Source organism: Natrinema sp. SYSU A 869 (assembly GCF_019879105.1).
Classification (GTDB): domain Archaea; phylum Halobacteriota; class Halobacteria; order Halobacteriales; family Natrialbaceae; genus Natrinema.
The window spans coordinates 1527029-1982260 of record NZ_CP082249.1 but is presented as its reverse complement, the minus strand read 5'-3'; the positions used below and the strand labels follow the sequence as shown (position 1 = coordinate 1982260).

At 63.2% G+C, this 455232-nt stretch carries 431 protein-coding genes, 13 tRNA genes, 3 rRNA genes, 1 other RNA gene and 22 pseudogenes (2 of these 470 only partly in view); 243 read left to right on the top strand and 227 right to left on the bottom strand.

The window, feature by feature from the left end; translation table 11 throughout:
• From K6I40_RS17990 to K6I40_RS17960, 7 genes are all read left to right on the top strand, one after another.
• Positions 1-1138 carry the 3' portion of an aspartate aminotransferase family protein gene (locus tag K6I40_RS17990; protein WP_222915082.1) on the top strand. 11 nt of this gene lie to the left of the window's left edge, so 1138 of the gene's 1149 nt are visible here — the last part of the coding sequence; its start codon lies beyond the left edge, outside the window; the stop codon is at positions 1136-1138.
• Positions 1135-2205 (top strand): [LysW]-lysine hydrolase, encoded by a 1071-nt coding sequence (locus K6I40_RS17985; protein WP_222915080.1) that lies wholly within the window; start codon positions 1135-1137, stop codon positions 2203-2205. The genes K6I40_RS17990 and K6I40_RS17985 overlap by 4 nt, the downstream gene beginning before the upstream one ends.
• Positions 2206-2229: 24 nt before the next feature.
• On the top strand, positions 2230-3159 hold the full coding sequence (gene argF / locus K6I40_RS17980) for an ornithine carbamoyltransferase (RefSeq protein WP_222915078.1): 930 nt from the start codon (positions 2230-2232) through the stop codon (positions 3157-3159).
• Positions 3160-3859: 700 nt separating this feature from the next.
• Entirely contained in the window at positions 3860-5137 is a 1278-nt protein-coding gene (gene thrC, locus K6I40_RS17975; protein ID WP_222915076.1) for a threonine synthase, read from the top strand.
• A 124-nt stretch (positions 5138-5261) separates the two neighbouring features.
• Positions 5262-5615 (top strand): hypothetical protein, encoded by a 354-nt coding sequence (locus K6I40_RS17970; RefSeq protein ID WP_222915075.1) that lies wholly within the window; start codon positions 5262-5264, stop codon positions 5613-5615.
• Between the two features lie 99 nt (positions 5616-5714).
• Positions 5715-6614 carry a transcription initiation factor IIB family protein gene (locus K6I40_RS17965; RefSeq protein ID WP_222915073.1) on the top strand — a complete coding sequence of 300 codons (900 nt, stop codon included), beginning with the start codon at positions 5715-5717 and terminating at the stop codon, positions 6612-6614.
• Positions 6615-6800: 186 nt separating this feature from the next.
• Positions 6801-7580: a carboxypeptidase regulatory-like domain-containing protein gene (locus K6I40_RS17960; protein WP_222915071.1), complete on the top strand. Its 780-nt coding sequence runs from the start codon at positions 6801-6803 to the stop codon at positions 7578-7580.
• A gap of 139 nt (positions 7581-7719) precedes the next feature.
• On the opposite strand, the gene K6I40_RS17955 is transcribed toward K6I40_RS17960, so the two are convergent.
• Positions 7720-9822 (bottom strand): minichromosome maintenance protein MCM, encoded by a 2103-nt coding sequence (locus K6I40_RS17955; RefSeq protein ID WP_222915069.1) that lies wholly within the window; start codon positions 9820-9822, stop codon positions 7720-7722.
• A gap of 393 nt (positions 9823-10215) precedes the next feature.
• Positions 10216-10866, bottom strand: coding sequence for a DUF502 domain-containing protein (locus tag K6I40_RS17950; RefSeq protein ID WP_222915067.1), 651 nt, complete (start codon positions 10864-10866; stop codon positions 10216-10218).
• Between the two features lie 197 nt (positions 10867-11063).
• On the opposite strand from K6I40_RS17950, the gene K6I40_RS17945 reads away from it, so the two are divergent.
• Entirely contained in the window at positions 11064-11636 is a 573-nt protein-coding gene (locus K6I40_RS17945; RefSeq protein WP_222915065.1) for a hypothetical protein, read from the top strand.
• Positions 11637-12319: 683 nt separating this feature from the next.
• Here K6I40_RS17945 and K6I40_RS17940 read toward each other — a convergent pair.
• The 3 genes from K6I40_RS17940 to K6I40_RS17930 are packed head-to-tail and all read right to left on the bottom strand — an operon-like array spanning position 12320 to position 13916.
• Positions 12320-13342, bottom strand: coding sequence for a tyrosine-type recombinase/integrase (locus K6I40_RS17940; RefSeq protein WP_255681695.1), 1023 nt, complete (start codon positions 13340-13342; stop codon positions 12320-12322).
• On the bottom strand, positions 13339-13674 hold the full coding sequence (locus tag K6I40_RS17935) for a hypothetical protein (RefSeq protein WP_222915064.1): 336 nt from the start codon (positions 13672-13674) through the stop codon (positions 13339-13341). Before K6I40_RS17935 ends, K6I40_RS17940 begins: the two co-directional genes overlap by 4 nt.
• The gene (locus tag K6I40_RS17930) at positions 13671-13916 is read right to left on the bottom strand and encodes a hypothetical protein (RefSeq protein ID WP_222915062.1); all 246 of its coding nucleotides are present in this window, start codon (positions 13914-13916) and stop codon (positions 13671-13673) included. Before K6I40_RS17930 ends, K6I40_RS17935 begins: the two co-directional genes overlap by 4 nt.
• Positions 13917-14872: 956 nt before the next feature.
• On the opposite strand from K6I40_RS17930, the gene K6I40_RS17925 reads away from it, so the two are divergent.
• Positions 14873-15046, top strand: a complete 174-nt coding sequence (locus K6I40_RS17925; RefSeq protein ID WP_222915059.1) for a hypothetical protein — start codon at positions 14873-14875, stop codon at positions 15044-15046.
• A gap of 2 nt (positions 15047-15048) precedes the next feature.
• Positions 15049-15669, top strand: a complete 621-nt coding sequence (locus tag K6I40_RS17920; RefSeq protein WP_222915058.1) for a DUF6338 family protein — start codon at positions 15049-15051, stop codon at positions 15667-15669.
• Between the two features lie 18 nt (positions 15670-15687).
• On the opposite strand, the gene K6I40_RS17915 is transcribed toward K6I40_RS17920, so the two are convergent.
• A complete protein-coding gene (locus tag K6I40_RS17915; RefSeq protein ID WP_222915056.1) occupies positions 15688-15948 on the bottom strand; it encodes a hypothetical protein in 261 nt (86 codons plus the stop codon).
• 245 nt (positions 15949-16193) lie between these two features.
• Complete coding sequence (locus K6I40_RS17910; RefSeq protein WP_222915054.1) at positions 16194-16379, bottom strand: hypothetical protein; 186 nt, start codon at positions 16377-16379, stop codon at positions 16194-16196.
• A 95-nt stretch (positions 16380-16474) separates the two neighbouring features.
• Between K6I40_RS17910 and K6I40_RS17905 the strand changes: the two genes are divergently transcribed.
• The 9 genes from K6I40_RS17905 (at position 16475) to K6I40_RS17865 (ending at position 24853) form a co-directional block, all read left to right on the top strand.
• Positions 16475-16867, top strand: a complete 393-nt coding sequence (locus K6I40_RS17905; protein ID WP_222915052.1) for a hypothetical protein — start codon at positions 16475-16477, stop codon at positions 16865-16867.
• Between the two features lie 91 nt (positions 16868-16958).
• On the top strand, positions 16959-18785 hold the full coding sequence (locus K6I40_RS17900) for a hypothetical protein (RefSeq protein WP_222915050.1): 1827 nt from the start codon (positions 16959-16961) through the stop codon (positions 18783-18785).
• Positions 18786-18787: 2 nt separating this feature from the next.
• Positions 18788-19357 carry a hypothetical protein gene (locus K6I40_RS17895; protein WP_222915048.1) on the top strand — a complete coding sequence of 190 codons (570 nt, stop codon included), beginning with the start codon at positions 18788-18790 and terminating at the stop codon, positions 19355-19357.
• Positions 19354-20184 carry a hypothetical protein gene (locus K6I40_RS17890; RefSeq protein WP_222915046.1) on the top strand — a complete coding sequence of 277 codons (831 nt, stop codon included), beginning with the start codon at positions 19354-19356 and terminating at the stop codon, positions 20182-20184. Before K6I40_RS17895 ends, K6I40_RS17890 begins: the two co-directional genes overlap by 4 nt.
• Positions 20177-21352 (top strand): hypothetical protein, encoded by a 1176-nt coding sequence (locus tag K6I40_RS17885; RefSeq protein ID WP_222915044.1) that lies wholly within the window; start codon positions 20177-20179, stop codon positions 21350-21352. The genes K6I40_RS17890 and K6I40_RS17885 overlap by 8 nt, the downstream gene beginning before the upstream one ends.
• Positions 21353-21527: 175 nt before the next feature.
• Positions 21528-21911 (top strand): hypothetical protein, encoded by a 384-nt coding sequence (locus K6I40_RS17880; RefSeq protein ID WP_222915042.1) that lies wholly within the window; start codon positions 21528-21530, stop codon positions 21909-21911.
• A gap of 351 nt (positions 21912-22262) precedes the next feature.
• Positions 22263-23255 carry a hypothetical protein gene (locus K6I40_RS17875; protein ID WP_222915040.1) on the top strand — a complete coding sequence of 331 codons (993 nt, stop codon included), beginning with the start codon at positions 22263-22265 and terminating at the stop codon, positions 23253-23255.
• Positions 23256-23364: 109 nt separating this feature from the next.
• Positions 23365-24132 carry a hypothetical protein gene (locus K6I40_RS17870; RefSeq protein WP_222915038.1) on the top strand — a complete coding sequence of 256 codons (768 nt, stop codon included), beginning with the start codon at positions 23365-23367 and terminating at the stop codon, positions 24130-24132.
• 433 nt (positions 24133-24565) lie between these two features.
• Complete coding sequence (locus K6I40_RS17865; RefSeq protein ID WP_222915036.1) at positions 24566-24853, top strand: hypothetical protein; 288 nt, start codon at positions 24566-24568, stop codon at positions 24851-24853.
• Positions 24854-25151: 298 nt separating this feature from the next.
• Here the strand turns inward: K6I40_RS17865 and K6I40_RS17860 are convergent, their stop codons facing one another.
• From K6I40_RS17860 to K6I40_RS17840, 6 genes are all read right to left on the bottom strand, one after another.
• The gene (locus K6I40_RS17860) at positions 25152-26771 is read right to left on the bottom strand and encodes a DNA-binding protein (protein ID WP_222915034.1); all 1620 of its coding nucleotides are present in this window, start codon (positions 26769-26771) and stop codon (positions 25152-25154) included.
• 2 nt (positions 26772-26773) lie between these two features.
• Positions 26774-27070 carry a hypothetical protein gene (locus tag K6I40_RS17855; RefSeq protein WP_222915032.1) on the bottom strand — a complete coding sequence of 99 codons (297 nt, stop codon included), beginning with the start codon at positions 27068-27070 and terminating at the stop codon, positions 26774-26776.
• Positions 27067-27588 (bottom strand): hypothetical protein, encoded by a 522-nt coding sequence (locus K6I40_RS17850; RefSeq protein WP_222915030.1) that lies wholly within the window; start codon positions 27586-27588, stop codon positions 27067-27069. Before K6I40_RS17850 ends, K6I40_RS17855 begins: the two co-directional genes overlap by 4 nt.
• Positions 27589-27700: 112 nt before the next feature.
• Entirely contained in the window at positions 27701-27832 is a 132-nt protein-coding gene (locus tag K6I40_RS28575; protein ID WP_255681694.1) for a hypothetical protein, read from the bottom strand.
• A complete protein-coding gene (locus tag K6I40_RS17845) occupies positions 27825-28064 on the bottom strand; it encodes a hypothetical protein (RefSeq protein ID WP_222915027.1) in 240 nt (79 codons plus the stop codon). Before K6I40_RS17845 ends, K6I40_RS28575 begins: the two co-directional genes overlap by 8 nt.
• Before the next feature lie 79 nt (positions 28065-28143).
• A tRNA-Pro gene (locus K6I40_RS17840) sits at positions 28144-28216 on the bottom strand.
• Between the two features lie 163 nt (positions 28217-28379).
• On the opposite strand from K6I40_RS17840, the gene K6I40_RS17835 reads away from it, so the two are divergent.
• On the top strand, positions 28380-28634 hold the full coding sequence (locus K6I40_RS17835) for a pro-sigmaK processing inhibitor BofA family protein (protein WP_222915025.1): 255 nt from the start codon (positions 28380-28382) through the stop codon (positions 28632-28634).
• 22 nt (positions 28635-28656) lie between these two features.
• Here K6I40_RS17835 and K6I40_RS17830 read toward each other — a convergent pair whose 3' ends face one another.
• Positions 28657-29358, bottom strand: coding sequence for a hypothetical protein (locus tag K6I40_RS17830; RefSeq protein WP_222915023.1), 702 nt, complete (start codon positions 29356-29358; stop codon positions 28657-28659).
• A 149-nt stretch (positions 29359-29507) separates the two neighbouring features.
• On the bottom strand, positions 29508-31574 hold the full coding sequence (locus tag K6I40_RS17825; protein ID WP_222920399.1) for a DEAD/DEAH box helicase: 2067 nt from the start codon (positions 31572-31574) through the stop codon (positions 29508-29510).
• 178 nt (positions 31575-31752) lie between these two features.
• Between K6I40_RS17825 and K6I40_RS17820 the strand changes: the two are divergent.
• A pseudogene (locus tag K6I40_RS17820) lies at positions 31753-34103 on the top strand (methyl-accepting chemotaxis protein).
• Between the two features lie 16 nt (positions 34104-34119).
• Here K6I40_RS17820 and K6I40_RS17815 read toward each other — a convergent pair.
• The 8 genes from K6I40_RS17815 to K6I40_RS17780 all read right to left on the bottom strand — a co-directional run bounded on the left by K6I40_RS17815 (position 34120) and on the right by K6I40_RS17780 (position 40604).
• Positions 34120-35268 carry an ABC transporter substrate-binding protein gene (locus tag K6I40_RS17815; protein WP_222920314.1) on the bottom strand — a complete coding sequence of 383 codons (1149 nt, stop codon included), beginning with the start codon at positions 35266-35268 and terminating at the stop codon, positions 34120-34122.
• Between the two features lie 99 nt (positions 35269-35367).
• Positions 35368-36489: an ABC transporter substrate-binding protein gene (locus K6I40_RS17810; protein ID WP_222920313.1), complete on the bottom strand. Its 1122-nt coding sequence runs from the start codon at positions 36487-36489 to the stop codon at positions 35368-35370.
• Positions 36490-36531: 42 nt separating this feature from the next.
• A complete protein-coding gene (locus K6I40_RS17805; protein ID WP_222920312.1) occupies positions 36532-37383 on the bottom strand; it encodes an ABC transporter ATP-binding protein in 852 nt (283 codons plus the stop codon).
• Entirely contained in the window at positions 37383-38492 is a 1110-nt protein-coding gene (locus K6I40_RS17800; RefSeq protein ID WP_222920311.1) for an iron ABC transporter permease, read from the bottom strand. The genes K6I40_RS17805 and K6I40_RS17800 overlap by 1 nt, the downstream gene beginning before the upstream one ends.
• A gap of 322 nt (positions 38493-38814) precedes the next feature.
• Positions 38815-39180 (bottom strand): cupin domain-containing protein, encoded by a 366-nt coding sequence (locus tag K6I40_RS17795; RefSeq protein ID WP_222920310.1) that lies wholly within the window; start codon positions 39178-39180, stop codon positions 38815-38817.
• A gap of 109 nt (positions 39181-39289) precedes the next feature.
• Entirely contained in the window at positions 39290-39484 is a 195-nt protein-coding gene (locus K6I40_RS17790) for a cold-shock protein (RefSeq protein ID WP_049951623.1), read from the bottom strand.
• A gap of 107 nt (positions 39485-39591) precedes the next feature.
• Positions 39592-39810 (bottom strand): hypothetical protein, encoded by a 219-nt coding sequence (locus K6I40_RS17785; protein WP_222920309.1) that lies wholly within the window; start codon positions 39808-39810, stop codon positions 39592-39594.
• A gap of 92 nt (positions 39811-39902) precedes the next feature.
• Complete coding sequence (locus K6I40_RS17780; RefSeq protein WP_222920308.1) at positions 39903-40604, bottom strand: carbonic anhydrase; 702 nt, start codon at positions 40602-40604, stop codon at positions 39903-39905.
• A 185-nt stretch (positions 40605-40789) separates the two neighbouring features.
• On the opposite strand from K6I40_RS17780, the gene K6I40_RS17775 reads away from it, so the two are divergent.
• Together K6I40_RS17775 and K6I40_RS17770 are read left to right on the top strand one after the other, a co-directional pair.
• Positions 40790-41806, top strand: a complete 1017-nt coding sequence (locus K6I40_RS17775) for an NADP-dependent oxidoreductase (protein ID WP_222920307.1) — start codon at positions 40790-40792, stop codon at positions 41804-41806.
• Positions 41807-41931: 125 nt separating this feature from the next.
• Positions 41932-42738: an alpha/beta hydrolase gene (locus K6I40_RS17770; RefSeq protein ID WP_222920306.1), complete on the top strand. Its 807-nt coding sequence runs from the start codon at positions 41932-41934 to the stop codon at positions 42736-42738.
• Positions 42739-43042: 304 nt separating this feature from the next.
• Here the strand turns inward: K6I40_RS17770 and K6I40_RS17765 are convergent, their stop codons facing one another.
• The 3 genes and pseudogenes from K6I40_RS17765 to K6I40_RS17755 all read right to left on the bottom strand — a co-directional run bounded on the left by K6I40_RS17765 (position 43043) and on the right by K6I40_RS17755 (position 46114).
• Entirely contained in the window at positions 43043-43846 is an 804-nt protein-coding gene (locus K6I40_RS17765) for an ABC transporter permease (protein WP_222920305.1), read from the bottom strand.
• 7 nt (positions 43847-43853) lie between these two features.
• Positions 43854-44858: pseudogene (locus tag K6I40_RS17760) on the bottom strand (ABC transporter ATP-binding protein); the annotation flags it as partial.
• A gap of 80 nt (positions 44859-44938) precedes the next feature.
• Entirely contained in the window at positions 44939-46114 is a 1176-nt protein-coding gene (locus K6I40_RS17755) for a CBS domain-containing protein (RefSeq protein ID WP_222920304.1), read from the bottom strand.
• Positions 46115-46365: 251 nt separating this feature from the next.
• Here K6I40_RS17755 and K6I40_RS17750 point away from each other — a divergent pair, with 251 nt between their 5' ends.
• From K6I40_RS17750 to K6I40_RS17740, 3 genes are all read left to right on the top strand, one after another.
• Entirely contained in the window at positions 46366-46599 is a 234-nt protein-coding gene (locus K6I40_RS17750; protein ID WP_222920303.1) for a helix-turn-helix domain-containing protein, read from the top strand.
• Between the two features lie 104 nt (positions 46600-46703).
• The gene (locus K6I40_RS17745; protein ID WP_222920302.1) at positions 46704-47234 is read left to right on the top strand and encodes a 50S ribosomal protein L16; all 531 of its coding nucleotides are present in this window, start codon (positions 46704-46706) and stop codon (positions 47232-47234) included.
• Between the two features lie 465 nt (positions 47235-47699).
• On the top strand, positions 47700-48569 hold the full coding sequence (locus K6I40_RS17740) for a RimK family alpha-L-glutamate ligase (protein ID WP_222920301.1): 870 nt from the start codon (positions 47700-47702) through the stop codon (positions 48567-48569).
• Positions 48570-48599: 30 nt separating this feature from the next.
• Here the strand turns inward: K6I40_RS17740 and K6I40_RS17735 are convergent, their stop codons facing one another.
• Positions 48600-49001 (bottom strand): Hsp20/alpha crystallin family protein, encoded by a 402-nt coding sequence (locus K6I40_RS17735; protein ID WP_222920300.1) that lies wholly within the window; start codon positions 48999-49001, stop codon positions 48600-48602.
• 150 nt (positions 49002-49151) lie between these two features.
• Positions 49152-50165, bottom strand: a complete 1014-nt coding sequence (locus K6I40_RS17730) for a type II glyceraldehyde-3-phosphate dehydrogenase (protein ID WP_222920299.1) — start codon at positions 50163-50165, stop codon at positions 49152-49154.
• Between the two features lie 229 nt (positions 50166-50394).
• On the opposite strand from K6I40_RS17730, the gene K6I40_RS17725 reads away from it, so the two are divergent.
• The 5 genes from K6I40_RS17725 to K6I40_RS17705 all read left to right on the top strand — a co-directional run bounded on the left by K6I40_RS17725 (position 50395) and on the right by K6I40_RS17705 (position 54299).
• Positions 50395-51351, top strand: coding sequence for an aminopeptidase (locus K6I40_RS17725; protein WP_222920298.1), 957 nt, complete (start codon positions 50395-50397; stop codon positions 51349-51351).
• 128 nt (positions 51352-51479) lie between these two features.
• Complete coding sequence (locus K6I40_RS17720) at positions 51480-52061, top strand: hypothetical protein (RefSeq protein ID WP_222920297.1); 582 nt, start codon at positions 51480-51482, stop codon at positions 52059-52061.
• Between the two features lie 59 nt (positions 52062-52120).
• Positions 52121-52774 carry an HVO_0476 family zinc finger protein gene (locus K6I40_RS17715; protein WP_222920296.1) on the top strand — a complete coding sequence of 218 codons (654 nt, stop codon included), beginning with the start codon at positions 52121-52123 and terminating at the stop codon, positions 52772-52774.
• A 95-nt stretch (positions 52775-52869) separates the two neighbouring features.
• On the top strand, positions 52870-53499 hold the full coding sequence (locus tag K6I40_RS17710; RefSeq protein ID WP_222920295.1) for a protein-L-isoaspartate(D-aspartate) O-methyltransferase: 630 nt from the start codon (positions 52870-52872) through the stop codon (positions 53497-53499).
• A 53-nt stretch (positions 53500-53552) separates the two neighbouring features.
• Positions 53553-54299 (top strand): protein-L-isoaspartate O-methyltransferase, encoded by a 747-nt coding sequence (locus K6I40_RS17705; protein WP_222920294.1) that lies wholly within the window; start codon positions 53553-53555, stop codon positions 54297-54299.
• 618 nt (positions 54300-54917) lie between these two features.
• Here K6I40_RS17705 and K6I40_RS17700 read toward each other — a convergent pair.
• The 4 genes from K6I40_RS17700 to K6I40_RS17685 form a co-directional block, all read right to left on the bottom strand.
• Positions 54918-57041, bottom strand: coding sequence for a bacterio-opsin activator domain-containing protein (locus K6I40_RS17700; protein WP_222920293.1), 2124 nt, complete (start codon positions 57039-57041; stop codon positions 54918-54920).
• An 8-nt stretch (positions 57042-57049) separates the two neighbouring features.
• Complete coding sequence (locus tag K6I40_RS17695; RefSeq protein WP_255682142.1) at positions 57050-57532, bottom strand: group I intron-associated PD-(D/E)XK endonuclease; 483 nt, start codon at positions 57530-57532, stop codon at positions 57050-57052.
• A 236-nt stretch (positions 57533-57768) separates the two neighbouring features.
• Positions 57769-57841 (bottom strand) — tRNA-Asp (locus tag K6I40_RS17690).
• A gap of 391 nt (positions 57842-58232) precedes the next feature.
• Positions 58233-58305 (bottom strand) — tRNA-Asp (locus K6I40_RS17685).
• A 327-nt stretch (positions 58306-58632) separates the two neighbouring features.
• On the opposite strand from K6I40_RS17685, the gene K6I40_RS17680 reads away from it, so the two are divergent.
• The 7 genes from K6I40_RS17680 to K6I40_RS17650 all read left to right on the top strand — a co-directional run bounded on the left by K6I40_RS17680 (position 58633) and on the right by K6I40_RS17650 (position 68666).
• Complete coding sequence (locus tag K6I40_RS17680; protein ID WP_222920292.1) at positions 58633-58860, top strand: DNA-directed RNA polymerase subunit H; 228 nt, start codon at positions 58633-58635, stop codon at positions 58858-58860.
• Positions 58861-60441: a DNA-directed RNA polymerase subunit B'' gene (locus K6I40_RS17675; protein ID WP_222920291.1), complete on the top strand. Its 1581-nt coding sequence runs from the start codon at positions 58861-58863 to the stop codon at positions 60439-60441. It begins immediately after the preceding gene.
• Between the two features lie 3 nt (positions 60442-60444).
• Positions 60445-62274 carry a DNA-directed RNA polymerase subunit B gene (gene rpoB / locus K6I40_RS17670; protein ID WP_222920290.1) on the top strand — a complete coding sequence of 610 codons (1830 nt, stop codon included), beginning with the start codon at positions 60445-60447 and terminating at the stop codon, positions 62272-62274.
• Positions 62275-62277: 3 nt separating this feature from the next.
• Positions 62278-65205, top strand: coding sequence for a DNA-directed RNA polymerase subunit A' (locus tag K6I40_RS17665; protein ID WP_222920289.1), 2928 nt, complete (start codon positions 62278-62280; stop codon positions 65203-65205).
• Positions 65198-66394, top strand: a complete 1197-nt coding sequence (gene rpoA2, locus K6I40_RS17660; protein ID WP_222920288.1) for a DNA-directed RNA polymerase subunit A'' — start codon at positions 65198-65200, stop codon at positions 66392-66394. Before K6I40_RS17665 ends, rpoA2 begins: the two co-directional genes overlap by 8 nt.
• A gap of 3 nt (positions 66395-66397) precedes the next feature.
• Positions 66398-66823 (top strand): NusA-like transcription termination signal-binding factor, encoded by a 426-nt coding sequence (locus K6I40_RS17655; protein WP_222920287.1) that lies wholly within the window; start codon positions 66398-66400, stop codon positions 66821-66823.
• Between the two features lie 331 nt (positions 66824-67154).
• Positions 67155-68666 (top strand): aldehyde dehydrogenase family protein, encoded by a 1512-nt coding sequence (locus tag K6I40_RS17650; protein WP_222920286.1) that lies wholly within the window; start codon positions 67155-67157, stop codon positions 68664-68666.
• 68 nt (positions 68667-68734) lie between these two features.
• Here K6I40_RS17650 and K6I40_RS17645 read toward each other — a convergent pair whose 3' ends face one another.
• Positions 68735-69388 carry a 4-vinyl reductase gene (locus K6I40_RS17645; protein ID WP_222920285.1) on the bottom strand — a complete coding sequence of 218 codons (654 nt, stop codon included), beginning with the start codon at positions 69386-69388 and terminating at the stop codon, positions 68735-68737.
• A gap of 377 nt (positions 69389-69765) precedes the next feature.
• Between K6I40_RS17645 and K6I40_RS17640 the strand changes: the two genes are divergently transcribed.
• Together K6I40_RS17640 and K6I40_RS17635 are read left to right on the top strand one after the other, a co-directional pair.
• A complete protein-coding gene (locus tag K6I40_RS17640; RefSeq protein WP_004267302.1) occupies positions 69766-70194 on the top strand; it encodes a 30S ribosomal protein S12 in 429 nt (142 codons plus the stop codon).
• 2 nt (positions 70195-70196) lie between these two features.
• Entirely contained in the window at positions 70197-70805 is a 609-nt protein-coding gene (locus K6I40_RS17635; RefSeq protein WP_222920284.1) for a 30S ribosomal protein S7, read from the top strand.
• A 441-nt stretch (positions 70806-71246) separates the two neighbouring features.
• Here K6I40_RS17635 and K6I40_RS17630 read toward each other — a convergent pair whose 3' ends face one another.
• From K6I40_RS17630 to K6I40_RS17620, 3 genes are all read right to left on the bottom strand, one after another.
• Positions 71247-73112, bottom strand: coding sequence for a hypothetical protein (locus K6I40_RS17630; protein ID WP_345779442.1), 1866 nt, complete (start codon positions 73110-73112; stop codon positions 71247-71249).
• Positions 73113-73397: 285 nt separating this feature from the next.
• Positions 73398-74093: a hypothetical protein gene (locus tag K6I40_RS17625; RefSeq protein WP_222920398.1), complete on the bottom strand. Its 696-nt coding sequence runs from the start codon at positions 74091-74093 to the stop codon at positions 73398-73400.
• Between the two features lie 176 nt (positions 74094-74269).
• The gene (locus tag K6I40_RS17620; RefSeq protein WP_222920282.1) at positions 74270-75025 is read right to left on the bottom strand and encodes a DUF5781 family protein; all 756 of its coding nucleotides are present in this window, start codon (positions 75023-75025) and stop codon (positions 74270-74272) included.
• A 263-nt stretch (positions 75026-75288) separates the two neighbouring features.
• Between K6I40_RS17620 and K6I40_RS17615 the strand changes: the two genes are divergently transcribed.
• Positions 75289-77475, top strand: coding sequence for an elongation factor EF-2 (locus K6I40_RS17615; protein ID WP_222920281.1), 2187 nt, complete (start codon positions 75289-75291; stop codon positions 77473-77475).
• 378 nt (positions 77476-77853) lie between these two features.
• Here K6I40_RS17615 and K6I40_RS17610 read toward each other — a convergent pair whose 3' ends face one another.
• The gene (locus K6I40_RS17610; RefSeq protein WP_222920280.1) at positions 77854-78000 is read right to left on the bottom strand and encodes a hypothetical protein; all 147 of its coding nucleotides are present in this window, start codon (positions 77998-78000) and stop codon (positions 77854-77856) included.
• 138 nt (positions 78001-78138) lie between these two features.
• The gene (gene serS / locus K6I40_RS17605) at positions 78139-79518 is read right to left on the bottom strand and encodes a serine--tRNA ligase (RefSeq protein WP_222920279.1); all 1380 of its coding nucleotides are present in this window, start codon (positions 79516-79518) and stop codon (positions 78139-78141) included.
• A 126-nt stretch (positions 79519-79644) separates the two neighbouring features.
• Here serS and K6I40_RS17600 point away from each other — a divergent pair, with 126 nt between their 5' ends.
• Entirely contained in the window at positions 79645-80853 is a 1209-nt protein-coding gene (locus K6I40_RS17600; protein WP_222920278.1) for a TrkA C-terminal domain-containing protein, read from the top strand.
• 279 nt (positions 80854-81132) lie between these two features.
• On the opposite strand, the gene K6I40_RS17595 is transcribed toward K6I40_RS17600, so the two are convergent.
• The 4 genes from K6I40_RS17595 to K6I40_RS17580 all read right to left on the bottom strand — a co-directional run bounded on the left by K6I40_RS17595 (position 81133) and on the right by K6I40_RS17580 (position 83273).
• Positions 81133-81714, bottom strand: a complete 582-nt coding sequence (locus K6I40_RS17595; RefSeq protein ID WP_222920277.1) for a magnesium transporter — start codon at positions 81712-81714, stop codon at positions 81133-81135.
• A complete protein-coding gene (locus tag K6I40_RS17590; protein WP_222920276.1) occupies positions 81714-82289 on the bottom strand; it encodes a magnesium transporter in 576 nt (191 codons plus the stop codon). The genes K6I40_RS17595 and K6I40_RS17590 overlap by 1 nt, the downstream gene beginning before the upstream one ends.
• Before the next feature lie 136 nt (positions 82290-82425).
• Positions 82426-82863, bottom strand: coding sequence for a fluoride efflux transporter CrcB (crcB, locus tag K6I40_RS17585; protein WP_222920275.1), 438 nt, complete (start codon positions 82861-82863; stop codon positions 82426-82428).
• Positions 82860-83273, bottom strand: a complete 414-nt coding sequence (locus tag K6I40_RS17580) for a CrcB family protein (RefSeq protein WP_222920274.1) — start codon at positions 83271-83273, stop codon at positions 82860-82862. Before K6I40_RS17580 ends, crcB begins: the two co-directional genes overlap by 4 nt.
• A gap of 229 nt (positions 83274-83502) precedes the next feature.
• Here K6I40_RS17580 and K6I40_RS17575 point away from each other — a divergent pair, with 229 nt between their 5' ends.
• Entirely contained in the window at positions 83503-84426 is a 924-nt protein-coding gene (locus tag K6I40_RS17575; RefSeq protein ID WP_222920273.1) for a cation diffusion facilitator family transporter, read from the top strand.
• On the opposite strand, the gene K6I40_RS17570 is transcribed toward K6I40_RS17575, so the two are convergent.
• A complete protein-coding gene (locus K6I40_RS17570; RefSeq protein WP_222920272.1) occupies positions 84423-85577 on the bottom strand; it encodes a HAMP domain-containing sensor histidine kinase in 1155 nt (384 codons plus the stop codon). The genes K6I40_RS17575 and K6I40_RS17570 overlap by 4 nt on opposite strands.
• A gap of 148 nt (positions 85578-85725) precedes the next feature.
• Here K6I40_RS17570 and K6I40_RS17565 point away from each other — a divergent pair, with 148 nt between their 5' ends.
• From K6I40_RS17565 to K6I40_RS17555, 3 genes are all read left to right on the top strand, one after another.
• Positions 85726-86643 carry an MBL fold metallo-hydrolase gene (locus K6I40_RS17565; protein ID WP_222920271.1) on the top strand — a complete coding sequence of 306 codons (918 nt, stop codon included), beginning with the start codon at positions 85726-85728 and terminating at the stop codon, positions 86641-86643.
• Between the two features lie 208 nt (positions 86644-86851).
• Complete coding sequence (locus tag K6I40_RS17560) at positions 86852-88870, top strand: long-chain fatty acid--CoA ligase (RefSeq protein WP_222920270.1); 2019 nt, start codon at positions 86852-86854, stop codon at positions 88868-88870.
• A 271-nt stretch (positions 88871-89141) separates the two neighbouring features.
• Complete coding sequence (locus tag K6I40_RS17555) at positions 89142-91031, top strand: cation:proton antiporter (protein WP_222920269.1); 1890 nt, start codon at positions 89142-89144, stop codon at positions 91029-91031.
• Between the two features lie 193 nt (positions 91032-91224).
• On the opposite strand, the gene K6I40_RS17550 is transcribed toward K6I40_RS17555, so the two are convergent.
• Together K6I40_RS17550 and K6I40_RS17545 are read right to left on the bottom strand one after the other, a co-directional pair.
• Positions 91225-91827: a magnesium transporter gene (locus tag K6I40_RS17550; protein WP_222920268.1), complete on the bottom strand. Its 603-nt coding sequence runs from the start codon at positions 91825-91827 to the stop codon at positions 91225-91227.
• Positions 91824-92396, bottom strand: a complete 573-nt coding sequence (locus K6I40_RS17545) for a magnesium transporter (protein WP_222920267.1) — start codon at positions 92394-92396, stop codon at positions 91824-91826. Before K6I40_RS17545 ends, K6I40_RS17550 begins: the two co-directional genes overlap by 4 nt.
• Before the next feature lie 96 nt (positions 92397-92492).
• On the opposite strand from K6I40_RS17545, the gene K6I40_RS17540 reads away from it, so the two are divergent.
• Positions 92493-93698 (top strand): TrkA C-terminal domain-containing protein, encoded by a 1206-nt coding sequence (locus K6I40_RS17540; RefSeq protein ID WP_222920266.1) that lies wholly within the window; start codon positions 92493-92495, stop codon positions 93696-93698.
• A 269-nt stretch (positions 93699-93967) separates the two neighbouring features.
• On the opposite strand, the gene K6I40_RS17535 is transcribed toward K6I40_RS17540, so the two are convergent.
• Positions 93968-94381 carry an EamA family transporter gene (locus tag K6I40_RS17535; protein ID WP_222920265.1) on the bottom strand — a complete coding sequence of 138 codons (414 nt, stop codon included), beginning with the start codon at positions 94379-94381 and terminating at the stop codon, positions 93968-93970.
• An 88-nt stretch (positions 94382-94469) separates the two neighbouring features.
• Positions 94470-95063: a DUF2391 family protein gene (locus K6I40_RS17530; protein ID WP_222920264.1), complete on the bottom strand. Its 594-nt coding sequence runs from the start codon at positions 95061-95063 to the stop codon at positions 94470-94472.
• A 154-nt stretch (positions 95064-95217) separates the two neighbouring features.
• Here K6I40_RS17530 and K6I40_RS17525 point away from each other — a divergent pair, with 154 nt between their 5' ends.
• Positions 95218-96903 carry an aldehyde ferredoxin oxidoreductase C-terminal domain-containing protein gene (locus tag K6I40_RS17525; RefSeq protein WP_222920263.1) on the top strand — a complete coding sequence of 562 codons (1686 nt, stop codon included), beginning with the start codon at positions 95218-95220 and terminating at the stop codon, positions 96901-96903.
• A 76-nt stretch (positions 96904-96979) separates the two neighbouring features.
• Here the strand turns inward: K6I40_RS17525 and K6I40_RS17520 are convergent, their stop codons facing one another.
• Together K6I40_RS17520 and K6I40_RS17515 are read right to left on the bottom strand one after the other, a co-directional pair.
• On the bottom strand, positions 96980-98155 hold the full coding sequence (locus K6I40_RS17520) for an MFS transporter (protein ID WP_222920262.1): 1176 nt from the start codon (positions 98153-98155) through the stop codon (positions 96980-96982).
• Positions 98156-98335: 180 nt separating this feature from the next.
• A complete protein-coding gene (locus K6I40_RS17515; protein ID WP_222920261.1) occupies positions 98336-98653 on the bottom strand; it encodes a hypothetical protein in 318 nt (105 codons plus the stop codon).
• Positions 98654-99111: 458 nt separating this feature from the next.
• Here K6I40_RS17515 and K6I40_RS17510 point away from each other — a divergent pair, with 458 nt between their 5' ends.
• Entirely contained in the window at positions 99112-99501 is a 390-nt protein-coding gene (locus K6I40_RS17510; RefSeq protein WP_222920260.1) for a hypothetical protein, read from the top strand.
• A 178-nt stretch (positions 99502-99679) separates the two neighbouring features.
• Here K6I40_RS17510 and K6I40_RS17505 read toward each other — a convergent pair whose 3' ends face one another.
• A complete protein-coding gene (locus tag K6I40_RS17505) occupies positions 99680-100816 on the bottom strand; it encodes a thiolase family protein (protein ID WP_222920259.1) in 1137 nt (378 codons plus the stop codon).
• Between the two features lie 194 nt (positions 100817-101010).
• On the opposite strand from K6I40_RS17505, the gene K6I40_RS17500 reads away from it, so the two are divergent.
• From K6I40_RS17500 to K6I40_RS17485, 4 genes are all read left to right on the top strand, one after another.
• The gene (locus K6I40_RS17500; RefSeq protein ID WP_222920258.1) at positions 101011-102966 is read left to right on the top strand and encodes a beta-propeller domain-containing protein; all 1956 of its coding nucleotides are present in this window, start codon (positions 101011-101013) and stop codon (positions 102964-102966) included.
• Between the two features lie 92 nt (positions 102967-103058).
• Positions 103059-103778 carry a DUF5806 family protein gene (locus K6I40_RS17495; protein ID WP_222920257.1) on the top strand — a complete coding sequence of 240 codons (720 nt, stop codon included), beginning with the start codon at positions 103059-103061 and terminating at the stop codon, positions 103776-103778.
• A 239-nt stretch (positions 103779-104017) separates the two neighbouring features.
• Entirely contained in the window at positions 104018-104449 is a 432-nt protein-coding gene (locus K6I40_RS17490) for a hypothetical protein (RefSeq protein WP_222920256.1), read from the top strand.
• A 93-nt stretch (positions 104450-104542) separates the two neighbouring features.
• A complete protein-coding gene (locus K6I40_RS17485; RefSeq protein ID WP_222920255.1) occupies positions 104543-106015 on the top strand; it encodes an aldehyde dehydrogenase family protein in 1473 nt (490 codons plus the stop codon).
• Between the two features lie 32 nt (positions 106016-106047).
• Here the strand turns inward: K6I40_RS17485 and K6I40_RS17480 are convergent, their stop codons facing one another.
• The 3 genes from K6I40_RS17480 to K6I40_RS17470 all read right to left on the bottom strand — a co-directional run bounded on the left by K6I40_RS17480 (position 106048) and on the right by K6I40_RS17470 (position 107703).
• Positions 106048-106314, bottom strand: coding sequence for a hypothetical protein (locus K6I40_RS17480; RefSeq protein WP_222920254.1), 267 nt, complete (start codon positions 106312-106314; stop codon positions 106048-106050).
• An 886-nt stretch (positions 106315-107200) separates the two neighbouring features.
• Positions 107201-107284: transfer RNA gene (locus K6I40_RS17475), tRNA-Leu, on the bottom strand.
• 80 nt (positions 107285-107364) lie between these two features.
• Complete coding sequence (locus K6I40_RS17470; protein WP_222920253.1) at positions 107365-107703, bottom strand: ferredoxin; 339 nt, start codon at positions 107701-107703, stop codon at positions 107365-107367.
• A gap of 155 nt (positions 107704-107858) precedes the next feature.
• On the opposite strand from K6I40_RS17470, the gene K6I40_RS17465 reads away from it, so the two are divergent.
• Positions 107859-108680: a DUF6498-containing protein gene (locus K6I40_RS17465; protein WP_222920252.1), complete on the top strand. Its 822-nt coding sequence runs from the start codon at positions 107859-107861 to the stop codon at positions 108678-108680.
• 82 nt (positions 108681-108762) lie between these two features.
• On the opposite strand, the gene K6I40_RS17460 is transcribed toward K6I40_RS17465, so the two are convergent.
• From K6I40_RS17460 to K6I40_RS17450, 3 genes and pseudogenes are all read right to left on the bottom strand, one after another.
• Positions 108763-109713, bottom strand: a complete 951-nt coding sequence (locus K6I40_RS17460) for an oxidoreductase (protein WP_222920251.1) — start codon at positions 109711-109713, stop codon at positions 108763-108765.
• A 103-nt stretch (positions 109714-109816) separates the two neighbouring features.
• Positions 109817-110358 (bottom strand): annotated as a pseudogene (locus K6I40_RS17455) (peptidylprolyl isomerase).
• A 242-nt stretch (positions 110359-110600) separates the two neighbouring features.
• Positions 110601-111119 carry a peptidylprolyl isomerase gene (locus K6I40_RS17450; protein WP_222920250.1) on the bottom strand — a complete coding sequence of 173 codons (519 nt, stop codon included), beginning with the start codon at positions 111117-111119 and terminating at the stop codon, positions 110601-110603.
• 150 nt (positions 111120-111269) lie between these two features.
• Between K6I40_RS17450 and K6I40_RS17445 the strand changes: the two are divergent.
• A pseudogene (locus K6I40_RS17445) lies at positions 111270-112240 on the top strand (succinylglutamate desuccinylase/aspartoacylase family protein).
• Positions 112241-112268: 28 nt separating this feature from the next.
• Here K6I40_RS17445 and K6I40_RS17440 read toward each other — a convergent pair.
• Positions 112269-113027 (bottom strand): SDR family oxidoreductase, encoded by a 759-nt coding sequence (locus K6I40_RS17440; RefSeq protein ID WP_222920249.1) that lies wholly within the window; start codon positions 113025-113027, stop codon positions 112269-112271.
• A 662-nt stretch (positions 113028-113689) separates the two neighbouring features.
• On the opposite strand from K6I40_RS17440, the gene K6I40_RS17435 reads away from it, so the two are divergent.
• Positions 113690-115063, top strand: a complete 1374-nt coding sequence (locus K6I40_RS17435; RefSeq protein ID WP_222920248.1) for an MATE family efflux transporter — start codon at positions 113690-113692, stop codon at positions 115061-115063.
• A 602-nt stretch (positions 115064-115665) separates the two neighbouring features.
• Here K6I40_RS17435 and K6I40_RS17430 read toward each other — a convergent pair.
• Entirely contained in the window at positions 115666-116439 is a 774-nt protein-coding gene (locus K6I40_RS17430) for an IclR family transcriptional regulator (RefSeq protein WP_222920247.1), read from the bottom strand.
• A gap of 196 nt (positions 116440-116635) precedes the next feature.
• On the opposite strand from K6I40_RS17430, the gene K6I40_RS28570 reads away from it, so the two are divergent.
• The 3 genes from K6I40_RS28570 to K6I40_RS17420 are packed head-to-tail and all read left to right on the top strand — an operon-like array spanning position 116636 to position 118834.
• Positions 116636-117403, top strand: coding sequence for an acyl-CoA dehydrogenase family protein (locus K6I40_RS28570; protein ID WP_255682141.1), 768 nt, complete (start codon positions 116636-116638; stop codon positions 117401-117403).
• Entirely contained in the window at positions 117400-117831 is a 432-nt protein-coding gene (locus K6I40_RS28565) for an acyl-CoA dehydrogenase (RefSeq protein WP_255682140.1), read from the top strand. The genes K6I40_RS28570 and K6I40_RS28565 overlap by 4 nt, the downstream gene beginning before the upstream one ends.
• Before the next feature lie 7 nt (positions 117832-117838).
• The gene (locus K6I40_RS17420) at positions 117839-118834 is read left to right on the top strand and encodes an MBL fold metallo-hydrolase (protein ID WP_222920246.1); all 996 of its coding nucleotides are present in this window, start codon (positions 117839-117841) and stop codon (positions 118832-118834) included.
• Here the strand turns inward: K6I40_RS17420 and K6I40_RS17415 are convergent.
• The 4 genes from K6I40_RS17415 to K6I40_RS17405 form a co-directional block, all read right to left on the bottom strand.
• Positions 118807-119688, bottom strand: a complete 882-nt coding sequence (locus K6I40_RS17415; RefSeq protein ID WP_255682139.1) for a TIGR03617 family F420-dependent LLM class oxidoreductase — start codon at positions 119686-119688, stop codon at positions 118807-118809. The two genes, K6I40_RS17420 and K6I40_RS17415, sit on opposite strands and share 28 nt — an antisense overlap.
• Positions 119655-119795 carry a hypothetical protein gene (locus K6I40_RS28560; RefSeq protein ID WP_255682138.1) on the bottom strand — a complete coding sequence of 47 codons (141 nt, stop codon included), beginning with the start codon at positions 119793-119795 and terminating at the stop codon, positions 119655-119657. The genes K6I40_RS17415 and K6I40_RS28560 overlap by 34 nt, the downstream gene beginning before the upstream one ends.
• A 70-nt stretch (positions 119796-119865) precedes the next feature.
• On the bottom strand, positions 119866-120804 hold the full coding sequence (locus tag K6I40_RS17410) for a D-2-hydroxyacid dehydrogenase (protein WP_222920245.1): 939 nt from the start codon (positions 120802-120804) through the stop codon (positions 119866-119868).
• 3 nt (positions 120805-120807) lie between these two features.
• Entirely contained in the window at positions 120808-122403 is a 1596-nt protein-coding gene (locus K6I40_RS17405; protein ID WP_222920244.1) for an AMP-binding protein, read from the bottom strand.
• A gap of 269 nt (positions 122404-122672) precedes the next feature.
• Between K6I40_RS17405 and K6I40_RS17400 the strand changes: the two genes are divergently transcribed.
• A complete protein-coding gene (locus K6I40_RS17400) occupies positions 122673-123845 on the top strand; it encodes a thiolase (protein ID WP_255682136.1) in 1173 nt (390 codons plus the stop codon).
• The gene (locus tag K6I40_RS17395) at positions 123817-124242 is read left to right on the top strand and encodes an OB-fold domain-containing protein (protein ID WP_222920243.1); all 426 of its coding nucleotides are present in this window, start codon (positions 123817-123819) and stop codon (positions 124240-124242) included. Before K6I40_RS17400 ends, K6I40_RS17395 begins: the two co-directional genes overlap by 29 nt.
• A gap of 115 nt (positions 124243-124357) precedes the next feature.
• On the opposite strand, the gene K6I40_RS17390 is transcribed toward K6I40_RS17395, so the two are convergent.
• On the bottom strand, positions 124358-125407 hold the full coding sequence (locus tag K6I40_RS17390; protein WP_222920242.1) for a MaoC family dehydratase N-terminal domain-containing protein: 1050 nt from the start codon (positions 125405-125407) through the stop codon (positions 124358-124360).
• Between the two features lie 489 nt (positions 125408-125896).
• Here K6I40_RS17390 and K6I40_RS17385 point away from each other — a divergent pair, with 489 nt between their 5' ends.
• From K6I40_RS17385 to K6I40_RS17350, 8 genes are all read left to right on the top strand, one after another.
• Positions 125897-126670, top strand: a complete 774-nt coding sequence (locus tag K6I40_RS17385; RefSeq protein ID WP_222920241.1) for an SDR family NAD(P)-dependent oxidoreductase — start codon at positions 125897-125899, stop codon at positions 126668-126670.
• Positions 126671-126796: 126 nt separating this feature from the next.
• Positions 126797-128389: a class I adenylate-forming enzyme family protein gene (locus K6I40_RS17380; RefSeq protein WP_222920240.1), complete on the top strand. Its 1593-nt coding sequence runs from the start codon at positions 126797-126799 to the stop codon at positions 128387-128389.
• A gap of 42 nt (positions 128390-128431) precedes the next feature.
• A complete protein-coding gene (locus K6I40_RS17375; RefSeq protein ID WP_222920239.1) occupies positions 128432-129727 on the top strand; it encodes an MFS transporter in 1296 nt (431 codons plus the stop codon).
• A gap of 130 nt (positions 129728-129857) precedes the next feature.
• Complete coding sequence (locus K6I40_RS17370) at positions 129858-131399, top strand: molybdopterin-dependent oxidoreductase (RefSeq protein ID WP_222920238.1); 1542 nt, start codon at positions 129858-129860, stop codon at positions 131397-131399.
• A gap of 281 nt (positions 131400-131680) precedes the next feature.
• A complete protein-coding gene (locus K6I40_RS17365; RefSeq protein ID WP_255682133.1) occupies positions 131681-133045 on the top strand; it encodes an ABC transporter substrate-binding protein in 1365 nt (454 codons plus the stop codon).
• A 107-nt stretch (positions 133046-133152) separates the two neighbouring features.
• Positions 133153-134106 carry a sugar ABC transporter permease gene (locus K6I40_RS17360; RefSeq protein WP_222920236.1) on the top strand — a complete coding sequence of 318 codons (954 nt, stop codon included), beginning with the start codon at positions 133153-133155 and terminating at the stop codon, positions 134104-134106.
• The gene (locus K6I40_RS17355; protein WP_222920235.1) at positions 134103-134975 is read left to right on the top strand and encodes a carbohydrate ABC transporter permease; all 873 of its coding nucleotides are present in this window, start codon (positions 134103-134105) and stop codon (positions 134973-134975) included. Before K6I40_RS17360 ends, K6I40_RS17355 begins: the two co-directional genes overlap by 4 nt.
• Positions 134976-135021: 46 nt before the next feature.
• Complete coding sequence (locus K6I40_RS17350) at positions 135022-136107, top strand: ABC transporter ATP-binding protein (RefSeq protein ID WP_222920234.1); 1086 nt, start codon at positions 135022-135024, stop codon at positions 136105-136107.
• A 10-nt stretch (positions 136108-136117) separates the two neighbouring features.
• On the opposite strand, the gene K6I40_RS17345 is transcribed toward K6I40_RS17350, so the two are convergent.
• The 4 genes from K6I40_RS17345 to K6I40_RS17330 form a co-directional block, all read right to left on the bottom strand.
• Complete coding sequence (locus K6I40_RS17345; RefSeq protein ID WP_222920233.1) at positions 136118-136693, bottom strand: RDD family protein; 576 nt, start codon at positions 136691-136693, stop codon at positions 136118-136120.
• Between the two features lie 85 nt (positions 136694-136778).
• The gene (locus K6I40_RS17340) at positions 136779-137060 is read right to left on the bottom strand and encodes a hypothetical protein (protein WP_222920232.1); all 282 of its coding nucleotides are present in this window, start codon (positions 137058-137060) and stop codon (positions 136779-136781) included.
• A gap of 199 nt (positions 137061-137259) precedes the next feature.
• A complete protein-coding gene (locus tag K6I40_RS17335) occupies positions 137260-138510 on the bottom strand; it encodes an acyl-CoA dehydrogenase family protein (protein ID WP_222920231.1) in 1251 nt (416 codons plus the stop codon).
• 160 nt (positions 138511-138670) lie between these two features.
• Positions 138671-139876: a thiolase family protein gene (locus K6I40_RS17330; RefSeq protein ID WP_222920230.1), complete on the bottom strand. Its 1206-nt coding sequence runs from the start codon at positions 139874-139876 to the stop codon at positions 138671-138673.
• Positions 139877-140037: 161 nt separating this feature from the next.
• On the opposite strand from K6I40_RS17330, the pseudogene K6I40_RS17325 reads away from it, so the two are divergent.
• A pseudogene (locus K6I40_RS17325) lies at positions 140038-140822 on the top strand (SDR family NAD(P)-dependent oxidoreductase).
• A gap of 30 nt (positions 140823-140852) precedes the next feature.
• On the opposite strand, the gene K6I40_RS17320 reads toward K6I40_RS17325, so the two are convergent.
• The 4 genes from K6I40_RS17320 to K6I40_RS17305 form a co-directional block, all read right to left on the bottom strand.
• The gene (locus K6I40_RS17320; RefSeq protein WP_222920229.1) at positions 140853-142289 is read right to left on the bottom strand and encodes an amidase; all 1437 of its coding nucleotides are present in this window, start codon (positions 142287-142289) and stop codon (positions 140853-140855) included.
• A gap of 132 nt (positions 142290-142421) precedes the next feature.
• On the bottom strand, positions 142422-144059 hold the full coding sequence (locus K6I40_RS17315; RefSeq protein ID WP_222920397.1) for a long-chain fatty acid--CoA ligase: 1638 nt from the start codon (positions 144057-144059) through the stop codon (positions 142422-142424).
• A 76-nt stretch (positions 144060-144135) separates the two neighbouring features.
• Positions 144136-145299 (bottom strand): CaiB/BaiF CoA-transferase family protein, encoded by a 1164-nt coding sequence (locus K6I40_RS17310; protein ID WP_222920228.1) that lies wholly within the window; start codon positions 145297-145299, stop codon positions 144136-144138.
• 82 nt (positions 145300-145381) lie between these two features.
• Complete coding sequence (locus K6I40_RS17305; RefSeq protein ID WP_222920227.1) at positions 145382-146314, bottom strand: ribonucleoside-diphosphate reductase; 933 nt, start codon at positions 146312-146314, stop codon at positions 145382-145384.
• A 116-nt stretch (positions 146315-146430) separates the two neighbouring features.
• Between K6I40_RS17305 and K6I40_RS17300 the strand changes: the two genes are divergently transcribed.
• Positions 146431-147168 (top strand): 3-hydroxyacyl-CoA dehydrogenase family protein, encoded by a 738-nt coding sequence (locus tag K6I40_RS17300; protein ID WP_222920226.1) that lies wholly within the window; start codon positions 146431-146433, stop codon positions 147166-147168.
• Positions 147169-147485: 317 nt separating this feature from the next.
• On the opposite strand, the gene K6I40_RS17295 is transcribed toward K6I40_RS17300, so the two are convergent.
• Positions 147486-148283 (bottom strand): enoyl-CoA hydratase/isomerase family protein, encoded by a 798-nt coding sequence (locus K6I40_RS17295; protein WP_222920225.1) that lies wholly within the window; start codon positions 148281-148283, stop codon positions 147486-147488.
• Positions 148284-148762: 479 nt separating this feature from the next.
• Positions 148763-149830 (bottom strand): anthranilate phosphoribosyltransferase, encoded by a 1068-nt coding sequence (locus K6I40_RS17290; protein WP_222920224.1) that lies wholly within the window; start codon positions 149828-149830, stop codon positions 148763-148765.
• A 640-nt stretch (positions 149831-150470) separates the two neighbouring features.
• Between K6I40_RS17290 and K6I40_RS17285 the strand changes: the two genes are divergently transcribed.
• A complete protein-coding gene (locus tag K6I40_RS17285; RefSeq protein ID WP_255682128.1) occupies positions 150471-152612 on the top strand; it encodes an Ig-like domain repeat protein in 2142 nt (713 codons plus the stop codon).
• 109 nt (positions 152613-152721) lie between these two features.
• Here the strand turns inward: K6I40_RS17285 and K6I40_RS17280 are convergent, their stop codons facing one another.
• Together K6I40_RS17280 and K6I40_RS17275 are read right to left on the bottom strand one after the other, a co-directional pair.
• Positions 152722-153792, bottom strand: coding sequence for a hypothetical protein (locus K6I40_RS17280; RefSeq protein ID WP_222920222.1), 1071 nt, complete (start codon positions 153790-153792; stop codon positions 152722-152724).
• Positions 153789-154430, bottom strand: a complete 642-nt coding sequence (locus K6I40_RS17275; protein WP_222920221.1) for a hypothetical protein — start codon at positions 154428-154430, stop codon at positions 153789-153791. The genes K6I40_RS17280 and K6I40_RS17275 overlap by 4 nt, the downstream gene beginning before the upstream one ends.
• Positions 154431-154937: 507 nt before the next feature.
• Between K6I40_RS17275 and K6I40_RS17270 the strand changes: the two genes are divergently transcribed.
• On the top strand, positions 154938-156008 hold the full coding sequence (locus K6I40_RS17270) for a DUF1616 domain-containing protein (protein ID WP_222920220.1): 1071 nt from the start codon (positions 154938-154940) through the stop codon (positions 156006-156008).
• Between the two features lie 93 nt (positions 156009-156101).
• Here the strand turns inward: K6I40_RS17270 and K6I40_RS17265 are convergent, their stop codons facing one another.
• The 3 genes from K6I40_RS17265 to K6I40_RS17255 form a co-directional block, all read right to left on the bottom strand.
• Complete coding sequence (locus tag K6I40_RS17265; protein ID WP_222920219.1) at positions 156102-157442, bottom strand: sulfatase; 1341 nt, start codon at positions 157440-157442, stop codon at positions 156102-156104.
• Positions 157443-157653: 211 nt separating this feature from the next.
• Entirely contained in the window at positions 157654-159192 is a 1539-nt protein-coding gene (locus K6I40_RS17260) for a polysaccharide biosynthesis C-terminal domain-containing protein (RefSeq protein WP_222920218.1), read from the bottom strand.
• A 28-nt stretch (positions 159193-159220) separates the two neighbouring features.
• Entirely contained in the window at positions 159221-160405 is a 1185-nt protein-coding gene (locus K6I40_RS17255) for a glycosyltransferase (protein WP_255682126.1), read from the bottom strand.
• A gap of 273 nt (positions 160406-160678) precedes the next feature.
• On the opposite strand from K6I40_RS17255, the gene K6I40_RS17250 reads away from it, so the two are divergent.
• The 6 genes from K6I40_RS17250 to K6I40_RS17225 all read left to right on the top strand — a co-directional run bounded on the left by K6I40_RS17250 (position 160679) and on the right by K6I40_RS17225 (position 168047).
• The gene (locus K6I40_RS17250) at positions 160679-161914 is read left to right on the top strand and encodes a sulfatase-like hydrolase/transferase (protein WP_222920217.1); all 1236 of its coding nucleotides are present in this window, start codon (positions 160679-160681) and stop codon (positions 161912-161914) included.
• 132 nt (positions 161915-162046) lie between these two features.
• A complete protein-coding gene (locus tag K6I40_RS17245) occupies positions 162047-163231 on the top strand; it encodes a glycosyltransferase family 4 protein (RefSeq protein ID WP_222920216.1) in 1185 nt (394 codons plus the stop codon).
• Positions 163232-163316: 85 nt separating this feature from the next.
• Positions 163317-164396, top strand: coding sequence for a UDP-N-acetylglucosamine 2-epimerase (non-hydrolyzing) (gene wecB, locus K6I40_RS17240; RefSeq protein WP_222920215.1), 1080 nt, complete (start codon positions 163317-163319; stop codon positions 164394-164396).
• Between the two features lie 66 nt (positions 164397-164462).
• On the top strand, positions 164463-165380 hold the full coding sequence (locus tag K6I40_RS17235) for an NAD(P)-dependent oxidoreductase (RefSeq protein ID WP_222920214.1): 918 nt from the start codon (positions 164463-164465) through the stop codon (positions 165378-165380).
• Complete coding sequence (locus K6I40_RS17230) at positions 165367-166710, top strand: nucleotide sugar dehydrogenase (protein WP_222920213.1); 1344 nt, start codon at positions 165367-165369, stop codon at positions 166708-166710. The genes K6I40_RS17235 and K6I40_RS17230 overlap by 14 nt, the downstream gene beginning before the upstream one ends.
• Positions 166707-168047, top strand: a complete 1341-nt coding sequence (locus K6I40_RS17225; RefSeq protein ID WP_222920212.1) for a glycosyltransferase family 4 protein — start codon at positions 166707-166709, stop codon at positions 168045-168047. Before K6I40_RS17230 ends, K6I40_RS17225 begins: the two co-directional genes overlap by 4 nt.
• A gap of 170 nt (positions 168048-168217) precedes the next feature.
• Here the strand turns inward: K6I40_RS17225 and K6I40_RS17220 are convergent, their stop codons facing one another.
• The 5 genes from K6I40_RS17220 to K6I40_RS17200 all read right to left on the bottom strand — a co-directional run bounded on the left by K6I40_RS17220 (position 168218) and on the right by K6I40_RS17200 (position 173184).
• Positions 168218-168871 (bottom strand): class I SAM-dependent methyltransferase, encoded by a 654-nt coding sequence (locus K6I40_RS17220; protein WP_222920211.1) that lies wholly within the window; start codon positions 168869-168871, stop codon positions 168218-168220.
• A gap of 74 nt (positions 168872-168945) precedes the next feature.
• The gene (locus K6I40_RS17215) at positions 168946-169980 is read right to left on the bottom strand and encodes a glycosyltransferase family 2 protein (RefSeq protein ID WP_222920210.1); all 1035 of its coding nucleotides are present in this window, start codon (positions 169978-169980) and stop codon (positions 168946-168948) included.
• Positions 169977-171014 carry an NAD(P)-dependent oxidoreductase gene (locus K6I40_RS17210; RefSeq protein ID WP_222920209.1) on the bottom strand — a complete coding sequence of 346 codons (1038 nt, stop codon included), beginning with the start codon at positions 171012-171014 and terminating at the stop codon, positions 169977-169979. Before K6I40_RS17210 ends, K6I40_RS17215 begins: the two co-directional genes overlap by 4 nt.
• Entirely contained in the window at positions 171001-172008 is a 1008-nt protein-coding gene (locus K6I40_RS17205; RefSeq protein WP_222920208.1) for an NAD-dependent epimerase/dehydratase family protein, read from the bottom strand. The genes K6I40_RS17210 and K6I40_RS17205 overlap by 14 nt, the downstream gene beginning before the upstream one ends.
• A gap of 3 nt (positions 172009-172011) precedes the next feature.
• Entirely contained in the window at positions 172012-173184 is a 1173-nt protein-coding gene (locus K6I40_RS17200; protein ID WP_222920207.1) for an NAD-dependent epimerase/dehydratase family protein, read from the bottom strand.
• Positions 173185-173360: 176 nt separating this feature from the next.
• Here K6I40_RS17200 and K6I40_RS17195 point away from each other — a divergent pair, with 176 nt between their 5' ends.
• The 4 genes from K6I40_RS17195 (at position 173361) to K6I40_RS17180 (ending at position 176694) form a co-directional block, all read left to right on the top strand.
• On the top strand, positions 173361-173510 hold the full coding sequence (locus tag K6I40_RS17195; RefSeq protein WP_222920206.1) for a hypothetical protein: 150 nt from the start codon (positions 173361-173363) through the stop codon (positions 173508-173510).
• Between the two features lie 93 nt (positions 173511-173603).
• Complete coding sequence (locus K6I40_RS17190) at positions 173604-175136, top strand: DUF58 domain-containing protein (protein WP_222920205.1); 1533 nt, start codon at positions 173604-173606, stop codon at positions 175134-175136.
• On the top strand, positions 175133-175816 hold the full coding sequence (locus K6I40_RS17185) for a hypothetical protein (protein ID WP_255682125.1): 684 nt from the start codon (positions 175133-175135) through the stop codon (positions 175814-175816). Before K6I40_RS17190 ends, K6I40_RS17185 begins: the two co-directional genes overlap by 4 nt.
• A complete protein-coding gene (locus K6I40_RS17180; RefSeq protein WP_222920204.1) occupies positions 175816-176694 on the top strand; it encodes a hypothetical protein in 879 nt (292 codons plus the stop codon). Before K6I40_RS17185 ends, K6I40_RS17180 begins: the two co-directional genes overlap by 1 nt.
• A gap of 48 nt (positions 176695-176742) precedes the next feature.
• Here the strand turns inward: K6I40_RS17180 and K6I40_RS17175 are convergent, their stop codons facing one another.
• The 3 genes from K6I40_RS17175 to K6I40_RS17165 form a co-directional block, all read right to left on the bottom strand.
• A complete protein-coding gene (locus tag K6I40_RS17175) occupies positions 176743-177789 on the bottom strand; it encodes a MoxR family ATPase (protein WP_222920203.1) in 1047 nt (348 codons plus the stop codon).
• 108 nt (positions 177790-177897) lie between these two features.
• On the bottom strand, positions 177898-179055 hold the full coding sequence (locus K6I40_RS17170) for a DUF4350 domain-containing protein (protein WP_222920202.1): 1158 nt from the start codon (positions 179053-179055) through the stop codon (positions 177898-177900).
• Entirely contained in the window at positions 179052-179330 is a 279-nt protein-coding gene (locus tag K6I40_RS17165; protein WP_222920201.1) for a hypothetical protein, read from the bottom strand. Before K6I40_RS17165 ends, K6I40_RS17170 begins: the two co-directional genes overlap by 4 nt.
• A 1149-nt stretch (positions 179331-180479) precedes the next feature.
• On the opposite strand from K6I40_RS17165, the gene K6I40_RS17160 reads away from it, so the two are divergent.
• Positions 180480-181520: an Lrp/AsnC family transcriptional regulator gene (locus K6I40_RS17160; protein WP_222920200.1), complete on the top strand. Its 1041-nt coding sequence runs from the start codon at positions 180480-180482 to the stop codon at positions 181518-181520.
• Between the two features lie 180 nt (positions 181521-181700).
• Positions 181701-182402, top strand: coding sequence for a helix-turn-helix domain-containing protein (locus tag K6I40_RS17155; RefSeq protein WP_222920199.1), 702 nt, complete (start codon positions 181701-181703; stop codon positions 182400-182402).
• 92 nt (positions 182403-182494) lie between these two features.
• On the opposite strand, the gene K6I40_RS17150 is transcribed toward K6I40_RS17155, so the two are convergent.
• The 5 genes from K6I40_RS17150 to K6I40_RS17130 all read right to left on the bottom strand — a co-directional run bounded on the left by K6I40_RS17150 (position 182495) and on the right by K6I40_RS17130 (position 191383).
• Positions 182495-183412 carry an ABC transporter permease gene (locus K6I40_RS17150; RefSeq protein WP_222920198.1) on the bottom strand — a complete coding sequence of 306 codons (918 nt, stop codon included), beginning with the start codon at positions 183410-183412 and terminating at the stop codon, positions 182495-182497.
• Positions 183409-184470 (bottom strand): ABC transporter ATP-binding protein, encoded by a 1062-nt coding sequence (locus K6I40_RS17145; RefSeq protein WP_222920395.1) that lies wholly within the window; start codon positions 184468-184470, stop codon positions 183409-183411. The genes K6I40_RS17150 and K6I40_RS17145 overlap by 4 nt, the downstream gene beginning before the upstream one ends.
• A gap of 619 nt (positions 184471-185089) precedes the next feature.
• Positions 185090-186343 carry an orc1/cdc6 family replication initiation protein gene (locus K6I40_RS17140; protein WP_222920197.1) on the bottom strand — a complete coding sequence of 418 codons (1254 nt, stop codon included), beginning with the start codon at positions 186341-186343 and terminating at the stop codon, positions 185090-185092.
• A gap of 617 nt (positions 186344-186960) precedes the next feature.
• Positions 186961-190086: an FAD-binding and (Fe-S)-binding domain-containing protein gene (locus K6I40_RS17135; protein ID WP_222920196.1), complete on the bottom strand. Its 3126-nt coding sequence runs from the start codon at positions 190084-190086 to the stop codon at positions 186961-186963.
• A gap of 409 nt (positions 190087-190495) precedes the next feature.
• Positions 190496-191383 (bottom strand): 3-hydroxyacyl-CoA dehydrogenase family protein, encoded by an 888-nt coding sequence (locus tag K6I40_RS17130; RefSeq protein ID WP_222920195.1) that lies wholly within the window; start codon positions 191381-191383, stop codon positions 190496-190498.
• A gap of 434 nt (positions 191384-191817) precedes the next feature.
• Here K6I40_RS17130 and K6I40_RS17125 point away from each other — a divergent pair, with 434 nt between their 5' ends.
• The gene (locus K6I40_RS17125) at positions 191818-192960 is read left to right on the top strand and encodes a thiolase family protein (RefSeq protein WP_222920194.1); all 1143 of its coding nucleotides are present in this window, start codon (positions 191818-191820) and stop codon (positions 192958-192960) included.
• A gap of 126 nt (positions 192961-193086) precedes the next feature.
• On the opposite strand, the gene K6I40_RS17120 is transcribed toward K6I40_RS17125, so the two are convergent.
• The 3 genes from K6I40_RS17120 to K6I40_RS17110 all read right to left on the bottom strand — a co-directional run bounded on the left by K6I40_RS17120 (position 193087) and on the right by K6I40_RS17110 (position 196202).
• A complete protein-coding gene (locus K6I40_RS17120; protein WP_222920193.1) occupies positions 193087-194226 on the bottom strand; it encodes an acyl-CoA dehydrogenase family protein in 1140 nt (379 codons plus the stop codon).
• Between the two features lie 142 nt (positions 194227-194368).
• Positions 194369-195982: a long-chain fatty acid--CoA ligase gene (locus K6I40_RS17115; protein ID WP_222920192.1), complete on the bottom strand. Its 1614-nt coding sequence runs from the start codon at positions 195980-195982 to the stop codon at positions 194369-194371.
• Positions 195983-196037: 55 nt separating this feature from the next.
• Positions 196038-196202, bottom strand: a complete 165-nt coding sequence (locus tag K6I40_RS17110; protein WP_222920191.1) for a hypothetical protein — start codon at positions 196200-196202, stop codon at positions 196038-196040.
• 98 nt (positions 196203-196300) lie between these two features.
• On the opposite strand from K6I40_RS17110, the pseudogene K6I40_RS17105 reads away from it, so the two are divergent.
• The 18 genes and pseudogenes from K6I40_RS17105 (at position 196301) to K6I40_RS17025 (ending at position 213593) form a co-directional block, all read left to right on the top strand.
• Positions 196301-197415: pseudogene (locus K6I40_RS17105) on the top strand (acyl-CoA dehydrogenase family protein).
• 212 nt (positions 197416-197627) lie between these two features.
• Positions 197628-198397, top strand: a pseudogene (locus K6I40_RS17100) (IclR family transcriptional regulator).
• Positions 198398-198587: 190 nt separating this feature from the next.
• Positions 198588-199202, top strand: coding sequence for a rod-determining factor RdfA (rdfA, locus tag K6I40_RS17095; protein WP_222920190.1), 615 nt, complete (start codon positions 198588-198590; stop codon positions 199200-199202).
• A 504-nt stretch (positions 199203-199706) separates the two neighbouring features.
• Complete coding sequence (locus K6I40_RS17090) at positions 199707-200162, top strand: hypothetical protein (RefSeq protein ID WP_222920189.1); 456 nt, start codon at positions 199707-199709, stop codon at positions 200160-200162.
• Positions 200163-200327: 165 nt separating this feature from the next.
• On the top strand, positions 200328-200687 hold the full coding sequence (locus tag K6I40_RS17085; protein WP_222920188.1) for a hypothetical protein: 360 nt from the start codon (positions 200328-200330) through the stop codon (positions 200685-200687).
• 18 nt (positions 200688-200705) lie between these two features.
• Positions 200706-201056, top strand: coding sequence for a hypothetical protein (locus K6I40_RS17080; protein WP_222920187.1), 351 nt, complete (start codon positions 200706-200708; stop codon positions 201054-201056).
• Positions 201057-201369: 313 nt separating this feature from the next.
• Positions 201370-201597, top strand: coding sequence for a hypothetical protein (locus tag K6I40_RS17075; RefSeq protein ID WP_222920186.1), 228 nt, complete (start codon positions 201370-201372; stop codon positions 201595-201597).
• A gap of 122 nt (positions 201598-201719) precedes the next feature.
• Positions 201720-202661 (top strand): HEAT repeat domain-containing protein, encoded by a 942-nt coding sequence (locus tag K6I40_RS17070; RefSeq protein ID WP_222920185.1) that lies wholly within the window; start codon positions 201720-201722, stop codon positions 202659-202661.
• A gap of 237 nt (positions 202662-202898) precedes the next feature.
• Positions 202899-204539 (top strand): ABC transporter substrate-binding protein, encoded by a 1641-nt coding sequence (locus K6I40_RS17065; RefSeq protein ID WP_222920184.1) that lies wholly within the window; start codon positions 202899-202901, stop codon positions 204537-204539.
• A 23-nt stretch (positions 204540-204562) separates the two neighbouring features.
• Entirely contained in the window at positions 204563-205579 is a 1017-nt protein-coding gene (locus K6I40_RS17060) for an ABC transporter permease (protein ID WP_222920183.1), read from the top strand.
• Positions 205560-206747 carry an ABC transporter permease gene (locus tag K6I40_RS17055; protein ID WP_222920182.1) on the top strand — a complete coding sequence of 396 codons (1188 nt, stop codon included), beginning with the start codon at positions 205560-205562 and terminating at the stop codon, positions 206745-206747. Before K6I40_RS17060 ends, K6I40_RS17055 begins: the two co-directional genes overlap by 20 nt.
• The gene (locus K6I40_RS17050; RefSeq protein WP_222920181.1) at positions 206744-207883 is read left to right on the top strand and encodes an ABC transporter ATP-binding protein; all 1140 of its coding nucleotides are present in this window, start codon (positions 206744-206746) and stop codon (positions 207881-207883) included. The genes K6I40_RS17055 and K6I40_RS17050 overlap by 4 nt, the downstream gene beginning before the upstream one ends.
• A pseudogene (locus K6I40_RS17045) lies at positions 207880-208985 on the top strand (ABC transporter ATP-binding protein). Before K6I40_RS17050 ends, K6I40_RS17045 begins: the two are co-directional and overlap by 4 nt.
• A gap of 89 nt (positions 208986-209074) precedes the next feature.
• Positions 209075-210058 (top strand): annotated as a pseudogene (locus K6I40_RS29035) (glycoside hydrolase family 3 N-terminal domain-containing protein); the annotation flags it as partial.
• A gap of 434 nt (positions 210059-210492) precedes the next feature.
• Positions 210493-210876: pseudogene (locus tag K6I40_RS29030) on the top strand (glycoside hydrolase family 3 C-terminal domain-containing protein); the annotation flags it as partial.
• Between the two features lie 198 nt (positions 210877-211074).
• Positions 211075-211293: a fibronectin type III-like domain-contianing protein gene (locus K6I40_RS17035; protein ID WP_222920494.1), complete on the top strand. Its 219-nt coding sequence runs from the start codon at positions 211075-211077 to the stop codon at positions 211291-211293.
• Between the two features lie 323 nt (positions 211294-211616).
• Positions 211617-212678, top strand: coding sequence for a TrmB family transcriptional regulator (locus K6I40_RS17030; protein WP_222920179.1), 1062 nt, complete (start codon positions 211617-211619; stop codon positions 212676-212678).
• A gap of 690 nt (positions 212679-213368) precedes the next feature.
• Positions 213369-213593, top strand: a complete 225-nt coding sequence (locus K6I40_RS17025; protein ID WP_222920178.1) for an LLM class flavin-dependent oxidoreductase — start codon at positions 213369-213371, stop codon at positions 213591-213593.
• 465 nt (positions 213594-214058) lie between these two features.
• On the opposite strand, the gene K6I40_RS17020 is transcribed toward K6I40_RS17025, so the two are convergent.
• Positions 214059-214132, bottom strand: a tRNA-Ile gene (locus K6I40_RS17020).
• Between the two features lie 79 nt (positions 214133-214211).
• On the bottom strand, positions 214212-214808 hold the full coding sequence (locus K6I40_RS17015) for an FxsA family protein (protein WP_222920177.1): 597 nt from the start codon (positions 214806-214808) through the stop codon (positions 214212-214214).
• A gap of 133 nt (positions 214809-214941) precedes the next feature.
• Here K6I40_RS17015 and K6I40_RS17010 point away from each other — a divergent pair, with 133 nt between their 5' ends.
• Positions 214942-216591, top strand: coding sequence for a DUF255 domain-containing protein (locus K6I40_RS17010; protein WP_222920176.1), 1650 nt, complete (start codon positions 214942-214944; stop codon positions 216589-216591).
• A gap of 82 nt (positions 216592-216673) precedes the next feature.
• Complete coding sequence (locus tag K6I40_RS17005) at positions 216674-217477, top strand: TrmB family transcriptional regulator (protein ID WP_222920175.1); 804 nt, start codon at positions 216674-216676, stop codon at positions 217475-217477.
• Here K6I40_RS17005 and mptA read toward each other — a convergent pair.
• Both mptA and K6I40_RS16995 read right to left on the bottom strand, forming a co-directional pair.
• Entirely contained in the window at positions 217474-218400 is a 927-nt protein-coding gene (gene mptA, locus K6I40_RS17000) for a GTP cyclohydrolase MptA (RefSeq protein ID WP_222920174.1), read from the bottom strand. The two genes, K6I40_RS17005 and mptA, sit on opposite strands and share 4 nt — an antisense overlap.
• Positions 218401-218731: 331 nt before the next feature.
• Positions 218732-219142 carry a hypothetical protein gene (locus K6I40_RS16995; RefSeq protein ID WP_255682122.1) on the bottom strand — a complete coding sequence of 137 codons (411 nt, stop codon included), beginning with the start codon at positions 219140-219142 and terminating at the stop codon, positions 218732-218734.
• Positions 219143-219520: 378 nt separating this feature from the next.
• On the opposite strand from K6I40_RS16995, the gene K6I40_RS16990 reads away from it, so the two are divergent.
• The 3 genes from K6I40_RS16990 (at position 219521) to K6I40_RS16980 (ending at position 222390) form a co-directional block, all read left to right on the top strand.
• The gene (locus K6I40_RS16990) at positions 219521-220441 is read left to right on the top strand and encodes a nucleotidyltransferase domain-containing protein (RefSeq protein WP_222920173.1); all 921 of its coding nucleotides are present in this window, start codon (positions 219521-219523) and stop codon (positions 220439-220441) included.
• A gap of 427 nt (positions 220442-220868) precedes the next feature.
• A complete protein-coding gene (locus K6I40_RS16985; RefSeq protein ID WP_222920172.1) occupies positions 220869-221636 on the top strand; it encodes a DNA-directed RNA polymerase subunit epsilon in 768 nt (255 codons plus the stop codon).
• A 100-nt stretch (positions 221637-221736) separates the two neighbouring features.
• Positions 221737-222390 carry a DsbA family oxidoreductase gene (locus K6I40_RS16980; protein ID WP_222920171.1) on the top strand — a complete coding sequence of 218 codons (654 nt, stop codon included), beginning with the start codon at positions 221737-221739 and terminating at the stop codon, positions 222388-222390.
• A 3-nt stretch (positions 222391-222393) separates the two neighbouring features.
• On the opposite strand, the gene K6I40_RS16975 is transcribed toward K6I40_RS16980, so the two are convergent.
• Complete coding sequence (locus tag K6I40_RS16975) at positions 222394-223230, bottom strand: NAD(+)/NADH kinase (RefSeq protein WP_222920170.1); 837 nt, start codon at positions 223228-223230, stop codon at positions 222394-222396.
• A 236-nt stretch (positions 223231-223466) separates the two neighbouring features.
• On the opposite strand from K6I40_RS16975, the gene K6I40_RS16970 reads away from it, so the two are divergent.
• From K6I40_RS16970 to K6I40_RS16945, 6 genes are all read left to right on the top strand, one after another.
• On the top strand, positions 223467-224561 hold the full coding sequence (locus K6I40_RS16970) for a KaiC domain-containing protein (RefSeq protein ID WP_222920394.1): 1095 nt from the start codon (positions 223467-223469) through the stop codon (positions 224559-224561).
• Between the two features lie 119 nt (positions 224562-224680).
• Complete coding sequence (locus K6I40_RS16965) at positions 224681-224920, top strand: amphi-Trp domain-containing protein (protein ID WP_222920169.1); 240 nt, start codon at positions 224681-224683, stop codon at positions 224918-224920.
• 1 nt (position 224921) lies between these two features.
• Positions 224922-225284, top strand: a complete 363-nt coding sequence (locus K6I40_RS16960; RefSeq protein ID WP_222920168.1) for a hypothetical protein — start codon at positions 224922-224924, stop codon at positions 225282-225284.
• A gap of 79 nt (positions 225285-225363) precedes the next feature.
• Positions 225364-225792, top strand: a complete 429-nt coding sequence (locus K6I40_RS16955) for a universal stress protein (protein ID WP_222920167.1) — start codon at positions 225364-225366, stop codon at positions 225790-225792.
• A gap of 206 nt (positions 225793-225998) precedes the next feature.
• A complete protein-coding gene (locus K6I40_RS16950; protein WP_222920166.1) occupies positions 225999-227528 on the top strand; it encodes a hypothetical protein in 1530 nt (509 codons plus the stop codon).
• Between the two features lie 109 nt (positions 227529-227637).
• Complete coding sequence (locus K6I40_RS16945) at positions 227638-228603, top strand: transcription initiation factor IIB (RefSeq protein WP_006183920.1); 966 nt, start codon at positions 227638-227640, stop codon at positions 228601-228603.
• A gap of 92 nt (positions 228604-228695) precedes the next feature.
• Here K6I40_RS16945 and K6I40_RS16940 read toward each other — a convergent pair.
• Positions 228696-228766: transfer RNA gene (locus K6I40_RS16940), tRNA-Gly, on the bottom strand.
• Positions 228767-229273: 507 nt separating this feature from the next.
• Between K6I40_RS16940 and K6I40_RS16935 the strand changes: the two genes are divergently transcribed.
• On the top strand, positions 229274-230068 hold the full coding sequence (locus K6I40_RS16935; protein ID WP_222920165.1) for an NAD+ synthase: 795 nt from the start codon (positions 229274-229276) through the stop codon (positions 230066-230068).
• A gap of 16 nt (positions 230069-230084) precedes the next feature.
• Here K6I40_RS16935 and K6I40_RS16930 read toward each other — a convergent pair whose 3' ends face one another.
• Together K6I40_RS16930 and K6I40_RS16925 are read right to left on the bottom strand one after the other, a co-directional pair.
• Positions 230085-230615 carry a GNAT family protein gene (locus tag K6I40_RS16930; RefSeq protein WP_222920164.1) on the bottom strand — a complete coding sequence of 177 codons (531 nt, stop codon included), beginning with the start codon at positions 230613-230615 and terminating at the stop codon, positions 230085-230087.
• Between the two features lie 89 nt (positions 230616-230704).
• Positions 230705-231409 carry an enoyl-CoA hydratase/isomerase family protein gene (locus K6I40_RS16925; protein WP_222920163.1) on the bottom strand — a complete coding sequence of 235 codons (705 nt, stop codon included), beginning with the start codon at positions 231407-231409 and terminating at the stop codon, positions 230705-230707.
• 60 nt (positions 231410-231469) lie between these two features.
• Between K6I40_RS16925 and K6I40_RS16920 the strand changes: the two genes are divergently transcribed.
• Together K6I40_RS16920 and K6I40_RS16915 are read left to right on the top strand one after the other, a co-directional pair.
• Positions 231470-232237, top strand: coding sequence for a hypothetical protein (locus K6I40_RS16920; protein WP_222920162.1), 768 nt, complete (start codon positions 231470-231472; stop codon positions 232235-232237).
• A gap of 100 nt (positions 232238-232337) precedes the next feature.
• Positions 232338-232409, top strand: a tRNA-Thr gene (locus K6I40_RS16915).
• A gap of 71 nt (positions 232410-232480) precedes the next feature.
• On the opposite strand, the gene K6I40_RS28555 is transcribed toward K6I40_RS16915, so the two are convergent.
• Complete coding sequence (locus K6I40_RS28555; RefSeq protein ID WP_255682120.1) at positions 232481-232612, bottom strand: hypothetical protein; 132 nt, start codon at positions 232610-232612, stop codon at positions 232481-232483.
• 61 nt (positions 232613-232673) lie between these two features.
• Here K6I40_RS28555 and K6I40_RS16910 point away from each other — a divergent pair, with 61 nt between their 5' ends.
• Positions 232674-233207: an SHOCT domain-containing protein gene (locus tag K6I40_RS16910; protein ID WP_222920161.1), complete on the top strand. Its 534-nt coding sequence runs from the start codon at positions 232674-232676 to the stop codon at positions 233205-233207.
• Positions 233208-233280: 73 nt separating this feature from the next.
• On the opposite strand, the gene gfo6 is transcribed toward K6I40_RS16910, so the two are convergent.
• A complete protein-coding gene (gene gfo6, locus K6I40_RS16905) occupies positions 233281-234351 on the bottom strand; it encodes a D-xylose 1-dehydrogenase Gfo6 (protein ID WP_222920160.1) in 1071 nt (356 codons plus the stop codon).
• Between the two features lie 204 nt (positions 234352-234555).
• On the opposite strand from gfo6, the gene nadA reads away from it, so the two are divergent.
• The 3 genes from nadA to nadC are packed head-to-tail and all read left to right on the top strand — an operon-like array spanning position 234556 to position 238099.
• Complete coding sequence (gene nadA / locus K6I40_RS16900; protein ID WP_222920159.1) at positions 234556-235689, top strand: quinolinate synthase NadA; 1134 nt, start codon at positions 234556-234558, stop codon at positions 235687-235689.
• A gap of 3 nt (positions 235690-235692) precedes the next feature.
• Complete coding sequence (locus tag K6I40_RS16895) at positions 235693-237231, top strand: FAD-dependent oxidoreductase (protein WP_222920158.1); 1539 nt, start codon at positions 235693-235695, stop codon at positions 237229-237231.
• Position 237232: 1 nt separating this feature from the next.
• Entirely contained in the window at positions 237233-238099 is an 867-nt protein-coding gene (gene nadC, locus K6I40_RS16890; RefSeq protein ID WP_222920157.1) for a carboxylating nicotinate-nucleotide diphosphorylase, read from the top strand.
• A gap of 12 nt (positions 238100-238111) precedes the next feature.
• Here the strand turns inward: nadC and K6I40_RS16885 are convergent, their stop codons facing one another.
• The 3 genes from K6I40_RS16885 to K6I40_RS16875 form a co-directional block, all read right to left on the bottom strand.
• Positions 238112-238672, bottom strand: coding sequence for a hypothetical protein (locus K6I40_RS16885; RefSeq protein ID WP_222920156.1), 561 nt, complete (start codon positions 238670-238672; stop codon positions 238112-238114).
• Between the two features lie 161 nt (positions 238673-238833).
• Positions 238834-239388, bottom strand: a complete 555-nt coding sequence (locus tag K6I40_RS16880) for a methyltransferase domain-containing protein (RefSeq protein WP_222920155.1) — start codon at positions 239386-239388, stop codon at positions 238834-238836.
• A gap of 77 nt (positions 239389-239465) precedes the next feature.
• The gene (locus K6I40_RS16875; RefSeq protein ID WP_222920154.1) at positions 239466-240197 is read right to left on the bottom strand and encodes a lipoate--protein ligase family protein; all 732 of its coding nucleotides are present in this window, start codon (positions 240195-240197) and stop codon (positions 239466-239468) included.
• Positions 240198-240254: 57 nt separating this feature from the next.
• Here K6I40_RS16875 and K6I40_RS16870 point away from each other — a divergent pair, with 57 nt between their 5' ends.
• Positions 240255-241148 carry a hypothetical protein gene (locus tag K6I40_RS16870; protein ID WP_222920153.1) on the top strand — a complete coding sequence of 298 codons (894 nt, stop codon included), beginning with the start codon at positions 240255-240257 and terminating at the stop codon, positions 241146-241148.
• A gap of 9 nt (positions 241149-241157) precedes the next feature.
• On the opposite strand, the gene K6I40_RS16865 is transcribed toward K6I40_RS16870, so the two are convergent.
• A complete protein-coding gene (locus K6I40_RS16865; RefSeq protein ID WP_222920152.1) occupies positions 241158-242609 on the bottom strand; it encodes a serpin family protein in 1452 nt (483 codons plus the stop codon).
• Between the two features lie 161 nt (positions 242610-242770).
• Between K6I40_RS16865 and K6I40_RS16860 the strand changes: the two genes are divergently transcribed.
• Positions 242771-243262, top strand: a complete 492-nt coding sequence (locus K6I40_RS16860; protein WP_222920151.1) for a PaaI family thioesterase — start codon at positions 242771-242773, stop codon at positions 243260-243262.
• A 176-nt stretch (positions 243263-243438) separates the two neighbouring features.
• Here the strand turns inward: K6I40_RS16860 and K6I40_RS16855 are convergent, their stop codons facing one another.
• The 5 genes from K6I40_RS16855 to K6I40_RS16835 form a co-directional block, all read right to left on the bottom strand.
• Positions 243439-243603, bottom strand: a complete 165-nt coding sequence (locus K6I40_RS16855; protein ID WP_222920150.1) for a hypothetical protein — start codon at positions 243601-243603, stop codon at positions 243439-243441.
• Positions 243604-243794: 191 nt separating this feature from the next.
• The gene (locus K6I40_RS16850) at positions 243795-243959 is read right to left on the bottom strand and encodes a hypothetical protein (RefSeq protein WP_222920149.1); all 165 of its coding nucleotides are present in this window, start codon (positions 243957-243959) and stop codon (positions 243795-243797) included.
• A 178-nt stretch (positions 243960-244137) separates the two neighbouring features.
• Positions 244138-244548 (bottom strand): RDD family protein, encoded by a 411-nt coding sequence (locus tag K6I40_RS16845; protein ID WP_222920148.1) that lies wholly within the window; start codon positions 244546-244548, stop codon positions 244138-244140.
• A gap of 45 nt (positions 244549-244593) precedes the next feature.
• Positions 244594-246495, bottom strand: a complete 1902-nt coding sequence (locus tag K6I40_RS16840) for an RDD family protein (protein WP_222920147.1) — start codon at positions 246493-246495, stop codon at positions 244594-244596.
• A 94-nt stretch (positions 246496-246589) separates the two neighbouring features.
• The gene (locus K6I40_RS16835) at positions 246590-247162 is read right to left on the bottom strand and encodes an isochorismatase family cysteine hydrolase (protein WP_222920146.1); all 573 of its coding nucleotides are present in this window, start codon (positions 247160-247162) and stop codon (positions 246590-246592) included.
• Between the two features lie 794 nt (positions 247163-247956).
• Between K6I40_RS16835 and K6I40_RS16830 the strand changes: the two genes are divergently transcribed.
• From K6I40_RS16830 to K6I40_RS16810, 5 genes are all read left to right on the top strand, one after another.
• Complete coding sequence (locus K6I40_RS16830) at positions 247957-248127, top strand: hypothetical protein (protein ID WP_222920145.1); 171 nt, start codon at positions 247957-247959, stop codon at positions 248125-248127.
• A gap of 255 nt (positions 248128-248382) precedes the next feature.
• Positions 248383-250089 (top strand): Hvo_1808 family surface protein, encoded by a 1707-nt coding sequence (locus K6I40_RS16825; RefSeq protein ID WP_222920144.1) that lies wholly within the window; start codon positions 248383-248385, stop codon positions 250087-250089.
• A gap of 56 nt (positions 250090-250145) precedes the next feature.
• Positions 250146-251627: an Hvo_1808 family surface protein gene (locus K6I40_RS16820; RefSeq protein ID WP_222920393.1), complete on the top strand. Its 1482-nt coding sequence runs from the start codon at positions 250146-250148 to the stop codon at positions 251625-251627.
• A gap of 119 nt (positions 251628-251746) precedes the next feature.
• The gene (locus tag K6I40_RS16815) at positions 251747-252955 is read left to right on the top strand and encodes a nicotinate phosphoribosyltransferase (RefSeq protein ID WP_222920143.1); all 1209 of its coding nucleotides are present in this window, start codon (positions 251747-251749) and stop codon (positions 252953-252955) included.
• A 46-nt stretch (positions 252956-253001) separates the two neighbouring features.
• Positions 253002-253289: a hypothetical protein gene (locus K6I40_RS16810; RefSeq protein WP_222920142.1), complete on the top strand. Its 288-nt coding sequence runs from the start codon at positions 253002-253004 to the stop codon at positions 253287-253289.
• A 71-nt stretch (positions 253290-253360) separates the two neighbouring features.
• Here the strand turns inward: K6I40_RS16810 and K6I40_RS16805 are convergent, their stop codons facing one another.
• Positions 253361-253960, bottom strand: a complete 600-nt coding sequence (locus tag K6I40_RS16805; RefSeq protein WP_222920141.1) for a TIGR00296 family protein — start codon at positions 253958-253960, stop codon at positions 253361-253363.
• Positions 253961-254065: 105 nt separating this feature from the next.
• Between K6I40_RS16805 and rnpB the strand changes: the two genes are divergently transcribed.
• The 5 genes from rnpB to K6I40_RS16780 all read left to right on the top strand — a co-directional run bounded on the left by rnpB (position 254066) and on the right by K6I40_RS16780 (position 257338).
• Positions 254066-254654: RNase P RNA component (gene rnpB / locus K6I40_RS16800), an RNA gene on the top strand.
• A gap of 393 nt (positions 254655-255047) precedes the next feature.
• Positions 255048-255359 carry a HalOD1 output domain-containing protein gene (locus tag K6I40_RS16795; RefSeq protein WP_222920140.1) on the top strand — a complete coding sequence of 104 codons (312 nt, stop codon included), beginning with the start codon at positions 255048-255050 and terminating at the stop codon, positions 255357-255359.
• Positions 255360-255402: 43 nt separating this feature from the next.
• The gene (locus K6I40_RS16790) at positions 255403-256074 is read left to right on the top strand and encodes a bacterio-opsin activator domain-containing protein (protein WP_222920139.1); all 672 of its coding nucleotides are present in this window, start codon (positions 255403-255405) and stop codon (positions 256072-256074) included.
• A 357-nt stretch (positions 256075-256431) separates the two neighbouring features.
• Entirely contained in the window at positions 256432-256683 is a 252-nt protein-coding gene (locus tag K6I40_RS16785) for a hypothetical protein (RefSeq protein WP_222920138.1), read from the top strand.
• Positions 256684-256774: 91 nt separating this feature from the next.
• On the top strand, positions 256775-257338 hold the full coding sequence (locus tag K6I40_RS16780) for a hypothetical protein (RefSeq protein ID WP_222920137.1): 564 nt from the start codon (positions 256775-256777) through the stop codon (positions 257336-257338).
• A 590-nt stretch (positions 257339-257928) separates the two neighbouring features.
• Here K6I40_RS16780 and K6I40_RS16775 read toward each other — a convergent pair.
• Positions 257929-258001: transfer RNA gene (locus tag K6I40_RS16775), tRNA-Arg, on the bottom strand.
• 339 nt (positions 258002-258340) lie between these two features.
• On the opposite strand from K6I40_RS16775, the gene K6I40_RS16770 reads away from it, so the two are divergent.
• From K6I40_RS16770 to K6I40_RS16755, 4 genes are all read left to right on the top strand, one after another.
• Entirely contained in the window at positions 258341-258610 is a 270-nt protein-coding gene (locus tag K6I40_RS16770; RefSeq protein ID WP_222920136.1) for a hypothetical protein, read from the top strand.
• A gap of 273 nt (positions 258611-258883) precedes the next feature.
• Positions 258884-260383: a single-stranded DNA binding protein gene (locus K6I40_RS16765; RefSeq protein WP_222920135.1), complete on the top strand. Its 1500-nt coding sequence runs from the start codon at positions 258884-258886 to the stop codon at positions 260381-260383.
• A 66-nt stretch (positions 260384-260449) separates the two neighbouring features.
• Positions 260450-260881 carry a histone gene (locus K6I40_RS16760; protein ID WP_222920134.1) on the top strand — a complete coding sequence of 144 codons (432 nt, stop codon included), beginning with the start codon at positions 260450-260452 and terminating at the stop codon, positions 260879-260881.
• 4 nt (positions 260882-260885) lie between these two features.
• Positions 260886-261917, top strand: coding sequence for a histone deacetylase (locus tag K6I40_RS16755; RefSeq protein ID WP_222920392.1), 1032 nt, complete (start codon positions 260886-260888; stop codon positions 261915-261917).
• A gap of 18 nt (positions 261918-261935) precedes the next feature.
• Here the strand turns inward: K6I40_RS16755 and cca are convergent, their stop codons facing one another.
• Positions 261936-263438: a CCA tRNA nucleotidyltransferase gene (gene cca / locus K6I40_RS16750; protein ID WP_222920133.1), complete on the bottom strand. Its 1503-nt coding sequence runs from the start codon at positions 263436-263438 to the stop codon at positions 261936-261938.
• Positions 263439-263533: 95 nt separating this feature from the next.
• Here cca and K6I40_RS16745 point away from each other — a divergent pair.
• The 4 genes from K6I40_RS16745 to K6I40_RS16735 all read left to right on the top strand — a co-directional run bounded on the left by K6I40_RS16745 (position 263534) and on the right by K6I40_RS16735 (position 264780).
• A tRNA-Asn gene (locus K6I40_RS16745) sits at positions 263534-263606 on the top strand.
• A gap of 195 nt (positions 263607-263801) precedes the next feature.
• A complete protein-coding gene (locus tag K6I40_RS16740; protein WP_222920132.1) occupies positions 263802-264386 on the top strand; it encodes a MogA/MoaB family molybdenum cofactor biosynthesis protein in 585 nt (194 codons plus the stop codon).
• A gap of 117 nt (positions 264387-264503) precedes the next feature.
• Positions 264504-264632 carry a hypothetical protein gene (locus K6I40_RS28550; RefSeq protein ID WP_255682119.1) on the top strand — a complete coding sequence of 43 codons (129 nt, stop codon included), beginning with the start codon at positions 264504-264506 and terminating at the stop codon, positions 264630-264632.
• A gap of 73 nt (positions 264633-264705) precedes the next feature.
• Positions 264706-264780 (top strand) — tRNA-Ile (locus tag K6I40_RS16735).
• Between the two features lie 218 nt (positions 264781-264998).
• Here K6I40_RS16735 and K6I40_RS16730 read toward each other — a convergent pair.
• The gene (locus K6I40_RS16730; RefSeq protein WP_222920131.1) at positions 264999-265244 is read right to left on the bottom strand and encodes a hypothetical protein; all 246 of its coding nucleotides are present in this window, start codon (positions 265242-265244) and stop codon (positions 264999-265001) included.
• 1459 nt (positions 265245-266703) lie between these two features.
• Between K6I40_RS16730 and K6I40_RS16725 the strand changes: the two genes are divergently transcribed.
• From K6I40_RS16725 to K6I40_RS16700, 6 genes are all read left to right on the top strand, one after another.
• Positions 266704-268177, top strand: a 16S ribosomal RNA gene (locus K6I40_RS16725).
• A 142-nt stretch (positions 268178-268319) separates the two neighbouring features.
• Positions 268320-268391, top strand: a tRNA-Ala gene (locus K6I40_RS16720).
• A gap of 218 nt (positions 268392-268609) precedes the next feature.
• Positions 268610-271530, top strand: a 23S ribosomal RNA gene (locus K6I40_RS16715).
• 127 nt (positions 271531-271657) lie between these two features.
• Positions 271658-271779, top strand: a 5S ribosomal RNA gene (gene rrf / locus K6I40_RS16710).
• Together the 16S, 23S and 5S rRNA genes with 2 tRNA genes alongside form the textbook arrangement of a ribosomal RNA operon.
• Positions 271780-271910: 131 nt before the next feature.
• Positions 271911-271986, top strand: a tRNA-Cys gene (locus K6I40_RS16705).
• Positions 271987-272067: 81 nt separating this feature from the next.
• Complete coding sequence (locus tag K6I40_RS16700; protein ID WP_222920130.1) at positions 272068-272211, top strand: hypothetical protein; 144 nt, start codon at positions 272068-272070, stop codon at positions 272209-272211.
• A gap of 577 nt (positions 272212-272788) precedes the next feature.
• On the opposite strand, the gene K6I40_RS16695 is transcribed toward K6I40_RS16700, so the two are convergent.
• The 6 genes from K6I40_RS16695 to K6I40_RS16670 form a co-directional block, all read right to left on the bottom strand.
• Positions 272789-272862, bottom strand: a tRNA-Lys gene (locus K6I40_RS16695).
• A 64-nt stretch (positions 272863-272926) separates the two neighbouring features.
• Positions 272927-273622, bottom strand: coding sequence for a hypothetical protein (locus K6I40_RS16690; RefSeq protein WP_222920129.1), 696 nt, complete (start codon positions 273620-273622; stop codon positions 272927-272929).
• A 57-nt stretch (positions 273623-273679) separates the two neighbouring features.
• On the bottom strand, positions 273680-273820 hold the full coding sequence (locus K6I40_RS16685; RefSeq protein ID WP_222920128.1) for a hypothetical protein: 141 nt from the start codon (positions 273818-273820) through the stop codon (positions 273680-273682).
• Between the two features lie 585 nt (positions 273821-274405).
• A complete protein-coding gene (locus K6I40_RS16680; RefSeq protein WP_222920127.1) occupies positions 274406-274672 on the bottom strand; it encodes a DUF2267 domain-containing protein in 267 nt (88 codons plus the stop codon).
• Positions 274609-274782, bottom strand: coding sequence for a hypothetical protein (locus tag K6I40_RS16675; protein WP_222920126.1), 174 nt, complete (start codon positions 274780-274782; stop codon positions 274609-274611). Before K6I40_RS16675 ends, K6I40_RS16680 begins: the two co-directional genes overlap by 64 nt.
• Complete coding sequence (locus K6I40_RS16670; protein ID WP_222920125.1) at positions 274779-275057, bottom strand: hypothetical protein; 279 nt, start codon at positions 275055-275057, stop codon at positions 274779-274781. The genes K6I40_RS16675 and K6I40_RS16670 overlap by 4 nt, the downstream gene beginning before the upstream one ends.
• A 172-nt stretch (positions 275058-275229) precedes the next feature.
• On the opposite strand from K6I40_RS16670, the gene K6I40_RS16665 reads away from it, so the two are divergent.
• From K6I40_RS16665 to K6I40_RS16625, 9 genes and pseudogenes are all read left to right on the top strand, one after another.
• The gene (locus K6I40_RS16665; RefSeq protein WP_222920124.1) at positions 275230-275511 is read left to right on the top strand and encodes a DUF6360 family protein; all 282 of its coding nucleotides are present in this window, start codon (positions 275230-275232) and stop codon (positions 275509-275511) included.
• Positions 275512-275612: 101 nt separating this feature from the next.
• The gene (locus K6I40_RS16660; protein WP_222920123.1) at positions 275613-276107 is read left to right on the top strand and encodes a ferritin-like domain-containing protein; all 495 of its coding nucleotides are present in this window, start codon (positions 275613-275615) and stop codon (positions 276105-276107) included.
• Positions 276108-276112: 5 nt separating this feature from the next.
• On the top strand, positions 276113-276259 hold the full coding sequence (locus K6I40_RS16655) for a hypothetical protein (protein WP_222920122.1): 147 nt from the start codon (positions 276113-276115) through the stop codon (positions 276257-276259).
• A gap of 203 nt (positions 276260-276462) precedes the next feature.
• Positions 276463-277865, top strand: a pseudogene (locus tag K6I40_RS16650) (sodium-dependent transporter).
• Complete coding sequence (locus K6I40_RS16645; RefSeq protein ID WP_222920121.1) at positions 277865-278185, top strand: hypothetical protein; 321 nt, start codon at positions 277865-277867, stop codon at positions 278183-278185. The pseudogene K6I40_RS16650 and the gene K6I40_RS16645 overlap by 1 nt, the downstream one beginning before the upstream one ends.
• 94 nt (positions 278186-278279) lie before the next feature.
• Entirely contained in the window at positions 278280-278753 is a 474-nt protein-coding gene (rimI, locus tag K6I40_RS16640) for a ribosomal protein S18-alanine N-acetyltransferase (RefSeq protein WP_222920120.1), read from the top strand.
• Between the two features lie 44 nt (positions 278754-278797).
• Complete coding sequence (locus tag K6I40_RS16635) at positions 278798-279253, top strand: DUF5810 domain-containing protein (protein WP_222920119.1); 456 nt, start codon at positions 278798-278800, stop codon at positions 279251-279253.
• A 25-nt stretch (positions 279254-279278) separates the two neighbouring features.
• The gene (locus tag K6I40_RS16630) at positions 279279-279698 is read left to right on the top strand and encodes a DUF5809 family protein (protein ID WP_222920118.1); all 420 of its coding nucleotides are present in this window, start codon (positions 279279-279281) and stop codon (positions 279696-279698) included.
• 90 nt (positions 279699-279788) lie between these two features.
• Complete coding sequence (locus tag K6I40_RS16625) at positions 279789-280373, top strand: NUDIX hydrolase (RefSeq protein WP_222920117.1); 585 nt, start codon at positions 279789-279791, stop codon at positions 280371-280373.
• Between the two features lie 47 nt (positions 280374-280420).
• Here K6I40_RS16625 and K6I40_RS16620 read toward each other — a convergent pair whose 3' ends face one another.
• Positions 280421-280672 (bottom strand): PLDc N-terminal domain-containing protein, encoded by a 252-nt coding sequence (locus tag K6I40_RS16620; RefSeq protein WP_222920116.1) that lies wholly within the window; start codon positions 280670-280672, stop codon positions 280421-280423.
• 156 nt (positions 280673-280828) lie between these two features.
• On the opposite strand from K6I40_RS16620, the gene K6I40_RS16615 reads away from it, so the two are divergent.
• Entirely contained in the window at positions 280829-281194 is a 366-nt protein-coding gene (locus tag K6I40_RS16615) for a rhodanese-like domain-containing protein (RefSeq protein ID WP_222920115.1), read from the top strand.
• Between the two features lie 237 nt (positions 281195-281431).
• On the opposite strand, the gene yciH is transcribed toward K6I40_RS16615, so the two are convergent.
• The 6 genes from yciH to K6I40_RS16585 all read right to left on the bottom strand — a co-directional run bounded on the left by yciH (position 281432) and on the right by K6I40_RS16585 (position 287100).
• Positions 281432-281725, bottom strand: coding sequence for a stress response translation initiation inhibitor YciH (gene yciH, locus K6I40_RS16610; RefSeq protein WP_222920114.1), 294 nt, complete (start codon positions 281723-281725; stop codon positions 281432-281434).
• 164 nt (positions 281726-281889) lie between these two features.
• Entirely contained in the window at positions 281890-284202 is a 2313-nt protein-coding gene (locus K6I40_RS16605; RefSeq protein WP_222920113.1) for a DUF3488 and transglutaminase-like domain-containing protein, read from the bottom strand.
• Entirely contained in the window at positions 284199-285275 is a 1077-nt protein-coding gene (locus K6I40_RS16600) for a DUF58 domain-containing protein (RefSeq protein WP_222920112.1), read from the bottom strand. Before K6I40_RS16600 ends, K6I40_RS16605 begins: the two co-directional genes overlap by 4 nt.
• The gene (locus K6I40_RS16595) at positions 285272-286249 is read right to left on the bottom strand and encodes a MoxR family ATPase (protein WP_222920111.1); all 978 of its coding nucleotides are present in this window, start codon (positions 286247-286249) and stop codon (positions 285272-285274) included. Before K6I40_RS16595 ends, K6I40_RS16600 begins: the two co-directional genes overlap by 4 nt.
• Before the next feature lie 257 nt (positions 286250-286506).
• A complete protein-coding gene (locus K6I40_RS16590; protein WP_006183681.1) occupies positions 286507-286701 on the bottom strand; it encodes a cold-shock protein in 195 nt (64 codons plus the stop codon).
• A gap of 96 nt (positions 286702-286797) precedes the next feature.
• Positions 286798-287100 (bottom strand): hypothetical protein, encoded by a 303-nt coding sequence (locus tag K6I40_RS16585; protein ID WP_222920110.1) that lies wholly within the window; start codon positions 287098-287100, stop codon positions 286798-286800.
• Positions 287101-287184: 84 nt separating this feature from the next.
• On the opposite strand from K6I40_RS16585, the gene K6I40_RS16580 reads away from it, so the two are divergent.
• Positions 287185-287379, top strand: coding sequence for a hypothetical protein (locus tag K6I40_RS16580; RefSeq protein WP_222920109.1), 195 nt, complete (start codon positions 287185-287187; stop codon positions 287377-287379).
• Positions 287380-287401: 22 nt separating this feature from the next.
• Here K6I40_RS16580 and K6I40_RS16575 read toward each other — a convergent pair whose 3' ends face one another.
• From K6I40_RS16575 to K6I40_RS16540, 8 genes and pseudogenes are all read right to left on the bottom strand, one after another.
• The gene (locus K6I40_RS16575) at positions 287402-288490 is read right to left on the bottom strand and encodes a 5,10-methylenetetrahydromethanopterin reductase (RefSeq protein WP_255682118.1); all 1089 of its coding nucleotides are present in this window, start codon (positions 288488-288490) and stop codon (positions 287402-287404) included.
• A complete protein-coding gene (locus K6I40_RS16570) occupies positions 288487-289257 on the bottom strand; it encodes a coenzyme F420-0:L-glutamate ligase (RefSeq protein ID WP_222920108.1) in 771 nt (256 codons plus the stop codon). The genes K6I40_RS16575 and K6I40_RS16570 overlap by 4 nt, the downstream gene beginning before the upstream one ends.
• Positions 289258-289388: 131 nt before the next feature.
• Positions 289389-290114, bottom strand: coding sequence for an aspartate/glutamate racemase family protein (locus tag K6I40_RS16565; RefSeq protein ID WP_222920107.1), 726 nt, complete (start codon positions 290112-290114; stop codon positions 289389-289391).
• Positions 290107-291608, bottom strand: a pseudogene (locus tag K6I40_RS16560) (hydantoinase B/oxoprolinase family protein). Before K6I40_RS16560 ends, K6I40_RS16565 begins: the two are co-directional and overlap by 8 nt.
• Positions 291609-291697: 89 nt before the next feature.
• The gene (locus K6I40_RS16555; protein ID WP_222920106.1) at positions 291698-293734 is read right to left on the bottom strand and encodes a hydantoinase/oxoprolinase family protein; all 2037 of its coding nucleotides are present in this window, start codon (positions 293732-293734) and stop codon (positions 291698-291700) included.
• A gap of 51 nt (positions 293735-293785) precedes the next feature.
• Positions 293786-294991 carry an Nramp family divalent metal transporter gene (locus K6I40_RS16550; protein ID WP_222920105.1) on the bottom strand — a complete coding sequence of 402 codons (1206 nt, stop codon included), beginning with the start codon at positions 294989-294991 and terminating at the stop codon, positions 293786-293788.
• A gap of 128 nt (positions 294992-295119) precedes the next feature.
• Positions 295120-295665 carry a ribbon-helix-helix protein, CopG family gene (locus K6I40_RS16545; protein WP_222920104.1) on the bottom strand — a complete coding sequence of 182 codons (546 nt, stop codon included), beginning with the start codon at positions 295663-295665 and terminating at the stop codon, positions 295120-295122.
• A gap of 76 nt (positions 295666-295741) precedes the next feature.
• Complete coding sequence (locus K6I40_RS16540; protein ID WP_222920103.1) at positions 295742-296242, bottom strand: YfcE family phosphodiesterase; 501 nt, start codon at positions 296240-296242, stop codon at positions 295742-295744.
• 60 nt (positions 296243-296302) lie between these two features.
• On the opposite strand from K6I40_RS16540, the gene K6I40_RS16535 reads away from it, so the two are divergent.
• On the top strand, positions 296303-297694 hold the full coding sequence (locus K6I40_RS16535; RefSeq protein ID WP_222920102.1) for an NUDIX domain-containing protein: 1392 nt from the start codon (positions 296303-296305) through the stop codon (positions 297692-297694).
• Between the two features lie 28 nt (positions 297695-297722).
• Here K6I40_RS16535 and K6I40_RS16530 read toward each other — a convergent pair whose 3' ends face one another.
• Both K6I40_RS16530 and K6I40_RS28545 read right to left on the bottom strand, forming a co-directional pair.
• Complete coding sequence (locus K6I40_RS16530) at positions 297723-298481, bottom strand: S26 family signal peptidase (protein WP_222920101.1); 759 nt, start codon at positions 298479-298481, stop codon at positions 297723-297725.
• Positions 298482-298775: 294 nt separating this feature from the next.
• Positions 298776-298910, bottom strand: coding sequence for a hypothetical protein (locus K6I40_RS28545; protein ID WP_255682117.1), 135 nt, complete (start codon positions 298908-298910; stop codon positions 298776-298778).
• Positions 298911-299021: 111 nt separating this feature from the next.
• Between K6I40_RS28545 and ddh the strand changes: the two genes are divergently transcribed.
• From ddh to K6I40_RS16515, 3 genes are all read left to right on the top strand, one after another.
• On the top strand, positions 299022-299951 hold the full coding sequence (gene ddh / locus K6I40_RS16525) for a D-2-hydroxyacid dehydrogenase (RefSeq protein ID WP_222920100.1): 930 nt from the start codon (positions 299022-299024) through the stop codon (positions 299949-299951).
• A gap of 121 nt (positions 299952-300072) precedes the next feature.
• Positions 300073-301800 carry a radical SAM protein gene (locus K6I40_RS16520; protein WP_222920099.1) on the top strand — a complete coding sequence of 576 codons (1728 nt, stop codon included), beginning with the start codon at positions 300073-300075 and terminating at the stop codon, positions 301798-301800.
• A 144-nt stretch (positions 301801-301944) separates the two neighbouring features.
• Entirely contained in the window at positions 301945-302364 is a 420-nt protein-coding gene (locus K6I40_RS16515; protein WP_222920098.1) for a TRAM domain-containing protein, read from the top strand.
• Positions 302365-302559: 195 nt separating this feature from the next.
• On the opposite strand, the gene K6I40_RS16510 is transcribed toward K6I40_RS16515, so the two are convergent.
• The 3 genes from K6I40_RS16510 to K6I40_RS16500 all read right to left on the bottom strand — a co-directional run bounded on the left by K6I40_RS16510 (position 302560) and on the right by K6I40_RS16500 (position 304540).
• Entirely contained in the window at positions 302560-303279 is a 720-nt protein-coding gene (locus K6I40_RS16510) for a YkgJ family cysteine cluster protein (RefSeq protein ID WP_222920097.1), read from the bottom strand.
• A 30-nt stretch (positions 303280-303309) separates the two neighbouring features.
• Complete coding sequence (locus K6I40_RS16505) at positions 303310-304152, bottom strand: MBL fold metallo-hydrolase (protein ID WP_222920096.1); 843 nt, start codon at positions 304150-304152, stop codon at positions 303310-303312.
• A 106-nt stretch (positions 304153-304258) separates the two neighbouring features.
• Positions 304259-304540 (bottom strand): helix-turn-helix domain-containing protein, encoded by a 282-nt coding sequence (locus K6I40_RS16500; RefSeq protein WP_222920095.1) that lies wholly within the window; start codon positions 304538-304540, stop codon positions 304259-304261.
• Positions 304541-304763: 223 nt separating this feature from the next.
• On the opposite strand from K6I40_RS16500, the gene K6I40_RS16495 reads away from it, so the two are divergent.
• Both K6I40_RS16495 and K6I40_RS16490 read left to right on the top strand, forming a co-directional pair.
• Positions 304764-305471, top strand: a complete 708-nt coding sequence (locus K6I40_RS16495; protein ID WP_222920094.1) for a class I SAM-dependent methyltransferase — start codon at positions 304764-304766, stop codon at positions 305469-305471.
• Between the two features lie 53 nt (positions 305472-305524).
• A complete protein-coding gene (locus tag K6I40_RS16490; RefSeq protein ID WP_222920093.1) occupies positions 305525-306424 on the top strand; it encodes a glycosyltransferase family 2 protein in 900 nt (299 codons plus the stop codon).
• Positions 306425-306571: 147 nt separating this feature from the next.
• Here K6I40_RS16490 and K6I40_RS16485 read toward each other — a convergent pair whose 3' ends face one another.
• The 3 genes from K6I40_RS16485 to K6I40_RS16475 form a co-directional block, all read right to left on the bottom strand.
• Positions 306572-307027, bottom strand: coding sequence for a DUF2267 domain-containing protein (locus tag K6I40_RS16485; protein ID WP_222920092.1), 456 nt, complete (start codon positions 307025-307027; stop codon positions 306572-306574).
• 108 nt (positions 307028-307135) lie between these two features.
• Positions 307136-308119: an LLM class flavin-dependent oxidoreductase gene (locus K6I40_RS16480; RefSeq protein ID WP_222920091.1), complete on the bottom strand. Its 984-nt coding sequence runs from the start codon at positions 308117-308119 to the stop codon at positions 307136-307138.
• A 402-nt stretch (positions 308120-308521) separates the two neighbouring features.
• A complete protein-coding gene (locus K6I40_RS16475; RefSeq protein WP_222920090.1) occupies positions 308522-310138 on the bottom strand; it encodes an amidohydrolase in 1617 nt (538 codons plus the stop codon).
• Positions 310139-310312: 174 nt separating this feature from the next.
• On the opposite strand from K6I40_RS16475, the gene K6I40_RS16470 reads away from it, so the two are divergent.
• The 3 genes from K6I40_RS16470 to hmgA all read left to right on the top strand — a co-directional run bounded on the left by K6I40_RS16470 (position 310313) and on the right by hmgA (position 312562).
• Entirely contained in the window at positions 310313-310702 is a 390-nt protein-coding gene (locus K6I40_RS16470) for a hypothetical protein (protein ID WP_222920089.1), read from the top strand.
• Positions 310703-310859: 157 nt separating this feature from the next.
• Positions 310860-311258 carry a hypothetical protein gene (locus K6I40_RS16465; protein ID WP_222920088.1) on the top strand — a complete coding sequence of 133 codons (399 nt, stop codon included), beginning with the start codon at positions 310860-310862 and terminating at the stop codon, positions 311256-311258.
• Positions 311259-311335: 77 nt separating this feature from the next.
• On the top strand, positions 311336-312562 hold the full coding sequence (hmgA, locus tag K6I40_RS16460; protein ID WP_222920087.1) for a hydroxymethylglutaryl-CoA reductase (NADPH): 1227 nt from the start codon (positions 311336-311338) through the stop codon (positions 312560-312562).
• Between the two features lie 127 nt (positions 312563-312689).
• Here the strand turns inward: hmgA and K6I40_RS16455 are convergent, their stop codons facing one another.
• The 3 genes from K6I40_RS16455 to K6I40_RS16445 all read right to left on the bottom strand — a co-directional run bounded on the left by K6I40_RS16455 (position 312690) and on the right by K6I40_RS16445 (position 314071).
• Complete coding sequence (locus K6I40_RS16455; protein ID WP_222920086.1) at positions 312690-313055, bottom strand: hypothetical protein; 366 nt, start codon at positions 313053-313055, stop codon at positions 312690-312692.
• A 52-nt stretch (positions 313056-313107) separates the two neighbouring features.
• Positions 313108-313632 (bottom strand): DUF5817 domain-containing protein, encoded by a 525-nt coding sequence (locus K6I40_RS16450; protein WP_222920085.1) that lies wholly within the window; start codon positions 313630-313632, stop codon positions 313108-313110.
• 106 nt (positions 313633-313738) lie between these two features.
• On the bottom strand, positions 313739-314071 hold the full coding sequence (locus K6I40_RS16445; RefSeq protein WP_222920084.1) for a multidrug efflux SMR transporter: 333 nt from the start codon (positions 314069-314071) through the stop codon (positions 313739-313741).
• Positions 314072-314203: 132 nt separating this feature from the next.
• Between K6I40_RS16445 and K6I40_RS16440 the strand changes: the two genes are divergently transcribed.
• Entirely contained in the window at positions 314204-314596 is a 393-nt protein-coding gene (locus tag K6I40_RS16440) for a cupin domain-containing protein (RefSeq protein ID WP_222920083.1), read from the top strand.
• A gap of 75 nt (positions 314597-314671) precedes the next feature.
• A pseudogene (locus tag K6I40_RS16435) lies at positions 314672-316038 on the top strand (divalent metal cation transporter).
• A 63-nt stretch (positions 316039-316101) separates the two neighbouring features.
• Here the strand turns inward: K6I40_RS16435 and K6I40_RS16430 are convergent.
• Positions 316102-316251 carry a hypothetical protein gene (locus K6I40_RS16430; protein ID WP_222920082.1) on the bottom strand — a complete coding sequence of 50 codons (150 nt, stop codon included), beginning with the start codon at positions 316249-316251 and terminating at the stop codon, positions 316102-316104.
• Positions 316252-316276: 25 nt separating this feature from the next.
• Here K6I40_RS16430 and K6I40_RS16425 point away from each other — a divergent pair, with 25 nt between their 5' ends.
• On the top strand, positions 316277-316543 hold the full coding sequence (locus K6I40_RS16425) for a hypothetical protein (RefSeq protein WP_255682116.1): 267 nt from the start codon (positions 316277-316279) through the stop codon (positions 316541-316543).
• Positions 316544-316654: 111 nt separating this feature from the next.
• Here the strand turns inward: K6I40_RS16425 and K6I40_RS16420 are convergent, their stop codons facing one another.
• Together K6I40_RS16420 and K6I40_RS16415 are read right to left on the bottom strand one after the other, a co-directional pair.
• Complete coding sequence (locus K6I40_RS16420; protein WP_222920081.1) at positions 316655-317086, bottom strand: GNAT family N-acetyltransferase; 432 nt, start codon at positions 317084-317086, stop codon at positions 316655-316657.
• A 214-nt stretch (positions 317087-317300) separates the two neighbouring features.
• Positions 317301-317498, bottom strand: a complete 198-nt coding sequence (locus K6I40_RS16415) for a hypothetical protein (protein ID WP_222920080.1) — start codon at positions 317496-317498, stop codon at positions 317301-317303.
• 61 nt (positions 317499-317559) lie between these two features.
• On the opposite strand from K6I40_RS16415, the gene K6I40_RS16410 reads away from it, so the two are divergent.
• Complete coding sequence (locus K6I40_RS16410; protein WP_222920079.1) at positions 317560-319290, top strand: HAMP domain-containing sensor histidine kinase; 1731 nt, start codon at positions 317560-317562, stop codon at positions 319288-319290.
• A 150-nt stretch (positions 319291-319440) separates the two neighbouring features.
• Here K6I40_RS16410 and icd read toward each other — a convergent pair whose 3' ends face one another.
• A complete protein-coding gene (gene icd / locus K6I40_RS16405; RefSeq protein ID WP_222920078.1) occupies positions 319441-320703 on the bottom strand; it encodes an isocitrate dehydrogenase (NADP(+)) in 1263 nt (420 codons plus the stop codon).
• A 604-nt stretch (positions 320704-321307) separates the two neighbouring features.
• On the opposite strand from icd, the gene K6I40_RS28540 reads away from it, so the two are divergent.
• Both K6I40_RS28540 and map read left to right on the top strand, forming a co-directional pair.
• Positions 321308-321433 carry a hypothetical protein gene (locus K6I40_RS28540; protein WP_255682114.1) on the top strand — a complete coding sequence of 42 codons (126 nt, stop codon included), beginning with the start codon at positions 321308-321310 and terminating at the stop codon, positions 321431-321433.
• 76 nt (positions 321434-321509) lie between these two features.
• Entirely contained in the window at positions 321510-322409 is a 900-nt protein-coding gene (gene map, locus K6I40_RS16400) for a type II methionyl aminopeptidase (RefSeq protein ID WP_222920077.1), read from the top strand.
• Between the two features lie 131 nt (positions 322410-322540).
• Here the strand turns inward: map and K6I40_RS16395 are convergent, their stop codons facing one another.
• Positions 322541-322741 (bottom strand): hypothetical protein, encoded by a 201-nt coding sequence (locus K6I40_RS16395; protein ID WP_222920076.1) that lies wholly within the window; start codon positions 322739-322741, stop codon positions 322541-322543.
• Positions 322742-322995: 254 nt separating this feature from the next.
• On the opposite strand from K6I40_RS16395, the gene K6I40_RS16390 reads away from it, so the two are divergent.
• From K6I40_RS16390 to K6I40_RS16380, 3 genes are all read left to right on the top strand, one after another.
• Positions 322996-323535: an HIT domain-containing protein gene (locus K6I40_RS16390; protein WP_222920075.1), complete on the top strand. Its 540-nt coding sequence runs from the start codon at positions 322996-322998 to the stop codon at positions 323533-323535.
• Between the two features lie 104 nt (positions 323536-323639).
• The gene (locus K6I40_RS16385; RefSeq protein ID WP_255682112.1) at positions 323640-323888 is read left to right on the top strand and encodes a hypothetical protein; all 249 of its coding nucleotides are present in this window, start codon (positions 323640-323642) and stop codon (positions 323886-323888) included.
• A gap of 113 nt (positions 323889-324001) precedes the next feature.
• Positions 324002-324406, top strand: a complete 405-nt coding sequence (locus K6I40_RS16380; protein WP_222920074.1) for a cupin domain-containing protein — start codon at positions 324002-324004, stop codon at positions 324404-324406.
• A 22-nt stretch (positions 324407-324428) separates the two neighbouring features.
• On the opposite strand, the gene K6I40_RS16375 is transcribed toward K6I40_RS16380, so the two are convergent.
• Positions 324429-324665: a glutathione S-transferase N-terminal domain-containing protein gene (locus tag K6I40_RS16375; protein ID WP_222920073.1), complete on the bottom strand. Its 237-nt coding sequence runs from the start codon at positions 324663-324665 to the stop codon at positions 324429-324431.
• A 112-nt stretch (positions 324666-324777) separates the two neighbouring features.
• Here K6I40_RS16375 and K6I40_RS16370 point away from each other — a divergent pair, with 112 nt between their 5' ends.
• A complete protein-coding gene (locus K6I40_RS16370; RefSeq protein ID WP_222920072.1) occupies positions 324778-325257 on the top strand; it encodes a redoxin domain-containing protein in 480 nt (159 codons plus the stop codon).
• A 58-nt stretch (positions 325258-325315) separates the two neighbouring features.
• Here the strand turns inward: K6I40_RS16370 and K6I40_RS16365 are convergent, their stop codons facing one another.
• From K6I40_RS16365 to pyk, 4 genes are all read right to left on the bottom strand, one after another.
• The gene (locus tag K6I40_RS16365; RefSeq protein WP_222920071.1) at positions 325316-326569 is read right to left on the bottom strand and encodes a tRNA (N(6)-L-threonylcarbamoyladenosine(37)-C(2))-methylthiotransferase; all 1254 of its coding nucleotides are present in this window, start codon (positions 326567-326569) and stop codon (positions 325316-325318) included.
• Between the two features lie 61 nt (positions 326570-326630).
• A complete protein-coding gene (locus K6I40_RS16360; protein ID WP_222920070.1) occupies positions 326631-326963 on the bottom strand; it encodes a hypothetical protein in 333 nt (110 codons plus the stop codon).
• Positions 326964-327026: 63 nt separating this feature from the next.
• Positions 327027-327509: a hypothetical protein gene (locus tag K6I40_RS16355; RefSeq protein ID WP_255682108.1), complete on the bottom strand. Its 483-nt coding sequence runs from the start codon at positions 327507-327509 to the stop codon at positions 327027-327029.
• Entirely contained in the window at positions 327484-329241 is a 1758-nt protein-coding gene (gene pyk, locus K6I40_RS16350) for a pyruvate kinase (protein WP_222920069.1), read from the bottom strand. Before pyk ends, K6I40_RS16355 begins: the two co-directional genes overlap by 26 nt.
• A 133-nt stretch (positions 329242-329374) precedes the next feature.
• Here pyk and K6I40_RS16345 point away from each other — a divergent pair, with 133 nt between their 5' ends.
• The gene (locus tag K6I40_RS16345; protein WP_222920068.1) at positions 329375-329662 is read left to right on the top strand and encodes a GYD domain-containing protein; all 288 of its coding nucleotides are present in this window, start codon (positions 329375-329377) and stop codon (positions 329660-329662) included.
• 33 nt (positions 329663-329695) lie between these two features.
• Here K6I40_RS16345 and K6I40_RS16340 read toward each other — a convergent pair whose 3' ends face one another.
• The 4 genes from K6I40_RS16340 to mfnA form a co-directional block, all read right to left on the bottom strand.
• Positions 329696-330418 carry an NAD(P)-binding protein gene (locus tag K6I40_RS16340; RefSeq protein WP_222920067.1) on the bottom strand — a complete coding sequence of 241 codons (723 nt, stop codon included), beginning with the start codon at positions 330416-330418 and terminating at the stop codon, positions 329696-329698.
• Positions 330419-330622: 204 nt separating this feature from the next.
• Positions 330623-332743, bottom strand: coding sequence for a methionine--tRNA ligase (gene metG / locus K6I40_RS16335; protein ID WP_222920066.1), 2121 nt, complete (start codon positions 332741-332743; stop codon positions 330623-330625).
• Between the two features lie 188 nt (positions 332744-332931).
• Positions 332932-333540 (bottom strand): hypothetical protein, encoded by a 609-nt coding sequence (locus K6I40_RS16330; protein WP_222920065.1) that lies wholly within the window; start codon positions 333538-333540, stop codon positions 332932-332934.
• Between the two features lie 241 nt (positions 333541-333781).
• Positions 333782-334867, bottom strand: a complete 1086-nt coding sequence (mfnA, locus tag K6I40_RS16325; protein WP_222920064.1) for a tyrosine decarboxylase MfnA — start codon at positions 334865-334867, stop codon at positions 333782-333784.
• Positions 334868-335079: 212 nt separating this feature from the next.
• Between mfnA and K6I40_RS16320 the strand changes: the two genes are divergently transcribed.
• From K6I40_RS16320 to K6I40_RS16310, 4 genes are all read left to right on the top strand, one after another.
• Positions 335080-336372 (top strand): glycosyltransferase family 2 protein, encoded by a 1293-nt coding sequence (locus K6I40_RS16320; protein ID WP_222920063.1) that lies wholly within the window; start codon positions 335080-335082, stop codon positions 336370-336372.
• A 198-nt stretch (positions 336373-336570) separates the two neighbouring features.
• Positions 336571-337824 (top strand): Glu-tRNA(Gln) amidotransferase subunit GatD, encoded by a 1254-nt coding sequence (gene gatD, locus K6I40_RS16315; RefSeq protein WP_222920062.1) that lies wholly within the window; start codon positions 336571-336573, stop codon positions 337822-337824.
• Positions 337825-337934: 110 nt separating this feature from the next.
• Positions 337935-338135, top strand: a complete 201-nt coding sequence (locus K6I40_RS29025; protein WP_345779440.1) for a hypothetical protein — start codon at positions 337935-337937, stop codon at positions 338133-338135.
• 354 nt (positions 338136-338489) lie between these two features.
• Positions 338490-339449, top strand: a complete 960-nt coding sequence (locus K6I40_RS16310; protein ID WP_222920061.1) for a GNAT family N-acetyltransferase — start codon at positions 338490-338492, stop codon at positions 339447-339449.
• Between the two features lie 4 nt (positions 339450-339453).
• Here the strand turns inward: K6I40_RS16310 and K6I40_RS16305 are convergent, their stop codons facing one another.
• From K6I40_RS16305 to K6I40_RS16290, 4 genes are all read right to left on the bottom strand, one after another.
• Complete coding sequence (locus K6I40_RS16305) at positions 339454-340383, bottom strand: M48 family metalloprotease (RefSeq protein WP_222920060.1); 930 nt, start codon at positions 340381-340383, stop codon at positions 339454-339456.
• Between the two features lie 163 nt (positions 340384-340546).
• Entirely contained in the window at positions 340547-340828 is a 282-nt protein-coding gene (locus K6I40_RS16300; protein WP_222920059.1) for a ubiquitin-like small modifier protein 1, read from the bottom strand.
• Positions 340829-340859: 31 nt separating this feature from the next.
• Entirely contained in the window at positions 340860-342122 is a 1263-nt protein-coding gene (locus K6I40_RS16295; RefSeq protein WP_222920058.1) for a TrkA C-terminal domain-containing protein, read from the bottom strand.
• 52 nt (positions 342123-342174) lie between these two features.
• Positions 342175-343452: a potassium transporter TrkA gene (locus K6I40_RS16290; protein WP_222920057.1), complete on the bottom strand. Its 1278-nt coding sequence runs from the start codon at positions 343450-343452 to the stop codon at positions 342175-342177.
• A 186-nt stretch (positions 343453-343638) separates the two neighbouring features.
• Between K6I40_RS16290 and K6I40_RS16285 the strand changes: the two genes are divergently transcribed.
• The 3 genes from K6I40_RS16285 to K6I40_RS16275 all read left to right on the top strand — a co-directional run bounded on the left by K6I40_RS16285 (position 343639) and on the right by K6I40_RS16275 (position 345573).
• Positions 343639-343812, top strand: a complete 174-nt coding sequence (locus K6I40_RS16285) for a hypothetical protein (protein WP_222920056.1) — start codon at positions 343639-343641, stop codon at positions 343810-343812.
• Between the two features lie 69 nt (positions 343813-343881).
• Positions 343882-344301 carry a universal stress protein gene (locus tag K6I40_RS16280; RefSeq protein WP_222920055.1) on the top strand — a complete coding sequence of 140 codons (420 nt, stop codon included), beginning with the start codon at positions 343882-343884 and terminating at the stop codon, positions 344299-344301.
• A gap of 84 nt (positions 344302-344385) precedes the next feature.
• A complete protein-coding gene (locus K6I40_RS16275) occupies positions 344386-345573 on the top strand; it encodes an NAD-binding protein (RefSeq protein WP_222920054.1) in 1188 nt (395 codons plus the stop codon).
• Between the two features lie 415 nt (positions 345574-345988).
• Here K6I40_RS16275 and K6I40_RS16270 read toward each other — a convergent pair.
• Together K6I40_RS16270 and K6I40_RS16265 are read right to left on the bottom strand one after the other, a co-directional pair.
• Positions 345989-347466, bottom strand: a pseudogene (locus K6I40_RS16270) (HPP family protein).
• 235 nt (positions 347467-347701) lie between these two features.
• Positions 347702-348532: a methyltransferase domain-containing protein gene (locus K6I40_RS16265; RefSeq protein ID WP_222920053.1), complete on the bottom strand. Its 831-nt coding sequence runs from the start codon at positions 348530-348532 to the stop codon at positions 347702-347704.
• 317 nt (positions 348533-348849) lie between these two features.
• Here K6I40_RS16265 and K6I40_RS29020 point away from each other — a divergent pair, with 317 nt between their 5' ends.
• The gene (locus K6I40_RS29020) at positions 348850-348993 is read left to right on the top strand and encodes a rubrerythrin-like domain-containing protein (RefSeq protein WP_222920052.1); all 144 of its coding nucleotides are present in this window, start codon (positions 348850-348852) and stop codon (positions 348991-348993) included.
• Between the two features lie 120 nt (positions 348994-349113).
• On the opposite strand, the gene deoC is transcribed toward K6I40_RS29020, so the two are convergent.
• Positions 349114-349791 (bottom strand): deoxyribose-phosphate aldolase, encoded by a 678-nt coding sequence (gene deoC / locus K6I40_RS16255; RefSeq protein WP_222920051.1) that lies wholly within the window; start codon positions 349789-349791, stop codon positions 349114-349116.
• Positions 349792-349863: 72 nt separating this feature from the next.
• On the opposite strand from deoC, the gene K6I40_RS16250 reads away from it, so the two are divergent.
• From K6I40_RS16250 to K6I40_RS16230, 5 genes are all read left to right on the top strand, one after another.
• Positions 349864-350868, top strand: coding sequence for a ribose 1,5-bisphosphate isomerase (locus K6I40_RS16250; protein ID WP_222920050.1), 1005 nt, complete (start codon positions 349864-349866; stop codon positions 350866-350868).
• 118 nt (positions 350869-350986) lie between these two features.
• Positions 350987-351808 (top strand): DUF63 family protein, encoded by an 822-nt coding sequence (locus K6I40_RS16245; protein WP_222920049.1) that lies wholly within the window; start codon positions 350987-350989, stop codon positions 351806-351808.
• 82 nt (positions 351809-351890) lie between these two features.
• Positions 351891-352775: a PfkB family carbohydrate kinase gene (locus tag K6I40_RS16240; protein WP_222920048.1), complete on the top strand. Its 885-nt coding sequence runs from the start codon at positions 351891-351893 to the stop codon at positions 352773-352775.
• A gap of 140 nt (positions 352776-352915) precedes the next feature.
• The gene (locus K6I40_RS16235; protein WP_222920047.1) at positions 352916-353218 is read left to right on the top strand and encodes a HalOD1 output domain-containing protein; all 303 of its coding nucleotides are present in this window, start codon (positions 352916-352918) and stop codon (positions 353216-353218) included.
• 123 nt (positions 353219-353341) lie between these two features.
• Entirely contained in the window at positions 353342-354070 is a 729-nt protein-coding gene (locus tag K6I40_RS16230; protein ID WP_222920046.1) for a nucleoside phosphorylase, read from the top strand.
• Positions 354071-354091: 21 nt separating this feature from the next.
• Here the strand turns inward: K6I40_RS16230 and K6I40_RS16225 are convergent.
• A pseudogene (locus tag K6I40_RS16225) lies at positions 354092-356393 on the bottom strand (amino acid permease).
• A gap of 286 nt (positions 356394-356679) precedes the next feature.
• On the opposite strand from K6I40_RS16225, the gene K6I40_RS16220 reads away from it, so the two are divergent.
• Positions 356680-357438: an Lrp/AsnC family transcriptional regulator gene (locus K6I40_RS16220; protein ID WP_222920045.1), complete on the top strand. Its 759-nt coding sequence runs from the start codon at positions 356680-356682 to the stop codon at positions 357436-357438.
• Between the two features lie 69 nt (positions 357439-357507).
• On the opposite strand, the gene K6I40_RS16215 is transcribed toward K6I40_RS16220, so the two are convergent.
• On the bottom strand, positions 357508-358311 hold the full coding sequence (locus tag K6I40_RS16215) for an HNH endonuclease (RefSeq protein ID WP_222920044.1): 804 nt from the start codon (positions 358309-358311) through the stop codon (positions 357508-357510).
• Between the two features lie 142 nt (positions 358312-358453).
• Between K6I40_RS16215 and K6I40_RS16210 the strand changes: the two are divergent.
• A pseudogene (locus tag K6I40_RS16210) lies at positions 358454-359157 on the top strand (amphi-Trp domain-containing protein).
• 27 nt (positions 359158-359184) lie between these two features.
• Here K6I40_RS16210 and K6I40_RS16205 read toward each other — a convergent pair.
• Positions 359185-359922: a DUF547 domain-containing protein gene (locus K6I40_RS16205; RefSeq protein ID WP_222920043.1), complete on the bottom strand. Its 738-nt coding sequence runs from the start codon at positions 359920-359922 to the stop codon at positions 359185-359187.
• A 117-nt stretch (positions 359923-360039) separates the two neighbouring features.
• On the opposite strand from K6I40_RS16205, the gene K6I40_RS16200 reads away from it, so the two are divergent.
• Positions 360040-361059 carry an AI-2E family transporter gene (locus K6I40_RS16200; protein ID WP_222920042.1) on the top strand — a complete coding sequence of 340 codons (1020 nt, stop codon included), beginning with the start codon at positions 360040-360042 and terminating at the stop codon, positions 361057-361059.
• Between the two features lie 18 nt (positions 361060-361077).
• On the opposite strand, the gene K6I40_RS16195 is transcribed toward K6I40_RS16200, so the two are convergent.
• The 3 genes from K6I40_RS16195 to K6I40_RS16185 form a co-directional block, all read right to left on the bottom strand.
• The gene (locus K6I40_RS16195) at positions 361078-361605 is read right to left on the bottom strand and encodes a helix-turn-helix domain-containing protein (RefSeq protein ID WP_222920041.1); all 528 of its coding nucleotides are present in this window, start codon (positions 361603-361605) and stop codon (positions 361078-361080) included.
• Positions 361606-361805: 200 nt separating this feature from the next.
• Entirely contained in the window at positions 361806-362147 is a 342-nt protein-coding gene (locus K6I40_RS16190; protein ID WP_222920040.1) for a YbjQ family protein, read from the bottom strand.
• Positions 362148-362283: 136 nt separating this feature from the next.
• Positions 362284-362718 carry an SPW repeat protein gene (locus tag K6I40_RS16185; RefSeq protein WP_222920039.1) on the bottom strand — a complete coding sequence of 145 codons (435 nt, stop codon included), beginning with the start codon at positions 362716-362718 and terminating at the stop codon, positions 362284-362286.
• A gap of 236 nt (positions 362719-362954) precedes the next feature.
• On the opposite strand from K6I40_RS16185, the gene K6I40_RS16180 reads away from it, so the two are divergent.
• Positions 362955-363302, top strand: a complete 348-nt coding sequence (locus K6I40_RS16180) for a hypothetical protein (RefSeq protein WP_222920038.1) — start codon at positions 362955-362957, stop codon at positions 363300-363302.
• A gap of 83 nt (positions 363303-363385) precedes the next feature.
• Positions 363386-364351 carry a MoxR family ATPase gene (locus tag K6I40_RS16175; RefSeq protein WP_222920037.1) on the top strand — a complete coding sequence of 322 codons (966 nt, stop codon included), beginning with the start codon at positions 363386-363388 and terminating at the stop codon, positions 364349-364351.
• Here the strand turns inward: K6I40_RS16175 and K6I40_RS16170 are convergent.
• The 5 genes from K6I40_RS16170 to K6I40_RS16150 form a co-directional block, all read right to left on the bottom strand.
• A complete protein-coding gene (locus K6I40_RS16170) occupies positions 364340-365725 on the bottom strand; it encodes a hypothetical protein (protein ID WP_222920036.1) in 1386 nt (461 codons plus the stop codon). The two genes, K6I40_RS16175 and K6I40_RS16170, sit on opposite strands and share 12 nt — an antisense overlap.
• On the bottom strand, positions 365722-366783 hold the full coding sequence (locus K6I40_RS16165) for a DUF58 domain-containing protein (protein WP_255682098.1): 1062 nt from the start codon (positions 366781-366783) through the stop codon (positions 365722-365724). The genes K6I40_RS16170 and K6I40_RS16165 overlap by 4 nt, the downstream gene beginning before the upstream one ends.
• A gap of 289 nt (positions 366784-367072) precedes the next feature.
• Positions 367073-367747 carry a hypothetical protein gene (locus K6I40_RS16160; protein WP_222920035.1) on the bottom strand — a complete coding sequence of 225 codons (675 nt, stop codon included), beginning with the start codon at positions 367745-367747 and terminating at the stop codon, positions 367073-367075.
• Positions 367744-369390: a DUF4129 domain-containing protein gene (locus K6I40_RS16155; protein WP_222920034.1), complete on the bottom strand. Its 1647-nt coding sequence runs from the start codon at positions 369388-369390 to the stop codon at positions 367744-367746. The genes K6I40_RS16160 and K6I40_RS16155 overlap by 4 nt, the downstream gene beginning before the upstream one ends.
• Positions 369387-370475: a M48 family metalloprotease gene (locus K6I40_RS16150; protein WP_222920033.1), complete on the bottom strand. Its 1089-nt coding sequence runs from the start codon at positions 370473-370475 to the stop codon at positions 369387-369389. The genes K6I40_RS16155 and K6I40_RS16150 overlap by 4 nt, the downstream gene beginning before the upstream one ends.
• Positions 370476-370752: 277 nt before the next feature.
• On the opposite strand from K6I40_RS16150, the gene K6I40_RS16145 reads away from it, so the two are divergent.
• The 3 genes from K6I40_RS16145 to K6I40_RS16135 all read left to right on the top strand — a co-directional run bounded on the left by K6I40_RS16145 (position 370753) and on the right by K6I40_RS16135 (position 373427).
• Positions 370753-371367, top strand: a complete 615-nt coding sequence (locus tag K6I40_RS16145; RefSeq protein WP_222920032.1) for an NfeD family protein — start codon at positions 370753-370755, stop codon at positions 371365-371367.
• Positions 371368-371439: 72 nt separating this feature from the next.
• Complete coding sequence (locus K6I40_RS16140) at positions 371440-372618, top strand: SPFH domain-containing protein (protein ID WP_222920031.1); 1179 nt, start codon at positions 371440-371442, stop codon at positions 372616-372618.
• A 191-nt stretch (positions 372619-372809) separates the two neighbouring features.
• Positions 372810-373427: a winged helix-turn-helix transcriptional regulator gene (locus K6I40_RS16135; protein WP_222920030.1), complete on the top strand. Its 618-nt coding sequence runs from the start codon at positions 372810-372812 to the stop codon at positions 373425-373427.
• A gap of 36 nt (positions 373428-373463) precedes the next feature.
• Here K6I40_RS16135 and K6I40_RS16130 read toward each other — a convergent pair whose 3' ends face one another.
• The 3 genes from K6I40_RS16130 to yjjX form a co-directional block, all read right to left on the bottom strand.
• Positions 373464-374129 carry an HAD-IA family hydrolase gene (locus K6I40_RS16130; protein WP_222920029.1) on the bottom strand — a complete coding sequence of 222 codons (666 nt, stop codon included), beginning with the start codon at positions 374127-374129 and terminating at the stop codon, positions 373464-373466.
• A gap of 115 nt (positions 374130-374244) precedes the next feature.
• Entirely contained in the window at positions 374245-374466 is a 222-nt protein-coding gene (locus K6I40_RS16125) for a hypothetical protein (RefSeq protein WP_180843022.1), read from the bottom strand.
• A 254-nt stretch (positions 374467-374720) separates the two neighbouring features.
• Complete coding sequence (gene yjjX / locus K6I40_RS16120) at positions 374721-375245, bottom strand: inosine/xanthosine triphosphatase (RefSeq protein WP_222920028.1); 525 nt, start codon at positions 375243-375245, stop codon at positions 374721-374723.
• 219 nt (positions 375246-375464) lie between these two features.
• Here yjjX and K6I40_RS16115 point away from each other — a divergent pair, with 219 nt between their 5' ends.
• The 3 genes from K6I40_RS16115 (at position 375465) to K6I40_RS16105 (ending at position 377691) form a co-directional block, all read left to right on the top strand.
• Positions 375465-376445, top strand: coding sequence for a transcription initiation factor IIB (locus K6I40_RS16115; RefSeq protein WP_222920027.1), 981 nt, complete (start codon positions 375465-375467; stop codon positions 376443-376445).
• Positions 376446-376517: 72 nt separating this feature from the next.
• Positions 376518-377192, top strand: a complete 675-nt coding sequence (locus K6I40_RS16110; protein ID WP_222920026.1) for a type I 3-dehydroquinate dehydratase — start codon at positions 376518-376520, stop codon at positions 377190-377192.
• Positions 377193-377253: 61 nt separating this feature from the next.
• On the top strand, positions 377254-377691 hold the full coding sequence (locus K6I40_RS16105; protein ID WP_222920025.1) for a zinc ribbon domain-containing protein: 438 nt from the start codon (positions 377254-377256) through the stop codon (positions 377689-377691).
• Between the two features lie 29 nt (positions 377692-377720).
• On the opposite strand, the gene K6I40_RS16100 is transcribed toward K6I40_RS16105, so the two are convergent.
• Positions 377721-378914: a 3-dehydroquinate synthase II gene (locus tag K6I40_RS16100; RefSeq protein WP_222920024.1), complete on the bottom strand. Its 1194-nt coding sequence runs from the start codon at positions 378912-378914 to the stop codon at positions 377721-377723.
• 225 nt (positions 378915-379139) lie between these two features.
• On the opposite strand from K6I40_RS16100, the gene K6I40_RS16095 reads away from it, so the two are divergent.
• On the top strand, positions 379140-379724 hold the full coding sequence (locus K6I40_RS16095) for a hypothetical protein (protein ID WP_222920023.1): 585 nt from the start codon (positions 379140-379142) through the stop codon (positions 379722-379724).
• A 37-nt stretch (positions 379725-379761) separates the two neighbouring features.
• Here the strand turns inward: K6I40_RS16095 and K6I40_RS16090 are convergent, their stop codons facing one another.
• Entirely contained in the window at positions 379762-380628 is an 867-nt protein-coding gene (locus tag K6I40_RS16090; protein ID WP_222920022.1) for a DUF6293 family protein, read from the bottom strand.
• 322 nt (positions 380629-380950) lie between these two features.
• Here K6I40_RS16090 and K6I40_RS16085 point away from each other — a divergent pair, with 322 nt between their 5' ends.
• Positions 380951-381631: an HAD family hydrolase gene (locus K6I40_RS16085; protein ID WP_222920389.1), complete on the top strand. Its 681-nt coding sequence runs from the start codon at positions 380951-380953 to the stop codon at positions 381629-381631.
• 12 nt (positions 381632-381643) lie between these two features.
• Here the strand turns inward: K6I40_RS16085 and K6I40_RS16080 are convergent, their stop codons facing one another.
• Both K6I40_RS16080 and K6I40_RS16075 read right to left on the bottom strand, forming a co-directional pair.
• Complete coding sequence (locus K6I40_RS16080) at positions 381644-382186, bottom strand: hypothetical protein (protein WP_222920021.1); 543 nt, start codon at positions 382184-382186, stop codon at positions 381644-381646.
• A 152-nt stretch (positions 382187-382338) separates the two neighbouring features.
• Positions 382339-382911: a SprT-like domain-containing protein gene (locus K6I40_RS16075; protein ID WP_222920020.1), complete on the bottom strand. Its 573-nt coding sequence runs from the start codon at positions 382909-382911 to the stop codon at positions 382339-382341.
• Between the two features lie 181 nt (positions 382912-383092).
• Between K6I40_RS16075 and K6I40_RS16070 the strand changes: the two genes are divergently transcribed.
• Positions 383093-384046, top strand: a complete 954-nt coding sequence (locus K6I40_RS16070) for a cation diffusion facilitator family transporter (protein WP_222920019.1) — start codon at positions 383093-383095, stop codon at positions 384044-384046.
• 76 nt (positions 384047-384122) lie between these two features.
• Here the strand turns inward: K6I40_RS16070 and K6I40_RS16065 are convergent, their stop codons facing one another.
• The 4 genes from K6I40_RS16065 to trpC are packed head-to-tail and all read right to left on the bottom strand — an operon-like array spanning position 384123 to position 388115.
• Complete coding sequence (locus K6I40_RS16065; RefSeq protein WP_222920018.1) at positions 384123-384917, bottom strand: 2-amino-3,7-dideoxy-D-threo-hept-6-ulosonate synthase; 795 nt, start codon at positions 384915-384917, stop codon at positions 384123-384125.
• 24 nt (positions 384918-384941) lie between these two features.
• Positions 384942-386003, bottom strand: coding sequence for a tryptophan synthase subunit alpha (gene trpA, locus K6I40_RS16060; RefSeq protein WP_255682096.1), 1062 nt, complete (start codon positions 386001-386003; stop codon positions 384942-384944).
• Positions 386000-387268 carry a tryptophan synthase subunit beta gene (gene trpB, locus K6I40_RS16055; RefSeq protein ID WP_222920017.1) on the bottom strand — a complete coding sequence of 423 codons (1269 nt, stop codon included), beginning with the start codon at positions 387266-387268 and terminating at the stop codon, positions 386000-386002. Before trpB ends, trpA begins: the two co-directional genes overlap by 4 nt.
• 25 nt (positions 387269-387293) lie before the next feature.
• Positions 387294-388115: an indole-3-glycerol phosphate synthase gene (gene trpC / locus K6I40_RS16050; protein ID WP_222920016.1), complete on the bottom strand. Its 822-nt coding sequence runs from the start codon at positions 388113-388115 to the stop codon at positions 387294-387296.
• Positions 388116-388484: 369 nt separating this feature from the next.
• Between trpC and K6I40_RS16045 the strand changes: the two genes are divergently transcribed.
• Positions 388485-388955 (top strand): MGMT family protein, encoded by a 471-nt coding sequence (locus K6I40_RS16045; RefSeq protein WP_222920015.1) that lies wholly within the window; start codon positions 388485-388487, stop codon positions 388953-388955.
• Positions 388956-389256: 301 nt separating this feature from the next.
• Here K6I40_RS16045 and K6I40_RS16040 read toward each other — a convergent pair whose 3' ends face one another.
• From K6I40_RS16040 to K6I40_RS16025, 4 genes are all read right to left on the bottom strand, one after another.
• The gene (locus tag K6I40_RS16040; RefSeq protein WP_222920014.1) at positions 389257-389850 is read right to left on the bottom strand and encodes a CoA pyrophosphatase; all 594 of its coding nucleotides are present in this window, start codon (positions 389848-389850) and stop codon (positions 389257-389259) included.
• Positions 389847-390344, bottom strand: a complete 498-nt coding sequence (locus K6I40_RS16035; protein ID WP_222920013.1) for a hypothetical protein — start codon at positions 390342-390344, stop codon at positions 389847-389849. Before K6I40_RS16035 ends, K6I40_RS16040 begins: the two co-directional genes overlap by 4 nt.
• A 26-nt stretch (positions 390345-390370) precedes the next feature.
• The gene (locus tag K6I40_RS16030; protein WP_222920012.1) at positions 390371-391519 is read right to left on the bottom strand and encodes a glycosyl transferase family 2; all 1149 of its coding nucleotides are present in this window, start codon (positions 391517-391519) and stop codon (positions 390371-390373) included.
• A 68-nt stretch (positions 391520-391587) separates the two neighbouring features.
• Positions 391588-391800: a hypothetical protein gene (locus tag K6I40_RS16025; RefSeq protein WP_222920011.1), complete on the bottom strand. Its 213-nt coding sequence runs from the start codon at positions 391798-391800 to the stop codon at positions 391588-391590.
• A gap of 110 nt (positions 391801-391910) precedes the next feature.
• Here K6I40_RS16025 and K6I40_RS16020 point away from each other — a divergent pair, with 110 nt between their 5' ends.
• The gene (locus tag K6I40_RS16020) at positions 391911-392081 is read left to right on the top strand and encodes an HVO_0758 family zinc finger protein (RefSeq protein WP_222920010.1); all 171 of its coding nucleotides are present in this window, start codon (positions 391911-391913) and stop codon (positions 392079-392081) included.
• Positions 392082-392179: 98 nt separating this feature from the next.
• Positions 392180-393256 carry a carbohydrate kinase family protein gene (locus K6I40_RS16015; protein WP_222920009.1) on the top strand — a complete coding sequence of 359 codons (1077 nt, stop codon included), beginning with the start codon at positions 392180-392182 and terminating at the stop codon, positions 393254-393256.
• Here the strand turns inward: K6I40_RS16015 and K6I40_RS16010 are convergent.
• From K6I40_RS16010 to K6I40_RS15995, 4 genes are all read right to left on the bottom strand, one after another.
• Entirely contained in the window at positions 393253-394443 is a 1191-nt protein-coding gene (locus K6I40_RS16010; protein ID WP_222920008.1) for a DHH family phosphoesterase, read from the bottom strand. The two genes, K6I40_RS16015 and K6I40_RS16010, sit on opposite strands and share 4 nt — an antisense overlap.
• Positions 394444-394508: 65 nt before the next feature.
• Positions 394509-395408 (bottom strand): SDR family oxidoreductase, encoded by a 900-nt coding sequence (locus K6I40_RS16005; RefSeq protein ID WP_222920007.1) that lies wholly within the window; start codon positions 395406-395408, stop codon positions 394509-394511.
• 163 nt (positions 395409-395571) lie between these two features.
• On the bottom strand, positions 395572-396837 hold the full coding sequence (locus tag K6I40_RS16000) for a molybdopterin-dependent oxidoreductase (RefSeq protein ID WP_222920006.1): 1266 nt from the start codon (positions 396835-396837) through the stop codon (positions 395572-395574).
• A 65-nt stretch (positions 396838-396902) separates the two neighbouring features.
• The gene (locus K6I40_RS15995) at positions 396903-397328 is read right to left on the bottom strand and encodes a DUF5791 family protein (protein ID WP_222920005.1); all 426 of its coding nucleotides are present in this window, start codon (positions 397326-397328) and stop codon (positions 396903-396905) included.
• Positions 397329-397496: 168 nt separating this feature from the next.
• Here K6I40_RS15995 and K6I40_RS15990 point away from each other — a divergent pair, with 168 nt between their 5' ends.
• From K6I40_RS15990 to K6I40_RS15975, 4 genes are all read left to right on the top strand, one after another.
• Complete coding sequence (locus K6I40_RS15990) at positions 397497-398579, top strand: tubulin/FtsZ family protein (RefSeq protein WP_222920004.1); 1083 nt, start codon at positions 397497-397499, stop codon at positions 398577-398579.
• A gap of 603 nt (positions 398580-399182) precedes the next feature.
• Positions 399183-400064 carry a phosphoserine phosphatase gene (locus K6I40_RS15985; RefSeq protein ID WP_222920003.1) on the top strand — a complete coding sequence of 294 codons (882 nt, stop codon included), beginning with the start codon at positions 399183-399185 and terminating at the stop codon, positions 400062-400064.
• Positions 400065-400277: 213 nt separating this feature from the next.
• Entirely contained in the window at positions 400278-400712 is a 435-nt protein-coding gene (locus tag K6I40_RS15980; RefSeq protein WP_222920002.1) for a nuclear transport factor 2 family protein, read from the top strand.
• Between the two features lie 90 nt (positions 400713-400802).
• Positions 400803-402170 (top strand): carboxylate--amine ligase, encoded by a 1368-nt coding sequence (locus K6I40_RS15975; RefSeq protein ID WP_222920387.1) that lies wholly within the window; start codon positions 400803-400805, stop codon positions 402168-402170.
• Positions 402171-402252: 82 nt separating this feature from the next.
• Here K6I40_RS15975 and K6I40_RS15970 read toward each other — a convergent pair whose 3' ends face one another.
• On the bottom strand, positions 402253-402567 hold the full coding sequence (locus tag K6I40_RS15970; RefSeq protein ID WP_222920001.1) for a hypothetical protein: 315 nt from the start codon (positions 402565-402567) through the stop codon (positions 402253-402255).
• A gap of 142 nt (positions 402568-402709) precedes the next feature.
• Here K6I40_RS15970 and sppA point away from each other — a divergent pair, with 142 nt between their 5' ends.
• Complete coding sequence (gene sppA / locus K6I40_RS15965) at positions 402710-403705, top strand: signal peptide peptidase SppA (protein ID WP_222920000.1); 996 nt, start codon at positions 402710-402712, stop codon at positions 403703-403705.
• Between the two features lie 214 nt (positions 403706-403919).
• On the opposite strand, the gene K6I40_RS15960 is transcribed toward sppA, so the two are convergent.
• A complete protein-coding gene (locus K6I40_RS15960; protein ID WP_222919999.1) occupies positions 403920-406184 on the bottom strand; it encodes a DUF1349 domain-containing protein in 2265 nt (754 codons plus the stop codon).
• A complete protein-coding gene (locus K6I40_RS15955) occupies positions 406166-407173 on the bottom strand; it encodes a DUF1349 domain-containing protein (RefSeq protein WP_222919998.1) in 1008 nt (335 codons plus the stop codon). Before K6I40_RS15955 ends, K6I40_RS15960 begins: the two co-directional genes overlap by 19 nt.
• A 161-nt stretch (positions 407174-407334) precedes the next feature.
• On the opposite strand from K6I40_RS15955, the gene K6I40_RS15950 reads away from it, so the two are divergent.
• From K6I40_RS15950 to K6I40_RS15935, 4 genes and pseudogenes are all read left to right on the top strand, one after another.
• Complete coding sequence (locus K6I40_RS15950) at positions 407335-408663, top strand: DUF373 family protein (protein ID WP_222919997.1); 1329 nt, start codon at positions 407335-407337, stop codon at positions 408661-408663.
• A 49-nt stretch (positions 408664-408712) separates the two neighbouring features.
• Positions 408713-409450, top strand: coding sequence for a diphthine--ammonia ligase (locus tag K6I40_RS15945; RefSeq protein ID WP_222919996.1), 738 nt, complete (start codon positions 408713-408715; stop codon positions 409448-409450).
• Between the two features lie 231 nt (positions 409451-409681).
• Positions 409682-409795, top strand: a pseudogene (locus K6I40_RS15940) (ATP-binding protein); the annotation flags it as partial.
• Between the two features lie 535 nt (positions 409796-410330).
• Complete coding sequence (locus K6I40_RS15935) at positions 410331-410795, top strand: DUF892 family protein (RefSeq protein WP_222919995.1); 465 nt, start codon at positions 410331-410333, stop codon at positions 410793-410795.
• Here the strand turns inward: K6I40_RS15935 and K6I40_RS15930 are convergent.
• On the bottom strand, positions 410784-411536 hold the full coding sequence (locus tag K6I40_RS15930; RefSeq protein ID WP_222919994.1) for a hypothetical protein: 753 nt from the start codon (positions 411534-411536) through the stop codon (positions 410784-410786). The genes K6I40_RS15935 and K6I40_RS15930 overlap by 12 nt on opposite strands.
• Before the next feature lie 162 nt (positions 411537-411698).
• Positions 411699-412673 (bottom strand): NDP-sugar synthase, encoded by a 975-nt coding sequence (locus K6I40_RS15925; RefSeq protein WP_222919993.1) that lies wholly within the window; start codon positions 412671-412673, stop codon positions 411699-411701.
• Between the two features lie 136 nt (positions 412674-412809).
• Between K6I40_RS15925 and K6I40_RS15920 the strand changes: the two genes are divergently transcribed.
• Together K6I40_RS15920 and K6I40_RS15915 are read left to right on the top strand one after the other, a co-directional pair.
• Positions 412810-413100: a transcriptional regulator gene (locus tag K6I40_RS15920; RefSeq protein WP_222919992.1), complete on the top strand. Its 291-nt coding sequence runs from the start codon at positions 412810-412812 to the stop codon at positions 413098-413100.
• Positions 413101-413289: 189 nt separating this feature from the next.
• Complete coding sequence (locus tag K6I40_RS15915) at positions 413290-413658, top strand: hypothetical protein (protein ID WP_222919991.1); 369 nt, start codon at positions 413290-413292, stop codon at positions 413656-413658.
• Here K6I40_RS15915 and K6I40_RS15910 read toward each other — a convergent pair.
• Positions 413655-414122: a Rieske 2Fe-2S domain-containing protein gene (locus K6I40_RS15910; protein WP_222919990.1), complete on the bottom strand. Its 468-nt coding sequence runs from the start codon at positions 414120-414122 to the stop codon at positions 413655-413657. The genes K6I40_RS15915 and K6I40_RS15910 overlap by 4 nt on opposite strands.
• 96 nt (positions 414123-414218) lie before the next feature.
• Here K6I40_RS15910 and K6I40_RS15905 point away from each other — a divergent pair, with 96 nt between their 5' ends.
• Complete coding sequence (locus tag K6I40_RS15905; RefSeq protein WP_222919989.1) at positions 414219-415328, top strand: saccharopine dehydrogenase NADP-binding domain-containing protein; 1110 nt, start codon at positions 414219-414221, stop codon at positions 415326-415328.
• Positions 415329-415432: 104 nt separating this feature from the next.
• Entirely contained in the window at positions 415433-415828 is a 396-nt protein-coding gene (locus tag K6I40_RS15900) for a hypothetical protein (RefSeq protein WP_222919988.1), read from the top strand.
• A 12-nt stretch (positions 415829-415840) separates the two neighbouring features.
• Here the strand turns inward: K6I40_RS15900 and K6I40_RS15895 are convergent, their stop codons facing one another.
• The 5 genes and pseudogenes from K6I40_RS15895 to K6I40_RS15875 form a co-directional block, all read right to left on the bottom strand.
• A complete protein-coding gene (locus K6I40_RS15895) occupies positions 415841-416713 on the bottom strand; it encodes an aminotransferase class IV (protein WP_222919987.1) in 873 nt (290 codons plus the stop codon).
• Positions 416706-417371, bottom strand: coding sequence for an aminodeoxychorismate/anthranilate synthase component II (locus tag K6I40_RS15890; protein ID WP_255682148.1), 666 nt, complete (start codon positions 417369-417371; stop codon positions 416706-416708). The genes K6I40_RS15895 and K6I40_RS15890 overlap by 8 nt, the downstream gene beginning before the upstream one ends.
• A gap of 127 nt (positions 417372-417498) precedes the next feature.
• On the bottom strand, positions 417499-419082 hold the full coding sequence (gene pabB, locus K6I40_RS15885) for an aminodeoxychorismate synthase, component I (protein WP_222919985.1): 1584 nt from the start codon (positions 419080-419082) through the stop codon (positions 417499-417501).
• 158 nt (positions 419083-419240) lie between these two features.
• Positions 419241-419914, bottom strand: a pseudogene (locus K6I40_RS15880) (helix-hairpin-helix domain-containing protein).
• A 70-nt stretch (positions 419915-419984) separates the two neighbouring features.
• The gene (locus K6I40_RS15875; RefSeq protein WP_222920386.1) at positions 419985-420788 is read right to left on the bottom strand and encodes a shikimate dehydrogenase; all 804 of its coding nucleotides are present in this window, start codon (positions 420786-420788) and stop codon (positions 419985-419987) included.
• 124 nt (positions 420789-420912) lie between these two features.
• On the opposite strand from K6I40_RS15875, the gene K6I40_RS15870 reads away from it, so the two are divergent.
• Positions 420913-421980 carry a calcium/sodium antiporter gene (locus K6I40_RS15870; RefSeq protein WP_222919984.1) on the top strand — a complete coding sequence of 356 codons (1068 nt, stop codon included), beginning with the start codon at positions 420913-420915 and terminating at the stop codon, positions 421978-421980.
• Here K6I40_RS15870 and K6I40_RS15865 read toward each other — a convergent pair.
• Together K6I40_RS15865 and K6I40_RS15860 are read right to left on the bottom strand one after the other, a co-directional pair.
• On the bottom strand, positions 421899-423242 hold the full coding sequence (locus tag K6I40_RS15865; RefSeq protein ID WP_222919983.1) for a helix-turn-helix domain-containing protein: 1344 nt from the start codon (positions 423240-423242) through the stop codon (positions 421899-421901). The two genes, K6I40_RS15870 and K6I40_RS15865, sit on opposite strands and share 82 nt — an antisense overlap.
• 74 nt (positions 423243-423316) lie before the next feature.
• Positions 423317-425761, bottom strand: a complete 2445-nt coding sequence (locus K6I40_RS15860) for a PAS domain S-box protein (RefSeq protein WP_222919982.1) — start codon at positions 425759-425761, stop codon at positions 423317-423319.
• A gap of 158 nt (positions 425762-425919) precedes the next feature.
• Here K6I40_RS15860 and K6I40_RS15855 point away from each other — a divergent pair, with 158 nt between their 5' ends.
• On the top strand, positions 425920-427272 hold the full coding sequence (locus K6I40_RS15855; protein WP_222919981.1) for a D-aminoacyl-tRNA deacylase: 1353 nt from the start codon (positions 425920-425922) through the stop codon (positions 427270-427272).
• A gap of 160 nt (positions 427273-427432) precedes the next feature.
• Positions 427433-428605 carry a cell division protein FtsZ gene (gene ftsZ / locus K6I40_RS15850; protein WP_222919980.1) on the top strand — a complete coding sequence of 391 codons (1173 nt, stop codon included), beginning with the start codon at positions 427433-427435 and terminating at the stop codon, positions 428603-428605.
• Positions 428606-428731: 126 nt separating this feature from the next.
• Here the strand turns inward: ftsZ and K6I40_RS15845 are convergent, their stop codons facing one another.
• Entirely contained in the window at positions 428732-429364 is a 633-nt protein-coding gene (locus K6I40_RS15845) for a rubrerythrin family protein (RefSeq protein ID WP_222919979.1), read from the bottom strand.
• An 89-nt stretch (positions 429365-429453) separates the two neighbouring features.
• Here K6I40_RS15845 and K6I40_RS15840 point away from each other — a divergent pair.
• Positions 429454-430637, top strand: a pseudogene (locus K6I40_RS15840) (MBL fold metallo-hydrolase).
• Between the two features lie 84 nt (positions 430638-430721).
• Here the strand turns inward: K6I40_RS15840 and K6I40_RS15835 are convergent.
• Positions 430722-431057: a 2Fe-2S iron-sulfur cluster-binding protein gene (locus K6I40_RS15835; RefSeq protein WP_222919978.1), complete on the bottom strand. Its 336-nt coding sequence runs from the start codon at positions 431055-431057 to the stop codon at positions 430722-430724.
• A gap of 199 nt (positions 431058-431256) precedes the next feature.
• Here K6I40_RS15835 and K6I40_RS15830 point away from each other — a divergent pair, with 199 nt between their 5' ends.
• Positions 431257-432663 carry a geranylgeranyl reductase family protein gene (locus K6I40_RS15830; RefSeq protein ID WP_222919977.1) on the top strand — a complete coding sequence of 469 codons (1407 nt, stop codon included), beginning with the start codon at positions 431257-431259 and terminating at the stop codon, positions 432661-432663.
• A gap of 478 nt (positions 432664-433141) precedes the next feature.
• Here the strand turns inward: K6I40_RS15830 and K6I40_RS15825 are convergent, their stop codons facing one another.
• Both K6I40_RS15825 and K6I40_RS15820 read right to left on the bottom strand, forming a co-directional pair.
• The gene (locus K6I40_RS15825; protein WP_222919976.1) at positions 433142-434530 is read right to left on the bottom strand and encodes an amidohydrolase; all 1389 of its coding nucleotides are present in this window, start codon (positions 434528-434530) and stop codon (positions 433142-433144) included.
• Between the two features lie 67 nt (positions 434531-434597).
• Positions 434598-434932 (bottom strand): annotated as a pseudogene (locus tag K6I40_RS15820) (uS10/mL48 family ribosomal protein).
• A 185-nt stretch (positions 434933-435117) separates the two neighbouring features.
• Here K6I40_RS15820 and K6I40_RS15815 point away from each other — a divergent pair.
• On the top strand, positions 435118-435561 hold the full coding sequence (locus tag K6I40_RS15815; protein ID WP_222919975.1) for a bis(5'-nucleosyl)-tetraphosphatase: 444 nt from the start codon (positions 435118-435120) through the stop codon (positions 435559-435561).
• Positions 435562-435635: 74 nt separating this feature from the next.
• Here the strand turns inward: K6I40_RS15815 and K6I40_RS29015 are convergent, their stop codons facing one another.
• Entirely contained in the window at positions 435636-435770 is a 135-nt protein-coding gene (locus K6I40_RS29015) for a hypothetical protein (protein ID WP_345779445.1), read from the bottom strand.
• Between the two features lie 199 nt (positions 435771-435969).
• Between K6I40_RS29015 and K6I40_RS15805 the strand changes: the two genes are divergently transcribed.
• Positions 435970-437022: a DUF5787 family protein gene (locus K6I40_RS15805; protein WP_222919973.1), complete on the top strand. Its 1053-nt coding sequence runs from the start codon at positions 435970-435972 to the stop codon at positions 437020-437022.
• A gap of 20 nt (positions 437023-437042) precedes the next feature.
• Here K6I40_RS15805 and K6I40_RS15800 read toward each other — a convergent pair whose 3' ends face one another.
• Together K6I40_RS15800 and K6I40_RS15795 are read right to left on the bottom strand one after the other, a co-directional pair.
• On the bottom strand, positions 437043-437546 hold the full coding sequence (locus K6I40_RS15800) for a DUF5797 family protein (RefSeq protein WP_222919972.1): 504 nt from the start codon (positions 437544-437546) through the stop codon (positions 437043-437045).
• Positions 437547-437675: 129 nt separating this feature from the next.
• On the bottom strand, positions 437676-438965 hold the full coding sequence (locus K6I40_RS15795) for an MFS transporter (RefSeq protein ID WP_222919971.1): 1290 nt from the start codon (positions 438963-438965) through the stop codon (positions 437676-437678).
• A gap of 115 nt (positions 438966-439080) precedes the next feature.
• Between K6I40_RS15795 and K6I40_RS15790 the strand changes: the two genes are divergently transcribed.
• The 5 genes and pseudogenes from K6I40_RS15790 to K6I40_RS15775 all read left to right on the top strand — a co-directional run bounded on the left by K6I40_RS15790 (position 439081) and on the right by K6I40_RS15775 (position 441648).
• On the top strand, positions 439081-439335 hold the full coding sequence (locus K6I40_RS15790; protein WP_222919970.1) for a hypothetical protein: 255 nt from the start codon (positions 439081-439083) through the stop codon (positions 439333-439335).
• Positions 439336-439421: 86 nt separating this feature from the next.
• Entirely contained in the window at positions 439422-439730 is a 309-nt protein-coding gene (locus tag K6I40_RS15785; RefSeq protein ID WP_222919969.1) for a transcription factor S, read from the top strand.
• Between the two features lie 311 nt (positions 439731-440041).
• Positions 440042-440155, top strand: a pseudogene (locus tag K6I40_RS28530) (IS5/IS1182 family transposase); the annotation flags it as partial.
• Positions 440156-440836: 681 nt separating this feature from the next.
• A complete protein-coding gene (locus K6I40_RS15780; protein ID WP_222919968.1) occupies positions 440837-441190 on the top strand; it encodes a hypothetical protein in 354 nt (117 codons plus the stop codon).
• Entirely contained in the window at positions 441142-441648 is a 507-nt protein-coding gene (locus K6I40_RS15775) for a hypothetical protein (protein ID WP_222919967.1), read from the top strand. The genes K6I40_RS15780 and K6I40_RS15775 overlap by 49 nt, the downstream gene beginning before the upstream one ends.
• Positions 441649-441916: 268 nt before the next feature.
• Here K6I40_RS15775 and K6I40_RS15770 read toward each other — a convergent pair whose 3' ends face one another.
• The 3 genes and pseudogenes from K6I40_RS15770 to K6I40_RS15760 all read right to left on the bottom strand — a co-directional run bounded on the left by K6I40_RS15770 (position 441917) and on the right by K6I40_RS15760 (position 444085).
• A complete protein-coding gene (locus K6I40_RS15770; RefSeq protein ID WP_255682094.1) occupies positions 441917-442708 on the bottom strand; it encodes a methyltransferase domain-containing protein in 792 nt (263 codons plus the stop codon).
• Positions 442709-442713: 5 nt separating this feature from the next.
• Positions 442714-443115 carry a nascent polypeptide-associated complex protein gene (locus K6I40_RS15765; RefSeq protein ID WP_222919965.1) on the bottom strand — a complete coding sequence of 134 codons (402 nt, stop codon included), beginning with the start codon at positions 443113-443115 and terminating at the stop codon, positions 442714-442716.
• Positions 443116-443228: 113 nt separating this feature from the next.
• Positions 443229-444085 (bottom strand): annotated as a pseudogene (locus tag K6I40_RS15760) (SDR family oxidoreductase).
• A 97-nt stretch (positions 444086-444182) separates the two neighbouring features.
• On the opposite strand from K6I40_RS15760, the gene K6I40_RS15755 reads away from it, so the two are divergent.
• Positions 444183-444809, top strand: coding sequence for an HD family hydrolase (locus tag K6I40_RS15755; RefSeq protein ID WP_222919964.1), 627 nt, complete (start codon positions 444183-444185; stop codon positions 444807-444809).
• Positions 444810-444869: 60 nt separating this feature from the next.
• On the opposite strand, the gene K6I40_RS15750 is transcribed toward K6I40_RS15755, so the two are convergent.
• A complete protein-coding gene (locus K6I40_RS15750) occupies positions 444870-445355 on the bottom strand; it encodes a PUA domain-containing protein (protein ID WP_222919963.1) in 486 nt (161 codons plus the stop codon).
• Positions 445356-445542: 187 nt separating this feature from the next.
• Between K6I40_RS15750 and K6I40_RS15745 the strand changes: the two genes are divergently transcribed.
• Positions 445543-445731, top strand: a complete 189-nt coding sequence (locus K6I40_RS15745; RefSeq protein WP_222919962.1) for a hypothetical protein — start codon at positions 445543-445545, stop codon at positions 445729-445731.
• Between the two features lie 143 nt (positions 445732-445874).
• Here the strand turns inward: K6I40_RS15745 and K6I40_RS15740 are convergent, their stop codons facing one another.
• Both K6I40_RS15740 and K6I40_RS15735 read right to left on the bottom strand, forming a co-directional pair.
• Positions 445875-446372, bottom strand: a complete 498-nt coding sequence (locus K6I40_RS15740) for an NYN domain-containing protein (protein ID WP_222919961.1) — start codon at positions 446370-446372, stop codon at positions 445875-445877.
• Between the two features lie 73 nt (positions 446373-446445).
• Positions 446446-447270 carry a M48 family metalloprotease gene (locus tag K6I40_RS15735; RefSeq protein ID WP_222919960.1) on the bottom strand — a complete coding sequence of 275 codons (825 nt, stop codon included), beginning with the start codon at positions 447268-447270 and terminating at the stop codon, positions 446446-446448.
• A 356-nt stretch (positions 447271-447626) separates the two neighbouring features.
• On the opposite strand from K6I40_RS15735, the gene dapA reads away from it, so the two are divergent.
• The 7 genes from dapA (at position 447627) to K6I40_RS15700 (ending at position 455086) form a co-directional block, all read left to right on the top strand.
• Positions 447627-448553, top strand: coding sequence for a 4-hydroxy-tetrahydrodipicolinate synthase (gene dapA / locus K6I40_RS15730; RefSeq protein WP_222919959.1), 927 nt, complete (start codon positions 447627-447629; stop codon positions 448551-448553).
• Positions 448550-449317: a 4-hydroxy-tetrahydrodipicolinate reductase gene (dapB, locus tag K6I40_RS15725; RefSeq protein ID WP_222919958.1), complete on the top strand. Its 768-nt coding sequence runs from the start codon at positions 448550-448552 to the stop codon at positions 449315-449317. Before dapA ends, dapB begins: the two co-directional genes overlap by 4 nt.
• Positions 449314-450150, top strand: a complete 837-nt coding sequence (locus tag K6I40_RS15720; protein ID WP_222919957.1) for a 2,3,4,5-tetrahydropyridine-2,6-dicarboxylate N-succinyltransferase — start codon at positions 449314-449316, stop codon at positions 450148-450150. Before dapB ends, K6I40_RS15720 begins: the two co-directional genes overlap by 4 nt.
• A gap of 378 nt (positions 450151-450528) precedes the next feature.
• Positions 450529-451953 carry a diaminopimelate decarboxylase gene (lysA, locus tag K6I40_RS15715; RefSeq protein ID WP_222919956.1) on the top strand — a complete coding sequence of 475 codons (1425 nt, stop codon included), beginning with the start codon at positions 450529-450531 and terminating at the stop codon, positions 451951-451953.
• Between the two features lie 4 nt (positions 451954-451957).
• Positions 451958-452788, top strand: coding sequence for a diaminopimelate epimerase (dapF, locus tag K6I40_RS15710; protein WP_222919955.1), 831 nt, complete (start codon positions 451958-451960; stop codon positions 452786-452788).
• Positions 452785-453951: a M20 family metallopeptidase gene (locus K6I40_RS15705; protein ID WP_222919954.1), complete on the top strand. Its 1167-nt coding sequence runs from the start codon at positions 452785-452787 to the stop codon at positions 453949-453951. The genes dapF and K6I40_RS15705 overlap by 4 nt, the downstream gene beginning before the upstream one ends.
• A 61-nt stretch (positions 453952-454012) precedes the next feature.
• Positions 454013-455086 carry a hypothetical protein gene (locus K6I40_RS15700; protein ID WP_222919953.1) on the top strand — a complete coding sequence of 358 codons (1074 nt, stop codon included), beginning with the start codon at positions 454013-454015 and terminating at the stop codon, positions 455084-455086.
• A gap of 21 nt (positions 455087-455107) precedes the next feature.
• Here K6I40_RS15700 and K6I40_RS15695 read toward each other — a convergent pair whose 3' ends face one another.
• Positions 455108-455232: the 3' portion of an EamA family transporter gene (locus tag K6I40_RS15695; protein WP_222919952.1), read on the bottom strand. 292 nt of this gene lie beyond the right edge of the window; the window shows 125 of its 417 coding nt (coding positions 293-417); its start codon lies off the right edge, out of view — the gene reads right to left on this strand; the stop codon is at positions 455108-455110.

The window sequence follows — 455232 nt, the reverse complement described above, 5'->3', positions numbered from 1 at the left end:
CGACTTCGTCTCCGGCGGCAAGCCAATCGGCATCGAACGCGGCGAGGGTCCGTACCTCTACAGCACCGACGGCACGGAGTACGTCGATGCCGGTGCGAGTTTCGCATGCACGCCGCTGGGCCACAGCCATCCCGTAGTCGTCGAGGCCGTTCAAGAACAGGTTGGAAAGTTGACTTTTATCGACTCCTCGTACCCCGTTCAGGCGCGCGAGGACGCCTACGCCGCGCTCGTCGCGGCGACGCCTGACGGACTCGAGCAGGCCTGGTTCTGCAACTCCGGGACTGAGGCCAACGAGGCCGCGCTGAAGTTCGCCCGGTCGGCGACCGGTGAGTCGAAGATCGTCGCTGCGACCCGCTCGTTCCACGGCCGGACGATGGGGTCGCTCGCGGCGACCTGGAAGGACAAGTACAAGGAGCCCTACGAACCTCTCGCCGGCGATATGGAGTTCGTCCCCTACGGTGACAGCGAAGAACTCGCGGCTGCCGTGGACGACGAGACGGCTGCAGTCATCCTCGAGCCGATCCAGGGCGAAGGCGGGATCAATGTCCCGCCTGCGGGCTACCTCGAGACCGCCCGCGAGGTTACCGACGAGGCCGGCGCAGCGTTCGTCTTGGACGAGGTCCAGACCGGCATGGGACGCACCGGCGAGATGTGGGCCTGCCAGAACGCGGGCGTCACGCCCGACGTACTCACGACGGCGAAGGGCCTGGGCAACGGCCTGCCCGTCGGCGCGGTCGCAGTTCGGGACTGGATCGCCGACGGCGCGGCCTCGCACAACGCCACGTTCAGCGGCGGCCCTGTCGTCGCCGCTGCAGTCCACGCGACCGTCTCGACGCTGGTCGAGGAGGAGTGGCCCGCCCACGCCGCCGACGTCGGCGGCTATCTCGTCGACGAACTCGAGGCGGCGCTGGGCGACGAGGTGCGTGAGGTCCGCGGCGACGGCCTGCTCATCGGTCTCGAGTTGAAACGCGGCGCGAACCGCGTTGCCCGTGATCTGGCGATGAACCATCAAGTGTTGGCGCTGCCCGCGGGTCGAACCGTCCTGCGCCTGCTGCCACCGCTCGTGATCGGCGAGGCGGAGGCGGACCAACTCGTAGATGCGCTGACTGCGGTCGTCGCATCCGACACCGAATCATGAACGCGAGCTCGAGCGAACCGATGGACGTAACGGCCGCGGACGCCCGAGAGCTGGTGATCGATCTCGTTTCGATCCCCTCACCCACCCGCGAGGAACGCGAGGCGGCCAAACGCCTCGTGGACTTCTTCGAAGCCCACGACCGAGAGGTCTGGATCGACGCGGTCGGGAACGTCCGCGCGCCGGCGGACAACGCCGTGTTGTTGACCTCACACATCGACACCGTGCCAGGGGACATCCCCGTCGAGGTCGAAGAGACTGGCGATGACGAGGTCCTCTGGGGCCGCGGCAGCGTCGACGCGACGGGACCGCTCGCCGCGATGGCGGTCGCCGCCGTCCGCACCGGCGTCTCCTTCGTCGGCGTCGTCGGCGAGGAAATCGACTCGAAAGGGTCGCGCTACCTCGCCGACGACCGCGACGAGCCGCCGGAGGCCGTCGTCAACGGCGAGCCCTCCGGCGCCGACGGGATCACGCTCGGTTACCGCGGCCTGATCGCCGGAACCTACGTCGCAACCAGCGAGTCCGGCCACACCTCCCGGCCAGACCCGAACGCGATCCAACACGCCGTCCGCTGGTGGTCGGCCGTCGAGGAGTACTTCGAGGGCGACGAGTACGAACCGGTCTTCGAACAGGTGACGACCAAGCCGGTCGACATCGAAGGCGGCGTCAGCGACGACGGTCTCTCCGTCGAGGCGACGATGGACGTCCAGTTGCGCGTCCCGCCGGCACTCGACGTCGGAACCGTCCGCGAAGCCGCAGAGGCCAAACTCGAGGTCGGGACCGTGACCTGGAAGGACAAGGTCCCGCCGGTGATGATGAGCCCGCGAACCGAGGTCGCACGGGCGTTTCGCGTTGCCATCCGGAAAGAGGGCAGCGATCCCCGCCTCGTGCGAAAGACCGGGACGAGCGACATGAACATCTACGCCGGGGCCTGGGACTGTCCGATGGTCACCTACGGCCCGGGCAACTCGGACCTCGATCATGCGCCCGATGAACGACTGCCGCTGTCGGAGTTCGACCAGTCGGTATCGGTCCTCGAGCGCGTCGCGCGGACGCTCAGTGAGCAATAGGATTTTCAGACGAGCTATCAGACCATGACAACAGCAACGAACGATACGCAGCCGAGACATTTCCTCGACGTCGATGACCTCTCCGAGGCGGAACTGCTCACAGTTCTGGACAGAGCCGACGAGTACAAACGCGCCGTCGAAGCCGGCGATGACCACGCCGACTTATCCGGGCAGACCCTCGGGATGCTCTTCCAGAAGGCGAGTACCCGTACCCGGGTCTCTTTCGAGACGGGCATGACCCAACTCGGCGGACACGCGATCTTCCTCGGGGAAGACGACATCCAGCTCGGCCGGGGCGAACCGCTGAAAGACACCTCGCGTGCACTCTCGCGGTACGTCGACGCCGTGATGGCCCGCGTCTTCAAACACGAGAACATCGAGGTGCTCGCGGAGTACTCCTCGGTGCCGATCGTCAACGGTCTCACCGATGACGCCCATCCCTGCCAGACGCTCGCGGACCTGCTGACGATCCGCGAACACGAGGGTGGATTCGACGATGTTTCAGCGGTTTGGATCGGCGACGGCAACAACGTCGCCCAATCGTTCGCGCTCGGCGCTGCGCTGACGGACATCGACCTGACGGTCGCGACGCCCGAGGGCTACGAGGTCGACGACGATGTGCTCGAACGCGCCCGCGAACTCGGCGGCGATCCGACGGTCACGACTGATCCCGTCGAGGCGGTCACTGACGCGGATGTCATCTACACCGACGTCTGGATCAGTATGGGTCAGGAGGACGAACGCGACGTCCGCATGAACGACTTCGAGGGGTTCCAGGTCTGTTCGGACCTGCTCGAGCACGCCCCCGAAGCGTCAGTTATGCACTGCCTTCCGGCCCACCGTGGTGAGGAGATTACCGACGAGGTCATCGAAGGCGACCAGTCGATTGTCTTCGATCAGGCCGAAAACCGCCTTCACGCCCAGAAGGCGCTGTTGAGCTGGTTGCTCGAGTAGCACCGACCGCGAGTGAAACGAGCGGGCGGCTTTTTCGTCTCTCGCTGAACGAAGTGAAGCGACGGTCAGCGAGGGCTTCGCTCTCGCCGGACAGATTTTTTCGTGAGTGGTGAGTGGAACGAACCCGAACGAAAAAAGGTGGGTTGTAGAACTGCCTTCACGCCCAGAAGGCGCTGTTGAGCTGGTTGCTCGAGTAGAGCGTCGGGAGTGACCGCCGACTTCGCAGTTGTCGATCCCTACTCGACCGGTGCTCACCGGACTCGCAAAGAAACTACCTGTTTCTCCAGTCAATCCGCTATTTATATAATCAGATGTATATTCGGATGATTGAACCATCTATCGCCGTTATACAGGGGCTGATCGATGGCTCGATTGAACCATGTTGTTCAGACTGGTACTTGCGACGGTTCTCATGTTGTTGGTCCCAGCGGCCCTGATCGCGATGATCTTGCTGTAACGGCGATGAGAGGGTGGGGTATCGACTATCGACCACGGGATCCGGGTTCCCGTTTGCGGATCCGACCGTTCCTCGGCGAAGACAATTCCCGTTAGCGCTGTCCGTCTACTGGGCAGTGATGCCCGACTCGCCCCGGATCGACACCGGCGAACGCATGACTAACGGATTCGACGACGGCGTCCAGTGACCCGTCCCACTGCCGAATCCACTTGCTTTTTGCACGTCGCCTTCATCTGACCGACAATGAGTCTCAGTCTCTCGGCCGACCAGCCGGAACGACCTGCCGACGCCGCGGACGGCGTCTGGCTCGAGTGCATCGAGTGCGGCGAGACGTTCGCTCCCTTCAACGATGTCCGATACACTTGTGACGACTGTGACGGACTGCTCGAGGTCCGCTACGCCGATCTGCCCACCTTCGACGACTTCGAAGGCCAGGGTGTCTGGCGCTACGCCGACGCGCTCCCATTCGATTCTGGCGTTTCGATTCAAGAGGGTGCGACGCCGCTGTACGAGGTCCCCCGACTTGAGGACGAGATCGGCATCGAGGCCCTGCGAATCAAACACGAGGGGATGAACCCGACGGGGTCGTTCAAGGACCGCGGGATGACCGTCGGCGTACGGGTCGCGGCGGAACTCGACGTGGGTCGGTTGGCCTGTGCCTCGACGGGCAACACCAGCGCCGCGCTGGCCGCCTACGGCTCCCGCGGTGGGATGCAGACGCTCGTGCTCCTCCCCGCTGGCAAGGTCGCCGCCGGCAAGATTGCCCAAGCGAGTCTCCACGGCGCGCGCATCCTTGAGGTCGACGGCAACTTCGACGCCTGCCTCGACATCGTCCAGGAACTCGCGGGGCAGGGCGAGGCGTACCTGCTGAACTCGCTAAACCCGTTCCGACTCGAGGGCCAGAAGACGATCGGCCTCGAGATCCTCGAGGGCTTCCTCGCGGATTACGATACCGTCCCGGACCGGATCGTGCTCCCGGTGGGCAACGCCGGCAACACCGCTGCGCTGTACAAGGCGTTCCGCGAGCTCGTCCAGGCAGGCGAACTCGCGGAGAGCGACGTACCGAAACTGACCGGCGTTCAGGCCGAAGGTGCCGCACCGATGGTCGAGGCCATCGAGAACGGGGCCGATGAGGTCCGCCGCTGGGAGGAGGTCGAAACCCGCGCAACGGCAATCCGAATCGGGAACCCGGTCAATGCGCCGAAGGCCCTGCCCGGCATCCGCGAGACCGGCGGCACCGCCGTCGCGGTCTCTGACGAGGAAATCACTGAGGCCCAACGCGACATCGCCGGCGAGGGAATCGGCGTTGAACCTGCCTCCGCCGCCTCCGTCGCTGGCCTGCGAAAGCTCCGCGCCGAGGGGATCGTCGAGGATGACGAACGTGTCGCCTGTCTCACTACCGGCCACCTGCTCAAGGATCCCGACGCCGCGGCCGCTGCCGGCAGCGAACCCGAATCCGTGCCGGCCGACACGCAGGGCGTTCTCGCCAGCCTCGCGAGTGAGAGTTCGTCGGATCAATAGATCCGACGGCGTTCTCGACCATCTCACAGAGTAGCGTCGTTCGGACGCACGACCCGCGTCAGACGTGTCTGACACCCGACTGACTGAGCTTTTTCCGGATCGGTACCGAACCCGAAAGCGTCCCATGTCCGCCGAACAACGAGGCCCCGATTTCACTCTCCCCGCTGACCAACGGGCTCGAATCGATCGCTCGAATTCGACCATCGGGTCGGATCGAGGCAGCGACAGCCCGTCGCGACGGCCCTCCCTCGACTCGGACCGTCAGGAACCGCCGCTTTCCTACAAGATCGAACGAACGCGGCTCCACACCCGGATCGCCGCCCTCGAGAACGCGTTAGAAACGAGCGAAAACCGTCGACAGGCTGTTATCGATCAGTACGAACGCCTACTGGAGTCTCGAGACGAGCCATCGGGATCGTCGCTTTCTCCGCCGGACTCGCAGTCTCGAACCCTGTTGGCGCGGCTCGTCGGTCGATAGCCATCCTCGTTCGGTCTGCACTGCCCCCTCTGATTCTTCACTGCTTCCAACAATTTAAATACGAAAGGGAAAGAAACTGAATATAGGGGCCAATAACTAATGGCGGATGCCGATTCGGCTGCAATCTGCCCTGAGTGCGATGGCAGATTACGGAAGAGGGGTACTGAAATCGTCTGTGAGGAATGCGGGTTGATCTCTGCGAAAGATGTGATCGACCGCGGACCTGAATGGCGATCGTTCGAGGACGGTGACACCGACCGGCGACGAACCGGCGCACCGCTTACTCGCTCGAGACACAATCGGGGGCTTTCGACAGAGATTGGATATGGGTCCGGCTCGGACTCGAGCTACAGCTCTCGGCTCACCGGTCGCAAACGCCGACAGATTGCGCGGTTACGACGGGAGCACAATCGCGCACGGATCTCATCGAAAGCTGAACGAAACCAAGTGTACGGGTTCGCCGAAATCAGGCGGATTACTGCCTTGCTCTCGTTGCCCGATTCCACAAGGGAGCAGGCCTGTGCCCTTTTCGAGTCCGCCCAGTCCGAGGGACTCTTTCAGGGCCGCTCGCTCGAGGGGTTCGCCGCTGCCGCTATTTACGCGATCTGCCGGACACGCTCGGTCCCTCGGACGACCGATGAGATTGCCGACATCGCACGCGCTGACAGCGACGAACTCGAGGTCGCATACGACGCTCTGAACCGCGAACTCGGGCTGCCGACGGGCCCGATCGATCCCACGCAGTACCTGCCGCGGTATGCCTCGAAACTCGACCTCGGGTCGGCTGTCGAGCGCCGCGCCCGCGAGCACGTCGACGCCCTGCTTGAGGCGGGATTGATCGGCGGGCGCAATCCCAGCGGAGTCGCTGCGGGCTGTCTCTACAGGGCCGCCGGCGAACGCGAGGAGTGGCCGTCACTGACTCAGGCCGCGGCAGCGGCGGTCGCCGACGTTGCGGCGGTGACGATTCGATCAACCGTCACGAACATCGACGAACTCTGAACACGCGGTTTCAGCGACGGTCCGTCCGTTACGGACGGTTTCGGTCTCGATCAGTGGACCCAGAGATATCTTTAGTCGGCTCCCTCTTACTGAGGGTCTCTCCGCTGATCTCTCGAAGGGTCATGTTCGAATGACTGAAAGATTAAGGATTTAATTACTATTGTATTCCAACTTCTATCTAGAGTAATGAAACGGATTAGACTTGCCGCCCTTTCCATCACGGCTGGTGGGTTAAGCGGCGTTACGATTGCAGAGAGCGATTCCGATCGCGTACAGACTCACGACCCAATCGTCGAGTCCGTCGTGGCGGACGAGACTAATGAGACGGCGGGCACGTTTACGGGAACAGTTACGGGCGAAGACGGCGACCCGTTCAGCCAAGCACGGCTCCGTGCACCCGGCAAATTCGTCGTTAACGTGAACGACGACGGGATGTTCGAAATCGATCTCGAGCCCGGAGAGTACGACGTTGCTGTCACAACGGAGGATCCCAACCTCTATACCAAGGATACAGTCACTGTCGAGGCCAATGAAACGACAAGACAGAACTTCACGTTCAATACGTCAGATATCAATGAAACAACTACGGGAACGTTCTCCGGCACGATCACCGACGAAGACGGCGACCCGTTCAGCCAAGCACGGCTCCGTGCACCCGGCGAATTCGTCGTTACCGTAGACGACGATGGGACGTTCGAGAATGACGTCAGGCCCGGAGAGTATGAAGTGTCCGTCATAACGTCCGATCGCCGAACCACGGAGACGGTAGCGATCGAAGCGAACGAGACGACGAACCGAACCATCACGCTCGAGACGTCGGAAACCAAAACGGCCAGCAATAGCACCACCGACGGTAATTCCAGCAGTGATGGCGAGACCAGCGACGATGATGGTCTCCCCGGATTCGGTGTGACGGCCGGTGTCGTTGCACTCCTCGGTGCCCTCTTGATCTTCCGTCGGTCCTGACGACCGGCGAGGGCCACCCACTCGGCGATTCTATCGTCGCGATCGCTGTTCGTATGACTGCGACGCCGTCTGTTTCAGCCGATAGTCGCCCTCGAGCGGCGCGACACAGCGATGGACAGTCGTCTATGAGGGTGCTTGGCTACGTCGTCCGGAGTGTGTCCGTACTCGGCTCGTAGACCTCGCCTTTCTGTTTGAGCTTGTCGATCTCGTGTTCGGCTTTGGACTGGTCCATCCCGATCTCGTCGGCCCGCTCCATAACAATGTCGACCGGCGCGCCGTCGTCGTACTCCTCCTCGATATCGCTGATGAGCTGTTTGAGGTTCTTGATCCGGTCGCGCTGGGACTTGGAGGTCCCGGCCTCGACGATGTCCGCGTCGAACTCGCCGGTCTCGGGATCGACCCCGACGTCTTGGAGACACGAGCGGACGATCTCGATGACCCGTTCGGCGTCGCTCTGCTCGACCGTATCCGAGAGTCGGACGCGGGCGCTGGCCTCCGAGAGCCGGACCAGCGCCTCGAGTTTGCGGGCCGTAACAGGTACCGCCGCATCCTCGTCGGTCCCCTTCGAACGGAGATCGACGTAGAAGTCTCGAATCGCGTTCCGGGCCGCTTCGGTCATCCGCGGGTGACAGTTCTGTTTGGCGTAGGCGATGTACTTCCGCAGGAGTTCGGCGTCGATCTCTGGATCGACTTGATCAGTCATCTCGTCGATCTCGTCGGTACTGACGTCCAGCGAGGGCATCTCCTCGCGCTGGGTGGTCAACTCGCCAGCGTAGTTGGTCGTAATGATGTGTTCGGCGAGGTTACGGTCTTTCTCCTCGTCGGGCGTGTCCGTCACCGTAAAGATCAGGTCGAACCGCGAGATCAGCGCCGGCTCGAGATCGATCTGCTCGCTGATGGGTTCGTACTGGTCGAAGCGGCCGTACTTGGGGTTCGCTGCCCCTAGCAGCGAACAGCGAGATTTGAGGGTGGCGTTGATCCCTGCCTTCGAGACCGAGATCTTCTGTTGCTCTAAGGCCTCGTGCATGGCGCTCCTGTCTTCCGGACGCATTTTGTCGAGTTCGTCGATCGCCGCGATCCCCTGATCGGCGAGCACGAGTGCACCGGCCTCGAGGCTCCACTGCTGGCCGTCACCGAAGTCGTCGCGAACGGCTGCGGCGGTAAGTCCCGCCGAGCTGCTGCCCTTCCCGGAGGTGTAGACGGCTCGCGGCGCGATATTCTCGATGTACGCGAGCATCTGGGACTTCCCGGTACCCGGGTCACCAATTAGTAACATATGCAGGTCACCGCGGATCCGCGAGCCGTCGGGCAACTGCTTCGTCACGCCCGAGAACAGCTGGAGGATCATCGAGAGCTTCTCCTGATCGTAGCCGTAGATCGAGGGCGCGATGGAGGCGACCATCTTCTCGTAGATGCCCTCGGAACTCGAGAGGCGGACGATCTCCTCTTTGTCTTCGCCGGTGATGTCCATGTCTTCGAACTGCTCTTCATCGACTTCGACGGACATCCCCTCCATGTAGAAGTCGAAGACGGGGGACTTCTCCTGTTGGTCGCCTTGTTGCTCGAGGCGGAGGACGCCGGTCGCGGAGACGTGGTCGCCGGGGGTGACCTCGCCGGTGATGTCGTCTTCGATATTGATGTCGAGGGCCTGTGGGGTCTCCCCGCCGCGGAGTCCTTCGGGGCTTTCCTGCACCCGGAGCTTTTGTGAGTCGATAAACTCGGATTGGTCGAAGTTGACGCGGAAGGGCCCCTGTCGTTCACAGCCCTGACACTCGTGGGGCTCTTGGAAGTCACCGCTGGACTGGGGGACACGAGAGAGGGTGCCACAGAGCTGGCACTCGAAGGCAGCTTCCTCGATTTTCGGACGGACGTCGGTGGCTTTCCGGACGATGCCGTGGACCTGAACGAGGGAGTTCATGTCCCGGGCGCGGATCTCCCGGATTTCGGGGGACTCCGTCTTGGGGAGGTTTCGGATCCGGACATGAGCCTGGCCGAGGCTCACGTCGATCGGCAGGTCGTATAGCCGCAGCGCCTCTTCGGCGTAGCGCTGGAGCTGTTCGGGCTGATTGATAAAGTCATCTGCGAGGTCGGGATCGAACCGGTAGAGGTCTTGCCAGTCGACGTGAAGCGACCGCTGTTCGTTAGGATACTGCTGGGCAAGCTGCTTGATCTCGCTGTCGTAGTAGTTGCGGAAGAACTGCTCGAAAGAGTCGACAAGTTCGGAATTTCCCGCTTGCGCCATTGCACCTTTCTAGGGCTGCCATCCGGTATAAATGGTCGTATACCAGGGCGAAACTGAACCCGGTTCGGAAACCCCGGCGCCAAATGCCCAGTGACCGAGCACGAAGGCAGCCTCGAATCGCTCGAAAACTCGACATCACTCGGGGTAGCGCGGTGACTGGGTGGGTCGCTGTCGAGGCGGTAATCGTCTGAGAAATCGAGCGGACGATTTCGGGCCACGTCGACCCGTCTCCCTGTCTCGTCGTGACGGGCCGATGTGGATTCAACACGCCGTGTCCCGTATTCCCGTGGGAGGGCACGTGGCCATCTCCTTCTTTCGTCTCCGACGTAATGTAATCACGGCCAATTCGTTTTGGTATCAGCTGTCGAATAAAAGGATGATCGTTCGCGTGATTCACTCGTCACCGCTCTCCCCATCGCCGAGGCTGTCGGCGGCGACGCCGAGCGTCGCGATCGATCGAAACGCATCCTCGACGGTCAGATCGACCTCGTGGACCTTCTCCGTGGGCAGATGCATGACGTAGCCGTTCGTGGCAGGGTTGGGGGCGAGTGGAACCATGATCGTTACCATGTCGTCTTCGTCTGCACTCGCCTCGACCACTGCCGGCGTCTCTGCGGTGAGAAAACCGAGCATGTAGGCACCCTCATGAGGAAATTCAACGAGTTTCACATCTTGGAACTGCTCCGTCTCGTCGTCGATCAGGAGTTTGCTGGCCCGTCGGATGCTCTCATAGACGGTACTGACGCCGGGAATCGTCTCCATCGTCGCATGGACTCGTTTAGAAACGTGCTTTCCGGGCGTGTGCTCCGCGACGATCCCGACCAGCAGGAAGAAGCCGACCACCGAGAGGATGGTGGCAAACTGAATTACCGGTACCGGCGGTTCGTTGGGCCAGATGTACGCCACGCCGGAGATTACCGGCGAGAGCACGCCCAGAATAAAATCGAGGACGACGAGCACGACGAGCAGCGTCGCGACCAGCGGGATCGTGATCGCGACTCCATTGATGAGCCATCGCTGGACTCTCGAGGCGGAATCAGCCATGTGTTCTGCCAAAAGCGATGCCTCCGAAATCGTTGGGCTTGCGGGTGAGACGACTGTCGATCTGTCGCGGAGACTATGTGTCAAGAGATACCGTGACAGATAATTGGCCGTAGATTTCGATTGGTTAGACGCCATAATTTACCGGACGTCGGGTTCGTGGCCACTATATTTAACTGAATACAGTTTGACGACATATCGTGTCACGAGAGACGACAACTGAATCAGCTGTTAATTCGAGCCCTGAGGGGGGACGACACCAGCAACCGAAACGGGAGCGGCCCGTCTCGGACGTGCTTTCGGACGAACAGAACAAGAGCTATCTCACCTATATAACGCTGCTCTTCGCGATCGTCGGGGTTGGGTACGGATTAACTGGTGCGCTCGGTATACGCATGCTCTTCGAGGAGTCGGCCGACGCCGGACTTGCAATCGGCTTCTTTCTGATCGTCCTGTTCGGAGTCATGGTCTTTACCGGACCGATTCTTGGTGCGATTAGCGGGTTACAGCTCCAGCGGCACATGACCGACACGCGCGAAGCATTGATTACCGCCTTTGTCAGCGGGACGATCGGATACGTCGCGATGACGGTCGTTAGCGTCCTCGTCACCGTGTTGCTGATACCGAGTACCGACAGTGCGGATACGAGTAGCGGCGGTGGTTCCGACCTCTTCGAACTCGGCGAGATTTTCGTTCCACTGATCGTCATGGCGATTCCCGTCGGCCTCGTCGCCGCAGGGATGATTTACCTCGACGACAAATTCCTCGCGTAGTCTCGACGAGCGACCGTCCGATTTCCCGACGATTCGGAACTCAATTCAGTTTCGTCGATAAAATAATGGAAACAGACTCTTTCAGCGCTCACACTGCTCATTTCGGCCGCTTCGGAAACGGGACCTGAATCGCACACCTTCATACTTTGGAGCGACAGTGATAGCCGCGTAGAATCTTCATCCATATCCATGTCGACTCACTCCGATCAGACGCGAGCCGCGGTTCGATGCGAGAGTTGTCGTGCGATCCTCGTCGCTGAGATCACGTCGGACGGCACCATCCGCCCGCTCGGGACGAGCGAAGATTGCGTCTGCGGTGACGGTTCGTTCATTCGACTCGAGCAACCTGCGCCGGCTTGAACACATGTCGTGGATTGCCCGGATTTCGAACCACAGTCGTTCCGTTTCACTCCACTTCCTGATTCAAATCGGCCGATCGTTACGCATTCACCACTCGCGAATTTGCTCGCGATAGAACGAGTGGGATCCCTCGGGTTTTGAACCACGCCCGAGAACCTGCGCTTCGCGCAGAGCCTCGATTTCCTTCAAACCCGGGCTCGGTCCGATAGCTGCCGCTCGCAGGTTTGCTCGCGGCAGTAATATGGGATCGCCCGGCATTGAACTAACGGAATAATCGCCTGACTGAGCACCGATCGTATCGCTAAATTTTAAGATCATGTCTCTCATTCTATTTCGAGTTTCTCGAGGTGCGGACGGCGTCGCAGTTCCATCCGCTCACGCTTCGTCGCCTTGTCGTAGAACTGATCGATAACGTCCTGTGAGGCGTTTACCCGCTCCGCAGTCACTTCGCGCGGCACGCTCCGGTCTTGATGCCACGTAATCGAACCCGTTCGAACGTGATGGGGTGCTCTCGAGGACGGACACTTGCTCGCGTGGGTATGGCTCCGGAACTCGCAGTCGTCGGGATCGTGACCGTGCGGACAAGATCCGTGGACGCACGGAAACGTCGCCGTGTACATCCAGCCACGTATCGTGTTCGTCGACGGGCGGCCCTGCAGCGACGAGAATAGCGGCTGTCGGCCATGATCATCGTGTTTGTCCCATCGGTCGGAGCCGATATACCGTTGGAGCGTCTCTGCAACGCCGTCGCGAATCCCAACGATCCGCTCTCCGTTGTGTTTGTTCTTTAGCTGCGTGTCGGTCTCCGGCCGATGAACGAACTCGAGCGTCTGCTCACTGGCGTCGAAATCCCGAAGATCCAACGCCCGGAGTCCGCCCAACCGCGCACCCGTGTGCCATGCGACTTCGAGCAGCGCATGGTTTCGCGAGCCCGCCTGCTCGCTCGAGCGATAGTACCGGATCAACTCGAGCGCCCGATCGGTCTCGAGTTTCGTCTCACGGGACTTTTGATCCGTAGGGACATCGGGGATATTCACCCGATCCGCGAGCCCATCGTCGACGGCCTCGATTCGCTCCAGGTACTCGACGAACTTCTCGATCGTCTCCATTTCGTTGTGGAGCGTCGTCGCGGCGATTCCCTCCCCAGAGCGGGCACTCTCGTACTGATCGAGCACCCACCCGTTGAGCTCCGACACGGTCTCGATGTCGTTTTCCTCGCACCACTCGACGAACAGCTTCAGCCGATAATGGTACGTCGACGCGGTTTCCTCAGTGATCTCCGTACGGCGGCCATCCAGATACCGGTGCCACGCCTCGCGTGGCGTCATGTCCTCTGGTGTAGTCACTCTGGATCACTCCCTTCCCAGTTCTCCGGACTCCCCCAGCGGAACTCGGGGTCGTTGTCCTCGAGTTGGTCGCGTTCGAACAGGCGATCGTGAACCCACGTCTGGAGTGCGGGCCCGAACCGATCGTGCGGCGGGTGGTCCGGCATGTGATGATCGTCGACGCGAGCCGGGAGATCGTCGAGACAGGCGACCATCTCACAGAGGACCGCGTTCTGGTACCGCATCTCCGTCGCGATCGCTTCCATCGCCGCCGTCTGTCGCTCGGCCGCGTCGGCCTGGCGCTCAAGGGCTTCGAGTTGCGTCTCCAGGGCGAGGAACTCGTCGGAGGTCATGCCGATCCCTCCGTGGGACGACGGCCTTCGAGCAACCGTAACTTGTCGCGGTGGACCGTCTCGTCGGTCTTTTTGTTTCGCAGTTCGTCGAACTCCGGCTCGGCCTCGTCGTCGTTCGCGCGGGCGCACGTCGCGTACCAAAAGTGGTGATTCGTCGGCTCCCACTGGCGGTGGCCGCGCGGACAGACCCACTTCCACCGGTCAATCTCGTCGTCAACCTGGATAGTCGTCTTCGGCGACATCACGGCCGACTGACGGACTGCCGTGTAAAAGGGCAAATCCTTGGACGCACGGTGAAAGTGAAACTTTATCCCAAATAGCGTGTTCCTCCCGATTTCCGCCCGTTCTCGAGCGAGCGACCACTGCGGGAGACAGTCAGGACGAGTGAAAGTAGTTCGAACCGTAGGCTGTGGGCCGCGGGCTGTACTATGCGGTCGATCGGGGGCTTTATCCCCCGTAGCGTCGTGCGAATGCATGCTTCCGTAGCTGAGTTACGGAAACCAGGCGGGCCGGTGCCCCTAACACCGGGTCCGCGTTTCTCTCGAGGACCCGACCGGGCAGCGGCGGGTCCGTCTGGCTTCCGTTGCCTCCATCCATCTCCTATGACTAATCTATCACGGATCGTGTTATTGTCCGTACTGTGTCATTGATGGAATATCTTCCACGGAGTCATGGCTACCGTGTCATTCGAGACGACCAGTTGGATGTCTCGCGAGACTATCGTATTCTGGTCTTGGCAGATCCAGAGATCCTAAATCCATCGCCTGCTGTAATGCCTATACCTGATCTACTCTCACTTCTAGCGCTGAAAGCGTTACAGAGCATGATCTCGTTGAAAATCGAAGATGCCGATATCAGATACTGATCGGGGAGATACCTACGGGAGATTAGAGAAAACGATCTGAGTAGCGTCAATGGGGTATTGTACAATCACTTCACTTGGTCTGAGAACACTTCAGGAGGTGATATCCAGAACATGGCGAAAGACAAAGAACAGCGAAGAAGGCGACGATGAGTGGTCTTTCAGGACGAAAAGCAGAGATCGGAAATCAGATGAAGATCCCGAACAGTGGAGACAGTGAGTCAGATGATGATGATAAGAAAGAGAATGACGAAACGCATGGACTAACCGGTAATGCGAAGTGTCAAAACATCTGAGAGTGATCCCAGAACATCGAAAAGGATGGAGGTGAGTCAGATGAGTGATGACGAAACCTCCGATAAGTCAAAACAGAGTGAATCTAAAAAGGGTGAAGAAGAGGCTCTTAAATCGATGGTTCTAGAAACATCTGACGAGGATCCTCGAGCGGAAGTACTTACCACATTGGAATCGGAAAACGGGTCATCTGATAATACAGAATCAGATGAGTAGAGATGGTTGTTTCGCTGCCGTCGTTTGGTTTAATCTATTCACTTCTCTTGCTAGCACCGGGGTTCATAACATATAAACTTACTAGACATTTTGGAAAGATAACTTCAGAATTCGATAACTTTGATAAAGGAATCTACACTGTCTTAGGAAGTGGATTCGCTTTATCAGTTAGTATCACTCTTTTCTCAATCGTAATCAGACTCCTAAGCGGCAAATTTTGGATTCCAACTCCTAGTAACGTCGAATCAGTGGTACTAGCAGGGATATATCTACTCACAGTCCCTGTCTCCATAATCAATGGCTACCTGGTCGGCCATTTCTTGAATTGGATGATTCACCGAGGCGACGATGTTAGAAATGAATCAGTTTGGCGATTAGCTACGGAAAATGCTAATGAACCTACCCAAGTCACGATTTTTACACACGAAGGGGACGAAATCTGGGGTGAAATATACACAGTAGATCAAGAGCCACATGGTCAAGATATCTTGCTAGAATATCCTCTGAAAATCGCACGAAACGACGAAGGTGAGAAGATCAATGAATATGAACTAGGCGACTATGCGTTTATCTCTCAAGATACAATCTCACAGATCCATTATGAAACAGATGTGGATGTATGAATCGCTGCAAAAACCGGACTAGCGGTATTTACTTTCGACTGAGGTCCGGTATCTCAACCCAATCACGGACGTGTTCGCAACGGTCTGAATAACCTCCGGGTTGATCTCACCTCGAGCGTCGTCGATATTCTGTTCACTCTCGACTAGGTGCGTGAGCGCGGCATCGATCACGACAGACATCGGCGGGTCGTCGTACTCGTCTTCGGCGACGATCACGCTCGCGCGGTCGAGTTTCCGCTGGCGTTCGTCGGTGAGTTTCAGACTGGTTCGCTTGGTCATGGTTTAAGCGAGGGTATGCACGGGAGGTTGATTCGCGTCGCTCGTGGGTGAGCAACTGGTCGGTCCTTTATGAATGGGGGACAGAGTCCCGGCGTGATCACGGCGGGGGCCGGCTGGGTCGGTCCCGATTCTATGCACCGCGCGGGCCCAACGCCCACGACAGGGTGCATACATCGAGGTCTCCCGATACATCTGAGCGCAACCCCACGGGGTCCGGTTCAGAGATTGGATTCCAAGAGTCTCACTCATGCATTGATCTCCTCGACGAGTTCAAGAGTCCATTTTCCATCGTCGACGTGACGGATATGGACGTGATGTTCACCAGCGATCTCGCCAGCCTCGTCGAGTAGTCCCTCGAGTCGGAGGTCATCTTTCGGTAGGGTGACGCCTGCCGAATTCTGATCTAACTTTCTGAGTTTGTTCAACGCCATGCAGCGGGCGGCAACCCGCCTTGGCATAAAGTTTGCTGAGCCTATTTTTTACTGATGTTTTCGGAGAGCGGGGTTTGCCGCTTCGTTGTTGCACAATGGCAAGAGACGTTATCGATAAGATCGACTATGCGGCGTTGTGGGTCTACCCCACGATGGCGAGTATGGTATTCGGGGTCTGGACCCTGAACCTCAACATTCTCGGTGGCTACGACTTCAGTTCGACCTTCTACTCGGCAGGAGGGGCGAACTTCTCGGTGCCGCTGATCCTCGCGACGGTCTCGGTGGTCTGGATTCTCTGGACCAACGAGTTCGACGGAGCGAACTACTCAGACATGGAAAAATGGACGATCGTCGGGACGCTGCTCTTTCCGATCGTCTTCGAGTTCGTGCCCGCATTCGGGGATCTGCTCTCGAGCAACGACTGGTTCCTTCTCGGTGCGACCGTGCTAGTGTCGTTCGCAACGGCGTGGATATCCTACACAGAGTGATTTAAATGACGAAAACAATCAAAAGAGACACTGACGGGTGGAATTGGATCGGAAGTGCGATGGCTATCCTCTCTATCGGGGGGTGGCTCTGATGGCGGCCCAAAGCCCACGGCCCACCGATTCAGACGGGATGACTCGGCGTGACCTGTTCCGGCGCTCGGCCGCTGCGGGCGGCTCGCTCGTCGCGATCGGCGCGGGGTCGCAGGCCGCGCCGCAATTCTCTCCGGTCGGTCGGGTGGCCGCGGACGATCTCTCGACGCTCGCGAAGGGTGCCGCGAGCCCGGCATACGCCGGCTATTATCTCACTCGAGAAGGTGCTGAGACGTTCCTCGGCGATTCGAGGGACTATTCTGGCTATACCGGCGCGGACGCACTCAAGAAGGAGATTGCGTTGGGAGTGACCGAGATGAAATCGGCTGACGAGCGGGTGATGACTGGCATCGAGAATAACATCTCCAACTCGGAGAACGTCGGTCTTGCCAAGGGAAAGGCGGCGATCATCAAGGAAATGAACGCGGGAAATGATGAAGCAGCAGCGACCAATGCGCATAATTCGGCGGTGAAGGACTACTATGCGTCGATTCAAGAGAATCTTCTCACCCACGTTGACCAGCAGACAAAGCAAATTCATCACGACTTCGAACAACTCAAAGCCCACGATGACGCCGCGCTGGCCGATGTTTTCTACCATGGAAAAGACACTACTAATTCAATCACGGACAGCCCGGAGAGTCTCGAAACGTATGAGGTGGAGCTTCTGAACGGAGACACTGCTGAGTATTCGTTTTTCGCGGGCGTCAACGGAGCCAACCCGGATTGGGACAAGAATAGATCGGGGGATATCGACTTCCTCGGCTTCGGTATTGATCCGGCTGACGAGTTCGGCGAGTACAACTTCCCTGTGTGTTTCTTAGATTCAGATGGGGAGGTAATCAGGTACAAAACATCTGGTGAGATACCGGACAACTACGACGCAAACCGTTTCACGGCTGCATGGGGATCGATACTGGACGCTCACGACTCGGTGACTTCGGAACTTTCCGGGTTCGTGAGCGATGTGTACGCTGAGTACGATGCCGGAGACATCCCGACCGAGGACCTTGTGGACCCAATCACGGCGTCCACTGAACTAGATCAGGACTACGATAACGCCGCTGGACAGTCCGCACACGCTGCAATGATGGGGATTCCGACGACGGCCGAGCTTTCGGTGACGCTCGAGATAGAAGACACTGAGTCTGACGAGACAGTGACCCTTGACTGTGATCTGTTCACCGATCGCAACCCCGGCATTCTGACTGATTCGGCGTCGATCTCGTCGGGAGTCGTGACGACCGAAACCGCGCCGATCGACGGCAAGAGCTACACCCTTACCACGACTGACGGGGAGTCTGTCGATATCGCAGCGGCGGACATCACGGATAATGGAGATGGCACATGGTCCTATGATGCGTCCGGCGATCTATCGACGCCAAGCACATCCGTTGAGTCTCTCGAGGCATCCGAAACCGGCTTCAACAGCGGCCAGCGGTACGATCCGCGAGATTGGGCAGAACCGTTCTATATCGCTTACAACGACGAGTCCGGCAGTGGCCAGTTCGACCAAATCGAAGCGCCGTTCACGGTCGTCGAAGTCACCGACTCGAGCGGGACTGAAGTCGAGAACTTCGAGCCCGAGAGTCAGAATAACCAGACGGCCGACGTGACCGCGCTCGAGGAAGAAATTGCGCAACTCCGAGACGAGAAGATTCGGCTGCAAGAAGAGGCAGAAGAGCAAGAGGATGATTCGCTACTCGGCGGTGCCGGTGGCTGGGTTCCCGACGGCGGCGGCGATATGTGGCTCGGCGCTGCTTTCCTGGTCGCGATCATCGCGGTCGTTGCATCGCTGGTCGGAGATCTCGGCGAGGAGATTCTGTAACCATGACTCGTTTTTTGTTTTCAAGCACGCGGGTAGTGCTGGCGCTGGCAGTCGTCGCGATCGCGTCGATGAGTATGGGCATGGGCGTGGGCCTTGTGGGCGCGCAGGACGGGGGTAACCAGAGCGCTCCGGGTAACGAGAGCAACCAGGCCGGCCTTGAGCAGATAGCGATCGACAATCAGACACGGGTCGCCGAGTTCGATATCGGCGACGGCGACGCTCAGATGGTGATCGAATCGGACGAACGGCAGCCGATGATCGTGAGCGACGCGCTCGCTGGAATCGAGCAGGAGGGAGCGACGATGGTTCCCGAAAAAGAGTACCAGCTATCGGAGGGACGGAACGAAATCAGTCTCTCGGTCGCGTCGATAAACGGGGATTCGGCCGTCTCAGTCTCGACGCGGGGCGGAACCATCCGTCTATCGAGCGGAATGTCAGGGAACGAGGACCCATTTCGGTCGCTCGGCGGGGCGAGCGGACTATTCACGGGCGTCATTATGACAGTCGCACTCGCCGCGCTCGGGGCGTTCTACGTCGTCCGCACCGAATCGAAGGGAGTTGAGAAAGCATGAGCGACAGGAACCTTAGCACGACGTTCGGGAACTGGAAGGATCGACTCACGTACATCATCGCCGAAGCGCAACTTCTCGTCCTCGGCGTGGCGATCTCGGTCGGGATCCTGCTGTTGTTGGTCCGGCCGTCGGTGCCGGGCGTGCCGCCGATCGCCGTCGGGATCGCCGTCGCGTTGATGCTACTCGGCCCGCCGCTGTTCGGTCTATTCGCCGTTGGAGCCGAGAAACTCCGCAACCGCCATCGAGAAACAGTCTATCACATCAACGGCGTTACCGACACCCGCGAGAAATACTACGTCGCGCCGGAGTTGTGGGACCAGAAAACCGTCGACGGACCGAGTCCGTACGTCGCCAACGACGGTGATGCCTACGAAGTCCGCGAGTTCGAGCACTTCGAGGATATGGACGAACTCCGGGTCACCGGCTGTTACATGAGTCAGATGGCCGATTCGAAACTCGTCACCTCGAAAGCCATGCTCGAGGACGTCCACGGCGACCTTGTCGATGCGTTCCTGCAACTGAATCGACTCCGCGGACGCATCTCGAAAATGGGGCTCGAAATCCAGAGTGACGTAATCAACCAGGAGGCAGAGGCCGACGAGCGCGGCCTGATGAACCCGAAAACGACGGTCAAGGATCGCTTCGACGCGGCGAAATCGGATGTCGAGGACAAGGCTCGCGAGGACATCGAAGACATCGACGGCTACGAAGACGAGTACATCCTCGAGCACGGCGAGCACGCTCCGCGGCCCCGTCCGAACCGACTGTACGATACCGTCGACGGGATCGACTCGCCCGCTCGAGCGGACGGTGGTAGCGATGAGTGACGAGCAAGACAACTACACGGTCGGCGGCTTTCGCGAGTACCAGGACAACAATCGCAAGCGCGACCCCGATGAGGTGTTGCCGCATTCCGGGTTCGTGAGAGATGAGCAAATCGATCGGCAGATGGCCATGCGGGCGATCCATCACGACCCGGACCGCTGGGACGGAAAGGCCGCCGCGGACTATCTCTCGGTCGGCAAGAACCGAGATATCCTGAAAGCGGAGGGCAGTGCGGCGGCTCGGCAAGCGCTCGAGAACGGCGACACGCTGACGCTGAAACACTACATCGGTGACCCGAGCCAAGAGGCTGACCTCTCCGGCATCAAAGCCATCTCTCGGCTCCGGCAGATCGTTGCGGGTCCCGCGCCGGTGATCGTGATCCTCGGCGAGATGGGGGCCGGCAAAACGAACCTCGCGTGTCTCGTCACACAGCTGCGTGACCGCTGGGTCGACGGCGATCTCCGGGTGGCGAGCAATATCCGCACGCTGGATCGAAACGATGACTGGACTCGTGATGACGGCTCTATCGAGGACGGCTGGATCCCGAACTACCCGCTCCTCGAGGAATGGGTCGAACAGGACGGCGATCCGGTGACGAACCCCCAGCAGCCGAAACTGTTCATCGGTGATGAGTTCTCGACGAACGCGAGCGGGACCGGCGCTGACGGCCAGAAGGTCCGGAAGCTGATGGGGCCGCTTGTGTTCAAGATCCGCAAGTACAACGGTGCACTCGTCTATATCGGCCACGATGAGAGTTCCATTCATCCGCTCCTCTGGCGTGTCGGTACGATCCTCAAGAAGCCCGACCGCAACGATAAGGGAAAGGCACTGATCGCCGAGCGGATCACCGGCGGGAAACTGAAAGACGTCGATCCGCGGCCGCTGAAGGGTATCCCGCCGGCAGACTTCGAACCGCACACGAACGACGAAGCCGACTGGTCGTGGTCCGCTCCCTCGAGTGACGACGGTGGTCCCGAAATTGCCGAAAGCGAGGTCAAGAGAGTCGCTGCGTGGACAATGGAAACCTGCCGACAACAGGGAATGTCGGCCCGCGAAACCGCCGAATACGTCCCTTACAGTCATGCTACCGTCTCAAATTGGTGGCGAGACATCGATGAGGGCGGCGAAAAGGCCGACTGGGTTAACACAGTCGAACAGGTGATCGCATGAGAGCGTCGGGGTGGAAAGCTGTAAACCGGAATCAGCCCCCCTTTAGGAGAGGGTCAGGCCCAACGCCCAGCGCTCACTCACGCTCATTTATTCACAATCATCGCCCATCGCTCGCGATCGCCGCGAGACACCAGCGGAGGAGTATATATATCGGCGCGCGATGCGCGTGGTCCGCGTGAATCGATCCCAGCGAGCTAACCACTTCGGTACGATCTGCGAGAAACGGATGGCGAAGAAACGTCGCTTCGATCTCGAGCGTTCGAGCTGGCACGATGCGACGTTCCAGAACGGAACGCCGGTCGAAATCAAGAGTACGATGCACGAGCACAGTGACGGACAGCCGGGAAACTGGAAGGTCTATCGGGAGTACCACGAGAAGCTCCGTCGGCATGACGGCTGGTACTGCTTCGTTGTCTACCGGCCACATGGGCGCTCGGGCTGTACGATCCTCCAGGACAAGATGGTCCGCTCGAGTGAGCTCCCGCTAATGCGCTGGCACGGCGGTGGTGATCACCGCGGGACCGAGCAAGCGAAGATCTCGATCGACTCCGTTTTCTAATCGGTGTCGACCATACTACCTTGGCATCGATTCTGATTCGCATACACACGACCCCGAAGTCCTCGTTTTTTCGACTCACTGAATGGGCTATTTCGACTCTAAATCGGAGAAACGTGTCTACTATCTAGAGAAGAACACTGTCTCAAACGGTGGATCGACTCAGGATATGAACACGAGGGTCCGCGTCTCGTGTGCATATTCGGGAATTAGATTCTGTCGGCGCACAACCGCAGAGGGAAGGACCTGTGGGAACAATGATTCAGGGTCTTTGTTAATACACATCGTCTAGTAGGCCAATCAATCCAAGCGCTCTACTAGCATTTTATATATCTTGGATTATGACAACTGATTATGACAGATGGAAATCCAATCGAAGAACAATACTCCTATGATGGCTGGTTAGTATTCAACGAACTGTTTGATACTACGCTTTTAGCCGAAGGCATAGGTATCTCTGAAGTTGTAGAAACCTTCCCATCCTATGAGGGCGGTGCTCCCAATGATCCAGATAATGGTTTTGAGCACACAGAATTATCTCAGAAGATACAGTCTCTTGCAGAACTCTCGGATGGATTTGAGAGATATGCAGAGAACCTTCACGCCTTTAAATATGTAGATGAGGATTGGGTACAAGAGTGGGGCTATGATGAAGAAGCAAATCAGCAAATTTTCTATCGAGATAAGCATGACGAAGTAGAGATATTTTGGGATTCAGACAACGAAGTCATGATGTTCCGTGGTGATCAGCAACTTCTTGAAAGAAAGCGGAAATCTCTTCGATCAGGTCTTTCTGGCTCTCTTGAACTAGATCCTGTTGACTTTGATTTTGACTTTTTCCTATGGGTGTTGTATAAAAAGTACAAAGGCGAAGAACTGAGTGCCGATCTTCGCGTCCGTAACCTCACGCGTGGGAAAACAATTGGTGATCAGAAAGATAACTTAGGAAGACAAGTCCAAGTGGAGGGTTCGGAGAATATCATCAGATCTCTCATGCTCATTGCCCCGGTTCTTGCTGGGAAAAAAATCAAAGGTATTCAGGGCCAGTTTGTTATGGAATCTCACACAATCAGTGCAGAAATACAGCATGGAGGTAAGGTCCATGTCAAAGTATCCAATAGTCCACTCAGTGGTCTTAGCCACCTTCGACGAATGGGGATTGCTCTCCGATTTTTGTCTGAATTGATTCGTCTATTTTCAGATTGGGAAGAATTACCTGATAAAGAACGGTATCCGCCAGCATCTTTCTTTGATGAATTGGGAGACATTGCTGAAGAGGAGGGATGGGACCTCCAATATGACCCCAGAGAGATTAAAGACGAATATCGGAGAAAACGGGGAGCATAGTCAATAGCGGCAGAGATTTCGAAAGCACCACATAATTAAGTGCTCCGGGACGAACAACATACTAGAATAGACTATAGAGTGCAATCCGGATTCCAACGAACCCAAATCCATGTCTACAAGCAGGCTCGGTCAGTCAGAAAACCTTGAGAAGTTTTGGTCTGAACAATTACTTGACCAGCCTAATGCGAAAATACATATCAATTCTGTATCGAAAGATACTATTAGGTCATTTCCAGAAGTAGAAGAATACCCATACGAAGGCCAGATCAAACTATTCGGCTCCCTTGAATACGAGATACCAGGTCGAGGAGATAATTCATTTATTAGAAGTGGTAACTATGAGTATCGTTCAGCATCAGGCCTATTCTTATTGAATAGTCAAACAGATCGCCCCCGACCTAGTGAGGTTTTCTCAGAAATAAACCAACTGGTGTCGAACTCAGCGGAGATAGAGGACTATTTATCGCTCAACCGTGAAGATCTCTGGAGGTTTTTGGAAGACGCGAACTCAATTGAGAAATTGGTTGTGCGTGGGCCGAAAGGGGAGTATGACGCCACATTGCTTGCTGAAATACTACAGAGGGAGAATCCAAAGAAAGAATTGGCGCAGGCCGAACTAACTCATAAGGAAAAGCAGAGTCTGAATGCTGTTCTTGACCAAATAAGCATACCAGACGAATTCGATAATATCCATGATTTGGATATTGACTGGTACGATACAGTGATTGATCAAATCGAAGCTACATATTGTTATGATGGTTACTTTTCCACCATCATATTCAAAAGAGGTTCAATTAAGATTGATGCCGAGACAGACAATTCGAGAGAATATCTCCTACAGTTGTTTGAACGAGAAGTTGTTCAAACTCAAGTTTAAGTGTGTTAGCCGCGATCTCAGTTTCAATTGAAGTCAATCTACCACCCTATGTAAAAGAGACCTTAATTGCGATTGCGATATATCTATTAGCCGTCATCGTATTCATATCACTGTATTCTCTATTTGATCTTATAAATAGCTTTGAAGAACTTAACCATGAAATTGAGGGGTTCGTAAGTCACTATAAAGAAACTAGTTATTGGTGGATAACTGCTTTCCTTGCCACTATTGTATCACTCACGCTTGGTAATTCCTCTAATATTGTACTCGACTTGATCATACTTGGATTATTCTTCGTACCTGCAGGGATTATATTCCACAAAAGGTACCCGTTCAATATCAATTGTGCATATAGACCAACAATTAGTTCTGGAGTTGATTCTTTGGTGAAGAGGAAGAAAACATTGCGATTGCAGATTCAAATGGACAATATGTGATAGATTTGGTCTTCTCCACTGGATCGAATGTAAATGAATTTTGTATTAGTCTTGATGTACCTAGAGGAGTAGAAACAAAGACGATCCAGCCTACTTCTTCAGAAGTCCATCTTACAGATAGTGATACTATTGAAGGAGTTGCACCGCCTAACAAAGACCGCTTTGTTGTACCCCTTATTCTTGAGACAACATCTGGTGTCGGACCAGAAGGCAAATACATAGTTTTCTCTGATGAGAAAAGCGATAGGATTCTTCTGAGTGTAAAATTGCTTCAGAATCAGTGATTAAGAACCTTACAACTTAATCTGACTAGGGACCCCCGTTTCGTGTGTTTCAACTGGAGTTCTCTGTGCAGAGGTGGGGCAGGGCGCTGTAATTTTTTGGCACAGTCCCCTTGGGGACACCCGCCAAGGGGCTTTCGCGCGAAGCGCGAAACAACCCCGCAGGCGCTGCGGTGCGATCGCGGTGCTAACCCCGCTCTCGAGGCACGAACTACAACCAGATTTGCATAAGAAACGGTGGTGGTCAACCTAATTTGCAGAAAACAGCGAAAACGAGAGTGTTGCCACTAACCGGGCCAGTTCACCGATCCGCGACCGCGCCGACGAATCCGGTTTCAGTCCCGCCGCCGGGAGTCTTCCAGGTCAGCTCAACACCGCGCAGTGCAGTCGGATCGTTACCCGACTTCGACCACTTCTCGAGGGCCTCACTGGCGATCGTGGCGACGTTCTCGAAGCTATCTGCCTTCAATCGGGAGAGTATCGTATCAATTCGCATCCGGCGGGGCTCGCCGTTCTCGTCGAACTCGAGGTCGGCACCGTTCTTCGCGAGCCACTCCTGGAAGGGAGAGGACTCGGCGACGTGATCGGCCAAGCCCATGATGTGCTGCATCCGATCGGCGTAGCTCTCGATCGCGTACTCGGCTGACTCGACGAGCGCTCGCAGTTCCTCGCGGTACTTCCGGGCCCGGAACGACACGTCGCCCTGGTCTAACTCGAAAATCTCGCCAAGGTCGTTGATAGCTCGGTAGATCGTTGCAGGGTGTTTCCCCAGCTGGTCGGCAAGATCGTCGACGGTCGCACCGCCGTCAGTGGCGACCGTCTCGGACACGTTTCGAGCGGTCTCACCCATGTCCCGCAGCGTCGTCATCAACAGGTGGTCCGTCTTCGCCTCGAGGTGCGGCGTCGGGTCTTCGTACAGTTCAACTGGATCGTCCCGAGCGACCGCGTCGAAATGGTCGTCCGCAACGTAGACGCTGCTGCCGTCGGGACCGAGCGGAATATCTTCCCAATGGAGTGTGTTCAGTACCGTCTCCTCTATTTGCTCAGTCACCTCGTGACGGTCGGCCCATGCCCATGCCTTGTTGTCGTTCATCGACTTGTTCACCAAGACCTCCACCTTTGGGTGGTAGGACGGGTGATCTTTCGAGACCGCGTCCGGATCGGCCAGCTGGTAGATCTCGAACTTCCGTCCGTAGGTGTGGCCCGGCAGAAGTTCGCTCACCGACGCGGGGTTCAGGAATAGTCGATTCTGGTGATTGACGACTTCTTCGTTGTCGATATGGAGTTCGGCTTTCACTCCCTCGAGGTCGGAGAGGTAGTGGGCGACCTTCTGCAGTACGCCGGCCGACGAGAGCTTTTCCGCCCACTCCCGACGAATCCGAACGTACCGCTCGTACGCCCACATCCGGCTCGCCGAGTGTGGATCAGCGCGGAAGTAGTCGGGGTGGACCCGCTCGCCAGCGTGGTCGAAAATCGCCGCGAAGAACTCGGGCAGTAGCTCGAGACCGCGGTCAGGTTCGATGTTACTGGTGTGGAACTCGACGTCGACGCCGTCAACCTCGCCGACCTGATTTTCCCACGGCAGTTGTAACCGCTCACCGCTCTCCCAGTGACGCATGTTCGGGAACCGCGGTGAGATATTGTACGACGCCTTCCGTTCACCGCGGCCGCGGCCTTTGATGTCCCACTCGTAGAGTCGCTCGGCGTTGATCCCGTCCGATAGACGCGGCGCAAATCCTGACTTGCTGTAGGTCACTTCCAGGTGCCAGGGCTCGCCGTCGACTTCCGTGGTGATCTCGAGGTGTCCCTCGAAGGGCGGACCAAGCATGACCGACGACAGTGCGTCGTACGGACCGCGTCCCCAGTCGGGCCACTTCCAGCGGCCTTCGATCTCGTGCGGCGTCGTCTCGACCTGAGACACGCCTACTCACCCCGATCATGCTCGCTCTCGAGCAGGCCGGTGAGCACCGCTACCGGGTTCCACCACGTCACACCCTGGCAGCGATAGCAGACGTGCTTGAACGACGTACAGTCCGTCGCCTCGAGCGTCGTGGGTTCGGCTCCGGGATCTTGGTCCATCGCCTCGAGACTCGCGCGCTTGACGCGGGTCCGCCCACAGCCCACGCAGACAGCGTCGACGGGAACGCCGAACTGACCGGCTGCCGCGCTCGCTAATTCAGCCTCGAGGTCGCGATCGTCGGATTCGGTGTCGACGCTCACCGCGAATCACCGACCGTTACCGACGGATCGACACCAGCCGGGTCGATCACGTGCGACCATGCCAGTTTCGCGACTTCAGATTCCGAGCGCGAGCCGCCAACATTGTACCACCGCCCGGCGAGCAACTCGTCGACGAGCGTCGCCGGCACGATCGCGCGGGCGACCTGGGGAAGTCCCGGCCGTGGAAGGTAGACCACGAACAGATACATCCCTGCTGCCTCGAGCAGTTGCTCGTGAGCGGCTCGCTTGACGTAGAACCGGCCCCGCGTCGATCGGCTCCCGTTGCTCGTCTCTATCTGGCAGCCTTTGATCTCGACGGGAACGTCCGGCTCGACGAGGACAATCCCGTAGAACGGCAGCGACTGACTCGCCTCGAGGACGGCGGTGGTCCGTGCATCGTGCCAGGTGGCGGTATGATCGCTGACGTACTCGAGTTCGTCGACGGCCTGGACGATCTCGCCCTCGAGGGCGTCACCGCTGGCCTTCGGACTCTCCAGTTCCGACGCTCGAGAACTCATAGCGGCCCCTCCCGTGCGTCGCGAACCGCGCGCGTACACTCCGGGCAGAGTCGACGAAGTGCGTCGACGCGATCACCGCACCGCTCACACTCGCCGGATTCGACGAGGCGATTCACGCCGACTCACCTCGCTTCTCGAGCGCATGGCGAATGTCCGTGTCGGTCGCTTGGTGGGCCGAATGGGCGATGGGCGTCCGACTCTCGACATCGTACAGCCGACTCGCCCGGACGAACCCGTTACGCATCGGCCTCACCTCCGTGACGGCCGGGCGATGTCTCCGGGTCCGGAATCGAAACGTCGATGCCAGCTGCAGAGCCGCGGCTCAGTCGTGCGTAGGTATCGCAGTCGCCACAGCGATGGGCTCGGTCGTCGTCGTCACCGAAGACACGACGGAACTGGTCCGTCACGTGGGCTCCACAGTGATCGCACGTCGAATGATCAACTGACGACCATGGAGTGACCGTCACGCCGACCACCTCCAGAAAGCGGCTGCTAAGCGGTGTGAGAACGGTCGGAGTAAAGCGGCAAAAACTCCCGCTTTACTTTTATACCGTATGGGATCGCCCGGATTTGAACCGGGGTCACGGGCACCCAAGGCCCGAAGTATACCAAGCTAACCCACGATCCCGTGTACTACCCCCTACCGGTTGCACATCATAAAGGGTTTCGTTATACTGTCGGCTGTAACTGGTCGTGCGATTCGCCGTGACCGTCCGGCGAATCGCTTCGCTGAGTTACAGCCGATAGTACTGATCCGAACGGTTTTCCCTGCCGCTATAGTAACGCCGGCTATGACTGGCCTCGAGATTCTGATTTTGGTCCTTATGCTCGTGCTCGTCCTTGCTGCGGCGCGGATCGTACGGGTAGCTAGCCCGTTCATCGTCAATGCGGTGGTCGGACTGGTGGTGATGTACGTCGCACAGGTCGTCTTCGGTCTTGGGATCGCAGTGACGCCGATCGTCATCGCGATCGTCGCGATCGGTGGCGTTCCGGGCTCGTTGCTCGTCATTGCACTATCGCTGTTCGGTGTCGCCTTCGTGCCCTAAGAACGTCATTCGAGCCGCTGATTCACTTCCCGAGCGTCTGTGCGATCTCCTCGTCAGTCGCTTCGGTGACCGGATCCGAACCGGACTCGAGTTCCGTCGGCTCTCCTTCCCACTCGGCCAGCAGCGACGCGACATCTTCGTCAGTCGCCTCTCCGTTCGAATCGTCAGTGCCGTCGGCGTCGGCGACGACATCGTCGAAGATCGTCCCGAACGTGGAGACGACCCGATCCTCGTGGCGCGTCGGATCGAAGTGACAGTGGGCGTAGGAATCGACGCTCGAGAGCCGGTTGGTGAGGACGTGTGCGAACTGGAAGACGTCCTCAGGCGAGGCGTGCCGGAGGAGGGCGTCGAGCGAGTCGACACAGACTGTGATGTCTTCGCCGTCTTCAGCCCAGTATTTGCAGAATCGACTGATGGAGACGCCGATCTCCGAGAGGTCGGTCGGGTCGGTCACCGTGTCGGTGACGATCGGTTCGGTGAAGTTCGGTACCGACTCGGCATCATCGCCGGTCGGAACGTTTCCGACAGTGAGCAGCCCGAGTGTCCCGTCGACCGTCTCCGCGTCCGGACGGTCAGGTTCCTCATCTGCGAACGTCACCGTCAGATGGGCCGTGCCGCCGCTGTCGTGACAGAGGTCCTCACAGGTCGCGGGCTCCTCGTGTCTCGGGTGGACGAGCAAGACGTTCGCCGGCGGATCGATCGCGGCTGGCGTACTCGGTTCCATAGTAACAGTGTCGGGGAGGTCTCCCCGTCGTTGGCCGCCGATTGTTCCCTTGCCTTCTTTACCGTTCCGGCCGGTGATAGGTCTCCGAAAACGATCGCAGTCCCGGGACGGACAGTTCGCGGACGAAACTGGGCCGAGTACTAGAACCGCTACAGATCGGTGTCGCGAAGCTCGAGGTCCCCGACCAACTCGTAGGGGTGAGCGTCCTTTCGGATGCCATCGAGGAGCATGAACGCTTGTCCGGGTTCCAAGAAGTGCTCGGTGACGACCTGTCCCAGCGGCGTGGGTTCGAAGCCGTCGATGAAGTCGTACTCGAGGAGTTTCCCGATTGCGTGTTTGGTGGGGATCTCCCCGAGCATGCGGTCGTTGAGCGCCTTTGCGGCCTTGCCGCCAACGGTGATGTTCGCCAGCGTCTCCTCGACGGCGGCGGCCTCGTCGTAGTGGGTCATCACCGACTCCATCTCTCCCTTCAGTAATTTGAAGGCGACTTCGTCCTCGGTCATCTCCATCGAGTTGTGGTAGACCGTATCGGGTTCGACGAGGACGTACACTGTCCCCTTATCGTGGTAGTCGGGTCGGCCCGCGCGGCCAAGCATCTGGTGGAACTCCTGGACCGAGAGCCACTCGATACCCATCGCCAGTGAGTCAAAGATGACCTGTGAGGCGGGGAAGTCGACCCCCGCTGCGAGCGCGGCGGTTGTGACGACCGCGGAGAGGTCTTGGTCGCCGAACTTGCGCTCGACTTCCTTCCGGCGCTTGTAGTCGAGACCGGCGTGATAGGGTGCGGCCGAGTAGTCAAGCTTTCGGGAAATTTCGTGACAGCGCCGCCGGGAGTTAGTGAAGATGATCGTCTGGCCGCGATACCCCTTCGAGGATTCACTGTCGAACTCGCGTCTGACGAGTTTGTTCTCAACTCTCACTTTCTCCTGGCCGTCCGCGAAGGTGACGTGGCGCTCGATCGGTACCGGACGCTCCTCGAACTCGATGAGCGTCGCCTCGAGGACTTCGGTGAGCTGTTCGGGATTGCCGACGGTCGCCGAGAGGTAGATCCACTGTGCGCCGCCGTAGTCGTCGCGGCGCTTCGCCCGCTGCTCGCACGTGTATTTGAGCCGCGAGATCAGCCCGTCGAGGCGGTGACCGCGGTCTTCCTCTTTGAGGGTGTGGACCTCGTCGATGACGACGGTCCCGATGTCGCCCATGTCCTTGCCGGTCCGCAGGGCGTGGTCGATTCCCTCGTAGGTGCCGACGATGACGTCGGCGTTGGGGTCGAACCGCTCACCCTCGTCGGCGACGCGGCTCGCGCCCACGCGAATGGAGACGTCGACGAGGTGGCCGTACTCGTCCTGAAAATCCTCGTACTTCTGGTTGGCCAGCGCGACTAGCGGGACGAGAAAGAGCATCGTCCCTTTGTTATTCAGCACGCGATTGATCCCGGCCAGTTCGCCGACGAGGGTCTTCCCGGTCGCCGTTGCGGAGACGACCAACTGGTCGTCGCCGTCGAACAATCCATGTTCGACCGAGAGGCTCTGGACCGGGAGCAGGGTATCGAACCGGTCCTCGAGCAGGTTCTGCAGGCCGGGATGGAGGGAAAGCGAGTCGGTCCGGACGGGATCGACCTCGTCGGTCGTCGCCGAGATGGTATCGAACTTTGTCAGATCGGGATCGAGCTGACCCTTGAGCAGGTTGACGATCCGCTCGAGGTCCTGTACCTCCATCATGAGCTCCTCTAAGCGTTCCTTCGCGGCACCTGATACCTCGCCGCCGCCCGAAAAGGAGAGCTGGCGCTCGAGTTCCTGTCGGGCGCAGTCCCGACAGATCCAGTCGTTGTCATCCTTGACTGCGGTATCGGTCGTGATCGGCGAGTACCGGCCTGCACCGGCACAGTACCGGCAGGTCCGGACAGTCTTGACCTTGTCCTCGAGCTGGTAGCCCGAGAACATTTCTCGGAGGTCGCGACGGCCCTCGGCGGAGGTCTGTTCGGAGATGCGTAGCCGCTTCGCTCGGCGAGCGAGTTCGACGAACTCGTCGGGCTGGCGTGGCTCTTCGCTCGAGCCCTCCTTGAGCCGGAACTTCGCGGGGCGGGGGCCGGCAGAGGTCTCCGAGAGACCGAGTTTCGCGCGGAACAGCCGTTTGCCGTCACGTTCGACGACGACGAGGTAGTCGTCGCCTGTTTCGTGACAAAAGATCGTTTCGACCTGCTGGACCTGCTTCGACACGATCCCCACTAGGGCGGGGCAGTATTTCAGCGGTTCGGACTTGACCGATTCGTCCCGACCGCTCGCGGTCATCTCACCGATAGCGGCAATTGAGACGCTCGGTCAGGTAATTGTAATCTATAGGAATATATACCACTCTTAGCGACTTACATACAGGGGCCGTCGAGTGTCCCACCCGATGGATCTGAATCCGTGGGAGGGTATTCCGGTCGTTCGTCGCAGCTACGCGTTGCGGTTTCTCGCCGCGCTCGTCGTCATCGTTCTCATCGTGGGGCTGTTCGGCGGCAGTATCTACGCACAGACCGGCACCGAACTTCAGTCCGACGTCGAATCGCAACTCGTTACCGATGCACAGCAGGACGCGGACCGCCTCGATATCTGGTTCCAGTCGACCGAACGGTATCTAGGATCGCTGCCCCGCTCGGTCGCCTTTCGCAATGACGATCGGATCGCGATCACCGACTCGTTGCATCGAATGACCGATCGCTCCGCGTTCGAGGGCGCGTACTACGTCGAGTCCAAGACAGGCGATGTTCACGCCAACGCCGGCACGAATGCGGTCCTTACCGATGACGGCCGCGTGAGCGACGCGATCAACGACCGGCTCTCGGCTACGGCCGAGGACGAGTCACAGGTCGTCTTTTCGGAGACGTTCGAAACCGCGGACGGGCGGCCAGCGATGCTCGCCGTTAGCCAGGTTCCTGGTGAGTCCGATCACGTCGTCGTCGGACTGGTCGATCTCGAGTCGCTGTCCCGGTACATGATCGGCAGCGACGAGACCGACGACGTGGTCGTCACCGACGGGTCCGGAACGATCGTCCTCGCCGAGGACCGGTCGCTACTCCTCGAGGACGACGTCCTCGATCCCTCGTCGAACGAAACGGGGACGACGTCACTCGAGGGAGACGGCAACGAGACCGTCGTCGGCTACGCGGCGGTTGGGAACGAAGACTGGACGCTGACGACCCGCGTACCCGCATCGCAGGCGTACTCGCTCCAGTCGACGATCTCGAACTGGATCCTCGCGATGCTCGCCGTCACCTTCGGGGGATGGTCCTGCTCGGGCTGACTGTCGGCCGGAACACTGCCGGCGAGTTGCGGTCGCTCTCCGACCGCGCGGCGGCGATCGAAGACGGCAAACTCGACGAGCCGGTCGAGTCGAGCCGGCACGACGAACTCGGTGACCTCCACCGGTCGATCGACCGGATGCGACGCTCGCTTCGCGATCGCCTCAAGGAGGCGGAGATGGCCCGCGCAGAGGCCGAACAGGCCCGCGACGAGTCCGAACGATTCTCCCGGCGACTCGAGCGGACGGCCGACGAGTACGGCGAGACGATGCGTGCCTGTGCCGACGGCGACCTCACTCGGCGACTCGAGGCGGACGCCGACAGCGAGGCCATGGAAACGATCGCCGCGGCGTTCAACGCGATGATGGATGACATCGAAGCGACTGTGGCTGCGGCGCGGGCCTTCGCCGACGCGGTCGACGACGCGGCTGAATCGACGGCCGACGGCGTTGTCGAGGTGCGGTCCGCATCCGAACAGGTGACGACGTCCGTCCAGCAGATCGCCGACGGGGCTGAGCAACAGAGCGACCAACTTGCGGCCATCAGCGATGAGATCGACGAGCTGTCGACGACGACCGAGGAGATCGCTGCGACATCGTCGTCGGTCGCGACCCTCGCGGAACAGACCGCTACCACGAGCGCGGACGCCCGTGAGTCCGCCCGTCGTGCGATCGACGGCATGAACGCCATCGAAGCGGAAGCGGACGACGCCGTCACGGAAGTGACCCGGCTCGAGGACGAGATCGAAGCGATCGATGAACTGCTCGAATTCATCGGTGACGTGACCAAAGAGACGAACATGCTCGCACTCAACGCGAGCATCGAGGCCGCACGCTCGAGTTCGGAGGACGCGGAGTTCACCGCGGTCGCCGATCAAGTCAAGTCCCTCGCCACGGAGACGCAGGAGGCCGCCACCGACATTGAGAATCGCCTTGAACGGGTCAGCGATCAGTCGACGCAGGTCGCGACCGTGGTCCGGGAGACGAACGAGCGGATTGCTGACCACCGGAGTGCGGTCGAGTCGTCAGTCGCGGCCCTTGAGGAAATCTCGACGTACGCCGAGGAGACGAACGACGGGGTCCAAGAGATTTCGGCGGCGACCCAACAGCAGGCCGGTGCGACCCAGGAGGTGGTGGCGATGACCGACGACGTGACGGCGATCAGCGAGGAGACCAGCGCCGAGGCGGAGACGGTCGCGGCGGCCGCCGAAGAGCAGACCTCGTCGCTCGTCGAGGTCTCCCACACCGCGACATCGCTCTCCGACCGCGCGCGGGACCTCTCCGACGCGCTCTCGTCGTTCGAGGTCGCCTCCGAGCCGACCGAGGCCGTGGCGATCGATACGTTGGGTGAGTCCCAGCGCGAACTGCCCGCGGCCGACGATTACGAGGTCGATTCGACGACGACCGAGAGCCCGGACGAACCGTCCGCTGACGGCGAATTCGGCTGGCAGAAACCGCAGTAATCGAGGAAACGGCCGGTCAGAAGTCGCCGTTGACGATGTTGCTGACTTCTTGTCGATCGAACAGTTCCTCGTCGACGTCGTAGAGTTGCTGGGCGGCGCGCTCGGTGACAGCTAGGTTAACGATCGGACCCTGGTGAAGCGGACCGCCGCGGTAGACGTCGCCCTCCTGAACGGCAGTCAACTGGCTTGCGACGTTGTGGGATTTCATGTGCGAAACGACGGTGTTCTGGAACTCCTCGGCGCTCTTGTGCTCGTTGCCGCGGATCAACAGTACATCGGGATCAATATCGAGGAGCAGTTCGTAGTCGACCTCCGTCCGGCCGGCGTGGAAGTCCTCAACGTCCGTCGTCGCGAGAGCGTCCTCAACGCCCAAGTCCCGCCACTGCTTGAAGCTCGTCCCCTTATCGATGAGGTACGGCGAGAACGACTCGGGCGCTTCGGCCGGCTGGGGCCACATGATAGCGACCGACGGTCGTTCGCCTTCAGGCGGCACGATATCTTCGAGATCGCTCTGGAACTCGTCGTGGAGTTCCGCAAAGGCCTCGTAGCGGTCTTCCTCCTGGAAGACCTGAGACAGCTTTTCGAAGGCCTCGTACAGCGTGAGGTAGTCGTAGTCGTGCCACTCGTAGCCGCGCGAGAAGATGCTGCTACCGAAAAAGGGCGTTCCCGTCGCTTCGATTGTATCGATGTCCTCCTGGCTCCAGTGGTCGAGGCGACCCATGATGAACTCCGGATCCATCACGAACAGGTCCACGCTGTTGCTCAATTCCATGAACTCCTCGGAGGTCAGCTCATCGTTCCAGAGTTGGCCGATCTCCTCCCGGTCGACGCTCAGATCGGGAATTTCCTCGTAATGTTGGGTGTGGATGCGGGTATTGAGGTAGATGGCCTCGGGCGGATCTTGGCCCAGCGCAATACCCATATCGCCCCAAGTACCGTTGTTAACGGCCCACGACTGCGGGACGGAATCGAACTCGACCTCGCCGACCGGTTCCATCGTCACCGAGTACGGCCCGTCGATCTCGTCGCCGTTTCCATTTCCGTTCCCGTTCCCGCCGTTTCCGTTGTCTTCACCGGTAATACAGCCAGCCAATGCGCTACCGCCGGCGACAGCGCCACCAGTTCGAAGAACGGTCCGTCTCGTCAAGTGAAGTCCGTCGCTCATCAATATTTAGGCAGACCTAAACCATCAAAAGTGTTCCGAACTGAAGTAATCAGAGACCGCAATCATGCGAGCAGCCCCGTCGGCGCTGCATTCGCGGGGCTACGAGTCTCCCGTGATGATATCCGCCACGGCCTGCCGATCGAACAGTTCCTCGTCGCCGAACTCATCGGGATAGAGGCCCTGTGCGACACGCTCGAGTTGGAAAAGGTGAATGATCGGCCCCTGGTAGGTCATGCCAGCGTAGACGACGCGGTCGTTCCGAACGGCCCGAAGTTCGCTTGCAGCGTTGTGGTCGCGGAGATACGAGACAATACCGTTCTCGAAGTCCGCTTCGGTGACACGGCCCTGTTGACGGACGGCGATCACGTCCGGATCGATCTCGAGTAGCGTCTCGAAATCTATCGTTCCGCCGCCGGCCTGTGCGTCCTGAACGCCGCTTGAGTCGAGTGCGTCGCGGACGCGGAGGTCGCTCCAGTGTTTCGACTGGGTGCCCTCGTTGATGAGATACGGGTAGAACACCTCCGGTTCAGTCGACGCGGGGACGAGTACCGCAACAGTTGGATGGTCGTCCGGAAGTCGGGCCCGGACCTCGGCTAGCACGTTGTCGTGAAGGCGTTCGAAGGCCTCGTAGCGTTCCCGTTCCTGAAACACCGTGGCGACCTTCTCGAAGGCCTCGTACAGCTCGTAGTGGCGATAGTCGTGCCAGTCGTAACTGACTGAGAAGACCGTGTTTCCGACGAAGGGGGCGACGGTTCGGGTAATCTCGTCGACTTCGTCTCGGCTCCACTGGAGCCGGTTGATCATGAAGTTGGGATCGATGAGGTGGACGTCGGCGTCGACGCTATAGAACACTTCTCTGTCGGTCCCCTCGTCCCAGAGTTCGGTCAACTCGCCCGTATCGACCGAGACGCCCGGCAGTTCGTCGTAGTAGTGCGTGCCGTATCGGTTGCGGAGTCCGATCCCCGCCAGTCCGTCACCGTGTCCGAGCGCGACACCCATGTCAGCATAATCAGCCGTATAGGGAAGCCACGTTTCGGGAACGGTATCGAACTCGACGGTACCGACCGGCTCCATTGTCACCGAGTATCCGCCCTCCGTCGGCGTTCCCCCATCGTCGGTCGTTCCTCTCCCGTCGAGACAGCCGGCCGCGGTGCCGATCCCGGTGACTGCCCCGGTCGTCTTCACCACAGTCCGTCTCGTTACTCCCGCTTCGGCTAGCATCAATTTTTAGGCCGGCCTAAAACTATATGGCTGTTCCGGTTATCACTGCTCGGACAGCGCTCGCTTGGGCAATACCTGTAATTCGGGTTCGTACTCGACGGTCGCCTCGACGCCGAAGACGTCGGCCAGCAACTGTTCAGTCACTACCTCCTCCGGCGGCCCCCAGTCGTACAGTTCGCCGTCGCACATCGCGACCAGATAATCCGCAAAGCGGGCCGCCTGGGCGATGTCGTGGAGGATGACGGCCACGGTGACACCTTTCTCCTCGTTGAGCTGGCGGATCGTCTCGAGGACCCGAAACTGGTGGTGAATGTCGAGAAACGTTGTCGGTTCGTCGAGCAGGAGGACGTCGGTATCCTGAGCCAGCACCATAGCGATCCAGGCCAACTGTTTCTGTCCGCCGCTCAGTTGTCCGAGTTCGGCGTCCCGGATGTGTCCGATTTCCGTTAGCTCAAGTGCGCGTTCGACGGCCGCGTGATCCTCCTCGCTGACGCTGTCGAAGAAGCTGCGATGAGGATACCGGCCGTGATAGATCAGATCCTCGACGGTGATCGAACCCAGCGAGTCGTTCTCCTGGGAGAGGACGCCCAGTTCGCGGGCCAGTTCCTTCCGATCGAACGAATCGAGTTCCTTGCCGTGGATCGTGACCGCTCCCTGATCGGGCTCGAGATGATTCGAGAGCGCCTTCAACAGCGTACTCTTCCCGCTGCCGTTAGGACCGACGAGTGCGGTCACCGCTTGTTCGGGAACGTCCAGCCGCGCGCACTCGACGATGGTCTCCTCGGTCGACGGGTAACTCAACGCGAGTTCCTCGCCGACGAGTGCGCTTTCGACTGTGACGCCGTCGCCGTCGGTGATCCGTTCTTGTGTCGTTTTGTATTGGTTCTGTGACATTAGAGCTCACCCATGGATTGCTGCTTTCGCATGAGATAGAGGAAGTAGGGGCCGCCGAGCAGTCCGGTGACGACACCGACCGGCATCTGCGCCCCGTTGAGTGCGAGGCGGGCGCCGACGTCGGCGGCGAGCATCAGTGCCGGTCCGGCGAAGAGACAGCCGACGATCAACTGGCGGTAGTCACTCCCCACGCTGTTGCGGACGATGTGGGGGACGACCAGGCCGAAGAAGCTGATAATGCCTGCGACGGCGATCGCGACGCTGGCTGCGAGGATCGCGACCGCGGAGAGGAAAAATCGAACGTGTTCGACACGCATGCCTAGCGACCGAGCAGTGCTCTCGCCCAGCAACAGGACGTTCAACTGCCGGGACGCGGCCAGCGCGATTACGATCGACACGAGTGCCGGGAGGAGTGCGATGCGGACCTCCGACCAGCCCGTTCCGATGAACGAGCCCGTGAGCCAGGCGATCGCCGTCTGGGCGACGCCCAGATCGTCGACGAAGAAGAACAGTCCCTGCTGGAGCGACTGGAAAACCATGTTGACGATCACGCCCGCGAGCACGAGCCGAACGGGACTGGTTCCCCCTTTCCAGGCGATCCCGTAGACGACCAAAAAGGCGATCGTGCCCCCCAGCGCCGCGATTAACGGGAGAAACGGTGTCAGTCCGGTAAAGACCACCAGCGTCGCCAGTACCGCGAAGCCGGCGCCGGAACTGACGCCGAGCACGAACGGACTGGCCAGTTCGTTTCGCGTCACCGCCTGAAAGATCGCTCCGGAGATCGCCAGCGTCGCACCGGAGATGATCGCGACGAACACCCGCGGGAGCCGGAGTTCCCAGATGACGATTTCGGCGGTATCCATCTGTGGGAGTTCGCCTCCGAGCAGGAACCCTGACCACGCGTTGAGATTGAACAGTATTGTGGGCTCGAATACCACCGACCAGGCGTCGATGAACCCAATCGGGTACTCCCCGAATGTCACCTGTACCAGCCCGGCGACGACGGTAACAACCGTACTTGCTAGGCAAAAGAGCACGAGCTTTCCGGTCACCCACCCGCTCCGTGACCGGTTCGCTGCGTGCTCACCGACAGACTGCGCTTCTACCATCGGGATTTAGGTTGTCCTAAAAGGTGTTTAGTCCTTGTGGTTAAGGATCGGTATGAGACTCTCTCGTTGGTTTCGGTCACGTCAGGCCGTCGGTCAGCATCTGCAGCGGTGCATTCGAAGACACGGTTCATACTGCCGGACAGAAGTCACTGCAGATTTGATCGCGAAAGATCGTCCGTCGACTGTGGAAACGGACGAATTCAGCGATCGATAGTCAACTAGTTCTGTCTGACAGTATCAGAAGGCGCTCACCAAGTCGTGGACTCACCCGCGGTCGTCACGAGTTTACCATAGTCGGCCACTCGACGAACCGCGTTCACACTCACTCGAGCAGGTCGATCTCGTCGTCACCGTTTGGAACCGCACAAATGAACGCGCCCGGTTCGTCGCCCTCATTGCGGTACCAGTGGACTGTTCCGGCCGGAATGAGCAGCGAGTCGCCGGGCTCGACGTCGTACTCGTCGCCTCCAATTCCGACCGTATACTCGCCCTCGAGGACGTACTGCTCGTGTTCGACATCGTTGGTGTGTTTCGGCACGTCGGCACCGGGCTCAAGGACGAACCGCCGAATCGCGAAGTTCGGCGCACCGTGGTCATCGGCGATCAGGACGCCTTTCTCGAGGCCGTCGGCGGCGGAGACCGTCTCGTACTCGATCTCGTCGCCACGCCGGAGCAGCGGCTCGGTCATACCGGACAGTGAGCGTCGCCGCTACTAAAAGTGATGCTAAACTGTCAGCGCTGTCGCTCAGGGGTGTAAAATACTGCAGTCAAGTGCCGATACTGTTACGAATTCCGCCTTACAGGCGCTCGACGTTCGTCGCGCGCGGGCCCTTGGGGGCCTGCTCGATATCGAACTCGAGGTCCTGTCCTTCTTCCAGGTCCGGGCCGCCGATGTCTTCCATGTGGAAGAACACGTCGTCGTCCGCGTCCTCTGTCTCGATGAATCCGTAGCCGCCAGTGTCGTTGAAGAAATCAACGGTTCCTTTCGCCATTGCTTCTGAAGAAAGGGGGCGGTACGCATAAATCCTGCGGCTCGTTACGTATCACGCCGACTGTCGGAGTACGGCTCGCTCGAGTCTCTGTCGGCCGTTCTGGCGGTTCAAATGCTGTCGCCGTCCTCCAGCCGCTGGACCGAGATTGCGATGAAGTAGACGACCATAAACAGGAAGAACCCGCCGGAGAGGCCGACGAGTTCGACGGTCCCGACGCCGCCGGGGTTGAGAATGGCAAAGGATGTCAGACCGATGACGAAGACCGCGATAATGAAGACCCCGACGGCGTAGTAGAAGCCGAGGTCCGACTCGAGATACTTTCGCATACCGAGTTCTTTCAACGCGACCAGCAAAACGGTATCGACGTCGCTTCTCGAGCCGATCTTTCAGTATCGATCGCGCCCGTCCTCGCGAGCACTCAGCCCAGCAGGCGACGAACCGCGTCCGCGTACTCGTCGGGAATCCGGTCGGCGATCGCGTCCGGATCCGTCTCGCCGCCGAGATTGACGAGATACGCCCGGCCGCGGTCGTCGCCGTAGATCCCCTGAAAGTCGTAGACGAAGCCATAGACCTCGACATCGTCGGGGACGTCCGCGGCGTTCCGCAGAAAGTCGACCTGCCTGTCGACGTTGTACTCCACGAGCTGATTGATTACTGTCTCGTCGTCCGCATCGGCGTTGATCCGCTCACTCTCGAGGCCCTCCTCGATGACCGGGACGAGTAGATCGACCCACTTGTCGACGCCCTGTGGGCCGGGCATGCTACCGCCGGTAGCGGCCTCATAGGCGGCGGTAACGGCACCGCAGCCGGTGTGGCCGACGACGACCGCGACGTCGGTGCCGGCGTGTGCGATCGGGTACAGCATCCCGCCGTTGACGATCAGGTCGCCGTCGTCCTCGTCCCAGACCTGGTTGCCGATGTTACTGGGCGTAAAGACCGTCCCGGGATCGTCGACGTCCCACATCCGTTCCTGTGGAACGCGCGAGTCCGAACAGCAGACGGAGACGAGGTCGGGCTGTTGGCCGTCCTGTACCGCCGAAAAGAATCCGTCGGGGAGTTCACCTACGTGTCGCTCATTGCCTGCGAGCAAGTCCTGCAGTACGTCGTGATCCGAGCCCATACGAAACATAGGGGCGGATACCGACCAAATCGATTACGGTTCAAGCCGAATTTGCGAGAGGGTTGGCCGTCGTGACGGGTTTTGCGAGTACGATGGCGCTCGGGATCGAGCGAGCGGACGAAGCGTCAGCCAGTCTCCGGTTCCGGGACACAAATATTGACTTACCGGCACCGCCATGTGTGTGTATGGCAGAAACCAGACAGTGGCAACTCGCCAGCCGGCCAGTCGGTGAACCGACCGAAGAGAACTTCGAACTCGTCACCGTCGACCGTCCCGAACCGGACCACGGTGAGGTTCTTCTCAAGACGCTCTATCAGTCGGTCGACCCGTATATGCGCGGCCGGATGCGCGATGCAGAGTCCTATGCCGAACCATGGGATGTCGGCGACCCGATGCAAGCCAGCGTCGTTGGCGAGGTTCTCGAATCGAACGCCGCCGAGTTCTCCGAGGGCGACATCGTCACCGGAGACCTCCTATGGGCAGAACACATCGTCGCGGATGCGGACAAGCTCCAGGGAGTGAACCCGGATCATGGCCCGATCTCGACGGCGATCGGCGTGCTCGGGATGCCCGGCGTCACGGGGTACTGGGGTCTGAACGATGTTTGTGATCCGAAACCCGGCGATACTGTCGTCGTCTCTGCGGCCGCGGGCGCGGTCGGCTCCGTCGTCGGCCAACTCGCCCGCCTCTCGGGCGCGCGAGTGGTTGGTACCGCCGGCAGCGAGGCGAAGATCGAGTGGCTCACCGAGGAGCTTGGCTTCGACGCCGCGATCAACTACAAGGAGACCGACGACCTCTCCGCCGCGGTCGACGAGGCCTGTCCGGACGGCGTTGACGTCTACTTCGACAATGTCGGCGGCCCCATCACGGACGCCGTCTGGCCCCGTCTGAACGTCGACGCTCGCGTCGCGGTCTGTGGCCAGATCTCGCTCTACAATGAGACCGAGGTGCCGACCGGGCCGCGAAAGCTCGCCAAACTCATCGAAACCCGTGCGACGGTCGAGGGCCTGCTCGTCAGCGACTACCAGCCCCGGTGGGGCGAGGCGCTCGAGCGACTCTCACAGTTCATTCAGAACGACGAGATCCGCTACCGCGAGAACGTCGTCGAAGGCTTCGAGAACGCTCCGGACGCGTTCCTCGGGCTATTCGAGGGCGAGAACATCGGGAAGCAGTTGGTCAAGGTCGCTGAGCACGACGGGTAGACGCGACGAGGCTCGAAGGTGGCGAGGCCCGCTCGAGTAGCCGCCGTCGCAGACGAGCGTCGGCGTGTCGGCCCGCTGTTGTGGATGTCGTAACGTGGATGTGTTTCCGAGAGCGAACGTTTCGCATGGTCGTTTCCGAGTCTGAGTCGATCTCGCTCTCCGATGGCCGGACGCTGGCGTTTGCGACGTACGGCGATCGCGATGGCACGCCGCTGGTTTTCCACCACGGAACACCCGGGTCGTCACACCTCGGAGCGTTGCTTTCGGAGCCCGCTCGCACCCGGGGCGTTCGCGTGATCGCGCCGAGTCGCCCCGGATACGGTCGTTCCGATCCGAATCCGAACGGAACGTTCGAAACGTGGGCCGAAGACTGCCGAGCGCTCGTCGACGCCTTGGGACTCGAGTCGTTCGCAGTCGCCGGATTCTCTGGCGGCGGTCCCTACGCGCTGGCCGTCGCCGCACACCATGCCGATCGGATCTCCGATATTGGCGTGGTCGGTGCTCCGGTTCCGGCACACGACGGCGGGCCGTTCGGCCCGCTCGTTCGGTTCCCGCGACTCCTGGGCGTCGCGTTCCGAGTCGGCGCGGTCGTCGCACGGCTCCGGGGCGACCGAGTCGTTGTCGACCAGTTGACCGACCGGTCCGTCGACGATGAGACCGCCCGCATCGTCGGTCGCGATTTCCGCGTCGGACTGTCGTCCGGTCCGTCGGGCGCGGTACGCGAGAGTCGCGCGCTCGCGGCCAACTGGTCGCTGTCGCTACCCGACGGCGACGTGACGGTTTGGCACGGAACCGACGACGAAAACGCCCCGATTGGCCCGGTCCGAACCACCTACGAGGACCGACCGGCCGCCACCCTCCGTGAGGTCGACGACGATCACTTGGGCTCCCTGTGGTCGGTCCGCGACGAGGTCGTCGATCTGGCTGACTGATCAAATCGACAAACACGGCCGCCGACACGTTCGAAGGCGGTTTACGGACAGCAGCACGCCATCCTTGAGCACCGATTCACAACCCGTCGCGCCTATCAGGACGCCGAGAGCATCGCGACGAATCTCTCACTGAGAAATAGTAGATGAATAACCGTCTCTGTGAGAGTTACCTACGCGTTCACGGATCCAGTTTCGTATTCGGCGTCGGCACTACAAGTTCCCAGCAGTGAGAGACATCCGAGAAGGTCCGAGCGGAGCCGCGAAATCGAAACTGAACGGTATCGCTCGCGATGATCGAGGCCCGTCAGTCGGTCAGTCCGTAGCCGATCTTGAACAGGTAGACATCGATTGCCATGACGATGACAGCACCCGTCGTGAGCACTCCAAGTGAGACCAGCGGCGCGAAGTCGGCGTAGGGGCCGGGGAGAATGCTGACTCCGATCAGATCCGAGTAACCGAGTAGTCCGAACCGGACACTGTCGACCATATAGACCATCGGGTTCAGCAAGGAGAGGTTCACCTGCCAGGCGTAATCGAACGTCTCGAGGGAGTAGAAGACGGCGCCGAAGAAGACCAGCGGCCGGAGAATGAACTGATTCATCACGGTCAGGTCGTCGAAGTCCCGGGCGACGAGTCCGCCGATGATACCGAGGCCGGCGAATAGCGACGTGATGACGACCATCGTGGCGACGAGGAACAGACCGTGTTCGATACTGATCGGCACGAACAGCCGGCCCACGACGGCGATGATGACGCCGACGACGAGGCCCCGTACCGCGCTGGCGCCGACGTAGGCGACGACCATCTCGACGTACGATAGTGGCGAGGTCAGCGTCTCGTGGATGTACTCGTTCCATCTGCCGTGGAAGATGGAGAACGAGGCGTTCTCGAAGGCATTCGAGATCGCGCCCAGGACGATGAGGCCAGGCACGATGAAGAGGATGTAGTCGAAGCCCGCAATCTGATCGATCCGGTTGCCGAGGATCACTCCGAAGACGGCGAAGTAGAGCACGTTCGTGATCGCCGGCGGCATGAACGTGTTCTTCGGCCGGCGGACGAACCGCAGTATCTCGCGGCGGAAGAGCGCGCGGAAGCCGACAGACAGCATCAGGCGACCCCTCCTGCTCTCGTTCTTGCTCCCGTTCGCGGTTCGCCGGCGGTTCGTCATCGTCCGCACTCTCCGCCGACGACCGAGTCACGGTCCGATCCTCGCTCCGCGTCAGATCAACGAAAATCTCCTCGAGCGATGTCCTGGTGATCTCAAGGTCGGCGATCTCGTGGCCCATCGCCTCGAGGTCGTTGAGCAACTGCGGCGCGGTCGAGCCACCGTCGTCGACGCGGACCTCGAGTAGATCACCGGAGACCGTCGTTTCGTGTGCGTACGTACCGAGATCGGGTATGGCGGTCGGCGCGGATTCGAGGCGCACGGCGATGGTGTCGGTCCCACGCTGTTTCAGTTCGGCCGGGGTTGCGACGGTAACCTTTCGGCCCTCGTTCATGATTGCGACCCGATCACAGAGGCGTTCGGCCTCCTCGATGTAGTGGGTGGTCAGCAGGATCGTCGTCCCCTCTTCGTTGAGTTCGGTGACGAGTTCCCAGAGGTCGTGGCGCAACTGGACGTCGACGCCCGCGGTCGGTTCGTCGAGAATCAGGAGGTCGGGTTTGGTGACGAGGGCTCGAGCGAGCAGCAGGCGACGTTTCATTCCCCCGGAGAGCCAGTCGAAGCGCTCGTCGCGCTTGTCGTAGATCCCGACGCGCTTGAGGACCTCGTCGGCTCGTTCGGCGGCCTCGTCTTCGGGGATTCCGTGGTAGCCGGCCTTGTGCATCAGGACTTCCTTGATCGGAAAGAAGCGATCGACGTTGAACTCCTGGGGTGCGAGACCAATCGCGTCGCGGGCCTGCTGGTAGTCGTCCTCGACGTCGTGGCCGAAGACCCGCGCCTCGCCACCGGTCTTACGGACCAGACCGACCAAGGTGTTGATAAAGGTCGTCTTCCCCGCCCCGTTGGGGCCGAGCAGGCCGAAGAATTCGCCTTCCTCGACGGTCAGTGATAGCTCCTGCAGCGCGCGCAGATCGCCGTACTCCTTCACGAGATCGACGGTCTCGATGGCCGGTGGCATCGATGCAGTGTCGGCTCCGACTACGGTTAAACCGTTTGTTCGCAGAACTTTCCGCCCCAAAATTCGCTCGTGAATGGCTCTCAGTCTGCAGTTCGCGGTCGGCCGGCGGGAGCGATCGCACCGCTTTGCTGGACGATGTCGAAGGCGGTCATCACGTCAGTCCGCGAGATCAGTCCGACGAGGTCGTCGTCATCGACCACGAGCAGGCGACCGATATCGTGTTCCCGCATCCGCTCGATGGCGGTCATCGCGTCAGAGTCGGGCGAGATCGTCTGCAGTTCGGTCGTCATCACGTCTTCGACCGTGTAGGCATCTCGCTCGACCGGGTCGACATCGCGGGCGTCGGTCAGCGTCACGAGTCCGATGAGTCGCTCGCCCTCGAACGCATTGGTGTCGACGACTGGATAGCCGGTATGGCGCTCAGTGAACATCCGCTGGATCAGCTCCGCGACCGTCGTGTCGGGTTCGACGGTATGGAGGTCGCTCGCAGGCGTCATGATGTCGCCGACAGTGACGTCCTGAAAGGCCGCTTTCATCGTCACCTGTTGGGCCTCGCTCGAGGCGGCGATGTAGACGAAGAAGGCGACGCCGATGAGGATTATGTTGAACGCGAAGAGGCCAAACAGCCCCATCAGAACTGCGAACAGCTTCCCGACGCTGGCGGCCTGCTGGGTCGCCCGCGCGTACGGTTGCCCGCGGGCCAACAAAGCACGTAACACCCGTCCGCCGTCCATCGGAAACGCGGGAATCATGTTGAAGACGGCGAGCGCGACGTTCAGGACAGCGAGGTAGCCGAGGACGAACCGTACGCCACTGAGGCTCTCGGGGGTCACGACGAAGAGCGCGTAAGTACCGACACCGACCAGGACGCTGACGATCGGGCCGGCAACGGCGATATTGAGCTCCTGACGCCAGTCCTCGGGCATCTCCGAGAAGGCGGCGATCCCACCGAACAGCCAGAGCGTGATCGACTCGATCGGAAACCCGTACCGCCGAGCGGTCAGCGAGTGGCCGAGTTCGTGGAGCACAACGCCGACGAACAGGCCGACCGCTGCGGCCAGCCCGAGTAGCCACGGCATTGAGCCGGCGGTGATGGCCCCGACGTCGATCTCTGCCGCTAATCCGTCGTTCAGTATCCCTGCCACTCCTTCGATCTGCGCCCCGATGAGGTACGCGAACAGCGGGAGCACCAGCAAGAAGGTCAGATCTAGTTTGATCGGGATTCCGAACAGGGAACCGATCCGGAAACTCCTCATAGGGATTTGTTCCGGCGGTGGAACCTTAAATACGCCGCCGGGAAACCCGAGTGGCTGCTGTCCACGTGTTGCCACCGCGTGCCGATGGATTCGATTTCGTTTGCAGTCGAGTCGATTCGGTTCTGATTCGTGACTCTTTCTGCCGATGTCCCCAATCGACCTGGTGTGGCATATATACACAATTATATCTACTAGCCTCTATATACCTACTGCACCATAGACTTATACGGCAGTTCGTGGATGCTGTTAGTATGATGATGGAAGATGCGCAGACGACCGATCGAATCGAACGCCTCCCAACCGAACTCGACTCCGCCCAGAGCAAACTCGTCTATCTCACTATCGAAGCGACCGGCCGCGCGACGGTCGCGGACCTGAGCACTCTCCTGAACATGCAGAAACTATCGATTTTGAGCGTGCTCTCCTCGATTGAGAGCGAGGGGCTGATCGAGCGGACCGGCTCCGAGTACGTTCCCGCGAACTGATCCCCTCGCTCCAGACAACGAGCTGTCGTTCCTGCCACCGATTCCACGCGGCGCTTCGAAGCCTTTATCCGCGCGGTGGGCTTCCGTTTTCGTAAGTAACCACCATGTCCGACAAACCTGCCTCCATGTACCGGGAGATCAGTAAGCCGGCCTACACGCGCCGCGAATACATTACTGGGATCCCCGGATCGAAGATTGCACAGCACAATATGGGCGACGCCCAGGCGAACGCCGAGGACTACCCAGTCCAGATCAGCCTCGTCACGGAAGAAGAGGTCCAGCTCCGCCACGGAAGCCTCGAGGCCTCGCGCCTCTCGGCGAACCGTCACATGCTGAAAAATGCCGGCGAGAACAACTACAAGATGGTCCTGCGCAAGTTCCCCCACCACGTCATCCGGGAGAACAAGCAGGCAACGGGCGCGGGTGCGGACCGTGTTTCCGACGGGATGCGTCAGGCCTTCGGGAAGATCGTCGGCACCGCCGCTCGCATCGATGCTGGCGAGCGCATTTTCACCATCTGGTGTGACGTCGACGACGCCGAGTTCGCCAAGGAAGCGCTTCGGCGCTCCTACAACAAGATCTCGCCGCCGTGTCGCGTCATCATCGAGCGCGGCGAAGAACAGCTGATTGCGTAAAACGAATTTTTGCTCTGCGGGTGCGCCTACGGCTCACCCTCGGCAAAAATTCGATTAAAAACACTCCTCTCTCCGTTCCGAACGCGTAGCGTTCTCCACATCGGTCGTCGGCCCGCTTGTTCGTGCCTTCGGCACTCACTCGCGGTTGTAACGGTGTGAACGCTTGCGTCCGCGAGGTTGTCGGCGTGGCCCGAAAATCTTCGATTTTCGGCATCACGAACGATCTTCGATCGTTCGAACGACTTCGCGCCGACTGCTCGAGGGACCAGCGGTCCCTCGCCGCTCGGAAGAGCTGGCTCTTCCGTAATCTTGCGAAACGGAGTGAAGCAAGGCTTGTCAGAGCTTGCTCTGACAGTGGGTCGTGCGTCTCTCTCGTCTGCTCGAGACGCACTCCCGGCCACCCCGTCTCGATTCCGGATTGCTGTCTCGAGCACCTTTTTACGCCTCTACTCCCGAGTCCCGACTATGATCGATCTCGCGGTCGCGAACGATAAGGAGACGTTCGAGCGGATGCGGGAGCCGCTGGCCGAGCGGGGGATACGGGTTCGTCACATGCCCGTGCGCGAGCGCACGGTCGCGCTTGACGAGCCGCCGTGGGAGCCCGACGAGTACGATGTCGGTTTCGTCTACCCCGGCCGGCTGATGGAGGGCGGAGTCGCCGACGCCTTGCTCGAGATTCCGTGGCTCAACGATCACGACACGGTGTTGACCTCGCGAAACAAGGCAGAGGTGCTGGCCCGGCTCAAGCGGGCCGAGCTGCCGGTGCCGAAGTCGGTCTACGTTTCGAACGACGTCGGTGAAGACGAGTTGACGGCGGTCTTCGAGCGGTTCGAGCCGCCGGTCGTGGTCAAGCCCAACTCGACGACGCGGGGCGTCGGAGTCGCGAAGGCCCACGACCTCGATACCTTTCTCGGCATCTGTGACTACCTCTCGCTGGTCCACGACTACCGGGCGACCGGCGATCAGTCCTTTCTCGTCCAAGAGTACCTCCCGAACGCGACCGACTACCGTGTGATGGTCCTCGAGGGGGAGTACGTCGGCGCGGTCGAGCGAAGACTACCCGATGAGGCGGTCAGCGAGGGCCAGTGGAAACACAACGTCCACCGCGGCGCGGAGGCGACGGGTGTTGACCTTCCCGACGTGTGGCGCGACCTCGCTGAATCGGTCGCCACCGAACTCGAGATCCCGTTCCTCGGCGTCGACCTGCTTGAGACGGCCGATCGGCTGGTCGTCAACGAGACGAACGCACGGCCGACGATCGACGAGGAGACGAAGTACGAGCCCGACTTCTACGATCGGCTCGCGGCCGCGATACGCACCGCTGCCGAGGCGTAATTGGAGAAAACTACGACCGCGACGGCTCGATTACTCGAGGCTGATGTCCGAGGACTGTTCGGCGCGGTCGAAGACGACTTCGAGGACGCCGTTGTTGTAGGTCGCGGACGCAGTGTGTTCGTTGACGCGGCTCGGCAGGGAGACGCGCTCGTCGTACTGGCGATGGTCGCTTTCCGCGGAGATCGTCAGGGTCTTGCCGTCACACTCGAGTTCGATGTTGTCCTTTTCGACGCCGGGGAGGTCGGCGACGACGCGGACCTCCTCGTCGGTCTCGTGGATATCGACGTGGGTGTCCATACCGAATCCGTTGTCGACGTTGCTTGAGGAGTTGAAGTTCACGTTCCCGTCCGCGCCGTTCATCATCTCGTTCATCATTCGTTCAATTTCGCGGAACAGATCGTCGAAGGGTTCGTCGCGGTCGTCTCGGCGCATGGGGGTGTCTAGGGCATCCCGTGGCAAAAACTTTCTGTCGTTGCTATACGATCGAAACGCGTCGCCGACTCGCGCCGGAACCGAAATATAGCGAATATAGTCCTCGAGCGGCGTGAAAACGGAACCTTCGTGGATCGGGCGAATCCGGCCCTAGAGCCCGATACCGAGCATCTCGTTGGTTGTCGCGATGCTCTCCTCGGCGTCGGCAGCGCCAGTCACGGCGCGGATGGCGTCGACGTTCTCTGGCACGACGTCGCTCTCCTGATGGATGCCCTGGAAACAATAGAAATCCCGTCCCTCGGTCGAGATGGATTCCTCCCAGATGCAGTTCTCCCAGACGTCGCCACGCGGTCGGCCTGCGTCCAGCGCGTATTCCTTGAGTGCCCCGCTGCCGTCGATATCCATCCGCTCGGGGATGAGGAACAGGCGTGACTCATCGGCGAACAGTTCGCGGACCTCGGCGGCGTCGACGTCCTCCTCTAAGGTGACGTTCAGGCTGTGCATGTGCATCAGCGTCGCGGGCACCTTCATCCCGAGCGTATCGATGTCGAGGGTAGGGAAGATGGTCTCGACATCGGGGCCGTGGTGGGACGGAATCGTCACCGGGTTCGGGAGGATGTCATTGATCGGGCCGCGGTCGGCTTGCCCGGGGTCGCCACCACGACGGACGAGCGTTGCGCGAACCTTTTCGATGCCGTAGGCCTCCCGGAGCGGTGCGATGACCCGGGACAGTCCGGTCGTGTTACAGGAGACAACGCGGACGTGGTCAGCGTCGACGGCTTCCTCGAAGTTCGAGCGCGCGTTGAAGCTCACGTCGGTGATTTCGGCGTCCTCGCCGCCTTGGTAGAGCGCGGGCGTGTCGTACTCCTCGTAGAGTTCCTTGTTCTGGGCCCCGATTCCCGACGGCGTCGCGTCAACGACGACGTCGGCCTCGGCCACGAGGTTCTCGACCGGCCCTGCGATCTCAAGGCCGGCCTCGGCGAACAACTCCTCGCGCTCCTCGACGGCGGCGTAGAGGGGGAACCCCTTGTCGATCGCTGTCTCGGCCTCGAAGTTCGGGCGCGTCTTCGCGACGCCCAGTACCTCCATGTCGGGCTGTTGTCGGACGGCGTCCGCAACGCGCTTGCCGATCGTGCCGTAGCCGTTGATGGCGACCTGTTGCATGTACCCGGGAGTGAACCACCAAGCGGGATAATCGTTTCGAGCCCTATCAGCCGATGTTTACTCGTTTCGGAGTTCTCGATCGGTCTCGAGGGCGATTTCGGGCCCCATCGCACGCTTCTCGAAGACAGTCGGGCAGCGCGGGTCACGAGGGCGGCCTGCGAAACCGATCGAACGCTCTCAAGCGCGGCCGAGGGCAAGACATATCGGCCCGCTCGCTGCATACTCACGTATGGCAGCACTTCGAGCAGCGGCGGAGACGGCGGTCCGCCAGTGTCTGGATCTCGAGTCGGGGGAGTCGTGTGCGATCGTCACCGACGACAAACGCGAACCGATTGGAGAGGTGCTCTACGAGGTGGCAAGTGAGATCACCGATGACGCCGTGATCGTCCGCTACCCGCCGGGGGAGACCCACGGCGGCGAGCCGCCGGCTCCCGTCGCGGCGGCGATGGCCGGAGCCGACGTGGTGCTCGCGCCGACGACCAAGAGCCTAAGCCATACGCGGGCCCGAACCGAAGCCAACGAGGCCGGCGCGCGGGTCGCGACGCTCCCGGGGATCACTGAGGACGTCTTCACGACCGGGCTGGCGGCCGATTACGAGTCGATCGCAGCTCACTGCGAAGCCGTTCGCAAGCAGGTCGCCGGGGCCGACGAGATTCGCGTGACGACCGACGCCGGGACCGACATTACCTTCGGCGTCGGCGACCGTGAGTGGCTCTCTGATACCGGCATCGTCCACGAATCCGGTGAGATGTCGAATCTGCCGGCAGGAGAGGTATTCATCAGCCCCGAAACCGCCGACGGGACGTTCGTCGTCGACGGGACGATGCGCCCCCACGGGCTGCTCGCGGACGGTCACCAGCTCACGTTCGAGGTCGAAGACGGCCTCGTCACGCACATCTCGGACGACGAGATTCGCGAAACGGTCGCGGACGCGGCCGAAGACGTCGGTGACGCCGCGTACAACCTCGCGGAACTTGGGATCGGCACGAACGTGGCCGTCTCCGAACTCGTCGGCTCGGTCCTCCTCGACGAGAAGGCGGGAGGGACCGTTCACATCGCGATCGGTGACAACGCGGGTATTGGTGGCGACACGGAAGCGCCGATCCACCTCGACGGCATCATTCGCGAGCCGATGGTCTTCGCCGACGGCGACTCCATCGAACTTCCGACGGTCAATGACGCCTGATCGACCGTCGGGCGTTCCGATTCCCTGAAAGCCGCTCGAGCCGAATTCGATCGGCATCGAAGATTCGATCTCTGATAATTGTGTGAAAACCTAGTGGTTTGAAGTATTGCTAGTGTGAGTTCGGACCGATGAGCGACACTCGGGGATACGATATTAAGGGGATCGAACTCACTGACGACCGCTACACGGTCGAACAAGGATTCATCCGGAACAAGTACAAGGCGCTCGACGTCAATGGGGATGTCGTTCTACGGGGGAAACAGAAGATGTTGAAAATGAAAGAGGAGTTCCCCTTCGTCGACGCCGACGACAACGAAGTGTTCACCGTGAAGGCCGGCGGGATTATCGACGTCGCGGGGAACTACGTGCTTTCGGACGCACAGACCGGCGAGGATATCGTCATTCTGGACAACGACTACTCTCTGCTACAGGATACGTGGAAAATCCGCGACGCGACCACCGAATCGAAGTTGGCCGAAATCAACTCTCGCGGTGCGATGGTGACGCTGGCCCGGAACATCATCCCGTTCGGCGGCTGGATCCCACACAAGTACGAGATCACCGACCAGGAAGGCGCTCACGTCGGGTCCATTGACGGGCAATTTTCGCTACGCGACCGCTACGAGATTACGATCGACGACGCCAGCAACGTCCCGAAAGAGCCCATCGTCGCCGCGGCGATGGTCATCGACGCCATCCAGGGGAACTAGAGGGAGCGAACGACGACGGCTTCAATCGTCTTTTAGGTACGTAGCTGCTATAGGGGACTATGAGCGATATCCCGGAGCGCGTTCCGACGGTCTGTCCGTCGTGCTCGCCGGACCTCGAGACGGTCCACGAAGTATTGACGGAAGGCGGCGGTACCATCACCGTTCGGTGTAGCGAGTGTAGTCACGTCCACAAGGTTCGACCCGAGCGCGAGCCCGAAGTCACACTCGACGTAGTCGTCTCTCAGGGCGGCGAATCCTTCACGGCGAACGTCACCACGGCCGAAGACGAGACCGTTGAGGTCGGCGACGAGTTCATCCTCGAGACCGAGGAAGTGCTCTCGACAGTCCGCGTGACGAGCGTCGAACTTGACGGCCAGAAGCGGGTCGAGGGGTCCACCGCCGACGAGATCAAGACCGTCTGGACCCGCGAGGTCGACAACGTCGGTGTCAACGTCACCGTCCACCCGCAGGACGGCTCGAGAGATGATAGCCGGAGCATTACGGTCCACGTCCCCGGCGACTACGAGTTCGAGGTCGGCGCGGTCGAGTCCTTCGGCGACGACGAGTTCGAGATCGACGCCTTTGTCGTCCGCGGCGACGCCGACGGCTACCGACGCGACCGCTTCGACATGGAGGGCGATACCGCCCTGGCGAAGGACGTCAAGCGCGTCTACGCCTACGACGAGCAGAGCAGCGCCTGGTCGGCCTGGTAATCGATCCGCGAGTCCGGGCGTCGATGCGAACCCTGAACCCCGGTACTCGCCACCCGATCCCCTACTGTTCTCGAGCGCGTATTCAACCACGATCCATGTCCGATAGTTACGAGGCTTCACGCCAACGCATGGTCGAGATGGTTGCGCCGCGTGTCGACGACGACCGGGTCCTCAAGGCCCTCGAATCAGTCCCGCGTCACGAGTTCGTCCCGCCCGATCGCCGGGACAGCGCCTACGCCGACCGTCCCCTGCCGATCGGCGACGGGCAGACGATCAGCGCACCACACATGGTCGCGGTCATGGCCGAGCTGCTTGAGGCCAACCCCGGCGACAACGTTCTCGAAATCGGCACTGGTTGTGGCTACCACGCCGCCGTCACAGCCGAGCTGGTCGGTGACGAGAGCGTTTACACCGTCGAATACAGTGAAGAGCTGGCCGAACAGGCACACGACCAACTCACAGTGCTTGGCTACGACGACGTTTCGGTCCGCATCGGTGACGGCCGCGAGGGATGGGCCGAGCACGCGCCATATGATGCTGCCTACGTCACCTGTGCAGCGTCCTCGTTTCCCGATTCCGTCGTCGAGCAGGTCCGGATCGGCGGTCAGTTGCTCGCACCGATCGGAACCGGCCATCAGACGCTCGTTGACGCAACGAAACTGCCGGACGGCTCGCTCGAGCGGACCGAACACGGCGGCGTTCGGTTCGTCCGGATGCGAGGGTAGGTGGGGGACCGCGCAAGCGGGCCATTGATTACGACTGCTCCGATAGCTGGCGTATGGAACCCGCGGTACTGCGAGAGGATATGGTCGACGGCCTCGAGTCCCCGCCGAGGGACATCCTCGCAGACGAGGACCTCGCTGTCGCGATGCGCGACGTCCCTCGGCACGCGTTCATCGACGACGAGCGAACGGCCTACGCTGACCGCGAACACGAGGCGCTGGGCACGCGCGTCCTCGCACCGAGCACCGTCGCTCGCTTGCTCCAGGCGCTGGCCCTCGAGGACGACGAGACCGTGCTGATCGTCGGTGCCGGCGTCGGCTACACGGCGGCCGTCACAGCCGAACTCGTCGGTGAGACGAACGTTCACGCCGTCGACATCTCTCGGCCGCTGGTCGTCGAAGCCCGGGGGAACCTCGCTGACGCAGGCTACGACGGTGTCCTCGTCGACTGCCGCGACGGTGCGAACGGCCTCCCCGAGTACGCTCCCTTCGATCGTATCTTGCTCGAGGCCGCAGCCGTCGATCCGCCTCGCGCGCTGCTCGAGCAGTTGACTGGCGAGGGACGACTGGTCTTCCCACGTGGCACGCACCAGCAGCGACTCGAGGCCGTCTCTGCCGACGGTAACGTCGATCGATTCGGCCCCGTTTCGTTCGATCCATTACTGGTCGAGGGCGAACAGTCGGGGGCCGTCGAGCGCAACCGAACGACGCGTGAGGACCGCGAACGAGCGCAGCGACGTGCCGAGTCCCGCCACGGCTGGGAGCAGGACTGGATCGAGTGGGAGGAAACGATCGAGCAGTAGTCCCGGCGGACCCAATCACAATAGCTTCTTCGAGCAAGCAAGAACTGACCGACGAGTGTGCTCTCGACTGTCTGATCGAGGCGACTCATCGCATCTCGAGACCCAAAGCCGTGTCTCGAGGGTGATAGCACGATCGAAAGGGTGGGGAAAGGGGGGGGGGTGGCGACAGTCTGTCTTAGATCGCCATATACGGGTACACACTAGTAGTGGTTAAATATGGGTTCTAATTAGTAAGTGCATTCGACCAGATAGACACTAATCAATTAGTATCGGGGTAGTAAATCAGTGAAGCGAACATCTATACGGTATTACTTGTAGTTCCATCCTTGATGGCCGAGATATGTGGTCAGCTAATCGGGAAACGCGGGATCCACTCTCACGGGACGATTGAATGTCTCTTTGGACCGAGCTCGTCGTCAGAAGCAGCTCATATCATTACATCACCGGACCGCTTGCTGGTGAGAACAACGGAACGCTATCGCTATTGGATGTGAATACACGGAAAGGGGTGGGGGGGGGGTGGCGACAGTTAGTCTTAGATCGCCATCTATTGATACGAACCGATGATGATTAAGTATACTTTCTAATCATTTGTGCATCGCTCTATGGCGGTACTAATTAACTAGAATACCCGTCGAAGGCCAATGTGACAAGTTTTCGTTCGGCTGCTCGGAGGTGATAGTGATACGTCGGCGGTGATACGTCGAGCGCGTCCGCGAGGTCCTCGCCCGTACTCTCTCGCGGCCACTCGAAGAAGCCGCTGTAGTGAGCTGCCTGCAACGCCTCGAACTGCTTGTCAGTGAGCCGCTCTGCGAGGTAGGTATCGAGCTGTCGCGCCGACCGCGTGTGTGTTGTCTCCCGTTTGGCCACCAGCTCTGTCTCTGGATACTCCTCTCCGATCGCCTCGACCAGCGATCGCGTTTCGACGCCCTGTGGCACCTCGAGGACGAGTGTCGACAGTCCGTCCTCGGCCGTCGCCATCTGCACCTGCACGTCGTAGGTCCGCAGGACGTCGAGAAACGGTGTCGACACGACCGTCAATTCGAACAGCGTCTCCCCGTCACCGTCGGACACCACTGAGAGCGTTTCGATCGATGCCCAGTCTGCCTCGAGTTCGGTGAGCGACGCCGTCGATGGTGCGCTGATGAAGAGCACGACCCCGCCCTCTCCGCGATCGATGACTCCCTCGACGGCTATCGGCTCCGCAGTTTCGACCTGCGTCGAGAGCCGGTTGAGAAGCAGCCGCGAGTCTCCCACGGCGAGTTCGAGCTCGAGTCGGCTGTCGGTCAACATCGCTCGGGTCCGCTCGACCGACCGGATCGCGTGCCCGATCGTCTCCCCGAGTTCGGCCAGCACCTCCCGCTCGCTCTCGCCGACCGAATCGGCCCCCGCGACGTGGACCACCAGCACGCCGTACCGGCGCTCGTCGGCGATCAGTGGAACTCCGAGCACCGTCTGATAACCGTAGGTCAGCGCCTCCTTGCGCCGCGACTTCCACGTCTCGTCCTCGAGGACATCGTGTATCAGCTGTCCCTGCCCCGACTCGAGGATATCGCGGACCAGCGTGATCTCGGGTGCCTGATCGCCATCGTCACGGATCCCATCGATGTAGGCCGCATCGATTCCGGACCACGCAGTCGGTGCCGGCGGTTCGTCGTCGCTCGCGGCGATCCAGGCGAAGCGATATCGGTCCGTCTCGGCGAGACGATCGCACACCGTCTCCTCGATCGCCGCGCGCGTCGATGCCTGTGCAACACTGTGGTTAATCTCACGAACGATCTCGTTCGTGTGATTGAGGCGCGTCAGCTCTTCGTTTTGCTGCGTGAGCGTCCGGTCATGGTCGCGGAGCAACTGCTCGCGTTCGGCCCGATCCAGTGCGGCCTCAGTGTTGGCTGCCAGAATGTGTAACAGCTCGGTCATCGTCTCGTCGAACCCATCGATGTCTTCGCAACCCGCGACCAACACACCGTGGGTTCCGAGCGGGACGATCAATTCGCTCCGGCTCAACGCGTCTCCCGTTTCGACGTTCTCCTCCCGCGTCACGTCCTCGTAGTAGGTACTGTCTCCCTCCGAAAAGACGTCCCAGACCAATCCTTCGCCCCGCTCGAACGTCGTCTCCGGATCGCCCGAACTGGGCGATCCCCGCGTCGACGCCACGTGCTCGAGGACGCCGGCCGTCGGCTCGAACGCGTAGACCGCGGCGACCGCCACGTCGAGGATTTCGCTCGCCGTCTCGACCGCTGATCGGCAGATCTCCTCTTTGGTTTCAGCCCGCATCAGATCCCGCGTCGTCTCGTGTAACGTTGTCAGCGTCCGCTCGTAGCGCCGTTCGCTCTCCCGAAGCTCCGTCTCCGTGCGGTACTGAGCGACGGCGTTCGTGATCTGATTCGCCAACAGTGCGTACTGCTTCTTGCCCGACTCCTTCTGGAGATACTGCGTCACGCCCGCGGCGATCGCCTCGCTGGCGACCTCCTCCGATCCCCGCCCGGTAAAAAGAATATAGGGGAGGTCAGGATCGTCCTCACGAACGCGCTCTAACAACTCGAGCCCGGTCACCTCCGGCATCTCGTAATCGCTGACGATACAGTCGATGTCGCGATGTTCGATTACGCCGAGCGCTTCCGCGCCGCTCGTCGCCGCTTCGGTGACGATCGATTCGTGCTCGCGCTCGAGCATCTGTCCGGCGAGGTCGGCGAAGCCGGGTTCGTTATCGACGATGAGTACGGTGATTAGTTTCGTCATTGGTTCCGCTACCTACTATCTCGTTCGTCGATACATCGATAAAGAGATACTAAACAATTAGCATTCGAATTGATTCTCCTCGAATCACCTAGTACCTCCATCTCGATCGAAATCACAATTGATCGACGGATAATCGATTTCGGATTCAAAACAGTGCTCCAGCTTCTGTTCGGTTGCGTCGGCCGTATCGATCCGATAAAACGGTCCGTTTTCGGGATACTAGACGAGAAACGCGTCGGTCGAATCATGAGACGTTTCCTCGTGGTAGACGCCGTTTTCGTCGTTTGCGAGTGGGTATTGAACCGGATCGTTTCCGCTTTGTTCGACCAGCCAGTTTTGCACTGAAGCCGATAGAGATCGGTTCCGTCGTTGACGACGAGACCATATTTGTCGTTGTCGCCGAACGGAATCGAGACGCTGTAGTCGCAGGCGACCAGTTTGGAAATCGCTCTCGCTTCGGTTTCATCGCCGACCGCTTTTGAGTTACGCATCGCGTCCCGCGCCGCCCATTGACAGAAAAACGATTGGACAGATCAGTAGCGATCAGTGGATCTCACTGCTATACTCATCACTCGAGAAGTAGCATCAGCAGAAAACGCCCGAGGCGGGATTTGAACCACTTGAACGTCGCTCGCTCTATCGTTCAAATCCCTCGTTTCATCTTTTCCGCTCATGAGTGACGAGTACACGCTACGCGGCACTCATCGGAATTGTTCGCGGAAGAAGACGCCCGAGGCGGGATTTGAACCCGCGTCACAACCGTGACAGGGTTGTATGATGGGCCACTACACCACCCGGGCTACCTGCAACTCTTCATTTCCCGGTGATAGTATTAAGGGTTTTGCTCTGTGGTCGTTTGTAAGCTTTGATGACAAATATTCCGTCCGCAAGACAACCACCGTGCTAACATCAGCCAATTCATCCAATGGTTCACTTATGTTAGAACGTGACTGAAAAGTACTCGAGGTGGGATTTGAATCGGGAAACGCTCGGTCGATCCGTTCGTTCACCGTCTACTCCTCTCTCACGAATTGGCGTCAGCAGAAAGCGCCCGAGGCGGGATTTGAACCACTTGAACGTCGCTCGCTCTGCTCGCTCGTTCTATCGTTCAAATCCCTCGTTTCGTCTTTTCGCTCATGAGTGACGAGTACACGCTACGCGGCACTCATCGGAATTGTTCGCGGAAGAAGACGCCCGAGGCGGGATTTGAACCCGCGTCACAACCGTGACAGGGTTGTATGATGGGCCACTACACCACCCGGGCCACCTGCAACTCTTCATTTCCCGGTGATAGCATTAAGGCTTTTCAATTAGACGCCGTATGGTATGGTCGTTCGCGCCACGATTTCCACTCTCGAACCCGGAATACGCGCCGGATCGTGGCACTAAATCACACGACCCACAAGGAATATAACTGATAACCGGGTACTCTCGAGTGTGATCGACGGTTCCGGTCAGGTTCGCCCGGCCGGGTAGCCCTGCTTGTGCGTCGAGTTAGTAACCGTTAAATGCCTCCCGCCGCTATCTGCCTGTAGTATCTCGTGACAGCCGCTTCTCTCCCGATAGCCGACACGCACACCCAACCCAATACATGGTAGACGTAAGCCAACACGAACTCGTTCCGGAGCACACCGTTCTCGAGGAGGAGGCTCTCGAGGACGTGCTCGAGGAATACAACATCGACCGTACAGATTTACCGAAGATCGAGCGTAACGATCCCGCTCTGCCGGACGAGGCGGAGCCGGGTAACGTCATCAAGATCGTTCGCGACTCGCGGACAACCGATCAGTCGATCATATACCGACTCGTGGTAGAATAAATGGCAATTGAACTCAACCGCGACAAACGACGAGAGATTTCACGCGAATATTTCTCGAAGGAACGGATCGCCGAACACCACTACCGTTCGTTCAATGCCTTCCTCAACCGGGGAATGCAGCGGGTCGTCGACGAGAAGGAGACGATCGATACGGACATCGGCGACAAGGAAGGCGAGGAGCCGGTCCACGTCAAACTGGGCGACGTCCGTGTCGTCACGCCGCGTGTCCGTGAGGCGGACGGCTCCGAAGAACTCCTCTACCCGCAGGAGGCCCGGCTTCGAAACATCACCTACTCCGCACCGGTCTTCATGGAGATGTCCATCGTCAAGGGCGAGGAAGGCGACGAGCGGGTCGTCGACTCGACCGAGACGAAGATCGGTCGGATGCCAATCATGGTCGGCTCCGACAAGTGTAACATCGCCGGCTTCTCCGACGAGGAACTGATCGAGATCGGAGAGGACCCTGCAGACCCCGGCGGCTACTTCATCGTCAATGGCTCCGAGCGGGTGCTGATGACCAGCGAGGACCTCGCACCGAATAAGATCCTCGCAGAGTACGACACCAAGTACGGCGACGAGATTCAGGTCGCGAAGACCTTCTCGCAACGCCGTGGCTACCGTGCTCTCGTGTTGTGCGAACGGAACCGTGAGGGTCTCCTCGAGGTTTCCTTCCCCTCGGTATCGGGCTCGATCAACTTCGTCACTCTCGTGCGTGCGCTAGGCCTCGAATCGGACGAAGAGATCGTCCACAAGGTCTCGAACGACCCTGAGGTCGTCAAGTACATGCTCGAGAACCTGGAGGAAGCAGAGGTCCAGACCGAGGAGGAGGCCATCGAGGAACTGGGCAAACGCGTCGCCTCTGGGCAGGGCAAGAACTACCAGCTCAAGCGGGCCAACTACGTTATCGATCGCTACCTGCTTCCCCACCTCCATGAGGACGGTGTCGAGGAGGAGGACGTCCGGATCAACAAGGCCCACTACCTCTGTCGGATGGCCGAGGCCTGTTTCGAACTCGCACTCGGTCGACGCGAGTCCGACGACAAGGACCACTACGCGAACAAGCGACTGAAGGTCAGCGGCGACCTGATGAAAGACCTGTTCCGGACCGCGCTGAACAAGCTGGCCCGGGACGTGAAGTACCAGCTCGAGCGTGCCAACATGCGCAACCGGCAGCTCTCGGTGAACACGGTCGTCCGATCGGACGTCCTGACCGAGCGACTCGAGCACCCAATCGCGACGGGCAACTGGGTCGGCGGCCGCTCCGGCGTGAGCCAGCTGGTCGACCGAACTGACTTCATGGGCGTCCTGTCACACCTGCGTCGCCTTCGCAGCCCGCTCTCACGCTCGCAGCCCCACTTCGAAGCGCGGGACCTGCACGCGACCCAGTGGGGTCGCATCGGTCCCTCCGAGACGCCGGAGGGTCCGAACTGTGGGCTGGTGAAGAACTTCGCGCAGTCGATGGAGCTCTCCCAGAACGTCGAGGACGAACAGGAACTCAAACGCGAACTGGCATCCATGGGGGTCGAGGGCATTCCCGGCCTCGAAGGGATCGAACGAACGGCAGCGTCAGGGGACGACTAAATCATGAGCAGCCAACAACGAGAGGCGAAAGTCTACGTGAACGGATCGCTGGTGGGGACCCATCCCGATCCGCACGAACTCGCAGAACAGATCCGCGAAGCGCGACGCATCGGCGACGTGAGCGAGATGGTCAACGTCTCGGTCAAAGACCGAACTCGCGAAGTAATCGTCAACGCCGACGCGGGTCGTGCCCGACGACCCCTGCTGGTCGTCGAGGACGGCGAACCTCGCATCTCCCAGCAAGAAATCGAGGCGCTTCAGGAGGATGACCTCGAATTCGAGGATCTCGTCGATCACGGCTACATCGAGTTCATCGACGCCGAGGAGGAAGAGGACATCCTCGTCGGCGTCGACGAAGACGATCTGACCGAGAACCATACCCACCTCGAAATCGACCCGTCACTGATCTTCTCGATCGGTGCAGGGATGATTCCCTATCCCGAGCATAACGCCTCGCCCCGCATTACGATGGGGGCAGGGATGATCAAGCAGTCGCTGGGGCTGCCGAGCGCGAACTACCGGATCCGGCCGGACACGCGCCAGCACCTGCTGCACTACCCGCAGCTCTCGATGGTCAAGACCCAGACGACCGAGCAGATCGGCTACGACGAGCGCCCCGCAGCGCAGAACTTCGTCGTCGCCGTGATGAGCTACGAGGGATTCAACATCGAGGACGCGCTGGTCATGAACAAGGCCAGCGTCGAACGCGCGCTCGCGCGCTCGCACTTCTTCCGGACCTACGAGGGCGAGGAACGGCGCTATCCCGGCGGTCAGGAGGACCGCTTCGAAATTCCGAGCCAGGACGTCCGCGGTGCCCGCGGCGAGGAAGCGTACACTCATCTCGACGAGGACGGCCTCGTCAACCCCGAGACGACGGTCGACGAGAACTCCGTCCTACTCGGGAAGACGAGTCCGCCGCGATTCCTCGAGGAACCCGACGACATGGGTGGTCTCTCGCCCCAGAAGCGACGTGAAACCTCTGTTACCATGCGTTCGGGCGAATCGGGGATCGTTGACACCGTCACCCTCATGGAGGGCGAGGACGGCTCGAAGCTCTCAAAGGTTTCCGTGCGCGACGAGCGAATCCCCGAACTCGGGGACAAGTTCGCGTCACGACACGGCCAGAAGGGTGTCATCGGCCACCTTGCGCCACAGGAGGACATGCCCTTCACCGAGGAGGGCGTCGTCCCCGACCTCGTGCTGAACCCGCACGCACTGCCCTCGCGGATGACTGTCGGCCACATCCTCGAGATGATCGGCGGCAAACTCGGTTCGATGGAGGGACGTCGCGTCGACGGGACGCCGTTCCTCGGCGAGGACGAGGACGAACTCCGACAGGGACTTGAGGACGCCGGCTTCGATTCGGCCGGCAAGGAGACCATGTACTCCGGAATCTCCGGCGAGAAGATCGAGGCTGAGATCTTCGTGGGGGTCATCTTCTACCAGAAGCTCTACCACATGGTCTCGAACAAGCTGCACGCCCGCTCTCGCGGGCCGGTGCAGGTGCTGACCCGTCAGCCGACGGAGGGACGTGCCCGTGAGGGTGGCCTCCGTATCGGGGAGATGGAACGCGACGTGTTCATCGGCCACGGGGCGGCCATGACGCTGAAGGAACGACTGCTCGACGAGTCTGACCGCGAGTTTATCCACATCTGTGCGAACTGTGGGATGAGCGCGGTCGAAAACGTCGAACAACGGCGTGTCTACTGTCCGAACTGCGACGAGGAGACCGATATCCACGAGATCGAGATGAGCTACGCGTTCAAGCTCCTCCTCGACGAGATGAAGGCGCTGGGTATCGCACCGCGACTCGAACTGGAGGACGCCGTATAACCCATGCAAGATACGACACCCAAAGACATCGGTTCGCTCTCCTTCGGGCTCATGGAGCCCGAGGAGTACCGGGAGATGAGCGCGACGAAGATCATCACTGCCGACACCTACGACGACGACGGGTTCCCCATCGATATGGGTCTGATGGACCCGCGTCTCGGCGTGATCGACCCCGGCCTCGAGTGCAAGACCTGCGGCAAACACTCCGGCTCCTGTAACGGCCATTTCGGCCACATCGAACTGGCTGCGCCCGTAATTCACGTCGGGTTCACGAAACTCATCCGGCGGCTCCTGCGAGGGACCTGTCGGGAGTGTTCGAGACTCCTCCTTACCGAGGACGAACGTGACGAGTTCCACGGCCAACTCGACGAGTCTCGGAAGCTGAGCCGGGATCTCAACGACGTGACCAAGGCCGCGATTCGGCAGGCCCGGAAGAAGGATCAGTGTCCGTTCTGTGGCGAAATCCAGTACGACATTGACCACGAGAAGCCGACGACCTACTACGAGGTCCAGCAAGTTCTGACCAGCGAGTACTCCCAGCGCATCGCCGGCGCGATGCAGGGCGACGAGGAGGAAGGCGTCGAGCGGACGACGCCGGACGAACTCGCCGAGAAAACGGATATCGAACTCACTCGAGTCAACGAGATCCTCTCCGGCTCCTTCCGCCCGCGGGAGAGTCAGCGGAAGGCGATCGAGAAGGCTCTGGACATCGATCTGACCGAGGAGGACACGAACAAGCTGATGCCAAGCGACATCCGGGACTGGTTCGAGAACATCCCGGACAAGGACATCGAGGTACTCGGAATCAACCCCGAGCGCTCCCGTCCCGAGTGGATGATCCTCACCGTCCTCCCCGTGCCACCGGTCACCGCGCGACCGTCGATCACGCTGGACAACGGCCAGCGCTCCGAGGACGACCTCACGCACAAGCTGGTCGACATCATCCGAATCAACCAGCGGTTCATGGAGAACCGTGAGGCCGGTGCACCCCAGCTGATCATTGAGGACCTCTGGGAACTGCTCCAGTACCACGTCACGACGTTCATGGACAACGAAATCTCAGGGACGCCGCCGGCTCGACACCGCTCCGGTCGGCCACTCAAGACGCTTTCCCAGCGTCTCAAGGGCAAGGAGGGCCGCTTCCGTGGCTCGCTGTCCGGGAAACGTGTAAACTTCTCCGCCCGTACCGTCATCTCGCCGGACCCGACCCTCTCGCTGAACGAGGTCGGCGTGCCGGATCGCGTTGCCAAGGAGATGACCCAGACGATGAACGTCACCGAGCGCAACCTCCAGGACGCCCGCCGATTCGTTTCGAACGGCCCTGAGGGCCATCCCGGCGCGAACTACGTCCGGCGTCCGGACGGTCGCCGGCTGAAGGTGACCGAGAAGAACTGCGAACAGCTCGCCGAGAAGGTCGAGGCCGGCTGGGAGGTTAATCGCCACCTCATCGACGGCGACATCGTCATCTTCAATCGCCAGCCGTCGCTCCACCGGATGTCGATCATGGCCCACGAGGTCGTGGTCATGCCGTACAAGACGTTCCGGCTGAACACCGTCGTCTGTCCCCCGTACAACGCTGACTTCGACGGCGACGAGATGAACATGCACGCACTGCAAAACGAGGAGGCCCGCGCCGAAGCGCGCGTCCTCATGCGTGTGCAAGAACAGATGCTCTCCCCGCGGTTCGGTGAGAACATCATCGGGGCGATTCAGGACCACATCTCCGGGATGTACCTCCTCACCCACGACAACCCCCGATTCAACGAGACGCAGGCACTCGACCTGCTCCGTGCCACCCGGATCGACGAACTCCCCGAACCGAGCGGCATCGACGACGAGGGCACGCCGTTCTGGACCGGGTACGACGTCTTCTCCGAACTGCTTCCCGACGACCTCAACCTTGAGTTCACGGGGACCATCGGCGACGAGGTCATCGTCGAGGAGGGCCAACTGCTTCAGGGAACCATCGCCGAGGACGAGGTCGGTGAATTCGGCGGCGAGATTGTCGACACGATCACGAAGGTCTACGGCAACACTCGCGCCCGGATCTTCGTCAACGAGGTCTCGACGCTGGCAATGCGTGCCATCATGCACTTCGGGTTCTCGATCGGGATCGACGACGAGACCATCCCCGAGGAAGCGCAGGCCCGCATCGATGAGACGATCGACGACGCCAACGACCGCGTCGAAGAGCTCATCGAGGCCTACGACCGCGACGAACTCGAGAGCCTCCCCGGCCGAACCATCGACGAGACCCTCGAGATGAAGATCATGCAGACGCTCTCACGTGCGCGTGACAACGCGGGTAACATCGCCGACGAGCACTTCCAGGACGACAACCCTGCCGTCGTCATGGCCAACTCCGGTGCCCGTGGGTCGATGCTCAACCTGACCCAGATGGCCGGTGCGGTCGGCCAGCAGGCGGTTCGCGGTGAACGGATCAACCGCGGCTACGAGGACCGAACGCTCAGCCACTACGAGCCGAACGACCTCTCGGCGGAGGCACACGGCTTCGTCGAAAACTCCTACACGAGCGGCCTGACCCCGCGGGAATTCTTCTTCCACGCGATGGGTGGCCGCGAGGGCCTGGTCGACACGGCAGTCCGGACCTCCAAGTCCGGCTACCTGCAGCGTCGGCTGATCAACGCCCTCTCCGAACTCGAGACGCAGTACGACGGCACGGTCCGGGATACCTCGGACACGATCGTTCAGTTCGAGTTCGGCGAGGACGGGACCTCGCCAGTCAAGGTCTCCTCCGACGAGGATAACGACATCGACGTCGAGCACATCGCTAGCCGCGTGCTCGACTCCGAGTTCGACTCCGTGGAGGACCGCGAGGAGTTCCTCGGTTCCAAGCCGCGGCCGACGAACCTCTCCGAACACGCCGACGATCGACTGACCGAGGGTACGGAGGTGACCTCCGATGACTAACGTCGAGTACAACGTCGACGACGATACGATCGCAGTCGTCGAGGACACCGACCTCCCCCGGCGGCTCAAAGACGAGGTCTACGAGACGCTCGAGGCCCGCGAGGGCGCAACCACCGAGGAAGCCGACGAACTCGCGAAGGCTGTCGAGACCCGCTATCTCGATACCCGTGTCGATCCGCTCGACCCCGTCGGGACGGTCTCGGCGCAGTCGATCGGCGAACCCGGGACGCAGCTGACGATGAACACGTTCCACTACGCCGGCGTCGCCGAGATCGACGTGACCCAGGGGCTGCCCCGGCTGATCGAGCTGGTCGACGCTCGAAAGACGCCGGACACGCCGATGATGACCATCTACCTCGAGGACGAGTACGCGACCGAACGCGAGAAGGCCCACGAGGTCGTCTGGAACATCGAGGCGACCCAGATCCTCGCACTGGGCGACGTCTCGACGAACGTCGCGGACATGCGCGTCCAGATCTCGCTCAACGAGGACACGCTCCAGGAACGGATGATCACGGCCGAGGAAGTCGCCGGAATCATTGAGGACTCGCTTGGTGTGAAGACGGTTCAGCAGGGGGCCCAGATCGAATTCGGCCCCGAGGAGCCATCCTACCGCGATCTCCTCCAGCTTGTCGAGGAGCTCCGCGACATCACGTTCAAGGGAATCGAGGAGGTCTCGCGGGTCGTCATCCGTCGGGAAGAACTCGACAACGGCAACGAGGAGTTCGTCCTCTACACCGAGGGATCGGCCTTCGGCGACGCCTTAGAGATCGAGGGCGTCGATGCCTCGCGAACGACGTGTAACAATATCCACGAGATTCACCGCAACCTCGGCATCGAGGCGGCCCGCGAAGCGATCATCGAGGAGACGAACAACACGCTCGCCGAGCAGGGACTGGATGACGTGAACGTCCGGCACCTGATGCTCGTCGCGGACATGATGACGAACCGCGGCGAGATTGAGTCGATCGGTCGTCACGGGATTTCGGGATCGAAGGAATCGGTATTGGCTCGTGCGGCGTTCGAGGTGACGGTCAACCACCTGCTCAACGCCGCGATCCATGGCGAGGTCGACGATCTCGACGGTGTGACGGAGAACGTCATCGTCGGCAAGCCGATCAAGCTCGGGACCGGTGACGTCGATCTCAGGATGGGATCGACGACCTCCGGCAGCGGTCAGGCAGACTAATCGATGGGCGTTACCCTCGATGACGACGCCCGGAAGTATCTCGCCGTGTTCGAGGACGTGACAGGCGTTGACGGCCGAGATTGTCTCGTCACCGAGGGCGGTGACCGTCTCCTGATCGTCGTCGCCAGTGGCGGGATGGGCGAAGCGATCGGTCCTGGCGGCCGGACGGTAAAGCGGTTCGAAGAACGGGTCGACGCTCAGGTTCGACTCGTCGAAGACGCGGACGATCCGGAGGCGTTCGTCGCGAACGTGCTCGCGCCGGCGGCAGTGTACAACGTCACGATCAGCGAGAACAACGATATCGTCGCCTACGTGGAAGTCGCCGAAGACGACCACGGTATCGCGATCGGTACGGACGGGCGGACGATCGACGCCGCTCGACGGCTTGTAGATCGTCATTTCGGAATCGACGACATGCAACTCATCTGACTGCGATCTCATTCCGTACCGACATCCCCATCGAACTTGCTGTCAGTCGAACAGTTCGCGTCCAGTAATCGGAACGATCGCGAACTCTCGATGACGGAAATTACTACGCATTCCCCAGTGGGAACAGCAGATATCTTTGTCTCTGGTCTGCGTCGGCAAATTTGGAATCATCGCATAGATATTATATAATATCTATATATAGTGGGGGTTTAAAGGGCGGAAAGTAGCACACTCGTACCTTCTGCGGACTGTGGGGATAGCGGTTAGTTGTTATTACTCGTGAATGTAATAACCAAACCAATAAGCAGATTCCACCAAGAGGAGGATCCGTATGACGGATGGAAGCAAGTTATCTGCCGAAGAGAGAGACGTGGACGAACTCGATATCACGCCGGAAACCGGGTGGAACGCGCTGTATCTCGACGGAGAGTGGATTCCAGCTGGCGATCGGGACCGAATCGATGTCGAAAATCCCGCGACACGGACGACGCTGACGACGGTTCCCTCGGGGACCGAGGACGACGTCGACGAGGCATATACGACTGCGGAGGAGGCCCAAGAGGAGTGGGGGGAGCGACCCCCGCAGGAGCGTGCTGCGATCGTCTCCGAAGCCTGTGAGTTACTGGGCAAGTACGCCGACGATCTCGCGACGCTGTTCGCGGTTGAGTGCGGCGGGGTCCAGCTAAAAGCCGATTTCGAGACCCAGCTCGCACAAGGCACGATGGAGGTTGGCGCTGGACTGGCGATGCGCGACGGCGGCCGCCGCAAGGACTCGGTCACGCCCGGCAAGGAGAACCTGCTTGTACGCGAACCGGCCGGCGTCGTCGGCGTCATCACGCCGTGGAACTTCCCGCTGTACCTCACCAGCCGAGTCGTCGCGCCCGCCATCGCACTGGGCAATAGCGTGGTAGTAAAGCCGGACGAGCACACTCCGATAACGGGCGGGCTCGTGCTCGCGAAGGTCTTCGAGGAGGCCGGCCTCCCGGACGGCGTCCTGAACGTCGTCCCTGGCTACGGCCACGAGATCGGCGACCACTTCTCGGGACATTCGGTTCCGTCGGTGATGTCGTTTACCGGTTCCTCGGAAGTGGGCCGAGGCGTCGGCCAGCGTGCCGTCGGAGCGTACACGGAACCCGCGCTCGAACTGGGCGGGAACAACGCTCACGTCGTGCTGTCGGACGCCGACCTAGAGCGTGCGATCGACGCCGGCGCGTTCGGATCGTTCACCCACCAGGGACAGGAGTGCATCTCAATCAACCGCCACCTGGTTCACGAATCGCTGTACGACGAGTACGTAGCGGGGCTGGCCGACCGCGCCGAGCAACTCCCCATCGGTAATCCGCTCGAGGAGGGGACGCTGGTCGGACCGGTCATCAACGAGAGCCAGCGTGACAAGATCGTCGGGTTCGTCGAGGAGTCGATAGAGCACGGCGCGACGGTCGAGACTGGTGGCAACCACGATGGCCTGTTCATCGAACCCACGGTGTTATCGGACGTCACCGGTGATATGCCGGTCGCCTGTAACGAGCACTTCGGGCCGGTTGCGCCGGTCATCCCCTTCGAGACCGACGAGGAGGCGATCCGGATCGTCAACGACACCGAGTACGGCCTGTCTGGATCGGTTCATTCGACGGACGTGGGGCGGGCACGTGACGTGGCCGACGCGATGGAGACGGGCATGGTCCACATCAACGACCAGCCGTTGAACGACGAGCCGCACGTCGCATTCGGCGGTGTCGGTGCGTCGGGCATGGGCCGGTACAACGACGAGTGGATCATGGACACCTTGACGACGTTGAAGTGGATCTCGATCCAGCGCGAACCCCGTGAGTATCCGTACTGACCGGGCGTTGCCCTCGAGCTCCGGAATCGTTTCGAACGTCTCTGACACCGGTCACGGTGTGACTGCGATCAGATCCACTTAATGCGGTACTCACAGCGCTGATCGCCGTCCGACCGACACTGGTCGCCGACTTCCTCGACCTCGACGGGGTTGTTAGCGAACTTCTTCGCGACGCCCCTGATGAGTCCCTTATCGAATTCACACGGATAGGGATTCTCACAGACCATCACTCCCTCGTTCGGTCCCTCTTTCTGGAACTCGTAGGATCCGATTTCGCTGCCGCGGTGGTTCTGGTGATACGCCGTATCGATCGCCCGTAACGCGTTATCGACCTCGGAAAGCTCCGGCGGAAATTCGACGTGTTGAGGGACGTTTTGCCCCATATTTTGCATTCTGACGGAACCATACTCATCACGCATATCGTACAGCATGGCAAGCGGGATTTCGAGCGGGTACCACTCGTCAGACTCGATGTCCTCGAGCCCGTGTTCGGCGAGTTTACTGGTGATCTGTTTCCCTACGAACGACGAGACTGATTCGCCTGCAGCAATGTACGAAAGGGGACTCCGACCGATTACTTCCGCGTCCTCGAGCGATCCATCGAACCCGATGCGATCGTCTACTGTCGGCAACTGTTCGCTGGACTGAGACTTCTCGCCAGAACCCCCGATGAGTCGCTTGAACCAGGATGTAGTAACAAACACTGTATCGATTGTAGCCATAACGAATACAGAATGTAACTCTCCTATTTAATAACTTCTAGTTACGTATGCGATCTGATAGCAGGAGTCGAATCATCGTTCTCGGGGCAGAACGTTCAGCGAGAGACGGGAGTATGTCGACCGCCCCTTGCGATAACTGCCCGCCAATTCATTAAATCCGTAAGCATGACCAGTTGCAATTCGCCATCGAGCGGATCACTCACATATAAAAACTCATGTTTGGTAGCTATCGTGGTGGATCGGCGCGACAGCCCGAGAGCTGTTACTTGGTTATGAAACCCGCTCAGATTCCTTCGTCGGCCCTCATCGAGTGCTCTCGAGCCGTAACGCCGACTCGAAACGGGTCGCTTAAGTGCCTTCGTCGGATAGCGACGCCCATGGCAAACGGCAAATACGCCGCGCGCAAGCTCAAGAAGGACCGCCAGAATCAGCGGTGGTCCGACTCGGACTACGCGCGCCGCGCCCGCGGACTTCGCGAGAAGTCTGACCCCCTCGAGGGTGCACCCCAAGCTCGCGGTATCGTACTCGAAAAGGTCGGCATCGAAGCCAAACAGCCTAACTCGGCAATTCGGAAGTGTGTCCGAGTGCAGCTGATCAAGAACGGCAAGCAGGTCACCGCGTTCTGTCCCGGTGACGGCGCAATCTCGTTCATCGACGAACACGACGAAGTCACCATCGCCGGGATCGGTGGGGCCAAGGGTCGTGCGATGGGTGACCTCTCCGGTGTCAACTACAAGGTCGACAAGGTCAACGGCGTCGCCCTGAAGGAACTCGTTCGCGGAAACGCAGAAAAACCGGTGCGATAATCATGGCGGCAGAAGATCAACCGGACCCGGACGCCCCGGCCGGTGGCGCAGACGTTTCGGCGAAGCTCTTCGGCACGTGGGAACTCGGCGAACTCGAGTACGCCGACCCCTCGACCGAGCGCTACATCACGGTGACCCCCGTCGCTCACACCGCGGGTCGCCACGCCGGCAAGCAGTTCAAGAAGTCCCAGATCTCTATCGTCGAGCGGTTCATCAATCGGCTGATGCAGACCGAGGAGAACACGGGTAAGAAGCAGAAGACGCTCAATTACGTTCGTGATGCCTTCGAAATCATCCACGAGCGGACCGAGGACAACCCGATTCAGGTGCTCGTCACGGCCGTCGAGAACGCGGCCCCGCGAGAGGAGACCGTCCGCCTGAAGTACGGTGGCATCTCGGTGCCGAAGGCCGTCGACGTCGCCCCGCAGCGCCGCGTCGACCAGTCGCTGAAGTTCCTCGCGGAAGGCGTCTACAACGCCTCGTTCAAGACCACTACGGACGTTGAGGAGGCCATCGCCAACCAGCTTATTGGTGGGGCCAACTACGATGTCCAGACTTACGCGGTCAGCCAGAAAGAGGAGAAAGAGCGCGTCGCGGCAGCAGCTCGCTAACGCGATTCGCTGATTCGTTTTTCGGCTGTTTTCTCGCGCGTACTAGTACGTTTTACTATGTTTCTCGGACTATGATCGACTTTCGCACATCTCTATTCATCCTCCTGAATAGGTATTGGGTCCGCTCGGGCGACTCACGGTAGTTCAGACTACCATGACTAGGGATATAGATAGAAATACTCGGTTCGGTACTGCTCTTGACTCTTTGACCTGAACTTAATAAACGATGAACAATAATTTACCATGAATTCTCTATAAGATATATTAGAATACTCTTATTAGTATATCAACAGATATGCTGTGTGTACCATGACGGCTATTACAGAATACTTGAAGAGTCACCCGCGAATGGTCGGCGTCCTGTTCACGAGCCTGTTGTTACTGGCACAGGCTGGAACGGTCGCAGCAACGAACGGCACTTTATTTGCTGGACCGTAACAATCAGATTCCCTCATCGAGGAGGTCCTTACTCCATTCAATTTTTCCGTCCTGTATAACGGGGAATAGCGCCTCGTCAAGGAATTCAGTGAGTTCTGAGTCAGTCACTGAAATCTGTCCTGTCTTCCTCGGAAGCACATAATATGATCCCACTGAATCAATGTGTGGAGAAAACACACTTCCTCGTTTCACATTTGCTGACGTGTACAGATTCATATCCATATCAATGTCTCCTTCCTCATGTGATAGTACACATGAATTCGGCATTCTCGTTTCGGATTGTGCGATTGTCGTCCTCCCACTACCGACCATATGGTACTGTTGCCCAACGATATTCTCTTGTCGGACAACATCTAGCGCCCCATAGAGTGGGAAGCCGAGATTCAATAACCGGGCGATTTGAATTCCGACACTGACTGCACCGCTATTGACAACATTACCGAGAGTCACGATACCACCAATACTTCCGGTCTCAACGAGGCGTAATCCCTGATCGTGCGACTGGCATGCGTTTAAGAGGAATGCTTTTGCTCCGACGGTGTCAACCGTTGCAGCGTCCAGTTTCCCGTCCGAACACTGGAACCCGTCCGCATCTATGTGTCCGATATAGTGAAGGAAGTCACTCTTACTAGCGAGAACAGCCTCGAGACTGTCCATCGAGAGATCATAGTGGACTGTGGTATCGAATGGAAGTTCTTCTCGAGTTCCGTACGTACCGTTAACACTTTCGAGTTCTTCGCGCATATCTGGGTCGTTGCAGATGACCTCGATCTCGATTGGCCCGTCTTTCGGCGTACGGCCGATCGTATTCTGGTATGCTGCCAGTGGGGTAGTACTCGTAATTTCGGCGTCCCCAATACCCATCCATGATTGCTGGATTGTGGGTAGCTGTGGAGAGTTTGCGGATCTGGCTACAGTCGTGTTCCCGCGGATAGAACGCGACTGTGTACTTCGGTCAAAATCGGATCGAGTAAAATCCTCGATCGCCTGCTCTACGACTGGATCTGGTAGTGTCGGTTCCGTATTATCTTCCTCAACGCTGACGATTGCGAGATCGTTGGCAATGAACGGGAGGAATTCGATGTGATCCGGTGTCGGCTCACATCGGGTTTCGAACCGCCAGTATGGGAGATACGGTTTCACCGTCGCATACGATACGTTGAGATAGGTTTCAATTCGTTCAGCGAGGGATTGGCCATATGCCTCGGTAACGTCGAAGTCGAGTGCTGGTTCTGCCACTTGCCGTTCATGTAACGGGAGAGGTGTCTTCCCCTCCGTCCGAACTATACAATCGAGAAAGAACACCTGTTTCAGTACTCGCCGTACCGACGATTCAAAGCCGTCTGAATCATCGAGTGAATAGGCGTACTCTTGGTCGGTGACTATTTGCGGGCTTGAACCCCGCGTTACGTCTGCACCGAGGTAATAAGCGAGTGGTGTAGCGACGAACACATGACGGAGTGTCGCGGGGACTTCGATCTGAATGTTCTGTTCCGTCTTGTCGAAATCAGCTGGAACGTGTAATTCATCGCCAAGCTCGAGACGCGGTGGATGGCCTCGGAGTGTCGAATAGGACCGTTCAGGTGCTGTCGTCTTCAGTGCCGACCCAAAGGCAGACACTGCCGCCATGACATCTGTGGGCTCTGCTGTCGTCGTGATCGTCGTTGCTGGCCGCTCGTGGAACGATCGTGCGCCGAGAATCACGTTCGTACGCTCTCCGAAATCGACGTACGTCTGCTTGCTATCGGACCAAATCTGTACCGGACTATCGATACAAGCATAGACTTTCAAGGGACCGGATAGATCCAGCGTGTACTCGTCGGGTCGGAACTCTGCTCGTTCGGCTGGGCTCACATCTGCGAGCATCATTCCGTCCGAGTCGCGGACGAAAACACCTTCAGTTGACGGCAGTTTGATCGAATTGGTTGTAAACTGTACTATCGATTCAGTTGGAAATCCAACCTGATCAGCAGACGCTGACTCGAGTGAAACTGGCCCGTTTATCGTCAGCCGATATCGATGGCGTTCGATCGGATCGATAATTTCGATTCCCCCTTGTGTCGACTTAAATATCGGTTTCATGGAGACAAATACGCCGGTCTGACGGCGCGTGGAACCGCTCGTGGTGTTCGTTGGGCTGAAACGGAGACTGTCCTAATTCTGGTCCGCCGAGAGCCAGCCGGAGCTGTGGGTCCTGTCGCCGATGAGCCACCGCTCCTGAGAATCGCCGTTCCGTTCCCGAAGCTCGACAACGATGTCGAACAGCGGTGACAGCGTTGGGACGATCCTGGCGTCCCGTTCAACCGGGAGCTGATAGTGTGACATCCCGCCGATGTGCTTCGTTCGTCCGTTGATTAAATGCAGGAATTTGAAGACGCGTTGTCTGCCGTACTCTTCGAGCAGCGGGAGCAACGAGTCGATCCCCACTCTGAGTTCGGCCGGTTCGAGCCCGTTGGTCTCAGTTTCGAAGGACTCGATCGCGCTCGAGATGGCCATTCCGAGGTCGATAAGTGTGTCGACCTCAATCGTTTCGGGCTCGATCGACGGATCGGCTCCGATACTGCTTGCAGCGACGCTCCGAGCCTGAGCATCGTAGCTGATGACCGAGAGCGTCTCGGACCGCTGATCGTCGAACCGCGAGACGCGGTGTGGGCCGCCGGTCGTCGAGACGAGGATGCGCCGCCGCACTCGCTCGGTCTCACAGCCCATCAGTCGGTGACAGGCGTTCCGTCGCTGGCTTGGTCGAACGGAACCGACGACGAGAACGCCTGCCCCCTGTCGTTTCAACTGTGAGAGTTCCTCGGAGAACCCGTCCTCTTTCGTCCCCGCGCAGTCCGTTCCCGAGTGCATCGCTAGTATGTTCCACGGGTTCATGCCCTCAACCAATAAGAGTTCGGGTTGAACTGTACTGTCTACGGACTCGAGTAGCCCTATTTCGGGACCTTCGATTCTCGGTCGGGTTTGGCATTTGCGACTCCCGTCTCGCCGAACTGTCCGCCGGGGATACCGATTCGGTGGTTGTCGATTTAGTCTGCGGCGCGACTCCCTCTGCCAACGTACGAGCGCGTCGCGTCGACGAGCACCTGTCGATAGGTGCTCGTGTCGGGTTCCCGTGCGAGTTCTCGGAATCGGCATTTGAACCCCTCGAAGTCGATTTCGGGGGCGTCCATCGCGGCCGCGTGTGCGAGGTCATACAATCGATGGTCCTCATCGACGAGGTCGTGTCGCTCTGCGAGCGCCAACGCGAAGGCCGCGTTTACCGCCGTGATCTCGGGATCGGCGCTCGCAGATAGTCGCTCGAACCCGGGGCGGGACGGCGTCTCGGGCCGATCGGCGACGGCCGCCGCGAGGCTGGACTCGAGAAACGAGAGCAACTTCTCGCCGGGCCCGACCGAGAGCGTGATATCGTCGGCGTAGATGTCCTTCATGTGGTTTGCAATCTGATAGCAGTGGGAAAGCTTGCGCCGTTCGACGCTCTTGCCGGCCAGCGCGAGGTAGAGGACTTCTTCGGTGGACTGGATGTGGGAGGGGTGTTGCTGTTCGTGGCGGGCCATGTGGGCGAACTCGTGGAGCGCGAGTTCGCGGGCCATGGCTGACGAGGCGGCCTGTCTCGAGATGTTCAGGACGTGATGATCGTCGTAGTGGGCGGCCCAGGTCCGTTCGTCGGGATCGTCCTGGAGGGTGACGTGGACCGGCAGCGAGAGATCCTGTTCGGTTTCGAAAAGGTCGCGGGCACTGAGGAATGGAGAGGTCGGGCCCGGTCCCTGCATGCGGATATCCATGTGTGGCCCTAGCAAGAGGCCGACGGGATTTGACTCTTTTGTGCGGTTGCACGCGGATGAACCGCGAGTTTGAGACATCGGATTGATCGCTCGGCAACGGTCGTGAGCCCGGACGTAGGCCTCGTGCCCGTCATCCCGCCCAATTATGAGACTCGTTCACTCACTCAAATTGGATATTCCAGCGTTCGGACGGGGAAAGACGACGAATTCCGGCGGCGACGAAACACTACCCTTTTGACCCCGCTGGCGGTATTGGGGGATATATGGGCCGACGCAAGAAGATCGTCCAAGAGTGTGAACGGCTGATGGACGACCCGGAGAACATCCGGAACATCGCCATCGCCGCTCACGTTGACCACGGGAAAACAACCCTTACAGACAATCTGCTGGCTGGTGCCGGCATGATCTCCGACGAGACTGCCGGTGAGCAGCTCGCGATGGACACCGAAGAAGACGAGCAGGAACGCGGGATTACCATCGACGCGGCGAACGTTTCGATGACTCACGAGTACGAGGATCAGAACCACCTCATCAACCTCATCGACACGCCGGGCCACGTCGACTTCGGTGGCGACGTGACGCGAGCGATGCGCGCCGTCGACGGTGCGCTCGTCGTCGTCGACGCCGTCGAAGGGGCGATGCCCCAGACCGAGACGGTGCTACGCCAGGCACTCCGCGAGGGCGTCAAGCCGACCCTGTTCATCAACAAGGTCGACCGCCTCATCTCCGAGCTCCAGGAGGGGCCCGAGGAGATGCAGGAGCGACTCCTCTCCGTCATCCGCGACGTCAACGAACTCATCCGCGGGATGACCGAGGACATGGACGATATCGACGACTGGACCGTTTCAGTCGAAGGGGGAACCGTCGGCTTTGGGTCCGCACTGTACAAGTGGGGCGTCTCCATGCCGTCGATGCAGCGTACCGGCATGGACTTCGCCGAAATCATGGAACTCGAGCGCGCCGACAAGCGCCAGGAGCTCCACGAGCGAACGCCGCTGTCGGACGTCGTGCTCGACATGGTCTGTGAGCACTTCCCAAATCCGATCAATGCACAGCCCCGTCGTATTCCGCGCATCTGGCGTGGCGACGCCGAGTCGGAACTGGCTGATTCGATGCGCCTCGTCAACGAGGACGGCGAGGTCGTCCTGATGGTTACCGACATCGCGATGGACCCCCACGCCGGTGAAGTCGCATCCGGCCGCGTCTTCTCCGGGACCCTCGAGAAGGGACAGGAGCTCTACGTCTCCGGGACTGCGGGCAAGAACCGCATCCAGTCCGTCGGCGTCTACATGGGCGGTGAGCGCGAGGAGGTGGACGAAGTTCCTGCAGGGAACATCGCCGCCGTCACCGGTCTCAAGGACGCAATCGCCGGTTCGACCGTCTCCAGTACCGAGATGACGCCGTTCGAGACGATCGAGCACATCTCCGAGCCGGTCATTACGAAGTCCGTCGAGGCAAAGAACATGGACGACCTGCCGAAGCTGATCGAGACGCTCCGACAGGTCTCCAAGGAGGACCCGACGATCCAGATCGAGATCAACGAGGAGACGGGCGAACACCTGATCTCTGGACAGGGTGAACTCCACCTCGAGGTCATCACCCAGCGTATCGAGAAGAATCAGGGCATTCCGGTCAACACCGGTGAGCCGATCGTCGTCTACCGCGAGCAGCCCCAGGAGCCCAGCGACCAGGTCGAGGGCATCTCGCCGAACCGTCACAACCGCTTCTACATCTCCATCGAACCGATGACGGACGACCTCGTCGAGACGATTCAGCGCGGCGAGGCCTCGATGGACATGCCCGAGCAGGATCGCCGTGAAGCCCTGCAGGAGGCCGGTATGGACAAGGATACGTCCCAGAACGTCGAGCACATGCACGGGACGAACATCCTCATCGACGACACGAAGGGTATCCAGCACCTGAACGAGACGATGGAACTCGTCATCGAAGGCCTCGAGGACGCCCTCGACAACGGTCCACTGGCAAACGAGCCGGTGCAGGGGACGCTCATCCGTCTCCACGACGCGCGACTCCACGAGGACACCATCCACCGCGGTCCGGCACAGGTCATCCCCGCGACCCGGAACGCGCTCCACAAGTCGCTAATCGACGGCAAGATCAAGATGCTCGAGCCGATGCAGGACGTTCGTATCGACGTGCCCAACGACCACATGGGCGCTGCATCCGGCGAGATTCAGGGTCGTCGTGGCCGCGTCGACGACATGTACCAAGAAGGCGACCTCATGGTCGTCGAGGGCATCGCACCCGTCGGCGAGATGATCGGCTTCGCGAGCGACATCCGCTCCGCGACCGAGGGTCGTGCCTCCTGGAACACCGAGAACGCCGGTTTCGAGGTCATGTCCAACTCGCTTCAGCGTGACAAGATCATGGAGATCCGCGAGCGCAAGGGTATGAAGCTCGAGCTGCCGCCAAGTATCGACTACATCTAAGCGGCGCGCCGTCTGCCGTCGCTCGAGAGAACAGTATTCTCTCGTCACTGACTGAACCGAAATCGCAAACGCACAGCGTTCGTGCGTGTCGCGAACTGCCTCGTTGCCGGATATTTCATCCTGAAGCGCCAATGTATTGTTCAGCGGTGGCTCGAGACCCAAAACCGGACAAACTCACAGGTATACTGTCGTCGGGACTATCAAAGACGCACGAAATGCGGCCGACCGGGTCAGTGGGCACGATGAGAATGGGAACAACGGGCGCGAAACGCGTTCGAAGCGTGAGTTACTGACGACCGTTCAGATTCCGTTTGCGAACCGTGTGCCTTCTTGTTCCTGTCGATGCTGTTTGACTCGAGATAGTGGGTCTACCGGCCGTCACGCCGTCAGGACCTTCATATAGAAGGGGACGATCACGAGGAAGACGAACAACGCGACCCACCACGGAAACAGGACTAGTGCGCCGACGACGAACAGCACCCCGATGATCGATGCGATCACTTTTTGTCGGAGATCGATGTACATACGTGTCAACTCTGTCTCTGAGAGATAGTAGTTTCGTTGACAGTGGGTGAACACGACTCAAGTAGCCGACTCGACTCTACTGTCGGAGCAGCCCATCGTTACCGAACCGCCGATGAATCGGCGAATGACGAGCGTGCGCTACTCCCGATCGCCGGCTCCGAGCGCGCTCTCGCCGACCTTCTCGTGGCCCTTGATGACTTCTTTCCCGCCCATGTACGACTGCAGCGGTTCGGGAATCGTCACCGTGCCGTCCTCGTTCTGGTAGTACTCGAGGATCGCCACCATGACCCGGGGAATCGCGAGCCCGGAGGCGTTGAGCGTGTGAAGGTAGTCGGCTGACTCGTGGCGCTCGGGCCGGTAGCGCAGGCCGGCGCGTCGCGCTTGGAAGTCCTCGAAATTCGATGCGCTCGAGACCTCGAGCCAGCGGCCGCCTTCCTCGGGGCCCTCGTCCATGTCGTCGCCGGGGGCCCAGACCTCGATGTCGTAGGTCTTGGCGCTGGCGAAGGTCAGGTCGCCGGTACAGAGTTCGAGGATGCGGTAGGGGAGTCCGAGCCGTTTGAGGACGTCCTCGGCTTCCGTAAGGAGGTTCTCGAGGCGGTCGTAACTCTCCTCGGGTTCGACGAAGTTGACGAGTTCGACCTTGTTGAACTGGTGGACGCGGACGATGCCCCGCGTTTCGGTGCCGTGTTCGCCGGCCTCGCGCCGGAAGTTCGGCGTATAGGCCTGGTGTTTGAGCGGGAGATCGTCCTTCAGGAGGATCTCGTTTGCGTACATGTTGGTGACCGGCACCTCCGCGGTGGGACAGAGCCAGAGGTCGTCGTCCTCGTAGTCCTCTTCGTTGCTGCCGCCCAGTCGATAGGCGTCGTCGGCAAACTTCGGGAGCTGGCCGGTGCCGCGCATCGAGGCGCTCTTGACCGGGACTGGCGGGAACAGGTCGACGTACCCCTGCTCGCGGTGGATGTCCATCATGAACTGGATCAGGGCGTGTTCGAGCTGTGCGCCCTCGCCTTTGAGGAAGTAAAAGCCAGAGCCGGTCGTCTTGGCGGCGCGTTCCTCGTCGATGATGTCCAGCTCCTCACCGAGTTCGTAGTGGGGCGTGACCGCGTCGGGCAGCTCGTGGGCGTCGTCGAATCCCCAGCGTCGGTCCTCGACGTTGTGACGTTCGTCGACGCCGAGCGGGACGCTCTCGTGGGGGAGCTGTGGGATCTCGAGCATTCGTTCTCGGAGCTCTTCCTCAAGGGCCACTCCCTCCTCTTCGACCTCCTCGATCTCGGATTTGAGCTCTCGCGACCGCTCGAGCGCTTCCTCGCGTTTCTCGTCTTTCCCCTCGGCGACGAGCTCCCCGATCTTCTTGGAGACCTGATTGCGGTCGTGGCGCAGGTCGTCGCCGCGGGCTTTCAGTTCCCGCCAGCGTTCGTCGAGTTCGAGTAGCTTGTCGAGATCGACGTCGGCTCCCCGGTTGTCGAGGGCGTCGCGTACCTCGTCGGGATTCTCGCGCAGATAGGTCCGGTCGAGCATTGGTATTGATCGTCCGTTCTTTGCGCCCGGGCAAAACCGTGTCGGAAGGCCGCGTCGTCCGACCACTCGATCGAGGCCGCCCTCCAGCGGGAAACGCTTTTTCCGCGGGGAACCTACTCTCGAGGTATGGACCCGCTCGAGGGCGAGACATCGTCGGCTCCGATCGAGTACGAGCCCGTCAGCGTCAAGGACGTACTGGTGGAGATGAAAGACACCGCCGAGCTGTTGATCGACCTCTCGTACTCGGCCGTGCTTCACCAGAGCGAGCAGCTCGCGACGGAGGTCCTTCGTCTGGAAGAGCGGATGGACATCCTCGAGATGCGAGCGCGAATGAGCCTCCTGATGTCCGCCCGGAAGCCGGCCGACGCGGAACAGCTCGCACCCGTTCTGGGGATCGTCGGGGCCGCAGACGGGATCAGCGACGCCGCCGGTGACATCGCGAAGATCGTCCTCGAAGACATGGGCCTCCCCGAGGCGATGCGGGCAGCGCTGCCCGACGCCGCGGAGGCGCTCCTCCGGGGCGTCGTCACGGCGGACTCGTCTTACGCCGGCCGGACGCTCCAGGATATCGACCTCGAGTCGGAGACGGGTGTGCGCGTGATCGCACTCCGGCGGGGCAGCGACTGGCTGCTCAATCCGGGGCCGACGACCCGGGTCGAGGCCGACGACGTCGCGCTCCTCCGGGGCCCCGAGTCGGCGATCGGCGACGTCTGCGAGGAACTGACCGGAGAGGTCTACGAGGCTCCCACGGCGGAAACGCCGGATATCGACGACTTAGAGCGCGCCGTGGACACGATCATCCACATGAAGGACTTCTCCGAACTGGCGGTCGATCTGGCCTACAGCAGCGTGCTGTTCGACAGCGAGGAACTCGCCGAGGAGGTCCGCAACCTCGAGGTTGAGGTCGACGCGATGCAATCGCGCTTCGAGGCGTGGACGCTCCGGGCGGCCGCGGATGCGCCAGATCCGGTCGTCCTGCGCGGGTTGATCCAGTTGGGGAGCTGCACGGAGCGAATCAGTGACGCCGCGATCGAGATCAGTGAGGGCGTCCTCCGGGACATCGACGTCCACCCGGTCGTGCAGGTGGCCGTCCAAGAGAGCGACGAGATTATCACCCGCGTCGAAGTCGACGAGGGGAGCGACCTCGACGGCACCGCGGTGACCGCCGGCGTTCCCGATGCCGATTCGACGATGTCCGTGATCGCCATCCGCCGGCCCGACGAGGGGTGGCTGCTGGTCGCGGATGCTGACGCGGAACTGCGCGGCGGCGACGCGCTCATCTCAAAGGGGACCCGGACGGCTGCGGCAGCGTTTCAGGACCTCGCGTCCGCATAGTGCAACGCGGTTCGTCGCCGTGACTCGCCTCGATCCGTTCGCTCTTTAAGTGATTCTGGTCATAAGGTGGAGATATGACGGGAGGTCGTCCGTTCTCGAATTCTCATATCCAGCAGTCCCATCGATAGTCGTCCCAGTTCGCGATGGGCCTCCTCCCCGACCCGGCCGATCATCCTTTAAGTGCTTCTGGTCACAAGGTGAAGATACGACGGGAGAACGGTTCTGTCCCGAGCCAACTAGTACCGCCGAGACGTACGTCTCTGCGTTTTGAAGCGCCCGTTAGTTCAGGACGACGATCGCGACTCCCGAGAGGACGATCACGCCGAGGATGTCACAGACGTTCGTGACCACCGGGATCGTCGTGTCGTCCGGGTCCAGTCCCTGCGTGTAGGAAATGTAGGTCGCACCGATACTGAGAACGATCGCGATCACGGCCAGAAGCATACCGCTGACGACCGAGATGAGCATGAGATCGACCAGTGCCATCGGTTCGGCGATAACCTGCCCGACGACCCAGGCGGCGACGCCTAGCGACGAGAATATCGTCGCTGCCAATCCCATGATCGCCAGTATGTTCGTCCATAGCACCTCGTCTCGAGGATCGAACTCGAGCAGGCCTAGGTGGAGCCGCGTCGAGAGCCGCGAGGAGAGGATCGCACCGAGGTTGCCGCCCATTCCGATCATCACGGGGACGAGCACCAGCAGCGTCGGATTGGAGAGGTAGGTCTCCTCGAGGAACTCGAGGACGTAGCCCGACCCCATCTCGAGCATCGAGAGGACGAGCAGGATCGGAAACATCGTGGCGACGATGTTGTGGATCGACCAGGTGTCGAGCGAGTCGTCGGGCTCCGTCGCTGCCATCAGAAGATCCCTCCGACGACGGTGATCGCGACGAAGAGGAAGACGACGCCGAAGATGTCGCCGAGTGTGGTGACGATCGGGCCGATCAGGTTGTCGGGATCGAGCCCGTACTCGTAGCTCGCGAACACCAGCGCTAACAGTCCGAATATGAGGGTAAACGAGGTCAGAACGCCGGAGACCAGCATGATCCCGACGAGTTCGATGAGTCTGGCCGATTCGCGACCGAGACCGTGCAGAATCCCCCACGAGAGGACCGCGATGACGACCGAAATCCCGATGCCATTGATAAACGAGGCGGCGACGGCGTTGACCAGCCGCCGGTCCCACGAGAACTCGGGGTCGATCATCCCCTGGTGGAGTCCACTCGAGATGCGCGCCCCCATTGCGCCGTAGACGTTCCCTCGTGTCGCGAGAAAAGCGGGGAGTAACAGTAACAGCCCGGGAAATCGCTCGAATCCTTCGGTCATCCCCTCCGATCCGAGGACCGATCCGGCGAAAATCCCGCCGGCGAGGCTGACCACGAGGATCGGTAGTGACTCGCGGTAGATTCGCCACGCGTCTTGGCGAGCCTCCATACTGTCGTCTCACGGAATCCGAACATAAACCTACCGCGGGTCGAACGCGAGCTGATCGCTTGAGGCTGTGGTGATTGGTACCACTAGTGACGGGCTGCTAATGGGTCTCGATCCGGGTCCGATGGCGAGACCAGTTTCAGAGAGCGACAGCGACGAGCCCCCATGCGAGACCGATCGCCGCGAGCGAGCACGCGAGATTGGCTGCAGCGTTGCCGACCGCGAGCGCCCGATCGCCGCGCTCGTACAGCCAGAGCGTCTCGACCGAAAACGAGGAAAACGTCGTGAACGAGCCACAGATACCGGTCCCAACGAGTCGGATGGCTGATTCGCCCGCGCCCGCGAAGACCGCGAGACCGAAGACGAAACTGCCGACGACGTTGACCACGAACGTTGCCAGCGGGAATCTCTCGCTCGAGGCCCCGCTGGAAACCCGCTGGGAGACCCAGTATCGGAGGATCGCACCGATCGCTCCGCCGGTGCCGACGACGTGGGCCGGTTCGGGGTCGACGGTGACGGCCGCTCGAGCGAGCAGTCGGCCGATGCTGATGCTCTCGAGAAGGAGCGGTGTACTCACGCGGTCTCACCACCGGAAGGCTCATCCCGCGGAGCGCCGATCCGACGCGCGAGCGCCCGTCCTGCGAGCACGCTGATGAGTCCGAGTCCGTAGTTTGCGGCGACGATGCCGCCCAGTGCGAGCGGACTCGCTGCGAGCGCGGTCTGGAGCGCGAACGTGCTGTAGGTCGTCAGCGAGGAGAGAAACCCCGTCGTGAAGACGAGCCGGGTCCGCGAGGTCAGGTGGCCCGCGTATTCGGCTTCGTAGACCAGGAAGGCGAGGACCGCGCTCCCGACGGCGTTGACCAGAACGATCGACGACACGTCAGGAAGCAGTCCCATCGCGAAGAATCGGAGATTCGACCCGGCAAAGCCGCCGACGGCGATCAGCGCGAGCGTCTCGAGGCGAACGGGCGGATGTGTGTCTGCCATGGCTGGGAGTCATGCAGGGACCGTCAGCCGGACGACGCTCGGCGTGTCTGTGCTCGATCCAGACGTTGTCGATGTCTCGCCCGGCGGTTGGGTCAGGTGGGCCCCATCGCCCAGTCGTCTCCTCCCTCTCATGGGCCCCCAATGAGGGTTGTGATCGGTGTCCCGATGACGGCACGCGCCTCGAGCAGGAAGGAAAAGAGCCAAGGTTAGACTGCCTCTAAACCGAGCCATGTCCGAAGAGGGTGGCGCGGACGGCGGCCGGCGCGGGTTCGCGCGGGCGTCGTGGGCGAACGTTCTCGGCAACGTCGCCAAGATCGTCGCCGAGGGCAGTGCGGGGCTCGCGTTCGGCAGCGTTGCCTTGCTCGCTGACGCGGCCCACTCGCTGGCCGATCTCGTCGCCAGCGTCGTCGTTCTCGTCTGGGGGCGGAGCGCATTCGACGAACCCGACGACACGCATCCCCACGGTCACGACCGGATTGAGCCCCTGACGGCGCTGTTCGTCGGGGCCGTCATCGCGCTTCTGGGACTCAATTTGCTCTACCGATCCGCCGAAGGGCTCGTGTACGGAACCGATATCGAGTTCAGCGTGTTGCTCCTCGCGGCGCTCGGATTCTCGATCGTCGACATGTATCTGGTCTATCGCTACACCGTGGAGATCAACGAGTACCTGCAGTCGACCGCGCTCGCGGCGCTTGCAAAGGACTGTCTGAACGATATCTACACCTCGGTCGCCGCCATCGTTGGCGTCCTCGGCGTCTTCGTCGGCTATCCGATACTCGATCCCGTCGCCGGCGGCCTCGTCAGCCTACTGGTCGTCTACCAGGGCATCGAGATCGGCAAGGAGAACGTCGATTACCTCATCGGTGCCGCACCCGGCCCCGAGAAGCGGCGGGAGATCACGACCGCCCTTCGGGGTCATCCGGCCGTCGCGGGCGTCCACGATCTGACCGTCTTCTACGACGGCACCGTCCTCGAGGTCGAAGTTCACGTCGAGGTCGACGGCGACATGCCGTTCCGGGAGGCCCACGATATCGAATCGGAACTGGTCGATCGCCTGCGTGGTCTCGAGGACGTCGGTGACGCACATGTCCATCTCGACCCCTCGGGAATCGGCGAGTGGAAGGAGTCGTCCGACGAGTTCGAGAGTCGTTAGTCGTCTGTCGATTCGTCGTCCGCGGTGGTCGACGCGTGGGGCAGCGCGACGACGAAGACGCTCCCGTCGGATCCGGTGTCGGCGAGGTCGACGGTGCCGCCGTACCTGTTCGCGAGGATGCGAGAGAGGTAGAGGCCGAGGCCGTGGTTGGTCGACTTGCGCTCGAACAGTGACTCTCTGTCTTCCGCGGAGATGCCAGGACCGTTGTCGGCGACGGTGACAGTGACGGTCTCGGGTCGCTCGTCGACGGTCACACGGACGTGCGGCATCTCGCTATCGTTGTGTTCGATCGCGTTCTCGAGGAGGTTCGAGAAGATCCATTTGAGCCCCTCGTTGCCGCTGACCCGCGTCGCCTCAGGGAGGTCGGTGTCGATGACGGCCTCGTCGAAGCGGGTGCGGCATTCGGCCACTTGTTCTTCCAGTAACGCGGTGAGGGCGACGACTGAGCGCGTGTCCGGCTCCCGATTCGCGTCCAGCATCGCTCGAATGTCTTCGATGACGTCGACGAGCTCCTCGCTCTCGCGTTCGATCGTCTCGAGGCGGTTGTGAACCCGATCGTCATCACACTCCGCGTGCAGTAGCGATGCGTGGCCGCCGATGATCTGCGAGGAGTTCAACACCTCGTGTCGGAGGAGATCATTCAGGTACATGAGCAACTCGCGCTCGTCCGCGAGTTGTTCGGCGCGGACGGTGGCGGCCGTCGCCTCGACCTCGCGTTGGATCGCCCGCGCTTCGACGTAGCCGATGGCGAAGCCGCCGATCGCACCCGCATTGACGGAGAAGTGCGCCCAGGAGATGTTTCCCGCCAGACTATACCAGGGAAAGAAGACCATTATCAAGAGGTTGACAGTCAGAAATCCGACTGTCCCACCGACACACCACTGGAGAATCCGAACGTACCGGCTCGTCTCGATGCCGCTTCGTTCGAGTCGGTAGCCGCCCCAGATCAGCCCGAGGGCCGGCCCGCCAGTGAAAGCCGCGCTGAGCAGAAGGCCTGGGACGTCGATCATCGCGGCAAATGTGACCGTCCAGACGACGAGAGCGAGAGCCGAGAGTCCGCCGAACCCGCTGACGATCCGGGGCACATACTCCTGTTGGAGCCACAGTTGCGGTAGCTCGGGGCGAGCGCTGTCCGGCGTGTCGTGGCTCATGTCGGCTCGAGAGAAGGGTGTGGTTCGAAGACGATTCGAGTCATCTATCGTGTGCAAGAGGATGGGGTGTAAAGTCTGTAACGGCCCTCACCTCCGGGCGGGTCGCCGCGACGCGAGCTTTTATCCCGCCTGCTGACGGGCTTCCGATATGGAAGTCGGAGACGTCCGCAAAGTGGCTACCGGCGACTGTTCGGACCTCTACTATCTCGACACGGGAATGTACGACACGAACGAGTACGGTGCCGTCTACATCCTCGACGACGACCGGCCCGCCGTCGTCGACACCGGTATCGGTACTAACTACGACCTGCTCCGTGAGGCTCTCGCCGAGGTCGGCATCGACGAGGACGACCTCGAGGTCGTCGCGGTGACCCACGTTCACCTCGATCACGCCGGTGGTGCGGGCTTTCTCGCCGCCGACTACCCGAACGCCGACGTCTACGTCCCCAGTATCGGGGCCGATCACTTGGTCGATCCCTCGCGTCTGGTCGCGGGAACGAAGCAGGCTGTCGGCGACCAGTGGGAACATTACGTGGAGCCGGAGCCGATCCCTGAAGAGCGGATCGTCGAGATCGAAGACGGCGACGTCATCGACCTCGGTACACACGAACTGCGAGTCCACGGGGCACCGGGCCATGCCCCCCATCAGGTGGTCTTCGAAGACCCCGCGAACGATGTGGTCTTCGTCGCCGACGCCGCCGGGATCTGGGTGCCTGAGATCGAAGCGATCAGAGAGACCTCACCGCCGTCGAACTTCGACCTCGAGCAGTGCCTCGAAGACCTCGAGACGCTGAAAGAGATCGATCCAGACGTGTTCTGCTATCCCCACTTCGGGCCCCGCTATGTCGGCGACGATGTCGAAGCCGCCCTCGAGGAGTACGCGACGGTCCTCGAGGAGTGGGTTGACGCGGTCGCGGCGAAACGCCGCGACCTCGAGGACGACGCGGTGATCGAGCACTTCGCGGACACGTCCGAGATGACTGGCGTCTGGGGTGACGAGAAAGCGAGCGAGGAGGCGAAGTTGAATACGCGGGGCGTGCTGGGCTATCTCGACCATCGAGAGTGACTGAACCGTGAGCCAGTATTGGGCGGACTGATCGAGCCGCGACCCGTCCAAGAACGGCCACGACGACGATCACCGTCCGAGTCTGTTCCGTTGAACGCCCGGCACCCCTCGAGCGTTTTTCGACGGTTCCCGAACGGATGATAAACCCAGTCACGGATGACAGTCGTTTCAGCACGTTTTATCGCACGGGAGGTACTCGCATAGGTATATGAATTGGCGGGACGCCGAACGAGAGTACGAGGACGATGTCACCGGGGAGACGACCCTCGCACGGCTGTTCGAGGATTCGGCCGAGCGCAATTCGAATCGGCCGGCACAGCAGTACAAGGGTGGGGTCTACGAGCGATCGCTGACCGATTCGGTTATTCCCGCCGCAACGCCCGGTGAGTTTCGGACGATTTCCTACGCCGAAATGCGCGATATCGTTCGCACCCTCTCGGCCGGCTTCCGCGATCTGGGGGTCGAGACGGCGGATCGGATCGGTCTCTTCTCCAATACCCGGATGGAGTGGGCCCAGTGTGACTTCGCTCTGCTCGGAGCCGGCGCAGTCGTCACGACCGTCTACACGAGTTCGTCCCCAAATCAGGTCGAGTACCTGCTCGACGACCCCGACGCCGACGGCGTCGTCGTCGAGAACGAAGCGCTACTCGAGAACGTTCTCGCTGTCGAGGACGCCCTCGATCTCGAGTTTATCGTCTCGATCGACGAAATTGAGGGGTACGACGACCGCGACGATATTCTGACCCTCGGCGAGGTCTATGCCCGCGGCGAGGACACCTTCGACCTCGAGGCCTATGAGGCCCGAATCGAGGAGACGGATCCGGACGATCTGGCGAGTCTGATCTACACGAGTGGGACGACCGGTCGGCCAAAGGGGGTTCAGCTGACCCACGGGAATTTCCGGTCGAACGTCAACGCGTCTCGGAAACGCTTCGGCCCGCGGCCGGACAAGGACGACGATGTGCCGGTGTTAGACGAGGAGTCGGTGGCGATGTCGTACCTTCCCCTTGCCCACGTTTTCGAGCGAACGGCGGGACACTTCGTGCTGTTTGCAAGCGGTGCCTGCATCGCCTACGCGGAGAGTCCGGACACGCTCCAAGAGGATTTCAGTCTCGTCGAGCCGACAACGGCCACGAGCGTCCCCCGGGTCTACGAGAAGATCTACGACGGTATCCGGGAGGAAGCGAGCCAGTCGTCGACCAAGCAGCGGATCTTCGAGTGGGCCACGGACGTCGGCGTTGCATACCAGCAGGCTGACTCGCCGGGCCCGATCCTGTCGGCCAAACAGGCACTCGCGGACAAACTCGTCTTCTCGACGGTCCGGGAGGCGCTGGGCGGGAATATCGAAATACTGATCAGCGGCGGTGGCAGTCTCTCGCCGGAACTCTGTCAGCTCTATCACGCGATGGGGCTTCCCATCTTCGAGGGATACGGGCTGACCGAGACCGCTCCCATTGTCTCGACGAATCCGCCCGAGGCCGCGAAGATCGGCACGATCGGCCCGCCGCTGTTCAACGTTGAGGTGACGGTCGACGAGACCGTCGCCGACCAGGAGGCCTTCGCCGACGACCCCGGCGAGGTCGGCGAACTCCTCGTCAAGGGGCCAAACGTCACGCAGGGCTACTGGAACAAACCCGGCGCGACCGAGGGCGCGTTTACGGAAGCCGTCCCCGGGAGTAGCGCGGAACAGAGTTCCGCGGACCGTTCGAGCGGAGAGTCGGCGGACTCGTCCGCCGGACGGTGGTTCCGTACCGGTGACATCATTCATTTGCGGCCCGACGGCTACCTCGAGTTCCGCGATCGCGTCAAGCAGATCATCGTTCTCTCGACGGGGAAGAACGTCGCGCCCGGGCCGATCGAGGACGCCTTCGCCGCGAGCGAGGTCGTCGAGCAGGCGATGGTCGTCGGCGACGGCGCGAAGTTCATTGGTGCCCTACTCGTCCCGAACACGGACCACGTCCGCGAGTGGGCCGAAGCGGAGGGGATCGACCTGCCCGACGACCCCGAGGCAATGTGTGACAACGACCGCGTCCGCAAACACATCCAGCAGGAGGTCGACCGGGTTAACGAGAACTTCGAGAAACACGAGACGATCAAGCGGTTCGAACTCGTTCCCCAGGAGTTCACTGAGGAGAACGATATGCTGACCCCGACGATGAAGAAGAAGCGCCGCGTCATCCTCGAGCAGTTCGAGGACCGCGTCGATCGGATCTACGAAGACGACTGATCATCCTCGGCACGATGACGGCCGGTCGTCCCCTCATACGGCCTACTGTAAGTCATTGCCGGCGCAACCCCAGAGCGGACGGGGTTGCGCTGGTAAATCGTTACAGTAATCCGTATCACGGGTCCGTTCGGGGTCGACGACCGGGGATTCGTTTCGACCATATCACGGCCGTTTCTCACAGGAGTTAACCGGTTGGACTGAGTCTGTCGAGACGAATGGACGGACTAGCAGCGGCGGTACGCCGACCGATCACGGGACGTCAGCGGCGACTATGACCGGGGCAGAAGGCGGCGGCGAATTGCTCCTCCTAGTCGCCTCGATTGTCGGCCTCGGCGTCCTCTCACAGCTCCTCTCGGCCCGGTTCCGCGTTCCGAGCGTCCTCTTTCTCATTCTCGCCGGCGTCGCGATCGGACCGGAAGGGCTCGGCGTGTTGACCATCAACTCCTTCGGTGAGAGCGGCCTCTCGACGATCGTCGGGCTCTCGGTCGCCATCATCGTCTTCGAGGGGGCATTCCACCTCAAGATCTCCAAGATCAAGGAAGCGCCAACGGCTGTGTTGCGATTGACCACGATCGGTGCAGCGATCGCGTTTTTCGGGACCGCCGGTGCGGTCCACTTCTTCCTCGGGGCTAACTGGGACATCGCGCTGTTGATCGGCGCGCTCCTGATCGCAACGGGACCGACGGTCGTCACGCCGATCCTGAAGGTCGTTCCCGTCCGCGACCGGGTTGCGGCGACCCTCGAGACGGAGGGGATCGTCAATGACGTGACAGCGGCGATCCTCGCGGTCGTGCTGTTCAAGGCGATGACCGTCGGGGAGGAGACGCTGAATACTGAACTCTATCTCCAGTTGTTCGCGGAACGGCTCGGGACGGGGCTCCTCGTCGGCGTCGTCGTCGCTGCGGTCGTCTGGTCGGTGCTCCAGTACGTTGATCTCTCGCCGGACAACGCACCGCAAAATGCTCGGTTGCTCACGCTCGCGGGAGCGATCATCGCCTTTGGTGCGGCCGATTACGTCTTCACGGAGGCGGGCGTGGCGGCCGCGGCCACAGCCGGACTGATCCTCGGGAACGCCGGTCTCCCCTACGAGGAGGACATCGAGGCGTTCAAAGGCGACATTACGCTGATCGTCCTCTCCTTCGTCTTCATCACGCTTGCGGCACTGCTCGAGTTCGATCAGTTGTTCATGCTCGGGCTCGGTGGCGTGGCCGTTGTCGTGGTCGTGATGTTCGTCTTGCGACCGCTCTTGGTCTTTCTGACGACCCGGGGTGACCGGTTTACGGTCCGAGAGACGCTGTTCATGAGCTTCGTCGGGCCGCGGGGGATCATTCCGGCGTCGGTCGCGACCCTGTTTGCGATCCGACTGCAGACTGGTCCCGCACCGACGAACCCGGCCGGCGCGGATCTGCTCGTCGGAACGGTCTTCCTCGTTATCCTCGTGTCGGTCGTCCTCGAGGGCGGCCTGGCCCGGCAAATCGCGGAGAAACTCGACGTGATTCCAATGCGTGTACTCATCATCGGCGGCGGCCGCGTCGGTCGCTCGCTGGCAGAACGGCTTGAAGCGCGCGGTGAAAACGTGGTGCTGATCGAGGAGGATCTTCCAGTCCTCGAGCAGCTTCGCAACGACGGCTTTACCGCCCGTCAAGGCGACGGAACCGACATCGAGGTGTTACGCGAGGCGGGCGCGGAGAACGCCAAGACAGTCGTCGCGGCGACCGGTGACGACGACGCGAACCTGCTCGTAGCACAGCTTGCGAAGTCGAACTTCGATGTCGAGAACGTGATCGCCCGGGCGAACAACCCGTCGAATGCGTCGGCGTTCGAGGACCTCGGCGTCCAGACCATCTCGGCGGCCGAGTCGACCGCGTGGGCGATCGACAACCAGATCGAACGGCCCGCGCTCTCGAACTGGATGTCCGAACTCGGCCGGTCCGGCGACGTACAGGAGATCGAGATCACCAACGAGAACCTCGCCGGAAAGCAGATCGTCGATCTCGGTAGCGAACTCCCGAACGGTGTCCTCATCGCGCTCGTGAGCCGCAACGGGACGAGCGAAGTGCCGACCCCCGACGTCGAACTCCAGCGTGGCGACCACATCACGCTCATCGGCCGAACCGAGGCGGTTCGCGAGGCCATCGACCAGTGTGGGACGCCAGTATAGGCGGCCATCTATTTCTCCCGGAGGATCACTCGTACTCGAGTTCGCGGTCCAGTTCGTCACTGACGCGCTCATCGTTCACCGTCGGTATCGCGAGCGTCGGTCTCAAGCAACCGCTCGACTTTGTGCTCGAGTACGGACGGAATTCAGTGGCGCGGAGGGCCAGCGCACAGACGGAACCGAGTGCCGGGGACGCTCAGAGCACGATCCTGACGACGGTGAAGAGGATAAGCACGCCGGTGATGTCACAGATGTTCGTGACGACCGGGATCGTCGTATCGTCCGGATCGTACCCGAGCCGGTAGGAGGCGTAGACGGCGACGGAGCTGACGACGACGACCCAGACCGCCAGCAGCATGCCGCTGACGACTGTGATCACCATGAGTCGCCCGAGTCCGAGTGTGCCGCCGAGCGCGCGACCGATCGCCCACGAGGCGACTCCCAGCAGGACGAACACCGTCGCCGCCAGTCCCATGACGGCACCGACGTTGGCCCGGACGTTCGGATTAGACGGCGAGAACTCGAGCGTGCCCAGATGCAACTGCGTCGACAGGCGGGCACACATGATCGACCCGAGGTTGCCCGCGGTCCCGATCATCACCGGCACGAGGACGAGCAGCGACGGATTCGTGAGTAACTGTTCTTCGAAGCTCTCGAGGACGGTCCCCGAGATCATCTGCAGGACCGAGAGGACGGCCAGCAGCGGCACGAGCGTCGTGACGATGTGCCGGACAGCCCAGTCACCGAGCAGGTCGTCCTCGAGGTCCTCGCCGGCCAGGAGGTCGCCGCCGACACTCACAGGACCGCCCCCGCGACGGCGATACCGGTCAGCAGGAAGACGACGCCGAAGACATCGCCAACGGTGGTCACGACCGGCCCGATGACATTGTCGGGGTCCAGCCCCCGCCGGTAGCCCTTAAAAATCACTGTGAGCAATACGCCCAGCATCGCGAACGCGCTTAACATGGCGGCGACGAACAGGACGATGAGTAACTCGAGCAGGCTCGCCGGGCGGCCGAGCGCGAGCAACACGCTCCAGGCGAGGACGGCGATGAAGATGGAGACGATCAGCCCGTTCAGGAAGGAGGCGATGATCGCGCTCCGGAGCCGGCCGGACCATTCGAAGCGGGGCTCGATCACGCCCTGGTGGAGGCCACTCGAGAGCCGCGCGCCCAGCGACCCATAGACGCCGCCGCGGGTGGCCAGAAACGCGGGCAAGAGGAGGAGGATTCCGGGGACGCTTTCGATTCCCTCGCGCATCGTCTCGGTGCCGAGCAGCGTGCCGGCGAACAAGCCCGCGACGAGGCTGATGAGGATGACCGGCAGCGCCTGCCGATACACGTCGAGGGCGGAGTCGTGGCCAAACATCTATCCAAACGTGAGTCGCTGTCTCATTAAGAATTGGTTTCGTTACACCCTGCCCGCGGTCCCAATCTTGATTAGTTCACCAGCTGACGGGTGGATATGCGCGAAATCACCTACGAGCCCCGGAACGTCCGAGACAGTCTCGTCGAACTCAAGGACTCCTCGGAGCTCGCGGTCGATCTCGCCTACTCCGCCGTCCGCGGCGATGATGCGTCCCTTGCTGATGAGGTGCTCGAACTCGAGTCCCGTGCCAACTATCTGCAGTACCACGTTCGGATCGCGCTGATGCTCGCAGCCAAGCGGGCCGAGGAAGCCAAGCAATTGGTTGGGCTCTTCCAGGTCACCGCGAGCGCCGTCCGAATCACCGAGGCTGCGGCCGACATCGCGAGGATCGTCCGCGACGACGGCGGCGTCCCCGATGCCGTCGAGTACGCCTTCCCCGACGCCGACGAGCGACTCGTTCGGGCGACCATCGCGGCCGACTCCGACCTCGCGGGAGCCCGCTTGCGAGACCTCGAACTCGACCTCGAGACGGGCGTGCGGCTCATCGCGATCCGCCGCGAGGGAGAGTGGTCATTCGCGCCCAAGGGCGACGACCGACTGACGGCCGGAGACGTGATCGTCGGCCGCGGTCCGCGCGAGGGAATCGAGGTCGTCCACCGGCGAGCGACCGGTGAGCCCGTTCCGGCTCCTGCGCCGCCGTCGGACCGGGCCGAGAGCGAGGCGATCGCGCGAGCCGCCGAAACCGTTGTCGACCTCAAGGACATGGCCGAACTCACGGTTGGGCTGGCCTACGGGGCCGCCCGACTCGACAGCGACGACCTCGCCCGGGAAGTGCTCGCGCTCGAGGACGAATCCAACGACCACAAGACGCGCCTCGAGACGTGGGTCATCGAGGCCGACGACGAGGTCGGAAGCGCCGCTCAACTCCGCGGCCTGCTCCACCTCGCGGCAGCCTCTGCGGAAATCTGTGACGCCGCGGTCGACATCGCTGAGGTCGTCCTACGCGAGGTCAAATTGCCGCCGGTCTTCGGCGCGGCCCTCGAAGACAGCGAGGAAGGTATCGGTGTCGTCGCCGTTGGTTCGGGCAGCGGCTTAGATGGGGCGACCGTCGCCGACCTCGAACTCGAGGAAGGGGCGGGTGTGATCGTTCTCGCGATCCACGGCGGTGACGGCTGGACGTTCGATCCCCCTGCCGACCGCGTGTGTGCGGCCGGTGAGACGCTGCTCGTTCGGGGGCCGCCGGTCGGCATCGACCATCTGCGTGAGATCGGAGGTGATGAGGGTGAGTCGCTCTCACCGTAGTTCGGTTGATGGGCTATGTATGCGTATTTACAATATCTGAAAGTGAATCACTCGATTGCGAAGTATGTCCGTGAATTGGGCAGTGGGTTTTGATGGGAATAAGCGAGGGAAATGTCCTGCTAGCGTGGCAACAGGGGATCGCCACGCCCTCCCCAACCGATTCGCTCACTCTGGTGTGATACGTCATTTATCTATACTGAGCGTGAGCTCTACAGTCAATTCCGTTATAGGAAGTCGCGATACCAGCTACGGCCGAAGAACGCTGGAACTCAGGTCGCGACGAGGCCGACGGCGATCACCGCGAGCGCGAGTCCGGCGACGTTCGTCGCAGAGAGTTGTGCGTCGAAGTAGAAGACGCCGACGACCGCTGGGATGACGAAGTAGAGGGCGGCGATTGCGGAGACAATCGCCATGTTCCCGCGGGCGAGGCCAGCGTAGAAGCTGATTGAGGCGGCCGCGAGGAACGCGCCGGAGACGAGCGCGAACGCGACGTCAACGCGAGTACCGACGATGGGACGGCGCAAGGAGAGCACGTAGCCGCCGACGATCATGAGACTGGCGACGTAGGAGAGAAAGACCGCGTTCACGGGCGAGAGAGATCGCATCGCGACGCCGCCGGTCACCGCCCAGCCGCCGTACAGAATCAACGCGCCGAGTGCGAACAGGATTCCCGTACTGACCATGGGGCCGGCTTCGCCGTCGGTCGGATAAACGTTCCGTTCATGCAGACTGTCCGTCTGTTACACGTCCGTGCGACCGTCGTCGCGACGATTAGTGGTCGCCGAGGGGCCGATGCTCGGCTTCGCCGGGCAGAATGTCGCCCAGCGAGCCGCCGAGCGCCATCGCGGTAAAGACCACTAAGACTTGACAGAGATTAACCCACGGCTCGTTCCACGAGATCCGACCCCACAGCGTCATCAATCCCGCGGCGGTCGCGAACGCGATCAGCAACACCCAGACGGGGCGGCGCGGAACCAGGCCGAAGTAGGGGTTGTGAATCTGCACTTCGCGGAAATCGGCGACGTAGAGGATCCCGACGACCAGTCCGACTGTACATACGAGGTTCACCAGCAACAAGACGGGGTGGGCAGCCAGAAACGACCCGATACTGAACACGCCGTCTTCGACCAACATCGGGAGGCCGATAACGACGCTGCCCACGAACGCCTCCGCCTTGTCCTTGCGGGTGAACCCGGTGATCACCTTCCCAACCGTCGCGTTGTGCGAGAATCGACTGACCAGCCGCATCGTCCGGCGTACCTCCGTCCGCTCGTCCGACGTATCGACTGTCTCCTCGAGCGCCTCGAGTTGCTCATAAATATCGTCGATGGTCGTCTCTTCGTGTGGGTCCTCTGGCCGCGACATGCACGGACCCAGACACCACGGAGATAAAGACGGCCACCTACTACCGATACCGTGGGTAACTCGCCGGTCGCGGACTGTCAATCGCCTATTGCGTCGGGCGAACATGCCTGAAAAACCGATACCGTTTTGCGGCCGTATCCATCACTGTGGTACTATGAAACACGTACGGGGACCGCTGTGTTCGATCGACGTCGGGGAGCGAACGGCCGAGACCGAGGACATCGATGATCTCCTCGAGTCGTCCATCGGGGGGCGTGCGCTCGGGACGAAACTCGCCCACGAACGGATCCCGTTCGACGCCGACCCATTGGGAGCTGACAACCGGCTGTACTTCGCGACGGGGCCGCTCCAGCACTCGACGATGAGCTTTACCGGCCGGATGTCGGCAACTGGCGTCTCGCCGCTGACCGACGGCCTGCTGTCCTCGAACGCCGGCGGCTTCCTCTCGCGGAACTTCACCGGGACGGGGTACAGCGCCGTCGAGATCACCGGCGCGAGCGACGAACTCGTGATCCTCCACGTCACAGACGACGGAGTCGAGTTCGAGGAAGTCCCCGAACTCGCCGAGGCGACCGTCCCCGAGACCTGCGAGTATATCGAGGACGAACACGGTCTCGGCTCGGAGCACACCACGGTCATCGGCCCGGCCGGTGAGAATCAGGTTCGGTTCGCCTCAATCATGACCTCCGAGGAGCGGGCCTTCGGCCGCGGCGGACTCGGTGCCGTCCTCGGCGCGAAGAACGTCAAGGCGATCACCTTCGACGGCGACTCGACCAACGAGGTCGAGATCCCAGCGCTCCAGATGGAGATCCACGGCGAGGCCGCTCAGTCCGACAGTCCGATGCGAGATCAGGGGACGACCTCCGTCGCGGAGTACGCGAACATGGTCGAGGCGCTGCCGACCTACTACTTCTCGGAACTGTCATTCGAGGGCATCGACGGGATCAGCGGCGACCGCGTCGAGGAGAAAAAGTACAAGAAAGGCACCTGCTCATCGTGCGCCTTCGCCTGCAAACTGCCGACTCGAGACGAGGAATCCGGCCTCGAGACCGAGGGGCCCGAGTACGAGACGCTGATGGCCTTCGGATCGAACTCAGGTATCGACGACATCGTCGATCTGATGAAGTCGAACAAGCTGTGTGACGAGTATGGACTGGACACCATCTCTTGTGGCGACACCGTCGCGGCCTACCTCGCGAGCGAGGACGAGTTCGGCAACGCCGACCTCATTCACGACCTCGTCGAGAAGATCGCCTACCGCGAGGGCGTCGGCGACACGCTCGCGGAGGGAATCGACCGCGTCCACGACGACCTCGGTGTCGAGAACTGGTCGGTTAAGGGCATGGAGTTCGCCGCCCACGACGGCCGCACGTTAAACGGCCAGGGACTCGCCTTCGCAACCTCGAACCGCGGTGCTGACCACATGTACGCCGAGTTCTATCCCTACGAGTACCCGCTGGTTGACGCCGACGACGCCTTCGACAAGGATGGTCTGGACGGCAAACCGCCCAAGGTCGTCGAACTCGAGAACATCAACGCGATCAAGGACAGCGGCGTCCTCTGTAAGTTCTCGCGGGACTTCGTGACCGAGGAGCGCATCGAGACGCTGCTCGACGCTGAGTACGAGGAGCTACTGGCACTCGGCGGTGAGGTCGTCACGATGGAACGACACTTCAACAATCAGCGTGGCTTCGACCGGGGCGACGACACCCTGCCCTACGAGATCCCGGACTTCGATCAGGGGCTCGACGAGTACTACGCCGAACGCGGCTGGAACGACGACGGCACGGTCCCGGACGCGGCGTTCCAGAGCAATCACGGCGCACCGGCTGACGACTGACAACTAACCACGACGGAGTCTCCCGGGTGAGCTCACGGACGCTCATTTTTCGACGCCGATCGCGATGGGTCAGCGCTCAGTCCGACTCCGTCGCGACCGTCGGCGCGGTCGCCGTTCCGGTCCACAGCCACGTCACCGCGACGGTGACGAAGAGTCCGCCCGCGATGGCGACAGCAAGCCACAGCGCGTGTCTGATACCGTACAGCTCCGCGAGGACACCGACGGCGGCCGGTGCGATCGCGATCCCTGCGTAGGTCGCTCCGGTCGTCACCGCATTGAGCGGCCCAGTGTATCCTGGTGCGGCCTCGACAGCGTAGGCGGCCAGTATCGGGAACCCGCTCGAGAGACCGGCACCGGCGACGAAGACGGCGAGAAACAGAAGGGGACCGGTTTGTCCGGAGAACGCGATCGCCAGCGCCGGAACCGCGGGTAGGACGGCAACGAGCAACAGTGCGAGATACGGGACCCGGTCGACGGCGAGCGTGTACCCGAACCGGGCGGGGATATACGCGAGTAGATACGTCGAGAGCAACAGGTTTGCCGTCGTCGTGGCATAGAATTCGCCCGCGTAGTACGCGAGCCAGGTGAACATGATCCCCTCGACGCTGCCGACCAGCAACATGCCGACGCACGCACCGACGACCGGCGGTCGACGAAGGAGAGCCGCGAACGCGTCCCGCGAGATCGACCGCTCGGCGGATGTCGAGGGTGCGTCGACGCGACCGGCGATGACCGCTGTCGGGACGAAACAGAGCGCGATGACGACGAAGACTGCCCGCCAATCGGTGACCGACAGCACGGCGCTGACAAGCTGGGGGCCGACGACTGCGCCGACGGCCCAGACGAGCGCGTAGACGGTGTACACCCGACCGCGCCGGGCGGCGTGGAGGTGACTCAGGACGACGCGATCGACCCCGCGGAACGCACCGGCAGCGGCCCCCTGAGCCAGCAATGCGAACAGGAAGACGACGTATAGGGGCGCAGCCGCCATCGCGACGAGCGCACAGATGACGCCGACGACCCCCGCGAGCAGCGTCCGTCGCATGGGGAGCCGTCCCGCGAGCAGCCCCGTCGCGACCACGGCGACCACGAAGCCGGCGGTCCCGGCTGGCGCGATCAGTCCCAGCGCGCCCTCGGAGACACCGAATCCCGCCTCGAGTTCCGAGAGGATCGGTCCTCGCGCCTGCATCGCCACTGCGTCGCCGAACACGAACAACAAAATCGCCGCTGTCCACTTGCGAGCCCGGTCCATGACCGAGTTCCGTGGGGCTCCACAAAAACTATCAGTGTTCCGGTAACGCTCATCCGCAGCATCTCCATTTGACGCTGCCGTCTGCCGCTCGCAGCCGGCCAGAAATAAATAATAGATAATTCATTTTACCGGTGATCGACTTCCGGCGGTTCGCGGCCCGGTCGCTGCGACCGAGTCGGGTCACTGATCGTCGTCTCGGCTATCTTCCGGCGACAGCCGGTCGTCACCGCGTGACGGCAGCGGGCTATCGTCGGCCCGCGAGGGATGGATGTTGACGTTGTGTCCCCGATAGGGGTCGCTCTCCGGATCGTACGACAGCTCGCTGCGCTCAAACAGATAGATGAAGAAGCCGATCAGCGGGAGACAGAAGGTGATCGCCGCCCATTTCTTCGGCGGCTCGAGACCTACCCGCCCGGCGTCGTAGTAGGCGACTGCAGTCAACCCGAGATGCCAAGCGAGCGGGATCCCGATGAGTATCACGAGGAGGCCCGTGCTCATACGTAGGCGTAGTATTCGTGGCTATAAAACGGCCGGCCAACCTGTGCAAGGCGGTCTCCTCGTCGAGCGAGACGGGTCCTGGCGGAGCTTCGACGAGACCGAGACGGTAACTAACTCCTCATGGTGCCCTCTGCTCCCTCTGCAGACGGTCCTTCGGGCCCGACCACTGGATCTGGGAGGCCGAATTTTCGAGTGCGACTTCGAGGGTATTGCCCAGCATACAGCCGCCGGTGTTCGCTCCGCTGCTGCCGTTAGTCTCGGGCTATTCGTCTCGAGTCGCCGCCGTATTCGGTGCCGCCGCTGGGCTTACCGTGGCTCCCCCACTCGTGCCGACTCCGTGTACGGTGTCCTGAACGCGATTTCATCAGCGAAATCTGATGTTCGAGCGGCGAACAGCGCTGTCCATTTATTGCCACTAGTGTCCTCCGCTCGGTCTGCCCACGACGGGCAGTATAACAATGACTCGGAGGAGAAATCGGTTCGGAACGATACTCGTCGTCGCAATCGCGGTCGGCCTGCTCGCAACTGTCGTCGGGGCAGGCGCGGTTACGGCCGTCCAAGCGCAGTCGACCGTCGAAGAACAGACGGTCACTGAAAACGTCACACAGGCCGCTCAGAACGAATCGATCAACGAGGTCGAACAGGAATCGATCGAGGTCGCGGAGCAGGGCGCCATGGACGACCCCCAGATCGAACTGCCTGAGGACATACCCATCGAATCGCCCGAAGAACCAGTCGAACCGCCAGCGGAGCCGGGAGAGTCGCCAGAGACGCCTGAAGAACCCGTAGAGGTCCCGGACGATCCGTTCGCTGACGTTCCGGAGTGGGTAGTCGGCGGGCTGCTCTAGGCCGCCCGTTCGCGACTCCGTTTTCCGGCCCCTTTGGGCTCGAGACACAGTCCGGCCCTGTCAGTCGTCTCGCTCGTCCGGACCGACGACCTGCTCGACTTCTCGTCTCGGTTCCGTCGTGGAAACGCGGTTCTCACTCGCAGCCGCTGGATGAAAAAAGAACCTCGGACCGACCGACTCAGTTGACGTCGAACTCGATCGCCGCACCCTGTCCAAAGCCGACACACAGCGTCGCCAGCCCCAGGCCGCCGCCACGCTTCTGGAGTTCGTTAATCAGTGTCACCGGCAGACGAGCGCCCGAGGCACCCAGCGGGTGACCGAGCGCGATTGCACCGCCGTTGACGTTGAAGATCTCGGGGTCGATGCCGAGTTCGTCGCGGGAGTACAGCGACTGACTTGCGAAGGCCTCGTTGAGTTCCACGAGGTCGTACTCGTCGATGTCTCGGCCGTTGCGCTCGAGCAGTCCCTTCGTCGCCGGGACCGGGCCGATCCCCATGACGGTCGGATCGACGCCGGCGACGTTGTTCTGGCCGACCTCGGCCATGATCTCGAGGTCGTGCTCCTCGGCGAACGCCTCGCTCGTGACGAGCAGGGCGGAGGCACCGTCGGAGATCTGGGAGGCGTTGCCGGGCGTGACGGTGCCGTCTTCCTTGAAGACGGTCGGCAACTCGGCGAGCTTCTCCGCGGTCGTGCCCGGGCGGATGCCCTCGTCTTCCTCGACGGTGCCGTCCTCGGTCTCGATCGGGACGATCTCGTCGTCGAAGCGGCCCGACTCGGTCGCTTCGGTGGCGTTTTGCTGGCTGTGGGCGGCATACTCGTCCTGTTCCTCGCGGCTGACGCCGTACTCCTCGGCGACCTTCTCGGCGGTCATCCCCATCTGGAGATCGCCGAGGTCGTACAGTTCGGCCAGCCGCGGGTGGATCTCGGAGAAGCCTTCGCCCATCGGGACGCGGCTCATGCTCTCGACACCGCCGGCGATGATGGCGTCCCGGTTGCCGGCCGCGATGGCGTCGGAGGCGGAGATGACCGACTGCATCGAGGAGGCACACCAGCGGTTGATCGTCGTCGCCGGGACGTTCTCGCCGAGTTCCGAGAGCACGGCGATGACGCGAGCGAGGTTGTTGTCCTGCTCGCCGCGCTGCTGGGCACAGCCCCACATCAGGTCGTCGACCTCGTCGCCGGAGAGCCCGGTCTCGGCCAGAATCTCGTTGATCAGCGGTATTGAGAGATCCTCGCTGCGTACATCGGCGTACACGCCGTCTTCTTTCCCTTGTGGCGTCCGTACTGCCTTCACCACGACTGGTGTCTGTGACATATACTACCGAATGCCTCTCACGGCCTTAAATCCGGTCGAACTCTCGAGGACGGGCAAATCGTTTACGCGACGCGGACGGCGGCGAATAGCGGGTTTTCGACGGTCAGTGGGGTTCGTGTCGGCGTGACATCCTGGGTGAAAATGGCGCTTCACCTAGCCGAGATGCCTTATTACGAGGCCCGGATTACGGGAATATGAACGGTCGAACGAAACTGATCGCGGTCGCCTTCGCGGCACTGCTCGTGGGCTCGGTCGTCGGTGCCGGCCTTGCGGGCGTGTTCGAGACGGAGCGTACCGCGAGTACCGACCTCGAAGGGGAGGATAGCGCGCTCGCCGGTGCGAGCGAACCCGAACTGACGACGTTCGCGTCAGAGAAGGCATTCGTCGAGTACTTCGACGACCGGTCGCGGACCGCCGCTTTCAGTAGACAGCCCGTGACGGCCCGTACGGGGGGTGCCGACATGGTCGAGGAGGATGACGCCGCATCGGCCGAGGACGGCGCGTCCGAGGCAGGGACTTCCGCGTCGAGGTCGGCACCCGCATCGGGCGGTGACAGCGAACCGCGCCACTCCGAGACGAACGTCCAGGAGGCGGCCCTCGACGAACCCGACGTGCTGAAAACGGACGGCGAATCGGTCTACTACGCCGATCATCGCTATACGTCCGGATGGGACGAGACGTCGATCGTCGACGTGAGCGATCCCGAAACCCCCGAGGCCGTCGGATCGGTTCCCCGCTCCGGCGACCTGCTGCTCGCGGGTGATACCCTCGTCGTCCTCGGCGACGAGGAAGCCGCCGGCTACGATGTGACCGATCCCGAAAACCCCGACGAGCAGTGGCGCAAAGACCTCGAGGCACGGATCGAGACGGCCCGCCTGTACGACGGCAATCTCTACCTTGTCCTCGTCGACCGGCCGGGGGACGATCCGTGTCCGATCGAACCGTACGGTGATCGGATGATCGAGTGTACCGACGTCGTTCGCCCGAATGCGGACGCCGATGCTGATGCCGTCTACACCGCCGCCCGCGTCGACCCCGAGACAGGCTCCCTCGAGAGCGAGGCGAGCGTCGTCGGCTCGCGCTCGCTGTCAGCGACCTACGTCTCGGAGAACGGAATCTACCTCTCCTATACCCGCTCGACCGACGAGTACGACCTGCGCCGCGCGTACCTCGGCAGTGAGAACGGGTCTGCACTGCTCGATGCTGAAGCCCGCGAGCGCGTGGCAACGCTGGACGACATCGACATCTCTCAGAGCGCCAAGGCCGTCGAACTGCGCGAGATCCTCGCAGACTGGTACGACCGGATGGACGAGGGCGAGCGCCGGGAGGTCCGTCGTGCGTTCGAGGAGGGCCTTCGCGACTACGCCGAGGCTCACCAGCGCGAGCTGACGACGACCGGGATCGTCAGGGTCGACATCGACGGCGAACTCTCTGCCGAGGCCAGCGGCGAAATTCCCGGTACGCCGCTCAACCAGTTCTCGATGGACGAACACGAGGACCACCTCCGCATTGCGACGACGATTCCTCGAACGCACGGCGTCGACTCGGTGAACGACGTTTACGTCCTCGACTCGGACCTCGAGACGGTCGGCTCTGTGACGGGCCTGGGCGTCGACGAGCGCATCTATTCGGTCCGCTTCGAGGGCGACGAGGGCTACGTCGTCACCTACCGCGAGATCGATCCGTTCTACACGCTCGATCTTTCCGAGCCGACAGATCCGACCGTCGACGGCGAACTCAAACTGCCGGGCTTCTCGGAGTACCTGCATCCGCTCGAGGACGATCTCGTCCTCGGTATCGGGCAGGAAGACCGCCAGCCCAAGGCGACGCTGTTCGACGTGAGCGATCCCGAGGACCCCGTCGAACTGGACTCGGAGATTCTCTCCGAGGAGCGCTACAGCGACGTCAGTCGAACGCACACTGCCTTCCTGCAAGACGAGGCCCACGGCGTGTTCTTCATGCCGGGTAGCGAGGGAAGCTACGTGTTCGACTATGAGGGCGGCGACCTCGAGGAGGTCGCTCGCGTCGACCTCGGCGGTCGCGGCACCCGTGCGATGTACATCGGCGACCACCTCTACGTCTTCGGCGAGGGCGAAGCGGTCGTCCTCGACGAGACGACCTGGGAGGAAGAGACCCGACTCGACCTGTAGCTCTGGATCGATTTCGATTACGCCTCGATCATCGACCGATCCGCCGAAGGGGGAGGGGAATCCTTTTGCCCGCCGTTTTGTAATGCCACGCCATGGACGGCAACGAGACGGCTGATCGTTCCGACGGCCCGGAGCGATCCGATGGGCCAGCTGGCACGGACGACGACTCGAGCGACGACGTGGACGACGCGACGGACGTGAACCCCGCAACGAACGGAGCCGGGGTCTCGAGTGACGGCGACGAGGCCCCGATCGACGGCGACGCGTCGATGCCGGGCGTGCCGGACCCCGATCCCCAGGAAAACGATATCCCGGATGACGTTCAGAAGTACGCCCGCTTCACAAAGATGGACGGCGCGCAGTACGACCGGGTTAACGAGTTCCTCCGCGATCGGACCTACATCACCGCCCGCGAGTGGGCCATCGCCCGCCTCTGTTCGGACTTTCGGACTGAGACCGGCGTCGAGATGACGAAAATCGGTGAGAACCTGCCCGAACTCGTCCCCTTCATGACCGACACCTATTCGCCGCAGGCGGTCAATCAGGCCCGATCCTCCTTTGAGGACAAGGTCCGGACGGCCGGCGCGACCTTCCTCTACGGCGCGATGTGTGACTTCTTCACCGCCGAGGAACTCGACGACGTGATGTACGAATCGACGGAGGTCGCCAAGTTCCTGCTCGAGGTTGAGGGTGTCGACCTCTCCGTCGAGGACGAACTCGAGGCCGAGGAACGCATCTCGAGCGTCATGCGGGAGGTCCGCGAGGCCAGCGAGGAGCTCCGCGCGGAGGACATCGCCGAGAGCGAGGACTAGCGCCGCACCACCTCTGCTGCCGAGCGAGTTACTCGTCGTCGACGCCGCGGCGATGCTCGCCGACGGCCACCGGATCACGAAATAGGGCCGGGAGACGACATAACCGATACCGTCCCGCCAGCGTACCTCTCGGCCCTCGAGGAGTGACGACGGAGCGACGAGACGCTGCTCACCGAAGCGCGGGGACCGACCGCGTGACAGCACCGTAATATGGCTGCAGTGAGTCGGTCGACATACGTATGAGCGGGTCACGCAGTACGGAGCCAGAGTCGACTGAAGACGGGCGACTGTCGCCCGAACTGATCGGAGTCGCCGTCGGTGTCCTCACCGTTCCGGTGTTCGCGTACCTCGGCCTCGAGTTGTTCGGTGACCCGGCGTTCGGCGCGTTTGTCGGACTCGTGATCGGCCTCGGAATATTCCTTTCTGCCCCGGCGTTCATGGCTGACGACGAGGAGCAAAGCGATGCGACGGCCACACCAGTAGCAATCGGCGATCGACTCCGTCAGTTCCACCGGACGGCCGCCGGGCTCGCGCTCCCACCGGCCGGCGTCCTGCTCTTCTCGTGGCGGCTCGTCCCCGGGGCGAGTCTCCTCAGCGTTCTCGTTATCCCCGTCATCACGGCAGTGATCTACGTCTCGCTCGCAGTGTTGCTTCCACAACAGTTCTCGTAACGACGACGGCGGCGGACAATCGCTCGAGCCGTCGATTCGCCCCGTTGCGCTTGCGCGTCCGCTCCTTTCTCTGCTCGAGGGATAGTCATCTGTATGATTGATCTCCCTCTGGCACCCGAGAGCGGCTGGGAGTCGCTGTACCTCGCAGGCGACTGGGTCGCCACCGGTGATCGGGACACGATCGCCGTCGAGAACCCCTACACACGCGAGGTGCTCGCGACCGTTCCGGCGGCCACCGAGGACGATGTCGATCGGGCCTACGAGGCCGCGGCCGATGCACAGGAAAGCTGGGCTCGGCAGCCGCCGCAGGCGCGGGCGGGCCCGATCAACGCCGCAATCGAGTTCGTCGGCGACCACCGTGAGGAGATCGCCGACCTACTGGCTCGCGAGTCCGGCAGTACGCAGGTCAAGTGCGAGGCCGAGTTGGGGACCGCGCGAGGGATGATGCAGCAGGCGTCGAGCTATCCCTTCCGGATGGACGGCCAGCACATGGACTCGATCACGCCGGGCAAGGAGAACATCGCTGAGCAAGTGCCGGTCGGCGTCGTCGGCGTCATCTCCCCGTGGAACTTCCCGCTGCACCTCTCGATGCGGGCGGTCGCGCCGGCCATCGCGGCCGGGAATTCGGTCGTGCTCAAGCCCGCCTCGAACACGCCAATCACAGGCGGTCTGCTTCTCGCGCGGATCTTCGAAGAAGCCGGCATCCCGGACGGCGTCCTCAACGTCGTTCCCGGCCGCGGCTCCGAGATCGGCGATGCGGTTGCCGGCCACGAGATTCCGCGGGTGCTGGCCTTTACCGGCTCGACCGAAATCGGTCAGCGTGTCGCCGAGAAAGCCGCCAGTACCTGCACGCTGCCTGCTCTCGAGCTCGGCGGGAACAACGTCCATGTCGTCACGGAGAACGCGGATCTGGATCGCGCCGTCGATAGCGGCGTCTTTGGCTCGTTTCTCCACCAGGGTCAGGCCTGCATTTCGATCAATCGCCATCTCGTCCACGAGTCGCTGTACGACGACTACGTGGACGCGCTCACCGATCGGGCCGCCTCGCTGCCGACCGGCGATCCGACGGCCGACGACACGATCATCGGCCCGATCATCGACGAGGGCCAGCGCGACCAGATCGTCGACTACATCGAGGCATCGATCGACGAGGGCGCGACCCTCGAGACCGGCGGCGAGTCGGACGGCCTCGTCGTCGAACCGACCGTGCTCTCGGACGCCGACAACGGCATGGCCGCAGCGGAAAACGAGCACTTTGGGCCCATCGCACCTGTCATCCCCTACTCGAGCGACGCGGCCGCGATCGAACTGGCAAACGATACGATCCACGGCCTCTCGGGCTCGGTCCACAGCGAGGACATAGCGCAGGCCCGTCGGATCGCGGACGGGATCGACACGGGGATGATCCACATCAACGACCAGCCGATCAACGACGAACCCCACGTCCCCTTCGGCGGGATGAAACAGTCCGGCATGGGCCGGTACAACGGCGAGCAGATCCTTGAGGAAGTGACGACGACGAAACTGGTCTCGGTCCAGCACGAGCCCCGTGAGTATCCGTTCTGAGGAAGGGACTCACGGCTCCGTATACCCATCCGTCACCGGAAGAGCGACACCATCCGCCTCCAGCTCCAGACGACGAGCCAGCACAGGAGAAGCGCGAACAGGAGGTACATCGGCAACGCGTCCACGGCGACCCCGCGAGCAACGAGAAACTCGATCAGTGGATCGAGCAGTCCCCACTGTGACAGGAGCGTGATTACGGCTGCAATTAGCAGTGAACTGACGGCGATAGCGACCGCGGCTCGGTTGGTCGCGATCCGTGACCCCTTGCTGTCCCGATCCGCCGTATTTCGGTCGCCCATCGCTCGCTTACCACTACTGATTGAACGAGTGAAACGATTACCCCTGTACACTCCGGTTGAACGGAGATGTTGCCGACGCTGAACGAAGTAAATACGTTCAGTGAGGAAATTCACGAATAATTTAGGGGGACCGGTTATGTCTGGAATAGTAATTATTGATTGACGCTCTTCCGTAGGAGATTGTTGAGGCAGGTCGAATGCTGACTATAGTAGCCACTGAAAGTCATTGCACATCTGATCGCAGACTGCGTTGCGATCAGTATGTAAATCGTTTCAGTGGCTACTATAGATGAGTGGAGAGCGACTCGGAGACTGGTTTGCGAGATGAATATCGGAAACCGGTACGACAGTGGAATTATAGAGAGAAACCAGTTACCAGTGTATTGGATATAATCGATATGCGGATTATAGTTGTCCTAGCTCACCAACGGTAATGAAGAAGCCAAAACCAAGTCCAGCAGCTAAGAGCAACGCTCCAAGTAGCAAGTTGTTTGCAATCAGCAGTTCCCAGAGCCCGATCAGTAAGAAACTCACTGCTACGATCCAGTCCAACCACGAAATTTCTGATTCGTTGTAATCGGAACGAACTAAATTCCGGCTCATTTGCCACGATCCATTTATTTATAACCAATAGCGATAGCACTTGCGTTACAGTATCGACTGCTGACAGACGGTCAACTTTAGTTCGATTGCTGAATCTATTGTCTACGTGGTTCAATGTCAAATCCCAAGTATCGCAGCCGCCGCTCACGATTTGTTCGCGGCAACATGCGAGGGTTGGGATTTGAACCACGCCCGAGAACCTGCTCGCTTCGCTCACAGAACCTCGGTCTGATTCAAATCCCGCGTCTCGCATACACGACTCTCACTGTCGTTTGAGTCGGTATGCGAGGGTTGGGATTTGAACCCAAGGACCCCTACGGGAGCGGGTCTTAAGCCCACCGCCGTTGGCCTGCTTGGCTACCCTCGCACAGAAGTGCACTCAAGCGTTGTCCCGGGGCGGGGATGTGCGTTTCGGTGTGTGTTCGCATCGGTGGGACGTCCTGCTACCTACCAGTCGACGCTCAGCGTGCCATCGCCGTGTGGATCGGGTGCGATCTCCTCATCGGTCCGGCGGTCGACGACGTGGATGCAGCCGTCGTCTTTCTTCGCCGGACAGATCTCCGCGGCGCGGACATTGTGCTCGAGGTCGTCCTCGTCAATGAAGTACTCGTTCGGCTGGGCCATGCCCGACGCGATGGACATCTCCCAGTTGTCGCTTACTTCGGCGCACTTGCCCGCGCCGAAGCACTTGTTGGCCTCGAAGATTATCTTGTAGGGCTTCTCCTCGATCGGCGGCGCGTCGGCCGAACCGACGTCGCTGGCTTGCTGAATGCCGTCATCGCTCATTATGTATTTGTTCGGCTGCGTGGTCTTTCGCGTTACGGTCGGGACGAACGACGACGACCATTGTCGCCAGATTGTCGACCGATGATTACGACGCCCATTCGAACCACTTCAAGACATGTGTAATTTATACTCTCTCAAGAAAGTTCGCTGCAGTGATGGCCACGGATGCACAGTCAACTGGTCGAACTGCGTTCATACCCGTTCTCGTCGGTAATCTGCTTCCACTTTCCGGAATCGTGTTTCTCGAGTGGGAGCCAGCGCAAGTGCTGTTCGTCTACTGGATCGAAATCGGTCTCTTTGTCGTCCTCTATAGTGGATTAGTGCTATTTGCAGAACGGGAGCCACGACCGGATGAGCGGAATGTTTCCCCGCCGACCGTTTCGATACCGTTCTTAGACATTAGTTCTGATCCGATACAGCTGTTTGATCGACTGCCGCCGATCTACCCTCGAAACGTCCGCTACGCTATCGGATTGTTGGTCTGGGGGATGGTCTTCTGGTGGTGTCTCGCCCTCATGATGATTGTATTGCCATCGCACGAGACACTCGAACTATCGTCTAGTGGGGAGGGTGTCCCCATCGGAGACGTGATTTCCGTCGTTGCGGCCGCCTTCTCTCCGCTTGTTTTCGGAAACGTGATCGTGCTGCTCGTCTCACAGCTCGTGACGATCCGTCGAGAGTTCTTCGGCCAGCAAACGTATACACGGCTCTCAGCGCCGATGATTGCTGAAATCCCGGTACGGGTGATCGTCTTCTGGTTCCTGCTGGCGATATTCGCACAGCTCGTGTTCCCGCTGCTACTCTGGCCGCTGTATGCCGCGTTCGATACGGTTCGAGTCACCGAAATCGCCATTTGCGCACTCGTGATTTCCGGCAAACTCACGGTCGAGTGGTCGACCTTCCGGTCACGCTGGGTCGCGAAGTCCGATGGTATTGCCCGATGGTTCTCCCATGAAGACCTCCAATCGGGTCAGTGACGTGCCGTGTCAGCGATTCGTTGCCCTGCTCACCCGATCGATTCGACCGGCGTCTCGCTCGAGTCCACTCCTCGCGGAGCAGTTACACTGCGGTCTCGGCCTTCGGTTCCGGCAGGTCGTAGCTGACGCCGGTCAGTTCTTCCGAGACCTCCCACAACCGGCGAGCTGTCTCCTCGTCGTAGGAGCGATTCGAGGAGGCCTGCCGTTCGGGCGCGCCGCGCATGTTCTGGAACCCGCCGGGGCCGTAGTACGCGCCGCCCTCGGCCTCGGGCGCGGTCGCAGCATACAGCGTCGGCAGCGCGCCCATTTCGGCCGACTGCGCGACCACCGTGTTCATCAGTTTCATCGCCGCCATTCGGAGCCGACTGCCGCTCTGTTCGGGTCCGCGGAACTGCAACTGTGTGTTCGCGTAGCCCGGATGCACCGCCATGCTTTCGGCGTTCATCTCTGCAGTGAGAAATCGCCGCTCGAGTTCGTACGCGAATAGCACATTCGCCAGTTTCGACTGGGCGTAGGCGCCCCACTTGTCGTAGGAGTCCTCGCCTTGGAGGTCGTCGAAGTCGATCTCGCCGCTCTCGTGAACCCCGCTCGAGACGGTGACGACCCGTGCCGGGTCGCCCTCGTCGGTCGCCAAATTCTCGAGGAGGAGCCCGGTCAGCGCGAAGTGACCGAGGTGGTTGACGCCGAACTGAGTCTCGAAGCCGTTGTCAGTCTCGGACTTGGGGATCGCCATCACGCCCGCGTTGTTGATCAGGACGTCGATCGTCTCACCCTCGAGGCGCTCTGCGAAGGCGCGAACGGACTCAAGGTCGCCCAGATCGCACTCCTCGACGCGGAGGTCGGCGTCGGGAACGTCCTCGCGGATATCGCTGGCTGCGTCCTCGCCGCGCTCGGTGCTCCGAGTGGCCATGATCACTGTCGCACCGTTGCGCGCGAGTTCTCGAGTAGCTTCGCGGCCGATGCCGCTGTTCGCGCCCGTGATGACGACTGTGCGTCCGCTCTGATCGGGGATCTTGTCGGCTGTCCAACCCATATCTGCTCTGTAGTGCTGCTAGCCTATATTGGTGTCCTGCTGACTACTGACACCGTTCACAGGAGACGAAACAGCGTCTCGGACACGAAGGTACGCCGACGACTCACTCGGTATCGACGGCGACTGACTTGAGGACGACTGCTTCTTTCGGTCGGTTGTTGTCGTCGGTCTCGACGCTGCCGATCTCGCGGACGACGTTCATGCCGGCAGTGACCGCGCCGAAGACGGCGTGGAGATCGTCGAGGTGGGGCTGGGGAGCGAGCGTGATGAAGAACTGCGAGCCATTGGTGTCTTTCCCGGAGTTGGCAGAACGCCCGCCTCGTCGTGGCGCAACTCCTCGTGGAACTCGTCGTCGAACGTGTAGCCGGGACCGCCGCGACCGGTGCCGGTCGGATCGCCGGTCTGGATCATGAAGCCCTCGCTGACGCGGTGAAAGCGGAGGTTGTCGTACAGCGGCTCGTCCTCGACTTTGTCGCCCGTTTCGGGATCGACCCACGCGCGTTCACCCGTCGCGAGCCCGACGAAATTCGCGACGGTCTGGGGCGCACGTTCGCCGTAGAGTTCGACGTCGATATCGCCCTCGCTCGTGTGTATCGTCGCCGTCGTCTCCTTGCTCGCGCCCGCATTCGCGGTCGAACTGTTCACATCGGGGTCCGATTCCTCCGTGTCGTCCGAGCTATCGCTCGCACAGCCGGCGAGGGGCAGCGCGAGACTCGAGGCGGTTCCGGCCAGTAGCGTTCGTCGATGGTGAGTGATACCGCTCGTGGGTTCGGGGTCGAAGTAAGGATACCGGATTCGCGTCAGTGACCGACGGTCCATCGTGTTCGAGGTTCATGCGCGAATCGCGAAAAAACGGCGTGAAACTGTCCCGTGCGGCCGATATACTATTACTCGTAGTCGACGGAGACGGACTCGAGGACGACGTCTTCTTTCGGCTGATCGTTCGCGTTCGTGTTGACGTCGCCGATCTCGTGAACGACGTCCATACCGTCGGTGACTTTTCCGAAGACCGAGTGGCGGTCGTCGAGGTGAGGCTGGGGACCGAGTGTAATGAAGAACTGCGAGCCGTTGGTGTTCGGCCCGGAGTTGGCCATGCTCAGGATGCCATCGTCGTCGTGGCGCAGTTCCTCGTGGAACTCATCGTCGAACTCGTAGCCGGGGCCGCCGCGACCGGTCTCGGTCGGGTCGCCGCCCTGGATCATGAAGTCCTCGATGACGCGGTGGAACGCGACGTCATCGTACAGCGGCTCGCCGTCGACTTCCTCGCCCGTCTCGGGGTCTTCCCAAGTCTTGCCACCGGTCGCGAGCCCGACGAAGTTGTCGACGGTCCGCGGCGCGCGCTCGTCGTAGAGTTCGACATCGATATCGCCCTTGTTGGTATGCAACGTGGCAGTAACGTCTCCCATAGGTTCCGGGACGACGGGACGAGTGAAAACGCTAGTGGTCTCGAGGCGCGAGCCACCGACCTGCAGCCGACGATCCCTCGCGAGGGATGACGATATCGAACACCGACGGCCGGCCGCAGGTACATACAGCCGGACGTGGTACGGCCGTCCATGAGCGACGGCACGCACACGGCCGAGCAAATACCGCTCGCCCGGCTGCCATCGGGCGTGGAACTGACGACCACGGTCCACACCTACCGCGGCGACGAGTCAGGGCCGACGCTGTACGTACAGGCGGCCCAGCACGGCCGCGAGATCAACGGCACTGAGGTGTTGCGGCGGTTCCACGAGCGGCTGCCCCTCGAGTCGTTGTCCGGAACGGTGATCGCCGTCCCCGTCGCGAACCCATTGACGTTCGATCGCGTTTCCTATACGACACCGGAGCAATTCGACAGCGTCAACCCCAACATGAACCGGATCTGGCCTGGCGATAGCGACGGGAGCATCCACCAGCGCATGGCCGCGCGCCTCTGGGAGTACGTCGCGACGGCCGACGCACTCGTCGATCTCCACACAGGCAGCCCGGATATGCACCCCCACGTCGTCTACCGCGAGAACGACGAACGCTCTCGCAGCCTCGCCGAAGCCTTCGGAACCGATCTCCTGCTGTCCGAACAGGCCGACGACGACGCACCTGACGAGTGGCATCGTCGCGGCTTCGCCGGAAAGCTCCGCGTCGCCGCCGCCGAGGAGAACATCCCGTCGATCACGCCCGAACTCGCCCACAATAAACAGATCCTCGAGGACGTCGTAGCGGACGGCGTCGAGGGCCTGCTCGACGTCTGCCGATACCTCGGGCTGCTCCCCGGCGACGTCCCCGAGCGCGACCAGGTCGTCGCCCGAACCATCTCGGACAAATCACCGCCGACGACTCCGGGCTCTTTCGGTCGAACCCCTCGCTCGAGGTGGGTGAGTCGATCGCAGAAGGGACGCCGATCGGCACGATCTACCATCCGACGCGCTACGACTCGCTCCACGAGGCGCGTGCGAACCGAGACGGCGTGCTCTACGCGCTCACTCACGAGGCGACGGTGACCGCGGGCGACCAACTCGCGAGCGTGGCGCTGGTCCGCGGAGAGTGAGACGACGGCGGTGGCTCGACGGCACGGCTCAGGCCGAGAAGCCGCCGTCGACGACCAGGCCGTGGCCGTTAACGAACGATGACTCGTCGCTTGCAAGGAACAGAATTGCATCCGCGATCTCCTCGGGTTCGGCGAGGCGCTTGAGCGGATACTGCTCGATCATCTGCTCGCGAGCTGTTTCGGGATCCTCCTGGTCCTCGAGGTACTGGTCGAGCAGGGAGGTCTCGGTGAACCCGGGACAGACCGTGTTCGCGCGGACACCGTAGGGGCCGGCCTCGGCGGCAACCGCCTTCGTCATGTTCAGCACCGCGCCCTTGCTCATCGAGTAGGCGGCCTGCTTCGGGAGCCCGAGGATACTCGCCAGCGAGCCGACGTTGACGATAGCACCGTGGCCCTGTTCTTTCAGATGGGGAAGCGCCGCGTGACAGCCGTTCCAGACGCCGTTGATGTTGATATCGGTGACGAAGTCCCGGATATCGTTCCCGAGTTCCTCGAGGCTTCCCGCCGGATGACCGGTCCCAGCGTTGTTGATCATCACGTCGAGGCCGTACTCGTCGGCGACCGCGTCGACGACCGCGTGGAACTGGTCGCTGTCGGTGACGTCGAGTTCGTGGAACTCGGCATCCCCGCCGGCTTCTTCGATCGCCTGTGCGACCGCCTCCCCGCTCTCAGTATCGACGTCAGTGACGATGACGCGTGCGCCTTCTTCGGCACAGCGCTCGGCCGTCGCCTGCCCGATACCCGACGCCGCACCCGTGATAACTACCGTCTCGTTTTCGAGTCGCATAGGTCCCGCATCGAGCGGACACTACATAAATTCGTTCATCATTTACTCTCTGAAGGTGGCTGTTGTTTATGAAATCACTGTCAGAAGCGAACAGTGGAAACGATGATCCGCTCGAGTCACCCGTTCCCGCCTGTCGTGGCACTGGAACAGACGGTATCGAATCGTCTCGGATCAGCGGACTCAGGCGATCAGTGAGCCGTTCCACTGACACATATTCAGATACGAACTAGTCGGCCAATTCATGATATTACTACCAATTCGATTCTATCGGTTAGTCTGGTTTTCCCCTCGGCTCGGATCCAACCGAAAACCGACTCCACGGTCGATAGTAGCGGTGCTACTGAAGACAGTGCACGCGAGATCGTTCGATCGCTGTGTGGCGCAGTGTGTGCTCGCCTCAGCGGCTCTTTAGGCAAGTTCGGCTGCAAACGGATCATCCTTTTCGAACGGTGTCGGACGCATTGCTCCCCAATTTCTGGCCTCGGTCATGTCGTCGGGTCACGGTAGCGAGGACGTGAACCCGTCGGTGAATTGCTCCCACCACAATCGAATACATCTAGTACCGTAGTTACTAGGAAATCAGATAATACAGCCACTATTTTCCAGCGGAGTCCACTGGGACCAACACGTTCATCCGGCAGATTCCCGTTGCCGAACGATGTATGGCCGAGTTCAGGGGCCGCGTCTCCGACGTGTGGCGACGGACCGTCTCCCTCTCGTGGCCGATCGCGGTCCAGCAGACGTTCAACACGTTGATGCGGACAGTCGATATCATCGTTACCGGTCTGTTCTCGCCGGCGGCCGTCGCCGCGGTCGGGTTGGCGGACCTCTACGCGCAGATCCCGTTACGGATCGGTCTCGGCCTTGGAACCGGTGCGATCGCCCTCTCGAGTCAGGACACCGGTCGCGGTGCGACGACGACCCGTGATCGTGCGATCACGCAGGCCATTCTCATCGGATTTCTGGCGGGCGTCCCGCTGACGATCGTCGGACTGGCGTTCGCCGATCCGCTGATCGCGCTCTTGGGTGCCGAACCCGGCGTGGTCGAAACCGGCGGGCGCTATCTCGCGTTGGTCTTCGCTGCTGCGCCGATGCGTATCGTCGGGCTGGTCGGCGCGCGGTCGCTACAGGGAACCGGCGATACGCGGACACCGATGGTAGTCAACGGCACCGCGAACGTGATCAATATCGGGGCGACGGTCGGCCTGGGACTCGGTCTCAGCGTCCTCCCTGCGTTAGGGATCGTCGGCGTCGGGCTGGCGACGGCGATCAGCCGAACGGTTGAGGCGGTCACGATCACGGCCGCAATCGCGATCGATCGGACGGAGTTGGCGTTCGCTCGTCCGCGGAGTCTGACGATCACGCGCCAGCTCGTGACGGTGAGCCTGCCGAACTTCGCCGAAGGAATGAGCACGTCGCTCGCGAACTTCCCGTTCAACGCACTCTTGCTCACCTTCGGAACGGAAGTGACAGCTGCCTACCACATCGGGCGACGCAGCTACCAGCAGTTCAGCGGCCCACTGTACCGCTCTTACAGCGTCGCCGCAAGCATCGTCGTCGGACAGACCCTCGGCGAGGGCGACCTCGACGACGCGCGGTTTTCGGGACTGGCGATCACGGGGCTCAGCGTCCTGACGCTCGGTCTCGCTGGGATCGTCCTGATCGCCGGTGCAGGTCCCATCGCTCGGCTGTTTACGAGTGACCCGGCCACGCTCGAGTACGCCGCGACCTTCACTCGCGTCTTCGGCGTCTCGATGTTCTTTTTCGGCGTCTTCTTTCCGCTGTCGGGCAGCCTCCGCGGCGCGGGCGATACCCGAACGCCCTTCTACGCCCGGCTCACCGGGACCGTCGGATTCCTGCTCGGCTTCTCCTATCTCGCTGGGGTTACGCTCGGCTACGGGCTCTCCGGGGTGTATGCCGGAATCGTGCTCAGCTACGCGTGGTGGGCGTTCGTCGTCGCGATCGGGTTCGAGTGGGGAGAGTGGGCGGAGAAAGCGACGACGATGATGGCCGAGCGGGCGGACGAAGCTGACTAGCTCCTTCGCTTCCCTCGTCGTACCGTGACACGACCGCGATCAGGTGGTGAGTCGGCGGGACGGACTGGGTCACAATTATATCCTATAGAATTGGCATCTTCCAAATATAATCACAATATCGACATTCTCCGCAGTTCGTTTCTCAAAACTCCAATGAACGGGTAGTAGATGTCTAAAAGGACGTTTTGACGGCCCATACACCAGTTTAATGCGCACTCGAGTAAATCCACACTCAGGCAGTACCTGGTCAGAAGCGAACGGAACCGATCGCTACCAGCCCACACTGTTCCTTCCACTAGAAACGGATATAGCGGTGTTCAGATGATTATCGGTCGTCTTGACTCTTGAGGGAATAGAAATACTTCTGTAGAGATGGTACTATCGGCTCCGACTCGAGTGGTTCTCGATTTCGATCGTTTCGTCTTCGTTCACTCGAGGCGTGGTTCGATCTACATCAGGACGAAACCGATCAGATTGATTTACGACCATATGAATGTAAGTAGATCACTGATGGCGAACTGAATCCGGGTGGTCACGGGACCACGGTTTCACGCCTCGGACGACAGGCAGCGCGACGGGACGTGTTCAGTCTCACTGAACGGCTACGAGAACATCATGTTCACTTCGATCGTGTTCGCCGTCGACAGCAACTGGTTGCGGAGGTCGTTTTCCTCCCACTCGTTCGTGAGTCGGTGCCTCGGTCCGGCGACGGTGACCGCGCCGTAGACGGTCCCGTCGTTACTGAGTATCGGTGCGGCGATCGCGTTGATTCCCTGGAGGTACTCCCCGCGGTTGTACGCGACGCCCTCCTCACGAATCGCGGCGAGTTCGTTGAAGAGGGCGTCTCGATCGGTGATCGTCTCGTCAGTGAACACCGGGAGTCCCCACTCGTCGATGATCTCGTCGACTCGCTCGTCCGAGAAGTGTGCCAGCATGGCCTTCCCGCCCGCCGAACTATGCAGGTAGGTGTGCGTCCCGACGTCGATGTCGCTGGTGAACGAGCGAGTGCCCTCGCTGACGTTGATGACCGTTCCGAGCCCGTTCTGATGTGTGGAACAGAGCACTCGTTCGCTCACTCGCTCCGATAACTCGTCGATAGGGGCGTCGGACGCCGCGTACAGCGGCTCGGCATGTTTGACGTGCTCGCCGAACGAAAGGAATCGGAGGCTCAGCCGGTATTCGTCGCCTTCCTGGACCACGTATCCCTTCGACCGCAGCGTCGTCAGGTGGGCGTGGACCGTACTCTTCGCGAGTCCCGTTCGCTCGGTGAGCGCCGTGACGCCAGCCCCTTCGGCCTGCCACAGCGCCTCGAGGATGTCTAATGTTTTGACCACCGCATCGATCCGATTTCCCCCACCTGTGTCCGGTGTTGCCATACGTCACGTAATACGATGTCGAACCAAAACTGTTCCGCTCTACTGAACGCCAACTGCTCCCGAAAGAATCGGCTCAACTCGTGATCAGTCGTTCTCGCGGTCCGAATCAGCCGATATGGGCCCTGGGACTCGATCTATGGTGGTTGAAAACTACTATCACGGTAACGCTTAAGTGGTATGTTATGTGACATAGTCTATGGACTTCAGCGAACCGTCCGAAGCTGTGCAGATCAAGAAGGCCCTCGACGACTTCATCGAGCAGGAAGTCGCGCCCCTCGAGAGCGAGTACGACGAGTTTCTCGGTGCGGACTACGAGAAACACATCGTCGACGACGAGCACCGACAGGTCCCCGAGTACCGCAACATCGTCGAACAGATCCGCCAGAAGTCGGTCGAGGCGGGCTTCTACGGCATGACGATGCCGGAGGAAGTCGGCGGTGGTGACGTCGATATCCTCACTCGCGCGATCGTCGGCGAGCACATGGCAAACCGGCCACCGGGCTTCCACAGCGCCATCTTCGGCGGTGCCGGCGGCCCAACGCCAATCCTGCTGGCCTGTGACGAAGCGCAGCGCGAGGAGTACCTCGAGCCGCTGATGGACGGCGAAATCACGACCTGCTTCGCGCTGACCGAGCCGGGCCACGGAAGCGACGCCCACCACATGGACACCCGCGCAGAGAAGGACGGCGACGAGTGGGTCATCAACGGCCAGAAGGTGTACATCACGAACGGGCCGTACGCGGACTTCACGATGGTCTTCGCTCGAACGAGCGGCGAAGACGGTGACCTCGAGGGGATCACGTGTTTCCTCGTCGATGACGACAACCCCGGCTTCGAAGTGGGGACGATCCACCGCGCGATGGGGATGACCCCGGCACGCACGCCGAACTCTTCTTCAACGACTGCCGCGTCGGTGACGAGCAGGTACTCGGCGAGGTCGGACAGGGGTTCCAGGCCGCGATGAGTTGGATCGGTGGCGGCCGGATCAACATCGCAGCCGGCGCTGTCGGGACAGCCCAGTTCCTGCTGGATATGTCGGTTGAGTACGCCCGCGACCGGGAAACGTTCGGGAAGCCGATCGGCCACCGGCAGGGGGTCTCGTTCCAGTTGGCCGAACTCGCGACGGACATCGAGCAGGTCCGCCAGCTCTACCGCTATGCCGCCTGGAAGATGGACAACGGCGAACGGGCCCGCACGGAGGAGTCAATGGCGAAGCTCCGCGGTGCGAAGCTCGCGAACGACGCGGCCGACGTCGCGATGCAGGTCCACGGCGGTGCCGGCTTCATGAAGGACCTTCCCATCGAGCGTAACTATCGCTCGGCGCGCGTCTTCCGCATCTTCGAAGGAACCGACGAGATCCAGAAACGGACGATCGCTCGAGAACTCATCTGAGTCGACGATGGACGACCCCACGCGACAGAGCGTCGATGCCGTCTCACAGGTCTCGAGACTGGACTTCGACATCGAGTGGCCGCCGAAACACGCCGCGGCGTACCTCCTCGAGGAGCCCGCACCGATCCTGATCGACACTGGCGATCCACAGGACCGCGCCGAAGCGACGATCCGCGAGGGGCTGACGGCGAAGGGGTACGCGGTCGATGACGTCGAGGCTGTCGTCGTCACGCACCCCCACAGCGATCACATCGGACAGGTGCCGCTCCTGCGCGAGGCCGGCGCGACGGTCTATGCCCCCGAACCCGTGCTCGAGCAACTCGAGCGCGACGCGGACGACCTCGCGGACGGCGTTCGCGAGATCGGCCGCTCTGCGGGCTACCACGGCGAGGCGATCGACCGCGAGATCGAGCGCGCCCAGTCGTCGCTGCGGCGCAACCGACGCCTGCTCGCACCCGAGGCGGCCGTCTCCTTCGAATTCGGCGAGCCGTTTGCCGTCGCGGGCCGCGAGTTCGAGGCCATCCACACGCCCGGCCATCAGGTTCACCACGCGAGTCTGGCGACCGATCTGAACGGCGAACGGGTGCTGTTCAGCGGCGACGCACTCATCGAGCCGTTTCGGCCCGGCGCGATCAACGTCGGCATCGATTACGGGGCCTACGACGCTGTCGACGACTTTCACCGCTCGCTGGATCGGCTCGAGGAGCGCGCGTTCGATCGCGTCTTCCCCGGTCACGGGCCGATCTTCACCGAGTACGAGGGGGCAATCGAGACCACTCGCTCGGCGCTCGAGACGCTCACCGGGGAGACGCTCGAGGCGGTGACGGCCGTCGGCCCGGCGACGCCCATAGAGATCACTCGCCACCGCGCCGGCGACGTCCGCTATCCGGCCCAGTTGCTCGACACGCTCGGCGCGCTCGGCACGCTCGAGGAGCGGGGCAGAATCGAGTACGAGGACCGCGACGGCGTCCGCTACTACTCGTTCAAGAAGGCCTCGCCGTGATCCAACGGGAGGACGACGCGGTCGGCGATTCCGCCGTAGACGTCTTCGGCCTGAGAGAGCAACTCCTCGGGCGGTGCTTCGATCGCGAACGTCGCCACCATCTCGTCAGTAACGAGGTCGGCCATCTCTTCCCACTTCCCGTCTTTCGAGAGGTCGTGTAGCTCCTCGCCGACGGCGCGCCAGCCGTGGTGTGCGAGGACGTCGTGGTAGGTGCGCGTGCTGCCGTAGAAGGCGATTCGCTGCCGGACCTCGGCACGAGAACGCTCGCGCTCTTCGTCCGTTTCGCCCGTCACGACGAACGGACTCGCGGAGAGGGAGACGTCCTCGAGTGAGCGATCCTCGCGATCGGCACCCTCGGCGACGGTCGGCGCGATGATGTCGTCGGTGTACTCGGGCGTGTTGAACGGATGCATCGCCAGGCCGTCGCACAGTTCCCCCGCGAGCCGGAGGTTGTACTCGTTGACGCCCGCGATGTAGATCGGGATCTCAGGGTGATCGATCGGTCCCGGATCGAAGTTGTCCGTCATGAGCGAGAACGAGTAGTGGTCGCCCTCGTACTCGAGATCGGTCCTTCCTTGGAACACGTCGAAAATATGCCGGAGCGACTCCACGACTTCGCGAAGTTGGGGGCCCGGCGACTCCCAGTCGACGCTGAATCGGCGCTCGTTGTGGCCCTTGACCTGCGTGCCGATGCCGAGCACGAACCGGCCGTCCGTGTACTGGGCGAGGTCCCAGGCGGTGTAGGCCAGCGCCATTGGACTGCGGGTGAACGCGAGTGCGATCCGCGTCCCCTGTTGGATCTCGTCGGTCCGGTCCGCGATCACGGGATGCGGAAGGAAGGCGTCGTTATCCATCTCGGGCGTCCAGACGCCGTCGAACCGAGTTCCTCAGCGCGAGCGGCCGCTCCGCCGGCGTCGTTCGACAGCCCCGGTACCATCGCGTCGATGCGAAGATCTGACATACCCGATGGTCGACGGGTCGTCCCTTCAATCTATGGACGGATCGCGGCTACTCGAGCGCTGCGCAGTCGCTCAGACGACGCGATTCTCGAGAGCTTCACCCGCGAGAAATCGGTCGTAGTTCCGCACGAAGACGTCGGCACAGCGCTCCCAGTAGTGAGGCGTGCTCCCGGCCATGTGCGGCGTCACGAGCACGTCCTCGTGGTCCCACAGCGGCGACTCCTCGGGAAGGGGTTCCGCCTCAAAGACGTCGAGTGCAGCACCGCCGAGTTCGTCGGCCTCGAGCGCGTCGATGAGCGCCGGTTCGTCGACGATCTCGCCGCGGGCGACGTTGACGAGGATCGCCTCGTCGCTCAGTGTCGCCAGCGCCTCGGCGTCGATCAGCCCTCGCGTCTCGTCGGTCAGCGGGCAGGCGACGACGAGGTAGTCGCTCTCGGCGAGGACCGTCTCGAGCCCGTCGGGCCCGTAGATCTCGTCGATGGCCGCGGGCGCGTCGGTCGGATCGCGCTTGGTGCCGATCACGCGGGCATCGAAGGGTCGGCAGTAGTCGGCAACCTGCGAGCCGATCGCGCCGACGCCGACGATGCCGACGGTTCGATCACCGAGTTCGCCACCCGTGTAGCGATCCCACTCCCGGCGGTGCTGTTGGGCGACCGCGCGGTCGAAGCCCCGCTCGAAGTGCAGTAGGTAGCCCAGCACCTGCTGCCCGATCGGCTTCGCGTGGATGCCCGAGACGTTCGTCAGGACGACGTCGTGATCGGTCAGCGCGCCATCGTCGTATACGTCAGTGCCCGCGCTCAGTGCCTGCACCCACTCGAGGGCCTCGGCCGCCTCGAGGACGTCGTCGGGAAGCCGGTGAGTAACGAGGATATCTGCGTCGCCGACGGTCTCGAGCAAGTCGTCCTCGTCCTTGACGTGTGCGAGGTCGATGTCGGGCCGCCGCTCGCGGATCTCGTCAGCGACGATCGGGCCGCCGCCTCCGAGGACGTGGGGCGTGACGACGACGCGCACGAGTCAGGCCTCCCCCTCCTCCCGGTCCTCGTCTTCCTCCCGGTCCTCAAGCTTGTACTTCTGGATCTTGCCGCTGGTGGTGCGGGGGAGTTCGTCGATGAACTCGACCTCGCGGGGGTGCTTGTAGGAGGCGACGTTGTCGAGGAAGAACTCCCTGATTTCCTCGGCGGTGACGTCCTCCTCAGGCTCGACGCCTGGTGCGGTGACGACGTACGCCTTCGGGACCTCGTTGCGGCGTTCGTCGGGGATCCCCACTACTGCGCCCTCGGCGACGGCCTCGTGTTCGGCCAAGAGTTCCTCGAGTTCGCTGGGGTAGATGTTGTAGCCAGCGGAGTTGATCATGTGCTTCTTCCGGTCGACGATCTCGTAGTAGTTATCCGCGTCCCGGCGGGCGATGTCGCCGGTGTAAAACCAGCTATCTTCCGTAAAGGCCCGCTCGGTGGCCTCGGGCATGTTGTGATACCCCTTCATCACCTGCGGCCCGCGGACGAGGAGTTCGCCTTCCTCGCCGACGACGACCGTCTCGCCGCTCGAGTCGACGATTTTGGCCTCAGTCATCCGGGTCGGCTGGCCGATCGTCCCGTGACGCAGGCCGAACGTCGAGCCGCTCTGGGAGTGGGTTGCGCCGTTCGTCTCGGTCAGCCCATATCCCTCCGCCATCTCGACGCCCGCGGTCTCCTCGAACTCCTTCTGGACCGCGACGGACAGCTTCGCGCCGCCCTCGCCGGCCGACTCGAGGCTGGTCAGGTCGTACTCGCCGAACTCCTCGCTGTTGATCATGTCGACGTACATCGCGGTGACGCCGACGTAGTGGGTGATCCCCTCTTCTTCGATCAGTTCCATCGCGGCGTCGCCGTCCCAGTTGGCGGCGCTGCGGAGGGAGACGCTGCCGCCCCGTACGAGCGGCTGCCAGGCGGTGTGAGTGAAGCCGGTGATGTGATACAGCGGGAGCCAGACGAGGCTCTTGACGTCCTCGTCGTCGAGCGCGTGGTCCTGGGAGAGCACGGCAAACGTCTGGGCGCGGAAGTTTCGATGCGTCAGTTGGACGCCCTTCGGTTTCCCCGTCGTCCCCGAGGTGTAGGGCAGCAACGCCACGTCGTCGTCGGCCCGCTCGACGAACCGTTCCTCGCCGCGGACGTTCTCGAAGGTGTGGATGTCGTTGTCCTCGGAATCAGTACCGACCGAGATGATGATCGGATTCCACTCGATCTCGGCGAGTGCCTCCTCGAGGTGAGGTTCCAGCGCCTCGTGGGTGAGGACGGCCGTCGCTTCGGTGTCCTCGAGCTGGTAGGTCAGCTCCCGCTTGCGGTACTGGGGGTTGACCGGCGAGACGATCGCACCCGCTTTGAACGCCCCGAGGGCACCGATCAGGTACGGCGGACAGTTCGGCAGGTACTGGAGCAGAACGTCGCCGGGCTCGATGCCGAGATCGGCCAGCCCGCCGGCGAACCGCGCGCTCTCGGCCTCGAGTTCGGCGTGGGTCAGCGTCCGCCCGTGATACTCGATCGCTCGTGCGTCGCCGTGAAGCCGGGCCGTCTCGTCGTGGAGCCGCGCCACGTTGCCGTCCCTGGTAGCCTCGGTAACGCTCGCCAAATCCATGGCCCGTGATACCACGGAATGGTATAAAATAGTATCTATGTTTGGCAGGGAACGGAGCTGAATTCCATTACTTCGTTAACTAGAGGGAGACCATCTCTCAACAGTGGTATTCAAATCGCGGTCGATTTCCAGGGACGGCGTTCCTACTGCGGCCCACCGGAAACGGCCGATCGCGCGATGGCTGTTATGGTATCACCTACCACAACCTATTTGCGTTCGGTCGGGATATCAGGAGACCATGGGACGATCCGATCGACGGAGGGACACCCGTGGCTGAACCGATCATCGCGGGCGTCGCCGAGAGCAATCTCGGCGAAACACCCGATCGAAACTGGCTGGATAACGCGGCGATTGCGACCGTCCGTGCCCTCGAGGACGCCGGTTGTACTCTCGAAGATGTCGACGGTGTCGCGGTCGCCGGCGGCGATGACTACATGCCCGCACTGGTGCTCTCGGAGTACCTCGATCTCGAGGAGCCCTCGTTCCTCGAGGGGACCGAGATCGGCGGCTCGTCGTTCGAGCACTTCTGTGGCCACGTCCGCGACGCGATGGCTCGCGGCGAGGCCGATGTGGTGGTCGTCGCCTACGGCTCAACCCGAAATACGGGGCCTAGAGACGAGCGATCGCTCGAGGAGACACACCCGATCGACGGCTTCGTCCGACCGACGGGGCTCTTTCGCCCGCCGGGAGCGTACGCCATGGCCGCGCGGCGGCACATGCACGAGTACGGCACCACGGGGGAACAGCTCGCCGAAATCGCCGTCGCGACCCGCGAGTGGGCCGCGATGAATCCCAAGGCCGCGCATCGAGAGCCGATTACGGTTGACGACGTCCTCAAGTCCCGGAAAATCGCGGAGCCATTCACCCTGCTCGACTGCTGTCTCGTCTCGGATGGCGGCGGTGCGGTCGTGCTCGTCTCCGCGGAGAAAGCGGCGGAACTCGGCGTGCCGGAGATCGCCGTCGCGGGCGTCGCCTCGACGAGCACCCACCGCCAGGACATCAGCGAGATGCCGGACATGACGACCACCGGTGCGGCGGTAACGGGACCGAAGGCCTTCGAGCAAGCAGGGATTACCCACGACGACGTCGATGTCGCCGAAATTTACGACTCATTTACCTACACCGCCCTGGTCACCCTCGAGGATCTGGGCTTCTGCGAGAAGGGCGAGGGCGGCGAGTTCGTCTCCGGCGGCACCACCGCACCCGGCGGCGAGTTGCCGATGAACACCCAGGGGGCGGGCTCTCGTATTGCCACCCCGGACACTTTGGCGTCTTCGTCCTCATCGAGGCCGCCAGACAGCTCCGCGGCGAGTACACGGGAGAGCGCCAGGTCGACGACGCCGAGGTCGCGGTCGCCCACGGCACCGGCGGACTCCTCTCCTCGAGTAGCACGGTCGTCCTCCGGAGGGAATCATGAGCGCACCAGTGAAAGACCGCCGTGAGAAGTGGGAGGGACCGGTTCCCGTCCCGACCGGCGCGACGGTTCCCTTCTGGGCGGGAACGCTCGAAGGAGACCTGCGCTATCAGGAGTGTGAGTGTGGCAACCGCCAGCTCTACCCGCGAGCGATCTGTACCAGTTGCGGAGACGAGGACCCGCCGTTCGAAGTCAGCGAGGGTGTCGGGACGATCTACACCTATACCGTCTGCCACGTCCCCGGCGAACCCGGCTTTGGCGATCGCACGCCGTACGTCGTCGGTGCGATTGACCTCGTCGAGGGCCCTCGTTTGCTCGCGCTGATCGACGCCGAGCCCGAGGGACTCGAGATCGGCGCATCGGTCGCGGTCACCTTCTGGCAAATATCTGACGTGGCTGCGATTCCGGTGTTCGTGCCGGAGTAGGAATCGATCCGTCCATTTCAGCTGCCACTCTGCGATAGCTATCCAATCAACCGCCACGTGGGCGGGAATGAAAGGGCGTCGGGCTTTCTGCGTATTCTGTACTAGTATTGTCCCATCACTCTTCAGACGAAAGCCGAGCCGTCGCCGTCCCGGTCAGTAGCGTCTCGCCGTCGGCCGTCCGCGCCTCGAGTTCCGTTTCCACCGTTCCCGCGTCGCGATCGATTTCGACGACCTCGCCGCTCGCGACGACGGTGTCGTCGGGGAAGACTCGCGACTGGAATCGGACGCCGAACGTCGAGACGTCCCGCAGGTCGAACCAGTTGGCGACGACGCGGGAGGTGATCCCGGCGGTGAACATCCCCTGCCCGAAGACGCTCTCGTTGCCCGCAGCCGTAGCGTAGGGCTCATCGTAGTGGATCGGATTGAAGTCGCCGCTGGCCCCGGCGTACGTGACGAACTGCTTGCGTTCGAGGTCCTCGACGACCGCGGTGGGGCCGGCGTCGCCGGGCTTGAGCTCCGCGACGGTGCGGACGCGCTCGAACTCGTCGACCGTCGCCGAGGGAGCCGCCGGCTCCGTCGCGGCGGTGCCGCCGTCGGCTTCGGTCGGGTCGTCGCTCGCGGGCTCCGCGGCCCCGTTGGCCGCCTTGCTCTCGCCGTCGTCCGCTCCGCTTCCGTCGTCGACCGCGCCCTCCGTTTCGATCGCCGTCGAGCGGTCGGTCAGGACGAGGTCGCCGTCCCGGGTCCGGTACTCGGTCTCGAGGACGGCGAAGGTCATCGTCCCCGCGCGGCCGCCCTCGCGCTGGAAGACGTCCGCGAGGGTGGCCGTCCCCTCGAGGACGTCGCCGACGTAGATGGGGCGTTCGTACTCGTGGGCCTGTTCGCCGTGGAGGACGTACTCCGGCCGGAAGCCGAGGTCGAACCCCTTCCCGTCGACGTCGGCGGGCGTGTACCGCGGGAACCGGCCGACCTGGGTGTAGGTCAGCGGCGCGGGGACGCGGTCGTGGCCTCGGTCCGCCGCCGCGGTCTCGTCCCAGAAGACCGGGTCCTCGGCCGTGATCGCCCGCGCGAACTCCTCGACCTTGCCGGGCTCGATGCGGAACTCCTCGACCGTGACTCGGGAATCGCCGACCATCGCCTCGAGGTCCGCGAGCGGCCTAGTCGGCATCGTGGCCCTCCGTGGCTCGAGCGGTCGTCTGCCGGTCGGTCGTCGCGGTGCGGTCCGCGGGTCCGTGCTGTCCGCGTTTCATTGCCACCACGGTTTGGCCAGGACCGTCATAACAGTACCCCTCTCGGACGCTCTTCGTCGGTGCTCTCGCTCGATATGGATACGCCAGTCGATTTCCTCCCGTCACAACGGAGACGAGTGTCCTGCTATCCCGGCAACAGGGGATTGCCACGCCCTCCCCAGCCGATTCGTTCGTTCACTCCGTTCACTCACCCTCGCGCATCGTCGGCCCGCGGTTCGCCGTCGGTTCGGGTTCCCGACGGTCACCGCTCACGCGGCTCACCGCGGTCCAGCGCGCGCCACCGCAGCCGGGTGGTCGAATGGCTTATACCGGCGGTCGATGAACTCGGACACGCTTATGCCAGTGACTATCACACTCGGCTCGAGAGAACGGTCAATCGAACGGAGTCGCGTCGCGGAGGGGCGCCGATGACGATCGACCAGTTCAGCGTCGCGGGTCAGACCGCGATCGTCACCGGCTCCTCGAGCGGGATCGGGAAAACGATCGTCGAGCGGTTCGCGGACGACGGCGCGAACGTCGTCGTCACCTCTCGAGAACTGGAGAACGTCGAGCCGGTCGCCGACGCGATCAACGAGAGCGACCGGCCGGGCGAGGCCATCGCGATCGAGTGCGACGTGACGGATCGGGCGGCCGTCGAGCGCCTCGTCGACGAGACCGTCGAGACGTTTGGCGGTCTCGACATCCTGATCAACAACGCCGGAGCGAGCTTTCAGGCTCCGCTCTCGGATATCAGCGAGAACGGCTGGAAGACGATCGTCGACATCAACCTCCACGGCACGTTCCACTGCTCGCAGATCGCCGTCGAGCACATGCGCGAGCACGGCGGCGGCCGGATCGTCAACTTCGCCAGCGTCGCGGGAACCCGCGGCTCGAAGACGATGAGCCACTACGGCGCGGCCAAGGCTGGCGTCGTCAACTTCACCACCTCCGCCGCGGCCGACTGGGCGGAAGACGGTATCTGGGTCAACTGTATCGCCCCCGGCCTCGTCGCGACCGAGGGCGTCCGCACCCAGATGGGCGTCGAGGACGACGCCGAGGAGATCGCCCGCACGACACCGGACCGGACGATCGGCAAACCCGAGGAGGTCGCCGACCTCGCGCAGTTCCTCGCCAGCCCGGCCGCCTCCTACATGGTGGGCGAAACGGTCACGATCAAGGGTATCCCGCGCCTCGAGGAGTGACGGCGGGGCTCACGTCTCGCGCGGCCGGGTCACACCGAGCACGGGGCGATTCCGATTCCCCCGAAACGTGGACCCTGTTACCAGTACCCGCATATTTTTCAGCCGGAACGACAAACCACGGGCAACATGGAGCTCGATATCGTCTCCGCGGAGACCCTCCTGGAGCCGCCCTATGACGGGAACGTCGCTCGCTTGCTCGAGCGAGCGGTCGCAGAGCATCCCGATACGATCGCCGTCGAACACGCCGGCGAGACCGTCACGTATCGCGACTTGGGCGACCGCGTCGCGCGGTTCGCGACCGCACTCCGGGAACTCGGCCTCGAGGCGGGCGACCGGGTCGGCGTCTACATGCCCAACGGCATCCCCTTCTGTACCGTCGTCTGGGCCTGCTGTCACGCTGGCGTGATCGCGAGCCCGCTGAATCCCGAGTATCGCCGCCGCGAGATCGAATACCAGCTCGAGCACGCCGACGCCGAGGCGGTGGTCATTGACGGCGCGGCCGACGACTACGTCCGCGAGGCCGTCGCCGATCTCGAGACCGAGATCGTCAGCGCGACGGCCGGGAGCGACGGTGATCATCCCTCGTTGCCGGGCCTCGCCGGCGACGCGACCGACGCCGAGGCGGAAATCGTCGACCGCGAGGACGAGGACGTCCTCCTCCAGCCGTACACTTCGGGGACGACGGGGAAACCGAAGGGCGTCCTGCTGACCCACCGCAACTTCCGGGTCCAGATCGCACAGAGCGTCTCGAGCTACAGCGCCGGGCCGATCGAGGGCGACGGGATCATCGTCCTGCCGATGTACCACATCACGGGGATGATCGGGATGATGGCGTCGCTCTGTGCCGGCCGAACGCTGCACCTGCTGCGACCGGACCAGTGGGACCCCGAGCGCGTCCTCGCGAAACTCGACGAACACGACATCCCCGCCTTTACCGGCGTCGCCGCGATGTTCGTCGATCTGCTCGAGGCCCACGACCCCGACGAGTACGACCTGTCGACGCTGGTCCGGGCGGGTCAGGGCGGGGACAAGTTACCGAAACCGATCCAGGAGGGGTTCGAGGAGGCGTTCGACGTGCCCCTCACCGAGGGATACGGGCTCACGGAGACGACCGCGACGAGTCATACGATCCGGTGGTCGTCGCTCGGAAACCGGCCCGGTAGCGTCGGCCAGCCGGTCGGCCACACGCGCTCGAAGGTCGTCGACGAGGACGGCAACGAGGTCGATCCCGGCGAGGAGGGCGAGATCCTCATCGCCGGATCGCAGGTGATGAAAGGCTACTACAAGAACCCCGAGGCCAACGAGGAAGTCTTCACCGAGGACGGCTACTTCCGCACCGGCGACATCGGGACCCGCGACGAGGACAACTACTACTACATCAAGGGCCGCGAGAAGGAGATGATACTGACAGCGGGGTACAACGTCTACCCCCGCGAAATCGAGGATTTGCTTTACGAGCATCCCGAGATCCACGAGGCGGCGGTCTTCGGCGTCCCCGACGAGCGACGCGGCGAGACCGTCGCCGCCGCGGTCGCTCCCGCGGAGGGGACGGACCTGACCGCCGCGGACGTCGAGGCGTACGTCCTCGACGAACTCGCCCCCTACAAACACCCGCGGATCGTCGAGATCCGGCGCGACCTCCCCAAGACGGGCAGCGGGAAGATCCGGAAGACGGCCCTGCGCGACGAGTTCTGCGAGGAACACGGGATCGAACCGTGAACTACCTGTACCCGGGGCCCCGATTCGGCGAGTATCACGACGATGTCTGAAGAGCCTACCTACTCGACGGCGGAGATACGGACGATCGCGCTCGCGGTCATCGCGGGCGTCTTCTTCGGCGGCGTCGCGACCGGGGTCGCGTTCCCGACGCTGCCGCTGCTCGACGAGCGGTTGGTCATCTCCGCGGTCATGCTGAGCGTGATCCTCTCGGCCAATCGGATCGCGCGACTGTTCATGAACACGCCGGCGGGGACGATCATCGACCGAGTCGGCGCGCGGAAACCGATGATCTTCGGGCTGTTCACGCAGGCGCTGGCGCCGTTCGGCTACATCGTCGGCCTTCACACGCCGCCGACCGAACTCGGATCGGTACCGTTGCTCGGCGAGGTGTCGCTGCCGGGAGTCGTCTTCATCCTGGCGCGGCTGTTCTGGGGCGTCGGCAGCGCGTTCGTCTTTATCGGGGCGTTCGCGACGATCACGTACGTGACGACGTCCGACAACCGCGGCCGGTGGGTCGGCTACATGCGGGGCGGGCAGTCACTGGGCTTTCCGACCGGGCTCGTCGTCGGCGGCGTGCTGACCGATCTCGCCAGCATGCAGACGGCCTTTCTCGCCGCGGGCGTCCTCGCGCTGATCGCCGGCACCCTCGCGACGCTGGTCCTGCCGGACGTCCACGCCGGCGCAGAGGAGAGTCGAGCCGCGAAACTCCGGGAAGTCCCCGCGCTGCTCGCCGCGAATCCCACCGTCGTCCTGATCGGCTACGGGAACTTCACCGTGCGGCTCCTCTGGGGCGGGATCATCCTCTCGACGCTCGCCCGCTACGCCAACGAGTACGGCCTCGAGCTCTCGGCGCTCGGTGCGGCGGGCATCAGCGGGATCGTGATGGGACTGGGCGTGCTCACCTCGGGGTCGATGACGATCGTCACCGGCTGGGTGTCGGACATGGTCAGCGACCGCACGCTGCTGACGGTCCCCGCCTTTCTCTCGATGGGTGCGGGATTCCTGATCATCGCCTACGTGCCGACGATCGAGGCCCTGCTCGGGGCCATCGTCCTCGTCGGCGGCGGGATGGGCGCGGCCGCGCCCGCGATGCTGGCGATCATGGGCGATCTGACCCCCGGCGACGAACTCGGCCGGATGGGCGGCGTCTATCAGGTGATGGGCGACGTCGGACTCAGTCTCGGCCCGCTCGTAGCGATCCCCGCCGTCGATCTCTGGTTCGGCTACCAGACGACGTACGTGCTCTGTGCTGCGCTCGTCTTGAGCTGCCTGACGATCGTCTCGCTTCCGCTGTTGCGGAATCCCGATGTCTCGAGGACGGGCGTCAGAGCGGACTGAGGGGTTCGACGCCATTCCGTGCGACGGCGAACGCGGCCTCGACGGCCGACAGCGCGATCCGTCCCCTCCGAACCCGACCGCCGTGCGCGAAGCTTTCATGTTCGCCCGACCCTCATTGACACACATCATCATGGTAAAGTCACGTACATTGGGGGCGGCCGCTCGCGTGCGCCCGTGGCTCCCCCTGTTCGCCGTGGCGCTCGCTGCGGGACTCGCCGCCGTTGGGGGGTCGTACCTGTCCGTCGGTCGACGGCCGGCCTTCGTCGCGACGCCGATCGACCGGCTCGTCATCGCGGCCAGCCCCGACGCGCTCGTGACGTTCGCGATCACCCAGTTGGGGACGCTCGGCCACCGGTTGGCCTTTCTGACAGCCATCGCACTGACGGCCGTGCTCTTCGGGCTGGCGGCCCTGCCCGGCGCGGTGCTCCTCCAAGGTCGCGGGCCCGTCTCCGGCGCGTCGGGCGTGCGAGGCGGCGCGCTCGTCGGCGTCGTCGCCGGAACGGTCCTGCCGGGCGCGGTCGCGTTCGGGCTGACCCGCTCGCCGATCTCGAGTGCCGGCACCGCTGCTGGGGCCGGACTCGTCTTGTTCGTCACGGCCGGGACGGCCGTCCTCGTCACCGGCGAGGACGCTGCCCTCGGTTCGCTCGGCCGGCGGCGCGTCCTCGGTGCCGTCGGGTCGGCGATCGGCGTGAGTGCGCTCGGACTCTTCGTCCGCGGAACTGGCGAGGAGTCGTTTCCGTCGGCCCTCGAGATCCCCGAGGACGCCCGACCCGCGGTTCGAGAGTCGCTCACGCAGGCGAAAGACCGGTCGCTCGCTGTCGAGGGGCTCGAGCCGCTGGTCAGTACGGACTTCTATGAGGTCGACATCGCCAACGTCAACCCCGCTGTCGACCGCGACGAGTGGACGCTCTCGATCACTGGAGCCGTCGAGGAGGTGGTCGAGTACGAGTTCGCGGATATCGAGGGCATGGCCCTCGAGGACCGGTTCGTCACCCTTCGCTGTGTCGGCGATCAGCTCAATGGGTGGCAGATGGACACCGCCCTCTGGAGTGGCGTGCCCGTCGAGCGCCTCTTGGAGGTGGCGAACCCTCAGGGCGACCGCGTCATCTTGCACGGGGCCGACGACTACTACAACGAGTTCCCGATCGAGGCGCTGTGGCCGGGGCTGTTGGCCTACCGAATGAATGGTCGGCCGCTGCCGCGAGCGCACGGGGCTCCGGTGCGCGCACTCGTCCCGGGCCACTGGGGCGAGATCAACGTGAAGTGGCTGACCGAGATCGAGGTTCGCGACGAGGAGACTACGGGCTACTGGGAGCACCGCGGCTGGCACGGCACCGGCCCGGTCGAGACGGTCGCCAAGCTCTGGCAGATCAACCGTCTCGGAAGCGGCCGCTATGAGGTGGCCGGTCACGCCTATGCCGGCACCAGAGGCATCGAGGCCGTCGAAGTCTCGACTGACGGCGGCGATACCTGGGTCGACGCCGAACTGTCAGAACCCCTCCCGGGTGAGGACGTCTGGCGACAGTGGCGACACGAGTACGGGGCGGCAGGGACACACGACGTGATCGTCCGGGCCCGCGACGGCAACGGGGCCCTTCAGATCCCCGACGAGGACGGCCCGAAGCCTGATGGTGCCACTGGCTGGGTTACCGAGACCGTCCGACTGCAATGAGTACGGGCCGGTGTTCAGGGATGGTCGCTTCGCCCGGCACGGCGCTGTCCGTCTCACCGCGCTCCATCAATGGGCTCGGAAATCATCGCTGGCGGTCTCGTCGAGGGGCATATTGTATAGAAATCACACTCGGTAACAGAATATGCTCGCGTCGTAATTTGTACGAAAGAATAGTGAACTTTTATAGGACTGCACGAAGCTGTTATCACTGTGGAAGTGTGGCTTGATCACAGATGACACGCAATACCCTCAATAGACGCCGGGTGCTTATCGGAGCAGGTGTGGGAATCACTGGTGCTGTAGCGGGCTGCCTGGGTGGTGGCGGTGGTGGTGACGACGAGGTCCACTTCATCACGGACTACTACAACAGCTCCTGGGAGTCCCTCTGGGGCGACCTCGAGTCGGAGTTCGAGGACGAGACCGACACCGCCATGAACATCGAGGAGGGCGGGATGTCCGGCACTCAGGAGGGCCGTCTCGCCCAACTGATCCAATCTGGCAATCCGCCGGACGCAAACACGTCCACGTTCGATCAGGTGGCCGACATCTGGGAGACCGGACAGCTCAACACCGTCAACGACGTCGTTTCGTCGATCGAAGAGGTCAACGGGCAGATAAACACCGACGCGTTCCTCGGCGAGGGCGACGAGATCTATCAGATCCCTCACGGGCTGTACGTGTCGAACTTCCAGTACCGGGCGGACATCTACGAGCAGCTCGGGCTGGAGGAACCGCAGACCTTCCAGGACGTTCTCGATAACGCCCGGGCCATCGACGAGGCGGACGACGTGGACGCCCGCGGGTACGGGCTGGCCGGGATGCCGACCGGCAAGAGCCAGGACGAGTTCCTCGTCCTCCTGGCGAGCGCCGGCGTCCCCGGCATCGGCCTCCGCTGGCAGGACCCGGACGCCCGCGAGGAACTCGAGATTCACTTCCCCGAGGAAGAGGTTACGACGGTCCTGCAGTACATGAAGGACCTCTCCCAGTACTCGCCCGACCCGACCAGCATCGGCTGGGCGGAGTCGCTCAGCCAGTGGCTCCAGGGGCAGTACGCCCAGTGCTACCACCTCAACGCCTGGCCGGTCGGTCTCGCCGCGGCCCAGGCCGAGGCCCAGGACAGCGACGCCCTCCGCGGACTGGCCGAGGCCACCCAGGTCAGGGCGTACCCGACCTGGGGCGAGATCGACAAAGACGAGAACTGGCTGTCCGCCCCGGCGCCGGACGGCTACCACATCTTCGCGGGTGGCACGAACTCGGAGGGTGCCAAGGAGTGGTTCGAGTGGCTCTACGCCGACAGCATGGAGCGGACCGTGCAGTTCTACGAGGCGGATCCGGGCCGGTTCCTGCCGACCTACGCCGACGTGATCGGGTCCGACGCGTTCCAGAACCAAGACCTCTTCCAGGCCCACCCCCACCTGCTCGAGAAGCTCCAGTACTGTCAGGACGAGATCTGGGCCAACCACTACGGCAGCGTCGACGAGGCCGACATCTCCTCGCCAGAGTCGCTGTACATGCAACGCCAGTGGTTCTACGGCGAGATGGTCAACCGCGTCGTCACCGACTCGATGTCCGTCCAGGAGGCCTACGAGTGGGGGTACGGACAGCTCGAGGGCGCCTTCGCGGACGCACAAGAGCAGTTCGGATAGCCAGCCCTGGGCCCCGTCGGTCCCTCATTCGATCGCGTTCGGCGCGGAACCGATCGTTTACGAACAACCGTGAGATTAACATACATGGATGAAGAAGGAACGTAAATATGGCCAGTGAAACCGGAGAATCGATTCGACCTCGCGGGACGTATATCCCGTGGGACGAGTTGCCCGTGGAGCGGGAGACCGTCGTCGGGGTCGGAACCGTTCTCCCCGTCGTCGTACTGTATACACTCATCGCGGTGTTCCCGATTGCCTTCGCGTTCTGGGCGTCGCTCCACGACATCCACACGCTCAACCCCGAGTGGGAATGGGTCGGCTTCGCGAACTACGCTGAGGTCCTGAACATTTCCACGTTCTGGGGGTCGCTGTGGCGCGGGATCGTGTACATGGTCGGCAGCACCCTCCTCCAGCTCGCCGTCGGGCTCTGGATGGCGCTCGTGCTCAACCGCATCACCCGCGGCCAGAAGCTGCTCACCGCGGTGGTCTTCACGGCCTACCTAATTCCGACGATCATCGTCTCACTGGTGGCGCTTCGGGTGTTCGACCCGCTCGGCGGCGTGTTCCAGATGATGGGTGCCGAGTGGTTCGGCCTGTGGAGCAGCCAGACGGCCCCGCTGGGCTCGCGCGATTGGGCCATGCGCCTGCTGATCCTCATCGGAAGCTGGAAGTTCGCCGTCTTCGTGACCATCTTCACGCTCGCACAGTTACGCGCGATTCCCGACCGGTTCTACGAGGCGGCGAAGGTCTGCGGCGCGAACCGGTGGCAGATGTTCCGCGACATCACGCTGCCGCGTCTCATGGGGATCGTCCTGGTCGTCGTCTTGCTCCGGTCAATCTTCATGTTCAACAAGTTCGACATCATCTGGCAGCTCACGCAGGGCGGCCCCGGTAACGCCACGACGACGCTCCCCGTGCTGGCCTACAAGACCGTCTACACCGATCAGGCCTACGGTCTCGCCAACGCTATCTCCGTCGTCATGTTCCTGTTCCTCCTCGCGTCAGCGATCGTCTACTTCAAACTCTTCAATCCCAGTGAGGAGGTGGAGACGACCACATGAGTCAGAGCGAACCACCGGGAGGCATCTTCGGCCTCTCGTACGACGGCGAGACTCGGGCCTTCGAAGCACTGAAGCTCGTCAGCACCGCGATCATCGTCCTCGTCGGCGCCTGGCCGATCTACTGGATGACCCAGCTCGCGTTCACTGAGTACGAGACCGTTGAGGACGCCGTCACCGTCTTCCCCACGCCCGAGATATTCACGGTCAGTAATTTCACGGTTCTGACGGACCCGGAGATGTACACCTATATGTTCAACACGGTCGTGGTGGCCATCGGCACCATCGTCACGGTCGTCATCGTCTCGTTGGTCGCCGGCTACGGCCTCGCGCGACTGGACTTCCCGCAGAAGGAGAACTTCGCGCGGATCCTCCTGATCGGCTACCTCTTCAGTCCCATCGTCATCGGCATCCCGCTCTACCAGATCTGGCGGAGCATCGGGCTGCTCGGCACCCGTATTGGGCTCATCATCGCGCTGTCGGCGGTCTCGATGCCCTTCGCGGTGTGGCTGATGTGGAAGTACATTATGACAATCCCCGAGGCTCACGAGGAGGCGGCGTGGGTCGACGGGGCCTCGCGCTGGCGGGGCTTCCGCGACGTCGTCGTGCCGCAGTGCCGACCGGCGATCATCGCCGCGGCCCTGTTCGCCTTCGCGCTCGCCTGGAACGACTTCACGTTCGCACAGATCCTCCTGCCCCAGACCGACACCACGACGTTCGCTCCCGGGATCCTCCGGGCGATGGGGCAGGCCCAGTTCCTGCCGGACGCCTATCTGATGGCGATCTCGCTGGCCATGACGCTGCCACCGCTGTTGTTCGCCTACTTCATGCAGAGCTACCTGCTAAAGGGGTTCCAGGTCAGGGCCCTCTGAGATCGTGCACCACGTTTACAACTAATACCACGAGATACACTACCATATGCCAGACATCAAGATTCAGAACCTGACGAAAGTGTACAAGGAATCGGGCAACGAAATCGTTGCAGTAGACGACGTAAACCTGACCATCGCCGACGGCGAGTTCGTGACGCTGGTGGGGCCCTCGGGCTGTGGCAAGACTACGACACTCCGGTGCGTTGCGGGGCTGAACAAGCCGACCAGCGGCACAATCCACTTCGGCGACCGCGACGTAACGACCAAACCGGTCCAGGAGCGCAACATCGCGTTGCTCTTCCAGGACATCGCGCTGTACCCCCACATGAGCGTCCAAGAGAACATGGCCTACGGACTCAAGATCACGGGGTTCTCGCGGTCGGAACGCCTCGCCCGCGTCGAGGAGGCCGCAGAGTTGCTCCAGATCACCGACCAACTCGAGAAGATGCCTGCCGACCTCTCCGGCGGGCAACAACAGCGCGTCGCGCTCGGCCGGTCGCTCGTGCGGGACCCGGAAGTCTTCCTGTTCGACGAACCCATGTCGGACTTAGACGCCAAGCTCAAAGCCGAACTGCGGCCGGTCATCGAGAAGGTGACCGACGAGATCGGCTGTCCGACGCTGTACGTGACCCACGACCAGGAGGAGGCGATGACGATGTCCGACCGCGTCGCGGTCATCAACGACGGCGAACTGGCGCAGGTCGCCCCGCCAAAGGAGGTGTACGACGAACCGGGTTCACAGTTCGTCAGCCAGTTCATCGGCCAGCCGTCGACCCAGTTCTTCGACGGGACCGTCAGGGCCGTCAACGGGACCGCAGAGCTAGTGGTCGGCAACTACGAATACGATCTCGTCCGCGACGGTCTCGAGGGGTGGGCCGGTGACGACGTTCGCGTTGGCCTCCGGCCGCAGTACATCGAGGTCAGCGACGATCCCGAAGCCGGCATCCCGGCGACACACCTGCTGGACGAGCCCCTGGGGGATGCGACGCACAGCTTCTTCGAGACCGAGTTCGGCGAAATCGTTGTCGTCACCAACCCGGACTTCGAGGGCGGCGGCAAGCAGTACGGCCTCGTCTTCCAGGTTGATTCTATCCAGCTGTTCGACGCCGACTCCGGTGTCCGAATCGCCTGACCCCGCGCGGTCAGTTCTCGCGTGAGCCGTCCGCTCGAGCGGCCGCACTCGTGTCCGTGTCGGCCGAGACTGCCGTATCGCGATCGGTCGGGGCCGTCGAGCGGACGACGATCGTCCCGGCAGCGTGGTCGCCGAGGCGACGGCCGCCGGTCATGAGCGCCGACACAAATCCGAGTACGAGCGGCGGGATGCCGAGCAGATCGATGTACAGCAGAAGGTTCCGGACGGCGCTGGCGCGGTAGGTACACGGGCTCCCGTCCGCCATGACGACCAGCAGGCCACGATTGACCTTCCCTGGCGTCCGGCCGTATCGCCACTCGAAGACGAACGAGTAGGTGGCGTAGAGCGGGAGGAGGACGAGCAGCGACAGGATGATAACGTACCCCCCGAGTGCCTCGTAGGGATCGCTGAACGCCGTTCCCAGCACGTAGATCGCGGGGAATTCGATCAGGACGTAGCAGACGAACAGGTCGATCGCCGCCGCACTTCCGCGGGCGAGCACCACGTCGCGGTCACCCGCGGTTTCCAGTATCGGTGCCGGTTGCCGTCGGGTCGGCAGGAACCCGTCTAGCTTCCAGTCGATCACGGTACCACCGCCTCGCCGTTCATGGCGGAGTCATTCACCAGGAGACACAAAATACCTCCCCCACCGCCGATTCCGACGGCCGGGATCACTCCATCCTGACGTCCGTTCGGAGCGTCGCGAGGAAGTAGAGTAACAGGAAGAGAGTGATCCCAGCGAACACCTGTGAGTCGATCGATAGGTAGCCGTCCACGCGGTACAGCAGGACGCTGGTGACCGCCAGCACGACGATGGCACCGGCGGTCCGCCACCGCTCTCGAACTTTCTCGATGGTCACCGCCGCCCCGGACTTCTCTACCGTATCCGACGCCTCGCGGATGTTCTCCAGTCCGGCGCTCTCCGAACCCCGTCGAGTCGTGTCTCCACTCATATGTAACGGTTTATCCCTGTCCGAGCGTAAATAGCTATGGGTGTCGAGGAGTGGCGAGTGGCGATAGAAGCCCGATCGAACCGATAGTGGTCACTGACAGTCACTGCACACCTGCTCGCATGACAACTGTTCGATCAGCGTGTCACTCGTTTCAACGGCTACTATCGCAGTCCGAAACGGACGGCTCGAGTCGACTGCGTTACTCGTCGAGCGCGTCGATCCGCAGCTCCTCGTCGAACTGCAGGGTGTTCTCGATTTCGCTCTCGTCGACGTCCTCGAATGCCCAGCGGGCGATCGAGCGGCGATGGACCTCGTCGGCTCCGTCGACGATGCGGAACGCGCGGACGTTCTCGTAGAAGTGAGCGATCGGCAGGTCCTTGCCGATCCCGTTGCCGCCACAACACTGCAGGGCGAGATCGATGGTCTCGTTGGTGACGTTCGCGGTGAACATCTTCGACATCGCGACCTCGATACGGGCATCGTTGCGGTCGAGTTCGCGCGCGGCGTGGCGGACCATACAGCGAGCGGCGTGCAGGCGCGTCTCGGCGTCAGCGATACGATGGCGCAGCGCCTGCTTGTCCTCGAGTTTCGTGCCGAAGGCCTCGCGCTCCTGTAGGTAGGCCTTCGCGATGTCGAGTGAGCGCTCGGCCATCCCGGAGTAGCGCATGCAGTGGGTCAGTCGGCCGCCGCCGAGTCGCATCTGGGCGATGCGGAACCCTTCCCCTTCCTCGCCGATGGTGTTCTCGACGGGGACGCGGACGTTGTCGAACTTCACTTCGGCGTGGCCGCCCTCTCGTTCGGTGATCCCGTGACCGCCGAGGTGGGGGATGTTCCGCTGGACTTCGACGCCGTCGGCGTCGCGCGGCACCAGAATGATCGAGGTGCCCTCGTAGGGGTGGGCATCCAGATCGGTCCGGGCCATCAACAGATAGAAGTCGGCGTCTAGTCCGTCAGAGGTCCACCACTTGTGGGCGTTGATGACCCACTCGTCGCCGTCCTTGATGGCAGTGCTCTGGAGCATCTTCGGGTCCGAGCCGGCACCGACCTTCGGCTCGGTCATCGCGAACGCCGAGGAAATTTCGCCCTGCACGAGTGGGCCAAGATATTCTTCTTTCTGTTCCTCAGTGCCGACCATCTCTAAGGTGTGCATGTTCCCCTCCTGAGGCGCGTTCGCGCGGATCGCGAGCGCGCCGATCAGGGAACGACCGACCTGTTCGAACGACGGCAGCATGTCGCTGAAGTCCAGGCCCTGCCCGCCGTACTCCTCGGGCACCTGCGGCGCGAACAGATCGCGCTCTTTGGCCATCTCCCACATGTCCTCAATCTCGTCCATGGTGATGTCCTCGTCCGTGGCGAGCGCCTCTCGCTCGCGCGGAATGACGACTTCGTCCATGAAGTCCGCTACGCGACTCGCGACCTCCGTCGCTTTCTCGGAGTCGTGGTACTCCATATCACCCATGATCGCATACAGCATTGTAAAGCTATAGGTAAGAGATTGCATACATTGGCAACCAATGGTGAACCGGCCGGCTCTTCGTCCCCGAGACACCTCGGTCGCTCCGTCGCTCGCTCGGACTCGAGCCCCGTCGCTGATACCGATCGCGTTCGGATCAGACCCGCTCGAGGATCGTCGCGACGCCCTGGCCGAAGCCGATACACATCGTCGACAGCGCGGTGTCCTGACCGGTTCGCTCGAGTTCGTGGGCCAGTTTCGTCAGGAGCATTGCGCCGGTCGCGCCTAGCGGGTGGCCGTGGGCGATCGCGCCGCCGTTGACGTTAACGTCCTCCCACGACGCGCCCGTTTCCTCGAGCCAGGCTCCGACGACCGACGCGAACGCCTCGTTGACCTCGAACAGGTCGATGTCGCTCACGGTCATGTCGGCCTTCTCGAGGACGTTCTCGGTCGCGGGAATCGGCCCCTTCAACATCGTCACGGGATCGACGCCGACGACCTCGGTCTGGACGATGCGGGCCATCGGTTCCCAGCCGTGTTCCTCGGCGGCCTCCTCGCTCGTGATGAGCAGCGCGCAGGAGCCGTCGACGATCCCCGAGGAGTTTCCGGGATGATGGAAGCCCTCACCCTCCTCGCGGAACGACAGCGGCAGTTCGGAGAGCGTCTCCTCGTCGGTACCGGGACGGGGGTGTTCGTCCTGCTCGACGACTACCGTCTCACGGGTCGTTTCACTCCCCGTTCGACTGTCCGTGTCGTTTTGCGACTCGCTACCCTCGTCGCCGAGTTCGGTCTCGACCGGCGTGATCTGGTCGTCGTAGCGGCCCTCGTCCCAGGCCTCTTTCCAGCGCCGCTGGGAATCGGCGGCGATTTCGTCGAGTTCCGTGCGCGTCAGGTCGTACTCCTCGGCGATGCGTTCGGCACCTTCGCCCTGCGTCGTCAGTTCGTCGAAGTGCTCGAAGTACGTGTCCGTCGGCTTGTCGCCGTCCGACCCCATCGGGACGCGGGTCATGTGCTCGACGCCGCCGGCGATGAGCACATCGTGCTGGCCGGCCATGACGTTCGCCGCGGCGAAGTTGGCCGCCTGCTGGCCCGACCCACACATCCGATTGAGCTGTACCCCGGGAACAATATCGCCCCAGCCCGCGACCATCGGCGCGAGCCGACCAATGTTGAGTCCCTGTTCGTCGACCGGCGTCACACAGCCGTAGATGACGTCCTCGATCGTCTCCGGCTCGAACCCGTTGCGTTCGCGCAGCGCCTCGAGCGGTTCCGCGGCGAGATCCTGTGGATGCGTATCCCTGAACGAACCGCCGCGTTTCCCGAACGGCGTTCGGACGGCGTCGACGATGACTGCGGAGTTCATGATGTGTGATTGAGTATTTTGCGATTCATCATAGATGTTGTGCATAAATTCGTGATCGTCCGTACTGGACTCTTTCCGGCGTGATCCGAGTCGGGACTCGATCCGAACATCGTTACCGCCCCACAATTGTTAAGTCAAATACCGAAGTATTTGCTCGGGAGATGGATCTCGGAATTCAGGACAGGATTGCCGTCGTCACCGGCGGTGCCGGTCGAATCGGAAGCGCCGACTGCAGACTCCTCGCGGCTGAGGGCGCGAACGTCGTCGTCCTCGACGTCGACGCGGACGGCGCGGCGGAGGTCGCCGACGAAATCAACGAAACCGCTGATAGCGGTGAAGCGATGGCGCTCGAGTGCGACCTCACCGATCGCGAGGACGTTGCTGACTCGATGGCCGAGGTTCGCGACGCCTTCGGCGGCGTGGACATCCTCGTCAACAACGCGGCGATGGTCGACGCGCGCTCGCGGATTGGCGACTACGACGACGGAATCTGGGACCGCGACGTCGAAATCAACCTGACGGGGACGTACAACATCAGCAAGGAACTGTTCCCCCGAATGTGCGAGCGAGGCTGGGGACGGATCATCAATATGTCCTCGATGGCCGGCTGGTACGGTGGCTTCGGCCAGTTCTCCTACTCCGCGACGAAGGCCGCTATGATCGGCGTCGGGCGAACGATGGCCCTCGAGGGGCCCAATCGGGGGTCACCTCGAACGTCATCGCGCCCAACATCGTCGTCGGCGACTGGGCCGATATGAGTCCCGACGAACTCCGAGAAAACGTCGATGAGTACTACGCTCGCATCGCCGCGGCCACCCCGATGCGCCACCTCGGGACGGAAGAAGACGTCGCAAACATGGTTACCTACCTCTGCTCGGAGCAGGCCTCCTACGTCACCGGGCAGGTAGTCGGCGTGACCGGCGGAATCGACCTCTTCAGCTTCTAATCGCGGACGAAGGGAGACCGTCGCCGACTTTCACTCGGGATACTCGTCGCGCCACGGCCGCTGGCGCTCGAGGGCGGCACTGGCGGCGATAACCTCATCGTCGGCGTGTCGCCGGCCTGCGATCTGCATCCCGACGGGGAGCCCGTCGACGGAGCCGGCCGGAATCGAGGCCGCCGGATGGCCGGTGAGGTTGTACGGCTGCGTGAGCACCCAGCCCCGGAGCGGTTCGATCTCGACGCCGTCAATCGCCTCGGGTTCCTCGCCGTGGGGGAACGGCGTCGTCCCCACCGTCGCCGTCACGAGGAGTTCGTACTCCGCGAAGAGCTCCGCCAACCCGTCGAGAACCCGCGTCCGAACGACGTCCGCGCGCTTGTACTCCCGCGTAGTCGGTTCGTCGGCGTCCACGATAAGGTCGACGAGATACGGCCGCAGGCGGTCGCGATCCTCGCCTCGCGGGTCGAAGCCCTCGTTCTCGAGACCGTCCAGCAGCGACTGCCACCGGACGGTCGCCATCGCGTAGTAGGCATCCAGTATCTCCTCGTTATCGTGTCCTAGAGCCGGATCGACCGCGTCGACGGTCGCGCCGGCACGCTCGAACGCCGCGACAGCGTCGTCGAGCACCTCGCGCACGTCGGGATCGACGGGATAGGTACCCATATCCGGGCTGTAGGCGATCGACAGCTCGTCGATGGGACGGTCGATGGCGGCGCGGTACTCGCTCCGCTTCGGGACCGAGAAGGGATCGCGCGGATGGGTCCCCGCCATCACGTCCAGCGAGAGGGCCGCGTCTTCGACCGTCCGTGCCATCGGTCCCACAGTGGAAAACGGTGTGTGGCTCGCAAACCCGTTCGGCCGGCTGACGTTCGGGATCACTCCCTGCGTGGGCTTGAGTCCGTATACGCCGCAGAAACTCGCCGGAATCCGGACCGAGCCGCCCGCGTCCGAGCCTGGTGCGAGCGGTACGAGCCCGTCGGCGAGCGCCGCGCCGGCCCCGCCGGACGAGCCGCCTGAGACGCGGTCGAGGTTGAACGGCGTTCCCGTCGGCCCGACGATACGGTTGTCGGTCGTCGTCCCGAGCCCGAACTCGGGCGTGTTCGTCTTCCCGACGACGATCGCGCCCGCCGCCTTCAACCGAGCGACGAACGGCGAATCCGAGTCGGCGATGCGGTCCTCGAAGAGCAGGGAGCCGGAGGTCGTCCGGACCCCTTCGACGTCGTCGAGGTCCTTGATCGCGACGGGGACGCCGTGGAGCGGCCCGAGCGGCTCGCCGTCCGCGATCGCTCGTTCGGCCTCTTCGGCCATCTCGCGGGCCAGGTCGTCCGTGACGGTGATGAAGGCGTTCGTCCGATCGTTCCGTTCGTGGATGCGCTCGAGGGTGGCGTCGACGACCTCGGTCGGTGTATACTCGCCGTCCCGAATCGCTCTCGCGAGCCCGGCGGCAGTCGTGTCTGTGAGGTGTGTGACCATGTCGGATCAGCTCGCTATGCTTGATGAACGCGACTCGTCAGGACCGTCGCGGATCGACTCGGTCTCCCCAGTGTCGAAATGCACGCCGCTTGTGGTGTTTGCTACCATACTGAAATATATCCTCGGAACCGCTCACTGCTGGGGTGCCGATTCGTCGTCCTCGGCCTCGAGGACCACGTCGAACTGGTCCCGGAGCGTCTTCTTGTCGAACTTTCCGGTGGATGTCTTCGGAATCTCGTCGATGAACTCGTAGACGTCGGGCAGCCACCACGAGGGGAACGTCTCGCCGAGGTGGGCCTCGAGGTCGTCCGCGGTGAGTTCGGCCCCATCTCGCGGAACCGCGATCGCCATGGGTCGCTCCTGCCAGCGCTCGTGCTCGACCGCGATGACCGTCGCCTCGCTGACGTCCTCGTGGGCCATGAGTTCGTTCTCGAGTTGCACCGAGGAGATCCACTCGCCGCCGGACTTGATCACGTCCTTATCGCGGTCGACGACGTCGACGTAGCCCACCTCGTCGCGGGTAGCGATGTCGCCGGTCCGGAGGTAGCCGTCCTCGGTGAACGCCTGCTCGTTCTCCTCGGGCCGGTTGTGATAGTGGTCGGTTACCCAGGGGCTGCGAACCTGCAACTCGCCCATCGTCTCCCCGTCGGCGGGCACCGCCTCGCCGTCGTCGTCGATGATCCGCGTCTGCATCCCCGGGACGGGAAGGCCGGCCTTCGCGCGGTACTCGTACTGCTCGTCCTTCGGGAGGTCGGCGACCTCCGTGCGGAGTGTGCTGAGCGTACCGAGCGGTGAGGTCTCGGTCATCCCCCACCCCTGAATGATCGGCGCGTCGTACTTCTCGTCGTACGTCCGGATGAGCGACTCGGGCGGCGCGGAGCCGCCGACCGTCAGCCGGTCGATGTTCGAGATATCGACCTCGGGATTCTCGTCTAAGAATTCGGCCATCTCGAGCCAGATGGTCGGCACCGCCGCTGAGAACGTCACGTCCTCCTCGTCGATCAGGCGGGCGATCGATTCGGGATCGGTTTGGACCGAGGGGAAGACTTGTTTCGCGCCGACGAACGTCGCGGCGTAGGGTGTCCCCCAGCCGTTGGCGTGGAACATCGGAACCACCGGCAGGACGACGTCGTCCTCGCCGATCCCATTGGCATCCGTATGGCCGCACATGATGCTATGGAGGTACATCGCCCGGTGGGAGTAGGGGACACCCTTCGGCAGCCCCGTGGTCCCCGAGGTGTGACACATGCCGTACTCCGCATCCTCGTCGATGTCTGGCCACTCGTACTCGGTCGACTGGCCGGAGAGCAACGACTCGTAGTCCGTCACCGGCTCGAGACTCGTCTCGGGCACCTCGTCGTCGAGGACGACGTACTGCTCGACCGTCTCGAGGTCGTCGGCGTTAGCTTCGACTTTCTCGATGAGTTCTGGATCGACGAAGATCACCCGATCCTCGGCGTCCTCGACCGTGTGAACGAAGTGGTGGTCGGGCAGCCGCATGTTGCACATGTGGATCGACCGCCCCGAACACGCCGGGCCGAAGTAGAGTTCGAAGTGGCGGTAGTGGTTCGTCGCGACGACGCCGACCCGGTCGCCGGCCTCGAGACCGAGGTCGTCAAGCGCGCCCGCGAGTTGGTTGATCCGTCCGTACGCGTCAGCGTACGTATACCGGTGCGTGCTCCCGTCGGGCAGTTTCGTCACCAGTTCCCGGTCGGGGAACAGGTCGACCGCCCGCTCGAGTATCTTGTCAAGTGTTAACTCGACACCCATCATAGTCGTCTCCACTGATTTCGTCCAGTACCTTATGATTTAGGGTGCGTACGCCGCCCTCCCGACCGAACGGCTCTCAGCGGACGGCCCCCGACTCGCGGAGGGCGTCCCGCTCGCTCTCGTCGTACCCGACCGACGCGAGCAGTTCGTCGGTATGCTCCCCGTGCTCCGGTACCGACTCGTCGCGGCTCTCCGGGGCGTTCGTTCCCATCGCGGGGAAGCCGACCCGCGGCGGCGCGTCGTCCGGCCGCTCGATCAACTCGCGGGCCTCGAGCTGTGGGTGTTCGACGGTCTCGGCCGGCGTACACACCGGTCCGACCATCGTCTCGTCGCTCAGGTCCTCGAGCCACGCATCTCTCGAGCGGCTCGCGAACAGCGCCTCGAGTTCCTCGCGGACGGCCGCCAGTTCGGCCGGGTCGTCGGTGCCGTGAGCGTCGAGGAGTTCCTCCCGGCCGACCTCCTCGCAGAAGGCGGTCCAGAACTTCGGCTCGAGTGCGGCGAGGGTCACGTATCGCCCACCGGCGGTCTCGTAGACGTCGTACCAGGGGAATTTTCCGGTAAGTGCCGTCTCACCCGGTCGCGGATCGTCGCCGGTCAGCGCCTCGAAGGAAATCGCCTGCGAGAAGGAGGCGACTACATCGGTCATGGCCACGTCGACGTACTCGCCGCCGTTGCCCAGTTCGCGAGACAGGAGGCCACCGACGATTGAGAAGGCGGCGAACAGGCCGCCGCCGAGGTCGCCGATCTGGTAACCCGGGATCTGTGGGGCCATCGACTCGTTCTCGCGGGTCATATCCAGCAGACCCGCAACACCGATGTAGTTGAGGTCGTGACCCGCGCGCTCGGCGTCCGGGCCCGTCTGGCCGTAGCCCGACAGCGAGCAGTAGACGAGGTCCTCGTTGTATTCCGTGAGCGTCTCATAGTCGATCTCGAGGCGCTCTGCGACACCGGGCCGAAACTGCTCGAAGACGACGTCTGCCTCTTCGACAAGTCGGTAGAAGGCGGTCCGCCCCGCCCCCGATTTCAGGTCGAGCGCGATGCTCCGCTTGCCGCGATTGACGCTGTCGAACAGTGCGCCGACGTCGCGCTCGGTCATCGGCGGCGTGTGGCGGGCGTAATCGCCCGTGTCGGTGTCCTCCACTTTCACCACGTCGGCACCTGCGTCGGCGAGCAGTTGCGTCGCGTACGGCCCCGGTAGCAGGCGCGAGAGATCGAGTATTCGAACCGAATCGAGCTGCATGGTATCACGTCCCGTTCGGGTATCAAAAGTGTACTGTCACCGATCATCCGGCGGACACGGACGGCGGTGCGTCCGTTTCCCCTCAGTCGTCGCCCTCGAGCGCCACCAACTCATCGACGTCCGGAATGTCCGCCGTGGCGTCCGTGATCTGTCGCATTCGGTCGGTATGTTTCTCGACTGCGTATTCGGCCAGCTTCCCGTCTGCTAAGCCGACGCGCTCCTCGGGATCGTCAGGCTGGTACCGGTTGTCCTCGGTGATTCCCTGCACGAGCGGGACGAGGTCCTCGACCGTCTCCCGGATGAGTTCGGGATCGACCCCCTCAGCGATGAGCTTCTTGAGTTGGTTCATCCCGAAGCCAACGTGGCGACCCTCGTCGCTGCGGATCTTCGTAAAGCCCTGGACAAGCCCCGGAAGATGCGGAAGCCCCTCGAACTCGCCGCCGTAGGAGGTCTGCATCCCGTAGTAGCCCGTCTGGGCGAGGATTCCCTCGACCGTGAGGTGGTAGTGACAGTAGGCGTTCGCCCGGTTTTCGGGGGTGTCCTCCTCGAGCAGCCGGAACTGCGCCGTCCGGTTGCGGTCGAACAGTTCGATGTACGGGTCGTTGAACCATCGCTCATGGCGGGGATTCGATCGGTCCCAGCCCAGTTCGTCTTCGACAGTCCAGATGACTTCCCGCCAGTAGCGATCGAAGAAGTCCGCGTGTTTGGCCTCCTCGTACATCTGTGTCGTCAGAAACAGCTGATCGTCGATGTCATCGAGGACGGCCCCCAGCGGCGCGAGGTCCTCGGTGACCGCGTCCTCGCCCGCTCCGAACTTCGCGATGCCGTTGAGCGTTCCGTACCAGGATTCTCGGTCGTATTCGTCTGACGCATCGATATGTGCCAGCAGGTTCTCGACGTCTCTCTCGAGGTCGATCTCGCCGGGATCCCAGTGGCGCTCGACCGCGTTGCGGTAGTAGCGGTTCGATCTGGACTCCCGATCCATCATCTCAGTCGGCGTGTACTCCGTTGCCATATCACAAGAACGACGACTCGAGTATTAAATGTACGGTGGCTGTCGGGTACGGGCGGCTGGCGGCAGAGTCTCGAATCTCGATAAGAACTAAGTCGATACCCGTGAAGGATGCTGGCATGGCACGAGAAAGTGCTGCCGTCGTCGGCGGCGGCATCATGGGTGCTGGTATCGCACAGGTACTCGCACGGAACGGCTACGAGGTGACCGTCCGCGAGATCAACGAGGAACTGGCCGAAGAGGCCCGCGAACGACTCATATCGGGCAACTATGGCCTCGAGGACGCCGTCGAGGGAGGCTATCTCTCCGAGGACGAGAAAGCGGAGGTCCTCGAGCGGGTGACGTTCACGACGGACCTCGACGAGGCGACGAACGGGACCGAGTTCGTTATCGAGGCCGTCACGGAGGATCTCGCGATCAAGGGCCAGGTCTTCCGCGACTTAGACGAGGTGACGGACGAGCAGCCGCTGTACTCGAACACCAGCGGCTTTTCGGTGACGTCGATCGCAAACGGCGTCTCCGACCCCTCGCGCGTCGCCGTCACGCACTTCTTCAATCCGGTCCCAGTGATGTCGATGGTCGAGATCGTCCAGGCCCCACAGACCGACGAGGCCGTCATCGAGCGGGCAGAGGAACTCGTCGAAGAACTTGGGAAGACCAGCGTCACCATCGACGATGCTCCAGGCTCCTACGGCTTCCTTGCCAACCGCTGTCACGCGGCGATGCGCGAGGAGGCCCAGAAAATCGTCGATGAGGGCATCGCGACGGAAGCGCAGGTCGACAAAGCGCTCGAGGAGGGGTACAACCTCCCAGTCGGCCCGTTCTCGCTGCGCGGCATCGGCGAAGAGTGGGACTGACGGATCGGCTTTTTCACCTTACGAACCTCTTCCGTTTCGGACCGACGAACCGGTATGCGGTGGCGCACGCTGTCGATTGGCCAGAGCGGTAGGAAGGTCGATCGATGACACTGCGCGAGGGATGAGCGACTGACTGAAAGGAGGGAGCGTTAGCGCGGGACCGGAGGTTCCGCGCTAACGCTCGCTCCAGAGTCGCTCGCTCATCTCCTCGCACAACGTCGATCCGCGGCTCACCGTCGGTTCGCCGCGAAACAGCGCGCGCCACCGTACGTCAAAAACCAGTCCGGAGTGAGGCAGAGGTCGTCCGCCTTGTCCGGTTACTTCCCTTCGAACTCGGGCTCGCGGTCCTCGGAGAACGCCGCCGCGCCCTCAGCGTGGTCCTCAGTCTGGAGGAGCCCTTCGAAGAGTTGGCGGTCGTATTCCAGCCCCTCCTCGAGCCCGGAGTGAACCGCCATATCTGCGGACTGCTTGATCGCCTGAATCGCTAGCGGTGCCTGGCCGGCCAGATCGGTGACGAACGCGTCGACTTCTGCCTCGAACTCACCGTCGGCGTAGACGTGGTTGACGATTCCCTCTTCGTCCGCTCGCGCAGCCGAGATGTGTTCGCCGGTCATCGCCAGTTCCTTCGCGACGGCGGGACCGGCCAGCTTCGTGACGTACTGGACGCCGCCGGCACCGGGGAGGATGCCGAGGTTCACTTCGGGGAAGCCGAACGTCGAGCCCTCGCTGGCTAGCCGGAAATCACAGGCTAGCGCGGTCTCGAGGCCGCCGCCGAGACAGTAGCCGTCGATCTTCGCGATGACGGGGGCGGGGAAGTCCCGGATGAAATCGTAGTGCGAGCGGGCCGAGGAGCCACCGGCCGACTCCGCGGAGAAGCCACCGATATCCGCACCCGCACAGAAGGCCTTCTCGCCGGCCCCCTCGAGCACGACGGCTCGTAGGGCGACGCCGTCGCTCTCCTCGTTTCGCTCCTCGAGCAGTTCGAGCCCCGCGATGATGTCGTCCCTGAGCTGCTCGTTCAGTGCGTTCAACGCGTCCGGGCGGTTCATCGTGAGCGTGCCGATGCCGCGTTCCTCGTCGAACGATACCGAGACGGTGTCCAGTGAGTCGTCCATGGCCCATGGTCACGGCCACCGATCAAAAAGGTGTACCGTTCGCTCCCGTCTCGAGCGACGCGATTCCGCTTGCTCGTTTGGGGCCGCTTGGATGCACTGAGCCACATGGATTCCTCGATCTCAGGCGTCTCCGGAAGTGTCCGATAGCTGTCTATATGGAACTTAAATAAATATCATACATATATGGCTCGAACTGTTTTGGACATCACTCTTTCTCGCCACTGTCTAACGCGGTCGATATCGCACACTAAAGCCGATCATGCCTATCAGGATCCCGTTTCGACGCGAGCCGATCTTGTCCCGTATTTCGGACTGAAAGCGTCTCTTCTGGACGTTCAATCGGTTTCGCAATCCGTTCAGAGTCGGCCCCTCGATTTTCGATCTCTCAGTCGAAGTGAAATATATAATACCCGAGTTTAAAACGGTCGGTATCGAGCTTTGCCGAATCGAGCAAGAGTGAACCGGGGAACTCCGATCGATCAGAACGCTCGGAGGTCCTCAACCACGGCTTCCGCGCTGCCGTCCGAAATGACCTCGCGGGCCCGCTCGAGGCCGTCCTCGAGACTGTCGACGTCCTGACGGGCGTACATCCGGAACGCACCGTTGAGGGCGATGGCGTCGGCGAAGTGGTCCTCGCGGTCGCCGGCCAGCACTGCCTCGGTGATCGAGGCGGAGTCGGCGGTCACGTCGTCGACCTCGAGGTCCTCGTTTTCCATCGCCATGCCGTACTCGGCGGTCTCGATCTCGTAGTCCGCTAACTCCTCGCCCTCGTCCCACTCGGCCACCTTCGTGTAACCGGGACGGATGTCGTCGTAGCCCTCCATCCCCTGGAAGAAGATGGCGCGGGAGTAGTCGAGTTGCGCGCTCGCTTCCATGAGATCGGTCATCTTCTTCGCGAAGGTGAGATGGTAGAACGAGCCCAGGTGGACGTCGGCGTTCGCGGGGTTGGCAACGGTTTCGATCGTGTTGACGAACGTTCGAACGCCCATCTCATCGCGCCGGTCGTAGAGGTCCTGAATCCCGGGGTTGAACGTGGGCTGGTAGTAGAAGCCGAAGCCGGTCTCGTCGACCATGTCCGCGCTCTCCGCAGGCTCGAGTTCCGTCTGAATGCCGAGTTCCTCGAGGACGTGTTTGTACGCCGTTGCCTTCTGCGTCGGAACGCGGTCGCCCGAGTGGACGACGATCGGCGTCCCTGCTGCGGCGGCGACGATACCGGCACCGACGCCGAGGACGGCCGAACTATGCTTGCCGTCGTAGTTCGCGCCGCAGTCGACCGGATCGCAGTCCGGCTCGGCGGTGACGACCGACTCCTCGCGCATCACGTCGGTGTAGGCCGCCAGCTCCTCGGGGTTGTTGCGCTTCCAGCGGTTGGCCAGCCAGAACGCACCGAGCGTGGTCGCGTCGGGTTCGCCGGCCAGAATCCGCTGGAAGGCCTCGCGGGCCTGCTCACGGTTCATGTCGTCGGCCGATTTTGGGCCCGAGCCGACGACCTCCGTCATCAGGCGTTTCAACGGCCATTCGCCGAATTCCTGAGTTGCCTGCGCCATGTGCAGCCGTTGGGTCGGCCGGCGCAAAAACCCCCCGTTTTCAGTACTTCCTCGACATCGAATACTGGGGTTTCGACCAGCGACAGACGGGACTCGAACTCGAACTGTGGACCCAGTTTCAGCGCGGCGTTTCGTTCACGGTGTCGGTGCCAGCGGCATCGGTCGCTTGGACGTGCCGTTCGACGGTTCATCGACCGGCGCGCTAAAATAGTACATATATTGACATATACGACAATATATATTATTTATGAAACAAAACCAGATCACGTTCACTCAGATATTCGGATCCTCTTCGCCGCTCAGGCCGATATAACTCTCCTCTCTGTTCATCCTCCGTCTCCCCTCTGTTCATCGTCCACAGACTCTTTTCTGACTCCGTATTCCATACAACTACGATATATTATGTGATAGCAGGTATTTAGGTCGATACTACGAGAAATACTGGCCGATAATGGGACGGTTTCGATCGGATCCGATCCGCGACACAGTCAGCCCCGCTCGCAACCGTCCCGCGTCGCCAATACGGGTCCGTTTAGGTCCTCGAGACGGGCGCTGTAAGGTGGTATTGAGACCGTCCGCTGGCGAGCCGTGAACACGAACAGAACGCATAGCTATGTGTCCCTGGCGTGAACGCGAGGCCGTGAGCGATTCGCATACGAGTAGCGTCGTCTTCGTCACCGCCATCGTCGTGCTCGCGAGCGGCGGTGTCGGTGTTATCACGGGCACCGCGACTGCGTCGCCCGTGGCAGGCGCGACTGATCCAGTGGTCGAGACGCCCCAGTCCCACCGTCTCCTCCAGACGGACGACGAGACTGACGACAACGTCACCCGTCGGCACAGGGACCCTCGCAAGTACGCCGAGGACAGTGACCTCGAGGCACTAGAAAGTCGGCTGATGACTCGAATGATTGATGACCTCGAGGAGGGTGCGATCACTCTCGAGGACGGGGAGTACGAGCGTGCGGCTCGATCCGTCGACGAGTCGTACATAGACTCCCTCGACCGGTACGCGGAGATCGCGGACGAAACGGCCGGCGAAAACTATGACGAGCTATTCGAGCTCGCGGGCGACAATCAGAAGCGGATCATCGAGGCGGCCCAGCGATACAACGAGACCAGAGCCGAGTACGAGCGAGCGCGGGCGGCCGGCGACGAGGAACGTGCGCGGTCTCTCGCTCGCGAGCTCGAGACCATCGCGACGTCGGTCAACGAGTCGAGCCACGAGCTCCGCGCGAACTACGACGACCTCGAGGCGGAAACCGACGCGAACCTCTCCGAGTCCGACGCGGCGATCGAGGCGGTAAACGAGGACATTCAGGCCGAACAGGCGACGATCCGTGAGACAGAGTTCGTGGCGACCGATCTCACCGTCGACGCCGGCCGCGAGGAAATCTCGTTTCGCGAGCCGCTGACTGCGACCGGGCGGCTGCGAACGGCGACCGGTCGGCCGATCGGGTCCGAGACGATCCGCCTCGAGGTCGGAAACGGATCCGTCCGGACCGAAACGGCTGCCGACGGTTCGTTCGCGTTCGAGTACCGACCGACGGCCGAACCGCTGTCAGCGGAGCAGCTCTCGATCGAGTACGTCCCGACCAACGAGTCGATCTACCTGGGCAGTGAGGTGGCCGTCGACGTCTCGATCGAGCAGGTCGAACCCACCGTCTCGGACCTCGAAACGACGACTGAGATCGCATACGGCGAGACCGCGACCGTCGGCGGGGATCTCCATGTCGACGGGACCCCCGTCGACGGCGTCCCGCTCGCGGTGACGCTCGGCGACGAGCGGATCGGGCGGACCGAGACCGCGAACGGATCGTTCGAGACGGACGTTGAGGTGCCCGCGTCGATCCCCGACGGCGAGCGCGAACTGGGGGTTCGACTCGAGTACGAGGATCAGGCGCTCGCCGCGACGGCGGCGACGAACGACGTGACGGTCCGCGAAACCGAGGTCGACGTTACCGTCTCCGCGAGTCGCGTCGGTGACACCGAGCGAACGGTCGCGGTCGACGGCACGCTCGAGACGGCCGACGGGGCGGCGGTCGCCGAACGGCCGGTCCGACTGGACGCGGATGGAACCACACTTAAGACGGTGACGACCGACGACGATGGTTCGTTCACTGCCACGGTCGAGATCCCCGATGAGGCCGCCCGCGGCGACGGAGAGATCGTCGCCGCGCACGACGGATCCGGATCAAATCTCGCGTCCGACACCGCGACGTCGACCGTGGCGTTCTCGGTCGACGGCCGCTCGTGGTGGGGGCTTCCCGCGTGGGCGTGGCTCGGATTCGGGGGCGGACTGATCGCCCTCCTTGGGGCCGCCGCAATCGCATGGTGGTCGCGTGGCAGAGCACCCCGCTCGAGTCCGTCGGCGGGAGATGCGACGACCGACGCGGTGACGGACCCGGTCTCCGATCGGTCCGGAACCGAGATCGCCGAATCGGTACTCGAACATGGACGCGACTCGCTCTCGCATGGCCGTCCCGACAGGGCGGTCGAACTGGCGTATGCGGCCGTTCGCCATGCACTATCGGATCGCATCGACGTGAGCGCCTCGAGTTCCGCCCTGACGCACTGGGAGTTTTATCGGCGCTGGGACGAGCACCGTGACGACGGCCCTGATAGCGACGGTGGCCGGTCGGATCGCGCACTCCTCCGGACCGTGACCGAACGCTACGAACGAGCGACGTTCGATATCGCGGATGTCTCGTCCGCGGAGGCCGAGCGCGTGCTCGAGGCCGTGGGGCAGTTATGCGATCTGGATTTAGATGACGATACCGACTGACGGAACGACAGTGAGAAACGTGCTTTTCGCGGACGGGGGCGATGTTACGACGAGAGGCGTGTGGGAACACTGCGCTATCCTCAGCTGTCTCTGGGAGCCACTGAGACAATCACGTGCTTTCATTCCAGCACTGTTCCGTTTCGTACATCTCGACGTCTCCGTTCGAGTACACCTTGTTCCCACACGCTTGCAGCTCGTCCCGTGGGTCCCAGTCGAGTGACCAGTATCCGCCCCACGGGAGATGACCGTAGATCCCTACTGTCGTCCGATATGCAACGTACTCCGTTTCATTGGGGGTAAAACTCCCGTTGAACACGGCCGGATCGTAGGATTGGAACTGGCCCCGGTTACTGGACCAGTATCCCGAAACGGGATCTTGTGGATCCACACCCGCGTGAACGTAATAGGTGTCCGTATAGACGGGTGCTGGCGCGTGTGTCGACATGAACTCTTTCCCCTCCCGTTCCTCGGCCGTAAGATGATCACGCGGTCCGGTGCCATCGTCGGGGAAAACACCCACTGCGGCGACTTGCACCACGAGTAGGATGGCGATCATGAGAACTGTCGCGTATCGCTGTCGCGTGCCCGGGACGGTCATGTCGACGATATTGGCCGTGAGAACGGCGAGCGGGACGGTCGCCAGAAGGACCACTCGCATCGGGTTTAGCGTGCCGGCGACGCCGAAGAGTCCTGCTGCCAACAGAATCATCAAAAGCGACGAGCAGAGTAGAATGACGGTGATTTCCGCTTGCGTTTTTCGGTCGTATTCTCGTTTCCAGACTCGATAACTCAGAAATGCCCATCCGACGCCGCCTGCGCTGCTGAGTGCGATCCAGTGCAAATTCCGTGCGACCGTATATCTAATCGCCGTTTTGACTCGCGTCGCAGCCGCCGGGTCTGCGAGCGTGGCATCGATCTCGAACCCTCCGCGAATCAGCGAGGTCGCCATGATACCTGCATTGAGCATGAAGCTCGTCACGATTGTCCACACCGATAGCAATACAACGCCTGTGAAGGCGAGAAGCCACGTGAGAGATCCCTGTTTCCGAATCAGTCCCAGCCACGATGCGCCCGCGAGTCCGAGTAAGAGCAGTGCCACAACGAGGATCGGGAACTTATGGACGAGTGCCAGTGACACGACCACCAGCATGAAAGCGATGACGTCCCGGTTTCGAGTCATGATGGATCAGCCTGTTGTCGATAAATCCGGAGAAAGAGGAGGAGAAACACGGCAAACAGGGCGGTTGCGAACGATTGCGCAGTGGGCCAAAACGCACCGCGAACCAGTGACGGGACGACGACGAGCAGCGCGGCCGCAGTCAAAGCGGCGATCGGGGTACGAGTAATTCGCTCGGTGATGATCGCTCCAACAAGTGGTGGGACGATCCCGAGAATAAGCGGCAGTACGAGGATGGCTCGCTCGGGCTGAACACCGAGGATCTCCGCTATCAGCGCGAGGTAGACGATGTAGCCGGCGGCACCTTCATAAAAGGGATTCTGGATTGGGTCCGTTGATCCAGTGTCGATGACGGCCTGCGTTTGGACCGCATACCAGTGTGGATCCATGCCGATGAGTCCCGGGAGAACGAGGAGCGGAAGGGCGCGATAGACGATCCCGACGGCGAGAAGACTCGCGAGATAGCCGTAGAACTGACGTCCAAAGAGGTCGTCGATCGTTGCGAGACCGACGATCGAGAGTATTGCGGAACCAGCGCTGATCTGGAGGAACGGACTGATCTGACCGGTGACGGAGACAGCGACCACTCCGAGAGTAAGCGAGAGTATCGTGAGGAGCACTGAAACTCGCAGCAGATCCATTTTTAGCGCCCCACCATTTACACAGGAACCCGCGCCGCTGAAGCCCTCCGTGGCGGTTGCGCATCGTACCGGAGTCGTGCTGGAACGTCGCGAATGAACGATGCCGGGTCAGTGGGCATCGCGCGGCATACAGTTAGCGTGGTCCACCCCAGTGCTAACCCAACGACTGTGACCATCCACTGGATAGTCCGGCGCATCTAGTTGTTGGCACAATGAACGACCGAATATAGCTTTGGACAAGTTGCAGTTATCGAAGCGACTACCACCGGCGTTCCGGGACGGTGGATGGACCATCGAACCACTCTACGCCTGCGATTTCACCCGCGACCTCTCCGACCGAGTCCGAACCGGTCGGCTCTCGTCCGATCTGGACCGATGTGTGACTTCTGTACTCACTCGAAGGCGAGTACAGACCGATTACGAGCGCGTAGCACCGACCTCTTGACTCACGTGGCGATCGTTTTCACCGACCGATTTTTCAGGACCACTATTGTTAGTCGACTGTATATGCTCGAATCGGGGTCATTCCGGACGCTATTTCCGCGACCGATCCGCGAACTGCCGGTCGATCTTGCGGCCGTCGTCGCGGTCGTCGTCGCGACTACTCTGACCGTGTTCGCACCGGTCTTTCAGGGGTCACCGGTTCGGCTATCGCTCGGCCTCATATTCGTACTGTTCGTTCCGGGATACGCGTTCGTGGCCGCCCTGTTTCCCGAAAACGGACCATCCCGCCGAAGTAGTGATGCGGACGAGAGCAAGGAAACGAGTAATGGACTCCGTGAGCAGTCCGAGAAACGTTCGGTACGGACCGGGATCGGTAGCCTCGAGCGCATTGCGCTTTCGATCGGCTCGAGTATCGTGGTTTTCGTCTTGTTCGGACTCGCATTGAACTACACGCTGTGGGGTGTCCGGTTGACTCCGATCGTACTCACTGTAAGCGTGTTCACGCTCGTTACGACCGGTATTGCGGCATTCAGGCGATCGAAAATCCCCTCGAAAGACCGCTTTCAGGTCCCGTATCGCGAGTGGTACACCGTGATCCGTTCGGCACTTCGAGAACCCGATACAGGTGCTGACGCTGTGTTGAACGTGTTCATCGTGGTCGCAGTCGTGGCTTCGTTCGGCGCTGGCGGATACGCCACGACGGTCCCGACGCACGGTGAGCAGTTCTCGGCGGTATCTCTCATGACGGAAGACGACGATGGAAACCCCGTAGCTGGCAACCTCCCCACGGAGTTCGAACGCGGTGACAGTCAGGAACTCATCGTCGGCGTCGATAACCACGAACAGCGGCCGGTGACGTACACGGTAGTCGCCGTCGAACAGACGGTGGTAACTGACGGCAATGAGACGGTCGTCACTGCGCAAAACGAACTCGACCAGTTCGAGACGCGACTGTCTCACGGCGAGACGTGGCGATTTCGACACGACCTCGAGCCGACGATGACCGGCGAAGCCGTTCGGATCGTCTGGTTAGTGTATCTAGACGGTGACGTGCCGCCGGAGCCGTCCCTCGAGAACGCCGACTACGCGCCGTATCTGTGGGGTACAGTTTCCGAGAGTGCGGTCGGCGATTGATCCCAGTTACCGACGTAAGGACTCGTCGGGGTTGCGTGTCGATCCCAGTTACCGTTCGGCCGCCAGCACCGTCCGTCTGGCACAGTCGCAGAGTTATTCGAGATAGCCGAGGTCGCTGAGGTTCTCTTCGACCGACGCGGAGAGGTCGTCATCGCGCTCGAGGGTCGCCGTTCCGCCGTCGACCCGGTCGGCGTCTAGTCGGCGTTCGAACGCGTCCAACTGTGCGTGAACGTCGTCGGGAAGGGCATCGTCCGCCGCCGCTTCCCCCTCGCGCTCTGGACGCTCCATCTCGTATCCGGTCCGCTCGCCGTCGCGCTGAATGAGTTTCCAATGGTCGGTCTGGATTCCGACGCGGCCCGCCTCGAGAGAGTAACACGTCGGCGTCGACAGATTGCGGTCGTCGGCACGTTGCAACGGCTCGCCGACGTACCGATCGGGAACCGAGATATCGGCGGCCGCCAGCATCGTGGGTGCGATGTCGACGTGCTGTGCGAAGTGCTCGTTGACGACGTCAGCATCAAGTTCGGGCGCACGGACGATGATCGGGACGTTCGTCATCGACGAGTACAGCGACGCCTCGTGGAACTCCCCGTAGCGTCCGAACTCCTCGCCATGATCGCCGACGATCGTGACGACTGTGTCGTCGTCGACGAGTTCGAGAATTCGGCCGAGTTGCTCGTCGACGCTCCGGATGCACGCATCGTACGTGTCGATCACCCGGTCTTCGGGAGGTTCACCGTGGATGACCGCGTCCGCTTCGTTCGGTGCGACGACGTGGTCGACAGCGGTGTCACCGCGGACGGCGCGGAGGTGCTCGTCGTACCGGCCGTACGGGGTATGTGCGTCCATGAAGTGAATCCAGGCGAAATAATCGTCGTCCGCCGACTGCCGTGTGCGGAGCCACTCGACTGCCCTGTCGACGACATCGGCGTCGGTCGTCGGCGGCCGGTACTCGCCGGATGAGTCGTCGCCAGCGACGAACGTGTAGGCAGGTCGCAGTAGCCGACGTTTGAGTAGGTCCGAATCGACTGTACTCGCGATTTCTTTGCCGGCTTTGACCAGCAGCGAGTCGTCCCCGTCGAAGTCGTCGACGCCGGTCCATTGGTCGAACCCCTCGTCGTAGCCGTAATCTCGGCTCAGGAATCCGTTGTGGGCGGTTCCGAACGTCGAGTAGCCAGCCGACCGGAACCGTTCCGCCAGCTGATCGCGGTATCCGTTGGGAATACCGAGCCCGTTGATCTGCCCGGCGTAGACGCCGGTGTGGATCGATTGAAAGGCCCACCGCGTCCCGGGGCAGTTGGCGTAACTGAACCGGTAGCGCGTCGCGTCGGCGGCGAACGAATCGATGTTCGGCGTCGTCGGGCGGTCGTACCCGTAGCACCCGACGTGATCTGATCGGAGGCAATCGACTGATAACAGGATACTCGATGACATTCGTTTTTCTACCTCGAACCGTTGGTTCTACTCTCTCCAATGATGAACGGTGGGAAAAGAGTACTCACCGTTCGGAATGCGAGACAATCGCGTTCGCGGGAACATCGATCTCGAGCAGGACGGTCGATGTTCTCGAGCGTGCCGAGGACCTCGGCTCTCGTCGAATGGTCCGCGTTGACGCCCCGTCGACCGACTCGTTCTCGCGGCCAGCCTACCTCTCGCGATTCGCCGGACTGATCGCGTCGATAACTCGATCGGGACAGAGCACCGCCAGTCGGGTCGTCGGAACGGGACTGGCCGACGCGACGCGTCGAATCTCTCCCGAGCGTACCGCTCCAGTCGCGAGCGCGAGCGCGGCGAACGCCGCGGCACCGACCGGCGGCACGACGACCAGCGAGAGCAGGTCCGACTCGAGGAGGTGGGGGAGACCGAGGATCGGTACCGCGGCAACCAGTACAGTTCCCATGACTGGAACGGCGCGGACATCGGAGAGGGGGTCGAACCCGAGCCGGCGGGCGTTCCAGACGTGGAGTCCAAACATCGATCCGTAGCCAAGACTCGTCGCGATCGCGGCCCCGCTCGGCCCGAATTGTGGGATGAGGACCACGTTCAACACGGCGTTCAGCAGCGCCGCGACGCCCGTGACGCCGATCAGGTGTCGCAGATTCTCCTGGCCCTGACTGATCGCGAAGACGGGTCGGGCGACCGCGAATCCGATCGCGCCGGGGAGCAACAACAATAGCGGAATGACGGCCGCGTCGAACGCCGGTCCGAAGTAGAGCGTGAGAACCGGTTCAGCGAGTCCAGAGACGCCGAGGGCCAGCAACGCCGTACAGAGGAAGGTATACCGGACTGCTCGCGTACTGATCTCCGTGAGCCGATCGTAGCGTTCGTCGATCCAGAGTTGCGACGTCGAGTGCAAGAGGGTGACCTGAATGGCGGTAGGCACGAACCAGAGGAACTCGGCGATGACGAGGGCCGCGCGGTAGTAGCCGGTCGCCGAACTCCCGACGAACAGTCTGAGGAGGATGACGTCGACATGGTACAGCGAGAGCAACAGGAACGACAGCGCCATCGTCGATCCGCTGTAGATCGCGAGGCGTTTCGCCGGTACCGGCCCTGTCGAACGGCTTGCCAGCTTCGAGAGATCGATCCGACGCGAGACGAGCGCGAGCGCGAGGAGGGCCGCGATCCCGGTCGAGACGACCCGACTCGTCAGGGCGGCCGCGACGCCCCCACCGACGACGCTCACGGTGACGATCATCGCCGCGAAGAGGACGCGGTCGACGATCTGGAGTGGTTCCGAGTATGACTCGAGGCCGAACCCCATGAGGGTGCTTCGTCCGATCCGGAAGACGGCTCGAACGGGGATAATGAGCGCGAGAACAACGAAGTAGCGGGAAAATTCCGGACCGAGGAACGAGGCTACGTATTGCGATCGGGAGAGAAAGAAGACTGCGGACACCACGACGGCCGCGAGGACGACTACGAGCCGGAAGTAGAACGCGAACACGTGATCCGCCCAGTCATCGGATCGGTCCTCGGCGATGTATTTTCGGGTCCCCTTGAACGCCCCGGCGTAGACGAACACAAGCGCCCACTGCAGCGTCGAAAGCAGAAACGAGTAATCGCCGTAGCCGCCACTTCCGAGCAGGCGTACTAGGATCGGTGTCGTGATGAGCGTCAGCGCTAACACGCCAACCTTGGAGCCAAAGATGGCGCTGAACCGTCGGACGATGCTTCGGCTCATCGTCGCCTCCGCGCTCCTCCGTCAGTCGTCATACGGCGTCTCGACCCGATTCAGCAGTCGCTCGTTCCGTCTCGCCCTCCAGGAGGATGCGGCGATATCGATCCCTGATCGTCGAGTAGGCGTAGTTGTGCTCGATGTAGCCGCGAGCGTTATCGCTCATCTCGGCCAGATCGCCGCGCTCGAGGACGGCAGTCACCGTCCGATCGATCGATTCCGGATCCGTGTCTCGGAGCAGGAACCCGTTCGATCCATCGTCGATGAGGTCGGGGATGCCTCCGACGGCAGCGGCGACCGGGACCGTTCCGCAGGCCATCGCCTCGAGAACGGCTTTCGGAACGCCCTCCGACTTCGAGGGCAAGAGCAGCGTTCGCGCGTCGTCGAGGTGAACCGGGAGTTCATCGTGGTCGACCCAGCCGGTGCAGGTCACGTTCTCCGAGAGGTCGTGGCGGTCAACGAACGCCGCGACCTCCTCCGAGAGCTCACCGTCGCCGATCAGCTCGATCCGAATGTCCGGATTCGACTCGACGAGCAGTGGAATCGCCTTTAGGATGTCGTCGATCCCTTTAACGGCCGCGAACCGTCCGACGAAGACGACGTCGACCGCCCGCTCTTCGATCGGCGTTCGCGAAGCGAACTCCTCGCAGTCGATGTAATTGACGTTGACGGCCCGGACCGTCGGCGACGTCGACCACTCGAGCGCCGGATGGTCCATCCCGCTCGAGAGGAGGATTACGTCGTCGGCGAGCGTACACGTGACGCGTTCAACGAGGTCCACGATGCCGGCGAGTCCTCGGGCGAGTGGCCCCGTCCCGCGGCGAGCATACACGCCTTCGGTAACGGTACCGGTCACGAACAGCAGCGTTCGAACGCCGGCGAGTTTGCATGCGAGCAGAGGGAGGAGAAGCATGGTCCCGCCGATGTGGAAGAACGCGGCGTCGAGCCGGTCGCGGTCCCGCCAGAGCGCCGCTGCGATCCGTAACTGATAACCGATGTACTCGGTGACCGCCGCCGGCGGGACGCTCGATTGCGGGCGCTGAACCGGTACCGGATCAACGACCGATCGATCGATATCGATGTGCTCCGGGCCGACGACGGCGATTCGGTCGACGTCAGACTCGTAGACGTCGACGAAGTTCTGTACTGCCCCGTAGGCCGCGTGTTCGCGATCTAACTCGTCTGCGAACACGACGAGCGCTATCGAACTCGAGGGCATCTGGCCGAGTCTTCCACCGACCGCACCTTAATTCTTAACGTGCTACTTGTAATCGATACCGTCAGGCTCGACACTCAAAACCGCAACCAACGGACCACCAACACGTGATCACACGGAGCTGGTTCAGCGAATTCACAGTTCCGTTCGGATACGGTACGAGTGCCATTACGCACCACCATCACCATTCGTAACATCATCATACTCATGTTTCCATCCGAGAACGAGGGCAATTCACCGAAACTTTCCTTACGGAGAGTGTGATCTGTTGGGCCAATGTCAGCTGCCCGTCCGCTCACAGCAGCGCTCGAGGCGCTCGAGGTCGAAAACGTGTTCGTCTACGTCGGCGATGCCGTCCGATGGGACGCCGTGCCGGATCGGGTAACCGATCGGGCGGCGACGGTGCGAACGGTGAGCGCCTCGACGCACAGCCCGAGTTCGTTTGCCTCGCTCGCGACCGGCCGCTACGCAATGAACCACGGCGTCGTCACGTTCGATCGTCGACTGCCGTCCGACGTGTTTCGGCTGTTCGACGTGCCGGGACACGAGACGCGCTTTCTCAACTCGATCTTCGCATACGCCCAACGGGAGCACGGAAACGCCGTCGATCCGATCCATACCGTCCTCGACGTGGAGCCGCCGGCCGTCGACGATCCGCTCGAGGGCCTCGAGTCGCCGTTCGTCGCGATGGAACGGGGGCCCGGCGGACACGCGCCGTACGGCGACTTCGCTGGGACCGCTTCCGAGTACTTCCAGCGACGGGGTGGGGCCGACGCGGTGACGCTTCGTGACGAGTATCGACGGAGCGTCGAACTAGACATCGATCTCTTCTTCGAGCGGCTAACGCGCCTCGAGGAGGCGAGGCTCGCCGAGGAGACGCTCGTTATCTACACCTCGGATCACGGTGAACTGCTCGGTGAGGGCGGCGAACTCGGACACAGTTCGCCGATGCGGCCCGAACTCGTCTACGTGCCGACGGCGTTCTTCCATCCGGAACTGCCGGCGACGACGGTCAATGACGCCGCGTTCCACCATGCAGATTTGCTCCCGACGATTCTCGACGTGCTCGGCGTTGAGCCGACGATGGAACAGTCGACGGGGTTCGACGGCCGGTCGGCGGCGCGAGCGCTTGCGGACGAGCCCCGTCCCTGCACGTACGAAAATCGGGTGCTGCCGTCGTCGCTCCCGTTCGGGTCCGGATCGCTCCATTACGAGGGCGTCTGGGACGCCGGTGGGGGGTACGCGTTCGCCAGGACGCCGCTGCCGGAACGGCTGCTCGTCCTCGCCGGGAAGGCGGTCGCGAGCGCGAAGCGCGGATACGTCCGCCGACACCTCCCGCACGCGTTCGGCGCGTACGCCAGCGGCGGCGCAAGCGAGTACGGCGAGCCGGCGTTCACCGAACGCAAGGCGACGCAATTGCTCGAGCGAGTGGCGGCCGATTCGGTCACCGGCGAACAGGTCGATCTCTCGGCGGACGCGGAGCAACGGCTTCAGGATCTGGGGTACACGTAGTGCGGTCCGCTCGCCCAGCGTAGCGCCGACCTACGATCGGTTCGCGCAGCGTCGGCCGCGAGTAAACGATGACTTTTCTCACGGTCCGACGGTACGTTTTATACCGAGTCGTATCGAACGATTCGGTCACGAATGCGGGTCCTCAACAGCCTCGCCGATCCTCGAGTGGGCGGTCCCCAGTTGCGCGCACTCGCCGTCGCGAAGGGCCTTCGCGACCGCGGTATCGAGACGGTGTTTCACCTGCCTGACGGCGACGATGCGTTCGAGCGCACGGCGACGGACGCCGGGTTCGAGGTCGTCCGTCCGGGACCGTCACAGATGCGGCCGCCACCCAATTGCCTCGCGAACGCGCGCTTTGCCGCTCGCTTTCTCCCGTCCGTCTCCCGGCTCGCGTCGACGATCGAGCGCCGGGAGATCGACGCGGTCCATGCGAGCATGACGCTCGCCGTTCCGGCCGCGATCGCCGCCCAGCGGACGGACACGCCGCTGGCGTGGTTTTTCAATGACACCGGCACACCGTGGCCGCTCGACCGTGTCGCGGCCCGACTCGCTCGAGCCACCGCGGACGAGATCGCGCTCGCCGCGGACGCGGTCGGCGACCACTTCTTCGACGACTCGGTCCCGACGCGGACGGTGTACCCGCCGGTCGACGTCGACGCGTTCGATCCGTCGTCGGTGGCCGACGAGGGGGCGATCCGGGCGGAACTGGGTGTCGCCGACGACGTGCCCATCGTCGGGACCGTCGGCAACGTCAACCCGGTCAAGGGTCACGAGTACCTGCTGCGGGCGATCGCCCGCGTTCGCGATCGGATCGGGCCGGTCGTCGTTCCGATCGCCGGCAAACTACTCGAGTCTCGCCGGGAGTACGCGGACCGACTGCGCCGCCTTCGCGCGCGCCTCGATCTCGAAGGGACCGTTCGGTTTCTCGGTCACTGCTCGGACGTTCCACGGCTCCTCTCGTCGTTCGACGTGTTTGTCCTGCCATCTGTGACGGAAGCGTGCCCGATAGCCGTCCTCGAGGCTATGGCCATGGAGTCGGCGATCGTCGCGACGCGGGTCGGCGGCGTGCCCGAACAGCTCACGGACGGCACACACGGCTGGCTTGTCCCCCCGGCTGATCCGGACGCGCTCGCGACGGCGATCCGCGAGGCGCTCGCGTCTCCTGAGGAACGGCGTCGCCGGGGCGCGGCCGCGCGACGCCGTGCGACCGCCCGCTTCTCGATCGACCGATGCGTCGAACGCCACCACGACCTGTACGAGGCGGCGCTGTCGCGGTCGTTGACGTCGCGACCGGTCGAGTCGGTAAGCGTTCGATAGGGACGGCGAACGGTCAGCTTGCATCACGAAGCAGGTCGTTACACACTGCGTATTTTTCACTGTCGACGTACTGTAAAATCCACACATGGCGACCCCCCGAATAGCCTTCGTGCTTGGCACTCGACCGGAGATCATCAAGCTCTCGCCGCTCGTCCGCGCGTGTCTCGAGCGGGAGATTCCCCACGTCGTCGTCCACACTGGCCAGCATTACTCGGAATCGCTCGATACCGTCTTCTTCGAGCAACTCGAGTTACCGACGCCGGACCACAACCTTGGGGTCGGCTCGGGTGATCACGGCGAACAGACGGCTGCAATGATTCGCGGAATCGAGTCCGTCCTCGAGGAAGCGCGACCGTCCCACGTCGTCGTCCAGGGCGACACGAATTCCGCGCTCGCCGGGGCGATCACGGCGAGCAAACGCGCGTCCTCGCTGGCACACGTCGAGGCCGGACTGCGGAGCTTTGACCGGGACATGCCCGAGGAGATCAACCGCGTGCTGGTCGATCACGTCGCTGATCACTGCTTCGCGCCGACCGACGAGTCGGCGCGACTCCTCGCGGCGGAGGGAATCGACGGCGACCACGTTTGCGTCACCGGTAACACCGTCGTTGACGCGGTCTCTCAGCACCGCGAGTTGGCGATGGAGAAGAGCGACGTTCTCGCGGCGTACAACCTCGAGCCCGGAGCGTTCTGCTTGCTGACCGCCCACCGAGCGGAGAACGTCGACGACCCCGAGCGCTTCGCGGGGATTCTCGAGGGCGTCGGCGCGTTCGCGTCGCGGACCGACCGCGAGGTCGTCTATCCGATTCACCCGCGAGCGCGGGAGGCCCTCGCGACGTTCGATCTGTCGGTCCCGGAGCCGATTCGGCTCGTTGACCCGCTCGACTTCCTCGACTTCCTGTCGCTCGAACACCACGCGAGCCTCGCGATCACGGATTCGGGAGGGGTTCAGGAGGAAGCGTGCATCCTCGAGACGCCGTGCGTCACGGTGCGCGATAGTACGGAACGGCCGGAGACGGTCGATATCGGTGCGAACCGGCTCGTCGGGACCGATCCGGTGGCCATCGTTGAGGGGGCCGAGGCGATGGTCGATCGGCCCGGCACGTGGTCGAACCCGTTCGGGGACGGCGACGCTTCGGACCGAATTTTGGACGCCTTACTGTAGGGTATCGATACGTTTCGAATGACTACTGTCATAAGATAATTACCACTGGTCGTGGAGCGTCGAGTCATGGCATCAGTGCTCGTAACCGGTGGACTAGGTGCGATCGGCGCACCGCTGACCGAGGAACTCGAACGACGCGGCCACGACGTCTGGGTCGCCGACCGCCCGTGGAACGAACGCGACCGGTACTACCGCTGTGACGTCAGCGAGTACCGACAGCTCGAGCGAGTCTTCGCGGACCGCGAGTTCGACTACGTCTATCACCTCGGCGCGGAGTTCGGCCGCAAGAACGGTGAGGACTTCTACGAGACGATGTGGCAGTCGAACGCGGTCGGCACAAAGAACGTGCTCCGACTGCAGGCCGAGCATGACTTCCGACTGATCTTCTCCTCGAGCAGCGAGGTGTACGGCGACTACGACGACGTGATGGCGGAGTCCGTGCCGCTCGAGGAGGGGCCGCGTCAGTTGAACGATTACGCGATTTCGAAGTGGGTCAACGAACAGCAGATTATGAACGCAGCCGACCGGCACGGCACCGAGTCCGTGCGGGTCCGCTTTTTCAACACGTACGGGCCGGGCGAGCGCTACAGCGAGTACCGGAGCGTCGTCTGCAAGTTCTGCTATCGGGCGCTACACGACCTGCCGTACCACGTCTACGAGGACCATCACCGCTCGTTCACCTACATCGACGACACCGTGTGCACGCTCGCGAACGTCGTTGACTCGTTCCACCCCGGGGAGGTGTACAACATCGCCGGCGAGGAATACTACGATATCGAGGAGCTCTCCGACATGGTGCTCGGCTACCTGGGCAAGGACGACGAGCAGGTCGAGTATCGGGGGACCGAGGAACACAACACGCTCAACAAGAAGGCCAGCGTCGAGAAGGCCAAACGCGATCTCGACCACGAACAGCTCGTCTCCCTCGAGGAAGGGATCCCGCGAACGATCGACTGGATGCGTGAGCACTATGACCTCGAGTGACCCGCGACGCGACGGCGCAGTGGAATCGGCGCGGTCCGACGACGAGTTCGGCTCAGGCGGGGACCGCGACGGACCCGTTCCTGGCGACCCCGAGGGACCGGCCCTCGAGCCGATCGAGGAGGTGGTCGTCGTCGGCACCGGCTTCGTTGGCCTGCCGCTAGCGCTGTTGCTCGCCGATCGCGGCAAGCGAGTCGTCGGCGTCGACATCGACAGCAACCTCGTCCGGGCGATCAACGACGGGACCCTGAACGTCGATGAGGCCGAACTGCAGGCGCTGTTGGAGTCCGACGCCGTCGAGCGAAACCTCGAGGCACGAACCGAGCCGACCGACGGCGACGCGTTCGTCGTCTCGGTCCCGACGCCGCTGACCGAGCCGAACAAGAGCCCGGACCTCTCCGCGCTCGAGGCCGCCCTCGAATCGATCCGGCCGTATCTCGAGCCGGGCGACCTCGTGAACGTGGAGTCGACGGTGCCGCCGCTGACCTGCGCGGAGACGGTCGTCCCCGCGCTTGAGGCGGCCGGGCTCAACCCGGGCGCGGAGATCCAGCTCGCCCACTCGCCAGAGCGGATCCTCCCCGGCGACGTATTCGACGAACTCGTCACCAACGACCGCATCATCGGCGGGATCGACGAGCGAAGCCGTCGCCGCGCCGCTATGCTTTATGAACCCTTCCTCGAGGGGAGCGTCTACTACACTGACCTGCTGTCGGCCGAACTCTGCAAGCTCGTCGAGAACACCTACCGGGACGTCAACGTCGCGCTGGCGAACGAGTTCGCGTTGATCGGCGAGGAACTCGACGTCGACGCGAGCGAGGTGATCGACCTCGCGAACTATCACCCGCGCGTCGACATCCTGCAGCCGGGGATTGGTGTCGGCGGTCACTGCCTCCCGATCGACCCGTGGTTTCTGAACGAGGTCGATCCGGAGCACACGAACCTGATCACGACCGCACGCCGGATCAACGACAAGATGCCCGCCGTCGCCGCGCGAAAGGTCCGCCGGACGCTGGCCCCGCTCGCGGACCCGACGGTCGTTGCGCTCGGGGCCGCGTACAAACCGAACGTCGATGACCGCCGAAACAGCCCCGCTGAGCGAATCGTCGCCGGCCTGCGCGCCGACGGCTACTGCGTCCGCCACTACGACCGCCACGTCGACGAGTTGGCCTACGACGAGTTGCGCTCGGTCCTCGAGCGCGAGTCCCCGGACGTCGTCGTCCAATTAGTCCCCCACGAGGAGACGGTGACCGCCCTCGCGGAGCACCGAACGTGGCTTGATGACGCGGGCATCGAACTGCTTCAGTTCGGCGTCGGAAACCCGATCGAACCGTGACCGGGGACACCACGACAACACGGTCACCGCCGTCGGAGCGGCGTTCAGCGCGCGAGCGGACGGGACAGGGTGGCGATCCGTCCGTCTTGGTCGTCTCGCAACTGTTTCCGCCGGAGTCGATGGCCGGCGCACATCGGTGGGAGAAACTCCTCCGGAATGCGCCCGACCACCTCAATGCGCGCGTGGTCTGTCCGCAGCCGTCCGTTCCCGTCGGGGAGTTCGAGCGGCGATACAGCCCATGGTCGAGCGAGCGGATCGACGGCGTTCCCGTCACGCGACTGTTCACCTACCAGCCCATCGAGGATCGGACCGACCTCGAGCGGATCCTGAACCACGGAATCTTCGCGATTCTCGCAACGATCTACGTGCTCGTTCACGGCCGGAAGTACGACTGCGTCGTCGTCCAGATCGGCCCGCACACGACGCTCCTGCCCGGACTCGCGGCGCTGGCGACCGGACGCGGCCTCGTCGTCGACGTCTACGACCGCTGGCTCGACAACGCAGTCGATTTCGGATTTACCGACGAGGGATCGCTCGCTTATCGGCTGCTGCAGTGGATGGAACGGGTCGCCGTCGAGCGCTGCGATCGACTCGTCGCGCTCACCCCGACGATGGCGGCCTACTACCGTGAGACGTACGATCTCGACGACGGGAAGATCGAGACGGTCCCGTTCGGCGTCGACGACGACCTCTTCGATCCCTCGGTCGCGGACGAGGACCGACCCCGAATCATCTACACGGGCAAGCTGGGCGAGGGCCAGGCCTTCGAGCCGTTCCTGCGTGGGTTCCGACGCGCCGATATCGACCACGACCTCGTCATCTACGGCTTCGGCGAACGGCGGGCCGAACTCGAGGCGCTGGCCGCCGACCTCGGCATCGACGACCGCGTTCAGATCAACGGGCCGGTTCCCCGCGAGGAGGTCCCGGGGCTGGTGGCGTCGTCGGCGATCAGCCTGGTGCCCCTCGAGACGGATCGCACCCTCGAGTACGCGCGGCCGACGAAGTTCCTCGAGACGATGGCACTGGGCACACCCTACGTCGCCAGTGCCGTCGCGGAGATCGAGGCCGTCACCGAGGACGCCGGGGCCGGACTCGCCGTCGAGAACGAGCCGGACGCCGTCGCTGCGGCGCTTCGGGAACTCGCCGACGATCCGGAGCGGCGGCGATCGATGGGCCGGCGCGGAATCGAGTTCGTCGACCGGGAACACCGCTGGGACGAACTGGGTGACCGAGTCGGCGACCTCCTCTCTGGGGTTGCTCGAGAGCGCGGGACCGCCGGCTCTGAGCTCCGAGCCCGGCTCGGCCGGCTCGCGGCGGCCGCCGGCCTCCGCCGGTAGTCGTCGCTCTCCCTCTCTTTCTCTCCTCATCGGACGGTCCGACACACCGCTCGCAGCGGTGCGGCCGGCGAGCCGTCGCTGGTCGGCGAGCGCGGACGATGACTGATTGAACGGCTGAAAACAGTCGGAACCGACGAGCGGCCGCTAGTTGCGTCTCCGAACGCGATCGACTACTCGCCGCTGCGGGCGGCGACGACGGCGAGCGTGCTCTTCCCGACTCGATCCGGCAGGGCGCGCTCGCACAGCCAGCCGCCGATCTGGAGCGGATCGTCGAGCGTGAGCCGACAGTCGCCGACGTACGTGATCTCGATCGGCTCGAACCCGTATCTCTCGAGGAGCTGGGTCAGGGTCACGGCGTCGAACCAGCACGTATGGCCCGTGTTGACGAACGTTTGGTCCAAGAGGCGAAGAGCGGTCCAGTGGACCGCCATCGCGTTCGGCGTCGTGATGACGAGTTTGCCGCCGTCGGCCAGGTGCTCGTCAACCGACTCTAGTAGCCCGTCGAAGTCGACCAGGTGTTCGATCAGTTCGCCGACGACGATCACATCGAACGTCTCCTCGAGCGAGAGATCCTGTGCATCGCCGGCGGTGACGTCGTATCCCGCGTCTGCGAGCGCGGAGAGTTCGTCTTCGAGGACGTCGACGCCGAGTGCATCGTCGGCCACCTGGACGACGAGTTCGTGCAACCACGCCTCGTCGTGTCGCTTGGCGGAGTCGTGTGCGACACACCCGATGTCGAGGACGCTCTCATCCTTGACGTGGGGCTCGATACAGCGTTCGAAAGTCTGTTCGACGTTTCGTTTCCGTGTTTCGTTCGCTCTCATGATAGCTAAACCCGCGCGTCCCGCAGTCGCTTCACCGCCGGTCCCCAGGACACGCGCGGCCAAATGCGGCGGCGTCATCGCAGCCACGCGACCACGATGATGCGCGTCAGACCGACCGCGAATCCCAGCTTGGGCTTCTTGCTGTCGCCGTCCTTTCGGTCCTCGATCCTGATCGGGATCTCCTCGAGTCGGAGGCCGTTCTTCCGGGCTTCGATGATCAACTCGGGCGCGTTGAAGCGCTCCTCGGTGAGGGTGAGCTGCTTGAGCATCGAGCCCCGAATCGCCCGATAGCCGTTCGTACAGTCGGTGATGTCGGTGTTCATCAGGACGTTGATCAGGCCGGTAAAGAACCGAATTCCGGTCTGTCGAACGACGCCGTTGCCGGAGCGATCGACACCGAGGTACCGTGATCCCATCACGTAATCGGCCTCGTCCTCGACGATCGGCGCGACGAGCCGGTCCAGTTCCGACGACGGGTGCTGGCCGTCGCCGTCCGCCGTGACGACGATCGCCGCCTCGTTTTCGAGTGCGATCTCGAACCCGGTCTTCAGGGCACCGCCCTGACCCTGATTGATCGGGTGCTCGACGACCATCGCGCCGCTCGAGGCGGCTCGTGCGGCGGTCTCGTCGGCGGAGCCGTCCGACACGACCAGCGGCTGGACGTCGTATCCGCGGACCGACTCCGGGAGCGACGACACGACGGTGCCAACGGTATCGCCCTCGTTGTACGCGGGAATCACGACGAACACCGTCTCCGCGCCGCCGTCCGTCCGTGGGGCCTGATCGACGGAGAGCGATCGGGTCAGCGCCGCGACCTCGTCGCGAGCCGCCCTGGCGACGCTCAACGCGTACAGGACGACGCAGAGCAGGACGAGCGTCGCGAGCAGCGACACGACGACGTAGCGCCGTTCAATTTCGAGTGCAGCCCCGACGACGTCGAACGCCTCCGGGACGAACACGAGCGACGCCACGCCGCCCGCGAGCGCAACCGCGATGGCGAGGTCGCTTCGCTCGAACCGTCGCCGGTAGCGATCGAACCCCCAGTAGAGGATGGCGACCGTGAGCGCGAGCAACGCGACGTCGAGCGGGTCGGGCGGAATCGGACTCATGCGTTCCGTTCGACGAGTCTCCGTATCGTGTCTTCGACTGTGTGCGTTGGATCCCAGCCGAGGCGGTCGTGGGTCTGCGTCGTCTCGACCGGGAAGGCGTTGACGAGTGTCTCGTCGCCGCGGGGGTTTTCGATGAGTTCGGTCGGGACGTCGATGCCTAATACGTCGTCGACGCAGTCGCTGACGACCTCGGCGAGCGCCATCACGCTGGGGTCCTCGTCGCTCGCGATCGTGAACGCCTCGGTGCCGGTCGCTCCCTCGTCCAGTCGATCGACGAGCACATCGGCGCTCCGGAGATAGGCTCGAGCGACGTCCTTCACGTGGACGAAGTTCCGCGATTGGGTGCCCGGTTCGTAGACGGGCAGCGGTTCGGCCGCGAGCGCCCGTTCGACGAAGAAGTTGAGCACCGCTCCCTTCGTGATGATCTCTCCGTCAATCGTGTGATCGCCGTACAGGTTCGATTTAAGGAACAGGTGCGCCGGGAACGAGTCAGCGGCGAGGGCGTCGATAAGCTGCTCGCCCGCGAACTTGGTCCGCCCGTACCAGTTCAGGGGCGCTCGAGGCTGATCGGCCGTGATCGGGAACTCCTGAGGGTCGCCGACAACCGCCATGCTCGCGGGGAATATCAGGGCTGCGCCGCGTTGCCTACAGAACCGCGCGACGTGGCCCGTCCCGGTCACGTTGATCTCGTAGGCCAGATCCGGGTTCGATTCGCAGTCCTCGACGCCGCTGATCGCGGCGAGGTGCATCACGATGTCTGCACCCTCGAGCGCTTCCCACAGACGGTCGCGGTTCCGAACGTCGACGTGCTTGACGGTGACGTCGCCGATCCGTCGCAGTGAGCCGCGATAGAAGTCGTCGATCGCCGTGATCGACCATGCCGGTCGTTCGGACTGGAGGAGCGCGACGACGCGACTCCCGATGTATCCCGCCGCACCGGTGACCGCGACGCGGATCTGCTGGGACTCATCGCCCGTCGGCTGGGATTCATCGCCCGTCGATGTGACACCGGAGTCGGCGTTATCGGCGACCATCGACGTTCACCTCCTGTGACGACGGGTTCGGTTTCGATGCGTCCAGTGCGCCGGCGGCGTCATGCGACTGCGTGAACCGTTCGGCGAGTTCGCGAACCCCCGCTCGCAGCGTCCACGACGGTTCGAACCCCGTCTCCGAGAGGCGGTCGAACTCGACGTGGTAGGACGGCCCCGGCTGTTCGTCCTCGAGATAGATGATCTCGAGGTCTCGGCCGAGTTCCTCTCTGACGACGCGAGCGACGTCCTCGATGCGGTAGTTCTGTTCGGTGCTCCCGACGTTGTACACGTCTCGCGGCCACCGATCCGGCGTGATCGCCGCGTGTTCGTACGCTCGAGCGGCATCGCGAACGTGAATGAATGGCCGCCAGTTCCTGCCGTCGCCGTACACCGTCAGCGGCCGGCCGGTCAGCCCCCGGAAGACGAAGTGGTTGACGACGAGGTTGAATCGAACCCCGGGTGCAGAGCCGTAATTCGTGCTCATTCGAAGCGACGTCGCCGAGAAGTCGTTGGCGGCTGCCGCGTCGCGGACCACCCGTTCGGCTTCGACTTTTGCCTCAGCGTACGGGTTTCGGGGTGCTGGCGTCGCCGTCTCGTCGATGTTCGTGCTCGCAACGCGGCCGTAACTGTTGCACGAGGAGGCGTACACGACCGATTCGACGCCAACCTCACCCGCCGCAGTCACGACGTTCTCGGTGCCGCCGACGATAACGGCACGCGTCTCCTCACGGCGGTCGTGCGTGCTCTCAGCGCCGGTGATCGACGCGAGGTGGATCACGCGGTCGACGCCACGCATCGCGCTCTCGACGTCCTCGTAGTTCCTGACGTCTCCCTGCCGAAACTCGAGGTCGTCACCGATCGCTCCAAGCAGTGCCCGCGGCGAGCCACCTGCGAGCGAATCGAGGACGACGACCTCGGAGACCGCCTCGTTCTCGCGGAGGCGACGAACGAGTGCACTTCCGATGTAGCCACAGCCGCCAGTGACCAGTATCCGCATAGGTCAGCCCTCGCTCAAAACGCTGGGGAGGAAGCGGTCTTCGTGCGCGACGATGACGTCCTCGTGCTCGAGCAGCGTCTCGAGGATCGTGCGAACGCTCGCTTCGAACGACGTCGTGCGGCCATCGATTAACGCCTCGTAGCGATCGTTTTCGATCTCCATTGCGTGGGTCTCGTCCTCCGACCGTGGGTTCTCGAAGTGCTCGACCTCGACGCCCAACCCGAACTCATTCGCCACGTCAGCGACGGTCTCGGCGATCTCGACGATGCTGATCGATCGCGTGACCTGATTGTAGACAGTGTGGTCGTCGGGGCGCTCGTTCGGATCCGTAAGTGCCAGTCGCGCCAGTCCCTCGACGGCGTCCTCGAGCGCGATGAAGGGCTTGCGCTGCTCGCCGCGCCCGTAGACGGTCATCGGATAGCCGGCGACGGCCTGCGCGCAGAACCGGTGTGCGACGACGCCGAAGTAGTAGTCGAAGTCGAACCGCGTCCCGAGTCTGGGGTCGGCCGCCGTCTCGGTGGTTTCGGTGCCGTGGGTGATCGCCGTCCGAACGTCTGATACCGGAATGTCGAACTGGTCGTGTGCCAGCCGCATGTTCGCCGCGTCGTGGGACTTCGTCAGGTGATACCAGCTCCCGGCCATCGCCGGAAACGGAACGTCGTCGCGCTCGCCACGGTGTTCCATCGTCGCCCCGCCTTCCGGGATGGGAAACTCGGGCGCGCCGTACACCCCGGTCGTCGTGGTCTCGATGAAGTGCGTGTCCTCGAGGCCGTGTTCCTGCAGCGACCACAGGAGGTTCCGCGTCGCCTGGAGGTTGTTGTGCTGGGTGAAATTCGCCCGATCGCGGCTGATCTGGGAGTACGGTGCCGACGGTTGGGCCGCCGTGTGGACGATCGTCTCGGGTTCGTGAATTCGGATCAGTCGGTCGACGAACTCGCCGTCAGTGAGGTCTCCCTCGACGAACGAGAGGTTCCGAACGCCGTGGACCTCGCTGGCCGCCTCGAGCCGTTCCGCCATCGAAACGACGGGCGTTGCGCTCGTCGATCCGACGGTTTCGACCCAGTCTCGTCGCCCGAAGTTGTCGACGAGGACGATTTGATCGTCGGTTCGGGAAGCGATGCGAACTGCTGTGGGCCAGCCTATATATCCGTCTCCACCGGTGAGCAGCATTGACATGATGCTATTAGGTAGTGAGCCGAACGATAGCAAAAAATGTATCCATTGGAAAGTCCCTATGATAATCACACCACTATTATTTACTCCCCATCCTAGATTTCTTCGTTATGAAAAGATAATAGTATAAGATTCTAGTGCAGCAAATTTATTGCTACCGGCGTCGCAACACGGTTCGTATGGCTGAGACAAGCGATTCCGACGAGTCGTCAGAGACGTGTGAACGACCCGGCGAAGCGACTGACGAGGAACTGATTGACGATATCGATGATGGCGTGGGCTGCGTCGAAATTTGGCAACACCTCAGCGAGGGCCGCGACGAGGAGTAAGTCTTCGGTTCGATCTGTTTTACGGCGCGATGTTGCAATGGGTGGTGATGACCAGTAGCTTCAACACTGTCCCGATGGGACGTGACAAACGGTATGCGACTGACGCGTGAACTCTGGGCTAGCCTCTCCCTCGCGGGGTTTCTGGCCGCGTTCGCGGTCGTCATCGATCGTCCGCTCCCCCTGGCGGGAACGGTACTGATCGGCGCGTGGATCCTCGCGTCACAGTACTCGTTTCTCGCTGCGCTCGACCGAGCGAGACGCCGACTCTCAGTGACGCGATCACTTCCGTCCGCGACCGTTCGAGCCGACGAGTCGACGCCGGTAACGATGGACGCCAGGCTCGCGGACCCGGCGCTCCTCTCCCTCAACGTGGACGCTGGCCTGCCGACCGCGGCGACGACGCCGGACCGTGACGCGACGGGCGTCGCGCTCGAGCCCAATGCGACGGCCACAACGGAGACCGTGGCCGTCACGTGGCCGGTCGTCGGTCGCCACCGGTTCGATGCGGCTCGAGTGACCGCGACCGACGGTCGGTTCGTCGAGACGTTCGCAACGGCCGAGCAACCGACTGTCTCGGTCGAGTCGCGAGGCCCCCAGCAAATTCACGTCGGTGAGGGCGGCGATCGGCTCACGAGCCTGTACGGTGCACACACGCTACGCCGGTCGGGCCGCGGGATCGAGCCGGCCGAAATACGGGAACACGTTCCTGGGGACGCGGCCAAGCGGATCGATTGGAAGGCGACCGCGCGGCTCGCGACGCCCCACGTCCGCGAGTACGAGACCGAGACGACGCGTCGGACCCTCCTCGTGGTCGATCACCGCCGATCCCTCTCGACTGGCCCACCGGCAGAGACGAAACTCGACTACCTCCGTGAGGTAGTGCTCTCGACGGCTGAAAGTGCCCGTGAACTCGACGACCCGCTCGGGCTCGTTGGCGTCGACGACCGCGGCGTGACGACCCGTATCGATCCTACGGCGACGGCCGAGACGTATGCGACGGTTCGCCGCGAACTCCTCGACATCGAGCCGACGCCGTCGGAACCGACCGCCCGGAGCGCTGCCGAGCCGGCCGCTCGAACGCCATCACAAGCGACCGACGGCGGGCACACCGAGCGAGGACGCCCGACTCGGACGACCGCCGGCCCCGATCCGTCGATTCACGACCGGCCGACGCGGGCGACGGCTCGTCGCTCAGTTCGCGATCTCGAGGCCGACGGCGACTCCTTCGCCGAGACGCTCCGTCCGTTCTACGCCGATTCCCAGCGGTACTACCGCCGTGTTCGGGAGCGACCGCTCTTCGACGCCGTGGAGACGGCACTGACGTCGAACGCGTCCTCGACGTGGGCCGTCATCTTCACCGACGACGCCGAGCCGTCCGAACTTCGCGAGACGGTGTCGATGGCCCGCGCGAACAACGCCGCCGTCACGGTCTTTCTCGCACCCACGGTGCTCTATGAACCCAGCGGCATCGACGACGTCGAACGAGCGTACGACCGTTACCTCGAGTTCGAGGCATTGCGCCGTGATATCGGGCGACTCGACCGGGTCCGCGCGTTCGAAGTCGGGCCCGGCGATCGACTCGCGGCCGTCCTCGCGGCCGGGCGCGAATGGGGTGAGCGACGATGAGCGATCGGCCGCCCGCGGCCGCCGAGGCCGACGGCAACGACGGCGACGACGCAACGGGGCCGACCGAGAGCGACGAGAGCGCACGCGCAGCCGCCGACAGCCGGTCGACGGATCTCGACGTGTCGATGGTCCTGGGGCTCGCAGCGCTCGTCGCGGCGTTCTCCCACGCGGCCGGCCGACCGGGTGCGATCGCCGGCATCGCAACTGTCGCCGTCTGGTACGCGCTCGAGACGCCATCTGCGGTCGCGGTCGGCCACGTTGCGCTCATCGGGCTCTTTCCTGCCGGGATTGACCCGTTCCCGTTCGCGATCGTCGAGGCCGGGTTCGTCGCGCTCGTGCTCGCCTCAGCCCCGCGAACGGCGAGGGGCGCTCAGATCGGCCACGCTGCAGCCGCACTCGTGAGCGCCGGGGGCCTCGCGGGAATCGCCTGGGCCGTGCTGGGTCCGGCGGGGCGGCCGCTCTGGATGGCCGCCGTCGCGTCACTCGCCGCGCTCGCCGGTGGCGTCTATGGACTCCATCGATACGGACTCGTCTTCGTCCTCGACCGAGGGGAACGCGACCGTCCCGATTCGCGGCAACGGTCGAGCGAGTTGACCACCGACACAGCGATTGCGGCGACGGAGCACGTCGGTTCGTCGCCGCCGGACGCGGACTCGCCAGCCGACGCTGATACCTACTGATGACTCAGAGCACTGACGACCTAGATCGGACCGACTCACGACTGTCACAGAGCGACGACGCCGCTGCAGGATCGTCCTCAGACCGGGACGAGGCGGCTGCCAGAGCGGAACTACTGGCCGAGGAGAACGCTCGCCTCCGGGCGGAGTACGCACGCGCGATGCGGGGGACGTACCGCCGAACCGCCCGATGGCTCGCCGTCGTTGGCGTGCTCGCCGCCCTCGGCGGTGGCCTGTTTTCCGACGGGCGAAACGTCCTGTTCGCCCTCGGCGCGACCGGTCTGTTCGGCGCGATACTCACCTACTATCTCACTCCCGGTCGGTTCGTCGCCGCCGATGTCGGTGACTGCGTCTACGCCGCCGCCGCGACGAACGCGCAGGCCCTGGCAGACGAACTCGCCCTCCGAGACGAACGCCTCTATCTCCCCGGAACCGGTGCGTCGTCGATCCGTCTGTTCGTCCCACAGCGGGCCGAGTATACCCTTCCCGACGACCGTTCGGGCCCCATCAGTACCAGATCGGCGGAACGGGGCCTCGTCCTCGCACCAACCGGCGGAAGGCTCCTCGCAGAGTTCGAGCGGACGCTCGACGAGCCGCTCCCGGCCGAGCCGACGGCCGCTGCGACACGGCTCGCTGACGGACTCGTCGAACAGTTCGAACTCGCGACCAGCGCCGATCCGGCGGTTGATGCCGACGACGGACGCGCGACCATCGCCGTCGAATCGTCCGCCTTCGGCGACGTCGATCGGTTCGATCATCCCGTCGCCTCGTTTCTCGCGGCCGGGTTCGCCGACGCCCTCGATCAGTCGATCGAACTCGAGGTCGATCCTGGCGAGGAGCGAACCGAGTGGCTGATCACCTGTCGATGGGAGCCAGCGTGACTCTCCTCGCGTGTCCGACTGCCGGGACCGGTGTTCTCTCGGACTGGCTCACTCCGTCGGGTAGGTGTCGTCGCCACCGTCGCTCACGGCCTCCTGTTCGAGCGCGGTCTCAGTCCCCGGAACATCGACGGACTCGAGGACATCCGCGACGACTTCGTCCGCAGCGACGTCGCTCAGTCCGGCGTCGGTCGTCAACACGAGTCGATGCGCCAGAATCGGCTCGGCCAGTGCCTTCACATCGTCCGGGATGACGTACCCGCGACCGCGGATCGCGGCCCGTACCTTGACCCCGTCGAGAGACGCGAGCGTCGCCCGCGGTGACGCTCCGTGAGCGACATCGGGATGGGCTCGCGTCTCCCCGACGAGATCGACGAGATACTTCTTGACCGGGCGAGCGACGTGAACGGCGTCGGCACGCTCCCGTGCCTCGAGTATTTCCTCGCGGTCGACGACCTGCTCGACCGCCGTCGGCCCGAGCATCGGCTCGTCATCGAAGCGGTCGACGAGTTCCAGTTCGTCGTCCTCGCCGGGGAGCCCGATCCGGTGTTTGAACTGGAAGCGATCGCGCTGGGCCTCCGGCAGTTCGAAGACGCCCTCCATCTCGATCGGATTCTGCGTCGCGATGACCATAAACGGCTGTGGCAACTCGAGCGTCTTCCCGCCGATGGTGACGTGACGCTCCTGCATAGCCTCGAGCAGGGCGCTCTGGGTCTTCGGCGTCGCGCGGTTGATCTCGTCGGCGACGACAACGTTCGCGAAGACAGGGCCTCGCTGGAGTTCGAACGTCTCCCTGTTCTTGCGGTAGATCTCCGTCCCCGTGATGTCCGCCGGGAGGATATCCGGCGTCATCTGAACACGATTATACTCGAGGCCGCTCGCGCGGGCGAAGAGGTTCGCGAGCGTCGTCTTCGCCACGCCGGGGACCCCCTCGAGCAGGAGGTGGCCGCGAGTCAGCAGCGTGATCGTAAGCAGTTCGACCGCGTCGTCGTTGCCGACGAGGACGCGGCCGATCTCCGCGCGTAACGCGTCGAAGATCGCTTCCGGATCGCCCGTGTCTGTACGACTGCCGTCGGATTTTGGATCGTTCTCGCTCATTCGTAGTCTCGTGTATGGCCTATCGGGTAGCTTCGGACGGGTTCGTTCGTCGCGTCTCCGTTCCGCCGCGCGGATTGGACCCGTTCAGTCGACATCATCGTAGTCATCCTAGTCATCGTGGTCCCGTCGGATACGGTTACCGTCCGCTATCACGCGCTGGATCCGATCATCGTCCCACTCGGGATGTCGCCGTCGAACAATCGCTTCCCGCTCTGCGTCGGACAGGACGGACACCGAGGACGACGACCGGACTGATGATGCCGAGCCATCGTGCGGGTCGGCGCGTCGGGAGCGGTTTCCGGGCAGTAGTCGCCGAGCGCGCGCCGCGACTGAGCGGGCGCGTCGCCCGGATGCCGCCGCGATCGCGGCGATGCCGCCGACCCCGAGCAGCAGCTGCAGCGGTCGGACGGCGCGTATCGTCAGGACCGCGGCGGCCAGCGGTGGGACGTCGGCGGTGTGCGAGACGTCCAGCAGGACACGGTCCGCATCGCCGTACAGTTCCCGGACGAATCGATCGTTATCCGGTCGGTCGCGCATCGCGTTGATCACGAGACTCGGATCGCCGACTGTGACGACTCGTCCGCGGCTGACGTTTTCTACGGTCGCGACCGGGTGCGTTCCGAGTTCGTCTTCCTGGTCAAGCTGGTCATCGTCCGCAGTGAGATAGGCGAGATCGCTCGTCGTGGCGAGTACCGTCGTATTCTCCGATCCTGGGTCGACCGCTGTCGCGTAATTGAGCGTCAGCTGGTCGACCCCGTCGGTCAGCGAGTGGTTCTCGACGCCGGTCGCGACCGGCATCGCCGGCCCCCCGTCGTTCTCGTACTCGTCGCGTAGCAGGCGTCCGTCCGTGCGGGCCGCCGCACCGACATCGGCCAGTAGCTTGTTCCCGTTCTCGCCGACGTTCTCGAGGACGACGAGCGTGCCGCCGTTCTCGACGAACGTCCTGATCCGCGCGGCCTCCGCATCGGTGTAGGAATCGTCCGGTGCGACGACGAACGCGACCGTCCCGTTGGCAGCGGATTCGTTCGAGAATGCCTCGTATCTGTCCGGATCACGGACGAGTTCGCTCTCGACGTCGGGATCGGCTTCGATCTCGTCGCGGAGGCCGGTCGCGCCGTCCCAGGCGGGATTGTGTGGACTGAATGCCGCAGTGGACGTCGCCGCGAGGACCCCAAGCGCGACGACGGTCGCCAGTGCGAGCGCGACCAGCAGGGCACGTGGCCAGACGATTCCCTCCTCGTCGACCGTTCCGGCGTGCCAGCTCACGGGATCACCGCCGGTGGGACCAACTCGAGAAGCCGGTGGACGACGAGCGCGGTGAACCCGACGAGACCAAGCAGCGTGAGCCACGTCAACCGTGATCGCCACGTCGGCGTCACGCTGACCGGTGCAGTGAGCTCGGTGACGACGAGCAGCCCGATTAGCGAACAGACGAAGAACAGTTCGGCGGAGAGCGAGCCGAGCACTGACAGGAGGAGTACCGTCGCTACCATCCAAGCGAGCTGTCCACGGATAAACCGCATCCGGCGCGGAGTCGCCATTCAGCCGTCCTTCGCTGTCAATATATCTAACTATGCGGTGAGTAACGAGAGATAGGGATCGGTTATTCCCATCAATGATATGAGCCTGTCAGTATGATACTCAACTATAGCGCGTCTCGTGCGGTGTTTTTGTGGTTATGGCATGAACAATAATTATATAATCATTGCCTTCGTTCAAAACCATCTGTCTCTGGAATACCTCCATCAAACGAGGCCCTGCTCGGGCCGTTCGACTGCCAAGATTATTACACACGTATGGTTGTAATCCATTCCGTCGCAGTCGATCGCCGCCGTTCAGCTGCGGCTACCGCGAGGATGGTCCGTTTGCGAGACCTATCCGACCCACTCGTGACCGCCGTGGCGGACGGCGTTGTGGGGTGTTACACCCATTTCCTCGAAAATCAGATACCCTCTCCGTGACCAGACGAAGTCGGCAACAGCCGCCATCCGCGACAGTCCCGTTTCGACGAGTGATTGTTTGTCGATTTCGAATGGTACCTGTTCTGGGAAGTACTACGAAACATATTCTATAAGATAGCTTCTCTCGAGGTCCATTATCGCTCGTTTCGTATCGGAGATAGACTGTTACCGAGAGAGGGAAGCCGGAACCTCGTCACCGGATAGACAGAAAATATACGTCTGCGATAGCGGTCGTTCGAGGACTCGTGGAGCAAAAGACACGCCGCCACGCTCACCGAACCCGCTATCAGTTGTCGGTGTCTGCTTGCAACTCTCGCAATCACAGCGCGGTTTCTTGGTGACGATCCCAATTCGATCCGTCGGATCAGTCGTTCGATGAGCCGATTTAGCTAGTCGAAATTATGGTCCCGGTGACAACTGGAGACGGACTCTGTCTTACTCCCAAATACTGTATGGATTTCCTGGCTACTCTGTGCCGGGATGCGATCCCACTCGGCGATAACTATCTGGAACTATAGTATTATTCAAGGCTGGTGGTTAGTATCTGAAAACTGGCTGCTCGATTTCACAAGCGCGATGTCACCTTGCATTGATGCAACACACGATACCGCCGAAATTGGCTCGAGCGTCACACTCCGTTGCGAGAAATCCCGCTGTCTCCGCGCGACCCACTGGGCCGACTCGAGCAGACCCGAAAACGATACGGCCCTCTTCTCCCTAGGGTAACCAATGAGTACCCTGTCGGGGAACTGGCGCGAGGCCATCGACGACGTGGACGCAGCGCTGATCGACGGCTATCAGAGCGGCTTCCCGATCGAAGAACGCCCATTCCGCCGCGTTGGTTCCGATCTCGGAATTGACGAATCAGAAGCGATCGACCGCGTCCGCGCCCTGCAGGAGGCCAGTATCGTCCGCCGGTTCGGTGCCGTCCTCAACCCGCCCGTGATCGGCTCGTCGACGCTCGCCGCAGTGCAGGCACCCGCGGACCGCTTCACGGAGGTCGCCGCGATCATCAACGACTACCGACAGGTCAACCACAACTACGCCCGCGATCACGAATGGAACATGTGGTTCGTCGTCACCGCCGGCTCGCAGGCCGCCCGCGACGACATTTTAGCCGAAATCGAGCACCGTACCGGCTGTGGCGTCCTGAATCTGCCGATGCTGACCGATTACTACATCGACCTCGAGTTCCCCGTCGTCAACGGCGATCGCTTCGCCCGCGAATCCCTTGAGGAGCGATTAGACTCCTCTGCGACTCGGATCAGCGAGGAAGCGGCGGGCGATCTCTCCGCGCTCGAGGCCGAACTCTTACTCGAAATTCAGGACGGGTTCCCGCTGTCGGCGACGCCGTACCGCGACATCGCGGGGGAAGTCGGCTACGCCGTCGAGGACGTGCTCGCGGCCGTCGAACGGCTGCTCGAGGGTGGCTATCTCAAGCGTATCGGCTGCGTGATCAACCACGTCGTGACGGGCTTTGACGCCAACTGCATGGTCGTCTGGGACGTGCCCGACGGTGAACTCGACGAGTGGGGCGAGCGAGCGGGTGGGCTGCCCTCCGTTACGCTCTGTTACAATCGGCCCCGCCGTCCCGAGCAGGAGTGGCCGTACAACCTGTTTACGATGATCCACGGCCGCGATTCGGAGGCCGTCGACGCGAAGATCGACGAACTCGCTGCCGACTATCTCCCCGTCGATCACGAACGGCTCTACTCGACCGAGACGCTGAAGCAGACCGGCGCGCGCTACGACGATCTGGTCGGCCGCTGAGTCGCCGTCTTGCTGCCTCACCCTCCTGTCTACCCATCAACCCGTCACCTTGTCGCCTCGCCGCCCCGTCGCCTCGCCGCCCGTCTGACCAGCGGACGGTTCGCCGATAGCAATGGCACGGTCTGACAGACAGTTATCAATTTCGGGCGGTATATCCGATGCCGTCGACTCAGACTGAGTATGGAACTCGTCGCCGAATACGAGATTATCTGCGAGTCGCTCCCGCTCGTCGAGGTGGCCGAGACGTTCCCCGAGGCGACGCTCGAAACCATGATCGGTCCCGATCAGGGCCGTCACCCACCGTTTATCACCACTGTGATCCACGACTCGCCCGAACGGGTCGAACAAGCCTTCGAGTCGGCAACGTTCGTGGGGGAGTACTCGCTGATCGACCGAACGGACCAGCGACGTCGGTACAAGATACTGCCGAGCGTCGGGATGGAGGACCAACTCGGAGAGGCGGTCGACGACCTCGCAGCGCTCCGCGCGCTGGCGCACACGGACTCGATCATCGATCGGATCCGGGTCACGCCGACCGGCTGGGTCCAGACCGGGAGATTTGCCGATATGGAGACACTGGACGACTTTCGCACCTTCTGGCAACGGAACGGTGCGTTCAGGCTCTGCAGACTTACTCGCGGGACCGACGCCGCGGCGACAGACGACGGACTGACCGACCCCCAGTTCGAGGCGGTCCGAATCGCCTACGAAATGGGATACTTTGAGATCCCGCGGACGGCGTCGCTCGAGGACGTCGCCGCCGAACTCGGGATCTCCGCGTCGTCACTCTCCGAGCGACTCCGGCGGGCACAGACCCACCTCGTCGAGACGACCATCGCCTCGAGCGATCGAGTGGGGCCAGGAGGGCGAACGCCGCTGTGACCCTTTGAAGGTAGTGGTAGTGTGGAGACGATCCGCGGGCTAGTATGGTGCCCGGCCGTCGGAAATCGACGCGAGAGCGGCGTGGGCCGTTGCTACCGGACCTCGGCTTTCCAGGCGCTCTCGAGCAGTTTGCCGGCGATCGCACCCAGCACCAGTGCGAAGAGCGCGAGCACCGCTGCCGCGGGCGCGACGGTGTTCCAGAGCCCCCCGAACGCGGTCACGTCGACGACCGTCGTCACGTCCGCTCCGAGCACGAGGGCTCGAACCCCGTCGACGCCGTAGGTGACGGGGTTGACAACTGCGACAGTCCGGATCCAGTCCGGCAGGACAGTCAGCGGCAGGAAGGCGCTCGAGCAAAACAGGAGCGGAAACGTCAGCAGGTTCGCGATCATTATCGTCGCCTCCTCATCGCGCGTGACAAGCGCGACGATGTTCGAGAACGCCACAAAGACGAGGCTGAAGAGCACGGTGATCCCGATGATCCCGACGATACCCGCCAGTCCGGTCGCCAGGTACGCACTGCCAGCGGCCCCGCCGGAGGAGCGAAGCATGAGAGCGCCCAGTACCAGAATGACGACGGTCTGGACGGCGACGCGGAGCAGTTCCGAGAGCACCTTCCCGAGGAGCATCGCGCCCCGGTCGATCGGTGACACGAGAGTCTTGTCGAACATCCCCGTTTCCATGTCTTTGACCAGCCCGATGCCGGAGACCGCCGCCGCGGCAAGTGCGGACTGAATCACGATAGCCGGCGTGAGAAACGCGACGTAGTGGACGCCGTCGCCGTAGGCGTCAGCGAGCGCGCCCTCCGCGACGGCTCCGAAGACCGACGCCATCAACACAAAGAGGACGACGGGCTGGACGAGCGAGGAGAACGTTACGAACGGGCTCCGCGACGTTTTGACGAGCCACCGCTTGAGGGAGACCAGCGTATCGGCGACGAAACCGTTCCCCGCGGCCCTCCGTCCCTCGTCGCGGGAGACCCCCGCCGACGGTTCGGGTCCCGAACTCATCGCGATCCCTCCCGTTTTGCGGCCGCGGACGCCCAGCGCGGTCCGTCGCCCGACTCGGAGCGGTCGGGGCGGTCGCCGGTCAGCGAGAGGAAGACGTCGTCCAGCGTCGGCGATCGGACGTCGAACCCGGTCACGCGAATCCCCGCCTCGGAGAGCGCGACGAACAGGTCGTGGGCGCTCCGACGAGCGGTCGCCGCCGTGACGGTGAGCCCGTTCTCTGTCGTCTCGATCGCCACGGGATCGACCGCATCCGACTCACGCACGACGCGCTTCGCCCGTGCGATCCGGTGATCGACGTCGTCGGCAAACTGCAGGGCCAACACGTCACCGCCGACGCGGGACTTGAGCGCGGCCGGCGTATCGGTCGCAACAACCTCGCCATCCCGGAGCAGGGCGAGCCGATCACAGCGGCGATCGGCCTCGTCGAGGTACTGCGTCGTAAGAAAGATGGTGCTCCCGCGCTCGAGGAGTCCCTCGAGATGGTCCCACAGCCGCAGTCGCGCCTCCGGATCGAGGCCCACGGTCGGTTCGTCGAGGAACACTACGGACGGTCGATGGACCAGTGCCGTGGCCGCGTCCAATCGCTTCTGCATGCCGCCGGAGAAGTTCGCCGCCCGCGTGTCGGCGACGTCCCCGAGGCCGACGATCTCGAGTAGTTCCGCGATGCGGTCCGCTCGGTCGGCCTTCGGGACGCCGTACAGTTCACAGGCGAACCGGACGTTCTCGCGGGCGGTCAGTTCCTCGTCGACGCTGGTCTCCTGCGCCATGTAGCCAATCGATTCGCGGACCGCCTGCGGATCGGTTCGAACGTCGTAGCCGTTGACGGAGACGGCTCCCTCGGTGGGATATAGCAACGTGACGAGCGTCCGTATCGTGGTCGTCTTTCCCGCCCCGTTCGGACCCACGAACCCGAAACACTCGCCCGGTTGGACGCTGAGCGACACGCCGCGAACGGCTTTGGTTCCGTCAGCGTACGTGACGTGAACGTTCTCGGCGTCGATAGCGAGCGACGCGTCGATTTGCCCTGACTGTTCCGAACTCGGTGCGGTCTCGGTCATCGAGTTTCGAGTCGACATAGCGGACTCGAAGAAAGGGCGGTGACTCGGGTAGCCGCTTCTCTCAGCTATGTGGCGTTTGAAAAGGGTCGCGCTCGAGTCCGCGAAACACGCCTCATCCCTCGCCTGTTCTCAACTTGAACACCGTCAAAACGCGAACACCGTCTAAACGCCACTTGGTCGCTCACTCGAGCGTCCGCCATGAGTTCGTGAGCCGTCGATTCCACTCCAGAACATGCTACCCCGGCTGTCGAATGAAATGCGATACCGATACGAATCCGTGAGCCAGACCAGTTGTCGAATGAATCGTCTCGAAGCCGAGTATCGAGTGTGGACAGGTCCTGATACCCCACGTATCGAGTGAACTCGTCTGCGGACTACCACCCCAGGTGTCGAATGTAAGTGTGCTAAATCAGGGGATAGACGCCCTATAACCTAACTATACGAATAGGAACACCCCAACTGTCGAGTGAAATGTGATAGCGAGACACGTCCCTCGAGAGAGCGCCGTCTGAATTGTCTTCCACCCCAGGTGTCGAGTGAAATCACCTGCCAAACCCATCTACTATCTACCATCTACTATCTATCTAGCCACCCCGGATGTCGAGTGAATTTCTCCTAGTTACGTTCGATTGAGTTCCGAAAAGCGATTATCGTCGTGAATAACGGCCTGTACGACGGACGGATCCTCCAATAGGTAGTAGTAATTCGTCACGCCGCTACTGTACCCGCGTCCGACTCGTTCAGTCCGTCCGAGAATATCGAGAAACACCTGTTCGTCGAGTTTATCGCTCATTCGGCGCTGAGAGAGCGTTTCGATTCCGAGAGCGCTATCTGAAGTGATAGTCTGGTACATCTCGTAAACCTCGCGAGTCGCAAATTCTTCCCGGTCGCTGTGTTGCTCCGCGAGTAGTGACAGCGCGTATACGGACGCCTTGATTTGCGTTGGTTGCCCTTCGAGGAGCTGGGAGAATCGGTCGATATCGGCTCTCTCTCGAGCATTGCGTACGTGATCTTCAGTTACTTCCTCGGCGTCTTCGTCCTTTGCCAGTTCGCCGGCGTTTCGGAGAATATCTAATGCCTTCCTCGCATCGCCGTGCTCTTGTGCAGCGAACGCGGCACTCAGTGGGATGACGTCGTCTAAAAGGACGCCGTCTCTGAAGGCATCCTCTCGATTCGACATGATCTCGCGGAGTTGATTCGCATCGTATGGTGGGAACACGAATTCACGGTCCTGCAGACTACTAAGGATTCGCTCATCGAGCGATTCCTTGAACGAGATTTTGTTGCTGATCGCGATAATCCCCACATTACAGGAGTCCAGTTTTCCGGCCTCCCCTGCGCGAGACAGTTGCATGAGGATCTCGCTATCTTGGAGTTTGTCGATTTCGTCGAGAATGATGATCGCGACATCGTAGCGTTGATCGAGAATCGACCAAAAGCGCTCGTAATAGACGTCAGTCGATAATCCAGTGACAGGGATACTGATGCCCGTTTCCTCCGGATCGTTCAGCGTTTGAGCCAGATTAATCACGACGCGTGTTTCGGTCTTCGTCTGTGTACAGTCGATGTACGCTCTCCCCAGCTCCGTCCCGTTTTCGACCGAATACTGCTGGGCACTTCTGGTGACGTGTTTCGCGACAAGCGATTTGCCGGTTCCCGTTTTTCCATAAATGAGTGTATTTCGAGGAGACTGGCCTTTCACTGCGGGATGAATGCTCGAGGCAACATTCTTGATTTCACTGTCTCTGCCGATAATTCGATCCTCGTTCGGAACGAGGTCGATATCGAGGAGTTCCTTGCGGCTGAATATCGGGTCTTCCGTTGCCCAGAAGTCCTCGAGAGACTCGTTTTCGCTACCGGTGCCGTCTTCCATACCCGTCACGTACCGATGGGGGTTATATATAGACTAGTGATTGAGAGACACCAGTTGTCGGATGTAGAGTGCATAAATCAGCGCAACGAGGGCTTTTACGCACAATATAACACACAGACTGGTTTCCTCGTGTCGAGTGAAATTGGATTGTGACATAGCTGTGGGGTTCTGCGCGCTTATCCAGTCGTCACACGAGAACGCCTCGTGAGAACGCGGTGAAAGAGATACCCACACCCCGGGTGTCGAGTGTAGATTGCCGAAAACTACCGTAAAAACGCTAAACGGCGCTTCTAGAAATCCACACCCTCTTATCTCACCTTCAATATTTATGGAGTACGGATACTGTTTCTAACTATCAGTTATAAATCTTCCCCATCTAATTCATGTCATTTGATGCTAACCGATCAATCGATATCCGAGCGATTCCTAAATCTGCCAGATAGTGCCTCTCTCATAGCCTTTCGTCCATCTACACTCGACGCCCGGGGTGTGGGTGTATTGTTGTATTCTCGATAGATAGTGCAAAACCGACAGCAAGAAAGTGAGGCCAACAGCAACAACCCAAGACCGACAGCAACAAACGATCGTCTTCAGCAGATATTGCTCCCGAGTCGTGATTACTCGAGCGCCTCGGCCACGACTTCGATCGGCGTCGGTGGCTCCTCGGACACGTTGGGCCTGTTCTCGAGTTGCGTGCGACAGGAGGCTCCGGGGGCGACGACGCGCTCGCCGCCGCTGTCGTCGACCTGGTCGTACAGGATCGAGGCGATGGCGTCGCTCATCGAGGCGTGTTCGGACTCGTAGCCGAAACTGCCGGCCATGCCACAGCAGCCCGAATCGAGCGGGTCGACGGCGTAGCCGGCCCGCCGGAGGACCCCGACTGCGTGGTGGTCCTTCGCGACTGATTTCTGATGACAGTGGCCATGGTAGACAAGCTCATGCGTCACCGCATTCGCGCCGAACGTAATCTCCTCATCCAACCGGAAGCTGTCGATGTACTCGCAGACGCCGTAGGTTGCGTCGGCGAGCGTTTCGGCCGCATCCGAGGAGAGCAGATCGAGGTAATCGCTCTGGAACATGACCGCGTCGGAGGGCTCGATGACAACTACGTCCCAACCGTCGGCGACCCGCGGCGCGAGTGCGTTGACGTTCTCACGGGCCGCGTCTCCCGCCTTCTCGAGAAACCCCTTCGAGAACGCCGGTCGGCCCGTGTCGCCGAGTTCGTCGGGGACGGCGACGTGGACGCCGGCGGCCTCGAGCACGCGGACGGCCGCCTTTCCGGCCTCGGGGTGGCTGTAGTTAGTGTAGGTGTCAGGATAGAGGACGACCTTCCGGGTGGCATCAGCCTCCCTGACGCGAGCGCCGCCTCGCTCGTGGAACCAATCCCGAAACGTCTTCGCGTGAAACGTCGGCAGCGGCCGGTCGGCATCGATCCCGAGGGTAACCTCGAGTGCCTTGCGCGCGCCCGGCAGCTTCGGCAGGGCGTTCGACAGCGGGGCGAACTGACTCCCCAACTTCGAGAGGGTCGCGACGTTGGCGAAGAGCCGATCTCGGAGCGTCGCGCCGTTGCGCTGGTGGTACTCGTGGGTGACTTCGGCCTTGAGCTTCGCCATGTCGACCTCGCTGGGGCAGTCGATGGCACAGCCCTTGCAGCCGATACAGAGCCCCATCACCTCCTCGACGAACTCGTCGGAGACGGCCTCGTCCGGATCGAGATCACCGCTCATGGCCTGCCGGAGCGCGTTCGCCCGGCCCCGGGTCGCCGTGATCTCCTCTTGGCTCGCTCGGTAGGTCGGACACATCACGCCGCCCGTGGTCTCTTGCTCGCCGCGACAGCCCCCACAGCCGTGACAGAGCTCGACCATGCCCTGCATGCCGTTATCGTTGTTCCATTCGAGTTTGGGTTCGAACCCCGTCTCGAACTCGTAGTCGGGGTCGAACCGCAGGTGCTCCCGCAGATCAGTTGGATCACCGTCACGGGTTTTCCGTGACGAGCCTCCGCTCGCGCTGCTCGCGGAGACGTCTTCGCGGAAGACGACCTGCCCCGGGTTCAGAATCCAGTCGGGGTCAAACGCCGTCTTGAGGTCCTGAAAGGTCTCCCAGAGCTCGTCGCCGTAGAGTTTGTGATTCCACTGGGTTCGGGCGCGGCCGTCGCCGTGTTCGCCGGAGACCGACCCCTCTAACTCGACCACGAGATCCGTCACGTCGTCTGCGATGCCGTGGAGTTGCTCGAGGCCCACCTCGGTCTTCGTGTTCACGAGCGGCCGGACGTGGAGGACGCCGGGGCCGGCGTGAGCGTAGAAACTGGCGTAGGTGTCGTGTTTCTCGAGGATCTCTTCGAAGCCCTCGACGAATTCGGGGAGCCGCGCTGGCGGGATCGCGGTGTCCTCGATGAAGGAGATGTGCTTCTCGTCGGTCGTCCGCGAGAGCAAGATTGGCAGGCCGGACTTGCGGAGCTTCCAGAGCTTCGCGCGCTCGGTGTCGTCGTAGGCCTCGAGGGCCTCGATCGCGAGCGTCTCGGCGTCACTGCTCGGGGCACCGTCGGTCGGCTCCGCCGCGGGCGTCGCCGACGGCACGCGGTCGGCCAGGAGCCCGGCGACCTGCTCTTTGCCGTGGTCGGCGTCCTCGGCATAGAATTCCACGAGGAGGACGGCGTTCGTCCCCTCGGGGAGCATCTCGGTAACGGGACCGAACTCCGCAGTATCGCTGGCGAGATCGATCAACACGTCGTCGAGGACCTCGACCGCCGCGGGGTCGTGTTCGAGGATCGGGACGACATCCCGCATCGCCTCGTGGAGGTCGGGATAGCAGAGTAGGGACACCGCTTTCGTCTCGGGCACCGGCTCGAGCGAGATGGTGGCCTCGGTGACGATCGCCAGGGTGCCCTCGCTGCCGGCCAGCAGGCGCGCGAGGTTGACCGTTCCGGGCTCGCCGGTCTCCTCGCCGCCTGGTAGTTCGTTCCCGCGGGCCTCGGCGACGAGTCGGTCGAGGTTGTATCCGGAAACGTTGCGCTTGAGATCGGGATACGTTTCTTCGATGCGATCCGCATCCGCTTCGAGGATGTGCTCGACTTCGGCGTAGATTCGGCCCTCGAGGTCGCCATCAGGATCGGCCTGCTCGCCGATCTCCGCGACGGTGACCTCGCCGAACCGGGTGACGGTGCCGTCGGCGAGGACGGCTTCGACCTCCTCGATGTAGGCGTCGGTCTTACCGTACTTCAGGGAGTGCGAGCCGGTCGAGTTGTTCCCGATTGCGCCGCCGATGGCGCTCTTGTCGCCCCACGCCGGGTCAGGTGCGAACTTGAGATCATGGGGTGCGAGAGCCTCGTTCAGCGTCCCAAGGATCGTTCCGGGTTGGGCAGTCGCACTGCGGCCGTCCGGATCGATCTCGAGGATCTCGTTCATGTGGCGGGTAAAATCCAGCACGACGGCCCGGTTAACCGTCTGGCCGGCAAGGCTCGTCCCGCCACCGCGCGGGAGGACGGGAATCTGCCGTTCCGCGCAGTACTCGAGGATTCCCGCCACATCGGCCGTCGACTGGGGGAAGGCGACGGCGATCGGCGTCATCTCGTAGGCACTCGCGTCGGTCGCGTACAGTTCGCGGGAGTAGGAGTCGGCACGGACCTCGCAGTCGACGATCGTCTCAAGGTCCGCGACCAGGGCCGGGCGATCGACGTCGTCGCTTCGATAGTCGTAGTTCGCTCGCCGGTCGGCGGCCGGGTCGGCGCTCGGCTCCAGGGACATACGTCACCCTTGCTCAGGGGCGGCTAAAATACCCGCATTCAGACAATCCGGCGACACCCCGACCCCTAATGCCGGTTCCGTCCTATCTAGTCGACGGGTCCGATCACCGCTCGAGGGGGAGTGGTAGTGACCGGGTGGCGGATCTCGAACCACCCGGCTGGCACGTGGGCGTTCCGATACTGGGGTGGTGACCGAATCTGAAAGTGGCCCCGTCGAATCTGAAAGTGGCCCCGTCGAATCCGAAAGTAGCCCCGTCAGTTTTCCACGTGCGCCCCCGGGGCCGCCGCCCGAGTCGTCGGGCGGTATTCTCTCGTATCAGTGGCAGCGAAACAAACGGCTCGCCTAACGAGTTGGGTATCGGTCTCCGAACCGGTCCTGTCTCGTGGATCGAAGCGGACGATGGCGGCCCCTACGTGTCGTCGCCCCATTCGCCGCTCATGCCGACGCGCTCGCCATCCGCCCAGACGTAGTAGCCCTCGCCGGTCTTCTTGCCGAGGTTGCCCGCCCGGACCTTCCGGCGCAGGGACTGGGGCGGCTTGAACCGCTCGCCGAGCTCTTCCCGGAGGTGTTCCGCGATGTGCAGGCGCACGTCCAGCCCGACGTGGTCGGTCAGCTCGAGGGGCCCCATCGGATGGCCGTAACCGATTTCCATCCCCTCGTCGATGTCGGCCGGACTGGCGACGCCCTGCTCGACCATCCGGATCGCCTCGAGGCCCAGTGCCAGCCCGAGCCGCGACGTGGCGAAACCGGCCGTGTCCCGAACGACGACGTCCTCCTTCTCGATCCCCTGGACGTAGTCGACGGCGAACGCCTCGGTGCGCTCGTCGGTCTGCTCAGCGATGACGATCTCAACAAGGTCCATGATGTGGGGCGGGTTGAAGAAGTGGAGGCCAACGGCGCGTTCGGGGTGCTCGAGCGCGCTGGCCATCTCGGTCACCGACAGCGAGGAGGTGTTCGAGGCGATGACCGTGTCCTCGCTCGCCGCGTCCTCGATGTCCGAGAACACGTCCTGTTTGAGATCCATGTCCTCGGGCACCGCTTCGACGACGAGGTCGGCGTCCTCGACCGCCGCCTCGAGGTCCGTCGTCCCCTCGATGCGCTCGAGGGTCGCTTCCATCTCGCCTTCGGTGAGCTTGTCCCGGTCGACGCCGCCCTGGAGGTTGGTTCGGATCCCCTCGAGACCATCCTCGACGAAGTCCTCCTCGATGTCCCGGAGAACCACGTCGTGGCCCGCCATTGCGGAGACCTGTGCGATTCCGTGTCCCATACTACCGGCTCCGAGGACTGCGATTTGCATGTGCGAAGCCTCTGCGGAAACGATCAAAAGCGTTCCCTTTCGAACAAACCGCGCTCGTACAGTATCGGATCAGAATCGCTACGATCTACTGTGTCTTCCGGTGGACGAGGACTACAGCGACGGAGGGAGCGAGGACCGCAGTCGGGCGGTGAGGACGTGTAAATCCCTCGTTGCCAGTGTGAGCAGACGACCCGAAATGCGTTTCTCATACACAGAAAGCCCCGAGAGCCCCTTTCAGTCCCGCCCGACACGGCACCACGTCCTCCCCAGCCGACTCGCACGGCTTCGGACCGCGGCTCACACGAGTTCGCCGCGGCCCAGTGCGCGCCACCGCACGTGCATCACCCTTCGTTCCGAGCCGAGGCCGAACATTCCCGACTGAATAGCAAGGAACGGAGTTACTTTAGTACCGGAGCGCGAGCCACTCACTACCAATGAGCGATCGGCAGCCAGTTATTGTCCAGGCAGTCCGGACTCCACAGGGGAAACACGGTGGCGTCTACGCCGACACAGGTAGCGAAGAGCTCTCGGTTCCGCTGGTAAACGAAATGCTCGAGCGGACGGGACTCTCGGGCGCGGACGTCGACGACATCAGGTGGGGCTGTGCCAAGCAGGTCAACGAGCAGAGCAATAACATTGCACGGGTCATCGCCCTCCTGTCGGACCTCGGCGAGGAGGTGCCCGGCACCACCATCGACCGACTCTGTGCCTCCTCAGCGGAGGCGATCATGAGCGCGAGCGACGCGATTCGGGCGGGTCAGCGCGAGGTCATCGTCGCCGGCGGCGTCGAGAACATGTCCCGCAACGAGCGCCGGAAGGGGATCGACTCCTATGCCGGGATCGCCGAACAGTACGATGCGGCCGGCCTCGCGATGGGCCAAACCGCCGAGAACGTCGCCCGGGAGTACGACGTCTCCCGCGACCAGCAGGACGAGTACGGTGCCCGCAGCCAGCAGCGCGCGGTCGAGGCCACTGAGGCGGGAACGTTCGACGAGGAAATCGTCCCCATCGAGACCGAGGACGGCCTCATGGAGGAAGACGAGGGGCTCCGACCCGGCACCACGAAAGAGAAGATCGCCGGTCTGCCGCCCGCATTCCGGGAGGACGGCACCGTCACCGCCGCCAACGCCTCGCAGGTCTCCGACGGCGCTGCGGGGGTCCTGATCACGAGTAAGGAATTCGCCGAGGAACAGGGCCTCGAGATAATGGCGGAAATCGAAGATCACAACGTCGCCGGCGTCGACCCGACGGTGATGGGGATCGGTCCGGTGCCCGCAGTGCGGGGCATCTGGGAGCGAAACGGACGCGACGCCGACGACTACGATCTCGTCGAACTCAACGAGGCGTTCGCCAGCCAGACGATCTACTGCCGGGACGAACTCGGCTTCGACGACGATACCTTCAACGTCAACGGCGGCGCAATCGCTATCGGCCACCCGCTGGGTGCTTCGGGCGCTCGCCTCCCCGTCACCCTGATCCACGAACTCCAGCGGCGGGGCGGCGGGCTCGGTCTCTCGACGATGTGCGTCGGCTACGGACAGGGAGCAGCCGTCGAGTTCCGCGTACCGGAGCAGTAGGGACGGGTGGGCCGGACCCGTTCGGTCGAGTCGCGGTTCGTCTCCATTGGTACTCGTCGCTTGCGACACGTCCACTGCAAAAATACTGCTACGTTTCGCGTCGGGTCCGCGGTCTCGAGTCCCGCGCTACAGGATCTGGTCGGCGATGATGTTCTTCTGGATCTCGCTGGTGCCTTCGTAGATCTTCGTGATGCGGGCGTCGCGGTAGTAGCGCTCGGCGGGGTAATCCGTGACGTAGCCCGAGCCGCCGTGGACCTGGATGCCCTCGTCGGCGACTTCGACCGAGATTTCGGAGGCGAACAGCTTCGCCATGCTCGAGTACTGCGCGGCGACGTCCTGATTGTTCTGTTCGACCTGGGTCGCGGCGCGGTAGGTCAGCGAGCGGGCAGCTTCGACCTTGGTAGCCATTTCGGCGATCTTGTGCTGGATGGCCTGGAACTCGGAGATTTTCTGGTCGAACTGCTCGCGCTGGGTGGCGTACTCGATGGCGGCGTCGAGCGCACCCTGGGCAGCACCGACGGCCTGGGCGGCGACGCTGGTGCGGCCGGAGGCGAAGAACTCCATCAGCTGGTAGAAGCCCTTGTCGACGTCACCGATGACGTTCTCCTCGGGAATGCGGACGTCATCGATGACGACCTCGGCGAGGTCGGAGGCGCGGATGCCCAGCTTGTTGGTGATTTTCTCGGTTGTGATGCCGTCGCGGTCCATCTCGACGAGGAAGGCGGTGATACCCTTATGACCCGCATTGGGGCTCGTCTTGGCCATCAGGACGCCGACGTCAGCGACGGTCCCGTTGGTGATCCACATCTTGTTACCGTTGAGGACGTATTCGTCGCCATCTTTCTCGGCGACCGTTTCGATGCCAGCGACGTTCGACCCGTGGGCGGGCTCGGAGATCATGGAACAGGAGGCCGTCTCCCCGTTGGCGATCTTGGGCAGCCACTCCTCTTTCATCCACTCATCGCCGAACTCGATGATCATGTCAGTCCCGAAGCCGGCACTGCCGACGGCTGAGCCGATACCGGGGTCGGCTCGCCAGAGCTCTTCGGTGACGATCGTCGAAGAGATCTTGTCCATCCCGGCACCGTCGTACTCGAGCGGGATGTTCGGCGCGACGAAGTCGTATTCGGCGGCCTTCTTGCGCAGTTCTTCGGGGTACTTGTGTTCGCGGTCGTGTTCCTCGGCGACCGGTTTCAGCTCGTTTTCGCCGAACTCGCGGACGGCGTCGCGGATCGCGTTGTGTTCGTCTGACAGCTGGAACGTCATAATAGATTGCTTGGTGTCGTCTTACAAAGTAGCTTCGGATATCCCATCTTTTTGGTATTGTTAACTCAACCGTCCGATAGACAGCCATGATGGAAACTCGCCGGCAGACATCGATCCGATAGCCCGCCTCGTCGGGTCGCGATTACGCGTCGCCGCCCTCGTCGCGGAGTTCGAACTTCTGGACTTTGCCGGTGGTCGTTCGCGGGAGTTCCTTGACGAACTCGACCTCACGCGGGTGTTTGTACTCCGCGAGGTTCGTCAGGCAGTACTGTTTGATGTCTTCCGGCGTCGCCTCGGCGTCAGGCGTGGGAACGATGAAGGCCTTGATGGTCTCGCCGCGGCGCTCGTCCGGAACCCCGACGACGGCGGCGTCGGCGACGTCCGCGTGCTCGAAGAGCAACTCCTCGACCTCGCGCGGATAGACGTTATAGCCGCCGGTGACGATCATGTGCTTCTCCCGGTCAACGACGTAGAAGAAGTTATCCGCGTCCCAGTAGCCGATATCACCGGTGTGGAACCAGCGTTTGCCACCCTCCTCGGTGAAGGCTTCCTCGTTTGCTTCGGGCAAGCCGTAGTACTCCGTCATCACGTTGGGGCCGTGGATGACGAGTTCGCCCGTGATTTCGTGGAGGTCGGCCGCTCCGGCGGCGTCACCGCCTTCGCCTCGTCGCGTCTCCGACGCGACGCTCTCCTCGTCGATCGGGCCCTCCTCGACGCGCGGGACTTCTTCGAACTCCTCGGTGACGATCTTCGCCTCGACGCCCTCGAGTGGCTGGCCAATGCTCCCCTTCCGGCGGTTCTCGTTCGTGTTCGCGTGCGTGACCGGACTCGTCTCGGTTAGGCCATAGCCCTCGTTGAGCTGGATCCCCCACAGCTCCTCGAACCGCTCTAAGACCTCGCGGGGGAGACTCGAGCCCCCGGAGTTGGCGAAGCGCAGCGCCTCGAACTCGTACTCGTCGGCGTCGGGCTGGTTGATCATGTCGTTGAACATCGCGGGGACGGCAAACATGATCGTGATCTCGTCGTCCTCGAGCTGGTTCATCACTGTCGGGGCATCCCATTCGGGGACGGGGTAGTAGGTGCCGCCGCTGTACATCGCGCCGTTCATGACGACGGACATGCCGTAGATGTGGAACAGCGGGAGCGTGCCGATGAGTCGGTCGGAGGCCTGGAAGCCGCCCGGCGGAACGCTGGCGTTAGCCCGCGTCGTAAAGGCCAGATTGTGGTGGGTCAGCAGGACGCCCTTCGGCGTGCCGGTCGTCCCCGACGTGTAGGGCTGGACCGCGACATCGTCATCCGCGCGGTCGACGATTTCTTTCGTATCGTCCGCGAGGAAGTCATCGAACGCTGTCGCGCCATCGGCGTCCGCGCCCACGCTGACGATCTGCTCGACATCGGTGTCGTCCTCTACTTCGAGGACGGTGGGAACGAGGTCGGCCAGCGAGACGACCGCCTTCGCCCCGCTGTCGCCGAGCATGTGGCTGATCTCGCGGGCCTTGTACTGCGGGTTCATCGGGACGATGATCCCGCCAGCGCGCAACGTGCCGTAGAAGGCCGTGACGAATTGGGGCAGGTTCGGCAGGTAGATGCCGACGCGGTCACCCTCGCCGATGCCGCGGTCCTCGAGCGCCTGCGCGAACTGGCCCGCTCGCTCCCAGAACTCCTCGTAGGTCAGTTCGGTTCCCCGATACGCGATCGCGGCCGAATCCGGGTTCGCTTCCACGGTCTCGCCGACGTCAGTCACGAGATTTGTCATACCTTGTGTAGCGTCGTTTGAGGGCCACAAAAGGGTTGTTACTTTCGAAGTCCATTTATTTCGGTTGTTCCGAAAACTGGTCCTCGCGGGCAATGACGATCGCAGGCAATGGCGAGGCGCTGCTCACTCGAGCGCCGATGCGCCAGTCGGGGTCGCTGGCGAGACGGGCTCCGGTCGCCGCTCGGAACCGAACCCCGTCGCCGTCGTGACGTCGACCCATGTGACAACCGGTATCGCAATACCTATTGTGCCATTTGTCTAGGTCCACGTATGCTGGATTTCGTTCAGCTCGAGGAGGACCTCGGCCAGGAAGAACGGATGATCCGGGACACGGCCCGGGAATTCGTCGACGAACATGTCAAGCCCGACATCGGAGAGCACTTCGAGCAGGGAACGTTCCCGAAGGAACTCATCTCGAAGATGGGTGAACTCGGCTTCTACGCCCCCAATCTCGAGGGCTATGGCTCACCGAACGTCTCGGAGACGGCCTACGGGCTCTTGATGCAGGAACTCGAGGCAGGTGACTCGGGGCTGCGCTCGATGGCGTCGGTCCAGGGAGCGCTCGTCATGTATCCCATTCACGCCTACGGGAGCGAGGAACAGAAAGAGGAGTGGTTGCCGGACATGGGAGGGGCAAGGCGATCGGTTGTTTCGGTCTCACCGAACCCGAACACGGCTCGAACCCGTCGGCGATGGAGACCCGCGCCGAGCGCGACGGCGACGGCTACGTCCTCAGCGGCTCGAAGACGTGGATCACGAACTCGCCGATTGCCGACGTCGCCATCGTCTGGGCGCGCGATACATCGGCAGAGGACGATCCCGTTCGCGGGTTCCTTGTCGAGACCGACCGAGACGGCGTCACGACCAACAAGATCGACGACAAGCTCTCGCTGCGTGCCTCGATCACGGGCGAGATCGGTTTGAACAACGTTCACGTGCCCGAGGAGAACGTCCTCCCCGGTGTCACCGGCATGAAGGGGCCGCTGTCCTGTCTCACGCAGGCCCGCTACGGCATCGCTTGGGGCGCGGTCGGCGCGGCGCGAGACTGCTTCGAGGAGGCCCGCCAGTACGCGAAGGACCGCGACCAGTTCGGCGGCCCGATCGGTCGGTTCCAGCTCCAACAGCGCAAGCTCGCGGAGATGGGCACCCAGATCACGCTCGCTCAGCTGCTGGCCCACCGGCTCGCTGAACTCAAAGAGCGCGGCGAGATGCGACCACAGTACGTTTCGATGTCGAAGCGAAACAACGTCCGGATGGCCCGCAACCAGTCTCGGATCGCCCGCGAGATGCTCGGCGGCAACGGCATCACCACTGACTACTCGCCGATGCGTCACATGGCCAACATGGAAACGGTTTACACCTACGAGGGCACCCACGACATCCACACGCTCGTCCTCGGCGAGGAGTTCACCGGTATCCCCGCCTACCAGTAGCGACGCGAGCCGACGGTTCAACCCGTTTTCTTCGCTTTTCGTCTCCGTTTGTCTCGTTTCGTCCCTCGTCCGCGTTCGTCTTTCGGACTCGTCATCCGACTCGTCCCCTCGCCACGCTCGCTCGAACTCGAATCCGGGACGACCGTTCCGCTTGACGACACCTGTGTTTCAGTATCCGGAACATTGATTGTGGCGTGTGAATACCTCCGGATATGGGTACGGATCGGGACGAGACCGAGGCCGACGGGGTTGGTGTCTCAACGACGCGGAAAACGTTCGCACTCCTCGAGGCGCTCAAAGACGAGGAGGGGTCACGATCGCAGCGCTCACCGAGCGGACGACCCTCCCCAAGAGTACCGTCTATCGCCACCTCCAGACGCTGACCGATCTAGGCTACGTGATCGAGCGCGACGGGGAGTACTACCTCGGCTTCCGGTTCGTTGAACTCGGCGAACGGGCTCGATCCCGGAGAGTGGGATACACGGCCGCCAAGCGAGCGGTGTTCGAACTCGGGCAGGCGACCGATGAACGCGCGGTGTTCGTCGTCGAAGAGGACGGCGAGGCCGTCTACGTCCACCGCTACGGCAGCCTCTCGAACACGATGATCGGTCGCCGGCGGCCGCTCCACTCGATGGCGTCGGGCAAAGTCATTCTCGCGGAGTGGGATGACGACGCGGTCGCCGACTACATCGACACGGAGGGACTCGAGGCGAACACGGCGAACACGATCACCGATTCCGAGGCGCTATTCGACGAACTCAAGGGCATCCGCGAGCGGGGATATGCAGTCAATGATCAGGAACACATGGATGGGCTTCGGGGCGTCGCCGTTCCCGTCTATACGCCCGACGACGAATTTCTCGGTGGACTGGGCGTCTTCGGGCCGACCAGCCGGTTCACCGACGAGTGCGTCCACGACGAGCTTCCGACCCGGCTTCGAGACAAAGCCGGTGAGATCAAGGTGACGCTCGCGTACGGCTAACAGATCGTATTTCGCTAGGCGAAATACTGGCCGTGCAGGTCGAACGTGAGAGCTGCACGATCGGTATCAACCGCTGAGAGACCATATATCGGGATAGAAATCTCGGTTTCCGAATTGTCTGTTTCGGAAAGAGAAACGATCGAAAACATCATCGAAACGACTTTCATCGTCTTCTGGAATGTCCCATCCGATGACCGAGCAGCACACGGCTCCGGGACCGGATCCGAAAGTCTTGCGTCTCATCCGGACGTACAACCTTGAGGGCGTCGGCGACGAACTCGAGGCGCAATGGACTCATTCGGAGAATCGAACGAGTCTGCGGGCGCTCGCCGAGTCGTTCAATGAGCGACTCCTCCGGACCGTACTCGCCGACGCCGACGTCGATCCACTCACCGACGACGTCGGCCGGCTGTACGCCCTCCTCGAGGGGGAGGAAGGCACCCGTGGCGAGCAAACTGCGGCCAGACGCCGACTCGAGCGAGCAGGTATCGATGTCGAGACGCTACGATCGGAGTTCGTCTCCTACGGCGCGATCCGGTCGTATCTCACGGGCTACCGGGACGCATCGCTCCCGGACACCGACGAGAATACCCGGGAGACGGAGTCCCGAACGATCGAGGGCCTCCGCCAGCGGACGGTCGCCGTGACTGAGAGCAAACTCGCTCGGCTGCGAGACGCCGGGCACTTACAACTCGGCTCACACCGCGTCCTCGCCGACGTGCAGGTCCTCTGTGAGGAGTGTGGCCGACAGTACGACGTCGCCACGTTGCTCGAGACCGGTGCCTGCGACTGTCGCGATCCGTAGTCGCTCGCCTCCGTCCGAGCGCTCAGTCAAAAAGCGTGACAATCGTACCGCTGTTATGGGTTCGGGACAGTTCGCGGCTCTCTCCCCCATCGGTCGCTCTCGTCCGAGTTCTGATTTCCATAATATATCTCTCACTGGTAATTTTGTAGGCCGACGATGGAGTCATTGATCATACGGAAACTTCACGAACTCCCTCAAATTGGGGTCCGGGGCGCTTGTACCCAGTCTTAACTGAAAACCTGAGATATGCCGCTCGAACTTTCGATCTTCTTTCGAAGCGGAGCATATGGGCTTGTGATTCGGTAACAAGCACATTTCGAGTTACAGACGAATACCGATGCAGTACAGGAAAGAATACATTGGATATAAAATAGTTCTATGAACATATAGAATTGAATAGATCTTCGTAAAGAAGTCGCCCGAAAGACGGGTTCGGTCGACCAGGTAAGCGAGAGCGATCGGATCGTCCGAGGGTTTATCAGTCAATCCGCGGCCAAGGATGGTATGTCGGATCAATCCCGACGACCGCGACGGACAGTCCTCCGAACAGTCGGCGCACTCTGCATGGGAGCGATCGCCGCAGTGACGACCGCTGGTGCGAGTCCCGGGGAGTTGCCTGACCGACCCGATCACGCACCGAGTGCAGGGCGCACACGGCCCCCATCTCACGGCACGTCTTCGGCGGATGGCGCGATCAGCGATATCCTCGAGGGCTCCGATCTGTACATCGGCGTCGTCGACCGGATCGTTGACGGAGAGCACGTCGTCCTCCTGCTCGAGGACGGCGAAGCGGTCGTCGAGCAGCTCGTATTATCAGTCGACCGGTTCGACGATATCGAGCCGGACGACATCTTGTTGACTGCCGCCACAGACGGCGAGTTGCACGCGTATCGACACGTTCCCTCGAAACCCAACGGGTGTCCCGACCCCGATTTCCAACGCCTCTCAGCCGATGAGTGAGACGAACGCCGTGTGAACGGTCGACCGAAGCGAGGCATTTGCCACCGCTCGAGCCCGTTCATGGCGGTGGCGTCCCCGCCACTATTGCTGGTTGTGAACCCATCGCACCGGCCGGAATCAGCAAGTACAATGCGTAATGCTCAGAGTCGCATTGATCTAGATACGATGGCAGAAACGTCCTCGTTCGGGATCAGGTTAGATCGACCAGGTACTACTGGCCTCCGCGCCGCGTTTTTCGGTGTCTGGTTCGTCGATCTCGTCGCGACGATCCTGTTTTTCACCGTCCCGTACGCCTACGAGATCAATCCCGTTACGGTTTGGCTTCACGGCCTCTTCGGACTCGCTGGCGTCGTTCTCGCGGCTCTCATCTATGCCGGGTTCGTGCTCGTGATCGGCTATATCCTTTCGAGGCCGTTCGACGTCGGCTTCGTCCTGACCGTCGTGGTCCTGTATGCCCTCTTCGCGAGCAATAACGTCGTTCTCCTGGTGTCTCGCGAACCATTGCTGGCACCGATCGTACCGTAATCGAGACGGATTTCTCGTGTGCCAACCCGCCCGCTCGAGGAGAAGACCGAGGCGAACGGCCCTCGAACGGGTAGCTGTGAACGCGTCACTGGTGGCCCCGCGACAGCATCGATCGGGGCGTTCCGGGACAAGGTTGAAGCCCTTCCGTGCCGATGCAACGGGCGGTTCACAGAGAACGTTCACTCGTGTTACCGCTCGAGCCCGACGAGCAGTGGGACCTCGCGAAGCAAGTCGGCGTCACCAGTGCCGTCGTCCACCCTCAAGATTGGCGATGGGAGTCGTCCCGCCGACGAGACGCTCTTGCGCTGGACGGAGCACTTCGCCGATGCGGGGATCGACGTGGCCATCGTCAAGAACGTATCCCACTGACGGACACGACGCGACTGGGCAAACCGGCCGCGATGAGGAAATAGTGCAGTTCTGTTCCTTCCTACCCACTCTCGGCCGACTTGGCGTCTCGGTCGTCTGCCGTGACTGTGTCTATATGGTAGTGACAACGTGACGCGGACCGAGCGTTGTTGTTGTCGCCAGCCCCTGCTCAAGCGAGTGGTCGGAACGTCCGCCGTTCTCTTGAACCGCGACTATCCGGTCATATCCCTCTTGCGGCGGTATGTTTTAATACTGACGAGTGGGCAAGGATAGGTATGCGTCGCCATACCGGTCCGCCGTCGAGGGTGAGACGATGAACGCGTCCGAGGAGTTCTGGGACATCCTCTGTGGCCATGCCTCGTACTTCTATCTCATGCTCGTCGTCGTCACCGTGATGGGCGTCCTGAATGGGGCGGCGATGGCACTCGGTGAGCAGTCCGAGGGCGCGTTCGTCGTCTCGTTGCTGGTCTTCGGGATTCTCGGGCTCACGGGAGTCGGCCTCGCCGTCGTCCTGTGGCAGTGCAACCGACGGTCGCCGTAGCGTCTTCTATCTCCTGCCACAGTCTCTCACGTCACCGTCAGCCGCGCCACCGCCCGCTGTGCCGACTCGAGTCGGCCGGGTGACCGGTGCATTCTTTTGCTTGTCGATAATGGGTGTTAGCCATGTCCATGCAGGCCCCGGACGATCAGGTACTCCTCGAGACCGCACAGAACGACCCTGAGAATGTCGATATCGATGCAGTCGTCGCACTACTCGATGCTGAGCAGGGGCAAGTTCGCACCACCGCGTTGCAGTGCTTGCGCGTCGTGGCCGCCGACGATCCGGGCCGCGTCGCTGCGGTCAGCGACAGTGTCATCGAACGACTCGACGACGAGTTTCCTGTCGTGGGGAGCATCGCTACCGCCGTCCTCGCACCCGTCGCGGACGAACATCCGGATGCAGTCCGTCCGGCACTCCCGCTGTTGGTCGACAAACTCGACGAACACCCGCCACAGACCGGTCACAGAGCGGTGCGAGCGTTGACGCCGTTGCTCGAGGCCGATCCGACCGAGCTCGTCCCAGCGGCGGACGCCCTGCTCGACGTGGTAGCCGATCCGCCGGCGGTCTGGGCACCAGAGTCAGCGGAACTGCGCGAGCGACCCAGTGAACAGCGAGACGCAATTACGGACCTCTTGGCGTCCCGGCGAGACGAGATCGCGAAAGACAGAGCGCGCGTAAACGGGATACGGGAGTTCGCGGCACACGCACTCGTCGAGGTCACGGCGACTGCACCCGATGCTATCGCCGACCGTCTCGACGAGCTTTCGCCCGCCCTCTCGAATGACCCGCCGCTCGCTCGCGCGGCGACCATCGACGCCATCGCGAACGTCGCCGCGGATAATCCCACGGCTGCGACGCCGACAGTCAACGCATTGATCGACCGACTCGCGGACGACGCCGAGTTCGTTCGCGCACACGCGGTCCGCGCGCTGGGGTTCGCCGAGGCGACCGACGCGATTCGACCACTCCGAGAACTAGCCGACGAGGGCGACGATGAGTTCCACGACCTTGCCGAGGAAACAGCCGACTGGCTCGCCGAGCGGACCGACTGGTCGGCCGATTGAAATCGCATCTTCTGTCGTTCGGTGCTCTCGTCGTTCGGATCGCGGATTCCCAGCATAATCACTCCGGGATGTATTTTCCCTCCCAGAACGTATATTTACTCCGGTTGCTAGTTCACATTAAATACATCCCTACACTTATGTATGTGCGTCATTGACTAGGGATGTATGGTCGCCAGTCCAACAAGTGGGGGCTATAGCGATATAGTATCCCGCCGCGAATTCGTATCGTTCGCTGGTGTGACGGGGGTTGCCGCGGTCGCCGGCTGTCTCGGTGGCGGCACCGACGACGGCAACTGGTTCCTCGCCACTCAGACTGATTTTCCCGCCAGCAACTACCACTGGAACCTCCTCGTCGGCTGGGAGATCCCACACGACCAGTTCGGTCTGTACGCCCAGTGGACCCAGTACCTGATCGAGGACGACGAGTTTCACCCGCATCTCATTCAGGAGTGGAATCACGACAACGGGGAGATGGCGCTGTCCCTCTCCGAGGAGTTCACCTGGGGCAACGGTGACGACGTTACCGCAGACGACCTCGTCTTCCAACTCGAGGTCTTCGAGGCGGCGGACCAGCCGATCTGGCAGTTCATCGACGACGCCGAGGCGACCGGCGACTACGAGTTGACGGTCTCCTATCCCGAGGGAACGAACACGGATCTCGTCGATTACGCGCTGCTGGGCGAATTAGCCGCCTACTCGCCGGACGACTTCGAGGATGAGAACTGGGAGGACGACCCCGCAGGCGTCGATATCGAAACCCCCGATCCGTCGGGGCCGCTCGCGTTGACGGAACACAACGACACCTACTCCCAGACCGAACCTCGAGACGGCCTCGAGGACTACGCCGATCACCATCTAGCGGATCGCTACAACTGGGACGGCTACCGGGTCGAGTTCCGAGACGGCAACAACGCTGCCCACGAGTCGCTGATCAACAACGAGACCGACGGGCAACACAGCCTGTTTACCCCGCCGGACGTCCTCGAGGAGTTCCCCGACGACGTCCACGAGTTCCAAGTTCCGGGCGGTTTCGGCATGGCAATCTGGTTCGATCACGACGTCGAACCCTGGGACCAGCGGGCGGTCAGACAGGCGTTTTACCACTCGATCGACCGCGAGTCGGTCATTAGGAGCGTCGGCGAGAGCACGAAGATCAGCCACCATCCCGCGCCGACCGGGCTCACGTGGGCGAGCGTCGAGAACTGGCTTGGATCCACCGAACCCGAGGGCTTCACCGTCTACGACCACGACCCGGAGCGGGCCGAAGAACTGCTCAACGAGGCCGGCTACGAGATGGGTGAGATCAGTGTCGAACTGACCTATCCACAGACCTGGTCCGACTGGGCGAACGCCGCCCAGACCGTCGTTGACCATCTCAACCAGACCGGCTGGGACGCGTCCGGTGATCCCCGGTCCGAGGGTCCCGGGAGCTACGTGGGCTCCGGCCCCGAGGTCTTCATCGACCAGCACACGGAGGGCGGCGCACCCCGCATGAACCATCCGTACTTCTCGCTCGACTACATCCTCCGGAATCGGCTGCGCGACACCGAGAGCCACTTCGCCAACTACCCGACCGAGGTCGAGATCGACGGGGAGACGATCGACGTCGAGTCGGACCTGCAGGCACTCGCGACGACCACCGACGAGGCCGAACAAGAGGCAATCGTCGAGCGGCTGGCCCGAGTCGTCAACGAGGACGTTCCCTGCGTCTACATCATGGAGAAGTACGAGCAGTCGTTCGTCAACGGTGCCCGATTCGAGATTCCCGATGACGACATTTCCCACTTCTACTCCTACTGGCCGATGTGGTGGCTCCCCAAGATCGACGAGAGCCTCGAGGGATACGATTCGCCCGGGCTGTTGAAGTTCGACGACTGACCGGATCGCACATTGTTTTTGCTATGAACTGGTACATCAAGCGGACCGGACAAGCACTGTTCACGCTCTGGGCGGTCGTCACGATCGCGTTCGGGCTGGCCTGGAGCGTTCCAGGATCGCTCGTCGATCACATGGTTGATCGGATCGTCCAGAACAGCAACATCGACCCGGAAGTCGTGCGTCAATCGATCGAGAGCCGCCTCATGTTCGACCCGGACGCGTCGGTGACCGAGGCGTACGTGACGTACATGTCGGAACTGCTCGACGGAAATCTGGGCTACTCGTTCGTGGCCGGCCAAGACGTCAGTACGACGCTCGCCGAGGCCGTCCCGTGGACGCTGCTCGTGATGTCGCTCGCGACGCTGGGCATGTTCTCGATCTCCCTGGCTCTCGGCGCGATCATGGCCTACCGGGAGGGATCGACGTTCGATCTGGCGAACACGATCGTCGGCATCATCACGACCTCGATTCCCTACTTCGTCGCTGCGTTTCTGTTGATCCTCTGGGTCGGCCACAGCGACGCACCGATCCTCGACCTGTTCCCGCCGCGCGGGCGGCAGCCACCACGGGTCGACCCCGGCCTCACCCTCGAGTTCGTCACGGGTGCGCTCAGACACGCGACGCTACCGGCCCTGTCGTATATTATCACCGGCTACGGACTGCTCGCCCTCTCGATGCGGGGCAACAGCATCCAGACGCTCGGCGAGGACTACGTCCGGGTCGCCGAACTCCGCGGCCTGCCCTCGCGGCGGATCGCGCTTCGCTATGTCGGACGTAACGCCGTGTTGCCGCTCTACACCAGCCTGCTCCTCTCGATCGGGTTCATGCTGGGGTCGTCGGTCGTGCTGGAACAGATCTTCCAGTACCACGGCGTCGGCTACTGGATGTTCGAGGCGATCAACGACAACGACGTCCCGCTGATGATGGGGACGTTCATCGTGATCACGATCTGCGTCGTGATCGCGACGTTCGTCGCTGATATCACGTACAGCATGCTAGATCCACGGATCAAATCGGGTGATGACGGTGAAGCGTACTGAGGACGATACCCACACCGACGACGATTGCCGGACGGACGACGGCCCCCGAAGTGATGGGAGCCACGGCGACTCTCACACAGACGATGGCCCGCGTACTGACGGCGGGACCACCGGAATGTTCGGCGAGTCGGAATTCACGGAGATTACCCGCCGTCAGCAGGCACGCGAGCTACTCGAGGAGTCGGTCGTCGCCCCGTTCAAAGTGGCGTGGTCCGATTGGCGAACGAAGGTCGCGTTGATCCTCCTCACGACCTTCGTCGCGACGGCAATCCTCGTCTGGCTCCACCAGCTGAGGTACACCGTGTTGAACGACGTGCTCCGACTCCTCGGCTCGCCCTGGCAACTCGAGGCACCGCAGAGCCCGGTCTCATTGGAGCAAGATCAGGTGGGGGTCAGACCGTTTCAGGACTGGCGCTACCCGCTGGGGACCTTCGACAACGGCGTCGGGATCCTCTCGGGGCTGCTCTGGGCGACACCCGGAATGCTCCAGATGATCCTCGCCGGCGGGGTCTTCTCGACGGCCATGGCGACTGTTGTCGGGACGGTTTCGGGATACAAGGGCGGTACCGTCGAGTCGGTGCTGAACACGATCGTCGACGTCGCGATGTCGATCCCCGGCCTGCCGCTGGTCGTCGTGCTCGTGGCGATCATTCAGCCCTCTTCGCCGTACGTGATCGGGATCCTCATCACGGTCAACGTCTGGGCGGGGCTCGCGCGGACGATCCACTCGCAGGTGCTGTCCCTGCGCGAGAAGTCCTACGTCGAGGCGTCGCGCACAATGGGGATCTCGTCCCCACAGATCATCCGGAAGGACATCCTACCGAACCTGATGCCGTACGTGACGGTCAACTTCGTCTACGCGGCTCGCCGGGTCGTCTACGACAGCATCGCGCTGTACTATCTGGGGCTACTCGGCGGCAGTACGGCCGAGAACTGGGGCGTGATGCTCGACTGGGCGTACAACGTCAACAACGCCCTGTCCGTCTCGGGTAAGTCGTATATGATTCTCTTCCCGATGCTCCCGATCATCGTGTTGTCGATGGCGCTGATCCTCCTCTCACAGGGACCGACCGCCTGTTCAACCCGCGGGTCCGTACCCGCCACGAGGGCGAGACGATCCAGGAAGACGATACCGACCACGAGGTCAACCCACCGGTATAAGCAATGACTGAACGAGACACCCAACCCACGTACACGCAGACGACGACACGCGGTACAGACAGTACGACCGATCGAACGCGCGATGCGGACGGCGCGACCGACCGAATCCTCGAGATACGGGACGCCGAGGTCGCCTTCGAGATGGATCGCGGTGTCTCTCGCGTGCTGGACGACGTCGACCTCGACGTTCGGCGCGGCGAGATCATCGGCGTCGTCGGCGAGAGCGGCAGCGGCAAGTCGATGCTTGCCTCGTCGATGCTGGACGCGGTGGTCGACCCCGGCGTCCTGTCAGGCGAAATCACCTACTATCCCGAGGATAGCGAGCCCGTCGACGTCCTCGAACTCAGCGATCGAGCGCTGAAGGGACTGCGCTGGGAGGAAATCTCCATGGTGTTCCAGGGCGCAATGAGTTCGTTCAACCCGACTATGGGGGTCCGCAAGCACTTCGAGGAGACGCTCGAGGCCCACGAGTACGACGTCGAGGCCGGAATGGATCGCGCCCGCGAACTCCTCTCGGACCTCTACCTCGAGCCCGAACGCGTCCTCGATTCCTACCCGCACGAACTCAGCGGCGGCATGCAACAGCGGGCGCTGATCGCGCTCTCGCTCGTCCTCGAGCCGGCAGTGCTCGTGATGGACGAGCCGACGGCGGCGCTGGACCTGCTGATGCAGCGCTCGATCCTCTCCTTGCTCGAGGCCCTCCAGGAGAAGTACGATCTGACGATGGTGTTCATCACGCACGATCTGCCGCTGGTCGCCGAACTGGCCGACCGGATCGCCGTCTTGTACGCCTTCGAACTGATTGAACTCGGCCCGACCGAGGAGATCTTACACCGCGCCGCGCACCCCTACACGCGGGCCCTGCTGAACGCGACGCCGAACCTCGACGCGCCGCTTTCCGAGATGCGACCGATCGAGGGCTCGGCCCCAGACCCGGTCGACGTCCCCGCGGGTTGTTCCTATCATCCGCGCTGTCCCCTCGCCGACGAGACCTGCGTCGCCGACGACCCGGCCTTCCAGCAGGCCAGTGAGGACCACGAGACCGCGTGCTTCCACTGGCAGGACGCGGCCGACGAGGTACCGTTCACTGTCGACGCAGCGGACGGGGATCCGCAGGCGTCGGTCACGGAGGAGCAGCGATGACCGGGGAGCCGCTTGTCTCGCTCGAGGAGTGCGAGGTCCACTTCGAGGAGAGTCAGGGGCTGCTCGAGTTCAGCGATCCGGAGACCGTCAGAGCCGTCGACGGCGTCTCGCTGGATATCGGGGAAAACGACGTCGTCGCCCTCGTCGGGGAGTCGGGCTGCGGGAAGACCACGCTCGGAAAGACGGCGATCGGACTCCAGCGGCCGACCGGCGGTAGCGTCCGGTATCGCGGACAGGACGTCTGGGACACGAAGGACGGCCGCGGTGATGTGACGATTCCCCACGACGAGATCCGCCGCGCGCTCCAGATCATCCATCAGGACCCCGGGAGCGCACTCAACCCGAACCGCCGGGTGCTGAAGATCCTCGAGGCCCCGCTCAAACGCTGGCAGGCCGACATGAGCGCCGGTGACCGCCGCCGAGAGGTGCTCTCGATGCTCGAGCGCGTCGGGATGACGCCGCCGAGCGACTACGCCGGCCGCTACCCCCACCAGCTCTCGGGCGGCGAGCAACAGCGCGTCGCGCTCGTCCGTGCGCTGTTGATGGATCCAGATCTGATCTTGGCTGACGAGGCCATCTCGGCGCTGGACGTCTCCCTGCGCGTCGAGATGATGGACCTGCTGCTCGAGTTGCAGGGACAGTTCGATACGTCGTTCGTGTTCGTCTCGCATGACCTCTCGAACGCGCGGTATCTGGCGTCCCACGCCAGCGGTCGGATCGGCGTGATGTACCTCGGCCAACTGGTCGAGATCGGTCCCGCCGAACGGGTGATCAACGACCCGAAACACCCCTACACGAAGGTGCTCAGGTGGGCGACGCCGGACCTCCACGCCGGCACCGACGCCGCGGAGCCGCCCGTTCGAACGATCGACATTCCAGATCCGACGGATCCGCCAAGCGGCTGTCGGTTCCACACACGGTGTCCCGAGGCCCGCGAGGCATGCCGGCGCACCGACCCAGACTCCGTCCATCTGGGGACGACCACGAGGTAGCGTGCTTCCGTGAGGTCTCCGACCACGAGTACTGGTCGACGCCGCCGCTGGCCGACGACGGCGACCCGAGCGACGGTGGGTCCCAGTCTCCATCCCAGTCTACGGACTGACCGCTCTCCGTCGCCGTTCGATTCGACTCGCGTCGTCCCTTCTCTCGAGCACCTAATTTTAAGAGGTGTCGAACCAATTAAACGAAGGAATGACTGGTCGAGAACGACCTTCCGAGAGCGACGACTGTCCGATACCCGATCCCGAGAGCCTGACGCTGACCGAGAAGGTTGGTCAGCTCGTCGGGGCGTACGTCGGATCGATGGGTGATACCGAACTGAGCGTCGACGACACGGCGGCGCTCGTACGCGATGAGGGCGTCGGGACGATCGCGGCATTCGGGATCGGTATTTCCCCGCATCGCGACCCCCGACGAGTCGCCGAGATCGCCAACCGATTACAGCGAGTCGCGATAGAGGAGACGCACCACGGAATCCCGTTGTTGCTCCCCGTCGACGCCGTCCACGGCCACGCGTACGTCGACGGGGCGACGGTGTTCCCTCACGGTCTGGGCGTCGCAGCGACCCGAAACCCGGCGAACGCGCGTCTGGCCGGCGAGATCACAGCTGCGGAGATGCGTGCAACGGGTGCAAATCTGAACTACGGCCCAACCTGCGACGTGGCTCGCGATCCGCGCTGGGGCCGCACCTTCGAGACCTTCGGCGAGAGCCCGCTGCTCTGTGGCGCGTTCGCCGGCGCGACCGTTCGCGGACTCGAGTCGGAGGCGGACGGCCCGCGGGTCGCCGCGACGGCGAAACACTTCCCCGCCTACGGCGACCCCGCGGGCGGCGAGGACGCCGCGGCGGTGGATCGCTCGGCGAGCACGATCCACCGGCTGTTCGTCCCGCCGTTCGCCCGGGCCATCGACGCCGGGGCGTCGGTCGTGATGCCGTGTTACAACTCGATCGACGGCGAGCCGGCCCACGGTTCCCGGCGGTACCTCATCGAACTCCTGCGCGAACGGCTCGGGTTCAACGGTGCCGTCGCCTCGGACTGGGGCGGGATCGACCATCTCCACGAGGACCACCGCGTGACGGCGTCGCAGCGGGATTCGGCGCGAACGGCCGTTGACGCGGGGCTCGACCTGATCTCGATCGGCCGCGACGAGTACACCGCCCACATTCGGGACCTCGTCGAGGCCGGTGACCTCTCCGAAGCGCGCATCGACGACGCGGTCTCCCGAATCCTCGAGCTGAAGGCGTCGCTCGGCCTCTTCGAGGACCCCTACGTCGACGTCGAGCGGGTTCGGACGACGGTCGGCGCGTCGGCCCACCGGCGGGCCGCACTCCAGGCGGCCCGCGAGTCACAGACCCTCCTCGAGAACGGCGGCGTGCTTCCGCTGGCCGACGACCTCGATTCGATTCTCGTCGCGGGGCCGAACGCCGACTCCCTGTGCAACCAGTACGGCGGCTGGAGCGTGCAGGATCCCGATCCGGACTCGGGGACGACGGTGCTCGAGGGGATCGCGGGCCGCGCCGGCGACGAGACGACGGTCCAATACGAGCAGGGAGCGACGCTCAGTGAACGAGGGACCTTGAGGCGGTCGCGGATGCAGCGGCGGACGCGGACGTGGCGGTCGTCGCCGTCGGCGAGGGCTGGTACTACCACGAGTTCGGCCCGAAGAGTCTCGTCGGCCCGACCGGGGACTTCCCCACGCGGTCGCGACTCGAACTCCCGGCCGCCCAGCGCGACCTGCTTGAGGCGGTCCACGAGACCGAGACGCCGCTCGCGGTCGTCGCGATCGCGGGCCGGCCGCTGGCGCTCTCCTGGACCGCCGACAACGCCGATGCGCTGTTGTACTCGTACTATCCAGGAAGCGAGGGCGGTGAGGCCATCGCTGACGTGCTGTTCGGCGACTTCGATCCGGCGGGTCGGCTGCCGATTAGCGTCCCGCGCTCGGCGGGCGATCTCTCGTCGACGTTCAACCACGTCGCGCATCCAACGCCGATCGGTGCCGACGAACACCCCGATACGTACGATCCACTCTATGCGTTCGGCGACGGCGGGAGCTACACCGAGTTCGCGTGTTCGAACCTGTCGGTCGCGGAATCGCAGATCGGGCCCGCCGAATCGATCACCGCGTCGATCACCGTCGAGAACGTCGGCGATCGGCCGGGGAATCGATCGGTCGATTTCTTCCTGCGAGACGACGTGAGCTCGCGAGTTCGGCCCGTCCGCGAGCACGTCGGCTTCGCGCGAGTCAGCCTTGAGCCCGACGAGTCGACGACCACCGAGGTGACGATTCCGAACGACGCACTCGCCGTGACCGACTCCCGCGGCCGAACGGCAGTCGAGCCAGGCGCGTTCACACTCTCCTGTGACGGTCTCTCGACGACAGTCACGGTCAAGCGGTCCGACGAGCGCTGCTAACTGACGACCGCCGTTCGAATCGCGGTGGACCTCCCACCCGTTCCTCGCCACCGCCGGATTACCAGCGCAAGCGTCACCGGTCTCCTCGCGCTAAAGTCGCCCCTCAGCGGCTGAATCGCTTTGTTCCCCTGCAGAGAGCGAATCGATACTGACAACGTGTTTGTGTATCGGCTAGTGAACAACGAATGCCCGCTTCGAAACCATCGGACAGAAGTACGTTCTACCGTGGAGTGATTTGTGCAGTTATATGTCTCTGTATTGTGTAATTTTATTGTCTAATGGCTGCACATACGTTTTTGTACGATCATGATACAGGGACAAGTATGAACACAGAGACACTCCGACGGGCGCTCGAGGATGCCGGGTTGACCGGCCAACAGGCTGAGGCGTACCTGACGCTCCTCGAGTCGGGGACCGCCCCTGTGACCGAGATTGCCCAGCAGTCGTCGGTCTCGTCCTCGCGGATCTACGACGTCGTCCGCTCGTTAGCGGAGGAAGGATTCGTGGAGACCCTCGAGCGCGACCGGTTGCACGCCCGGCCGCGCGAGCCGGTCGACGTCCTCAACCGACTGCGTCAGAAGAGCGAAACCTTCGCGGACGCCGCCGCCGAAATCGAGGACCGCTGGGAGCGACCGGACCCGAGAGAATCGCGGATCAGCGTCCTCAAGCGGACCGAAACGGTCCTCAGGAGTACCGGGGACGCAATCGCCGAGTCGAACGTCTCCGTCGCGCTAGCCGCCACGCCATCCCAGCTCGAGGAGTTGCGGACGACGATCGAGACCGCCGCGATGAACGGCGCTCTGATACAGATCGCTGTCTATGACGCCGGCGAAGCCGATGTTCCCGACATCGAGGGCGTCATCGAGATACGACGGTGTCCCATTCCGGGGCCGTTCCTGGCGATCGTCGATCGTCGGTACGCGTTCTTCGCTCCAAACGTCCACAGCGACCGCTCCTACGGGATTACGATCGGTGACGAGATTCTCTCCTTTATTTTGCACTGGTACTTCCGGACGTGTCTGTGGGCACAGAACGAACGACTCCATCTCGATCGGGACCAGCCCCCGACCTACGTGAGCATCGAAGGGTTTGTCTACGATGCCGCGTCGTTGCTCCGCGACGGGACGTCGATGACGCTGCAGGTGATCGGCCGCCGGATCGAAACCGGCGAGCGAGTCGAGATTCGCGGTGACCTCGTCCGGGCGACGTGGGGCGGGCAACTCGAACCGCCGCGAAACCCCACGTATACCGACCTCGCCGGGCAGGTGACGCTCTTCCTCGAGACCGGCGACGGACTCGTCTCAATCGGTGCGTGGGGTGCGCTGTTCGAGGACGTCGAGGCCGAAATCATTCGCGTGACTGGCATCGAATTTCCGGAGCTGTGAGTCCGCGACCAACGGGCCGGTCACTGCGACCGTCTCGAGCGACTCAACACTGTGTTACAAACATATGGGTGTAATTCGATGGGTCCGGGAACGAACGTTATCCTCCGATCGATCCCGGTACTCGGTCCGGGGTTATCGCATACCATCGTGATCTCGGTCCGCCGAAATCGTTACCAGCGACCACTCAAGCATATTATTCGTAGGATATCAAATAGAATACTGGGGTATACTATAGATATATTTGAATAGTGGTAGTTGAGATCGAAAGCAGTAGGGACTACCGGTCTATTCCAATATCGTTTCCAAACAGCCAATCTCAGCCGTTCTCGGACAGATATCCGGAGGCACAGTGCAATTTCTATTTCTGAATCTGGACCACAGTTCTCGCGTCGATCACCGGCGCATCCAGAGACTGTCCCCCCAATCGAGTAATACGCCTCTGAGGTCGCAGTAATCTATTTTTCAGTCGAAATCTGTAGAAGTGACCGTTCGAATCGGACTCTACCGACCGTCAGCTGCTGTGCCATCATCTATATGTAAGTGTCTACTCATGTATTGTTTTATAGTATTATGTCCGCCAGGTACATCTGGCTGGGGTCTGGCTTTCGGTTCGCATGACGGCCCTGGAAGGCGACGGTTAGTTTCACCCTTCTGACTAGGTATAGAAGCGGTCACAACGTGTTCGAACACATGGTGAGATTCGGATGGTTCGCCTCTCTCGAGGAGTTCTCGCCCGCGGAGTGTCTCCGCCAGGTCGAACTCGCCGAGGCGGCCGGCTTCGACACCGCGTGGGTTAACGACTACTTCCACCCCTGGTTCGATCACCTTGCGGACGGCTCGCCGGCCAATGGTGGCAACTGCTGGACGTGGCTGCTCGCCGCGCTCGAACGCACCGATGATCGCGATGACGAGTGAGAGCAAACAGGGCTCAAACGGCCCTCAATCTCCGAAACCTCGAAGAGGTCGATCATCGGTGAGACGAGTCCGGTCGTCCGGATGACGAATGCGAAGATAGCGGCGGTGACAATGCCGACGCCGAGCCCGATCGCCTGCAGCCTGATCCCCTGCAGCAGCACGTATTCACGGCACACGATGTTGCTTACCGGAAACATATGAGCCAACTCGGATTTGAACCACCGGAAGACGGTCTCGCTCGTTTACTCGCGAGCATGCGTCTTCCGTAGTTCAAACCCTCGCGGCAGCACGTACTCGCAACTCACGAGTTAGTTCATCGCGAGAAGTGGGCCAACTCGGATTTGAACCAGAGGCAGACGGTCTGGTTCACTTCGTTCACCAGCTGCGACTGCCAAGGCTCAAATCCAAGTTGATTGTATTTCTGTTGCTCACGGCTCACTACGTTTGCGTTGTTCGCAGCAGAAATGGGCCAACTCGGATTTGAACCGAGAGCCTCCACCTTATCAGAGTGGCGCTCAACCTAATTGAGCTATTGGCCCGCGTTGTCGTCTTCTTCGCACTCGATAGTTGCTCGGTGGGACGTTTAAGCGTTTCTTTCTTTGGGACCCGTGCGAACCGCTACCGAGCGAGGGGGTCGTCGTCTCGCTCGTCGTCCGCGTCGTCTGTCCGTTCGTCGCCGAAGTCGATTGTGTACGACTCGTCATCGTTTCCGTCGACGGTGTAGTCGTCATCGCCGAGATCGTACGTCCCGCCGTCGGTCGGCTCGGTGGCTCCGCCCGACGTCTCATCGTTCGGGAAGCCAACCGTCCAGACGTTGCCGCTGGCGAATCCGCCCGTCTTCTTGTCCGCGTAGGGAACGATCACGAACCGCTTGAGGGCGGCACGGATCGGGATCCGCGTCAGCGGAACGGCGAGCAGGAAGCCGATCAGGTCGGTCACCAGTCCGGGGGTCAGCAGGAACGCTCCGGCAGCGATCAGTAGCCCCCCGTCGAGCAGTTCGTTGGTCGGCGGCTTGCCAGCGGCCATCGTCCGTTGCATCTTCCGAATCGTCCGCCGCCCTTCCGCCCGGACGAGGAGCATCCCGACCAGTCCCGTCAGAACGACGAGCAGCACCATCCCGACCCAGTTGACGAACCCGAATTGGGTGACGATCACCGCGAGCAACACGGCGTCGAGAAACGGGATGAGCAACAACGCGAAGATCCACCGGAGCATACCCCGATATAGCCACCGAAGGGTGAAAATCCTTTACTCTCGTTCCACGAACGGAATTACCGTCCGCTCGCGGCCCACTCGACGATCCGTAAGCGAACGAAGGGCTTACGCCGCGGACTCACGTCGGTCCGGTATGGACGATACGACCCGCGTCGAGTGGCGCGAGTGGGGACAGGACGCCTTCGACGAGGCAGCGGAGGCCGACGTTCCCGTCTTGCTCTCGCTGACCGCGACGTGGTGTGACCACTGCCACGAGATGGACGACGAAACCTACGCGGAGCCCCGCATCGCGGCCAACGTCAACGACAGCTTCGTTCCCGTGCGGGTCGACGTAGACCGCTACCCGCGCGTCCGCGACCGGTACAATATGGGCGGGTTTCCATCGACTGTCTTTCTCGCACCCGACGGCAAAGTCCTGACCGGTGCGGGCTATCTCGGCCCCGACGGGATGCGACAGGTCCTCGACAGCGTCCGAACCATGTGGGACACGAAAGGCAGCGGTGCAGCGCGCGTCCCGCGGCCGCTCCGGGATGACAACCCGCCGGCCGGCGAACTGACGGCCGATATCGAGTCGGCCATGCTCGGCCAACTCTCGGAAAACTACGACGAGACCGCCGGCGGCTGGGGCGAGAGCCCGAAATTCCCGTTGCCCGATACCCTAGAGTTCGCGCTCAAACGTGACCGAGAGATGGCATTGCGATCGTACGATGCGGTCGGCGCGAACCTGTTAGACGAATATGACGGGGGCTTCTATCGCTTCGCAACCGATCGCGACTGGTCGGGTCTCCAGCGCGAGAAGCTCTTGGACTCCAACGGCGCGCTCGTGCGCGCGTTCGCCAACGCCTATCTTCACACGGGGAAGGACGAGTACCGCGACCCCGCCGATCGGACGGTCGAGTTCCTGACGACGACGCTGTGGAACGCCGATGCCGATGCCTTCGCGAACAGTCAGGCCCCCGGCAAGGACGATGCCCACAGCCTCGACGCGACCGAGCGAGCGGCCGCAGATGAGCCGCCGGTCGATCGAGGCGTCTTCGCCGGCTCGAATTCGCTGGCGATCGAGGGACTACTCACCTACTATGCCTATACCGACGACGATCGAGCCCGCCGATACGCCGAACGCGCGCTCGCGACCCTCCGCGAGGACCTGCTTGAGGAGGGTGTCGTCGCCCACGTACGCGACGACGCCGTCGAACGCGATGCCGACGGCGATGCGGTCCCGCTGCTCGCGAATCAGGCCCGCGCGCTTGCAGCGCTAACGACGGCTGCCAGCACCCTCGAGACGGACGCACTCGCAGACGCGACGGCGGTCGCGGAGGCGACGATCGATCGGCTCCACGACGAGGACTCATTCCTCGACGGTCCTGCGGAGGGCGTCGGTCTGTGCGAGCGGCCGCTCCGGCCGCTCGATTCGAACGTCGCGTTCGCGGACGCGTTGATTGATCTGGCCGTCCTCACCGGTGAGGACCGCTACTGCGAGTTCGCCCGCGAGACCCTCGAGGCCTTCGCGGGGGCGAGTGACCGGTTCACCGTCCAGGTCGCCCGCTATGCGACGGCTGTCTCCCGGCTGCTCGAAGAGCCGCTGGTGATCAGGGTCGCCGCCGATCCCGGATCGGACCTCCATCGAGCGGCGCTCCGGATGGCCGACCACGAAAAGGTCGTCATCCCCGACGCTGACGACCTCAAAGCGGGAACGGCGCGGGCCGAACGCGGTGATCGTGTGTCAGAGAGTGCCGAAACTCCGGACGAGTTGGGCGAACGGATTCAGTCCGTTCTCGACTGACGTTCGGCCCCGAAACGGCCGAGACCGGTTGTATGTCAAACTACCGCAGCGTTTATGACGCTTCGGTCGATTCTTTTCAGACATGGCCAATCTCAGGGATCTCGGGCTCTCCGAGTACGAAGCTCGAGCCTACCGATCGTTGCTCAGCACCGGCCCCACGACGGCCAAGGAACTGTCACGGGCGAGTGACGTCCCGATGGGGCGGATCTACGACGTGTTGAATAGCATCGAACAGTACAATCTGGTCCGGAGCCAGACAGCGAGCCGGCCGAAGAAGTACGTTGCCGTCGAGCCGTCGACGGCGCTCGATCGGCTTCTCGAGGACAAGAAGCGCGAACTCGAGGAGAAAGCCGACCAGTACGAGTCGATCGTCGACGATCTGGCCAACGAACTCGACGCGGCCGAGCCAGTCGAAGAGCAGTTCTGGACCGCTGCCGTCGGCCCCGAGGAAACGATCGATCTCCTCTTAGAGCGACTCGCGGCCGCGGATCGCGATATCGTGATGGTGTCATCGCATCCGTCCCCGCAGTGGGACATGCAGGCGGTCAGCGAGGAGATCAACGCCCAACTCGAGGATGCCATCGACCGCGGCGTTTCGGTCGATCTGTTGATGACTCGTGAGATGGTCAGCTCGATGTCGGAGGAAGTGGGTCGGCGCTATCGGGAGACCTTACAGCAACGCGACGACTTCGACGTCCGCACGCACGACGACGTCACGGGCTCGTTCAACATCATCGACGGCGTCGAGATCTGCATTCAGGTTCCAAACCCGCTCTCATCGGGCGAGGCCTTCGGCATGATCGACCTGAAAGACCCCGAGTTCGCCGCGAACGTCCACGATGAATTCGTTCCGCGGTGGGAAGAAGCAGAGCCGCTCGAGTTCTAGTTCTCGATCTCGTCGCGCAGCGTCTCCATCTCGACGATGCGCTCGGCGTGGGCGTTGTGCTGGTGGATCGACTCGTCGTTGGACTGGCTCATCGTGATCACCGCGTCGTCGGCCAGGTGGTCGAACTCCTCGACGACGCCCTCGGCCAGCGCACGGACGCAGTCCTCGACGAACTTCGCGTCAGCATGGGCCTCGTAGGTCATGTGATCCTCGTCGGGCCGCTTCGCGAGGTTGTAGATCCGCGCGCTCATCGAGTCCCGTGCGATGTCGATGATGTCGTTCAGATCGACCGACGGGTCGCCGTTGGCCTCGACGGTCAGCGTCGCGTGGCCCCGCTGGGAGTGACCCGGCTGTGGCACTTCGTCTAAGAACTCCGTGATCGTCTCCTCCTCGACGCCGAGATCCTCGAGGGTCTGCTTTGCGCGGGCCGTGGACATCCCCTGCGAGCAGGGACAGACGGTCATGCCAGTGACGTTCGCGCCGATCTCTTCGCGGGTGCCCTCCTCGGTCGCCGTCGCCGAGGCCACGATGTCGACCATGTGCTGGGTCTCGCGGTCGCTCGCTGGCGTCTGCTCGCGGCGCATGAACTCGGCCTCCATCGAGACCTCAGCCTTCGACGTGTAATCGTGGCGCTCGAGCAGCCGTTCGGCGGCTTCGCCACAGACCTCTTCGACGCCGTAGGCCTCCTCGCGGGTGGCGTCTTCGAGGATCTCATCGATGACCTCCATGTTGCGGCTCATGTCTGCGCCCTTGCGCCAGCCCGGGAGGTCGACGAAGACCTCGAACTCGGCGGTGAGGACGATCGGGCGCTTGTCCTCGCGGGCGATCTTGACGAGTTTGTCGACGCCGGTGACGCCGACCTGACTCAGGCCGACGGTCACGTCGGGCGACGTCGCCTGCACATCCGGCAACTGATGACTCATTGCCCGCATTCAGGGCAGCGGGCGATTCAACCTTTCGGAACCAGTAACTGGCTCGACGAGTTCCCGATTTCCGTCACTGTCTCGAGTGCCGTCGTTTCTTTAAGTATCTCTGGTCACAAGGTAGAGATATGACGGGAAGACCGCCGTTCTCTGGTGTGCTAATTCGGTAGTTGCGACGTTCTCGCTCTCTGCGTACTGCGGCGTTCCGACCTCGCTTGTTCTTTCCGCGTCTCTGGTTACAAGCTATAGTAGCCACTGAAAGTCACTGCACACCCGATCGCACGACGGCTGTGCGATCGGCGCGTAAATCGTTTCAGTTGTTCCTATAGAGCTATGACGGGAAGCTGGTCGTTCTCGTCTCGAGGAAGCGATCCGGTTCCGGCGGACCGGTCCACTGGAACTCTCGCTCGGATTCCTTCCGGAACGACATCGACCGATCCATTCGCTCTCGCTGCCGACCCAGCGAGCTGAACTCCTGAGAGAGTGCCAACTGATTGACCGATACGACGAGCGTCATCCCGGTAATGAGGACGCCGGTGAGCGTCTGAAACAGCGTTTCGAACGTATCGGTCTCACTCAATATCGACTTGAGTGGAAGATCGAGCGCTCCGAAGACAGTCAGGAGAACGAAGGAGGCAATCGTCAGGAGTCCCGTCACGGTCAGGCGACTTGCATCGAGCACGAACCACTTGACGATCGATTCGTCCCCCGTTATCGCGGATCGAATGCCGGAACGGCTCATAATCGAGGAGAGCGGTCGCTCTCGAAGCGGTCACCTCTGCGTCGCTTGGTTTCGGAACCGTGATCTATTCGCGACTGTCTCGTATGGCAGACGATGTGAGCGCCCTCGTCGACGGGCATCACCGTTCGACCGTCCGAACTCGTCATAGTCTGTTTTCGGACGATACAGGGCTAAAAACCCGCCCTGAACGGCGAGGTGACTGTCGGTAATCGCACCGCTGACCGCGTTCGGTGGTCGGTCCGGACCGGCCACGTCTCCAGCGGCATCCATTTAAGTATCTCTGGTCACAAGGTGAAGCTACGAAGGGCATTCGTCACCCAGTCTTCTCATATTTCCCGGTCTTTTCACATTTCGTTCTAGGCGCACACAGCTCCAGCCATGTCTTCAGTTCCGAACCACGCCGACGAGACCGTCGATGATCACCTGACGGCGATCGAACGCGAGCACGACGTCGCGGTCGCGCTGGCGGTCGCCCGCGGGAGCCGTGCGTGGGGCGCGGCGAGCCCCGACAGCGACTACGACGTCGGGTTCGTCTTCGCACCGACCGATCTGCGGCGCTACGCCCATCTCGAGACGGCCCCCGAAACCATCGTCGAGGACCGCGGCGAGTTCGAATATCAAGGGTGGGACGTACGGACGTTCGCACGCCTGCTCGCCGACTCCAATGAGGGCGCGATTGACCTGCTGCGGAGTCCGATCCGCTATCGGCTCGCGTTCGATCCTGCCGGTCTCACTGCGTATATCGAGCGGACGTACAACCCGATCGATATCTACCACACTTGGCGCGGGATCGCGACGAGCAACTATCGCAAGTACGTCTCGCACCATCTGGTCCGCACTGACGACGAAATCTTCCCAATCGTTGATGCTGGTACCGGGGAATACACCGTCGAAACTGACGACGGGACGATGACGGTTCCGGCCGACGACGAGCGGTTCAGCGAGACGCAGACGAAACCCACGGTCAAGCGAAACTTGATGATCTACCGGGCGTCCATGTCCGCATACTACCTCAAAGAGACCGGTGAGCGCGGCGAACACGACCTGCCGGTCCTCGAGTTCGGGACATTTCTGACCGAGCAGGCACCCGCGGTCTTCGACGCCGACCGGATCAAACGCGCTCGCGAGTTGCTCGAGCGGAAACGGGACGGTGACGGCGATGCCGTCGTTGGCGACGCCGTGGGTCGCGAGTTCGCCCACCCGCCGAAAGCGATCGACCCCGAGATCCACGCCCGAGACGGGCCCGATACCGAACGGCTAGACAGGTTCATCGACGAGATGATCGCCGCGATCCGATAGTTCGTGCCGGCGTCGTCCCTTTAAGTGGTTCTGGTCACAATGTGTAGCTATGACGGGAGAGCGGATCCTTCTTGAGTGCGTCTCAACCGGATAGCGGCGCATCTCACTGGATACCAGCGGTCGAACCGGTCCCTCCCGGTTACGACGGTACTCGCGGTTCTGACCGGCATCCCTGGACTGAGGTAGCGAGGATCGGTCGTGACGGAGGCCGATCGAATCGAGCGATCTTCTTTAAGTGCCTCTGGTCACAAGGTAAAGCTACGAAGGGCTTTTTGCGGACCGATCATATCGAGCAGTGAGCGATAGCGCCTGATATTGCTCGAGAGACGCGTATCGCCTGATTCCTGTTAGAAAGGCTGTCTGTCCATCGAACTGGTGTACTGAACGGAGCGAGCCTTTTTCACTCTCCCTCTCCGAGCGACAGACGATGCAAGACGACGGTGCCGACCCTGGTCCAGATTCCGAGCGAGCCGCGGCCGTCGCGGCCGGCGTCGAACCTGATCCCGACAGCGAGCGCCGCCTCGAGACCCGGCCCGGCTCCGGGTCGCTCTCACGGGCCGACGTGCAACGCGATTCGACGGTCCGCCAGTGGGGCGTCGTCACGCCGAGTGCGACGGTCATCGGCCGTGCGGACTCGCCCGACGCGGACCTCTCCGAGAGCGTCCGTCGCCTCCACGACGAACAGCACGCGGCGACGCCGGGCTACGGCGAGCGCGCCCACCGCCTCGACCGGTTGCGAACGACACAGGCGCTGTGTAACGCCCTCGAGGTGACGCCGTGGCAGCGCGACCTCGCACTGGGCGTCATGGACGAGATCGACCTCACCGAGTTCGGCAGTCAGCGCGCGATTGAGAAGGTGGCGCTGGTCGTGATCCGCCACGTCGTCGACGTCGACCGCCAGCAGTACTTCGGGTTGGACGATATCGACGTACAGACGCTCTCCGCCGACCGGATGGAGGAACTGTTCGGCCGGTATCGTGCACACGATATCACTGATGAGGAGACGTTCGAGCGACTCGCGGCCGAGTACGGGCTGGACACGACGAGCCTAAATCGGCTGCGTCGTGTCCTCAAGTCCCAACTCGAGGACGACCTGCCGGCCTACGGGCGCAACCCCTACCGGGATCCGAACCTGCCGGACGTGACGGAGTCGGAAACCGAGGCCGCGGACGCGGCCGCCGGATCCGAGAGCTAACGACGCGGTTGCCGGCCAAATTCTGGACCGGGCCACACCTCGTCTCGACGTCGACTGCCGGTGACCGGCGACTTTTCCGTATTAGGTTCCTATCGGTGCTATGGCTGACGCTGACACCGGATCGACACCGGAAACGACCGACCGAATCGAGATCTACGCTGACTACGTCTGCCCGTTCTGTTATCTGGGAACACGCTCGCTCGCACAGTACCGCGAGGACCGCGACGAGCCACTCGACGTCGAGTGGCATCCCTTCGACCTTCGCAGCGGGAAGCGCAATCCCGACGGGTCGATCGATCACGACGTCGACGACGGCAAGGACGAGGGGTACTACGAGCAGGCGAAACAGAACGTTCGCCGACTCCAGGAGGAGTACGACGTCGAGATGGCCCAAGAGATCACGACCGATGTCGACTCCTTCGACGCACAGGTCGCGTCGTGGTACGTCAAGCAGGAGTATCCCGAGCAGTGGGAGGCGTTCGACGAGGCGATCTATACGGCGCTATGGCAGGACGACCGTGACATCGGCGATGTCGATGTGCTGGTCGATCTCGCGTCGAACATCGGCCTCCCGACGGACGAGATCCGCGATGCGGTCGCGGATGAGGGCATCCGTGCGGAACTCGAGGACCGATTCGCGGAGGCACAGCAGACGGGCGTCACCGGCGTCCCGACGTTCGTCTCGGACGGCCACGTCGCCCGCGGCTCGGTCCCACCGGAGCACTTAGAGCGGCTCGTCGAAGGCGACAGCTAGGGCTCACTCGAGCTTGTCGAGGCCGTCGAAGAAGTTCGCCTGCGGGCCAACCAGCCTGACGGACTCGGTCGCGAGCGCGATCGAAACCGTGGCGGGTGGCTCGAGGCGCTGTCGGTTCCGCCCGTCGCTGATCGCGTAGGCGGTTTCGGTTCCGGAGACGGTCAGGGTGATCTCGGTCTCTGGTTCGACGACCAGCGGGGGCATCGACTCGGTCGCGGCCATCTGCGCGACGACGAGCGTCTCGGCGGACGGATGGACCAGCGGTCCGCCCTCGCTCAAATTGTACGCGGTCGATCCCGTCGGCGTGGCCACGAGGACGCCGTCCGCGTGGCTCTTGGTGTACCGTTGCCCGTCGACGTCGATCGCAACGGTCGCGCCGCCGCCGTTCCCTCGTCGCGGTCCGTGGACGACGACCTCGTTGAGAGCGGGTTCAAGCGTCCAGTTTTCTTCGACACCGGTCGCCTGCAGTCGTGCGAGTTCGCGTTCCTCGACGCTCCCTGTTTCATCGAGTTCCGCCACGAGTTCAGTGACGACGCCGAGCGCGTCGTCGGGCGCGACGGCGTTGAGAAAGCCGACTTCGCCGAGATTGACTCCTAGAATCGGCGTCGAACCGACTTCGCGGGCGACGAACAACAGCGTCCCGTCGCCGCCGATGCTCACGACGAGGTCGCGGCCTGCCATCGCGGTGACGGGGACGGCATCCGCCTCGACCGCCCCGCCGGTCGCTTCGTCGACGACGACGCCGGCTCCCTCGCGCTCGAGGGCGTCGACGAGGCTCGCGGCGAGTGCCTGTGCACGCTCGTTATCACGTTGGGCGACGATTCCGACGGCGACGTCCATCGACGGCGGATACCCGCCCCGTCGTCAAAAAGCCACGCTTGTCCGGCTGCCGGCAACAAGCTTAATCCGGATGGGATGACTCCGGACAGGTATCCGTCAGCGACGACCCCGTCGCAGTATCCAGTATGGCGCCTGTCTATTCGAATCCGCTCCATGTCATATCGCCGTCGGTGCCAGCGGCTCGGCTCGCTGGTGGCACCCGTTCCGCTCTCGCCTCTCACCTCGGCGGCCAGCGGGTGATCGCCGTGAGTGATGACGACAACGACGACTGGTTCGAACGCGCTCTCGAGAACGAGGCCGACGACAAGCCGACGCCGCCATCCACGACGGCTGACTCGGCGGCTCCCGAGAGCGACGATGGGGCTGAATTGCCCGAGTCGGGCGCGGACCCTCGCTCCGATTCGGAGTCGGACTCCGACGCGTCGTCTGACGCTGCCGAGTCGATTCCCGATCCGGCAGACGACTCCCTGTTCGACGAGGGCTTCGGGTCGGCGTTACAGGACGTCGAAACGCCGACGACTGCCGATGAACGCGACGATACCGACTCGGCCGCCGGCCCCGAGGGGTTCGACGACCTCGATTTCGTACTCGAGGGCAGCGACAAGCCCGACTTCGACGAGGAGATCGACTCGGATCTCCCCCGACTCGATCTCGGCATCGACGGCCTCGATCGGATGATTCAGGGCGGCGTCCCCGAACGCTCACTGATCGTCGCAATGGGCAGCGCCGGGACCGGCAAGACAACTTTCGGGCTCCAGTTCCTCCACCACGGCCTCGAGCAGGGTGAACGCGCGGTGTTTATCACCCTAGAGGAGAGCCGCGACCAGGTCATCAACAGCGCGACCGAGAAGGGGTACGCGTTCGATGAGTACGTCGCCGACGGCCAGCTCGCCGTCGTCGATGTCGACCCTATCGAGATGGCCAACAGTCTGGCATCGATCCGCGACGAACTCCCCGCGCTCGTCGCGGAGTTCGACGCCTCGCGGCTCGTGTTGGATTCGGTCTCCCTGCTCGAGATGATGTATCAGGATCGGGCAAAACGCCGCAACGAAATATACGATTTCTCCCGGAGTCTGAAAGAGGCGGGCGTTACCGCACTGTTGACGAGTGAGGCTTCAGAGGAGACGCCCTACGCCTCACGGTACGGCATTGTCGAGTATCTCACGGATGCCGTCTTCATCCTGCAGTACGTCAGGCCCGATGACTTCCGCGAGACGCGGCTGGCGATCGAGATCCAGAAGATCCGCGACGCGAATCATTCTCGGGAGAAAAAACCATACGAGATCACGGGCGAGGGGATTTCCGTCTATCAGCAGGCGAATCTGTTTTGAGTCGCCGCTCGTCCCGATTCCGCCTAGTCGAATGTTACAACGGTCCCTAATCCAGTAAACAGCACTTATCGACATGTTCAGGGCCCATACTTTTGCGGACAGGCACCCGATACTCCCGTATGGCCCAACGGACGACAGCCGATGAAACACTGCCACGAGAGGAACTCGCCGCGTACCTCCAAGAGCTCGCGACGGAGTTCGGGAGCGAGAATGAGGAGGTCACGATCCGGGTCGGGAACAAGAATGTATCGCTCAACCCGCCCCACAATATCGATGTCTCGGTCGAGACCGTCGAGCGATCCTCGATGCTCCGGGGGAATCGTGAGACAGTGGAAATCGAACTGAGCTGGAAACCCTAATATGGCCGTCGCGGACTCCATCCTGATCTTCGTCCTGAGCTTACTGGTCGGAACGATCGGGATTCTTGCAGGCGCGCGGCTGGTGTTAGACAGAGACGCGAGCTTCGTGAACGCAGCGGTCACCGCCCTCATCGGGGCGGCCGCGTGGGCGATCACGAGCTTTTTCGTCGGCTGGATCCCCATCCTCGGCGTCTTGTTGATGCTGGTCATCTGGGTCGGCGTCATCAACTGGCGCTATCCCGGCGGCTGGGGATCTGCGGCCGCGATCGGGTTCGTCGCCTGGATCGTCGCGGTCGGGATTCTCTATGCGCTCGCGGTGGTCGGCTTCGTCACCCCCGACGCGCTCGGCATCCCGGGTATCTAGTCTCGTTTGGGCATTCCCACCGCAGAAGACGGAGGGAAACCCCTTTTTTGGTCCGCGTGAGTGGTTCACGTAGACAGCAATGTACGAGACGATCCTGCTTCCGACGGACGGCAGCGACCACGCGGCGACCGTCGCGGACCACGCCATCGATGTCGCGACCACGCGAGACGCGACCCTCCACGTTCTCTCGGTCGTTGACGACCGTGCGTTCCTCGTCCTCAACGACGACCGCATCGAGCAGGTCCGTGACGACCTCGAGGAGACCGCCCACGAGGCGGTCGACGATGCGGCAACCCGTGCCGCCGACCACGGGATCGAGACGACGACAGCGGTCGACACCGGCAACCCCGCCGAGTGTATCGTCGACTACGCCGCGACTGCCGACGTCAACCTGATCGTCATGGGAACCAGTGGCGACGAGTACGAACGCAACGTCGTCGGCAGCGTCTCCCAGCGCGTCGTCCGCGAAGCCCCCGTTCCCGTCACCACCATCGGTCCTGACGTATGAGTGGAACCGAATCCGCGCAGCAATAGCGGATCGTCCACTCGAACGGGGTGATCGATTTGCTCGAGTAGACGGGTCGGTTCACGACCGCGTAACCATAGATAATTCTGCGACCGTGATCCGCTCGTCCACAGTCATCGTGCGCGAACGGGATACATTGGATCCGTTACACACGGTTTGATGTGTGCGCCGTCACTAATGATGGAGAGATGCGCCGTTCGATCGTGATCACAGCCGTTCTGCTCGCTCTTGCGTTCGCCCTCGTCGGCGGGCCGTCGCTGTTGCTGTCGCTATCGACCAGCCAGATAGCGTCGGAAGCGCCGGCCCAGCCGGAGCAGCGGACGCCGGAACTCGTCTCGTTCGATGACTCCGAGAGCAGTTTCTGGGAGTATCTCAGTCCCACCCAGCAGTTCCAGAAACGGAGTCCGATCAACGTGGTCGTCCGTGGTGACATCGACGACATTGAGCGGGTACTGACTGAGGCAGACGGCGGTGACTGGTCGGAGATCAACGAATCCGAGGAGGAAGCGCTGCCGGATACGTACTCGCTTACCGGCGGGAACGCCTCCGACAACGAAACGCAACCGGCTAACGCGACCGCTAACGGAACGCAACCAGCTAACACGACCGCCGACGAAACGCAATCGGACGCCGAGACCGACACCGAAACGACGGCGAACAACTCGTCGGCAAACGCAACCGACGAGGAAGCGGCGTCTGAGGACTCGCAGGGTCCCATTCCCAACCTGAACTGGGGGCAGGCCGACGGCGGCACCCGCTACGCCTACGTCGATCCCGGCCCGAACGAGAGCGGCTACTGGACGACCGAAACGCGCCAGCTCGAGGACGGCGACTACTTCGGACAGCGATACCACATCCGCCTCTACGAGAGCCCCAACGAGGATGACGACTGGGTCGCCATGCAGACCCACTCGGAGCACTTCGACTGGTTCACCCTTCGACACCGCGTTCACGGCTCCCAGGACGCCCAGACGAAAGTAGAGACTGACTTCATGAAACACCCGCGAGTCGACGTCCAGGACGATGTGAGCCGCATCTACCTCGACAACAGGAACTCCGCCGACGCCGACGGCTGGGCGACCCTCGTCGAACTCGCCGGCCTGCTCGTCGTCCCGACGCTCATCGGCGTCCGAGCCGGGAGACGCGGTATCAACGCATCGAGCGGCACCGAGCGGTCCACGTCCACGGGGGAGCGCATCGCCGAGCGGACGCCCGACGCGATCGACGACCACCTCACCGATGTCGACCGCCAGCGGCTCGCCGCCGCCTACGCCCGCCTCGAGGCCGGTCACGTCCTCCTCGTCTTCACTATCCTGGCGCTGTATCTGGGTGTCCGGATAGGCGGCCTCGCCCTTGAGCGCCAAGCCACGTTCCTCACTCCCCACCAGATCGCCGCGATCCTCTATCCGGTGATCGGGGTCGGGATCCCGGTCGCGACCTATCTACTCGCACGCGGGCTCACGCGACGGCTTGACGCCGCCATCGTCGCCGCGGGCTCGCTCGCGGTCGCAGTCTGGCTCGACTATAGCCTGCTCGGCGTCTCCTCGCTGCCCGTCGATGTCGTCGTCCAGCGGATGCTCGTCGTCGTTGCGCTCGGTCTGATCGCCGGCGGCGCGGCCAAACGCGCGTCTCGGAGCACGAAGTTCAACGACATGTTGGTCGTCGGTACTGCGATGTGGCTGCTCGTTCTAGTCGGAACGCTCTTTGGCTACCTCTGAGACGGCTGATCGCGCTGTTTTTCGTCAGAACCGGGAGTCATATGACAGTTGAAGAGTGGTACTTCGGTGGCGAGCCCTTAAGTCCTTGCAACATCGTTATCAACATGAAATGGCAAGCCCCACCCGTCAGCGCGAACGCGATCCTGAAACGACAGAAAAAACGCAGGAACCGGAGCGCGAGCGGGTGTGTGACGAGTGTGACGGTGGAACGCTCGTCAAAAGCGAAGATCAGGGCGAACTCGTCTGTGATCAGTGCGGGCTCATCGTCGAAGGAACCAACATCGACCACGGTCCTGAATGGCGCGCGTTCAACCACTCCGAGCGCCAGAACAAGTCCCGCGTCGGCGCGCCGACGACCCAGACGATGCACGACAAGGGCCTGACGACCTCCATCGACTGGAAGAATCAGGACGCCTACGGCCGGTCGATCTCCTCGGACAAACGCAATCAGATGCGTCGCCTGCGAAAGTGGCAAGAACGGATCCGCACCAAAGACGCCGGCGAACGGAACCTCCAGTTCGCCCTCTCCGAGACCGATCGGATGGCCTCCTCGCTCGCCATCCCCCGCTCGGTCCGCGAGGTCGCCTGCGTCATCTACCGGCGCGCGCTCGACGAAGACCTCATCCGCGGGCGCTCCATCGAGGGCGTTGCGACCAGTACACTCTACGCCGCCTGCCGCATGGAAGGCATCCCCCGATCGCTCGAGGAAGTCGCTGCCGTCTCCCGCGTCGAGCGCAAGGAGATCGGCCGCACCTATCGCTACGTCGCTCAGGAACTCAACCTCGAGATGGAGCCGGTCAATCCCAAGAAGTACGTGCCCCGGTTCTGCTCGGAACTCGAGCTCTCCGAAGAGGTCCAGGTAAAGGCGAACGAAATCATCGATACGACGACCGAGAAGGGGCTCCTCTCGGGCAAGTCGCCGACCGGCTACGCCGCGGCCGCAATCTACGCCGCGTCACTGCTCTGTAACGAGAAGAAGACCCAGCGCGAGGTGTCCGATGTCGCACAGGTGACCGAGGTAACGATCCGGAACCGGTATCAGGAACAGATCGAAGCGATGGGCATTCACGAGTAGGCCGGGCCCAGTCCCATTTTAGCGTCAAACGTAACGTGCTACTGAGTTCCCACCGATAGATTCTACTATCGGATCATGGGCCACTCGAGAAGTGCGCCGGCCGGGAATTGAACCCGGGCCGCGAGCTTGGGAAGCTCGAGTCCTACCACTGGACCACCGGCGCTCATTTCATTCGCGCCGTGGATCGCAGTTCCTTTGGAACTGCTCACCACCGGCGCACTGCGCTCACTTCGTTCGCTTGCGCGCCGAGCCCCGCCTCACTCCGTTCGGCGGGACACCGGCGCACGTCCGACACTCGAGAATACTCACCGGCTACACTTCAACGTAGCGCTCTCGAGCGATTCCCCGTCGCCACCGCTGCCACACAAGAATCCAGCCTTACGTTGCACTCGCTGCAGACTGTCAGTACATATTACGTGTCCACCGTGGTAGCGAGACGTGCGGCAAGACGCAGTGTGTCCGGGTTGGGGTAGTGGTAATCCTTCAGCCCGTGGAGGCTGAGACGCGTAGTTCGATTCTCGCACCCGGACCTTCGGTCCCCGTTTTCACGATAGCCGTACCCGGAAACTGAGCAGCACGTCAGACCTCGAGCGATCTCTGAAACCGACCGCCCGGTCACTTTTCCCCGGGGAGGGGAGGCTATTAGGTCACGCCGCCCATACCTGCTCCCATGATCGACCTTCGCTTTTCGGAGGCGGAACTCGAGCAGCGACGCGAACACATCACGGGATTCATTCGCGACCGGGTCGACGCCGCGAGTGCCGACGGTGCGGTCATTGGCCTTTCAGGCGGGATCGACAGTACGCTGACCGCGAATCTCTCCGTCGAGGCGCTCGGGGCCGAGAACGTCCACGGGCTCGTTCTCCCGGCAACGGTCAGCAGCGAGGAGAACATGAGCGACGCCGAGTTGGTCGCCCAGAACCTCGAAATACCCTACGACGTGATCGAGGTTGAACCAATCGTCGACTCGCTTCTGGCGGCCTATCCCGAGGCCGAGGGCGACCGCGAGGCGGTCGGGAATGCACGCGCTCGCGCCCGAGCGGTCCTGAACTACCTCGTGGCCAACCACGAGGACCGGCTGGTCGTCGGGACCGGCAACCGCAGCGAGGCCGCGGTCGGCTACTTCACCAAGTACGGCGACGGGGCCGTCGACTGCCATCCGATCGGGAACCTCTACAAGGGGCAGGTCCGCCAGCTCGCCCGCCACGTCGGCGTCTCCGAGGAACTGGCGGCCAAGACCGCGACCGCGGAGCTGTGGGCCGACCAGACCGACGAGGATGAACTCGGCGTTAGCTACGATGTCCTCGACTCGATTCTAGCAACGCACATCGACGGCCCGCTGTCGATCGCCGCAACCGCCCGACTACTCGAGGTCGACGAAGCAACGGTCGATCGAGTCCGCGGGATGTACGAACGCAGCGAACACAAGCGAACGGCCCCGCCGGCACCGGACCCGCTGGACTGATTTAGCCTGCTGTCGATCACTCCCGCCACTCGTCCTCTAACAGCCCGTACCAGTAGACGTCTTGCCACTCGCCGTCGACGAATTCAGCGTCGCGATGGACACCCTCCCGCGTGAACCCGACCGACTCGAGGAGCCGGACCGACGGCTCGTTGAACTCGAAGACGCGGGCGGCGATCCGGTGGAGTCCGAGTTGGTCGAAGCCGTGTGCGACGAGGAGCGCCGTCGCCTCAGTGCCGTAGCCCCGTTCGTGGTGGTCGGGTGCGACCCAGTAGCCGATTTCGGCGTTCCGAGCCTCCCAGTCGAAATCGTGAAGGCCGACGATTCCGACTGGCGTCGCGTCGGCGACGATCAGGAGGCCCACGGTGTCGTCGCTACACACGTCGTTCTCGAAGAACTCGCGCTCCTGCTCGCGGTTGATGGGTCTTGATCGGCCGATCGGCCGCCGAATTCGCGGGTCGTTGACCTGGGTCTGCAGGAACTCGAGGTCCGCCTCTTCGATCGGTCGCAGTGTAATGCGGTCGCCGTCCAGAAACATTGGTCCAGGCATACCTTCGCTGTACATGTCACCGGATAAATCACTTTGCACCGGTCCTCGCCGATCACCACTGCTCGAGCGATACCGGATCTCGAGTCCGCCTACTCGAGCAGCGCGTCGATATCGTCGGCGTGGGCAGCGACGAGGTCGGCGAACGCCTCGGCTTCGCGTCGTTCCTGTGTAGCGCGATCGCCGTCATCCCGAACCCGGCGTTTCAGGGCGGCGAGTGCGTCGTGGGCGTTGTCCGAGATTTCCGCAGCGACCGAGTGTGGATCGTCCTCGATTCGCGAGAGCAGGCCGATTCGCAGCGCCTCCTCGGCGTCGATCGACCGGCCCGAGAGCGCGAACTCGAGGGCATCGCCCTCGCCGAGGATGCGGGGCAGCCGGACGGTCCCGCCCCAAGCACCGAACAGCCCGAAGTTGACCCCCGGTTCGCCGTAGGTCGACTCGGGCGTGCCGACCCGGATGTCACAGGCCAGTGCCAGCTCGAGGCCGCCTCCGCGTGCGGGGCCGTCGATCCCTGCGACGACGACTGCGGGGGAGTCCTCGATCGTCTGGGCCACGCGCTGGCCTAGGCGCGCGAACTCGGCCGCGCGGTCGCGGTCTCCCTCGAGCGCCGCGACCTCGTTCAGGTCGGCTCCCGCGGAGAAGGCCGGGCCGCGTCCGCGGAGGTAGATCACCGGCTCGTCGGCGTCGTCGACCGCCGTTTCCAACGCTTCGAGTCCATCGACCGTGAGCGCGTTGCGTGCCTCGGGGCGGTCGATCGTCAGGGTACGAATCGATCCGTCGGCGTCGACGTCAATCATGGCAGCAGTCGATCGGGCGTTTCCAAAGGTCTTTGCCTCCCCCGTCGTAACCCCCCGCTAATGGAGAAGGCCGATAGCTGTCGGCGTGCCGCCGCCGAGGCCGTCGCGGACGTCGAACCACAACAGCTACACGACTTTATCGAAGCGACTCTCGAGCGTGCATCGATGGTTCCCGGAACACTCACACTCGAGAGCGCCGCGATGATGGCATCCGAGGGTCACGTCATCGGAGACGATCACAAGCAGTCCCACAGCACTGGGTCCTCGGCCGCGGAGAGAGGCGAGCGAACGGACGATTGTGACCCCGACGGTGTCGTCACCAATGCGGCCGGCGTCCAGCTTATCTACGAGGGACTACGCTTAACCCGCTCACTCGCCCACGACGAGCCTTGGACGACGACCGATGCCGACGCGGGCGACGGCGACCTCGCAATCCTCGCGGCCGATATCCTCGTCGCCCGCGGGTTCTACCTGCTGGCTCGTACCGACGCCGCCAACAAAGCGGTCCGGACCGTCCAGTCGTTCGGTCGCGATCAGACCTGTCGGACCGAGCACTCGGCAGGCGGCAGCGACCTCGATCCGACGCCGTCCGATCTCGACGCCGCCCTCGAGCGAGACGTACTCGAACTCGCCGCCCTTACTGGGGCCGTCGCCGTCGGCGAAACCCCATCGCCACACCTGTTGGCCATCGTCGAGACGCTTGCCGACACTGTCGGCACCTCGTTCCCACCGGTCGAGGAGTCGCTCGGCGACCTCGAGCCCGCAGTTCGTGAGCAGTCACTCGAGGACCACGCGATCGATCGAGCAACGTCGGCGACCGATCCCTGATGTCGCTTCGACGACCGCGGGACGGGACTGCGACAAGCCGGCGCATGGCTCGTTCGAATCGAAACCCATAAAGACATCTCCGGTCAACGAAGAAGTACGCGCCTGGGTAGCTTAGCGGTAAAGCGCGTCCTTGGTAAGGACGAGAGCGCGGGTTCAAATCCCGCCCTAGGCTTTTCCTGCCGTCCACTTTGCTGTGGCGTACTTCGTTGCTCTCGAGCAATAGCGTCCCTCAAACGCCTGATTCTACCGGTAGGTCGTCGATCCGCCGGCCGCGAGTTCGGCAGCGAGCCGATCGGCGAGTCGCTCGAGCGTCCGCCGTCGACGCCAGGCGGTGTACCGACTGAGAAACGAGAGTGGTGCAGTCGGTTCGACCATACCGTCTCCGACGGCTCGAGCCGCGTTGGATATATGAATACGCTCTCCCTAGTGGTCGACAATGGGACTTCTCAGGAACAAGTGGCTATGGCTATCCGTTCTTGGCGTCCTCGTCTCCGGTGGATTGCTCCTCGCCGTCGTCGGTTACCTCGGTATACTCGTGTATTCCGGGCTCGCAAGCGGGACGCCCATCGTGACGAGGCTACTCGAGATTGCGGTGCCCGTTCTCACAGCCGTTACCCTCTTGGTCGGCCTTCTTGCGGTCTCGACCGTCGGCGTGTTGTGGGTGCTCGTCCAGAACGCGTCATTGCCACGGAGCGATCGGATGGCGACGCTTGCCGAGCGGCTCGAGCGCGAGTATACGCCGCTGCAGCACCTCGGGCTCTCGGAGTTCTTGTCACCGCCAGAACCGTCAGCGGACGAACGAGCCGAGCAGGCACTCGCCGACCTGAAACAGCAGTACGTTGCGGGCGACCTCACCGAGGCGGAGTTCGAACGGAAAGTCGATCGGCTCGTCGCGAACGATTCGATCGACGAAGCACGTGCCGCCCGCGAACGGAACCGAATTGTCGACGGGGAGGCGGACCGTCACTGACCGGACGGCTATCCGATGAGCGAGACCGCTCGAGGCCGAGCGAAACCTGTTCTCACTCGACCGACAGCCGCGCTCACTCGAGTGCGACCCGACAGCCCGTCTCGGCCGACTCGTAGGCGGCCTCGATAGCCTGCAGATCCGCAAGACCGTCCTCGCCGTCGGGTTCGGGATCGGTCCCGGTCAGCACGCAGTAGCCGAAGTAGTCGAACTCCTCGCAGACCTCGTCGACCGGCGGGCCGGTGTACTCCATGCGAACGTCCTTGCTTTCGACGACCATTTCCTGCGGAACGACGCCGCCGAACGGTGACTCGATGTCGATCATGCCCTGGGTGCCGACCAACTCGAGTGCGCTCCGGGCGTGGGCATCAAGACTCGCCGTACACGAGGCCGTCGCGCCGGTCTCGAACTCGAGTTGAAACGCGATCTGTTCCTCGACTGCGTCGAACGGCTCGCCGCTCGAGTGAGTCGTTGCGTACACCCCTGTCGGTTCGCAGCCGAGGAGGAATCGGGTCGTGTTGAGCGGATAGATTCCGAGATCGACCAGCGTGCCGCCGCCGGCGAGGTCGGGGTCAAGCCGCCACGTGTCGAGGCTCGCGTGCTCGAGCAGCGGGTGTGAGAAGCCGCCGTGGACCTGGACGACGTCGCCGATCACACCCTCGCGGACGAGTTCCCGGGTGCGACGAACCGTTGGCTCGGTCTGGAGCCGATAGGCCGTCATCAGCGTTACGCCGGCGTCGGCACAGGCGTCGACGACTCCCCGAGCGCGTTCGGCGGTGATCTCCAAGGGTTTCTCGCAGAGGACGTGTTTGCCAAACTCGGCCGCCGCGGTCGCGTACTGTCCGTGATAGGCGTTCGGTGTCGCGATGTAGATCCCGTCGTAGGCGTCCGTCTGTTCGCCTGCGAGGAATTCGTCGTAGTCGATGACATGTGGGATGTCGTACGTCTCAGCGACATCCGTCGCCCGATCGGGCGAACTCGTGACCAGCACCGTCGTCTCGCAGTAGGACCCCTCCGCAATCGCGGGTAGCGCGCGCTGGCGCGCGAAACCGCCGATCCCGATGACCGCGAGCCGGACCGTTTCCGTGACCGATTCGCGCTCCCAGTCCCGACGCATGAAGTTTGCGAATGCGTCCTCGAGTGCCATACTCGTCCTACGGCCTGCAACAAAATGGGCTACACTGAACGGAATCGTGACTGTCAGCGCTCGGAATCTGTCGATCCTAGCAAAAACTGATGGCGGGTTTTCGAACGCGGTATACGTCAATGGTATTCCCCCGGAATCGCCTTTCGAAGGAAAAAGTTATTCAATAGCCCCTACTGATATGCAAACATCAACAGGTGACGGAAGATGGTCAAAATGGAAACGGCGGAGCTGGAAACCGATCTGAGTCTGTTCAAATACGACAACCTCGAGCAACTCCCATCGCGATACCGGGAGCTCGAGGCTGAGGAACGGACCGAACGTATCGAGACGGCGCTCGAGGAACTTGGCGACGATGTCGTCATCCTGGGGCATAACTATCAGCGACGAGAAATCGTCGAGCACGCTGACTTCATCGGTGACTCCTATCAGCTCTCGAAAGAGGCGGCCGAGGCCGATGCCGAGTACGTGATTTTCGGCGGCGTGACGTTCATGGCCGAGAGCGCGGACATCATCACGGACGACGACCAGTCGGTGATTCTCCCGAGCATGGAGGCGTCGTGTCCGATGGCAGGGATGGCCGAGGCCCTGCAGGTCGACAGCGCGTGGGCCGAGATCACGGCGGCCGCGCCGGACGCCGATATCATTCCGATCACGTACATGAACTCGTATGCCGACCTGAAGGCCTTCTGTGCAAGCCAGGGTGGGCTCGTCTGTACATCCTCGAACGCCCACAAGGCGTTCGAATACGCCTTCGATAAGGGTGACAAGGTCCTCTTTCTCCCCGACAAACACCTCGGGGAGAACACTGCCCACCGACTCGACATGGAAGACGAAATCGCCGAGTGGGACCCCTGGGATCCCGAGGGCAAGGACGCCGACGAGGTCGCAGAAAGTGATATCATCCTCTGGGACGGCTACTGCCAGGTTCACGAGCGGTTCCGCGAAGACCACATCGAGGAGATCAGGGCGGACGACCCCGACGCCAACGTGATCGTCCACCCCGAATGCCGGCGCGAAGTCGTCGAAGCGGCGGACAAAGCCGGTTCGACAAGCACGATCTGCGAGACCGTCGCGAACGCCGATCCCGGCGACACCTGGGCCATCGGCACCGAGATCCACCTCACGAACCACCTCCAGCGCTGGCACCCCGACGTGAACGTCGTCCCACTCTGTGGTGACGCCTGCATGGACTGCAACGCCATGCGCCAGATCGACCCCAACTACCTCGCTTGGGTGCTCGAGGAACTCGCTGAGGGTCGCGAACACAACGTGATCGAGGTCGCCCCCGAGGAGAAGGAACTCGCGGGCGTCGCGCTCGATCGGATGCTCGATATCTAATTCATGACCGAGACAGACACCGGGACGGCGACGACGACCGACGGCGAACGCGCGGACGTCCTCGTCGTCGGCAGCGGTATCGCGGGCTGTGCGGCCGCACTCGCGGCGGCCAGAGAGGGCGCGGCGGTCCTCCTCCTGACGAAGGCGACGAAACCCGACGGCGCCAGTACTGACTGGGCGCAGGGTGGCATCTCGACGACGCGGGGCGACCCTGAGTCGCTCAAAACGGACATCATCGAGGCCAGTGACGGCACCGCCGATCCCGATGCCGTCGACGCGCTCGTCGAGAACGCCGACGACGCCGTCGAGGACGTGCTCGTCGACACCCTCGGAGTCGACTTCGACGAGGGCGACGACGGCACGTTCGACTACACGCGGGAGGCGGCCCACTCCGAATACCGGATCCTCCACGTCGACGCCGCGACCGGCTCGCACATCCTGCGGCCGTTCCTGAACTACGTCGACGACCACGAGCGGATCGAGGTGCGGCAGGATACCGCCGCGCTCGAGTTGGTCACCGATGAGGGGCGCGTCCACGGCGTGGTGAGTGATGAAAAACCGGACGGGAACCCGATCTACGCCGGCGCGACGATCCTCGCGACCGGCGGCGTCGGCGCGCTCTACGGCCGGTCGACCAATCCGGACGACGCCACCGGCGACGGCATCTCCATGGCCGCGCTCGCGGGTGCAGATATCGAGGACATGGAGTACGTCCAGTTCCATCCGACCGCCTACGCCGGCGAGGACCCGTTCTTGCTCTCAGAAGCCCTCCGCGGTGAGGGCGCAGTGCTGCGCAACGGCGATGACGAGCAGTTCATGGAGGACTACCACCCGCAGGGCGACCTCGCGCCCCGCGATGTCGTCGCCCGCGCGGTCGCGACCGAACGCGAAGCGACCGGCGAGGTCGTCTTGGACGTGAGCCCCCTCGAGTTCGCGGCCGACTACCCCGCTATCGCCGAGAAGTGTCGCGACCGTGGGATCGAGGGCGACGAGATCCCCGTCGCGCCCTGCGAGCACTTCCTCTGTGGCGGGATCGACGTCGACGAGAACGGACGGACCTCGCTCGATCGGCTCTATGCCGTCGGCGAGTGCGCCCGCACCGGCGTCCACGGCGCGAACCGGCTGGCGAGTACGAGCTTGCTCGAGGGACTGGTCTGGGGACTCCGCGCGGGCGAAGACGCGGTCGGATTCGACCCCGAAGCCGTCGAGGCTCCCGAACTCCTGAACCGGGACCCAGACCTCCCCGAACGCTTCGCTGCCGAGAAGTTCACTCGACTGACGCAGACGATGGACGAGTCTCTCGGCCTCGAGCGCGATCCCGACGAGATCGCCCGCGCGAGCAGTGTTCTCCGGCGACTCAAGGGCGAGGTCGACGCCTACATCCGTACGCGGACGGCGCGGGACCTCTACGAACTGCGAAACGCCAGCGTCGTCGCGCTGTTGATCGCACGAGCGGCGGGCGAGAACACCGAATCGGTGGGCTGTCACTATGTCGCGACCGCCGCCGACGACTCAACGGCAGAACCGCCGGCGGACGACTGAGATGATTACCGACGCACAGATCGAGCGCTGGCTCCGTGAGGACGTCGGCCACCACGACGTAACGAATCAGGTCCCCGGCGAGACGACGGGCCGTCTCGTCTCGAAGGAGTCGGGCGTCGCCGCCGGCCTCGAGGCCGCGATGGGCGTCTTCGAGTACCTCGACGTCGCCGTGACCGATCGGATCGCGGATGGGACCGAGATCGATTCCGGCGACGAACTGCTCCAAGTTGAGGGAGCTGCACGCGACGTTCTCCGGGGTGAGCGCGTCGCCGTGAACCTCGCGGGCCACGCATCCGGAATCGCAACGCGGACGCGGACGGCAGTCGACGCGGCCCGCGAGGCGCGACGGGCCTCGGAAACGCGAGCAGCCACGGCCCGCGAGCGCAGAACGGAATCGGATACCGTCGCTATCGCCGCGACCCGCAAGACCACACCCGGCCTGCGCGGCCTCGAGAAACGCGCGGTCGTCGTGGGCGGCGGCGACACCCACCGGCTCGACCTCTCGCATATGGTCATGGTCAAGGATAACCACGTCGCGGAGATGGGACTCGAGAGCGCTATCGCCCATTTTCAGGCCCAGACCTCGTTCGCAACGAAGATTGACGTAGAAGTCGAAACCGTCGCGGACGCGCCGCGGGCAGCCGAGGCCGGTGCCGACATCGTCCTGCTCGACAACATGACCCCGCCGGAGACGCGGGCAGCCGTCGACGAACTCGCCGACTACGAGGGCGTCCTGGCCGAAGCCAGCGGCGGAATCACCGTTGGGGACGTTCCCGACTACGCCGCGACCGGTGTCGACGTGATCTCGATGGGGTCGCTGACCCACTCGGCACCGTCGCTCGATCTGTCCTTCCGGACCGGCGACTGATCCGGTACCGGCTCAGTTCGCCTTCCACGCTCGAACGTCCGACTCCTCGAGAAAGAGCGACGGATCGTCGTGGGAGAAGCTGACCCACCGGTCCGTCGAATCGGTCGTCACGTGGGTCAGGAGTTCCTCCTCCAGAAGCGCCGGTTCGAAGATGTCTCGACAGGCCGAAATATCGTACGTGAGCGGGACGAAGATCGCCGTCTCGCTCGATTCGTCGCGCTCGACCGTGAGCGCGACTCGCCGATCGCTTCCGTCCGCCGCGAGCGGGCGGTAGTAGACGTTCGCCGACGTGATCGTGACGTCTCCCTCCTCGATGAGGGTCTCGACGACCTCGTACTCCTCGGCACTGACCGTCACGTCGAGTCCGATCCGTTCGTCCCGATCGACCGGCGAGACGCCAGTGGGATCGAGGACGACGGCGTCCCAGCCGTCCTCGCGGTACTCTTCGGCGATGGCGCTCGCGTCCGCGAGGAGGTCCTCCCAGAGCGGCCCCGCCGGCTCCGCGCCGTCAGCGACCACCGACTCGTCCGTCGGCTCCGATTCGTCCGCCGGTTTCGACTCGTCCGCCGTCATCGCGTCCCCTCCGACCGCACTCGTGTCGTCATACTCGAGGTCGACGACGCGGAGCGAAAAAACGTTACCTCACTCTCGGCTCGAGACGCTCGGGCTCGGGGTACCGGGCTGGGACCGATGGCCAGCCTCGAGAGACGCGCTCGCTCGGTAATCGTCCTCGTCTACGTCCCGCCGTCGTCTCCCGTTTCCGACGGCGGCAAATCGAGCCGTTCCAGCGCGTCACGCCAGATATCCGCACCGTCGGGGTCACACGCCGCCTGCCACTCCGCCGGTGGCAGTATCGTCGCGTCGATCTCTCCCTCTTGGGCTGCTACCGGCGGATCTATCCGAACCAAGTGGAGCACCACCCCAACACCGTTCGTCTCTCGGATCCGGGCCAGCGCGGCCGTCGCTTCGTCGACGTCCAAGAACGAGAGCATGCATTCAGTGACGAAGATATCGATCTCGTCGATCCCGAACGCCTCGCGCAGCGACGTGACGAGATCCTCGTCGCGAATATCCGCCTCGAGCAGCCACTCCCGCGTCGACGGTGCCGCCGTCTCCAGTATCGACTGGGAGGCATCGAAGCCGTACGCCGCCACGTCGTACTCGCGGAGCGACTCGACGGTCGCCCCCGCGCCACAGCCCGCAACGACGACCACCGGCTCTCGATCGGCGTCCGCGACGAACTCGGCGAACGCGGCGAGCTCCCGTTCCTTATCGTATCTCTCTCCCATGCCACACTGCCGGCCCGCGCGTCGAAAACCCTCTCGGTTCCGTCCGGGACGGCGTCAATTTGGGGTCTCCGTTCCGGTTACTGGACGCCGGACCACTCCCGACCATCACCGATGCGTTCGATCGAAACGTCGCTCGCGTCACTGATCAGGGCCTCCTTGAGCGCCACCCGGACGGTGTCAGGATCCGACGGCCCGCCCGCGGCCGCGATGGTCCCGACCGATGCCGGATCGAGCGGCACCGCGAGCGCGTCGTAGACCGCCTCGAGCACGTCCGTGAGTTCCGCGCGGTTAGCCACGAGCGCGATGCCGGCAACGAGGGCGGCGTCGCTCCGAACGCGCTGGGCAATCCCGACGAGTTTCCGCCGTCGTCCATCGGCGCTCGCGTCCGTGACCGACAGCGAGTGCGTTCCGGGGCAAAACGAGTCGTCGGGCTCACCCCGACTCGGCTCGAGACCGAGCGTTCGCAGCGCCCGCTCGAGGGAAGCAGTGGCGCGGTCGTATCTCTCGGTCGTGCCGGCGCGGCGGTCAGTAACGGGTTCGGCGCGAGCGAAGGCCAGCGTCGTCGCGCCGTCGTAGGCGACCGCTCGACCGCCGACGCTGCGCTCGATCGACGGAAACCCGCGTCCGTCGGCGGCCTCGAGAGCACGGTCGTACCCCTCGAGGCGGGCATCCCGGCGGCCGAACGCGACCTGCCGGTGAGGCGTCCAGACGCGGATGGCCTGCTCGCCGTCGGCAGCCACCGAGAGCAGTCGCTGGCTCGCCTCGCGATCGGCCGCGATAGACGCTTCCCGCCCGCGAAAAACGCGCATGTCTGTCATTTGACTCGGTGCATCTAAACCTTCACGCCGCCCAGACTGGGACGACCGATGGCCGTCATGCTCTCCGAGGCCGTGTTGGCTCGCTACGAGCGCTTCTCGCTGTACAACTCGCCATATCCCGCCCATGACGGCGGCTGCGCGATCGATCTGTATCCCGGGACCCTGATCAACGGCCGGACGACTGCCGCGCCGAGTCCAGTCGCCGGCACCGTCCGCGAGACCCGGACCGTCCGCGCGCCGCCGAAATCCTACGCGCCCGATCACGACCATCTGATCCTGCTCGAGCCCGCGGACTCCAGCCCGTTTGCCGGGCTAACAGTTAGAATCCTCCACGTCGAACCGTCGGTCGCGGCCGGCGACCGCGTCGACCGGGGCGACTCGCTGGGTCGACTCGTCCGCGCGGGCTTTTTCGCACCGTGGGTCGACAATCACCTCCACGTCGGGTTTCGCGGACCCGACCAGAACCCCTATCGGGCGTCGGGCTCGCTCCCGATCGAACTCGAGGTTCCGGTGCGCCCGCTCGAGTGGGACGGCACCGGCCGGGTTGTCTCGACCGGCGATACCTACGCGATCCTCGATGCGCCGCCCCATCCCGATCCCGGAACGGCGTTCGTCGGCGTGCGAGCCGACGACGGCGGCGTCCTCGACGGCGGGCTCCCGCACTACGACGGTGGCGGACTGCTCCAACGGGGCGGTTCGATAGAGCGGGACGGATCGTCCGAGAGGGTTGTGTCGCTGAACGGCGACCGCCTCGGCGTCGCCGACGGCCGCACAATCGCGTGGGACGATGTGACCGTCACGGCCAACGGCGAGCCGATCACCGGGCTATCGTTGTTCTGCGCTCGAGACAGCGACTTCGGCGCGAAACTGATCTGTCCGGAGCGTTCGTTCGAGCGCGGCGAGCGGGTTCGGGTGCGGGTTCGCTCGAGCGGGGCCGTCTGAGACGAGCCGTCAGTCGTCCTGCAGCGTCTCGCCGTCGACGACGCGGCCGACGAACAGCGGCGTCTCGGTGGGCCGATCTCGGATATAGAACAGGAACGGGCGATCGACGGTGAGTTCGACCGTTTCAGACGGCATACTCGTCACTTCCACGACGACTGCTGTCGCGGCCGCCGCTTCGGTCCCCTCCTCGTCGACATCGACGAAGCTCTGGTGGACGATATCGTCGACGACCAGGTCCGCGTTGTCGCCCTCGACCATCCCGCTGAAGTCCGCGCGCGAGTCGAAGGCTCGCTCCATGCCCAATTGTTCCATGATGGCGACGAGGCTGAATTTCGACTCGATACCGAATTTCGGGAGTGCAAGGTCGACCCGGGTTTTTGAGCCTGCCTCGAGCATCGTCGCGAGCCGGTCGACGGACAGGTCGGATTCGAACGTCTCGAACTCGCCTTCGGCGGGGAGGACGACAACCATGCTGGTGTCGCCGTTGGCGTAGGGGAGTTCCACGAGCTGATGGCCATCGATTTCGGCGTACTGGAAATCCGCGGTCTGGTGCATCATCTCAACGTCGGTTTCACTGCCGTCGAAACTCGTGAACGGTGCCGGTTCGGTTGCGTCCGGATCGAATTCGCGTTTCCAGGCCGCGAGGAAGTACACCGCGTTCGTCAGGACGAGCCGGGTCGACTGCTTGATCGAATCCTCGGGCAGGAGGTCCTCGATCCGGTCGTTCGTCCGCTCTTCGATCCACGCATTGATCTCTCGACGGGCTTCGTCGGGGCTCCCTTTGAAGTCGACCAGCCGCTCACCGACCCCGTAGTAGGTCTCGAGCAACTCGAGATACGCCGCGTCGAAGTCGTAGCTCTCCTCGGCCCAGACCGAGTTGGCACTCGAGAGTTGGAAGCCGAGTTCGTCTCCGTCTGCGTCAGCGTCCTCGGCGTCCCCGTCGCCACTCTCGCCGCCGAGCGGATCGTCGACGTCCGCACCGTCCTCGTTGCGCCGCTCGAATTCGGCCTCGAGCGCGCCGAAGGCCGGGTGGAGGTCATCGCGCTCGAGTTCGTACTGGAGCGCGTCGGCCATCTCGGCGGCCGTCTCGCCGCGGGCACCGGCGTACGTCATCGCCAGCGCGACCGAGACACTGTACGGTGAGCAAAACAGGTTCGCCTCGGGTTGGTCGTCGCGGAGCTGTCGGAGGAGATTGAACGAAAACGCGACGTTCCCCCGGACCTGCTCGGCGAGCATGGCGGGCTCGATTTCGGGATCGGTAACGGGATCGATAGTCGGGAAATCAGGCGTTGCGTACCCGTCGAATCCGCCGCCGTTCGTGTCCGGGTTATCGGTGTCGGTCTCAGCTGGATCGCCGCTGTCACGATCCGCTGGCTCGTGGCTCGTACATCCGGCGGCACCCGCGAGGAAGGCACCGGAGAGCGCCAGAACGGTTCGCCTGTCGTGTCCGCCAATTGCCATACTCGAATGGCCGCCGGGTAGCGATAAACCCTTTCTGGAGAGTGAAACAATCATTTGAGCTTCCCCGTCGGTAGCGCCGTCGGGGTCCAGTCGATGAACGCCGGACAACGGACACGCCGGGAAACGTAGCTGTCAAGACTGTCGCCGACGGACAGGCGGCCATGACCGAGGAGACGCCGACGATGGACGCGCTCGACGAGTTCGACGACCTCGAGGGGATGCTCCAGTATTTCCTCGACGAGAATCAGGAGTTCCTCTCGTGGCTCGGGACGACCGTCGACAACGTCGGCGACGGGACGATGACGATGTCGATCCCCTACGACGAGAAATTGACGAACACGCGACCCAATGCCGCGCCCAACGAGGAGGCGGATCTCCACGGTGGCGTCGCGGCTACGCTCATCGACACCGTTGGCGGCCTCTCCTTGCGGACGGCCATGGACGACCCCTTCGGTGCGCGGATCGCGACGATCAACCTGAACGTCAACTATCTCCGCCCGGCGACGAGCGACCTCGTGGCGACCGCTGACGTGATTCGCGTCGGTGGCAGCGTCGGCGTCAGCGAGATTACCGTCGAAAGCACGGCCCCCGACGGAGCGACGAAGCCGGTGGCAATCGGACAGGGCGCGTACCGCGTGTTCCGATCCGAGTAGCGACGGTCGTCGCGTTCGACGTCGCCGCGTCTCGATACATCTCTCGCGTTCCGTCTCGCTCGACGGAAATGCTCGACCTTCTGCAGAGTGGATCCGTGACTGATTCTCTCGATGCGCCGATGCCAAATATTCGGAGGTGTTGGGGCGCTCGGTGCGAGCGGCGACAGCCATGATCGTCAGGAGTCGCCAGTCACCATCCGGAGCCGAACGATGAGGGCCACCGTCGCGACGCCGAACGCGGCAGCGGTCAGGTTCGCACCGAACGAGATGAAGTACCAGAAGGCGTACGCGCATCCCCCAACTCCGATCAGATACACCGGCCGCAACCGTCGTTCGTTCATTCGTCAGGTCCCTCCGTCCGCGTGCCGAGTCGCGGTTTTCTCGTCGGCACCGCGTGCCCCGGTCGAATCCCGTTCATATCCGCTCGTCGGATGGACAATAGTAAAAGCTACTCACTGGCAACCGGACCCAGCGACGCGCTCTCGGCCGTCCCGTCGTTTGCCGTCCTCGAGTACCTACGCTCGGCGACGACCTATGTGTCGGCAGAGAGCATCCGAAGGCGTACGACGAGATAGACCGCCACGAACACGAACGCGCCCGCATACAGCCATGTTCCGTTCGTGACCGCATACGTGAACGCGACCACATTCAGCGCGATGCCCACCAGATAGACCGGTCGCAACTGCCGTCTGTTCATTTGCTCTCACCGTCGCTCGTCCGCTCGAGGCCCCGGTCCCCCGACGGAGTCGGGCGTCGTGAAATGGACGTATTCATGCACGCTCCTTGGAGCGGCACGGTTAAAACACCTCAATCAGGATCGGACACCGATCGCGGGCCATCTCGGCGTCGCGCTACCGATTCCCGCCGGAGCGACGTCACGTTCGGACGCTCGGTTGGTGGGAGTCGGTGTCTGCGTGGTCTGTAGCCGACGCGCCGCGCTCGCTCGAGGCGGCTGTCTGCCGGCGATCGCGAACGCCGACGATCGTCCCCGCGGCGAGATCGCCGAGGCGTTGCCCGCGCTCGGTGATGGCGATCGCGAGAACGCTCGGGAGATACAACAGCGAGGCCTCGAGCAGGCGGACGAGGTTACGGACGAGTACTTGCCGGCCGCGGGCGGGGCCGCCGTCGGCGTCCGCGACGGCGAGTCCGAGGAGGCGCTTACCGACCGCCGTCCCGGTGGCCCCCTCGCAGACGACGAAGTAGCCGATCCAGCCGACGACCGGTGCGCCGACCCAGATCACGTTGGTTGCCTCCTCGAAGGACCCCCAGGCGATCTCGTAGCCCATTCCGACGACGAACAGGACGGCCAGGGACGCCGCGATCGCGGCTATCTAGTCGACGATCGCCGCGAGGACCCGTTTGCCGATCGCGCCCTCGGTGCCCGGAGCGACGATCGGTGGCCGCTCCTTGTCGGCCGGTCGGGGATCCTCGACCCGATCCGAATCGGTCGTGGTGCCGTTCGGGGCGGCGCGCCTGCCGACGACCGTCCCGGCGACGACGTCGCCGAGGCGCTGGGTGCGATCCGTCCAGACCATCGCCAGTGCCCCGATGGCGTACAGACCGAGCGCGTCGATCGGCCGGAGAAGGTTCCGAACGAGCGCCTGGCGTCTCGAGAGTCGGCCGCCGTCGGCGTCGACCACGACCCGATTCCCACAGATGTGTTTCCCGGGCGTCGTTCCGTATCGGTACTCGAGTATCGCGTAGTAGGCCACGGAGACGAGAAGGAACAGCGCTATCCTTATCTCCTCGGGATACGCGAAGCCGTCGGCGCTGGTGAGCCACTGCTGGACACCGACTCCGAACACGACGGCGATCAGGAGACCGCTGGTGAGGATCGAGATCAGACATGCGTCGATGAACGCGGCTATCGCTCGGGATTGCAGTCCCTCTCGTTCGCTTTCCGGATAGATCGCACGCGACAGACGCCAGTCGGCACGGTCTCTCGGATCGATCGAGGCGACGACGGTATCGGCGGCGAGATCACCGATGCGCTGGTGGCGATCGGTGCCGGCCATCACGGCGCTGCCAAGTGCGTACAGGCCGAGCGCATCGACCGGCCGACATAGATTCCGAACGAGTACCTGGCGAGTCGACGGGCGCTCGCCGTCCGCGGTCGCGACCGCCAGACCGGCCACGTGTTTGCCGACGGTCGTTCCGTATCGCGATTCCGCGATCGTCGGGTAGCAGACGAGTGCCAGAAGGGCGGAACCGGCAAAGATAGGGAGGGAGGTGTTGCCCGTTCCGATCCCGTTGATTCCCTCGTACGCGATCGCTACGGGAGCGTACGCGACGAGTGCCAAAAGCGGAAGAAGGGCCAGATCGAGACAGGCCGCACCGATCCGCCGACGCGTCACTCCCCGCTCGCTGCCGGCGACCACTTCGGGATAGCGCCGTCCCCCATCGGTCGTCCGCCCGAACTCACGGAGATCGGACGGATCGAACTCGGTGAGCATCTCTCCGGGTTTGCGCCACATGGAGGTGTGGACCGCCGCGACCGTCAGCCCTCGCTCGTCCGCCAGTCGGGCCAGGCCGCCGAGGTGGGCCTTCCCGGTGACGAGGGCGACGTCCCCGTACTCGCGGTCGGCGGACACCGCCGCGAGGCGATCGAGCATGACGCGGTTTCGATGGCCGATCGTCCAGTAGATCAGGGCGTAGGCACCGAACAAGCCGGTCAAAACGAGCCACAGGGAGAACAGCCCGATAATGAACAGCACGGCCGCGGCAGCGAGACCCGTCAGACCCAGACAGACGGCCGAATAGCGTCGGCCGCGCCGATGGAGAACCAGCGCTCCGAGCATCCCGCCGAGGACGACGGCAGCGGTCGCAACCGTCGCGACCGGCGACTGCCATGCGATGTACCCGACGAGGAGCCAGTTCGCCGCGATCATCGCCGGTCCCGCGTCGAGCAGCCGTCGCAACGGTGTGTCGTCGACGGTGTGGACGGCGATCTCGTCGCCGGCGACGCGCTCGACCGCGATCCGTTCGGTCGGGATGATGTCGCGGTTGAACAGAACGAACAGTGGCAGTTGCGACAGGAAAAACAGCGAGTAGAGACCCACCAACAGCAGCGGGGCTCTACAACCGATCCTGCAGAGTTCCCGCAGCGTCAGGGCGTCTGCCTCGAGGAAAATCGCGTCGACGTGGCCGGCGAACTCGTCGAGTTCGTCGGTCACCTTGTCCGGCTGATCCGCGTGGATCACGCCGAACAGCCCGATCCGTTCCGGTCCGTTCATTGATTGTTCAATAACAAAGCAATATAAATAAAAACGTTTCGAGATGCAAGGGATTCGCCGGACCGGAACGGGGAAACTCGCCCCGATCACCTACTCAGGCGAACTCGATATCGTCGCTGGGTTCGACCTCGCCGAACAGCCACGCGGCGTGGTCCAGGGCGTACTCGCGGTGATCGTCCTCGATCGCGCCGATGCAGTCCTCGACCATGATCGGCCGGAAGTCACGCAGCCCCGCGCTCCCACCCGTGTGGAGCACGCAGACGTTTGCAAGGGTGCCACAGATCACCAGGTCGTCGATCCCGCGGGCGTTGAGCCATCCCTCGAGTTCTGTGTTGTAGAACGCGTCGTAGGTGTGTTTCTCGACGACGTTATCGGCCGCGTCGACGGGGAGTTCCTCGACGATTTCGGCCTCCCATGACCCCTCGAGGACGTGCTCGCCCCACTGGTCGAACTCGTCGTAGTAGTGGGTGTCGTCGAACTGTTCCGGTGGATGGACGTCGCGGGTGAAGAGCAGTCGTGCCCCCGCCTCGCGAGCGCGATCGACGAGCGCCGCGATCGGTTCGATGACGTCCTCGCTGCCTGGCGCGTACAGCGAGCCGTCCGGGTGACAGAACCCGTTTTGCATGTCGACGACCACCACTGCCGTGCTATCTGGCTCGAGGCGCATGTCTATGCAATGGTACGAACGCGATCGTAAAAACGTTCGCGCCGCGCTCGAGCGCGGTGCGTGGGTGTTCCATCGAGCGGATCGGCCTTCGGCTGCTGGCATCGAGTGGTCACGTTGGCGGCGTAGTGTTGCTCGCTCCGAGCCGCCCGTTCGGCGTGTGGTGGCGCGCGCTGGGCTGCGGTGAGTCACTGACGAACCGCAGTCGGAAGCCGTGCGAGGGATGAGCGAGTGGCGCGAACGGGTGCACCGCGCCCGTGAACGAAACAAGTGAATCGGTTTGGGAGGGCGTGGCGATTCCCTGCTGCCAAGAGAGCGGATCACTTCGGAGCAGATCGCTTCGGGTTTCTTTGCCCTCGCGTTCCGCCCATGGCCGATACCGAGCGACAGCCACAGGTCAGTCGAAAGGGCGCTCCTCCCCAGCGGCGTTCTCGAAGCCCCAGTTCGGCAACCGGTCCGTCGTCCCGGGACACAACTCTCCCACTCGAGCCTCGGTGCTCCGAACGCGTCCGGAGGTCCGCTCCTTGTACTTGTGACCGAGTCACTTTCAGAATTATAGCAGTAGATATAAGTCATAACGAGTTGGAATTCAGAATGGAAGCCGCTCTCCAAAAATAGGGGGCTACATCGAAATGCCCCGGGTGGTCACGCACCCGAGACGTGCTTCCAAATCCCGACCAGGGATTTGCAAGCAATGATTGCGTTCATTCTACCGGGATATAAACATCCCGCACGACAGCGGAATCGCCCGACTCGAGTAGCGTCACTGCCGTCCCGCCGAGCGAGATGTGGTCGCGATGGGTAGCGACGCCGACGCGGTCGACGATCCCGACGACTCATCACTGCGGCCCGACTGTCCGCGTTGCGGTGCCCCGGTCGGATTCGTCACCGCTACCGGCCCCATGACGGCCTCGGCCAGCCCCTGTGGCTGTACGGTGCCGCCCAATCTGGTCCAGCGCGACGACTAGAGTAGCCACTGAACGTCACTGCACACCCGATCGCACGACGGTAGCGCGGTTCGGAGCGAGCGACGTGAGCGAGAACCGCGGACTATGCGATCGGCGTGTAAATCGTTTCAGTTGGTACTATAGGGGCTCGGCCAGAGCGCTCGAGGGGGCCGGTTCGCCAATGGCCGGAGTCGCGGTACGGGGCTTCGGTTCCGTTGTTCCCGTAATCGTCGTCCTTTTTACATCCCTCTCCTTACGAATAGTTATCCGATTCAGATGAGACCAATGTGCACCCGCACGTCCGTTGCCCTCCTCGCAGTGGTGCTCGCCGCGGTCCTGGTAACCGGCGGGCTCACTGGCCCGGTGCTCGCGGCGAGCCCGGCCGCGGGCCAGACCGATTCCGCCGTTCAGACCACAAACGCGACCGCCGGGCCCCCCTTCGACTCGATGACAGCCTCGAGTACGATGGGGTCGAGTACGGCCGCGTCTCTACAGGATGACCGCCCTGAAAATCCCTCGACCGAGGACACTATCGGCTACGTCGAGGGCTACTGGTACGACGACGACTTGTCCGTTGACAACCAGTCCGACGCAGTCGTTGACGAGAATGAACTCGACCCCGTTGTCTACCGATCGATGGCTCGCGTCGAGCAGATCCGCAACCTCACGTTCGACGACGAGGTCGCGGTCGACGTCATCTCCCGCGCGGAGTACCGGGAGACCAACGGCGACCGCTTCGCGAACATCACCTCGGAGAACCGCCTCGAGGCCAACGTCGGCTACGAGGCGCTGTTCATGGTCGACCGGGAGACCGCGGCGACCGACGCCACCGAGACGGTCTACGGCGGTGCCGTCGGCGGCTACTACGACCCCGAAACCGACGAGATCGTTATCGTCTCCGAGAACCCCGACAATCCCGAGTTAGACGAGATCACGCTCGGCCACGAACTCGTCCACGCACTGCAGGATCAACGCTTCAACCTGTCGCGATTCGAGGGAACGACCCAGGATGAGGAGACCGCCATGAACGGGCTGATCGAAGGCGACGCGAGCCGCGTCGAACGCGAGTACGAGGGGACCTGTAATCGCGAGTGGGACTGTCTCGCGCCCGCTGACGGCGACCGAGACCAGCCCCTCGACATCAACTGGGGCATCTACTTCAGCGTCTACCAGCCCTACAGCGACGGGCCCGCCTACGTCAACTACCTACGACAGCAGGGCGAGGACTGGGAAGCGGTTAACGCGGCCTACGACGACCCGCCGCGGACGACCTCTGCAGTGATCCATCCCGGGTCGGAGCGCGAACCCGCAAACGTCTCTGTCCCCGATCGCTCGAACGAGGACTGGCGACAGCTTCAGGCTGACGGCGAGGTCGCCACCGATACCGCCGGCGAGGCGGGCATGGTCGCGATGTTCGCCGCCGACGGGATTGAGGGGGACGTTCCCTCGGTGATCGAGACCGCAGACCTCTTCGAGGGCACGGAGTACAACTACAACCACTCGTACACGAACGGCTGGGCCGGCGACGAACTGGTCGTCTACACGAACGACGAGGCCGACGCCGCGAGCGACCCGGCTGAGGCGGCCGGCCACGCTGGCTACGTCTGGTGGACCCAGTGGCAGTCCGGGACGGACACCCAGCAGTTCGTCAACGGCTATCTCCAACTGCTCGAGAATCACGGTGCCGACGCCGTCGACGGGCGGCAAGACACCTACGTGATCGAGGACGGCGGCTATTCCGGCGCGTACTATCTCAACCGGTCTAGACAGACGCTGACGATCGTCCGCGCACCCTCCGTCGACGAACTGTCGAACGTCGAGGCCGGTGCCGCACCCGAGGGCGAGGACACCCTCGAGATCGTCACCTTCGGCGAGAGCGATACCGTTCCCGGCTTCGGCCCGGTTGCAGCGGTGAGCGCAATCGCGATTGCCCTCCTCGGGACGGGGGCCCGGATCGTCGTCGGCCGCCGTGATCGCGACTGACCGCAGCGATGCGACCGATCGACGCCCATTTCACCGTCTCGGCGAACAATGAGTCAATGAGCCGGCTCCGGCTGTTCGCGGTGCTCGCGCTGGTCGTTCTCTCGGGCTGTGCACTCCCCGGGAGCCAGAGCGGGTTCGACACTGACCGCGATCTCGGGCACGTCGGCGACTACGCCCACGACGATACCTTCGCGTTCGATGCGGACGACGGACTCTCCGAGACACAACTCGAGGCGGTGAAATACCGTTCGATGGCCCGGATCGAAGTCGTCCGCGGGCTAAAGTACGACCGCGACGTCTCCCTCGAAATCGTGAGCCGAGCCGAGTATCGCGACCAGCAGGCGGGTGGGACCGGAAACGCGTCGACGTTTAGAAACGAACTCTGGCGGGGTGCGTTCGTCGTCGACGGCGAGACGGACGTCAAGCGGGCGTTCGACGACCTCTACGACGATTCGGTGCAAGGCTACTACGTGAACAACCGGATCGTTATCGTTGCAGACGACACCGATGACGTTCGGATCAATCGCCAAACCCTAGTCCACGAACTGACGCACGCGCTACAGGACCAGCACTTCGGCATCAGACGCGAGAGCGAGACAATCGACGGCGTCCGCGCCGAAAACGGGCTTCTCGAGGGCGAAGCGGGGTACGTCCCCCAGCAGTACGATCGCCGTTGCGGGGACGAGTGGCAGTGTCTCCCCGACTACCAGCCGCCGACGTCTTCGGGCGAAGCGCTAACCGAGCGCCCGTTCAACGTCGGGCTCTTCCTCTCGATCTACGCCCCCTACGCCGAGGGTCCGCCGTTCGTCACCGACCTCTACGAACGCGGCGGCTGGGACGCTATCGACCGCGCCCACGACGAGCCGCCCCGGAGCACCGCACAACTGATCCACCCCGACCGCTATCCCGATACCCGCCCGGCCGACGTCACTATCTCTGACCGTTCGAGCGACGACTGGCGTCCCATCACGGACGGTGAAGGCAGTGGCAGCGACGGCGGAGACGATAGTGACGGGACCGGTAACGGCGAGCCCCGGACGGAGACGATCGGCGAGGCGACGCTGTTCGCGACGCTCTGGGCCAACGGTGTGATCGATCGCCCACTCACCGCGGGCGCGACCGACGACTCGTACAACTACTCGCATCCCGCGACTGAGGGCTGGGCCGGCGACAGCATTCAGGTCTACCGGAACGCAGACGAGCCGACTTGGACCGGCCACGTCTGGCGACTCGAGTGGGACCGCCCGGCGGACGCGACTGAGTTCGCCGACGCGTACCGCCGGCTCCTCGAGACCCGCGGAGCCGAGCGGGTCAAGTCTGCCGGCGACGGCGTCTACCGGATTCCGGACGGCGAACCCTTCGCCGGCGCATATCGCGTCTCGGGAACCGGAACGACGGTCGAGATCGTCGGCGCGCCGGCCGTTGACGACCTTGCAGCGATTCACGCTACGGAACCCGAATCGACGCCATCGCCCGAGACTGCGGCCGCTCTCGAGCCGGCGAGCACTGTTGACTCGGCGGCGACTGCCGCTCCGTAATCGGTATCGACTGCCGCGTTGCCGGCGACGATCGTCCCACCGGCGCTGGGCGCGTACCGCAACCGCCGCACTCATCGGTAGACGGGTAGTTTTTTTGCCTCCCACGGGAAACCGGCGATATGTCAAATCCGTTCGGAACCGTTCCTCCGGCAGCGATTCTCGAGGGGGAAGCCACGGACGCCTACTTCGAGCGCACGCGGGCCACGCTCGAGCACGCGGGCAAGAACCCCCACGTCGTCGCCGAAGTGACCGCCGACCAGTTCCCGACCGGCAGCTTCGACGTCTTCACCGGCGTGAAAGACATCGCGACGCTGTTCGAGGGACGGGACGTCACCGTCGATGCGCTCCCAGACGGCCAACTGTTCGACGGCGGGCCCGTTCTCCGGATCGAAGGGTCGTACCTCGAGTTCGCTGAACTCGAGACCTCGCTGCTGGGCTTTCTGTCACAGCCGAGTGGCTTTGCGACGGCCGCGCTCGAGGCCCGACTGGCTGCGCCCGACTCGCTCGTGCTCTCCTTTGGCGCGCGTCACGTCCACCCCTCGATCGCGTCGACGGTCGAACGCGCCGCGCTGCTCGCCGGGTTGGACGGCTTCTCTCACGTCGCGGCGGGCGAAATTCTGGGCCGGGAGGCGGGCGGCACGATGCCCCACGCGCTCATGTTCTGCTTCGGCGAGGGGAATCAAGCCGCGGCCTGGACGGCGTTCGACGAGGCTGTCGGCGAGGACGTACCCCGAATTGCGCTGGTCGATACCTTCTGGGACGAGAAGAGCGAGAGCCTGCTAGCCGCCGAGACGCTCGGTGACGACCTCGACGGCGTCCGCATCGATACAACGAGTTCCCGCCGCGGCGACTTCCGACACATCATCCGCGAGGTCCGCTGGGAGCTCGACGCCCGCGGCCACGAGGACGTCGACATCTTCTGTAGCGGCGGGCTCGAGCCAGACTCGATCCGGAATCTATGCGATGTCGCCGACGGCTTCGGCGTCGGCAGCCACATCACCGGCGCTGACTCGGTGGACTTCAGCCTCGACATCGTCGAAATCAGTGAGGGATCGGAAGATCTCTCGAGCAGCCGGACACAGTCCGGCGACGAGGGCGAGCCGATCTCCAAGCGAGGCAAATTGTCGGGGGTTAAGGATGTCTATCGCACACCCGCGGGCGGCCACCACATCGCGCTCGCCGACGGCGACGGGCCCGACGAGGGTGACTCCCTGCTCGAGCCCCTCGTCTGCGACGGTGAGATCGTTCGGGAGTTCGATCTCGAGGACGCGACCGAGCGCTGTCTCGAGGACGCCGACGCGGTCGATTTCGACGGATCGACCGCGTAAATCGTGGTCGGCCCGGCCGACTATTGCCTAGAATCGTTGACCATTTTTGTCGCCGGAACGAAGCGGTCTCACTGATGAGTACACCGGTCCCGCCCCTGATCCCCACTCCGAAATCGCCACCCAGTTGGCGATTCGTCTCGTTCTCGTCTTCGCGTTCGCCGGGCTCTGTACGTGGATTCTGCTCCCGTGGTCCTCTGCCCTGTCGGTGCCGCTCGTCCTCGTCGTCGATCTGAGCGCCCTCTGGATGATCGTCCACTACGTGTTCGCGGCCCTGAATGACCTGCTCGAGGTGAAACTCGACGAATTCGACCAACCGTCGCGATCGGACGACTGATTCGGTGAGTCTGACAGCAGTTGCGCCGCTCGCCGTTCAGTGATTGTCGATCGCCAGAAATTGGTGGTCGGTTAGACTTCCTCGATGCTCCCGTCGGCTTCGCGCTCGCGGAAGACCTGCCCTTCGAACAGCGTGACGACGACGTCGTCGTTCTGCCAGGCCCCCGGTGCGAGTTTCGCTTTCCGGCAGGTTCGATCGAGGTACTCCCGTGCGCTCCAATTGTTCTGGACCGGGACCGTCGGGTAAAGCCAGCCGCCCTCGCCGCCGTCGATGGCGACGCCGTGTGTGCCGAGCTCGAGGTCGGCTAGCGGATCGTCCGTCAGGATGACGTTCTTGACGGTACAGACCGAGACCGTGAGGTTCGGTAGTTCCGACGGGCTCACTTCTGAGCCACAGGAGTCCTCGCTAGCGGCCTCGATCGCCGCGTCGACGATGACGTGGCCGAGCTGGTCGTCCGAGCGGTAGCCGCCCGCACAGCCCCGCAGGCTCCCCCGGCCGCGGGTTGACTCGAGACGAACAAACGCCCCGGTTCGCTCGTAAAAGGCTTCGCGCATGCTGCCCGGTTGTTCTCGTTGCCCGTGTTGTACGTAAGATTCGACGGATTCACGCGCGAGTTCGACTGCGCGAGCCCCGTCTTCGTAGGAGAGGTCAGCGCCCTGTCGCTGGGACATACAGATGGACAAGGGGATAGTCGTCCTAAAACGCTTCTATTCGGTACGCGCTCTTTTTGTCGTTTCGACCGGGGGACTTATTCGACCCACGCACCTACGACGAATGGGAGAGAGAGCCCGGCTGCCGCGATGGTCCCGCCGGCAACGGTGGGACCACCTACCGTGATCCGTCCTTCGGGACGATCATGCTCTACCGTTGTTCGTCCCTCGGGACGCACAACGCGCGTAACGTGGGCCGTCCCTTCAGGACGCCCTACGCTCATAACGTGGCCCATCTCTTCGAGATGCGCCACGCCCGCGAGGAAAGTCCCCCCACCTGTTCGGGCAGGTGACCGGACGCAAGTCCGGAGCGGGAGACCGCTGGCGCTGGAACAGAAACGACACGTCTCGGCCCGACCGATGATGCGTGCGAACCCGACCGAGAGGAAGGGGAGTTGACCCGCTGAGGGCGTGTGGTCGGCTGATCACGGTTCGAATCCGTGTGATCACGAGCGCGGTTCGGAGCGCGTTCGGTGCGAGAACCGCAAACGGCGTGATCGGCCACACAGAGACGGCCGAGGATCGATGGAACGGCGAATCCTCACCGGTGCAAGTCCGTGCCGTGGTAGCCCGAACGCCCCGCGGCTCCGCCGCGGACGGCGCGGACGCTCAGCCGAATGCCGGGCCGAACAGAAGGGGCTTACTCCTCTCACCCAGTTTTTCGTGCTCGAGTCCCAACGCCGTCTTTCGATCGCTCGATCCGCTTTCACGGACGATCGACGCGATCACTTCGATCTCTCGGTGATTCCGTTTCTCGGTGACCCCTCTCGGCTTCGCTCGCCGCCCCCGCTACGAAGAAACCCAACGGCGTGTCTCGGATATGGGCGGTTCTGCCTTCGACGCCATCGATCGAGTGAGGAACAACATTGATGTCGAGTACGATCGAGCAGGCATTCAACACTCCTCCGTGTTCGTCTGTTCAGTCCGCGTCAGTGGGTGGGAGCGGCTCGTCGATAAGGCCCCGTCAGTTACCCGCCGTCAATTTCGAAAAATGCAGCGCTTTTACACGATGGGTGATGTTTTTACCTACTGAGAAGCTATCCTACCCGTGTCTACTCAGTACGACGTCACTGGTTCCCAGCAGGTGACCGCCCAGATCGTCGAGGCAGTCGCGGCCCAGAAGGAGGTCGACCCACTGGATCTGCAGCCGCTATACGAAATCGTCGATCCGGAGGCCCTCGAGGCGTTGTTCGCACCGACATCGGCCGGTACCGAACGGGACGGGCGGATCGAGTTTACGTACGCCGGCTGTCGGGTCACGCTCGCCGCTGCGGGGGAGCGAACGATTACCGTCGGGGACGCCACCACGTCGGGACAGGATCACAACAACAGTTTTGGCCGACAGGAATTACTGGACTGACTATGGTCGTCGACCGTTCCACGCGCAATCATGAGTTGAGTGTATGAGCCTCTTCGGCGAGTTTCACGTTCCTGCCGAAGCCTTCGCCCTCGCCGACACGCTCGAGGCCGCCCCCGAACTCGTCATCGAAACCGAGCGCGTCGTCGCGACGGACGAGGTCCTCACGCCGTACTTCTGGGTCTCCGGGGAGGACGGGGTCCGATTCGAAGACGTCGCTGCGGACGATCCATCGATTCGGAACCTTCGCCACATCGACGACGTCGACCGTGCAGCCCTGTACCGAGCCGAATGGACGGCGAACGTCGGGTCCATCGTGTTCGCCTATACGACAATCGGCGCGACGATCCTCGAAGCCGCCGCCCAGCACAAGGAGTGGGAACTCAGTATGCGGTTCAACAATCGGGATCGCCTCGACCAGTTTCGGGAGTACTGCGACGACCACGACGTCCCCTTTCATCTCAACAAGTTGTACGAACACGCCCACCCGCGTGCGGGCGGCCAGTATGGACTGACGAAGAAACAACACGATGCCCTCGTTACAGCCTGGGAAATGGACTACTATCGGTCGTCCGATGTCTCGCTCACGGACGTCGCCGACAGTATTGGAATCAGTCAGCAGTCGCTGTCTCGCCGCCTGCAGCGCGGCTACGACAACCTCATCCAGCACGCACTGGCCGTCACACCGCCGACCGAGGAACCACAACTCGAGGACTGACTCGCGGCCCCCGATCACGGACTGCTCACAGGTACCTGCGAACTCGAATACCGAAATCGATCCGTCTCGTATCGGCGTTGATGACGCCGCGCACGGAGTGAGCGACAACGGCCAGCAGTAAGCGAGTACGTGCCAGCTGTAGGACCCCTATCGCCTCATTTCGGCACATACACGTTCGTATCGACTCGAATGGGTACTTATACCCGTGTATATACAGACACTCGAGTGAACCGCGGGAGGAGCCTATAGAGAGTACTCGTGTCCTACAGTTCAGCCGCAACCTATCGAGCCTGTCGCGTTCTGAGTCATTCCTATCGCCGGTCTGCCCTCACCGTGCTCGGAAATACCGAGGCGACCATGACGGTGCGAGACGTAAGCAACGAGGTCGTCGCTCGAGAATACGCCGCTCCACTCCCCGATGTGCCGTCCGCGGACGTGAAACGGGTGTACCTCTCTTTGCTCCACGTCCACCTTCCCCTGCTCGCAGACGCGAACGTGATCAACTACGATCCGGACCGCGGCGTGATCGAAGACATCAATCTCGAGGCCGTCGAACCGCTGCTCTCGACGGTCACTGCAGACGAGTCATCGACTGAACCTGCTCGCTGACCCAGACATGGGGCCGCGCCCGATTCAACATGAATGGTCCCGTAGGCCGAAATATCCGAACTATAACGTGTTGTAATTCGATGGTGGTGTCATGAGCAATGCTCAACTCGGGGAACAACTGGTCGGTGCGTATCAGAGACTGGTGAATCAGTGCGAGGTTGTCAGTTACAACGAATTTTCCGAGAAGGTGGGTGACCAGATGGAAATCGACGTTCTCGCGATCAAGACGGTAGATGGGGAGCAGTCTGTACACGTGTGCGAAGTGGTTACCCACCTCGATGGGATACACTACGGCGGAAAACCGTCGGATGACTACTGGAGCGAGTTCGGTAGTACGTCGTATCAAGGGACGTTAGACACGATTTATCAGAAATTTCTCGTCGATCACGAATACGTGAGCCGCGTCTTCGACGACGCCGATGAGTATCAGTTTCAGCTCTGGGCCCCGTACGTTGCGAAAGGGAAGCTAACGGCCGGACTGGAGCAAATGATCACTCGATTCCACGAGGAACGAGATGAGCAGTTAGAGCTCAAAATCAACGAGGAGTATACGGCAGAGATAGATGAGCTACGGGAGAAGGCCGGAAATGAGACGAAACGCTACGGAGAACCGGCGTTTCGGTTTCTACAAATCTTGGAACATATGCGACGATGAATTCCGTCACCGGACGGAACATCCCGACAGAACCGTCCTGACGGAGTCCAACGCGAACCGGGCGAGACCATAGGTTCCGCTGGAAACCGGCGGCGAAGTCGCCGGTAACAGCTATTTGAACACGCCGAGATGGTCCGGGTCGCTCACTTTGTTCGCTCCCGGTCATCGGCGCGAAGCACCAATTGCTCGAGAGATCTTTGATCCCCCACTGACTGCGACTCGTCTGCTCAACTCTTCCGGGCCCGTTTTCCAAACACAGATGACTCGCTTCGCTCATGGTTTCGCCGGCCGCTATTCTGTGGCGCTTCGTGCCATGCTCCGCTCGTCGCTGGTCTGGAAACACGTCCTGACGGAGTCCAACGCGAACGAAGTGAGCGTTGGGCACGTCAGGACCGAACGACGCAGCGAGTGCTGAACAACGTGAAGCACTCGTAAGGAGTGAGCGTCCTGACGGAGATTTGAACTCGTGAAGACGGTCGGCCTCACTTCGTTCGGCCGCTGCGACTTCCCTGCTCAAATCTCCGTGTCCGTTTTCGCGCGACGGGTACTCGCACCGCTACGCGGTGCTCGTGAGTTTGTCGCGCAAAAAACGTCCTGACGGAGATTTGAACTCCGGTCCCTGGCTCCGCAAGCCAAGAGGATAGTCCACTACCCTATCAGGACTCATATCTTCATACCCCGGTGAACATTAAAGCCCTTTCGAAAGACGCCCGCCGGCACAGGGATTCGATGCAGCCGTCCGACAAATCCACGGCCTCGAGTATCGGTCCCCGCCCGGGTCCGTAATACGCCGTTTGAGTGAGGGGACGGATTCGATGTGTCGTCTCTGAACGAGCGGTTGCGATGACGGACGCTGCTCGAGCGGGTAGGTGCCAGTGCCGGAGCAGTAACAGTGGGGACGGTTGCGGGGTTCTCTAGGACGGCGACCGGGGTTCGGAACCGGAAGCAGAACCGAACCCCGGATCGGTATCGAAACCGGACCCCGACGAGTCGGGGACGATCGTGACCAAGACCATCACGTCCACCGGTGTCTGTGCCGAGGGGATCGAGGCCGATCAAGAGGCGTGCGTTGCCTTTGCAACGAACAGGATCGAACCAGTGAGTTCGATCCCGGTACTGACTCCATGTTACGATGCGGTGCTGTCGACCGTCGAGTTTGTGACTTCGACCGAGCTCGCGATGACGCACGATCACGCCGCCGGCGAGACAGAAATCACCGAGGAGATGACTGATAACGGGACTGAGACGACTGTGGTCGGGACGACGAGGTGAGGGTGTCGGTTTCAGACGGCTACCGTTCCGCACGGCGACCGACGGGCGGACGGCGCGTGGCGGTCCCCTGACGTTTATATATCATGGGGCGGCCAGCGTGGCGTATGAGTCCCCGCTTGAGCGCCGTCGAAGTGCGGCCGAGACGACCCGTTTTCGCAGGGCTGAAACGGGCCAGTACGACACGGACGAGGCCTATCTCCGACGGTCACGACGAGATTCTGAGACACCGAATGGATAACGCTTATGCGCAGGCTGACCATGCACGAGCATAGAATGAGCGACATCGAGGGCGTATATGAAGACCTCGAGGCCGACGTTTCTCTCGAGAAGTTTCGCGAGGCCGTCGAGGCGAAAGTCGAGCAGATGGGGGGACTCGCGGACGAGGAGACGGCGGCGATGCTCGTCGCTCACGAAGTCGGCGAGAGCGAGGTCGGCGGCATCGCCGACATCGAACCCGGAATGGAAGAGGCCAAGTTCGTCGCCAAGGTGATCTCGATCGGCGAGAAACGGACCTTCGAGCGCGACGACGAAGACGAGGACGGACAGGTCGTCAACGTCGAGGTCGCGGACGAGACCGGCTCCGTTCGAGCGGCCTTCTGGGACGACCACGCCGAAGCCGCCATCGAGGAACTCGAGGAAGGGCAGGTCCTGCGGATCAAGGGCCGACCCAAGGAGGGCTTTAGCGGCGTCGAGATCAGCGTCGACAACGTCGAACCCGACCCGGATACCGAGGTCGACGTGCAGGTCTCCGATACGTACACCGTAGAGGACCTCTCTCTTGGCCTCTCGAACGTCAACCTCGTCGGCCTACTTCTAGACACTGACAGCGTGCGCACGTTCGACCGCGACGACGGCTCCGAGGGGAAGGTCTCGAACCTCGTACTCGGTGATTCGACCAGTCGCATCCGCGTCACGCTGTGGGACGAGCAAGCCGATCTCGCAACGGAACTCGAGGCCGGAACGACCGTCGAGGTGATCGACGGCTACGTCAAGGAACGCGATGGCAACCTCGAACTCCACGTCGGTAATCGCGGTGCCGTCGAAGAAGTCGACGAGGAGGTCGAGTACGTCCCCGAGAGCACACCGATCGAGGACGTCGAAATCGACCAAGTGGTCGACATTGCGGGCGTCGTCCGCTCGGCCGATCCGAAGCGGACGTTCGACCGCGACGACGGCTCGGAGGGACAAGTCCGCAACATCCGCGTCCAGGACGCGACCGACGACATCCGTGTCGCCCTCTGGGGCGACAAGGCCGACCTCAACGTCGGGCCGGGCGACGAGGTCGCACTGGGCGATGTCGAGATTCAGGACGGCTGGCAGGACGACCTCGAGGCCTCCGCGGGCTGGCAGTCGACGATCACGGTCCTGGAGTCCGACTCGTCTGGGTCCGGCGCTGGCACGGACGATGCGGATGTCTCGAGCGACGAGAACGCCGGTCTGTCGGCCTTTGCCGGCGACGAAGACGGATCGGACGAGGGGACGACTGCGGACGGCACCGGTTCGACCGACTCGCCGGATTCAGCCGATGGAACTGGTGGGGCCACGACCGAGGCGGACGACACTGCTAGCGCCGATACCGGCGCTGACGACCCGTCCGACGGCGAGGAACTCGAGTTCACGGGCGTCGTCGTCCAGGCGGGCGACCCGATCGTTCTCGACGACGGTGAGACAACGATGAGCATCGCGACCGACGTCGACGTCGGCCTCGGTGAGGAGGTAACCGCCCGAGGGGTCGTCCGTGACGGCCGCCTCGAGGCAAACGACGTATTCTGAGGTCGCGAGCAACCTCATCGTCCGTCTAGGAAAAGCGTTAAGGGAGTTAGCTTCGCCTATCATTATATGAACGTCGAACTCCCGTTCGCCCCGGTGGATACGATCATCCGGCGAAACGCGGGCGATCTTCGGGTGAGTGCCGACGCGTCGAAGGAACTCGCAACGCAGATTCAGGAACACGGGAGCGAACTCGCGATCGACGCCGCCGAGGAGGCCACGGCAGACGGCCGAAAGACGCTCATGGCCCAGGATTTCGGCGTCGAGACGGTCGTCGACAAGGATGACCTCGAGTTACCCGTCGCCCCGGTCGATCGCATCGCCAGGCTGGAGATCGACAATCGCTATCGGGTCTCGATGGACGCCCGCGTCGCGTTGGCCGACATCCTCGAGGACTACGCGGACAACGTCGCGCAGGCGGCCGCGATCCTCGCACACCACGCCGACCGACGAACGATCACCGACGACGACATCGAGACGTACTTCTCGTTGTTTGAGTGAGCAGATGCAGTTCGGCTACAGCGAGCTCTGTCTCGCACACGATCCCGGTTCGCGCCACCCAGAGTCGCCGGACCGGCTACGGGCGATCCGGGAACGACTGAAGAAGAAACACGGCGTCGAGTACGTCGAGGCTGACCCCTGCGAACTCGACCGAATGGCGGCCGTCCACGAACGCGAGTACCTCGAGTCGGTCCGGGAGTTCTGTGCCGACGGCGGCGGCAGCTGGGACCCCGACACGACCGCCGTCGAGGAAACGTGGGACGCGGCCCGTCGGAGCGCGGGGCTCGCTTGCTGGGCCGCCGAGGAAGCCCTCGACGGTGCGACCGGTCGCGACACGCCGTTCTCGATCGGTCGCCCCCCGGGGCATCACGCCATCTACGACAACGCAATGGGGTTTTGCTTCATCAACAACGTGGCCGTCGCGGCCCAGCATGCCCTCGATCGCGACGCGTCTGACGTCGATCGGGTCGCGATCCTCGACTGGGATGTCCACCACGGCAACGGGACGCAGGACATCTTCTACGACCGCGGCGATGTCTTCTTCGTCTCGCTTCACGAACAGGGGCTCTATCCAGGCACCGGCGACGTCAACGAAATCGGCGAGGGCGACGGCGACGGAACGACGATGAACATTCCGATGCCGGCCGGGACGGACGACTGCGAGTATCTGGCCGCGCTCGAGGGGCCGATCACCGCCGCGCTCACCGACTTCGATCCGGATCTGCTGTTGATCAGCGCTGGCTTCGACGCCCACCGCCACGATCCGATCTCGCGAATCCGCCTCTCGACGGAGGCCTACGCCCTGATGAGCGACCGCGTTCGATCCCTCGCCGAAGACACCGACGCGGCACTGGCGTTCGTCCTCGAGGGCGGCTACGGGCTGGACGTCCTCGCCGACAGCGTCGCGCTCGTTCACGAGACCTTCGACGGCCGTGAACCGATCGAACCCGACGACGAACCCGGCGAGAAAGCAGAGTCGGCGCTCGAGGACGTTATCGACGCGCACAGCCTCGACATTACTCCGGACGATTTCTAGACGCCACCGTCGCTGGCCTCAGGGACGCGGTGTGAAGTAGTCCGCGAGTTCCGTCCCGAACTCCGCGAGCAGGACAGTGATCTCGTCATCGACCAGTACCTCGTAGCCGTCCTCGAGTGTCGTTTCGACATGCGCGCCCAGTCCCACGTCGAAGAGCCGGTCGCTTTCGAGGAACTCGCGTGCAGTGGTGAACTCTCGGTCGCGTTCGGTGACGTATCGGTCATCCTCAATGAAGGGACCGTAGGCGTCCGGGTCGTCCGCATATGCGTCGTAGAACCCGTTCGCGTGGTCACGAACGTGGATCGGCGGCCCCTCGTGGCGCTCGACTGCGGGGCGCTCGCTGATAGCGAGCTCGACGAAGATGACGGCGGTCTCGCCGGCGATCGCCGTCGCCCGAAAGACGTCGAAGCTACGATCGTTCAGCCCCCGGGTGATTCCCTCGAGAGATTTCTGTAGTTGCGGGTAGAGCTGATCTTCGACGAGATCGGGTGCCTCGAATCGGATGGCCACGGGAGTAGTGGCACGGCGCTCGAGATGCTCGCGTAGCTCTGATTCGGACAGCGGCTCCGACTCGTCGTATTCGAAGGGGCCGAGCCGGGGAGAGTCGAGGAGTTCCCGGGCGTAGTGCTGGAAGCGAGCGACGTTCGCCCGCGAACAGACGGCGGCGACGTTGCGCTCGGGGTCCGTCGGATCGATGACGACCAGCGGATCGTCGAACTGGAGGCCAGCGTCGTCGCCCTCTTCATCTCGAGATGGCAGTGCCATCTCGCGCGCACTGGCGTGATCCTCGGGATCGATTTCGACCGGTGGACGCCAGTCGGCCGCGGCCTCGAGCAGCGGCCGAAAGCCGCCATACTCGCAGACGAGCAGTTCCGTGAGATACCCGCTGAATCCTCGCGTCCGGAGGTCGCTCCCGTAGACGCCGATTCCCTTGAGAAACTGTTTGGTGACGCGAACCTCCCCGGCGAGGTCGTCATCCAGTCGCTGTTTGAGGTACTGGGTATGAAATGGCGTGCGATCGACCGCCGAGCGAATCTCGGTGGCCGACTCGAGCCGAAAGCAGGGGACAACATCGATGTCGAACCCATCTATTTCGCCCTTGACATAGGGATGTTCAGCGTACTCTTCGTGTCCGTTGGGGAGGGTCGCGTGACCGACCTCGAGGCCGTACTCCTCGAGCGTTTCGCGGTCAAGCGCCGACGGAAAGCGAACGAAGATATCGATATCGCGGTCGCCGCTGATCCACGTGTTTCGGGCGGTCGAGCCGACCTGTAAGACGTCGGTGTCGGCACACAGCTCCGTCGCCGCTGCTTCGGCACGGTCCATGAGCCGATCGGCCACCTCGCGGAGCCGTGCGCGTTCGTCCTCATCCGGCGTGACCTGTTCCCGAATCTCGGCGACGACCCGCTCGAGATCGCTATCACCGTCTCGATCGTCGGACTTGTCGCCATCATCAGTATGTGTCCCGCGCTGATTGCTCGTGGAACCGCAGTCAACGCCGTCGCCGTCCTCCTCGCTCATTGGGCACCCGTACTCGAGCAGTGCGTGAAAGAGTATCGAACCCAATGCAGGAAAAACGAAAGTCCTATTAAATACACCCGACTACCAGATGATAAGCCGAAGTAGCTCAGATGGTAGAGCACCTCGCTGTTAACGAGGTTGTCCCAGGTTCGAGTCCTGGCTTCGGCGCTTCTTCCTGATTTACGTCTCGAGAGTAATATACTGCTCGTAGTCACTTTTGCAGTCCGAACACGTGACAATCCGAGGGCATCCGGCAGCCGTAGTTGCGCTCGGTCCGCAACCGACGACGGCCAGGCGGAATCGTCGCGTCCTTCTTCGCCATTCGGGGGAGGGATTATCGTGCTCCGCCAGTGACGTGAGTACATGACCAACGATAGCGACGAGCGACGGAGTACCGACGATCACGGTCACGACATCATTGACCCGCTCTATGTCGGAATCGTCACCGTCTCAAGTTCGCGCGCGGGCGAAGACGACCCGGATGATCCGGGCGGGGATACCATTCAGGACTGTTTCAAGGACGCAGGTCACGAGGTTCGAAAGCGATTGCTGGTCCGGGACGACTACTCGGCAATCCGGACCGCCGTCAGAGGCCTCGTCGCGCGTCAGGATATCGACGTCGTCTGTACTACCGGCGGCACCGGCGTCACCGTTGACGACGTCTCCCCCGAGGCGACATCGTCCCTATTCGAGCGGGAGCTGCCGGGATTCGGCGAATTGTTCCGCTCGCTGTCGTGGGACGAAGTCGGAACGCGAGCCATGGCTTCGCGCGCGACGGCAGGGATCGCCGTCGACACGCCGGTTTTCTGTCTGCCCGGGAGCAAGAGCGCCTGCGAAACCGCCTGCGAGGAACTGATCGTCCCCGAGACGCCACACCTCGCTGGACTGGCGACGCGTCATCGCACCGGGACGACCGACCAAACGCTCGCGGAGTATCAAGACGAGTAGTCATCGATACGATTCCCTAGTCAGATTCACACCTCGCGTCCGCTCGAGATAACGACGTGAGCAGTCAGATCGCCTGAACCAGCCTTTATTGAACGCGGGTACGTCCTACCGAATGCTATGTGCCACCACTTCGAATCCGTCTCCGACCTCGAGGCCGAGGAGCGCGAGGACGTCCTCGAATCTCATAGCGAGGACGAACTCAAAGCCGAACTAAGCGAGGACGAACTCGAGGCGTTGACCGCGTAGGCGTCACCCATATTTTTCTCGAGCAGACTGGACAGCAAACGTTAATTAGCACGCACGATTTTTCCCGATTGAAGGGCCCTTAGCTCAGTCTGGTTAGAGCGCTCGGCTCATAACCGAGTGGTCGATGGTTCGAATCCGTCAGGGCCCATCCAGAAACTACACGGTTCTGAGCAACGGAACCGTATGATTCCCCGTCTATACCCCTTATTTTCGAGATTTCGGTGGTGATTGAGCCTCGAGTTGAGATCGTGGGTGAGAGCCAGCAGACGATCTTGGGGGATCCTCTTGGATGGTCGGAGTCGACCGAGGAGAGTATCGAGACACCTCGGCCACGACGACCATCCGCTCAGAAGCGGGGCTGCATTGCTATTCGAGTACGTTGTCTCTTCCGACCTTGATGACGTGGCCACCGACTTGACTGCGATAGGCGCTCGCATTCTGGAACTGATCGATGACGGCCACTGTCGCGTTCGCCAGGTAGCGGTGTCGACCAGCACTCTCGGGAACGTGATCGAGGAAGCGCTGGGCGACGGCTCGTTCACGCCGAAACCGCGTTCGTGGCTCGTAGGGAACCTCACCGAGCATCTGCGAGACCCTGAACCCATCGTCCAAGCGCGTCGCATCCCACGTCAATTCGAATGGCGTTGAGTTGCCGCCGGCTCATCCGGAGACGTCGGCTACAGTGGTGACTCTCGTCGTCACCTTCGATGACGAACTGATTGCATTTGTACCGAACCGTGACGCGATGATCCTACGGTATGGCGCTCTCCGTATATTTTGCCTTCGCAGACGACGATCAGTAACCAGGTGTCGACCAGATCGAAGCGATCAGTGATCCCTCGACGACGAGAACAGGCGCGTCAGATCGGTGGCGGTCAGACTGGTGACTTTGCTATTTGAAGACGATACTATCGACCTTGAGACAGCCGCTTCGGACGTAACCGGGGCATTCGAAGCAGGTCGATTCCCGCACCGGAGATACACACGCGAACGTTCGCCGTTGACGGTGCGCTTGCGTACTGGCAGCTGCCGACACCGTTTAGGCGAGCTTCGAAGGGGTCACAGCCGAACGAACCGACTATACGCACAGGTTCAGCGGCCAACAAACGGTTGGGGTCCTCGCAACCCCCGTTCAAGAGGACGATCACACGGTCGATCCACTGGTCGCGCTCGCGCCCCATCATCCGGTGTTCGTCGCTGATCAACTTCGATCGGATATCAAAAAATCGACGACGATCTTCGAGGGAGAAATCGGTTCGACGAGCATCTCTTCGCCGACGTCGCACGAGAGCATAAGCGGGCGATAGACAGGGTCCCGAAAATACTGCTATTGGCCCTAGGAAATCGATAGTTACTCCGAACGATGTATTCGCTGGCGGAGGGAGTGTTCGGTGCAGGTCGCTGATGGGTTGCTAACTATTCCTTTATCGATGCAATAGCAAGTTCGTAATACTCTAATTCCTATCTGCGTCACAACGACCTTTCCATCCCCCATTTGACCGGGTAAGCACACCAGTTACTATCATTTTACTTCCAGAACCATGATTGAGGACATCTCACACAATCCCCAGTAATATGATGCAGTTCAAATACGCAGCGAGAAGTAATCGATCGAGAGTTCTCTCAATAGGACTCATTAAACGATTGTCTGACCGATAATAGTCATTCACTATAATTTCGAAGCTCTCACGATCGAGATGGTGATATCATTCTATTACTGTGTGTCACTAACTACCTTCGGACCTATGGTTCGTAGGCCTTAAGTAGTGATCGGCGATTCTGTATATATACGAAGAAGGAGGCGGCGTGTGTGATGCACTCCGCCACCTCGGATGGTTCGAGTCCGAAGGGGTTATGTACCCCGGAGGGAGTACGAATACATCCGACGGAAATGAGGATCCTACCCCTGCGGTCCGCCGTACAGATGGGATCTGATGTTAGCCTTGGTAGTTCGGTGACGCCCGCTTGGTCATCCGACCAGCGTCATCGAACGTGGACCATTTATGTGTGAGTGTGTTTGCAACATTCACCGCCAACAGACCCTCCCCACTATGGGGAGTACATATATAGCATTCCGGTTGATCCTGCCGGAGGTCATTGCTATTGGAGTCCGATTTAGCCATGCTAGTTGCACGAGTTCAGACTCGTAGCAGATAGCTCAGTAACACGTGGCCAAACTACCCTATGGATCCGAATAACCTCGGGAAACTGAGGCTAATTCGGAATAGAGTTCACCACCTGGAGTGGTGTGAACTTGAAACGCTACGGCGCCATAGGATGTGGCTGCGGCCGATTAGGTAGACGGTGGGGTAACGGCCCACCGTGCCCATAATCGGTACGGGTTGTGAGAGCAAGAGCCCGGAGACGGTATCTGAGACAAGATACCGGGCCCTACGGGGCGCAGCAGGCGCGAAACCTTTACACTGCACGCGAGTGCGATAAGGGGACTCCGAGTGCGAGGGCATATAGTCCTCGCTTTTCACTACCGTAAGGTGGTAGTAGAATAAGTGCTGGGCAAGACCGGTGCCAGCCGCCGCGGTAATACCGGCAGCACGAGTGATGACCGCTATTATTGGGCCTAAAGCGTCCGTAGCTGGCCACGCAAGTCTATCGGGAAATCTGCGCGCTTAACGCGCAGGCGTCCGGTGGAAACTGTGTAGCTTGGGACCGGAAGACCAGAGGGGTACGTCCGGGGTAGGAGTGAAATCCCGTAATCCTGGACGGACCACCGGTGGCGAAAGCGCCTCTGGAAGACGGATCCGACGGTGAGGGACGAAAGCTCGGGTCACGAACCGGATTAGATACCCGGGTAGTCCGAGCTGTAAACGATGTCTGCTAGATGTGGCACAGGCTACGAGCCTGTGCTGTGTCGTAGGGAAGCCGTGAAGCAGACCGCCTGGGAAGTACGTCCGCAAGGATGAAACTTAAAGGAATTGGCGGGGGAGCACTACAACCGGAGGAGCCTGCGGTTTAATTGGACTCAACGCCGGACATCTCACCAGCATCGACAATGTGCAGTGAAGGTCAGATTGATGATCTTACTGGAGCCATTGAGAGGAGGTGCATGGCCGCCGTCAGCTCGTACCGTGAGGCGTCCTGTTAAGTCAGGCAACGAGCGAGACCCGCACCCTTAATTGCCAGCAGCACCCTTGTGGTGGCTGGGTACATTAAGAGGACTGCCAGTGCCAAACTGGAGGAAGGAACGGGCAACGGTAGGTCAGTATGCCCCGAATGTGCTGGGCGACACGCGGGCTACAATGGCCAAGACAGTGGGATGCAACCCCGAAAGGGGGCGCTAATCTCCGAAACTTGGTCGTAGTTCGGATTGAGGGCTGAAACTCGCCCTCATGAAGCTGGATTCGGTAGTAATCGCGCCTCAGAAGGGCGCGGTGAATACGTCCCTGCTCCTTGCACACACCGCCCGTCAAAGCACCCGAGTGGGGTCCGGATGAGGCCAGCGCAACGCTGGTCGAATCTGGGCTCCGCAAGGGGGCTTAAGTCGTAACAAGGTAGCCGTAGGGGAATCTGCGGCTGGATCACCTCCACAGATCGGGATCGGGGCGTCGCCCCGACCCACCTTAGCGGATTGCGGTTCCACGTTCGATCGACCACCGTATGGCCGATCGGGCACCTTTGAACTACCGAGGCTAACGTGATACGCTTTGTCCGCCCTTCGTGGGCGGACGTGGGCCCATAGCTCAGTGGTAGAGTGCCTCCTTTGCAAGGAGGATGCCCAGGGTTCGAATCCCTGTGGGTCCATGTCTCGGAAGACGACCGAATCGTGCCCCTTAAGTGGGGCAGACGATTCTGGTCTAATCCGAAGAAACCGATGCACCACCCCGTGTAAACGCGGGTGGGAAGGGTTAATGCATGCCGCGTCTACGGCGTGCAGATGAGACCGTGTGTACGTGTAGTCCAGGCGTCCACTGGACCCGTTCCCGGGTCACTACGTGGTTGCTTTGCAACCGCCGATCCGATGAACGTGGCTACTGTGCCAGCTGGTGGATCGCTCGGCTTGAGAGCTGATGAAGGACGTGCCAAGCTGCGATAAGCCCAAGGGAGCCGCACGGAGGCAAAGAACTTGGGATCTCCGAATGGGAATCCCCACCGCAATTGCTTCGCGCAATGGGGAACGTCGAGAATTGAAACATCTTAGTATCGACAGGAAAAGAAAGCAAACGCGATGTCGTTAGTAATGGCGAATAAACGCGACACAGTCCAAACCGAAGCCTTCACGGGCAATGTGGTGTTCGGACTGACGATCACTCTCCGAAAGTCGACACGAAGTCTCTTGGAATAGAGCACGAAACAGGGTGACAGTCCCGTATTGTCGACGAGTAAGAGACGAGTCAGTTCCAGAGTATCGGGGGTTGGATATCCCTCGTGAATATCGCGGGCATCGACCGCGAAGACTAAACACTCCTCAAGACCGATAGCGAACAAGTAGCGTGAGCGAACGCTGAAAAGCACCCCACGAAGGGAGGTGCAATAGGGCGTGAAATCAGTTGGCGATGGAGCGACAGGGCATACAAGGTCCCGGACAAAATGAATCAGGTGCGAACCTGTAGTAAGAAGTTTGGGAAGCCGGTGTTCTGTCGTACGTTTTGAAAAACGAACCAGGGAGTGTGCCTGTTTGACGAGTCTAACTCGCTTATCGAGGAAGGCGTAGGGAAACCGATATGGCCGCAGTGCTTTGCACCAGGGCCACCGTGTTCAAGCGCGGGGAGTCAAACGGGCACGACCCGAAACCGGACGATCTAGGCGTGAGCAAGATGAAGCGTGCCGAAAGGCACGTGGAAGTCTGTTAGAGTTGGTGTCCTACAATACCCTCTCGTGACTTACGTCTAGGGGTGAAAGGCCCATCGAGTCCGGAAACAGCTGGTTCCAACCGAAACATGTCGAAGCATGACCTCTGCCGAGATAGTTTGTGGGGTAGAGCGACGGATTGGGGGACCGCACTCCGAGAGGAGTGCGCCCCCCTGTCCAACTCCGAACCTACAAACGTCGTTTGACGCAGGGAGTCCGGTGCACGGGGTAAGCCTGTGTACCGTGAGGGAGACAACCCAGAGCTGGGTTAAGGTCCCCAAGTGTAGACTAAGTGCGATCGAAGGTGGTCTCAAGCCCTAGACAGCCGGGAGGTGAGCTTAGAAGCAGCTACCCTCCAAGAAAAGCGTAACAGCTTACCGGCCGAGGTTTGAGGCGCCCAAAATGATCGGGGCTCAAGTCTACCACCGAGACCTAGCAGTGCGGATCAGACCGCAATCTTGTAGGTTGGCGTTCTGTTCGGGTGGAAGCACGGGTGAGAACTCGTGTGGACCGTTCAGTAACGAAAATCCTGGTCATAGTAGCAGCGTTAGTCGGGTTAGAACCCCGACGGCCGAACGAGTAAGGGTTCCTCAGCAATGCTTATCAGCTGAGGGTTAGCCGGTCCTAAGTCTGCCCGTAAGTCGAAGCAGACAACAGGGAAATAGGTTAATATTCCTATGCCAGTGTGCACTCAAAGCCGACGCTTTGGGGCCGCCTGAGCTGGGCCTTCGCCCAGTCTAATTGTCGAAATTCGTGGAAGCCGTAATGGCACGAAGCGAACGAATGGCAAGATAGCGCAAGTCAGGCCAACCTAGAGCCCGTGAAAAGGCGAGCACACTGTTCGTACCGAGATCCGACACAGGTACTCATGGCAGCGAAAGCCAAGGTCTGTCGGGATCAACCGACGTTAGGGAATTCGGCAAGTTAGTCCCGTACGTTCGCAATAAGGGATGCCTGCCTCGCGAAGAGGCAGGTCGCAGTGACTCGGGCGCTCCGACTGTCTAGTAACAACATAGGTGACCGCAAATCCGCAAGGACTCGTACGGTCACTGAATCCTGCCCAGTGCAGGTATCTGAACACCCCGTACAAGGGGACGAAGGACCTGTTAACGGCGGGGGTAACTATGACCCTCTTAAGGTAGCGTAGTACCTTGCCGCTTCAGTAGCGGCTTGCATGAATGGATCAACGAGAGCGCCACTGTCCCAACGTTGGGCCCGGTGAACTGTACGTTCCAGTGCGGAGTCTGGAGACCCCCAAGGGGAAGCGAAGACCCTATAGAGCTTTACTGCAGGCTGTCACTGAGACGTGGTCGCCATTGTGCAGCATAGGTAGGAGGCATTACACAGGTAGCCGCGCTAGCGGCTCACCGAGCCAGCATTGAAATACTACCCGATGGTGACTGCGACTCTCACTCCTGGCGGAGGACACTGGTAGCCGGGCAGTTTGACTGGGGCGGTACGCGCTTGAAAAGATATCGAGCGCGCCCCAAGATTTCCTCACCCGAGTCGGAGACTCGGGGAAGAGCGCAAGAGCAAAAGGAAGTCTGACAGTGTCGAACACAACGATCGACGCTGACGCGAAAGCGTGGTCTAGCGAACCAATTAGGCTGCTTGATGCGGCCAATTGCTGACAGAAAAGCTACCTTAGGGATAACAGAGTCGTCACCCGCAAGAGCACATATCGACCGGGTGGCTTGCTACCTCGATGTCGGTTCCCTCCATCCTGCCCGTGCAGAAGCGGGCAAGGGTGAGGTTGTTCGCCTATTAAAGGAGGTCGTGAGCTGGGTTTAGACCGTCGTGAGACAGGTCGGCTGCTATCTATTGGGGGTGTTACGGTATCTGACGGGAACGTTCGTATAGTACGAGAGGAACTACGAATGGGTGCCACTCGTGTACCAGCTGTCCGGAAGGGCACGTGCTGGGCAGCGACGCACCACGGGGTAAGAGCTGAACGCATCTAAGCTCGAAACCCACCTGGAAAAGAGATACCATTGAGATCACTCGTAGAAGACGAGTTCGATAGACTCGGGGTGTACGCACCAAGGCAACGAGGTGTTGAGCCCGCGAGCACTAATCGATCAAGCCACACATTCATACATTACATCGCATTGGATCCGTGACGCGAGAACGGGTCCGGACGTAAACTGGACTACACGTACACACGGTTAGACACGCCACCGATATTGGTATGACAACGGTTCGATCCCGTTGATCGGCATTAGGGCGGCCACAGCGGCGAGGTGCCTCCCGTACCCATCCCGAACACGGAAGATAAGCTCGCCAGCGTTACGGTGAGTACTGGAGTGCGCGAGCCTCTGGGAAATTCGTTTCGCCGCCTCCACTCATACTACTTTCAACCCCACACAGCCGGTGCTGTGTGGGGTTTCTGCGTATATGGACAGCATAGTGGCTCCAACAATGGTTGTGCCGTACCGCTATGCTTAAACGAACGCAGCATCAACGATAGGATGCGCCAAGGTGGCAGAGTCCGGCCGAACGCAGCGGCCTGCAGAGCCGCCTACCGCCGGTTCAAATCCGGCCCTTGGCTTTCTCTTTCACGATTCGTGAGAACTACCAGCTCTGCTTGAGAGACAGACCGTTCATTTTTCTTTAACTAATCACTCCCGCGATGAGTAAGGATCATACGACCAGTTACGAATCAGGAAGTCTTGAGAACTGGTTCTCGTCGCTCATAGAGCTCGGTCTGCTGGAGATTCCGATAGAAGAAGACCGAAACACGCAGTTATTTCCGCTGCTCGCACTGTGGTCCTGATTCAGATCACGTTGGTTCCAAGGCTACTGATACGAATTTCGAGCGCATACCTGCGTCTTCAGGCGCAGGTCGAGCGGTAGGCGCAGCGTGTCACCCGCAGCCGGTGATCGGGACGGATTTCCATCGTAATCGTTTTAGTGTGATAGCACGTAACATAGGGTGCTACGAATACCGTGAGAGGCCGTTCCCGAACAGACAAGGGATGGTGAGGAGCGCGGTCTGTTCCTCACACGGCGATGACATGGTATTCGATGGGGCCTATTTGACCGGGCCACAGCCCTATACAGGGGAGGAAACGAGAGTTCCCCCGGTGTGTCGCCGGTTCCCCTTGAGTGCGGGTTGGAACCTCGAACGTCGCACTCGGCGGAAATCCGATGGTCGGATTCCACGTCCTTCAGGGCGTGGAGGAGGTCAATCACGGTTTCGTTCGCCGGTAGAAGTGGATCGGGCTTAATATGAACGACGTTGAGACGTTACCGGTCCTTCACTTCGCACGCTTCGCGGACTGTGACTCGTCTACTCCAAATTGTTTCGGATCCGTTACTGTCGACTCACGACGGTAGTCGGTGACAGAAAGCGGGCCGGGCGCGATTTGAACACGCGACCGTCTGGTTAAAAGCCAGACGCTCTGCCAAACTGAGCTACCGGCCCCATGGTTTCCCTTTTCGGTGAGTGGCGGTTAAACGTTTCTTTCTGCGTCGCCGACTGGGCGACCTCACTCGAAGTACTGTTTGAGCGCATCGGTAACGATTTCACCGGGCTCAACGCCCTCTGTTGAGGCACGTCGCCGGAGGTCGCGGTAGGTGGTCGATGAGAGGGAGAGTTCGAGTTGGCCGAGAATGACGTCATGCTTGGCGAGAGCCTGGTCGATGGAGGTGCCGTCGTTGATAGCACTGGCGACGCTACGGACGTCGCGGACGGTGAGATTTCCGTCGAGGGTAGCCCACGCGAGGAGGAGCCGTGCTTCGCCGCCGACGCGAGCGATGTGTTTGGCGGCGGTCGGGGCGATCTGGCCGATTGCGACCTGTTTGCGGACCGAGCGCGGGAGGTCGTGGACGCGGGCCCACTTGCGGATGAACGAGACGGTGGCGTCGCCGCCGGCACGTTTGGCGGCGGCCTTGTAGGAGCCCTCGCCGCGGACGAGGGCAGCGCAGGCGGCTGCACCGCGGAGCATGTAGAGATGATCATCGTTAGTATTTCCGGCGGCGAACTGGCGGACGGTTTCGGCGGCGTCCGCGAGGCTCTCGGGATCGTCGGGATCAAATTGAACGGCTTCGCGGGCACGGGTCCCGGCGACCGATTCGTCGCCCCGGATAACTGGTGCACCGACGGGTGATTCGCGGTCCGTCGGAATCGAGCGGCCATTCTCGCCGCGGCGATGCGAACGATCATCGGGCCGGTTGTCGGACATGCACCTTGGTACGGGTTTCGGCGTCAAAAAGGTCGTTGCCGGGGCGAAATTCTCGCTTCACTCCTCGCGTTGCTCGGCGAGGTGCTCCCAGATTTCCGTACAGCCGGCACCTTCTTCGATATCGTCGAGGTGGGCGTCATCGCGCTCCTCCGCTTCCTGCTCGATCGGCTCTGGTTTGCATTCGGCTGTATCAGTCATTGGCGGCTATTCGAACTCCGTGGGTATAAGTATCGCTTCGGCTGCAAACGATACCCGTGCTCTGTCTTATGGGTTGATTATGCCGCTATCTCTGACGAGAATGTAGTTTGATACGTCCGATTGTCGGACGGACCGCGTCGAAACAGACGGCGTAAAACGATAGAAGCTGTCGGGATGAATGCAGAACCGACTGGTACTAGCTGACTGGTCGAGAAGATAACAGCTGTTACTCGAGTCGAAGCTACCGAATAATTGTCAGATAAGTCGAGCTACGAAAGCGACGGGTTTCGTCTCTGTGGGGCATCAGCGTTCGAATCAGCGTATTCAGTGGGTCGAAGGACGACAGTACTCACGAGTGAGACGGACCATCGGGTACCGACCGTCGTTTATCGGCGGTAGATATGCGGTTAGGTGGTGTCCGTTTTCAAACCGATATTCGTGTCGATTGGGCGGACCAACCGCCGTTGTACTTCGATCTAGTTGTGGCAAGAACTGCTGGTAAGTGTGGCGATCGTTCCAGTCCTCCGTTGCGCGACTCACGATCGGTGACAGTGATGCATCCGTTCGAACGTCGGGTCCTCGTTATTACTGCCGATCAAATGCCTGATCGAACTTGCCCGGGGGTTGGGTTCCGTTCTGCAGCTCGAGATTGGCACTGGTTTCATGGAGCACGTCGACGATTGCGCGCATCATAGCCGTCGCATCGTCCTTTTCGACGTCGGCACGGGCTGCAATTCGACCGAGGACCTCGTCTCGGTCAAACTTGAGTGCCATCTCGTCGATATCGGTTAGCGGCGATCGAAGGTCCCGTGGGAGGTCAATCGCGAGGGTGCCGGCTTGCTCGCCGGCCACGCGGTCGGCGATTGGATTGTTTCGAGCATGGCATCGATCGTCTTGCGCGGTGCGACGTCGATCCCGTCGAAATTGTCCACGCCAGTCTCGAGGAATTCGTTTCCAGTCATCGGCTGGCCAGATTCGAAGATGAGGATGAACTTGCTGGAAGCTGTTCGCGAGTGTGCTTGAGTTCGGTCTCGACGATATCTCCGACGCTGGTCACCGCGGAACGTGCGAGTTCGATCGGTCCGATTGCATCGTCGATAGTGGTATCCGTTCGCACGTCAATGCGCTCGGCGAACTCGGCCAGCGAGAACTGCTCGGCCTCATCGGGGGTGGCGTTTTCGAGTGGGTCGGCTGCAACGTCGGGGAGCGATTTAATTAGGCTCGTGTCCGTGGCCATGTGGATCACCGGCGCGGTGGCGGTGCGACCTTGCGGACGTTCGCGCCATCCGGAACTGGCAGCGGGGCTCGAGTGAGTACATTGCGTGCATGGCCAGGGTGTTTCGTACCGATCGAGACGCTCGATCGACGGCTATCTGTATAAGTGGTCGGAGCGTGAGGATCGAACTGACATGTCTGATCGACTGATGACGGTCAACGCGGACACGACACTGGATTACGTCGAGGGAAAAGCAGTGGGTGAGACCTTCGAGTGGGAATCCGTCGCCGTCATGAACGCGACAGCCGACCGCAAGGATCCAGATGCGGTTCGTCTCCAGTTCGAACTCGACAATCTCTCCGAGGAACAGTTGCCTAAACACATGGAAGAACTCGAGTTGACGCCGACGCAGGCCCGCGCGCTCGCCGCGGATCTCGAGAAACACGCCGAGCGCGTCGAAGGCGCGACGGAGTAGCTGCGGATCTCGAGAAAGCGGAGATGGCTCGCCCGCTGGCACCTGCCGTCGCAGGCTCCCGTCTTTTTCACCCGGCTGGTGAACGATCGAGTGGGTATACGATGAGTATGGACACCATTCAGGATCTGTTCGAGCACGGCCTCGAAGATATCTATCGCGCGGAGCATCAGCTCCTCGATGCGCTCGAGGAACTCGAGGGAAACACCGAACGCGACGAAATCTCGCAGGCGTTTTCGGAACACCGCGAGGAGACACAGGAGCAGATCGACCGGCTCGAGGAGGTCTTTGACATGTTCGGTGAACCACCGGAGAAAGAGGAATGTGAGGGAATCGAAGGGCTTCTCGAGGAGTACGAGGAGTTCACGTCGATGGACCCTGCACAGGACGTGATGGATTACCACAACATGGCGGCCGCCGAGAAGACTGAACACTACGAGATCGCCGCCTACGGGAACCTGATCCCGCTCGCGGACCAGCTCGGGATGGGCGAGGCAGCCGATCTCCTCGAGGAGAACCTTCGGGAGGAGCAAGACGCCCTCGACGAGCTGACGGAACTGACCGAAGGCTTCGAGATGGACGCGATCCCGGCCGAGTGATTACCGTGACTGACGAGAGTGACGGGAACGAAACGGAGGACGAACAGTACGGTGGCACCGAGGATACAGAGCCGACGACCACCATCGACGAGGATGAGGACGAGGATGCAGACGATGACGCGGACGACGGCGCGGACGGGGCCACTGAGTAACCGCAGTCGACCGTTTTTCTCTCCTCCGTTTCGACGAGGTGCGGTCAATAGAAGCGGAAATCAGTTACGACGCGAATGTTTCTCGACGGCGTATATCGTACTTATACAGCGTTGCGAACCGTGGAGTCAGTAGTGATCCGGCGATGGGAGACGTTCCGACGAAAACGGCTCGAGCGGAGTGGGGAACTCGATTCGGGTTCCTAATGGCAATGATCGGCGCGATGGTGGGTGCCGGGAACATCTGGCGGTTCCCGTATGTGATGGGGAGCAACGGCGGTGGCGCATTCGTCCTCGCGTTCCTCACGTTGTTGATCGTCCTCGCGGTGCCGGGACTAATGGCGGAGGTTGCGTTGGGTCGGTACGCGAACAGGGGGTCATCGGTGCCTTCCGGGAGGTTATCGGTTCCGGTGGACTGGTTGGTCTCGGCGTGGTCGTATTACTGGTGAATATCGCGCTCATGTCGTACTATTCGCCGGTGGTCGGCTGGACGCTGTACTACGCCGTCCACTCATTGTTGTTTACGTTCACCGCGAGCGGGTTCGAGGCGGAGCCGTTCATGAACGAGTTCTTCGCGAACTCCCTGCTCATGATCGCCCTCCACACCATCGTGATGGGGTCGATCGCGGCGATCCTAGTGCTCGGCATCCGCCGGGGCGTCGAACGGATCGTCGTCTACGCGGTACCGGCGCTTGTGCTCTCGCTCGTCGTCATGGCGATCAGGGGGCTCACCTTACCCGGTGCGAGCGAGGGACTTGCCTTCGCATTCGGGATTCAGTGGGAGTTCCTGATGGACAGCGACACATGGATTACTGCACTCGGACAGGCGCTGTTCTCGACTGGCCTCGGCTGGGGAATCGCGTTGACCGTCGGCAGCTACCTTCGAGAGTACGACGACGTGCCGCTGGGTGGTGGCCTCTTTACTGCGATCGGCGAGTCAAGCGTCGGTATCCTCGCAGCGCTCGCGATTTTCCCGATCGTCTTCGCGGTCGAAGGTGTCGAACCCGATGCCGGTGCCGGACTCGCTTTCGTCTCGCTCGTGCAGGTCTTCCCCGAAATCCCACTGGGCGGGCTAGTCGCGATACTCTTTTTCGTCGGCTTCTTTCTCGCGACGTTCACCTCGGGGCTGCTAATCACTGAAGTAAGCGTTACGACGCTCAGCGAGGAGACGCGGTTCGATCGCACTCAGACCACGCTCGGTGTCTGTGGCGTGATCTGGTTGCTTGGGATCCCGAGCGCCTACTCCGTCGATATCCTCGATTATCTCGACTTCGTCTTCGGGAACTGGGGGCTTCCCCTCGCGACGCTCGCCATCATCGGCGTCATCGGCTGGGTCATGGAACCGGAACGTCTCCGGCTGCTCGCGGTCAACCGCAACGCCGGAATCCATATCGGTCGCTGGTGGAATCCAGTGATCAAGTTCGTCATCCCCGCCGTGATGCTGTTCATCGTAGCCTACTTCGCCTACGAGAACTTCGGAAGTCCCGAAATGATCGGCGGTATGTTCGTTCTCGTGGTCTTCCCTATAGTCGGCTACGCGCTCATGAGCGTTCTCGAGAGGCGAGGCGGTCAACCGGGTGGGGCCGAAATCTCCAGGGGTGACGACTGATGGCGGCGCTGACGGGCGAGGTGCTCGGAATGCTCGCCTTTACGCTGGTCGCCTTCTACGGTGTCGCTGGCTGGGCCTTGGTTCGAACGCTGCGCCAGGAACGTCGAAAGGTCGAGATCCTCAAACAGCAGGATCGAATGGACACCTATTCACCCGAGGCCCTCGCGGAACTGCGCGAGTGGATCGAGAATAACCCCGACGATCCGCTGGTCGACGAGGCTCGCCGCCAGTACAACGAGTGTGTGACGGTCCTCACGCAAACTGACAACCACTTCTACGACTGGTCGGATGGCGAGATCGACCGCCTCGAGCAGGTCTAACCTCTAATCTACTCGAGCCGGCGATCGGATTCGAACGCGAGTAGATCTGCCGAGACGCGTACGGCTTTTACTGTTCGGTGTATTACCTCCGCGTGTGACAACGCCCGTGCCAGAGGACGGCGAGGAAGTGACGGTCCGACCCGCGGAGCGTGCGGATCTGCTCGCGGTCGTCCGCATCGAGAACGTGTCGTTTTCTCAGCCCTGGCCCTACGACGCGTTCGAGCGGTTTCTCGGTGAACCGGGCTTTCTCGTCGCCACGACTGACGGCGAGATCGCCGGCTACGTCGTCGCCGATGTGACCCAACAGATCGGCCGTGCGCTCGGTCACGTCAAGGACATTGCCGTCCACCCGGACCACCGCAGTGAGGGGATCGGATCGACGCTTCTCTCCCGATCGCTCGGCGTGCTTGCGGCCCACGGTGCGGGGACGGTCAAACTCGAGGTTCGGCGGTCGAACGACGGGGCGAAACGGCTCTATGGGGAGTTCGATTTCGATCCACTCCGGCGAGTACCGGAGTACTACGCCAACGGCGAGGACGCGATCGTGATGATCCGGAAACTCGGATAGCCGGGTGCGGGACGTTTTACCGTTCGCAGCCGGTATCGTCCCCTATGGGATATGCCTGTCCGGTCTGTGATGTCGAGGAGGCCGACGCGGTTCATCTCGCGAACCACCTCGCGATCACTGCATCGCTCGGTCGCGAGGACCACCGCGAGTGGCTCGAGGAACACGCACCCGACTGGGGGGAGTGCAGCCCGGAGGAACTCGGGGAGATCGTCAGCCCGCACGCGACGGAGATTGAGACGCCCGAGTTCGAGGAGTCCGGCCACGGGCACGAACGCGGCCGCCCCGACTCGCTTGAAGAGGGAATTTCCCGTCAGAGTCGCCAGCCCGGCCGCGGGTCGATGACTACCGAAGCCGAGAACGTTCTCCAGGAAGCCGCGGAGCTAACGCAGGAGATGCAGTCATCGAGCGGAGGAAGTGAGGACAACGGGGATGTCGAACCGGCGTCGAACGCCGACGCCGAGGAGACGGACAGCGACCCCGATGGGAACGAAAACGCGTAACTGCCAGTCCGCCAACTAGCCGAGTATGCACACGGTGGGGACGTTCACCTTCGAGTCGGCTGAAGACGCACGCACACAGTACGAGTCGGTCGGCCCAGCGGCCCAGACGGTTGTCCGAGAGGTCGCGAAGGCCATGGAGTTCGACCGCGAGGAGTACGACGAGCGCGTCACTGGCGATGTCATCGAGACGGCCCGGGACGCGCTGTTCGCGAACCTACTCGAGGTACAGGTCGGGAACCACGAGGAGTTCGAAGACTGGCGTGAGACCTACGACGGCGAGATGACGAAAGTTGGTCACGAGGATGTCGACCGCGTCGTCTGGCACGCGGGCCCGGAGGGTGAGGCCGTCGCGGCGACCTTCCAGAACGAGGAGGACGCGGCGGTGGCGACGCTTCGTCGGCAGGCGTTTGGACGGTTGTATCGGGACCTCGTCGATCGATCGTAACACCAATCGATCCGCTCGAGCGGTCAGTGCCGATCCATCGGTTCGGAAAAACGGCCACCTATTACCGCCTTGAGCTCGCAGTGGGACGCGATGACTGTACCCGATGAGTGGGACTTACTCGAGGAGCGGACCGAGTACGAGACGGGCTGGTACGACGGCGGCTACGACCTGCTCGAACAGCCCGACGGGACGGAAAAGCGATACTACTGGGCGGATCTGCCGGCCGCGGTCGTCGTGGTCGCGCAGATCGACGGGAGCGTCCTCGAGGATGCGGACAGCGATGATAACGCCGACAACGGAGACCGAATCCTGTTCGTCGAACAGTACCGGCCCACGATCCGCGAGACCCACCTCGAGCTCCCCGCGGGAATCGTCGAGGACGGCGAGTCCTATACACAGGCAGCGACGCGCGAACTCGAGGAGGAGACCGGGTTTCGACCGTCGAGTACGGCGCTGCTACAGGAGTACGCGGTCGCGACCGGCGTCCTCCGGCACGACCGCGCCATCGTCTACGCCGAGGGGCTCGAGCCGGGCGACCGAGAACTCGACAGCAACGAGTTCCTCGAGGTGACGACGGTGCCGGTGAGCGAGGCGCTCGAGCTTGCTCGCGAGCAGCCGACGAACGATGCGACACTGTCGGGGCTGTTGCTGGCGAAGGAAGACGGCCTGCTCTGAGCAGCGAGCACGAGAACGCGGTTTCGCGGATGCAGTGACTGGACGTCCTAGAACTGCGTCTGGTGACTGGAACGCCCTCTTTGCTCCCCTCTGCCAATGAGGACATAGAGCAGCAGACCCAGAAACCCACCGAAGAACACGACGAGCGTCCAGAGCACCGCGCTGTGGGGGCTGTTCGTCTGTGCATCGCCGTACACCCACACCAACGCAACGATCTGGAGGATGAACAGCAGCAGGCCGATGAGCAGTATTCCGCCGGCGGCGGCTTGCATCGGGAAGAGGGCAGTCAGTGGGACCATTACCGGAAATATACGACAATATACGCATATGTCTTCTGTTCTTATCATCCGGCCCTGATCTACCGATCAGAACCGGTTCGTGGCTGAATCGCCAACGGGTCCCGCTACCGGTCCAAACCCCTGTTCTTATTCGCGTCGATACGCAATATCACGGTAATGGACGGTGAAATCTCTACCGACGAGGTCAAGGAACTCCTCGAGGAGGATGCCGACGTTCGCATCGTCGACATCCGCGATGAGCGGAGCTTCGAGCACAGCCACATTCCAGACAGCGAGAATATCCCCTTCAACAAGCTGATGGACCGCATCGACGAGCTCGATGGTGAAGATCACATCGTCACCGTCTGTCCCCACGGCAAGGCGAGCGTGCAGGCCGCACAGCTCATCGGTTCCTACGAGGGGACTGCCGACGCGCGCGTCGAGAGTATGGAGGGTGGCCTCGACAAGTACGGCATGAAGTTCGGACTCATCCGCGAGGCGAAAGATGAGGATGAATCGGCCGAACGCGAGTCACCGTTCTGACCGTCCGTCGATTTGCGGTGCGTTATCTGCTTTTGAACGGCAGCGGTGTGTTTCCGTCGCCGCACAGTACCCCGTTATTCGGTTCCCGCGGTGACTCGACTCTCGACGGATCACAGTCGCTCGAGTCGGCGTCGAGAAGAAGACAGTGACGAGACTAGGCGATAGCCGGGCGAAAAAACGAATTGAAGAACGCAACGCGGTCGTGGGTTCGGAAGTCGTCTCAGAGCATCGCGGGCATTAGGCGACATTGAAGCCGCGGTCTCGAAGGAACTCTTCGATGCGGCCGGTGTGGTTACCCTGGAGTTCGATCTGGCCGTCCTCGACGGTCCCACCACAGGCGAATTTGGACTTGAGATCCGACGAGAGACTGTCCAGATCGACGTCCTTCGGGTCGAATCCTTCGACGATCGTTACCTCTTTCCCGTATCTGCGCTCGTCAATGCGGATGTTGAGTTGCTGTTGGCCCTTTGCCACGTCTTCGCAGACGCAGAGTTCTTGGGGCAGCCCGCACGTCGAGCAGACTTCCGACATTACGTTCGTAGCTATGAAACGGGCATATTAAACACTATCGGGACCCGCATGCCCTTGCGTGGTTCTTTTTGAGTGGCTGGTGTGATAGATCGTCGGAACGTCGCCGTTGAACGAATGTGGACGCCCGATGGTCGAATCCGCTTCGTTCGGGACGGTCGACAGCGTCATCGAAGTCGACCGACGATCGGCAACTGATTGCGGGCGAGCTCGTCGACAATCGCGATTGCCTCGTCGGCCTCCGCTCGGCTGACGCCGTCGCCGTAGGTTGCCCGTTCGTAGTACTCGAGGACCTGCTCGGCCCATGGATCGAGCGTGTCCTCGCCGTCCGTCTCGGTTGCCGAAAGCGCCGTCAGATACGCTCGAGCTGACTCCGCGGGACGGCGCGGCCGGTACTGGTGTGCAAAGAGCCGCTCGAGTCGGTCGAAGGCGCGTTCGGCGTCCCGGTCGGGATCGGTCCGGAAACCGTGCCAGTAGATCCCGATCCCGCGACGGAAGCGTGTCGCCGCGCCGGTCCGGTGTGCGCCCGCGGCGAGACCGACGAGGAGGACGAGCCCGATTGCGCCCGTCTCGCGGACGACGGTGACGAGGCGTTCGCTCAGTGTCTCGCCGGTATCGGTTGTCTCGCCGGCCGTGCGGTCACCGGTATCGTTCGGGTCCGTCTCGTTGTCCGTGTCATTGGGGTCCGGGTTGTCGGCCGGCTCGTTACTCGGATCAGTTTCGTTGGGCGTGTTCGGAACCGACGGCGAGTTGTTCGGATCGGTGGAATCGGACTCGGGCGGTTCGACGGTGTCGTCCTCGTCGTTGATCGGAACGTCCGCGCTGTCCTCAGTGTCTGCCGCCTCGTTACCGTTCGCACGGGCTTCCTCGAGGCGGTCGGTGTGAACGTCGGCGCGGCTGCCACCGGGCGTCGGGTCGAACCGGACCCAGCCGTGGTCGGGGAAGTAGACCTCGACCCAGGAGTGGGCGTCGAGTCCGCGAACGACGTACTCGTCGTCATCGACCTGCTGGCCGGTCGTGTAGCCGGTGACGTAGCGGGCCGGGACCCCTTCCTCGCGGAGCATCTGCGTCATCGTCGTTGCGAAGTAGACGCAGTAGCCCTCGTCCATCTCGAGGAGGAATTCCTCGGCGACGTTGCCGGCGGGTTGGGTGACCTCGAGCGAGTATCCCTTCGAGGTGCGGAGGTGGTTCTCGATCTCGGTCGCCGTCTCGTACGGATTGTCGGCGTCAGCCGTGATCTCAGCGGTACGGGTAGCGAACTCGCTCGAGGTGTCTTCCGGCGTCTGGAGGTAGTGTTCGGTGACCTCGTCGGGATAGTCTGTCCCCGCGGACTGGAGTTCAGACCGGCTCGCGTCGATGACCGCGCTCTCGACGGTGTAGCTTTCGCCCTCCTCGAGTGGCGTTTGGGGCCGCGGCTGCTCGTGCCTGGAGACAGTCGTTTCCCGGGTTACGTCGCCGTCGATGGACAGCGGCTGCGGTGCGACGGGCATGATGCCGAGTCTCGTCTCGGCGGTGACGGTCTGCTCGACAGTGTCATAGTTCCCGGGCGGGTTTGCGAGCCGACCGTCGTACCGGTTGCTCTGGCCGGTTCGAATCCACTCGTTGCCGGTGAACCGGTCGTAGACCCCCGTGCGCCAGTAGGATCGCTGATCGGACTCAACGGTAAACCGGACCTCCGGTGAGAGATCTACCTGGCCCGAGATCCCCGACCGTTGGGGCGCGGAGTCGATCGTCGCCTCGAGCGAGCCAGGTTCGCCCTGGACGAGGTGGGTCGGCCCCGTCGGCTCGCCGGGAACGATCGTCACTGACAGCGAGAGTGCGACGATCACCGCGAACAGGACGGCGAGCAGGTCCGCCTGCGCGATCGAACCGCCTCGCCGCTCGAGTTCGCCGAAGGCGATAGCGCCGATGGCGGCGAGGGTGCCGGTCAGCGTGACGAGCGTCCCCGCGTCGCTGGTCAGGACGAGAAACCCTAACGCGATGCCACCGGGGATGATACTGAGTCCGTACCGCCCGCGGACGGCGAGATACCACGAGAGGAAGACAGGGGCAGGTGCGAATCCGAGCGTCCAGATGCCGGCCTGGACCATCCGGAGCAGCGGGAGGCCGGTCGCGAGCGCAACGGTATCGGAGAGGATGGCGTTCGTTCCCGTGAGGACGGCACTGAGTTCGACGCCCGCCGACGTGAGGTAGTAGGCGAACCCAAACCAGGCCGCCAACAGCGCGAGTACTCCCGCGGTTCGGGGCCGGATCACTCGCGCGAGTACCGTCGCGGCGAGCAGCATGAGTCCGACGAGTGCGAACAACGATCGACTGCCGCCGACGACCTGTGTGATGTCGTACAGCACGGACACGTACGACCCGGTCAGGGCGAGTATGCAGCCGAGAGCGAGCAGACGGATGCCATCGGTACCGACGGTTCCGTCCGTACCCAACGATACCGTTCGATTCCCAGTGTGACTGGACGATTTCGTGCTCATGCGCTCATCCCCGGCCGTCCGCCGGTGTCGCGGTCACGTCGACCGTCGCTTGCGGTTCGATCCCGATCGCCCCGTCTCTCTTCGCTCTCTCGGCCGCGGCCGCGGAGTCGGTCGAACGGAATCTCGCGGTCGTCGACGACGACTGTCGTCCCGTCTCCGTCGGTTCGGACCAGGACATCCGCGTCCCGTCGGGTTCGGTCCGGGAGTTCGCCGGGACCGGCGACGGCCAGTAGCTGTAGTATATCGCGATGGTGTGCTCGGCCCGATCCCGGCGGTCGCGTTCCGTCCGGGATGGTGACCGCGACCGTCGCGCCCTGCTCGAGGAGGTAGGTCGCGACGGTCGCAACGGCCGACGCCATCTCGTCGTCGCCGTCGGTGAGACACTCGGCGGCGACGGTGACGGCCCCGACGTCCTTGTCGTCCGCGTACTCCGTGACGACCAACTCGTCGTCGGGTCGCTTGGCCGCGGTCTTCCAGTGGACGTCGCGCAGTGGGTCTCCTCGGTGGTATTCCCGGAGGTGGTCGAACTCCTCGTCGACGTGGCGGTCCGCGACGCTGGCGAGCGTCTGGATATCGGTTGCGGGTCCGCCGCCCAGTTCCCGGACACGCGGGTAGACGACGACCGGCGTCGTCTCTTCGTACTCGAACCGTCGCTCGACAAGGCCGATGAGATCGCTGACGGTGATCGATAGCGGACCGGCCCGGCGTTCGCCCCGTGCCTCGAGTCGCACGTCGTACGTAACGGTGTCTTCGCCCGCGAGGGTCGTTTCCGCGAGCGGATCCGTAGTCGAAGAAAGGCCGTCGCCGACGGTATCGCGGACGGTCGCCGCGGCGGTTCCGTCGGTCTCGATTGCGACCGCGACCGCTCGCTCTTCGCCGATGAATCCCTCTTCGACGGGCCGACGGGTGATGCGGGGTCGGTCGGCGCGACCGACCGTGATCAGGCCGGCGAGCAACACGACGACGAGCGGGACGACGACGGCGTTCAATGCTCGCGGGCCGAACTGCCAGCCCAGAACGACGGCCACGAACACGACGGCGACGACGGTCCAGCCGCGGTGCGTGAGTCTCATTCGACGGGAACGCGCTCGAGTGCGTCCTCGACGACCGCGGTACCGTCCCGGTCGTGACCGTCCGTTTTGATCCGGTGGCTCACCACGACCGGTGCCTCGGTCTGAATATCGTCCGGAATCGCGTAGTCTCGGCCGTTCGTGACGGCGCGTGCCTGGGCTGCTCGGAGCAGCGAAATCGTCCCGCGGGGGCTGACGCCGATGTGGGCGTTCTCGCGAGTATAGGCTGCGAGCCGCGTGGCATACGTTCGAACCGGTTCCGCGACCTGTACCGTCGAGACGGTTTCGCGGGCGGCGACGAGCGTCTCGCGGTCGGTGACCGCCTCGAGTGATTCGATGGGGTGGTCGCCGACCGTCCGGCCGAGCAGTTCGGCCTCTTCGTCGGGTGAGGGGTAGCCCAGATGGAGTTTCTTCATGAAGCGGTCGACCTCCGCGAAGGGGAGGTCGTAGGTACGGTTAGGCTCGACGGCGTTCTGGGTTGCAATTACGGTAAAGGGCGTCGGGAGGTCGCGCGTCGTGCCATCGGTGGTGACCTGTTCTTCCTCCATGGCCTCGAGCAGCGCCGCCTGGGTCTTCGGCGGTGCGCGGTTGATTTCGTCGCCGAGGACGATGTTGCCGAAGACGGGACCGGACTGAAAATCAAACTCGCGGGTCTTCTGGTTGAAGACGTTCACGCCGGTGACGTCGCTCGGGAGGAGATCGGGGGTGAACTGGACGCGGCTGAACGTACAGTCGACGGACTTGGCGATCGAGCGCGCCAACATCGTCTTGCCGACGCCGGGCACGTCGTCGAGGAGGACGTGGCCGCGCCCGAGGACGGCGGTGATGACGTGTTCGATCACCTCGTCGTGGCCGACGATCACGCGCGAGACGTTCGTCTCGATCTCGTCGCACAACCGTTCGACCGTCGAAATTTGGAGGGCATCGTCGGCCGTCGATTCGGTACTCCGTTCCGGTATCGGGTTGGTATCAGTCATAGTCTCGAGTAGTGGGGACCCGGGCGAACCATTCGTTACTACGTCATGAGGGGTTCCGGAACATAGGTTTGTGTCACATGAAATATTCGTACCCTGAGACGTATCGGTCAGCGCCGCCGAGATGGCGATGCGTGGCGCTCGAGACGATTCAGTCCAGTGAGTGACCAGCTTCACGTACCAAGGAATACGTCTCCATCACGACGGCGCTGTCGCTAGCAGCGAAGTAATCAGAAAACGATACCACTCTCGGGAACAGCTTAGACTCGCTCGAGATTTGTCGCGCGTGGGCCCTTCTCGGCCTCCTCGATGTCGAACTCGACTTCCTGACCCTCTTCTAGGTCAGGACCGCCGATGTCCTCCATGTGGAAGAACACGTCCTCGTCTGCGTCGTCAGTCTCGATGAATCCATAGCCGCCAGTGTCGTTGAAGAAGTCGACCGTACCTTTCGCCATTGCAACTCAACAAAGCCACGACGAAAATATAAAGCTTCGGGAGTACGCTCGCAAGCATCCCGCGAGACGCATGCTGTTGCACACACCAATAGGAAATCACCACTCCTTGCAGTCGGGACAGACTAGCGAGCCGTCGGCACGCCAGACGCGATCAGTCGTCGCCGCGCACTGACTGCAGGTGTACTCGCCCCACGCATACGTCGAAAGCCCGGTCTCGTCGGACGGCGTCGCCTCCGGAGCGTCGTCGGTATCGGCCGTTTGTGCGACGGTTTCACTGTCTCCGGATGCCGCTTCACCGTCCGTTGACGACGCGTCGCTGTCTGCCCGAGACGCCTCCATCGCGCTGTCCTCGTCGGAAGTCTCCGAAGCAAAATCCGAAAGTATCGCGTCGTCGGTCACGGGCTGGGGTACGACCGGTAACTGCTTAATCCCCCCTCATTCGGGACCGGCACGGCCAAGTAGCACCGGTAACAACCCCCGCATATGGATACCATCACACCGGCGAACATCATCGTAGACAACATCTCGGAAATGATCGGCCTCTTCACCGACGTCGCGATGGGCGCGGGAGCTGCACCGCTACTGATCCTGATCGGTACGCTCCTCGTTGTCTTCTCGATGGGTGTCTTCGGCATCCTCACCCTCGGCGCCGTCGGTGACCTCTTTACCTCGAACTGATCTTCGATCTGTTTTCGGCCTGTTACGTCTCGGTCGCACGAGCGAGCGCCTCGCTCGCTCGTTCTACCGCGTCCTCGAGATCCGGCCCCAGTGGCGAGCCCACGACGATCCCATCGACGTAGGAGAGCACTGCCTCGAATCGATCCGCGACGGTCTCCGTCGTCCCGGCGATACAGAAGGCGTCGATCATGTCGGGCGTGACGCGACCGAAGGCTTCGGGGAGATCGCCCCGCTCGAGCGCCTCGCTGACTGCACTCGCCGCCTCACGGTCGATGTCGTGGCGCTCGAGGACTGGCTCCGCGGCTCCGCCGACGATGAACGCGACGGGTGGTCGAGCGGACTCGCGCGCCTCGCTTTCGTCGCCGGCGACGCTGACGCTCGCAAAGGCGAGCGACTCGAAGGGGGCGGATTCCGCAGGTCGCTCCGCGAGTCCCTGCTCTATCTGGCCCGCCGCCCACTCGAGATCCGTCGGATGCGCAGCGTTTATCAGCACGCCATCGGCGTGTTTCGCGCTCATCCGGAGCATGTGTGGGCCCTGTGCCCCGACGTAGACCGGGATCCGCTCGGACGGCGGCTCGAGGTTGAGCGCCGCGTCCCGTGCGGTAAAGGTACCCTCGTGGGTGACCGTCTCACCGGCCCAGAGGTCCCGGGCGAGGTCGAACGTCTCGAGGATGCGCCGGAGCGGGCTGTCGCGCTCGATCCCTAGATTCGACAGCGAGGAGCGGTCGCCCGCGCCGACGCCGAAGACGCCGCGGCCGTCGCTGATCTCGTCGATCGTTGCCGTCTGTGCGGCGAGTTTCACGGGATGCGTTTCGTAGGGATTGACGACGCCCGGTCCCAGCCGAATCTCGTCGGTGGCATCGGCCATCCGCGACAGTACCACGAACGGGTCGCGATTGAAGTAGTGGCTGCTCGTAAACGCGACGTCGAACCCCTCGTCTTCGGCGAGCGCGGCCAGACCGGCCACTCGATCTGGCGGATGCTCGGGCGTGAGCTCGATGCCCCACGTAGTGTCAGTGTCTTTCTCCGCTCGGTTCTCGTGGCTCTCGGGTCGCTGTGCTCCCCGCTCGCTTCCTCGAGAATCTCGGTTCCCTCGATTCTCACTCGTCATCCGTCGAACCTCCACTCTCGCAGCGCCTGTCGAATCATATCGTTGTCGACCGAGCGGAACAGTTCGTCGCTTCCCTCGTGGTTCCCAAATTCCCAGTCCCGGACGACCACGGCGGGTGTCCCGCCGGCACCTTCGCCAGTCACGAGGTTCGCGGCGGCGGCGAGTTCGTCGATCACCGACTGAACGGTGACGCCGAGTTCGTGACCGTCACGGTCCGCCTCGCCGCGCCAGTCCCGGCTCGCGGGTGTGCCTGCCCAGCCGATCGCGACTCCGGTCTGTCCGTGACGGAACGGCCGTCCGCAGGTATCGGTCACGACCACTGCGACGTCTTCGATCCCGCGCTCGGCGAGTCCCGAACGGATCCGCTCGGCGCTCTCGCTCGGTTTCCTCGGCAGGAGCAACAGGTCGTGATCGGGCACGTTCGAGCGGTCGATCCCCGCGTTTGGACAGATGTGACCGAAGCGAGTCTCCGTCAGCAAGAACGGACAGTCGATCAGCAGTTCCGAACTCTCCTCGATGACCGCCTGTGCGAATCGGGGATCTTTCTCCTCGCCCGCTATCTCCTCGATCTGGTTGGCGATCTCTTGCGCCCGTCCGCTGACGGGGTAGTCCTCGAGGTCAGCCATCCGGCCCTCGGCCTTCGAGACGATGGTGCTCGCGACCGTGAGCACGTCGCCCGGCTCGAGGTCGGCCCGATCCGTGATGAGGGCGGCGATGTCGTCGCCCGGGCGGATTTCGGGCAGCTCCGCCACGCCGTTAAGTTCCATACCGGAGGGTGGGGAAGCGGCGTCAAAAACGCACCGTCACCGGAGACTTCGGCCAGCGATGACGACGGCTACCGACGGAAGACGGACGCGACGAATCAGCGACCTGGCCCGCAACCGAATCCGGTAGCGGGCTACCGGTCGCGATCGAACAGCGTTCCTGGGCCGTCGACCACGAAGCCGGCCGTGCCACAGACATCCCACAGCGTCGCGCCGTTGCTCGTGATCACTGGCACCCCCAGTTTCGCCTCGAGCCCGTCAACAGCGGCGAGTGACCGGTAGTTTGTACAGGAGACGAAGACGGCGTCGAGGTCGTCGTCGCTGCCGACGTACTCGAGCACCTGTCGGGACGCGTCGTCGGGAGTCAGCGCGCCGATGTCCGTGTTCGCCTCGAGTCCCCGGCCATCGATCGACGCGACGTCGAAGCCCGCTTCTTCGAGGAAGTCCCGTTCTTTCTCGTCGAGTTCGTCGGTATACGGCGTTACGACCGCGACCCGCTCGGCATTGAGCGCCTCAAGCGCGCGGACGACCGAGCGGGCGGTCGCGACCGCGGGGACGCCAGCCGCGTCCGCCAACCGGTCCTCGAGCTCGGCGTCAAACCCCGGGCCGTGGATCAGGCTGCCGGTCGTACAGGCGTAGGCGACCGCATCGACGTCGGCATGGCCGAGTAGCGTCGCCGCCCGTGCTGCGTCGTCGCTCATCGTGTCGAGTTCGTCGACGGTGACCGACTCGAGGGCCATCCGTGCACCGTGGACAGTAATCTCGTCGGGGAGACACTCCCGGAACTCCGGTTCGGCCGCCGTGTTCGAGGAGGGGACGATCAGCCCCACTCGCCCTTGTTGACTGTTGGGATCAGCCATCGTCCCCGTCCTCGTCGCGTTCGTCCGGATCGCCATGGCCGCCACCACCGGGCGTTTTGACAGCCACCGTCGTTCCGGCATCGACGTCGACGGTCGTCTTCGCGGGAACTCCCTCGCCGTCGATTAGGTTCTCGCCGGTCGCGCCGTTCCCGCCGCCAGCGACGCCCTTGGGTGCGTGCCGCCGACGTTCAGTCAGCAGCGACACCGTCGCCGGTTCCTCGACTGTCACTGTGCGCTCGAGGCCGAGCCCGCCGCGAAATCGCCCGCGACCGCCGCTTCCGTCCCGGAGCGCGTAGCGTTCGACCTGTAGTGGATACTCGGTCTCGAGCGATTCGATGGGCGTGTTGAGCGTGTTGGTCATGCCGACCTGCACGCCGTCCATGCCGTCGCGGTCGGCGCGTGCGCCGAAGCCGCCGCCGATCGTCTCGTAGTAGGTGAACGACCCATCGCGAGCGCCGATGGTCAGGTTGTTCATCGTACCCTGACCCTGTGCAGGCACGCGGTCGGGTGCGGCCCCCGCGAGCGCGGTGAAGACGACATCGGTGACCCGCTGGCTGGTCTCGACGTTGCCGCCGACGACCGCCGCGGGGGGTTCGGATTGAGCAGCGACCCCTCGGGTGCACTGACGCTCACCGGTTCGTAGCAGCCGTGGTTCGGCGGTATCTCGGGATCGGTGATACAGCGCACGACGAAATAGACGGCGCTCGTCGCGACCGCCAGCGGTGCGTTGAGATTCCCCGCGAGTTGACCGTCGGTCCCCGAGAAGTCGACGTCGATCGTCTCGCCGTCGACGGTCACGGTCACCGCGATTTCGATGTCCTCGTCGGTCACGCCGTCGCCCTCGAGGACGTCGGTCGCCTCGTAGGTGCCGTCGGGCAAGGCCGCAATCTCCTCAGTGATCCGCTCGCGGGAGTAGTCGATCACGGCGTCGAACCCCTCGAGGACGGTGTCTCGGCCGTGTTCGTCGAACAGGTCGGCGAGCCGTTCTTCGGCGCGTTCGTTCGCCGCCTGCTGTGCGCGGAGGTCGGCCCGGCGCTCGCCGGGGTTACGAACGTTGGCGAGCACGAGCGAACGGACGTCCTCCCTGAGCTCACCGCCAGCGACGAGTCTGGTCGGCGGGAGCCGCAGTCCCTCCTGGTAGATCTCCTGTGCGCCGGCCGGCATGCTTCCAGGGGTCATCCCGCCAACATCGGCGTGGTGGGCGCGAGAGACAGCGTAGCCGACGATCTCTTCGTCGGGCGCGATCGGCGAGACCATCGTCACGTCCGGCAGGTGCGTGCCGCCGGTAAAGGGGTCGTTGAGCAGGAACACGTCGCCCGGCTTCGGATCGTGCTCGCGCACGGCGTCGACCGCGGCGGGCATCGCGCCGAGATGGACCGGGATGTGCTCGGCCTGGGCGATCATCCGCCCCTCGGCGTCGAACAGCGCCGTCGAGCAGTCCCGGCGCTCCTTGATGTTCGGCGAGTAGGCCCCGCGGATTAGGGTCTGGCCCATCTCTTCGGCGACGCTCTCGAGTTGGTTGCGTAGTACCTCGAGGGTCACCGGGTCGATGCTGTCATCCGTGTTGTTCGTCGAATCTGGCGTCATTGTTTGTCCTCCTCCGTTCGCGTCATGACCAGCGTTCCGTCCGCGAGAATTTCGCCATCCCAGGTCGGCGGCACGACGGTCGTGCTCTCGGCCTGTTCGAGGACCGCCGGACCCATAATCGACGCGCCCGCTGCGAGTCGATCCCGATCGTAGACGGCCGCCTCCCGCGCGCCAGTGCCGGGGAAGTGGGCCTCGCGGGTCCCGATTCGGGCGTTCCCGGCTCCCTCGTGGCGGATGGCCGGCTCCGATCCGGGTATGGTCGCCGTCGCGCGGAGATTGACGACTTCGATCGATTCGTCCATCGCGTAGCCGTAGGTCCGCTCGTGAGCGTCGTGGAAGCGGTCCGCGACCGCCGCCGCGTCGAACTCGTCATCGACGGGCACGGTCAACTCGAAGCTCTGGCCCGCGTACCGGCAGTCGGCCGCACGCTCGACCCGCGCCGCGTCCGGTTCGGATGCGTCCGCGAGCACGTCAGCCACGAGGTCGTCGTAGACGTCCTCGAGTTCGGCGGGATCGGCCCCCTCGAGAGCCACGCCGACCGTCCGAACGGCGTCGTAGCTCTCGTCGGCCGCGAGCAGGCCGAACGCGGAGAGGACGCCACCCGGTCGCGGGACGACGACCCGATCAACCGACAGCGAGTCGGCCAGCGCCGCGGCGTGCATCGGGCCCGCGCCGCCGAAGGCGACGAGCGCGAACTCGCGGGGGTCGTGGCCCCGCTCGACGGTAACGGATCGGATCGTCCGCGTCATCGTCGCGTTCGCAACGCGGTAGACCCCGCGGGCCGCCTCGAGTGCGCCGTCCAGTCCGGCCTCGCCGGCTAGTCGTTCGAGCGCGTCGCGGGCCGCATCGACGTCGAGCGTCATCTCGCCGCCGAGTGCGGTCTCGGGGCCGATGTAGCCCAGCACGACGTTGGCGTCGGTGACGGTCGGCCGCGTCCCGCCACGTCCGTAGCAGGCGGGGCCGGGTTGGGCACCCGAGGACTCGGGACCGACCCGGAGCGCGCCGCCGGCGTCGACCCACGCGATAGAGCCGCCGCCCGCGCCGACGGTGTTCACGTCAACCATCGGCGTTCGGATCGGTATCCCGTCGATTTCGGCGTCGGTGGTCCGCTCGGCCTGTCCATCCCGGACGAGGCTCACGTCGCTCGAGGTACCGCCCATGTCGAAGGTCACGAGCCCCTCGACATCGTCGTCGTCGACGGTCGCCGCAGCGCCGACGACGCCGGCGGCCGGGCCGGACAGCGTCGTCGTCACAGCGTGCTCGCGTACCGTTTCCGGGTCCGCGATACCGCCGTTGGCCTGCATGATTCGCGGTGCCGGAATCCCGGCATCGCTGGCTTCGTCGACCAACTGGCCGACGTAACTGTCGATCGCCGGTCGGACGTAGGCGTCGACCGCCGTCGTCGACGTGCGCTCGAACTCGCGGAACTCCGCGAGTACCTCGTGGGAAGCCGAAACCGGCACCTCGAGTTCCTCGCGCAGCGTCTCGGCGACGACGCGCTCGTTCTCGGGGTCGGCGTAGGCGTGCAGCAGAGAGATCGCGACGGCCTCAACGTCACGCTCGCGTAGCGTCGCCGCGAGGTCGCGGACCTCGTCGGCGTCGACCGGTCGCTCGATTCCCGCCGCGGTCGTCCGCTCGGCGACCTCGAACCGTCGGTCTCGAGGAACCAACGGCTCGGGCTTTTCGGCCTCTAAGTCGTACAGGGCCGGCCGGTCTTGGCGGCCAATCTCGAGGACGTCCCGGAACCCCTCGGTCGTCACGAGCGCGGTCTTCGCACCGCCGCGCTCGAGGAGGGCGTTGACCGAGACGGTCATGGCGTGGGCGAAGCCGTCGATATCTGCGGGATCGATGCCGGCGCGGTCGCAGGCCTTGTCGATTCCCTCGAGGACGCCGACATGCTGGTCGTCGGTCGTCGGGACCTTCGCGGTGACGAGCCGGTCGTCGACGGACAGCGCTACGTCGGTGAAGGTGCCGCCGACATCGACGCCGATGCGCGTGTCACCGCTCTCGTCTGTTCGGTCGTCCGTATTCATTGCGTCCGAATTCGCGTCGTATGCGTTTGAATCTGTCATTCAAGAACTCAGTTAGAGGAGCAACACGTCGTAGAGCGTTTGCAGGCCGATGCCGATCACGACGAGCGTGACGATCCCGCCGAGAACGTTTTGGAGGGTGCTGTTCGTGTACTCGCCCAGCAGGTCGCGGTTGTTCATTGCGTAGATGAGGAAGACGGCCAGGATCGGCAACAGGAGACCGTTGGCGACCTGGGCGAAGACGATCACCTGTACGGGGTTGTAGTCGAGTGCCGAGAAGACGATGCCGACGCCGAGGATCGTCATCCAAATCGCCCGGAACCGGGTCGAGGTCAGGTCCCGCTCCCAGCCCAGCACGCCGGCGGTGGCGTAGGCCCCGGCCAGTGGTGCGCTCATCGCACTCGTGAAGCCGGCCGCGAAGAGGCCGATCGCGAAGAACGTGAGCGCATAGCCGCCGAAGACCGGCTCGAGCTGGTCGGCCATCTCACCGACGTTGTCGATCTCGGTCCCCGCGGGGAACACTGCGGCGGCCGTGACGACGATCGCCGTTGTGATTATCCCGCCGACGATGACCATCCCGATCGTGTCCGCGCGACACTCGGCGAGGTCCTCAGGGCCGTCCCAGCGCTCCTGGACGGTGCTCGCGTGCAGGAACAGGTTGTAGCCGACGACGGTGGTCCCGACGAGGCCAGCGATGAGATAGGCAGATCCCTCGGGGACGGTCGGGACGAGCCCGTCCGCCAGGGAGCCGAGATCAGGCCGGACCATGATCGCGTTAAGAACGAACGCCAGTCCCATGACGGTGACGAGGCCGATGAAGACCCGCTCAATCAGCTTATAGTTCCCCGTCCACAGCAACCCGGCGGCGACGAGGCCCATAATCGGCCCCCAGACGTTCTCGCTGACGCCGGTGATCGTTGACAGGCCGGCAGCGCCGCCGACGATGTTGCCCGTCTGGAACGCCGCGGTTCCGATGCCAATCGCGCTCACGACGAGCACGACGGTGATCGCCCGCGGAATCGGGTTGTCGAACTCGTTTCGGAACGCTTCCCCCAGTCCTTCCTGCGTGATCAACCCCAACCGCGCGCTCATCTCCTGAAGAACAATCGTCGCGAGAATCGAGAACGCGATCGTCCACACCAGCAGATAGGCGTACTCCGCCCCGATGACGCTCGCGGTCGTTACCGTCCCTGGACCGACGAACGCCGCCGCGACGAGCGCACCTGGTCCGATCGCCTTTACTCGGTCAATGATCCCCATGATGTGTATTCACACACATACCACTCGCCGAGATCCCCAAAAGGGTTGTTAAGAGTCGAACATACTGATACTCTGATCATTCCAGATACTGTGTTCAGTGTATGAATTCGTCGGAACTCGTGTGATCATCAGTCGACCGCCCGCTCGGTGACGATCACCTTCGAGACGCCCCCGTCGAGTTCGATCTCCATCGGCAACTCGACGGTGCTGCGCTCGATGAACCGGGTCATGAACCAGCGGACGGCCTCCGAGGGAAAGACGAGGTGATAGACGCCCTCGTCCTCCTCGCGGACGTCGAGGAAGCCACAGAAGGCAAGCCACTCGAGGAGGTCGCCGACCTCGTCGAACCGGGCTCCGTACTCGCGAGCGTGGTAGTCGGCGACGCGGTCGGCTGCTTCGACGAACTCCGGATCGGGATCGCCGCCCGCGTAACAGGACTCGAGGAAGGCGTGCAGGAAGTCGATATCGAGCAGGACGTGCTCCCCCGAAGAGAGCATCCGATAGTACCGCTCGAGGTTCTCGCTCGGCCGTTCGTTGGCCGCTTCGAAGTTCGCCGCGTAGAAGGTGAGTGCGCGGCGGACGACCGCGCTCTGTCCGTTATCCGTCTCGGCGACTAGCGTCTCGAGGGCCGCGGCCGAGTCGTCGTCGAGCGATACAGTCACACGCTGTGTCATAGTTTCACGGGGGTTCCCGAGACGGGTATAGTTCACGCACTCGGGGCAAGTCAGGTGGCCAATCTCCGACGGGAATTCACTCGGTTCGCAGTTCGACCGTCAGCTCCCCGTCCTCGACGGTCGCAACGTACATCGTCGCGCGGTCGGCCGGAGCCGCACCGGTCGCGCTTCCCGGGTTGAGAACCCGAATACCCTCGACGGTTGTATCGACGACGTCGTGGATATGGCCCCCGACGGCGACCGGATCGCTGTCGGGCACTTCGGACCGGGCGATCTCCGCGACCCGCCGGTGCCACCCCGTCGGCGAACCAGCTCCGTGGGTCACGACGAACGTCACACCGTCGGCCTCGAGCGTCGCGGCGTGGGGGACGTTGATCGTCGGCGGGTCCGTGTTTCCGCGGACGGCGATCAGGGAGCCGTTCGCCAGCGCGTCGATCCGACCGTGGGCTTTCCTCGAGTCGAAATCACCCGCGTGGATCGTCCGGTCGGCCGCCTGAAGTTCCTCGACAACCCACTCAGGGACGGCGTTCTCGCGGGATGGAACGTGCGTATCAGAGATAATCGCGATCCGTTGCATGGCCGGGGATACGGCGTCCAGTCCCGAAAGCGATTCCCTGCGGGCGAGTGTTCTCCCTGTATGAGCGATGCACCGACAGGTCGTGACGAAACCGGGGACGATGACGCGAGCGCGAGCCACGTCGTCACCGCCTTCCTCCGCAATCGCGGCGAGGTGTTGCTGTTGCGCCGCAGCGACGCGGTCGGCACCTACGTGGGCCAGTGGGGCGGCGTCTCCGGCTTTGCAGAAGGGCGACCGGACGAACAGGTCCGCGCCGAGATTCGCGAGGAAACCGGCCTCGAAGCCGATGCCGTCTCCCTCGTCCGCTCCGGGCGACCGGTCGAGTTCACGGACCCAGCCCTCGAGCGCGAGTGGGTCGTCCATCCATATCTGTTCGACTGCGAGATCCGCGAAATCGAACTGAGCGAGGAACACGACGAGTTTGAGTGGGTCGCCCCAACCGAGTTGCTCGAGTCGGTCGGGGACGACCGCGAGACGGTGCCCGAACTGTGGACTGCCTACGAGCGCGTCGCGCCGACGGTCCGGTCGATCGCGGCCGACAACGAACACGGGGCCGCATACCTGTCCGTGCACGCACTCGAGGTGTTGCGCGATCGAGCGGGACTACTCGTGGCTGAGCGAGAGGAGAGCGAGGCGACATCGTCGCCTCAGAACGGCGAACGGGCTACCCGTGAGACCGGTGTCGATCCGGCAGCAGAATGGGATGAACTCACCGAACTCGCCAGTCGGTTGCTCAAGGCCCGGCCGTCGATGGCCGTCCTCCGGAATCGGGTCAATCGGGTGATGGCCGGCGCGGGTGGGGTAGACGACGGTGCACCGGCCGTCCTCGAGTCGGCGCTGTCGAATATCGACCGTGCGCTGTCCGCCGACGCGGACGCCGCAGCGACCGCGAGCGAACGCCTCGAGGGCAACGTCGCGACCCTCTCGCGATCGGGGACTGTGCTCGAGGCGCTCGAGACGGCCGATCCATCGCGCGTGTTCGTCGCCGAATCTCGGCCGGCCCGCGAGGGAATCGGCGTCGCGGAACGACTGGCCGAAACGACTGCCAGCACCGTGACGGTTCACACCGACGCGGCGGTCGCGCACGTGCTCGCACGCGAGGATATCAGTCGAGTAATGGTCGGTGCAGATACCGTCCTCCCCGACGACTCCGTCGTGAACAAGACGGGAACACGCGCACTGGCTGTCGCCGCCGATCGAGAGGGGATTCCGGTGTCCGTCGTCGCGGCGACGGACAAAGTCTCGACCCGCGAGGACGTGAACCTCGAGTCCGGCGAGCGGTCCGCGGTGTATGACGGCGACGCACCGATCGACGTAATGAATCCGACGTTCGACGTGACGCCCGCCGACTGCGTGACTGAAATCGTGACCGAGCGCGGGGCACTCGCACCTGACGATGTCGCGGCCGTCGCCGAGGAGTTGCGCGGACTCGAGACCTGGCGAGCGCCGTGACCTTCAGGATACGGTGGTCGCGCTGTACTCATCCGGTCCGCTCACTTCGACCCGTGATCGCGAAGAGGCCGAGGGTGCTGACACCGAGTAGCGAATCGAACAGGAGACGGATCTCGCCGAGCCAAGGGATCCGGACCATTGCTTTGCCCGCGATCCAGTCGGGGCGAACGACGGTCGTTTCCGGCTCGCCGTCGATCTGATCGTAGTTGCCGTTCGCGTCACCCTTTGTGATGAACCCGTCGTGAGATGCCGGACAAGACTGGATCTCCACACAGGAGCGACCACCCGTGTACGCCGGATCGGCATCGTTCTTGACCCAGTTTTCGCCCGCTTCGACCCAGAAGTGGACGCGATGGATGATCGGTGTCTCCGCCGGATTCCCGTTCGGCGCGTATACGATCACGTCACCGGCTTGCCCGAATTGCTCATGACCGGTCGCTCGACCGCGTTCGGCAGTCACAATTCCCGTCCCCGCGACCGGGTCATCGCCGACGAACCGGTCCTCCTGGACGAGGAAAATCATGTCTCCTTTGTGCATGTTCGGCTCCATACTCCCACTTTCGACGGCGACGAGCGGCGGCAAGACGCCGCTGGTCGCGAAGAGACTGAGGATGACGAGTGCGCCGATCGCGACGACGGTCACGACATCCCGGACGAAGACGACAGTCTCGTCGTCACTGTTCAAAAATCCGCGAACGAACCCGTTCTCGTCGTCCGCGTCCGCGCGAGCGGCGGTCTCAGTGTGTTCGGGACCGTCCGACGAGCCATCACCGCTGGCGTCCGTCATCGTTCGCCCAGTCCGCCGTTCGAGTGGGACTCGAGGCTAATCACCGATACCATTCGTACGAACACATTCGTGTCAATGATGCTAAAAAGGTACCTATACCCCGCGTATTCGGTCGCGGACGGCGAGGGAGTCGGCCGGGTCGTTGGGTTTTTGCGTGGGACCCGCATACGCTGACACGGTGGCGATGACGAGAGTTACCCCCGCTTAGCCCGTGTGATGATACCTTTCACTGAGCCACCATCGTTCTACTATCCGTAGCCGCGCCGCTCGGCAACCGTCGCATGGACCCGTGACTCAAAGCGGTGCGAGCGTTCGGTCGAGATCGTCGAGGTGGACGTTACTGCTCTTGATACTCACCGGAACACGGACGAGCGATGCGGAAATACTCGCTACTAGCTGTTCTTCGGGTGAGACGAACGATGCAGACATTGTCCACGGCCGCCCGAAATCGGACTGGGATCGGGGAGCGAACGGGTGGTGCGTTTCGAGTTCGATTTGACCGTGCAAACCTTCAACCTTGATTCGTGCGTAGCGACGCTCATGGAATTCGAACTCGAGCGACTCGGCGTCCACGAGTCAGTTGATGCAGTATTTCCGCCGGGGGAGCTGGCAGCGTCTCTCGCCGACCTGCCGATCGAGGTCGCGGTGATCGACGACGACGGGATTCCGTCCTGCGACGCAGTCGTCACCTTGGAGCACCGGGAGGCCTTCCTCGAGGTGGACTGGGTCCACTCGATCCAGGCGGGGGTCGACCGGTTTCCCTTCGACGCGTTCGAGGCCGCAGACGTGATCCTCACGAACAGCACGGGGATCCACGACCGAACCGTCGGTGAGACGGTCGCTGGCTACCTGCTGCTATTCGCCCGGCGACTCCACGACTACGTCGCGAACCAGCAGGAGCGCCGGTGGGACCGCCCCGAGTGGGACGAGGCGTTTACGCTCCCGGGATCGTCGGCCTGCGTCGTCGGCACTGGGACTCTCGGGCGCGGCGTCGCGGAGACCCTCGGCGGGCTCGGCGTTCGCGTGACTGGGGTCCGGCGCTCCGGCGATCCCGTCCCCGGGTTCGACGAAATTTACGCGAACGACCGGCTGTTCGAGGCGATCGCCGACGCCGAATTCGTTATCGTTACCGTGCCGCTGACCGACGAGACGCGCCACCTCTTCGACGCCGAGGCGTTCGATGCGATGCGCGACGACGCCTATTTCGTGAACGTCGCCCGCGGGCCAGTCGTCGACGAACCGGCGTTGATCGACGCACTCGAGGGCGACGCTCTCGCGGGGGCAGCACTGGATGTCTTCGAGGAGGAACCCCTGCCCAAGGACTCGCCGCTGTGGGGGATGGACGAGGTAATCATTTCGCCCCACTGCGCCGCGTACACCCGTGATTACTTCCGTGACGTGGGCGAGATCGTCCGCGAGAACGTCGACCGACTCGCGGCCGATGAGGAATTCCACAACCGAGTTATCTGACGGTGAGTTCGACTCGAGATCGACCCGCGACTGGCTGTTTGTGACGGCTCCTGATCGCGACCCGAGGCGTGGCCGACAGCGTGTAGTCACCGTTTTATCGCTCGAGGCGCTATCCGGAGCCATGACTGACCCCGAGACGCTGTCGGTGACGATCGTCGACGGCTACGTCGACGAGCCCGCACACTTCGGGGTGCCGCCGTACATCTCAACGTACCCCCGGTACGCGGCCGGCGCGCTCGTCGACGCGGGCGTTCCGCGCGACCAGATCACCTACCACACGATCGACAGGCTTCGCGACGAACCCGACTACTGGCGGGACGTCGACGAGGCCGACCTCGTAGTCTATCTGGGCGGGATGACCGTTCCCGGCAAGTACGTCGGCGGCACGCCGGCCGAACCCGACGAAGTCCGCAAACTCGCTTGGACCGCCAACGGGACGAGCCTGATGGGCGGCCCCGTCAAGTTCGGCGTCGGCGACGAGAACGCCGGCGCGACCGAGACCGAGCGCCAGGACCTGGACTTCGATTTCGTCGCCAAGGGCGACGTCGAGGCCGCCGTCTTCGACCTCGTCGAAAGCGGCCTCGAGGGGTTCAACAACCGAATGCGCGATATCGACGAGGTGTCGCGGTGGGCCCAGGAGGGCGCGTTCATCGTCGAGCAACACCCGAACCATCCGGAGCATCTCATTTGCGAACTCGAGACCTCGCGGGGCTGTGCGTATCGCTGTTCGTTCTGTACGGAGCCGCTGTACGGCAACCCCGAGTTTCGGCCGCCGCCGACGGTCGTCGGCGAGGTCGACACCCTCTCGGACTACGGCGTCAAACACTTCCGGATCGGCCGGCAGGCCGACATTCTCGCCTACGGCGGCGACGGCGAAGCGCCGAACCCGGCCGCCCTGCGCCAGCTCTACAGCGGGATTCGAGAGGTCGCGCCTGACCTCGAGACGCTCCACCTGGACAACATGAACCCCATCACGATCGTGGAGTGGCCCGAACAGAGTCGGGAGGGGATCCGGATCATCGCCGAGCACAACACGCCCGGGGACACAGCCGCGTTCGGCCTCGAGTCGGCAGACCCCGTCGTCCAGGAGGAAAACAACCTGAACGTCACTGCCGAGGAATGTTTCGAAGCAGTGCGGATCGTCAACGAGGAGGCCGGCTGGCGGCCCGGTGAGGACCCCGCGGATGCACCCACCTTCGGCGACGACGCGCCGCGACGGCTCCCCAAGCTCCTTCCCGGGATCAACCTCCTGCACGGGCTCAAGGGCGAGCGCGAGGAGACCTACGAGCGCAATCGCGAGTTCCTCCAGCGGGTCTACGACGAGGGCTATATGCTCCGCCGGATCAACATCCGGCAGGTGATGGCCTTCGACGGCACCGACATGAGCGATACTGGGGCTGAGATCGCAAACGAGCACAAACAGCTGTTCAAACAATACAAGAAGCAGATCCGCGAGGAGATCGACAACCCGATGCTCAAGCGCGTCGCGCCGCCGGGGACCGTCCTGCCGGACATCCACCTCGAGTACCACCAGGACGGCAAGACCTTCGGCCGCCAACTCGGAACCTACCCCCTGCTCGTCGGGATTCCGGGCGAACGCGAACTAGGCCAGACGACCGACATCGCGGTCGTCGATCACGGCTACCGCTCGGTGACCGGCGTCCCCTACCCGCTCGATCTCAATGCGGCCTCGATGAACGAACTCACCGCCATCCCCGGGATCGGCGATAGCACCGCCGGCGACATCGTCGTCAACCGCCCCTATGGGTCGATCGCCGACGCCGACCTCGGGACGGAGTTCGACCTCTCCCAGTTCGTCACGACGCAGCCGCTCGAGCCCGCAGACTGACGTCACAGTCGCTCGTGGACGACGACTCCGTCGTTCCCCGGCCACAGCCGATCCGTAGAAAAGACGATTTCCCCGTCAATTGTCGGCTCGGTGTCGGTAGTTCTATTATGGAGGCGAATCTGAGGTGAAACTGAGGGTCTGCCTGTGGAAATATCTGACAAACTGCTGTGTCTGTTCAGTACGGACGTTTCGGAAGAGGAGGATCGATACGTTATCGAGGTACCTCGTCAAGAGGTCGAGACCGGCGACATCGACCCCGGCGAGGTCTATCGCGTCGCGCTCATTTCGCGGGAGGACGAGGAGGACGGCGAGGACGGCGAGGACGTCTCGGCGACCACCAAACCCCAGAGTGCGCCGTCCGAACCGCAGCCGCCGGTCGATGTCGGGGAAACCCGCTACGTTGAAATCGAAGACATCGGCAAACAGGGCGACGGTATCGCCCGCGTTGAACGCGGCTACGTCATCATCGTTCCCGGGGCGGACGTCGGCGAACGCGTCAAAATCGAGGTCACCGAGGTCAAGTCGAACTTCGCCGTCGGCGAGATCATCGAAGACACGTTCTAAGAACGACCTTTTTGCGTTCGGGTCGGCTTCGCCGATCCCTCACGCAAAAACCTTGACCAAAAAGGCAAGCACGCCGTACAGTGACTGCTTTCTCGGCCAAGCCGTTAGCTATCGTCCGGTTTCGTCACTTGAGTCGCGACGATTCGGACCCGCCTTGTGGAAAACAAGAATCGACCGACCAGTCGCGGCTCCGTATCACTCCTCGAGCGGCGTCCCGTCGACCCGTTTCGCGCCCTCGGAGTCATGGACGACGACCTCGCTGGGGTCGGGATTGGCGGGTTCATACTCGTCCCGGACCGCGATAGCCTCCTCGAGTTCCCGGACGGCGCGCTCCTTCAGTGCTCGAGCTAACTCCTCGGCGTCCGCGCGGGAGATGTCACGCCCGAGTCCTTCGCACTCATGGGCCTGAAGCACGCCCGCCTCGTCGCCGGCTTCGCCGGTTTCCCGTTGCGCTTCCAGCGCAACGCTGTCGACGGCCTCGCCCATCGGCTGGCTAGTCCCCGCGAGCGCGACGCTGAATGGGTAGGTCTGACAGATCAGCGGGCGGTCGTCATGAGCGGTGCAGGCTCCTGTTCCCGACTCGTCTTCCTCGTAGAAGGTACAGTCGCCACAGCTGTCGGTCTGGAGCGCCCACTCGAAGGTCTCGCCCTCGAGGCCGCCGTCTCCCGTCTCTGAGAGCCCGTAGGGCATCGGCCGGGCGACGTCGCGCCAGTCGTAGTCGCCATCGTAACTGTCGCCCTCCTCGATATCGCGCACCTCGTCGGGAAACACGGTCGCCGTGTGGTCGTCCTCGGCCTCGCCCTTGCAACAGGCTCCACAGCGAGTACACTCGAAGCCGATCGATTCGATTGCGTCCGCGAGGTCGTTGACCGCGAGTTGGCGTGCGTCTTCGATTTCAGCTTCGAGCGATTGCACACCGGAGGGGAGGCAGTCGATGCGGAAAAGTCAGTCGCCCTCGAGCGGCGTCGCCCGTTCGCCGTCCCAGGCGACGTGTCCCTCGACGGCGAGTTTCTCGAGATGGGCGCGGACCGTCGCCCGAGCGAGGTCGCGCACGCCCGAAAGATCCTTCTTATAGGCTGACTCGAGGATTTCCTCGAGCGTTTCGGCACCCCCAGTGACGGCCTCGAGTACCCGCCGTTCGCGCTCGGCCCGGTGAGTGAGCAGTCGCTCGAGGGCCGCTCGAGGCTCATCGATTTCGGGACCGTGGCCCGGATGCAGTGCGGGCGGGTTCATCGCCCAGAGGCGGCGTAATGTCGTCACGTACGCGCGCATGTCGCCCTCGGGCGCGCCGACGACGACGCTGCCCTCGCGGACGGCACAGTCGCCACACAGGATCGGCCCGCCGTGGCCAGCCGCGATCGCGACGTGATCCGGCGCGTGGCCTGGTGCGTCGAGGATCCGAACGCGATCGTCGCCGAGCGGGATCGTCGTCCCGGGCGCGAACGTCCGATCGGGCTCGCGACCCGTCGCGTCGCGGAACCTGTCGACGCGGCCGTACCGGGCCCAGACCGTCGCACCGGTCTCGACGGCGTAGGCGTCGACCGCGCCGACGTGATCGGGGTGGGTGTGGGTGACGAGGATGTGCTCGACGGATCGCTCACGGACCGCGCGGTCGAGGGCGTCGGTTCGGGCTGCAGGGTCGACGAGGATTGCCGGTTCAGTCCCGGACTCTCGGCGTTGCCGCGTATTGTTCGGAGACGACGGAGTCTTCTCCTGGATTAGGTAGGCGTTGGTCTCGCCGGTCGGCGCGCGCGTCGCGACCGGGACGGACCACCGAGTGATATCCATGTCCTGACAGTGCGACCGAACGAAAAAAGGCGTATCGACGGATGGCCAGTGTGCGAGTCCACCCCTGTACCCCCGAACAGTGGAGACGAGACCGGCAGCGAGAGGGTCAGTGTTTGAGGAAGTAGACCTGTTTGCGGGCGTCCCGGAAGCTGTACCGGGAGCCAACGAGACCGACGTCCTCGAGTCGGTTGAGCGCGTAGCGAACGGTGCGGTCGGGAAGCAGCGATTCTTCGGCGAGTTGGCCCTGCGAGAGCGGCGAGTCACTCTCGAGCACTTTTGCGACGAGTTTGGCACTCGGTGGCAGATCGCGGAGCCGGTCGCGGTATTCGTCCTCCGAGAGGGTTTCCTCGGCGGCAGCGGCGCGGTCCTCGGCTGTACTCATGCTCATACCTACGTCAGCGGAAGCGCCGATGGTAAAGCTTCCCTATATGTGGATACGAATAATGCAGTTTGTATAAGGCATATGAATGGGGTATTAACACGATTAGACCATATATATTTTCTGAGCCGGTCTTCCCGTAAGATGGACAGCGGTGAGTCGGAATTCGACCCACCGTCGTCAGCGGACTCCAGTATCGTTTTATCCTATCGCAACAGTAGATTCGCCCAGTGTGAAAGGACAGGAGTGGTACCAAGCCGACGACATCGCCGAGGAATACGACGACAAGCGGTTCTCCCGGGGTGGCCAGTTAATCGACCGCCGGGAGAAGGAGGCCGTCCTCGAGGCCATCATGCCCGTCGAGGACCGAAAGGTCCTCGAGATCGCCTGTGGTACCGGGCGATTTACTGTCATGCTGGCCCATCAGGGGGCCGACGTCGTCGGACTCGATATCTCGGCAGCGATGTTACAGCAGGGACGCCGGAAGGCCAAAGACGCCGACCTCACGGGAACGCTCGAGTTCCTCCGCGGTGATGCAGGTCGACTACCGTTTCCGGACGATCACTTCGATACCGTGGTCGCGATGCGCTTCTTCCATCTCGCAGACGATCCCGAGGCGTTCTTGGCGGAGATGCGGCGGGTCTCTCGCGATCAAATCGTCTTCGATACGTTCAACCGGTTTTCGACGCGAAGCGTCTACAACTGGGCGCTCCCGATGGGTTCGCGGCTCTATTCGAAGAGCGAGGTCGCAGTCCTCCTCGCGAAGACGAATCTCACCCTCGTCGACGTTGAGGACGACTTCCTTCTGCCCTACGGGCTCTACCGGTCGATCCCTAACGGGCTCGCATCACCGCTTCGCGCGCTCGACAAGGCGGTCGGCGAACTCCCGGTCTCCGACCACTTCGCGTCAGTGTCGTACTGGAACGCAAACGTTCGCTGATCGAACCGACTGGAATCCCATCTATTTACTATCAGGAGCCCCTATCGGGCGGTATGGAGCTCTCGGTAGTCGTGTCGACGCTCAACGACCGGGAGCGGTTGCTATCGTGTCTCGACGCTCTCGCGGAGCGAACGCCGTCCTCGACGGAAGTCATCGTCGTCAACGGCCCCTCCTCGGACGGGACGACCGGCGTCGTCCGTGAGCGCGACGATGTCGATGTCCTCGTCGAAATCTCCGAACGGAACCTTGGTGTCTCCCGAAATGCCGGTTTCGAACTCGCGACGGGGGATGTCGTCGCCTTCCTCGACGGCGAGTACGCGATCGATCACAGCTGGTATTCGGCTATCGACGAGTCGATGGCCGACGAAACGGCCGTCGTTACCGGGCCAGTCACCGGCGGCCCTGTCGGGCCGGATCTGCGGTCGCCCCGACGGGTCGCCGGACAGACGGTCTCCCTCTTTCACGGTGACAACGTCGCGTTCGAGCGGTCCGTCCTCGAGACCTTGGATGGCTTCGACGAGTACCTCGAGGAGGCGAGCGAACGGGATTGCGCCCATCGCGTGGCCGGACTCGGACACGACGTCTCATGGTCGGCGACGATGGCCGCCCGGTGTGAGGTCGGGACGGACGGCGGTCGGGCCGACCCTGACTGGGGGGCGACCTACCGGTCGCTATCCTACCGGCTCGCGAAGAATTACGGGCTGCGACCGACCGTTCTCGCTCGGACCGCCGGGAGCGCGCTGCGGGACGGTATCAGTGGCGTTCGCCGGCTGGCGTCCGGCAAGGCAACGCCGACGGGCTGGGTCTCGGACGGCACTGACGTCATTACGAACATTACGCGCGGGCTGTGGGATGGCGTTCGTGCCCGGTATACCGATCGCTCGAGCCAGCGCAACCCACACGGGCTCTCGGAGCGCCACGACCGCGCGGTCCGGATCTACGACCGGCGCTGACTCGCTGTTGACTCGGCGTTCGATTTCTCACCCGCCGCGGCACTGAATCTCTCTCCTCGAGTCGCGTTGTGCCCTGTCCGTTCGCACGGTCCACGAGACCGAGGGTCCCGCGCTATTCGCCTATCGAGGTCCTGCTCGCGGTCGTCGTCAGGCCTCCTCCCAAGGCTTGGTCTCGGCGTCGACGAACTCGAACATGTCTCCGAACTCGCCGGGTAACTGCTCCTCGGCGTGAGCCAGTTCCCCGCCGGGAACTCGTTCGCTGAGGAGTTCGACGGCGGCCTTGATCCGGTAGACGGCCTCGGACCGGTCGATATTCGACGGCCGGCCGTACGACGCATCGAGGTCGAGATCGTCGTAGTTCAGCCGCTCGAGGACCCGGTCGACGAACGCGTCGTAGTCGTACGTCTGGCCGTGGTCGGCGGCCAGCAGGTATCGATCGATCTCCATCGGGAGCGGGCTCGCAATATCCGTCGCCCCACCTTCTCCGACGCGCTCGCCGAGGGTCTCGAGGACCGCACGCGTCGTTCGGACGGCTTCGGCCTGTGTCCCGGCTTCGATCCGGTGCTGTACCTCGCCGACGAAATCGGTGTAACTCGCACTCATGATCGTTCCACTGTCGAGACTGTCGGGCGTGACCTCAAAAACACTGTCCGCGGATTCGCAAGGGCCGCCGACAGTTGCGGTGCTTCGACCGGGTCCCCGACGCAAACGCTACAACTGGTCCGGTGCGAGCGCGTCGATCGTCGTCTCCGTGACCTCGCTCGAGGCCGGTTCCGGAACGACGACGATGGGGTGGTCGATCCCCGTTTCGGCGACGAGTGTCCGTAGTTGGTCGCACGCATCGTCAGGCGTTCCGGCGACGCCGAGGTCGGCGATCATCTCGTCGGTGACGGCACTCGCGGCCGCGCCCTTCTCGCCATCGCACCACGCCGCGGCGATCCGTTCGGCTTCGTCCGGGAACTCGGTCGCGACCGCCCGACGGTAGCCCTCGCCGCTCCCGACGTAGTAAGCGATGTGTCGCCGCAGCGTCTCGCGGGCCTCGGTCGGGTCCTCGCTGACTGCCGCGGGCACGTAGGGCGCGATCGTAATTTCGCTTGGATCGCGATCGCGTTCCCGCGCGGCCGTTGCGACTTCTTCGAAGGCGTCCTCGAGCCGCGAGAACGGGATGTTGTGCGGGATCCAGCCGTCGCAAAGTCGACCGACGACGCGGCGATTCGCCGGCCCGAGCCCGGCGTGGTAGATCGGCACCGACGTCTCGATCGACGGGAAGTTCGCCGCCTCGAGCAGTTCGCCGTCGTAGTCGACCGGCTCGCCGGTCCCTGCGGTGAACTCGCGGATCAGTTCGATCGTCTCGTGTGCGCGTCGCACCGGCCGGTCGAACGTCATCCCGTGGAGGCCCTCGACCGCCGTGGCCGTGCTCGTGCCGAGGCCAAGCGTGAACCGGCCGTCGGATGCGTCCTCGAGTGACGCCGCCGTCATCGCGAGGACGGCCGGTGACCGAGAGTAGACGTTCAAAATCGCGGTCCCGATTCCGATCTCGTCGGTCCGACAGGCCATCTCGGTCGCCTGGACGACGCCGCTGGCCCCCCAGAGTTCACCGACCCAGACGGTGTCGTATCCCTTCCCTTCGGCGCGAACCGCGACGTCCGCGAGAGCCACGTCGCCGAAGGCTGTTACCATGAGTCCAACGTCCATGCACCTCTCGTTGCGCTCCAGTGGCAAAAATCGAATCCCCGGTATAGTCGCGGAGACGGGCCCGACTCCGATAGTAGTCACTGGAAGTCACTGCATACCCGATCGCACGATAGCTGTGCGATCGTCGTGTGAATAGTTTCAGTTGTTACTATAGCTGCGACGGTCAGGTCGGTCGCTGCTCTCGACCACAATCCGAGGAGACGAGCCGGCTGGGGAAGCGAGACCGACTCCGTCACTTCGAGTTCAGCATCTGTCTCGGTGACGGCCCGGATCGTCGGCGTCAACACGAGCTTTGGATAGACGAGGGGGATATCTCGGCGATCGATCTCGCGTCGCTCAGAGGTGTCGTTCGGCGGCGGTCGCAATGAACCGTGGACGTGGTAGGCGCGTCCGCGACCGCTATTACATCTCGCGTCCGTCGAAGACGATCTCGCCATCGACGAGCGTCATCGCGATATCGATCTCGTCGATCCGATCCGAACGCTCCCACGGTGACTCCTCGAGCACGACCAGATCGCCGCGTTTGCCGGGCTCGAGCGTCCCAAGCCGTTCGTCGTCAAAGCCGGCGAGGGCTGCACCCCGCGTGTACGCTCGCAGCGCCTCGGTGACCGATAGCCGCTGTGGGTCCGTCGGCGCGTTCACCGCGTGGTGAATTCCCAGTAACGGATCCAGCGGCATACAGTCCGAGCCGAAGGCGAGGGGAACACCGGCCTCGAGCACCCGGCGGAACCGGTTCGTCCGCTCGCGTCGCTCCGCGCCGAGGCGCTGGTCGTAGAGCCCGTCCTCGTCGGCCCAGCGGTGGAAGTTCGGCTGCATTGAGGCGACGATCCCTGCGTCGGCCATGCGCTCGAGGTGGTCGTCGGTCGCTAGCTCCGCGTGTTCGATCCGGTGGCGCGACCCGCCGGGATCGACGGTCGCCTCGAGGGCCGACAGCGTCTCCTCGATCGCTTCGTCGCCGATGGCGTGGATGCAGACTTGGTACCCCTCTCTGTCGGCTCGCTCGACGAGGGCAGCGAGGTCGGCCGGATCGACGACCCACTGCCCGCGCTTGCCGCTGGAGTCGGACGATGCGTCTTCGCCGTCGCTGTCGCCGCTGTTGCCGCTTTCGCCGCCGTCTCCGTCGACATCCACGTATGGCTCCGCAAGTTTCGCCGTTCGACTCCCGAAACTCCCGTCCGAAAAGGACTTGATTGCCCCGGTCTGGACTCGCTCATTGCCGTCGTTCGTCCCGACGCCGACGTCGATGAGCGCCTCGAGGTGGTCGCTCCAGTAGTCGATCCGCACGCGCAGAGGGAGGTCGCCGTCGGCGGCCATCTCGCGGTAGACCCGCGGGGCGACCGAGCCGCGGACCTTGTCGTGGACGCCGGTGACGCCGCGCTTGACCGCGTACTCCGTCGCGGCCGTGAGCACTGTCCGCATCTCTTCGCGATCGGCCGTGATCCGTTTCCTGACCGCTTCGGCGGCGTCCTCGACGGCGACACCGGTCGGCTCGCCGTCCTCGCGTCGGAGATCGCCCTCGGGAAGGTCGTCAGCGAGGCGCTCGAGCGCGACCGTGTTCAGCGAGGCAGTGTGCAAGTCGACTCGCATTGCGACGACCGGTCGATCCTTGCTGACGCGGTCGAGTTCCGCCCGCGTCAGTGGAGTCGACCGCGCGTCGGTCCACTCGCTCTCGTCGTAGCCGAATCCGAGTATCCACTCGCGGTCGGGGGCCTGCTCGGCCCGCTCGCGGAGCAGTCGGACGCATTCATCGGGACCGTCGGCGTCCGAGAGATCCGCGTGGACGAGGTGTTGGCCCAGTTGCTCCATGTGCGTGTGCGCGTCGATGAATCCCGGGAGGACGACTCGTCCGCCGCAGTCAATCACGTCGGTTTCGACGTCCGCGAGGAACTCGATCTCGGACTGTCTCCCGAGGCGGACAATTTTGCCATCACGGATCGCCACTGCCTCGAAGACGGTGTCGGGGTCGGTGAGGGCATGAACCTCCGCGTCGACCAGCAAGCGGTCAGCGGCCGCAGTCATGCGAGAGTTCGCGCGGTCGAGTGACAAAACAGTTGGGTCACCGATCTCACTGTCCGGTTCGCGAGTACTGGCCGGGCCAGTAGGGACCGCCAAACGCCGAAACGAGATCGTACGGCGGCCCTACGACCGTCTCTCGAGCGCAAGGTTGACTTGTCCATCCGTTGACCGGCCTGTATGATCGATCGCGAAGGCCGCGTCATCTTCGGCTCGCTTCTCCTGGTCGTTCTCGCGCTCGCCGGCTCGATCGTCGTGGATCGCCAGTTCGGGGTCGCGATTCGGGACCGGCCGCTCCTCGCCTTTCTCCTGTTCGCCGGCGTCGCCGTGGCGTTGCCGCAGTTGTACCTCGCGGTCACCGACGACGACGAGGACCGTTCCCGAAGCAGGCTCCGGTTCGCCGCGGTCGCGATGGCGACGTTCGCGATCGCGTTCGCCGCCGACGCGGACGGCGGACGACATCTGTTGATTGCCCTGATTGGAATCAGTTCGATCGTTGCGCTCGTCTGTTATGAGGTCCTCACTGACTACCGTACGACGAGCGACGAGTCCGTGACGAGGGTCTCGTGACCGGACCGATGCCGTGATCGGGTGACAACGGACAGGAACCGATCCGGCAGCTGGCTGCTACCGGATCTCCGAGGCGACGGCAACCGCGCGAAATCGGCTCTTCGATTCTCGCCATTACAGTAGGAACCATTACCAGTCTGCGATTGAATGGATAGCTGTGCTCTCACGCGAAAACCGCGTTATCCTCGGATCGTTTCTCCTCGCCGCGGTCGCGTTCGCTGGTGTCGTCGTCGCGGAGTCCCGGTTCGGAATTACGGTCAACGACTATTCAGTGCTCGAGTTTTTCCTCTTCCCCGGCCTGTTCGTCTGTCTCCCGCAACTGTACCTCGCGAAGACCGACGCCACCGTCTCCCCCCGTAGCAGAGTCCGGTTCGCCGTCGTCGTAACGATGCTCTTCGCAGTGGCGTTCGCCGGGGACGCAGGCCAACTTCAGGAGAAACTGATCTTGGCGATCGGTGGCGGCGCGTTCCTCGGTCTCGTCGGCTACGAGTTCGTCGCCGGCTACCGACGTTCGGTGACGGGGATGGAGAAGTCACAGACTGACCCCGGTCGCTGACGCCCCGGTGACAAGCGGTCGCGCTCGAGTCGCGATGATCAGCAACTGTTAGGGCCCACCACCCTCTTGACCCATCCATGACAGACCCCGAGGACCTCGCCGAGCGAGTGCGCGAGGGCGACCTTCGCATTCACGAACTCGAGGAGCACGCCGACTATGATACCGCGGCCCACGCGCGTCGGCTACTCGTCGAACGGGAGACCGGCGCGGAACTCGAGTCGATCGGCGACTACGCCTTCCCCGCCGAGCAGGCGGACCCGAACATCGAGAATATGATCGGCGCGGCGCAGGTTCCGATGGGCGTCGTCGGCCCCGTGCCCGTAGCGGGCGGCGCGGCCGACGGCGAACACTACCTCCCTCTCGCGACGACCGAGGGCGCGCTGCTGGCGTCGGTCAACCGCGGCCTCAGCGTGATCCGGTCCGCGGGCGGCGCGGACGCGCGCGTGACAAAAAACGGAATGACTCGAGCGCCAGTCTTCCGAGTCGCCGGCGTCGTCGAGGCCGCCGAGACCGTCGAGTGGGTCGAGGACAACTTCGAGGCACTTCGGGAGGCCGCCGAGTCCACGACGAGCCACGGCGAACTGCTCGATATCGAGCCCTACGTCGTCGGTGACTCCGTCTACCTGCGCTTTGCCTACGATACCAAGGACGCGATGGGGATGAACATGGCCACGATCGCCACCGGCGAGGCCTGCGAACTCGTCGAAGCGGAGACGCCCGCCTCGCTCGTTGCGCTCTCGGGGAACCTCTGTTCGGACAAAAAACCCGCCGCCGTCAACGCTGTCGAGGGACGGGGCCGCTCCGTAACCGCGGACGTTCTGCTCCCCGGCGAACTCGTCGAGGACAGTCTCCACACCACCGCCGACGCCATCGCCGAGGCCAACACTCGAAAGAACCTGATCGGCAGCGCCAAAGCGGGAAGTCTGGGGTTCAACGCCCACGCCGCCAACGTCGTCGGCGCGGCCTTCCTCGCGACCGGCCAGGACGAGGCCCAGGTCGTCGAGGCTGCCAACACGATCACGACCATGGACGCCCGCGAGCGCGAGGACGGCACCACCGATCTCTACGCCAGCGTCTCGCTGGCTTCGCTCGAGGTCGGTACCGTCGGCGGCGGGACGAAACTCCCGACCCAGGCCGAAGCGCTGGACATTCTCGGTATTCGGGGCGGCGGCGATCCACCGGGCTCGAACGCCGACGCGCTCGCCGAGATTATCGCCGTCGGTGCACTCGCCGGCGAACTCTCCCTACTCGGCGCACTCTCCTCGCGACACCTCGCGAGCGCACACGAGGATCTGGGCCGGTAGCTCCGGCGATCCCTTTGTAGCGGACCGCTCCCGACGTTCAGTTTTATTGTCGGACCCCTCGAGTGACCGCCAAAAGCGTCCAGAAGGTGGTCGGTAGTGAGTATCAGTCCGCCGGAAACGCGACCGGTTAGCTCCCCGCTGCTGGCTCCTGAGAATCGCCGCTGCGGCGTCGCTTCGTTCTGATCGCGATGTACCCGCCCGACAGGGCAAGCAATACCAGTCCGAGCGCGACGTGCGCTCCCGTCGACCCGAGGAGGACGAGTAGCCAGCCGACGGCACCGCCTCCATGTCCGAGCGTGAGATCGTACTGGCCGACGCTCGCGTGGATCACTGCGAGAACGGCGAACGTCGCCGCGAGGATCCACGTCGCTCCGGTGGAGGTGTCGATCCCGACGAACGTCTCGCCGATGACGGTTCCGTAAACGAGCAACCCGATCGCGACCACCAGCCCCGCACCGACGACGGGCATCTGAAGGTCGACCGTCTCTGCCATACCCTACAGACCCGTCGAGACGGGATAGCCGTGGCGATACGATCCTGCCGACCTACAGCAGCCGGTAGCGCCCGCGACTCTCGCTGACGACTCCGCGTCGTGTGAGTTTCTCGAGCGCGTCACTGACGTACTCGGCAGAGATGCCGCGCTCGCCGGTGTATTCGATCACCTCGTCTTCCGTCGGCTCGTCGAGAGCCTCGAGGGCTTCCTTGATGATTTCTTTCTTGCTCCCGCTACGGCTCGGCCCGCGCGGGTCGCGGTCGCCGGCCGCGTCGACTTCGTCGACATCCAGTCCAGATTCCGAGAGGTACTCGTCGTCATCGACGACGCCGTCGGCGACCTCGTCCTCGAGGGCGGCAAAGGAGTCCAGTTCGGCGAAGGCCTCGCCCTGGCCCTGACGGTTAGCGAGCATCGACGCGCGCACGTCGCGGGCGTGAGCGGCGTCGTCGGTCTCGACAAACTTCTTGCGCTTTTCGTAGGCTCGGCGCGAGCCACAGCGGGGACATTGGGTCGTCTCAGAGCGGCCCTTGATGATCCAGAGGTTCGAACACTCGCTACAGCCGACGACGGCGTACATGTCTCGGAGTGGCCCCTCGCGGTAGTTCAAGGTTCGGCAAGCGCGGCGAAAGTAGTCAGGTGCTATGACACCGTCAGAGCGGCAACCGGAAACGGGAGACCGCGGCTCAGTGCGCGGACACGTCGGACAGGATATTCAGACAGTAAACGCCGGCGAGGATGAGCCCCATCCCGGCGACGGCTGCCCCGTCGAGGGGCTCGTCGAACGCGACCACGCCGATCGCCGCGACGCCGATGATGCCGAGCGCGGCCCACGTCGCGTAGACGATGCCGACCGGCAGGTCCTCGAGCGTCAGCGAGAGCAGATAGAAGGCAAAGCCGTAGCCGACGACGACACCGAGACTCGGCAGCGGCCGCGAGAACCCGTTAGAGAGCTTGAGCGCCGTCGTTCCGAACAGCTCCGACAGGATCGCACCGCCGAGTATCACGTACGGGTTCATACCTCTCAGTTACGTTAGAAAATTAATATTTGTTTCGGACTGCCGTCGAAACCGCTGCGACGGAACCCGCGACGACCGAGAGTCACCGCCGGTATCCGCGGAATTATGTGCCGCGTTGTCGTTTCCCCGCGTATGGAACGCGTTTCGCTTTCAGACCTCGAGCCGTCGGAAGCCGCCGACGGCGTCCACTTGGCGCTGCTGGCCGGCACCGACTCGATGAACGTTCAGCATTTCGAGATCGAACCCGGCGCGGTGGTCGACGAGCACAGCCACCCTCACGAGCAGACCGGGTTCATTGTCGAGGGCGAACTGGTCTTCATCACTGACGGCGATGAACGAAGCTCATCGGGCAATCAGGAATCGGAGAGTCCCGATGGCGGCGAGGAGATCGTCTGTGGCCCCGGTGACTCCTACGCGATTCCCGGCGACCAGCCCCACGCTGCCGAGAACCGCGGCGACGAGACGGTCCGGGGCATCGATATTTTCAGCCCGCCCCGGGAGAACCCGAGCTGGCAGTCGGAGTAGCTCTCAGAGGGCTTTCGCCCGTCTAGCACCGACGAATACCACGCAGTTATATAGTTCAGTTCGCAAGGGTTCCCGATGGCAACCGAGCAGGGATCGGTGAGACTCGGACGAATCGAATCGTTTCTCGAGCGACTGGGGCCGACGTGGCTCGCCGGTGCGATCGCGGCGGGGCCGGCGACCATGGCCAGTCTGCTGGTCGCGGGCGCGAGCTTCGGCTACGCCTTACTGTGGGTGGTCGTCCTCTCAGCCGTCCTGGGTACTGTCGGACAGTACCTCTCGATGCGGCTGGGGCTGCTCACCGAAGCGGGCATCGTCGCGGTCGTCGAACGCCACCTCGGCTCGGTCTGGGCCTGGGTACTCGTCGTCGACGTCGTACTGGCCGCGGGATTAGCACAGCTCGTCATTATGAAGACGCTGGCGGGCACGAGTGCGACGATCGTCGACAACGCGGGTGTCAGTATCGCTGCACTGACCGACCCGCGCCTCTGGGGTGTAGTCTGGGCAGTGATCCTCGCTTTGGGGCTCGCGGGTGGCGGCTATCGCCTTGCGGAGGTCGGCGCGAAGGTTCTCGTCTCGATCGTCGTCGTCGCGTTCGTCGCCTCGGTGTTCGTCGTCCCGATCGACCCGGCTGCGGCGGCGAGTGGACTGAAACCCGCGATCCCGGCCGGCGTCGACGGGGCGCTCGTCGCCGCGGGGATCCTCGGCGGTGCGGTCCACATCACGCTGTTGACCATGCAGAGTTACACGATGCGGGCCCGCGGCTGGACGGGCCGCGACGCGGATATCGCGACGTTCGACGTCATCAGTTCGATGTTCGTCGCCTTCGGAATTTTCAGTCTTGGAGTCTTTCTCGTTGCGGCGAGTATCCTCCCATCGGCCGGCGTCGATCCGGCGACGATTGACGGGGTCGGAGCCGCGCAGACACTGGGGCCGATCGCCGGCGAGTACGCCATGTGGCTGTTCCTCGCCGGCCTGCTGGGCGCGGCGGTCTCGACGCTCGGGGGCAACACGATCGTTCCGCCATACCTGCTCGCAGACAAACTCGGCTGGGAGCAGTCCGTCAGCGACGGCCGATACCGGGCTGCGATCGTCGCCGTCGCGCTCGCCTCCGCGATCGGCCCGTTCCTCGGGGAACCTTCTTCCAACTCCTCGTCCTCACGCTGGCGTTCGGGCTCGTTGGGACGCCCTTCGCCATCGCGGTGATCCTCTCCCTGCTGAACGATCCCGCGGTCGTTTCCGAGACGAATTCGCTGCCGGCCAACGCCGGCGGCCTCGCGCTTTTCGCCGTCACAGCCGTTCTCGCGGGCGAGTTCGTCCTCGCGGAACTCGAGACGGTGACCGAGCCGCTCTCGGCGTTCGTCGTCGTCTTCGCGGCGGCGATGGCGCTGGCGATCCTCGGTGTCGCCGGGAGAGACGTCCGCAAGCGGATCGACGCTCGCTGAGTTGGGCCGCGTTGATGCTCGCTGAGTCGGGTTGTGTCAACGCTCGAGATCGCGACCGAGCCGTCAACCCAGAACGGCGGTAACCAGCGCGAAGAAGACGAACACGCCACCGGCAGTGACGGCGGCCGATATCGTCAGCGGGAGGAGGACGCGGGCAGCCATCTGTACCGTCTCTGTGGCCGCGTTTGCAGGACCGTGACTGTCATGTGCCATACTATTGACGCCCACATACTGACCCTTGAAAGTCAGTCAGACAGTCGACAGACACCGACACGAGCTCACTCGCCGTATTGCTCGAGCGAGCAACGCCGTCGTCTACGTCATCCCCGCCGCCGGCGACACCCTCGGCGTTGGTATCGAGGTCGGTTCGGTCCTCGAATCGCTGTTCGACGAGGATGCAGCGGCCCACCAAGAACGAGTCGCGTTCGCCCACGAGTTGGGGCGTCCGAAGCGCGATGATCGCCGCTGTCCGCGACCGCTGGGACGCCCGGATCTACTCATATGACGACTGCGAGGAGCTGTGTCGACAGCTCCGTCTGTTCGTGCGAGATTTCATTCGTCAGGAGCGGACAGGTGACCTGCCGCGACTCGAGTGAGGGCCACGACCGATTTCCGATTAGGCCAGTGATTTCCGCATCTCGACGTGTGGGATACCGGCCTCCTCGAACTCCGTCCCGCGGCGCTCGTAGCCCAGACTCCGATAGAAGTCGGCGGCTCGTGTCTGTGCGTGGAGCTTCAGCGCCGCAAATCCCGAATCGATGGCCCGCCGCTCGAGCGCCTCCATCAGCGCGCGACCGACGCCCTCCGCTCGGCGGGACTCGAGGGCCGCAACGCGTTCGACCTTTCCTCCGCCCGCCTCGTACTCACGAAGTCGCGCCGCGCCGATCGGCTCTCTGTCGTCGTACGCGACGAAGTGGACGGCGGTCTCGTCGTGGTCGTCGTACTCCAGTTCCTCGTCGACGCCCTGCTCCTCGACGAACACCGTCCGTCGGACCGCGAAGGCGTCCTCGCGCGCTCGTTCCGTGTCGGCGACGCGTACCTCGACCATGGCCTCGAGTACGCGTGGCCGCGACGAGAACGTTACGACAGACGGCTCTCGTCGCGCCGACGGCGTCGTACAGGTTCAGCGCGCTTTCCCAGGAGATGAGATCGTTGCTTGAGGCGCGGATCACGAGCGTCGGATCGTCATTCTGTCGCGGATGGGACTCGCTAGATTACACTGGCCACGCATCGACACCGCCCCGAAACGCTACTGATCGCGATCAATACCGTCGCTCCGAGACGGAGGCAGTCGATCCCGTCTCGTTCGGTTCGGACGGTAGCCCGCCGACCATTCGCGGCACTGTCACGTTTCGGCGACGGTCTTCCTCCCTCGCCAACGGGCCGACGACGCTTCCCACCTCCGTTTCGCGGCGGTCTCGAGGTCGAGCGATCGGGGACAGCCCCCCGATACCACTCACTAGTGAGTCAATTCGGCCGGTGCGTCTTTACGCTGGCCTCGTCTTGCGATGAGACGAAGCGATGAGCGCCGAGCCACACACGGACGTATCCGATTCCTCGACATCCGAGCTGGACCTCGAGTCGAGCGCGCCGTTCCGATTGGAGCCCCACCAGTTCCGACGGGCGTGGATCGCCGCGGGACTGTTCGTCCTCGGATCGATCGGCTGGATGCACTTCTCGATCGGGGGCCCTGAGGGAATCCTCCTCTTCTCGAATATCGTCCTCACGAGCAGTGCGACCGCGGCCGCCGTCGCGCTGGGACTGCTGGCCCGCCGGAGCGAGCCGCCGGACGCGCTCGGCTGGGGGCTCATCGCGGTCAGCGCTGGACTGTTCGCGGCCGGCGAGTTCGCATGGATGTGCTACGAACTGTGGCTGGGCGGCGTTCCGTATCCCGGCGTGCCGGATTTGTTCTATCTCGGGGACTACCTCTTCCTCACAGGCGGACTGCTGGTGATCGCCGCTTCCCAGCACCGTCTGGGATCGGCTCTTCGCATCGCCCTCGACGGACTCCTCGTCGCGGTCGCACTGTTCACAATCAGCTGGCAGTTCGTGCTCGAGTCGATTCTGGCGACCAGCGATGCCAACACCGCGACGATCTTGGTGTCCGCGGCGTACCCGTCGCTCGGTATCGTCATCGGAGCGATCGCGTTCATCGTCGCGGCCTACGAACGCGGTCCGCGACGCGTCCCGATTACGCTCTTCGCCGCGGGCACTGTCGTCTGGGCGCTCTCCGACAGCGTATTTGCCTACCTGTCGGTCACGGGGGGATACGTCTACAGCGAGTTCGACATGATCTGGCTCGCTGGCAATCTGATGGTCGGGCTCGCCGCGCTCCATCCGTCGGCGGCAACACCACCGCTCGATATCGACCGACGCCGGTACGCGTTCAGGGAGGCGATCGCCCCCTACGTGCCGTTCCTGCTCGCGATGGCCGTCACCGGGTACGCCGCGTCGACCGGCACCCTCGACCGGGTCGGACTCGCGCTCGGCGCGCTCGTGTTGCTCGCGCTCGTCGCCCGGCAGTCGTACGTCTTCTTCGATGCAGCGGCGCTGAGCCGACGACTCGAGCGCAACAAGGCGACGTTGTCCCGCCGCAACGAGGAGTTGCTGCTCCTGAATCGGATCGTCCGCCACGACATCCGCAACGACATGGCGGTCGCCCTCGGCTGGGGCGAGGAACTGAACAACCGCGTCGACGGCGACGAGCGTGAAATGCTCGAGCGAATGCTCGACACGACGCGGCACACGATCGAACTCACCCAGACGCTGCAGGCCTTTACCGAACTCTGGGATGACGACGATCGTGGCACGGAATCGGTCCCGCTCGCGGCGACGCTTATGGAGACGCTCCGACGCCGCCGCGAGGCGTACCCCGACGCCGACTTCGTCGTCGACGGGGCCATCCCACCGGTCGCCGTCCGTGCCGGGCCGCTCCTGTCGACCGTGTTCAGGAACCTCCTGAACAACGCGGTCCAGCACACCGACGCAGCCGAGCCGCGCGTCGAGATTTCTGTCCGAGCCGAGGCCGAGAGGGTGAATGTCCGCATCGCGGACAACGGTCCCGGGATTCCCCCCGATCGCCGCGACACCGTCTTCGGTCGCGGCGAGAAGGGCCTCGAGAGCGAGGGATCGGGAGTCGGTCTCTATCTCGTCGACACGCTCGTCTCGCAGTACGACGGCGACGTGTGGATCGAATCGAGCGAGCTGGGTGGAGCCGCCTTCGTCGTCGAACTGCAGCGCTATCGCGAGTGAGGTTGAGCGGAACCGATCGACTCGGGAGTACAGCAGCGATCGACTCGCGATATCGAACGACGAGAGAGAACGAGAATATGCGGGTGAGACGTGTTCAGCGAACGCGTCTCGATATTCGCACGGAGAACCGCGCGAGTGCGAGAAACTGTCTTACGACAGCTTTTCGATATTCTTGACGACTTCCTCGGCGTACTTGCTGGTTGCGAGCTTCTCGGCGTCCTCGAGGTTGCGCTCGAGGTCGTAGGTGACCTTGCCGGAGGAGATGGTCTCCTCGACGGCGTCACGGACGAGGTCGGCGGCGTCGTCCCAGCCGATGTAGTCGAGCATCATGCGGCCCGAGAGGATCATGGCGGTCGGGTTGACCTTGTCCTGACCCTCGTACTTGGGCGCGGAGCCGTGGACGGGTTCGGCCAGCAGGAGGCCGTCGCCGAAGTTCGAACCGGGGGCGATGCCGAGGCCACCGATCTGTGCGCCGGCGGCGTCGGACATGTAGTCCCCGTTGAGGTTCATCGTCGCGATGACGTCGTAGTTATCGGTCCGGGTCAGCAGCTGCTGGAGCATGTTGTCGGCGATGCGGTCGTTGACGACGACCGCGTCTTCTGGCGCTTCGCCGTCTCGCTCCTCCCAGAGGGTATCCTCGGTGATGACCTCGTCACCGTACTCCTCGTTGGCGACCTCGTAGCCCCAGTCGCGGAACTGGCCCTCGGTGAACTTCATGATGTTACCCTTGTGGACCAGCGTGACCGAGTCGCGGTCGTGCTCGAGGGCGTAGTCGATGGCGCGGCGGATGAGGCGCTTGGATCCGAACTCGGTGATCGGCTTGATGCCGATGCCGACGGGACCGTCGTGGATGACGTCGTCGTCGCCCATCTCGTCTTCGACGAATTCCTTGACCTGCTGGACTTCGTCGGTGCCGGCCTCCCACTCGATGCCGGCATAGACGTCTTCCGTGTTCTCACGGAAGGTGACCATATCCATCTCGCTGGGGTCCTTGACCGGTGACGGGACGCCGTCCATGTAATAGGTCGGGCGGACGTTCGCGTAGAGGTCGAGCTTCTTTCGCAGGGCGACGTTCAGCGAACGGAAGCCGGCACCGACGGGGGTCGTCAGCGGGCCCTTGATCGCGACGCGGTGTTCCTTGATCGCCTCGACGGTCTCGACGGGCAGGTTCTCGTCGTACTTCTCGCGTGCGGACTCGCCGGCGTAGAGACGCATCCAGTTGATGTCGCGGCCGGTCGCCTCCGCGGCTGCCTCCAGAACCTTCTGTGCGGCGGGACCGACGTCGCTCCCGACACCGTCACCGTAGATAATCGGGATAATCGGGTTGTCAGGTACCTCGAGTTCGTCCTCGGTACCCTCTTTCAGCGTGATCTGCTCCCCCGCTTCGGGGACCTCGATCTTGTCGTAGCTCATCTCGTCTGTACGGTTCTTCGACGGGGGTAAAAGGTCTACCATTTCCATCGCGGGCCGGCAAAAGTTGAACGATACCCATTCGTTCTATATCCCCTCATTGTCGTGAAAACGGTCGGCTGAACGGTCTAATCGACAAAATACGGTCACTGCCTCGATATAATAGTCCGTCAGATGATAGTGTGTTCGCCGCAAAATCAACACTTTTGACTCTCGATGCGCCCACACGACCGGGGACGCTCCCAAGCGAACGGCCGTAACGGAAAGCTGCCAGTGACTGCCACTGCGAGACCGCGGATCCACCCGCCGGATGCATCGCGTTCGTGCCCTCGTTCTCGCAGTGGCGTCACGGTGCTTGAGTCGGTGTCAGTGACGCCGACTCGGATCGATGGCGTCTCTCACGCCAGTCATATCCAGACGCGCGCCGGATATAATCTGTGGCGACCGTTTCACAGGTCCCGGTGTCGTTACGCATCATTTCTTTCGCAAACGGTCGGTTCGGGGAGACGTTCAGTCACCGCTCGAGTACACCCCCCGTTGCTCGATGTCGTGGGTTCGACGATCGTCGTGAGGAACATTTATTATTGACGTATCCGTGAGGCGAACTATGTTGCGAGCGCCGCAGTACGCTTCGAGCCGGTGTCCGCGCTGTGACGTGACGCTGTCGAACGTACAGGGAATCGTCGCCTGTCCGTCGTGTAACTGGGTCGACGGGGAGCCCGCGAATCGCTGACTCGGAGACAGGGACCGGCCGCGTCGACCGTCGGAGAGACGGAACCTCTTTTTGTCGACCTGTCCAACCCGGAGACATGGCCGAAACCGAGGTGGACCTCGAGTCCGAGCAGTACGAGAAACACCGCGAAGCGGGGGAAATCCTCGCCCAGGTACGCGAAGAAACCGCCGAACGCGTCGAGGTCGGTGCGAGCCACCTCGAGGTAGCCGAGTGGGCGGAGGATCGCATTCAAGAACTGGGCGGACAACCCGCGTTCCCCGTCAACATCTCTGTCGACGAGGAGGCAGCCCACGCGACGCCGTCGATCGACGACGAGACGACCTTCGGTGAGGAGATGATCAACCTGGACATCGGTGTCCACGTCGACGGCTGGCTGGCGGACACCGCGATTACCGTCGACCTCTCCGGTAACCCCGACTTGGCCGAAGCCTCCGAACAGGCCCTCGAGGCCGCGCTCGACATCATCGAGCCCGGAATCGGGACCGGCGAGATCGGTGCCGAGATCGAGGACATCATCGACGGCTACGGCTACAACCCCGTCGTCAATCTCACCGGTCACGGACTAGGTCACTGGGAGCAACACACCAGTCCGAACATTCCGAACCGCGCCGTCTCGCAGGGAACGACGCTCGAGGTCGGCGATGTCGTCGCGATCGAGCCGTTCGCGACCGACGGCGGCGGCAAGGTCACCGAGGGGGCCAGCGAGGAAATCTTCTCGCTCGAGCGCGAGGGAACCGTCCGAAACCGACAGGCCCGCGAGGCACTCGAACAGATCACCGAGGAGTTCCGAACGCTACCGTTCGCGACGCGGTGGCTCGAGACCGATCGACCCGAGATGGCGCTGCGCCGACTCGAGCGTAACGATATCGTCCACGGCTATCCGGTGCTCAAGGAAGACGACGGCTATCTCGTCAGTCAGAAAGAACATACGATCATCATTACCGAGGACGGCTGCGAAGTGACAACTGAGATGTAATTCGCCGAAACTGGAAATTCGTATTGGTAATAGTTCGGACGGCCGAACGCCCGACGTGCGAGTCGAGCGCCGGCCGCGGGAGACCGGGCAACGAGGGTGATTTGTCGTCCCGATTCACAACCGGCGGAGGCTTACGCGTTATTCATCCGCTGACTCGAGCGGTCACCACACCGCTGACACTCGCTCACACGGTACGGTTCGCGAGAGAACTGTGCGTTTTCTTGCTTGAGGCTCTCAGTTCTGATCTGGACGGATACCTCGTGAAGTGTTTCCAAGTCGCATTCCTCGCAGTGCTCGGTCATCCCGTTAACAGAGTCGTCAGTCGTTGCCATTACCGGCTTACTTGCGGTAGCCCTATCTTAAACCCACGTTTCATTTTGAGCCGTGAGCCGCCAAAACCGCAAGAGGGCGTCGCCCTCCTCGCGAAATCGTCTGAGAGCGTTCGATACCGTTTAGATCCTGTTTTCGTGGCTTTATAGCGCAATTATGAGTCACTTTCGCATGGATTTACAGTAATATTACCAGTAGGATCCGACCTGATCCGGCGGACTGAAACGCTTTAGGGGCACCTCGAGTGGTATCGAACATGGAGCAGGTGTTCGCACCGTGGCGAATCGAGTGGATCCGACGCGACAAAGGAAACCCCGACATCGAGGAGTGCGTCTTCTGTGAACTCCCCGATCTGGGTGACGATCGGGAGAACCTGCTCGTCGCGCGAAGCGACCACGCGTTCGTTATGTTGAACAACTATCCGTACAACCCGGGACACCTGATGGTAATCCCGCACACCCATACCGGCGAGTACACGGCTCTCGCGGACGATATCCTGCTCGATCATGCCTGCTTGAAACAGCGAACGTTCGATGCACTCGAGGCCGCACTCGAACCGGACGGTTTCAATGCCGGCTTGAACCTCGGTGATGGGGCCGGTGGCTCGATCGATGACCACCTCCATACTCATGTCGTGCCGCGGTGGGAGGGCGACACCAACTTCATGCCCGTCCTCAGTGACACGACGGTGATCGTCGAGGCGCTCGAGGCGACATACGAACACGTCCACGACGCGTTCGCCGCACAGGAGGGAGCGACGGTCCCCGACGAAGACAGCGCCGTCGTCGTCGAGTAACGGCGCGAATCTGCGCGACGACGGGACGCCCCGGCGGTCGGTCCGCGCCGCGAGCGCGACTGCCGGCCCAACCCTTGTACGAGTCTCCGTCGAACGCCGGCCGTGTGCGAATTAACTCGTCTCGAGGAACTGATCGTGCGTATCTCTCCCTACTCGACAACGTCGCGACCTTCCTGCTCACGTTCGCGCTGGTGTACGCGATCGGTCGGTTCGCCGTCCGGCCGCTCGTCCGCGCCACGCTGGACTACCGCGATACCGAACCGCCGCTCCAGCAGGGACTCGAGGAGTCGATCAGTATCGGCCAGGGGGTAGCGTCTCGGAGCGGAGACAACGATCCCGATGGGCAATCATAGCAGTGACCGCTCGAACGGTGAGAGGCAGACCGAACGACCCGTCTTGCCACAGCCAGCAATCTGGAACAGCTGACGGGACACTTTTGGTGGGCGTTATTGTGCGATGAAGTGGCATGGAATACGACGTGGTTCAGATCGACGACGTACCGATGACCGACCTCTCCGACGTCGACGAGATTCCGCCGGATCTGCGCATCCGCGCGCTCGACGAGTTCTTCGAAACCGACGCGCTCAACGTCAAGCTCTGGTATTTCGAGCCCGGCGAGGAGATCCAGTACCACGCGCACACTGAACAGGAGGAACTCTACTACGTCCTTGAGGGCGAGTTCTCTCTGAAACTCGGCCGTTCGGGCGAGGAGGAGTACGTCGAGGCCGGTCCGGGAACGTTCTGGATCGCCAAACCGGACATCGGGCACGGCCACCGCAACGTCGGCGACGAGGAGGGAGTCGTGCTCGCGATTGGCGCGCCCGCGGTCGAGGATCCGGGACTGGACCCGCACGGACTCGAGGAAGACTGACACGGACCCGGACCTGAAGACCTCAGGCGTAGGTCGTCTCGAGGTAGTCGAGGATCCGCTCGGATTCGGCCATCGTCACGCTGGACGCCTCGTCGACGACGACGGGAACCTGTCGCTGGCCCGAGACGCGCTTGACCTCGTTGCGCTTCGAGTGGAGCCCCTCGACCCAGACGCTCTCGTAGTCAAGATCGAGTTCCTCGAGGCGATCCACGACGTGTTCGCAGTACGGACAGCCCTCCAGCCGGTAGAGCGTGAGCATGGTGGTTGTTGTGCGGTATCACTGAAAAGGGTACGCCGAACGCCGGCTGCTCGCCATCGCTCCATTCGACTGCGAGACGGAGTTTTTTCTATCCGCGCGAGAGTCCTCGGGTATGCCACCGACCGAGGGCGAGACCGTTGCCGACTTCGAGGCGCTCCTCTGTGACGGCGAGACGTTCCGTTCGACGCCCCTCTCCGAGGCGCTCGGGGCTCGCGGCGGCGTCGTGGTCTGTACCGGTTTCGCGTTTAGCGCGATCGCACAGAACTGGTGGAAACAGTTCGTTCGCGCCGGCTGGGGGGAGTTCGAGGGCGTTCCGGTACTCGGTGTGAGCCGTGACGGCCCCTACGCGCAAAACGAGTTCCTCCGCTGGCTGGATCGGCCGGATTTCTGGTTCTTCGCCGACGTCAACGGCGACGTCAGCGAATCGCTCGAACTGCTCGCCGAGCGATCACACATGGCGAACGTCTCGACGCCCTGGCGGTCCGCGTTCGTCCTCGACCCGGATCGCGAGGTCAAGTACGCCTTCGTCGCGGACGACTGGATCTCGCCGCTTCCCCGCAAGGAGATCGAAGACGCCGTTGCGAACCTCTAACGGCGGATTTCGTGCACTCGAAGCCGGATGCAGAACAGGAAGCGACGACGGCGACCCGTTAGACCGGCTCACCGAACGCGTACATCGTCTCGTGGGCCGTCACCTCGAGATCGACGAAGTCGCCGGGCTCGATACCGTGTTCGCTGGCGTTCTGGATGATGATCTGGCGATAGGCCGAGTCACGACACTTCACGGAGTCGGCGGTGCCCTGCTCGACGACGAGACAGTCCTCGCGACGCTCGCCGACCATGTCCGCGTAGGCCTCGCGGACGATTTCGCGCTTGACTTCGCTCATCTCCTTGGACCGCTCCTTCTTGATCGTCCCACCTAGGCCCTTCATCTCGGCGGCGTCCGTGCCGGGACGCTTCGAGAAGCGGGTAACGTTGATCTTCTCCGGACGGGTCTCGCGCAGCAGCGCCATCGACTGCTCGTGGTCGTGGTCGGTCTCGGTCGGGAAGCCGACGATGAAATCGGTCGATAGCGTCCAGTAGTCGAGGTGCTCGTCGAAGGTCTCGACGACCTCGACGTACTCCTCGACTTGATGTTGGCGGCGCATATCGCCGAGGACATCGTCGCTCCCGGACTGGACGGGCGCGTGCAGGAAGTCATAGAGTTCGTCGTTCGCGGCGAAGACCGCGGCTAGTTCCTCGCTGATGCCATGGACGCCCTTTGGGTTGGCCATCCCCACGCGGACCCGGAAGTCGCCTTCGATCTCGCAGATCTCCTCGAGCAGCCGGTGGAGCTTGCGTTCGCCCTCGTCCCAGCCGTAGACACCGGTGTCCTGGCCGGTGATGCGGATCTCCTTCGCGCCGGCGTGGATCAGCGCGCGGGCCTTCTCGACGTTTTCCTCGATTGAGGGCGAGTCGATCTTGCCGGTCGCCTGCTTGGTGATGCAGTAGGAACAATCGGACATACAGCCCCGTGCAATCGGGAGGATGCCGACGACGCCGTCGAGGATCGGTTCCGCATCGGGGGTTGTCGTCGGACACTCGCCGTTGGTGACGGCTTCGGGAACCTCGTCCCAGTGGAGTACCTGTCCGTCGACGTCCGCCCGCGCAAACTCCTCGCCCTGGGCCAGCGCCATACAGCCCGTGATGAAGAGGTCGGCCGTCTCGTCGGCTAGTTCTTCGGCCCGCCGGAGCATGTTGCGCTCGGTCTTCTCGACGACGGTGCAGGTGTTGAGGATGGCGACGTCGGCCTCCTCGGCCCCGTCGACCTGATAGTGGCCCGCATCGCGGAGCCGGCGCTCGATCTCACGGCTCTCCCCGCGATTCGACGTACAGCCGTAGGTTTCGATGTGATACCGGGCCATTCGCTTGGACCGTTCTCAGGGCTGGTAACGCAAAAACTCGACGGATCGGGGCCGCCGTCAGTTACCCGCCGTCCGTCTCGGTCTCGTCGTCCAGTTCCTCGAGCGCGTCCGCTCCGATCGTGAGGGTCCGACGCCCGGTCGGCGCTTTAGTGACGAGGACGCCGGCCGAAAAGTCCGGGTTTCCGTCCTCATCGTAGATTTCGTCTGGATTCGTGCCGATTCGGACTGACTCGCGGACCGTCAGCATCGCCTCTCGGATCGCGTCGTCCCGGTCGTCCGCCGCAGCGATATCCAGATAGTCGATCGACTCGTCGCGATCCGACAGTCGCTCGAGGACGGTCTCGACGTGCTCCGCGGCAGTCTCGCTGTTGTATATATAACTCTGAACGCGCATGGGTCTCCTTCGGTCGGCTGTTCGAAGCGGGTACAGTACTCGAGTCTTCGTCCCCGAATTCCGTCACAGGGGGACTATAATTAACCGCGCGAGCACGAGTACCATGGCGATCGCCCCCAGAACGACGAACAGCGCGTTCTCGAGGTCTGGATCGCCGGGTTCGATCGGCGTCGCACTGGATTCGGGTGCGTACTCGTCCTCGCCCTCGTCGTCACCGTCCGACGTATCCTCGCTCGAGCCGGAGAGATCGAGCGGGATTCGGTCCCGCTCGTCGTCGCGGTCATCATCCGGGTCGCCGCCGACCGTCGGTCGGTCGGCTCGATCGGTTACGCCCCACTCGTTGCTCGAGTCGACGCTGTTCGAACCGTCTCCTCTGTCAGCTCCCGGCTCCGTCCCCGAGGGATCGTTCCATCGGTCGTCGGTGGCGTTGCCGTTCCCGGGGGCTCGTCTGCCATACTCGGTCGTAATGGATCCGTCGTCAAAAACCCGCGGTCCGGTCGCGGGTCGCCTCACGTTCAGTTCAGAGCCGCTCGGTTCGATTGCCAATCTCGCCGCCGTAGATGACGCCGCGTTCGGCGTCGACGGTAACGGTGTCGCCGTCCACGAGGTCCGCGATGTCCGCATCGCTGATCATCGGAATCCCGAGTTCGCGTGCGACCAGCGCCGGATAGCCGGTCATGCCCCGCTCGGCGTTGACGATACCGCCGATTCGACTCGTGTCGCCGGAAAACTCCTCGTCGAAATCGGTGGGAAGCGCGAGGATCGCCCCGTCGGGAACGTCGGTGAGGTCGCCGTCCGTAACGCGGACGACGGGACCGGTGGTCCGCCCTTCGACGACGACCCGTCCGGTCGTCAGCGCGTCCGCGGCGACGTGGACCTTCAGCATGTTCGTCGTGTTCGCCCCCTCGAGGTCGGTCATCATCCCACAGAGGACGACGACGGTGTCCCCGCTCTGGGCGACGCCAGCGTCCAGTGCGGCCTGGACCGCCTTCTCGACGACGGCGTCAGCGCCCTGGTCCGAGACGGGCGCGTATAGCGGCGTCACGCCCCAGGTCAAGGCGAGCTGGCGGCGAACCGTCTGGCTCGGTGTCGAGGCGACGACCGGGACGCCCGGTCGGTATTTCGCCGTTTTCAGCGCCGTATAGCCGGACTCCGTCGCGGCGACGACCGCATCCGCGCCGATGTCTCGTGCCAGGAACCGTGCCGAACGCGCCAGCGCGTCCGTCCGCGCCTCCCCCGACGCCGGCACCCGCTGCTCGAACAACTCGGCGTGCTCCTCGGAGCCTTCGACCTCGCGGACGATGCTGTCCATCGCGTCGACGACCTCGACGGGGTGGTCGCCGACCGCCGTCTCGGCCGACAGCATGACCCCGTCGGTGCCGTCGAGGACGGCGTTTGCGACGTCAGAGGCCTCTGCGCGCGTGGGCCGGCGGGCGTGGACCATCGAGTCGAGCATCTCCGTCGCCGTGATGACCGGCCGGCCGGCCTCGCGACACTTCCGGATGATCCGCTTTTGAATCATCGGGACGTCCTCCATCGGACACTCGACACCGAGGTCACCGCGTGCGACCATCACGCCGTAGGCGGCGTCGATGATCTCGTCTAGGTTTTCGACCGCACCCGCTCGCTCGATCTTCGCGATGATGGGGATATCGGCATCGTTCTCTTCGAGAACCTCGCCGACCTCGTAGACGTCCTCGGCGTCCCGGACGAAACTCGCCGCGACGAAATCGACGCCCTTCTCTGCGGCCAGTTCGAGGTCTCTGCGATCCTTTTCGGTGACGATATCGAGTCCCAGCTCGACGCCGGGGACGTTGACCCCTTTTCGACCGCCCAGTTCGCCGCCGGTGTCGACTCGCGCCCGAACCGCGTCGCCGTCGCGCTCGAGAACAGTTGTCTCGATTAATCCGTCGGCGAGCAGGATGCGATCCCCCGGCTCAACAGCGTCGATCGACAGCGAGAGGCCGACCGTCTCCGGCGTCGTCTCCTCGCTCTCGACGAACCGAATCTCGGAGTCGGTCTCGAGGGTCACCGTCTCGCCCTCGGGCAGCGGCGCGGTCCGGATCTCTGGACCCTGCATGTCGAGCATGACCGCAACGGGCTCCGTTCGCTCTTCGTCGACTTCGCGGACGCGGTCGATTACGTCCGCGCGGTCCTCGGGGCTGCCGTGGCTCGCGTTCAGCCGTGCAACGGACATCCCAGCCGCGGCGAGCTCTCGGATCGTTTCCCGGTCGTTCGATGCCGGTCCCAGCGTACAGACGATTTTCGCATTTCTCATGTCGGAAGATACTGCCAGCATTGCCTAAAAGATGGTCACTTACTCGAATTCGAGTACCAGCCTCGTCCGCCGAGTATCGATCCCGTCGTCTGCCACGTTAACCGTTTTCCGCGGATCGCCCCTTTCAAACGACATGCCGACCTACGCAACGCTCGTCGACCTCGCCGATCGCGATGTCCAGAACGCCCAGGAACTCGCGACGATCTGGGGCGAAATCCGGACGGAGTTCGAGGACCACGGCGCGGACCTCCACGACTCCTACGCCGCTCTCGGCGAACACGACTTCCTCATCGTATTCGAAACCGACGACAACGAGGGAGCGTTCAAGTCGGCGCTGACGCTCCACCGACACGGTCTCGAGGGAAAGACGATGGAAATTGTTGACACCGACGACTTCGCGCAGGTCGTCGACGAGGTCTGATCGGGACCTGCGACGGGACACCGTCGGCGGTGCTCAGTCCGCCGGCCGCTCGACGAGCCGCGTCACGCGCTCACCGCTGACGACTTCGGGGATGACGACCTCGTCGGCCCCGGCCTCCTGCGCGACCGACTCGTACATCTCATCACCGACGCGAACGATGATTTCGGGCGCGGACGTGGCTGTCCCGCTGACGATCGCGATCTGGATGTTGACGTTCGAGTCGTCGATCGCGGCGACGAGTTTCTTCGCCCGGCCGACCCCGGCAGTTCGGAGCACCTGCTCCCGTCTGGCGTCGCCCTCGACAGTGAGATGGCCGTCCGCTCGAGCGCGCTCTGCATTGTCCGCGTCTATTTCGATGACGACGACCGTCCGATCGGCCTCCGCGAGCCGGTTGGCAATCGTGCGTCCGAACATACCGTAGCCACAGACGATGACGTGATCGTCGCTACCGTCGATGCGTCGTTGCATTGTTGCTCGTGATATCTCCGTGGAAATCCGTCCCCCGAACACCTTGGTGACGACCGTTTCGCCGATCCACAGCCCCGAGAGGACGAGGCTGGCCGTCACCAGAACGGCGTAGGCCTTAGTCGCTCGTTCGGGGCCGGCGTGCTCCTGGAAGTGCAGATCGATACTCGTCAGGTCGACCAGCCAGAACGCCGCCTCCACGAGGCCGACGTTCCCGAGCACTGCAAATCCCCCGACCCCCGCCGCGACAATCGCGACGAAGACGCCGATCGGAGCGACCGTGTGGCGCACAATCGGTCGATCCTCGAAGTGTGATACGCTATCAGGGAACACAGTTGGCAATCAGTGTGGGTATATAAATAGCTATCTGAGAGCATTTTTAATGCACGTTCGGCTGACTTAATTCGAGAATAGGGAACAGTACGCCATAGAACGGGAAGATAACAGACCGCTTCGACTATACAGGAACGTTCCTAGCGAGGAGCGGCGAGTCCGCTACTTGATCTTCTCGCCGACGTCGGCGTCGCCGTGAGTCGTCAGCAGGTCCGCCTCCTCGCCGGCGGCGAGGATCATCCCGTTGGATTCGACGCCGAACAGCTCCGCTTTCTCCATGTTCGCGAGCAGGACGCACTTCGTTCCCGGCAGTTCGTCGAGATCGTGCAGTTGCTTGATCCCCGCGACGATCTGCCGCGTCTCGAAGCCGATGTCGACCTCGAGGCGCGCGAGATCGTCCGCATCTTCGATCCCCTCGGCCGATTCGATCCGGCCGACGCGAATGTCGAGTTCTTGGAAGTCGTCGAAACTGATGCGCTCGTCCGCCAGCGCTTCGAGGTCGTCCGTGTCTGCCATACCCTCGGATTCACCGGCGTCGGTATCGTCGCTTTCGGTTTCGGCCGCGTCCGCCGCTGCTGTATCGTCGTCGTCCGACGCGGCGTCGACGCGCTCCTCGAGCTTTTCGGTGAGTTCCGCGACGCGGTCGTCCTCGATCTTCTCGAAGAGTTCGCCAGGTTCGTCGAAGTTGCGGGGCGGGGCCTCGAGTGCGTCCTCGAGGCGAGCGTCCGCGATATCGCCGTCCTCGTCGATCTGTGCCCACAGCTCTTGGGCCTTGTCGGGGGTGATCGGCTCGAGCAGGACGGCGACGGCCTTGGCGATCTGGACGCAGTCCCGGATGACCTGTGCGGCTTTCTCGGGCTCTTCGTCGGTGAGCTTCCAGGGCTCGTTGCGCTGGATGTACTCGTTACCGAACTGTGCGAGTTGGGTCGCGGCCTGACCCACCCCGCGCATGGAGTAGTCGTTGACGTTCTCGCGTACGTCGCCGATCGCGCCCTCGATGCGCTCTCGAACTTCCTCGGAGACGTCAGCTTCCGGCGTCCCCTCGTAGTTGCGGTAGGCAAAGAGCAGCGAGCGGTACCAGAAGTTACCCACGGTGCCGACGAGTTCCCCGTTGACCTTCTCTTGGAAGGCGTCCCACGAGAAGTCGACGTCCTGCTGGAGGCCGCCGGTCGTCGTCAGGTAGTAGCGCAGCAGATCCGGGTGGAATCCTTCGTCTAAGTACTCTTTCGCCCAGATCGCGCGGTTACGACTCGTCGAGAGCCCCTTGCCGTTGATCGTGATGAAGCCGGTCGCGGCGATCCCGCGGGGCTTGTTGTAGTTCGCCCCCTCGAGCATCGCCGGCCAGAAGATCGAGTGGTGCTGGATGATATCTCGGCCGATAATGTGCATGATCTCGCCGTCACCCTTCCAGACCTGCTCCCAGTCGTACTCGTCCGTGCCGACGCGCTCGGAGTACTGCTTCGTGCTCGAGATGTACTCGACCGGGGCGTCGACCCAGACGTAGAGGACGAGGTCGTCGCCGCTGTCGTCGGTCTCTCCGTTGGGGTAGTCGATCCCCCAGTCCATATCTCGCGTGATACACCAGTCCTGCAGGCCGTCTTCGATCCACTGGCGGGGCTGGTTACGTGCGTTCGACGTTCCCTCGAGCCCGTCGAGGAACTCGGTGAGGAAGTCGGAAAACTCCGAGACCTCGAAGAACTTGTGGGTCCGCTCGCGGTACTCCGCGGGGTTGCCCGTGATCGTGCTCGTGGGATCCTCGACTTCGCCCGGCTCTAAGTGGCGCTGACAGCCCTCGTCACACTCGTCGCCGCGGGCCTTCGCACCGCAGTAGGGACAGGTCCCCTCGACGTAGCGGTCGGGGAGGTACTGGTCGGCCTCGGGGTCGTAGGCGACCTGGATCTCCTTTTCGTAAATATAACCCTCGTCGTCCAATGTCCGGACGATCTCCTGCGTGAGTTCGGTGTTCGTCTCGTCGTGCGTGTGGCCATAGTTGTCGAAGTCGACGTTGAACTTCGGGAACGTCTCCTCGTACTGGTCGTGCCACTCTACGGCGAAGTCCTCGGGATCGACGCCCTGCTGTTCGGCGTTGACGGCGACCGGCGTCCCGTGCATGTCTGATCCGCAGACGTAGATCGATTCCTGACCCAGCGTCTCGAGCGCGCGATTAAATGCGTCTGCGCCGATATATCCCCGCAGGTGACCGATGTGCAGGTCGCCGTTGGCGTAGGGCAACCCGCAGGTCACGACGGCGGGTTCGTCCGTCGGAAACTCGTCGTGGCTCATGATCGTCACGTTGCGCTCACGGGCGTAAAACCCGCCGGTTTCGATCGCTGGGCTTACGCCGCTGTGCGTTTCATTGCGTCCGCTCCGATCACGGGCGAGATCACGGTCTCCCGACTCGAGTACCAGTAACGCGGGGAATCCCCTGACAGTCGACGGCTATGGAATTTCGAGGAGAACAGGACCGTCGGTCAGACGGCATATCCTTCGTTTCGCAGGGCGAGTTCGACCGCTTGATCAAACCGCTCTCGAAGATCGGGGTCGAACCGTTCGACACGCTCATCGGGTTCAGTCAGTTCAAGGCGACGTTCGCTGCCGTCGGCAGTGTCATCGATGCGCCGGTACGTTTCGGTGAATTTTCGGCTATCGTTCCCGTAGACGGTCACTGTTACGGATTCTGCCTCCGAAGGTCGTCCCTCTTGCTTCGATGTATTCGCTGCTCCACTTACCTTCACCCGTTCGAAGTTGGTGAGGTCCGTGCTGAGTCCGCCGATCGCGAGTTTTTGATCGAGTGACTCACGGTCCCATTCGCGCCGCTCGCCCGTTTGTTGATCTGCCCCGATAACTGTCTCCGGTCCGATCGTCTCTATCGTCCATTTCCTGAGCGATTCGGACGCGAGTTCGTCCGCTGTTCGTGACCGAATATCCCCTTCCTGAACCGTGTCGCCTTCTTCGACGCGAATATAGCGCTCATTTGCAGCGGGGACATCGACAAAAATCTCGCCGGACTCGGTACTGACCAGCGTTTCCACTCCCTCGATAGTTCGGGAAACTAGCGTTCGATCTCTGTCGTTGCTCATGGTTGTCAATCACACACATATTTAGAGACAGGTCTATCTAAGGCTAACGCCGGCACTATCTATACGATCGTCACCTCCAACGACGTGTTGCCGTGTAACGCCTGGTTCGGCCGGTACCGGTCGAGTAGCGTTCGAACTGCTGGAGCGAGCGGTATGGCTTCCGTGACCGTCCCATTCGATCGAATAGCAGAGCAGCAGCTGGTTCGTATCAACAACGTCTGAAACCGCTCGAGATGTCCATTTAGTCGTCGCTCACGACCGGCACGCTCGCACGCACCTCGAGCCGATCCAGATCCCCGATAAACGAGGCCAGCATCTCGCGAGTGACGTGAGGCATGCAGACGATGCGAAGCTCACCCGTGGCAGTCCGTGAGATCCGCCAGCCCTTGGCCCGCAGCGCGTCGAACGTCGATCGCGGCACGTCGGCCGCGACCAGCGGCAGTGTGGGGTCTGCGACCGCATAGCCGCGCTTCTCTAAGGCGTCGGCGAGCCACTCGGCGTTATTCTGCGAGCGATCGTACTGGCGGCGGTAGCCGCCGGGCCACAGTTCCTCCATTGCGGCGACGGCGCTCGCGACGCCCGCTCCCGATCGGGTGCCGGTCAGCGTCGCCTGGGAGGTCGACTCGAGGTACGGCGTGTCGACGGCGAGTTCGTCGAGCAGGTCGGGCGAGCGGACGAGCAGCCCGCCGGCGGGCACCGCGGCCTGGCCCATCTTGTGGGGGTCGATCGCCATCGTATCGACCGCTGCGTGGCCGAAGTGCCAGTTGTAGTCGGTAAAGGGGAGGATGAAGCCGCCCCACGCGGCGTCGACGTGGAGCATCGCACCGGCCGAGCGTGCGATCTCGCCCAGTTCCGGAATGGGGTCGACGCGACCGTATTCGGTCGTCCCGGCGACGCCAACCACCAGCGCGGTGTCGTCGTCGACCGAGGCGCGGACGGCCTCGAGGTCGGCCCGATGCCGGTCATCGGTCGGAACGATTCGCAGTTCGACACCGAGCAGGTCGGCGGCCTTCTGGAAACTGAAGTGACCGGATTCGGGCATGACGACGTTCGGCGTCCGGCTGTCGGCTCGCTCGCGGGCGATCCGGACGGCCTGAATGTTGGCCTCGGTGCCGCCGCTCGTGATGTAGCCCGCCGGGTCGTCAAGCCCTGCAATTTCGCCTAGCAGATCGATCGCGTCGTCCTCGAGCGCCGCGACGTTCGGGTAGGTGCTGGGATCGCCAGGGTTCGTCGCGAGAAACCGCTCGGCCGCGTCGCGCGCCGCCGGGTGGGGGTCCGTACACATCGAGGAGAGAACCCGGTCGAACGCTTGCGGCTCGATTTGCATATCACGTATGTAATCGGTCGGCGGTTTATTTGTTGCGTTTGGCGATGTTTCTCGCGGCTGTTCACTCGTCTCGGTTCGTCTCGCTCGGTTCCCTGGACGGGAGCGGTCGATTCGAACGGACGCGAACTGGAACGCAGGTGGCCCACCCTCGACGCTGGTGCGCCGGTCGTCTCATGATAATGTTAATAAAACGTCGACTTGAACCCACGATAATGATTTCGACAGTCCCTCGAGCCGTCGAACACGGGGCCACCGTCGTCGGTGTGCTCACCCTGTTGGCGTTCGGATTCACGCAGGGACGAGAGATCCAGCAGTACTCACTCGACCTGCTCGTGGTGTCTGTCCAGGTGGTGTTCCTCGATGCGCTGTCGTCGATGGCCGTGTTCACCGGCTTCGTGGCGATTACCAGCCTGTTGCTGGTCCGCGAGGTATGGTCGTCGCGGGACGCTTTCGAGTCGGTGACCGACGGCCCGCGGCTGACCGCTGTCGTCCCGGTCTACCGCGATCACGACGTGATGGACGAAAGCGTCGAGAGCCTCTGTGAGAGCGCGTACGAGACCCTCGAGATCGTCATCGTCGCCGAACCGAACGACGCGGCGACGCTCGAGCGGGCCCGCGAATTCGCGAGCGCCCACGACCGGGTCGAGTGTCTGGTCAACGGAAACCCGGGCTCGAAAGCGGGCGCGATCAACTACGCCGTTCGCGAGACTGACGCCGAGTACATCGCGGTCTTCGACGCCGACGAGTCGATCACGCCCGAGTTCCTGCCGCGGGCGATGGGCTCGTTGCTCGACGGCGCGGACGTCTTCCAAGGCCGCCGGATTCCGCGGCCGGCCGGCGTCATCGAGACGGTCGCCTACTGCGAGCGGATCGTCTTCCACGCGAGCTACAAGCTGGTCGAACTCTCCGGCTTCGCGAACTGCCGGAGTTCCTCGACGGTGCTGTCCCGCGATGCGTTTGAGCGCGTCGGCGGCTACGACGACATGCTCACCGAAGACCTCGACTTCGCCCACGACTGCTATCGCGAGGGCTTGACCGTCAGACAGGCCCGTCAGTGTACGAATACGATGGAGGCACCACACACCCTGCGCGACCTCTGGGGCCAGCGCAAGCGCTGGCGCGTCGGCCAGATCGAGGTGCTCCACGCGACCGTTCTCGAGTTGCTCGATGGTGAACTCGACCGCCGCGGCTTCATCTCGATTGGCCGGATGTGCTCGAGCCTGCTCGGGAGCCTGTTCACGCTCGCCCTCACCTCGAAACTGCTCCTGTTGCTCGTCCTGGGCATCGAATCAGCGTTTCTGGTCCTCGCGACGATCCTCGTCGCGACCATCGGCTTCGTCGCGTGGCGCGACGCCAGCGACGGCCGGATCGACGGCCTCAGCTGGAGTGTCGCCCTCGCGCCGCTGCTCTATCCCGCCTTCGGCGTTCTCACGCTCAAATCGCTGCTCGAGTACGGACTCAGCTGGGACGGCACCTGGTACCACGTCGAGAAAACGGGTTCGTAACTGCGGGGTAGATTCGGCCCTCGAGCGTTTCGGCGGTTGTCTTACTCGAGTGACTGCTACTTAGACGACCCACCGTCGGATAGGACTGAAAGGGGCTTTCAGGGTGTTCTCGACTGTACTGATGATTCCCGTGTAATTCACCGAACCACGCTAGATGGAAAGCGTGCCTTCAAGTCCGCTGCCGCGCAACGGCCACGCATGAACCCAGGCGACCGCGTCCGCGTGGATCGCGCGGACCGCACGTACGAAGGCGTGTTGCTCCCCTCGAGCACGGACGAGCAGCTCGTAGTGAAACTTGAGGGCGGGTACAATGTCGGCGTCGACCGGAAGAGAGCCGACGTGGAGGTCCTTGCGGAGGACGTCTACGAAATCGACGGCACCGATTCGACGGGGGCCGATGAGACGGGCTCGGAGATCGAGTTCGACGACGACCTGCCGACGATTTCGCTCATCTCGACCGGCGGGACGATTGCCTCGACGGTCGACTACCGGACCGGCGCGGTGACGGCACAGTTCGACGCCGAGGACGTCCTGCGCGCCGTTCCAGACCTCGCGGGCCGCGCGAACTACCGCGGCCGCGTCGTCGCGAACATCCTCTCAGAGAACATGGACCCGCCGATCTGGCAGGATCTCGCCGACGCAGTCCGCGAGGAAATCGAGGCCGGTGCCGACGGCGTCGTCGTCATGCACGGCACCGACACGATGCAGTACTCCGCGTCGGCGCTCTCGTTCATGCTCGAGACGCCGGTCCCGATCGTCTTCACCGGCTCCCAGCGCTCGGCCGACCGGCCGTCTTCGGACAACGTGATGAACGCGGTTTCGGCCGTCGAGGCTGCCAAGAGCGACTGCGCGGAGGTCATGGTCTGTATGCACGCCACCGAGTCGGACGACCGCTGTGCGCTCCATCGGGGCACGCGCGTGCGGAAGAACCACACTTCGCGCCGTGACGCCTTCGAGACCGTCGGCGCGGAGCCGCTGGGCGAGGTTGACTACGAGACCGAGGAGGTCAGTTTCCGACGTGACTACCAGCAGCGGGGCGACACCGACCTCGCAATCGAATCGGACCTCGAGAGCGATGTGGAACTCCTCAAATTCACGCCTGGGATGGATCCAGCGTTCCTCGACGTCGTCGAGGGAAGCGAGGGGCTGATCATCGAGGGCACCGGCCTCGGTCACGTCCACACGGACCTCATCCCGCGAATCGAGGACCTGATCGCGGACGGCACGACGGTCGTCATGACGAGTCAATGTCTCGAGGGTCGGGTCTGCGATCGAGTCTACGATACGGGTCGGGATCTGCTCGAGGCGGGCGTCGTCGAGGCGGGCGACACGCTGCCGGGAACGGCGAAAGTGAAGCTGATGTGGGCGCTCGAGAACAGCGCGGACGTCGAGGAGGCGATGGGAACCTCGCTCGCCGGTGAGATTCAGGAACGGTCGGTCCCCTGGGAATAGGTCGAGTTCGCACTGGTACTCACAGTGCGAACTGAGTATTCGACACTGCTGTGAGACCAGTGAACAAGGTGGCTCGTAACTACTTTTGTCCAGTCGACGAACATGACGATATGATTGTTTCGACTGAACCGATTTGGGAGGAGGTCACCGATGAATTCGCGCAGGAATACCAAGATGCCGTTGTCTACGCCGACTTAGAGCAAGAAACGATCCTCCATGAGGGAGAGCCTCGGATACTGGCGAATGGGTGGGTGAAACTACCGACTGGTCGCCTTCTCTCTCCTGACGCAGTACACCATATTGACACCTGAATTCTCGGTACGTATCGTGACTTCCGCTTTAGAAATTGAACGAATCATTCGTAATATTCACTATTGATGGTTCAAACCGAACAGAGTGTCCTGCGAATGCTGGCGGCCTGGAATTACCACACCCTCCCCAACCGATTCGCTCACGATGTTCGCGAAGACCTCGCACGAATTTGCACCGCGACTCGCCGTCAGCTCACGGGTCGTTTCACTCCCCGTTCGCGTTTCGAAGCCTCACTGCGTTGGCCTCGCACTGCTCGTCGCGGCGCAGCGCGCGCCACCGCATCGGCTAATTCACATTGATCCTGCGAAGTTCTTTCCCGCACGACCACATGAGGTGTCACTGCTTGACGGACGATGTCACCTGATTCAGACGCAGCCCCTTCCATCGAAATCCGCCGCGCCACCCACGACGATTACGAGGCCGTCGCCGACTTCACCAGCGATATCTGGCCCGACCGCGGCGGCGACTACATCCCGCGGATCTACCACGACTGGCTCGAGGACGAGCCGGGTCAGGGCACGAAGACCTTCCTCGCCGAAATCGACGGTGAGGCCGCGGGGATCGTCCAGGGTGTCATGCTCTCGCCCGACGAGGCCTGGTTTCAGGGGATGCGCGTCGCCGCCGACTACCGGCGACAAGGCGTGAGCAACCGGCTGAACGAGGCGACCTTCGAGTGGGCCCGCGAGCAGGGGGCGACCGTCGGCCGGGTCATGATCTTCTCGTGGAACGCGGCCTCGATCGGTGCGGCGCGGGCGAGCGGCTTCGAGCCGATCACCGAGTTTCGCTTCGCGCATCCCGACCCCGATCCGGACGCTGAGGGTCCCTATGCGGTCTCGAGCGGCCCCACGGCGGCCTGGCGGCACTGGACTCACAGCGACGCGCGCGAACATCTGAACGGCCTCGGTATGGCTCCCGAGGAGTCGTGGGCCGTCCGCGAACTCACGCGCGACGACATCGAACGCCTCGCCGACGAGACGGCCGTCTTCGCGGTCGAGAACGAGGACGGGCTCGCAGGAACGGCCTATCGATCGCGAACGTATGACCACGAGGTCGAGGGCGACGACCCGGACGACTCGAGCGACGAACCGACGACCGAGACGTGGGCCGAATACGGCGTCGGCGCGTGGGACAGCGTCGACGCCGCCCGCTCGCTGTTCGCCGCGATCGCTCGCGACGCGGCCGACTGCGGTGCCGACGAGACGCGCGTCCTGATTCCCGAAACTCCCCGCCACGTCAGCGACGCGCCCTACGCGGGGGCCGGTATCTCGGAAGAGCCGGACTTCGTGCTGGGAATCGATCTCTCGGGCTACTGACGCTCTACTCCGACGCCAGCCGCCACAACCGCTCGAGGCGGCGCTCCGTGGCGGGGTGGGTCGCGAAGAGGCCGCCACCGCCGTCGCGCTCCGGATCCAGCGCCGGGAGCACCGACATCGCGTCGACTGAGCGGGCGTGTCTCCGGAGGTCCTCGGGCGGTCGCTCCGGCGTCGCCCCGTCGAGGCGTTCGAGCGCCGACGCGAGCGCGCCGGGGTCGCCGGTCGCGGCGACGGCCGCTCGGTCGGCGGCGAACTCCCGTCCGCGAGAGAACAGTCCGACGCCGAGGGCCGAACTGCCGACCAGGAGCCGGCCGACGGCGAGCCAGGGGAGGTCGCGCGGGTCGAACTCGCCTTCCTCGCGGAACATTTCGTAGAACTCCTCCGACGCGACCAGCGGGACGAGCATCCACGTCATCAACCGCTGGTCACCGTTCGAGAGGTGGGCGAGTTCGTGCGCGATGACGGCCTCGAGTTCCGCGTCGGAGAGGGTCTCGAGGAGGCCGTCGGAAACGACGACGAGCGGCTCGCCGCCGTACGACATCGTACACGCGATCGGCGTCGTCGCGGGGTGGTGTCGAAGTTTCGGCATCGGCAGCCCGAAGGTGGCCGCGATTCTGCGGGTCGCCGCCCCGATGCGACCGTTTTCCGTCAGGTCAATCGGGTCCGTCTCTCGAAGGAGTTGCCGCCGACTGCGACGGATCATTCGCCGAACGCCTGCCATCCACAGGACGAACGAGAGGATCGTCCCCGCGACGAATCCGACGGCGAGCGTTCCGAGCCCGGGATCGATCACCTGTGCGGCCACGATGACGGCAAACGCGGCGAAGCAGACGCCGCCGATCGCCGCGAGCGCCAGTCCCAACCCGACGAGCGTGCCGAGCCCGACCACGGCGGCACCGATTGCCCGTCCCGCAAGACTGAGAGTCGTCCGCATTCGCACGTCGTCACGTTTCGATCAGTGAGTGTTAAGAATCCCGATAGAACAAGACGCGATTCGAGTGAACCCGGCTCTCGTCGACGGCGATCAGCTTCAGCCAACTGCGAGTATCTCCCGCCACGACTCCCTGCACTCGCAACGAACCGCTACCTTCGAGTTCTCAGCCGCCGCTGACCGGTGGGAACAGCGCCAACTCGTCGCCCTCCTCGAGCACCGTCTCCATTCCGTCCTCTTCGACCAGGACATTCGTTCCGTTTCGAAGCACGTTGATCTGCGAGCGCAACTCGCCGTCCTCGAGCACGCGGCCCTCGAGTTCGGGTGCCGCTTCGAGCAGCGCCTCGAAGGCGTCCCCGACGGTGTCGCCGGCCGCGGCATCGACGGTCACGTGTTTGTCGCCCGCGCGCTCGGCGAGATCGGCGAACAGTTTCCACTCCGTGGGCATACGTGGCGCTATCGGTGCCGACGGCAAGTAGCTACCGCTCCCGTGTCCGTTCCCGCTCCCACTCCTGATCGGAATCCGGGCCCGGATCTCGGTTCGGGTCCTCGCTTCGCTCCGTCGTCTGGACCAGCGTCCGCTCCGTCACCCGTCGAAGCGCCTCCGGGCGACCGAGTACGTAGGCGACGTCGCCGGCAGCGAGCCGCACATCGCCGGCCGGCAGCGGCAGCCGCTCGTCGCCATCGTTGTCGCCCTCGGCGGTCTCTCGCTCGAGTGCGAGTACCAAGACCGGCAGCGCATCGATCGGCACGTCCACGAGCGGGTCGTCCGACTCGATCGAGACGGTCGTGACCGTCTCGTCGGCCGCCCGGAGCAGGGAGACGAGGTCTCGTTCGGCGTCCGGACTACCCGGCAGCGTCACGAGCCGGTAGCTGCGATCGGGCTTGAGGTCGCGGGCGTCGTCGGCGTCAAGGGCGACGGTCGCAGTGTCGTTGGCGGTCGCGCGCAGTTCGCCGCCGGCCACCCGCCGGGCGGTGCCGCCCTCGTCGTCGCGCGCCCAGATCCGGACCGCGTCGCCCGGACTAGCGTCGGCCGCGGGATCACCCGCCAGTGCGACGGCGACAGTCCCCGGCGCGAGCGTCGGCCCGATCCCCGCCGGTCGGCTCCCGACCGCGAGGTACTCCACCGTCCCGTCCGCGGTGAGATCGACGTCGACGTGTCCGATCCCGAAGTCGCGCTCGAGGCGGGTGATCAGTCTCTCGCGTAGCTTCTCGACGGTGAGCCGACGCGGGAAGAGTAATGTCTGGCCCGCTATGTCCGTTTTCACCGACTCGTCGACGGCGTCGTAACCGTCGATATCGCCGATCTCGTCCGGGAGCTCGACCGTGACAACGCGGCCGGCCGAGCGAACGAGCTGTGTGACCTCGGTGATCGTCCGCGGCGTCGCGACCATGAACACGTCCAGCGCGAGGTAGTCGCCCAGCCGTCGCCCCGCGTCGGCGGCGATCGCACTGCCGACGAACGCGGCGATGGTGAAGATGGCAGTGGTCGGCTCGGTCAGCCCCGTGTTACCGATGATCGCTTGTGACAGCGCGCTCTGGGTGTTCAACCAAATCGCGATGAGGGCGACGCCGACGAGGACCGCGACGCCCTCCGGAATCTCGTCGGCGCTGTACCAGCGATAGAGAAACGCTACACTGGCTCCCGCGCCGGCCGCGAGCGCTGCGAAGCCGAGGATTCGGACGACCGCTTCCAGGAGCGTTTCGGTGGGAACGAACTGGGCGACGATGGGATCTATCACACGCGATCACCGCCGTCAGTACGACAGCCGTCTCCGGCACGGTGACGGCTGCTCATCGAGCAATCGCCTCCGCGAACGCCTCGGTCGCGTCGTCCGGCCCCGCGACGAACGCCTCGTCGCCGGCCTCGAGTCGTCGTTCGATGCCGGGACCGAACACCCAGCCGTGGCGACGGCCGCTCGTCTCGCTGCCCTGCCGTCGCACCGCGAGGATCGTCACGTTCGCCGGCGAATCAGTCGGCTCGAGGCCGCCGGTCTCATTGTCCGCACCGGTGGCTCCGACGGTGAATCGACGGATGGCGTACCCCTCGCGTTTGACCAGCGCGAGCGCCTCGAACTCGCGACTCGTTCCTCGAGACCGAACGACGAGACGCGGTGACTCGACCTCGAGGATCGGTTTCACGTCCCGCCGAGCGACGGCGACGGTCACGCGGCCCGGGCCGCCGGCGGTCACCGCGTTCGATTTCGAGTCGTCGATCGCGGACTCGGTGTCTTCCCCGCCGTCGGTCGCTACCGCTTCGTCCGACGCGCCGGGAGCGGCGGCCGGGTCGTGTTTGCCGTCGATATCGGTCCGGGCGCTCAGTACCGTCCCGGAGATCGAGCGCTCGCCGGCGCGGACGGTCACCTCGTCGCCCCGGGCGACCCCCGTGGGGACGAGCGTCGCGATCGAGACGGCGCGCTGACCCGCCGGCACGCGTTGCGAAAGGCTTCCGGACGGCGGTGCCGCGACGATCGTCGCCCGCGCCTGTTCGTCAATCGCGACATCGACATCCGCGAGGTCGTGGTCCGTCCGCAGCCGCTCCTCGAGCCGCGCCTCGAGTTCCGAGAGGGGGAGATCGGCCGGCAGTCGCCACGAATCGGCCTTCAGCGCTCCCCGGAGGTCGGGAGAGAGTGGCGGGTAGCCTTCCATGTCGCGGACCTCGCCGGTGGGGCGGACAGTAACCTGGCCGACCGAGCCGACGAGTTCGACGACGTCGGCCGAGAGGGTCCGCTGTCGGAGGCGAGTAAAGGAGAGTCGGCGCGGGAGTTCGGCTCCGAGCTTGTCGCCCTGACTGTGCGCATAGAGCGCAAGCATGAGGACGATCAGCACAGCGATGAGCAGTCGCGGCGACTGCGCGATCGTCGGTTCGACGAGACCGAGCAGCCCGCCCTGGACGCTGGCGATCGAGAGCGCGAGGACGACGACACCGAATCCGGGTAGCGTAACGCCGGTGAAGTACCGCACGAGAAAGCCCAGCGAACCGGCGACGAACGCGGGGACGATACCGGTCAGGAGCCCGAGGTAAAGCCCGAGCAGCACTTCGACCAGCAGGTTGACCGGAAGCGATTGCATTGTGGGACCGTGGGGCGGATTCATTAAATCAGCACCGACACGGGCATCGACGAGAGGAGTTCCCGGCCTGGCCCGGATATTCTGTCGGACCCAGATACGGGTTTTTGCGCGCTCGAGACGGAGGGGGATCTCATACCTGTTCGGATTCAGGACTCCGATCTGGTCCGTATCGGTATCCTGTGTCGTTTGCTTCTGGGCGTCGCCATCGGCTACGTGATGACGGTTTCGACGGCGATCACCGTGCCGGTGGCAGCGCTCATCGGCATCGCCCTGATCTATGACACGATCTTCCGCAGAGGGCCGGTGAATTCGACTGCAGAATTGACCGACGAGGCCCACGAGATCGAACTGCCGACGTAACTCGTCCCTGTCCGCCCATCCCGACGGGCACGGAGTGGGATTTATCGCTACGCGCGTGGTAGCGCTCCTATGCTCGCTCGCGTTCTCGTTCCGATGGACGGCTCGACGCTCTCCGAGCACGCGCTTACCTACGCCCTCGAGAACCATCCCGACGCGTCGGTCACCGTCCTCACCGTCGTCGGCGAGCCATCCATGATGATGGGCGACGCGGTGAGTCTCGCCTTCGAGGACGACCTTGAGACGGCCGCGACGGAGCGCGCCGCGGAGGTCTTCGACCGCGCTCGAGAGGTGGCCACCGAGCACGACGCCGAGATCGATACCGTCGTCGCGATCGGTCGTCCCGCGCGGGCGATCATCACCCGCGCCGATGACTACGACGCGGTCGTGATGGGCAGTCACAGCGGTGACGTGATCGGTCGGTTGTTCGTCGGTGACGTCGCCGAAACCGTATTCGAGCGCTCGCCCGTTCCGGTGACCGTCGTCCGCTGATCGGGTTCAATCACTGATATGACGCCCGTTCCGGACGGAACCGAGACGGAGACGTTTAACTAACATCGCCGCCCAGCGGTGTGTATGGACGACGACCGGTCGTTTCGAGGTCGGCTCCCGGAGAACTGGCGGCGAGTGTTCACGACACGGATCGCCGTCGTCCTCGTGCTGCTCGTCGCTTTGCTCTCAGTCGCCACTGCGGTCATCAACATCGGGACCGAGACCGTTTATGGGCCGCTCGCGGGGTACGTTCCCGACGCCGTCCAGGACGCTGCTGGGTTCACCGGCGCACTCACCGGCTTCCTGATGGTCGGCAGTGCGCTCGCACTCCGGCGCGGGCTCAAGGCGGGCTGGCGGGCGACACTCCTGCTCTTGCCGCTGACAGCAGCGCAGGGGTTGCTCCAAACGAGCCAGTACTCGCTCCCGCTGGTCGTCCTCTCGCTGGTCGCGATGCCGTTTCTCTTGCTTACTCGCAATCGATTCGACAAACCGCTCTCGCTCTCGACCACCCAGATCGCGGCCGGCTCGTCGCTCGTCGGTGTCCAGCTGTACGGCACCATCGGTGGCTACGCGCTCCGGGAGCACTTCGACGGTATCAACAACATCCTCGACGCGTTCTACTTCACGCTGATCACCTCGAGTACGGTCGGCTACGGTGACGTGACACCCGACCCCGAATCGGTTCAGGGAATGTTGTTCACGATGTCCGTGCTCGTTCTGGGCGTCGCCAGCTTCGGTATCGCCATCGGTGCACTCGTCGGCCCGCTGATCCAAGACCGCATCTCGAAAACACTCGGAAAAATGACAGAATCACAACTGCAACTCCTCGACGACCACATCCTCGTGCTCGGCTACGGCGAACTGACCGAACCGATCGTCGACGAACTCGCGGACAACGGCCGGGAGTTCGTCGTCGTCACAAGCGACCGCGAGGCCGCAACGGAGCTCACCGATCGCGGAATCTCGGTCGTCAAGGGCGACCCGAGCGATGAGGAACCGCTCCGCCGCGCGAAAATCGACCGTGCGGCCGCAATCCTCGTCGCCACGAACCACGACGCCGAGGACGCGCTAACCGTTCTCACCGCGCGCGAACTTGCACCGAACACGCGCATCGTCGCCGCTGCAACCGACCGCGAGAACACGAAGAAACTCGAGCGTGCCGGCGCAGATTCCGTGATCAGCCCCTCGATGCTCGGTGGCCACCTGCTCGTGCGGTCGGCGCTCGGCAGCGACGAGAGCGGGCTGATCGATCGCATTCTCGAGCGAGATTAAGGTCTCTGCAGGAGGGTGTCGAACGGTTTTCATTCAGATTGAATCGTGAGAGACACAGTCAGTACAGGTGACCTATGTATCGCTCCGATCGATCACCTGCTATGCAGTGACGCGCGCTGTCAACCGTCCGAACGATAGTGTGGACGGCTGACGATACTGCGCGAGGTCTTCGTGAACGCAGTGAACGAAGGCGTGGAAGACGCGAAGCGTCTTCCTGTGGATGAGCGAACCCGGTAGGCGTGAGCGTTAGCGCGGAACCGAGGGTTCCGTGAACCATGCGAACGGGCGCTACGCGCCCGTGAGCAGAAATCGGCTGGGGAGGGCGTGGCCATTCCATGTCGCCACGATAGCAGGACACACGTCGTCACTGTTTCCATGCTACCGATTCTCCGTTCCATTCACAAACGTACGTACGCTATCGATGTCGACCGCGGTGGACGATCGCCACGTCGGCCTCGAGGTCGCTGAGCTTCCGAAACGTCGGCGGGGAGACGAACCGCGAGGCAGCCGAGCGATCGGTGCTCGAGCCGACGAAGCAGACGTCATACCGGGGGCGGCCCGGCTGAGATAGGATTCGACCGACGCGGTAGCGACGTGTGTCTCGAAGCGTCCCGAGAACGCATCGACGAGGTCTGCGAGCGTACCCTCGGCGGTCCGGCGACGCGATTCGCTATCGATGCAGGTCAGGACGCTGACCGGTCTGCCGGCTTCGGTCACCCGGATCGCAAAGTCGAGCATCGCACGGGCAGTGTCGCCCGCCCCGCGGACCGCCACGAGGCTGTCCCGCCATCGCCGTCGCGGGGTGCCGTTCGAATGGAACGCGATCACGTCGATTTCGCTGTCGAACAGCCCTGTGATGAACGACGAGAGACCGCCGCTCTCACGTTCGGCGTACGGCGCGACGATGAGGTCGCAGTTTTGCTGCCGTGCAGTCTGGAGGGTGAGCCCAGCCGAGAGTCCGCCGTCGGAGCCGCGCTCCGACGAGGATCGCGACCCAAAAGGTCGCTCACCACTGTCGGCCGCGACCACGACCTCGCAGGGAACGTCGTATGCCATCTCGAGATCAGCCGCGAGCGACTCGAGGTGGCGAGCGGCGTCGCTGGCCGCGCGTTCGGTGGGGCTCGTCTCGTCCTGACGCTCACTCGTAGACGGTTCGTCGCGTCGTTGCTCGGCCTCGGCCTCGTCAATGACGTCGAAGAGGACCACCTTCCCGGCGTCGTGGGCACCGGCGATCGACGCGGCGAAGCGGGCGACAGTCTCCTCGCAGTCATCCATCGGGACGAGGACGTGGTCGTCCCCGCTGGTCGTCTGGTAGAGATACCGAGCGCGCTGTTCGTAGAAGCGATCCCGCCAGAGGACGAACGCACTCGCGACGAACGCACTCGAGACGACGATGCCGAGGACGTAGGCCAACTGTGCGTTCCCAGTGACGAGCACGAGCAAGGCAGTCGAGAACGCCGTCGGCACCTCGAGATCGAGCGCCCAGGTACAAACGCCGGTGAAGAAGACGCCCAGAGCGGCACCGGACGCGCTGGCTCCGCCACCATCTAGACCGATCGCGGCCGCGAGCGCAACTGCGAGCCACCCGCAGAGCGCCCCGACGGTCATCCCACCGACGAACGTCCACGGCATGGCGTACTTCCCTTCCGGATTGGCGAAGAGCGTGTACGTTCCGGAGGCCAACGGCGGAAACAGCAAGAACGAGATCGCCGCCGTCATGTTCGCTAACCACGTCACCGCGGCGATCAGCAGCGGGACGAACACCAAGATCGAGAGATGCAGGAGGTTCCCAGTGTGCTCGATCCACCGGACGAACGCGTCGAGTTCGCGTCGCTCCAACCGACGGAGTCGCCTCGCGAGCGCGCGAAGTCGTGCGCGCACCTGCTCGAGCATGGGGTTTCGTTGCTCGTGGAGCGACCAAAACTGTTCGGCTTCGCTCGGGAGTTGATCGGACGAATGCGTCAGTAAGTCTCTGTGCTTAGTGAGCGATGGACAGTCTATCGGAGGCAAGTGATGTTCGCTGAGGCATGCTGAATAGACAGCGTGTATCTTTCAGCTATATCCAGTACTGACCTCGACCACGTGAACTGAGTTGATGTACTCGATACTGTCGGCCAGACCAGCGTTGTCACTTGGTCCCGATGGCGATATGCATTCGGTTGGTCAGGACGGCGGGGCCGCTCCCTCCGGAACGGTCTCGGAGTTTGGTCTCTAGGACCCTCTGGACCTCGGCAATTTGCTCTTGGGTCAGGTCGGCGACCAGAGTTGTGGTAATTGGGTTGCTGTTGACCACCACGTCCCAGAGGTGCTCGGCGGACTGGATTTCCATGTCCCATGTCTCGGTGTCAATGCGGATATCGTTCAGTCCAGCGTCGGCAAGCTGTGCGCGCAACTTCTCGGCATCTGCCACCTGGAATGGTAAGGGCGGGGGGTCCACCGGGAGGCCATCGAAGCCAGGAATGGCCGCTTGCATTGCCTCCATGAAGAACGTGAGAAATTCTGCCTCCGTCGGTGGACCAAACGCGAGGATCAGCACCTGCCCATCTGGTTTCGTGACACGTACCATCTCGCGCAGTCCGCGCTGCATGTCCGGAAACAGCGAGACACCGTTCTGAGATGCGGAGACATCGAAGGTATCGTCCGCCAACTCGAGGGCGTGGCCATCCATGACACGGGCCTCGATATCGGCCAGTTCCTCATACCGTGCACGCGCAGTGAGCAACTCAACCATCGCGGGAGAGATGTCGGTCGCCACTACCTCCGCGCCGAGGCGTGCCGCCGGAATGCTGAGGGCTCCGCTGCCGGCGGCCACGTCGAGAAACCGCATCTCTGGGCCGAGATCGACTCTATCAAGGGCCATCTCCGCAAAGGAGATAGTCAAGGGTGTGGTATACTCGTCGAAACCAGCTGCGACCTTGTCCCACGCGGCCTGCGTTTCGAGGCGGTCCTCAGCGGTCATGAGTGTTCCCTGCTTTGGTAGGCCAGAGTATAGGACTGTGAAGTCTCTCTCGGAAGTCTATCACTGCACTACCATCTACCGGGTTTGCCTGTACTGTCATCGTAAGACAGGTCCTAGAGACGCTATGAGAGAACAAATAGTTATTAACTATTTTCCATCATATTCCCACACCATCACGAGTATGCGAGGAGAACTCATTCTGAATCCGCAATGATCAAGGCTGATACCTAACTCCCCATCTATAGCGATCATGTCGCAATAACTGGTCGAATGTAGTCCTAAGATTGATTATTGTGGGCGTATTAGCTAGAAATGCGATGGGGGAACAAACAACCAGGACATCGCCTCCGTACACATTCGAATGTACGAGGTGTGGACACAGAATGAAGGCCGACCAACATCCGATGGAGTGCCCGAAATGCGAGGGTGAAATGCTAAATATCAGTAAACCACAGGAGTGATCCACCTTCAGAGGTAATAGGAGTGGAAATCACTTCTGACGGCTACTAATAGCAGGGAATACGTTCTCTGTATCTTGCACGCGTTTTCTGGCAGATGCTGGTTAGATTGAACGAGACCGGCTACTCCGGCGCACCCTCGAGGATTGCCACCCCGCTCGAGGCCCCGATTCGTTCGGCTCCGGCCTCGAGCATGGCGATGGCCTCCTCGTAGCTGCCGATCCCGCCGCTGGCCTTGACGGGGAGGAACTCGCTCATGAGTTCGACGTCGTCGATGGTTGCGCCGGCACTCACGGCTTCGCCGTTCGCACGTTGCTTCGGAGAAGCAACGCTAGCGAACCCGGTCGCGGTCTTGACCATCGCTGCGTCGGCCGCCGCGGCAGCCTCGCAGGCTCGTCGTTTCTCGGCGTCGGTCAGCAGCGGGGCCTCGATGATCACTTTGACCGGGATCGGGACGGCGGCGACCAGTTCCTCGAGTTCGGCTCTGACCGCGCCGTCCTCCCCCGCTCGCAGCCGACCGACGTTGATCACGACGTCGAGTTCGTCCGCGCCCTCCTGCCAGGCGGCGACCCCCTCTTTTCGTTTCGCCTTGGGAGCGTGCTGCCCATGTGGGAACCCGATCACCGTCGCGAGAGTCACGTCGGGGGCGTACTCGGTTGCCAGTTCGACCGCGTACGGCGGGATACAGGCGTTCATTCCGCACTCGGCGGCCTCGTTGAGGACGTTCCGGACGTCGGCGGGGGTCGTCTCGGGACCGAGAACGGTGTGGTCGATCAGGGGGGCGAGTTCGCTGCGGTCCATACGCGAGCGGACTCGGCGGACGGGGAAAAAGCCGCCCGATCACTTTTTGCTCGGGGCATGGAATCACTTCTCATGGGAAATGTCGATCCCCGCGTCGTGCCGGCCGTCGAAGCCACCGCCGATGACATCGCCGCGATGGAGATCCGCGGCGCGGCGACGATCGCCGACGCGGCCGCGGCGGCACTCGCGACCCAAGCCGACCACTCCGTAGCCGAGAGCCCGGCGGCGTTCCGACGCCAACTGCGAGCCGCCGCCAGAACGCTCTACGAGACGCGGCCGACCGCGGTCAGTCTCCCGAACGCCCTTCGGTACGTGCTCCGAGGGATGGACGGCGAGACCGTCGCCGATCTCCGGGCATCGACCATTGCCCGCGCCGAGGCCTTCCGTCACGATCTCGAGCGGGCCCAGGAGACGCTCGGCGAGATCGGCGCGAACCGGCTCCGAGACGGCGACGTCGTGCTGACCCACTGTCACTCGACGGATGCGCTCGCCTGTATCGAGGCCGCCCTCGAGGCGGGGAAAGACCTCGAGGCGATCGTCAAGGAGACCCGGCCCCGAAAACAGGGACATATCACGGCACGACAGCTCCGGGAGTGGGGCGTTCCGGTGACCGTGATCGTGGATAACGCGGCCCGCCGGTATCTGGACGGGGCGGATCACGTGTTAGTCGGGGCCGACAGCATCGCGGCCGACGGCAGCGTGATCAACAAGATCGGGACGAGCGGCCTCGCAGTCAACGCCCGCGAGCGGGGCGTGCCGGTGATGGTCGCGGCCCAGACGATCAAGTTGCACCCGGACACGATGACAGGCCACACCGTCGAGATCGAACTGCGCGACGAGCGCGAAGTGCTTTCCAACGAGGAGCGAGCGACGATCGCCGGCGGTGGGGGCGAGGATAGCGACGAACCCGTCGCCGAAGACGACGAGCTGACTGTCGACAATCCCGCCTTCGACGTGACGCCGGCACGGTACGTCGACGCGATCGTCACCGAGCGCGGCCAGTTCCCGCCGGAGAGCATCGTGACACTCATGCGAGAGCTATTCGGCGAGACGACAGACGAACCGTGGGCGGTCTGAGCCGACGGCTCTCGGTTACACACCTCGTATTCGCCGCCGATTGCGAGAAAACGTTTCACTGCTCTGAATATTCGATGATCGGAAAGTGTTAGTTACTGGTGTGAGCCATTGACCCTATATGGTATTACCCGAGGGGTTCGTCGTTCCACCGTGGTACCTGTTGGTACCGGTCATCGTCATCCTCGGCAGCGTCATTGCACTGTTGTGGGCGCTCGAGCCGCCGGTGACCGATCGAACGGTTATCGCGTTCGCACCGTGGATGATGTTCGGTGCGAGTCTCCACGTTCTCTACAAGTTGGCCGCGTTCCCGCCAAGTATCGAGTTGCTGTTTACCGCGCCGATGGTCTACGGGGTGACGGCGATCATCGCGGGGGCCGTCTGGATCGTCGCCATCTTCCTCCACGTCGGCGGGCTCCAGCGAACGATCTCCCGGTTCGTCGGTATCGCCGGAACGGCGTTTTTCACTGTCTTCACGGTTTTCACGCTCTTTCTCAGCATCGAGAACGGGACTATTGCGCCGTTCTGGCCGGTCATCGCCGTCGTCGTCGCTGGCATCGTCACTGCGATTGCCTGGGTCGCACTGAGTCTCTGGTTTACCGACGTCGCGGCGACCACGGGCGCGACGGGGGCACTCGTCGTCTTCGGGCACACGTTAGATGGGGTCACGACTGCGATCGGGTACGACGTCCTCGCGGCCGGCGAGGACGTGCCGCTCTCCCTGTTGCTCCTCGAGGCCGGCGCGGCGCTGCCGACCGCCGAGTACATCGGTGCCGGCTGGCTGTTCGTCCTCGTCAAGGTCGCCCTCGCGATGGTTATCCTCGGACTCTTCCGTGAATACGTCGAGGAACGGCCCCAGCAAGCCCGGATCATCCTCGCGTTGGTCGCCGCGGTCGGACTCGGACCGGCCGTCCACAACACGCTGCTGTTCATCGTCGGCTGAGCCTCGCAATACCCACCGCGATCGCGCGCCGCGCCGTCACCTAGACTTTTGCCGCGTGAGGCCGTCTTCTCACTATCATCGAATGGATTTGGTCACGGTACTCGCTGCCGGCCACGTCAACTGGGACGTGACTCTCCGCGTCGACAGGTTCCCCGAACCCGACGGCGAGGCCTCGATCCGCTCGCAACGCCAGTCTGGTGGCGGCAGCGCCGCCAACGTCGCCGCCGCGCTTGCCGGGCTCGAGGTCGAGGCCGGGCTGATCGGCAGCGTCGGTGACGACGATCACGGCCTGCTCGCTCGTCGCGAGCTCGAGGCCACGGGCGTCTCGATTTCGGGCGTGCGCGTGATCGAGGGGGCCGAGACGGCCGTCAAGTATCTCCTCGTCGATGAAACGGGCGAGGTCGCGATACTCGGCAACGACGGGGTCAACGAGGCGGTCACGCCCGGCGATATCGAGCCGGCCCGGGTTCGGGCGGCCGATCACGTTCACCTCACAGGGCAACAGCCCGATACGGCCGCCGCGATCGCACGGATCGCGAGCGACGCGGGGATTCCCGTCAGTTTCGATCCCGGCCGTCGACTCGGGGATCGAGAGTATGACGAGGCGCTCGCACTCGCGGATATCGTCTTCGTGACCGATCGGGAAGCCGCGGCGCTGTTCGGGGACGACCGGACGGACGCGGACGACGATGGGATCGTCGTCGTCACCTGCGGGGCTAATGGGGCGGAAGCGTACACACCGGACCGTACCGTCGTTCACGCGGGATTCGACGTCGACCCCGTCGATACCGCCGGGGCGGGCGACGCCTTCGCCGCTGGGTTTCTCGCGACGTGGCTCGAGGGGGGTGATATCGACCGTGCGCTCGCGTACGGGAACGCCTGCGGTGCGCTGACCGCGGGCCGAGACGGCGCACGGAGTGCGCCGACGATTGGGGCAGTCGAGGACGTTCTCACACGCCGATCATGACCGGTGGTTTCTTCCCTCTCTTGTGAATCCTTGACAGGACCGCAGTCCTGCGATTCTCACCGGGTGTCGTCTGACGGTAGTTATATGCGTTGGGCCGTTGCCCACTCGAGTGAACAGTCACCATATGGTGACTGAGAGACATGACGGAAGGAAGGGTAAACGACTCGCACGGATGTGGCCTCAGACGGCCCGTCCGATACGAGCGACGATTGGACGAACCGCCGAGTATCGCCGCTGCAATGGCACTGGCCCAGTATTTCGGTGATGACGTCACCGGGACCAGCACGCAGCTCTACGATCACATCGATCCGGATGCACTCGACAGCCTCTTCGCCGAGACGAACCGCGGCGATACCCGAGCGACGGGGCTCGTCGAGTTCGAGATCGATGACGCGGTAGTCACGATTCGGCCCGAGCGCGTCGATGTCCGTCCGACCGACTGAGATCCGCCGGTCGAGCCGTTGTCGGGTGCGGGAAGAGGGTGGCGTCAAGGATCGCCGGCCGAATCGGTCCTCCCCTCGACCTTCCTCGAACCTTTTTTTGCACCGCCCGCGGAATCCGACAGTATGGCGACGCAGCCACACTTGTTGGTCGATGACGGCGACCTGACAGACATCGCACTCATTCCGGGCGATCCCGGGCGGGTCGACCGCATCGCCGACCACTGCGATGAGTCGGAGACGATCGCACAGAATCGGGAGTACAAGGCCGTTAACGCCACCTACGAGGGCCGAGAGCTGACGATCTGTTCGACGGGGATCGGCTGTCCCTCCGCCGCAATCGCGATCGAGGAACTGGCAAACGTCGGCGTCGAGACGTTCATCCGCGTCGGGACGACCGGTGCGCTCCAGTCGGGGATCGAGATCGGCGACATGATCGTCGCGACCGGTGCGGCGAAAAACGAGGGGACGAGCAAGCGCTACGAGGCCGCCGAGTACCCCGCAGTCCCGGACTACGACGTGCTGTCGGCGCTAGTCGATTCCGCCGAAGCAAACGATGAGGACGTCCACGTCGGCCCGATCGCCTCCGACGACGCCTACTACGCCGAGACCGACGAGGCCGTCGACGACTGGGAAGCCGCCGGCATGCTCGCCGTCGAAATGGAGGCCGCCGCCGTCTTCTCGCTGGCCCGCCGCAAGGGTCTGCGAGCCGGCGCGATCTGTACTGTCGACGGCAACCTCGTCGAAGGCACGCAGAAGGGAACCGACACCGAAGACGACGAACTCCCCGACAAGGCCAAGAACAATGTCGGCCGCGCGATCGATCTCTCGCTCGAGGCCGCAACCCAACTGTAGCGGTTCGACGCGACGACCCCGTTACTCCTCGTCTCTCGAGCGCCCGAACAGCCGTTCGCGAAGCGACCGCTCGGTCGGCCGCTCGGCCAACAGGACGGAGCACTCGAGGTCGTCCACGATGTCGAAGACGAGCGAGCCGCGGACGAGTCGGGAGAGCAGGCCGCGTTCGGTCGCGCCGATAATCACGAGCGTCTCGTCGGCGGCCTCGCGAGCGATCGCGCTCTCGACATCGCCGGAGCTGTCGACCGTCAGTACGGCGTCCCCGATGTCGTGGTCGGCCGCCCATTCCGTGAGGAACGCCTCGCCGGCCTCTCGCTCACTTTCGTCGTCGACGACGTGGAGCAGGTCGATCGAGGCTCCCGTCGCCGAGCGCAACGTGCTTGCGATTTCGGCGCTGAGATCGGAGTCCGGCCCGCCGGCGGTCGGCAGGAGGATCCGGCTGGGATCGTAGCCCTGGTCTTTCAATACGAGGACGTCACACGGGAGATCGTGAGTGAGTTCGTCGAGCGGTTGCTCGGCGCGACCGGCGGTCCACGGCCGGTCCTCGCTCCAACCCATCACCACCTGATCGGCGTCGTGCTCGCGGGCGGCGTCGAACACCTCCTCGAACGAGCGGTGGGAGACGATCGTCGTCGTTTCGATCGCCGCGTCGTATTCCGCCGCGTGTTCATGCGCCTGCTCGAGTAGTTTCGCGGACTCGGCGTCGATTTGCTCGACCTGTTCGGCACCGCGCTTGAGCGGCGTCTGGTCGGGGACCTGCACGACGTGGACGGCGTGGACGACGCCGTCCCGGTCGGCGGCGAGCGTGCTGGCGAACTCGATTAGGTGTCGTTCGGTGCGGGGGTTGGCCAGCGGTACCAACACGCGGTACTCGCCCGAACTGTCGGGTCTGGCCGCGCTGGCTGCCGAAACCGCGATGTCGGGCATCACCTCGGCGCGATCGAGGATGTACTGGCCGAGAACGCCCTGCCGTGGCGTCTTCGAACGCGCATACAGCGCGTACCACAGCACCGCGATGACGACGAACGCGAGGCTCAAGCCGATCTCGACCGGATCCATGAAGCCGATGAGCCCAAAGGAAAGCACTGTCCCAAGGATCGGCGTCACCGGATAGAACGGCACCCGGAAGTCCGGATCGTACTCGGGCACGTCTGCCTGCCGGAAGGCGATCAGCGCGAGGTTCATCAGGCCGTAGACGATCAGGTGGAGCACGCTCGCCGCCTTGGCCAGGATCTCGAGGCTCTGGCCGAGCGCGACGATGAACACGATGATGATGCTGCCGGTCAGCAAGATCGAGCGGTACGGCGTCGCGTACCGGGGGTGAATCTCGTTGAGATTGTCGGTGACGATCTTGTCACGGCCATCGCGAAGTTGATGCGGGCCGACGAGAGGATCGACGCGTTGGCGCTCGAGGCGGTCGCGAGCATCGCTGCCAGCGAGATCAGGGTGACGCCGACCGCGTCGAGGACGGGAACCCCGGCAAACGTGATTTCGGCGACCTGCGAGACGGGGACGTTATCGTCGAGCGAGTGCCAGGGGACGATACCGACCATCGTGGCGACGAGGACGGCGTAGATCACCGTCACGACGGCGACGCTGCCGATGACGGCGATCGGCAGATTTCGGCCGGGATTTTTCAACTCCTCCGCGACGGTCGCGATCTTCGCGTAGCCAAGGAAGGAGACGAAGACGAGAGCGGTTCCGGGGAGGATCCCGCCGTACCCCTGGTCGGTCGGCGCGAAGCCGTCAGTCGTCAGCGTCCCCCAGTCGAAGTGGAGGAAGCCGGTGGCGGCGAACACGGTGAGAATGCCGAGCAAGACCGTGACGATGACCGTCTGGACGCCGCCGGTCTCCTTTGCGCCCACGTAGTTGACGCCGACGAACAGCAGTCCGGCGATCAGCGCGCCGAGTTGGATGTCAGAGATCGCGAACAGGCCGGCCTCGAGCGTCGGCAGGGCGAGCATCGTCCCGGCCAGCAGGTCGGTGAGATAGCCGCCAAAGCCGATGCAGTAAACGCTGAGGCGAAGGCCAGCCCCATCCAGTCGCCCATGCCGGAGATCGAACCGAACAACGGGCCAAGGCCCCGATTGACATAGTAGTAGCCGCCGCCAGCTTTCGGCATCGCCGTCCCGAGTTCGCTCACTGACAGGGCGTTGACCATCGCGATCGCACCGCCGATGACAAACGAGACGACCACGATCGGACCGGCCTCTTGGGCGGCAGCGCCGGGAAGGACGAAGATACCTGCCCCGATCATCGTCCCCATGCCGATCGCAAGCGCGGAGGCGAGACCCAGATCCTTAGCGAGTTCGTCGTTACTCATGGGTACGGCGTCGTCGCAGTGTGGCTCGCGGCCGATCCGCACTCGTGTGAGATCGATCGAATCCACGTACCGATTCCGTCCCATTGCCTGACGGTTGCCCTCGTCGGATCGCGGTCTCGATCATTTGCGCGGCTCTTTCCCTGACAGCGCCATAAAGTACCCGGTATTATTGATGATAACGGATTCTACGGGCATGAAATTACTTACACCTGAAAGACGACAGGTAAATGATTATTATGCAATCGATCAACGCAGCATATAGTAGCCGACGGACGACAGAGCCAGTATGGACTATCGACTCGACGAGATCGATCGTCGAATCATACACGCGCTCATGAGCAACGCTCGAAACACCTCGGCTCCGACGATTGCGGAGGAGGTACACGTCTCTCCCGGAACGATCCGAAACCGTATCGCACAACTCGAGGAACAGGGCGTGATCACCGGCTACCACGCCAGCATCGATTTCGAACGGGCAGAGGGGCATCTCACGAACCTCTTCATGTGTAACGCGCCCGTCTCGGAGCGAGAATCGGTCGCGCGGCAGGCACAGATCATCCCGGGGGTTACCAACGTTCGGGAGTTGATGACCGGCCGGCGGAATCTGCACGTGCTCGCGGTCGGAAAGGACACCGAGGATCTGCGGCGGATCGCGCGGTCGCTTTCGGATCTCGGCGTCGAGATCGAGGACGAGGTCCTCGTCCAGACCGAGACGACATGCGCGTACTCGCCGTACGGACCCACCGACGAGACGAAGAACGCCATCCTCACTGACTTCATCAGTCTTTCCGGTGATGCCGAAGTCGCCGAAGTGACCGTCGATCGGGATGCGCCGGCCGCCGGAATGAGCATTCAGGAGGCGGCCCGCTGCGACGCGCTCACCGATGACACGCTCGTTATCGCCATCGAACGGGACGATACCGTGCTCACGCCCCACGGTGACACGGAAATCCGCCCCGACGACATCGTTACGCTCTTCTCACGAGGTGGGGTGACCGAAGAAACGATCGCAAACTTCAACTCGAGTCAGGAATCGGACTCCTGACGGCCACGCGACACGTAGTCGTCCCCGTCGCAGACGCTGACAGCGGCGTACTCGACCGTCACGTTGCCGTTACGCCGCTGTGAGCTGCTCAGCCAGTGCCGTCGTTCGGTCGGTCAACGTTTCGGTCGTCTCGGAGGCACCCTGGAGCCGCTCGTTGATCGTCGCGAACAGCCGCTCGAACGCAAGGGTTCCGTCGTCCTCCTGCCAGTTGGCCGTCTCGCGTCCCTTGAGTCCGCAGGTTGAACACGTCTCTCCCTCGATCGGGTCGAAACAGCCCTGACAGCGCTCGAGGCCGACCGCAACCGTTTCGCTCAGTGCGATGACCTCACGCAGAGTCGACTGCAGTTCGGCCGCGGTGTCGGAAAACGCTGCGAGCGGGCGCTGGATCGCCGGGTCATATGTGTCGTCATCGAGTGACGCGAGTCGCTCGAGTCGGGCGTCGACGACGGCGACAGCGAGCAGAATATCGCGTCTGGTTCGGCGATACTCCGACACAGATTCACCGACGTCGGCATCGGTCTCCTCCTCGAGGGCGGACTCGAGGGTCGACGGGAGCGACGTCGCGAGCGACGCGAAGTCGGCGACCGCCGAGATGGTCGTCCCCTGCAGTCGGGTGGTCTCGCGGACGAGGTGAAACAAATCGTCGGTAGCCGGGGCCTCCGTCGCCCGCGGGGAGTCAAGTGTCTCGAAACACTCGTCACAGACGGTAACGAGTGCACTCTCGTGGACGTCTCCCTCGAGGGGAACCTCGCCGACGGGGTAGGCTCGGAGCATCTCCGGGTCATCGCCGCCGTCGGTCCCGCAGTGGCGACACGTGAACGCGTCGCGGTCGAAAACGGCCTCTCGGTCGGCACGCCAGTCGCGTGAAGTCACGGGCGAGCGAAGACAGCGCGGCGACAAAAACGCTCCGACAGTCCGCGCGGTCGACGCCCGTTGCTATCCTGAACGGACAGCCCGTTGCTATCCCGCACGGGCAGTGCGAAATATTAACTCGCAGTCGGTCGTACGTGTTCCTATGAGCGACTCGCCGGACGATACGGACCGACCGGAGGAATCGGACGCGGCCGACGGGGACGAGTTCGAACTCGAGCGGGGATACGACCGCTCGGAACTCGCTGCCGTCTTCCGTGAGTTCGCGACCGCCTTTGAGTCCGGCCGTCCCCTTCGTCTGGACAGCGATGACCGGACCGTTAGGATCACCGTCCCGGAGCGTGTCGTTGCCGAATTCGAGGTCGAGTACGATTCCGACGCCGAACTGCCAGTCGGCGAACTGGAACTCGAACTCGAGTGGGACGATCCTGATGGCTCGAGCGTTCGCGTCTCCGATCGCGACTCGACCGCCGACGATGAGACCGCTGAGACCGCTGAGCGCGGTGCGGAGACGGAGTCGGAGGACGTCGATCCCGCAGCGGCAGTGATGCCCCTCGAAGGGGTGGCGGATCGCGACGGTGACGGGGACGACGTCGATGCAGCGGAAACAGCGGTGACGGCTGACGGAGCAGACGACGCGACCGCCGACCAGGCGGCTGACTCCGGTCGAACCAGCCGCTTCGAGGTCTACGAGGACAAGGGGGGCAATGGCGCTGGCGGCTCGTCCACTGGAATGGGAATATCGTCGCCGACAGCGGCGAGGGGTACAGCTCGCGATCGAACGCCGAACGAGCGGCCCGGAGCGTGATGCGGAGCGCACCGACGGCGAGTATTCGGCGTCTCGAATAGGCGCGCCGCCGACGGCCCGTCGGCGAACTACGGCCGAACGTCGTCGGCCTCTAAATCCACGTCGAGCTCCGCGGAGTGGTCGACTCGTTCGTACTCGAGTGCGGGCGTGGTGTCGTCCGGAACGGCATTGTACTCCCGGAGGAAGTCAATGATGCCCCGTTTGCCGCCGAAATCACCGCGGTACTGGCGGAACAGTCGCGGAGCCGTCGCGGTGTTTTCCGCATCGTCATAAGTGACGTTCTCCTCTAGGAACCACTCGATCGCGATGTCGAGTTCCTCGTCGACATCCCGTGGCGAGTAGACCGCGATTGGCGGGCAATGTTCGGGGCTGTGACCCAGCGCGAAATGAATCCGTGGATCACACTCCGCGAGGCGGAACTGCCGTTCGAACGTGGAGGGAAACAGGCGCGGGAGGTAGCCAAAGCCCCATGGCTGCTTCGAACTGCGGAGCAGTCCGTGCTCGATATCGTTGAGACTCAGCCAGACCCCGCTTACGGGAATCCGATCGCGTGCGAAGAACTTCCAATGATCGAGGAGGCCTCCCTCGACCAAGTCGGGCTCTTCCTCCTCCAACAGCAACTGGGCGTAGGCGTTATAACAATTGAGCCAGAAAGAGAGTTTTCCCTCGCGACTGGCGAGCGCCCGCTCTAATTGCGATCGCTCGAGCGACGCCAGATGCTCCCGCAACGGATCGGCGTCACCCTCGGTCTTGACCGTATAGAGGAGATCGGCCGAGAGCGAGAGGGGATCGAGCTGAGTCGACATTCGGTTCGAAATTCACGAAGCAGGCCCTTGAAGCCGTGTGACGGGTACACACGACAGTCCGATGTAGGGACAGGTTCATACCGTGGTTTTATGCAGGCGACTGCAGAAATAATGGGTGTGAATCTCAGTAAGGGGTTCCTCCTCGTCCTTATCGCCCTCTTCGCGTACCTCTCGCTGTTACTTGTCCGCCCGTTTTCTCAGTATATCCTCGGTGCTATCCTCATCGCGTACGTCCTCTATCCCGTCCAAGAGCGCCTCGAGCGGCGGGTGTCACCGGTGCTCGCTGCGGGTGCGCTCGTCTTGCTCGCGGTCGCCGGCTTCGTCGTCCCACTTATCCTCATCGTTGTGGCGGTTGCCAACGACGCCCGACGCCTCCTCGAACAGGTCAACACCGACTCGTTGGAAATGGGTGACTTCGAGCGGGTGATCGAAGAAGAGACCGGACAGACCGTCGACCTTCCGTCGGTGCTCGCCGACGTCGCACAGAATATCGGATCGGTGGTTCTCGGGCGCTCGACGGAGTGGTTCAGCGCGATCACCCACGTCCTGATCGGACTGGGACTCACCATCTTCCTGCTCTACTACCTGCTCAAGGACGGCAGCGAGCTCCTGGCCTGGATGCGGGAGTTGACGCCGCTTCCGGACGACGTTCAGGATGATTTCTACCAGCGACTGGATGAGGTCATGTGGGCCGTCCTCGCCGGACACGTCCTGATCGCGATTATCCAGGGCACCATCGCCGGATTGGGGCTGCTCGCGACCGGCATTCCCAACGCCGCGTTCTGGACGTTCATCATGATCATCCTCTCGCTGATTCCGTTGATCGGGTCATTCCTGGTATGGGGACCAGCCGTGATCTATCTCCTCTTGACCAACGAACCGCTGCTCGCGGCGGGATTATTTGGCTACAGCGTGATCGTCGTCGGCCTCTCCGACGACTATCTCCGTCCGATCGTTGTCGATCGCTACGCCGAGCTCAACCCCGCCGTCATCATCCTCGGGGTCCTCGGCGGCGTCTACGCGTTCGGCGTCATGGGACTGTTCTACGGCCCCGTCGTCCTCGGTGCGCTGATCGCGACGCTGTCCGTCATGAACGACCACTATGATCGCCTCGAGAACGAGCCCGGAATGCAATAATCAGCGAGCCGCGCCGCCCTACTGTGACTTCTCTGTGCCTGCGAGCAACTCGTCGACGAGCCGCGTGAATCGATCGACAAGTCGGTCCGGCACTGTCGGCGTCACCGTCGTCAGTAGCTGGCCCGTCGCTTCGGGCTCTGCGAGCTCGAGGATGACGCGGTTTCGCTCGTCGTAGCGCTTCTCGACGAGGCCGTGCTCAACCAGCCGGTCGACGTGATACTCGAGCGTGCTGCGAGCGATATCGAGGGCGTCGGTGATCGATCCGGGGCCGGCCGGTTCGTGTTCGATCAGGTAGACGACGGTCTCTCGGGCGGTTTCCCGACGAAACAGCGCCAGAGCAGCCCGTTCCCACTCGTCGTACGCCGGCGGGTAGTAGTGAGTGCGGCCGTAGAACTCCTCGCGGACGAGTCGCCCGTTTTCGCGCAGCCGCCGGACGTGATACTGGACCTGTCCCGGCGCGAAGTCTGATTCCCTGACGAGTTCGTTGAAATGGATACCGGCGTTCGCACCGATGTGTGCCTGAATCTGTTGTCGAGTGTCGGTCATTGCTCTCCCGTGGTCGACCCGTGCTGGGACGTACCTGCCGCTAGCGCCGTGGTGCATATAACGGGTTTCGTGCGTTCCCAGCCCTCGGGAATGGCGGGGACGAATCTCGTGAGAAATCGCTGACGGGAAACGACCAATACGGCTCCAGCGATCGCGGTCGCTGCCGCGAACGCAGACACAGTGATGAAAACTACTCGTCGCTACTCGTTAGAGCGGCGCGTCTCGACGGCGGTTCCCGAAAGGTTGACCCATAGCATTCCCTCTCCCATCTCCTCGTAATCGAACGTCGCGCCGACGACGGCGTCGGCACCCAAGTCCGCTGCCTCGGCTTTGAGGTCGGCGATCGCTTCCGTCCGTCCCTGCTCGATCTTCTTCTCGTAGGACCCGCTCCGTCCGCCGACGACGTCCCGAATGCCGGCAGCGATGTCGCTGACGACGTTCGCACCGATGACCGCTTCGCCCGAGATTACGCCCCGATACGCCGCAATTTCACGCCCCTCGAGACTGTCCGTCGTCGTGATCGTCACGTCTGTCTCTACCATACAGAGTAGCGTACACTCGAGTGCAATATAAACCGAGAGCGTGAGTTACAGCGTCGGCACATCGTGAACGAATATATGTACCGCCTCGTTCGGGCCGACTCGGCCCGCTCGAACTGACGAACCGCAGTCAGCCGATTCAGGCTCGAGCACGGGTCCGTTCGGGCGTGTCGGCCTTCCTATTCGCGTACGCGTTGTAGGCCGAGAGGGCAGCGACGACCAGCCCGGAGATGGCGGTGCCGGTCGCGAGTTCGTTGCTCCCCATCTCGATGACGGCGGGCGAAACGAGTGCCCACAGGCCGAGCAGGACGGCCAGCGATGCGACGCCGACGCTCGCCAACCGATCCTTCGACAGCCGGTAGAAGTTGTAGCCCGCGGTCAGGAAGATCGCTGTCCCGACGAGCGTGTCGTTCCAGATCGCCGCGTTCGTCGACTCGAGGATGAACGGCGAGGCGACGATGTAGAGCCCGATCAGCGCGACGAGGGCGCTCAGCCACTGCATCGCGTCCGTGTTCAGAGCGTTGTAGTCGGCTCGAGTATCCCGGTCGGTTTCGGTATTTGGTGTGTCACTCATGTTACACTCACGTTACGATAGCCTCCATTCGAGTAAAACGAGCGTGCCTGCACCTGTCGGGACGATCCTTGTCAGCGGTTCTGATCCTGCTATTCGACCGTTCCGAGACGACTCGACCCGGACGATCAGCGCCGGCCGATCCGGACGAGACAGCGGTGGGATAGCGATCCACGTCGTCTCCAATCGAGGAACCGAAGCGAATAGGTGGGCGTCCACCCCAGTATGGGTATCGATTCATGGTGCTCGCACTGTCGGTCGCCAGCGAGTGGTTGGATCCCCAGCTCGCGCCCATCCTTATCTGCGTGATCGCTCTCGCAGCACTGGGAACGACGGTGTTGTTCGTCGCCGGACTCGTCGCATACTCCCGGCGTCGGACGCTCCGCTATCTGCTGATTACGGTCGTCCTCGGTGTGCTCGTCGTCCGTTCGGTGACCGGGCTGGGGACCGTCCTCGGACTCGTCCCGATGACGGTCCACCATCTCGTCGAGCACGGCTTCGACTTCCTGATCGCGGTGTTGGTCCTCTATGCAGTCTACCGAAGTGGGCCGACGAACGACGGTCTCGCTCCCGAATCGGACGACTAGTCCGCGCTCTCGAGCACCACGCAACCCCGCCCGATCGTGTCGGCTGTCGTGAGATATAAGTTCACGGAGGGGCCGCTATCGGTATGTCAGTCCCCGACGCCGCGGCGACGGCGGAGGCCGTCGTCGACGAAATCCTCTCCGCAGTCGTCGCCGATCGTTCCGTCCTCGAGGAAGTCACCGCCGGCGTGCTCGCCCGCGGACACGTGTTGCTCGAGGACGTGCCCGGAACGGGCAAGACGCTCACCGCGCGCTCGTTCGCGACCGCGCTCGGTCTCGAGTTCTCCCGGATCCAGTTCACGCCGGATCTGATGCCCGCCGATATCACCGGCTCGTACGTCTTCGAGGAGGAGACGGGCGAGTTCCACTTCACCCCGGGCCCGGTGTTCGCGAACGTCGTTCTCGCAGACGAAATCAACCGCGCGCCGCCGAAGACCCAGTCCGCGTTGCTGGAAGCGATGGGGGAAGGACAGGTGACAGTCGACGGCGAAACCCACGAGCTTCCCGACCCGTTCGTCGTCATCGCGACACAGAACCCCGTCGAGCAGGAAGGAACCTTCGAACTGCCGGAGGCCCAACGCGACCGCTTCATGGTGAAGACGTCGCTCGGCTATCCCGACGCCGAGGGGACGCGCGAGTTGATCGACCGCCGGGCCGACCGCGACCGCCCGGACCCGACCGTTGAGCCGATCGTCGATCGCGAGCGAGTGCTCGAGCTCCAGCGTGTTCCCGAGGAGATCACCGTCGAGGGACCGGTTCGGGACTACATCGGCGAGCTCTGCCGATCGACCCGGACCGACGGCCGCGTCGACGTCGGCGTCTCGCCCCGCGGCGTCCAGCGGCTGTTCGAGGTCAGTCGTGCCTGTACCGCCCTCGAGGGCCGCGAGTACGTCGTCCCGGAAGACGTCAAACGGATCGCCGGTCCCGCACTTGCCCATCGGCTCGTCCTGACTCCCGAGGCGAGCGTGGACGGCGTCTCCCGGCGCGCGGTCATCGACGCCGTTCTCGAGGAGTGTGACGTCCCGGCAATGGAGCCGCCGTCAGCGGACTAGCACCCACGTCCCGCCGACGATCGCGGCCACGGCGACGACCACGCCCGCCGTCGCCGGCACCGACAGCGTCGGTGCGAGCACCGCCGCGCCCGCTAGCCCGAGCGCCGCAACGGGGACGCCGACGGTCGCGACGCCACCGCTCCAGCCAAGTCGCACGAGCTGTGGCCGGCGAGACGATGTCTCGGCCCCGATCTTGCGGGCGAGCGTCCGCCCATAGCGGCCCACGTCGTACGCGAACAGTGCGGCCGCGATCGGGACGAACGTCGCCGCCGCCGCCCGGATCGTCGCGAGTCCGAACGTCACGGTGTCGACGCTCGCACCGCTGACAATACCGCCCGCGGCGAGCGCGGCAGCGACCGCAGTGGCGGAGCCCGGGGCCTCGTCTCTCGTGACGACGCCCTCGTACAGCCAGGTCGCCAGCCAGCCGATACCGAGTACGGCCGCCGTTGCACCGAAGAGCGTTGCCACCAGCGTCGTCTCGGTACCGCCAACGCCGATCGCCGCCGCGAACGGGAGCCCCACCCCCGGAACCGAGCCCGCGACGACCGCGATGGCGGCGTTCCGTCGGTTGCTCCGCTGTACCCACGCGCCCCGGACGACGACCGCCACCGTGGCAACGATGAGGGCCATCCCCGTCACGGCCACGAGCAGTCCGCGGACCGCGACGCTGCCGGTGACCGCTTCGACGACGGGCTCGAGCGCCGGGACGAGCGAGGAGAGCACCACCAGTATCGAAAGCCCGACGACCGCGAGCGCGGCCGCGAACCCGACGAGCTTCGCGAGCGCGTTTCTGCTCGCGACGTACGAATCGTGCCTCGTGGGGACAGTAACCACCGCCGGCGGGACGACGAAGAGGACACACGCGACCGCGGTGGGGGCGACGATGAGCGCGACGAGCAGTCCGGAGACGCCGTCGCCGGTGAGCCACAGGACCGCGGTGAGTGCCGCCCGTGTACCGCCCACCGAATCGATGCCGAGCGCGAGCAATGCACTCGCGCCGGCGAGGACCGCCGCACAGAGCGCGGCCCCGCCCGTTCGCATGAGTGCGACCGACGTTGGCTGGCCGAAGACGACACCGCAGACAGAGACGCCGAGACCCACTCCGATGACCGCCAAGAGACCTGCGACCGGCACACCCGCGAGACCGACGACCGCGATCCCGACGACGACGGCGAGCGGTAACAGCGCGGCCCCGATCGTGACGCGGCAGTTCGACCCGGCGACGGCTCCGATCGCCGCCGCGAGACCGAATCCAACGGGGACGCCGGCGGCAACCATCGGCTCGTGGATGGCGAGCGCGATCGCACCGACGAGGGTGGCGAGCGCGATCCCCCATCCGACAGTCGTTGGCAATCGGTCGTCCGGAACGCTCATCGGGTCGCCACCTCCCCGACGGCGTCGCGGAGTACCACGCCGAGCGATCGCTCGCGATCCCAGTCGAGGACGCGAGCCCCGGTCGAGCGGGCGCGAGCGAGTCGCGTCCCCCGGTCGAGAGCCGTTAGCCGAGTCGCGACGTCGTCGGCACCGGCCGTGACATTGGGAGAGACGACGCGAACGGCGTATCCTCGCGCCCGAAGCGCCTCGACGAGCTCGAGGGGCTCGTCGTCGATGAACGAAGAAAAGAGGTACACCTGTGCCTCGCCGGGAAGCGTCCGGGAGAGCGCTTCGCTCGGGTTGTCCGTCCGCGTCCGGGTGTACGACACATGATCGTAGTCTTCCGGCATCTGCATCGCATCCAGCAGCTCCGTCGCTTCCCGTCTCGTCGCTGGGCCGGTACCCGGCGAGACGCTCGTCAACCGCCGGTCGTGGATGCCGACGATGCCGGTCGGGTGGCCCGCGGCCACCAGCGTCTCGAACGTCCGCTCGGCGGCGTTGGCCGAGTGCTCGACCGCGGGGACCCGTTCGGTCGTCGCCGCGTAGAACTGATTCGGCCGCGCGTCGACGACGCAGACGATCCGCGTCGCCCGCTCGGCGCGGTACTCGACGGTCGCTAACTCCCGCGTGCCGGCGTACCGCCGCCAGTCGATCGAGCGCACCGGATCGCCCGGCTCGTACTCGCGGACGGCGTAGAACTCGAGGCCGCTGCCACCCTCGTCGGTGGGGACCTCGCCCGCGTAGTCGTTCGTCCCGTCGCCCAGCCCAACCGTCTCGACGGTCGACGAGCAGCGAATCGCATCGTTGCCCTCGACGCTCGCCGTCCAGGTCTCGGCGACCGTCCCCGTGAGATCGCGCGTTCGCACCGTCGCGTCGCCGAACGCGTGTTCGCCGCGCCGGAGTTCAACCTCGTACTCGAGGGTCGTCTCCTCGAGAGGCTCGAGCGTCTCGCAAGCGCGCGGCGAGCCGGATACGACCGGCAACGCGTCGGGAACGCTGTCGACGACGCGCAGATCGACGACCGTCTCCGACCCGGCGTTCTGGACGGTCGTCCGCACGGTGGCGATGTCCCCGGGTCACCGGCTATCGGCTCCGCGTCGGCGTCGGATCGAGACGGATCGTCAGCGTCGACTGCCTCGCTCGAGACGTCGTGAACCGCAACGTGGCGGTGGACACGCACCATCGCTGACTGATTACTCCCTAGGACGGACGCGGCGACATACCACAGCGGAAGCGTGGCGGCGGCGACGAGGAGTTGGCTCCCGACGGCGATGCCCAGTCCGGTGAGCGCGAGCGTCGCGGCGACGGCCCAGTCGGTGTCTGCGAGCCGTTCGACGGTCAGTCCGGTCATCGGTCCCCCTCCTTGCTCCGGGTCGTTCCGTCGTCGATCGCCTCGATCGCCGCGAGCGTGCGACGGACGCGGCGATGATACGCCGCTCCGGGGTCGACCGCGGCACGCAGCCGTTCGCGGGGCGGTTGGGGGAGGTCCGCGGCGAGGAATGCAGCGGCGACCGGATCGTCGGTCCACGTTCCCGACCGAACGGCCTCGCGGGCCGCGTCGGCTGCGAGTCCGCGTTTCGTCGTGACGACGCGAACCGCACCGTCGACGAGCCGTCGGCGAACGTCCGCGGCTGACTCGTTCCGACGGCAGCGGTACCGGCCGTCCCCGGCGTCGAGGAGGGTCCACTCCGTCTCGCGACCGACCGGTTGCTCCGCGCCGGTGGCTCCCGCTTCGGGCGGCGGCCCCTCAGGCAACTGCGATCCGTTCGATCGGTCGGTGGTCCACGCCCACCAGCACACGCCTACAGCGATCACGGCTCCGAGCACTGGAAACATCGCTGCGAACGGATACAGCACCACGATAAGCGGCTGCACGGACGGCAGGAAGCCGCCGAGGATCACCGTTCCGACCGCTAGGAGGGCCCCGCCACCGACCACCGCCGTCGCGATCCCCTCCGAATCAATGGTCTCGAGCCGCCTCATCAGTCGCTGCCACGACCCCGGCGACGAGCCGCGACTCATTCCGATCCCTCCTCGTCCGACTCGTGATCGAGCAGTTCACGCACCGTCGCTCGCGCCGCCGCCACTCGATCCGGAGACGCCTCGCGGCCGCCGTACTCGACGTCGCGAACGATCGCGACTAGCCGGCGCACGTTCTCGGCCGGGAACCCGGCAGCGAGCGCGTCACGGGCCACCTCGCCGGGGGTTGCCGTCTCGCGGTCGTCCACCTCGAGTCGGTCGAGGAACGCGTGCCATGTCGCACGGATCTCCGCCCGAGGCCCGCGGGGCGTGAGCGGTTCGGCTGCAAGGTCGGGACCGTCGTCCGCGGGATTGCTCGTCTCGTCGGAATCGTCGTCGCTCGTTCCGAACACGGCCGCGAGCACCGAACCGTCGCTGCCGCTCGATGACCGGCCGAGCGACCCCAGCGATCCGAACGAGGGAAGAGTCACGAACGCACGGCCGACCGACGAGAGGGCCGGCCCGAGTGACGGGGCCCCGCGACCAGCCCAGCCGAACTCGAGGCGCGGCAGCGATATCGTCGGGAGCGGTATCGACGGCCAACTGAACTCACCGACCCCGCTGAAGAGTCCACTGAGCGCGTCGGCGAGGGCGTCGAAGACGTCCGCGAGCGCGACGAACAGACCGGTCGCCGCGTTTCCGCGCCGTCGCTCACTGTTCGCGACCAGCCGGAGATAGGTCATGACGCCGCCGATGACGAAGCCGGGGACGAACACTACGACCGTCGTCAGCCGGAGATAGAGGTTTCCGACGGTCGCCGTCGCGCTCTCTTCGCCAACCTCGATCGTGACGGTCGCCTCGTCGCCGATCGGCAGCCAGACGTGGGTCCGCCCGTCGCTGCCGGTTGTCGCCGTCCCGCCGCTCTCGAGGGAGACCGTCGCGTCCGAAACCTCCTGCCCGTCGGCGGACACCTGCACGGGAGCGGGCGAGCCGGGGAACAAAAGCGGTGAGATGAACTCGACCGTCGGTTCGGCGACGTCGACGGTCCGGTCGCCCGTCACCGGGCCGCGCTCGACGTGCAGATCGACTGGTCCGGCGGTTTCCGGCATCGTCACCGCGGTTTCGCCGTCTCCGTCGGTCGTCGCGACGGCTTTCCCGTCGAGGGTCACCGTCGCGTTGGACATTGGTGTCTCTCCGACCGACGCCGAGATGTCGAGATCACGGGCCGGAGCCGCTCCACCGTGGGTCTCAATGGTCGCGTCGGTCGGTACATCGACGGTCCGCGAGCGGTTGTCCTCGGGGACCGTGACGGTCATCTCCTCGGCGTACGGAACGGTGACCTTGGTGCTCCCGAGCGTCTCGGCTTCCGTGACGTTTTCGCCGTTCACTGCGATCGTTTTGGTACTGAAGTGGCCGATGTGGCCGATATCGACGGTCACCTCGCTTCCAGGTTCGATATCACCGCTGATCTCGATCTCACTTTCATCCGATTCGTCGCGATCATCGTTCCGTTCGGTCGTGTCGTCGGGCGGGTCCGTGTCGAACTCGGGCGTCTCATCTATCGATTCCCAGTCGCCAGCGATCGGCTCTCCGCCGTTGTCGCCGGGACCGTCGAGTCGCGGATCAGCCGCAGGAAGGGCACTCGTGACTGCGAGCAAACAGCACAGGCAGCCGACGACGAACAGGAGTCGACGCGTCCCAGTCACGCTCGTCCCTCCAGTTCGGCCGCCATCTCGTACAACTGCTGTACGCGGGCGTCGACGGGCGGGTGGGTCGCGGAGCCGTCACCGCCGACTGGTCCCGACGGCGTGGTGGCCTCGAGCCACGAGGTCACTCGCTCGCGGCGACGCGTGTCGGCCGTCGGTCGCCGGATCCGGGGCAGCGACGTCGTATCCTCGCCCGTCACGGGATCGTTCGGGACGATACACAGCGCGCGGGTCTTCGCGGCTCGGAGGTCCGTCTCCGGCGTTCCAGTCGTCTCGGCGAGGGTCACCAGCGCGCTCGCGAGGGCCATCGGGTTCCCGGTAATCCGGGCGGCCGCGGCGTCGGCGGCGAACTCCCGGGTCTGCGAGAGCGTTCGCGCCGCCCAGTCGGCGATGGCGGGAAACACCCACAGGATGGGCGCGACGAAGACGTAGGTCAGCGCGACCAGCGGGAGAAACCAGTACAGTGCAACCCGGCCGCCGTCCGATAGCTCGCGGGGATCAGCCAGCGCGCGGCGCGCGAGCCGCGCCGCGTGATACGCTCGATCGGCGACCTCGAGAAACAGCGTCGTGATCGTCATCAGCGTCACGTCCCGATTGGCGACGTGAGCGATCTCGTGGGCCAGTACCGCCTCGAGTTCGTCGGCGTCGAGGGACTCGACTACCCCCGTCGTGATGACGACCGTCGCGTCGGTGAGCCGGCCGACGGTGTAACAACTCGCCGTGTTGTCGGCGACGACGCGAACGTCCGGTTCCGGGATATCGGTTCGCATCGCCAGTCGTCGAACCGTTCGAGCGACGGCGTGGGCTTCGCCACCGGTGCTACCGTGGGTCCCCGCGAGAACGCGTTGGTAGCCGTAATACGTCTGTGCCGCGAGGAAACCGCCGATCAATACCAGTGCCGTGACCAGCGATACCGGCAACCGGACGAGGTCGAACTCGATGGCTCCGTACTGGAGGTAGACGATCGTACCGCCGACGAGTCCCGGTAACAGGACGCCGTACGCCCACAGCAGTGCGAGGACGAACGCGGCGGTGATCGCGACGAATACGCCGAGGACGGCACCGATCCGCAAGCGAAGGTTCATGCAGGGCGCTTGGTCGAATTCTCGTCTGCGAGACCAAAAATTTTCCCCGAACGTTTCGGTCGGGTATCGTCTTTCGGTCACCGATCGTTCGTCGCCCTCGCCTCGAACGCCGCTGTTGACGAGCGCCGCTGCCAGCGATCGCCGGCCGATCGATCACCGACCACTTGCCGCCGGAGAGTTCGCTGGGGTGACAGCGCACTCGTCTCACGGGCTTCCGATCCGACCGGCGCTGTGGCACTGACAAACATTTAATTCGCGCGAGACTATAGCTCTACATATGGTCGAATCCCTCGTGGGGAACGTGCCGCTCCTGCTCTTGGTAGTGGGTCTCGTGTTAATGGTGCTCGAGGCCATCTCACCGGGAGCGCACCTCATTGTCATCGGGATTGCTCTGGTCGGCGCGGGGTTGATCGGTGTGCTCTTCCCGACCCCGCTTAGCCCGATCATTCTGGCGGGACTGACCCTCATGATCGGGCTCGCGGCTGCGTACGTATACAACGAGTTCGACTTCTACGGCGGGAAAGGCACCGCTCGGACGACGGACTCGGACTCGCTGTCCGGTGTGACTGGCTACGTCACCGAGACCGTGACGACTCGCAGCGGCGAAGTCAAACTCGCCGATGGTGGGTTCGCTCCCTACTACAGTGCGCGGACGACCGACGGGACGATCGAGAAAGGCGAGGAGGTCATCGTCATCGATCCCGGCGGCGGGAACGTCCTCACGGTCGAATCCGTCAACGCGATCGGCGAGGACGAGATCGACCGCGCGCTCGCACGTGACAAGGCCGCGTCGTCCGAGCGGGACGAGCAAGAGGCCGCAGACGGCGGCGAATCGATGACCGGACCCGAATCGGAACCGGAGACCGAAACGGAAACCGAGAAATCGAGTTGAAGCGTGCGATCGAATCGCACATGTTGACAAAATAAGGGAACGCTTTTCTCCCCGCCGCCGTAACCTCGAAATATGATTGCCCAACTGTTACCGATGCAAACCACCGGCGGTGCCCTGCTACTCGTCGGTGCGCTTGTCCTCGTCGTCGTCGTCGCCGCACTACTCAGCGCGATCGAGATCGTCGACGCCTACGAGAAACGCGCCCTGACCGTCTTCGGGGAGTACCGCAAGCTCCTCGAGCCGGGGATCAACTTCGTCCCACCATTCGTCTCGAACACGTACGCGTTCGATATGCGTACCCAGACGCTGGACGTGCCCCGACAGGAAGCGATCACGCGCGACAACTCGCCAGTGACGGCCGACGCGGTCGTCTACATCAAGGTGATGGACGCTAAGAAGGCGTTCCTGCAGGTTGACGACTACAAGAAGGCCGTTTCGAACCTCGCTCAGACGACTCTGCGTGCCGTGCTGGGTGACATGGAGCTCGACGACACGCTGAACAAGCGCCAGGAGATCAACGCCCGCATCCGCACCGAACTCGACGAACCCACCGACGAGTGGGGGATCCGCGTCGAGTCGGTCGAGGTCCGCGAGGTCAACCCCTCGAAGGACGTCCAGCGCGCGATGGAGCAACAGACCTCCGCCGAGCGGAAACGCCGCGCCATGATCCTCGAGGCACAGGGTGAACGCCGCAGCGCCGTCGAGAAAGCGGAGGGTGACAAACAGAGCGAGATCATCCGCGCCCAGGGTGAAAAGCAGAGCCAGATCCTGGAAGCGCAGGGTGACTCGATCTCGACCGTGTTGCGTGCCCGCTCCGCCGAGTCGATGGGCGAACGCGCCATCATCGACAAGGGGATGGAGACGCTCGGCGACATCGGGCAGGGTGAGTCGACGACGTTCGTCATGCCTCAGGAACTCACCTCGCTGGTTGGCCGCTACGGAAAGCACCTCTCCGGCAGCGACGTCGAGGGAGACGGGGCGGACCTCGAGAGCCGCGAGTTCGACGACGAGACCCGCGAACTGATCGGGCTGGACGACATCGCCGAGATCATCGGCGAGATCGATCAGGAAGCGGACATGGACGTCGAAGCGATGGAACAGGAGGCCCAGGCGATCAAGGAAGGCAAGGATCCGGCAAATATTTCGGATCCCGACGAAGTCATCGAAGAGATGGATCAGGACTTCCAGAGCCAGGCAGATGGCGGCACCGAGATGGCGGCCGACGAGGACGAACCGTCCTCGAGCGACTAATCAGCCGGTCTCGCTACCGGTCGTCAGCGGGACGGAACGCATTTCCCGGTAGTATTCGTTTTCCTCTGCGAACGAAAGACAGTGCTAATCGGGCTCGGAGCTAGTTATTAGATTACTAACTAGTAGTATTCGGTGACCAAAGCGGAGCGAAACCTGTTTACGGGTCGCCCCCTTGTAGGTGGTAGCTAGTTATGACATCGCCCGATGGGGTCGACGACGACAAACGAGCGACCCTGCGCCGATTCGCCGCTCTCGGTGCCGCCTCCCCGCTGGTCGGACGTGCCGATGCAGCGGCGGCTGATACGGGTGAAAGCGATGCACGTGATGCGATCGCGGGCTATCTCTCGACGACGCCCGGCGCACACTTTTCCAAGATCCGCGACGACCTGCAACTCGGAACCGGCGAGACCCAACACCACTTGCGTCGACTCGAGGACGTCGACGCGATCGAGCGCTATCGCGACGGCGACTACAAGCGGTTCGTCACCGCCGGCCGATTCGACGAGTTCGAAAAGCGAGCCCTGGGGTACCTTCGCCGGGAGACACCCCGGGGCATGCTGATCGAACTGCTCTCGCACTCGGACGCCACTGCCGGCGATCTCGCTAAGGCGCTCGACGTCTCGCCGCCGACGGTGAGCAAGTACGCCGGCGAACTCGAGGAAGCGAGCCTGCTCTCGCGGACGGACGGTTACGCGGTCGAACGGCCGGAGACGGTGCTGGTCCTGGTGGTCCGCCACGCGGATTCCTTCGGCGATCGGGCCCGGGCGCTCGCGCGGGATGCAGATCAGTTCCTTACGTATCAGGGCTAAAAGGGAGCTAATCGGCAGTACGTCAGTATTACTCCATCACGATGAGTCGGTCGACGCGACGAGCGACGGCAATTCGGTCAGCGATTCGAGTTCGTGTGTCGCGTTCGACGGTCGCTCCCGGTTACGGTTGTGCGGCCGTCGGAGGAACGCGGTCTCGAGGCCGGCCGCTCGCCCGGCCGTTACGTCTTTTGGGGAGTCGCCGACGTAGATTCCATCGGTGACGCCGAGGTCGTTGAGCGCGTCGTCGATATAGTACGGATCGGGTTTGCGCCGCTCGTAGCCCTCAAACGTTGGGTCTCGCCCGCGGACGATGTCGAAGTCGAATCCGACGTAGTCAGCGACGAACGCGGCTGTTTCGTGCCTGTTGTTGGTCACGAGGCCGATCGTCGTCCGCTCACCGAGGTCGCGAACCGCATCGATATCGTCGTAGATGCCACGCTCCCCTGACCGAAGTCGGTCGTGGGTGCCACTCGAGGCGTATGTCTCTTTCAACTCCCAGAACCGTGCGGGATCGATCTCGAGATCACGACAGTGTGTCTTGATCCGTTCGTGATCGTGATTTCTGAAATCGCGACGCTGGTCCGGCGTCGGTTCGACCCCCAGATCGACGAGCGCCGCGTCAGCAGCATCGGCGTACACCTGTGGATCGGTCCGCGGCCCCTCGAGAATGACCCCGTCCATGTCGAACAGTACCGTCGTCATGTACCGATACTGAGGGCTCGCGCTAAAAGAGGGTTCGGCGTCACGACGGCCGTCGCCGGTTGCTCGTGACAATCGGTAAAATGCGAGAAAAGCCCACCGAGTCGCCGTCTGCGAGTTAAATATCGACTTTCCAGGTCGTACTCGAGGAGTAACCCCATTTTTCGATCTCGACATTGTAATCGCCCTCCTGAAGGGCGGTGATGTTCGAGCCGACCTCCTTCGCCGTCATGCCGAGCTCCTTGCCGATGAGGCGGGATTTGAAGTACGTCTTCGTCGCCGCGTTGTTCCGGAGGTACTCCAGAATCCGCTGTTGTTTGCTCGTGAGGTCGGGGGCCATTGCAGTGCTCATACACGATTAGACAACAGGAACGCCCTTAGGGGGTTTGGTACGCGCGGTTAACCTGCCGCAGTCGCGCGGTTTGATCCGGAAGTAAGAGATGAATAACAGGATGGAAAGCTTTCGTTGGTACGCCCGGTTAATATATACCGCTCCGTGAGTGTCGTTTGTTCGGTATCGTTTCTAGACGACGGGATTCGATTGCCCGTATTGAGCGCCACTCTCGATGTCAGACCCGCCATCACCGATGATAGTCAGTCATCGATGTCGTAATAGTTCGTTACGAACGGCCCGAACGAAGACGCAACTGCCTCGCCGAGCGCTCGCGTTCGGTTCGTCAGCCCATCCGTAAGTACGCCCGCAGCGCCCTCGGCCTCGGCGATGGCCTCGGTTCCAAGGAGGTCGTCCATTACCGGTCCCAGTTCTGCCCCATCGTCGACCCGCTCCGCGACGCCGTCGGGAAGTCGAAGCGTCGGTCCACCGCCGCACTCTAGTCGATTGCCGTCCGTCACAGCGCCCCACATGATCAGGAACAGTCCCGGCGTCCCGTCGAGCCGAGCGACCCCGCCCTCGAGGCCGACCCCGTAGTCAGCGTCGGTCACCGCGAGCGCTTGCCGGGCCCGGTTCTCCGCACCGGTGACGGTTTCCTCGATCGACCACGGCTGTTCGGCCACGCCGGAATCGACGTCGACGGCAGTCACGGTCGGCTCGTAGCGCTCGAGCGTTCGTTCGACCGCGTCGATCTTGACCGGGTTCGTGCTACCGACTGCGAGCTCCATACCGGCTGTTTGGCGGGAGTCGATTTGGGGGCTGTGTTTCCGACTGGCTTCGCAGTTTCAATGTTTCCATCTATCATGCCATTTCTTTCGAATTACCGGTTTTCGCGGGATATGTGACCGAGATTCCGAAACCCTTAACCCTCGAGTCTCTGAACGTGGGAGGTAACGGAACCGTCCGGGCTTTTGCGATCGGTTCGGCCGGGCAGCAATTGCCATCGTATGACTAACGCACCATCGAATACGAGAGTACGACGTAGCGAACCCGAAACGAACGAACAGGAAACCGAGAGCGAGGACGAAGATCTCGCCTGCCCCGAGTGTGCCGGCAACCTCGTCGTTGACGACGAACACGGCGAGACCGTCTGTGAGGACTGTGGACTGGTCGTCGAGGAGGACTCGGTCGACCGCGGTCCCGAGTGGCGAGCCTTCGACGCCGCCGAGAAGAACGAGAAGTCCCGTGTGGGCGCACCCACGACGAACACGATGCACGACAAGGGACTCTCGACGAACATCGACTGGCGCAACAAGGACGCCTACGGGAACTCCCTAGGCTCGCGCCAGCGCGAGAAGATGCAGCGCCTTCGAAAGTGGAACGAGCGCTTCCGCACCCGAGACTCCAAGGAACGCAACCTGAAACAGGCGCTTGGCGAGATCGACCGGATGGCCTCCGCGCTCGGCCTGCCGACGAACGTCCGCGAAACGGCCAGCGTCATCTACCGCCGCGCGCTCGACGAGGACCTCCTCCCGGGCCGTTCTATCGAAGGCGTCTCGACGGCTTGCGTCTACGCCGCCGCCCGACAGGCTGGCGTCCCCCGCTCGCTCGACGAGATCGCGGACGTCTCCCGTGTTGAGAAAAACGAGATCGCCCGTACCTACCGCTACGTGGTCCGTGAACTCGGTCTCGAGGTCCAGCCCGCCGACCCCGAGAGCTACGTCCCCCGCTTTGCCTCCGGACTCGAGCTCTCCGACGAAGCCGAGCACCGCGCCCGTAGCCTGCTCCAGAACGCCAAGGAGAAGGGCGTCCACAGCGGCAAGTCGCCGGTCGGCCTCGCGGCCGCCGCAGTCTACGCTGCCGCACTACTCACGAACGAGAAGACCACCCAGGCCGCCGTCTCCGATGTCGCCGACATCTCCGAAGTCACCATCCGAAACCGCTACCACGAGCTCCTCGAGGCCGAGGAGACCATCGGGATGGCATAACGCCGGGCCGTATCTCGTTGAAACTCGCCGGAACGATATCGTTTTTGCCGCGCTCGTTCGCAGTTGAGAGCAATGGGACTACAGTTCGACTCGTTCGTACTCGCAGCATCGACAGCGGCCCTCTCCGACGAACCCGCGGCTCGCGAGCACGCCGACGCGATCGAATTTCGAATGGACCTTGCCGACGAGCCGCTGGCCGCGCTCGAGGACTACGATGGACAGTTGCCGATTCTCGCAACGAACCGGGCCAGATGGGAGGGTGGGGAGGCTGAAGACGACGGTCGTCTCGAGGCGCTCGCCGAGGCGACTGCGTTCGATGCCGTTGTGGCTATCGACGTCGAACTCGAGTCGATCCTCGGGGAGGAGACGGACGCAGTGCTCGAGACAGCCCGCGACCGCGACGTCTCGATTGTCGCGTCGGCGCACGATTTCGAGGGGACACCGCCCCGCAAAGAGATGGTCCGCACCTTGACAGAGGCAGGCAAGTACGCCGACGTCGCGAAACTGGCCGTCACGGCCGAATCGACGGCTGAGACGCTCGCCTTGCTCTCGGCGACCGAGCAACTGACCGCCCACGGCGACGCCGTCGCGACGATGGCGATGGGCGAAGTGGGAAGCCACACGCGCGCCGTGGCTCCGGTATACGGATCGAAAATCGGCTACGCGCCTGTCGACCCGTCCGAGGCGACCGCGCCGGGGCAGTACGACCTCGAGACGCTCGCGGAGCTGGTGGCACGACTCGAGTGAGCTGAAAACAACGAGAATCGGAATGTTAAGGGCAGGGCAGTCCCTACCATCCCCACGTACAATGACATGGCTCCGTGCGCTTCTCGCCGCCGGCCTTTCGGTGATCATGCCCGGTGCGGGCCACGTCCTCGTCCGGGACTGGCTCCGCGCCGCCCTTTTTGCCGGTCTCTTCCTGTCGGTCAGTGCGTTCTTTCTCCCGATCGATCAGCTGGCCGCTGCCGGTCCGATAACGAACGTCAACGAAATCAACGCGTACGCGGACATCATGGCCGAAGAGACCGACGCGATGGCACAGTTCTTCCTCTCGTTTATCGCCTTGTTCGCCGCGATCGATGCGACCTTTCGTGCGCTCGGCTACCCACCCCGTGGGGCCGACGACACGGAGGGTCCAACCTGTCCCGAGTGCGGGAAGGGGATCGATGACGACCTCGAGTTCTGCCACTGGTGTACGACGCGACTCGAACCGGTAGAGCCCGAGGCGGAGACGAGCGACGTCTAGAAGTGACCCGCTGAATCGACCGGTGACCGTTACTTTTCGATGATACTCTCTTCGACAGCCTCGCCGAAGTGTCGGGCCGTCTCTTCGGAGTACAGGAGGATCTCGTCACCCGACTCGAGGTCCGTCACCGCCTTGCGCCCCTCCGCGGACGCGACCTTGATCGTCTCGGCGTTCTGGAGCAGGGTCTCGACTCGATCCCCACTCTCGGTTTCGAGGGCGATTCGGAACATCGGGCGTTGCTCAATCTTGACGCGGCCAACGATGGCCTCGCGAGTGTTACCCTCAAGGTCGACGACCTGGACCGCGTCGCCGCTCTGGAGTTCCGAGAGGTATTTCGTACCGCCATCGGGGGTTCGGACGTAGGCGTGGACTGCACCCGCATTGACCCGGAAGGGACGGGAGGCGACGTAGGGCGATTCGGCGGTCTCGCCGTGGACGAAGACCAGTCCGCGGCTCATCGATCCGACGAGCATTCCCTCATCGTGCTCGAGTAGGTTGCCGGTGTCAACGCAGACCCGGTCGGCGCTGCCGGCCCGTTCGATGTCGAGCACGTCGGCGTACTCGAGGTCGAGACGTTCGCGCTCGGCCTCGTCGCGTACTTCGACCGTCTTTCGGATCTCGTCGGGATCGTCCGAGTCGATCAAGACGGCGTCGGACCCGATCTCGAGGGTTTCAAACGCCGTCTTGGCCTCCTCGGCGCTGGTCACGCCTGCGACGAGGTCGGTCTCCTCGCCGATGCGAGCGATCAGGTTCTCGAGGGGGATGATCGTCCAGTCCTCGCCGACGACGATTGTGTGGTCGGCTTCCTCGGCGGCGGTCTCGGCGAAGTGCTCGTACTCTTTGCCGAGGATGCGGACGTACGCGCCCCGGTCGAAGTCGCCGTCGCGGCGCAACGTCGAGAGGTCCGCCGAGCCGGAGAAGTCCTCTGGCAGGTCGATCGTCGCGTCGCCCTCGCCGTCTTTCCCGACGACAATGGCGTCCGCCTGCGTGGTGGCGTCTCCGTCTTCGCTCTCGGCGTCGTCGATGTCATCGACTAAGGTCACGTCTCCGTCGGTCCGAAACGCCGCGACGTTGATGTCGCCCAGTTCTCGGACGCGCGCGACGTCGTCTTCGTCGACCAGTACCCAGTCTGCACCCGCCTCGAGCGCGGCGGTGATCCGCGCCCGACGGTCGTCCCAGTCGCCGACGGTATCGTCGGCTTTTACCCAGACAGCTCGCGTCATAAATCGACCGTCGAAGGGAACCGGCTTGAACGTGGCGAATCGGGCAGGAGTGACGGGTCGATCATTCGACTCTGTGAAAACGGACGCGAGTCACCTGCTCTCCCGTTGATCACCGTGATCGGAACGATCGCAATCGTTCCCAATAGTAAGAATACTCACGATAGTAACGATAGTTCGAATACTTTCTCGGAAGTTGATAATACCGGTCCGGACGATCGATTCCATATGGGTCAGCGCCACCTCGAGCCGGACGCCGAATCGACCATCGACTGCGCCACCCGCCGACTCGGGGTGGAACCCATCGCCGATGTCGCTCGAGCGGTGTTCGACCACGCGGGCGAGATGGCGACGCTCGAGTATGGCCGAACCGCCGCCATGCTCGGTGCCGTTCGCCTCGCTGCTCGCCGCACCGATGTCGGCGAACCCGATCCCGAGCGGCTCAAAGAGCCGTTCGATGTCGATCCGGAACGGGTTGCCGCGGCCGACGAAGTGCTGGCGACGTATCTGGGTCCGCCCGCCGATCCGGACGAGATTCGCTCGCTGCGCCGGACGCTGGTCGTAGCCCAGGAAGTCCTGGCTGCGGTCGAGCGTGGTCGCAACGCTGGCCCCGAGCTCCCGGGCTCGCACCTCGCTGACGCCGCGCCCTTCCTGCTCGCTCGTGCGAGCAGCCACCTCGACTCCCGCACTGACCACGAGTTTCCGGGGCTCGACGCGGCGGCGCTTCGCGACCACATCGAGCGCCTCGAGGCTGACCTCGAGCTGGCTCGGCTGGGAACGAAACTGTACACCCTGGTCCACGACGCGGACTGAACCGCGTCGACTCCCCTTGGACTCCCCTCGATGATCCCTACTGTCGCTCGCTGGCGTCGTCCATGAGCTTGTGTCGGAACGCCCGGTAGGCGTTTTCGCCCCGCTCGGTCAACTCGACGACGCGCCGACGGCCCACCGACTCGATCGTGACGTAGCCGTCCTCGGCTAGCGGCTCGAGGACGTGCGTATCGAGCACCCGAAACGCCCCCTTGTCTTCGCCGGAGCGCTCATCGGGCGAGCGTCGATCGGCCATGAAGTCGAGATTCCGCTCTCGAGCGTACTCGATGAGGTCTTTCTTCTTCGGCGGGGCCGTCCGGTCGTCGTGGTAACCCTCCCACGCGGCCGGATCTGAGAGAAACTCCATGATTGCGACCTGATCGCGCGTCGGCGACTCGATTGGGTAGGTCGGAACCTGTTCAATCTCGTCGAGGCCGACGGAAATGGGCTCGGTTGTCCCATCGTGGGCGTACGCCGACGGCTCGACGTAGTAGGCGTGGGCGTCCGTCGAGACGTCCATGCACGCGATTGTCGCGCCGATCGCCGGGATCGTGCCTGCTCCGGAGACGTTGACGTACACCTGATCGTCCGCGTGGACGTCAGCAAGCGTCGTCACGTCGCCGAGCACCGCATACACGTCCGTGAGATCGCACTCCCGGGTCCGCACCTCGGGGACGATCGACTCGAGTTCCGCCCGCAACTCGTCGTGGTAGTCGGCCATCGCCGTCGCGGTTCGCTCGCCGGTCCCACCGTCGGTTTCACCCTGTTCCCCACCCTGCTGCCCACTGCCCACGCTCTCGTCCTCGAGCAGATAGACCAAGTCCGCCCGCTGGTTCCGGATCGGCTCGAGAATCCGATCGAACTCGTAGCCCAGCGGCACGACGTGCACTCGCTTGACGACCTCCATACACCAAGCGGCGTGTCAGCAAAAATAACTGCTGCGGAATCGTCGGTGGAACTCGAGTCGCAACCGGTCCAACCAACCGACGAGTTTCGATAGCCCAGTCAAACCATCGTCGGGTGGGAATGAAAGGGGCGACACCGCTCACGGCGCGAAACGAAGTAAGCACCACAGGCGAACGAAGTGAGCCGAGGAGCGCAGCGAGTAGCAGCCCGTGAGCGGTGTCGGGGCTTTCGGGATGTTCTCGGCGATGATACCGGAGTAGATCGAGACGCAGCCACCTCGTCGGCGAAACGTTGAGAACGCCCCCGCTCGTATGACAAGTCAGATGGCTGCCTACGATGCGATCTGTTTCGATCTCGATGCTACCCTCTGCGAGTCGACCCAGGACGCCACGGAGCTGCTCGAGTCGAGCTTTGAACACGCCGGCTGCGAGCAGTTCTGCACGCCTGCGGAACTGCGAGCCGCCGTCCCGGACCTGCCGACCGCCAAGACGGATCGGGAGTTCTACGAGCACCTCTTTACCGAAGTCGCACAGCGCGCCGGCGTCGACGCCGATATCGCGCCGACGCTCGCCGGGGAGTATCTCGCGGTGCAGGATCCGACCGCTGTCGAGTTTCGCCCGGGTGCGAAAGCGGCGATCGAGCATGCTCGCGACCAAAGCCGTGTCGGACTCGGCCTCATCACGAACGGCGGTCGAAAGACACAGACGCAGAAACTGCAGGCACTGGGCATCGCGGACGCCTTCGACGTGCGGGTGTTCACCGACCCGAGCGCTGGGATAGACCCCAAACCCAGCACGGTCCCGTTCGAATACGCGCTCGACGAACTCGCGGTCATGCCCGATGCAGCGATCCACATCGGCGACTCGTTGCACGCCGATATCGCGGGTGCCAACGCGATGGGACTCGACTCGGCCTGGCTCGATACCGGCCGTGACGACGGCCCCGGCGAGCACGACCCGACCTACGAACTCACGTCGCTCGAGGCGTTCGAGACGATCGTCTGAGCCGAGTCAGCGTTACTGTTCATCCGGCAGCAGATCCGTGTGAACCACGGCCCGATACTGCGTGTCCGTCCCTTCCTCGAGTCGCTTGAGCAGGGCTGCTGCATCCGGGAAGCTCTCGGGCAGTTCGAACGCGTCGTCCTCGTCGTCGTCGCGTTGCTTACAGAGTTTGATGAACGCGACCAGCGCGTCGTAGGTCCCGACCCGGGCGTAGACCACGTCGATATCCCGCTCGAAATCCTCGCGCCAGCTCTCGATCACCGGTTCGGCCGCGCGTCGCGGCCGTCGCATCCGCTCGGCCAACTCATCGGGATCGACGTCGGGATCGTCCGCGCCCGTCAATCCCTCGAAGGCTGCCTGCAAGTCGTCGGACTCGACCTCGAGCGCTGGGGCGTCCGCTTCCGCCTCGAGCAACTCGGCGAATGCCTCGAGTTCCTCGCGGCGGACTGCAACGGGGTAGACGAAATCGTGGGTCTCCTTCGGGAGTGTGTACGACTTCGCTGCGACACCCTGTTCACCAGGGTCGGAGTTGCCCAGCATTAAATCGAGTATTCCCATACCTGAAACAGGTATGGTCAGGCGAATAAGCCTTCCGTGCTCGACTAGTCGAGCACGGGTGAGTCCGCTTTGGTAGCGACGACACGTTGAGATCCTCCTCTCTGTGCGGGCAGTGCGAGCCGCTTCGACGGGGCGACCTCGATACCGATTTCCTACCACTCATCGCCGAGCGCCGCCTTCGCGCCGCCGTAGCCGCTCGCGGTCGTCCACGTTCGCCCGCTGTCCGTGTGTTCGACCTCGTACGTGCCGCCGCAAGCCCCACAGCGGTACTGGTCGGGCGATTTCACCGGCTTCGACGCACGGTGGCGTTTGGCCTGCCAGTCGCAGCCGCCCGTGAGACACCGCAGGACGTACCGCGGCTTCGCAAAGGCCTCGCAGTAGCGCGGTGCCTCGAGCGCCGCGGCCCGCTCGCGAAAGCGGTCGCCGTGGCCCGACTCGCCGAACTGCTGGAACTCCCAGGCGTGGACGAGTTCGTGGCGGACGACCCCCGCGAACTCGGGCCAGTCGTACCGCTCGTACGCGCGCCGGGCGAGGACGACCGTCGCCACCTCGCGGTCGGCCTGCCAGCGACAACTCCCCGCCCGTCGCCGCGCTCGTGGCGACACCTCCCACTCGAGGGCCGCGAAGTCAACCCCGATATCGTACTCGTCGACGACCTCGCGGGCGTGAATCCGCACGCGGGCGACGATTTCGTCCGCGAGCGTAAGCTCCTCGCCGTCGGTCACGGCCTCGAGAAGGGCGGGTGCCGACGAAACGCTTCCGATCGGATCGCTGGGGGCGGGTGATGAACGCCGATACGCCGCGACGTTTTAATAATTCATGCGCGAAATTTTGCCAAGATTAGCATAGAAAACACCGTTTAATAGCAGCTGAATTAATAAGACTGAGCCCCGAGTTCGACCTACGATGAGTCGGAACGAGTCGGCGCGCTCTCATGGCGACTCGCACGCACACGACGGCCACGGTCACGGGCACGACCACGGCGGGGACACGACGAGCAGCCGCAAACTCGCTGCCGTCTCGCTGATCAACGTCATTGGCTTCCTCGTCGAACTCGCAGGTGGGCTGGCCTTCGGCTCGGTCGCGCTCATCAGTGATGCCGTCCACATGCTGTTCGACGCGCTCGCGTACGTGATGGCCTTCGCCGCCGCCCACGTCGCCGAACGCTACGGCGACGGCGACCGCTGGTCGTATGGCCTCCACCGCCTCGAGCCGTTCTCTGCCTTCCTGAACGGATTACTCCTCCTGCCGATGGTTGGCTTCATTCTCTGGGAGTCCTATCAGCGGTTCTTGGAGCCTGTCGCCATCGGCACCGGGCCGACGATTGCCATCGCGACGGGCGGCCTGCTGGTCAACCTCGGCTCGGTCTACGTCCTCCACGGCGACGCGATGAGCCTCAACGAGAAGGGAGCGTTCTACCATCTGCTGGGCGACGCTGGCGGCTCGGTTGCCGTCATCGTCTCCGTGCTCGTCGTCGAGGCGACCGGATTCCGCGCCGTCGATCCGATCACCGCCGCGCTGATCGCGGCCGTGGTGACCTGGTCGGCGATCAGGGTGTTGCGTGGCAGCGGTGCGATCTTCTTCCTCAAGACGCCCCTCGAGAGCGACGAGATCTGCGCTCATCTTACCGAACTCGAGGGTGTCGACCAAGTTGACGACTTCCACGCGTGGCAGATCTGCAGCCAGATCACGGTCGCGACGGTCCACGTCGAGACCGGCGTCGAGACGATGGCTGAGGCCGAGTCAGTCGTCGGTTGCGTCCACGACGAACTCGCCTGCCACGGCGTCGATCACGCCACCGTCGAACTGAGTCCCCGCTATGCCGATCGGGACGTCCACCTCGATACGCACTGCCACTGAGGTGTTGCGTGTCTCGAGCGCCGGGAGCCGGTGCTATGGGATGGTCGAACGCTGTGGGTGTGGGAAAAACGAAGAGTTAGGCCTCGAGCGCCAGTCCTGCTTCGGCTAGCGCCTCGTCAGTCGAGAGATCCTCGTGGACGACGCCAGCGACCGCTCGTGCGATAGCTTCCGGATTCTCGTGCTGGAAGATCGATCGGCCCATGGAGATGCCGGCACCGCCGGCGTCCATCACGCCGCGAACCATCTCGATCGTATCACGATCGGTCCCCTTCGAGCCGCCGGCGATCACGACCGGGAGCCGTGTCGACTCGACGACGTGTGCGAAGCTCTCAGCGTCGCCGCTGTAGCCCGTCTTGACGATGTCGGCACCGAGTTCCTCGGCGAGGCGGACTGCGTGGCCGAGCGCCTCGGGGTCCGCCGAGTCGACGCCGGGACCACGAGCGTAGGCCATCGCGAGGACCGGAATGCCAAAGCGCTGGGCCGTCTCGGTGACCTCAGAGAGCTGGCTAATCTGGTCTGGCTCGTGATCCGAGCCGACGTTGATGTGGAAGGAGACGGCGTCGGCACCGACCCGAACTGCCTCCTCGACGGTGCCGGTAAGCCGCTTGTCTTCCTCGTCCGGCCCGATCGTGGTCGAACCGTTGAGGTGGACGATGTAGCCCTTGCCGTTCTTGTTGTCGTGGACGCGCGGTGCGATCCCCTTCTGTGTGAGAACCGCGTCCGCCCCGCCGCTGGTTACGCCGTCAATTGTCGATTCGATGTCTTTCAGTCCCTGGACAGCACCCATTGTGATGCCGTGATCCATTGGGACGATCACGTACGATCCGTCTGTCCCGATTCGGTCGAGTCGTGCGTCAATTCCTGTGGTCATTGCGGGAGTGTAGCAAGCTTGCAGTTATGGCTGTTCTGGTTCCGGTCGTTCTTCCGGATCGACCGTGACGGTATCCGCGCCGCGACGTGCGCCACGTTTGAGTTCCTGAGCTTTGGCCTCGAGTGCGTCGACCGCATCGCTGGGATCGTCGCTCGAGGCGATGTTCTGGGACTCCGTCCCAGAGCCTGCTGAGCTGTGCTCAGCGATGATATCGACCAAGGCGCTGCCGACGATAACGCCGTCCGCGCCGGCCTCGATGATTTCGGCTGCGTGGTCACCCTTGCTAACGCCGAAGCCGACCGCCTTGGGAACGTCGTACTCCGAAAGCCGCGCGAGGCTGTCGTGGGTCGCACCCGAAACGTTCGCGCGCGCACCGGTCGTCCCGAGGCGGGCCTGCACGTAGGCAAAGCCTGAGACCTGCGACATGATCTGATCCAGACGCTCACCCTCGGTCGTCGGCGCGATAATGAAGACGAGATCGAGCCCGTTGTCGTCGCAGGCCTCGCGCAGCGGGCCCGCCTCTTCGGCGGGCAGGTCGGGGACGATAATCCCCGAAAGACCCGCTTCGGCCGCGCGTTCGACGAAGGGCCGAACGTCAGGTTCGTCACCATACTGGAGAATCATATTGTAGTACGTCATCACCAGCAGCGGCGCCTCAGTCTCGAGGTCCGCGACCAACTCGAAGAAGCCCTCGGGGGTCGTCCCGGCATCGAGCGCGCGGTTGATTGCAGCCTGAATCGTCGACCCTTCCGCGATCGGTTCCGAGAACGGAAGCCCGAGTTCGATCAGGTCCGAGCCACCCCGGTCGAGGGCCTCGACGTACGCCTTCGTGTCCTTGAGCGAGGGATCTCCAGCGGTGATGTAGGTGATCAACGCGGGCTGGTCCTCGCGGATAGCCGCTTCGACATCGCTGTCGTATGCGGTCGGTTCGCCGCCGTCGGCACGAACCTCGCGGCTCGCGGGTCGCTGCTCACGGTTCACTTCGTTCTCCGTTCGTTTCTCGAGGTGCTCCCGCTGGTCGCACCTCGTAGCCGCTCCCCGCTCGCCGTCCCGAGATTCTCGCTCCGCTCGAATCTCGCGGCTCATCCGTCGAACACCTCCACGTCCGGTGCGGCTACGAGATCGCGCGTCTCGGTCTCCTCTAACACGGTCTCTAAGTCCTTGTCGCCGCGCCCGGAGACGTTGACGACAACGAGATCGCCGAGAGTCTCGTGTTCCTCTTCCAGATAGCCGAGCGCATGACTCGACTCGAGTGCGGGAATGATCCCCTCGAGCCGCGAGAGCCGGTGGAAGCCGTTGAGCGCGTCCTCGTCGTCGACGCTCGCCGGCGTGACTCGACCGGTCTCGACGAGATGTGAGAGTTCGGGGCCGACGCCGGCGTAGTCCAGACCCGCGCTGACGCTGTGGGACTCCATGATCTGGCCGTCAGTACTCTGGAGGAGCTTCGTCATCGCGCCGTGGAGGACGCCGTCGGTGCCCGTCGAGAGCGTCGCGGAGTTGGGCGCGAGACCTTCCTCCTCGTCGATCTCGAGGCTCGAGCCGCCGGCCTCAACGGCGTAGAGGTCGACCGCTTCATCGGGAACGAAGGCGTGGAAGGCTCCCATCGTGTTCGAGCCACCGCCGGCACAGGCGACGACGCTGTCGGGCAGTCGTCCGGCCTTCTCCTGAATCTGTTTCCGGACTTCGTCGCCGATGACTGCCTGGAAGTCCCGGACCATCTTCGGGAACGGGTGCGGGCCGACGACAGAGCCGATCACGTAGTGGGTCCGCTCGACGGTGGTCGCCCAGTCGCGCATCGTCTCGTTGATCGCCTCCTTCAGCGTCCCGCTACCTGCCTCAACAGGGTTCACCTCGGCCCCGTTCATCCGCATTCGGTAGACGTTGGGCCGCTGGCGGTTGACGTCCGTCCGACCCATGTAGATCTCGCAGGGCATGTCGAGGTGGGCCGCGGCCATCGCCGTCGCGGTGCCGTGTTGGCCCGCGCCGGTCTCGGCGATGATCCGCTCCTTGCCCATATATTTCGCGAGCAGGACCTGTCCGAGCGCGTTGTTCAGTTTGTGTGCCCCGCCGTGGACGAGGTCCTCCCGCTTGAGGTATACCTCGCGGTCGTAGCGCTCGCTCAGCCGATCCGCGCGCTGGAGCGGCGTCGGCCGCCCGCCGAAATCGCGCAGTCGCTCGCGGAACTCGTCCATGAAGCCGTCCTCGTTCTCCAGGACGTATCGCTGGTAGGCGTCCTCGAGTTCCTGGACGGCTGGCATCAGCGCCTCGGGGACGTACTGGCCGCCGTAGTCACCGAACGTGCCCGTCCGTCCGGATTCACTCTCGCCGTCGCGTTCGCGTTCCGTGCTCATGTCTGGATGTCTCCGTCGTGCTCGCTCATGTTGTCTCAGTCTCCGTCGTGGATTCCGTCGAGTCCGCAGCGCCCGCGGATTCCGCTCGCGTGAGTCGTCGGGTGTTCTCCGTCACGTCGCTGTCGCCCGCGCCGTGGTCCATGATGGCGCTGCCGACCAGGAGGGCATCGGCACCCGCCGCGCGCATCCGTTGCACGTCCGCCAGCGAGCTGACGCCGCTCTCGGCGATCAGCGTTACGTCGTCCGGCACGTGGGGGGCCACTGACTCGAAGGTTTCGAGGTCGACCTCGAGTTTCGCCAGATCACGGTTGTTCACGCCGATGATGTCGGCCCCTGCCTCGAGCGCTGTCTCGAGTTCCGCGCGGTCGTGGACCTCCACGAGGGGCTGGAAGCCCCGTTTGCGGGCGGCCGTGACGAGTTCCTCGAGATCGTCGACGAATCTGACGATCAATAGCAAGAGGTCCGCCTCGACGACGTCCATCCCCACCTCCTCGATGACGAAGTCCTTGCGCAGGACCGGGACGTCGACGGCCTCCCGAATGCGGGTCAGCGCCTCAGGTGAGCCGCCGAAGTGGGTCGGCTCCGTGAGCACCGAGATCGCCGTCGCACCGCCGTCGACCATCGATTGTGCCAGTTCGACGGGATCGTCGTCTCGAGTCCCCTCAGCCGTCGGACTCGTCGGTTTCACCTCCGCGATCACTGGGACTCGCCCGTCGGCCTCGGCGTCGGCCAGCGCGTCGGGCAGCGAGCGTGCGTCAACGTCAATGACGCCCTCACCGCCCGAACGCTCCCGAGCGGCCTCGAGTATCGACTGCACCGCAGGGGCGAGCTCCGTATCGGAGTTCATTATTGTACATCGACGTACTCATATGTACATAAGGCTTGCGTCATGGCGACACACGGAACGATGGAAACGATATCGGCTGACGGGCTAACGGCCTGACACGTGCGGTGGCGTGCGCTGAGACGCGATGAGTGCGAGGCGCGACGGGAGGAGCGCCTCGGAACGCGAACGGCGACCGACGGGAGCCGTGAGCAGCGAGCGAATCGGCTGGGGAGAGCGTGGCTATTTCCCTATTGTGAGTATGAGCAGGGCACTCGAGGATTCGTCAGGAACTGTGGGCACAGTGTGGAAAAACTCGAGGCTGCTGCGATGGAAGCGAGATCAAGCGCAAGGACCGGCGGCTATTCAAGCCCTGATGGTCTACGGACAGCTATGGAGGACGTTACGGACGCTGGAATCTACGCACGGGAATCGCCGTATCTCGACCGGTACGTCCAGCTCGGTGCCGCCAGCGGGCGAGTCCTGAGCGTCTCGTTCCCCGAGATCCCCGACGACAACGCCGAGGACGACCACGCCGTCCTCGATGAGATCTTCGAATACCTCGACGGTCTCGAGGAGATCACCTTCGACGACGTGCAGGTCGCGATGACCATGCCGACCGACCAGCGGGCGGTCCTTGAGGGCGTCCAGACGATCCCTTACGGCGATCAGGTCACCGTCGAGACCCTCGCCCGGATGACCTCCGGGATCGATCACCAGGACGAGGACGACATCATCCTTGTCCGAACCGCGCTTGACGAGAACCCGGCCCCGCTCCTGATTCCCGATCACCGCGTGCGCGACGGCCCCAGCGCCGCGCCACCGGATGTCGAGCAGAAGCTGCGGTCGCTCGAGGGGCTATAACAGCCGTTAGCGGTGGGTTTCGCCGTCTATTTGTGACCGGTGGTGTCCGCGTCTCTACTCATGATCCTGATCAGTGACGATAGCGTCCTGCTCAGTTGGCTACCAGGGGAGCCACGCCCTCCCCAGCCGATTCGCTCGCTGCTCACGGCTCCCGTCAGTCGCCGTTCACATTCCGAGGTGCTCCTCCCGTCGCGCCTCGCACCGCTCACCACGGCACAGCGCGCCACCGCACGTGGACCTGTTAGTCTGGAGTGAAACAGAAATTGACTGCGCTGAACGAGAGGCAGATCTCTGTTATCTTTCAAAAGTTCGACCGATCGACCGTCTCGGGCGCTTCGAAATCCGTCGCCAACTCGAGCAACTGCACCAGAATCCGGCCGGTCGCGCCCCAGACGGTGTAGCCGTTCACGCGGAAGTAGTGGATGACGATCTCGCCGTAGTAGGGATGGGAGCGGCGCTCGTACTCGTAGTTGTCCGGATCGAGTAGGTCTGACAGCGGGAGGACGACGATCTCGGCGACCTCGCTCTCGTCGCGGACGTACTCTCGATCGGGGACGTGGGCGACGAACGGCGTGACGGCGTACTCGGTGACGGTCCGAATGTCGTCGAGTTGCCCGACAACTTCGGCCTCGCTGCGCTCGAGACCGATCTCCTCGTTGGCCTCCCGAAGCGCGGTCTCGAGGATCGTCTCGTCTTCGGGTTCGGCCCCACCGCCCGGAAAACTCATCTGGCCGGGGTGTTCGCCGAGGTGGTCGGCCCGCCGGGTAAAGAGCAGGTGATCCTCACCGTCGCGGTCGACGATCGGCGCGAGAACTGCCGCGTCGTACTCCTGATCGCCAATTTCCGTCGGTTCGTAGCTCGCGACCGGCCCGAGCGTCAATCTCTGGCCTGTCATTCCCCGAGCGTGTCCTCCAGTTGCGCCCGTTCGTCCGTGAGATCGACCGGTGCCCATGTCTCGACATCATAGCTGACGTCGATTAGGGATCGGAGCCGCTCCGTATCGTCCGCAGCGGCGGCCTCGTCGACGGCCTCGAGCACGCGTTCGCGGGCCGTTTCGCCCAGTGCCTCGCGATCGAGCCGTCGCCGCTCGATGTCGAGAATGTGTGGGACGTCCTCCGCGTGCTCCGGCACCGTCGGAAAGGCCGTTGGGCCGGCGACCAGCAGTGCCTCGTCGTCCGCGATCGACCCAGTGTCCTCGTCGGCGGGCTCGTACCGAACGAGTGCGAACGACTCGACTGCCTCGTCGATCGCCGTCTCGAGGGCCGCATCGTCAACCGCTCGTCCGTCGGCACGGTAGGCGGCTTCGGTGAGCGCCCGCTCGAGCTCCGCGCGGGCCAATCCGCCGAAGAGATCGACCACGCCGGCCAGTTCGTCGGCGGTCGCGTCCATACGCGGCCCAACGGCCGAGAGGGGGATTAGTCTTGCGAGCGCGAGCCGACGCGTCGTTCCCGCCAGGGCCGGGCCGCGGCCAGGACGTCGGCTGGCGTAAACGGGGCGTCGATCCATCGCGGGAGGCGCGTGTCCAGCCCCGGCGGTGCGATCGACTCGGCATAGCGAGACACCTGATCCCGTTCGGCTGCCGGATCGTACTCCAGTCCGTTGAACGCCGCGTCCGCACGATACTGGTCGATCAACTCCTTGCCGGTGGCCCGATATCGCTTGGACAGGGTCTCGTACTCGGGATCGACGCCGTGTTCTTCAAGCACGCCCAGCAGCGTCGCCGCGACTTCTCGACTCATCCCCTCGAGGCCAGTGTCGCCCGCGACCGCGCGGTGGTCGTGCTCGTGGCGACCGAGGTCGACCTGTGCGGAGCCGCCGAAGCCGGCGACATCGTAAGCGTCCCCGAGCGTGCCGACCTCGAGCCCCCACGCACGCGGTGCGCGAAGCCGCCGCGCGAGGTGGGAACTCGCGGCGAACTCACCGGCCAGCGCGTACCGGAACGCGCCGAGATAGTCGATGATCGGTGCGTCGTGGGCGTCCGCGAGGGATCGTAGCAACGGTTCGTAGAACAGTCGGAAGAGCCGCCCGTAGAGCCGACCGCGCTCGACGCGCGCGTAGTACCCCTTAGAAAAGTCAAAGTCCATCGTCAACGGCGCGAGCAGGCGGTGGACGTGTGCGGCCTCGTAGCTGCGGGCGTCGGCGTCGTGGACGACGACCGCGTCGGCGACGTCCGCGGCGGGACCGAGCGCGAGCCAGACGTCTCGTCCTTTCCCGAACTCGCCGCCCAGTCCCGCGTCGGCGAGCACGGCGTCGACGCCGGGCGCATTACACCAGAGGACCCGGGTCGGCAGTGCGAACGAGCCGAGCCACTCTCGAAACGGCCCGATTCGGCCGGGTTCGGCCCGGACGGGGACGAAGACTGCAGCGGGTGCCGGCTCGAGGCGCTCGAGTTCCCCGAGAACGCGCTCGGCGGCGGGGCTCTCGTACTCGCGGCCGGTCATCGGGACGACGACGGCCGTCTCGGCGACCGCAGCGGCGGCTTCGCGGGCCAGACCGCTACCCGGACCCTCGTCCCCATTGCCGAACTCGTGGAGCGTGGCGATCCGCTCCTGGACGTACTCCATCGGTGGGGTCTTCGAGCGGACCGGTAAAACGACCACGGATGCGGCCAGATATACTGTCGGGTGGGCCGTTAGCTGTTCACGCTCCTCGGAAGGCGACCGGTGGCGGCGCTCGCGCCGCCGGTCGTCCGGAACGGCTCGAGCAACGGTGTGGAGATCACGCGACCGGGGTTGACCAGAAAGACCATGGAACACAGCGTTCCGAACACGCCGGTCCGGCCGGTCTGTCGTTGCCGTCCGCTCGCCGTCTCGGTCACTCCCTCGCTGTCTTCTGATGGCCTCACTCTTTCCGACTCGTGCTCGAAGGGGCGCGTAATCGCGACCGAACGCGGGGCCGAGTCGAGACCGGATAAAGCACCGGTCTTTTTCTTCCCCTCCTGCTTACAGAGTGAACATGAAATCAGTCCGGAAGGCGCTCCGCGCCGGCGACCTCGAGAAGGACACCTACGATCGGCTCGTCTGTGGCGATTGCGAGAAGCCACTGAAGACCGAAAACGACCCGGACGAGATCAAGACGGTCCGCATCTGCCCCGACTGCGAGGCGGAGTGGAAGGAGATTCGCTAGGCGGTAGCGCCGGTATCTGCTCGCGCGGTCGTGGTTCGAGTCGTTTCGAGTCGTCGTGCCAGCCGTTTCTTTTTCCCGACGAGCGTCGCAGTCCAATTGTGAGCGACGACGACCTTCGCAACTGCCTCAGTGACCTCGAGAGCGGTGACGCTCGGCATCTCGTCGCATTGCCCGACGGCAGTGTCGACCGCTGGTACGCGCTTTCGGGGGCGGGCGGCGACCGCCTCAAGGCAGCCGATGCGTTCGCCGATCAGCTTGCGGCCGGCGGCCGCGCGTTCTCGCTCGAGCCGATCGACGCGCGGCCGGGCGGACAGGCTGTCAACGCGGCCAGACAGATCGACGCGCTCGGCGAGGCGGCGACGCTCATCGGCCACCTCGAGCATCCGGTGCTGTCCGGGTTCCCCTTCGAAACGCACTCGATGGGGACGCCTGCGACGGTTCGCGTCGTCGACTTCGGATCGGACGAACTCCAGTTCTCCGAACCGGGACCGGCCGAGGACTGGGGACTCGCGGACCTGCTCGCAGTCGTCGACTGGGATCGGATCGTCGGCGCGGACGCGCTGTGCTGTACGAATTGGGTATCGATCCGCGGTCTCACGGCCGTCTTCGACCGGCTGGCATCGTCACCGCCCGCAGAGCCACTTCCGGTGGTCGTCGATCCCGGGCCGATCGACGCCGTCGATCCGATGGCACTCGCGGACCTGTTCGACGCGCTGTCGCAGGCCGATTCGGCTGACACACCGCTCGCGGTATTTCTGAGTGTGAATCCAATGGAACTCGCGGCCGCCACGGCGGCCGCCGGCGTCCCAGACGACGACGGAGCGGACGACGGCGAGGACCCGACTGCGTACTCGTCTCGAGAGTGCACTCGAGACCGAGCCGCGGCGCTTCGCTCCGCGATTGGCCTCACCGGGGTCGTCTCCCACGGATCCGACGCAGCCGTCGGGGCAACGCGGGACGGAATCCAGTCCCGTGAGATGGTTTCGATCGGCGAGCCACAGCGTACGACCGGTGCCGGCGATCGATTCTCGGCGGGGCTGGCCTGCGGGCTGGCTCGCGACTGGCCCCTTGAGACGGCGCTCGCGCTCGGGAACGCCTGTGCGGCATACTTCGTTGGAACCGGCGAGACCGCCGATCCGGCGGCGGTACGCTCGCTACTCGAGCGGATCGACTAGCGTTCGCCCGCCATCGACGAAAAGAGTCGCTCCTCGAACTCCGCGCGGCTGATCCCATCGGAGGGACCGATTCCATTCATGTGATCGACCGAGAGCTGGCCGCCGCCCATCCGCGCGTGGCCGCCGGCGCTGGCCATCGGGATGTCGCTGATTGCGTGGCGCAGCGTCTCCCCCATGTGCACCCGGTCGTCGCGTGACCGGCCGGAGAGGTGGAGCGTTCCGTCGTGTTCGCCGTAGACGACGACCGCTGTAACCCCCTCGAGGTGCATGAGTTCGTCCGCGGCCTGGGGGATCGCGTCGACGTTACCGATCTCGCCGACGTCGCAGACGGCGAAGGGGCCCTCGATTCGCTTTTCGGTGATCGCTGTCGCCTTGACCTGTAAGACATCGTCGCTGACCTGTGGGTTGGCGATCCGGTCGAGCAGATCCTCGTCGATCCCCGAAAACAGCGCGGCGCAGGCGTCGAACTCGGCCCGCGAGCAGCCGTTGGTCAGGTGGTTCGTATCCGACTGGATACCGTAGAGCAGTCCCGTCGCGAGCTCCTGTGAGACCTGAAAGCCGCTCGAGCCGTCCTCGTCGGTCATCGTCGCGCCAACGTCGTTTAAGTACTCGACAAGGATCGTCGACGCCGCGCCGTAGTCGGTCCGCACGTCGGTGAACTTCGTGCCGGCCCCGTTACCGGGGTGGTGGTCGACGACCGCGATGGGCTCGACGGTTTGGGCCCCGGTAAACCCCCGCGGTGTGTTGTGATCGACTAGCACCACCGCGTCCGAATCGAGCTGAGAGCTCGCCTCGATGGACTCCATGTCCAGATCGAGGACGGTGCGGAACGCGCGGTTCTCTTGGTGGCGGATCTCGCCGGAGTACTGCAGGGTCGCATCGGTATCGACCGAGTCAGCGATTCGCGCGACGCCCATCGCACACGACATCGCGTCGGGATCGGGGTTCGGATGCATCAACACCGCTACATCGTCGTGATTAGCGAGCATGCGTTGGAGGCGCACGCCCGGCGGCCGACGGAACCAGCGAATCACCCACCACCCACCGAGGACGAGACCGACGACGACGAGAACGAGAAGTGAGAGAACGAGCGGCTCGAGGGACCGGACCGAGTCGCCCAGCGACTCGGTTACCAGCGGGTTCGCCCCGACGACGACACCGCCGGTCGGGGCGCTCCGATAGCTCATATCGGGTGATCAAATCGAACCACCAAGAAATTTCCCCTTATTTCACCCGGTGTCGGTGAGAATAATCAGTTGACAGACTCGTTACGGTAGGACTCGATCGCATCGCGGTATCCCTCACGGAACGTGGGAAAGGCGAACTCGTAGCCGAGCGCCCGAAGTTTCTCGTTCGAGCAGCGCTTGCTCGTCAGGATCCGTCGCCGCCCCGCCTCGGAGATGTCGTCATCCGTGAGCCGTTCGGCCTTCGTCTGCTTCGGCGGCTGTGCGACGCCACATTCTGCTGCCAGCCAGTCCGCAAACTCCCACTTCGAGGCTGGTTCGTCGTCGACGACCTGGACGACCTCGCCGCTCGCGAAGCCCTCCGTGAGCAGGTAGCGGACCGCTCCGGCGGCGTCGTCCCGGTGGACCATGTTCAGGTACCCCTCCGTCACGGGCCCTTCGAGATAGCGCTCGAGTCGATATCGGCCGGGGCCGTACAGCCCTGCATAGCGTGCCACGGTGCCATCGAAACCGTACTCGTCGGGCAGTTCGAGCGCAATCCGCTCGGCCTCGGCGAGCACCTCGGTCTTGTCGGTGGTGGGCTCGATCGGCGTCTCCGCGTCGACCCAGTCGCCGTTGTGGTCGCCGTGGACCCCCGTGGAGGACGTGTACACGAGTCTGTTGGGCGGGTTCTCGCGCTCCCCGAACGCCTCGATCGCCGTCCGTAATCCCTCTACATAGACTTCTCGAGCGGCCTCGGCACCCCGGCCGCCGCTGCTCGCGGCGAAGACGATCGCGTCGACATCCGGAACCGCTGCGAGCGCCTCGCGGTCGGTAACGTCCGCCTGTACTCCTTCGAAGCCGGCATCCTCGATCCGCTCGACCCCCTCCCCGGATCGGCGAACGCCGATCGGCTCGTGCCCTCGCGCCGCGAGCTGTCGGCCGAGTTCGATCCCGACGTGCCCACAGCCGAGAACTGCAACGTTCATAGCCGTACTCGTGGTCGGTTATACATAATTTCACCGCTCGAGGACTCATTTCCGGATTGTTCGCCGCGTTTTCTCGAGTATCGTCAACTCTCTATCTCTCTCGATCTCTCCCGAGTGGTGGAGCTGCCGATCGGGAGGGGTGCCGTGTCGGGCATCATTGCGGTCACTCCACGGTGACCTCGACTGCGTGGGGGCGGAACGCGTTTTCCGCGTAGCCGCCCTCGTTCCAGGGATAGTCGTCGGCCGCGTCCTCGGAATCCTCGCTGCCCTCGCCGGGCCGCGAGATTCGGGCGGGCTGGCGGCGGCCGTGCTCGTCAGTCGCACGGGAGTAGAGGGTGTACGAGCCAGTCGACGGCTCCCACAGGTAGCGAAACAGTCGCCACGCGCAGTCGTAGTTCGGCCCGAAGAACGAGCCGTCGTCCCAGCTCTCTCCGCCGTCGGTCGAAACCTCGATCGCTGTCACGTCGTCGTCGCCGGCCCAGGCGACGCCAACGACCTCGATCGTGCCGTCCTCCCGCGGGGAGACGGTCGCGCCGTCTTCGGGATAGCCGATAGTGGACTTGACGTTCTCGTCGTACGTGTATGGCTGATCGATCTCGTCGGACTCCCACTGCTCCCAGGTGTCGTACGTCGAAATCGTCGCGTTCGATTCGGGTTCGACGCCCTCGGGATGGATTCGGTAGGAGGACTGCTGCCACCGAGTGTAGTCGTCGCCGTCGCGGTCCACCCACTCCGGGCCATGGACCATTTTCTCCATCACGCGGAGTTCGGTGACCCATTTGACGCTGTTGACACCGTACCAGCCGGGAACGAGCAACCGGACCGGATGGCCGTGTTCGGGCGGGAGCGGCTGGCCGTTGATTTCGTAGGCGAGAATGCAATCCTCGAGGACCTTCGACAGCGGAATCGAGCGGGCGAACAAATCGTTCTCGCCTTCGACCTCGGGGCGGTCGCCGCCGACCGCGGTGAGCCACATGTCGTCGTCAGTCGCCGCGCCGTGATCGGCGAGGATCGAGCGCAGCGGTGTGCCGGTCCAGAACGCGGTGCTGACAGCCCCGTACTCCCACTGGACGCTGCCCGTTTCGGGCTCGAAGTAGCCGCGACCGTTGCCCGCACACTCCATTGTGTGCGCGACGGCGACCGTGGGATACTCGTCTCGAATCGCGTCCATCCCGAGAGTGCTGTCCCGCTCGACCGCGCCGGTGAGCGCGACCGTCCACGAGTCGGCATCGGGCTCGAGCGTCTCGTTGCGGTGACAAACGTAGTGGTCTTCGACGGGCGTGAGCCAGTTCGCGTAGGTACCCTGGTCGGCCGCGCCGACGACCCGATATCGATCCTCGAGATCGGTGACGGACACAGTGCCGGGTTTGCGATCCAGAATCGCGTCGACCTCCCGTCGCCGGTTCTCGCTTCGCTCCGAATCGGACATGGCATACGGACACCGCTATAGAGGATAAACGTCGGGGGTGGATTCGGCGATCCGCAGCGTCTCGTCTACGGCGCGCTGTCCGCGATCACGTACTGGATGTGGACGAACTCCCCGAACGACATCGGCGCTCGCCCCTCGATCTTCTGGTGAACCTCCTTCGCGTCCAGATCGATCTCGAGGTGGCTCTCGACCGCGTCGACGTCGAGTACCGCCGTCGACATTCCCAGTAGCAAGTGCTCGAGTGCCATCGTCACTATCGTCTCCGGATCCGGTTCCCCGTCTTCGAGCGACTGGATTTGGGCCGCTTGCTCGAACATCAGTTCGGGCGACTCGCCCGCAGCCAGCGCCTCGAGCGTCTCCTGCTCGAGGTCGGTTTCGGCTGCGACGTCTCCAGCGCCGCGTTGCTCGATGATCGCTACGAGGTCGTCCTCGTACTCGGCCCGGAGTTCGGCAGACGAGTCGGGGACGGTCATCCGCTGTTCGTAGAACATACTCGAACGGACGGGGATACGGCTGAAAGGTATTGTGACCTTCGCCAGCCGGTACGCGGGCAGTGTCGCCACCATTCGAGGACTGGCAGTCGGACGCCCCGCTCGATCCGACGAATAGCGTATCAACTCACCGAAACGTTCAACAGGGCTTACAGAGACGTGACTAGTATGAAGGTAGCCCTGATCGGGGTCGGTCAGGCCGGCGGAAACGTCACCGAGCGGCTCGCCCGGTTCGACGCGAACATGGGTTTCGAGGCCGTACAAGGTGCGTTAGCTGTCAACTCCGCGGAAGCCGACCTCCAACCCCTCCAGTCCGTCGAGACGCAGTTGATCGGTGCCGACCGTGTGAACGGACACGGCGTCGGTGCCGACAACGAACTCGGCACGGAAGTGATGCAGGCGGACATCCAGCAAGTACTGAACGACCTTGATGGTCGCGTCACGTCGAAATCGGAGGCCATCGTTGTCGTCGCCGGTCTTGGCGGCGGCACCGGCAGCGGTGGCGCACCCGTGCTCGTCCACCACCTCCAGCAAATCTACGATATCCCGGTCTACGCGCTCGGCATCCTTCCGGGACGGAACGAAGGGGCACTCTATCAGGCCAACGCCGGTCGCTCCCTGAAGACGCTCCTCCGAGAGGCCGATTCGACGCTGCTGATCGACAACGACGCCTGGCACGAACAGGGCGAGAGCATCGAGAGCGCATTCGAAACGATCAACGAACGGATTGCCAAGCGGGTCGGCCTGCTCTTCGCCTCCGGCGAGGCAGTCGACGGCGTCGGCGAAAGTGTGGTCGACTCGAGCGAGGTTATCAACACCCTCCGATCGGGTGGCGTCGCGGCGTTGGGCTATGCGACCGAGGTCGCCAGCGAGGACAGCAGTGAGAACATTACAACCGCCATGACCGTCTCGAGACAGGCGCTATTGACGGGAACGAGCCTGCCGGACGCGACGACGGCCGACTCGGCGCTGCTCGTCATCGCGGGTCAACCCGACGCGATCCCGCGCAAGGGCGTCGAGCGGGCCCGCCGTTGGCTCGAGGATGAAACCGGGAGCATGCAGGTTCGCGGCGGTGACTTCCCGCTGGACAGCGACCGTCTCGGCGCACTCGTCTTGCTCGGCGGCGCGGAACGGTCCGACCGGATCGAGGCGTTCATGGAACGCGCTCGCGATGCGAAAGACGCCCAAGAGGCAGAAGCGACGGACCACGCCGAGGAGTTCGCCGACGACAGGCTCGAGAACCTGTTCTAGATGTGTTGAACTGCCGAAACGGGTTTTCGGACGCTGTGGGGACTGTTACCCGCGAGGTAGATGTATACTTGTTATCCGCGAGGCAGATGGATAGCTGTTACCCGCGAGGCGGACGGATGCCCGCTACTGGGAGTCACGCTCAGTGGCCTCCCTCGAGTCGCGTCACGAATTGGTCCCTTCTTCAACGGGTCGAGTGCCGGCTCGATCCGAGACAGATTTCCATGACACCGAGCGGATCACCGTCACCCTCGCAGTCAATGACCGAACAGCCCGTACCCAGCATTACTTATATGCGTTCTCTTCCCCATGGTATGACCCGACACGGCAGAACAAGGGCCCTGCTAACGGTTTTCAGGGGCATGACCACCGATACATTTAAATTATAGGGGGCAGTAGTATCAGTCACCAGAACGCCACCGGGGCGCGTATAGCTCGACGATCGATGACAGGAAATCTTATTCACCGAGGTTTCGCAGATCGTGAGCTATCGCTCCGAACGGTCAGACGGCTATCACTGAGTTACTCGCCCAGCCGTTGGCGAACGACTTGGACCGCCGTCCGACCGGTTCTCCGGTGCGGGTATGGCACAGAGGTTTGACTAACATGGTAGACGAATCGAAGAACATCGAACTGACAGAGGACGACCTAGAAAACAAATCGAAAGGACAGCTCATCAAGATGGCTGGTCAACTGCGAGACCGGCGAAACGAGCTGAACCAGATGGCTTCCGACCGGGCCTCCAAGCGTGACGATCTCAACGCGAAGACCCGCGAGAAAGTCGACGAGGCTCAAGAGCACCGCGAGAAACGCGACGAGCTCAACGAGCAGGTCCAAGAACACAAGGAGAGCCGCAACGAGCTCAACGCCGAAGCCAACGAGCTGTTCGACAAGGTCGAGCAGCTCAAGTCGGACATGGAGCTCGACGAGGGCAAGGACTTGGAGGAACTCGAAGAGGAGATCGAAGAACTCGAGTTCAAACAGCAGACCGAAGTCCTCTCGAGCGAAGACGAGAAGGAGCTCATCGAGAAGATCGAGAACAAGCGCGAGGAGCACGAGGAGCGCAAACAGAAGCTCGATCAGAACGAGGACCTCGAGGAACTCGTCGAGGAAGCCGAAGAAGTGCGATCGGAGGCCTCCCAGCACCACCAGAAGGTCACGGAGCTCGCGGACAAGGCCCAGGAACATCACAACCAGATGATCGAGGCCTATCGCGAGGCCGACGACATCCGTGACGAGGCCGACGAGATGCACGAGAAGTTCGTCGAGGCTCAGGAGGCTGCCGACCGCCACCACGAGGACTTCGTTCGTGTCCAGAAGCGCCTGCGCGAACTGGACAAGGAAGAAGAGGAGGAGCGCAAGACCGAGCGCGACAAGAAGAAAGAGGAGGCCAAAGAGGAGGCCGAGGAGATCTATCAGAAGTTCAAGGAAGGCGAAACCCTCGACACCGAGGACCTGATGAAACTCCAGAAGACCGGACTGCTCTAAGTCGATTCCGTCTACCGCGATTTTTCTCCCCGAATTTTCGGGGTTTTCAAGCACCCGCGTAGCAGCGGTTCTCCTGTGGAATTCTGGAGTGGGCGAGCACGTCACTTCTGTGTCCGGCCGAAGTGATATGATGAAATTTGTGACGTTCTCACCGCGTGTGACTGAATCGTACTCTTTTGTCCGTTCACGTTTTCAACGGAAACGAACACCGTCATGACAACGAACAGACAGCGGTCGGTCGAGCAAACGACAACGCGGGAACGCCTTACCGAGTTCTACGCCGCGTTCAATCGCGTCGTCACGGATCGGGACGGGACGGACGAACTGGCAGCGATACTGGGAGACGACGTTACTTGGACCGACGCCACGACCGGTGATCTCGACGGGCGAACGGAGACGGGAATCGATGCGGTCCTCGAGAGCGTGGTGACGGTGCCGGGCCAGCGAGCTGATCATCTTCAGGCGCTTCCGGAGCGGTTCATCGACGCGGGCGAGACGATGATCGTAACGGGGGCCTACGTCGGAACGATTGACGACCGAGACTTCGATATCGCGTTCGCTCACGTGTTCGAGGTTCGAGACGGTCGGATTCAGGGGTGTACGGCGTACAGGGATACAGCCATCGAACGGCAGGTATTCGATACCTAACGTTGCGTATCCCGAGCAAAACCGGAGCGGCGATCGATGTCTCGGGTTATCCGATCTATAACAATGCAACAAGACCCCCTAGTTTCGGGCATGCAACGTCACAGGGACGACGCGAGCGTGCTCGTGCCCGGGATCGATGCACCGAGCACCGTTGCCTGTCTCCGCTCACTGCACCCGCGGGGCGTCCGGACCATTGTGGGCTCCGAGTCACGGTCGACGCCGGCGGCTAGCTCGGCCTACCGCGACGAGTTCGTTACGCTACCGGATCCGGAAACGGATCTCGCTGCATACGGGGATGCGCTGCTCTCGCTCGCCGAACGCCCAACCGTTCGGACGATTATTCCAGTCCGTGAGGAAGATGTCTACGTTCTCGCAAAGCGCAAGGCGGCGTTTGCCGACGAGATCGCGACGCCATGGCCTGACTTCGAGACCCTTCGACACGTCCAGGATCGCGTCGAACTCTTTGCGGCTGCCGACGCGGCCGGTGTCGGCGCTCCGAAGACCGAACTGCTCGATCAGTGGGACGACTGGAGCCGCGAGACGATCGTGAAGCCGCGCTACACCGTGGCATCGCCCACCTATCTCGGGGCGCGGTTCGACGATGCCGAGATCGGGTCGACTGAGTACCAGCGGCCGGGGACGCGGCCGAACCCGCAGGCGGTCGTCGAGAAACGTGGGCATACCCCGCTCGTCCAGGAGCGGATCCCCGACTCGCGGGAGTACGGCTTCTTCGCGCTCTACGATCACGGCGACCCGGTCGCGACCTTCCAGCACTGTCAGCGCCGTGGCTGGGAATACTGCGGCGGGCCCAGCGCTTACCGAGAATCGGTTCACATCCCGGAGCTCGAGACCGCCGGTCGCGCGCTCCTGAGCGAACTCGAGTGGCACGGGCTTGCGATGGTCGAGTTCCTGCGCGACCCTGCGGACGGCGAGTTCAAGCTGATGGAGATCAATCCGCGGTTCTGGTCGTCGTTGCCGTTCTCGGTTCGGGCGGGTGCTGACTTCCCGTACTACTACTGGCAGCAGGCGATGGACGAACCGATCAGGTCGGAGCCGACCTACGAGGCTGGGATTGGCGGCCATCTGTTGCGGGGTGAACTCAGTTACCTGCACAGCGTGGCGACCAAGGAGTACCCGCTCGTCGAACGGCCGTCACTCGGAGCGGCCGCACGCGAGGTCGCGACGTCGCTCGTCCGTCATCCCCGGTTCGACTACGCGGTCGCTGACGATCCGGTGCCGTTCTTCCAAGACGGTGTGAACCTCGTGCGGGCGTGGCTCGACAGTCGATCCGAGTCGGACACTGCAGCCGAGACCGATACCGAACTCGAGACCGAGATCGAGCCCGAAATCGCGGATGACGGAACGGAATCGACCGAGACGGGGCCGGCCGCGGACGGGGATCCGACGCGGTCGGCCCAGACCGACGGTGGGTCGATGTCCGACTTCTGGCACCCCTAGATCGAGCCGGACTCGCGTTCACCTGACACGACTGCTGTATAGGTGATTGCCGCGAGGAGGCTGCCGTCGGGCGAGTCCGACGTCATGGATCGAGCGCGTGCCACCCGATCATGACGAGGGTGCCACCTGAGAAAAACGCAAAGAGGACTTCGAACCACGTCCCGCTGGTGACGAGGACGGCGATACAACCGCCGGTCACGGCTGCCCATATCACTCCCAGTATCGTGCTGTTCCGCATCTGCTCGATGACGGCACCGGTCAGTCCGAGGGCAGTCGTGACGAGTAGATAGACCGGCTCCGTCGTGATTTCGACGGCTCGTCCGGTGACGACGGCATACGACCCGAGTGTGAGTATCCCGCCCAATACGCCGATCGTTTGTGTAGTCCGCTTGTCCATCAATTGCATCACCAACTCTTGTTACTATATATATACAACTACTGTTACGTAAAACCAATAGACGGCTATGATTTGCCGTCTTGGAACGTCAACGCTTAACGGGAATCGCTCCTAGGTATCGATATGACTCGAGGTGCTATCCGTGGTCAGTAGCGGCGGTCTCGATCGACTCCTGACGGTCGTCCTCGGCGGACTCGCGTCCGCGGCGGTCGCCATCGCCCTCTTCATCATCTACCCGGAGACGCTGACGGATCTGTTGGGCGTGTTGGTCGCGCTCGTGGTCGTCATCGTCGGCCTGCGGTTCGCAAGCAACGCCGCCGACTCACTGTTTCCGGCCTATGACGTCGCCGAAGTCACCGTCGAGGGCCCGATCAGTCGAGACGGCGGCGGCGGCCCGCTCCCGACGAGTCCGGGCGCGACGCCGGCCGACGACGTCGTCGACCAGATCGATCGCGCGAACGACGACGAGAACGTCCGGGCGCTCCTCCTGAAGCTGAACACGCCCGGCGGCGAGGTCGTCCCCAGCGACGATATCCGCCTCGCTGCCGAGCGGTTCGATGGCCCAACCGTCGCGTACGCGACCGACGTCTGTGCCAGTGGCGGCTACTGGATCGCCAGTGGCTGTGACGAACTCTGGGCCCGCGAGGGGAGCATCGTTGGCTCGATCGGCGTCATCGGCTCCCGTGTCAACGCCAGCGATCTCGCCGAGAAGGTCGGTCTCTCCTACGAACGGCTCGCCGCCGGCGAATTCAAGGACGCCGGTACCCCGTTGAAGGACCTCGAGGACGAGGAACGCGAGTACCTCCAGGGCTTGATCGACGACTACTACGACACGTTCGTCGAGCGGGTCAGCGACGGCCGAGATCTCGAACCGGAGTTCGTCCGCGACACTGAGGCACGGATCTATCTCGGCGAGGAAGCCTCCGAGATGGACCTCGTCGACCACCTCGGGACGCGACGAGAGATCGAGGACGAACTTGCCGACCGACTCGACACCGACGAGGTGGCCGTCGAGGAGTTCGAACCCGAGCGACCACTGATGGCCCGCATCGGCGCGGGTGCCCAGCAGGTCGCGTACGCCTTCGGTGCTGGGATCGCTGGCCTCGGCGACGGACGCGGGTTCCGACTGCGGAGCTGAGCTCGAATCGGAACCGAAGATCGAATGCCCGCGTAACCACGTGGTGTCGACCGCCACCTAGGTCGCTCCGCGCTCAGGGCGGACTGGCTCCCGGTTCCTCGACCGCCAGTGCCCATTGCTCGAGCCACTCGCGCAGGCCCGAATCGGGGACGGACAGCGGGTGACCGTTCTCAGGGAGGTCGGGGTAGCCGCCGACTGCGTCGGGATTAGGGATTCAGTAGTCGTACTCCGAGTCGAGTCGATCGTTGCCGGCGCGGTCGGCGATCTCTTGGATGATCCGTTCGTCGTTCGCCGTCCGGTCGGCCGGCCGCGCGCCGGCGTACTGGAGGTTGTGGCTCTCGACTTCGCTCGAGGGCATCGTCTCCAGTCCGTCGGGCCACAGTAGCCGGGAACTGGTCGTGCTCTGTTCGATGAAATCTACGTCCGAATCGAGGGGCGGGTCCGCAGTCGTATTATCCGCACCGTAGACCGTCCCGCTGCCCTCGACGATGGACTCGCCGGGTGCCGTGACGCCGGTGTACGTATTGCCGACGAAACTCGCGGAGGCCGAGCTATCGACGTTGCTGGCCTCGTCGAAGAAGTAGGTGAGGTTGTTCGCGACGACGGTGCTCGTCTCGCTCTTGAGTCGCGGGATCCGGTTCCGGGCTTTCGCCCAGACGTTGCCCAACAGTGCCACGTTCGTGGCACCGTCACCGATGAGCGAACAGTAGTTGTGATCGGAGCCATCGCCGTAGGGGTCGTACAGCCCCTCGTAGATCAGGTTGTTCGTGTAAGTCGTCCTGTTCGTGTCGTATCCGACGGACATGCACTCGTCGGTTCCCCACGATGCCGTCACGTGATCGACAACGTTGTTCGTCGTTTCGTCTTGGGTATTGAACGCGTCGTTGCCCTGAATGTTCCCGTCGGAACCGGGGCCGATTCGCGAACGGATGTGCTGGACGACACAGTCGTTTGCATCGACTGCCACCATGCCGTTGATGAATGTTATCCCCGGGGAGGGGGCCGTCTGGCCGGCGACCCAACACTTGTCTTCGGAGACGTGTAACGTGTCGCCGCCGAGGTCGATGGTACCGCTGGTCTCGAAAACGACCACACGCGGGCCGCTCGCCTGGAACGGGCCTTCGACCGCGCTCCGGGTCGCTTCCTGAACCCTGTAGACGTCGACGTCCTCGTCTTCGAGCCACGGTGCCGGCGTCGTGAATCCGTCGGTATAGTCGTAGTATGAGCCGCCATCACTGACGCCCGCTCCGGTGGTGAACGAGCTGCTCTCACCAGTGTCGACATCACTATCGTCGGCCTCGGCGACCGCGCGGAACTCGTAGTCGGTCTCGCTCGAGAGACCGACGACGGTCCCGTCGAACGCACCGGGTTCTGTCAGCTGTTCCGCACTCGAGGTCTCCCACTCGTCGGCGGCTTCGTCTTCGTCGGCAACGGGTCGGTACTCGAAGAAGACGTCCACCGAAGACGCCCGGCCACCGAGTCGCTCGAGCCGACCGTTCAGCGTCGCCGACGTGCCGTCGGTACTGATCGGTTCGCCGGTCGTAACGACGGGACCTGTGTCCGGTTCGCCGGTAGTGAACGTGGCGACTGCGCCGGTATCAGTGCCGTCATCGCTGGCGGTGACGACGGCACGGAACTCGTAGTCGGCCTCGCTCGAGAGTTCAGTGATGTCATCACTGAATGATCCGGATGTAGACCGCGTCTGGGCGCTCGTGACCGTCCACGAATCCGCCTCGGCTTCGCGGTACTCGAAGCTGACTGTTGCCGAGGATGCCCGTCCTAGCGATTCGAGTCGGCCGGAGAGTGTCGCCGCCGTCTCGGTGATCTCCGTGGGCGAGCCCGTCGCGACAACCGGGTTCGTGTCGACGGGTGCACCGTCGTCCCCGGAGACGCTGCCGGCGACCGCGACGTTGCCGATGTCCTGGTTGTGGGTCGGCGAGATGCCGCTCAGGTCCGAGAACTCGGCTGCACAGAGGGTCCCTGTGTTGTGGCTGGTAACTGCGAGTCCGAGGAAGCCGCTCTCGAGGAGGTCGATCACGTCCGTCGAGAGAGTCGCCATGAGCGTCCAGTCCTCGCCGTCCGTCGACCCATACGCGAGGAGCGTCCCATCGGCCCGAACGAGTCGCTGGTAGGTCACGTCCATCGTTCCGCCGGAAATCTCGCTTCCGCTCTCGCCGGCGTCGGCCGTCAGACTCGTCGAGTCGCTGCCGGTTTCGGACCGCCACTGGACGGATGTCTCGTTCTCCGGCGTCCGTCGGACCATAACGGTCTTCGAATCGGCATCGAGCGTCTCGCGGAACAGCAGTCCGGCCTTGGCGTACGCGTCGGTTTCCTCGAGGGCGTCGACCGCGACGACGACGTCGAAGTCGCCGCTGACGTCGGTGAAGTAGTAGTGGCCCTCATCGGAGTGATTCCAGATGTCGGTGCCAGCACCCTCGACAACGAACCCGTCCGTCTCGTCTACCGCGGTCTCGAACATATTGGTCGACCCCCTGTCTTCGTCGCCGTCACTGGCCTCGAGGACTGCGCGGAACTCGTAGGACGTGTCGGCCTCGAGATTGCCGAGCTGATAGCTGAACGCGCTACTCGATGAGAACGTCTGGGACGGTGTGGCAGTCCACGACTGCGCGCCGTTCGCGCGGTATTCGAAGGACGCCGTCGCCGAGTCGGCTCCGCCCAGATCGTCGATGGCACCGCCGAGGCTGGCAGACGTGCCGGTGACGTTCGAGGCCGACCCCGTCGAGACGACCGGATCGGGATCGCTGCCACCACCGGTATCGCCGTCGCTGGTAGAGACGCGACCGCTGGTCTCGACATCTCCGATGTCGGTATTCTCTGCCGGCGAGAGTCCCGAGAGATTCGAGAACCTGGCGGTACAGAGCGTCCCCCGTTATGGCTCGTCACCGCGAGGCCGACGTAGGCGCTGTCGGCGAAGTCAATCGTCCCTGCCGATGGCGAGATCTCACCGATGAGCGTCCAGTCGTCGCCGTCGTTCGAGCCGTATGCTCGAATCGTATCTTCGTTCCGGACGAGACGCTGCCAGTCGGCCGTGATCGCTCCGCCCGAAACCTCGCTCTGGCCCTCGCCACTGTCCGATGTCGTGCTCTCCGTCTGGTCACCGGTGTCCGAGCGCCACTGGAACGAGGTGTCGTATTCAGGCGTCTTCCGAATCATCGCGTGTTCCTCGTTCTCCGCAAGCGACTGGCGAACCATCAGCCCGGCCTTGGCGTATCCGTCGGTATTCTCGAGCTCATCGACCCTGACCGTGATGTCGAAGTCGCCGTCGACCTCCTCGTAGTAGTAGTGGAACTCATCGGTGTCGTTCCAGATGTCGTATCCGGCCCTGTTGACCGTAATCGTCGTCGCTGCTGCCGCAGTCTCGACTGCCCCCGTCGACAGGGCGACGCTTCCCGCACCGATTGCCCGTATGAACGTCCGTCGGTTTTGTTTCGGTATATGTATGAACAATTCAATGGCTTCAGTGAAGACAAATAAGTGTGTTTAATCGAGAAGTCGGTCGAGGCGGAATCCGTTTTCCCGACGAACGGCCGAAGCGAGGGAGCAGGCGCGAGTCGTTCGCGACGAACGAGTACGTGGTTTTATCGTTGCACGGGACTCAACGCCTATCCGTGACAACGCTGGTCGTCTGCCTCGACCGGACCGACGACGTGGGCCGCAAGACCGGCCTCCGCTCGCCCGTCGTTGGCTGGGAGGCAGTCCGCGCGCTCGTGACAGACGTCGGCCTCGCGGATCCGGAGGACTCAGGCGTGAATACCTTACTCGAGTCGCTTCGGGTTGCCCAGAACTTACGCGACGAGAACGAGGAGGTCGTCGTTGCGGTCGTCTCAGGGGACCACGAATCGATGGTGTCGGCGGATCGGGCAGTCGCCAAGCAACTGGACGATCTTATTGCCGAGTACGACCCGGATTCGGCGGTCGTAGTGACCGATAGTGCAGAGGACGAACGGCTGATTCCGATCGTCGAGAGCCGCGTCCGGGTCGACTCCGTTGATCGGGTCGTCGTCCGGCAGGCTCGCGACATCGAATCGACCTACTACCTGCTCAAACAGTTCCTCGCCGACGAGGAGTTGCGCCAGACCGTCCTCGTCCCAATCGGGTTGGCCCTACTCGTCTTTCCGGTGCTCGCGATGCGAATCGGCGCCGCAGAGGGGGCGGCCGCGATTACGACCGTCATCGGCGTCTTCCTGCTCTACAAGGGGTTCAACGTCGACGAACTCCTGACCAGATTCGCCCACCAGACGCGGGAATCGCTGTACTCCGGACAGGTATCGGTCGTCACCTACGTGGTCGCTGCGGGACTGACGTTCGTCGGCCTGTTCGTCGGCGCGCTCGGCGTCTCGAACCTCGGGGAGACGCCGGGCGTAGTGATCCCGGCGACGCGGTTCGCCTTCGACAGCATTCCCTGGCTGGCGATGGCCGCGCTGACCGCCAGTGCCGGCCGACTGCTCGATGAGGCGATCGGTGACGATCCGGTCCGAACCTCCTTTCTCAACCTCCCGTTTATCGTCGTCGCGGTGAGTCTGGTCGTTCGCGGGTTCTCCGCGTACTTCCTCGAGCAACAGGGCGTGATCGATCCGTTCGTCGTCCCGGCCAACGAGTTCCTCATCTTCTCGAACGAGCGGTTCGTGATGGTCGCCGGCGAACGCCTCGCCCTGTTCGTCGTTACTGCGATCGTCATCAGCCTCGTCGGAGCGCAGGTCGCGTCCTCGCTCAGCGGCTCGAGCGAGGCCGCCGAACGGAGTGACGGCGGTTCGGAGACGGAACTCGCCAACGGTGGGACGGCGGCCAAAACGGATGTCGACCGCGAACCCGGGCCCCCGTCCGACGCGGCCGCAGATTCCGAGTCCGAACCGGTCCCGGATCGGCGCGACCCCGAACTCACCGACGGCGGAGCCGGTGCGAACGCGGGCTCCGACGCCGGTGACCAGGACCGCTGACCCGGCCCCGACTCGGTATTCATTTACCCGCGCCGAGCGACCACCGACTATGAGCGACGCAGACGGCGCATGGGTGAGCCTCTTTTCGGGCGGCAAGGACTCCTCGTGGGCGCTGTATCAGGCCCTCGAGCAGGACCTGTCGGTCGAGCGGCTGGTCACCGTTCACCCCGCGGGCGACTCGTACATGTATCACGTCCCCGCGACGGAGCTGGCCGCGCTGGCGGCCGAGAGTATCGGTATCGAACTGGTCGACGTCGAACCCGAGGACTTCGAGGCCGACGCGGCTACCGATTCGGGCACACAGGGCGACGACGAACTCGAGCCCCTTGAGGCTGCACTCGAGGACCTCGATCGCGAACTCCCGGGCGGCATCGCCGGCGTCACCGCAGGGGCCGTCGAGAGCGAGTATCAGACGAGCCGCATTCAGGGGATGTGTGACCGCCTCGAGTGCGAGCTCTTCGCCCCGCTCTGGCAGGAAGAGCCCCGCGAACTGGCCGACGCCATGCTCGAGGCCGGGTTCGAAATCGAGATTATTCAGGTCGCAGCCCACGGGTTAGACGAGTCGTGGCTCGGGCGAACGCTCGATCGGGATGCGATCGAAGACCTCGAGGACCTCCACGAGGAGTACGGCGTCCACATTCTGGGTGAGGGCGGTGAGTTCGAGACGTTCGTGGTTGACGGGCCGCACATGGATCAGCGGATCGACCTCGAGTACGAACGCGAGTGGGAAGGGACACGGGGGCGACTGCGGATCACGGATGCGCGGTTAGAATATAGTAGCCACTGAAACGATTTACATACTGATCGCAACGCTGTCGTGCGATCAGATGTGCAATGACTTTCAGTGGCTACTATAGCTATTGTACCGCGAGTGAGCGGGGGCGCGGCGCGAAGCGCCGCGAAACGGCGAACGGCCATCGGCCGTGAGCCAGTGAACGAGCGGAGTTTTTTGGTCCAGATTTTTGCGCGATGGGTGAGGGAGCGAAGTGACCGAACCCGAGCGGAAAAAGGTGGTTCTGAGACGTTCGTGGTTGACTGGCCTCATATGGATCGGCGGATCGGCCTTGAGTACGAGCGCGAGTGGGAGGGGACGCGGGGGCAACTGCGGATCACGGATGCGCAGCTGGAGTAACGGTTATCGTACCGCAAGTGAGCGGACGCGGGCGATTGTAGAGTACAAGGGTCGTATAGAATTTGCCTTACGGATATAGTTTCGACGGCCAGTTCGACGAAGTAGTCCGTAGCGGTGTGACTGGAGCAGTGGATTCTAGTGGAAGTGAGTGAAGAGAAGTGTCCTGCTACCGTAGCAACAGGGAATCGCCACGCCCTCCCCAACCGATTCGATCGCTGCTCACGGTTCCCGTCGGTCACCGTTCGCTTTCCGAGGGGTTCACTTCGTTCACCCCTCGCACCGCTCGCTCATCCCTCGCACGGCTTCGGGCTGCGGTTCGTCACTGACTCACCGCAGCACAGCGTGCGCCACCGCAGCCGATTGGCCAGTTCGGCATGATATGTAACACATCTATACTGAGTGATTCGGTGGCTCGCACATACGGGATGAGAACCGTTCTCTGACACTGGGTATGGATGCACGACTCGAGTTGGCGTTGGGAGACGTTTCGAGTGACGGGCCAACCGCTATGCGCCCGTGCGTCGACAGTCCAGCTATGATCGAGACCGACCGAGACCTATTCGTCCGAGAGCTGCGGGAACTCTACCACATCGAGCGCGAACTCGAGGAGCTCCAGTCGGGGCTGGCGGAGGCCGCGACCGACGAGGAGCTCGAGGAGTTCTTTATGGCTCACAGCGAGGCCACGACCGAGCAAATCGGCCGGATCGAACCGCTCTTCGACGCGATCGAAGCCGAACCCGCACCGGTCAAGAACCCGGCACTCGAGGGACTGCGAACCGACCGCGAGGAGATAATTGACGATCTGAATGATCCGGTGCTCGGCGACATCGTCGAGACGGAACTTGGGCGTGGGATCGAACGCCTCGAGATCACGAAACTCGAGACGCTGTTGACGCTCGCCGATCGGATGAACTTGCCCGAGGAAATCGTCGACCCACTCGAGACGACGAAGGCGGAAGCCGAGAACGGACTCGCGGAAGTCAGGGAATTAACGGCCTGAGTCAGTCGCTCGCGACCGAGCAACCGTCGAACCGATGCCACGCCGGTGGATGTCGCTGATCGCCTCGCGGTCGTCCGCGTCCGCCCCGATCCACCACGCGAGGCGGTCGATCTCGAGTGGCGTGTACGACGATTTGATCGCTAGCCACTCGCCGGACGCGATCGTCCCCAGGGCCGTCGCAGTATCGAGCGGCGACGACGCAAGGTCGTCGTCGACGGCGTCGATCAGGTCGACGACCGCCGCCACGGGTCTGATTGTCTCGACGCCGGCAAGCTGGCGCAGATACTGGAACGTCGAGGGGCCGACGCCGGCGATCGAGCCGATGGGGTCCTCGTCGTACCGGTAGTGATCCGCTGTCTTCGCCCATGCGAGCAGCGCATCTAGGTCGTCGGGTTCCGGCCGGTCGGCGAGGACGCGGGCGGCCTCGAGCAGAACGTGGCGCTTTCGCTCGGCACCGAAGGCGGCCACGAGTTCGTCGTCCTCGCGGTCGAGCGCAGCGAGGTCCCGAAACGAGTTGATGCGGTCGGTCGCAATGAACGCGTCGTGAAATCGGGTGACGGTGGGCTCGATGCCGCCGAGAAAGCGCTGGCCGGTAGTCGACGCGGCGGCCTCGGCGAGGAGCAAGGACGGCTCGTCACCGGTCCAGCGCCGGTACTCACGGAACTCGGCCGCGAGTTCCTCGCAGGGAACGCCGTCGGCGTAGCGCTCGAGGACCATCTGCACCGTCTGGTCGGTGGTCATACGCGTTGTTCATACATATCATATGGGAGACTCATAGCTGTGTCGACCGGTTCGGCTCACGACTGGCTGACTAACGAATAACGCTGTACTATGGTACGCATGAGGAAGAGCAGTTGTCACTCCCCTCGAGAACACGGTGATCGTGAGGAACCGGGAACCAGTCTACGTGTCCGTTCCGTTCGTGATCGTCGTATGCGCGCCGATGAGCGCCCCCGCGAGATCCAGGTCCTCGATATGCGTCCCTTGATCGATGATCGAGCGCCGGATATCGCCGTTTTGCACCGTCGCATCCGGGAAAATGATCGTGTGCTCGAGGGCGGTTCCCTCGAGGGTCGCGCCGTCCATGACGTGGACGTTCTCGCCGATCGCGGCGTCTTCTAGCGTCGCCGAGTCGGCGACCAGGGAGTCGCCGTCCAAGTGCCAGGCGACGGCGTCAAGGTAGCTCTCGGGGGTGCCGATGTCGAACCACGCGCCCTCGAAGGTGTAGGCGTAGGTGTCCTCGCGGTTCTGGAGCCACTGGACGAACCAGCCCGGTTCGTCGGGGTTGTTCCCGTCCTCGAGGTAGGTCGGGAGGAGGGAAAGCGAGTCCTGTGGGAATGCATAGCAGGCGATCGAGACGAGCGTGCTCTTGGGATCGTCGGGTTTCTCCTGAAAGTCGACGACGCGGTCGCCCTCGAGTTCGACCAGCCCGTAGGACGTAGCTTTCTCGCGGGAGCCGACGTCGTAGGCGGCGAGCGTAGGTGCGTCTCGTTCCTGGAAGTCGTCGAGGAACTCGGCGATGTCGAAGCTGATCAGGTTGTCGCCGGCGATGATCAGCAGGTCGTCGTCGACGTTCTCGCGATCAATCAGCTGGGCGAGGGCACCGACGACGCCAAACTTGTCGTTTTCTTCGGTCGTGTCCTCGACCGAGAGTGTTGGCTTGTCGAACTCGCTGTCGGCGAGGTGGGCCTCGAAGTCGGGCGCGAACCGCTCGTTCGTGCTGACGTAGACCTCCTCGATTCGGTCGTCAGCCTCGAGCTCCGCGAAGATGCGATCGATGACGGTCGACTCACCGATCGGGAGGAACATCTTGGGCCGATGTTTGGTAATCGGCCACATTCGCGTCGCGTACCCGCCTGCAAGGACGACGGCCTTCATGGACCGGACTTCACTTGGGGGCGGTAAGTTACTTGCCCTTTCACCGGACTCGAAACCGTCGACTCGATCGGGCAGTCGAATCACTGCGCCGACCGACAGCCGGGAGTATAAATGCGAGACCCTCGTGAGCCAACGTATGCGCGAGGCCGACGAAACGACGCGACAAAAACTCGCCGACACCCTCCGTGTCGAACCGGCGACGCCGAGCGAACTCGCGACGCAACTCGATCTCACGCCACACGCAGTGGTCCGCCACGTTGAACACGTCTCCCGGTCAGTCGACGGAACGGACGAACGGCTGCTCGTCGCGCCGCCGACCTGTCGGGACTGCGGATTCGACGACTACGACGACCTGCTGAACCTCCCCTCGCGGTGTCCCGACTGTAAGAGCGAGTCGATCGACGAGCCGACGTTCACCATCGAGTGACCACCGACAGTCATCGACGGCGGACTATCAGCCCCCTCTATAATTCCGATTCCGATCCGATACTAATATTTACGGTGCAAGCGAGAACCCGATACGAACCCTCGAGCGAACGGCGCTCCATATCCGACCGACGGCGACTGTCGTCCGTTCGCCGTCACGACCGTTCGACTCGAGACCTACGGAGCACATATGACTTCCAGATCCCACCCGGAGTGTGACTGCGTCGAGTCCGTACAGACAGTCCTTGACTGGCTCGACGAGCACGACGGGGCTGACGCGTCGGCCGAGTCACTCGACGATGCCTTCGCTCTCCTCGCCGACCAGCGCCGCCGGCTGTTGCTGGCGGTCATGCGTACCTACGACGAGGAACTAACGCTGCCGGACGCGGCCGAGGAGGTCGCCGTTCGTGAAACGGGCCACAGCGTGGCGAACATCTCGGCCGAACGGGTCAGAGAGGTGTATCTCTCACTCTATCACGATCACCTGCCGCGGCTCGTCGACGCGGGCCTGATCGAGTACGATCAGGAACGGGACTTGGTCGCTCCGGATGCAGTCTAGAACTCCACGTTCGAGGTTGAGGCCCGATCGAGCTCGTCGCTCTCGAGCGGGCCGGGTCCGACGAACTCGTACTCTTCGTCGGTCAAGTAGACGCCGCCGTCCGAGACGGTTACCTCGAGATCGGTGAGATACGCCCCCTCACAGGGGCCGAAGGTACAGTGCCCGGAGTCGGCCTCGAAGTACGCGCCATGGTTCGTACAGATGAGTTCACCGTCGCGCATCGGCGCACCCGAGCCCTTGTCCAGTTTGATATGCGTGAGATGTTGACAGTAGTTCAGCCAACAGGCAATTCCATCGCTGTCAGCGTCCGTCTCCGAATCTGTCGGTTCGCCGCCGTCCGTTGCTGTCACCCCGTCGGCGACGAGAATCGCTTCCTGTTCCTCGCCCGATTCGTCGGCGACACGAAAGAGAAACGTCGAGTCGTCGGGGACGTCCGCGAGCGCCGTAATCCGTCCTGCGTCCATCACCCGCCGCTTATCGGTCGGCCGTCCTGAACGTTACGACCAGCAGCGAGCAACTGTCTGACTGAGTTTTAACCCCCTCTCTCCCAAACGCCGTCTATGGACTCGCTTCTCATCTACGGCTCCTACGGCTACACGGGGCGGCTGATCGCGCGCGAGGCCGTCGCACGGGGTGGCTCCCCCGTTGTCGCCGGCCGCGACGGCCGCGCGGTCGCCGCGCAAGCCGACGACCTCGGTGTCGAAGGGCAGACCTTCGCCCTCGAGTCGGCGGCGCTCGACGCTCGCGTTGCTCCCTTCGATGCGGTTTTGAACTGTGCCGGACCGTTCGCCGAGACGGCCGAACCGCTGGTCGAGGCCTGTCTCGAGACGAACACGGACTATCTGGACATCACTGGCGAGTTCTCCGTCTTCGAGCGGCTCCGCCAGCGAGATCCCGCGGCTCGCGAGGCGGAGATCACGCTGCTCCCCGGCGTCGGCTTCGACGTCGTGCCGTCGGACTGTCTGGCAGCGTTTCTCAACGACCGGCTTCCCGACGCAGATCGGCTGACGCTCGGGATCAAAGGCGGTGGTGGCCTTTCGCGGGGAACCGCCCGGACGCTCGTCGACCAACTCGGAAGCGGCGGCGTCATTCGTCGAAACGGGCGGCTCATTCAGGTGCCGACCGCGTTCCGAACCCGCGAGGTCGACTTCGGCGACGGCCCCGAACACGCCGTCACGATTCCGTGGGGCGACGTCGTCACCGCGGCCCACAGCACCGGCATCGAATCGGTCGAGGTCTACGCCGCCGCGCCACCGTTGGCGAGCCGAGCCCTCTCGGCTGTCGATTCTCTCGCATGGCTCCTCGAGCGCCGGCCCGTCAAGGGGCTCCTGAACCGACTGATCGACGCCCGTCTCGACGGCCCGGAGGAACGGGAACTCGCGACCGGCAGTGCCGTCGTCTGGGGCGAAGTCATCGACGAGGCCACCGATCGGCAGGCACAGGCCCGGCTCCGAACGCCGAACCCCTACGCGCTCACCGCCGAATCGGCGGTGACGGCCGCCGAGCGGGTGCTCGAGGGTGACGACGGGATCCCGGCCGGCTTCCAGACGCCGGCGTCGGCATTCGGGAGCGAGTTTGTGCTCGAGCTTTCGGGGACGGAACGGGAACTCGTGGACGCGCCGGCGGAATCTGGCGAGGTGAACCGACCGGTCGCCGAGTCCGACGACTGAGTAGCTCATCGCTATCGCGTCGAATCTCACGGCGCAGAACCGGAATCGAAACCGTTCAGTCACTGAATAGATTTTTATCCTCCCGTTCGTGTCACTCGGTATAGATGTCCTCCACCCAGCCGGCCCTTCGCGACCGGTTCCGTGACGATCTCCGCTCCGGATCCCTACCGGTCCTGCTCACGGCGGTCCCGATCGCAATGGTGGTTGGCATGGGCAGCGCGTGGTACTGGGGCGAGTTTGCAGCCGGCTTTCTCCTGCTCGTCACGATCGGTGTGCTCGTCCCCTCCGCACACGAAGAGTACGGGCCACGAGGTCAGTCGTGGTCGCGAGACGCCCTGTGGACGATCGTCGCATCGGCTATCGCCACCGGCCTGTTCGCGGGCGGCTATCTGCTCGCCGGAACCTTGCTCACCAAGTCGATCTACCGCGCGATGATCGCGTTCCTGTGGACGTACCTCAGTGGCGGGTCCCTGCTCTGGCTGCGTCGACGGGGTCAGTGATCGCTCTCGTTCCTACCGGTAACACGACTCCTCGACGCGAGCATCGTACAGATGTGACAGTCGATCCGTTACGGGGCCGCCACCGATTTCCTGCCCGTCGAGCGTCGCGATCGGACGCAGTTCCCAGGTTCGATTCGTGAGAAACGCCTCGTCGGCCTCGAGTACGTCTGCCCGCTCGTACCGTCCCTCGCGGACCGAGATTCCGGCGTCGCGAGCCAGTTCGAGCACGATGTCGCGGGTGATTCCTGGTAGCACGGGTCCGTCGGTTGTCGGCGTGTGGAGCGTACCATCGCGGACGAACCACAGGTTGCTCGTAGCCCCCTCCGTGACTTGCCCCTCGAGGTCGCACATGAGCGCTTCGTCCGCATCGTCTCCGAGTTCAGTGCGTGCGAGAATCCCGTTCAGGTAGTTGTGGGTCTTCGCCGCGGCCGGGACCGCCTCGTCGGGGATCCGTCGCGTCTCGACCGTCTCGACCGTCACCGGGCCGTCCCAGACCGGGTCGCCCTCGAGGCCGCCCCGCGGAAGTGGTTTGACGTAAACGACGACTGTCGGATCGACCGCTGGCTGGGGCGTGAGTTTCCCCGGTTGAACGCCGCGAGTAATCGAGAGGCGGACGTAGGCGTCCGCGAGGTCGTTCGCCGCAAGCGTCTCATCGATCCGCTCTCGGAGAGCCGCGGCCGACAGTCCGTGCTCGAGCGAGAGTGTCTCGCAGGTTCGCTCGAGGCGCTCGAGGTGGGCGTCCCACGCGAAGATCGTCCCGCCGTAGGCGCGCAGCGTCTCGAAGGCGGCGTCGCCGTACCGGAAGCCCCGATCGTCGACGCTGACGGTGGCCTCGCCGGCGGGCACGAGGTCGCCGTCGACATGGTAGCGCAAATCGTTACTCATCCCGGGCCTCCTTGCTCCGTTCGTCATGTGCCGCCGCGTTTCGATCGGTCGCCGCGGCGAACTGACAGAAGTTCGCGATCAGTTGCTTACCCAGTTCGAGCGAGATACCGTCCCCGCGTGCAGCGTCCTCGTGGCCGCGCGTGAGGATGCTTTCGGGGTGGAACTGCACGCCGACGTGGGGTTTCTCGCGATGGCGAACCGCCATCAGGACGCCGCGCTCGTCGGTCGTTCGGGCGGTCTCCTCAAGCGGGGCTGGCAGATCTGCGCGGTTGACCGCCAGCGAGTGGTAGCGACCGACCTGAAACGTCGACGGGAGCCCGTCGAACAGGCCCTCGCCATCGTGGCTGACCGTCGACGGCTTTCCGTGGACAACTTCGGATGCGTGGACGACCGGTGCACCGTTCGCCGCACACAGCGCTTGATGGCCGAGACAGACGCCCAGAATTGGGAACTCGGTTTCGGCGAACAGGGGAACGGAGACGCCTGCCTCTTGCGGGGTTCCGGGTCCCGGCGAGACGACGATTCCGGTCGGCTCGAGGTCGCGAACACCTGCGAGATCGATTTCGTCGTTTCGCCGGACGAGCACCTCGTCCGCGACTTCGCCGACGTACTGGACGAGGTTGTAGGCGAACGAGTCGTAGTTGTCGACGACAAGCAACCTTTTGCTGCGGTCACTCGCTGACGCTCGTTCCCTGGCAAAACGTTGATGAAAACCCTGCCTCCCTCCCTCCGGTCGGTCGTTGGGCCGCTCACTTGCGTTCGCTCGTTCGCGGGCGCTATGCTCGTTACTCACACTCATCACCTCCGCTTTCCGCCTCGAGCCCGAGTTCGGCCCGCTCGCCCAGCGCCTCGTCGACCGCCGTGATAAGCGCGCGGGCCTTGTCGAGGGTCTCGTCGTACTCGCGGGTCGGATCGGAGTCGTGGACGATGCCCGCACCCACCCGCAGATGGTACTCGTCGGCGTGGCGGACCAGCGTCCGAATGACAATGTTGAGGGTTGCGCGGCCGTCGAAGCCGAAAATCCCGATGCTGCCCGTGTACGGCCCACGCCGGGTTGCCTCGAGTTCGTCGATGATCTCCATCGTCCGCGGCTTCGGCGCACCAGTGATCGTGCCGCCGGGAATGGTCGCCGCGATGGCGTCGGCGAGCGTCTCGTCCGATCGTAGTCGCCCAGTCACGTTCGAGACCAGATGCATCACCTCGGAGTAGCGATCGATCCGGCGGTACTCGTCGACCTCGACCGAGCCGTACTCACAGACCTTCCCGAGGTCGTTGCGCTCTAGATCGACCAGCATCGCGTGTTCCGCGCGCTCCTTTTCGTCCGTCAGCAGATCCTCCTCGAGCGCGTCGTCTTCCGTGGCCGTGTCGCCGCGCGGCCGGGTCCCGGCGATGGGCTCCGTCCGGACGAACTCCGCCTCGCGCTCGAGCAGCAACTCGGGACTCGCGCTCACCAGGTCGGCCGATCGGAACTCGAGCAGACAGGAGTAGGGAGCTGGATTGACCCGCCGCAGGGCGTCGTACGCGGCGACGGGGTGGACCGCGGCGAGTGCGACCAGTCGCTGTGAGACGTTCGCCTGGAAGGTGTCTCCGTCGTGGACGTACTCCTTGACTCGGCGCACGCGGTCGGCGAAGACCTCTCGGCCGCAGTCGCTCTCGAAGGTTGCTTCCGGACTCGAGACCGGCGGCTCGCCGATCTCGGGATCACCGTCGCGGACGGCTCGCGCGAGATCGAGCGCTCGCTCGCGGCCGTGCTCGTAGGCCGCCTCGAGATCGGCGTCGGTGGGCTCCTCGTCACCAGCGCCGACCCGCGGACAGGCCGTAATCCGCAGCGTCACGTCGCCGTCGGTCGGCTCCTCCCAGGCGACGAGCCGGTCGTAGACCGCGACTTCGAGACGGGGCAGTCCCCGGTCGTCGACGGCCGAGTCGGGCAACGCCTCGAGTTCGCGGGCGATATCGTAGGAGAGCCAGCCGACGGCACCGCAGGGGTAGGGCACGTCACAGTCACCGCGGGCGATCGACTCGCCCGCAAGCAGCCCCTCGAGTGCAGCCAGCGTCGGCGACCGGTCGGCGTCGCGGGTTCGCTGTACTGCGTCGGGGCCGACGGTGAGCCGGTCGATGGGGTCGACACCGAAGTATCCCCAGCCGGGCTGGCCGCCGGTCGTCTCGAGGAAGACGGACCCGTCGGGCCTGGCGCGTGCCCGGCGATAGGCAAGAAACGGGTCATCGACGGTCACGCGAACTTCAACGGGGACTCGGCGGCCGGTGCGTGTCGTCGGCGCGGCCTCGCCCGTGGTCGACGTGTCCCTGTCGCGGTCGCGAGCGGCGGCGCGAAACGAATCCAGCGTCGTCACGACGCGGGGGTCGCTCATAGGTCTCGAGACGAGACGAGCGAGTAATCCTCTTGCGATTTCTGGGGTGACGACGACGCTGCAGACGGCGAGTTGAACGCCGAGATCGTCGACGACATGAAAACGAACTGAGAAGAGATGGGGTCTGTGAGTCGGACTTGGGGCCGGTGGTTGCAGCGTTACCTGACTTCGGCGCGGTCGATCCAACCCTGAATTCGTTTTTCGGAGATGTCGGTCTGCTCGGCCAGTTCGGCAGCGTCCGCGCCGGCGAGTTCGCCGACAGTGTCGACGCCCGCACCGGCTAGACGGTCGGCGTAGGCCGGGCCGATCCCTTTGATCACGTCGACCGTCTCCTGGCTGGTCTCGTCGGACACTGGTTCGGGTTCGGTATCGGCTGTGTCGTCGGCTGCCGGTTCGGAATCAGACTTCTCGGATTCGGTATCGGTCGTTTCCGCGTCCGGTTCCGGCTCTGCCTCGAGTTCCGGCTCCGTCTCGGGTTCCGCGTCCGGAGCCACACCCGTCTCCGCGGGTTCGGACTCAGCGGTCGCGTCGACGTCAGCGTCGGGTTCGGCCTCCTCGATAGGCGACGGCTCCGACGGCTCGGCGGCCTCCTCCGGGCGTCCGTCGGCTCCGCCGACTCCGCCGCGCTCGAGCCGGTTGCGGCCGATCGGGGCGGTTCGGCGGCCCCATCACCGGCCGCCGTTTCGTCTCGATCGGCGTCAACGCCGGTGTCGCGCCCGTCGTCCGTCGACCCTTCCCGTTCAACCGTTACCCCGACCTCTCGAGCACCTCCGCGCTCCGAGTCCGACTCGTCGAACCCCAACAGGGACTTCAGCTTTTGGAGAATTGCCATTATCTCGTGGTAGTCGGTTCCAACACTTAAATTCGCCTGATACTGACAGGAGGCCACCGAGTCACCGCTCCTACAGTCGCGATCGCAGCGCCTCGTTCATGACATCGACCGGCGCGTCCCGATCGGTCCAGATCTCGAAGGCCTCGACCCCCTGATAGAGGAGCATCCACGCGCCGTCGACGGTCGTCGCCCCGGCGTCGGCCGCATCGCGCAGCAGTCGCGTCTCGAGTGGCTGGTAGACCGCGTCGAGCACGGCCAGATCGCCGTGGAGCGCGTCGGCGGGCACCGGTGTTGCGTCCTCTTCCATCCCCACACTGGTTGCGTTGATCAGGATGTCAGCGTCCGGCAGCAGTTGCTCGAGGTCGGCGAGCCCGTGGCCGGTCGCGCGGGGCACCTCGTCGGCTAGGTCGTGAGCTTTCGATTCGGTTCGGTTGGCGATCGCAACCGTTGTGCCGGCGTCTGCGAGGCCGAAGGCGACTGCTCGGCCGGCACCGCCGGCACCGACGACGACGGCCCGCTCGCCCTCGAGCGCGATGTCGTGGTCGCGCAGCGCGCGCAACACGCCGACGGCGTCGGTGTTGTACCCCGTCGGCGGCCCCGAGCCGGAGAAGTCGATCGTGTTGACCGCGCCGATTCTGCTCGCCAGGTCTTCGGGCGCGACGATCTCGAGGGCCGCTTGCTTGAACGGAATCGTCACGTTCAGCCCCGCGATCCCGAGCGCGTCGGCTCCGTGGATCGCGTCTTCGATGTCGTCGCGATCGGGTTCGAAAGTCGCGTAGCGCGCCTCGAGTCCGAGTTCGTCGTAGGCCGCTTCGTGCATCGGTGGCGACAGGGAGTGGCCGACCGGGTTGCCGAGCAGACCGTATACGTCCATAGCCATTGCTCTCTCCGTCACTCGTCTCGGCGGGGATATAATGGGTCTGGCTTCGGCGGGAGTCGTCTCTCGATCGAGAGTTTCTTTCGGGTCGCTTTTAGTCCCGACTTGAGTAGCCGCTCTCATGCTCTCCGGAACCCCGCTCTTTATTCTCCTGTTGGCGGCCGGAATCGCCGCGCTGTACGGTGGTGCGGAGTTGCTGGTCGCGGGTGCAGGCCGACTGGCGCTCGGAATCGGTCTGCGGGCGACGACCGTCGGCGTGACGGTGGTCGCGTTCGCAACGACCGCGCCGGAACTGTTCGTCGCGACGATCGGTGCACTGAACGTCTCGACCGATATCGGCTTCGGCGCGGTCGTCGGCTCGAACATCGCGAACATCGGGCTGGTGCTCGGCGTCGCCGCGCTGATCAAACCGCTCCCGATCGCGGACCGGGTCATGCGGCGACACGTTCCCACAATGGTGCTTGCGGCGATCCTCCTGATTGGGCTGGGTGCGAACGGCCGGATCGGCCGCCTCGAGGGAGCGATCTTCCTGCTCGTCCTCACCGGATTCACGGCCTTTCTGGTGTACTACGTCAACGCGGATCCCGCACCGGCAGCCGAGAATCCCGATGCCGGAGACGGCATCTCATTGCGGGACGTAGCGCTCGTCGTCGGCGGATTGGTCGCTCTCCTCGTCGGGTCCCGGTGGCTCGTGGCTGGCGGGACCGGGCTCCTGTCGGCACTCGGGGTATCGGATTTCATCATCGGGTTGACGGTGCTCGCACTCGGCACGTCGCTGCCGGAACTCGCGGCCTCGGTCGTCGGTGCTGTCCGCGGCGAGACGGAGTTCGCGATCGGCAACGTCGTCGGATCGAACATCTACAACGTCTTCGCGGTGCTCGGGATCATGGCGCTGATCACCCCGATCGAGATCGAGCCCTCGACGCTTCGGATCGAACTCCCGATCATGATCGGCTTTACCCTCGTGCTGGTCGGGATGATGGGATACGGCCGTCGACTCTCCCGGATCGATGGCGCGATCCTCGTCGCCGGCTACGCCGGATTTATCTCTTTCTCGTTTCCTGATTCGATCGCGTTCGAGAGATCATCGACGGTCGCCGCGGCGGCTCACATCGGGTGCGGCGTTCCGTCCTGGACATCGCGTTCGTCGCGAGCGGTCGTGAGCCGGTCGAGGCGCGGTCCGAGGTGATCACAGAGGATCGAAACTAGTGCGTTTCCCTGGCCGTCGCCGGCGAGCGCACCGACCCGTAGCTCCTCGTCGGACTCGGACTCCTCGCTCGTCACGAGCAGTGCTCGCTCGCGATCGGCGAAGACGACGTGCCCGTGATGTGCCTCTTCGATCGGAAAGTTGAGCCAGTCAAACTGGGGCTCGCAGACGGTGGCGTCCGGAACCGCTGATCGAACGGTATCGCGGACTCGCGGCGATCGCGACCCGACGTAGACGTCGACGCCCCGCTCGGCCGCAGTGCGCCAGCGCTCGAGACACTTCCGTCCGATCCGACTGCCGTCCGGAATCGTCACGACCAGTTCCTCGTCGGCACCGTCGGCAATTTCGTGTCCCCGGGTGAAGACGTTCTCCGTTCCCTTGATCGTCTCGCAGGTGTCCATGGGTACGTGCTCACTGCCGTGGCCGCCGTTATCGGGTGTTTCGCTCGCCGCTGCGTTCGAGGCGACGGCGTCAGCGGGCGACGTGACGGATGGCTCCCGAAACTCCTCGACGAGGTCGGCGACGTCGGCGAGTGGCCCCTCGAGCAGCCAGTCGCTCTCCCACTGTGGCGCGTCGGTCGCGATTGCGGCTTGCTTCCCCGTTTCGTCGTACTCGACGAGCCCCGCATCGGACAGCGCGGGGAGATGCTCGTGGGCGAGCGCCGTCGCGACGGCCGTCCACTCGTCCTTGGTGACGTCGATCAGTCGCGTGCCGTCGCCCTCCTCTCGAGCGACGACCGCCGCGGCGAGATCGGAGACGGAGATGGTTCCGCGGCGCGTCGCGAGCGCGGCACAGACGGCTCGACGGCGCGGGCTGCGAAGTACCTCGAGCGTTCGGTTCAGCGTCGCCTCATCGGCAGTGAACGCGTCACCCGTCGGGTCGTCGAGGAGCGTCCGGACCCATTCGGTCTCGAGGATTGGGTGGTCGGCGAGTGCAACCGTCGTGGCGTCGCCATTGTCGATCCGAGCCAGAACGCCGATATCGACCAGTCGCGGGACATGGGCGTGTACCAGGGTGATGTGGGTCTGCTCGCACTGGTCATCGGTGACGATTGGACAGTCATGTTCGCTGGTCGCGACCTCAGTCGCGAGCGTGGCGATCGGCATCGGACCTGCCCTCAATTGGGGGTCGCTTGTGGACGTGTCCTCGTATTCGAGCAGTGTGGCAAGGAGGTATCGCCGCCGCGGCTCTGCGAGGACGTCCAACGCAGTTGTCACCGTCTCGCTGTCCGGGGGAGAACTCATTGCCAGATAGAGGCAGTGAGTGGGGGAAAGGAGTGTACCAGCATGCTCTGGTATCGCCGAGTGGTGGGTGTCCGTTACTCGTTCACGTCGAAGTACGCCGAGAGGAGCTTTGCCTGTGCCACTCGGAGGTGCTGATGGAAGGTCTGTCGGGCGATGCCGAGCCGATCGGCGATTTCGCTCGCGTCGCTGTTTCGCGTCGGCCACTCGAAGTAGCCCCCGTGGTAGGCCGTCTCGAGAGCCAGGCGCTGTTTCTCGGTCAACATGGACTCGATGGTACGGCGAAAGTCGCCGTGCGTCTGGATCGGTCGGTCGATGGTTTGCTTCGAGACGAGTCTTGTATCGGGGTACGTCGACGTGATCGCGCCGACGAGTTCGCGGAGGTCCACGTCGGGGCTCACCTGGACCGTCAGCTCCGCGGCACCGTCGCGAACGACTTTCGACTGTAGCCGTGCACCGTACTCTCCGAGAAGTTCGGTGATCGTCGACTCGTGGGCGACGATCTCCCAGTAGCTCTCATCGGCAGCAGCGTCGATGAGACGCAGCTCCGAGATCGCGGGGTTGTCATCGGCGAGATCACGGACCACCTCCGGATCGATATCGGCGATGGTGAGGTAGTAGACGAACACGTTGTCAGTCAGCGGAAGGACGTGATCGACCGAGAGATAACAGCCGGCTTCGGCGGAGAGATCGATACAGACGTCCCCACGGTCGGTCGACTCGAACTCGAGTTCGACGGCAGTGTCAATGTAGAGGAGTCGTCGAACCGCCATCGCGTTGATCGCGTGGCCGATCGTGCCGCCGAACTCTTGGAGGACCTCCCGTTCCCGATCGGCGAACGCCGACGGGTCGTCGGCGGCCACCACGAGCGCGCCGAAGGGGCGATCGGTCGCGACGATCGGCACGACTGCGACCGATCCGTAGCCCCGCTCGCGGGCGTCGGCCTGCCACTTGTTGATCGTACTCTCGTGGAGGTGCTGATACCGCTGGGCCGACCGCGACTCGAACGGCGACACGCCGGGTGCATCGGCCGGTGGATCGACGAACGACGAGAGCATGTCCTCGACTACGATCGCGTCAATCCCCGCCCAGGTCGTCGGCTCCCACGAGTATCCCTCGGTCATCGCGGCGGGATCCGCCCGCCCGATGGCCGCGAACCGGTACGCGTCGGCGGCCGCGAACTCTTCGACGACCGCCGTCTCGATCTCGTCGCGGGTTTCGGACGCGACCATGGTCTCGTCGATCGTCCGAACGATCGCATTGAGCCGCTCGAGGCGCTCGAGTTCCCGTTCGCGGGCCTTGCGCTCGCGGATGTCGCGGCCGACGCCGGTAAACCCCAGGACAGTGCCGTCGTCGTCAGTGATTCGGGCGCTGTTGAACTCATAGGGGATCCGAGAGCCGTCTGCGGTGAGGATCCGTCCCTCGGCGGTCACGCGCTCGCCTTCTTCGAGGATGCGGCCGATCGCGTCGCTGATGTGGTCTCGGTCCTCCGGTGCGATGAATTTGAGCGGATGCATGCCGGCGAGTTCGCCCGATTCGTACTCGGTCGTGCGTTGGAACTGTTCGTTCCACTCGATCAGGTTCCACTCGGTGTCGTACGCGTAGAGGATGTCTGGCTGTGCCTCGAGAACGCTCTCCGTGAACGCTTTCTCCTCGCGAAGTGCTCGCTCGCGGGCCTGTCGCTCGCTGATATCGCGGCCGATACCGGTAAACCCCAGAACGGTCCCGTCTTCGCCCGTGATCTGGGCACTGTTGAACTCGTAGGGGATTCGACGCCCGTCTTTCGTGATGAGGTCCGCTTCGGCGGTGACGTACGCGTCCTCCTCGAGAACCCGTTGGATCACTGCGGCGATTCGCTCTCGGTGGTCCGGGGCGATGAACTCGAGGGGCTTCATCTCGGCTAACTCCGCGTCGGTGTAGCCCGTCACCGCCGGTACCCGATCGTTCCACTGGAGATGGTTCTCGTCCGCGTCGAAGGCGTAGACGACGTCCGGTTGGGCCTCGAAGACGCTCTCGGCGAAGGCCTTCTCCTCACGGAGTTCCCGTTCGCGATCGTGGTCTTCGGTACGGTCGTGGACGAACCAGACGTACCCCTCAAGATCGTCCGTCCGATCGACTGGGACGCCGATCTCGCTGTCCTCGCAAATCGTCGCGATCACCTCACGGACCCGGATTCGATCGTCGTCGTTCCGGACGTGCCATCCCTCGCTTTCCGCCGTCCCGTCCGATCGCGCTCGCTCGAGTAGTCGTTCCGGCCGGCCGGATTCGCGTGCATCCGCCGGGAAGAACGTCCGGTAGTGAGCGTTCGTGATCGTCTCCGCGTCGTATCCCGTGAGCCGACGCGCTCCTTCGTTCCACACGGTGACGCGTCCGTCAGGCCCGAACAGCGCGACGGCGTACTCACTGACGAGCGTACTGAACTCGTGGACGTCGAACTGAGCGTCGATCGACCGGTCGCCGTGCGCTGCGGTACGATTCGTTTCATTCGGCGAATCCGTTCGATCGGACGGATGATCGCTCATTTGGGCCACCCAATCACAGTGATATGTGTTATCTTCCCACGTTCGAAAAAGCAGGGGCCGCCCTCGCCACGGATTTTTACGATCGATGTGGGGTCACTGGTGCCATAATCGCCGTCCGAAACCGGCGATGTTAACGGCCGCAACGTCCGAGCACGGATATGACCACGCTCGCAATCGTCGATAGCCGCGCCGACCGCGCCTCGGAGCACATCTGCGACCAGCTCCGCGAGCGCGCGGATTGGACGGAACGGACTGACGACGCCCGGCCGGCCGCCGACGGCGGCGGTACCTACTACCGGACCGAGGGGGCCGAACTGCGCTCGTTCGACGGTTTGCATATCGAACTCGAGCGCCCGGCCGATGCCTTCGATTGCGACCCCGACCTGCTCGTCTTCGCCTCGCGACACTCAGGCGACACCGGGCCGCTGCTGACGGGCCACTTCACGGGAAACTTCGGCCCGGCCGAGTTCGGCGGCGAGCCGGATGCGCTCGCCGAGGCCGCGCCGAACGCCTTGGCCCGCCTGCTCGCGGCCTTCAACGAGTACGCGCTCGACGGGTATGAGGTCGGCATGGAGGGGACCCACCACGGCCCCACCGAGGTCGGCTGTCCATCGCTCTTTGCCGAACTCGGCAGCGACGACGAGCAGTGGGACGACCCCGCCGGTGCAGACGCCGTCGCGTGTGCCATCCTCGCGCTCCGAGACGTCAGTCCCCACCGCAACAGACAGGTCGTCGGTTTCGGCGGCAACCACTACGCGCCCCGATTCGAGCGGATCGTCCGCAACACGTCGTGGGCAGTCGGCCACATCGCCCCCGACTGGGCGCTCGAGGCAATGGATCACCCGACAGCACATCGCGACGTCATAGAGCGATCCTTCGAGGCCAGTAACGCCGATATCGCACTGCTCGACGGTGAGTGGCCGGTCCTCAAGGAGACTCTCGAGGATAGTGACTGTCGGGTCGTCAGCGAGACCTGGCTGCGGGAGGTCGACGACCGTCCGCTCGAGGTTGTTGACGCGGTCGAGTCCGACCTCGGAGCCGTCGACGACGGCATCCGTTTCGGCGAGCGGCTCACGGAATCGTTCACCGTCGTCGACCTCCCGGCGGATCTCGTGGGTACCGCACAGGGGATCGATCCCGAGCGCGTCCGGACGGCCGTCGAGGAACACACTGTTGCGTTCGCGACCGATAACGGCGGCAGCCGGGTCGGTTCGCGGGTGGCGGTCCCCCAGACCGGGAACGAGGAAAGGACCGGCGCAAGCGAGTCACGACAAACGATCGTCGAGGAACTGGCCGCGGTTCTCGAGGCGAAGTTCGACGCGGTGCGAGTCGAAGACGACGCCGTCATCGCCGAAGAGACGGCCTTCGATCCCGCACTGGCACAGCAGGTCGGCGTGCCGGAAGGGCCGAAGTTCGGCGCGCTTGCCGACGGCGACCCGGTCACCGTCGACGGGGAAACGGTCAGTCCCGAGAGAGTTCGGACCGAGCGGACACGTCGGTTCCCGTTCTGATCGGCTCAGCGACCGACAGTAATTTATTATTACTCGGCTCACTCCAGTGAATACGACGTCTCTCTCCGATCGCATACGTAAGAATCTATTAACGTGTCATACAGGTGGCTGACGTGTAGGGGAAAGGTAATTATGCTCCATTGTTTAGACAGGGCCAAGAATGGACTCTCTAATCGACGACGCAATCGACGAGGCCGAAAACGGGGAGGCCGCGGTCCCCGACGACGGCGCGCCACGGGACGGACAGCCGTCCGGCAGCGACGGGTCGGACGGCCGAACAACTGGGACGATGACCGACGACGAACTCGAAGACGTTCTGCAGGACCTCCAGACCGACATCACGGTTGTCGGCTGTGGCGGTGCCGGCGGTAACACGGTCAACCGCATGCACGAGGAGGGCATCCACGGCGCGAAACTCGTCGCCGCCAACACTGACGTCCAACACCTCGTGGAGATCGAGGCCGACACCAAGATCCTCATGGGCGAGGAGAAGACCGGCGGCCGTGGGGCCGGTTCGCTCCCGCAAGTGGGCGAGGAAGCCGCCCTCGAGAGTCAGCAGGACATCTACGATGCCATCGACGGCTCGGACATGGTCTTCGTCACGGCCGGGCTCGGCGGCGGTACCGGGACGGGCTCCGCACCGGTCGTCGCCAAGGCCGCCCGCGAGGCCGGCGCGCTGACGATCTCGATCGTCACGACGCCCTTCACGGCGGAGGGCGAGGTTCGACGAACGAACGCTGAAGCCGGTCTCGAGCGCCTGCGTGACGTTTCTGATACAGTGATCGTTGTCCCCAACGACCGCCTGCTCGATTCGGTCGGCAAACTTCCCGTCCGTCAGGCGTTCAAGGTCTCCGACGAAGTGCTGATGCGCTCGGTCAAGGGCATCACGGAACTCATTACGAAGCCCGGTCTCGTCAACCTGGACTTCGCTGACGTTCGCACCGTCATGGAACGCGGTGGTGTCGCCATGATCGGTCTGGGCGAATCCGACTCCGAAGCCAAGGCCGAGGACTCGGTCAAGACCGCGCTGCGCTCGCCGCTGCTCGATGTCGACATTTCGGGTGCGAGTTCCGCCCTCGTCAACGTCACCGGCGGCAACGACATGGCCATCGAAGAGGCCGAAGGCGTCGTCGAAGAGATCTACGACCGGATCGATCCTGACGCCCGCATCATCTGGGGCACCTCGATCGACGAGAGCCTCGAGGGCAGCATGCGGACGATGATCGTCGTCACGGGCGTCGAATCGCCCCAGATCTACGGCCGACCGGACGGCGAGGAACCCGTCCAGCCCGAAGCACCCGCACAGGGCGAAGACATCGACTTCGTCGAGTAGTCGAGCGAACTGCGCGTCGGCGATTCGAGTCCCAGTCCTGTTCCCGGTCGTGTTCGTTTCTCTCCGATCAACGGCGGCGACCCGACAGCCGCGGCTTCGGTCGCCGATTCGAATCAAGGTCTCCTCTCAACAGATCGGCTTCGGATCGAGACCGAGGTCATCCAGCGAGTCGGCGTACGCGTCGTACGCAGTCTCGATCACGTCCTCGGCGACCGCCCGCACCCGCTCCCAGTCTTCGCTCTCCGCACAGACGTCCGCGAGTAACTCAGCCGCTCGGTCGCCCTGGGCGGCCGTCTCGGTTCGCAGTTCTCGGAAGCAGTCGGCGTGTTTCTCGTCGCCTTCGTTGACGAAGAAACTGATCAGTTGGAGGTGCATCTGATCGGCGACCAGCGCTCGCCCGACGAGCCCGCCCAGCCGAGCCGTCGTCGTCTCGAGCGAGCGAAGCGTTGCGTGCATCGGCCCGGCGTCTCCGGTGTCGAACTCGCCGTCCGCGAGCATGGCCGTAATCCGGTCGTAGTGGTCGCGTTCCTGATCGCGATACTCGGCGAATACCTGGCGCGCGTCCTCGTGATCTTCATCGTCGGCCCACGCCTCGAGGGTCTCCATCGCAGCCCGTTCGCTCTCCGCAGCGGTCCAGAGGATCCGTTCCTCCGTCAGATCGGCGTCGGTGAGCGCAACGAGGAGTTTCGACGAGCCGAGACGATCGAGTTCGACAGCCATCGACTCCTCGATCGACTCCTGGAATTCGGCGGCGTCCATACCGAGACGACACTGCGCAGCGTGTTGAACGTTGGTGGCAGTCCACCCTGGCCGCGCCCGTTACCTGCCTCGAGCGCGTACCGACGGGTATGACCAACCGGAGCGACGCCGACGACCCAGCCGACGAGACTCCCTCGATCGCTCCCGAGACGCTGGCCGAGCGACTGCAGTCCGGCGATTCACTGACCGTCCTCGACGTCCGCGACCGCGACGAGTTCGAGCGCTGGCACCTCACGGGCGAGGGCGTCGAGGCCATCCAGATTCCCCACATGAAGTTCGTTCAGGCCCAGGCCACCGGCGGCGTGACCGACCTCGTGGCTGACCTCGAGGAACCGATTCTCGCGGTCTGTGGCCGCGGCGAAGCGAGCGCCCACGCGGTCGACCTCCTCCGAGACGCGAACGTCGACGCAGCCAACCTCGCCGGCGGGATGGACGCCTGGGCCGACCTGTACGCGGCCCGCGAACTCGAGGTCGACGCGCCCGCGACGGTCCTGCAGTACGACCGCCCCTCGAGTGGCTGTCTCGCCTACGCGATCTACAGCGGCGGCGAGGCGGCGGTGATCGATCCGCTTCGAGCGTTCGCCGACCAGTACGAGGCAGATGCCGACGAGCGGGACACAGAAATCAAATACGCCATCGACACCCACGTCCACGCCGACCACGTCAGTGGTGTCCGCACGCTCGCGGAGCGGACCGACGCGGCAGCGGTCGTCCCCGGCGGCGCGACGGATCGCGGCCTCGCGTTCGACGCGACGACCGTCGGCGACGCCGCGGAACTGCAAATCGGCGACGCCACGCTGACCGTCGTGGCGACGCCGGGCCACACGAGCGAATCGGTCTCACTTCGCCTCGAGGACGGCGACGCCGAGACCCTATTCACCGGTGATACGCTCTTTTTGAGGGCGTCGGCCGGCCGGACCTAGAGCGCGGCGATGACGGTGCGGCCACTGCCGCCGAGCAACTGTACGAGACGCTTCAGAACCGCGTTCTCGAGCACTCCGCCGACGCGACGATTGCACCGGGCCACTACAGCGACGCTGCCGAACCACGTGAGAACGGGACCTATGCTGCCCGACTCGAGACTCTGCGCGACCGGCTCACGGCGCTCTCGATGGACGAAGCCGCGTTCGTCGCTCACGCGACGAGCGACCTCCCGCCGCGGCCGTCCAACCACGAGCGCATCGTGGCAGCGAATCTCGGCCGCGAGGACGTCGACGAAGAAACGGCGTTCGAACTCGAACTCGGGCCGAACAACTGTGCGGTCGCGGACTGACGCAGACGGCCTCCTGTCAGTCAGTGCCGGCGCACCCGGCGACCCGTCCTGCGTGTGCGTCGGTACCGGCGACAGCAGACCGTCTCAGTCGTCGGCGACCGCACCGTCAGTCGCACCGTCGGCCTCGAGATCGCCCTCGATGCTCGGCGGGTACTTCCCGCGGTCGAGTTGCAGGTCCGACTGCGGGCGAGCCATACAGGTCAGCGCGTAGTTCTCGGCCTCTTCGTCCGTCAGCCCGCGGGCCGCGGGCTGGGTAACCTCCCCCTTGACGATTTCGGCCGAACACGCCAGACACATCCCGACTCGGCAGGAGTACTCCTGGGCGATGCCCGCCTCGAGACACCGACTCAGGATCGTCTCCTTGTCGGTGCAGGTGATCGTCTCACCCGTCCCGACGAACTCGATAGTGTACTCTGTCATACGGCCCGATACGGAAGACCTCACCAAAACTCTTTATTTCACCGCGGCTGATCGAGCCAGCGGTTTGCGTCGGTTCTCGCCCGTGACATCGGTATTCGAGTAGCGACTCATCGATCGGCCCCGGCACGTGATTTCGCGGCCGACACTCCGACGAACCGACTATAAAACGTTTTCTTGCCGCGGTGTTCACACTGTTGGTATGAGTACGCAGGAGCAGTCGGCTACCACCGCGACCGCGAAGACGCAGTCGCCGGACGCGGTTGTCGTTGGGGCAGGAACCGCAGGGTGCTACGCCGCAGCGACCATCGCACAGGAGGGGTACGATGTCATCATCCTCGAGCGAAAGGACGAGGAGGAAGCGGGCCACATCGCCTGTGGCGACGCCCTGAAGGGTGCCGACGCCTTCCCCGAGGCGATCCCGAAGTCGAAACTCGAGCCGGCCTTTACCAACACGGGCGTCGATCACGGCCGCTTCGAGATCCCCCAAGAGGACACCGTCCTCGAGATTCCGGTGCCCGGCGAACTCGCCGTCATCGATCGCTGGGAGTACGGCCGGCGGATCATCGACGGTGCGGGTGACACTGGCGTTGACTTCCACTACGACACCGTCGTGAAAAACGTCGTCCAGAACGACGACGGTCGCGTCACGGGCGTCGAAGCGATCCGGAAGGGCGACCCGATCACGTACGAGTCCGATATCGTCATCGACGCCGCAGGCTCGCTCTCCGTGCTACAGGACAACGTCGACTTCTCGGACTCTACCTTCGACACCAACGTCGACTACAGCCACTTCTGTTCGGCCTATCGTGAGATCGTCCACGTCGAAGAGCCCGTCGAGTGGGACGACGCGCTCGTCTTCAAGCCGACCGAGCGCGCAGCGGGCTACCTCTGGTACTTCCCGCGCACCGATACCGAGATCAACGCCGGCCTCGGCTTCCAGATGACCGAGGAGCCGATGCAACTGGTCGACGACCTCAAACGTGACCTCGAGAACCGCCCTGAGTTCGACGGCGCGGAGGTTGAGGACAAACTCGGCGCGGCGCTGCCCACCCGTCGACCCTACGACTCCGCGGTCCACCCGGGCTACATGGCCATCGGCGACGCTGCAGGCCACGTCAACCCCACGACCGGCGGTGGTATCGCCGGGGCCGCCTACGGCGGTAAGTACGCTGCCGAGCGGGCCATCGAAGCCCTCGAGACCGGCGACTACAGCGAGGACACCTTCTGGGAGTACAACGAGAAAGTGATGGACCACTTCGGCGCGCGCTACGCCGCGTTGGACGTCTACAACATCCTCTCGACGGCCGTCGACGTTGATGACCTGATGGGACTGCTCGCCGCGATGCCTGGCGACAAGCTCGCCGAAGCCCTCTACTCCGGCAGTACGGACATTGGGCTCAAACTCAAACTCGAGGCCATGCTCAAGAGCCGCGGCCACTGGGGCACCATCTGGAACCTCTACAAGACCAAGCGCCGCGCCGACGAACTGCTCGCCCACTACGAGAACTATCCGACCAGTCCCGAGGGGCTGGCGGGCTGGCAGGACCGGCGCGACGAACTCATGGAGAAGGTCTACGAGACGACGGGCGCGGAGCCGAAATACTAGAACCGAAATTTTGCTCTGTCGTTCGAGAGAGCGAAGCTCTCTCGTGACTGAGCGAATCGAAGATTCGCGAGGTCCGCGAAACCGAAGGTTTCGCTTGATGACGAGACGCCGAAGGCGTCTCGAACCACGGTCTATCGCGCTGGCGGCTTCGCCGCACAGCGCGATGTCCCTCGGCAAAATCTTCAAAAGAGCGCGAAGCGCTCTTTTGGACTGGGCGATTCCGGAGGAATCGCTTGCAGTCGGGCGGCGCTGCCGCCCGACGACCTCGCGGGATCTTCGATCCCGCTCAGTTTCGATCAAAAGTACTCCTCCCTCCCTTCAACTTCGTTTCAGGTCGGTCGTCGGTCCGCTCGCTCGTTTCACTCGCTCGCGGTGAACGTCGGTGAACTGCCTGCCCTCCCCCGAGTCGCGGACTCCTCGCGATGCTCGGAGCCCGCTCCCGGCCACTACCGCTCGAGAGTAGTTTCGAAAATATTGATCAGACTTGTTGACGGCTTATCTCCTCTAATGAGCCCGCTAGCACGTCGATTCCGTGCTGGATGCTGTCTTCGTCGACGTCGAACGTCGCGGTGTGGTGGCCGCCGGGGTGATCGGTCCCGACACCGACGTAGCAGGCATGACCGCCGTTTTCCTGTACTGCCCGCATCAGGAAGGTCGCGTCCTCGCTGCCGCCGAGTTCGTCGCGCTCGAGGACGCGGTCGACGCCCGGCGTCTCGCCCGCGATGTCGGCGACAATCGAGACGAGTTCCTCGTCACTGGTCGCGCTGGGAGCCTCGGCACCGGTCTCGAACGAGACCTCGCAGTCGTGCATCTCGGCGGCGCTCCGGACCACTTGCCGGGTTCGCCCTTTCATGTACTCCATTAGTTCGGTCGTCTCGCCCCGGACTTCGGCGAGGATCCGGGCCTCGTCAGGGATGACGTTGGCGGCGCTGCCGCCCTCGACGACGCCCGCGTTGACCCGCGTTTTGCCATCGTTGTGCCGCGGGATTCCGTAGAGGTTCTGGACAGCCGTCGCCATCGCCTGGACCGCGTTGCGGCCCTGTTCGGGGTGACCACCAGCGTGTGCCGACTCGCCGGTGAACTCCGCCTCGAGGTGTGAAACCGCGAGAAAGCCATCGATCCCGGCCACGACCTCGCCGGTCGGATGATCGAGACCGATGTGGACCGCGAGCAGGGCATCGATATCCCGGATGTGTTCGCTTTCGGCCATTGACTTCCCGCCGCCGACGACCTCCTCGGCGGGCTGGAAGAACACTTTCAGCGTCCCCGAAAAGTCTCCGTCGGAACCCTGTTCTGATGAGGATCGCGACTCTTCCTCGGAACGCTCCGCGTTCCGATGTGGATCGCGCTCCGTTCGCTCGCGCTCACCGTCGAGTCGCTCACCGTCGTCTGCGATTGCCTCGAGCACGCCGATTCCGATTGTCGCGTGGGCGTCGTGGCCACAGGCGTGCATCGCGCCCTCGTGTTCGGAGCGAAAGCCCTCCGCGACGGGTGCGTGGTCCAGCGCGTCGGACTCCCGTCGCGGGAGGCCGTCGATGTCGACCCGCAGCCCGACGGTCGGTCCTTCGCCGCGCTCGAGGACGGCGACCGCACCCGTGTACCCGCCCTCGAGTCGCTCGAGGACAGTCTTGTCGACGCCGGCATCTCGAGCCTGTTCGTACCAGTGGGTCAGGTCGGCGTCGTCGGGGACTGCCATTCGATGGTTGCCTGCGATGGCCTCGGGGCCGACATGGAGTTCAGCGAGGTCGTCACCGAGTCGGGACTCGAGTTCGTCGACGATCCGTGCGGTCGTATAGAATTCGCGCCAGGCGGGTTCGGGTTTCCGGTGGAGGTCTCGACGCAGCGAGACGAGGTCATCCGCGGTCATATACTGTCCTCATCGGGAACGGTAAAAAGCCCTGTCGACGGTCTCGCTGCAAGACGATAGAAACTAGTCAGTTACCGCGACCTGCGCCGTGGATCTGCTCGACCTCGGCCTCGATGTGGACCGAGTCGGGAAAGCTCTGCGAGGCGATGTTGCGCGCGAGGCTGTCGTGGCCGTGAATCTCGAGTTCGCGGGTGAAGACGGTGTACTCCCACGAGGAGAACTGGCGGTCGTCATCAGCGTGGAGCCGACAGCGCTGGGGGACCGAGAACTTCTCTGGGGGTGGGAGTGGGGCCCTTTCAGTGCTGCTCCCTTTCGTTCTGCATTTGATTTGATGTCTTCGACGATACTATCGAGCGCGGCTCGGTCGCCGCTCTGGAGGGTGAGGCGGGTGACGAAGGTCATGGCTGATGCTGTCAAATACGTCCGCGGTGGGCGCGTAAAAACTTGCTGAGATGGGCCGCTTCCGTTTCATCGGTCCACGACTGTAGTCGTTGGGATACCAAGTGCCTGACACTCGGGGACGAAATCAGTGTCCGTTGGACGAACAGTTCGATATTCACTTAACGTCGCACCTGTTAGCCCACGTAATGGCAGTCGAAGCTACGAGCGCAGGCGCGATCCTCTTCCGCGATACGCGGGGCCGGCGCGAGTATCTTCTACTCAAGAGCCGCCCAGGCGATTGGGAGTTTCCCAAGGGCGGTGTCGAAGGAGATGAAGAACTACAGCAGACGGCGATCCGCGAAGTAACGGAAGAGGCAGGTATCGAACAGTTCCGACTACTCGACGGCTTTCGCAAGGACTACGACTACGTCTTCGAGGCGAACGGCAAGACGATTCATAAGACCGTTCACCTCTTTATCGCGAAATCGTTCGAGGCTAGCGCGGAACTCTCAAACGAACATCGCGACCTCCAGTGGCGCGACTACGAACAGGCGATCAACACCGTCACACAGGACGGCCCACGGGAGATCTTAGAGGACGCCCACGAGTTCCTTGACGAGCGTAAGGAGGAAGACGAAGACGAAGAGTAAGGACCACCGCCCGCCGCTCGCAACTAGGTCGGACGAGCCGGCGATCGCTTCGGAGATCGATCGAGGCGGCAGCTCTAGCGTTGCTTACCGACGATCGTATTCGCGATGAAATCGCCGACACGCTGATTTTCGTCGGCGAACAGTATCAACGCCATCCCGAGCAGGGTCGCAAACGGGAACCTGTCGACGATCCACAGCAGGTTCCGCAGGGTCGACGCTCCGATCGTACAGTCCGACCCGCCGGACGTGACGACGACGAGTCCAATAGGTACTTCCAGGCATGAGGCTCGCGCTCGCTCTATAGAGCCGATAGTGCTCGCCGGCTCGAGCCGTTTCGTAACTAATTACGGCGCGGTGTGACGATCAGATCGAGTAGCGCTTTTCGTTCTTCGATTCGAAGGAGGCCCCGTGGACCCACATACTGCCGAATTCGGGTTCGAACTCCGAGCCTGCCGGTGGGCCGAATGCGAATGGCCACCGGAAGCGGACCTCGCCGGCGACGGCCGCACGGTCATCGTCGCCCGCCAGCTCGGGACGAAGCGCCGCCGCTGGGACACCATCGTCCTCGAGTGCGACACTGATTCGCTCCGCCACCGGGCGAAATTCGGCCTCGAGCGGCTCGACAGCGATCTCCGCCACGTCGTCCGAAACGCTCCCGAAGAGTGGGCCTACTACCGCGACACGCTTCCCCACCCCGGCTACCCGTGGCGATACGTCCGCGAGGCGATCCACAGCGCCGCCGATCGCGGGATCCTCGAGACCAGAACGAACGGCAATCGCATCGAGATCCGGCGAAAGTGGGTCTATCCAGACTGGCTCGAGCGCATCGTCGCGATCGAGAACAAGCCGGACTTAGACGCCAGCGCCGCCCGCGCACTCGCCTCGCAACTCGAGTATGATGTCGCGATGGGGCTGGCTGACGAGGTTTGGGTCGCGACCCGAAAAACCGGCGAGCGGGTTGAACCAGCCCTCTTCGAGGACCTGCCGATCGAGGCGGGTATCCTCTCGCTCGAGCCCGACGATCTGACCACCGAGGTTGAATGGCATCCCCGCTCGCTCCCAGTCGACGAGCCTGGGACTCGGATTCTCGAGCGGCCCGACGGCGGAAAGCGGGACGACTCTGCCGCTCGATTCGAGTACGTCGAGCCCGATTGGAAGGCCGACAAACGACTCGCAATCGCCGAGCGCGCCTACGAACGCGGCTGGCGCTCGTTCGTCGATACGATGCGTCCCGACTGCCGACACTTCGAGTTGCGTGCTCGAGATGCGACCCAGGCGCTGCCGTACTGCGCCGCCAAGGGACGGTGCCAGACGGCCGCCGAGTGTTCCGGCTCCTGTAACGAGTTCGAACCCGAGCCGCCGGTCTGGCGCACCCGCGGCTGGCCGATCGAGGGCGGGCCCGGAAAACGGTCACAGCAACTCCTCGCGGAGCGCCGGCGGCGACGACGACCGGGGCTGTAACACCGCTCCCGATCGAGGCGTCAGTCCGAGACGGCGACCTCGAGGTCCTCGCGCTCGACTGCCAGTCGGAACGTCGGGACGGTGCGGTACTCGACCTCGACGACGCCCTTCCGGCGCAGACTCTGAAGCCCCGAGCGGACATCCTCGGCGTCGGGATCGACGTCGTACTCGTCTCGGAGCCTGTGGAGCACCGAGACGACGCTCTCGGATCGCTCCTCGGGACCGGCCAGCACCGCGACGATCCGAGCCTGTAGTTCGGGCACACGGATTTTGGAGGGCACGCCGTCACCCTCGGGATCGCTCTCAATGCCCGGCTCGACATCGACCAGGTCGGCCGCCTCCGCGGTCGCGCGGATCAGGCTGTTGTCGTCCCGGAAGTAGTAGTCACTGAGTTCGTTCTCAAGGTACTGGTGGACCTCGCTGCCGCTTTCCATCTCCCACCGGTCCTGGAGTTCGGAATTCTTCGTCGGCTGTAGCTCCACCACGTCCGCCAACCGGTCCTGGGCCTCCTCCGAGAGCGTCATCGTCGAACCGTATGCGTATCCGGTACTTTTGCGTTGCGTCCCACCGTGGCCCCGAGATCTCGCCGACCCAGCTCTCAGCCGACTTCACCGGCGAAGGGCTGCAGGTCGTCGATGAACAGCTTCGAGACCTCAATCGCTCCCGACGACCGGCACGGAGGCCGTCGCCTCGAGCGTCTCCTCGACCTGCGTATACACAAGGATCGTCCCGAGAACTGCGAGCACGGTCCCGAAGACGAAGGGGACCTCGAAGCCGAATCCCACCAGCGCACCCGATGAGAGCGGGCCGACGGCGATGCCGTAGCCGAAGGCCATCGTGAGCACCGACAGCTTCGATCCGGACTCGCCCTCGCCGGCGAGATCGCCCGCCAGCGCCAGTGACGGGGCGAACACCATCGCAGCGGCGATCCCCTGACACAGCCGCGCCAGAAACATCACTCCGGAGGAGAGAATGAACCCCTGTACGAGCGTTGTCGGGATCAACAACACCATCCCGGTGACGATGAATGGACGGCGGCCGTACCGGTCGCAGGCCCGCCCGATCGGCGTCTGTAGGGCGACCTGGGCGATGATAAACGCCGCGAACTGCAGGCCGAACCAGGTCGCCCCCTGCTCGAGGCGGGCGTTGACCTGGGGCTGGATGGTCGCGAACAGCGCGATCGCGGTCGCCATGAACAGCGACGCGACGCCGAGCGTGAAGACGGGATCGAGCAGGTTGGTGCCCGACTGGTCGAAGATCGGAATCGAGAGGTCCGCGCCGGCGTTGGCCCCCGTCGACTCGGAGTCGGAGACGAGGATCGTCACCAAGACATAGCTGATCGTGGCCGTGATCGTCGCGACGTAGAAGGCCGCGTCGAAGCCGTCAACTCTCACCCCGGCAGGAAGCGCGTACGGGCCGCGACTGACGACTGCACCGGCCACCGCCGGACCGGCACCGAAGCCGACCAGTCGGAACGTGTTGTAGACGCCCATGTTCCCGCCCCGGTCGCCGGTCGTCGCGAGTTCGTTCACGAGCGCGACCGACGACGGGATGATGAAGGCGACGCTGACGCCCTGGAGCCCGCGGATGACGAGCAGGGAGACGTACGTCTCGGCGAAGATGTAGGTAACGTTCGTCAGCGCGAGGCCGGCAAGCCCGACCAGAATGAAGGGTTTGCGTCGGCCGAGACGGTCCGATAACCGCCCGGTAAACGGCTGAAAACTGCTGTTGAGGAACCCGAACAGAGAGAGGATCACTCCGATGATCATCGACTCGCCGAACCCAAACGTCGTCCCGTCGACGATGCCGCTGGTCACGTACAGCGGAATGACGATAATCAGAAACGAGTTCCCGATTCCGTCCGCCATTCGAGCGCCCGCAAGCGCGAGCACCCGCCGATCGACGGCAAAGGGTGCGATGATCCGATCGACGATCCCTCGCATCGACCCTACCTGCGATAGCCCGCCCGATTATAGTTTCGAAACGAAATGTTACTGTTTGAGACAGTGTTCCGGATTATCGCGGAGCTACAAGCCAGTCGCCCGCGTTCGTCCGACCATGTCCGACGTCAAACTTAGTCACATCGAATCCGTGCTCGAGGACCTCGAGTACCCCATCACACAGGACGAAGCCGCCGCCGAACTCGGAGATGTCACGCTCCTCCTCGCGGACGGCGAGCGAAACCTGGGATCGCTCATCGAGCAAAGTGGCAGCGACCGCTTCGAGTCGATGGACGATCTCGAGTCGGAACTCAACAACGTCCTCCCGCGGGAGGCCGTCGGCGAGCCGTACCAGTCGGAAGGCGAGGGATAAGCCCCTACGGCGGTCGTGACTCCGTGATCGGTCAACGATCCTAAACAGGTTCCTTAAGTCGCTCCACCTCCGTAGCCCGGACAACGATGGAATTCTGCGATGAATGCGGTTCGATGATGAAAGCCGATGACGGCCTCTGGGAGTGCGGTAGCTGTGGCTACACGGAGCCGAAAGGCGACGCCGACCAGTACATCGTCACCGACGACCAGGAAGCCAGCGAGATTATCGAGTCCTCCGGCGAGACTTCGCTGCCCGAGACCGACGCTATCTGTCCCGAGTGTAACAACGACCGCGCCCACTGGTACATGCAACAGATCCGGTCGGCGGACGAGTCCGAGACGCGCTTCTTCATCTGTACCGAGTGCGAGCATAAGTGGCGCGAGGACGACAACTAGCGAAATTTTGCGCTGTCGCTCAAGAGAGTTCGTGCTCTCTTGACTGAGTGAATCGCAGATTCGCGAGGTCCGCGAAACCAACGATTTCGGTCGATGATGAGACGCCCGAAGACGTCTCAATCCACGGTCCCTCGTGAGCGTAGCACATAGCGCCTTACTCACGATGTCCCTTAGCCTAATCTTTAAATTGAGCGCGTAGCTCTCTTTTGGAGAGCGCAAAGCTCGCTCCGCTCAATTTCGATCAATAGCACTTCTCTCTCACTAGTTGTGCAGCGTCGCTTTGGTTCATAGCGTTGCTTCTCAATTTGGTTGACAGGATCAAGATGCCAGTCTGGCGAGTGCTGCTTCGCCTCTCAACGCAGCCCTACGAGCCATCAGGCTATGCCGCGATGAACGCGACGTTTTTCGACCGCGAAAACGCGAGCAAACACGACACCATTGGACGGATCACCGCATTCAGGCACTCAAGGCGCCGATTTACCGATACAGTCACACAAACAGATCTTGATACTTAATATACGAGGAGAAACGTCACGCAGATCGGCTGGCAACTCGTCCGCGTTGCGGCAGGCAAGTTGCATGGCTTTACCGCTGACAAAGGCTACGACTGCAAGTAATTCCATGATAAACCACAGGAAGAGAACGTGAGAACGCTAACCAACCATCAGTAGTCCCCCTCATGAATCATGCGCATAACGCTCGGATCAATGGGACTCTCTACATCCAGTGAGTTGTCTGAGGACCGTCTTCAGGGTGGTAAATAGCATGCTACAGCGTGTCATAGAACATGACTCATGCCCTCTACCTGGCGATTATACAGCACTCAATTCACGTGTAACCCTATGAATTTCGTCAGTCATGGGTTTTGCTCAAGGCCGAGACCGTGAATAATTCACGTTACAAACCATTATATGACACGCTCTGCTACGAAATATCGTGGGTATGTCACTGGTATCGAGAATGCCGTAAAATCGTTCTGACGTGTGTCGTCTACAATATTAAACGTGCTGTGGGTGGTCAAATTTAATGCTACACTCCATAATCGAAAGTTATTAATAGTACAATAGTTAGAGAGATTTAATAAAGGTTAGAATATAGTTTATGGTATGAGGAGAAGAAAGGTGCTAACAACCGGGATTGCTCTAACAAGCGTGGGAACTCTCCCTACCAGTAGTGCTGAATCAGGAGCGGAACCGAGCGAGAAACAGAATCAGGTAAGCCATGATATGGAATACCTTGGCCAATACGAAAACCGATTATATTATAAATTCAACAATGGAGGAGAAGAAAAGTTAAATGTAATAGATAGGGATACCAAAAAAGTGTATGTGAGGGAATATTCGAAGGATGCCCTGAGTGAAAAGGCAAAAAACCCCACGGAAATAGTCGTTCAAATAATATTAATGAGCAGATGTTGGTTTACGATCCTAATACTGAAGACCAAGAAGATGTTCATATAACAAATAGTGCCTCTACACAATCAACTCCTAATGTTATAAAAAGAGTTGGAGTAAAGGAGAAAAAACTTGGATCTTGTACGTTTAGCTGTCTTTCTCATAGCTACGATGTAATATGTGCTGAACTGAACAAATATGCTGCTACAGTATCAAAGGCAGTAGTTGCCGGTCAAGTAATAAAGGCAATGGCTAAAAAAGCCCCTAAGGCCATTGCTAAGATTCTGAAACGAGATTCTATTGCGGATGCACTGGGGGCAGTAATTAGTGCTGCTGCTGGTAATGTGGTTTCGATTGGTAGTGTTGAGTGGGACCAAAGCCTCCCCGTTGTTCGAGATCAAAAAATGTGGACATTTAAAGGTGGAATGACCTCTTGGAAGCCTTCTCGAGATGCGGCTGGTCTGACGACATCCCTTGCTGTCCCCAGATATCCTACCGCGGCTATTATTTTCAATATGCGATAAATGAGCGAAAAGTACATATATATGGGTGAGTTATTTTGATAGTAGATATATAATTTATTACTGTAAATCAAAACTACATAAAATAAAGTCCTTAATAGGAGCTCCGATTATTGCTCTGGTTCTTGTATACGTGGACAGTAATATCATTAGCCTATCCCTCTATTGGATCATAATTTCTGCAATTACCCTATCTATATTGATGCACGAATTATTTCCGAGAGGTATACGGAGAATCTCGGAACAGAACGAGATGTGAATCTACCGTATTCTATTCGTTACGCGCGATCGTCAGATAGCCGGTGTGACCGACGGGGGCCGTCGACGGCCGCGAACCCCGTTCGTCGAACTGCATCTCGCGTTGAATCGTCTCTCGAGTCGTGATATTCGCGAGGCCGACTTCTCTGGCTGTCTCCGAGACCTCACGGGTCGACTCGATGAACGGGCTGTAGACCGCGATGAACCCGCCGTCGACGAGTAGGTCTGGCGCGTGTTCGACCATCTCGGGCGCGTCGCCCGTATCGAGGGTGAGCACGTCGAACGACGACGGCTCAAGGGAGTCAATCTCCTCGAGAACGTCGCCGGTTCGGACGTCGACATCGTCCGCAACGCCGCCCAGCGCCATGTTTTCGCGGGCGACGTCTGCGAAGTCGGCGTCCTGCTCATAGGTCACGACGTCGGCACCGGCCCGAGCCATCAGGGCCGTGAGCACGCCGGTTCCGGTGCCGGCGTCGAGCACGCGGTCGCCTTGGGCGATGCCGGTCTCGCCGATCACCAGTCCGATGTCGCGGGGGACCATCGGCGCGCCCGTCCGCTCGAAGTGATGAAAGAGGTCCGGGCCCCGCAGTCGGCGGACCTGAAACTCGTCGCCCAGATGCGTCTCGATCGTGTCGCCCGACTGGACGTCCTCGGGGACCTCGAGGACGCCGAGGTCGGTCCCCATTTCGTCGCCGGGTTCGACGAGGTACTCGCGGTCGCCGCGAACGAGCAGGACCGGCACGCGGTCGCTTTCGGCTTCGGTCTCACTGTCGGCCGCGTCGTCCGCGATATCGTCGCCGCTCACGCGAGTCACTCGAGGGACTCGACTGCTGCGGCGAGGTCGCCGTCGGTGTCCTCGAGAGCTGCGCGGGCCTCGTCCTCGCTGACGCCGGCTCGCGTGGCGACGAGTTCGACGTCGTCATCGGGGATCGATGGATCCGACTCGGCACTGGCCTCGCTCCCGGCGTCAGCGCCGCCGGCACTCCCGCCGGCCGAGCCGGCCTCGACCTCTTCGGGCGAGCCGATGACCTGGTAGGTCTCCTGGCCGCGGGCGTCCATCTTTGTGACCTCGGCGTCGTCGAAGACGAGATCGTACTCATCGGTGCGGATGATGACCTCTTCGGCCTCGATATCCTCGACGTCGATGCCCATCTGCTCCATCATCTGTTCCATCTTGCGCGGGTTGAGTCCGCCGCCGCCTCCTCCAAACATACTCGACACGTCGCCACGGGCGACCTTTTACTTTGTCGTTCGCTCGAGGCCAGTGCCCGATGACGACGCAGGATCAGCGCGGCGAACATAGCCGTTTTGCTCGTTACACGCCGTCACGCGTCCCCAGACCGCGAGTACTCCGGATCAAAGAGCTGCGCCGACGTTGGTTCCGGATCGCCTTCGGTGAGGTTGTACGTCAAGAAGTCCTCGACGCCGGCCTCGCGGAGGAACTCCTCGTCGTAGACACAGTTCCCGGTGAACTCGGCCGGGTCGCGGGTCAGTATCTCCAGGACCGTGTCCGAGACGATTTCGGGTGTCCGCCAGTCATCTTCCGTCCCCATCTCGAAGTAGCGGGTCGCGCGCGTATCGATGGCAGTCACCGGCCAAAGGAGTTACAGCCGACGTCGTCATCCGCCAGTTCCTGGGCCAGCGAGAGCGTGACGAACGACATCCCCATCTTCGACCAGGAGTAGGCCGCCGCCCCTGGCGCGCGGTCGATCTCGACCGGCGGCGCGTTCGTCAGAATCCAGGCGTCCTCCTCGGTGCCCCGAAGGTGGTCGATGAAGCCCCGCGAGACGAGATAGGTGCCACGCACGTTGACCTCGTTCAGGAGGTCGTACCGGTTGGCCGGCACGTCCTCGACGTTCCCTATCTGAATGGCCGAGGCGTTGTTGATGACGAGGTTGATCTCGCCCATCTCGTCGATCGCTTCGTCGATAGCCGCCTCGACGGCTGCCTCGTCGCGGACGTCCAACTGGATCGCGTGCGTCTCGACGCCCTTCGCCGCGCACTCCTCGGCCGTCCGGTGAATCGTCCCTTCGAGGTCGGAGTCCGAGTCGTCGACGGTCTTGCCCGTCGAGACGATGTTACAGCCCTGTTCGGCGAGCGCGAGTGCGAGTTGTTTCCCGATTCCCCGCGTCGTTCCCGTGATAAACGCGGTCTGGCCGTGTAGATCTGGCTGCTGTAGCATCAGTGTCTGCTATTATCACCCACACACTATTACTCCATTCAAACTCCCGGAGCGTCGACCGACGTTTTCAATCCCTATCGTCGCGTGGTCCCGCCCGATGGCCGACGAATTCGATGCCCTGCTCGAGGCGGTCGAGTTGAAAGACGAGCCCCGGACAGGGTGGGTCCTCCGCGGGATCGAGTCACCGGAGTCAGTCGCGGCACATACCTGGGGGATGGCGACGCTGTGTCTGCTGTACGCCGACCGTGCCGACGAGGACGTAGACCGCGAACGGGCGGTCTCGATGGCGCTGGTTCACGACCTCGCAGAGGCACGCACCGGTGATATCGCGACTCGAGCGGACGACGGCGACCAGCGGGTGTCCAGCGAGGAGAAAGCCGCCCGCGAGCGAGCGGCGATCACCGACTTGCTCGAGCCGTTCGACGATTCCGAATCGGACGCCGACGCCCTGTCACTCTGGGCGGAGTACGAGGCGCACGAGACACCCACCGCGCAGTTCGTCAAGGACATGGATCTGATCGATAACTGTCTGCAGGCGCTCAAATACGAGCGCGAGAGTCGCTACGACGACAGCGACGAGAATGATGCGTTCGACCGGTACGAAAACCTCGACGAGTTCTTCGCGACGGCCGCCCCGCGGCTCCGAACGGCGATCGGTGAGACGCTGTTCGAGGAGATCAAAACGCGGTACGAACGGGAAATCGGACGGGAGTGTCAGCTGTAGCAATCTCGCTGTAGCATCGGTAGTCGTCGGTCCGGTGTCGTACGCGTAGAGGATGTCCGGCTACGTCTCCGCGGGCACGCCCTCGCGGATGTTCACTGCCATCCCCGTCTCGAAGTCCCGGATTGCCCCGGCGTCGAGCCGTGCGGTCCCGACCGCGAGCAACTCGCCGCGCTCGTGGACGACCAGTACCTCGTCGCCCGGCCGGATTTCGTCGCCAACCTCGAGGACGAACTTCGTAAAGACGTTCTTTTCGTCGCGGACGAAGGGCTCGCTCTCGTCGTCGACGACCACGCGATAGGCGGGCTCGGCGAGTGCCTCGTCGAGCCGACGGCCGCCCTCGAGGCCGAGGGTGAACCGGCCGTCGATGCCGAAGGAGACGATCCGGCCGGAATCGGCGTGGATCTGCTGGGGTCGTCCCGACGACGTCCGTTTGACCGTCAGCGATTCGGCGGGCGGAAACAGCGCCGCGCCCGCTCCCGACCCGAACTGGTAGTCCGCGATAGTTCGGAGCTGTGGCAGTCCCGCACTCCCGTCTGTTGCGCTCATTGGCTGGGATTCGAGACGGCGTGTCGAAAGCCCTTCGACCTGACTGCACGGGCCGCTATCGGTGTCGCGATGCAATCGCTGTCAATTGCAGACAACGGTGACGCTGGACGAACCGTCAGTTATCAGCCGTCTAACCGGAATGAAATGGTGACTGTTATAATAGCCGATGCGGTACTACCGGCATCGCATGGACGTCACGCAAATCGGTCTCGGGGCCGCCTTACTCGTTATCGGCAGCCTGACACTCGCCGGTCCGGCTACGTTCGTCACGGGGCCGTTCGTCTATCTTCTAACGGGTGCGACCCTGCTCGTCACGGCGTACGCGCTGTTGATTGGCCTCTGGCAGAGCCGGCAGCCGAACTCTCGTCCCAATTGAGACGGTTCACACACCGATCGCCATACAGTCCAGCGAATCGAATGTGCATCGACGTACCAGTGGTACTATAGCGCTGACGTTCACGTATCGCCGCTCTCGAGGGCCGATTTCGGTCGACGGCGACTATGATCTCCGGCGAGCCGTCAGAGCAGGAACGTCTCGTGGCGATCGCCGAGGTCAAGGAACGAGTCGGCCGCGTCGATGAGTTCCTCGGCCGTTGAGGACTCGAAGGCCATGACTTCCACGCGGACGCCCTCATGGCGCAGGTGCGAGCAGAGCCGCGAGAAGTCGCCGTCGCCCGTACAAAGGACGATCGTATCGACGTGATTCGCGAGCGTCACCGCGTCCAGACTCATCCCGACGTCCCAGTCGGCCTTCTTCGTCCCGTCGGAGAACGTTTTGATGTCCTTGATCTTTGGCTCGAAGCCGATATCGACTAGCGCCTCGAAGAAGCTCTCCTCCTCGGGCGAATCCGCGCGGATGACGTAGGAAATGGCGCGCGTGAGCTGGCGATCTTGAACGGCCTTCTCGAGCAGCTCGGAGTAGTCGATATTCCGGCTGTGAAGGCTTTGTGCGGTATGATAGAGGTTCTGCGCGTCAACGAGAACGGCGACGCGCTGCCCGGGATGAATTTCCGTCATATACTAGCATGGCGTGGGCGACCATAAAAATCGCAGCGTTTGGTCCCACCGCGGTGCGCCCGCCGACTAGTGTTTAGTTCCGGAGTTTCTGAATGCGCTTTTCCGTCGGCGGGTGCGTCGCGAACAACATCTGCAGGAGCCCCTTCTCCGAGTTCAAGATACACAGCGCGTTCACACTGTCGTCGACCTGTGATTCGCGACCCTCCGCTCCCTTCGATATCTTCTCGAGGGCGCGGGCGAGCGGGTCGCCGCTGCCGATGTACTGGCGGGCGTCCTCGTCGGCGACGTACTCGCGGTACCGCGAGATGGCGAGCACGAAGACCATCACGAGCATCTGTGCGATGTTCGAGATGATCATTCCGACGATGAAGCTCCCGATGTTGCGCTCACCGCCCATCATGTAGACCATGTAGGCGACCCAGCCGACCATCATTGCGATGGAACTACCGAGCACCATCGCGATGACGTCGCGATTCTTGATGTGTGCGAGTTCGTGAGCGATCACGCCCTCGAGTTCGTCGCGCTGGAGGAGGCGGATGAGTTCCGTCGAGACGACGACGACGCCCTTGCCCTTCCGGCCGGTCGCGAAGGCGTTGGGGACGCCCATGTCCATAACCATCAGTTTGGGCTTTTTGATTCCCATATCCCGACAGAGAGAGTCAACCATGTGATGTATCTCCTGATACTGGCCGTCTTCGGGCATCGGTTCGGCCTTTCTGGTCGCCGACCACGTCCCAATCTTGTACTGGATGACCGGCAACACGAGCAGCCCCAGCAACACCAACGGCCACGCACCGGTGCCGAGCCAGAGCAAGCCAAAGCCACCGACGAGCATGTAGAATGCGAACAGGATCGAGCCGACGACCGCCATTCGCACTTTCAGTCCGAAATTTGTCATAGTTGATGGTAAGTAACGAGCGGGGATAAATTACGCGGACCTGTATGTAAGCGTCTCCACACCAGTTAGGGCGATCCGGCTAAAGACACAACTAATAAGTCAGATTAGACCGGTTGACCGTATATGCGCCACGCCGCTCACCCGACCGTCGGTCCCGTCGTAAGCGGCGTCTGTCCTCGTTTTCCCAAACGCAAACGTGCGTAGGTGTGCTCGCGGCGGGCTGGCAACCCGTCCCGGGGACGATTCGGCCGCGCACGACTGATTCCACGAACCATCACCGACTGTCCACCGATTGGAACCGATACACCCTACCGATTGGGGACGAACACACGACCCAACGACACCATAGCCGACACATGAGTTCACCTATCGACCTTTCGGGCGTCTTCCCGGCGATGTGTACGCCCTTCGACGACGAGGAGCGAATCGACTTCGAAACACTGCAGGCCGACGCCCAGCGCCTCGAGACCGCGGGCGTCGACGGGCTCGTCCCCGTCGGCTCGACCGGCGAATCGGCGACGCTGACCCACGACGAGCACGTCCAAGTCGTCGAGGCGGTCATCGAGGCCGTCGACGACGTGCCCGTCATCGCGGGGACAGGTTCGAACAACACACGCGAAGCGCTCGAGCTCTCCGAACGAGCCGCCGAGGCGGGTGCTGACGGCCTGTTGCTCATCTCGCCGTACTACAACAAGCCCGAACAGCGCGGGCTGATCGAGCACTACCGGACGATCGCGGACGCGGTCGACCTGCCCCAAATCGTCTACAATGTCCCCTCGCGGACGGGCCGAAACATCGAGCCCGATACCGCTGTCGAACTCGCGAGCCACGACAACATCGCGGGGTTCAAGGCCGCCAGCGGCGACCTGGGGCAAATCGGCGAGATCGCTGAGCGCACGACCGACGAGGAGTTCGCGGTCCTCTCAGGCGACGACGCGCTCACCTTGCCGACCATCTCGGTCGGCGGGACCGGGACGATCAGCGTCGCCGCGAACATCGAACCCGAGCGGACCTGCGCGATGGTCGGCGCGGCACTCGACGGCGACTACGCCCGCGCACGCAATCTCCACCATGAACTCGGGCCGCTGTTCCGCGGACTCTTCGTCGAGACCAACCCGATCCCAGTCAAGGAGGCCATGCAGATCCGCGGCTACGGCCCCGCTCGCATGCGTTCGCCGCTTTCCCGGCTGGCCGAGGAGTACCGTGAGGACCTCGAGGCAGTGCTTTCCGACCTCGAGCGCGACTCGGCGACGGTCGCTGATGTGGCAGAGGGCGATCGATGACGACACGAATCGGCGTCACCGGCGCGACGGGCCGCATGGGCCGGGAAGTGATCGCCGCGGCGACGGGCCGCGAGGACTGTGAGGTCGTCTTCGCTGTCAACCGGGATCCTGACAGCGAGACCGTCGACGGCATCGAGACCGAGCCCGCGGCCGAGTTCGACTCGTTGGTCGCCGACCGCGAGCCGACTGCCGTGATTGACTTCACCGGGCCGGAGTCGGCCGTCGAATACGCGACTGCCTGCGCCGATGCTGGCGTCGCGTTCGTCACCGGGACGACTGGCTTCGACGACGACCAGTACGGGGCACTCGAGGCGGCCAGCGAGGACATTGCCGTTCTCCACGCGCCCAACTTCGCCCGCGGCGTCCAAGCGCTCGTCAACGTCGTCGGCGAGGCAGTGCAGAACCTGCAGGGCTACGACGTGGAACTCGTCGAGACGCACCACAACGCCAAGCGCGACGCGCCGAGTGGCACCGCAAATCGCTTGCTCGAGGAGATCGAGGCCAACGGGGAGTTCTCCGAGCGCACGCACGGTCGCGAGGGCGAGACCCCACGAGAGGATGCCGAGATCGGTGTCCACGCGCTTCGTGCGGGCGACATCACGGGTGAACACGAGATCCTCCTTGCTGGCAATCACGAGGAGGTTCGGCTCACACACCGCGCCGAGGATCGCGGCGTGTTCGCCGCGGGCGCGGTCGATGCGGCGGTCTGGATCGCTGGACAAAAGGCAGGGTGGTACGACTTCGCGGATGTGATCAGCGAATGAGCGCACTCGAAACCGAAATCGACGAGCTGTGGGAGCGCAAACAGAACGACGACATCGACGCCGAGACCGCCGGCGAGGGCGCGTACGCGACCCTCGATGCATTCCTCGACGCGCTCGAGGACGGCGAGGTCCGCGCCGCCGAGAAACAGGGTGGCGAGTGGGAGGCAAACGAGTGGGTCAAGCAGGGTATCCTGCTCAACTTCGGCCTCCGCGCGACCGAGCCCCGCGAGTACGGCGGCGTCACGTATAACGACGTGCTTCCGCTCGCGGACTCGAGCGAGTACGGCGACCGCGGGAGCCGTAACACGCCCGACGGCACGGTCGTCCGCCGCGGCGCGAACATCGGCTCGGACTGCATCCTGATGAGCCCCGCGTTCGTCAACATCGGCGCTCGCGTCGGAGACGGCACCCTCGTCGACTCCTGTGACACCGTGGGCTCCTGTGCCCAGATCGGCGATAACGTCAAGCTCGGCGCGAACACGCTCATCGGCGGCGTGCTCGAGCCGGTCGAGGACGCGCCGGTCATCGTCGAAGATAACGTTTCACTTGGCGCGGGCTGCCGAGTAACGAGCGGGTTCGTCGTCGGCGAGAACAGCGTCGTCGGCGAGAACACGCTGCTGACGCCGCGCATCCCGGTCTACGACCTCGTCGAGGAGGAGGTTCTCTACGGCGAACTGCCCGCCGACCGGCGCGCCTTTACCCGCTTTGTCGAGTCCTCGATCAGCGACCACGACCTCTTCGAGGGTGGGGCCTACAAGCCCGCCGTCGTCGCGACCGATATCGAGACGGAGACACTCGAGGCGACCGAACGCGAAGACGCGCTGCGCGAATAGGCGCTTCAAAACGGTATTCGATAGCGATTAGTGTCGAGTTCAGTCCAACGTAATCGATTTCGTTGTTAGAGGTACCGAGAACACCACGAAAGCCCCCAGTCCGCTCGAGTCGGTGGACTTGCTGCGCTCCTCGGTCAGTCGCAGGGCTCCTTCCCTGCGGTGCTTCCGTCGTCCGCCTTTCTCGAGCGAACTGGCCCCTTTCAGTCCCACCCGCGGTGGCTCACCGACTCGTGGACGGGAACGACCGGGTCCGACACGGGAGGGACTGAACGGGGGCTTTTGTGGTATTTGCAGTAGTTTTGAATCCCAATCATTGGCCGAATACGATCGAAAACGAGAACCCAAAGCTTGAATTCTTGCGGTCACCTGAAACTGATAATGACTGACGTTGCGGCTTCGCTGCCCGTCCGCCGCCTCTCCGACTGGGACGCGGCCGAACTGCAAACGCTCACCGAGGAGTACGGCTCGCCGCTGTACGTCCTCGACCTCGAGCGCGTCCGCCAGAACTACCGGCGACTCGAGGCCGCCTTCCCCGACGCTCACGTCCTCTACGCGGTGAAGGCGAACGCGCTGGGCGACGTGCTGTCGACGCTGCGCGAGGCGGGCGCTGGCCTCGAGTGTGCCTCTGCAGGTGAAGTGCAACGAGCGCTCGAGGCGGGCGCGTCCGGCTCTGAGGTACACTACACGGCGGTCAACCCGCCCGCTGGCGACCTCGACTGGATCGTCGATACTTGGGACGATCACCCCGACCTGACAGTCACCGCCGGCTCCGAGGACACGATCGATCGCCTCGCCGACCGCGGCTACGACGGTCGGCTCTGTCTGCGGGTCAACCCCGGCATCGGTGCCGGCCACCACGAGAAAGTGCGGACGGGCGCGGCCGCGAAGTTCGGCGTCCCCGCGGAGCGCGCTGTCAACGTCCTCGAAGACGCCGCTGACCGCGGCTTCGACGTCATCGGCATTCATGCTCACGTCGGCTCCGGCGTCTCGAGCGACCAGCTCGACGCCCATCGGGAGTTCGTCGCGCGGATAGGCGACCTCGCTCGAGAGGTGAACGAGGCGCTACGCGCCTTGAATGACCGAACGGGGAGCGAAGGGACCCGTGAGGTGAACGAGGCGGTGGAAGGCCTCGAGTTCGTCGACGTCGGCGGCGGATTCGGTGTCCCCTATCGAGAGGACGAGGAACCGCTAGATCTCGAGTCGGTCGCGAACGCCACTCGGGACGCCCTCGGCGAGGTCGACGCCCGACTGACGATCGAACCCGGCCGCTACTTCGTCGCGGATGCTGGCGTCCTCCTCACTGAAGTGAATACGGTCAAAGACGCCCGCGAGACGACTGTCGCCGGCGTCGACGCGGGGATGACGACCCTCATCCGGCCCGCGATGTACGACGCGTACCATCCGATCTGGAATCTCACGGCCGACGCGGATGGAGCCCCCTCGAGCAATCGCGACGCAAGCGCCACTGACGGGCGCGAGATGATTTCCCAGACGGTGGCTGGCCCCATCTGCGAGAGCGGCGACGTTTTCTGTGCTGACCGTGAACTACCAGTAAGCAGACGTGGGGACATCCTCGCAATCGGCAACGCGGGGGCCTACGGCTACGAGATGGCAAACCAGTACAACTCCCGACCCCGACCCGCATCCGTCGTCCGTGAGGACGGCACCGTTCGACTCGCCCGTCACCGAGAGACGGTCGACGACGTGACGCGGGTGGAACGCGAGGCCCACACCGTTTCGCGTGCAGACCGAAAGACCGACGACCCCCGAGCGAGCGACATCGACAACGAACGCGTACGATAGCACGATGAGTATCCCATTCCAAAAGTACCACGGCACCGGCAACGACTTTCTAATTATCCACGCGGACGAACACGTCCCCGATCGGGGTGCACTCGCCGAACGCGAGTGCGACCGGACCGACGGCGTCGGTGCCGACGGGATCCTCTTTCTTGCACTCGAGGAGAAGTTCAATCCGCCACGCGTCGTGATGACGCTGTTCCAGCCTGACGGCGCGACGGCACCCATGTGCGGCAACGGCGCTCGCTGTGCCGCCGAGTGGGCGATGGATCGGACGGGCACCGATAGCGTGATGATCGACACCCAGGCAGGCACGCTACGCGCCGAACGCGACGGCGAGGACGTCGTCATCGAGATGACCGAGCTTACGTTCGATCCCGCGGCGGTCCCGGTAGCGGCTGACGAACCGGTCCTCCGAGAGGAGATCGAGGGCCTCGAGGTCTCGGTCGTCAACACCGGCGTCCCTCACGCCGTGAGCTTCGTCGACGACGTCGACGACGTCGATCTCGAGGAGATCGCGCCGCCGGTTCGCTACGCCGACGCCTTCCCGAAGGGAACGAACGTCTGTGTGGCCAGCCCCGACGGCTCGGGCGGCTTCCGCCAGCGAACCTACGAGCGCGGCGTCGAGGGCGAAACCGACTCCTGTGGCACCGGCGCGGTCGCCATCGCCGTCGCGGCGCGTCGCCTCGGCCGCACCGATGCCGACCCGGTCGACGTCAGCCCGCCGGGTGGCGACCTCCGAGTGAGCTTTAACGACCGCGGCCGGCCGACGCTCGCTGGCCCCGTCGAACACGAGTTCGACGGCGAAGTGGCCGTCCACTCCCCAGTCGAGCTGTGACGGGGGCCGGGTCCGCCGACGAAGCCGAGCGCGACGGCGCGTTCGATCCCATCGCCTTCCTCGAGACCGCCGTCCAGCACCCCTCCCACGAGGACGTCGGACCGATGCGGGAGTTCCTCTGCGAGACGCTCGCGGACCGCGGGATCGAGCCCTGCGTCGACGACGCCGGGAACGTCCTGGCGAGTCGCGGCGTCCCGAAGAGCGAGGCCGAGACGCACGTCGTTTTGAATACTCACATCGACACGGTCTCGCCGCACGTTCCCTACGAGCGCGACGTGGACGCCCCCGAGGCCGACGGCGGCACCGTCGTCCGCGGTCGCGGCTCCTGTGACGCGAAGGGGCCGCTCGCGGCCCTGCTCTCGGCGTTCTTCGCGACCGATCCGACCGACGGCCGTGTCACGCTCGTGATCACGCCCGACGAAGAGGTGCTCTCGACGGGTGCCTACGCGCTCGTCTCGGGCGACGAGTCACCAACTCGAGACGCAGACGCGGTGATTGTCGGCGAACCGACCGACCTCGACGTCTGTACGGCCGCGAAGGGTCGGTTTCAGGGGATGATCCACCTCTCCGGTGCCAACGCCCACGCCGCCGAACCTGAGACCGGAACGAACGCCGTCGCCGCCCTCGAGCCCGTCCTCGAGGCGATCCGAACCTTCGGGGACCGCGCGGACGCGCCGCCGGCTCACCCGCAACTCGGCGCGGCGACGCTGACGCCGACCGTCGTCGAGGGCGGCGAGGCCACGAATCAGGTGCCCGCCGACTGCGCGCTGACGGTCGACCGTCGGAGCGTCCCGCCGGAGACGGCCGAGGAGTTTCACGAATCACTGACTGCCCACCTGCGGGCCGCCGTGCCCGACGATGTCGGCCTCGAGTTCCGCTTTACTGACCGGCCGACGCCGTTCCTCGAGGCATGGGACACGGACCCCAACGCGCCGGTCGTCGATGTCCTCGCGGATGCGTCCGGCGGCAAGGTGCGGCCCTTTACCGCGGCGACGGAGGCCTCCTACTTCGCGGCTGACGCTCCGACGGTCGTCTTCGGCCCCGGCGTGCTCGCCGACGACGAGGGAGCCGTCGCGCACGCCCCGCGGGAGTACGTGCGCGTCGATGCCGTCCGCGAAGCGGCGCGGGCGCTCGAGGCGACGCTCGCCGAACTGGTCGCGTAACGGCCGTTCCGATTGTCGGTAGCAGACGATTTAACCGACGGGTCGGTGTACAACGGGATCCATGGGTAGCGACTCGGACGCCGTCACACGGCCGGCCGACACGATGCGCGAACGCGTCGGCGAAACCCGCGTGAAGATCTGGTTCCTGATCAGCGCGAACCGCTGGCTCGTCACCGGCGTCATTCTCGCGGTCACGTACGCGCTGCTCCTCGTCTTTCACGTGTTCGGACCCACCGAACCGCGACAGCTCACTGCGACCGGCAGCATCACGTCGCTGTTCGGCTCGATGGTGATCGCCATCGTGACGAGCGTCACCCTCGTCCTGTCGATCTCGCAGTTCGTCCTCGCCGGAGAGATCGGCCCGCTCGGAGAACAGCGCGAGCGGATGACGAACGAGACCGAGTTCCGCGAGCAAGTCGAAGACGCCGCGAACATCGGTGTGAGCCCGGTCGAGCCCGCTCGATTTCTCCAGACACTGGTCAAAACGGCCGAGACGCGTGCGCGGAGCCTCCACGAGATCATCACCGAGGGCGACCACCCGGAGCGACTCGAGGAGATCGGCGCGTTCGCAGACGGGCTCATCGACCACAGTCAGACCGTCAGCGACGACCTGACGGACGCGGACTTCGGCTCCTTCGAGACGCTGCTGCCCGTCCTGAACTACAACTACTCGTGGAAGATATTCACCGCGCGAACGCTTCGGGACAAGCACGCCGAGTCGCTGTCAGCCGAGGCCGACGCGGCCCTGGAGGACCTGATCGAGTCATTGCGGTTCTTCGGCCCGGCGCGGGAACACTTCAAGACCCTCTACGTCCAGTGGGAGATCATCAACATCTCTCGCGGCGTCCTCTACGGCGCGATGCCGGCACTGGCGATCGCGGGCTACATGATGCTCGAGTTCGACGCCGCGCAGATCACGGGGTCGGTGGCCGGCATCAGCACGGCCTACCTCGTCGTCAGTGCGCTGTACGTGCTCACGCTCTCCCCGTTCGCCGTGTTGCTCGCCTACCTCCTCCGCGTCCTCACGGTCATGAAGCGGACCCTCGCTATCGGCCCGTTCATCCTCCGGGAAACGGAGCAACTGGAGCCGGTTCGGCACGAGGATCCGAGCGAGGTTCGGGCGAAGGAGCGGTGACGGTCGGCGAATCCAGAGCGGTCACACCGACATCAGCGCGATCGCCAGCACGCTCAGCGCGATGGCGGCGACCTTGCGGGCGGTGACGGTCTCGTCGAAGGCGACGATACCGACCAGCGAACTGATCACGATAAAGAGGCCATAGA

Bases quoted from the DNA above. Each gene is read 5' to 3' on its own strand.
- K6I40_RS17985 (WP_222915080.1), top strand. From the start codon at position 1,135: ATGAACGCGAGCTCGAGCGAACCGATGGACGTAACGGCCGCGGACGCC.
- argF (WP_222915078.1), top strand. From the start codon at position 2,230: ATGACAACAGCAACGAACGATACGCAGCCGAGACATTTCCTCGACGTC.
- thrC (WP_222915076.1), top strand. From the start codon at position 3,860: ATGAGTCTCAGTCTCTCGGCCGACCAGCCGGAACGACCTGCCGACGCC.
- K6I40_RS17970 (WP_222915075.1), top strand. From the start codon at position 5,262: ATGTCCGCCGAACAACGAGGCCCCGATTTCACTCTCCCCGCTGACCAA.
- K6I40_RS17965 (WP_222915073.1), top strand. From the start codon at position 5,715: ATGGCGGATGCCGATTCGGCTGCAATCTGCCCTGAGTGCGATGGCAGA.
- K6I40_RS17960 (WP_222915071.1), top strand. From the start codon at position 6,801: ATGAAACGGATTAGACTTGCCGCCCTTTCCATCACGGCTGGTGGGTTA.
- K6I40_RS17955 (WP_222915069.1), bottom strand. From the start codon at position 9,822: ATGGCGCAAGCGGGAAATTCCGAACTTGTCGACTCTTTCGAGCAGTTC.
- K6I40_RS17950 (WP_222915067.1), bottom strand. From the start codon at position 10,866: ATGGCTGATTCCGCCTCGAGAGTCCAGCGATGGCTCATCAATGGAGTC.
- K6I40_RS17935 (WP_222915064.1), bottom strand. From the start codon at position 13,674: ATGACCTCCGACGAGTTCCTCGCCCTGGAGACGCAACTCGAAGCCCTT.
- K6I40_RS17930 (WP_222915062.1), bottom strand. From the start codon at position 13,916: ATGTCGCCGAAGACGACTATCCAGGTTGACGACGAGATTGACCGGTGG.
- K6I40_RS17925 (WP_222915059.1), top strand. From the start codon at position 14,873: ATGAGTGATGACGAAACCTCCGATAAGTCAAAACAGAGTGAATCTAAA.
- K6I40_RS17920 (WP_222915058.1), top strand. From the start codon at position 15,049: ATGGTTGTTTCGCTGCCGTCGTTTGGTTTAATCTATTCACTTCTCTTG.
- K6I40_RS17915 (WP_222915056.1), bottom strand. From the start codon at position 15,948: ATGACCAAGCGAACCAGTCTGAAACTCACCGACGAACGCCAGCGGAAA.
- K6I40_RS17910 (WP_222915054.1), bottom strand. From the start codon at position 16,379: ATGGCGTTGAACAAACTCAGAAAGTTAGATCAGAATTCGGCAGGCGTC.
- K6I40_RS17905 (WP_222915052.1), top strand. From the start codon at position 16,475: ATGGCAAGAGACGTTATCGATAAGATCGACTATGCGGCGTTGTGGGTC.
- K6I40_RS17900 (WP_222915050.1), top strand. From the start codon at position 16,959: ATGGCGGCCCAAAGCCCACGGCCCACCGATTCAGACGGGATGACTCGG.
- K6I40_RS17895 (WP_222915048.1), top strand. From the start codon at position 18,788: ATGACTCGTTTTTTGTTTTCAAGCACGCGGGTAGTGCTGGCGCTGGCA.
- K6I40_RS17890 (WP_222915046.1), top strand. From the start codon at position 19,354: ATGAGCGACAGGAACCTTAGCACGACGTTCGGGAACTGGAAGGATCGA.
- K6I40_RS17885 (WP_222915044.1), top strand. From the start codon at position 20,177: ATGAGTGACGAGCAAGACAACTACACGGTCGGCGGCTTTCGCGAGTAC.
- K6I40_RS17875 (WP_222915040.1), top strand. From the start codon at position 22,263: ATGACAGATGGAAATCCAATCGAAGAACAATACTCCTATGATGGCTGG.
- K6I40_RS17870 (WP_222915038.1), top strand. From the start codon at position 23,365: ATGTCTACAAGCAGGCTCGGTCAGTCAGAAAACCTTGAGAAGTTTTGG.
- K6I40_RS17850 (WP_222915030.1), bottom strand. From the start codon at position 27,588: ATGAGTTCTCGAGCGTCGGAACTGGAGAGTCCGAAGGCCAGCGGTGAC.
- K6I40_RS28575 (WP_255681694.1), bottom strand. From the start codon at position 27,832: ATGCGTAACGGGTTCGTCCGGGCGAGTCGGCTGTACGATGTCGAGAGT.
- K6I40_RS17835 (WP_222915025.1), top strand. From the start codon at position 28,380: ATGACTGGCCTCGAGATTCTGATTTTGGTCCTTATGCTCGTGCTCGTC.
- K6I40_RS17830 (WP_222915023.1), bottom strand. From the start codon at position 29,358: ATGGAACCGAGTACGCCAGCCGCGATCGATCCGCCGGCGAACGTCTTG.
- K6I40_RS17815 (WP_222920314.1), bottom strand. From the start codon at position 35,268: ATGAGCGACGGACTTCACTTGACGAGACGGACCGTTCTTCGAACTGGT.
- K6I40_RS17810 (WP_222920313.1), bottom strand. From the start codon at position 36,489: ATGCTAGCCGAAGCGGGAGTAACGAGACGGACTGTGGTGAAGACGACC.
- K6I40_RS17805 (WP_222920312.1), bottom strand. From the start codon at position 37,383: ATGTCACAGAACCAATACAAAACGACACAAGAACGGATCACCGACGGC.
- K6I40_RS17800 (WP_222920311.1), bottom strand. From the start codon at position 38,492: ATGGTAGAAGCGCAGTCTGTCGGTGAGCACGCAGCGAACCGGTCACGG.
- K6I40_RS17795 (WP_222920310.1), bottom strand. From the start codon at position 39,180: ATGACCGAGCCGCTGCTCCGGCGTGGCGACGAGATCGAGTACGAGACG.
- K6I40_RS17790 (WP_049951623.1), bottom strand. From the start codon at position 39,484: ATGGCGAAAGGAACCGTTGATTTCTTCAACGACACTGGCGGCTACGGA.
- K6I40_RS17785 (WP_222920309.1), bottom strand. From the start codon at position 39,810: ATGCGAAAGTATCTCGAGTCGGACCTCGGCTTCTACTACGCCGTCGGG.
- K6I40_RS17780 (WP_222920308.1), bottom strand. From the start codon at position 40,604: ATGGGCTCGGATCACGACGTACTGCAGGACTTGCTCGCAGGCAATGAG.
- K6I40_RS17775 (WP_222920307.1), top strand. From the start codon at position 40,790: ATGGCAGAAACCAGACAGTGGCAACTCGCCAGCCGGCCAGTCGGTGAA.
- K6I40_RS17770 (WP_222920306.1), top strand. From the start codon at position 41,932: ATGGTCGTTTCCGAGTCTGAGTCGATCTCGCTCTCCGATGGCCGGACG.
- K6I40_RS17765 (WP_222920305.1), bottom strand. From the start codon at position 43,846: ATGCTGTCTGTCGGCTTCCGCGCGCTCTTCCGCCGCGAGATACTGCGG.
- K6I40_RS17755 (WP_222920304.1), bottom strand. From the start codon at position 46,114: ATGAGGAGTTTCCGGATCGGTTCCCTGTTCGGAATCCCGATCAAACTA.
- K6I40_RS17750 (WP_222920303.1), top strand. From the start codon at position 46,366: ATGATGATGGAAGATGCGCAGACGACCGATCGAATCGAACGCCTCCCA.
- K6I40_RS17745 (WP_222920302.1), top strand. From the start codon at position 46,704: ATGTCCGACAAACCTGCCTCCATGTACCGGGAGATCAGTAAGCCGGCC.
- K6I40_RS17740 (WP_222920301.1), top strand. From the start codon at position 47,700: ATGATCGATCTCGCGGTCGCGAACGATAAGGAGACGTTCGAGCGGATG.
- K6I40_RS17735 (WP_222920300.1), bottom strand. From the start codon at position 49,001: ATGCGCCGAGACGACCGCGACGAACCCTTCGACGATCTGTTCCGCGAA.
- K6I40_RS17730 (WP_222920299.1), bottom strand. From the start codon at position 50,165: ATGCAACAGGTCGCCATCAACGGCTACGGCACGATCGGCAAGCGCGTT.
- K6I40_RS17725 (WP_222920298.1), top strand. From the start codon at position 50,395: ATGGCAGCACTTCGAGCAGCGGCGGAGACGGCGGTCCGCCAGTGTCTG.
- K6I40_RS17720 (WP_222920297.1), top strand. From the start codon at position 51,480: ATGAGCGACACTCGGGGATACGATATTAAGGGGATCGAACTCACTGAC.
- K6I40_RS17715 (WP_222920296.1), top strand. From the start codon at position 52,121: ATGAGCGATATCCCGGAGCGCGTTCCGACGGTCTGTCCGTCGTGCTCG.
- K6I40_RS17710 (WP_222920295.1), top strand. From the start codon at position 52,870: ATGTCCGATAGTTACGAGGCTTCACGCCAACGCATGGTCGAGATGGTT.
- K6I40_RS17705 (WP_222920294.1), top strand. From the start codon at position 53,553: ATGGAACCCGCGGTACTGCGAGAGGATATGGTCGACGGCCTCGAGTCC.
- K6I40_RS17700 (WP_222920293.1), bottom strand. From the start codon at position 57,041: ATGACGAAACTAATCACCGTACTCATCGTCGATAACGAACCCGGCTTC.
- K6I40_RS17695 (WP_255682142.1), bottom strand. From the start codon at position 57,532: ATGCGTAACTCAAAAGCGGTCGGCGATGAAACCGAAGCGAGAGCGATT.
- K6I40_RS17680 (WP_222920292.1), top strand. From the start codon at position 58,633: ATGGTAGACGTAAGCCAACACGAACTCGTTCCGGAGCACACCGTTCTC.
- K6I40_RS17675 (WP_222920291.1), top strand. From the start codon at position 58,861: ATGGCAATTGAACTCAACCGCGACAAACGACGAGAGATTTCACGCGAA.
- rpoB (WP_222920290.1), top strand. From the start codon at position 60,445: ATGAGCAGCCAACAACGAGAGGCGAAAGTCTACGTGAACGGATCGCTG.
- K6I40_RS17665 (WP_222920289.1), top strand. From the start codon at position 62,278: ATGCAAGATACGACACCCAAAGACATCGGTTCGCTCTCCTTCGGGCTC.
- rpoA2 (WP_222920288.1), top strand. From the start codon at position 65,198: ATGACTAACGTCGAGTACAACGTCGACGACGATACGATCGCAGTCGTC.
- K6I40_RS17655 (WP_222920287.1), top strand. From the start codon at position 66,398: ATGGGCGTTACCCTCGATGACGACGCCCGGAAGTATCTCGCCGTGTTC.
- K6I40_RS17650 (WP_222920286.1), top strand. From the start codon at position 67,155: ATGACGGATGGAAGCAAGTTATCTGCCGAAGAGAGAGACGTGGACGAA.
- K6I40_RS17645 (WP_222920285.1), bottom strand. From the start codon at position 69,388: ATGGCTACAATCGATACAGTGTTTGTTACTACATCCTGGTTCAAGCGA.
- K6I40_RS17640 (WP_004267302.1), top strand. From the start codon at position 69,766: ATGGCAAACGGCAAATACGCCGCGCGCAAGCTCAAGAAGGACCGCCAG.
- K6I40_RS17635 (WP_222920284.1), top strand. From the start codon at position 70,197: ATGGCGGCAGAAGATCAACCGGACCCGGACGCCCCGGCCGGTGGCGCA.
- K6I40_RS17630 (WP_345779442.1), bottom strand. From the start codon at position 73,112: ATGATGCTCGCAGATGTGAGCCCAGCCGAACGAGCAGAGTTCCGACCC.
- K6I40_RS17625 (WP_222920398.1), bottom strand. From the start codon at position 74,093: ATGCACTCGGGAACGGACTGCGCGGGGACGAAAGAGGACGGGTTCTCC.
- K6I40_RS17620 (WP_222920282.1), bottom strand. From the start codon at position 75,025: ATGGATATCCGCATGCAGGGACCGGGCCCGACCTCTCCATTCCTCAGT.
- K6I40_RS17615 (WP_222920281.1), top strand. From the start codon at position 75,289: ATGGGCCGACGCAAGAAGATCGTCCAAGAGTGTGAACGGCTGATGGAC.
- K6I40_RS17610 (WP_222920280.1), bottom strand. From the start codon at position 78,000: ATGTACATCGATCTCCGACAAAAAGTGATCGCATCGATCATCGGGGTG.
- serS (WP_222920279.1), bottom strand. From the start codon at position 79,518: ATGCTCGACCGGACCTATCTGCGCGAGAATCCCGACGAGGTACGCGAC.
- K6I40_RS17600 (WP_222920278.1), top strand. From the start codon at position 79,645: ATGGACCCGCTCGAGGGCGAGACATCGTCGGCTCCGATCGAGTACGAG.
- K6I40_RS17595 (WP_222920277.1), bottom strand. From the start codon at position 81,714: ATGGCAGCGACGGAGCCCGACGACTCGCTCGACACCTGGTCGATCCAC.
- K6I40_RS17590 (WP_222920276.1), bottom strand. From the start codon at position 82,289: ATGGAGGCTCGCCAAGACGCGTGGCGAATCTACCGCGAGTCACTACCG.
- K6I40_RS17580 (WP_222920274.1), bottom strand. From the start codon at position 83,273: ATGGCAGACACACATCCGCCCGTTCGCCTCGAGACGCTCGCGCTGATC.
- K6I40_RS17575 (WP_222920273.1), top strand. From the start codon at position 83,503: ATGTCCGAAGAGGGTGGCGCGGACGGCGGCCGGCGCGGGTTCGCGCGG.
- K6I40_RS17570 (WP_222920272.1), bottom strand. From the start codon at position 85,577: ATGAGCCACGACACGCCGGACAGCGCTCGCCCCGAGCTACCGCAACTG.
- K6I40_RS17565 (WP_222920271.1), top strand. From the start codon at position 85,726: ATGGAAGTCGGAGACGTCCGCAAAGTGGCTACCGGCGACTGTTCGGAC.
- K6I40_RS17560 (WP_222920270.1), top strand. From the start codon at position 86,852: ATGAATTGGCGGGACGCCGAACGAGAGTACGAGGACGATGTCACCGGG.
- K6I40_RS17555 (WP_222920269.1), top strand. From the start codon at position 89,142: ATGACCGGGGCAGAAGGCGGCGGCGAATTGCTCCTCCTAGTCGCCTCG.
- K6I40_RS17545 (WP_222920267.1), bottom strand. From the start codon at position 92,396: ATGTTTGGCCACGACTCCGCCCTCGACGTGTATCGGCAGGCGCTGCCG.
- K6I40_RS17540 (WP_222920266.1), top strand. From the start codon at position 92,493: ATGCGCGAAATCACCTACGAGCCCCGGAACGTCCGAGACAGTCTCGTC.
- K6I40_RS17535 (WP_222920265.1), bottom strand. From the start codon at position 94,381: ATGGTCAGTACGGGAATCCTGTTCGCACTCGGCGCGTTGATTCTGTAC.
- K6I40_RS17530 (WP_222920264.1), bottom strand. From the start codon at position 95,063: ATGTCGCGGCCAGAGGACCCACACGAAGAGACGACCATCGACGATATT.
- K6I40_RS17525 (WP_222920263.1), top strand. From the start codon at position 95,218: ATGAAACACGTACGGGGACCGCTGTGTTCGATCGACGTCGGGGAGCGA.
- K6I40_RS17520 (WP_222920262.1), bottom strand. From the start codon at position 98,155: ATGGACCGGGCTCGCAAGTGGACAGCGGCGATTTTGTTGTTCGTGTTC.
- K6I40_RS17515 (WP_222920261.1), bottom strand. From the start codon at position 98,653: ATGAGCACGGGCCTCCTCGTGATACTCATCGGGATCCCGCTCGCTTGG.
- K6I40_RS17510 (WP_222920260.1), top strand. From the start codon at position 99,112: ATGACTCGGAGGAGAAATCGGTTCGGAACGATACTCGTCGTCGCAATC.
- K6I40_RS17505 (WP_222920259.1), bottom strand. From the start codon at position 100,816: ATGTCACAGACACCAGTCGTGGTGAAGGCAGTACGGACGCCACAAGGG.
- K6I40_RS17500 (WP_222920258.1), top strand. From the start codon at position 101,011: ATGAACGGTCGAACGAAACTGATCGCGGTCGCCTTCGCGGCACTGCTC.
- K6I40_RS17495 (WP_222920257.1), top strand. From the start codon at position 103,059: ATGGACGGCAACGAGACGGCTGATCGTTCCGACGGCCCGGAGCGATCC.
- K6I40_RS17490 (WP_222920256.1), top strand. From the start codon at position 104,018: ATGAGCGGGTCACGCAGTACGGAGCCAGAGTCGACTGAAGACGGGCGA.
- K6I40_RS17485 (WP_222920255.1), top strand. From the start codon at position 104,543: ATGATTGATCTCCCTCTGGCACCCGAGAGCGGCTGGGAGTCGCTGTAC.
- K6I40_RS17480 (WP_222920254.1), bottom strand. From the start codon at position 106,314: ATGGGCGACCGAAATACGGCGGATCGGGACAGCAAGGGGTCACGGATC.
- K6I40_RS17470 (WP_222920253.1), bottom strand. From the start codon at position 107,703: ATGAGCGATGACGGCATTCAGCAAGCCAGCGACGTCGGTTCGGCCGAC.
- K6I40_RS17465 (WP_222920252.1), top strand. From the start codon at position 107,859: ATGGCCACGGATGCACAGTCAACTGGTCGAACTGCGTTCATACCCGTT.
- K6I40_RS17460 (WP_222920251.1), bottom strand. From the start codon at position 109,713: ATGGGTTGGACAGCCGACAAGATCCCCGATCAGAGCGGACGCACAGTC.
- K6I40_RS17450 (WP_222920250.1), bottom strand. From the start codon at position 111,119: ATGGGAGACGTTACTGCCACGTTGCATACCAACAAGGGCGATATCGAT.
- K6I40_RS17440 (WP_222920249.1), bottom strand. From the start codon at position 113,027: ATGCGACTCGAAAACGAGACGGTAGTTATCACGGGTGCGGCGTCGGGT.
- K6I40_RS17435 (WP_222920248.1), top strand. From the start codon at position 113,690: ATGGCCGAGTTCAGGGGCCGCGTCTCCGACGTGTGGCGACGGACCGTC.
- K6I40_RS17430 (WP_222920247.1), bottom strand. From the start codon at position 116,439: ATGGCAACACCGGACACAGGTGGGGGAAATCGGATCGATGCGGTGGTC.
- K6I40_RS28570 (WP_255682141.1), top strand. From the start codon at position 116,636: ATGGACTTCAGCGAACCGTCCGAAGCTGTGCAGATCAAGAAGGCCCTC.
- K6I40_RS28565 (WP_255682140.1), top strand. From the start codon at position 117,400: ATGAGTTGGATCGGTGGCGGCCGGATCAACATCGCAGCCGGCGCTGTC.
- K6I40_RS17420 (WP_222920246.1), top strand. From the start codon at position 117,839: ATGGACGACCCCACGCGACAGAGCGTCGATGCCGTCTCACAGGTCTCG.
- K6I40_RS17415 (WP_255682139.1), bottom strand. From the start codon at position 119,688: ATGGATAACGACGCCTTCCTTCCGCATCCCGTGATCGCGGACCGGACC.
- K6I40_RS28560 (WP_255682138.1), bottom strand. From the start codon at position 119,795: ATGTCAGATCTTCGCATCGACGCGATGGTACCGGGGCTGTCGAACGAC.
- K6I40_RS17405 (WP_222920244.1), bottom strand. From the start codon at position 122,403: ATGGATTTGGCGAGCGTTACCGAGGCTACCAGGGACGGCAACGTGGCG.
- K6I40_RS17395 (WP_222920243.1), top strand. From the start codon at position 123,817: ATGAGCGCACCAGTGAAAGACCGCCGTGAGAAGTGGGAGGGACCGGTT.
- K6I40_RS17390 (WP_222920242.1), bottom strand. From the start codon at position 125,407: ATGCCGACTAGGCCGCTCGCGGACCTCGAGGCGATGGTCGGCGATTCC.
- K6I40_RS17385 (WP_222920241.1), top strand. From the start codon at position 125,897: ATGACGATCGACCAGTTCAGCGTCGCGGGTCAGACCGCGATCGTCACC.
- K6I40_RS17380 (WP_222920240.1), top strand. From the start codon at position 126,797: ATGGAGCTCGATATCGTCTCCGCGGAGACCCTCCTGGAGCCGCCCTAT.
- K6I40_RS17375 (WP_222920239.1), top strand. From the start codon at position 128,432: ATGTCTGAAGAGCCTACCTACTCGACGGCGGAGATACGGACGATCGCG.
- K6I40_RS17370 (WP_222920238.1), top strand. From the start codon at position 129,858: ATGGTAAAGTCACGTACATTGGGGGCGGCCGCTCGCGTGCGCCCGTGG.
- K6I40_RS17360 (WP_222920236.1), top strand. From the start codon at position 133,153: ATGGCCAGTGAAACCGGAGAATCGATTCGACCTCGCGGGACGTATATC.
- K6I40_RS17355 (WP_222920235.1), top strand. From the start codon at position 134,103: ATGAGTCAGAGCGAACCACCGGGAGGCATCTTCGGCCTCTCGTACGAC.
- K6I40_RS17350 (WP_222920234.1), top strand. From the start codon at position 135,022: ATGCCAGACATCAAGATTCAGAACCTGACGAAAGTGTACAAGGAATCG.
- K6I40_RS17340 (WP_222920232.1), bottom strand. From the start codon at position 137,060: ATGAGTGGAGACACGACTCGACGGGGTTCGGAGAGCGCCGGACTGGAG.
- K6I40_RS17335 (WP_222920231.1), bottom strand. From the start codon at position 138,510: ATGGAGTACCACGACTCCGAGAAAGCGACGGAGGTCGCGAGTCGCGTA.
- K6I40_RS17330 (WP_222920230.1), bottom strand. From the start codon at position 139,876: ATGAACTCCGCAGTCATCGTCGACGCCGTCCGAACGCCGTTCGGGAAA.
- K6I40_RS17320 (WP_222920229.1), bottom strand. From the start codon at position 142,289: ATGGTCACACACCTCACAGACACGACTGCCGCCGGGCTCGCGAGAGCG.
- K6I40_RS17315 (WP_222920397.1), bottom strand. From the start codon at position 144,059: ATGGGTGTCGAGTTAACACTTGACAAGATACTCGAGCGGGCGGTCGAC.
- K6I40_RS17310 (WP_222920228.1), bottom strand. From the start codon at position 145,299: ATGCAGCTCGATTCGGTTCGAATACTCGATCTCTCGCGCCTGCTACCG.
- K6I40_RS17305 (WP_222920227.1), bottom strand. From the start codon at position 146,314: ATGGCAACGGAGTACACGCCGACTGAGATGATGGATCGGGAGTCCAGA.
- K6I40_RS17300 (WP_222920226.1), top strand. From the start codon at position 146,431: ATGGCACGAGAAAGTGCTGCCGTCGTCGGCGGCGGCATCATGGGTGCT.
- K6I40_RS17295 (WP_222920225.1), bottom strand. From the start codon at position 148,283: ATGGACGACTCACTGGACACCGTCTCGGTATCGTTCGACGAGGAACGC.
- K6I40_RS17290 (WP_222920224.1), bottom strand. From the start codon at position 149,830: ATGGCGCAGGCAACTCAGGAATTCGGCGAATGGCCGTTGAAACGCCTG.
- K6I40_RS17280 (WP_222920222.1), bottom strand. From the start codon at position 153,792: ATGACTCGAAACCGGGACGTCATCGCTTTCATGCTGGTGGTCGTGTCA.
- K6I40_RS17275 (WP_222920221.1), bottom strand. From the start codon at position 154,430: ATGGATCTGCTGCGAGTTTCAGTGCTCCTCACGATACTCTCGCTTACT.
- K6I40_RS17270 (WP_222920220.1), top strand. From the start codon at position 154,938: ATGCTCGAATCGGGGTCATTCCGGACGCTATTTCCGCGACCGATCCGC.
- K6I40_RS17265 (WP_222920219.1), bottom strand. From the start codon at position 157,442: ATGTCATCGAGTATCCTGTTATCAGTCGATTGCCTCCGATCAGATCAC.
- K6I40_RS17260 (WP_222920218.1), bottom strand. From the start codon at position 159,192: ATGAGCCGAAGCATCGTCCGACGGTTCAGCGCCATCTTTGGCTCCAAG.
- K6I40_RS17255 (WP_255682126.1), bottom strand. From the start codon at position 160,405: ATGCCCTCGAGTTCGATAGCGCTCGTCGTGTTCGCAGACGAGTTAGAT.
- K6I40_RS17250 (WP_222920217.1), top strand. From the start codon at position 160,679: ATGTCAGCTGCCCGTCCGCTCACAGCAGCGCTCGAGGCGCTCGAGGTC.
- K6I40_RS17245 (WP_222920216.1), top strand. From the start codon at position 162,047: ATGCGGGTCCTCAACAGCCTCGCCGATCCTCGAGTGGGCGGTCCCCAG.
- wecB (WP_222920215.1), top strand. From the start codon at position 163,317: ATGGCGACCCCCCGAATAGCCTTCGTGCTTGGCACTCGACCGGAGATC.
- K6I40_RS17235 (WP_222920214.1), top strand. From the start codon at position 164,463: ATGGCATCAGTGCTCGTAACCGGTGGACTAGGTGCGATCGGCGCACCG.
- K6I40_RS17230 (WP_222920213.1), top strand. From the start codon at position 165,367: ATGACCTCGAGTGACCCGCGACGCGACGGCGCAGTGGAATCGGCGCGG.
- K6I40_RS17220 (WP_222920211.1), bottom strand. From the start codon at position 168,871: ATGAGAGCGAACGAAACACGGAAACGAAACGTCGAACAGACTTTCGAA.
- K6I40_RS17215 (WP_222920210.1), bottom strand. From the start codon at position 169,980: ATGAGTCCGATTCCGCCCGACCCGCTCGACGTCGCGTTGCTCGCGCTC.
- K6I40_RS17210 (WP_222920209.1), bottom strand. From the start codon at position 171,014: ATGGTCGCCGATAACGCCGACTCCGGTGTCACATCGACGGGCGATGAA.
- K6I40_RS17205 (WP_222920208.1), bottom strand. From the start codon at position 172,008: ATGCGGATACTGGTCACTGGCGGCTGTGGCTACATCGGAAGTGCACTC.
- K6I40_RS17200 (WP_222920207.1), bottom strand. From the start codon at position 173,184: ATGTCAATGCTGCTCACCGGTGGAGACGGATATATAGGCTGGCCCACA.
- K6I40_RS17195 (WP_222920206.1), top strand. From the start codon at position 173,361: ATGGCTGAGACAAGCGATTCCGACGAGTCGTCAGAGACGTGTGAACGA.
- K6I40_RS17190 (WP_222920205.1), top strand. From the start codon at position 173,604: ATGCGACTGACGCGTGAACTCTGGGCTAGCCTCTCCCTCGCGGGGTTT.
- K6I40_RS17185 (WP_255682125.1), top strand. From the start codon at position 175,133: ATGAGCGATCGGCCGCCCGCGGCCGCCGAGGCCGACGGCAACGACGGC.
- K6I40_RS17180 (WP_222920204.1), top strand. From the start codon at position 175,816: ATGACTCAGAGCACTGACGACCTAGATCGGACCGACTCACGACTGTCA.
- K6I40_RS17175 (WP_222920203.1), bottom strand. From the start codon at position 177,789: ATGAGCGAGAACGATCCAAAATCCGACGGCAGTCGTACAGACACGGGC.
- K6I40_RS17165 (WP_222920201.1), bottom strand. From the start codon at position 179,330: ATGGCGACTCCGCGCCGGATGCGGTTTATCCGTGGACAGCTCGCTTGG.
- K6I40_RS17160 (WP_222920200.1), top strand. From the start codon at position 180,480: ATGAGTACCCTGTCGGGGAACTGGCGCGAGGCCATCGACGACGTGGAC.
- K6I40_RS17155 (WP_222920199.1), top strand. From the start codon at position 181,701: ATGGAACTCGTCGCCGAATACGAGATTATCTGCGAGTCGCTCCCGCTC.
- K6I40_RS17150 (WP_222920198.1), bottom strand. From the start codon at position 183,412: ATGAGTTCGGGACCCGAACCGTCGGCGGGGGTCTCCCGCGACGAGGGA.
- K6I40_RS17145 (WP_222920395.1), bottom strand. From the start codon at position 184,470: ATGACCGAGACCGCACCGAGTTCGGAACAGTCAGGGCAAATCGACGCG.
- K6I40_RS17140 (WP_222920197.1), bottom strand. From the start codon at position 186,343: ATGGAAGACGGCACCGGTAGCGAAAACGAGTCTCTCGAGGACTTCTGG.
- K6I40_RS17135 (WP_222920196.1), bottom strand. From the start codon at position 190,086: ATGTCCCTGGAGCCGAGCGCCGACCCGGCCGCCGACCGGCGAGCGAAC.
- K6I40_RS17130 (WP_222920195.1), bottom strand. From the start codon at position 191,383: ATGCAAATCGCAGTCCTCGGAGCCGGTAGTATGGGACACGGAATCGCA.
- K6I40_RS17125 (WP_222920194.1), top strand. From the start codon at position 191,818: ATGAGCGATCGGCAGCCAGTTATTGTCCAGGCAGTCCGGACTCCACAG.
- K6I40_RS17120 (WP_222920193.1), bottom strand. From the start codon at position 194,226: ATGACGTTCCAGCTGTCAGACGAACACAACGCGATCCGCGACGCCGTC.
- K6I40_RS17115 (WP_222920192.1), bottom strand. From the start codon at position 195,982: ATGACAAATCTCGTGACTGACGTCGGCGAGACCGTGGAAGCGAACCCG.
- K6I40_RS17110 (WP_222920191.1), bottom strand. From the start codon at position 196,202: ATGGGTCGACGTCACGACGGCGACGGGGTTCGGTTCCGAGCGGCGACC.
- rdfA (WP_222920190.1), top strand. From the start codon at position 198,588: ATGACCGAGCAGCACACGGCTCCGGGACCGGATCCGAAAGTCTTGCGT.
- K6I40_RS17090 (WP_222920189.1), top strand. From the start codon at position 199,707: ATGTCGGATCAATCCCGACGACCGCGACGGACAGTCCTCCGAACAGTC.
- K6I40_RS17085 (WP_222920188.1), top strand. From the start codon at position 200,328: ATGGCAGAAACGTCCTCGTTCGGGATCAGGTTAGATCGACCAGGTACT.
- K6I40_RS17075 (WP_222920186.1), top strand. From the start codon at position 201,370: ATGAACGCGTCCGAGGAGTTCTGGGACATCCTCTGTGGCCATGCCTCG.
- K6I40_RS17070 (WP_222920185.1), top strand. From the start codon at position 201,720: ATGTCCATGCAGGCCCCGGACGATCAGGTACTCCTCGAGACCGCACAG.
- K6I40_RS17060 (WP_222920183.1), top strand. From the start codon at position 204,563: ATGAACTGGTACATCAAGCGGACCGGACAAGCACTGTTCACGCTCTGG.
- K6I40_RS17055 (WP_222920182.1), top strand. From the start codon at position 205,560: ATGACGGTGAAGCGTACTGAGGACGATACCCACACCGACGACGATTGC.
- K6I40_RS17050 (WP_222920181.1), top strand. From the start codon at position 206,744: ATGACTGAACGAGACACCCAACCCACGTACACGCAGACGACGACACGC.
- K6I40_RS17030 (WP_222920179.1), top strand. From the start codon at position 211,617: ATGAACACAGAGACACTCCGACGGGCGCTCGAGGATGCCGGGTTGACC.
- K6I40_RS17025 (WP_222920178.1), top strand. From the start codon at position 213,369: ATGGTGAGATTCGGATGGTTCGCCTCTCTCGAGGAGTTCTCGCCCGCG.
- K6I40_RS17015 (WP_222920177.1), bottom strand. From the start codon at position 214,808: ATGCTCCGGTGGATCTTCGCGTTGTTGCTCATCCCGTTTCTCGACGCC.
- K6I40_RS17010 (WP_222920176.1), top strand. From the start codon at position 214,942: ATGGACGATACGACCCGCGTCGAGTGGCGCGAGTGGGGACAGGACGCC.
- K6I40_RS17005 (WP_222920175.1), top strand. From the start codon at position 216,674: ATGGCCAATCTCAGGGATCTCGGGCTCTCCGAGTACGAAGCTCGAGCC.
- mptA (WP_222920174.1), bottom strand. From the start codon at position 218,400: ATGAGTCATCAGTTGCCGGATGTGCAGGCGACGTCGCCCGACGTGACC.
- K6I40_RS16995 (WP_255682122.1), bottom strand. From the start codon at position 219,142: ATGAGCCGTTCCGGCATTCGATCCGCGATAACGGGGGACGAATCGATC.
- K6I40_RS16990 (WP_222920173.1), top strand. From the start codon at position 219,521: ATGTCTTCAGTTCCGAACCACGCCGACGAGACCGTCGATGATCACCTG.
- K6I40_RS16985 (WP_222920172.1), top strand. From the start codon at position 220,869: ATGCAAGACGACGGTGCCGACCCTGGTCCAGATTCCGAGCGAGCCGCG.
- K6I40_RS16980 (WP_222920171.1), top strand. From the start codon at position 221,737: ATGGCTGACGCTGACACCGGATCGACACCGGAAACGACCGACCGAATC.
- K6I40_RS16975 (WP_222920170.1), bottom strand. From the start codon at position 223,230: ATGGACGTCGCCGTCGGAATCGTCGCCCAACGTGATAACGAGCGTGCA.
- K6I40_RS16965 (WP_222920169.1), top strand. From the start codon at position 224,681: ATGGCCCAACGGACGACAGCCGATGAAACACTGCCACGAGAGGAACTC.
- K6I40_RS16960 (WP_222920168.1), top strand. From the start codon at position 224,922: ATGGCCGTCGCGGACTCCATCCTGATCTTCGTCCTGAGCTTACTGGTC.
- K6I40_RS16955 (WP_222920167.1), top strand. From the start codon at position 225,364: ATGTACGAGACGATCCTGCTTCCGACGGACGGCAGCGACCACGCGGCG.
- K6I40_RS16950 (WP_222920166.1), top strand. From the start codon at position 225,999: ATGCGCCGTTCGATCGTGATCACAGCCGTTCTGCTCGCTCTTGCGTTC.
- K6I40_RS16945 (WP_006183920.1), top strand. From the start codon at position 227,638: ATGGCAAGCCCCACCCGTCAGCGCGAACGCGATCCTGAAACGACAGAA.
- K6I40_RS16935 (WP_222920165.1), top strand. From the start codon at position 229,274: ATGATCGACCTTCGCTTTTCGGAGGCGGAACTCGAGCAGCGACGCGAA.
- K6I40_RS16930 (WP_222920164.1), bottom strand. From the start codon at position 230,615: ATGCCTGGACCAATGTTTCTGGACGGCGACCGCATTACACTGCGACCG.
- K6I40_RS16925 (WP_222920163.1), bottom strand. From the start codon at position 231,409: ATGATTGACGTCGACGCCGACGGATCGATTCGTACCCTGACGATCGAC.
- K6I40_RS16920 (WP_222920162.1), top strand. From the start codon at position 231,470: ATGGAGAAGGCCGATAGCTGTCGGCGTGCCGCCGCCGAGGCCGTCGCG.
- K6I40_RS28555 (WP_255682120.1), bottom strand. From the start codon at position 232,612: ATGGTCGAACCGACTGCACCACTCTCGTTTCTCAGTCGGTACACCGCC.
- K6I40_RS16910 (WP_222920161.1), top strand. From the start codon at position 232,674: ATGGGACTTCTCAGGAACAAGTGGCTATGGCTATCCGTTCTTGGCGTC.
- gfo6 (WP_222920160.1), bottom strand. From the start codon at position 234,351: ATGGCACTCGAGGACGCATTCGCAAACTTCATGCGTCGGGACTGGGAG.
- nadA (WP_222920159.1), top strand. From the start codon at position 234,556: ATGGTCAAAATGGAAACGGCGGAGCTGGAAACCGATCTGAGTCTGTTC.
- K6I40_RS16895 (WP_222920158.1), top strand. From the start codon at position 235,693: ATGACCGAGACAGACACCGGGACGGCGACGACGACCGACGGCGAACGC.
- nadC (WP_222920157.1), top strand. From the start codon at position 237,233: ATGATTACCGACGCACAGATCGAGCGCTGGCTCCGTGAGGACGTCGGC.
- K6I40_RS16885 (WP_222920156.1), bottom strand. From the start codon at position 238,672: ATGACGGCGGACGAGTCGAAACCGGCGGACGAATCGGAGCCGACGGAC.
- K6I40_RS16880 (WP_222920155.1), bottom strand. From the start codon at position 239,388: ATGGGAGAGAGATACGATAAGGAACGGGAGCTCGCCGCGTTCGCCGAG.
- K6I40_RS16875 (WP_222920154.1), bottom strand. From the start codon at position 240,197: ATGCGCGTTTTTCGCGGGCGGGAAGCGTCTATCGCGGCCGATCGCGAG.
- K6I40_RS16870 (WP_222920153.1), top strand. From the start codon at position 240,255: ATGGCCGTCATGCTCTCCGAGGCCGTGTTGGCTCGCTACGAGCGCTTC.
- K6I40_RS16865 (WP_222920152.1), bottom strand. From the start codon at position 242,609: ATGGCAATTGGCGGACACGACAGGCGAACCGTTCTGGCGCTCTCCGGT.
- K6I40_RS16860 (WP_222920151.1), top strand. From the start codon at position 242,771: ATGACCGAGGAGACGCCGACGATGGACGCGCTCGACGAGTTCGACGAC.
- K6I40_RS16855 (WP_222920150.1), bottom strand. From the start codon at position 243,603: ATGAACGAACGACGGTTGCGGCCGGTGTATCTGATCGGAGTTGGGGGA.
- K6I40_RS16850 (WP_222920149.1), bottom strand. From the start codon at position 243,959: ATGAACAGACGGCAGTTGCGACCGGTCTATCTGGTGGGCATCGCGCTG.
- K6I40_RS16845 (WP_222920148.1), bottom strand. From the start codon at position 244,548: ATGGGCTACGAGATCGCCTGGGGGTCCTTCGAGGAGGCAACCAACGTG.
- K6I40_RS16840 (WP_222920147.1), bottom strand. From the start codon at position 246,495: ATGAACGGACCGGAACGGATCGGGCTGTTCGGCGTGATCCACGCGGAT.
- K6I40_RS16835 (WP_222920146.1), bottom strand. From the start codon at position 247,162: ATGCGCCTCGAGCCAGATAGCACGGCAGTGGTGGTCGTCGACATGCAA.
- K6I40_RS16830 (WP_222920145.1), top strand. From the start codon at position 247,957: ATGGGTAGCGACGCCGACGCGGTCGACGATCCCGACGACTCATCACTG.
- K6I40_RS16825 (WP_222920144.1), top strand. From the start codon at position 248,383: ATGAGACCAATGTGCACCCGCACGTCCGTTGCCCTCCTCGCAGTGGTG.
- K6I40_RS16820 (WP_222920393.1), top strand. From the start codon at position 250,146: ATGAGCCGGCTCCGGCTGTTCGCGGTGCTCGCGCTGGTCGTTCTCTCG.
- K6I40_RS16815 (WP_222920143.1), top strand. From the start codon at position 251,747: ATGTCAAATCCGTTCGGAACCGTTCCTCCGGCAGCGATTCTCGAGGGG.
- K6I40_RS16805 (WP_222920141.1), bottom strand. From the start codon at position 253,960: ATGTCCCAGCGACAGGGCGCTGACCTCTCCTACGAAGACGGGGCTCGC.
- K6I40_RS16790 (WP_222920139.1), top strand. From the start codon at position 255,403: ATGAGCCTCTTCGGCGAGTTTCACGTTCCTGCCGAAGCCTTCGCCCTC.
- K6I40_RS16785 (WP_222920138.1), top strand. From the start codon at position 256,432: ATGACGGTGCGAGACGTAAGCAACGAGGTCGTCGCTCGAGAATACGCC.
- K6I40_RS16780 (WP_222920137.1), top strand. From the start codon at position 256,775: ATGAGCAATGCTCAACTCGGGGAACAACTGGTCGGTGCGTATCAGAGA.
- K6I40_RS16765 (WP_222920135.1), top strand. From the start codon at position 258,884: ATGAGCGACATCGAGGGCGTATATGAAGACCTCGAGGCCGACGTTTCT.
- K6I40_RS16760 (WP_222920134.1), top strand. From the start codon at position 260,450: ATGAACGTCGAACTCCCGTTCGCCCCGGTGGATACGATCATCCGGCGA.
- K6I40_RS16755 (WP_222920392.1), top strand. From the start codon at position 260,886: ATGCAGTTCGGCTACAGCGAGCTCTGTCTCGCACACGATCCCGGTTCG.
- cca (WP_222920133.1), bottom strand. From the start codon at position 263,438: ATGAGCGAGGAGGACGGCGACGGCGTTGACTGCGGTTCCACGAGCAAT.
- K6I40_RS16740 (WP_222920132.1), top strand. From the start codon at position 263,802: ATGACCAACGATAGCGACGAGCGACGGAGTACCGACGATCACGGTCAC.
- K6I40_RS28550 (WP_255682119.1), top strand. From the start codon at position 264,504: ATGTGCCACCACTTCGAATCCGTCTCCGACCTCGAGGCCGAGGAGCGC.
- K6I40_RS16700 (WP_222920130.1), top strand. From the start codon at position 272,068: ATGAGTAAGGATCATACGACCAGTTACGAATCAGGAAGTCTTGAGAAC.
- K6I40_RS16690 (WP_222920129.1), bottom strand. From the start codon at position 273,622: ATGTCCGACAACCGGCCCGATGATCGTTCGCATCGCCGCGGCGAGAAT.
- K6I40_RS16685 (WP_222920128.1), bottom strand. From the start codon at position 273,820: ATGACTGATACAGCCGAATGCAAACCAGAGCCGATCGAGCAGGAAGCG.
- K6I40_RS16675 (WP_222920126.1), bottom strand. From the start codon at position 274,782: ATGACTGGAAACGAATTCCTCGAGACTGGCGTGGACAATTTCGACGGG.
- K6I40_RS16670 (WP_222920125.1), bottom strand. From the start codon at position 275,057: ATGGCCACGGACACGAGCCTAATTAAATCGCTCCCCGACGTTGCAGCC.
- K6I40_RS16665 (WP_222920124.1), top strand. From the start codon at position 275,230: ATGTCTGATCGACTGATGACGGTCAACGCGGACACGACACTGGATTAC.
- K6I40_RS16660 (WP_222920123.1), top strand. From the start codon at position 275,613: ATGAGTATGGACACCATTCAGGATCTGTTCGAGCACGGCCTCGAAGAT.
- K6I40_RS16645 (WP_222920121.1), top strand. From the start codon at position 277,865: ATGGCGGCGCTGACGGGCGAGGTGCTCGGAATGCTCGCCTTTACGCTG.
- K6I40_RS16635 (WP_222920119.1), top strand. From the start codon at position 278,798: ATGGGATATGCCTGTCCGGTCTGTGATGTCGAGGAGGCCGACGCGGTT.
- K6I40_RS16630 (WP_222920118.1), top strand. From the start codon at position 279,279: ATGCACACGGTGGGGACGTTCACCTTCGAGTCGGCTGAAGACGCACGC.
- K6I40_RS16625 (WP_222920117.1), top strand. From the start codon at position 279,789: ATGACTGTACCCGATGAGTGGGACTTACTCGAGGAGCGGACCGAGTAC.
- K6I40_RS16620 (WP_222920116.1), bottom strand. From the start codon at position 280,672: ATGGTCCCACTGACTGCCCTCTTCCCGATGCAAGCCGCCGCCGGCGGA.
- K6I40_RS16615 (WP_222920115.1), top strand. From the start codon at position 280,829: ATGGACGGTGAAATCTCTACCGACGAGGTCAAGGAACTCCTCGAGGAG.
- yciH (WP_222920114.1), bottom strand. From the start codon at position 281,725: ATGTCGGAAGTCTGCTCGACGTGCGGGCTGCCCCAAGAACTCTGCGTC.
- K6I40_RS16605 (WP_222920113.1), bottom strand. From the start codon at position 284,202: ATGAGCACGAAATCGTCCAGTCACACTGGGAATCGAACGGTATCGTTG.
- K6I40_RS16600 (WP_222920112.1), bottom strand. From the start codon at position 285,275: ATGAGACTCACGCACCGCGGCTGGACCGTCGTCGCCGTCGTGTTCGTG.
- K6I40_RS16595 (WP_222920111.1), bottom strand. From the start codon at position 286,249: ATGACTGATACCAACCCGATACCGGAACGGAGTACCGAATCGACGGCC.
- K6I40_RS16590 (WP_006183681.1), bottom strand. From the start codon at position 286,701: ATGGCGAAAGGTACGGTCGACTTCTTCAACGACACTGGCGGCTATGGA.
- K6I40_RS16580 (WP_222920109.1), top strand. From the start codon at position 287,185: ATGGATACCATCACACCGGCGAACATCATCGTAGACAACATCTCGGAA.
- K6I40_RS16575 (WP_255682118.1), bottom strand. From the start codon at position 288,490: ATGACGAGTGAGAATCGAGGGAACCGAGATTCTCGAGGAAGCGAGCGG.
- K6I40_RS16570 (WP_222920108.1), bottom strand. From the start codon at position 289,257: ATGGAACTTAACGGCGTGGCGGAGCTGCCCGAAATCCGCCCGGGCGAC.
- K6I40_RS16565 (WP_222920107.1), bottom strand. From the start codon at position 290,114: ATGGCTGATCCCAACAGTCAACAAGGGCGAGTGGGGCTGATCGTCCCC.
- K6I40_RS16555 (WP_222920106.1), bottom strand. From the start codon at position 293,734: ATGAATACGGACGACCGAACAGACGAGAGCGGTGACACGCGCATCGGC.
- K6I40_RS16550 (WP_222920105.1), bottom strand. From the start codon at position 294,991: ATGGGGATCATTGACCGAGTAAAGGCGATCGGACCAGGTGCGCTCGTC.
- K6I40_RS16545 (WP_222920104.1), bottom strand. From the start codon at position 295,665: ATGACACAGCGTGTGACTGTATCGCTCGACGACGACTCGGCCGCGGCC.
- K6I40_RS16540 (WP_222920103.1), bottom strand. From the start codon at position 296,242: ATGCAACGGATCGCGATTATCTCTGATACGCACGTTCCATCCCGCGAG.
- K6I40_RS16535 (WP_222920102.1), top strand. From the start codon at position 296,303: ATGAGCGATGCACCGACAGGTCGTGACGAAACCGGGGACGATGACGCG.
- K6I40_RS16530 (WP_222920101.1), bottom strand. From the start codon at position 298,481: ATGACGGACGCCAGCGGTGATGGCTCGTCGGACGGTCCCGAACACACT.
- K6I40_RS28545 (WP_255682117.1), bottom strand. From the start codon at position 298,910: ATGTCTGCATCGTTCGTCTCACCCGAAGAACAGCTAGTAGCGAGTATT.
- ddh (WP_222920100.1), top strand. From the start codon at position 299,022: ATGGAATTCGAACTCGAGCGACTCGGCGTCCACGAGTCAGTTGATGCA.
- K6I40_RS16520 (WP_222920099.1), top strand. From the start codon at position 300,073: ATGACTGACCCCGAGACGCTGTCGGTGACGATCGTCGACGGCTACGTC.
- K6I40_RS16505 (WP_222920096.1), bottom strand. From the start codon at position 304,152: ATGGATATCACTCGGTGGTCCGTCCCGGTCGCGACGCGCGCGCCGACC.
- K6I40_RS16500 (WP_222920095.1), bottom strand. From the start codon at position 304,540: ATGAGCATGAGTACAGCCGAGGACCGCGCCGCTGCCGCCGAGGAAACC.
- K6I40_RS16490 (WP_222920093.1), top strand. From the start codon at position 305,525: ATGGAGCTCTCGGTAGTCGTGTCGACGCTCAACGACCGGGAGCGGTTG.
- K6I40_RS16485 (WP_222920092.1), bottom strand. From the start codon at position 307,027: ATGAGTGCGAGTTACACCGATTTCGTCGGCGAGGTACAGCACCGGATC.
- K6I40_RS16480 (WP_222920091.1), bottom strand. From the start codon at position 308,119: ATGGACGTTGGACTCATGGTAACAGCCTTCGGCGACGTGGCTCTCGCG.
- K6I40_RS16475 (WP_222920090.1), bottom strand. From the start codon at position 310,138: ATGACTGCGGCCGCTGACCGCTTGCTGGTCGACGCGGAGGTTCATGCC.
- K6I40_RS16470 (WP_222920089.1), top strand. From the start codon at position 310,313: ATGATCGATCGCGAAGGCCGCGTCATCTTCGGCTCGCTTCTCCTGGTC.
- hmgA (WP_222920087.1), top strand. From the start codon at position 311,336: ATGACAGACCCCGAGGACCTCGCCGAGCGAGTGCGCGAGGGCGACCTT.
- K6I40_RS16455 (WP_222920086.1), bottom strand. From the start codon at position 313,055: ATGGCAGAGACGGTCGACCTTCAGATGCCCGTCGTCGGTGCGGGGCTG.
- K6I40_RS16450 (WP_222920085.1), bottom strand. From the start codon at position 313,632: ATGTACGCCGTCGTCGGCTGTAGCGAGTGTTCGAACCTCTGGATCATC.
- K6I40_RS16445 (WP_222920084.1), bottom strand. From the start codon at position 314,071: ATGAACCCGTACGTGATACTCGGCGGTGCGATCCTGTCGGAGCTGTTC.
- K6I40_RS16440 (WP_222920083.1), top strand. From the start codon at position 314,204: ATGGAACGCGTTTCGCTTTCAGACCTCGAGCCGTCGGAAGCCGCCGAC.
- K6I40_RS16430 (WP_222920082.1), bottom strand. From the start codon at position 316,251: ATGGCACATGACAGTCACGGTCCTGCAAACGCGGCCACAGAGACGGTA.
- K6I40_RS16420 (WP_222920081.1), bottom strand. From the start codon at position 317,086: ATGGTCGAGGTACGCGTCGCCGACACGGAACGAGCGCGCGAGGACGCC.
- K6I40_RS16410 (WP_222920079.1), top strand. From the start codon at position 317,560: ATGAGCGCCGAGCCACACACGGACGTATCCGATTCCTCGACATCCGAG.
- icd (WP_222920078.1), bottom strand. From the start codon at position 320,703: ATGAGCTACGACAAGATCGAGGTCCCCGAAGCGGGGGAGCAGATCACG.
- K6I40_RS28540 (WP_255682114.1), top strand. From the start codon at position 321,308: ATGTTGCGAGCGCCGCAGTACGCTTCGAGCCGGTGTCCGCGCTGTGAC.
- map (WP_222920077.1), top strand. From the start codon at position 321,510: ATGGCCGAAACCGAGGTGGACCTCGAGTCCGAGCAGTACGAGAAACAC.
- K6I40_RS16395 (WP_222920076.1), bottom strand. From the start codon at position 322,741: ATGGCAACGACTGACGACTCTGTTAACGGGATGACCGAGCACTGCGAG.
- K6I40_RS16390 (WP_222920075.1), top strand. From the start codon at position 322,996: ATGGAGCAGGTGTTCGCACCGTGGCGAATCGAGTGGATCCGACGCGAC.
- K6I40_RS16380 (WP_222920074.1), top strand. From the start codon at position 324,002: ATGGAATACGACGTGGTTCAGATCGACGACGTACCGATGACCGACCTC.
- K6I40_RS16375 (WP_222920073.1), bottom strand. From the start codon at position 324,665: ATGCTCACGCTCTACCGGCTGGAGGGCTGTCCGTACTGCGAACACGTC.
- K6I40_RS16370 (WP_222920072.1), top strand. From the start codon at position 324,778: ATGCCACCGACCGAGGGCGAGACCGTTGCCGACTTCGAGGCGCTCCTC.
- K6I40_RS16365 (WP_222920071.1), bottom strand. From the start codon at position 326,569: ATGGCCCGGTATCACATCGAAACCTACGGCTGTACGTCGAATCGCGGG.
- K6I40_RS16360 (WP_222920070.1), bottom strand. From the start codon at position 326,963: ATGCGCGTTCAGAGTTATATATACAACAGCGAGACTGCCGCGGAGCAC.
- pyk (WP_222920069.1), bottom strand. From the start codon at position 329,241: ATGAGAAATGCGAAAATCGTCTGTACGCTGGGACCGGCATCGAACGAC.
- K6I40_RS16345 (WP_222920068.1), top strand. From the start codon at position 329,375: ATGCCGACCTACGCAACGCTCGTCGACCTCGCCGATCGCGATGTCCAG.
- metG (WP_222920066.1), bottom strand. From the start codon at position 332,743: ATGAGCCACGACGAGTTTCCGACGGACGAACCCGCCGTCGTGACCTGC.
- K6I40_RS16330 (WP_222920065.1), bottom strand. From the start codon at position 333,540: ATGAGCAACGACAGAGATCGAACGCTAGTTTCCCGAACTATCGAGGGA.
- mfnA (WP_222920064.1), bottom strand. From the start codon at position 334,867: ATGCAAATCGAGCCGCAAGCGTTCGACCGGGTTCTCTCCTCGATGTGT.
- K6I40_RS16320 (WP_222920063.1), top strand. From the start codon at position 335,080: ATGATTTCGACAGTCCCTCGAGCCGTCGAACACGGGGCCACCGTCGTC.
- gatD (WP_222920062.1), top strand. From the start codon at position 336,571: ATGAACCCAGGCGACCGCGTCCGCGTGGATCGCGCGGACCGCACGTAC.
- K6I40_RS29025 (WP_345779440.1), top strand. From the start codon at position 337,935: ATGATTGTTTCGACTGAACCGATTTGGGAGGAGGTCACCGATGAATTC.
- K6I40_RS16310 (WP_222920061.1), top strand. From the start codon at position 338,490: ATGTCACCTGATTCAGACGCAGCCCCTTCCATCGAAATCCGCCGCGCC.
- K6I40_RS16305 (WP_222920060.1), bottom strand. From the start codon at position 340,383: ATGCGGACGACTCTCAGTCTTGCGGGACGGGCAATCGGTGCCGCCGTG.
- K6I40_RS16300 (WP_222920059.1), bottom strand. From the start codon at position 340,828: ATGCCCACGGAGTGGAAACTGTTCGCCGATCTCGCCGAGCGCGCGGGC.
- K6I40_RS16290 (WP_222920057.1), bottom strand. From the start codon at position 343,452: ATGCAATCGCTTCCGGTCAACCTGCTGGTCGAAGTGCTGCTCGGGCTT.
- K6I40_RS16280 (WP_222920055.1), top strand. From the start codon at position 343,882: ATGCTCGCTCGCGTTCTCGTTCCGATGGACGGCTCGACGCTCTCCGAG.
- K6I40_RS16275 (WP_222920054.1), top strand. From the start codon at position 344,386: ATGGACGACGACCGGTCGTTTCGAGGTCGGCTCCCGGAGAACTGGCGG.
- K6I40_RS16265 (WP_222920053.1), bottom strand. From the start codon at position 348,532: ATGACCGCTGAGGACCGCCTCGAAACGCAGGCCGCGTGGGACAAGGTC.
- K6I40_RS29020 (WP_222920052.1), top strand. From the start codon at position 348,850: ATGGGGGAACAAACAACCAGGACATCGCCTCCGTACACATTCGAATGT.
- deoC (WP_222920051.1), bottom strand. From the start codon at position 349,791: ATGGACCGCAGCGAACTCGCCCCCCTGATCGACCACACCGTTCTCGGT.
- K6I40_RS16250 (WP_222920050.1), top strand. From the start codon at position 349,864: ATGGGAAATGTCGATCCCCGCGTCGTGCCGGCCGTCGAAGCCACCGCC.
- K6I40_RS16245 (WP_222920049.1), top strand. From the start codon at position 350,987: ATGGTATTACCCGAGGGGTTCGTCGTTCCACCGTGGTACCTGTTGGTA.
- K6I40_RS16240 (WP_222920048.1), top strand. From the start codon at position 351,891: ATGGATTTGGTCACGGTACTCGCTGCCGGCCACGTCAACTGGGACGTG.
- K6I40_RS16235 (WP_222920047.1), top strand. From the start codon at position 352,916: ATGACGGAAGGAAGGGTAAACGACTCGCACGGATGTGGCCTCAGACGG.
- K6I40_RS16230 (WP_222920046.1), top strand. From the start codon at position 353,342: ATGGCGACGCAGCCACACTTGTTGGTCGATGACGGCGACCTGACAGAC.
- K6I40_RS16220 (WP_222920045.1), top strand. From the start codon at position 356,680: ATGGACTATCGACTCGACGAGATCGATCGTCGAATCATACACGCGCTC.
- K6I40_RS16205 (WP_222920043.1), bottom strand. From the start codon at position 359,922: ATGTCGACTCAGCTCGATCCCCTCTCGCTCTCGGCCGATCTCCTCTAT.
- K6I40_RS16195 (WP_222920041.1), bottom strand. From the start codon at position 361,605: ATGACCGACACTCGACAACAGATTCAGGCACACATCGGTGCGAACGCC.
- K6I40_RS16190 (WP_222920040.1), bottom strand. From the start codon at position 362,147: ATGGTAGAGACAGACGTGACGATCACGACGACGGACAGTCTCGAGGGG.
- K6I40_RS16185 (WP_222920039.1), bottom strand. From the start codon at position 362,718: ATGAGTGACACACCAAATACCGAAACCGACCGGGATACTCGAGCCGAC.
- K6I40_RS16180 (WP_222920038.1), top strand. From the start codon at position 362,955: ATGGTGCTCGCACTGTCGGTCGCCAGCGAGTGGTTGGATCCCCAGCTC.
- K6I40_RS16175 (WP_222920037.1), top strand. From the start codon at position 363,386: ATGTCAGTCCCCGACGCCGCGGCGACGGCGGAGGCCGTCGTCGACGAA.
- K6I40_RS16170 (WP_222920036.1), bottom strand. From the start codon at position 365,725: ATGAGCGTTCCGGACGACCGATTGCCAACGACTGTCGGATGGGGGATC.
- K6I40_RS16160 (WP_222920035.1), bottom strand. From the start codon at position 367,747: ATGAGTCGCGGCTCGTCGCCGGGGTCGTGGCAGCGACTGATGAGGCGG.
- K6I40_RS16150 (WP_222920033.1), bottom strand. From the start codon at position 370,475: ATGAACCTTCGCTTGCGGATCGGTGCCGTCCTCGGCGTATTCGTCGCG.
- K6I40_RS16145 (WP_222920032.1), top strand. From the start codon at position 370,753: ATGGTCGAATCCCTCGTGGGGAACGTGCCGCTCCTGCTCTTGGTAGTG.
- K6I40_RS16140 (WP_222920031.1), top strand. From the start codon at position 371,440: ATGATTGCCCAACTGTTACCGATGCAAACCACCGGCGGTGCCCTGCTA.
- K6I40_RS16135 (WP_222920030.1), top strand. From the start codon at position 372,810: ATGACATCGCCCGATGGGGTCGACGACGACAAACGAGCGACCCTGCGC.
- K6I40_RS16130 (WP_222920029.1), bottom strand. From the start codon at position 374,129: ATGACGACGGTACTGTTCGACATGGACGGGGTCATTCTCGAGGGGCCG.
- K6I40_RS16125 (WP_180843022.1), bottom strand. From the start codon at position 374,466: ATGGCCCCCGACCTCACGAGCAAACAACAGCGGATTCTGGAGTACCTC.
- yjjX (WP_222920028.1), bottom strand. From the start codon at position 375,245: ATGGAGCTCGCAGTCGGTAGCACGAACCCGGTCAAGATCGACGCGGTC.
- K6I40_RS16115 (WP_222920027.1), top strand. From the start codon at position 375,465: ATGACTAACGCACCATCGAATACGAGAGTACGACGTAGCGAACCCGAA.
- K6I40_RS16110 (WP_222920026.1), top strand. From the start codon at position 376,518: ATGGGACTACAGTTCGACTCGTTCGTACTCGCAGCATCGACAGCGGCC.
- K6I40_RS16105 (WP_222920025.1), top strand. From the start codon at position 377,254: ATGACATGGCTCCGTGCGCTTCTCGCCGCCGGCCTTTCGGTGATCATG.
- K6I40_RS16100 (WP_222920024.1), bottom strand. From the start codon at position 378,914: ATGACGCGAGCTGTCTGGGTAAAAGCCGACGATACCGTCGGCGACTGG.
- K6I40_RS16095 (WP_222920023.1), top strand. From the start codon at position 379,140: ATGGGTCAGCGCCACCTCGAGCCGGACGCCGAATCGACCATCGACTGC.
- K6I40_RS16090 (WP_222920022.1), bottom strand. From the start codon at position 380,628: ATGGAGGTCGTCAAGCGAGTGCACGTCGTGCCGCTGGGCTACGAGTTC.
- K6I40_RS16085 (WP_222920389.1), top strand. From the start codon at position 380,951: ATGGCTGCCTACGATGCGATCTGTTTCGATCTCGATGCTACCCTCTGC.
- K6I40_RS16080 (WP_222920021.1), bottom strand. From the start codon at position 382,186: ATGGGAATACTCGATTTAATGCTGGGCAACTCCGACCCTGGTGAACAG.
- K6I40_RS16070 (WP_222920019.1), top strand. From the start codon at position 383,093: ATGAGTCGGAACGAGTCGGCGCGCTCTCATGGCGACTCGCACGCACAC.
- K6I40_RS16065 (WP_222920018.1), bottom strand. From the start codon at position 384,917: ATGACCACAGGAATTGACGCACGACTCGACCGAATCGGGACAGACGGA.
- trpA (WP_255682096.1), bottom strand. From the start codon at position 386,003: ATGAGCCGCGAGATTCGAGCGGAGCGAGAATCTCGGGACGGCGAGCGG.
- trpB (WP_222920017.1), bottom strand. From the start codon at position 387,268: ATGAGCACGGAACGCGAACGCGACGGCGAGAGTGAATCCGGACGGACG.
- trpC (WP_222920016.1), bottom strand. From the start codon at position 388,115: ATGAACTCCGATACGGAGCTCGCCCCTGCGGTGCAGTCGATACTCGAG.
- K6I40_RS16045 (WP_222920015.1), top strand. From the start codon at position 388,485: ATGGAGGACGTTACGGACGCTGGAATCTACGCACGGGAATCGCCGTAT.
- K6I40_RS16040 (WP_222920014.1), bottom strand. From the start codon at position 389,850: ATGACAGGCCAGAGATTGACGCTCGGGCCGGTCGCGAGCTACGAACCG.
- K6I40_RS16035 (WP_222920013.1), bottom strand. From the start codon at position 390,344: ATGGACGCGACCGCCGACGAACTGGCCGGCGTGGTCGATCTCTTCGGC.
- K6I40_RS16030 (WP_222920012.1), bottom strand. From the start codon at position 391,519: ATGGAGTACGTCCAGGAGCGGATCGCCACGCTCCACGAGTTCGGCAAT.
- K6I40_RS16020 (WP_222920010.1), top strand. From the start codon at position 391,911: ATGAAATCAGTCCGGAAGGCGCTCCGCGCCGGCGACCTCGAGAAGGAC.
- K6I40_RS16010 (WP_222920008.1), bottom strand. From the start codon at position 394,443: ATGAGCTATCGGAGCGCCCCGACCGGCGGTGTCGTCGTCGGGGCGAAC.
- K6I40_RS16005 (WP_222920007.1), bottom strand. From the start codon at position 395,408: ATGAACGTTGCAGTTCTCGGCTGTGGGCACGTCGGGATCGAACTCGGC.
- K6I40_RS16000 (WP_222920006.1), bottom strand. From the start codon at position 396,837: ATGTCCGATTCGGAGCGAAGCGAGAACCGGCGACGGGAGGTCGACGCG.
- K6I40_RS15995 (WP_222920005.1), bottom strand. From the start codon at position 397,328: ATGTTCTACGAACAGCGGATGACCGTCCCCGACTCGTCTGCCGAACTC.
- K6I40_RS15990 (WP_222920004.1), top strand. From the start codon at position 397,497: ATGAAGGTAGCCCTGATCGGGGTCGGTCAGGCCGGCGGAAACGTCACC.
- K6I40_RS15985 (WP_222920003.1), top strand. From the start codon at position 399,183: ATGGTAGACGAATCGAAGAACATCGAACTGACAGAGGACGACCTAGAA.
- K6I40_RS15980 (WP_222920002.1), top strand. From the start codon at position 400,278: ATGACAACGAACAGACAGCGGTCGGTCGAGCAAACGACAACGCGGGAA.
- K6I40_RS15975 (WP_222920387.1), top strand. From the start codon at position 400,803: ATGCAACGTCACAGGGACGACGCGAGCGTGCTCGTGCCCGGGATCGAT.
- K6I40_RS15970 (WP_222920001.1), bottom strand. From the start codon at position 402,567: ATGGACAAGCGGACTACACAAACGATCGGCGTATTGGGCGGGATACTC.
- K6I40_RS15960 (WP_222919999.1), bottom strand. From the start codon at position 406,184: ATGTTCGAGACCGCGGTAGACGAGACGGACGGGTTCGTTGTCGAGGGT.
- K6I40_RS15945 (WP_222919996.1), top strand. From the start codon at position 408,713: ATGAGCGACGCAGACGGCGCATGGGTGAGCCTCTTTTCGGGCGGCAAG.
- K6I40_RS15935 (WP_222919995.1), top strand. From the start codon at position 410,331: ATGATCGAGACCGACCGAGACCTATTCGTCCGAGAGCTGCGGGAACTC.
- K6I40_RS15930 (WP_222919994.1), bottom strand. From the start codon at position 411,536: ATGACCACCGACCAGACGGTGCAGATGGTCCTCGAGCGCTACGCCGAC.
- K6I40_RS15925 (WP_222919993.1), bottom strand. From the start codon at position 412,673: ATGAAGGCCGTCGTCCTTGCAGGCGGGTACGCGACGCGAATGTGGCCG.
- K6I40_RS15920 (WP_222919992.1), top strand. From the start codon at position 412,810: ATGCGCGAGGCCGACGAAACGACGCGACAAAAACTCGCCGACACCCTC.
- K6I40_RS15915 (WP_222919991.1), top strand. From the start codon at position 413,290: ATGACTTCCAGATCCCACCCGGAGTGTGACTGCGTCGAGTCCGTACAG.
- K6I40_RS15910 (WP_222919990.1), bottom strand. From the start codon at position 414,122: ATGGACGCAGGACGGATTACGGCGCTCGCGGACGTCCCCGACGACTCG.
- K6I40_RS15905 (WP_222919989.1), top strand. From the start codon at position 414,219: ATGGACTCGCTTCTCATCTACGGCTCCTACGGCTACACGGGGCGGCTG.
- K6I40_RS15900 (WP_222919988.1), top strand. From the start codon at position 415,433: ATGTCCTCCACCCAGCCGGCCCTTCGCGACCGGTTCCGTGACGATCTC.
- K6I40_RS15895 (WP_222919987.1), bottom strand. From the start codon at position 416,713: ATGAGTAACGATTTGCGCTACCATGTCGACGGCGACCTCGTGCCCGCC.
- pabB (WP_222919985.1), bottom strand. From the start codon at position 419,082: ATGAGCGACCCCCGCGTCGTGACGACGCTGGATTCGTTTCGCGCCGCC.
- K6I40_RS15875 (WP_222920386.1), bottom strand. From the start codon at position 420,788: ATGGACGTATACGGTCTGCTCGGCAACCCGGTCGGCCACTCCCTGTCG.
- K6I40_RS15870 (WP_222919984.1), top strand. From the start codon at position 420,913: ATGCTCTCCGGAACCCCGCTCTTTATTCTCCTGTTGGCGGCCGGAATC.
- K6I40_RS15865 (WP_222919983.1), bottom strand. From the start codon at position 423,242: ATGAGTTCTCCCCCGGACAGCGAGACGGTGACAACTGCGTTGGACGTC.
- K6I40_RS15860 (WP_222919982.1), bottom strand. From the start codon at position 425,761: ATGAGCGATCATCCGTCCGATCGAACGGATTCGCCGAATGAAACGAAT.
- K6I40_RS15855 (WP_222919981.1), top strand. From the start codon at position 425,920: ATGACCACGCTCGCAATCGTCGATAGCCGCGCCGACCGCGCCTCGGAG.
- ftsZ (WP_222919980.1), top strand. From the start codon at position 427,433: ATGGACTCTCTAATCGACGACGCAATCGACGAGGCCGAAAACGGGGAG.
- K6I40_RS15845 (WP_222919979.1), bottom strand. From the start codon at position 429,364: ATGGACGCCGCCGAATTCCAGGAGTCGATCGAGGAGTCGATGGCTGTC.
- K6I40_RS15835 (WP_222919978.1), bottom strand. From the start codon at position 431,057: ATGACAGAGTACACTATCGAGTTCGTCGGGACGGGTGAGACGATCACC.
- K6I40_RS15830 (WP_222919977.1), top strand. From the start codon at position 431,257: ATGAGTACGCAGGAGCAGTCGGCTACCACCGCGACCGCGAAGACGCAG.
- K6I40_RS15825 (WP_222919976.1), bottom strand. From the start codon at position 434,530: ATGACCGCGGATGACCTCGTCTCGCTGCGTCGAGACCTCCACCGGAAA.
- K6I40_RS15815 (WP_222919975.1), top strand. From the start codon at position 435,118: ATGGCAGTCGAAGCTACGAGCGCAGGCGCGATCCTCTTCCGCGATACG.
- K6I40_RS15800 (WP_222919972.1), bottom strand. From the start codon at position 437,546: ATGACGCTCTCGGAGGAGGCCCAGGACCGGTTGGCGGACGTGGTGGAG.
- K6I40_RS15795 (WP_222919971.1), bottom strand. From the start codon at position 438,965: ATGCGAGGGATCGTCGATCGGATCATCGCACCCTTTGCCGTCGATCGG.
- K6I40_RS15790 (WP_222919970.1), top strand. From the start codon at position 439,081: ATGTCCGACGTCAAACTTAGTCACATCGAATCCGTGCTCGAGGACCTC.
- K6I40_RS15785 (WP_222919969.1), top strand. From the start codon at position 439,422: ATGGAATTCTGCGATGAATGCGGTTCGATGATGAAAGCCGATGACGGC.
- K6I40_RS15780 (WP_222919968.1), top strand. From the start codon at position 440,837: ATGAGGAGAAGAAAGGTGCTAACAACCGGGATTGCTCTAACAAGCGTG.
- K6I40_RS15775 (WP_222919967.1), top strand. From the start codon at position 441,142: ATGTTGGTTTACGATCCTAATACTGAAGACCAAGAAGATGTTCATATA.
- K6I40_RS15765 (WP_222919965.1), bottom strand. From the start codon at position 443,115: ATGTTTGGAGGAGGCGGCGGCGGACTCAACCCGCGCAAGATGGAACAG.
- K6I40_RS15755 (WP_222919964.1), top strand. From the start codon at position 444,183: ATGGCCGACGAATTCGATGCCCTGCTCGAGGCGGTCGAGTTGAAAGAC.
- K6I40_RS15750 (WP_222919963.1), bottom strand. From the start codon at position 445,355: ATGAGCGCAACAGACGGGAGTGCGGGACTGCCACAGCTCCGAACTATC.
- K6I40_RS15745 (WP_222919962.1), top strand. From the start codon at position 445,543: ATGGACGTCACGCAAATCGGTCTCGGGGCCGCCTTACTCGTTATCGGC.
- K6I40_RS15740 (WP_222919961.1), bottom strand. From the start codon at position 446,372: ATGACGGAAATTCATCCCGGGCAGCGCGTCGCCGTTCTCGTTGACGCG.
- K6I40_RS15735 (WP_222919960.1), bottom strand. From the start codon at position 447,270: ATGACAAATTTCGGACTGAAAGTGCGAATGGCGGTCGTCGGCTCGATC.
- dapA (WP_222919959.1), top strand. From the start codon at position 447,627: ATGAGTTCACCTATCGACCTTTCGGGCGTCTTCCCGGCGATGTGTACG.
- dapB (WP_222919958.1), top strand. From the start codon at position 448,550: ATGACGACACGAATCGGCGTCACCGGCGCGACGGGCCGCATGGGCCGG.
- K6I40_RS15720 (WP_222919957.1), top strand. From the start codon at position 449,314: ATGAGCGCACTCGAAACCGAAATCGACGAGCTGTGGGAGCGCAAACAG.
- lysA (WP_222919956.1), top strand. From the start codon at position 450,529: ATGACTGACGTTGCGGCTTCGCTGCCCGTCCGCCGCCTCTCCGACTGG.
- dapF (WP_222919955.1), top strand. From the start codon at position 451,958: ATGAGTATCCCATTCCAAAAGTACCACGGCACCGGCAACGACTTTCTA.
- K6I40_RS15700 (WP_222919953.1), top strand. From the start codon at position 454,013: ATGGGTAGCGACTCGGACGCCGTCACACGGCCGGCCGACACGATGCGC.